Raw genomic sequence first — 461,373 nt, forward strand, 5'->3', positions numbered from 1 at the left:
ATTGAGCTTGGTCAATATCAAACCCTTTAGCTAAAGAGAGCGTTGATTCAAAGTGATGTTTTTTAACTGATTCGTTATAAACGCCAGGATTAAACTCTGGGATTTCTATTGCAATATTAACCGGTGTTGCTGGGTACGCATTTACAATATTAAGCGTGGCATTGGCTAAGTCACAAATGAAGCGGGCATCATTAATAATACGCTTGTTAAGTTCAAGGTGTTGCTCATTTTCACTCACCGCGTTCACAGCCGCTAGAATATTCCCCTGAGCTGGCCATTCTTTTTCTTTAACAAGTAACACTGGAGCAGGGCACTTACGAATAAGGTGCCAGTCGGTAGGTGTGAAAATAACCGATTTTAGTGTGTCGTGTTGATGAGTGCCTTTAACAACAAGATCAAAACCATCGTTGATCACGGTGTTAATAATAGCTTCGTAAGGACGGTTATGCCAAACCACACAACTATCAATAGTGAGTTCTGGATAAAGTGCAATTTGTTCATTTAACCATTCTTGGCGGTCTTTTATCACGGCTTCTCGCATTGCTTCACGCTCATCAGCTGAAAGCATAGTTGTCATTTCATAAGAGAAGTCGTAGATACTGAGGAAAGCGGTGATGGTCGCGCCAGATTTTTTGGCTAGATCGATTGAGCGGCTTAAACTGTGTTGCTGCTCTTTAGTTGGGTCTATAACTGCTAAAATTCGTTTAATTGCGTCCATGTGCTGCTCCTTAACTGTTCCGCAAAAAGTAGTACTTTGAGTGTAACCTAAATTTAGAACAGTTAAAGGGGTAAACAGTATAAAGTTGCGTTAAATCAAACTCTATTTACATTTAATTGCCGCTGTTGTAGCAAGTGCCTGCTGGTCCAAAATGGTGATAAACTTGCCCTCAACCTTAATAAAACCAGCCTTTTGAAAGCGACTTAAAAGGCGGCTAATTGTTTCAACAGTTAGGCCCAAGTAGTTACCGATTTCACCACGCGTCATAGTTAAACGGAATTCTTTACGTGAAAAACCACGCTCACCAAAGCGTTCAGCCAAGTTGTAAATAAAACTTGCAAGGCGCTCTTCAGCTGATTTTTTGTTGAGTAACAACAGCATTTCTTGGTCGTAGTTAATTTCATTACTCATTAAACGCATAATTTGTTGGCGCAATTTTGGTAATTTACCGGCTAATTCATCAAGCGTATCGAATGGAATTTCACACACCATAGATGTTTCAAGGGCTTGAGAAAAACTTTGATGTGCCATTTTGTTGATTGCATCGAAACCGACTAAATCGCCAGCTAAATGGAAACCGGTAATTTGCTCGTCACCTTGTTCAGATAGAGTGTAAGATTTAAACGAACCTGAGCGCACAGCATAAATGGCATTTAAGCTTTCACCAGATTCAAATAAATAATCACCTTTATGCAGTGGTTTTTTACGTTCGATGATTTCATCTAGACGATCCATTTCTTGACCGTTTAATGAAAATGGTAAACATAGCTGGCTGATACTGCAATTATTACAGCTAATTGTGCATAAGCCTTTTGACTTGTTTTGTGAGAAGTCCATACATCAAATCCATTCAAATAAGTTAACAACCGCTAAGATTAATGAATTAGCTTATCGGTTGCTATAATTAATAAGTATATACCGTACCATATTATTACGCTGCCTAGAATAACCCTAATCCAAACATGGTTGAAAATAGTGTTTATTTTTTGACTGACTAGACCAATACTAATCATTGCAGGAAATGTCCCTAAGGCAAAAAATAACATTACCCCAGCACCGTGAAGGGCAGAAGGGCTGGTAAGTGCCCAAGTTAGTGCCGAATAAACTAATCCACACGGCAGCCATCCCCATAAAGCGCCATACAACAGGGCCTTTGGCGTTGTATCGACAGGTAGTAAATAACGATTCAGTTTAGATAAATGCTGCCATACTAGCGTTTTTCCTAATTTTTCTAGCCACTGTAGGGTGGGCGCTAGGCGCATGATATAAATCCCAACAAGTAGCATAAAAATACCACTTAGAAACGATAAACCTACTGAGATTGAGGTATTTTGTGCAGCGAAGCGACTACTAATACCGGCTACTAGAGCACCGGCAAGCATGTAACTGAGCGCTCTGCCAAGGTTATAAGCAACAGAAAAGCGAACTGCACGATTTTTGCTAGCGGCAAGTTGTAAACTACTGGAAATACCACCACACATAGCCAGACAGTGACCACTGCCTAACAAGCCCATTACAAATGCACTAATAAACAGCGGATCAATCATTACTTTTGTTGTGCTGCTCTTTATCGTCTTCAAACAGGATACTGTGGCCCTGTTTGTTTAAATCAGAAAATTGTTCGCTTTTTACAGCCCAAAAGAACACACCAATAGCAATTAGCACAAATAAAATGGCAATTGGGATGAGGATGTAGATGATACTCATAGTTTTAATAACCTTAATGAGTTGGTAATAACCAAAATGGAGCTTGCAGACATACCAATAACGGCCATCCAAGGAGCTACAAGTCCTAGTGCTGCAAGTGGTAAAATCGAACCATTGTAAATAAGTGATAATGCCAAGTTTTGCTTAACAATACGGCGAGTCTTCTTCGAGACAGTAAGCAAATGTTCAATGGCGGTTAGATCACTATTGAGTAATACCACATCGGCACTATTTTTGGAAATATCGGCGCCAGTTTCCATCGCAATAGATAAATGGGCACTTGCAAATACCGGGCTATCATTCACACCATCACCAACCATAGCAACAATGGCACCTTTGCTAGCCAATGCTTCAACATGGGTTTGTTTGTCACGAGGGCTACATGCTGCATGTACAGTATCTAAATTTAACTGCTTAGCAATTTGCTCACCACTGTTTGAAGCATCACCAGTTAACATATGACACTTGAGCTGCTGTGAATGCAGTTTAGTAATCAATTTTTCTGCGTTGTTACGTAAGCTATCGGCTAGGTAAAAGCGCGCAACTACTTGTTTATTGATATACAAGGTTGCTTGAGCATCTGCTTTATCAGTATCGAACCAGCCACTTTTACCTATCGCATAGTGCTGATTATTAAGTTCCGCTGTAATGCCTTTACCCGGTTCGATTGTAACATTCTCAATTGGGTTCACTGTATCGTTGAAACCAGCGAACGCATTAGCAATCGGGTGCTCAGAGAAACTTTCAAGTTGCGCTGCTAGTCGTAATGCGTCAGCTTCACTATACTGGCTGTTTACTAGTTCAACTCGCTCTATAGTGAAACGACCTTGGGTAAGGGTGCCTGTTTTATCAAAGGCAATATCGGTTAGTTGCGGTAGCGTTTCTAATACATGGGCTTGTTTAATTAAAATTCCACGCTTTGTCAGGCTTGCTACTGCACACGTAAGGGCGGTAGGAATCGCTAAGCTCAGTGCGCAAGGGCAGGTTGCAACAAGCACCGAAATAGTAATCCAAAAAGCATGCTCAGGGTCTATTTGATACCAGCCAATCGCTGTAATTGACGCAAACACTAATAAACACGCTACAAACCACTGAGCCACCTTATCAGTTATTTCAACTAATCTTGGGCGTTTAGTTAAAGCTGTGTGTTGTAACTTTATAATTTGATTAAGTAAGGTATTTTGACCGATTTTGTTGATCTCAATACGGATCACACCATCGTGGTTAATAGTCCCTGCGTATACTTGATGGTTAATAAACTTATTAACTGGCTGATGCTCACCTGTCATCATGGCTTCATCAACAGTTGTTTGACCTTGTATAATGATACCGTCAGCAGGAATTGTTTCGCCTGCTTTAATTAATACAACATCACCTAGTCTTAGCTTTTTAGCTGCGATAATTGATTCTTGATTGTTTTCATCGATGATACGGGCTGTAAGGGGCAGTAACTTTTGCAAGTTAGCAGTAAACTCACTGGCTTTTAAGCGAGCTCTAAATTCTAAATATTTACCTAGTAATAATAAAAAGGTAAACATACAGATAGATTCAAAATAAACTTCGCCAACAGACATTAAAGTGGCATAACAACTTGCCCCATAAGCACCAAAAATTGCTAAAGATACGGGTAGGTCCATATTTAGCTGTTTTGCTTTTAAACCATTAATCGCATTAGTTAAGAATGGTAGGGCACTATAGAGAATTACCGGTGAAGCAAGCACAAGGCTTATCCAGCGGAAATACTGTTCGAAGTTTTCTTCCATGCCCGAGAACATGCCAAAATACATGGCAAAAGCGAACATCATTACTTGCATGGTCATTAGACCCGCAACACCTAAACGGCGGATATAGGCTTTAGCAGCTTGCTGTTTTTGACTGGCCTCAAGGTCTGCCTGAAACGGATAAGCTTTATAGCCGATTTCGTGTAATGAGGTAATAATTTGGCTAAGCGGAGTAACCGATTTATCCCATTGGATCATGGCACGGTTGGTCGATGTATTTACATCAACGCGTTTTATCGCTTTTAGATTGAGTAATTGTTTTTCGATTAACCACGCACAAGCAGCACAGGTTATGCCTTCAACCGTTAGTAGCACCTCGGATAAATTATTAGAGGCAGAAATAAACTCGTCTTGAATATCTTCGTTATCGTAACTTTTGATCAACTCGAGTTGCTCTGGAACAAGTTGTTCAACTTTACCAGAGCGTACGGTTCTAAATTTATAGTAATCGGTCATGCCTTGGGCGACGATATTTTCTGCAACCGTTTGGCAACCAATACAACACATAGGTTGTGCCTTACCGTCTATTTCGACAGTCGCATTAAAGCCTTTTGGCACACTTTCAAGACAATGAAAGCAATTATCGGACATTAGAGTTTACTACTTATATTCAGGGCTAATCGAAATTGTTTTATCAGTTGGTAAAATGATGTCTTCTTTGAGTTTCCAACTGTTATCTATTGGTTCAATAAACACTGTATATGCGCCGTCAACATGAGCGTCGAGTAGGGCTGTAAAATCGCCATGGGCGTTTTTCATTAAGCTCACATCAAAGTCATTTGCCTTAATGGTGCGATGATAAAATGACATTTTTAAAGAGTGGACATTGCTTGCATCACCTTTAGTGAAGGTGAATGCAACTTTGTCGTTAGTAACATTTAAATCGCCATGTAAATAAAGCGCTTTTGCTTTATTAAATTTGCTGAGTTCAAGGTTAATTGCTTTACCTTTTTTATAGTAATCATCAACAACCATATCTGGGCCGTTACCAATTGCCATATAAATAAGACCAGCGCAGCCAATGATCGCTGCAAGAGGAAAAGAGATTAAAAACCATGGCCAAAAGTTTTTATACCAAGGAGTGGGTTTCATAGTACTTATACCTTTAAAAACGTTGTAAGCATTTTATCGGATTTAAAAGCAAAAGACTAAAAAAAAGCCTCTAGATAGAGGCTTTTTTGATCTTAATTAATCTATTGAATTAAATGATTAATTGTTTATACATTTTTTTAACCGCGTGGTTATTTATCTTGCGATAAGCTGTAAACGTAAGCAGTTAGTAGGTGTACTTTATCTTCACCTAAAATGTCTTTCCATGCTGGCATTACACCTGCGCGGCCATTGGTTAGTGTTTCTTCAACAGCACGTTTTGAACCACCATATAACCAGATGTTATCTGTTAGATTAGGTGCACCAAATGGTAAGTTGTGTGCAACCGAACCTTTACCGTCAGCACCGTGACACGCAGCACACATTGCAAACTTAGCAGCACCTGCAGCAGCGTCTTTTTGGTTAACTGTACGGCCTGAAAGGCTAAGTACGTGAGCAGTCATTTCTTTAATGCCTTGCTCGCCAAGCGCATCACCCCATGGTGGCATTGCAGCTACACGACCATAAAGAAGTGTTTCTTTGATTTTGTCTGGTGTGCCACCATATAACCAATCGTTATCCGTTAGGTTAGGGAAGCCTTGACCACCACGTGCATCTGAACCATGACATTGTGCACAGTTTTGTGAGAACAAACGTTGACCAATCTCAAGCGCTTTTTCATCTTTAACTAGTGTTTCAATATCTTGTTTTGCAAATGACTCAAAGATTGGGCCAAAACGCTCATCAGCGGCAATAAATTCTTGGTCTAATTGAACGTTCTCACCATTAGCTAATGCTTGTTCAGTCGCTTCTTTAGACTCAGCTAGAGAAGTAATACCTTGGTTAGAACTTGTCCATTTACCTAAACCTTCCCAGTTACCTAAACCAGGGTAGGCTGCAAGATAGTATACAGACCAAATAAATGTTGCGAAGAACATGTAAGTCCACCATTTTGGAAGTGGGTTATTTAGTTCTTCAATGCCGTCAAACTCGTGACCACAGCTTTCGCCTTCTTTAACACCTGTGTAGTTTTTCAAGTTCCACAGAAGTAGGCCGAAGATGATAGCAAGACACGCTAGGGTTAATACAATAACCCATATACTCCAAAAGCTAGTCATTTCTCAGACTCCTTTTCCTCGTTAGAGATTGTGTTGTTGTGTTTTTTTTCATCTTCAAATATGGCATTAGCAGCGTCATCAAATCGGCTTTTGCTACGCTTGCTGTATGCCCATACAACAATCACAATAAACAGTACTAAAATTACCAGAGTCAAAATGCCTCTGTATGTTCCGTAATCCATAATAATTACTTCAAGTGTGTGCCAAGCTGTTGTAAGTAAGCGATTAGAGCTTGCATTTCAGTTGCGCCTTTACCATCGTTCATGGCTTCGATTTTCGCAATGTCAGCTTGTAGCTCTTCGTCACTACCATAACCTTTACCGTCGTAACGGTCGCTAGCTTTGTCAATTCCGAAGCTATCACGGAATATTTGAAGCTTTTTAAGTGTATGGGTCGTATCGACTCTGTTTTCGTCTAACCAAGGAAACGCTGGCATGTTTGACTCAGGAACCACTGCACGTGGATCCATTAAGTGAGCATGGTGCCAATCGTCTGAGTAACGCTCACCAACACGAGCTAGGTCAGGACCAGTACGTTTAGAACCCCATTGGAATGGGTGATCCCATACTGACTCACCAGCTACAGAGTAGTGACCATAACGCTCAACCTCGTCACGGAAAGGGCGAATCATTTGTGAGTGACAGTTGTAACAACCTTCACGCACGTAGATGTCACGGCCTTCCATTTCTAATGCTGTAAGAGGGCGTAGGCCATCAACAGGTTTAGTCGTATCATCTTGGAACATTAGGGGAGTAATCTCAACTAGTGCACCAAAGCTGATTGCAAAGACAGTCAAGATAGCCATAAGGCCAACGTTCTTTTCGACTATTTCGTGTTTGTTTTGTGAATTATTATTGCTCATCGTGCTACTCCATTATGCCAATTGTGCGTCAGCGTCTAGTTGAAGCGAATCTTTCTTCGCAGCAATAGTACGATAAACGTTGTAAGCCATAATTAGCATACCTGTTACGATGAATACACCGCCTAGGAAACGCATTACATAGAACGGATACGAAGCTTCTAATGACTGTACAAAGCTGTACATTAACGTACCGTCTGAGTTTACTGCACGCCACATTAGACCTTGCATAACACCTGAGATCCACATTGCTACGATGTATAAAACAACACCAACAGTGTGTAACCAGAAGTGCGTGTTAACTAGTTTAACACTGTACATACGGCCTTGTGAGAATAGTGCAGGGATTAGGTGATAGATAGCACCGATAGAAATCATTGCAACCCAACCTAGTGCACCTGAGTGTACGTGACCTACAGTCCAGTCAGTGTAGTGAGAAAGCGCGTTTACTGACTTGATAGCCATCATTGGGCCTTCGAACGTAGACATACCGTAGAAAGATAGAGAAACAACTAAGAAACGTAGTACTGGGTCAGTACGTAGTTTATGCCATGCACCTGATAACGTCATGATACCGTTGATCATACCACCCCAAGATGGAACGAATAGGATAACTGACATAACCATACCTAAGCTTTGCGTCCAATCTGGAAGCGCAGTGTAATGTAGGTGGTGAGGACCTGCCCAGATGTACAAAGAAACAAGAGCCCAGAAGTGAACTACCGATAGACGGTATGAATAAACAGGGCGGCCTGCTTGTTTTGGTACGAAGTAGTACATCATACCTAAGAAACCAGCAGTTAATAAGAAACCAACAGCGTTGTGACCGTACCACCACTGAACCATTGCATCTACAGCACCTGCGTAGATAGAGTATGATTTAGTTAGTGAAACTGGAATTGCCATGCTGTTTACAATGTGTAAAACGGCAACAGTAATGATGAAACCAGCGTAGAACCAGTTCGCAACATAGATGTGCGATACTTTACGCTTGATTAACGTACCAAAGAATACAACTGCGTAAGTCACCCAAACAACGGCGATAAGAATATCGATTGGCCATTCAAGTTCTGCGTATTCTTTAGAGCTTGTGATACCTAATGGTAAGGTAATCGCTGCTAGTACGATAACAAGTTGCCAACCCCAGAAGGTGAAGGCTGCTAGTTTATCTGAGAAAAGGCGCGTTTGACATGTACGTTGTACGACGTAATAAGACGTCGCAAAAAGTGCACTTGTACCAAATGCGAAAATTACTGCGTTCGTGTGTAACGGACGTAGTCGAGAGTAAGTTAACCATGGTGTATCAAAGTTAAGTGCTGGCCAAGCTAATTGGGCAGCAATCAGAACCCCAACACTCATGCCAACGATGCCCCAAATCACTGTCATAATAGCGAATTGGCGTACAACTTTATAATTGTACTCAGTTTGTGATGCTACTGTTTGGCTCATTTTCTGGCTTCCGCTGCAATTAATGCGTTTTAGAAATGAATTACCCACTTTATTAAAAGTGGGGCCTACTATTACTTCACAAGCGTGTTACCTAAAGCCAACTTAGAGGTGCTAGCTTCAGAAAACAAACTCGAGAAACCCTTATTTTTGCGATGGAAATGATAAAATTTTTGACCTTAAAAAGATAGGTCAATTGCATAAAATTATGACATCAATCAAATTTTAGCGCTTTGTTGGTTATTTTTTGTCAGAGTTTGTATTTTTATTAGCTTATTCCATCTAGCATGGTTGTCTTTTCGCGGGTAGCTAATTAGTATCCGCTTTTATTTTATACAGGCAAATAGAGTGCGAACTAGTTTATTCACCGTGTTCCTTTTTAGTGTGTTTTTAGCTGCATGTGATAGCCAAAGTATAGAAGAGGACAGCACAAGTACAAGTTGTGAGAACAATCGTCATTGTTATTACCCAAATAATGCAGAAGCTTGGCTGAGTAACCCAGACATCAGCCCGGAAACGCCTTTTGCAATTAACCTAAAGCTGCCAAACGGGGCCAAAAATCTAGCTGCAAAACTTGAAGGTGTCACTATGTATATGGGATTCATCCCACTACAGTTTAAACGCAAAGGGCAGGTTTGGGTTGCTGACACTATGGTCGGAGCGTGTTCTGAACCTGTTATGACTTGGAAAATGACGCTTACTTATAACACTGTTGATAATCAGCCTCGTACTTTGTTTTATTATTTCGATTCAATTCAAACTCGCTAACACCAACCGCTATTTTTATTACTCACAGCTTCGAATTTCGCTGAAGCTGTGAGTAACGTCATTACCTTGTCATTTATTTATACTTTAATGCTCTTCATTAAACGTATTTTTATACGTTAGTTTCAAACTGATGGAACAAAAGTAAAAAATCATCCTCTAATTCACTGTTTAACAGGCTAACTTTGTCTATTTAGTTAATTTTAGTGAATAAGTATGGTTAGCAGTCTTACCAAGCTTTTACGGTTTTTATAACGTGGTGTGATCAACTTGTAAAAATTTCATTTGTAGCACTAATTGGGCTTTAGTTACACTTGATTACAAAGTGCGTGCAATTGATTTCAATCATGTTTTTTTTGCTACTAAAGAATCTTACCTTTCTGATATAGAAGTGTTTTTTTCTGTTAACATTGATACATCATGAAACCTTATTACCTGAAATAGGTCCGTCATTTTTGTGGTGTTTTTTATTTAATCTTCCATTCAGTTTTAGTTCAGTTAACTGAGCCTAAGTTGCCCTCCGCTGACTCGTGATTCTAATAATAACGAGCGCTACCTGATTAAAGGTAAATTTCCAACAAGTAGGGTTTTCACATGAAAAAATCAATTCTTGGTTTAGCTGTTGTTTCAGCAATCCCAATGTTTTCAAGCATGCAAGTTTTAGCTGCTGATGATGCAGCAGAGTCTATTGAAAAAATTCAAGTTACAGGTTCTCGCATTAAGCGTACCGATATGGAGACGTCTAGTCCTGTAACTTTAATCGGCGCAGATGACATCAAAGCAATGGGTGCATCAAGCATCGATGGCGTTCTACAAAAAATGACTGCAGCAAGCGGTGCGATGACTAACCCTGCTGTTAACAACGGTTCAGGCGGTAACGCACGTGTTGACCTACGTGGTTTAGGCGCACAACGTACTCTAGTACTAGTTAATGGTCGTCGTATGATCAACTCTGGTACTGGTGCAGCATCTACTGTTGACTTAAACACAATCCCAGTATCAATGATTAAGCAAGTTGAAGTACTAAAAGACGGCGCATCTGCTGTATACGGTACTGACGCGGTAGCTGGTGTTGTTAACATCATCTTAAAAGACGACTTCGAAGGTCTAGACATGAACCTTAACGGTGCTATCACTGGTGAAGGCGATGCAGACGAAACGTCTTTCGATATCACAATGGGTTCAAGCTTTGACCGTGGTAACGTTGTAATTGGTTTACAATACACTGACCGTGGCGATGCTTCTCAAGCAGACCGTGATTTCTCTGATTGTCCAATCGAAGAAGATTACGATAACGGTAGCTTCTACTGTGGTGGTTCTTCTTACACGCCTTTCGGTCACGTTTGGGCTGAAAATGCAAGCTTACAAGGTCAAGCAGACGGCGAGTGGCACGACTTCACTTCAGCAGGTGATGCTTACAACTACTCAGCAACAAGCTACCTTTACACGCCAATGCGTCGTTTAAACCTAACAGGTATCGGCCACTTTGACGTAACTGATGAAACGCGTTTAGTTTCTGAGTTCACTTACTCTAAGCGTTGGTCAACTCAACAAATGGCTCCACAGCCAGTATGGTTTGACTTCACTTATGATGCAGAAACAATGGGTGATTCACTTCTTTCTCACGGTGTAGCTGACGGTGAAGACATCTCTTACGGTCGTCGTATGACTGATGTTGGTCCTCGTGGTTATGAGCAAGTTGTTGACACAGTTCGCGCAGTAATCGGTCTTGACGGTGCATTCGACAATGGTTGGGGCTGGGATACTTCAGTAGTATTCGGTCGTAACGACTCAGTTGACCGCGCAACTAACCTACTAAACATGGGTTCAATCCAAGACGCAATCGAAGAGGGTGACTTTAACCCACTTGATCAAGCTGATTGGTCAGGTAGCAACCTTGCACAGTACAACTACACTGAAAACAATTCAGGTGGTAGCCAATTATTAGTTCTTTCTGCTGGCCTTAACGGTGAAGTAATGGAACTTCCTGCTGGTTACGTTGGTTTCGCTGCTGGTATCGAGCGTCGTGAAGAAAAAGCATGGTACGTTCCAGATTCACTAACTTCACAAGGTCTTGCAAATGACCCACGTGTTGAGCCAACTGGTGGTCGTTTTGACGTAAACGAAGCTTACGTAGAATTCGCTGTTCCACTTCTAGCTGATGCACCATTTGCACAAATGGTTGACTTAAGCGCTGCTGTTCGTGCATTCGATTACAGCACATTTGGTTCAGATGAGACTTGGAAACTAGGTCTAACTTGGCGTGTGAATGACGAACTAATGCTACGTGCTGTTCGTTCAACTGCATTCCGTGCTCCTACAGTATCTGAGCTTTACCAAGGTAAATCACCTTCATTCGAACAAGTAAACTTCCCTGGTGCACAAGACCAAGCTGAAGTAACTGTTGGTGGTAACGACCAATTAACTCCAGAGCTTGCTGATACAGTAACAGCTGGTTTCGTATACGCTCCAGAGTGGTTAGATGGTTTCTCAATGACTGTTGACTACTACGAAATTGAAATCGAAAACTCAATTTCAAGCGTAAACAACCAATACATCGTTGAAAACTGTCTTGATGCTTCTACGGGCGCATACAAGAACCAAGATACTGCACTATGTCAGTCTTCTGCAATCAACTTCAACCAAAGCACTGGTCGCATTAGCTTCAATAACCAATTACAAAACATTGGTAACGAATCTACTAAAGGTTACGACGTAAACTTCAAGTATGCATTTGAAGCTGCAGGTCTTAACTGGCGCACAGGTCTTGATGTAACTATCCTTGATGAGTACATCGTTGATTCAGGCACAAGCACAATCGATTACACAGGTCTTGTAACTTCAGGTATCGGTAGCTACGCGAAAGTTAAGTCTAACTTCACTCTTAACGCGTCTGGCGACAACTGGGATGCACAATACCAAGCACGTATGATCGACGGCTTAGACAGCTATGCATGTCTTGCTGACGATAGCGAATGTCTAGTACCAAGTGTTGGTACTGTTGTATACCACGACATCAGTGGTTCATACATCCTGAACGACACAGTGTCATTCTCTGCAGGTGTTAACAACTTATTCGATAAGCAAGCACCTTACTACTCAGGTAACAATGACTCAAACACTGACCCGTACACATACGATGTACTAGGTCGTCGTTTCTTCGCTGGTATGAACGTTAAGTTCTAATCTAGTTTGAAATGATTACTAAGGCCCAGTTTTTACTGGGCCTTTTTTATTGTCTGAAAGTATATCAACGCGTAAACTATAAGGGTACTTTTAACAAACGAGGCGATATTGCTTAAACAAGACGAAAACTTATCTTTTATTATCGAGCCTGAGCTTAAACCACGCACAGAGCAACGACTCGACCTATATTTCTCCATTCCGAATGAAATGAGTGTTAATCCACAAACACTTAGTGAAGAATCATTCTTTAATAACAATTTTAAATCGCATCTTGCGTACAACGCTAACAACATTCACTTACCGTTAGTGAGAAGTCGCTTTGTTAGTAAAAATAAAGGTGAACAGCAAGATTATCGGCAAAACTTAAACTTGTATTGTTATCAAGTTCGACTAGCGCTGAATGCCGATATTAAAGACACCCTAAAACACCAAGAAGCCGAAGAGTTTTATCCTGCCGCTATCGAATTGTGCGAGCAAACCAAAGGCTTGTTGAAAAAGCTAAGGCGCTATACCCCAGATGATGAAAAGCTACTGCCGTTTTATAAAAACGCCGATAACTACTTAAGTTGGCATGTAGAGCAGTCATTTTTGAAACTACTAGATGAAGGGCCGCGCAGTAGTGATTTTGCAAAAGAGCGCAGCGAGCTTTTAGAGTTTTGTAAAGCAGAAAACAGTTACCGAGAAGAACAAGAGTATAACTCGCAATCAACACTTGAAGATGCAAATCGTATCACTAATAAAATGCGTTTATTACAACGTTTAATTGAGCATGGGGTAGTGCTTACTCGTAGCACCCGTCATTTAAACAGTTATTTAAAACGTATGGTAAAGGGTACCGTAACTGCTGTGATCATGGCATTTGTGATGTTAGTTGTATTAAATGCGCGTTCAAATTTTACCGAAGTAACAGCGACGTTGATTTTGATCTTAGGTGTGATTTATGGCCTTCGTGAAATATTCAAAGAAGATATTACACGGGTGATCTGGCGAGCGATTGTTAGAGGCCGACCAAAGTGGCGCTTTCAGTTTAAAAACAGTATTACTAAAGAGAAGATCGCAAGCCAATACATTTGGCTTGAATACACAAGCTTTAAACGTATTCCGAAAGCTGTGAGAAAAATCTTTTCTAAGCGCCGGCATCAAAATAAACAGGCTGCACAGTGGCTACATTTTGCAAGTGAAACACATGTCAGTGCCAAGGCGTTTTTACCCGGATATGATACGCTTCAACAAACCATGCAATTTAGCTTGGCACCGTTTGCTCGCTACTTAAAGCGAGGCGAAGGTAAGCTCTATCATCTTGATAGCAATAAAATCTCTAAGAAAGCGGTAGAGAGGCGTTATCAATTAAATGTTGTATTAGTGTTTACCCAGAGCGAAGACGAGACTTTGTATCAGCGTTACAAGATTACGTTAAATCGCAGCAAGATTGTCAATATTGAGCGGATTTACTCGCAAACAGATATTCTGAAAGAAAAGATAAATGATGAATGATGAAAAAGGGTGGCCTTGGCCACCCACTAGGGTTTATTTAGCGTCTAAACCTGTTTTGCTGTAAAGCGATACTTTGTCTGACACTAGGGTAATTTCAATGTTTTTGTCTTTGTTACCCCAAATACAGTTAGTGTGTAGTGTTTTTTCTTCACACTTATCAGCAGAGCCTAAAATAGCTTCAACTTCAGTTTTATCCATGCCAATTTCAATTTTTTCGTAGTTTTCTAGACTTACTTTTGAACAGCCAGCTAAAGTAAGTGCCGCAGCAGCTGCTGCAATTGCCATATATTTTTTCATAATTGTATCCATTAATGGTTGTAGCGTCTTATTTGCAAGATCATACCCATACGAGGGTGATCAAAATAATGTATCTCGTTACTGATCACACGTTTAAATTGTGAAAAACGTGCTTTTTCATAATCACCGTTTTCTAGACGCTGACTAATATCAAAATCTGCATTTATAAATAGGTAGTGACGAACATAAATTTTCATTAAACCGTCTAATTCCCACTCTGGCACGTTTTGTAGCTGGTCGGGAATAAAACGTTCAGTAGGATCGATCAAACTGATAAAATCGTTATTTTCATTTTCAAGTGATCTTGTGTTTTTTGCTAAGTGTTCTCCAGCAAATAAGCGGATGCTTGGTGCACTTCTTTCACTCATTTCAGGAAAACGCCATCCTGTATGCAAAATAGGAGATAAGCCCTTTTTATCAAGCTGGTCTTTTTGATCAACAAACTGTAATTGCTCTGGTGCAATTAGATATATTTCGTCAGTATCTTCACGCGGTTCAACAACGGGTGTAACAGGCAGTTGATTATAACTAGCTAAAAAATCAACACTGTCATCACACACATTAGAATGAGGGTTGGTATTGACTAAAGAGTCGGTAAACGAATCAGAGCGAAAGCGGTTATCACCTTCAATACAAGCCTGTTTCGCTTGTGCTGTGTACGCAGGAGATAATATATCTTTGCTACGCTTAGCCTTGATTTCATCGTGTTTTAGACTGAAATCTTCTTGTAAGTAGGGAGCTAGGCGCTGTTTATAAATAAGAACTTCAATTTCAAACCAACGTGTTGCATATGATGAGCTTGTAAATAAGCAACAAAGCAATATTAAACTATTTCTAAACAACATTAATGGCTAACCTTTTTCTCAAAATCTGCAATCATTGCAGTGACCATTTTTAAGCGTTCACGAGCGTTGGCTTCGCTAATTGCAAAGCGCAGTTTGTTTGCGCCATCCATTTTATACACCTGCGGTGCACTTTGTATCAAACCAATGATGAAGCTAGGGTTAACCTTTGTATGCTGGCTAAACTCAAAATAGCCACCTTTCGGGTTTGCTTCAATCTTCTTAATGCCAAGATTACTTGCTTGTAGTTTTAATTGCTGCAAACTGAATAAGTTTTTCGTAGCATCAGGCAGTAGGCCAAAACGGTCAATCAACTCTACTTGTAATTCGTCCATGTCATTGAGATTAGCACAGCTTGCAATGCGTTTATAGATACCTAATCGCGCATTTACATCATGAATATAATCATCGGGTAATAATGCAGGTAGCTTTAAGTCAACTTCAGTTTGCTGGCCAAGTAAGTTCTCTAGGGTTGGCTCTTTGCCTTCTTTTAGCGAGTTTACAGCTTGCTCAAGCATCTCCATATACAAGCTAAAGCCAATGGTTTGCATTTGACCTGATTGATCGTCACCTAGCAGCTCACCGGCACCCCTAATTTCTAAGTCGTGAGTTGCGAGCGCAAAACCTGCACCCAGGTCTTCCAGAGACTCAATCGCTTCTAATCGTTTAACGGCATCTTTACTCAGTGATTTAGGGTTACCAGTCAGGAGGTATGCATAGGCTTGATGGTGGCTGCGGCCAACACGACCACGTAACTGATGCAGCTGCGCAAGGCCAAGCTTATCTGCTCTATCCATAATAATGGTGTTTGCAGTGGGTACATCGATACCGGTTTCGATAATAGTGGTACACACAATCACGTTATATTTTTGGTGATAAAAATCACTCATAATTTGCTCAAGCTCACGCTCGCGCATTTGGCCATGTGCTGTTGTTACGCTAGCTTCAGGAACCCATTCACTTATTTCTTCAGCAACTCGGTCGATAGTTTCAACATTATTATGTAAGAAATACACCTGACCACCGCGTTTAATTTCACGCAGAATTGCTTCGCGAATAAGTTCTGCATCTCTTTGTCTAACAAAGGTTTTAACCGCTAAACGTTTCGCAGGCGGTGTGGCTATGATTGACAGGTCACGCATACCACTCATTGCCATGTTTAATGTACGTGGAATAGGGGTCGCAGTGAGTGTTAAAATATCGACATCGGCACGTAATGCTTTGATTTTCTCTTTTTGACGCACACCAAAACGGTGCTCTTCATCAACAATCAATAAACCAAGATCTTTAAATTGAATATCTTGTTGGATCAGTTTATGAGTACCAATAACAATATCTAATTTACCCTCAGCCATTTTTTCAAGCGTGTCTTTTTGCTCTTTTGTTGAGTTGAAGCGTGATAAAACGCCAACTTCAATAGGTAAATCGGCAAAACGGTCTTTAAAGTTTTCATAATGTTGCTGAGCAAGCAGTGTCGTTGGCACAAGTACAGCAACTTGCTTGTTATCATTTACGGCAACAAAAGCAGCCCGCATGGCCACTTCTGTTTTACCAAAGCCTACGTCACCACATACTAAACGATCCATTGCCTGTTTACTTTGCATATCTCCAAGCACAGATTCAATGGCATTACGTTGATCATCGGTTTCTTCAAATGGGAAGCTGTCGCTAAACTGACGGTAAGCACTGCCATCAAGCTTAAACTTATTACCTGGTTTAGCTTGGCGTTTAGCGTAAATGTCTAATAATTCTGCGGCGACATCACGAACTTTTTCAGCGGCACGTTTCTTGGCTTTTTCCCATGCATCGGAGCCCAATTTATGGAGCGGGGCAGAGGCCTCTTCGCCACCAGAATAACGGCTAAGCATATGTAACGCAGAAACAGGTACGTATAGTTTTGCCTCGTTGGCGTAGATGATCGTAACAAACTCAGTAATTACACCGGCAGCATCAATTGTTTCAAGCCCTTGGTAGCGGCCTACACCATGATCAAGGTGAACAATTGGCTGGCCTTCACGCAGTTCAGCAAGATTACGAATAAGTGCATCTTGGCTGGCTTCGTATTTATGTTTACGACGTCTACGTTGCGATACTTTAATGCCTAATAATTCTTGTTCAGTGATAATGGTTAAACGCGGTTTACCGTCTAACACCACACTTTGTTCAAGTGGCGATACTATTAAGCCAACATCACTAGCACTATTTGTAAAATCGCTGAAAGACTCGAATTCTTTGAGCTTTAAACCACTTGGTTTTAATAGTGTCAGTAAAGATTCGCGACGTCCGTCAGATTCAACCGACAGCAGTACGCGGCCTTTTTGTTTTTTCTCACTAGCAACATAGTTAATTAAACCTTGGTAAGGCTCATGTAGCTTATGATCTATACGTACGTTTGGTAGCTCTTTACTGGCAAGGTTTGTATGGCCTGCTTTAGTGCCTAGTTTCGCTTGAGATAAACGAATACGTGCGTATTTACCAAACTCACCAAAGAGTTCATTAACGCTTTGATATAGTTTTACAGGTTCAAGTAAAGGCCTAAGTGGATCAACACGGCGGTTTTCATAGCGAACATTTACATCATGCCAAAATTGATCAGCAGCATGTTCAATATCGCCAAAATGCATAAACGTCGTATTGCTAGGTAAGTAATCGAATATAGTTGCCAATTCATCAAAGAACAGAGGCATATAATATTCTATACCGGCAGGCCATGTACCTTTGGTGACCTGCATATAAATTGAGTCTTGCTCAGAGCTTGCGCCAAATTGCTCACGATAATTGATACGAAAACGCTCAATGTCAGAGTCGTTAGTTGGAAACTCATGAGCTGGTAATAGCTCAATTTTGTCTACTTTTTCATCTGAACGCTGGCTTTCAACATCAAATAAACGAATGCTGTCGAGCTCATCATCAAAAAAGTCTAAACGGAATGGGTGAGGGCTACCCATAGGATACAAGTCAACGATAGAGCCACGGATAGCATATTCACCATGCTCCATCACTTGTTGTACATGCAAATAGCCTGCTTGTTCAAGATTTTCACGTAGAGTGTGCGTATCTAAGGTATCACCCACTTTAAAGTTAAGGGTTGACCCATAAATAAATGATGCTGGCGCTGTACGAAGCATCAAAGTTGATACAGGTACGATTAAAACACTTTGTTGTTCTTTTTTTAATGTGTTTAACGTGGCTAAGCGTGCAGAAATAATATCTTGGTGTGGTGAAAAATGATCATAAGGCAGCGTTTCCCAGTCAGGAAAGACCATGACTGGGTTTTCAGGCAATAGAAATTCTAACTCAGTTTCAAGGCGTAGGGCGCTTGGCGTATCTGGGGTGACTATCACAACCAGCTCGTTGTGTTGTTTTACACCTTCTGCGATGGCGATGCTAAGTCCGCTACCAGTAAGTTGTCCCCATTGAATTTTATCTTTCTCAGATTTTACCCAAGGCAATGCTGCCCATTGCGCAAACGCCATTTACTACTCCTTTAAACTGTTTTTACTGCTTAGTCTCGATAAATCTTAGTTAGGTCTTGATAGTGGTCGATACGACGATCACGAAGGTAAGGCCAAATTCGACGTATGTTTTCACTACGTGCTTGGTCTAATTCAACAACTAACAATTGCTCATCGCTGTTGTTAGCCTCGGCTAGAATCTCACCCTGTGGGCCCGCGATAAAAGAGTTACCCCAAAACTGAATACCTTCGCTTTGGCCGCTTGGATCACTTTCGTGGCCAACACGGTTACAGCTGATCACAGGCACGCCATTGGCAACGGCATGAGCGCGTTGTGAAATAACCCACGCGTCTTTTTGACGTGTTTGTTCGTCTTTCTCATCGCGAGGGTCCCAGCCAATCGCAGTTGGGTAAATTAAAATCTCAGCCCCCGACATTGCCATTAATCGTGCGGCTTCAGGAAACCATTGATCCCAGCACACTAATACGCCTAATTTACCAACAGACGTTTGAATAGGCTGAAAACCTAAATCACCGGGTGTGAAGTAAAATTTCTCGTAAAAGCCAGGATCATCAGGAATATGCATTTTGCGGTATTTACCGGCAATGCTGCCGTCAGTTTCAAGCACCACAGCGGTATTGTGGTAAAGACCTGTCGCACGTTTTTCGAATAATGATGACACAATCACCACATTCAACTCTTTGGCAAGTGCGCCTAAGGTATCTGTACTTGGGCCCGGAATTGTTTCTGCTAAATCAAAAACGTCTACATCTTCGGTTTGGCAAAAATATAAACTACGGTGTAGCTCTTGAAGAACAATAAGCTTAGCGCCTTGGCTTGCTGCATCGCGTATACCTGCAATCGATTTTGCCATATTGTTTTGAGCATTATCGGTGTTTGATTGCTGAACAAGAGCAACCTTTAAATGCGTTGGTTTAGTCATTGTTTGTTCCTGCTAAAAAGCCGCGCGGTAATTGCATTGTAATACAGTGTAAGCTGCCAAATTGGTGAATAATTGGCAGGCAATTAATACCAACAACAGTGTGGTCTGGGTATGCTTTGGCAACCTGACCAAGTGCAAGTTGGTCGTTTTCGTCACCATAAATTGGCACTAAAACGGTTTTATTGATGATTAAATAATTAGCGTATGTGGCTGGTAGTCGCTCACCGTCTTCATTGAATACCGCTTTTGGCCAAGGTAAGGCAATAAGCTCATAGCTTTCACCGTTAGCGGTTTTAAATGATTGCAGTTGCTTTTCCATGGCATCAAGGGCAGCAAAATGTTCATCATTTTTATCATCACACTGCACATAAACTAGGGTGTTGTTTGGTGCAAAACGTACCAGCGTATCAATATGGCTATCGGTATCATCACCAGCAAGATAACCGTGATCAACCCAAAGGAAAGAAGTAGCCCCTAGTTGGTCAACAAGCGTTTGTTCTATATCCGCTTTTGTAAGTTCTGGGTTACGATTTGGGTTTAATAAGCATTCGCTGGTTGTGAGTATCACGCCGTGTTCATTAATTTCAACGCCGCCACCTTCAAGAACCAGCTCACTTTGCTGATAAGCATTTTTAGGATTAGCGACTTGCTTTACAAGCACTTGATTAATTTGGTTATCGAGATCACTTGCAAATTTATTGCCCCAGCCATTAAAAATAAAATCCATCACTTTTAATTGGGTTGCGTCATCAATATTCGCGCAGGTCAATGGGCCATGGTCACGTGCCCAGGTATCGTTACACGGTGTCACCACAAAGTGAATGCGACTTGCATCGACATCAGCTTTTGCAAGTAAAGCTGCAATATGTGTTTTTAGGGCATTATCATGGGCCACGATAACAACATCTTGTTGTTGGCTAATTGCTTGGCAAAGCGCTACATACACAGGCTCAACAGCGGTTAAATTTGCTGCCCAATCAGTGTCTAGATGAGGCCAAGTGAGCATAACGGCATCTTGCTCAGCCCATTCAGGTAAAAGTCTAAATTTCATGAAGGTAATAAACAAACTAAGGTGGGGCTAGTTTAGCATTTTAGCCATAGATGTCAGCTTTTTGTGCGCGATAAAGCGCGATTTTTAACTATCTTGCGGATTGTTTTCTTGTTGACGTTTTTTTAGTTGGCGTGTTTGTGCGTGTAAGGCCGCTCGAACGACTAAATCTTGGTCAGCATCACGAATAGCAGTAAACAATAACGTGTATTGATATTTATCATCATCGCATTTTTCAATCGCCACTAATTCGGTGTAGCAATAAATAGCTGACGCCTCATGTTGTAAAAACAACTTAGTGCGAAATGTTTGACCTAATTCATAGACCTCAGATGAGGTAAGCTTTACACCACCACCGCCGTAACTGTCGCAATAGTTTGCGTTATCGTCTGGTTGCTCAGAGGCTAAGATATGACTCATGATTAAATCGATTTTACGAGACTGCGCCTGTAAAAACGCTGCTAATTCTTGTGCAACATCACCTAGATTACGTAGTGGTCGTAAGCTCGTTTGCTCAAGCTCATTTACTTCGTTGGCAAGTTTGAATAAAGCAGGAATATCGGCCTCGAGCTCAGCATTGGTTGTTGGCACAGCACTTGGTTCAACCGGGTACAAATTGACACGGTTGCTCTCGTTAATTTGAAAAAATTGTTCAAATTCGGCTAATTTTTGATTATTCATGCTGCACTCCACACATCTTTCCTTAATACTAGCGTTCGAAGCTGCAAATTGCTAGTAATCAAATAAGCAAAAAAAGGGCAAACTCATTGTTTGCCCTTCATTTTTTACAGATTACCCTCTTGGGTTTTGACATGTTCTTGTTGGTGATGGTGTGCTATTTCATCAGCAAGCTCTTGTCTTGAGCGTTTTTCAGTTAACTTACGTGCCGTTAACCAATAAAAGAACAGAGGTACAAAGAATACAGCTAAGAATGTGGCTGCCATCATACCGCCCATAACACCTGTACCAACACTATGACGGGCACCAGCGCCTGCACCAGAGCTAAGTACTAAAGGTACAACGCCTAAAATGAAAGCAAGTGAAGTCATGATGATTGGTCTAAAACGTAAACGTGCAGCCTCAAGTGCAGCAGTACTAGCGCTCCAGCCTTGTTGATGTTTCATTAAGGCGTATTCAACGATAAGAATCGCGTTTTTACTGGCAAGACCGAGTAGGGTGACAAGGCCAATTTGGAAATACACATCGTTTGTCATGCCAACCACCCAAACGGCTATTAGTGCACCAAAGGTACCAAATGGCAGGGCAAGCATTACAGACAGTGGTAATGACCAACGCTCGTAAAGGGCTGCTAAAATCAAAAACACCATGATCACTGCAAGTCCTAAGGCAATCCCTGTGGTACCCGAACTGCGTTTTTCTTGGAATGCAGAGCCCGTCCATTCGTAGGTCATATTTGGCGGTAAGACAGCTTCTGCAATACGTTCAACTTCAGCGATAGCTTGACCGGAACTGAAACCAGGTGCTGCATTACCCATTAGTTTAACTGCTGGTAAGTTGTTATAACGATTTAAGTTTTCAGGGCCACGGCTATACTCGATAGTGGTAAAGGCTGAAAGCGGCACCATAGTACCTTGGTTGTTTTTAACATAGATACGGCCAATGTCATCAGGTTTCATTCTAAATTCAGCATCTGCAGACATTAGGACTTGCCATGCGCGGCCAAATTTATTGAAGTCGTTGACGTAATAAGTACCTAAGTTACCTGCAAGGGCGGTGAACGCATCATCAATTTCTACACCCATGGCACGCGCTTGTTCTCGGTCAACATCAACACGAAGTTGCGGTGCATCAGGGCGCCAAAGAGTTTGCAGGCCGCTGATGATTGGGCTCTTTTGCGCTTCTGCTGTCATTAACTGCATCGCTTGTTGAAGTTTGTCTGGGTCACTATCACCTTTGTTTTGAATGTAAAATTCAAAACCACCAGTGTTACCTAAACCAAAGATAGCAGGTGGATTAAAGGCAAGTACGAGTGCTTCTTTAATACCCGCCGTTTTCATGAATAGCTCTTGCACAAGTGCTTTGGTATCAACTTCGCGTTCATCCCAATGCTTTTGTGTCACGAATAAAGTCGCAGCACTATTTTTGTAACCACCACCGATAAAATCAAAGCCTGTAAACGCAACGACGTTTTCGTTAGCTGGGTTTGATTGTACTGCTTTTACAACTTGTTGCGTTACTTCCTCGGTACGCTCAAGTGATGAACCGTCAGGTAAAAAGATTGCAGAGATGTAATAACCTTGGTCTTCATCGGGTACAAGCGAGCCTGGGGTGTTTTGCCAAAGGCAAATCGTTGCAGCAATCATACCCGTCATTAAGATTACACCTAAAAGACCGCGGCGCACCATAAAACCAACAGCCCCCACATAACGGCCAGTTATCTTGGTAAACATAGCGTTAAACCATAAGAAGAAGCGGGCTGTTTGCTTGTGTTCTTGTTTTAAAATAAGTACACAAAGAGCAGGCGTCATCGTTAGGGCGACCACGCCCGATAAACTCACAGCAATCGAAATAGTAATAGCGAACTGACGGAATAACTCACCTGTTAAGCCACCTAAAAACGCAATTGGCACAAACACAGAACACAGAACCAGAACGATAGCTACAACAGGGCCACTTACTTCACTCATAGCTTTGACAGCTGCGTCTCTGGCACCGAGTCCTTCTTCATGCATAATACGTTCAACGTTTTCAAGTACCACGATGGCATCATCAACAACAATACCAATCGACAACACCATGCCGAATAAGGTGAGTGAGTTAATTGAATATCCCAGCATATACATGCCGGCAAACGTGCCAAGTAGCGATACTGGCACTGCAAGGGTAGGTATTAGGGTAGCGCGCCAGTTTTGTAAGAATAAATACACCACTAAGAATACCAATACCATGGCTTCAAGTAGTGTTTTTACTACTTCACGAATTGATACTTCAACAAAACGGGTTGTGTCGTACGAAGTTAAATGTGCAAGTCCAGTAGGGAATTGGCTTTTCATTTCTTCGATAACACTATTTACTTCTTCAGCTACATCAAGAGCATTGGCACCCGGTTGCAAGAAGATACCTAATAGTACTGCTTCTTTACCGTTAATTGTCCCTTTGAAGTTATAATCTTTCGAACCTAGCTCAACGCGTGCTACGTCTTTTAAGCGTAAGCTACTGCCATCGGTATTTGAACGAATAATGATATTTTCAAACTGTTCAGGCTCAGACAAACGACCTTGTGCAGTCACACTGTAAACGAGCTCTTGTGGAGATTGAGTAGTTGGTGTCGCACCAATTTTACCTGCAGCATATTGCGAGTTTTGTACTCGGATTGCCCCTGCTATTTCTTCAACAGTAACCCCTAGCTGGCTCATTACATCAGGGCGTAGCCAAATACGCATCGCGTAATCTTTAGCACCAAAAATTTGCACACTGGTGGTGCCCGGAATACGTTTAACACGGTCAAGCACGTTCATGGTGACATAGTTTGAAGTCCATAAACTCGAGCGTGTACCGTCAGGAGAGTAAAAGGCATGCACTTGTAAAAAGCTAGAAGAGCCTTTTTGGACAACCACACCTTGGCGACGAGTTTCTTCAGGTAAACGCGCTTCAACCTGCTTTACACGGTTATTCACGTTTACAGCTGCTTGGTCCACATCAGTACCAATTTCGAAGGTTACTTCGATGGTGGTCGAGCCTGCACTGGTTGAAGTCGATGACATGTACATCATACCTTCAACACCAGTAATGGCATTTTCTATCGGTGTGGCAACCGTTTGCTCAAGTACACTGGCGGATGCACCCGGATAGGCTGCGGTCACTTGTACAACCGGAGGCGCAATTTCAGGATATTGCGCTACAGGTAAACTGCGCATCGCAGCAAGGCCCGCAAGCACAATAACAATAGATATAACAAACGCAAAAATGGGTCTGTCTATAAAGTAACGAGAAAACATAAGACTCCCTGTGCTTATTCTGCGTGGCTTGAGTTAGCGGCTGGCTTGCCAACATTTACTGGCATACCCGGGAAGAAAATACGCGCCATGCCATCAACAATAACTTGGTCGCCTTCTTTTAACCCACTGCGAATTAACCAAAAGTTTTGGTATTGCTCGTTTTCTGGTTTTTTGATCCATTCACCCACAGTGACAGGGGCAGGTAACGCGACATCCATACCTTGCTCGTTTTTACTTACAACATAAACGAACTTACCCGTGCCGTTATCGAGCACTGCACGTTGCGGAACGATGAAAGCGTTTTTACGTACTGCACCACTTAACTCAACGCGAACGAATTGGCCCGGGCGAAGTTGAAAATCAGGGTTAGGAATAATTGCCTGAAACTCACTGGTACCTGTGTTTGGATTAATACGCACATCAGAGAAGTTAACTTCACCGGTTTGTCCGTATAAAGAGCCGTCTTGGAGTTTAATTTGTGTTTTCCAGTGGCCTTGCTCAGGTAACGTCAGTGAGCCATTTTTAACATCTTGACGCATTTGCAGTTGTTCACGCTCAGATAAGCCAAAACGAATACGAATAGGGTCAAATTGAGTCATTTGAGTCAGTAGTAAATCTGGGCCAGAAACATAAGTTCCTTCCGAGACAAACTCACGTCCCATTACACCTGCGACAGGGGCTTTCACTTGCGCATATTCAAGATTAAGTTGGGCTTCTTTTAACGCAACCTTTGCAGCGGCTAAATCAGTTTTTGCAATATCATTAGCTGAACTAGCGTTATCGTAATCGCGTTGTGAAACAGATTTTTCGGCACGTAGTTTAGCTAATCGTTTAACGTCACGATCAGCTTGGACAAGCGCTGCTTTTGCACCATCAAGTGCAGCTTGCGCACGATCAACCGCAAGTTGGTAAGGTTCAAGATCAATAGTAAACAGAGATTGGCCTTGTTCGACACGCTGACCTTCTTCAAAGTTACGTGATTCAAGGATTCCGGTAACACGGGCTCGAACTTCAACTTCTTTTGAACCAGACAGCGTTGCTGGCAGCTCAATAGTAAAAGGTGCATCGTGTGTTTCCATAGTCATAGTAGCGACAGCTGCTGGGTGCATTTGACCCTGTTGCTGCTCTGGCGCTTCAGAACAACCTTGCAGTAGCAAGGGTGCAGACACAAGTAACAACGCAGATAATGATAATTTGGCAGGTGCGAAAGGCAGACGCATGTTTACTCCACAGTCCAATTGTTAAGTAGGTATGCATAGAAATAGTCAAACAAACACGAAAGACGAAATTATGCATATTCATTTGTCGTTTAGTTTATACCCAAAAGAGAAAAAGGTACACCTTGTAGTTTACTTTTTATTTAAAACCAAAAGATGACTTAATTTAGCCCGTCACTAAGTCGCTTAATGTATTCAAACTAAAAACCGATTTAGGAGGTGGAAGTTAATAAAAAATATAGCCAAATAGTGAGTCGAGGTGGATGAAGTAGCATGATTTTTGAAGCAGTAGAGCAAGCTTATGACGCTTAAAACAGAAGATTTTAATGAGTTTATAAAATCTTTGTTTACCAAGGGTACAAAAAATTAACAAATGGCTTGTAATTAAAATGAAATCTCGTACCCTAAAGCAATAAAAATATAATAAAGGTGAGTTAAGGATGACAGATCAAACTGGGGTTATCACCGCTTTTACTGAGATATCGAGCAAACTTAGGCGCTTTGTATCACGTATTGTCAGCCCTGATGATGTAGAAGATATTGTGCAAGAGACGTTTATAAAAAGTTATGAAGCTGATCTTAAACAAAATATCGAATATACTCACAGTTACATGCTGAAAACGGCTAAACATTTGGCACTAAATCACATTGCTAAATGGGACAATAAATACAAAGAATCGTTAGATGAACAACAACAGGTTGAGCATCACATGCGTTCAATGGCACTTGAAGATGAAGTGACCTCAAAAGAACGTTTTTTGTTTTTTTGCCGAGTGACTAACGAATTAAGCCCCCAAATTAAAAAATGTTTTATCTTAAAAAAAGTCTATGGCTTAAGCCAAAAGGAAATTGCAGCTAAAATGGAACTCAGCGAAAGTACTGTTGAAAAACATATAGCCAAAGGCTTATTACATGTTCACCGAGCAATGAAATCACACGACGTACAACCCCAGACATTTAACCCAACCACTGAGTTCACTGCAAAAGAGGTGAACAAATGAGTAATGTCCATCCATTTTCATCAAAAGAAATGATTCAAGAGCAGGCGAGTCAATGGATAAGTGCAATTGATCGCGGTTTATCTAAAGACGAAGTGAGACAATTGCACATGTGGGCTCATCAAAGCACAGCTCATCAAGAAGCATTGTTTGAACTTGCGACTTTATGGGATGAAATGAGCGTGCTCAATGAGTTAAGTAGTATGTTCCCTTATAAAGCACCGCAAAAACAACCTGCAGTGTTTGGTATGGCAACTGCTGCGAGCTTTTTAGTAGTGATGCTGCTTGGTTGTATTATGCTTATATATTCAAGCTACTGGCAAAGTGAAGAAAACGACTATGCTAAATTTACCAAAATTTATCGCACTAAAGTCGGCGAGCAAGCTGAATTTGTTCTGCCAGACAGCACTATTGTGCAGCTCAATACCAATACTAAACTTGAAGTTGCTTACTCAGGCGATCGTCGTCAGTTGATTCTGAGCCGTGGTGAAGGGCGTTTTAATGTTGCTAAAGATCCTAGTCGTCCGTTTACCGTAATTGCTGGTGATAAATCTTTTACTGCACTTGGCACAGTATTTAATGTTCAGCGAAACTCTGCCTCAGACTTAGAGTTAGTTGTGACTGAGGGCAAAGTGATGATTACTGATCCGAGTACTCAGGTTGATGCCAGTGATTTTAATCGTTTAAAAGATGCTTCAGATAACAGCGCAGATATAAAAGCACTTAAAGCGAATGTGGTTGTATCAGGCGAGAAGGCACTAATAAAACAAAGTAAAACAGCGCCAATTAAGCAATTATCTGTTGATGACGTCCAACGCGACTTGGCATGGCAACAAGAAATGTTAATTTTTAATGGTGAGTCTCTAGACGAAGCTCTGCAAGAGGTGAGTCGTTATACAGCCACGCGTTTTGAGCTAAATGACCCAGAACTTGCCTCTTTGAAAGTAGCTGGGGTGTTTAAAACAGGCGACATTAAAGGTTTGCTTGACTCATTACAGGCCAACTTAGGTGTAGAACATCAACGTTTAGGTGAACATCGTGTTAGCTTAACGATCGCTGCAAAAGGTTAGTTCTGCCTATGAGAATACGCAATTATAATGATGTTAATTATGCGCCACCTTCTCGTCACAAAAAATTAATTAAAAAAAAGTTAAATTTACATAGCGGATTTTTCTTCCTCACTTGTTTGTTTAAATTGCGCAGTAAGCAATTGCGGTTGTTACCTGCCTCTTTTGTTATTTATGGCCTCACTACAGGCCAAGTAGCAATAGCGGCTGAAAAACAAATGCTGCAATTTGACATCAAAGCGCAACGAGCTGATTTGGCGTTAATCGAATTTGCAAAGCAAACAGATCAAACAGTCATTTTTTCTTTCGAACTAGCGAAGCAATATCAAGCGCAATCTGTGTTTGGTTTTTACACCAAACTTGATGCACTCAATGCGATGCTCGAAGGCACTGAGCTCGATGCGGTTGTTGATCATCAAGGCTTGCTGAGTATAAAACTCAAACAAGTAGATAGGATAGATAATAACATGATCAAAGTATCAGGGGTCAGCGCTGCAGTCGTGCCATTACTGCTTGCCGCCAATACGCAAGCGTTAGCAGAAGATCAATCAGCAGAAAAAAACATCGAAAAAATTGCCGTTGTCGGTAGCCGTGTAGCAGGACGCTCGGTTGAAGATTTACCGGTTCCGGTTGATATTTTAAGTGCCGAAGCACTAGAGAATACAGGCCAAACAGAAGTAGGCCGTATGCTTCAGGCTATTGCACCGTCTTTTAACTTTTCAAGCTCGTCTATCAGTGATGGTACTGATGCACTTCGCCCTGCAACATTACGCGGTTTAGGGCCCGATCAAACCTTAGTTCTTATCAATGGCAAGCGCCGCCACCAAGCAAGCCTTATTCACATTAATACCTCTGTGGGTCGTGGTACGGCAGGGACTGACATGAATGCTATCCCTGCGGCTTCTATTAAACGCATTGAAGTATTACGTGATGGTGCTGCTGCGCAATATGGTTCAGATGCCATTGCAGGTGTTATTAATATCGTATTAAAAGACGCTGAAGAGGGCGGTAAAGCGGCCATCAACTACGGTGAGTATTCAGAAGGTGATGGTGAAACAGTAAATGTTGATTTCAATAAAGGTTTTGCACTAGGTGATGATGGGTATTTAAATACCACAATTAACTACCGTGATCGTGCGCCAACAAACCGTGCAGGTCTTCATGGCTCATGTCAATTTTACGGCTGTACTGAACTTGATGACGGGACGCTATTAGCAGGCGACCCGCGTGAGTTAACCGCACCTCGTGATACGTTTAGAATTGGTGATGCAGATTCACAGCAATTTGCTTTAACTATCAACACTGGCTATGAACTTGCTGGTGGTGAGTTATATGGTTTTATCACCTATTCAAATCGTGAAAATGAATCAGCTGCGTTTTTCCGTCACAACGCAAATGCCAATGGTAACCCTGTATTACAAGATGGTGATGCAACCATTCCTATGGGATTCTTACCGAAAATTAATACCGTTATTGATGACGTGTCTTACAATGTTGGCTTTAAAAAGTCGTTCGATAATGATTCAAGCATTGATTTATCGTACACCTATGGCGAAAACAGCATTGATTACACAACAAGTGACACTATCAATGGCTCATACGCTAACTACCTTCGTTATAACCAAGGTTTAAGCGCGGCAGAAATTCGTGCCACTATTCCGCGTTCAGCATATGCATATGGCCTTGAATTATCACTTCAAACACTTAACCTTGATTACACCAAAGACTACGATAATTTCTCATTAGCACTGGGTGCAGAGCTTCGTACTGATGAGTTCCGTATTCTTGAAGGTAGCGAATACGCATACCGTGATTACGACACTGTTGATGGTATGAGCATCTACTCAGGTTTAAATGGTGGGGTAGGTAGTGTTGATGCTGCAAGTGGTACGCAAGGTTTTGGTGGTTCAGATCCGGCATCATCTGTTGATGAGTCACGCGATGTGATCTCATTCTATATGGATGCAGAAACCTATGTTATTGATGATGTGATTATCTCAGGTGCGGTACGTTACGATAACTACAAAGGCTTTGGTGATACCGTAAACTTTAAGTTAGCGGGTAACTGGTCTGTGACTGAAGATGTGTCGTTACGTGGTGCACTAAGCACAGGTTTTAGAGCGCCTTCTATGCAACAGCTTTACTTTAATAACGTAAGTACACAGTTTGTTGTAGGTGATGATGGCAGCTTAGTGGCTGAGCAAGTAGGTACATTCAGAAACGATAGTACCTTAGCGCAATCAATTGGTATTCCTAAGCTAAAAGAAGAGAAGTCACAAAACCGTAGTTTAGGTATTGTGTATAACGTAACTGACAATATCAATTTAACCATTGACTACTACTCGATTGATATCGACGACCGTATCGTTATTTCCAACCGTTTAGGTAAAGGCTTATCAGATACGCTTGATGCTGCACTTGTAAGTTCAGGCGCAGGTGCGGGTCAGTTCTTCTTAAATGGTGCAGACACTGAAACCGAAGGTGTTGATTTAGTTGCCACATGGAACACAGAAGGCCTTGGCGGCACGCTAGATTTCACCTTTGCTGCTAACTTCACTAAAACAGATGTGGTTGATTTATTTACGCCATCAGGCAGTGGTCTTGAGACTATTCCGGTAGAAGATGTATTTTCTGCACAAGAAACGTCAATTATCGAAGAATGGCAACCAGAAGACCGCATTAACTTAAGTGCGCTTTACCGTTTAGAAGATTGGACTGTAAACCTATCTCTAAATCGCTATGGCGAATACACAGTTGAAGATGGTGGTCGTCAAACATACGGTGCTGAAATCTTAACTGATGTAAAAGTTAACTACTTCTTTAACGAAAACCTGTCATTTAACATTGGTGCAAATAACTTATTTGATGTTTACCCAGATAAGAACACTATTGGTAATTCACGTTCGGGTACAATTGTTGATGCAAGTGGCAACACCATTGTTTCAAGTCCGGGTGTCTTCACTTATTCACGTCGTTCTGCACCATTTGGTTTTAACGGTGCGTACTACTACGTAGGTGCAGAGTACAAGTTCTAAACTCCCTTTAGATTCCTTTATTATTTAACTTTGCAAAGGGCCGTTAGGCCCTTTTTTAGTTATAAAGATGTGCTTATCGATATAGGAACATCTTGATATTGTTTTATTTTATCAAGCAAAGTAACCAAGGTTTTGTGGCTACTTTGCTCACTTGCTGTTACTTGTACATTCGTCATTTCAAACTGAGCGGCAAATAACGCAAGGTTAGCTATTATTTGCTCTGGTGTTATAAGTCTATTTGCAAAATAAATACTGTCGTTTTCAGTGATAGTAAATTGCGCTTGTTTTTTGGGATTATCAAGACTTGGTTTTGCTAAAGGGCGATTGACTTCGATAGCGCGCTCTTTAACAAACGAGGTTGTTACGATAAAAAATATTAGCAAGATAAACACAATATCAAGCATAGGGGTCATATCTACATCAGAGTTTTCAGTGGTTTTTTTATGTTGTTTCACCATAATTAGGTCCTTGTTGTTTTTGACCAAGCCACAAAATTTACAATTAAGTGGATTAGCCATAGTCGTGCTAAGAACACGGATTATTTTTAAAATGCTGGGCGCCACAGCAGTTTTTAGGATCCTAAATTTAAAGTTAGCAGCTTTTAAAAATACTGTAGTTAAATAAATATTCTAAGTTTATTAAATGTTTGTAACGTTTATGTAGGTAAAAATCTTTATTAACTTTGATGAAATCATTATGAAGTTAGTCAGGTCATCTGTGTTGGAACTAAGTTTAAAGGATGGATAAATGCTAAAAATTAAGTCTTTAGTTTGTGCTATGTGCCTTGTATTACCAACAGCAAGTTTTGCTGAGCAACCCGTAAACGGGCAAGATTTTATTAATTTATTTGAGAAGCTTTCAGGTAAGCAGCCTGGTATTAGGAAAGGTCACGCCAAAGGTGTGTGCGCTGTCGGCACATTTACACCTAATCAAGCAGCAAAACAGTATTCAATCAGCCCTTTATTTAACGCACCGTCAAAAGCGAATATTCGTTTTTCTATGGGCGGTGGTAACCCTCATGCTGATGAAACATCACGCTCGCCGCGAGGAATGGGGGTGCAGTTTGTACTAGAAAATGGTGATGTGCACAATATTGCAGGGCTAACTACGCCTGTATTTGCAGGTAATAGCCCAGAAGCATTTTTTGGTTTGCTAAGTACCTTATTACCTGACGAGAAAACAGGGAAAATCGATTTTGCGAAAGTGAAAGCATACAGAGAGCAAAACCCGAGTACGTTAGGGCAGTTTAATTGGCTACAAAGCCATAACCCGCCAGCGTCGTATGTGTCTTCGCGGTATTTTGGTGTGCATACCTTTTACATGGTTGATGAAAAGGGCGCTAAGCATGCCTTTAGATGGACTATGGTGCCAGAAGAGCCAGAACAGGTGCTAACAGAAGAGCAAATGAAAACCTTACCAAAATCATTTCTGGCTAAGCGACTTGAAGAGGATTTAGCGAAAGGCAAGGTTCATTATCGTTTTCAAGCTGAACTAGCCGAGCCCGGTGATGCGTTAACGGATCCTTCGGTTCGTTGGCCCGCTGATCGCAAAACAATTAATTTAGGAAAGCTCACCATAGAATCCACAGGTGAATCAGGTTGTGACCTCACTAATTATGACCCAAATCTTTTGTCTAAAGGCTTTATGCCAAGTGATGACAAAGTACTTAAATTACGCTCAACAGCTTATGCGATTTCATTTGCAAAGCGTTTGACGGGTCAATAAGTCTTAAGTGTATGTGTCAGGTTTGATTAAAAGGAATTAATAAACCTGACAGGTGTGTATGAGTCAATAGCAGACTGTCGGGTAAACTCGTTTTTGGACAGTTATGAGTTAGAGTCGTGGGCGGTTCTATACCAGCAAGAGTCGTTCGGTTACCTAAGCATCAACAGTTCTTACCTTATAAGAGCTGACGCCCTGTAACGCACACTTAAGCGAAACCTAACCAACTGTTCTTGTTCCGTGATGCCTATAGTTTTTTTATTTTAAAGACAAATAATGAATTACCTTTACCAGTAGCCACCAACAGATGTTGATTATCACTAGTAAGAGTAATCGATGATATTTTCATTAATTCGTTATCATGAACACTTAACAGTTTACTCTTAAAGCTAAGTCGCCCATCAACGCCCGCACTAAACAAATACAAGCCGTGTCCCGCCTCTCCAGCAGCATAAATTTTCGAGCCGTCAGCCAATATTGCTAAACTACTGGCGCCTTCTAGGCCTGAACCACCAACGTCAGAATTATTGACTGCCTGCACAAAAGCATATTGTCCAGTTTCTTTCTTTTGAAAAACAACAATCGCGTTGCTACCTGAACAGGCGACATATAAATACTTCCCTTCAGGTGAAACGACGATCTTTTGAGGATTAACAAATTGTTCCACGCCAGCGACGCCATTTTTTATTACTTGTTTTACCAATAACTCCCCCCGTCTTTTCGATCAAAGATAGTTAATTGATGGTTATCAAAACCCAGCACATATAATTCATCATTCAATGAAGACAAGGCTAAACTAACTGGTTTACCTAAGCTATTTTCAAGTGGTCTCGCGTCTTTTATTGCTCTATTAAAAAGAATCCGACCATCGGATGTAATATCAAAAATCGCTACAGCATTGCTCATATAGCTTGCAACTAAGAGTTGCTTTTCGTTGTGTGTCTTAATTACATCCCAAGCGCCAAGCAGTCCCAGAGTATCTAATTTACCAACGGACACATCACTCTTAAATATTCGCTCATAATGAAGACCGTCACTAATAGTTTTATTAAATCGATAACTGTTTTTATTTTTAGAAAATTGGGTTAAAGCTCCATCATAAAAGCCTGTTACAACTACCTGATCACCTTGCTCCAAATAGGCAACACCTGAAGCCCCCTCTAGTCCATTTATGTTGGTTGAGGAATTTTTAAATATTTGACTTAAAGCTAGGTTAAAATTATTGTCGACATTGAAAATGGCAAAAGCATTATCATCTCCGCTAGACACAAAAACCTTAGAATTATCCATAAGAATTTTTACGCTTCTAGGATTACCTAAGCCATCAACACCGTCATAATCATCCTTTAGTATTTGGGTGAGCTGAAGACTTTCTAACGTGCTATTAGCAGCAACATTGAAGTCAATTAGCAGAATAAATATGAAAAATAAAATCAGCTTTTTATTGTTAAACATTAACTCGACACTCTCATAGAAACATAAGTTAGATTGCATGATGCCTTATAATGTCAGAAAATGCTGCTACCCAAATTACTTCGGATGACTTTTGATTGGGAGAATTAGGAGGATCGAAGTAAACAAGATCTATTGCTCTGAATTATTTTGGGGCATTAACGAGTCAAGCTTGATGGTCAGAAATTGGAACTTAGCGGAACTTAGGAAAAGCTCGCACTTCGGATGGTGAATTAAGCTGTTGCTGTCTCTCAATAGATGTTTAAACCTATCAGCTAAACTCTCAGGTGAGATACACACCGCTTATCTATATCTAAACAGATAAAAGCCCAGCTTAACTGGGCTTTGCACTCTCACAATTTAATGCTTTTTCATTTTACTCATTTCAGCATGACAACTTTGAATTGTCAGCAGGGTTTTTGATAATGCGGCTTCACAGTCATGTGGTTGTGGTTTTTTAAGCGCGTGTTTGATTTCAGCTAGTGTTTTATCTTCAACTTCTTCAAGCTCGCTAACGTACGTGGCGTTTTTGTCTGCACCAAGTTTAGTTATTAAAGATGTATAGGCTTTACGTGCTTCTACAGCAAAGTCAGAGCCATTTTCACGCTCGCCATTTTCGTTAATGGCATAAGGTTGTAAGCGCTCAACACTTACTTTACGCGCATCTATCATGCGTTGAAATAAGGCAATAATGCTTGGGTCGGTTACTTTTTCCTGTGCTTTTTCATAAAAATCGATACCGCTATTCATAACTTGAATGATATCTGCAATATGATGAACGTCTTGTCCTTGATGAGTATTCATAATGACCTCTTTTTGAATATTAAAAACAATGTAATTAGATACTTGCAAAGCATATTCCAGTTCATCACTTAAATATAAAGTTATTGTATTTCAGGTGGTTGTAGGTTTTTTACAGGAGGGGGATTGCTGATAAGTTAAGCTAACACGTTGCTTATCAGCAATAATTACAAATTCAGTGGTAAAATCTTACTTAAGCTCGTCGGCTACTTCTGCAACTTTTTGGCGTAACCAAATATGGCTTGCATCGCGGTGTAGCAGCGGGCTCCAAATCATATCTAGCTCAAATGGTGGAATAGGGAATGGCGGCTCTAGAATTGTAAGGCCCGGATCGTCTAAATAAATATTTGCCGCTTTAGATGGTAAAGTTGCTACTAAGTTTTGTTCTTTCGCTAAGTGAATGGCAACGTGGTAGTTACGAGTAAAGGTGGCAATATTTCGATGCTTACCAAAGTGAGCGAGCGCTTCATCTACCCAACCTAGCTTTTGCACATCTTTAGGGTCCATCCCAACACCTACACCAAAGCCTGTTTTACTTACCCAGATATGACGGGCTTTTAAATAGCTGTCGAGGCTGAAGTCTTTGATAATTGGGTTATCTGCTTTTACTAAGCAACAAAAGCTGTCTTTCCAAATTTGTTTATAGTGAAACGATTGCGGTAAGTTTTCGAAACGGTTGATAGCCATATCTACTTTACCGTTTTCAACATCGTGGAAGGTTACATCACTTGGAGTCAAAATATCGAGTGTGGTATCGGGCGCTTCTTCGTGTAATTTACTCAATAAGCGTGGTGCTAGGGTACTTGCTGCATAGTCACTGGCCATGATACGAAAAACACGCTTACTTTGTGATGCTTCAAATTCGCGGTTTGGTGCAAGTGTTTCTTCAAGAGTCATTAAAATGCCGCGGATCACCGGCTGTAATTCTTTTGCACGCTCAGTTGGTACCATACCTTCACTGGTACGCACTAAAATAGGGTCGTTAAATAAATTACGGAGTCTTTTTAGGCCATTACTCATGGCAGGTTGGGTAATGCTCAGCTGATTAGCAGCTTTAGTTACATTACACTCTCTTAGTAAGGTATCTAGGTAAACAAGTAAGTTTAAATCTATTTTACTTATATTCATTGTGTGTCCTTGGTGTTTACCAATAATGGATAAATCGTTGTGCAGCAGGGTATGGATAAATGTGGCTAACTACACCTTGCTTATAATTGTATTGTGCTTGTCGCCAATAGGCTGGATCTTCAAGCTCAGGGTGTGTACTTAATAAATATTGCTTATACACCGGGTTTGCCGTAACAAAGGTACATAATTGCTCTGGAAACACATCTTGTGGTGCCACAGAGTAGCTTTGCTCATTGGTTAAGTAATCATCGTACGACTTTGCTTTTGGTAAGGCGCGAAAGTTCATGTCTGTTAGGTACTGAACTTCATCATAGTCGTAAAAAATAATGCGATTATGTTTACTCACCCCAAAGTTTTTCAACAGCATGTCGCCTGGGAAAATATTTACGGCGATCATTTCTTTTAAAGCTTGACCATATTCTTCTATTGCTTCAAACGCTTGTTGTTCACTGGCATTTTCAAGATACAGGTTTAACGGTGTCATCCGTCTTTCAATATACAAATGCTTGATGATTAACCATTCGCCTTCAATTATCATCGAAGAACCAATGGTTTTATGTAACTCTTCAAGTAATTTACTATCAAATCGAGCCAGTGGAAATACGACGTTCGAATACTCTATGGTGTCGGCCATGCGGCCAACACGGTCATGGCTTTTTACTAATTGGTAGCGTTTTAGTACGGTATCGCGGCCAAAGGGCTTGCTTTCACCAAAGGTGTCTTTAATGACTTTAAATACATAACCAAACGAAGGCAGGGTAAATACCATCATCACCATTCCGGGTGTACCAGGGGCAATAACGAGCTGATCGTTTGAATGCTCTAAATGACTTAAAAACTCTCGGTAAAACTCAGTCTTACCTTGTTTATGAAAACCTATTGCATTGTAAAGCTCTGCCAGAGTTTTGTTCGGCATAAGCTGATTTAAAAAGCGTACTAACGCAGATGGCGCATGGGTTTCAACCATAAAATAAGCACGCGCAAAACCAAAAATAACCCTCATTTGCGATGATTTGGTAAGTAGGGCATCGAGGTATAGACCTTTGTCTTCATGATGCAACACCGCAATAATAAATGGCTGTACGCCACTTTCTGATACCACACGGCCAACAATATAAGCAGCTTTGTTTCGGTAAAACGGGGCTTGCAGTATATCAAAGCGCATTTGCCATGCTTGGTGATGTGTGTCGGGTGCTTGCTTATAAAAGGCCTTTACCAGCAAGCGGATATCGCGTTCTAAATCGACAAAGGGCGCTTTAAAATCAAACTGATTAATAATTTTGCGTATCGTGGGTCTTAGGCCATCAACAACAGGGTGGTAACTTCGGTACTCTACTTCCATCGGTAATGCTGGAGCATCCGCTAAAGTTGCTTTAACAAAGATAAAGTCATTATTAAAATAACGGCGATGAAATAAGCGGCAAAACACCGAGTTGTAAAAGGTTTCGGCGAGTTCTGCTTGAGGGTGGAAGCGCAAAAATTGTTGATAGAGTTGTTTAGTTTCAAGCCAGCAGGTTTGGTTTAAGGTAATAATTTGCTGTTCATTAAGCGATTTGAGCTTAGCAATGGTTTCGTTAACCCGATCATCGTAATGGCTAATTCTGAGTTTGCTTATCTCATTTATTTTTTGCCAATCGCGGTTTGCAAACGCGAGTGGCGCTTTGGCAGTGATCGCTTGAAAGAGTTTATAGTGATTGCGAAACCCAGATAAAATTAACTCTGCAATGTGTTGTGGCTGCATATAAACTCCTTCTAACAATCATACTAACCCGCAATAATACTTAATCATTTTGAAGGATTAAAGTTGTCGCTAACTGCGTTAAAAATCTCTAATTTAGAACAACTAAATAACGACATTTTTGCCTTGTTATCAACAAGGTTTTATTGCATCAAAATAGTTCACTTAATTAAGCGTGTTGGTCTTATACCAACATAGAGCAATAACTCTATAGGTGTTAAGAATATGTTATTTATTCTTTAAACCCAATAGTAAAGTGTATTTAATTATAGCGAGCTAGTTTTTTCTCAAGTTTTGCGAGTTTTTTATTAACACTTTTCACGTCACGCCCATATTGCTTGTTAATTGCTTTCAGTTGCTTTTTGATGTCTTTACTAATCTGCTTAGCTTCTTTATCAGACAAAATACGATTTAGGCGTTGTTCTTGTTGATACTGAGCTCTATCTCGGTTGCGGCTTAAAATATCTAAACGGTACTTATAACTGCGAATTTCAGCCTCAATATTCCTGATAATTTGCAGGCGTTCGAGCTCATTAAGCTCTTTAACAAAGTTTTTCGGAGCTTGTAAGTCTGGGTCGGTTACTTGGATCTTATGTTTTATTGCGCGGCTACCGCAGGGAAATTCACTAAATATTGTGCCTCTGTCTGTAACACATTTATAGTATTCAGTGGTGGCAGCCATTGAGTTGTATGAAAAACACAGTAGGGCTATTGATATAAGGTAAATGATTATGGCTTTCATGACATCCGTGTCTCCTAATCAAATAAGGTGTCTAATATCTAAAGCTAGTTCATATTATTGATTTATCAATAAGTTCTAAGGCGTATATCGCTTCAGTTTTTTAATACTTTGCACTAAGAATGGAATATCTAATCCTTGTTCAATTGCAAAGCCTTGTGCTGCTGAAATATTTTTAAAATTACCATCAGAATCAATCAGGGTGATTCGGTCTTTTTTAAATGCGATAAATACATTTTGCGAGTAGTTTACGCCAGTGTCATCATGACGTTTATATAGGTTACTACCTAACATGGTTTGTTTAGCTAATGTTTTGCAGCCAAGGTAGTGACCAACGCTGGTGGCGATAATATCGCTTGGTTGAATAAGCCCATCGGTTTGTACAACTTTTTTATCTGAGCTGTATAGACGTGAGGCTGTGACAATGCCATTGCTTTCTTTAGCAAGGCTAAAAGCAAATACGGCATTGGCAGATTCGCGAGTTTGTGTTGCAGCATCTGCACGTACTAAACGTACCGCAGGGTTTTGATCGTCGTTATTAATAAATTCGAATTGTTCAAAACCATTAATTTGAATTGAGCGATTATCAGTAAGCCACACAGGTAGTTGCTGCTTGTCTAGAATAGGTGCTTTGTAAAATGCTGGTAGGCCATACACTAAACTAAATAAAGTATCTTCGGCTTCAACAGGCTGTAAGAACAAATCGGTTTTACGCAGTGCCGGCTCAGTGGCAACATATTTCTCAAGTTCAGTATTGTTTTCAAATACTAAAATATCGATAGTAGCACTCGAATCAGCCTTACACTCGGCAAGTGGGGCCGGTGCTAAGTAATTAATATTATGTGGGTCTAGCCTAACATCGTGAGCTTCTTTATAGCTTTCGATATCAAGTAAATCATTTTTTGCTAATAAGCTTTTTGCTGTTGTTGGGTATGACAATGGCAATACATTATCTTGCTTAGTAATATCAAATTTTAAGTTAGCGTCAGCCCAAATATGAATACTGTGGCTTAATGCAAAGCACACTAAGATAGTGCTGGTTGCATAGCGCGGGAATTTATATTGCTTTAAACGCGCCAAATGGTGCCAAGTATAGTTACTGACTAATAATTGAAACGCTAAAATTAGCAGAACAATACCGCCTGCAAGAATCGTTGTTAATGCGGGTGAGCTTGTTAAACGGTGCCACAATAAAGAAACTATCTCTGGTAGGGCAGAAGTATTGAGGTGATAACCCAAGTTGAAATACACATAGGCATCAAGCGTTAAGAATGATGCCCCAAGTGTTGCGATAATTGCTGCCATCCCTCTAATATGCCGAGGGTATGGAAACACTAAGCTTAATGGAAATATCGTTAAAACAAAGGCAATAAAAGTAATAAAGCTCGTGTGACTTAACCAAGTCACGAGCATGTAAACATAGCCTATAAAAGTGGTTGGTGCACTGTCTGCGACTAAGTAGCTTAAGCTAATAAATAGCACTAAACCTATGTTAGCAAAAGTGAACCAATGGCCCCAACTTAAAAGCTGACTTACTTTTGAAGAAAACTGACTTTGTTGCGATAAATTCATAAATCTTATTTAACCGACTGTGCTAATGCTTTGGCAAAGTTGTCGGCAACAGCTTGTCTTTTCTCTGATGGTACATGCTCTTTTAAAATATGCGTGATAGAATTTCCTAAACACATAAGGCTTAAATCAACAGGCGCTTTGTGCTCTGTTAGTACATCAATCAGCTGATCAACGATTTGTTCTACTTGCTCATTAGAATATTTTGATATGATAGGCATCAGTTGGTTCGATAAAAAGAGTTATATTCCCGTATTTTAACACCAGAGGCGTGAAAAACAAAGATGACAATAGATGTTAAAAAATTAGTCGTTCATTATGTAGACAAAAAAGATGACGATACAGATATTCATTTACGCAATGATGAGATGGTTGTTAACGATAAAGTAGCCGTTTTTATTGAGCAGCTACACCATGCATATAATGGTAAGCCAGGTAAAGGCTACTGTGCATTCAGCGGCGAGAAAAACAGCATTGTTGCTTCAGCAATGCAAAGTTACCGTAACAATGAACTAGGCTTTTGGCACATGACAGAGCAAGCAACGAATGTGCTTAAAGAAGAGTTAAATAAGTATGCTTTTAACGAAACGGGTTATTTAGTTTTTTGCCATTATCAATATGTGGCAAGTGACTTCTTGTTAATTGCGATGATCAATATTAAAGAGCATTATTCAATTACTTCTGAGCTTGATCTAGCATCATCACGCCACTTAGATATTTCGCGTATGCAACTAGCTGCACGTGTAGATTTAACTGCGTGGGATACACAACCAGAGGATAACCGCTATGTGTCGTTTATTAAAGGGCGTGCGGGTCGTAAAGTTGCTGACTTCTTTTTAGACTTTTTAGGCTGCGAAGAAGGCATTGATCCTAAACAGCAAAGCCAAGTCATGTTAAATGCTGTAGAAGATTACTTATCTGAGCAACAATACGAAAAGTCAGAGAAAGACGAGCTACGCAAGCAAGTATTTGATTACTGTAATGATTGCGTGACAACAGGTGAAGATGCCAACGTTAAAGAACTTTCTGCAACCTTATCGAAAAATGAAGACAGTCCATTTGATAGCTTTTGCCAAGAGCAAAGTTACGACTTAGAAGAGTCTTTCCCTGTTGATAAGAAAACAGTCACTAGTATGGTGAAGTTCTCAGGCATGGGCGGTGGTGTCAGCGTGAGCTTTGAACGTAAACACTTAGGTGAGCGTGTAATGTACAACGAGGCTACGGATACACTTGTGATCAAAGGTATTCCACCTAACCTTAAAGACCAGCTACAGCGTTTTATGGAGCAGGAAGAGAGTTAATTTGACTCAACTTTAATATGAAGATAGATAACACTTTTTAGCCCAGCACTAGCTGGGCTTTTTATTTATGAACAAAAACATTAGATAAGTTAGGTTTGATTTTCAATAACTTTGTTATTGATATATAGCTTAATTTTAATACACTAAAGGTACAAACTTCCCTATGGCTATGGAGAGTCATAAGATGAAACTTGCTCAGCTAAATATAGCTCTTGCCAAATACCCATTGGATGCGCCAGAAATAAAAGATTTTGTAGACAATCTCGATTTAATAAATGGCGTTGCTGAAAACAGTGCTGGATTTGTATGGCGATTAAAAGACGAATCAGGTGATGCTACCAATATTAAGTTATTTGATGATCCGAATATGATTATCAATATGTCTGTGTGGGAAAGCGTTGAAGATCTTAAAAATTTTATGTTTCGCACTCATCACAGAGATTTCATGCGTAGAAAAGCTGAATGGTTTCATCGCTTAGCTGAAGATAGTTATGTTTTATGGTGGATTGAAGATAAGCATATTCCAACCCCTCAAGAAGCATTAGAAAAGTTGCAATATCTTCGTACAAACGGTGACACACCTTATGCTTTTACATTTAAAAGTAATTTTACAGCTGAAGATTTAAGAGATTAAATGAATCTTTCATTTAATACACAGAGACTAAACGTTATTGAATTAAACTCGAATGACACTAAGTCAGAGCGAACTACTTTAGTTAACGCTTTACCTGCGATATTAACACCTGCTGTAGTTGCAAACTTACCTAGTTATTTTCAGGGGGTAGATTCTATAGCTGCAGCAGAAAAGTGGCTGGTTAACATGCTTAACGAGTGCTGTCTATTAATGCTGCAATCTCAACATCAAGAAGTTATTGGGCTTTTATTTGTATATACCGAAAAGCATGATGCTCATATCGGTTATTTGTTAGCTGAGCAGTATTGGGGGCAGGGTCTTGCACTTGAGTTATTGCAGGGCTTTATAAACCTCGCTTGTACTCATTCATACTGGCGTAAGCTTATTGCTGGTGTTGATGAGTTAAATACACCATCGATTAAGCTTTTAAAAAAATTGGCTTTTGAAGAACAAGCTTCAAAGGAAAATGGAATGTTATTTTATGAATTTGACTTACACAAAGATCGTTTCGGAGATGAATAAATATGACTTACAAACCAGTTAACTTTAAAGACAAGTTTTCTAAATTCACAGAGCATTGGTCGCCAAGGGTCATTGCTGAAATGAATGACTATCAATTTAAACTCGCTAAAGTTGAAGGTGAATTTGTTTGGCATGATCACCCTGATACTGATGAAGTATTCATTGTTATTGAAGGCATGCTTGAAATTGAGTTTAGGGATGGCGTTGTGACTTTAGAAGCTGGTGAATTATTTGTAATTCCTAAGGGCGTTGAACATAAACCAAAGGCAGACACAGAATGTAAAATAATGCTTGTTGAACCTAAAGGGGTTGTAAATACAGGTAATGCAGGTGGGCAGTTGACCGCGGTTAATGATGTATGGGTGTAACGTCAGCTTAGGTGTTAGATTTAGAATCGTAAGAATTATATTCCTTGTATAAAACAGCCAATTTAGATCTCAACTTTTATAGCACTACAAACATATCGATATATTATGGCGCAAGTGCAATACCTAGTTTTTAACTTAAGTATGGAAAAAATAATGACAATAACTGCATTTTTAGTTAACTCATTTACAGCAGAGGGAGCAGGTGGTAACCCTGCAGGCGTGGTATTAAATGCTGACAATCTTTCAGATACAGAAAAATTGAAGATTGCAAAAGAAGTTGGCTTTTCAGAAACGGCTTTTGTAGAGCAAGATCATGAAGTTGACTTTGCTGTATCATTTTTTACTACAACCGAAGAAGTTGATTTTTGTGGACACGCAACAGTTGCGGTGTTTGCTACCTTATATGACCAAGGTATTTTAAACGCAGGTAATTACACTCAGCGAACAAAAGCGGGTTTGTTAGGTGTAACAATTGCCAAAGACGGGCAAATTACCATGGAGCAAGCCTTGCCAAATTATCTTGGCAACTTAGCTTATGGTGACTTTGTAAACTTACTAGGGCTTTGTGAAACAACATTCGCAGAAACAGGCTTGCCAATAGATGTAATAACTACAGGTTTACCGGATATTATTATCGCTGTGCCCAATGGCTACTTAGATAAAATCAATATCGATGAAGTTGCGCTTAGCGAGTTCTGCCAACAGCATAATGTAATTGGTGTTCATGCCTTTGAATTATGTGAAGAGCAAAGTGAGCTGACCGCAAGTTGCCGTAACTTTGCTCCTTTGGTTGGTATACCCGAAGAGTCAGCAACCGGTAGCGCCAGTGGTGCGCTTGCATGCTACTTATCAAAGCATGTATTTGTACAGCAAGAAAATCATTTTAAGTTTGAACAAGGCCGAGCAATGGGGTGCAGTTCACACATTTCAGCCAGTGTTTATTCGAACGAGCAGGGTGTTTATAAGGTTCTTGTGGGCGGCTATGCAACTCACCTAGGTACACAAGATATTGTTATACCAGTCAGCAATAATACTTAATCATTTTGAGGGATTAAACCTGTCGCTACCTGCGTTAAAAATTTCTGATTTAGAACAACTAAATAACGAAATTTTTGCCTTGCTATCAACGAGGTTTCCTTGCCTCAAAATAGATCACTTAACTAAGCGAATTGGTATTATTTAAAAACATTACACACAAAAAAGCCGCGTTAAAAAACGCGGCTTTTTTAGTTAAGCGACTAAATTAATCAGCCGCTAAGGTTTTTGCCATATCAGCACTGGCTCTGCCAGCAGGTTTAATTGAACCTGCACGAAGGCCGCTATCTGGAATAGCTACACGTTTGTCATGCGCCATAGCCGCTGGCGTTGGCTCTGGCTCACTGTCAGTTACAGGCGCAGGTTTTGCCATTGCAGCGCTTGCTGAACCTTTTACTAAAACTGTTTTCTCATTTTTAGCAGGTGCTTCAGCTTTTACTGGTTCTTCAGCTTGTACTGGCTCTTCAGCTTTTACTGGTTCTTCAGCTTGTACTGGCTCTTCAGCTTGTACTGGCTCTTCAGCTTGTACTGGCTCTTCAGTTTGTACTGGCTCTTCAGCTTGTACTGGCTCTTGAGCTTTTACTGGCTCTTCAGCTTGTACTGGCTCTTCAGCTTGTACTGGCTCTTCAGCTTGTACTGGCTCTTCAGCTTGTACTGGCTCTTCAGCTTGTACTGGCTCTTCAGCTTGTACTGGCTCTTCAGCTTGTACTGGCTCTTCAGCTTGTACTGGCTCTTCAGCTTTTACTGGCTCTTCAGCTTGTATTGGTTCTTCAGCTTGTACTGGTTCTTCAGCTTTTACTGGTTCTTCAGCTTTTACTGGTTCTTCAGCTTTTGCTGGTTCTTCAGCTTTTACTGGTTCTTCAGCTTTTACTGGTTCTTCAGCTTTTACTGGTTCTTCAGCTTTTACTGGCTCTCCAGCTTGAGCTTGTTTAGCTTTTAGCTCAGCTTCATATTCAGCAGCAGCTTGATCAGCAACCGGAATGAATGCAGGAGCATCAGTTTTGTCATCACTCGACTTCTCGTCTTGCTCAGGGCGACGACGACGTTGACCAGCAGCACGTAAGTGACGTGGTGAACGACGAGAACGAGTGCGAGGTTGCGCTTGCTCTTCGTCTGTTGATGCTTCAACAGATTCAATTTGCTCTGTTTGTTTAGGTTCAGCTTCTGTTTTAACTGGTTTAGCTTGAACTTTCTTTTCAGAAACTGATTGTTCTGCTTGTTCAGTCTCAACAGCTACTGTTTCTTTTGCAGGCTTAGCTGGCTTTTCAGCTTTTGCAGTTTGCTCAACTGTTTCAGTTGTTTTTACTGTATTCGCATCATCTGCATTTTCATCTTGTACGCGAACTTTCTTGCGTAAGTTACGACGTTGACGACGAACCTTAGGTTTAGTTTCCTTTGGTTGCTCAGCTTGCGTTTCTTGTGCAGTATCTTTTGTCGTTTGCTCTACATCATCATTACGTTTTTCATTACGTTTTCTGTTGTTAGAATTACGACGACGTTTGTTGCGATTCTCGTTACCTTCTTTTTGCTCAGGCTTATTAGAAGTGTTTGTGTTTTCTTCTTTAGCTTGTGCATCATCAGGACGCTTATTGCGCGAATTACGACGACGTTGATTGTTGCTACGGCGACGGTTGTCGTTGTTGCGACGATTATTGCTACGTCTTTGTGCTGCCTTTTTCTCTTCTTGCTCTTTTTCAGCTTCCTCTTCGGCATTACTGAATAATGATTTGAAGAATTTACCAATTGCAGCAAATAAACCACCTTCAGACTTTTTAGCCGCAGGAGTGGCTTGTTCAACTTTAGGCGCAGCTTGAGGAGCAGGTGTTGTAGGCATTACTACACCTTTTAGAACCGGCTCTTCACGAACTGGTGCTGAAGGCGCTTTAGCCATTTCAAATGCTTCTGGCTCAGGAGCAACAACTTGCTCGTAGCTTACTGTTTCGATTGTTTCGTCTTTACGTAAGCGAACTACTTCGTAATGAGGTGTTTCCATGTGTTGATTAGGAATGATCACAACATCAACGTTATGACGCTTTTCGATGCGCTGAACACTACGACGTTTTTCGTTTAATAGGTAAGCGGCAACAGCAACAGGCACTTGTGCATTTACTTGAGATGTGTTGTCTTTGATTGCTTCTTCTTCGATTAAACGAAGGATAGACAATGCAATTGACTCGTTAGAACGAATCGTACCTTGACCATTACAACGAGGACATGGGCCTTGGCTTGCTTCACCTAATGAAGGGCGCAGACGTTGACGCGACATTTCAAGCAGGCCAAAGCGTGAGATCTTCCCAATCTGTACACGGGCACGGTCAGGGCGAGCAGCGTCTTTTAAACGGTTTTCAACTTCACGTTGATGGCGTGGTGGTGTCATATCGATAAAGTCGATAACAATAAGGCCACCTAAGTCACGTAAACGTAATTGACGGGCAATTTCGTCTGCAGCTTCTAAGTTGGTATTAAGTGCTGTTTCTTCAATATCACCGCCTTTAGTGGCTTTTGATGAGTTGATATCGATAGACGTTAGCGCTTCAGTTGGGTCGATTACAATTGAACCACCTGATGGTAAGCGAACTTCACGTTGGAAAGCAGACTCAATTTGGCTTTCAATTTGGTAGTGAGTGAATAGTGGTACATCGCCCTGATAAAGCTTAACACGGCTCATGAAATCTGGACGGAAACGCTCAATATGCGCTTTCGCTTCTTCAAATACACGTGCTTTATCAATTAAAATTTCACCAATATCACGACGTAAATAGTCACGGATTGCGCGGAAAATTACGTTACTTTCTTGGTGAATTAGGAACGGAGCAGGGCCGCTATCAGCTGCTTGCTGAATTGCTTGCCAATGCACTAATAGTGCTTTTAAGTCGTAATCCAGTTCTTCAAATGATTTACCAACACCTGCAGTACGAACAATTAAGCCCATGCCTTTAGGTAATTCTAAACGGCTTAGTGCTTCTTTAAGTTCAGTACGCTCGTCACCTTCAATACGGCGGGAAATACCACCCGCACGAGGGTTGTTAGGCATAAGTACTAAATAGCTACCTGCAACACTGATAAAAGTAGTTAACGCTGCGCCTTTTTGGCCACGTTCTTCTTTATCAACTTGCACGATTACTTCTTGGCCTTCTTTGATCACGTCACGGATATTTGGACGACCTTGGAATGTATAGCCTTGTGGGAAGTAGGTGCGAGCTATTTCTTTAAGAGGAAGGAAACCGTGTCTTTCAGCACCATAATCAACAAAGGCTGCTTCTAGTGACGGTTCGATACGGGTAATTTTACCCTTGTAAATATTTGCTTTTTTTTGTTCGTGACCTGGGCTCTCTATGTCTAAATCATACAGGCGCTGGCCATCAACCAGTGCAACGCGCATTTCTTCTTGCTGCGTCGCATTGATTAGCATACGTTTCATATTGTTACTCTACTAATTCTGTCGCTGACATGACGATATAAACTCGTCTGTTCAGTGGTTTCTGACGGTTGTTTTTGTGCAGTCTCACGACTGGTTAAAGTCAAAACCTGAGGTTGCTTGCTTACATTGAGCATCACTAAGTGTGGCTGACAATAACATGTTGTCACGTTATTAAATTCTTTTTGGTGTCAAAACTGCCGCCAATTCTGCGGTTTTAATTTACGAGTTCTGTCCCGAAGTCGACCATGTTCAAATTTTTATTCAATGTCTTGCTACAACAGCTGTATCTGAATGACGTTGCTACGTCGTCACTATCAGTCAATTTATCTTGTTCAATTGCTTTTTATGTTCATTAATCAACATTCGTGCTCAAATTATTCAGGCAATATATTACGCGCATCGCCGATAATTGAACGCTCGTGTTGGCTGGGTAATTATAAAAGCTTTGGAAAACTTAGCGCGGATCTGTATGATCGGCAACCCAGAATATGCTTCACGAATGTATTAATGTGATAAAAGCACCGTTGTTACTTGCAAACTTTATGTTCGCGACGGTGATTATCCCACTATTACCGTCGCGTTAGCAACTAAATTATTTACTTAAATCAGTGATTAGGCAATGTCAGAAAAAACCGGCTTACAAGTTTCGTTTGTTACCATAGGTGAAGACCATCTCGGTCAACGTATTGATAACTTTCTTATTACTCACCTAAAAGGTGTGCCTAAAAGTGCAGTTTATAAAATCCTTCGTAAGGGCGAAGTGCGAGTAAATAAAAAACGCATAAAACCTGTCTACAAACTACAACTAAATGATGTAGTTCGTATTCCACCTATTAAAGTGGCTGAAAAAGAAGAGTTTGTGCCAAAGAAACTCGATAAGGTAAAACAGCTTGAAGACGCCATTTTGTTTGAAGACAAGTATTTAATGGTGATCAACAAGCCTTCGGGCATGGCTGTGCATGGCGGCAGTGGCTTAAGTTATGGATTAATTGAAGCACTTCGTGTACTTCGTCCTGAGGAGCGTAGCTTAGAGCTTGTTCACCGTTTAGACCGTGACACATCAGGTTGCTTGCTAATATCAAAGCGTCGTTCTGTGTTGACTGATTTGCATAAGCAGTTACGTGAAAAAACCATGGAAAAGAACTATTGGGCGTTAGTCGATGGCCAATGGGACTCTAAAACAAAAAATGTTACCGAAGGACTTCGTAAAAACACGTTGAAGTCAGGTGAGCGTGTTGTACGCGTTGATAATAATGAAGGTAAACCATCACATACACGTTTTCGTGTGCTTGAGCGATATGCTGAGTGCTCACTAGTGCAAGCGTCGCCGGTAACAGGGCGTACTCACCAAATTCGTGTGCATACACAATGTAAAGGTCACCCGATTGCTTGTGATGATAAATACGGCGTTGCAGAGTTTGATCAATACGTGAACAAGCTAACTGGTTTAAATCGTTTGTTTTTACATGCTCATGATTTACGTTTTATGCATCCTAAAAACGAAACAACCATGCATGTTGAGGCACCACTAGATAATGCACTTAAAAACTGCATTAAAAAGCTACGTGCAGATAATGAACAAGTTTAAGCTGGTTATTTTCGATTGGGACGGCACAGTGATGGACTCTGTGCCAAAAATCGTTACTTGTTTGCAAAATACAGCAAGACAGCTCGGTATTGCTGTACCAACAGTTCAGCAAGCAAAAGATGTGATTGGTTTATCGCTAGCAAAGGCTACTGAGGCGCTTTTTCCTGCCCATTTACATTTAAACGATGAACTGGTTGCAGCCTACAAAGCGCAGTATCGTGAGTTAGATGTCACACCCACGCCTTTATTTGCTGATGTAGAAACTGTACTAAAGCAGCTAAGCGACGCAGGTATGCAATTGGCAGTGGCTACCGGTAAAGGTCGTGAAGGCATCGATAGACTACTTAACGAGTCAGGCCTTGGTAAGTACTTTGCCACTGTAAAATGCTCAGATGATGCTAAGTCTAAGCCATCACCGGATATGCTTGAGCAAATTTTACAAGAGCAGGGCATAGCTAAACGTGATGCTGTGATGGTTGGCGATAGCCAACTCGATATGGCAATGGCTAATGCCGCAGGTATTGCTTGTATTGGTGTGAGTTTTGGTGCTCATAGCCCGGCGCAGTTACTACAACACACGCCGTTATGTGTTGTTGATTCATATCAACAGCTATTGCAAGTTTTAACTACTTCCCTTGAAGCATCAATATATCAACACCAAACTCAGCCAGCACTTTAGTTAATGTGATCAGTGGCAGACCTATCAATGTATTAGGGTCATCGCCACTGAGCTTTTCAAATAAACAGATGCCTAACCCTTCACTTTTAAAGCTGCCTGCGCAGTTGTATGGCTGCTCTGCATCGCAATAAGCATTGATCTGCTCAAGTGTGAGTGTTTTAAATGTCACATCAAATGGCACCACAGTGGTAATTGCTTTATCGCTTTGTATGTCATATACACTTAAACCCGTTAAAAAGGTCACTGTGTGGCCACTGAACGATGATAGCTGCTTAACGGCATTCTCTTTAGTATGAGGTTTACCTAAAATTGTATCGTTGAATACCGCAACTTGATCAGAGCCGATCACCAAACCTTCACTAAAATGTTGTTTGGCAACTCGGGCTTTTTGCTCGCTTAAACGTGCAACTAATTGTTCTGGCGTTTCAGCTGCAATAGGGGATTCATCTATATCTGGTGAAAAACTTTGAAAAGGTAAGTTAAACTTAGTTAATAATTGCTGTCTAAAAGGTGAGCTGGACGCTAATATAAGTGTTGGTTTCATAATAAATTCTGGATAAAAATTGTATTTTGCCAAGGATAAGCCACAATGAATCCGAAAACAAAGCAGAAGATCGTTAAAAACCTATCAAAATTGGTTTTTTACTTTGACTAACTTACTAACTATCTATATGATGCAGCCCCTATGCAAAAGGTGAAAATTCCCATCACTCTTCATCCCAGCAAAGCAGCTCAACATCGTTTAACGTATGACGGTATTGTCCCGCTTGAAAAACTTTCTCGTTTAGAGCAAGTTGTGCAGGAAGAAGTAGGTGAAATAGCGGTAAAGATTCATTGCAAAATTGATGAGCAAGGTTTAGTGGTAATAAGTGGAAACTTATCAACACATGTAACTGTAACTTGTCAACGCTGTAATGGTGAATTAGGGTTGGATTTGGATCAAGACTTTGTGTATTCGCCAGTTGGTTTGGATGCAGAGTCAGATCATCTTCCTGAAGGCTACGATGAAGTAGAACTGGACGAAAACGGTGAAATCAACGTATTTGAGTTAATCGAAGACGAATTGATTTTAGCGATTCCAATAGTGCCTACACACAACGAAGCTTCGTGCAGTTATTCATCAGAGCCTACTAGCTTTGGTAAATTAGCAGCAAAAGATGACAAACCAAATCCATTTGATATTTTGAAACAACTTAAGAAAGATTCTTAGGAGAAGACTAATGGCTGTACAAAAAAGCAAAAAGTCTCGTGCAAGACGCGGCATGCGCCGTTCACACGATGCGATCAGTGGTCCAACTTTAACTGTAGATCAAGTTTCTGGTGAGACTCACCGTCGTCACCACGTAACTGCTGACGGTTACTACAAAGGCGTTAAAGTAATTTCTAACTAAGAGATTGCTATATGCTGACCAATCTAACCATAGCGTTAGATATGATGGGGGGCGATTACGGCCCCCGTTCATCTATCCCCGCTGCCGTGCAAGCGGTAAATGCTAATACCAACTTAAGACTCATCTTATGTGGTAATCAGCAAGTTATTCTAAAAGAACTCGAAGCACTCGATTCTGTTTCGCACCCTCGTTTAATTATTCGTCATTGTAGCGAAGTCGTGACAAATGCGTGTGAACCTGCTTCAGCGGTTCGTTCTAAAAAAGATTCATCAATGCGAGTTGCCCTCGATTTAGTCAAGTCGGGTGAAGCGCAAGCGTGTGTAAGTTCTGGAAATACAGGCGCGTTATTTTTTATGGCGCATTACGTATTAAAGATGCTTCCAGGCGTAAAACGTCCTGCATTAATCTCTGCCGTTCCAACCGAACGTAAAAACCCAGTCTATTTACTTGATTTAGGTGCTAATGTGCATTGTGATGCACAAACTCTTTATCAATTTGGCATTATGGGTTCTGTGGTAGCAGGGCAGGCTCTTGGCTGTGATAACCCAAGAGTTAGTTTATTGAATATTGGCTCTGAAGACATCAAAGGGCATGAAGGAATAAAACAAGCTGCACAGTTAATGCAGCAGTGTGAATATCTCAACTACACTGGTTACAGTGAAGGTAGTGATATTTTCAGCGGAAAAGCCGATGTTATTGTGTGCGAAGGATTTGTAGGTAATGTGGCATTAAAAACCTGTGAAGGTATTGCCAAGCTGATCATGCACAAACTCACCAAAGCCTTACACAAACATTTCTTATACAAAAGTTTAGCGTTTTTATTACGTCCGGTGATAAAAAAACTCTACAAGCGGGTGAACCCCGACCAGTATAACGGCGCAAGTCTGGTAGGATTGCGCGGTATTGTTGTTAAAAGCCATGGCAATGCCTCACCGAAGGCGTTTCATGCAGCTATTGATGAAGCCGCGCGGGAAGTCGAACGCCAACTCCCTGAAAAAATCGCTGCGATTTTTGAGCAAACACATCCAACAACAAAGTAGTGCAGCATATCTAAAACTTGTTATGCTGCCTGCTACAGAATATTTTTTTGTTTAATTATAAGAGCAAAGTATGGCACATAAAATTGCACTCGTATTTCCAGGTCAAGGCTCACAAACTGTGGGCATGTTATCTGAACTATTAGCTGATTCACAGATTGCTAAAGCAACATTCGCTGAAGCATCTGAAGCTCTTGGCTATGATCTAGCTGCACTTGTACTAAATGGTCCAGAAGAAGAATTAAATCAAACCCATCGTACACAACCAGCACTTTTAACTGCTAGTGTAGCTATTTACCGTCAATGGTTAGACGCAAACCCTGAAGCCGATGTTGTGATGGCCGGTCACAGTTTAGGTGAGTATTCAGCATTAGTTTGTGCTGGCGTTGTAAGCTTAAGCGAAGCCGTTAAACTAGTTGAAAATCGTGGTTTATACATGCAAGAAGCAGTACCTGCGGGTGTTGGTTCTATGGCTGCAATCATCGGCTTAGGTGACGACGAAATTAAAGCAGCGTGTGAAGCATCAGCAAATGGCGAAGTTGTTTCACCAGTAAACTACAACTCACCAGGCCAGGTTGTTATTGCCGGCCATAAAGCGGCAGTTGAGCGTGCATCAGAAGCATGTAAAGAAGCAGGTGCTAAACGTGCTTTACCACTTGCAGTAAGCGTACCTTCTCACTGTGAACTAATGAAACCAGCTGCTGAGAAATTAGCTGCTGATTTAGCTGCTTTAACATTTAATACACCTAAGTGTGATGTAATCAACAACGTTGATGTAAAAGCAGAGCAATCAAGTGAAGCAATTAAAGATGCATTAGTACGTCAACTATACAGCCCAGTTCGCTGGACTGAAACAGTACAAGCATTAGTTGCGCAAGGTATCACACAAAGCTATGAGTTTGGCCCTGGTAAAGTACTAACGGGTCTTGCAAAACGAATTGATAAAGCAATGGTATGTGCTGCGGTTAATACGCAAGCTGCTATTGATGAAGCGAAATAAGTAGGAATAGAATGACAAATTTATTTTCTCTTGAGGGCAAGGTTGTCCTAATCACTGGTGCAAGCCGTGGTATTGGTAAAGCGATTGCAAACACGCTAGTTGCACAAGGTGCAAAAGTAGCGGGTACAGCAACAAGTGAATCAGGTGCTGCTAAAATCAGTGAATACCTAGGTGACAACGGTAAAGGTTATGCTCTTAACGTTACAGATCCTGAATCGATTGAGGCGACACTTGCTGCGATCAAGGCTGATTTAGGTGATATCGATGTATTAGTTAACAATGCAGGTATCACTCGCGATAACTTATTAATGCGTATGAAAGACGGTGAGTGGGATGACATCATCGACACTAACCTAAGCTCAATTTTCCGTTTATCTAAGGCTGTTTTACGCCCTATGATGAAAAAGAAAAATGGCCGTATCATTAATATCGGTTCTGTAGTGGGCACTATGGGTAATGCGGGGCAAGCTAACTATGCTGCAGCGAAAGCGGGTGTAATTGGTTTTACTAAGTCATTAGCACGCGAAGTTGCATCACGTGGCATCACTGTAAACGTTGTTGCACCTGGTTTTATCCAAACAGATATGACAGATGAGCTGACTGAAGACCAAAAAGCGGCTACGCTTGCAAATGTACCAGCAGGACGTTTAGGTCAACCTGATGAAATTGCTGCTGCGGTATGTTATTTAGCATCTGACGCTGCTGCGTATGTTTCAGGCGAAACATTGCACGTAAATGGCGCGATGTACATGGTCTAATGAAAGTTGGCAGAAATTTGCTAACGAAAGATTATCGAAAATTGTTGAATTTTTTGTGATCTTGCTTTAAACATACTTGAATTCGCTATGAAAATAAGCGATAAATGAACAAATACTATTCGAGAGGTTTGACCAGATAAGTAATTATCAGCAAATCCTTGAATCACAGAATTATGCGGCGTAAACTACGCCGCAATCTGAAAATAACGCATTGGCGTTTTTAATAAAGGAAAGAAGAATGAGCGACATCCAAGAACGCGTAAAGAAAATTATCATTGAGCAACTAGGTGTTAAAGAAGAAGAAGTAAAACATGAAGCTTCTTTCGTTGATGACCTAGGTGCTGATTCACTTGACACAGTAGAACTAGTAATGGCTCTTGAAGAAGAATTCGACACTGAGATCCCAGACGAAGAAGCTGAAAAGATCACTACAGTTCAAGCTGCAATCGATTACGTTACAGCTCACGCTGAGTAATTTTACGCATTTTGATTTTAAGGGCAGCATTAAGCTGCCCTTAGTCTATCTGAAGAATGATACTAATAAATTTGGTATACACCCCACCTAAAATAATTTCCTTATTGGAGGCAACCCGTGGCTAAACGTCGAGTCGTCGTAACTGGCTTAGGAATGTTGACACCGCTAGGTAATGATGTTGAATCTACTTGGCAAGGTTTGTTAAACGGTAAAAGTGGTATTCAAACTATCACGCATTTCGATACCTCAAGTTTCGGCACCAAATTCGCAGGTTTGCTGAATGACTTTGATGCATCAGCATACATGTCACCGAAAGATGCAAAGAAAATGGATTTGTTTATCCAATATGGCATTGCAGCGGGTGTACAAGCACTACAAGATTCTGGTCTAGAGATCACTGAAGAAAACGCCACCCGTGTTGGTGTAGCAGTGGGTTCTGGCATCGGTGGTTTAACTTTAATTGAAGAAAACCACATTAAACTATTAAATAGCGGTCCGCGTAAGCTTTCTCCGTTCTATGTGCCTTCGACCATTATCAATATGATCTCTGGTCATTTATCGATTATGCACGGCTTACGTGGTCCAAATATTTCAATCGTTACAGCCTGTACTACAGGTCTACATAACATTGGTCATGCTGCGCGTATGATTGCATACGGCGATGCAGATGCAATGGTAGCCGGTGGTGCTGAAAAAGCATCGACACCAATTGGTATGGGTGGCTTTAATGCAGCACGTGCATTATCAACCCGTAACGATGATCCACAAGCAGCATCACGCCCTTGGGATAAAGACCGTGACGGTTTTGTTCTTGCTGATGGTGCAGGTGTTATCGTACTGGAAGAATATGAGCATGCTAAAGCACGTGTCGCGAAAATCTACGCTGAGCTCGTTGGTTTTGGTATGAGTGGTGATGCATATCACATGACATCTCCACCTGAAGACGGTGCAGGCGCAGCACTGGCGATGGAAAATGCCCTAAACGATGCACAAGTTAATGCAGACCAAGTTGGCTACATTAATGCTCACGGAACATCGACTAATGCAGGCGATAAGGCAGAAACATCGGCCGTTAAAACTATTTTTGGTGATGCGGCGAAAGATGTGATGGTAAGTTCATCGAAATCAATGATGGGTCACTTGTTAGGTGCTGCAGGCTCTGTAGAGTCGATCATTACTATCTTGTCACTTGTTGATCAGAAAGTAAGCCCTACAATCAACCTTGATAACCCAGATGAAGGCTGTGATTTAGACTATGTACCGCACACTGCACGTGACGCTAAATTGGATTACGCTCTATGTAATTCATTTGGTTTTGGTGGTACTAATGGCTCGTTGCTGTTTAAAAAGGTATAATTCTTTTTAACAACGGACTAAAAAGAAGAGCCCAGTTGTTTAACTGGGCTTTTTTGTATGAATAAATTAAAACAAACAATAAAAATAACCACACCAGATACCAGTATAAGCACGCAAGATCGTGGCTTAAATTATGGTGACGGCTTTTTTACCACAGCCTCTGTGGTGAATTCTGTCGTTGAGCACTGGGACTTACACAAAGCACGATTAGAAGAATGCGCGCAAAGGCTATTTTTCCCCGAGTTAGATTTACCTGCAATCGAGCGTAGGGTTAACCACGTAATCAGTGAAACGCAAGCGGGTATTTTAAAAGTAGTTATCACCCGAGGTGCAGGTGGGCGTGGTTATGGCTTACCAGATACACCAAGTATCCAAGTGCTGATCAGTGTAATGCCTGCAGTTTCACACTATAAAAGTTGGCAGCAGCAGGGCGTAAGCCTAGCAGTTAGCAACGTTAAACTTGCACATCAACCTTTACTTGCAGGCTTAAAAACATTGAACCGTTTAGAGCAAGTACTTATCAAAAGACAAATGAACCCCCTTGAGTGTGATGACGTTGTTGTACTTGATTATGATAACAATGTGATTGAGTGCTCGGCTGCAAATATTTTTGCCATTAAAGACGGTCAAGTTATGTCACCTAAGTTAAACCGCTGCGGTATCACTGGGGTTTATCTCAGCGCTTTATGTGATAAGTTAGCCATTGAATTTAAAGCAATCCAACTAGATGAGCTTTTAGCTATGGATGCCGTATTTATGTGTAATAGTTTAATGGGCGTGGTTCCCGTTGCACGGATTACTGATACAGAATTTGATATTGAACGCAGTAAAGCGCTATTAACGGCGCAGTTTGCCAAGGAGAATGTGTGATAAAAGTCATTGTTAGCGTGCTGTTATTAGCATTGCTATGCTGTGGTATTGGCTATCAACAGCTTCAATCAGCAATGAAAATGCCGTTAAAGGTTGAAAACAGTACTTTATTTAAAGTAGAACGTGGTACTGGGTTCAATCAACTTTGCCAAGCATGGCAAGCAAAACAGTGGGTTGATAGCTGCTTTAAATTTCAGGTGCTCGCTAAATTAGATCCTACGCTTACTGATCTAAAAGCGGGTCTTTATGAACTTGATACAAGCGCTGTGATTGATAATATCCGCCGCATTAATCAAGGTGCACAAGTAAGCTTTAGCTTCACAATTATTGAAGGACAGCCTCTTCGTGACGTCATTGCCAATATCCAAAAGCAAGTGCATTTAACACATGACTTAGATACAAAAAATTTAGCGACGCAGATAAGTAACACGCAAAAAAATTTAGAAGGCTGGTTGTTCCCTGATACCTATCACTACCACAGTGGAGATAGTGCCAGCGGCTTATTAAAACGTGCTTATAGTAAAATGCAGCAGGAACTAGAATCTGCGTGGCAAAATAGAGCATCAGATTTAGTGTTAAGCTCACCTTATGAAGCTCTAATACTTGCTTCTATAATTGAAAAAGAAACCGGTTTAGCCAGTGAACGGCCATTAATTTCTGCAGTTTTTACCAATCGTTTAAAAACAAATATGCGCTTACAAACAGATCCCACTGTTATCTATGGCATTGGTGCTGATTTTGATGGCGATATCAAACGCAAAGATTTAACGACGTATACACCGTATAACACTTATAAAATAAAAGGCTTGCCGCCAACACCGATTGCTATGCCTTCGAAAGCGGCGTTGCTTGCAGCGGTTAATCCACCACAGTCTGAATTTATATATTTTGTTGCGAAAGGGGATGGCAGCCATCAATTTTCGAAAACATTGCAAGAACATAATCGTGCGGTAAAGCAGTACCAATTAAACTAACAACCAGAATTGAGTCATATGACAGCAAAATTTATTGTGATTGAAGGCCTTGAAGGGGCCGGAAAATCAACGGCCATTGCCGTATGCCAAGCTTATTTAGAAAACAAGCAAGTCGATTTTATTAATGTGCGTGAGCCTGGCGGTACAGCTATGGCTGAAGAGCTGCGTAATATCGTAAAACAGGCTCACCAAGAAACGGTTACAGGCGAAACAGAGCTGTTAATCATGTATGCAGCACGCTCGCAATCAGTTGCTAATGTTATTAATCCGGCACTTGAAAAGGGCACTTGGGTGTTAGGTGATCGCCATGATCTTTCATCACAAGCATATCAAGGGGGTGGTCGTGGTATTGAACAAACTAAACTCTCTTTTTTAGCTGATATGGTGCTAAATGGTTTAAAGCCTGATTTAACCATTTATTTAGACATTGACCCTGCAGTTGGGCTTGCTCGTGCAAAAGGCCGTGGTGAACTTGATCGTATCGAACAAGAAGCATTAGGCTTTTTTGAGCGCACTCGCGCACGCTACCTTGAAATAGCTAAAACTGATAGCAGTATCAAAACAGTGGATGCAAACCAAACAATGCCTGAAGTGCATGCGGCAATTACAAAGGTGCTTGATAACTTTTTTGCAGGTTTAAGCTAATATGCATTTGCCATGGCTTGAAGGCCTTTATAAGCAGCTAGCGCAAAGCTTTGCACAGCAACGCTTTCATCATGCACAATTATTTAATGGTGATAAAGGTGTAGGCAAACAACGTTTAGTCGATTCGCTTGCCGATGGCTTACTATGTGCGTCACCTGTAAACTTAAAAGCCTGTGGTAATTGCAAAAGTTGTCAACTGAATCAAGCGGGTACCCATCCAGATAAACGTGTTGTTAAAGTAGAGGGGCAGACGATAGGGGTTGATGAAATTCGTTTAATAAGTGACTTTATCAATCATTCAGCCGCTCAAAACGGTAATAAAGTTGTGGTACTTGAACAATGTCACAAAATGACCACTGCAGCGGCTAACGCCTTATTAAAAACTCTTGAAGAGCCTAGTCTACGCCGCTATTTATTATTAACGTGTGAGCAAACGGCATTATTACCAGCAACTATTTTAAGTCGCTGTGCAGTTCATGAAATAAAAGTTAACCCAGAATATACAACACAATGGTTAGCTCTTTTAAATATCCCTAATTATTCATGGTTAGAATTATTCGCTAGGCAACCACTGCTTGTTGAGCAGTGGCAAAATGATAATCAACTTGAGGCAATCGATTCACTTTTTAAATTTGCAACTGAGATAAAAGACAGCCATAATTTCAGTGCGTTAGTCGACATCCTTAATAAAGACCATAGCTTGGTTAATGTATTTGCGTTGTTTTTAACAGAGCATCTCAAGACGCAATTGGTGTTAGGAATGGACTTTTTCAATTATCAGAAAGCACAATCTGCAATCTCAGAGTTTCTTTATAATAGCTCACATGTGCTTGGCTTGAATATGGAACTAGCCATTTCGCAACTAGCGTTTACTTTACGGGAAAGCCAAAATTAGGAAGTATCGTGCAAGAATTATTAGTAGATATTGAAGACTTAGAAGAATTATATCGCTGTTACATGCCTTATTTAAAAAATGGTGGTTTATTTGTTCGCACTAATATGCGTTTTGAAATGGGCCATTCATTAGCTCTAAAAGTCACCTTACCAGATGCACTAGAAGATGATGTAGTAACGGGGAAAGTTGCTTGGATAACACCACAAGGTGCACAAAGCTCAAACCCACCAGGTATCGGTGTTAACTTTATCGATGATAAAACCAATTTGAATGCTAAAATCGAAAAACTACTCGGTACTATGTTAAACTCAGGCAATCCGACCTATACCATGTAATAAAAGTAGTACCATGATTGTAGATTCTCATTGCCATTTAGATCGCCTAGATTTCGATAAACTCGACCTAAACTTAGACCAAGTACTTGATAACGCCCGCGCAAAGAAAGTTGAACACTTCTTGTGTGTCAGTGTGACCTTAGATCAATTCCCAAGTATGCTGGATAAAATACAAAACTATCCAGATGTTTCTGCATCATGTGGTGTTCATCCACTTGATCAAAAAGACGCACTGGATAAACAAAAGCTCATCGACCTAGCTAGTCACGACAAAGTAGTAGCAATTGGTGAAACTGGGCTTGATTACTATTACTCAAAAGACACACATATTGTTCAGCAAGAAAGTTTTGTTGGTCATATTGACGTTGCTAATGAGCTTAATAAGCCACTAATTATCCATACTCGTGATGCCAGAGAAGACACCATCAATTTAATGCGCGCTCACAATGCGGAAAACTGTGGTGGTGTATTGCATTGCTTTACAGAAAACTGGGAAATGGCCAAAAAAGCCATTGATATGGGCTTTTATATTTCGATTTCGGGCATTGTTACATTTAAAAATGCCGTAGAGTTAAAAGACGTTGTAAAGCAAATTCCGCTAGATCGCTTACTAATCGAAACAGACTCACCGTATTTAGCACCTGTGCCATATCGTGGTAAAACAAATCAACCAGCCTATGTTGAAGATGTCGCTTACTACATTGCCGAGTTAAAAGGGCTTACTTTTAACGAATTAGCTGAAGCAACAACCAACAACTTTTACTCGTTGTTCAATCAAGCTAAAAGGGCGTAATAGTGTACGGCGTATCGAATTTACCTCAGTTAGTAATGGGGCCAATGGTACGCCGAGCAGATGCAGGGCGAGTGTGCTTTCAATTTGTTACATCTAGGCCTTGCCAATACCGAATAGAGTTTAGCGGTGTTGAGACATTCTCGAATTTAGAGTCAATCCAATTAGGGCTCCATCTTCACTTAAATTTTATCAATGTAATGCCCGCCAGCGGCCAGTTTGCAGTTGATTCACTGATCTACTATTCGTTACATGATGAAGATAAAAGCCTTGATTTGTCGTCTTACTGCTATGAACGAGCAGAGTCTCCTGCATTTGTGATCCCAAATAGACTCGATAGAATTCTGCATGGCTCGTGTCGTAACCCTCATCACCCTGCAAAAGACAGCCTTGTTGCTGCAGATAATTGGCAAAATGATCAGCGCCAGTCACTTAATGCAGGTGCTGACCTATTATTGTTATCTGGCGACCAAATATATGCGGATGATGTAGCCGGGCCAATGCTGCTCGCGATCGAAAAAGTAATTAGCCTATTTGGTGTGTTTCAAGAGCCAGCGCTTGATTTAGATTTACCAGCAGGATTTGAGCAGCAACTTTACCAGCGCTATTTACACTTACCCAAAGTACCTTGGCAGAAACGGAGTAAATTTGGTGTTGGTTATTGGCTTAAAAAAGATGAGCCACACTTCTCAAGCTTAAAAGCTGAAAACCACTTAATTCATTTTCAAGAATTTATAGCGCTTTATTTATTAAACTTCAGCGCTGTTACTTGGCAGCTAATTGATTTTGAATCAATTGAATGCCCAGCATTAGCCCCTAAATACGCAAATCTTTTTAAACTCGAAAAGGACGCACTGGTTGGCTTTGCAAAGGGTCTTCAAAGCGTTGAAAGGTTATTCGCCAATGTGTCGACATTAATGATGTTTGACGATCATGATGTCACCGATGATTGGAACTTAACCGCGGGTTGGGAGCAAGCTATTTATCAGCACCCATCTAGCCGTCGCATTGTAAATAATGGCCTAATTAGTTATTGGTTAATGCAGGGGATTGGTAATGACGCAGGTGATAACTCGCTGTCATTATTACCCAGTTTTAAACAAAGCCTGCAGCAACAGAGCTGGAATTTTAAAGACTTTGATAAGCTAATACTCAATTTTAACCATTGGCATTACGAGCTTAATACCATTCCTAAAGTTGTAGTACTCGATACCCGAACGCACCGATGGCGTAATGAACAAAATTTCAATGAGCCATCAGGTTTACTTGATTGGGAAAGGCTCACTGAATTAGAAGAAAGCTTATTGTCTCACGATAAAGTGATTATCGTATCTCCAGCTCCAGTATTTGGTGTGAAATCAATTGAAGCAATCCAAGCGATTTTTAATTTTTGCGGGCAGCCATTGTTGGTTGATGTTGAAAACTGGATGGCTCACGAAGGATCGGCAAAAAAATTGCTCGATACATTTCGCCGTGAAGACACACCAAAGGAAACCCTGATCCTCTCTGGTGATGTACATTACTCATTTTGCTTTTCAGTGCAAAAGCGCTTTGGTAAACATAAAAACCGTATTTGGCAGTTGACTGCCAGTGGCATTAAAAATGAATTCCCTCGTAAGCTTATTAATATCCTCGATAAGCTAGACTCAATTTTGTATGCCCCGAAAAGCCCACTTAACTTTTTTACTAAACGTTGGCAGATGGAAGTTGATAAACATCAAACCATAGGAGAAGGGCAAAAGTATTTGGTCAGTAATGCGGCTATCAGCTTAATTGAGCTCAACGATGGTTTACTCGCTAAATATGAACTGATCCACGCTGACAACCAAATTACTGAATTCGATTTAAACAATAATTAATCGAATGCTTTGCGGTTCGCCTCAACATAGTCGGCAACATTACTTACCGTATCTAACCAAAAACCATTTTTAGGGTCTTGTAGATAAACAATAAGCTGCTCTAGTACTTTACTGTCGGTGGTGTACTGATCTCGCTTACCTATATTGTGGCCTGCAAGAATGATCCAGCTATTGTTGCTTCGGTGTTGCTCTATGGTTTTTTTGATCTCAGCGAATGTTTGCCCATCAATGGGTAAACTAGTTAACTGCGAAAAGTCAGTAAAGTTTGGATTATTCGCTGTTTCATCAAGCCAAGTTCTACCGGTTTTAAAATGCTTGGCTATTAATGGGACATAGCTTCTTGTATTGGCACCACGCCCAACAAAAGTATTTCCACAAGGGTACGCAAAAGCGGTTGGTGTCACGTTAAGTGTGGCTTTTATGTAATCCTGTCCTTTAAGGATATCTTGCTCCATTTCTTTTAATGTAACTTGTTCAAGTGATACGCCGAGTTCACGAAGCCATTCAAAGTTACCCGTACACAAATGGCTTGCCGTATGATTAGCAATTTCGTGACCTGTTTTAACTGCCATTTGCCACTTTTCAACACGTTCTTTTACGTTAAAAGGAGATACATAAAATGTCGCTTTTACTTGGTACTTGTTTAAAAGCGCTAAACCGGTATCGACTTGGCTATGTCTTGCATCATCAAAAGTGATACTGACGGCATTTTTAGCCTTATTAGGGTAGTCAAAGCCTAGGTAGTCATTGCTTTTTGCCAGAGTTTGGCTGCTTATTAAAAGTGGTAGTACGACGCACAGGGGTTTAAGCATAATCAATCCTTTATCATTGTTTTTACAATGAAATCAAAAAGGGTGATGCTTTACCATGCGACTTTTGAATAAAAAAACGCCCAGAACGAATCCGCATTGTTCTGGGCTTAGGGGGTGGCTCGTGCGAGCCTGCGCTAACTATAAAAAAACACCTTCTAAATTCAGTAGGGAGAAGTAGAAAGTACTTTTAAGTGTAGTTAATCAGCAGGAAATTGCACGGTAAATGTACAAATTTTATACTAGTTTAAAATCAGTCTGTTACGGCTTTTTACCTAAATTAGTACCTTATTTATACAGGCATTATGCGCAACTTATACCCAAGTTATCAACTGAGCATTTTGGACTAAATCACGAGGTAGTGAGTTTTTAATTTTATTCTTTTGCCACTTGCCAAGGCCTACAGGGCATCCACATAACATTAAGATCACTTCACCATTATCTTGGGTTGGTTTTTCGAGTCGAATATCTTTACCGTTAAAGTAATCGTTTGCTTGTGCTTGTGTCATCTCAAAGGTGTTTTTATCGCATTTTTGTCCAAATACAGTGGCAAATTCATGAGCTAAGCGAACTCCGCCTTTGTGAATAACACCAAGCTGGATCCCTAATCGGGAGTATTTAATTTTATCTTGCAGTTCATTAAAGCGATCAGGGAATAACCAAAGCTCTTTATCACGTTGCATTAAATTCCCTGGTAGTGATTTTAGACCGAACTGTTTTTTAATTGTTTGCATAAACGCTTGGCTTTGCTTTTTATCAAACTCAGCAAACGGAAATACGCCTTTTTTAACTTTTTGATTTGGGTTATCGCTTGACGCTATTTTCTTAAATTTAGCGATGAAGAAACCTTCACTGTCGTAAGTTTGCGGCCAAACATGCAAATAACCTTCGCTGGTTGTTGCTTTCTCTGCACCATCAAAAAGGCTATCAAGCGATTGTACTTCGATGCAATCAGGAAATTCTGCTAATAGATACTCGCACACTTGTTGATTTTCAAGCGGTGTTAAAGTGCAGGTCGAATAAACTAATGTGCCGCCAGGTTTTAAGGCATAAAAGGCACTTTTGATAAGGGCTTTTTGTACAGCAGCAATATCAATATTAGACTCGATTGACCAATTCTTTAGGGCGTCTGCATCTTTACGAACCGTGCCTTCACCTGAACACGGGGCGTCTAGCAAAATACTGTCGAAGCACTCATACATGTAATCCCCGAATATGACACCGTCAAAATGTGATAAAGCACAATTACCTACGCCCATACGTTTGAGGGTTGCTGCTAATACTTTTAAGCGTGACGATGACAACTCATTGGCCACTAACACGCCACTATTATCCATCATGGCAGCGATTTGTGATGTTTTCGAGCCTGGAGCTGAAGCCATATCAAGTACAGCATCGCTTTGTTTAACTTCGGCTCTCAGTGTAACCGGCGGCAGCATTGAGCTGGCTTCTTGCACATACATAGCGCCACTTAAGTGTAAATCGGTATTACCGATTGCAAGGGCCGCTTCTTCGTCACTTGGACGTGTTAGCCAGAAGCCTTCTTCGCACCATGGGATCGCTGTTAACTCCCATCCTTTATTGGCACATTGATGCTGAAATTCTGCGACTGACATTTTTAATGTATTTACGCGAACAGATCGTCTAAGTGGGCGTCGACAGGCTGCAATAAAGTCGTCTAATGATAAATGTTCAGGAAGGTAGCTTTTAACATCATCAATAAATGAGTCAGGGATATAAGTATTAGCGTCCACTAAATGGCTCTCACGTCACGTAATAATTGGTAGATCATACCATTTATAGCGCTTTCATGGGATATTTTTAGCTTGTTCAGGTTAATATTGAAGTGTCGACAAATTGGCAATATAAATGTTGTTTATAGCCATTATTTTTGACAAATATCATTTTATGTCGACATTTTGGTGGTTTTTTAGTCTATTTTGCTGATCTCGAGGTTGACACTTTTCATGTTAGAGCGCATAGTGAACTTACAAATTGTCGACAATCCTAATTTAGTACTTTGATAGACTTATTTATGACAGAGCAAAAAGCCAACGATAACTACAACGATATCACGATCACAACTGCATCAGACCAAGTGTTTGTCGACATGCGTCGTGAAATTGTACAAGGCACCATTGAGCAGGGTAGCAAAATTTCTGAGCCAGAATTAGCGAAACGCTATGGTGTAAGTCGTGCCACCTTAAGAGAGGCATTAAATCGTTTAGAAAGCTGTTATTTGGTAGAGCGTAAAGCGAATGTCGGTTGTCGTGTTGTAGCACTGACTGCTGAGCGTTTAATCGAAGTATATCAGGTACGTAGTGCCCTAGAAGGGTTGGCTTGTCGGTTAGCTGCCGACAACATGGAACCTGAAGAAGTGCAGGGTTTAAAGCAGTTATTGAACCAGCATTTACAAACACAGCGTGTAAAAGAAGGTGAATCATACTACCAAGAAGCGGGCGACCTTGATTTTCATTATCGCATTATTAAAGGCTCTAAAAACGCGCACCTAATTCATCTTTTATGTAATGAGTTGTACCAGTTAATTCGTATGTACCGTGTACAAATGGGTATGGTTGGGCCACGTGTATCAAAAGCATTTGATGAACACTTGGCAATTATCAATGCTATTGAAAACCATGACGGGGAATTAGCAGAAATGCTTATGAAGCGCCACATAAGTGCGTCTCAGGCAAATATTCAGACTAAGTTTGACTTACTAGCAGCAAAAAAACAGTAGTGCAGTCGTTAAACAGTCATAATTTAGATTTAAAAATTAGATTCAGCCAAAGAGCTGAAACCGTTCAAAGATAGGAGTTATCCAATGTCAGCAGGATTAAAGTTCAAACAGGCAATCGCAAACAATAAGCCACTACAAGTGGTTGGCACCGTCAATGCGTACTGCGCAATGATGGCAGAAAAAACAGGTCACCAAGCACTTTACCTCTCAGGTGCAGGTGTTGCTAACGCATCATACGGCATGCCAGATTTAGGTATGACAAGCTTAGATAACGTACTTGAAGATATTCGTCGAATTACCAGCGCTACCGACTTACCACTTCTAGTTGATGCTGATACAGGCTGGGGTGGTGCATTTAATATTGCACGCACAGTGAAAGAAATGACTAAGGCAGGTGCTGCAGGTTTCCATATTGAAGACCAAGTTGCACAAAAACGTTGTGGTCATCGCCCTAATAAAGAAATCGTGTCAAAAGATGAAATGGTTGACCGTATTAAAGCTGCGGTAGATGCGAAAACTGATAGCGATTTTTACATCATGGCACGTACTGATGCATTCCAAAAAGAAGGTTTAAATGCGGCCATTGACCGCGCTGCTGCATGTGTTGAAGCAGGTGCCGACGCAATCTTTGCAGAAGCTGTGCATGATTTAGCCGACTACCAAGCATTTGCTAAAGCGTTAAATGTTCCAATTCTTGCGAACATCACTGAGTTTGGCCAGACACCGCTATATACAGCTGAGCAATTAAGCGAAGTGGGTGTTGAAATTGTACTTTATCCACTAAGTGCATTTAGAGCTATGAACAAAGCTGCACTTAATGTGTATTCGTCTATTCTTAGCGAAGGCTCGCAACAAAGCCAAGTAGACAACATGCAAACACGTGCGGAATTATATGAGTTTTTAGATTATCACTCATATGAAAACACACTCGATAACCTTTTCTCAGCTAAAAAATCATAACGACAACATATAAGGAGAACACTCATGGTAGATAAAGCATTAGGCGGCGCAGGTTTACGTGGTCAGGTAGCAGGTGAAACAGCACTGTGTACAGTAGGTAAATCAGGTTCAGGTTTAACATATTGTGGTTATGATATTAGCGAATTAGCAGAGAAAGCACAGTTTGAAGAAGTATCTTTTTTACTGTCGCGTGGTGAATTACCAACAGAGTCTGAGCTTACAGAATATAAAGCAAAGCTAAAATCACTACGTGGTTTACCAGATGCACTAAAAACAGTGCTTGAGAACATTCCTAAAGACGCGCACCCAATGGATGTAATGCGTACTGGTTGTTCAATGCTAGGTAACCTAGAAATGGAGCAAGATTTCTCAGAGGCGAATGATGCGATTGACCGCCTAGTTGCCGTATTCCCAAGTATTATTTGTTATTGGTATCGCTTTAGCCATGACGGCGTTCGGATTGAAACTGAGACTGATGATGATTCGGTAGGCGCACATTTCTTAAATTTATTGCACGATAAAGCGCCATCGGCATTATTTGAGCAAGTAATGAATGTATCTTTAATTCTATACGCAGAGCATGAGTTCAATGCATCGACATTTACTGCGCGTGTATGTGCATCAACATTGTCAGATATTCACTCTTGTGTAACGGGGGCTATTGGTAGCTTACGTGGTCCATTACATGGTGGTGCTAACGAAGCGGCTATGGATATGATTGAAGGCTTTACAAGTGCAGATCAAGCTGAAGAGGCGCTAATGGGTATGCTTGAACGTAAAGACAAGATTATGGGCTTTGGTCACGCTATTTACCGTGAATCAGATCCACGTAATGTGATCATCAAAAAATGGTCTGAAAAACTGGCTGCCGAAGTGGGTGATGATGTTCTCTATCCTGTCTCTGTTCGCTGTGAAGAAGTTATGTGGCGTGAAAAGAAATTATTCTGTAATGCTGATTTCTTCCATGCATCTGCGTATCACTTCATGGGTATTCCAACTAAGTTATTTACGCCAATTTTCGTGATGAGTCGTGTAACTGGTTGGACTGCACACGTGAAAGAGCAACGTGCTAATAACCGTATTATTCGCCCAAGTGCAGATTATACGGGCCCAGAAGCTCGTAGCTATACGCCAATTTCAGAGCGCTAATCGTTAATTAAATCAGTGATAGGGGTAGCTTAGCTGCCCCTTTATGAAGGGGCGTAAGAATAATAAAAATAATCAGCCCACCTTTATTCACCGTCACCAAGTACAAGTAGAATCATCATGAATACAAATTTTAGAAAACCATTAGCAGGCACTGGGGTCGATTATTTTGATACTCGCGCTGCTGTTGATGCAATTAAACCGGGCAGCTATGCCACACTTCCTTATACATCACGTGTCCTTGCCGAAAACTTAGTGCGTCGTTGTGAACCTGAAATGCTTAATGATGCACTTTCGCAATTGATTGAAAGAAAACGTGATTTAGACTTTCCATGGTTTCCTGCACGCGTAGTATGTCACGATATCTTAGGTCAAACAGCGTTAGTTGATTTAGCCGGCCTTCGTGATGCGATTGCTGCAAAAGGGGGAGATCCTGCAAAAGTAAATCCTGTGGTACCAACTCAGTTAATTGTTGATCATTCATTAGCTGTTGAACACGCAGGTTTTGAGCCAGATGCCTTCGAAAAAAACCGTGCTATTGAAGACCGTCGGAACGATGACCGATTCCACTTTATTAATTGGACGAAAACAGCATTTAAAAATATTGATGTGATACCGCCGGGTAACGGCATTATGCATCAAATTAATTTAGAGAAAATGTCGCCTGTGATCCAAAAACGTGACGGTGTGGCTTTCCCAGATACACTGGTTGGTACAGATAGCCATACACCAATGGTGGATGCACTAGGTGTTATTGCAGTCGGTGTAGGTGGTCTTGAAGCTGAAAGCGTGATGCTTGGCCGCGCATCTTACATGCGTTTACCTGATATTGTGGGGGTTGAGCTGACAGGTAAACCACAACCAGGTATTACTGCAACCGATATTGTATTAGCGATCACCGAATTTTTACGCAATGAAAAAGTCGTTTCGACCTATCTTGAATTTTATGGTGAAGGTGCCGAGGCACTGACACTGGGTGATAGAGCAACTATCTCAAATATGACACCAGAGTTTGGTGCAACTGCTGCGATGTTCTACATCGATGATAATACGCTTGATTACTTACGTTTGACTGGCCGTGAAGAAGACCAAGTTAAGCTAGTCGAAATCTATGCAAAAGAAACTGGTCTTTGGAGTGATAGTCTAAAAACGGCAGAATATGAGCGTGTATTAACCTTTGATTTGTCATCTGTAGGTCGAAATATTGCGGGTCCATCTAATCCACATCGCCGTGTTGCAACCAGCGAACTTGATAAAGCGGGTATTACTGGTGTTGTTGAAAATGAAGAAGGCTTAATGCCTGATGGCGCGTGTATTATCGCAGCAATCACAAGTTGTACGAATACAAGTAACCCACGCAACGTTATTGCTGCAGGTTTACTTGCACGTAATGCCAACGCCAAAGGTTTAACCCGTAAGCCATGGGTTAAAACATCACTGGCACCGGGCTCTAAAGCGGTGAAATCTTACCTAGAAGAAGCTAATTTGTTACCTGAGCTTGAGCAACTTGGCTTTGGTATTGTTGCCTTTGCATGTACGACGTGTAACGGCATGAGCGGTGCGCTAGATCCAAAAATTCAGCAAGAAGTAATTGACCGTGACTTATACGCAACAGCTGTACTTTCGGGTAACCGTAATTTTGATGGTCGTATTCATCCATATGCAAAACAAGCATTCTTAGCTTCACCTCCACTGGTTGTTGCTTATGCCATTGCTGGTACTATTCGTTTTGATATCGAAAAAGATGTATTAGGGCATGATCAGGAAGGTAACGAAATTCGCCTAATGGATTTATGGCCAAGCGATGAAGAAATTGATGCAGTGATCAAACAAAGTGTTAAACCTGAACAGTTTAAAAAGGTTTATGAGCCAATGTTCGACTTAAGTGTTGATTATGGCGAAGACAACGATCCGCTTTATCAATGGCGTCCACAAAGTACTTATATTCGTCGACCACCATATTGGGAGGGGGCGTTAGCAGGTGAGCGTTCTCTTACTGATATGCGTGCATTAGCCGTACTAGGCGACAACATCACCACTGACCACTTATCGCCTTCAAATGCGATTTTAGCGTCAAGTGCTGCTGGTGAGTACCTAGCTAAAATGGGCCTTCCTGAAGAAGATTTTAACTCGTATGCTACTCACCGAGGCGATCATTTAACAGCGCAACGCGCTACATTCGCCAACCCTAAGTTACTGAATGAAATGGTTAAAGAAAATGGTGAAGTAAAGCAAGGTTCATACGCTCGCATTGAACCAGAAGGTAAAGTGACTCGTATGTGGGAAGCAATCGAAACCTACATGCAGCGTAAACAACCGCTTATCATTGTGGCAGGTGCCGATTATGGCCAAGGCTCATCACGTGACTGGGCAGCTAAAGGTGTACGCCTTGCAGGTGTTCAAGTTATTGCAGCCGAAGGTTTTGAACGTATTCACCGCACTAACCTGATTGGTATGGGCGTATTACCGCTAGAATTTAAAGCCGGCACGACACGAACTACATTAGGTATTGATGGTAGTGAGACCTTTAGCGTGAAAGGTGAGCCAACACCTGGAGCTACGCTTACACTTGTTATTACTCGTGCTAACGGTGAAACCGTAGAAGTACCTATGACTTGTCGTTTAGATACCGCTGAAGAAGTATCAATCTATTCAGCAGGGGGCGTGCTGCAACGTTTCGCGCAGGATTTCTTAGAATCTGAGGAGCACTAAACTATGACGTTTAAACCACAAATAAAGGTGCCAGCAACCTATATGCGTGGCGGTACCAGTAAAGGGGTGTTCTTTAACTTAACTGATTTACCTGAGCCTGCCCAAGTGGCAGGTGAAGCACGCGACAACTTGTTATTACGTGTGATTGGTAGCCCTGATCCTTACCAAAAACAAACTGACGGTATGGGTGGTGCTACCTCAAGTACGAGCAAAACTGTAATTTTATCGAAAAGTGATAAACCTAACCACGATGTTGATTATTTATTTGGTCAAGTTGCTATCGATAGAGCGTTCGTTGATTGGAGTGGTAACTGCGGTAATTTAACCTCAGCAGTAGGGGCTTTTGCAGTATCTAATGGTCTTGTAGATGCCAGTAAAATTCCTGAAAATGGCATTGTTGAAGTTAAAGTATGGCAAGTCAATATAAGTAAAACCATAATAGTACATGTGCCAATTACCAATGGCGAAGTACAAGAAACCGGTGATTTTGAGCTTGATGGCGTGACATTTCCTGCTGCAGAAGTAAAACTTGAATTTATGGACCCAGCAGACGGTGAAGGCGCATTATTTCCAACAGGTAATTTAGTTGATGAACTTGAAGTTCCGGGTATTGGTATGTTGTCTGCGACGATGATCAATGCGGGTATCCCAACTGTGTTCATCAACGCCAGTGAAGTTGGCTATGATGGTACAGAGCTGCAAGAAGCAATAAACGGTGATGCATCGGCACTTGAAAAGTTAGAAACGATTCGCGCCTACGGGGCGTTGAAAATGGGGCTAATTTCTCATCTTGATGAAGCTAAAGCTCGCCAACATACACCAAAAGTAGCATGGGTTGCACCGGCAAAAACCTATCATGCATCAAGCGGTAAAGTTGTAAGCGATGCAGATATTGATTTAGTGGTACGCGCTATGTCGATGGGTAAATTGCACCATGCCATGATGGGCACGGCTGCTGTTGCTATAGGTACCGCTGCTGCCATTCCTGGTACCTTGGTGAACCTTGCTGCAGGTGGTGGTGAGCGTCAGGAGGTAAACTTTGGTCACCCTTCTGGCACATTAAAAGTGGGTGCTGCTGCAACACTTGTTGATGGTAATTGGCAAGTCACAAAAGCAAGTATGAGTCGAAGTGCTCGAGTGCTTATGGAAGGGTGGGTTAGAGTGCCGCAATAGAGCACAATACTTTCAAAATAAAGCGGCGTTTACGCCGCTTTATCGTTTGCGTAGCATTGTTGTTTCATACCTTGTATAAACTCGTCAAACTTGCCGCTGGCTTGCATCAACTCAATTTCATCATTTAAGTCTTTTAAAACCTTTTGCCAGTGTGGTGTTGATTTACTGACAGAATAATACAGTGGTTTGTATTCAAGTTTAGGTTCTAGCGCTACGAGTGATTCTAGCATTTGCTGTTTACCATTCATTGATAATTCAGACTTATATATGCTTGCTTTTAGTACCTCAAGGTCTGCCACAATCAAGCTGACTCGATTACTTAGTAAGAGGTGGATTAACTGGTATTCATTATTTGCGACGATTGTATCGATCTCTTTATTATCAATCATGGCATCTAATTCTTTGGTGTTTTTATATGAACGGACCACACCAATAGGTAGGTCTTTTACTGAATTTAAATCACCATTAAATGGAATTTGATTTCCTTTTAACGCAACGAATGATAAATCACCTCCAGGAATAGCATGACTCAAAGCGAGTAAATCGTTGCGGGTTTTGTTGAGAAAATTATCAGATACCACATTGTCTTCGATGAAGTATTCCGGAAAGAGAATGTCAGCTCGGCCTAATTCAGCCTCTCTAACAGCACGTGCCCAAGGGTAAAAACTAATATGTACGCCATAGCCTTTCTCTAATAGGGAGCCCACTGTGAATTGGAATAACCACCCTTTGTTACATAGGTTTTCATCAATATAGGGAGGCCAATCTAAGGTTACCAGTTTTAAAACATGATTTGCATCTAGGTTATAACCATAACCACCGTTAAAACGAACAGCTTCTTCAGTCGCTATTTCGCCATTTTTTTGAAAGCTGACAGCCGTTAGGCCTGCAAAGGCTTGAAATGAAGCAAATAATAAAAACACGGTCAGTAGTTTCATAAATTGTCTAAGTTTTTGTTATTTAAATAAAGCTTAGTCTTTTGTAGTAAATATACAACCAATTAACTCTAACATTATTTACTAGGCTAGTGCGTTTTTCGATCACTGCACACATAAATGGGCTAGAATAACAAAACAATCAATTTGTATTATGATATTATTTAGCGGGTTTTTTGCAGCTTAAGGACAACAATAATGATAAAATCAAGTATCTATATTTCACTGCTAGTAAGCTCTTTGCTTGCTCACGCACAACTACCGCTTAGTGTTACAAGTCCTGATGGACAATTAACACTGAAGCTTGAAGAACAGCAAAACCAAATTGTTTATAGTGTAACTTATGGCAAGCAAGTATTTTTGGAACCATCTCAGCTTGGTTTAAATACTAACCTTGGCGACCTTTCACAAAGTTTAAAATATAAGAGCCATACAACGGCTTCTATAAAAGAGAGTTATAAGCTGCATAATGCAAAGGCGAGTGAAATAAACTACACCGCGAACACCTTAAAAGTACAGTTTGAAAACAAAGATGGTAGAGTGCTTGGTGTGCAGTTTAATGTTTCTGATCACGATGTTGCATTTCGTTACCAAGTCACGGGTGTTGAAACAGATACCCGAATCAAGGTGCTATCTGAATATAGTGCTTTTAATTTACCCGACGATGCAACTACATTTATTAGCCCGCAAGCCTTACCTGAAACAGGCTGGATGCAAACAAAACCAAGTTATGAAGTGCCTTACACCTTTAATGAAGCTCTTGGCACACCGTCAGCGAATGGCGTGGGGTATACCTTTCCTGCTTTATTTAAAAATAGCGATAAAGGTTGGCTTTTAATTTCTGAAACTGGTGTAGATAGCCATTATGTAGGCTCAAAATTGAGCGAAGGCACAAAAGACGGTATTTATCGAGTTTCATTTCCTCAAGCCGGTGAGAATAATGGTATTGGAGCAACCTACGCAGCTATGTCTATGCCTGCAATGACTCCTTGGCGTACTATTACTTTAGGGACCAGTTTAAAGCCTATTGTTGAGTCAACAGTGGTTTTTGATTTGGTTAAACCGCTTTATCAAGCAAATCAAGAATATACTATGGGGCGCTCAACATGGAGCTGGATCGTATGGCAAGATCCAAGTATTAACTATGACGACCAAGTAAAATTTATAGATCTCGCTGCATCTCTAAATTTTGAATATGTATTAATCGATAGTGGTTGGGATCAAAACATTGGTCGTGACAGAATGGCTAAATTAGTCGAATACGCCAATAGTAAAGGCGTTGATGTTATATTGTGGTACAACTCAAATGGCTGGTGGAATGATGCACCACAAACACCAAAGAATAGAATGAATACCGCGCCTATAAGAAGAAATGAAATGGCTTGGCTACAAAGCATTGGCGTTAAAGGCCTTAAAGTTGACTTTTTTGGTGGCGACAAACAAGAAACTATCAAACTTTATGAAAATATTTTAACGGATGCTAATCAGTACGGTTTAGTGATCACTTTTCACGGCAGTACCATTCCGCGTGGTTGGGAAAGAATGTATCCTAACTTCGTCACATCTGAAGCGGTTCTAGCATCGGAGAACCTTGTTTTTCATCAAAATTCGTTAGATTTACATGCCTATAACGCGACAATTTTACCGTTCACCCGTAATGCTATTGGCGCTATGGATTTTGCCCCAGTGTTTTTAAACAAACGCTTATCTCAAGATCAAACAGTCGGCACTATTCGTAAAACCACAGATACATTTGAACTGGCAACAGGTGTGCTTTATCAATCACCTGTGCAACATTTTGGCCTGACGCCAAATAACCTTGCAGAACAACCTCAATTTGTTATTGATACTTTAAAGGCGATGCCAACGGTATGGGATGAAACACGTTATATCGCTGGCCAGCCAGGTCAAGATGCAACTATCGCAAGGCGTCATCAGCAAACATGGTGGGTAGCAGCTGTGAATGGTGAAAATAAAGCCAAAACATTAGATATCGATTTGCCTATGTTAGCGGGCAAAAAAATCACCCTGTTGTTTGATAAAAAAGATGGCAGTGCTGGTATCAAGAAAGTAAAAGTGAGTAACAGTGGTAAGTTGAGCTTAAACTTATTAGCCCAAGGTGGGGCAATGATTATTGGTCGCTAAATGTAAGTTTATAGGTGATGAAAAAAGCCAAGTATAGAAAAGCGAGCAGGTTGCTCGCTTTTTTATACCTCTATTTGCCTTGTTAAATTAGACGTGGGTCACAGAGAGCAGGGATGCGCTAATAAACTGAGCTACAGGATATTTTAAATAAGAAAAAATAGAATTGGTACGACCGAGTAGATTTGAACTACTGACCTTTGGACCGGGTCATAGAGAGTGGTAGTGCTCTAATCAACTGAGCTACGGGATATTTTAAATAAGGAAAAATAGAATTGGTACGACCGAGTGGATTCGAACCACCGAATTTGGAGCGGGTCGTAGAGAGCGGTAGTGCGCTAACCAACTGAGCTACAGGATATTTTAAATAAGAAAAAATAGAATTGGTACAACCGAGTAGATTTGAACTATTGACCTTTGGACCGAGCCATAGAGAGCGGTAGTGCGCTAACCAACTGAGTTACGGAATATTTTAAATAAGGAAAAATAGAATTGGTACGACCGAGTGGATTCGAACCACCGACCTCTACCATGTCAAGGTAGCGCTCTAACCAACTGAGCTACGGTCGTACTGAAATAAAAATCAAGATTGGTACAACCGAGTGTATTCGAACTACCGACCTTTGGACAGGGCCATTAAGAGTGGTAGTGCTCTTTCCTTTAGTTATACCTAAATCATGGTACAACCGAGTGGATTCGAACCACCGACCCCTACCATGTCAAGGTAGTGCTCTAACCAACTGAGCTACGGTTGTATTTTGATTTGAATAGTTGTTAGCGTGGCTAAACAACGGAGGCTAATATATAGCGACTAGTTGTGTGAATCAAGCAGCTTTAGCTATTTTTGTGCTAAGTGCTGGTTTTTTATTCATAACGGACTAATTTCGCACGCTCGATAGAAATCTTGCCACCAAGCAACATGGCTTTTAGCAGACTGTTTAAGGCGGTGTAAAATTGCGTCATTACTTTCGCTATCCACAAAGTGGTCCATTTCAGTGTCACGCCATATTTGATGATAAAGCGGTTGTAGGGTTTCTAATCTACCCACCAAGAATGATTGATAAGGTTGTAATTGCTCTAAATAGAACTTTTTAAATACATTACTTAGCGTTTGTGCCTTTTGTTTATTCTTATTGGCAGGGCAGAGATCATCTTTTGAGTACTGCATAAGTTGTTGTGTTAATTGCTGATTGTAATGTGTTTGCGCGCGTGCCGCCGATATTAACAACTTGTTATAATTAAAACGGTTTAACACTTCTAATTGGCTAATGATTTGCTCTGGGTCTATATCGTTTATTCTACCGGTATTAATTTTATTGTTTAATTTAGCAATCTGCTCCATCGCGCTCACGGTTTCACTAAAACCTGCTGAGTTTTCATCGATGTATGTCGAACTTAGCTGCCAGCTTTGTTTAAATTCGCTTTCGTTTAGCAGCATAGCTTTAAAGTAGTTAGGGAGGTTTGCTTGTTTTTGTGCGGCAGTGAGTTTTATTTTTTCAAACAATTCATCTTGTTTTTCAAAGCTTTCTAAACACTCATTTGCGCTTTGTAAAAATTTAATCTGATAACTTAGAATATTAGCGGGTGTTGCCGTTTTACCAAGCTGGTTATTATGCTCAGCGATGAGTGTAGATAGCTTACACTGTCGTAACTGAGCAAGCTCGAGCATGCCAATAGTTGCTTTTTCATCGTTATCATAAGCGAAATGCTTAACGTTCAGTGTACTCGGTTTAGATAGCTTAAAACTATCAGTTTTGAGCACGTTTTCTAATCTTTGTGCGTAGGTGTGATTTACATCGCCCGAAGAGGGCGTGCAGGCAATAAGTGCCGTGCACGCTATTGCGATAATAGAATTTACAAGGCTATTGGTTTTGCAAAAAAGGTGCATGTTTAAATCGCCTATGAACAGTGAACATCAACATAATTGCAGCGGCACTTAAACCCACAATAATACCTATCCAAAAGCCATGAGGGCCCATCGCTGGAACAATTAAATCTGTACGAGCAAGTACGAACCCAAGCGCAAAGCCGATCAACCAATACGATACAAAGGTGATATAACCAATTGGTGCCGTGTATTTTAACCCTCGTAAAATACCATTGGCAGAAACTTGCAATGCATCAGGTAATTGATAGATGCAAGCTAACACCATTATTGAAGAAGCAAGAGCCAATACTTCAGGGTTGTCAGAATACAATTGGCTAATAATATCTCGCGCAAAGAAGGTCACACTTGCCAGCATAAAAGCGATTATCGCCGCTAAAATATAACTGGTATTAACTGCATTTCTTAACTGTTGATAATGTTGTTGGCCAAATAGGTTACCTATTCGTATGCTAATTGCAATTGAGAGGCTCAACGGCATCATAAACAGTAATGTAGTAACACTTGCTGCAATTTGATGACCCGCAACGGCTACTGCTCCCAGATGCGCTATAAACAGCGGAATACAAGCAAATAAGGTTACTTCAAAAAACGTGGCCAAAGAAATTGGGATACCCACTTTGGTGATAGCCCATAAAGTAGCGGGCTTTGGAGATGCGAAATTTGCTAACAATGCTTTGGCATCAACCTTTTTACTAAAGTGACAATAAACAACCTGAGTTAGCGCCATTGCTGTAAATACTAGTGCGGTGGCAATACCACAGCCAGCGCCACCATAGGCTTGAAAACCTAACTTACCATGTATAAACACGTAATTTGCTGGAATATTTACCGCTAAACCAATTAAGCTAATGTAAAAAGCAGGTTTGGTCATACCCATACCTTCAGTAATATTGCGATATACACTGAAAAGTAAAAAACCGAAAATCCCCCATTTAACAAAATGAATATATTGCTCGGCTAAATGGGTAATAGACTGTGAGGTATCAAGTTGAACAAGCACGGTATCAGCAAGGCTTGCTAGCCCTAAACCAATAATAGCGAGTATTAGGGCAAGATATAATCCTTGTTGAAAGTAGTGGCTAATACCTTGTTTATCATTTGAGCCAGCAAACTGCGCAATAATGCCAGTTAAAGCCAATAAAATGCCCTGCAGTGCGAGCATTAACGGATTCCAAATACCCGTTGCAATAGAGAGCGCCGCCAAGTCCGTTGCACTTACTTGGCCAGCCATCACGGTATCAACAACCGTCATTAAAATAAGCGTTACTTGTGCCAAAAATACTGGAATGGCTAACGAAATTAACCTTTTGGCTTCCCAACTACAAAAAGACATAATTTACACGACTAAATAAACAGGCAGCCATTGTAATCTATTCATAGATCAATAAAAATCGCAGTTATCTATTTAATGAAGAAAAGAGAAAGCGATGTTCACTGGAATTGTGCAAACGCAAGCTGTTGTGGTTAAGGCTAATAATCAAGGTGGTGTGCTAAGGCTATCATTAAAAGTAGGGCAGCAATTTGCTGAAAATCTGAATATTGGTGCAAGCATTGCCGTTAATGGCTGCTGTTTAACCGTCGTTAAGTTTGACTCTGACTCCCTTGGTAGCTGTGTTATTGATTTTGATGTGATTGATGAAACATTAAAGTTGACCAACCTAGGTATGTTAACTTTAAATGATACGGTGAATTTTGAGCGCTCAGTGACCTTTGGTACTGAACTGGGAGGCCATATCGTGTCGGGCCACATTCATTGTATGGCCGAAATACTGTCAATTAACCACCTTCAAGATAACTGTAAAATGCAATTATCATTAGCAAAAGAGTGGCAAAAATACGTGTTGTATAAGGGATTTGTGAGTGTTAACGGTGCAAGCCTCACCGTAGGTGAAGTAGATGAGCTGGGCTTTTGGCTGCACTTGATCCCAGAAACACTGGCTATTACCAATCTAGATAACTATCGCGAAGGCGATAAGTTAAATATTGAAGTCGATCAGCAAACTTATACCATTATTAATACGGTCGAAAATTATCTAGAGCAACAAGCAAAATAAGTATAGATATATAAAACGAGCAAATTAAAAAATTTGCTCGTCATCGCTATCGACATGTAACTCAAGTTTATTGTGTGCGTAATCTATATGCATATTCAAATGGATAGGGTTGCAGCATGCACTGCAATCTTCATAATAGTCTTGGTCACCGTCGCTAGCATCAAGTGCCACATGAATGTGGTGACCACAATGAGGGCATGAAATCCGTTGTGTGTAATGGTCTTTCATCAGCTTTTACCTTAATCAGGCATGCCTGAGTTCGTTAAATTGCAATCTGAATTAAACTCTAAAACATAAAAAATGAATGTAGATTTAATCAGATTGGTATAACTCACTAACCGAATTGTTTATAAGCGTAGTGCTACAACAAACGGCTAGCATCTTTGTTTATACGCCTTATAAGATAAATATAGTCACGTTTAGTAGTTTATGACATCCATTTTACAGTGATTTCGCGGTTATTTTAGTAGCTGCTGAATATGTTGTTTTGCTTCAGTAAGATAGTGCCCGGCAAATATGTTGGCATTATTGAGCATTGGGTATAGTTGGTAAATAGCTCTACGATGCTCGTAACCTACCTGCAGTGGGTAGATATCGTTATAGGCATCATAAAAGCTATCGGGGAGTGGGGCATAAAGCTCGCTCGTTGCAATATCGCATTCCCGATCACCATAATAACAAGCAGGGTCAAACACACTAGGTACATTATTATAAAAGCCCATATTCCGGCGCCAAAAATCACCGTGTAATAATGAAGGCTCAACAACATGGCTATGCAGAGCATCTTTAACAAAGGCAATAAAGGTATCTTGATCGACAAGCTCTATGCCTTTTTCTTGTAATAGCTGTAATTGCCAACCTATTCGTTCTTCAGCAAAAAATACATCCCATTTTTTGTGCCAGCGATTAGGTTGTAGAGTTGAGCCAAGAAAGTTGTCGTTATCGAAGCCGAACATGGCTTGAGTATGTTTTTGGTGCAAATTGGCAAGATACTCACCCATTTCATGCCAATTAGTATTATTATGAGGCTGTTTATCAAGCTCTAACCATTCAAGCACCATAAATGAAAACTCTATGTTGCAACCTGTTGTTATGCAATCTGGGATCATAAATAGGCTTTCTTGAGTTAAAAGCTTAAGGTTCAAGGCTTCGCATTCGAAGCGCTCAAGATCACTCAAATGAGCTACTTTCACAAAGAAATGATGTAAATCATCACCAATTTGGAAGTATCTGTCGTTATTTGGCGATTTTAATTGGCGTTTAAAGGTATGCTTAAAATCAAAATGCATCGCTTGGCTAATCTGTTCATTCACTGAATTCCACATAATTTTGTTCGCCTTTTAACCATATAGTTAAACTATGGCAAAAAGACGATGAATTAACAAACCCATAGCGTTAATATTATTAAAGTTTATCGAAGTATTTATGAGGGGTCAGATGAATAAAAGTCTCATTACTAATTTAGTGGCGTTTGCATTAGTATTAGTCGGGTTTTTATTTGAACAAGCAATAGTACTTTCTGTTGGTTTATTTGCGTTATCGGGCGCAGTAACAAACTGGCTTGCTATACACATGCTATTCGAAAAAGTACCATTTTTATATGGCTCAGGGGTCATAACATTAAAGTTTGCCTCTTTTAAAGTCGCTATCCGCAACTTGGTGATGACAGAATTCTTCGCTGAAGAGAAAATCGATCAGGTGATGGCTTTAGCAAAACCAAACATTGATTTAGAGCCTGTGATTAGTGAAGTTAACCTCAGTCCGGCTTATGATTCTTTAATTGAGGTCATCGAAAACTCACAATTTGGCGGTATGCTTTCAATGTTCGGTGGGCGTGATGCGCTAGAGCCAATGCGTGAACCTTTCATTGATAAAATGAAAGCAGCGGTAATTGATATTTCAAAAAGCGACGAATTTAAAATGATTCTTGATGAAAAGCTATTTGCCAACTCTCATCTTGGTGGCTCTTTACATAGTACAGTTGAGCGTTTAGTTGATGAGCGTTTGAATGAGCTTACGCCAACAATGGTAAAAGATATCATTCAAACCATGATCAAAGAACATTTAGGTTGGTTAGTGATTTGGGGTGGGGTGTTTGGTGGCTTATTTGGCCTAATCGCTGCGCTAGTATAATGAAGAAGCTTGTAGCAGGCCTTTAAAGACCTGCTACAGTGAATTAATCATTATTTTGAACCAGCAACAACAATCACTGTGTCATCAGATACTTTAGCGATATCCTGGATAGTTGTTTTTGTAGCTGTTTCAAAATTTAAGTATTTTGCTGAGTTATGAAAACCATAAGTGCTTGCAAACTTATCTGTCGACATATCATTGCAAAGTAGCTTTTCTGTCATTACGCGTTTGCTCAAGCGTAGATCGCGCATTGTGCTTGATACGTTTAATGGTTTGTTAGAGGTAATGGCCATACAGGCTTGCGTGCCAACTGAGTCATCTGCGGCGACAAATTGTGCTGCACTTGCATCAGTTGCTGCTAGTGAAGAACCTAAAATTAATGCTGTACCTAGTGCTGTAGTTAACGTATTCATCTTTCTCTCCAGTTGTTGTCCGTATTACGTTTAGTATGTGCAACCTCGCTTTTATGGATACTTCACACTTCCTGTTTGCTGGGCACGTTTAAAGTATTACGCTAAACAAGAACAATTGCTGTTAATGAAAATCGACAAGATGTAAGTAAGTATGTAGATGTGAACAAGCAAAACTAACCGCTTGATAAGTGCTATTTTAAAGTGTGAATTTTGACACAAATAGGCTGAAATCTTTTTCATTTATTTTATTAAAACGTGTTTTAGCTCGTATTAAAGGCTTAATTTTTACGTGGCTGTTACATTTAAGTATTAACTCTACCTTTTCTTAAAAAGGCAAATCAGAGTATAAGGAGCATGAGTGACCACAAAATTAGCAGGCTATTATCAACAAGCCTATGCATCTGAATCAAAACACTTTAATCAATGTTTTTATTGTGGTTGTGAAGCAACTGAGCGAGATTTTTGTCCGCCACTACATATGCTGCAAAGCATTATAGATTTGGGCGAAGAGGCTGAATTTATATCAATTCCAACTTGTTATGAATGCTTTGCATTACTGCATAACGAGCGGGTATTGACCATTGATGGGCGAGTTACAAAACTAAAAAAGAAACTTTCAGCAAAATACGCTAAAGCATTAAGAATTTATCACATGTGGCATGAAAGCGAACTTCACGATATGAGTGATGAATTTGTGCACAGCATAAAAGCTGGTATGAAGTTAGGCGCTGAGGCTGCAGAGCGAATTGCATTCCAAGGTTATAGTTATGCAACCGAAGATGCCAACGTAACAATTCGCGAAAAGCGTGCTGAATTTGATGTGCAAGGCAAAGTCTTTTATGACTTTAAAGACGCGCTCAATTATTGCATTAATGATTTAAATGTAGATCGTACTGAATTTTATAAGCTAGTGGTTGAGGATTATAATGGTGATTTTAATCGTGCTTTAAGCCAATATCGGCATAGGCACGAAAAGGTTACAGCAGCTAATGACGCTGATTCTCTAATCAAAAGCTTTGCGAAGCAGCATAAACAAAACTCTGACTTCGTAACTCGGACTGTGAAACATTTTATCAACAAAGATCCTAGTTTAACGACTGAAGGTGCGTTAGAGCAGCTATATAACAACTACATAAAGAAATAGTGTCCTGTGAGGCTGGTTATTCGTCTTGAATATTGGTGACTGGCCTCGTTTAGTCGCATTAAAGTTAACAATTAGTTAAAGTAATCTAATAATAAAAAAGAGGAACGTAAGAATGCAAAAATTTGCACCATCCTTGTTGGTTATGGCGCTTGGTGTCGCTTTAGCGGGCTGCCAAGACAATGGCCCACAAGATCCAAAAGTCTCAATTAATAAAAATCCATACCCTAGCACCTATCAGCCACTTGCATCACAAAGTACTTTAATCACTAATGCAACTGTTTTAACAGGCACTGGTGAACGTTTAGATAACGCAGATGTTTTCTTTGTTGATGGCAAAGTACAGCAAGTAGGTAAAGACCTTTCTGTACAAGCTGACAAAACGATTGATGCAGAAGGCAAATGGGTAACACCTGGAATTATTGATGTGCACTCACATTTAGGTGCATACCCAACCCCATCAGTGGCATCTCACCAAGACGGCAACGAAATGACCAGCCCAGTTACTGCAGAAGTATGGGTCGAGCATTCAGTATGGCCACAAGATCCTGGTTTCAACCGTGCTCGTGAAGGTGGTATTACGTCATTACAAATTCTACCTGGCTCAGCTAACCTAATTGGTGGTCGTGGTGTAACACTTAAAAATATTCCTTCGCACACAATGCAAGGTATGAAATTCCCTGATGCACCATATGGTTTAAAAATGGCGTGTGGTGAAAACCCTAAACGTGTTTATGGCCGTAAAGGCGTTTTACCATCAACGCGTATGGGTAACATGGCGGGTTATCGCACAGCGTGGATTGAAGCAACTGAGTACAAACGCGAGTGGGATAAGTACGAAAGTGATTATGCCGCGGGTAAAAACCCTGCTGCACCTCATCGCGACATTAAGCTAGATACTTTAGCTGGTGTGTTAGAAGGTGACATTTTAATTCATAACCACTGTTATAAAGCAGAAGAAATGGCCATGATGATCGACCTTGGTAAAGAGTTCGGTTATCACTCAGGCACTTTCCATCACGGTGTTGAAGCATACAAAATTGCTGATTTACTTGCCGAAAATGGTAACTGTGCGGCACTTTGGCCAGATTGGTGGGGCTTTAAAATGGAAGCCTACGACATGGTTCAAGAGAACGTAGCAATTGTTGATGCAGTTAAAAATTCATGTGCAGTGGTTCACTCAGACTCAGATACAACAATCCAACGTTTAAACCAAGAAGCTGGTAAAGTTATGTACCGTGCGAATGATGTTGGTTATGACATCTCTGAGCAACACGCAATCAAATGGATCACCTCAAACGCGGCTAAATCGCTGGGTATTGATGATAAGACTGGTTCACTTGAGGCAGGTAAGCAAGCTGATGTGGTTATTTGGAACCAAAACCCTTTCAGTGTTTATGCTAAAGCAGAGCAAGTATTTATCGATGGTGCCAAAGTTTATGATCGTAATGATGATAAATACCAAGCACAAAGTGATTTCATGCTAGGTCAAAAATAGGAGTAACATTGATGACAAAATTAACTAAATCATTAAAGCTGTCACTTGTTGCTGCTGGCTTATTTTCTGCGACAGCAAGTGCTGCATCGGTAGCGATTGTAAATGCAACACTACACACTTCAACAGAGCAAGGTGTGTTAGAAGGCGCAAGTGTTGTTATTGAAGATGGCAAAATTGTTGCTATTAACCCGGCATCTATCAACGCTGATACAACCATTGATGCAAAAGGCCAAATCGTGACTGCTGGTTTTATCGGCACTATGAACCAATTAGGTCTAGTAGAAGTGGGGGCTGTTGCAGGTTCACGTGATGGTGGTGACGACAAAGCAGGTATCGATTTTGACCCAAGCCTTGCGTTCAACCCACGCAGTAGCTTGATCCCTTATGCACGCAAAGGCGGTATTACTCAAGATGTAATTGTACCAAACGGTGGTGACAGTATCTTTGCCGGTCTTGCATCTGTTGTTGATCTATCAGGTAGCTTTGAAAGCGTAAATAAAAAGCAAGTTGCGCTTGTTGTTCACTTAGGTGAAAAGAGTAAAGGCTCACGTGCTATGTCGATGAAAACACTTATCGACAAACTTGAAGGCGAAAAGTCAGCTAAAAAAGATGACAAAAAAGAGCCATCAACAGAGCAAAAAGTCCTAGCATCTGTACTTGCTGGTGATATGCCTCTGATTGCGAGTGTTCAGCGTGCATCCGACATTTATGAGCTTGTTAAATTAAAAGAAAACTATGGCATTAACTTAGTGATTCATGGTGGTGACGATGCTGTCGTGGTTGCTGATACGCTAGCAAAAGCTGATGTACCTGTGATTATTAGCTCAATGGCAAACTTACCGGGTAGCTTTGATTCATTACATGCAAACCTTGCTAACGCAGGTAAGCTTGAAAAAGCGGGTGTAAAAGTCATTATTGGTGTTGCCGGTGACTCAAGCCATAATGTTTACCAATTACGTTTTGATGCGGGTAATGCAGTGTCTTATGGTATGAGCCAACAAGGAGCACTTAGTGCAGTAACCAGCAACATTGCTGATGTTTTTGGTTTAAACTCAGGCGCAATTGCTAAAGGTAAACGTGCAAATCTAGTTATGTGGTCGGCAGATCCATTTGAGCTTAACTCACACGTAAGCAAAATGTGGATCAACGGTGAAGAGGTTTCAACAGAAGCGCGTCAAGATAAACTACGCGATCGTTATACAACTGACTCAGCGATGCCACGCGCTTACACAAAATAAGCGCTTTAGATATCAAAAAGGCCGCACATTTGCGGCCTTTTTAATGCATATGTCGTAATAGTAAAATTTAAAAAATTAGATTGCTGAGTTTATAAAGGCTAAGGCCAAATATAAGTAGTAGTACCGGGGCGACTACAAGGTTAACAAGCAAGGAGTTGGTGTGTTCTTTCATGATAGATTTTTGATTAACTAACCAAACAAGGTAACAGGTAACGATTGGGAGTAATAAACCATTAGCCGCTTGCGCAAAGATGATGACCGCAACAGGATCAAGTCCAAGTGATGCGACAAGTGAGCCAAAAACGAGGATAATAATGGCGACAAGTTTAAACCGCATATCACTCATTTGTGTTGACCAGCCAAGCATACCGCAAACAGCATAAGCACCAGCAAGTGGGGCAGTAATTGCGCTAGTTAGGCCAGCTGCACATAAACCGATAGCAAAGAAATAATGTGCCATACCACCTAGGAGAGGCTCTAGTTGCACGGCCATATTAGCCGCTGATATTTTTCCTGCATCGCTACCATAAAACGCCACTGATGCCGTTGATAGAATGGCTAAGGTTATTATACCTCCTAAAGTAATTGAGATACTGGTATCAAGGTTCGTTTCTTTAATTACTTTGTTAATGTTTTTAGAACTATCGTGTTTTTCAGCAAGTACTCCTGAATGTAAAAACAGGTTATAGGGCACAATTGTTGTGCCTATCAAGGCCAGTACCGTGGTAATTGAATCATTTGGTAAGCTCGGTATAAAGCCCTTTAATATCTGATTAAGAGGTGGAGCGGCCATAACGAGCGTTGATATAAACACTAAGCTCATCAACACCACTAAAACAATTAACGCACCTTCAATTACTTTGTGCTTGCCAGTGTACAAAAGCACTGCACTTAATACTGCAATAAGTGGTGTCCATAACATTGGGCTGACAGATGGCATAATTTCTTGCAGCCCTAAACTTGCACCAGTCAGATTGCCCGCTTCATAGGCAGCACTACCAATACCAATGGCACTGATCACTAATATCGCTGCGAGTGCTTTAAAAATAGGTGTTTGAATGGTTGTCCTAAGTGCAGACGCTAAATCTTGCCCAGTAGCTACGCCGAGACGGGCAGCCATTGATTGCAACAAAATAGTTGCTATGACAGAAAACAATAACGTCCAAATAAGAGCAAAGCCAAAATTGGCACCTGCAACACTTGCAGTAGTGATGGTTCCTGGGCCAATAAAAGCGGCGGTGACTAGAAGTCCGGGACCTAAACGCATGATAAAACCTTTTATTATTATTTGTTTAGTGTTTTAACAATAAGATGAAAAACAGCTAACGTTTTAGAAAAAGATCTTAAGGGTATAGAGACTCAAGGTTAGGGTAAAGTAAAAGAGATGATTATCTTTGTAGATATCATCAGAACATAAGAGCACGTTGAAATTGTAAAATTTATACAGTTTACGAAGTAATGGTGTAATACATTTGAAGTTGATAAAAATTGTATCTATAAATCAATAGGTTATTTTGGTCGGGTTTTTGCAAGATATAGGCTTACTTGTTGTTGAATAAAAGGATATAAGAAATGCCTGTACTTACTTTTTCAGCCTATTTTGCTGTGTATGTTTATCTAATTATGCTGACTATTCAGTGGTTAATCGCGGCTGTCAGTAAAGCAAAGCAGCCAAACGCAGTGCCCGGTAAGATAGATAATTCTTTGAGTCATGATAGCTTTGTGTTTCGCTCGCATCGAACATTTATGAATACTTTAGAAAATAGTCCGTTGTTCTTAGCGACAGTATTTCTGGGTTTTTTTCTAAACTTGAATAGTAGTGCATTTGCGCTTTGTATATGGGTGTATGTGATCGCCAGAATTATCCATATGCTTTTGTATTATATGATAGCAACCGAAAAGAACCCGAGCCCACGAAGCTATTTCTTTTTAATTGCTGCAATGGCTAACATGGTGATGTTGGGGTTAATAGGCTTACGTTTACTCTAAAAGGTCGGTGAGGTATTGAGATTAAATGCCTCACCTGATGTTGTTTAAATTGAAAAAGTAACTATTCGATATTCATTAAAACACTGCTAATTTCTGTGTCATATTGAACTGTGATCAATACTGTTCCCAATGTATTTGAGGTACTTGTAACCTTGTAGGCGGCTTGAGCTGTTCCCGCATTTACTATTTTAGTCGTTACTAGGTTACTGTTATTAATACTCCAATTAGCAAACTCAGTTACATTTAAAGATGTTGGATTTGAGCTATAGTTCGCGAACAATTTGAGTTCAATAGTGCCTAAAGGAGATATTGAATACTCGCTAGCGCCATCGTTAATTTCTAAAGAATCAAGTTCAGCGTCACCTTCAATCTGTACTGTTGTAATCTTTTGCTTATTACCACATTCAGCTAATAGTTGTGTGGTCCCGGGCTTAAGGGCAAGAAAACTAGCTGTCGAATCACTATCGTCAATACTTTTTGGTGTTAAACCAATAAAGTTACTGTTGATTGCAGACCACTTGATACTTGAGCTAATGTCTTCTGTTTGCTCTGAATTGCCATTTTGATATACCGCTTTGGCAGCAAGTTGGATTCGATCTCCAACGCTGATGTTTAACTCACTGTCTTGTTCCGAATTAAACGAAACATTAATTTCTTTTAAATTGCTAGGATCTGCAACAACAGATAATTGATCGGTAACATTGCCAATTGCAGCTGTAATTACAGTGCTTTCAACAGCTGCAGCAGATGTATATACAAAGCCTTGCTGATTGATTTTGGCAGTAGTATTTTCATCGACACTTAGGTTTATATCTCTCAAGCTATTTAATGCAGTATATCCATCAACGTAGGTTATATCGGCCGATACTCTCGCAGGCGTGCATGTATTGATAGAGTCTGTTGCAGGAATGACTTGTTTTAATTTAATTGATTCTGCCGCCACATCTGCAATAGATATTTGTTTTTCATCACTAATATCATTTATAGTCGTCGCGGATATAGTAATTAACCCTTGGCTAGATGGCGAATTTTTTAGAGCTGTTAACAAGCCATTACTATTGATTTTAGCAATACTCTCGTCACTTGTTTGCCAGGTTATTTCATTGGTTACGTCTCTAGACTCACCATTTGAATCTATACCCGTTACTTTCAATTGATGGGTGTCACCTTCTTTTAAACGAACTTGGTAGTTTTCAATACTAAGTGACTCAATGATAGTGCCTTCTTGGCGTAACTTTTCAAGTTCAACTTCTTTTGCTAACTGAGTTGAGTCAGTTTCAGATCCGCAACCCAAAATAGCGCTAACAATTAATGAGATACTGAAAAGTTTTGATACGTTCAACTGCGTGTTCATGAAAATCCTTTCGATTAGCTATTTAAAAATGGTAAGTAAGGCCAAGTGTTACACCACTGATTTCTACGTCGTCTCCTTTGAATAAAGATTGGTAGGCTAATCTCACTTGTGTATTTTTGATATAAGGTATCTGCTGGTGAACTGCCACTCCCCATGCAAAGCCATCATAATTATAATTTGTGGGGAGCTTTTCAGATGCTGAATTAACGATCATTTCGTTTTTTGCATAGCCTAATGAAATATCAAGCCCAAAGCCGTTAACCACATCAGATTGCATAACAAAAAAGAGTGCGGCGCTTTTTTCAAGTTCAAACTCTAAATTGTAAATGTTGTCGTCATCACTTGATATTAAGTACTGTGCCTCAAATGCCATATTATTGTTGCTGGCACCTGCTCTTATGAAGGTAGCAGTTGGTTTAGCACTTTCACTACTAATTTCAATATCACTGAGCATATAGTCAGCACCTAGATAGTACGTATCTGCCTTAGTCTGAAAACTAGCTGCAAATAGTAAAAGCAAAATATACTTTTTCATAATTTAATTTCTTGTATTTATATTAGGGTCGATACTAGCGTTTAGTATTAGTGGAATCAAGCAGCGTAATTGTTAATTTACATACAACTGGTTGAATTATATTTGAAACTGTAAATAACTAGCTCGAAGATACATGTACCAATTAGCTAGTTAAATACAACAAAAACTTAATTACTCAACACCAATAAAACCACCGGTTTGATGTGACCACAGGGCAGCGTAGATGCCACCTTGTGAAATTAATTGTTGGTGAGAACCTTGTTCAACCACGCCACCTTCATCAAGCACAATGAGTCTATCCATTTGTGCAATAGTTGATAAGCGATGCGCAATTGCTATAACCGTTTTACCCGTCATTAAATCGTCTAAGCTGGTTTGAATTGCCGCTTCTACCTCTGAATCAAGGGCACTAGTTGCTTCATCTAATATCAAAATTGGAGCATCTTTTAACAGTACACGGGCAATAGCAATACGCTGTCGCTGACCACCTGAAAGCTTCACACCTCGCTCACCGACTTGTGCAGCAAAGCCTTTATTACCTTTGCTATCTTCTAAGTCTTCGATGAACTCGAGTGCCTTAGCTTGCTTTGCAGCAGCGAGCATTTCTTCTTCCGTTGCATCTGGCCTGCCATAAAGAATGTTGTCTTTTACTGAGCGATGTAACAGCGAGGTATCTTGCGTCACCATCGCAATATGTTTACGTAAACTTTCTTGGCTTACATCAGCGATGTTTTGACCATCAATACGGATAGTGCCCGAGTCAACATCATAAAAGCGCAGTAATAAGTTCACTAGGGTCGACTTACCAGCGCCAGAACGACCAACTAAACCAATTTTTTCACCTGGTTTTATATCAAGGTTTAAGCCATTGATAACAGGGCCGCGATGGGTTTCGTTAGCCGCTTTACCATAGTTAAATTGCACATTCTCAAAGCTTATCGACCCTTTATCAACGTTAAGGGTGCTCGCATCTGTTTTATCATCTACTTCAATCGGCGTTGATAGGGTTTTCATACCATCAGCAACAGTACCAATGTTTTCAAACAGGCTACTGATCTCCCACATGATCCATTGTGCCATACCGTTTAATCTAAGAGATAAACTCACTGCAATAGCGATAGCCCCAACACTGATGGCACTAATAGACCACAGATACAATGACAAAGCGGCAATGCTAAATACCAGCAAATAATTAAGAGTATTGATAGAAAAGTTCAAGCTGGTAACTAAACGCATCTGCTTATATACCGGTTGTAAAAACACATCCATGCTGTCTTTTGCGTATTGCTCTTCACGCTGCGTATACGAGAATAATTTGATTGTTGAAATGTTAGTATAACTATCAACCACACGTCCGGTCATTTCCGAACGCGCATCTGCCTGCGAGCTGGCTACTTTTTTGAGTTTGGGCACAAAATACATCTGAATTGCAGCATAAAGGACTAGCCAAACCAATAATGGCAGCATCAAACGCCAGTCAGATTCAGCGACTAAAAATACCATGGCACCAAAGTAGACTACGATATACATTAGTACATCGAGCAGTTTCATCACTGACTCACGAACAGCTAATGAGGTCTGCATGACTTTTGTCGCAATACGACCAGCAAATTCGTTTTGATAAAAGCTAACACTTTGACGAAGCAAATAACGGTGCGCTAGCCAACGGATAGACATAGGGTAGTTACCCAGTAGCGCTTGATGTAACACTGCTGAGTGAAAAAATACAACTATGGGCAATACTACCAGCAGCACAATTGCCATTTTTGTAAGCTCAGCCTGCTGCTCAATAAATAAGGTATCTGGGGTGTATTGACCGAGCCAATCAACTAATTGCCCCATATAGCTAAAAAGCGAGACTTCTAGAATCGCGAGTGCAGCTGCGCTTAAAGACATTAATAGCAATGAGAGTTCCATGCCTCGTGTATAATGACGACAAAAGGCGAATAAGCTATTAGGTGGTTGAGAAGGTTGCTCTTTCGGAAACGGATTGGTCATCCGCTCAAATAAACGATACATAGACGACGCTTTTTAATAATCAAAGTAACCTTACTATACCATTTGAGTGTATTTTTAGCAGTTCATTTAATTTAAAAACTAATATTAAAATCTATCACTATTCAATTATTTACATCTAGTCGTATAAATGAAAATATAATAAGAAAAAGGAATTATGATGAAAAAGTTTCTCTGTACGTTATCGATCATTTTCAGCTTACCGCTTTATGCTTATCAAACCGACACCTATACGTTTAAAGGTAAAAAAACAGCCATAGAAAAACCTGTGACGGTGACGATACCGGATGGCTATCAAGAATCAAAAAAATACAATGTTATATATGTCTTACATGGCTACAGTGGCAATCATAGTGATTGGACAAAGCTTACAGATATAGAAAAACTAGCAGATCAATATGATGTTATCATTGTTAATCCTGATGGTAACTATGGCTCTTGGTATCTAGATTCAGATATCGACAAAAGTTCGCAATACGAGACTTACATCGCTGAAGATTTAGTCAATTATATAGACTCAACCTATTCGACCAATCGGTCTAAAAGTGGGCGTGCAATCACAGGCTTATCGATGGGAGGGTTTGGCGCGTTGCATATTGCTATCAATAACCAAGCACGGTTTGCTGCAGTATCAGGGATTTCAGCGGGAGTCGATGTAAGGCCGTTTAGTGCAGAGTTTGACCTTGCAAAAGTACTCGGCAGTTACGCTGAAAACAAAGAAAAATGGGATAGCATAGCCATTATTAATAACCTTCATAAAATTGCTGCAGGCAATACGGCATGGAAAAAGGGGGCTGATACCTTACCGATTATGCTTGATATTGGTGTAGGTGATTTTTTTATAGAGCAAAACAGAGCACTACATCAAGCTATGTTAGACCTGCGTATTCGCCATGATTATATTGAACGCCCAGGCATTCATGACTGGCACTATTGGAATAAAGTAATTGCCTATCAATTTTTATTTTTAACCTCTCATATGGCACCATAAAGGATGTTTCAACGTATTCTTGTGTTAATTGCCATTGGCTTTTTTGGTTTTATAGGTTGGGTTATTTACCTTGCTAATACCGGACAAAAGTCGGTATTTTTTGATCTCGTTGCAGTCATTCCTTACGGTGATAAGTTGGGGCATTTTTGCTTATTTGGTCTACTCACGTTATTCATCAACCTTGCCTTTAAATTTAAGACAATGGCTGTAGGGGGACGACCTATCTATTTAGCTGTGTTGATTGTTAGTACGTTTGTGATTTTAGAAGAGCTAAGCCAGTATTTTGTCGAATCGAGAACATTAGATTTTATCGATTTAATTGCTGACTTTGCGGGTATCGCAGTATTCAGTGCTATTTCAGCTTGGCTTTGCAAAAAGTTATATCCAACTAAGAGCTAAACTTTCAGTAACTTGCTTGGTTTCGTCTATAATCAGTGTAGACCAAGCCTAAAAGTTGCGTATGAACAGAGATACCTCAGATTATTTGTCAGATATTATTGATCTATTACTCGATGCTGTATGCGTAGTTGATGCCAAAGGTACGTTATTGTTTACTAATCCTGCCTTTGAAACAATCTTCGGATACACACCAGAAGAAGCTATAGATAGGAATATGCTGGACTTTGTTTACCCAGAGGACAGGGCCAAAACTATTAATGCCATAAACCAAATTGTGGTCAATGATCAGCATCCACGATTTGAAAATCGTTGGGTAAGGAAAGATGGCAGAGTGGTTCATGTATTGTGGTCTGTCTATTGGTCAAAAGAAAAACAAGTCAGAGTGGCTATCGCTTATGACATAACAGAGCAAAAAAATCTCGAACAAAAACTGATATATATGGCGGGACACGACCCCCTCACCGATCTTCCTAATCGTAGTTATTTAACTACCCAACTTGAAGAGTCATTATCAATTGCAAATACTATTTCAACAGTGATTGCAGTACTTTTTATCGATATAGATGGTTTTAAGCAAGTTAATGATGTTCATGACCATGGCGCTGGCGACAAACTATTAAAAACGATTGCAATGCGCATTCGTCATGTTTTGAGAAAGGAAGACAGTGTAGGGCGCTTAGGCGGCGATGAGTTTGTGGTTATTCTCAATAGCATTAAACACAAAAGTGATGTTATTAAAATCGTTGATGAGCTAATAGCGGAGATATGTCAGCCTTTAGTTTACAATGATGCGGAGCTTACCTACTCACCCAGTATTGGTGCCGTGCTGTTTCCTGAACATTATGGTGATGCTGAATATTTAATTCAGTGTGCCGATAAAGCCATGTACAAAGCAAAGAATGAAGGGGGGAATCGTATGGTTTTTTATAATGATGGAATAAAGTTACCCGGCGCTAAAAACACAGGTTAGCGTATCATAAACTACAGCAGGTATATGGTTTCAACCTAATAATTTGTTTTCTAACTCATAACTATTGCACGAAATGAAATATTAGTTAGCCTTGAATGATTCATTGAAGGAGTGAAACTATGTTTAAGCGTAAAATAATAACTAATAGTGCTTTTTTTAGCTCATCACTGTTATTGGTAGCGGCGGCTCATGCCACAACACCTCAATATAAAGAACAACAAGCTTTGCATGAAATTGCAAGTGCCGTTTCTAAAACACGTATAGAGCAAGATATTCAAACGCTGGTTGACTTTGGCACTCGCCATACTCTCTCTGAGACGAAATCAGATACGCGTGGTATTGGTGCTGCAAGACGTTGGATCAAGTCTGAGTTTGAGGCGATTTCTAAAGCTTGTGGTAACTGCCTAGAAATCATTGAAGTAAAAGACACTATTTCCGGTGAAAAGCGTATTCCAAACCCGGTTGAAGTTGTTAATATTGTGGCTATTCAGCGCGGTCAAGTTGATGCTAATCGCATGGTTATGATGTCGGGTGATATTGATTCGAGAGCCTCTGATGTAATGGACTATACCTCAGATGCGCCAGGGGCTAACGATAATGCATCTGGTGTGGCTGGCGTGCTGGAATCGGCGCGAGTTTTATCAAAGTATAAATTTAATGGCTCAATTGTTTATGCAGCTTTATCTGGTGAAGAGCAAGGCTTGTTTGGCGGCAAAATTTTAGCTAAATACGCTCAAGATCATAATTGGCGTGTTCATGGTGTTTTAAACAACGACATGATTGGTAACTCAACGGGCATTAATGGGGTAACAGATAACACAACTGCACGTATCTTCTCTGAAGGTACTCGCGTTATAGAAACAAAAGAGCAAGCCCATAAACGCCGTTTTACGGGGGGTGAAGTTGACTCTGCAAGTCGTAACCTTGCGCGTTACATAGATACAATCGCAGACCGCTACATTGAGAACTTGGATACCATGTTGATATATCGACTCGATCGTTTTGGTCGAGGAGGGCATCATCGTCCATTTAACGATGTTGGCTTTGCGGCTGTGCGTATTATGGAAACCAACGAAAACTACAACCAACAGCATCAAGACTTACGTACTGAAAATGGTATTACCTATGGTGACACCATTGACCATGTTGATTTTGCTTATGCAGCGAAATTAACTTCACTAAATGCGGTGACTATGGCTTCAATAGCGTGGGCTCCAGCACCGCCAACGGGCGTTAGTATTTCAGGTGCTGTAAAGCCAAGTACAACCTTAGCGTGGGATGAAAGTGATGATCCAACGGTGGTTAGTTATAAAATCTATTGGCGTTATACCAGCGAACCACAATGGCAATTTAGCCGTGATGTTGGCAAAGTAACAGAAGCAACACTGAAAAATGTCGTGATAGATAACTACTATTTTGGTGTTGCTGCTGTGAACAAAGATGGTATTGAATCACCGGTTGTATTTCCTGGTGATGTTGGCGCATTCGAATGGCCAAACAAATAACTAAATAGGAATAGTTAAGTCATAGCGAACACCACCCAGTTCGCTATGAGCTGCCATAATACGCCAGTTATGGGCTTCGACAATTTGTTTTACAATCGCAAGCCCAATTCCTGAACCTGATTGTTTCACTGTTTTTAAGTCTGGCACTCTATAAAGATGGTCAAAAATCTTTGCTAAACTCTCGTCGCTGACGCCAGGGGCTGAATCTTCATAGCAGATTAATAACCGTGTTTGGTTTTGGCTAATCGTAAAATTAATTTTCCCAGGCTGCTGCGTGTACTTAATCGAATTACTGATTAAGTTTGCAAATAATTGTGAAAGCCTTGTTGCATCACATTCTAGTGTTAATTCATCCGTTATATTTTGTGTGAACCCAACTTCAAACTTATCAAGTTGAATAATCATATCTGCGTGTAAGCTTTGGAAATACTCTGCAGCATTAATTTTTGTTAGGTTGAGCTGAAAACTATTTTGTTCAAGTAGTGATATTTTATTTAAATCACTGACTAAAGTAGCCATGTCGGTGATTTTTTGGTTGAGCTTTTCGTAAGTGAGCTCATTAAATTGAGTTAGGCCTGCTTGAAGGGTTTCAAGGTGTAAGCGTAAACCCGTTAGTGGACCACTTAGCTCGTGAGCAACTTGTGATAATAACTTACTACGTTGACTAATTTGTTTATCTAGATAATTTCGACGCTGTTCAATGAGTTGTTTTCTCTGTCTCACTCTTAATAATGCGATGCCCATTACAGCTAAAAGCAAACTAAATATTAAAATACTATATAGGATAGTTTGGCGCTGAGAGGCAATAGCTTGGCTTTTTTCATTATCTTGGAGCTTTAAATCTTGAATAGCCAAGTCGCGGTCGCGCATAGCAATGGAGTTTTGCAGCTCAGCTAAACGTTGATTGTAGTTGTTACGGGCAAAACCTTTTTCAAGCTCAGTAATCGTTTTTTGATATAAAAATGCCTGTTGATAATCTGTTTGTTTTTCTGCCACTGTTGTCAGATGCTCAAGGGCAATGATTTGTTTTTGTTGTTTATTCTTGGTTTTACTTAATTGGTAGGCTTGCTCTGCATAATGTTTAGCTTGTTTAAGTTCAGAAGAGCCAATATATAGTTTTGCTAATGTTAGTAACACATCTATATATAAGTGATCGTCATGTTTTAGCTCAGTGATCACTTGTTCTTCAATTGCTAATGCTTGTTCTAGGTTATCCATTTTTAGCAAATTTATAGCAATATTATGGTTTGCCCAGGCAGTATTTCGAGTGCTGTCATAACTCGCAAACACTTGTTGTGCTTGTTTAGCGTAATCCAGTGCTGAAGTGTAGTTTTTTAGCCCATATTCACATTGTGATAGCTTAACAAGACTATGTCCGATATCAGAAAGAGCTCCAGTTTGCTTATCAAAATATAAGGCTGTGTTAAATTCGCCTTTTGCTTTTTCGAATTGTTCTAAATCTAAATAACTTTGCGCAATTGAATAACTTATACCAGCTTGCAGTGAAATAGACGGCGACATTTTCTGAATTACTTCTCGACGTTTTAATTTATATTCGAGAGCAAGGGTCAAACGATCTAACTGTTCAAGGTTACGAGAGTAACCTTGGTATAGTATCTCTTTTTGTTTTAATGTTAATTCGCGTTTATCGTTGTGAATGTACGTCTCTAAAAGGGTCAAGGCTGCTTGGTACTTTCCAGAATTATGATAAGCACTAACAAGGCTCGCCACGGCATCAATCTCATAATCAGTAAATTGCAAACGCTGAAAAAGGGCAACATTTTGTTGAGACAGTTGAATAGCGGTCTCTAAGTCATTTTGTCTGTATGCCAATCGCGCTTTAGCTAGATACAACTCGCTATAAATAGGGGAGTCGTTTTTGTATTGGGGCATGGATTCAAGTTCATCAAAAATAGTTTGCGCTTGTTGAAACTTTCCTAAGTGTATATAAACGTGTATCAATCTAACATTAAAGCTTATTTGCTCTGCAAGGCTGGCAGTTTCGATAAGGTGCTTATCAATATTTATTAAATACTCGTAACGTTTTTGATAGTCGCTGATTGTAATGGCTTCATCAATGTTGCTTTGCAGCGTTGATGCAAAAGCACTGCTGAGGTATAAGATACAAAACAGAAGGTAAGAGGTTTTAAGTTTCATAGTGCGGTTTATTATAAATTTATTCCGCATTAGTTTAGCATGCCATTCTTTTAAGTGGGGATGATTCGCTTATGTGACCAAAAAGAGTTGCATTTTGCAATTATCCTTCTCGCATCTTGCAAGTAATTTGGATTGCTCGTTCATAAGATATTGTTATAAAAGTATTTATTTTTTGGAATAGTTGCTGCTTTAAATAATTACACATCCACAGGAGAGTGTCATTATGAAAAGTAACATAACCGTTTATCTACTATTCGCACTTGCAACGGGCTTCGTAAGTGCAGCACCATTTCAGCAGTGCCCAAGTAAAGCATTTTTGATTCAGGGAAAACCCGCGCAAATGTTTGGCGTTGACCTAGTATCTGCTAAATCTACAGTGCTAGCTGCAACACTCAATTTTACTTCAGAAGCTAACAACGAAAGTGTCAATGCGGTTGGCTTTAATTATAAAGACCAATATATGTATGGCTTTAGTAAACAATCCCCGAAAAGTGTTGTGCGAATTGGTGACGAATACATATTAGAGCGGTTAAATGTAAATGGACTACCAGACACCAACTTTTATGTTGGTGATATTCAGGTAAATAGTGAAACTAATCAGGCTATGTATTATCTATATCACCCAAAATTTGGCTTGTTTGGTATAGATTTAACAGAACCATCTGATGCGTATCAAGCAGAATTAGTAGCGGACTCAGCTAATTGGGGTTTAGCTATTTATGATTTTGCGTTTCATCCTCATAGCAATCTTTTATATGCGGTTGAGTCAAATGGCGACTTATATGAGATAGATTTAGATAATAAGACACCCACTTTTGTCGCAAACCTCGACATAGCCGGCGATACCGGTGCAAATGGTGCCAGTTATTTTGATGTACAAGGTCAGTTTTATTTTAGTAATAACCGCAGTGGTAAAATCCATAAAGTAGATTTAGGTAAAAGCCCTGTAGATGGTTATACACCGACCGCTTCAGTATTTACTTTGGGGCCTACTTCAAACCAAAATGATGGTGCACGCTGCGCTATCGCAGAAGTAAAAGTAACTGATAATTCAATAGACTTTGGCGATGCACCCATGCCATATAAAACAGTACTTGCTGATAGTGGTGCCCGTCATTTGTTTGACCCTAATGAAGACCAATCAAATTTAGTTTATCTAGGCGCATATGTTGATGGTGAAAATATCAACATAGAAGCAGATTTACAGGCATCTCCGGTCGATAGCTCTGATGATGGCGTTAAGTTTGTAACTGATTTCGTGGCTGGCTCTACTAGTCAGGTATTAGTAACAGCCCCTAATGATAATGGTTATTTATATGCTTGGTTTGATTGGGATCAAAACTTCCAGTTTGACTCTGATGAAATTACAGTGAGTAAATATCGCTTAAATAAAGGTGATAACAGTGTACTAGTCGATGTACCTAGTGATGCTGCAATGGGGGCTACATGGGCTCGTTTTCGTGTGACCGATGGCAGTGAGTTAAGCCCAATTACAGCCAGTGGTGGGGTAACAGGTGGCGAGGTAGAAGATTATCCAGTAACAACATATGGTAGCTTGGTATACCCAAGTGAAAATGGCTGGGTAACCCTTGCTTATGAAGATCAATGGCCATTTGCCGGTGATTATGATTTTAATGATTTAGTTGTTAATTATCGTACAAAGTTAATAGAGAAAGATGGCCAAGCGCTTGGTTATAAGATTGAAGGAGAATTAGTAGGAATAGGCGCAAGTTACCATAACGGTTTTGCTGTTAGATTAGCTCAGTCCTCAGGTGGAAGTTTAAAGCGAATATTACGAAACCAAGTAAATGAGAGCGAGATTAGTTTAATTATTAATAATGAAGTGCAGACACACACCGTGTTAGAAGAAGGTGTTGATGATGCCATTCTCATTATAATGCCAGATACTTGGTCGTATGTAAGCAGTCAAAGCGGGTGCAGTTTCTTTCGTACTGAGAATGGTTGCTATACCAGTAGTAAAGTTGGTTTTACTTTGAGCGTTTCTTTAAATACCGGTGTTTCTTCAGTAAATGCACCGAAATACACTTTAGATCCTTTTATATTTGGAGCAGCTGGTTTCAGCCATGGGCAATTTTTAAGTGGAAAAGACCCAAGAAGTTGGGAAGTTCATTTAAAAAATCAAGCACCGACAGAAAAGTTTGACCAAAGCTTTTTTAATTACCCTGAAAGTGATGATGCATCAAATAACCTATTTGGATATTACTTTCAATCACCTACCGGTTTACCTTGGGCTATTGAGGTTGGAGCTGAGTGGGCACATCCAAAAGAGAAAGTTGATATAACATTAGCTTACAGCGAATTCAAAATATTTGCAGAGTCATCTGGGCGTGAAAGCACACTTTGGTTTAATAGTGCAAAGCTGGCAAATGTTATTTTACGAGGAGAATAATCATGAAATATTATACTTTAATAACTTTTAGCCTAATGTTGTCAGCATGTGGTGGTGGCGAAAGCAACTCATCAATTAAGACTGAAAGTGCTATACAGACACCCACCACAAGTACAGCTACTGAAACAACTGGAACAGATATAAGTGCAGAAACAGAGACAATGGCGGACTTAATGATTGAACCGGAATTTGATTTAAGTAGCAAAATGGAACTAAGCGTAGATGTTGATTTAAACATGGGTGATAGCAGAGCGTATGTAAATATTTGTCTAAAAGGTGATGATAACAGAGCAGATTACAGCCAGTGCTTACTGCGTGCTCCATTAAAACAAAGCAAATTGTTATCTAGTGTGATGCTTGCAAACAATGCGATACAGCTGGTGGCTGAAGTGTGGTTTTATGACTCTCAAAATGAGCCTCTACGTTTTTATTGGCAGTATTATGATAGGCAACCATCCGTGTTTAGTATTCGCTAAAATAAGTGATCGATATTATGTTTTTTTAAGTTTAATTTTAAGAGACCGATTATTTTCAACAGCTTAAAATAGGATTTTGATATGCAATATATAGAAGAGGTACTGCAAACTGTAAAAGAGTCTAACCCAAACGAACAAGAGTTTTATCAAGCTGTTGAAGAAGTGTTGACATCAATTAGTCAGGTAGTTGAAGCTAATAGTGAATATCGAGAACATGCTATATTAGAGCGATTAGTTGAGCCTGAAAGACAGGTAGTTTTTAGGGTACCTTGGCTTGATGACAATGGCAAAGTCCACGTTAACCGTGGTTTTAGAATTGAATTTAGCTCGACCCTAGGTCCATATAAAGGTGGCTTGCGTTTCCATCCGAGTGTTAATCAAAGTGTGGTTAAATTTTTAGGCTTTGAGCAAGTTTTAAAGAATTCACTGACAGATTTACCTTTAGGAGGAGCCAAAGGTGGTGCTGACTTTGATCCAAAAGGTAAAAGTGATAATGAAATTATGCGTTTTTGCCAGTCATACATGACAGAGCTTTATCGTCACATTGGTGCAAATACAGATGTTCCTGCTGGCGATATTGGTGTTGGCACTAAAGAAATAGGTTACTTATTTGGTCAATACAAACGCATCACTAATCAATTTCAAGGTGTACTTACCGGAAAATCAGAAATTATGGGTGGTTCAGCTTTAAGAACAGAAGCAACTGGCTATGGTATCGTTTATTTCTTGAGTGCAATGCTAGATGCTAAAGGTGAGTCCTTAAGGGGTAAGAGGTGTTTAGTGTCTGGAGCTGGTAATGTTGCGCTATATCTGATGGAAAAACTCGATGAATATGATGCAATAATACTAAGTTGTAGCGATTCAAAAGGTACACTGTATTGCAAGGATGGGCTTGACGTGAAATTAGTTAAGCATTTAAAGAAAGAAAAAGGAGCTGAGCTTAGGGATTATTTGAACAAGCATAAAGATGCTGAATTTACGCCTGTTAATCAATACCCTAGTGAAGGTCATCAAGTATGGCAATATGAAGCCGACATTGCACTTCCGTGTGCAACACAAAATGAAATTACCGAAAAAGATGCTTTAACACTTGTAGAAAATAACTGTTTGATCGTGTGTGAGGGCGCAAACATGCCAACCACAGTCGATGCGCTTAAAGTATTTAAAAAGCACAATGTCTTTTTAGGACCAAGCAAAGCAGCAAATGCGGGCGGTGTTGCCACGAGCCAATTTGAGATGGCTCAAAATGCAAGTATGCAAAAATGGCGGCCGAAACAAGTTGATGAAAAGCTTCAGCAAGTTATGAAGTCAATTTTTGATACTATTTCATCGACAGCTAAACAGTATTCTAATGAATACGACCTTGTACTTGGTGCGAATATAGCGGGGTTTGAAAGAGTTGCAGATGCAATGGGCCTTGTTGATCAAATACAGCTCTCTAACAAACTCACTTAACTTACTGATATTTAGGCAGACCAAGGGTGTTGATCTTATTTAGCGCCTTCACTTTGATCATCGCTTCAACCAGCTGGCGATTGTAATCACGCGCATTTAGCTTAGCCCCCATCAACTGTTTAAAACGGTACATCGCTGTTTCTGCTAATGAGCGCACATGATATCCACTGAGCTTTTTCCATTGTGCGATTCCTAACTTATTGCACAACATGACAGCCTCATTGCGTGGATGCTTATCAGTCCACAGCCGTGCATTCTCTCTCGGCGGGATAGCAGGTATCGCGCCTTTTTCAGTAATTTCTGCATAGCAGCGGCGGCTATCATAAGCACCATCAGCGCTCACTCTATCTATACGCCGGCGTAATGGTCTTATCAAATCTTGGAGGGTCTCGCCGTCGGTGACGTTACTGAGCGTCATTTGCGCCCCCACAATATCATGCGTGTTGGCATCCACCGCAAGGTGCAGTTTTCGCCACTTTTTTCTTGCCTTTACGTGGTGCTTCTGTGCATGCCATTCACCTTCGCCAAACACCTTAAGTCCTGTGCTATCAACTACAATATCTACAAATCCAGTGGTGCGGACTTTACTGCGAAATTTAATATTCAACTCAGCACTGCGCTTACACAGACAACTGTAGGTTGGGGCTTCAAGCGGAAGCTTCATCAAAGATAATACCGATTGTGTGAACCCTTGTAGTGCCCTGAACGACAAGCCAAAGACAGCTTTGAGTGTTAAGCAAGTTTCAATAGCAAGATCAGAGAAATGATTAGAGCGGCCACGCCCACCGTGAGTACATTCGTTATACCAATGACGCGTTGCTTTTTCGTCAAACCAGAAGCGAATATTACCGCGGTTAACGAGGGCTTGATTATAGTGAGACCAGTTTGTGATTTTGCTCATTGTTGTTGCACGGGCTAGTAGGATATAGATGATCTGATCACAGGCTGGCAAGATAGTTCAAACTTTTAGGAAACAACGCCGATGCAATGTTAAAACAAGGTGTTGTGTAATGCTTCATAATTAAAAAATATTCTTTTTAGTAATATAAAATGAAATATAAAAAGACACCCACTTTTACTTATGTAAAAAGTAGGTTGTCACAGCCTTTGGTTGAGCACATTATATATACAAATGGTATTTAGTTCTTTTTCACTATTTGAATTTAAGTTTTAGTTATTAATTCTAGCTAAAATAAAATTCAAAACGTAGACATTTACGATTTATAAAAATAGAGAAATAAAAGTAGTGATTGTATAGTTTTAGAATTTAGCAAAACAAAGCTTGGCTATTAGCTATTGAGCTTCTTCGTTTTCTTTTCATGAGTATTGCATGAGCTGTAATTGCTTGCTCTTTACCAGCTACATTTTTAAATGAACGTGTAAATGAGGTCGTGAGTGAAAGCCAGTTGCTAGCACTTATATTTAACCTTTCTATAATTGGGGCCGCTTCATCAGGTATTTTACCTGGTTTATTATTTCGTATAGAGCGGCCAGTCCAATCAACGAGTTGCAGGTATGTTTTTAGGTCAAATGGCAGACCTTTAGGTGTACGTTTATGTTGCTCACCAGCAAAGCGCATGAGTGCTTTCGGTTGCTTACCTGTTTCAGATGATTGAATTCGCATTTTAATACTTGTGTAGTCGGACTTTTCTGGTAAATCAGCTGCTTTGGCTCTAATCGGGTTTAAGTCAACATAAGCAAGACAAGCAGCAAGCGCAGCTTCATCTAGCAAAGCTTGTGATTTGAAACGGCCTTCCCAAAATCGCCCTTTGCAGCCATCTTCTTTGTTGGCCTTTCGAGCAATACCTTCATTAAGAACTCGCATAAACCAACTAATACTACTTAGCCTTTCTCGATAAATATTAATTCGAGCATTTAAAGCTGCGAGCTCCGCCTGTGTAAGTAATTCACCACTTAAATACCGTTGACATAAAAAAGAGCTTTTAAACAACTTGTGCCATCTTATAAGAATAGCTTTATTATTTAATCGCTTAGATTTTTTTAAATTAACATGGAGTACCAAATGAGTATGATTGCTCATAACAGCATAAGCACAAATATCAATACAAAATATATTGCCAAGCTGAAGTAATTTCGTTTCAACCCAATCGCGCCGGTGCTCATAAGAGCGACCAGTAAGTGGGTCTTTTCCACATAAATAAGCGCGGCGAACGCAACGTGAAATACAGTGGTAATAAGGTGTGTTTGAAAGGCTAATTAAGTTCTTCCGTGGTGTTGCCATGCTCTTCTCCTCCATGAGTTGAACATTTTAAGTTTAGTCATAATTTTGAGAAGTGAGAAATATTAAGTTGGGTGTCTTTTTTTAATTTATTCTTTAGAAATAGAGTTGAGTTTCCTCTTTAGAATTAAAATGGGTGTCTAAATATCTTTTCATAACATGGGAGTCCTAATAAATAGGAGTCCTAATAAATAGGAGTCCTAATAAATAGGAGTCATAATAAATAGGAGTCATAATAAATAGGAGTCATAATAAATAGGAGTCATAATAAATAGGGGTCATAATAAATAGGAGTCATAATAAGTAGGAGTCATAATAAATAGGAGTCATAATAAATTGGAGTCATAATAAATAGGAGTCATAATAAATAGGAGTCATAATAAATAGGAGTCATAATAAATAGGAGTCATAATAAATAGGAGTCATAATAAATAGGAGTCATAATAAATTTAAAAAGCTCAGGCGTTGCTGAGCTTGGCTGAAATTAGGTTGTATTTTGCAAGCAAATGATTACGAAAAAGCTTTTTCGCTGAGGAGTTCTTGCATTTGTTCGCGCATTTTGAATTTTTGTAGTTTACCAGTCACTGTCATTGGGTATTCTTCAACAAAGCGAATGTATTTTGGTACTTTGAAATAGGCAAGTTTGTCTTTTAAAAATTCGCGAATGGCATTTTCATCAAGCACTGCATCATCTTTGGGTTGTATCCAAGCGCAGACTTCTTCACCATATTTTTCATCGCTAATACCAAAAATTGCTGCATCTTGAATGCCGGGGTAGGTATACAGAACCTCTTCAATTTCTCTTGGGTATATGTTTTCGCCACCGCGGATAATCATGTCTTTGATACGACCAACTATTGCAACAAATCCATCTTTATCCATTACACCTAGATCACCAGAATGTAACCAGCCTTCTTTATCGATAGTTGCGTTAGTTTTTTCTTCGTCGTTCCAATAACAACGCATAATGCCTGCGCCACGGCTACATACTTCACCGGGTATACCTACTTTTTGTACGTCGCCTAATTCGTCGATGATTTTAACTTCAGTATGTGCTAATGCACGGCCTACCGTGGTCACTTGTTTTTCTAGCGGTGAATCGGTTTCTGTAACATTATTGATAGGGCTACATTCAGTTTGACCATAGCCAATTACCACTTCTGTCATATGCATCAAAGTATGAACTTTACGCATTACTTGTTCAGGACACGTAGAACCGGCCATAACACCTGTGCGTAGGCTAGATAAATCGTAGTTTGCGAATTCTTTGAGTTCTAACTCGGCAATAAACATGGTCGGTACACCATGTAAACCAGTGCAACGTTCTTTTTCAACCACTTCAAGGGTTGTTTTAGGATCAAATGAATCACCAGGGAAAACCGCGGTGGCACCTTTACTTATACATACTAAATTACCAAGCACCATACCAAAGCAATGATAAAGGGGCACAGGTATACAAAGTTTATCCATATGAGTAAGTTTCATCGCTTGTGCCATTAAAAAACCATTATTCAAGATGTTTTTATGCGATAAAGTAGCTCCTTTTGGATTACCTGTGGTACCAGAAGTAAATTGAATATTGATATCTTGGTCACAATGCAAAGTGGCAGCAATTGCATCAAGCTCTAGCTTATGGGCATCTGTAGCGCGTTGCATAATATCGTTAAAACTAAACATCCCAGGTGCTGGCTCGTTACCAATTCGAATTATGTTTTTTAAATGTGGTAGAGCGCTTAAATTTAATTCACCAGGTTCTGAATTACTAAGCTCAGGCGCTAGTTCATTGAGCATGCTAATATAATTACTCGCTTTAAACTCACTTGCTGTGATAAGTGTTGAACATTCAACACTGTTCAGAGCGTATTTTAACTCGTTTGGTCGGTACGCAGGGTTAATACATACCATTATTGCCCCAATCTTGGCTGTGGCAAATTGGGTTAAGCACCATTCAATATTATTAGGTGACCAAATGCCTACACGGTCACCAGGTTTAACACCGATAGCTAACAACCCCATGGCAAGCTGATTAATCTGATGTTGATATTGTTTATAAGTTAAACGGATCTGTTGATGATGAACCACTATAGCGGGGTGTTCTGGGTAATTGTCGACAATATCATCAAGATACTGCCCGATTGTTTTATCTATCAAAGGACTGTCTGTGCAACCTTTATAATAACTATGAGAAAGTGGAAGCGCATTACTTTGTGTGTTCTTTGTCTGCATTGTTATCTCCGTGTCCGGTTAATTTGTTGTCGTGGACTTGATGCAAAAAAATTGAAAAACATTGTGGGTGATTTTCAAAACATGCGTACCTAATTAACTAAACATAGGTTGTCGACAAATAAAAGCTATATAAGACTAATGTACAGAGGGATTTTGAGATTACAGAAAAGTAAATGGAATCGTGGGTATAAAAAACGTGCCGAAGCACGTTTTATTGTTAGGTTATTGTTCGTCTTGCTTATATGTCTTACGCATTAGGTATACATAGGCACTGATAAAGGCATTTTCCTGGAACTTCTTAAGGCCTGTATCTTCGAAATCGATAGGTAAGGGGTTACGTTTTAGTTGCTCTTTAATTGTCGTTGCAGAAAAAATCTGTACATCCAATTCGTCAATCAGCTGAATAGCTGTTTCCATTTTAAAGCCTTTCGCGCTTCCGGCGAACTTACCTTTTGGCTGACGCTCTTTAATCGCAACAGAGTCAATTTGATAATCTTGCATTAGCTTTCTAAAATCAAACTGAAACTTACGCATAACCTCAGTGTCATTACCGTTTGCTAAAGTAAAGCGTGTTTGTCTGATGTCACGGATATCAAATACATCATTGTCTTTGGTTAAAATACAAAGTAGTACGTCACTACCTGTGATTTCTACACCGCATGTTCTCATGGTCATTCTCTAAATAACTTAATTTGCGCAATTATAGCAAGTAACGTTATGAAAAACAGTTGCTTTAAAAATGAATTTTTATAGCAATAATACTGTGGTCACTGACACTGATATCTTCGATTAATTGTGTCGGTGAAATATGTTTGTCATAACTTTCATAGTCGAGCGTTTTAACCTTAGAAACTTGGCACTCAGGGTTAAAATGCGCTGAGGCGAGAATGTAATCAAGCACATTACCTTTCCCTTGGTAATAATGGCTGAAGGGTTTTGATTTATTCTCATTAAAACAGCGGCTAAACTCAAAGCTGTCTGTTAAACCAACAACGGGTTCGTTATGTTCTATGCAGGGTTCACAACGAGTTGGGTGAAAACCTTGAGTCATAAATGACAATGTCGGACTGGTAAGTACATCATTAAAATCACCCATAACTAATGTTGCACACTGTTTTTCTCGCTGGGTTTTAAGGGCGTCATAATAAACAATCGATGCTTCTAGTGATCGTGAAATTTGTGATTGCATGGTGCCAACTGTCTGGTGTAGCAACTGCAAAAGTGGATCTTCAAGGTTATGTATATTAAGTATGTGCGCCATTGACTGCACTCGTTGTGATTTAAAATGAACCACATAAAAGCAAACTTCACCAAATTCAGGAAGGTCAATTAAACACTTAATAGGTGTGCGATTAAATTTGAACTCGTTTTGATTATTTAAATACTCAAGTAATTCGGGGCAAGGTGCTAGTGCCTCAACTGATTTAAATGGGTATTTACTTGCAATTGCAACCACAGGGTTGAACAATACTTGCGGGTACAACGCATCATGAGATGGGTTATCGACTGTTTTAAAGTAGTCATAGCCAGCTTCTTTACATTGAACTTCTAAGGCATGTTGACTAAACACTTCTTGAAATGCCACCACATCCGGGCTTGATTCACTCAAAAAATTAGCAACAAACAATTGTTTTTGTTGCCACTGAGTTTTGTTATACCGCTCATGCAATTGATAAAACGAGTAGGGGGGCGCGGTATAATTTAATAAGTTAAACGTTGCAAACTTGAAAGAACGCGAGTTTGACATCTTGATTACCTTAAAAGTATTAACTCATTAAGTATGAAATGAGTTAACTAATTGTCAATTTAGTCTTCTAATTACTTGTATTTGAGTACGTGAGCGGCGACAATGGTCGCTTGTATTTGCGAAGACTCAGTAAATACGAGCTTAATTAGCAATGCTTATTCGTAAAAGCGTTGCAGAGTTACTTAAAATTAATTTTAAAATATTACATGTGATGCATTGTAGGCATCACCACTGTATTAAGGATGTATAATGCCAGTTATTACCCTCCCTGACGGCAGTCAGCGTAGTTTTGAAAACCCAGTAAGCACATATGACGTAGCAAGCGATATCGGTCCCGGACTTGCCAAAGCAACCATTGCCGGTCGAGTTAATGGTAGCCGTGTTGATGCATGTGACTTAATCACCGACGATGCGCGATTAGAAATTATCACAGCAAAAGATGATGATGGTTTAGAGATCATCCGTCACTCGTGTGCGCACCTTATTGGTCATGCGGTTAAGCAGCTTTTCCCTGAAGCAAAAATGGCAATCGGTCCGACCATCGATAATGGTTTTTATTACGATATCGATATGGAACATTCTTTAAGCCAAGATGATTTAGATGCTATCGAAAAGCGTATGCTTGAGCTTGCAAAAACAAACTACGACGTTGTTAAAAAGACCGTAAGCTGGCAAGAAGCACGCGATACTTTTGAAGCGCGTGGTGAAACATATAAGATGGAAATCTTAGACGAGAACATTGCAAAAGATGACCGTCCGGGTTTATACCATCACGAAGAATACATCGACATGTGTCGTGGTCCACACGTACCAAATATGAAATTCTGCCAACACTTTAAAATTATGAAAGTGGCAGGTGCTTATTGGCGTGGTGACTCAGAAAACAAAATGCTGCAACGTATCTACGGCACAGCATGGGCAGATAAAAAGCAACTTAAAGCATATTTAAAACGCTTAGAAGAAGCTGAAAAGCGTGACCACCGTCGTATTGGTAAAGCACTTGATTTATGGCACTGGCAAGAAGAAGCTCCAGGTATGGTGTTTTGGCACAATGATGGCTGGAGTATTTACCGTGAACTAGAAGACTTCGTTCGTGAAAAGCTACGTGAGTACGATTACGAAGAAGTAAAAGGCCCGTTAATGATGGACCGTGGTTTATGGGAAAAATCAGGTCATTGGGACAAATACGCAGATGCGATGTTCACAACTGAATCTGAAAAGCGTGAGTATGCAATCAAACCTATGAACTGCCCAGGTCACGTACAAATCTTTAATCAAGGTTTAAAATCATACCGTGATTTACCATTACGTATGGCTGAGTTTGGTTGTTGTCATCGTAACGAACCATCAGGAGCACTTCACGGCTTAATGCGTGTGCGAGGATTTACACAAGATGATGCGCATATCTTCTGTACAGAAGAGCAAATCATGGATGAAGTTTCTGCATGTATTAAAATGGTTTATGACACATACGAAACGTTTGGCTTTGAGAAGATTGTTGTAAAACTTTCTACTCGTCCAGAAAAGCGTATCGGTGAAGACGAAATGTGGGATAAAGCAGAGCTTGCGCTTGCTGAAGCACTTAAAGCAAACGACATTGAGTTTGATTACCTACCAGGTGAAGGTGCATTCTACGGTCCTAAGATTGAATTTACACTTTATGACTGTTTAGATCGTGCTTGGCAATGTGGTACAGTGCAGCTAGACTTTGCATTACCGGGTCGTTTAGGTGCAACTTATGTTGCAGAAAACAATGAACGTCGTACACCTGTAATGATCCACCGTGCTATTTTAGGTTCAATTGAGCGTTTCATCGGTATTTTAACTGAAGAATATGCTGGATTGTTCCCAACATGGCTTGCTCCTAAGCAAGTAGTGATCATGAATATCACGGATAAACAAGCTGATTATGTGCAAGAAATTGTACAAAAATTAAATAAACTTGGAATTAGAGCCGCTGCTGACTTGAGAAATGAGAAGATTGGCTTTAAAATCCGTGAACATACGTTAAAGCGTATTCCTTACTTACTTGTTGTTGGCGATAAAGAAGTTGAACAGCAAGAGGTGGCAGTACGTACTCGCACAGGTGAAGACCTAGGCAAATTTAGTGTTGATGATTTTATCGCTAAAGTAAGCGAAGAAATTAAAAATCGACAATAAATCATGAGCGTGTAGGGCATAACAAACAGCCAACTACACGCTTTTTATTTTATATTCTTGGAGGATCGTACCATTAGAGGCGGCAAGAAAGGGCAACAAACAGCTCAAAAAAATCGTATCAACGAAGATATTACAGCTAAAGAAGTTCGTTTAATTGGCATTGACGGTGAACAAGCTGGCATCGTGTCATTAAAAGAAGCACAAGCTATGGCTGATGATGCGGGTGTAGATCTTGTAGAAATCAGTCCTAATGCTGAGCCACCTGTTTGTAAGGTTATGGACTACGGTAAGTTCATCTTTGAAAAAAGCAAAGAACTAAAAGAACAAAAGAAAAAGCAAAAGCAGATCCAGGTTAAAGAAATCAAATTCCGTCCGGGTACGGATGAAGGTGATTACCAGGTTAAGCTTCGCAACTTACGCAAGTTCTTAGAAGCGGGTGACAAAGCTAAAATTACTATCCGTTTCCGTGGTCGTGAAATGGCTCACCAAGAAATTGGTATTGAATTATTAAACCGTGTTAAAGCTGATTTGGAAGATGTTGCACAAGTAGAGTCTTTCCCAAATCGTGTTGAAGGTCGCCAGATGGTTATGATGATGGCGCCTGTTGCTAAAAAGCAATAAACGCGGTATATTACGCACCGATTTTATTTCAGGTCTGCAAGTAACAGTTTTCTGTTCACCTGAAATAACCGGTTTAAGTAAGGTTGCACTGCTTTTGTAGTGAACCTTCACCGGACTATGGCAGTAAGTTAGGCCTTTAAAGAAGAGCTATTTTATATCTCTCGCCTGCTTGCTAATGTTTAAGCAATACATTTGGAGTTATTGCAATGGCTTATAAGCTAAAAACTCACAGAGGCGCTGCTAAGCGTTTCAAGAAAACTGCTTCTGGCGGTTTCAAGCGTAAACAAGCGCATCTTCGTCACATTCTGACTAAGAAAACTTCTAAGCGTAAATTACACTTACGTCCTAAGATGATGGTTCATAAGAATGACCATGGTCTAGTTTCACGTATGTTACCATTCGCTTAATAGGAGTCTTCAGAAATGGCAAGAGTTAAACGCGGTGTTATCGCACGTGCACGTCACAAAAAAGTTTTAAAGCAAGCTAAAGGTTACTACGGAGCACGTTCACGTGTTTACCGCGTAGCTTTCCAGGCAGTTACTAAAGCGGGTCAATACGCTTACCGTGACCGTCGTGCTAAGAAACGTACTTTCCGTCAACTTTGGATTGCACGTATCAATGCAGCTGCTCGTCAAAACGGTCTTTCATACAGCCGTTTTATCAATGGTCTTAAAAAGACTTCTGTAGAAATCGATCGTAAGATTCTTGCAGATATCGCTGTTTATGACCAAGTTGCATTCGCAGCGCTTGTTGCAAAAGCAAAAGAAGGCCTAGCGGCTTAATTTCGCTTTTCATAAAGTTTAAAAAGGAGCCTAGTGCTCCTTTTTTTGATCTTATACCAATCCGCTTAATTAAGTAGTCTATTTTGAGACAATAAAACCTCGTTGATAACAAGGCGAAAATTTCGTTATTTAGTTGTTCTAAATGAGAAATTTTTAATGCAGTTAGCGACAGGTTTAATCCCTCAAAATGATTAAGTATTATTGCGGGTTGGTATTAAATAATATTCATAAGTAACATCGATTCTGCATAGCGTATGTCGTTTGCTCCATTTTTTTGTTGAATCACCGCAGTTTACGCAATCCCTTCAGATTAGTTGTTATAATTTCCACAAAGAATAAGTACCGCACTTGAGAGTGATATGTTTGCGAGTTTAGTGTTTTTATCTGCTGCAGTAACTTTAGACAGCCACTTACCCCCATTGTTACCATGGCAAGGTGACAGTGTGTCTTTGATGCAAGAAAAAGGGCCATTGACCACAGATTTTGAATTAAGTGAAGGCACTTTATCACCAAATTATGCTGACACTATGGCATTTGTTGATCGCCTTGTTGCGGCAAATCCAACACAGTTCAAAGTCACGACTATTGCAAAGAGTAGCTCTGACCGTGCGGTCAAGATGTTAGTGGCGAATGAGCAAGGCTTATTTGATGCGAAACAACTCGTAGCAGATACAAAACCAACCATTTTGATTCAAGCAGGTATTCACAGCGGTGAAATTGATGGCAAAGATGCCATGTTTATGCTTTTACGCGATATTGCGACAGGTAAACGCCGCGATATTTTGAGCAAAGTAAATATTCTGTTTATCCCTATTTTAAACGTTGACGGTCATGAACGTAGAAGCAAATATAACCGTATAAATCAGCGTGGTCCTATAGAAATGGGTTTTCGGACAAATGCACTAAATTTAAACTTAAATCGAGATTACACAAAGCTTGATACGCCAGAAGTACGTGGCGTGATGAAAGCTATTAATCAATTTAAACCCGATTTATATGTGGATATCCATGTAACCGACGGCGCTGATTATCAATATGATGTGACCTACGGTTACAACCCCGTTTTTTCCAGTGAGTCACCAAGCGTTTCTGAAGCGTTAGATAACCTTTTTAAACCAGTAATAGACGCAAAGCTTGAAAAAGCAGGCCATATTCCAGGTCCGCTAGTTTTCGTTATGGATAAGCGTGAGTTTAAAAAAGGCTTAGCTGGTTGGGTCGCTACTCCGCGTTTTTCAAATGGCTGGGGGGATTTACGTTCACTGCCAACCATCTTAGTTGAAAATCATTCATTAAAACCCTACAAGCAACGTGTTTTAGGTACCTATGTTTTTATTGACGGTACGATTGATGCTTTAGCAGCAAACGATAAAGCGCTTAATGAAGCTGTTAAAAAAGAGCTTGATTTTAAGCCAACGCAATTAGTCGTTGAGCGTGGTTATGCGAAAGAGCCAGATACTATCGAATTTAAAGGTATCGCTTATTCAAGAACAGAAAGTGCATTGTCAGGGCAGCCTGAAGTTAAATATTTAGGTGAAGCTAAAAACTATGACGCATTACCAATTTTTTGGCAAAAAGACGTTAAAAAGACCGTTAATGTTCCTACAGCGTTTTATATTCCGCCTGCATACAGTCAATTGGTTGCAAAGCTTAAACTTCATGGTATCGACGTAACGACACTGAATGAAGCTATTTCTGAACCATTAACGCAAGCAAGCGTTGCTGATTATTCATTTGCAAAAACGCCTTTTGAAGGACGTTTTCGCGTAGAGGCAACATTTGATTACAATACAGTTGAAAATATCGATATAACAGGCTGGTATAAAGTCTCAACGGATCAGTCCTATTCTGAACTGGCAACGCACTTGTTACATCCTGAAGCGCCTGATTCATTTTTTGCGTGGGGTGAGTTCAATACTATTTTTCAGCGTACCGAGTATGTGGAAAATTACGCTTTAATGCCGTATGCACGACAAATGTTAAAAGATAAGCCAGCACTAGCTTTAGAGTTTGACAAAAAAATTCGTGAAGATAAAAACTTTGCAAAAGATGCAGATGCTCGTTTGCATTGGCTTTATGAGCGTACACCATTTTATGATCAAGGCTATTTAAAATATCCAATTTTAATGACGTTTGAGCAGTTACAAAAAGGACAATAACATGAAAGTCATAACTGTTCCTGTCACTGGTTTTGCCCAAAACTGTCGAATTATTATTTGTAAGCAGACAAATAAAGCAGCTTTAGTTGACCCAGGTGGTGATGCAGAAAAGCTACAAGCTGAACTTGCAGCTTTAAATTGTCAATTAGAGGCAATTTATTTAACACATGGTCACTTAGACCATGTGGGTGCTGCAAAGCAACTCGCAGAGCACTTCAGTGTTGATATCATTGGCCCACATTTAGATGATAAATTTTGGTTTGATGCCTTACCCATGCAAGCACAAATGTTTGGTTTTACGGCGATTTCGCCATTTTATCCAACGAAGTGGCTAAATAATGGTGATACAATCACAGTGGGTGAACTTGAATTATCAGTACGCCATTGCCCAGGGCATACGCCTGGTCATGTTGTTTTTTATCACCAAGGTTCAGAACAAGTGATAGTGGGTGATGTGATTTTCCAAGGCTCTGTTGGTCGTACTGATTTTCCGAAAGGGGATAGTGCGCAATTAATCGAATCAATTAATTCTGAGATCTTATCATTCTCAGATGAGGTTGCTATTTTGCCAGGCCACGGTCCGAATACCACCGTAGGGCATGAGCGAAAAACAAATCCATTTATTAGTGGACGTTTTGGTTAATGCCAACTCGTAATATTTGCTAAGTACTTTATTAAATGGGTTGGTATAAAATTGCAATTTTTTTGCATAAATAGTAGAAAATAGGCAGACTGATTTTTAAATCAGTTATATAATTTAACCAGTATTTTTACAGAAAAAGAAATAAAATGTCTCTGAACCAAGTAGATCGCCAAATTTTGGCATTATTACAGCAGGATGCTAGCTTATCTACGGCAGAAATTGCCGATAAAGTTGGTTTATCTCAATCTCCATGTTGGCGTCGTATTGCTAAGCTTGAGCAAGATGGCTATATCAAAGGTAAAGTTGCTTTGCTTGACGAGAAAAAGCTTGGCTTTGATATGTTGGTTTACGCCCATGTTCGTTTATCTAACCACGGTAGAACAAATCTAGCTGAATTTGAGCGTTTAATTATGAGCTATGATGAAGTAACTGAGTGCTACAGCATGGCAGGTACTATGGACTTTATGCTTCGAATTATTTCTAAAGGCATAGAGGGTTACGAGCAGTTCGTACGTGATAACTTATTAAACCTTGAATTTGTACAAGAGGTTCACTCGAACGTAACAATGACTTGTGTTAAGCGTAGTACGTCTCTACCTCTTTAGTCTTTTTCTACTACGTTTTATTTTTTCGAAAACGGTTAGTGCTTTTAGGCACTAGCCGTTTTGTTGTTAATAATTGTTAACTTTTGCAGATTTTGCTAGAATTCTGCGCCTTGCCGAAATGCATTCACTATAAAGAGGATCTTAATGTTTAACTTACTCAGCAAAGCGCCAAGCTCTGCTAAAAACGATATTCTATCAGGCCTGACAGTTGCGTTGGCGTTAGTACCAGAAGCGGTTGCGTTTGCTTTTGTTGCTAATGTAGAACCATTAGTTGGTTTATATGCCGCATTTATTGTTGGCTTAATTACGGCTATTTTTGGTGGTCGTCCAGGTATGATTTCTGGTGCTACCGGTGCACTAGCCGTTGTAATGGTAAGTTTAGTATTAGATCATGGCGTAGAGTATTTATTTGCAACCGTCTTATTGATGGGAATACTGCAAGTGCTCGCGGGTATTTTTAAGCTTGGAAAGTTTATTCGAATGGTCCCGCATCCAGTAATGCTGGGCTTTGTAAACGGTCTTGCTATTGTGATTTTCTTAGCCCAACTAGGTCAATTTAAAGTACCCGATGGTATGGGTGGTCAACAGTGGATGGAAGGGCAAGCACTATATATTATGCTTGGTTTAGTAGCGTTAACTATGGCTATCATTCACTTCTTGCCTAAGTTAACCACTGCAGTTCCTTCATCGTTAGCTGCGATTGTAACCGTGACCGCGATTGTGATTGGCTTTGATTTAGAAGCACGTACAGTTCTTGATTTCTTAAAAGGGATGACTGGCAACGAGCAAGCTACTATTGCCGGAGGTTTACCTGAGTTCCATATTCCTATGGTGCCATTTAACCTTGAAACATTAAAAATTATCTTCCCTTATGCGTTAGTTTTAGCGGCAATTGGTTTAATTGAGTCATTATTAACATTAACTTTGATTGATGAAATTACTGAAACTCGTGGCCACAGTAATAAAGAGTGTATTGGTCAAGGTGCAGCAAATATTACCTGTGGTTTCTTCGGAGCGATGGGTGGCTGTGCGATGATTGGTCAATCTATGATCAATATTAATTCGGGTGGTCGCTCACGTTTATCTGGCATTAGTGCAGCATTAATACTGCTAGCATTCATCATTTTTGCAGCCAGTTTAATTGAAATGATCCCACTTGCTGCGCTTGTTGGTGTTATGTTTATGGTTGTTTTAGGTACTTTCGAGTGGGCAAGCTTCAAAATGATGAAGCGTGTTCCTAAGTCTGATGCCTTTGTGATTGTACTTGTATCAGGTGTAACCGTAGTAACAGACCTTGCAATTGCAGTATGTGTGGGTGTCATTGTATCGGCTTTAGTATTTGCCTGGCAGCATGCGAAACACATTTACACGAGTAACTACATCGATGAACAAGGCTCTAAAGTGTATGAGCTTCATGGTCCATTATTCTTTGGCTCGGTTAAGAACTTTGCTGAGTTATTTGATGTTAAAAATGACCCTGATGATGTGATCATTGAATTCAAACACAGCCGTGTAGCTGATCACAGTGCAATTGAAGCAATTGATAGTCTTGCTGATAAATACGCTAAAGCAGGCAAACAATTACACTTGCGTCACTTAAGCCCAGACTGTATTCAGTTATTACATAAAGCACGTGACTTAGTTGAAGTTAATGTAATTGAAGATCCAAACTATAAAGTTGCTTCAGATAAATTAGCTTAAAAATAAAGCGTTTAAAAAGCGAAGGCTCACAAGGTCTTCGCTTTTTTAATGTCTGAATAATGCGGTAAGGCTATAAAAAATTAAGATAGGCGGCAGTGCTTTGTTCTCGTGACTATCGGTATAATAAAAATAATTATGAAAGGTAATCTTATATTTTGAATTGGCAATCATTAGTTGATAATCGACAACGCTTTTTCTGGGTTTTGCAAATTGCAGGCTGGATAGGGTATGCGTTAGTTAATTATATCGGCTCAAAAGTCTTTGAAATGCGTGATATTTACGTATTTGTTATTGTGTTAAACGCCTATGCAGGCTGTTTAATGACAGTACCTTTGCGTTATATGTACCGTAAAGTGTGGAATGCTTCACCTTGGGTATTGATGCTCGTGGTTTTTGGTGCTTCATATGTTACTGGGACACTTTGGGCTGTAGTACAAAAATTCAATTTATGGGAAATCTACCGTCACGGTTACCGCCCAAATGAGTGGTTTTATTACTTTCAGCAAGGTTTAGATTCGGTTTATATCATTCTTTGTTGGAGTGGTTTGTATTTTGGGATTAAGTATTATCAGCTATTGCAAAGTGAGCGTCAAAAAGCTTTAAAAGCAACCACTATGGCTCATGAAGCACAGCTTAAAATGCTGCGTTATCAACTTAACCCACATTTTTTATTTAATACCTTAAATGCAATCTCCACGTTGATTTTGGTAAAAGAGAATAAAGATGCGAATTTAATGGTGTCTAAATTGAGTGATTTCTTGCGTTATACACTTAATACCGACCCCATTAAAAAGGTGCCGTTAGAACAAGAAATTCATGCATTGATGCTGTACCTTGAAATCGAAAAAGTTCGCTTCGATGAGCGCTTGCAAGTAAATGTTGATGTAAGCGAGCAAGCAAAAGAAGCCTTGGTACCAAGCTTAATCCTTCAGCCTATAATCGAAAACTCGATTAAGTATGCGATAGCGCAATTAAATGAAGGCGGTGTGATTGATATTAAAGCACAAGTTTTTGCAAATGAACTATTATTGGAAGTAGGCGATAATGGTCCTGGCACTGAGCTAAAAAATGGTCAACTAGTTAATTCACATGGCGTTGGCATAGCAAATACACAGGACCGCTTAAAAACACTTTATGAGAACAACTACTCGTTTGTTCTCTCTGACAATACGCCAAGTGGGTTAAAAGTTAATCTGCGCGTTCCGTTTGAAAAGGCTGTTAAGAAATGAGCAAAATTAGAACTTTGATCGTTGATGATGAACCGTTAGCAAGAAAAGGCCTAGCTGTTCGACTTTCTGAGTTTGACGATTTAGAAGTCATTCGTTTATGTAGCAATGGTCAGGAAGCAATTGAAGAATGCTTATCAGGCAACATTCAATTGGTTTTCTTAGATATTCAAATGCCAAATATGAACGGTTTTGAAGTTGCAAGAGCACTTAGCGAGAGCGTAAATCCATTACCAGCTATTGTGTTTGTAACAGCTTTTGACCAGTTTGCAGTAAAAGCATTCGAGATTCATGCGTTGGATTATATTCTTAAACCAGTCGATGACAACAGACTAAAACAGGCGGTAGAAAAAGTGCATACCTATTTAAAAACGCAACAAGATAACGCCCATAAGAAAAAACTAGCGAGCTTTGTTGCAGGTATTACAGGCAATAATTGCGAAGAAATTCTAAAGAAGTTAGCAACGGGCGATAGCCTTGCTGATCGTCGTTATCCAGAATCATTAGCTGTAAAAGAGCAGGGCGAAATTGTCCGTGTGCCAGTAATTACAATTCAATGGGTTGATGCAGCAGGCGATTATATGTGCTTACATTGCCAAGATGGACAAACTCACATACTGCGCAAAACAATGAAAGAGCTTGAACAAGAGCTTGATCCGCAATTATTTGTCCGTGTTCATCGCAGTGCAATAGTGAATACAAAGCAAATTAGCAAGCTTGTTACTCAAGTAAGTGGAGAATACCTTTTAGTGTTAGATAACGGTCAAGAATTAAAAGTAAGCCGCAGCTACCGCGACAAAGTTAAAGCAGCACTTGCTAGTTAACTAATTAAATACAAACAAAAAAGGCGCAATCTATTGCGCCTTTTTTAATGAACATTAAAAAGTTTAAACTGTTACAATCTTCATTGTGTTGGTAGCACCAATTGTTTCCATCGCATCACCGTGAGTTAAAATCACAGTATCACCTGCTACAAGAGCACCTTGCTCAACAAGCGTATTTAGTGCGTCACGAACCATACTGTCATCTTCACATTTTGTTGAATCGAAGAATACGGGGTAAACACCACGGTAAAGCGCTGTCTGACCAAGTGTGTTAGCATGACGTGATAGTGAATAAATTGGTAAACCAGAACTAATACGCGACATTAGTTTAGCTGTGCTACCTGATTCAGTTAGTGTCACAATCGCTTTTACAGAATCTAGGTGGTTAGCTGCATACATAGCAGATAGCGCAATTGATTCAGCATTTGATGAAAAACGGCTGTCTAAACGGTGCTTAGAAACGTGAGTTTCTTTTTGTGATTCTGCGCCTAAACAAACACGAGCCATTGTAGCTACTGTTTCTTCAGGGTAGTCACCAGCTGCTGTTTCTGCAGATAACATAACTGCATCAGTGCCATCTAAAACTGCGTTTGCAACATCCATAACCTCAGCACGTGTTGGCATTGGGTTATCGATCATTGATTCCATCATTTGAGTTGCAGTAACCACAGTACGGTTTAGTGAACGCGCACGGCTAATAATTAGCTTTTGTTTACCAACAAGGGCTGCATCACCAATTTCTACACCTAAATCACCACGAGCAACCATAACTGCGTCTGAAGCAAGTACGATATCGTCGATTGCTTCAACGGTTTCAACCGCTTCTGCACGCTCGATTTTTGCAAGTAGTTGTGCGTTTGAGCCTGCAGCTTCTGCCAAAGAGCGAACATAACGCATATCATCGCCACTACGCGGAAATGAAACAGCAATATAATCAACACCAATTTCAGTCGCTGTGATTAAATCTTCTTTGTCTTTCTCGGTAAAAGCTGGGGCTGTTAAACCACCACCTAGACGGTTGATACCTTTATTGTTTGAAAGTACGCCACCTACAGTAACAGTCGTGTGAACTAGGTCACCATCAACGCTATCAACAGTTAATTGAATTAAACCGTCGTTTAATAACAATAAATCGCCTGTTTTAACATCGTTAGGTAACTCTTTATAGTCGATACCTACTGCATTAACGTCGCCTTGGCCCTTTTCCATTTTTGCATCAAGGGTAAACTTTGCGCCAACTTCTAGGTTTACTTTGCCGTCTTTAAACGTAGATACACGAATCTTAGGGCCTTGTAAGTCAGCAAGGATAGCAACGTGTTTGCCTAAACGCTTAGCAATGCTGCGTACCGCTTCTGCGCGGTCTTTATGATCTTGTGCAACGCCATGTGAGAAGTTCAAACGAACCACATTTGCACCTGCACGAATAATTTTTTCTAGGTTGTTATCGCGATCAGTTGCCGGTCCAAGGGTCGCAACAATTTTTGTGCGTCTTAGCATCAAATTCTCCTGTGCGCTCAAATATATTAAGCGAATTGATGGTTATCTATTAAAATGTCGTGCTATAAACCTTAATTATAGGCTTATACATAAGCACAATGTAGAACTCATAAGTAAAAAATGATTGTTTTTACTTATGAGAATCTGGCTCTTTGTATGAATTTTAAAGTTTACAAAGTATGAATGACGTTATTATGACACCGGTGTCAGGTAGCGTCAATACACATACCTTTTTAAAGGGTATTATAAAAATCTGGTCCGATGCCTTAGTAATTTTGATATACTGAGCGAAACGTCGCTTCATGATTTCTTAGATTTCTCTCAAGTTGGCTCTCAAGCTCGCATTTTTGGGCTGCTTGGGTATAATGCGCGCGTAATTATTTTGATTAACTAACCAATAGTTGTTACCGAGGAGGACACTAAATGCAAGTTGCATTAGTAGGGTTAGGCGTTATGGGTAAAAATCTTGCCCTCAACCTGATTGAAAAAGGGCTGACTTTAGTAGCTTATGATAAAAACCCAGATGCGGGTGCCGAGTTACTAAGCTGTGCAAAAACACTCGGTTTAGCAGACCGTTTACACATTGTGTCAGATTTAAATGATATGGTAAGACGCTTAGAGCCACCTCGTTCAATTCTACTTTTAGTTCCTGCTGGTGAATTGGTTGATAAAGTATGTACAGAGCTTGCAGAGGCAGGCGTTGACTGTGATGACATTATCGTAGATTGCGGCAACAGTAACTATAAAGATGGTATTAGCCGGAAGCTTAAATATCAAAACAAATTTGAATTTGCCACTATGGGGATTTCTGGTGGTGCTGAGGGCGCACGTCATGGTCCAGCTATGATGGCAAGTGGTTCAGAAGGCGGCTGGGAGCGTGTTGAGCCGTGGTTTGAAAAAGTAGCTGCAAGCTACAAAGGTGAGTCATGCTTTGCGCGAGTAGGCCAATCTGCAAGTGGCCACTTTGTGAAAATGGTACATAACGGTATCGAATATGCGTTAATGCAATTAATCGCTGAAATGTATCAACTACTTCGCTTAGGTACTAATCGTTCACCAAAAGAAGTTTCTGATATTTTCAATGAATGGTCAGAGGGAACTTTAAATAGCTACTTGCTGTCAATCTCTAGCCATATCTTAAGCCTTGAAACAACTGAAGGTGAACCTCTAGTTGATTTAATCGACAATAAGGTTGGCGCTAAAGGCACAGGCCTATGGACTGCACAAAATGCTTTAGAACTGGGTATTGCAGTACCATCATTAGTCGCAGCTGTGCAAGCTCGTCACTTAACAAATACTTGTGATACACATGCAGCTAAAGAAATGACTTACGCTGCTAAATCAACTGACTCAGTTGACTTAGATTTGGATGAGTTAAAAGATGCATTCACACTGGCAAGTTTACTTGCTTATCGTCAAGGCTTGGCACTTATCAAAGGTGCATCACGTGCTCATCAATGGAAAGTTGACCTTTCGAAAACGCTACAAACATGGCGTGCAGGTTGTATCATCCGTGCTGATTACTTAGATAATGTAGCTGATGGTGTAGAGTTTATTGATTCTATGCAGCGTGAATCAGCAGCATTACGAAAAGTAACAGGTGCTGCAGTTGCTTCGGGTCTTGCTTTCCCTGTGTTAACAGCAACGCAAACTTACATCGCGACGTTAACTACACCAAGTAATGGTCACCTTGTACAAGCACAACGTGACTATTTTGGCGAACATGGTATTAAAACGCATAGTGGCGAGATATGCCATTTAACAGACTTAGTTGAGATTGACGAAAAAGTTCGTTAATTATCAAAAAGCGTAAAAAAGGCACCAATTGGTGCCTTTTTTGTATTTGATGATTTTATTTTAACGGCTTAACTCACCACGTAAATTGTCTTGCATCAAGTGACGAATAGTTTCAACCTCAAGCTTTTGGCTGAATAAGTAATGTAATTTAGTCAAACAGGCTTCTAATGTCATATCGTAGCCACTGATGACACCACAATTTAATAATGCATTACCTGTTGCATAACCGCCCATATTTACTTGGCCTTTTAAACACTGTGTTAAATTAACTATTACCATACCGCGTTTACTTGCGTCATTAAGTATATCTAAAAACGCTGGATCTTGTGGGGCATTGCCCACACCAAAACTTAATAAAACAAGTGCTTTAATGTCGTCATTAACTAAACTTTTCACGACTTTTGGACTGATCCCGGGATATAGATAAAGCACACCAATTGGCTGAGGTGTGATATTTGATACCTGTAGTTCATTATCTACGTATGGGCTAAGTTGACCTTTGATCAGTTGAATATTGATTCCTGAAAGTGCTAGTGGTTCAAGATTAGGTGAAGCAAATGCATCAAAGCCATCGGCATGCGCTTTTGTAGCACGGTTACCACGAAACAATTGGTTATTGAAAAATAGGCTTACTTCTGCAATAGGATAATTAGCTGCTAAGTACATCGCATTTAGTAAGTTCACTTGGCCATCAGAACGCAGTTGAGAGAGCGGTATTTGCGAGCCAGTCACAATTACAGGTTTCGTTAAGTTTTCGAACATAAAAGACAGGGCCGAAGCAGTATATGCCATGGTATCGGTACCATGTAGCACTACAAAACCATCATAGTCTTGGTATTTACTTTTGATATCGTCAGCGATTAATTGCCAGTGGGCAGGGGACATATCAGAAGAATCAATAAGCGGGCAATATTCGTGAATATCAAACAAAGGCATTTCATCACGATTAAACTCTGCATTATTGACCACTGTTTCTGTTAAAAAACCTTCTGCCGGAACATAGCCTCGACTCGATTTTTTCATACCAATAGTACCACCTGTATAGGCGATATATATACGTTTACGTTTCATAAAAAAAGCCCAGTTAAACAACTGGGCTTAGTATACCTAAAATTGCTTTGCTAAGTAACTTATTGAATTACGTTACATACTAAACAACGAGCGTAAACGCCTTGAGGATCGTTATAATCTTTTAGGTTATCAATTTCACTACTTAACTGATTTATTAGGCTTTGTAAGTTAGCTTGCGTAGCCAATACTGATGTAGATGAATCAGATTTAGCAAAGAAACTCTGAATAGCCGCTGTGCCTAAGATATCTTGTAGCATCTGCTCTTGTGGTGTTAATGACTGTTTGATGGTTTTAACATCATAATGCTTAAGCTTAGCAAGCTCGGCTGCTGCTTTAATTGCATCTTGTTTATCACCTAACTTATCAACTAAACCAAGGTCTTTTGCTTGAGTTGCAATCCATACACGGCCTTGGGCAATTTTATCAACTTGTTCAGGGGTCATGTTACGTGCTTCAGCCACCACATTTAAAAAGCGTTTGTATGCATTTTCAACGCTCATTTGAATGATATCTGACATTTTCTCATCAAGAGGGCGAGCTATAGAAAAACCAGCAAGGTCCGTTGTTGCAACGCCGTCTGAATAAATACCCAATTCAGCCATGGTGTTTTCAAAAGTCATGAAAGTACCGAATACACCGATTGAACCTGTGATTGTGCTAGGAGCAGCCCAAATTTCATTGGCTGCTGATGCAATCCAGTACCCACCTGATGCTGCCACTGAGCTCATTGATGCAATTACTGGTTTACCTGCTGCTTTTAGAGCTAATACTTCAGCGCGGATCACTTCAGAGGCGAACATGCTACCACCACCTGAGTCAATACGAAGTACAACAGCTTTTACTTTGTCATCTAGGCGTGCTTTACGAAGTAGGGCAGCTGTCGAATCACCGCCAATTTCACCGGCTTTGCGCTCGCCATCTACAATCGTTCCTTTAGCAACAACAACGGCAACTTTTTCAGTGATTGGGTTATCGAACTCAACGGGTGGTTTTACAAGTGATAAATACTCACGAAAGCTAACCTGTTTAAAAGTTTTACCCGTTTCTTCTGCACCCACTAACTCAATAAGTTGCTGGCGAATTTGTTGTGATGTTTTTAAAGAATCAACCCATTGATTATTTAACGCATACTGACCTGAGTTACCGTCAACTGCTTGCATTTTTGTTAGATATACTTCCATATCCTCATCAAAATTGCTTTCATCGAATGGACGACTCGCTGCAACATCAGTTTTATACTCGTTCCAAAGAGCTGTTAACCAGACACGGTTAGCTTCTTTTGCTGCATCTGACATGTCATTACGAATAAACGGTTCTACAGCTGATTTATAAGTACCAACACGGAAAATATGTTGAGTTACTTTTAATTTCTCAAGGGCATCTTTGAAGTAAAGCGGGAACATGCCGTAACCTTCAATGCTAACACCGCCATATGGGTGCATTGATACTTCATTAGCATGGGCAGCAATATAATATTGTGCTTGTGTGTAGTAGTAACCTGTAGCAATAACTTGTTTTCCAGCAGCTTTAAATGCATCAATTGCTTTGGTTATCTGTTTTAGCTTATTGATGTGCGCGCTAGGCATTTTTTGCAGGTCAAGTAGCATTACAGTGATGCGATCATCTTTGGTCGCTTCGTTGATCACTTCAACAACATCATCAAGAAGGATCTCTGATGGTGCTTCTTTGCCCATTGTTGCATCGTTGATAGCTGCTTCTACAGGATCAACATAGGTTTTTTCTTCAACAATTGGGCCGTTTAAGTTTAGGCGTAGCACGGTTCCATCTGCTACCTTTACTTGGTCTTCTTCACCAGTGATGGCAACAAAGAAGAGAATTACTAGTAATAAAAATAATATGTTTAGGACCAAACGGCGGGAAAAATTAATCCCGGTCCAAATGCCTTTAAATATCTTTGCTAGCAAAATAAATCCTTAATTCAGTACAGCTTAGTAGTGAACTTATCTTAGCTTAGAATAACTTTAAAATTAACTGTTAAATAGTAACAGAGTGTTTAAAACCACAATTTGCTACAGATTAATTAATAGCGAAAAGTTGATTATTCTAAGTTATTGCCGCAGAATCTATTTCTAATAGAGGTTCGACCAGTTAACGGGGCACACAATGTTAGAACAAAAATTACAATTACCGCATACCGAACTTCGTAATCGTTTGGTTATGGGCTCAATGCACACTGGCTTAGAAGAAGGCTGGCATAACCGTAAACGCTTACGTGCATTTTACGAAGCACGTGCCAAAGGTGGCACGGGTTTGATAATTACAGGGGGCTATAGCCCTAATTTACGCGGTAAGCTCTCACCATTCGCATCAACATTTAATTCATTTTATGATGTGATTAAACACAAAGCTTATACAGAAGCCGTACATCAACATGGCGGTAAAATTTGCTTACAATTATTGCATGCAGGTCGCTACGCATATCATCCATTTAATCAAGCGCCAAGTGCAATTCAAGCTCCTATTAATCCTTATAAACCTAAAGAGATGTCGTTAGGGTCAATTAAAAAGACCATAAAAGACTTTGCACACTCAGCAAAACTAGCTGAAAAAGCAGGCTATGATGGTGTTGAAATCATGGGTTCTGAAGGTTATTTAATTAATGAGTTTATGGCTAACCACACCAATAAAAGAACAGACAAGTATGGTGGTAGTTTAGAAAATCGAATGCGCTTAGCTTTGGATATAGTTAAAGCGGTGCGCGCTAAAGTGAGTCAAAAATTCATTATAGTATTTCGCTTGTCAGTGATGGATTTAATTCCTAATGGATCAACGCCCGATGAAGTAAAACAACAGGCTTTAGCTCTTGAACAAGCAGGTGTCGATATTTTTAATACCGGTATAGGTTGGCATGAAGCCCGTGTACCAACCATCGCAAGTATGGTACCACCGGGGGCATTTAAAGAAGCATCAAAACGCTTAAAAGATACGGTATCAGTGCCTGTTATCGCGGTTAACCGCATTAATACACCAGAAATTGCTAATGGTATTTTAGCGGCGGGTGAGTCAGATTTAATTTCGATGGCACGTCCTTTATTAGCGGACCCTGATTTTTTCAATAAGTACGTTAATAATAAAGCTGAGCAAATCAATATTTGTATCGGTTGTAATCAGGGCTGTTTAGACCATGTGTTTAAAAACAAACGTGCAACTTGTTTGGTTAATCCACAAGCGGCTTTTGAATTAGATTACAGTTTAGAAAAAGCAAAATTTTCACGATTAGTCCTGGTTGTTGGTGCAGGCCCCGCTGGCCTTGCTGCAAGTTGTTACCTAGCAGAGAAAGGTCACAAGGTGACCTTAATTGAACGTAAAGAGCAAATGGGTGGTCAGTTTAACTTAGCAATGCAAGTGCCAGGTAAAGAAGACTTTAACCATACACTCAATTATTTCACTAATGAACTAAAGCGGTTGAATGTAGATTTGCAGCTTGGTACTGACTTTACTGATGATATGCTTAATCAATACGATGATGTGGTGTTTGCAACGGGCGTACGTCCGCGTGAAGCCAAAATCGAATGTGGAGATGGGAAACGCGTATTTGCTTATGATGAAGTTATTCGTGGTGAAGTCGAACTTGGTGAGAAAATTGCTATTCTTGGTGCCGGAGGTATAGGCTTTGATATGGTTGCCTTTTTAAGTGAGCATAAAGGGCAAACCATAGAGCAGTTCAAAACTCAATGGGGCATTGAATGTGAAGCTGCACCTGATAAAGACAACCGCCAAATATACATGCTTAAGCGCAGTGCAGGGCGTTTTGGTAGTGAGCTTGGTAAAACGACAGGTTGGATCCATCGTCAAGTTGCTAAACAGCACGATGTAAAACAAATTGCTGAGTGTCAGTACATAAGCTTTGATGAAAAAGGTTTAAAAATTACTGTTAAAGGTGAAGAACAAATCTTAGATGTAGATACCGTGATTGCTTGTATTGGTCAGGTTTCAAATACTGAAACTTTTGAAAAAGAAACTGAAAACGCCAAAGTACACGTAATTGGAGGAGCCAAGCTTGCTGCAGCCATTGACGCAAAACGTGCAATTTTTGAAGCATTACAAGTTGCTCGTAAAATATAATTGAAAGTAAACTAGAAAACTCGCGGTCTGTGTGATTAATAAAATTAGTCACGAGACCGCTATGTTGAACACACACCTTCGACCTTTATACAACCGCATCTTAAACAACTTTCAGTTTTTAGATGGACTACCCAGCCTTTTAATTCGCTTAATTTTAGCTCCAGTGATGATAATTGCAGGTTTTAATAAACTTGCCTTAAGTGGTGATGTCACTCACTTCCACCAATACTTTTTAGCATCCAATGATATTGTTGCATGGTTTGGCAATAACGAATGGGGCTTAGGCCTGCCAATGCCCTCCGTACTAGCATTTTTAGCGGCATGGACAGAATTTTTAGGGGGGATATTTCTTTTATTAGGTTTATTTACCCGCTTAACCGCAATTCCTTTGATGATCACTATGGTTGTTGCAGCGACTACAGTACACGCTAGTAATGGCTGGTTTGCTGTAACCCCCACAGATGCAAGCACTAGCCCAGCAAGAGTTCTCAATTGGCTTTCAATACCAGGTAGTGAAGCCAGTTTGGTTAATTCAGATGAAGCAAGTGAGAGATTGACTAAAATGCGCGAGTTGCTAGAGACTCATGGTTATACAGAATACCTTTATGAAAAAGGGAAACCTGTGATCTTAAATAATGGGATTGAATTTTCCGCAATTTACTTTGTTATGCTGTTAAGTTTATTTTTTGTAGGTGGCGGTCGTTACGTTAGTTTAGATTATTGGTTAACTAGAAAAGTACCGAATAGCTTTATTGCTAATAAAGATAAATGATAAGCTAGAGTTATATTGCCTCTACTTGATAGGGGCCTTGTCTTAAGCTTTTACGGAACATTCATGGACGCTTTAACGCTATTACAAACTCGACAATCAGACCCTCGCCTTGTAGCACCAGGGCCTACGGCAGAACAACTTGAAATTATTAAGCGCGCAGCTATCAAAGTCCCAGATCATGGCTGTATTGCTCCTTGGCGGTTTATTGTTGTAGAGGGGGATGCTCGGAATAAATTGGGTGAAATCTATCACCAAGCTGCTGTTGCTGAAAAACAGGATCAAAGAACGATTGATCGAGCAAAAGAATTACCGCTGCGTTCACCTATGATGATAATTGCTATTGCAGATGTAGCAGAAAACCCAAAAGTGCCTCGGATTGAGCAAGTGCAAAGTGCAGGATGTAGTGTTCTTGCAATGCAACAAGCTGCGTTTGCACAAGGTTTAGGAGGTATTTGGCGCACAGGCTATTTTGCACAGAGTCCAGCAGTGAAAGCAGCACTTGGCTGTAAAGAAGAAGATGAAATTGTTGGTTACCTATATTTGGGCACGCCAGAAGTAGATATCAAAAAGCCAATTAGACACAAGCCAGAGACGTTTTTTGAGAATTTATAAATAGTAGGAACTTTTATACAGTTAAGCAGTCAGACACTATTAAGCTTACTTATGTTAGTTTTTTCAGATTTAGCTTAGCTGTAAGAAGCGCACGGATGCAAAAAACGAAATAATTCTTCTTCAGTGTGTTTTTTAATCGGTTATTTTTTGTTAACGTATGGATGGTCTTAAAAAAATAACGATAAAGAAGACGAGAACAATGGGAAACTTATTTTTACGTGAAAAAGAAAATTGGTTCGCTTGGTCAATTTGGGGCATAATTGGTGCTGTAGTCACTTTCTTTGTTGCTATGGCGACTAATCAACCTCATTATCTAGGCTTGTCTGCAGTAGTTATATTACTCTTCCTTACATGGTGGATGCAAAGCACTAAACGTTTCGATTTTGGTCGCGCCTTTAAAATATGTTGTTATGTTTTAACGCTCACTTGTTTACCGGCATTCGTGTTAGTCATCATACCTAGTTATAACCTAAATAAAATTGATGTGATTGTCCAAGGCTCTGGATTTGCACTTGTCAGCCTAATTGTTTGCCTGGTGTGCTCTTTAATTGCAAAACGCCCGAAGCAGTATTATTGATAGTTATAGATTTTAGTTTTTTAAAGTTTTTTACAATTAAGGCTTTACAACGTATGCAGTAAACACTATTATGCGCGCCGTACGGAGAGATGGCAGAGTGGTCGAATGCACCGGTCTTGAAAACCGGCAGGGGTTTGTAGCCCCTCTAGGGTTCAAATCCCTATCTCTCCACCATTATTTAGAAAAACCGCCTACAGGGCGGTTTTTTGCTATCTGGAGATAAGTAATGTCAACAAGCGAGTCTTCTTTTACACCAATACGTTTTGTAAAACATGTTTTACTTTGGTGTATCTTTTCTTATTTTTATCACAGCGGAATCAACGTACTCGTTGCCATGGCCCATGATGCACAACCTGATTACGGATTATTATCTTCAATAGCTTATGGAATAGGCTTTAATGTATTAGTTGGTCATCTCATTGGTAAATACGACAAACACTGGCCTACTATCGCAGCCTTTGTAATTTCTTCGATAGGGCTTATTGTTGTGCCTTTAATCATGTTAGGCAAAGAGGGCTTAATGAGTGGCTTTTTTATTGCATCGATGATCGCCACTTTACCAGTTGCGACTTTCGTTATTGATAAAATAAAGCTGCGAATTAGTGCAAACACTGAGCAAACGCAGTAAAACTAGGCGATATTCGTTGTTTTTTTATGTTAGTATGACCACGTCTTTTAACTAAATAAACGTGAATTAAAACATGTCAGATAATTTTACAACAGACGCTGAAAAAGCAAGTTACGGTATTGGTTTACAAATGGGTGAGCAATTAAAGGCGAATCCATTTGAAGGTTTAAACTTAAACTCTGTATTTGAAGGTATGAAAGACGCATACACTGGTAACGATTTCCAAGTTGAAATCCCAGCAATTCAAGCAGCATTTGAGAAAATCAACGCTGAGATCCAAGCTCGTCGTGAAGAAGAAGCTAAAGTTCTTGCAGCTGAAGGTATTGCATTCTTAGAAGAAAATGCAAAACGTCCTGAAGTAACAGTAACTGAGTCAGGTCTTCAATATGAAGTACTTACTGCAGGCGACGGTGAAAAGCCAACTGCAGATTCAACTATCCGTGCACATTACCACGGTACACTAATCAATGGTACAGTATTTGATAGCTCATATGAGCGTGGTCAACCAGCTGAGTTCCCTGTGGGCGGTGTAATCAAAGGTTGGACTGAAGCGGTACAAATGATGGGTACTGGTTCTAAGTGGCGTTTATACGTACCACACGAACTTGCTTACGGTGAGCGCGGCGCTGGTGCAGCAATCGCTCCTTTCTCAACGCTAATCTTTGACGTTGAGCTATTAGATATCATCTAATTGATTTCTAATACTACTCGTAATAATACTTGGTCATTTTAAGGGTTAAATCTATCGCTAACTGCGTTAAAATTTCTCATTTAGAACAACTAAATAATGATTTTTTGCCTTTTATCAACGATGTTTTTATTGCCTCAAAATAGATTACTTAATTAAACGAGTTGCTATTCAGACATAAAAAAACCTGCTTTTAAGCAGGTTTTTTTATGTCTGAATTTAATACTCAATTAGCTATTTGATTCAGCGAATTCTTTACACGCAGCAGTGTCTTCACATTCACCGTATAGGTAAAGAGAGTGGTTTGTTAGTTTGATGCCATTCTCTTTGGCGATCTCTTCTTGACGACGTTCGATAGTGTCGTCTTCAAACTCAACAACCTTACCACATTTAAGGCAAACTAAATGATCATGGTGAGTGCTACCCGATAATTCAAATACTGATTTTCCGCCTTCGAAGTGGTGGCGAGATACAATACCTGCATCATCAAATTGATTTAGAACACGGTAGACAGTTGCAAGACCAATCTCTTCGCCTTTGTCTAAAAGAATTTTATAGACATCTTCAGCGCTGATGTGTTGGTTGTCTGGAGATTGTAAAATCTCTAAAATTTTAATACGAGGCAGTGTTACTTTTAACCCTGCTTTTTTTAATTCCAAGTTGTGATCAGTCATTCAATCTGTCTCAATTTTATTTAGTTATACTAGGCATCATTAAGATGCACACGACACATTAGCAACTGTTAGAATAACGTGCCTAGTTACTAAGTGCAAAGAACAATTCGTCTTGTTGCTGTTTTTTTGAACAAAAATGAACTGGTTGTGCATCTTTACATCAGCTAGTAAATGCGAGTAGTACTTGTTATTAATCAGCAAGTTCTGCTAAACACATTTCTTCATAAACCTGAGCACACCAGTCTTTAACACGCTTTTCTGTAAGTTCTGGTTGACGGTCTTCATCAATACCTAAGCCAACAAAATTGCTGTCATCTATAAGAGCTTTTGATGCTTCAAAGTCATAACCTTCTGTAGACCAATGACCAACAACGATTGCACCACGCTCAGTTACGATATCGTTGATCATACCCATTGCATCTAAGAAGTATTCAGCATAGTCTTCTTGGTCACCGCAGCCGAAGATAGCCACTAGTTTACCTTCAAAGTCAACTTCTTCTAATTCAGGGAAGAAGTCATCCCAGTCACATTGAGCTTCACCGTAGTACCAAGTTGGAATACCGAATAACAATAAATCGAATTCAGCAATCTCTTCTTTTGAACTTTTTGCAATGTCATGAACTGCAACTAGCTTTTTACCTAATTCCTTTTGAATCATTTTAGCTACATGTTCAGTATTGCCTGTGTCACTTCCGAAAAAAATACCTACGCTTGACATGGATTTAAAACCTTCTATCTATCAATAGCCAATCTTTCTTGTAAAATTGTTTCAATCAACGCGCTACGGCTAATATTCTGCGCATCTGCCATATCGCTTAATGCTTGATATAACTGTGATGAAACCTTAAATTCTACACGCTTTAAACCACGTGCTTTATCTCGCTTTATTTGATTACGTTTATTTACTTTTAATTGCATGTCACGAGGTAGGGGATTCGTTTTAGGTCTACCTGGACGTTTTTCGTATTCAAATAAATCGGGTGTTGTTCTATCTGTTTCTGACTTTGCCATGTCTAGCCCACACCTGCGCCTTGCCAGAAGACTTGAATAAGCCCTTTCGCTATAAACCCAGAACAGCCTAAAAATAGCACTAACCAAACGATGTATCGGCCAAATCGTGGTACATCACCTTTTTTAAGGACATCTTGAATTGCCATTCCAATAAAAAAGAAAATACCAGCTAAGCCAAAATACAACCCTAAGGTATCAAATTCGTTAATTAACTGACTGACCATCAACGTATAAACCTTTAAATTAAACGGCGCGTACTATAGCACAAAAATTTGTAATAATTTAGTGCGCACGATCAAAAACAGCGAATTTTATCAGCGCAATTATTGTGCTAAAAAATCGCTGATTGCTTTATTAACGGCAAGTGGTTTTTGCGCATGTAGCCAATGACCTGCACCATGAATAATTTTTGCTTTAGCATTAGGAAATAAAGCCATAATTGCGGGTCGATGCTCAGCTAAAATGTAATCTGAATCATTACCTTTGATGAACAAAGTATCACATAAACAAGAATCATTTTCACCAACTCGCGCTAAAATATTTTCATACTGCTGATATAAAACCGCTAAATTAAAGCGCCATTGGTATTTGCCTTCGTCATTCTTAGCAAAACTTTTCAATAAAAACTGACGGACACCCATCTCATCAATGTGTTTTGCAAGAATCTCATCAGCGGCTTTTCTATCAGCTACATTTGACTCTGCCACCTCATTGAGGCCTGAAAAAATAGCGCTATGACGGGGGGCATTGGCAACAGGAGAAATGTCTAACACCACAAGTTTATCGATGAGCGACGGATGATTAAGTGCTAATTGCATGGCAACTTTACCACCCATTGAATGCCCAATGATGTGAGCCTTACTTATATTTAAATGTTTTAGTAATTCACTAACATCATTAGCCATTGCGTGATAATTCATTGTATCACTGTGAAAAGATCTACCGTGGTTACGTAAATCAATATTGGTAACCCGGTAATTTTCAGCTAAGGCTTTTGCAATTACATTGAGGTTTTCAAGCGAGCCAAACAAACCATGGATCAATACAACGTCTGAACCTTGACCCAATTGTTGGTAGTTTAATAGCATTTTCAACTCCTAATTTTAATGGCAGTATTTTGCCTAGTGAAATTACAAAATGCAAAACATAGAGAATTGCTGCTAGCTTAGGTATAATCATTGAGAACTTTTAAAATGTGACCCGTAAAGACAGGAATAACATGAAAAAAATCGACATAGACGACGAGTTATATCAATACATTGCAAGCAACACGCAAAGTATTGGTGAAAGTGCATCAACCATTTTACGTCGTTTATTAAACCTCTCTGATGGCGCCAATGCCCCAGTTGAAACAACTACTAAAACTGAACAAGAACACCCAGTTGTTGAAGTAAAAGAAGAAGCAAAACAAGAATCAAGTCTCGAACCAAGCGACGAAAATGTTGACGAGGCTGCTGAAACTGTCACAGCATCGACACAAGTGAAAGGTAATGTGTTTAATGTATTAAACAAAGAAGAGCTAGCAATGCAAAAAGGTGTTGTTGGTCGATTCTTATTTATACTTGCTGCTTTATACAGAACGCATAAGAAAGATTTTGCTAACGTACTTGAAATTAAAGGCCGTGACCGTGTTTATTTTGCTACAAGCAAAGAAGCACTTCTTGAAAGCGGTAGCAGCATGAATCCAAAAAATATCACTGATACTGAGTATTGGGTGATGACAAATTCAAATACAACCAGAAAAAAAATGATGCTTCACGAAGTGGCACTGTGCTTAGGCTATAGCGCGGATGAAGCAGAAAAAATTCGTGATTACTTATAATCCATAAGGAAATAATATGGCGATTCATCCTGATGCAGGTAAACCTGCAACGCAATCAAGCTTAGTGAATGTACCAAAACTGATCTCGGCTTATTACTTAAATGAACCTGATCTGGAACAAAACCCAGAGCACTGTGTTGCTTTTGGTACTTCTGGCCATCGTGGTTGTTCGTTCGATGTAAAATTTAATGAATCGCATATTTTAGCGATCACACAAGCAATTTGTGATTACCGTAAAGAAAATAACATTTTTGGCCCACTATTCCTTGGTAAAGATACCCATGCATTGAGTGAAGCCGCTTTTAACTCTGCAATTGAAGTACTTGTTGCAAACGAAGTACAAGTCATCGCACAAGAAAATGATGATTACACACCAACTCCTGTAATCAGTCATGCTGTTGTTTGTCATAATAAAGAAAACCCAAATGAATTAGCAGATGGGATTGTTGTAACACCTTCACATAACCCGCCAGAAGACGGTGGCTTTAAATACAACCCACCAAACGGTGGCCCTGCTGACACTGATGTGACTAAATGGATTGAAGACAGAGCGAATCAATTACTTTTAGAAGATTTAGTTGAAGTAGAGTTATTCCCTTATGCTAAAGCATCACGCTCGGGCTTTATTAAGTACCAAGATTTAATTACACCATACGTAGATGATTTAGTTAACATCGTTAATTTAAAAGCAATCAGCGATGCAAAAATCAAAATAGGTGTGGATCCTTTAGGTGGTTCAGGTATCAATTTTTGGCCTGTAATTGCAGAAAAATATAATTTAGACATAACGGTCGTAAATAAGTCTGTTGATCCAACGTTCTCGTTCATGCCTTTAGATAAAGATGGCAAAATTCGTATGGATTGTTCATCTCCTTATGCAATGACTAACCTTATTGCGCTAAAAGATGACTATGATATCGGTATTGGAAATGACCCAGATTACGACCGTCACGGTATAGTGACACCTGATGGTTTAATGAACCCAAATCACTTTTTAGCAGTTGCAATTGACTATTTATTAAATAACCGTAACTGGTCAAAAGATGTTGCTATTGGCAAAACCCTAGTATCTAGCGGCATGATTGATAAAGTGGTTACTCGAAATAACCGTGAAGTAAAAGAAGTACCTGTAGGCTTTAAATGGTTTGTTGAAGGTCTAAGCAAAGGTACTCTCGCTTTTGGGGGTGAAGAAAGTGCAGGGGCGTCTTTTTTACGCTTCGATGGTACCGTGTGGAACACTGATAAAGATGGCTTTATTTTAGGCTTACTAGCTGCTGAGATTTTAGCGGTAACGGGTAAAACACCGTCACAGCTTTATAAAGAGCTTGAACAAGAGTTCGGTGCACCTATTTACAAGCGTATTGATGCCCCTGCTGATGCGCAGCAAAAATCACGTTTAAAAGCGTTATCAGCAGACGATGTAAAAGCAAACACGTTAGCAGGCGATGCAATTACACAGAAGCTAACCCATGCACCGGGTAATAATGCGGCTATTGGTGGTTTGAAGGTTGTTACCGAAAACGGTTGGTTCGCTGCTCGTCCATCGGGCACTGAAGACATTTATAAAATTTACCTTGAATCATTCAAAGGTGAAGAGCATCTAGCATTATTAGAAAAAGAAGCGAAAAAGCTGGTTGATTCAGTAATTAGCTAAATTCTTTTTTACCCTTTAAAACGGCTGAGATTCTCAGCCGTTTTTGTATTCTACTCTCACGTATTTTTAGGATAGAACTATGAGCTATTCAACTCCTTCATATCTCCAAAAATTAAAAAGTACTGGCGACTTTTTAACACTAACCCGAAACAATGAATTTTCACTAGATTCTTGTGTTTTTAACCTTGAAAACGGCACTGATGTTACAGTTCACGATACTGGCATCATAGAGTTTCAACCAAAAGAGCAAACAAACAAAGATATTGTACTTTCGAGTGCGGTGCACGGTAACGAAACAGCACCAATTGAAATCTGTGACCAATTAATCAAGGCAATCATTACACAAGAACTTGTACTTAAACAGCGTGTATTGTTTATTTTTGGTAATCCAAAATCGATAAATATCGGTAAACGCTTTGTTGATGAAAACTTAAATCGTTTATTTAATGGTCATCACACTGTTGAGGGGGTTGATTCAAATCCTGAGCGAGTTCGTGCAAAGCTACTTGAAGATGTAGTTTCTGATTTCTTTGCAAGAGGCAACCAAGGTAGTGAACGTTTTCATTATGACCTACATACTGCAATTCGAGGCTCTAAAAATGAAAAGTTCGCTGTGTATCCATTCTTACATGGTAAACCGTGGAAAAAATCACAGCTGCAATTCTTACTTAGCTGTGGTGTAAACACTGTATTAATGATGAAATCAGCGGCAACAACTTTTAGCTACTACTCATCGTTTGTACATGGTGCTGATTCATTTACCGTAGAGCTTGGTCAAGTAAAGCCATTTGGCGAAAATGATATGTCACGATTTGAGAAAACCAAACAAACATTAATTGCATTAATTAGTCAGGAAACTGTTAATTACAAAGAATTTAATGCAGGGGATTTTGAGTTGTTTTCAGTTTATAGAACAATAAACCGTACTTGCGAAGATTTTAGTTTCCCATTTGCTGATGATGTCGAAAATTTCACCGGTTTTGCAAAGGGGGATTTATTAGCAACTGATGGTCAGACCAGATATGAAGCGGAAGTGGACGGCGAAGCTATTATCTTCCCAAATGCTGATGTAGCCTTAGGTCAACGTGCTTTACTTACAGTTGTACCAATGCAAGTTGATAGCAACTTTATTTAAAATCTCTGCATTATCACCCACCGATTTTTAGTTAACTATATGACAATAAAGGATTTAATTCGTTGTATAGTTAACTTTCCATGCGTTTTTAGCCATTTATCACCTATTCGTCTATGATTAGTTGAATAACAACTTACGTTAACGTAAAGTGACGGCAGTTTAATTTAATTAGATTGAATATTACGCAAACTTTATCCTTACAGCTCATGCTGATAAAAATAGAAATAAGGGCAGTGGCGTAGGTTTCTGACAACGAAAGAAGGTAGGTTATGAGTAATCCAAATAACGTATCGCTAAACATTAATCATGAACTGTCATTTATTGATGGTCACGCATTAACGATCCCTACATTAAGCATTCTTAATGAGGAAGGCGACATCCACGAAGGTGCAACCGCACCCGATATCGACAAAGCAACAGCAATCCGTTTATACGAGACAATGCGTTTTATTAGAGCGCTTGATGAGCGTATGCAAGCAGCACAGCGTCAAGGTCGAGTTAGCTTTTACATGCAATGCTTAGGTGAAGAAGCTGCTGTAACGGCATCGGCTGCAGCGCTTGACCAAAATGACATGATCATGGCACAGTACCGTGAACAAGCCGCTTTACGCTATCGTGGTTTTAGCCTAGACCAATTCATGAACCAAATGTTTTCAAACGAAAAAGATTTGGGTAAAGGTCGCCAAATGCCAATTCACTACGGCTCACGCGAACTCAACTATATGACCATTTCATCTCCGCTTGGTACGCAAATTCCGCAAGCAACAGGTTATGCGTATGGTCAAAAAGTTCGTCACATTGATGCCCAAACAGGTGAGTTGAACAGTACGATTGATAACATCACCATTTGTTATTTTGGCGAAGGTGCGGCATCTGAAGGTGATTTTCATGCTGGTTTAAATATGGCTGCAGTTCATGAAGCACCGGTTATCTTCTTTGCACGTAATAATGGCTATGCGATATCAACACCTGCAGATGAACAATTTAAAGGTGATGGTATTGCATCACGCGGTGTTGGCTATGGCATTAAAACAATTCGTGTTGACGGTGCTGATGCGCTTGCAGTTTATGCTGCAACGAAAAAAGCCCGTGAAATTGCTACTACCAAAGGTGAACCAGTTTTAATTGAATCGATTGCCTATCGTTTAGGTGCTCACTCAACCAGTGACGATCCTAGCGGCTACCGTACAAAAGACGAAGAAGCAAAACATAAAGGCTGTCCAATTGAGCGTTTCCGTAAGTGGTTATTAAAACAAGGTTGGTTAGACGAAGCGCAAGACGCAAAAGATAAAGAAACAATCCGTGAAGAAATCTTAGCGGCTCTTAAACGCGCTGAAAAAGTTGCAAAACCAGCATTAGAAGATCTTATTTCTGATGTTTATGATAAGCCAATTCCATCACTGCAAAAACAATACGAAGAATTAAAAGAGCACATTTTGCAGCATCCTGATGCTTATCCAACAACTGCAGGGAGATTAAAGTAATGGCTAAAATGAACATGCTTCATGCAATTAACTCTGCCCTTGATATCACCATGGCAGAGCATCCAAATGCATGTATTTTTGGTGAAGACGTTGGCTATTTTGGTGGTGTATTCCGTGCAACATCTGGCTTACAAGAAAAATATGGTAAGCACCGTGTGTTTAATACACCATTAACTGAGCAAGGTATTTTAGGATTTGCTAATGGTCTAGCTGCTTTTGGTGCGCCTGCTTTAGCTGAAATTCAATTTGCAGATTATATTTTTCCTGCATTTGACCAAATCGTAAATGAATCTGCTAAATTCCGTTACCGTAGTGGTAATGAATTTAATGTAGGCAACCTAACAATTCGTACTCCTTATGGCGGTGGTATTGCGGGTGGTTTATATCATTCACAATCACCGGAAGCTTATTTTGCTCATACACCGGGTTTGAAACTTGTAGTGCCACGTAACCCTTATCAAGCAAAAGGTTTGCTTCGTGCATCAATTAAAGATGATAACCCAGTTATTTTCTTTGAGCCAAAACGCTTATACCGTGCATCAACAGGTGAGGTACCAGAAGAGGATTACAGCATCGAGCTTGGTAAAGCAGAAGTCATTCAAGAGGGTACTGATGTTACTTTGCTTGCTTGGGGTGCACAAATGGAAATCGTTGAAGATGCCGCTAAAAAAGCAGCAGAGCAAGGAATTAGTTGTGAAGTCATCGACTTACGAACTATTTTACCGTGGGATGTTGAGACAATCGCTAAATCAGTAACCAAAACCGGTCGTTTAGTGGTTAGCCACGAAGCGCCAATCACAAATGGTTTTGGTGCAGAAATCGTTGCAACAATTCAACAAGAGTGTTTCTTACACCTTGAATCGCCAATTGCTCGAGTGTGTGGTTTAGATACGCCATACCCATTAGCACTTGAAAAAGAATATGTGCCAGATGCACTTAAAGTGCTTGCTGCGATTAAGCAATCTGTAGAGTTTTAGGAGTCAGTATGTCTAAAGATTTTATCTTGCCAGATATCGGCGAAGGCATCGTAGAATGTGAAATTGTTGAATGGTTAGTTGCAGAGGGCGATTCTGTAAAAGAAGATCAGCCAATTTGTGACGTCATGACCGACAAAGCGCTTGTGCAAATTCCAGCTGTCCATGATGGTGTGATCAGTAAGCTTTATTATGCAAAAGGTGATATTGCTAAAGTACATGCACCATTATTTGCGATGGATGTTGATGGTGAAGCACCTACGCAAAACGAAGAAGCTCAAGCTCCAGTTGAAGCAGCCGCAATACCTGAATCTGGTGAACATTTAGAAGATTTCATTTTACCTGACATCGGTGAAGGTATTGTTGAGTGTGAAATCGTTGAGTGGTTAGTCAGCGAAGGTGATGAAATCGTTGAAGACCAAGCTGTGTGTGATGTAATGACAGACAAAGCATTGGTTCAAATTCCGGCTAAATATACAGGTAAAGTTGAAAAGCTTTATTATAAGAAAGGCGATATTGCCGCTGTTCACAGTCCATTATTCCAAATGAGCATTGTAGGCCAAAACTCAGAGCCTGATGTAAGCTCTGCGGTAGTTAAAGCGCAAACAAATGCAGCGACTAAGCAAGCACAAAAGCATGTGTCTGCATCAAATGAGACTAAACAACTTAATAAGAAAGCAGTTGCTTCACCAGCTGTTCGTCGTAAAGCACGTGAACTTGATGTAGATTTAACGCAAGTACCAGGCTCTGGTAAAAATGGCCGAATTTACAAGCAAGACATCGAAGATTTCTTGAACGAATCACCAAGCCAAGCAGTAACACAACAAGCTGTTCCTAAAGCGGCAGAGCCTGTAAAAACTGCAGCATCCACAGCTGGTGGTAGTCATGTTGAGCCTATTAAAGGCATTAAAGCGGCAATGGCTAAGCAAATGGTTGCGTCAGTATCGACAATTCCGCATTTTACTTTTTGTGACGAAATTGACCTGACAAAATTGATTGCTATGCGAAGCGAACTTAAAGAGCAGTATAAGCAACAGGGCGTTAAGTTAACTATGATGCCATTCTTTATCAAAGCTCTATCGCTTGCAATGAAGCAGTTCCCAGTACTTAACTCACAAGTGAATGATGATTGTAGTGAGCTGACTTATTTTGACGACCATAACATTGGTATGGCGGTTGATTCTAAGATTGGCTTATTAGTACCAAATGTTAAAGCATGTCAGTCAAAGAGTATTGTTGATGTTGCAAATGAAGTTACGCGCTTAACTGAAGCTGCACGGGATGGACGTGTATCACCAGATGATTTAAAAGGCGGTACAATTAGTATCTCTAACATTGGTGCTATTGGCGGCACAATTGCAACCCCGATCATCAATAAACCAGAAGTGGCCATTGTTGCATTAGGTAAGTTACAACATTTACCTCGTTTTGACGAACAGGGTAATGTGGTTTCAGCAGCCATTATGCAAGTAAGCTGGTCTGGCGACCATCGAGTGATTGATGGCGGAACAATTGCCCGCTTCAATAACTTGTGGAAGTCTTATTTAGAAGATCCTGCAAAAATGATGATGGCTATGAGCTAACATTATTAATAAATAAAAAACCAGCCTCGGCTGGTTTTTTTTATAGTATTTAATTTATATTTTAAAGACCGTAATAGTACAATCCATAACCGAGTAACAGCGCAGGTATTGTTGAATAGACTGTCGCCATTAAAGCTGCTTTTGGTGCTAATGCGATGGCTGGGAAGAGAGCATCGCCATCATTTGATATTGCATTTGCTGCCATCGCACTAAATGGGATAATGCCTTGAATATAAAGTGTCATTACGACAATTTGCGGCCCACAGCCTGGTAACAAACCTATTGCTACAGCTACCAAGGGAGCAAGATAAGCATATTCAGAAAACCATGCTTTTAAATCAACACCTAGCAAATTAACTAAAACTTCAAATAGCATGAAACTGGCGACAACCCATGCTGTAACAAAGTGCGTGTCCATTAACACTTTCGTGAGCTTTGAAGGTGGATTGCATGGAGCTTCTTCGCTGGTCACTTGTTTATAACTGCTGCCTTTAGATGAAAGAGCCCATACAACTACAGTAAATAGCGCCATGATTGAACCAAATAGGGTAATGCCATGATTAATACCATTACCAAATACGCTAAGGTCGGTATTGGTGGCAATAACAATAGCAACAATCAAGCTTGGCATTAAGGCAAATTTCCAAACCGGGCGGCTAAATATTAAAGCTTTTGGTTGGCATTGAGGTTGTTCGCTGAAGTCACTGGCCTGCGTAGGTTGAAACTTATCTGATTTATGAAATGTATTAACCACCTGTCCGCTAATTACGCCTACACTAACACCGATTACCATCATTAATAACCCATCAAGAGGGCGGGTTGCTAATAACAAAAATGCAGCATCACCCATGGTTGCTGTTAATACTGCGACCACAGAGCCAAAGCTAGCTTGTTTTTTGGTAAATTGGGTAACTACAATAATGGCACCTCCACAGCCAGGTAAAGCACCTAAGATTGACGCAAAACCGATTTCTAGGATGCCTGATTTAGCTCGTAAATAGCTGAGCTGTAATTGAGGTAGCCGATCAATCAAGTAGTAATAGATTAATAAAGTGGCTGCAACAAACACAGATACTTGAAAAAAAGCATCACTTAACGCTTGGAGGGTAAACTCACGGCTTGCTGGTATTGCCAAAGAAATTAGCAATAATAGGGGTAAAAATAAGCGTTTATTGTCCGTAATATAACACCTCGCTTTATGGGTGGAATACCTCGTTTGTGTTAATGAGAGCATACAGTGCAACCTAAAAATTAATCAGGTTACACTGTATTACCGATTTAAATGAAAATCAATCTCATTTGCATCTATTTGCGTTGAAACTCAGAGCTCGCATTCCAGGTCGGCCATTCTTTACGCTCTGAAATATCAAAACCTACTTGATAGAATAACTGAAGATCCTGAACGGCACCTGATAAATCCCATTCATCACGGTAACGATCGCAAGGCTGATGGTAACAACCGCGAAGAACTAAGCTCATACGCTTACGGTAATTTGCAGTTTCTTCATCAAGGGCTTCACTGCCGCCGCCAGCATACATTGCTGGTACACCCATGTTTGCAAATGCAAAGTGATCAGAACGATAGTAACCACCCGAAGACGGTTTAGGATCGCCAGATACAGTTCGGCCTTGTGCTTTAGCAGCTGTTTCTAACAAGCTATCCATTTCTGATTTGCCGATACCAACAACACTGATATCTTTCACTTTACCTAATAGATTTAAGCTATCCATGTTGATGTTTGCAACAGTTTGAGAAGCTGGGATCACTGGGTTTGCAGCGTAATATTTTGATCCAAGTAGACCTTGTTCTTCAGCGGTTACTGCTAAGAAAGTCATTGAGCGGCTAGGGTGCTCAGGAAGGCTAGCAAATGCTTCTGCAACTTCAATTAAGCCTGCAGTACCTGTCGCGTTATCGTGGGCACCATTATAAATTTGGTCACCTTTACGTGTTTTATCTGTACCAAGGTGATCCCAATGAGCTGAGTAAATGATGTGCTCGTCTGGCTTTTCGCTGCCAGGTAACGTTGCAATGAAGTTATATGAAATTGACTTTTTAATCGTGTTATTTACTTCAACGCTAGCTGTTAGGTCGCCCATATCAATATGGTAAGCACCTTTTGCAGCATTTGCTTTCATAGTATCGAAATCTAAACCTGCTTTTGTGAATAGCTCTTTGGCAACATCAGTTGTTACCCAGCCTTCAACAGCAACACGATCCATGTTGTTATTTTCTTTTTGGAAACCAAATTGCTCACCGCTCCAAGAGTTTTCAACAACTGACCATGGGTAAGAAGCTGGTGCTGTTTCGTGGATAATAATTGCACCAGCTGCACCTTGACGACTTGCTTCTTCATATTTGTATGTCCAGCGACCATAATAAGTCATGGCGTCGCCAGTAAATAAATCTGGGTTTTTAGTTGCATAACCTGGATCATTAACTAGCATTACAACTGTTTTGCCTTTTACGTCTAAGCCTTCGTAGTCGTTCCAGTTGTACTCTGGCGCATTTACACCATAACCAACAAATACTAATTCAGAATCTTTAATGCTTTGTTTAGCACTAATACGGCTACTACCCATTACCATATCTTTTTTATACTGATAATCTTTGCCGCCAATGGTAAGTACCATGTTTGAGTCTGCTTCAAGTGAAACAAGCGGTACTTCTTGCAAGAAGCTATCACCGTTACCAGGCTCAAAACCCAATGCTTTAAATTGGTCAGTTAAATAGGCAAGCGTTAGCTCTTCACCTTTCGATGATGGTGCACGGCCGCCGAATTCATCAGAAGCTAACACTTTAATGTGCTCTGCTAGTTGCTCTGAGTTGATGCTTTGATAGGCTTTTTCTACATCACCTGATGTGATACTTGTTGAAGCACAGCCTGCAAGAATGGTACTTGCAAGTACTGTCATTGGAAAATAGCGTTTCATAATAGCTCTTTTTTTGTTTTATGGTGGCATTAGTATATGAGGTTCTATTAATGAGAACCAGTTTTTACGGTAAACTACCCACAATACATCAAGAAGTTAAAAAATAAGCAATGAAACGATTTAGCGCACCAGAGCAATGGTCAACACAATACCTTACAACCGGTGCATTTAGTGACCTAGCAACGCTGTTTAATATTGACAAATTATCGAATTGGCCGTCTTGTGACTGGTTTAATCAATATTTAAATGCCAAAACAACACAAGGCACAGTAATAAGCTTTGTAGAGGATGAAAAATTTGCCGACGAAACTCGTTATTATGAGCAAATTATTTATGAAACAGGGCAAGTACCAACAAGACAACAAAATTGGCACGACCTTTTTGGTGGATTTATTTGGTGTTTATTTCCAAAAACAAAAGCACTGATAAATCATCAACATATCGAAGAAATTAAACTGCATGGTCTAAAAGAGCGCAGTAAACACCGTAATGCTCTCACCTTATTCGACGAATGTGGTGTAGTACTGGCAATTACCGAACAAAGTTGGCAACAACAATTACGCGATCATCAATGGCATCAAGCATTTGTTACACAACGTGAGCAGTGGGGTAAAAATATTCGCCCGTTCATGTTCGGCCATGCTAACTACGAGATGCTCACTCAGCCTTATATAGGTTTAACAGGGAAAGCATTATTTGTAATTGTACCCAATGACATATTTTGTAAAGATTTAAGCGAGCAATATGCGTATCTAGATCAACGTCTTTATGAGATGATTAAAGTAGATGATTGTTTACGTGATAATAAGAATTTATCTCCATTACCCTTGTTAGGTGTACCAGGGTGGTGGACTGAAAATGAAAATCCAGAATTTTACAGTAACACTGATTACTTTAGACCTAAACGAAGGAAACGCACATGATTGAAGTTGCAGGGCTTAAAAAGAAATTTAAGCTAACAAAAGATCATAAAAAAAATAAAACGGACAATGTAGACCCCCGCGAAGATAAAGAGTTTTTCCATTCTGTAAGAGACGTCAGCTTTAAATGTAATAAAGGTGAAGTGCTCGGCTTACTCGGCCCAAATGGTGCAGGTAAAACAACGACCCTTAGAATGATTTCAACAGCATTAAAACCAGATGAAGGCAGTATCACCATCTCTGGTCACGATATTGTTAAAAAGCCATTAGTTGGCCGCAAATCAATTGGTTTTCTATCTGGTAGCACTGGCTTATATGGGCGTTTAACGGTTAAAGAAAACGTAGAATATTTTGCCCGTTTACATGGCATGAGTAAAAAGGCGGTAGCGGCACGTTGTGATGAACTATTCAGCTTACTTGATATGCACAACTTCATTGATAAGCGTGCCGAAAACCTTTCCACAGGTATGAAGCAAAAAGCCAATATTGCTCGCGCTGTTGTTCATCATCCTGACGTGGTAATTCTCGATGAACCAACGACAGGTTTAGACATTATGACCACGCAAACTGTAATTAGCTTTATTCGTGGCCTTAAAGAGCAAGGTACTCCAGTCATTTTTTCAACTCACCATCTAGATGAAGTTGCCTTACTTTGTGACCGCGTTGCAGTTATAAATCAAGGTATTAGTTGCTTTGATGGCACATTAGAACAGTTTAAACAAACTGGTCAAAGTGAGGAATTAAATCAAGCGTTTATGAATATTTTAACGGAGAGTCGTGATGTTTGAAGTATTTAAAAAGGAATTAAAAGAGCTGTTACGTGACCGTAAAACATTGATATTCGTTGTCGCACTGCCAGTTGCTATTTTCCCTCTTTTATTTGCTGTGATGGCATTTATTAGTTCACAAGCAGCACTCGAAGCTGAGCAAGAAGTGCATACTTACGCCATTATTAATGGTAATTACGCGCAAGAATTTACAGATAAGGTGTTTTATCATAAGAGCTTTGCATTATATAAAGGCGACGAAACCTTTAATACGGTAGAAGATCTCACTAAAGCGGTTAAAGCGGGTACCATCGATATGGGTATCTATTTACCTTCAGACGCTGAGCAAACACTCGATAACGCTAAACAAAGTGAGTGGCAAGTTGTGTATAACGACGCTAAGGCGATTAACTTCTTATTTGACCGCGTTAAAGAACTTGCAAAAGAGTATGGTGATAAACTGCGTACTACTAAACTATTAAGCTTTGGCGTATCAGAGCAGCAACAAGCCGCGATTATCGAGCCAATTAAAGTTGTTAAGGTCGATACTGCAGATAAACGTGAAAATCTGGGTGAAAAAATTGGCGGGTTTATTCCTTATCTACTTATTCCTCTCGTATTGATGGGCGCAACGTACCCTGCTATTGATTTAGGGGCTGGTGAAAAAGAGCGCGGTACACTCGAAACCCTTCTACTTACACCAATCACGCGCACACAGCTAGTGTTAGGTAAGTTTGTAACCTTGCTGGCTTCTTCAATTGCGACAACCACTATTACAGTTCTTAGTATGGGTGTGTGGATATCGGTGGCCATTGCTTTTGTAGATTTAGCGGTTGTTAAAAACGCATTTAGCTCTTTAACTGTATTAGATTTAGGGCTGATTTTTGTGTTGTTATTGCCTATTGCTGCAATCTTCTCATCATTAGCATTGGCTATTTCAATTTATGCGCGAACTTTTAAAGAAGCACAAAACTATATGGCTCCGCTAAGCATAGGTGTAATTTTTCCAATTATGATTGCGTTGATGCCGAATGTTGAGCTTACGAGCAAAACAGCCTTTATTCCTGTAACAAATGTAGCTTTGGCAATCAAAGAAATCATTAAAGGCACAGTCGATTACACACTAGTGGGTTTAATTTTCCTAGCAACAGTAATTGTGGCAGGGGCACTATTAGCATTTTGTGTTAAATGGTTTAATAAAGAAGATGTCTTATTTAGATAAGAATTTATTGATTTTACCTAATAATAAAGCACCAATTTGGTGCTTTATTTGTATATAGAACAGGCTAACTCCTTACTAATCCTTATTAACTAAAATTTTTTCTGTATACTCCCCTTTAGTTATCATTCTCTCCTATACTCTAAAGCAGAGTAGCAATGAAGGCTTTCGATTCAATGGATTCTGGACATTCAGCGCATTTCTTCCAACGTAACAAACTACCAATACTAGCAATTTGTATACTCTTGATATTGGGCAGTATTGTTACAGTAAAATATGAATATGATCTTCGAGAAGAGGTATTTAGCCGCGCACTTGAACAGATGCAGCGAGAACTAGATAGAAAACAAAGTGTGTTTAAAACAAGTCTAAGAGAGAATGTTTCAGCCCTTAATTTCTTAGATTCCACCCCACCAGTACTCGCTATAATGCGTTCCACTAATGATAAACAGGTAGATCCGGTTTTAGGCACGCCTATTTCTGCTTGGAAATACCGCCTCGCAAAAATCTTTAGTGGTTTTATGACTACAGATAAAGAATTAGCGCAGGCGCGATATATTTATATTGCAGACAATGGCAAAGAAGTTGTTCGTGTTGATAATGTCAACGATCAGGTTATTAGAATTAGTGAAGAGAACTTACAGCATAAAGGCCATCGTGATTATATGCGAGTTGCTGCAGAGCTAAAAGATGGTCAAGTTTATATATCACCAATTAACTACAACCGTGAAAATGGACGATTACAACAGCCTTACGTTAGCACATATAGGATTGCTAAACTTGTAAAAGACACTGAAGGTAAGCCGTTTGCTGTTTTGATCCTAAACTATAATGCCGAAGACCTTATCAATAAGTTAACAAGTAATACTGCTAAAAAGCTATCTGTGTATCTTTTAAATGCTCAGCAGCAATTTATTTATCACCCAAAGGAGTCGTATCGCTTTAGTTTTGAGTTGGACGACCCTCATTATTGGTCTGAAGAATTTAGTATCGATCAACAAATGAATGCCAATGATTTTTTTGATGTAATGAATCTTCCTGAAAAATTATATGCTCAGAAAACTATTGAGTTTGAAAATGACATTCACATGCAGCCATTGACTCTGGCTGTTTCTATAAAAACCGAGATACTCCTGCAAGAAATCAATCAAAAACGTATGAGGTTTATAAGCACTTTATGTTTAATGATTATTTCTGTATTAATACTATTTACTATCTATCAACGCGATATTAATAGAAAAATTGAGCTGAGTTTTCTAAAAGAAAAGAATAGTAAAATCATAGAAAACTCGACAGATGCTATCATTATGGTTCAGCCAAATGGAGTTATTTGCAATGCCAATGAAACAGCAAAAACGTATTTTGGTATCACCGAGCATTCAACCCACTTTGATACATTGTTTGATTATAATGAAGAAGATTTTCAAGGGGTTGGCGAAGCCATAAAAAAAGGGCAACGATCTACGTTTGAAGCTGTGCACATTAATGAACAAAACACGCATTATTTTTCGATCACAATGACACCTGTCTATGATGCAGCAAAACAACAATATCAAATAGCGGCCATACTTCGTAATATTGGTTCACTTAAGTGTGCTCAACATCAACTTGAAAAGCTTAATACTACATTAGAAGAAAAAGTGAAAAGTCGCACAGCAGAGCTTGAAAAAGCCACCGAAGAAGCTCTTGCAGCAAGTAAAGCTAAAAGTGAATTTGTAGCTAATATCTCACATGAAATCCGCACCCCGATGAATGGGGTACTTGGTATGCTGGAAATGCTCGAAGAAGAGCCTTTATCTACTCAGCAAATGCAATACTTACATTATGCAAATACCAGTGCCATTTCATTGATGACACTGATCAATGACATTCTCGATTTTTCTAAAATTGAAGCTGGTAAACTTGATTTAGATAGTCATGAGTTTGATGTTGTTTCAGTGTGCAGTGATTTAATAACATCGATGGCCGTTCAAGGTCAGAAAAAAGGCATTGAAATACTGTTCGATGCTCATGCTATTACTAAGCGTACTGTAATGGGTGATAGCCACCGCTTAAAACAAATTCTCAATAATTTACTCAGTAACGCATTTAAGTTTACACATAAAGGTCATGTAAGCTTAACGGTTAAGGAACAGCTGCATTCAGACAATACGCTTTGCCTAAGCTTCGTTGTTGAAGATACAGGTATTGGTATTTCGAAAGCAAACCAAAGTAAATTGTTTGAAGTGTTTACCCAAGAGGACTCAAGTACAACACGGCATTATGGTGGCAGTGGTTTAGGGCTTTCAATAAGCCGAAAACTCGCTCAGTTGATGGGTGGTGATATTATCGTTGAAAGTGAAAAAGGAAAGGGCAGCCGCTTTTGGGCAAGTATTTGTGTATCGATAAGTGAGTCGTCAAAAGTGCCGCATCAAAGCAATGTACTGAATGATAAACAAGTAGGCTGTGCAATTCATTATGAATTACTGGCTAACAATGTTGAGCTGCAACTAGCGACACTAGGCCAGAGTCATAAAATAACGCATTTAACTGATGTTTCTGAAACTGATTTTAATGAGTTAGATTTACTTATCATTGATCATAAACATCCAGAACTAAACAATGTGTTGAGTTTTGCAAATCGCTATCCCGACACCTGTGTATTAATTTTAGGTGTTATGACATCACTTAAACAAAAAGAAACATTACCGAGCAATTGTACTGTTATTGCAAAACCTGTCACTCCTGATGAATTAGCCTATAAACTCGCGGTTTTATTTAATGACAATGATTCTGTTATTGAGCGTAAAAATACAGATACTAAAGAAATTATTGAGCTTGATTTAACATCTCGTTCAGTGCTTATCGTCGACGATAACATGATTAATATAGAAGTGAGCAAAGCCATTTTAAGAGATAGCCATGTTCATATTGAATCAGCCAGCGATGGTCTTGAAGCAATTGAGGTATTGAATAACAGCGAAACTCAATTTGATCTGATCTTAATGGATTGCCAAATGCCAAACTTAAATGGTTATGACTGTACTAAAGCTATCAGACAGGGCAAAACAGGTGATAAATACCAAGATGTCGTGATCATTGCTATGACAGCAAGTGCAATGGCGGGTGATAGAGAAAAATGCCTGAGTGTTGGCATGAACGACTATATCACCAAGCCAATTAAACAAGCCACATTGCGCAAAAAGCTATCAATGTGGCTGAAGTCTTAAGCTGCATCTTGGTTTTTATTAAACGCAGCTTTTGGTGTTAGTTTATTAATATCAGCAGAGTGAATCACTTTTTGTGTTTCACTCCAGTGCAGTAATTCAATACGCCCAGAGCTGTTTTCTACTAATGCAGTGCAGTTTTCAATCCAGTCGCCATCATTGCAATACAAAATCCCATCAACCACTTTAACGGCTGGGTGATGAATGTGCCCGCAAATGATGCCATCGACGACTTGTTTTTTTGCTTCGTGGATGGCCGCTTTTTCAAATGCATCAATTGCTTCACGTGCTTTATGCACTCGTGCTTTGATCCAAGAGGCTAATGACCAATAATTACCGCCAAATAAACGGCGAATGCGATTAGTCCAGCGATTTAAAAATAGTAAAAAGTCGTATCCTGCATCGCCTGCAATGCTGATTAATTTGTTGTAGCGAGTTGCTGAGTCAAAATCGTCGCCATGTAAAAGTAAAAACCGTTTGTTGGCTTTAGTTGTATGAATATATTGTTTATGTACTTCTATACCGAATAATGAATCATTAGCATAATGGCGAAAGGTTTCGTCGTGGTTACCCGGTATGTAGATCACTCGTGTGCCATCTTTCGCTTTTTGTTGAATAAGCGCTAACACATCATAATGACTAGGATGCCAAAAAAACTGTCGTTTCATTGACCATAAATCGACAATATCACCGACCAAATACAACACATCACATTCAATCGCATTTAAAAAGTCTAGTAAATACTGCGCTTGGCAGTCTTTATAACCTAAGTGAACGTCGGAAATCCAAACGGCAGGATAGTGGGTTTTACTACTACAAGTGGTGTTATTCATGGCATTTACTCATGGTGTAATAAAGTAAATGCTAGGTAGAATCAATGACAGATAAAAGACGCTTTAGCGAAACATCTATGACAATTAATCCCAATCCACAATAACATTTAATTAAGCGAATTGGTAAAATAAAACAAAAAAACCGCCGAAGCGGTTTTTTATATTTTGTATAGCTGACTTAATTAGCCTTTAACAAGTGCTGCAATTTCGGAAGCGGCACTATCTAAATCAAGCATTAGCTTTTCACCAGTATGGCGATTTTTAAGCTCAACCTTGTTTTCATCAAGGTTACGCTCACCAATAACTAATGTGAAAGGCACACCTAGTAACTCCATGTCGTTGAACATTACACCAGGGCGCTCTTTACGGTCATCAAATAACACATCTAAACCGGCATCTTTCAAACCTTTGTAAAGGTTATCTGCAATATCAGGAATACGATGAGACTTATGCATATTCATAGGTACGATAGCTAAATCAAATGGCGCGATAGGTTGCGGCCATTTAATACCGTATTGGTCGTTGTTTTGCTCAATAGCGGCAGCCACGATACGTGATACACCAATACCGTAACAACCCATTGTCATTACTTGGTTTTTACCTGTTTCACTCAAAACGCCTGCTTTCATTGCTTCTGAGTACTTAGTACCAAGTTGGAAAATATGACCTACTTCAATACCTCGTTTGATTTGCAGTGAACCTTGACCACATGGGCTTGGGTCGCCTTCAACGATATTACGGATATCAGCCACTTCGTAGTTTTCTACATCGCGATCCCAATTGATACCACTGAAATGTTCACCATCTTTATTAGCACCTGCTACAAAGTCAGCCATTACGTTAGCTGTGCGATCAACAATAATTGGCATTGATAGACCGACAGGGCCTAAAGAGCCAGGTTTTGCACCAATCGCTGCAACGATGTCTTCTTCTTTTGCCATTTCAAGCGGTGAGTCTACAAGCGGATGTTTCTCAGCTTTTAACTCGTTTAATTCATGGTCGCCACGTAATACAAGGGCAACTAAACCACGTTGTTCGTTTTCATCTGGTGCGCCATACACGATTAATGTTTTAACGCCTCGATGAGGTTTAACACCATAGTGCTCTTTAAGCTCAGCAATTGATTTTGCATCAGGCGTTGGGAACGCTTTTAACTCTTTACTTGCAGCTGGGCGCTCTTCAGTCGGTGCTAATGCTTCTGCTTTTTCGATATTTGCAGCGTAATCACTTGCATCACTAAATGCGATTGCATCTTCGCCTGACTCTGCAAGGACATGGAACTCGTGTGATACGCTACCACCAATAGAACCTGTATCTGCAATAACAGGGCGATAATCAAGACCAAGACGCTCAAAAATGTTACAGTATGCTTTGTGCATTACTTGGTAGGTTTTCTCTAAACACTCATCACTTAAGTGGAAAGAGTAAGCATCTTTCATTGTAAATTCACGAGCACGCATTACACCAAAACGAGGGCGAACTTCGTCACGTACTTTTGTTTGTACTTGGTAAAGAGTAAGCGGTAATTGCTTATAAGAGCTGACTTCTTTACGAACAAAATCCGTGATCACTTCTTCATGAGTTGGACCTAGCGCAAATGGACGATTGTGGCGATCAGTAATGCGTAGCAATTCAGGTCCAAACTGTTCCCAACGGCCAGACTCTTCCCAAAGATCAGCAGGTTGGATAATAGGCATTAACATTTCGATAGCGCCGGCTTTATCCATTTCTTCACGTACAATGTTTTCTACTTTTTTAAGTACGCGTAGTCCAGAGGGCAACCATGTATACAAACCCGACGCAACGCGGCGGATCATGCCTGCTCGTAGCATTAATTGATGAGAAACAATTTCTGCATCAGACGGAGTTTCTTTAAGTGTTGCGAGTATATATTGACTGGTACGCATCTCTATTCCAAGTAGTGTTAAAATTATTATCGTTTACTCAAGACGTTTGAGTAATAACAAGCTGCTAAGTTTACCAGTGGAAGCACTGACACTAAAGCGCTATGTGTTAAAAAAAGTGTTAAAAAACTAGCATTTTTCAATGCTGGTCACTGTATTATGATTATCCTGAACATGCCACCTAATATTAAAATCATATAAGGTCATACCGTAGCTTTGCTCTGAGTCACGTTGCTTTTTGTATGCAGGGCGAGGATCTTGCTTTAATACATTGCTTATAAAGGCTTTTAATTCAGGTTGTTCGGTTTGTTTGTCAATAAACGCAAGAGCTTCATCACTAAACTCGACACTCATATCTGTTTCTGGTCGGGTATCGGCAAAACCAGCGGTGGCGTCGGTCATTGCATCTGAATACGGCAGGTAAGGCTTAATGTCCAAAATTGGTGTGCCATCGAGTAAATCAATACCTGATAGTAATAAGCTTAACTGACCATTTTTATACTCGATACCTTCAAGTTTTACAGCACTCATACCAATTGCATTTGGGCGGAAGGTGGCACGTGTTGCAAATACGCCTTTTCGTTCGTTACCGCCAAGGCGAGGGGGTCTAACCATTGCTGAGTAGCCTTTATCAGCGGTTTCATGAAATCTGAATAATAACCAAATATGGCTGAATTCATCGAGACCACGTACAAACTCTTCGCGATTAAAATCACTACTAAATACTAGCTTTGCTTTAGCTTCAGGAACCAAGCGAGGTTGGCGAGGTATAGCAAACTTTTGTTTGTATGGAGATTGAATGTGGCCGACGGCGGTTAATTGGTATTCGCTCATTGTGCAATGTCGTTAAGAAAATCTAACGACATTTTACATGCAAACACAAAAAAAGGCAGTCGAGACTGCCTTTTAAATATTTAGACTGTATAGTCTAAATTAAAACATGTATTGGAATGATACAGACGCTACATCCATATCTGGGTCAATGTCATCTTCTAACTTATAGCGCTCATATTCTAAACGTACTTGCACGTTTGTTGTAAAAGCATACTCAATACCTGCACCATAAAATACATCGCCGCCATCTGTGTCAGCACTAATGCTGCCAAGCTCGCCTAGATCTTGCTCAATTTCAGCGTCCCACTCTAGCCAACCACCTTTAGCATAAACAGAAAAGTTATCAGTAATTGGTGCTGCTAAGCGTGCCGCAAGAGAAACACCGTCAATTTCAGCTTTAGAATCGATATCACTTACTTCATCAAAATTTTGGTATGCAAGTTCAAGGCTAAGATACTTATTAAACTGAGTACCAATATAACCTTTTAGCATTTGCGAGTCGTCATCGAAGTCAGTGTCATTTTCGCTATCTTCAAACTCGAAAGAATATTGGCCATAGCCGATACCGGTATAAATACGCGGAGAATCCATTTCGGTAATATCTGCATGTGCTGCATTGTTAAAACCCAGTAGTGCTAAAGAAAGTGCAGAAATTGAAATTGCTTTAATCATTTAATAGCTCCTTTATAAAATAAATAAACGAATGTTTCGCGTCATTCACAAGGAGTGTTGCAATGACAATGCCAACGCAAAAATAAAGCCTAAAGTATTGTTTTTAGGCTTTATTAAGCGTTTTTTTGAACAGGTTGTTGAAACTGTAATCAGGCATTCAGTTTGGCAGTCGTAACAATTTCAGGGTGCTCTGTAGAAGTTACTAAGTGCAGATTTTAAATTCGCGTTGTTTTGTATTTTTACGCTTTTTGCAAAAGGGTTTCTGTTTCAATCGCGATCTCTTTCATTTTAATCGCATAGTTTTCGATTTTCTTCTCTTCATCTGTTACTGCTGTATATGAAGGCACTTCAATTGGGTAACCCGCTTCATCCATGGCAATAAAACTAATAACGCAATGATTGGTTTCAACCAGGTTTTGTGTTTTTGGATCGCCACAGCGTACTTGAATAAAGATTTGCATGCTGGTTTTACCAGTGTGGGCGATACTTGCTTTCACTTCGACTATTTGGCCAACCAAAATAGGGCGCTGAAACTTCACGCCTGCGACAGAGACTGTAACGCAGTAATGTCCACTCCAACCAGCAGCACAGGCGTAACCAGCTTGGTCAATCCACTTCATTACCACACCACCATGAACCTTACCGCCAAAATTTACATCGGTAGGTTCAGCTAAAAAACGAAAGGTTACACTTGAAGACGGCATACTTTACTCACTTTTATAATAAATCACGACATTTTCAGCATAGCCTAAAAAAGGGGCCGAAGCCCCTGCAATTTAGGATAAATTTTAATTAAATGAGTAACGTGCGTTACTACATGTTAGGGTAGTTTGGTCCACCAGCTCCCTCAGGGGTTACCCAAGTAATGTTTTGACTAGGGTCTTTTATGTCACAGGTTTTACAGTGAACACAGTTTTGCGAATTGATAACAAACTCTTTCTCACCTTCGACTTCCTGAACTTCGTAAACACCAGCAGGGCAGTAGCGTTGTGCAGGCTCATCAAATTGTACCAAATTCACTTTGATGGGAATCGAGTTATCTTTTAGCTTTAAATGACATGGCTGCGATTCTTCATGATTGGTATTTGATAAAAACACAGATGAAAGTTTATCGAAGCTAAGTTTGCCATCTGCTTTCGGGTAGTCGATTTTTTCAGCCTGATCAGCAGTGACTAAGGTGGCATGGTCTGGCATGTTATCTTCAAAATTAAACGGTAAGCTGCCACCGAATAGGTTTTGATCAAGCGTATTGTAAGCACCGCCTAAGAACTTACCTAGTTTATGCATAACAGGGCCAAAGTTCCGCGATTGATATAGCTCTTTATAAGCCCAGCTTTGTTCAAAGGCTGTTTTATATTCAGCTAAATCAGCATTTTCTTTACCATCACCTAGGGCTTCTAAAATGACATCAGCTGCGACCATGCCAGACTTCATTGCCGTATGATTACCTTTAATTTTGGCAAAATTTAATGTGCCAGCATCACAGCCCACGAGTAAACCACCCGGAAAGTGCATTTTTGGTAATGAGCGCAGCCCACCTTTTGCAATAGCCCTAGCACCATAAGCTATACGTTCGCCCCCTTCTAAAACATCTTTAAAAATAGGGTGATGTTTCATACGTTGGAATTCATCAAACGGACTCAAATGCGGGTTCGAATAGTTCAGATCAACAATTAAACCAACAACAACTTGGTTGTTGTCGCTGTGGTACATAAACGCACCACCGCTGGTATCACCTGTTAACGGCCAACCTGTACCATGTACTACGGTGCCTTCTTTGTGTTTACTTGGATCGATTTGCCAAATTTCTTTGAAGCCTAAACCGTAATGCTGTGGTGACGCATCTTTATCAAGGGCAAAGTGTTTGATTAGCTCTTTACCTAAATGACCGCGGCAGCCTTCAGCAAATACGGTGTATTTAGCTCTAAGCTCCATACCTGGCATATAACCATCTTTTTCGTTGCCGTCTTTATCAAGACCCATATCGCCGGTAATAATGCCTTTAACTGTATCTTCTTCAATGATTAGAGAGTGCGCGCTAAACCCTGGGAAAATTTCTACACCTAAATTTTCAGCTTGCTCGGCTAAAAAGCGACACACATTACCCATAGAAACTATGTAATTACCGTCGTTATGAAAAGTTTTAGGACTAGCAAAGTGGGGGATGCTAGTGGCTTTCTCACTGTTATTGAACCAGTAAATGTCATCTTGAGTTACTTTAGTAGTAACGGGAGCGCCTAATGACTGCCAATCAGGTAGTAATTCATCGAGTGCTTTAGTCTCAAAAACGGCACCCGATAAAATGTGTGCGCCCACCTCAGAGCCTTTTTCTACCACACAGATCATTAATTCTTGTTGTTTTTCTTGTGCTTGTTTAGCCAATCTAATTGCAGTTGATAAACCTGCTGGGCCTGCGCCTACGATGACTACATCAAATTCCATGGTTTCGCGTTCGACCATATTAACCTCTTCTCGGTGACGGACCTGCTGTAAAGAACCTTATTTCATACTTGCAAATGAAACGTTACAGGCTGTGAATACTTTAAGGTTATTTTAGGTTGACGTTTACGTCAACAGGAAGTAGTCTGAATTCATAAAATAAATAAGTTGACGCGAAGGTTAACTTTGAGAACACACAATTGATGGAGTCACGATGAAAGTCCTCGTTCCAATTAAAAGAGTAATTGACTACAACGTCAAAGCACGCGTTAAAGCCGATAAAACGGATGTTGATTTAGCTAATGTGAAAATGGCGATGAACCCGTTTTGTGAAATTGCAATTGAAGAAGCTATTCGTTTAAAAGAAGCAGGAACTGCCACTGAGGTTGTTGCTGTGACTATTGGTAATAAATCATCTCAAGAGCAATTACGTACAGCGTTAGCACTTGGTGCTGATAAAGCCATTCATATTGAAACAGAAGAAAAGCTTGAGTCTTTGCATGTTGCTAAATTACTTAGCAAGATTGTAGAGCAAGAATCACCTGAGCTAGTTATTTTAGGTAAGCAATCGATTGACTCTGACAACAATCAAACTGGGCAAATGCTTGCTGCATTAACTGGTCGTGGCCAAGGTACCTTTGCGTCTAAAGTGGACGTACAAGCAGGTACGGTTAATGTAACACGTGAAGTAGACGGCGGTTTACAAACTGTTGCGCTGAAACTCCCAGCTATCGTTACCACAGACTTACGTTTAAATGAGCCACGCTATGCTTCATTACCAAACATTATGAAGGCTAAGCGTAAACCGCTTGATGTTATTGCCGCTGATAGTCTCGGTGTAGACCTTACTCCTCGCGTGCAATTGGTTGAAGTTAACGAGCCAGAAAAGCGCAGCGGCGGTATTGTTGTAGAAGATGTAGCGACATTAGTAGAAAAGTTAAAAACAGAAGCGAAGGTGATCTAAATGAAAACATTAGTGATAGCCGAACACGACAAAGGTGTTCTAAAGCCTGAAACCAATAAAACGGTTACAGCTGCTGTTAAACTAGGCTTCGATGTAGATTTATTACTTGCAGGTGAAAACTTATCTGCAATGAGTGAGCAAGCAGCGTCAATTGCAGGTGTAAGCAACGTTTTAATTGCAGATGATGCAGCTTATGCACACCAACTAGCTGAAAACGTCGCGGATCTGGTTTTATCTTTAGCAGATAACTATTCACACATTGTCGCGAGCGCAACAACAACGGGTAAAAACTTTATGCCGCGTGTTGCAGCACTTCTTTATGTCGCTCAAATCTCAGAAATCATTGATGTGATTGATGCTGATACCTTCAAGCGTCCTATCTATGCTGGTAATGCAATTGCGACAGTAAAATCACTTGATAGCAAAAAGGTTATTACCGTTCGTGCAAGTAGCTTTGATGTTGCACCAGAGCAAGCACCTGTAGCTGCAACTAGTGTTACAGGTAAAGGTTCAGTTGGTCTGAGCGAGTTTGTATCAGAAGAACAAACTGAATCAGAACGTCCAGAGCTGACTGCTGCACCTGTGGTTATTTCAGGTGGTCGCGGTATGCAAAATGGTGAAAACTTTGCGTTGTTAAATGGTATTGCCGATAAATTAGGCGCAGCCATTGGTGCTTCACGTGCCGCTGTAGATGCGGGCTTTGTACCAAATGATATGCAAGTGGGTCAAACAGGTAAAATTGTTGCCCCAGATCTATATATTGCTGTGGGTATCAGTGGTGCAATTCAACACCTAGCGGGTATGAAAGACTCTAAAGTGATTGTTGCCATCAATAAAGACCCTGACGCACCAATATTCCAAGTCGCTGACTACGGTTTAGTTGCGGATTTATTTGATGTGTTACCAGAGCTAGAAAGCGCTCTGTAACCCATAACGATTCTGGTTGTTAAAAGCTGTTCACCTTTTCGGTGCGCAGCTTTTTTTCGTTTCAATTTTCAGGTTACTGTTTTACCGGAAGGTAACCAAACTCAAGCAGCCTCTGTTGTATCTTGTGTGATTTAACAATTACATCGAGCCTATTACCAATCTTTTTTGAGCGTGGTGATTGTGTATTAACAATAAGCACAAGAGGCCTAACAAAGGCATAATCGCCATTTTGAATTGATTCGACTGAAGGACTAACACCATCAATCTGGAGTAAAGCAACCTTATTAATGCGTCTGTCATTTTCTAATTTACTGATAGCACCATATGAATCATAGGCAATGGCATTTGGTATACGTTGCACTATCCCCAGTGCTTGATTGAACTGATCGTAAAGCTCAACTTTCTTATCTGAAAATAAACCTCTGTTACCCGCTATTTTTAGGCGTATAAAGTTACTGCCAGGTTCTTGGATATAATCTAAATTTAGATATTCTAAAAATACATCAAAGCTGCCATGGTTAGTGCCTTTACTAAAAAGCAGGATCTCATCATTTTTTGCACTAAGCTCAGGTGTATAAGGTGAAACCTCAGACCACGCCTTTAGTTTACCTTGGTAGATATCGCTTAGCTTTTTAGTGGTAAGTTCAGTGATGTTTAAGTTTTTATTTACAAAAAATGCGATTGCATCTTGGGCTATGATTATTTGCCGCAAAAAAGGCCAGCGTTGTTGCTCTTCTTTTGATAAATAACGGGAGCTGGTGCCGATATCGATAACATTTTCGGCAATGGCTTTAATGCCTTTATCACTGCCCATCGGTCTAATTTGTATGCTATTGCCAAACTCTTGGCTTAAGTCATCTTTTATATCGACTAATAATTCTGCCACTGTGGTTGAGCCTGCAATAAAAATTGGTTTCGAATTAATATTTTCTTCAATTGCATACGCACTATGTGCAGAGATAAGGGTTGTAGATAGCAAAAGGGCTTTCATAGAGCGAAATAGCATAGTAGACACAAACTCCTTAATAGTTAGCTTCTTATCAATATAGGCAATATGTCTGGCTTTGCTAATTCTTTAGACTGTAATTTTTTAAAATATTTAATGATTTACACACAAAAAAGCCGCTCGAAAGCGGCTTTTAAATAATCTAGCGTTACTTATTAGTAAGTCGCGCTGCCTTTTGTACGAGGGAAGGCGATAACGTCACGAACGTTGCCCATACCTGTTACATAAGCAACTAAGCGCTCAAAACCTAAACCAAAACCAGAGTGTGGAACAGTACCGTATTTACGCAGATCACGGTACCAGCTGTAGTCTTCTTTATCTAAGCCCATTTCTTCTAAACGTTTGTCTAGTACATCTAGGCGCTCCTCGCGTTGAGAGCCGCCGATGATTTCACCGATACCCGGCGCAACGACATCCATCGCTGCCACTGTTTTGCCGTCTTCGTTTTGACGCATGTAGAACGCTTTTATATCACGCGGGTAATTTTTGATAACTACTGGTGCGTTAAAGTGTTCTTCAGCAAGGTAACGCTCGTGCTCAGATTGTAAATCTACACCCCATTCAACAGCGAACTCGAACTTCTTGCCGCATGCTTTTAAGATTTCGATAGCATCAGTGTAATCGACTTGAGCGAAATCTTTTGTAACGAACTCTTCTAAACGAGAGATAGCTGTTTTCTCTACACGTTGTGCAAAGAATTCCATGTCATCACGACGTTCAGTTAATACTGCATTGAAAACATATTTCAGCATGTCTTCAGCAAGTTTTGCGATATCTTCTAAATCTGCGAACGCAACTTCAGGTTCAACCATCCAAAACTCTGCTAAGTGACGCGATGTGTTTGAGTTCTCAGCACGGAAAGTAGGACCAAAGGTATAGATTTTTGACATTGCAGATGCGTATGTCTCACCATTTAACTGACCAGATACAGTTAAGAACGCTTCTTTACCGAAGAAATCTTCGCTGTAATCGATGTCACCTTTATCTGTACGTGGCAAGTTTTGCATATCTAAAGTAGATACACGGAACATTTCACCTGCACCTTCACAGTCACTTGCAGTGATAATAGGCGTGCTGATCCAGTAGAAACCTTGTTCGTGATAAAAACGGTGAATCGCTTGTGCTAAACAGTTACGTACACGAGTTACTGCGCCCATAATGTTAGTACGAGGGCGAAGGTGCGCATGTTCACGTAAATACTCAATGCTGTGACGTTTAGCTGACATAGGGTAAGTATCTGGGTTCTCAACCCAACCTAATACTTCAACAGAGTTAGCCTGAATCTCGAAAGACTGACCTTGGCCTGCTGAAGGAACAAGGATACCGGTTACAGAGACTGAACAACCAGCAGTTAAACGTGTGACTTCATCATAATTATTGAGTGAATTAGGTACTACCGCTTGAATAGGATCAAAACACGAACCGTCATGAACGGCTAAAAATGAAATTCCTGCTTTTGAATCGCGGCGTGTACGGATCCAGCCTTTTACTGTTACTTGGCTGTCTACCGCAACCTTGCCTTTTAATAGCTCTGAAATCGCTAAATGGCTCATCTTCACTCCAATGATATAAGTTGCCTAATATTATAATGCTGTGCATTGCACTTGAATCGACTATCTTACCTTCGTAAATCAAATAAAAAAACTATTCAGGCGTACTCTTTAGTAGTTTTTCTTCAATTGGATAAAATAGCAGCAATATTTTGCGTAAAATTTGCGTTTATTTAAATTCTCGCTGCGCTAATTGGTTATTTTGTGGCATTATTAACAATTCTCAACAGGATAACTGTCCTTTAGTCTTTAATTAATTTGTATAACAGGTGCTATGAAACAAGTTTTTATTCTTCGCGGCTTACCAGGTTCAGGTAAATCATATTATGCACAAAGCCTTGCTGATGAGTTGGTAGCAGGTAATGAAAGTGACTATGTAGTGTGCGCAACAGATGATTATTTTTACAATAGCGAAGGTGTATATCAATTTGATAAGTACAAGCTACCTGAATATCATAATCTAAACCTTGCGCGCTTTATTAATGCTTTAGCAGAAGAAATTCCGCTAGTGATTGTTGATAACACCAATATCAAAAAGTGGGAATTTATCGCTTACGCACAAGCTGCCACTGCATTGGGTTATCAAGTAAAAGAAGTCATCGTTGGTGAAATTAAAGATAAATCATTGCAGCACCTATACGCTAAGCGCTGTGAACATAAAGTACCGCTTCGAATGATCAGTAAAATGGCTTATATGTTTGAATGGTAAAGTTTAAAGGAAAAGGAAGCAGCAGCTTCCTTTTTTAATGTCTTCAATACGCTTGTTGTTCAATGGCTGCAAAAATAGCATCACATAATTTCGTTAGGCTTTGTTCATTGCTTATATATGGCGGCATTAAATAAATTAACTTGCCAAATGGGCGGATCCAAACACCTTGCTCTATAAAAAAGCGTTGAATTTTAGCTACATCAACATTTTGATTAAGCTCTACAACACCAATAGCGCCTAATGTGCGCACATCAACGACTGCCTCGAGTTGCTTACATTTAGTAAGTTGGGATGTTAGCACGTCATTTATGTGTTCAATTTGTTCTTGCCAAGGTTGCTCTAGTAGTAAATCAATACTCGCGCAGGCTGTGGCACAGGCAAGCGGGTTACCCATAAACGTTGGGCCATGCATTAATACGCCGGCTTCACCTTCACTGATCCCAACAGCGACTTTGCTGGTGGTTAATGTTGCTGATAGCGTCATCATGCCACCTGTTAATGCTTTGCCAATACATAAAATATCTGGCTCGATATTGGCATGTTCAACAGCAAACAAGGTACCGGTGCGGCCAAACCCTGTGGCGATTTCATCACAAATAAGTAAAACATCATACTTATCGCAAAGAATGCGCAGGTGTTTTAAGTAATCAGGATGGTAAAAATTCATGCCTCCGGCATTTTGAACAATGGGTTCAATGATAAAAGCAGCCACATCTTGATGATGAGCTGCAAAATAGCTTTCAAGCGTATCCGCTTCAGCAGGGCTAAACTCTTCATTAAATTTAGAAATAGGAGCCGGCACAAAAACATGTTCAGGTAAAAACCCTGAATACATGCTGTGCATTGAATTTATTGGATCGCAAACGCTCATGGCTGCGAAGGTGTCGCCATGATAACCCTTTAGCGGCGTCATTAACTTTTGCTTGCTGGTGTATCCTTGGCTTAACCAGTATTGCAAAGCCATTTTGATTGCGACTTCAACACTCACAGAGCCACTATCGGCTAAGAACACTTTATCAAGTGAAGCAGGTGTCATACTTACCAACTTTTTACACAGCTCAACAGCGGGCTCATGAGTTAAGCCACCAAACATGACATGGCTCATTTTGCTAACTTGCTTGGTGATTGCCTCATTTAAAACAGGGTGGCAGTAACCATGAATTGCACTCCACCAAGAGGCCATACCATCTATTAGGCTTTCACCTGTTTCTAAGAAAATACGATTTGCATTTGCATGACTTACTGGATACACGGGAAGGGGTTGAGTCATAGAAGTATAAGGGTGCCAAATATGGTCACGATCAAAATCTAAATCTACTGGTTGTTTATTAATCATATGTAAACTTTATATCACTTCAATTCATTGACAATGTTACGTCAAGTCGTAGACTAAGCCAAACAAACCGTCCTAATAATTTAAAAAAGAGACTATTATGGAGCACGCAGTTGTCCGTCACGATTGGACTCACCAAGAAGTAAAAGCATTATTCGAAATGCCATTCAATGATTTGTTATTTAAAGCGGCCAGTGTTCACCGTGAAAACTTCAACCCAAATGAAGTACAAATTTCTACTTTGTTATCTATTAAAACCGGTGCTTGCCCAGAAGATTGCAAATATTGTCCTCAGTCAGGTCATTATAAAACAGACCTAGACCGTGAGCGCCTTATGGAAGTAGAAAAAGTGGTTGAGCAAGCGCGTGTTGCTAAAGAAAAAGGGGCAACACGTTTTTGTATGGGGGCTGCTTGGTCTGACCCTAAAGAGCGAGATATGCCATATATTTCAAAAATGGTAAAAGAAGTTAAAGAACTTGGGCTTGAGACTTGTATGACACTTGGCATGCTAGATAACGAAAAAGCTCATGCATTAAAAGACGCCGGTCTTGATTACTACAACCATAACCTTGATACATCGCCAGAGTATTATCAACAGATCATTACAACACGTACTTATCAAGACCGTTTAAATACCATTGATAATGTACGTGATGCCGGAATGAAAGTGTGTTCAGGTGGTATAGTCGGTATGGGAGAGCAGGCTGCTGATCGTTTTGGTTTATTAATGCAATTAGCAAACTTGCCGCAACAGCCAGAGAGTGTGCCAATTAACATGTTAGTTAAGGTGAAAGGTACACCTCTTGAAGATGTAGAAGACTTAGATCATTTTGAGTTCATTCGTACTATCGCAGTTGCACGTATTATGATGCCTAAAAGTTATGTTCGTTTATCAGCTGGCCGTACTGCGATGAATGAACAAATGCAATCTATGTGTTTCTTTGCTGGTGCTAATTCAATTTTCTACGGTGATAAGTTACTGACTACAGAAAACCCTGAAGCAGACGCTGATATGATGCTGATTAAAAAATTAGGTATGAACCCAGAAACCCGTGAAGATTATTCTGATGAAGCGGTTGCAGCATCGCTTTCTTCAAAAGTTGCCGATAAAGCAACATCAGAACTATTTTACGAAGCGTAACATTTTAATGGCTTTCGATTTTATTGCCGAGCATCTTGAAGAGCGTCAAGCAGATGCATTACTGAGACAGCGTCAACTTGTTGAGCAATCAAGCGGGCGTTTTATAAAAGTTGCTGGTAAACAATATTTAAATTTTGCCAGTAATGACTACCTTGGCTTTGCTGATGATTTTATCGAAATACAAGCGCAGCAACTAGGTAGCCACAGTTCTGCTCTAGTGAATGGCTATAATAAAGCGCAGCAACAGCTTGAACAGCGTTTATGCAAGCTATTAGGCTTTGAAAGCGCGATGTTATTTAATAGCGGATTTAGTGCAAATAGCAGCGTATTAAAAGCATTGTTTCAAGATAAAAGCGTGGCGCAATCATCGGCAATTTTTCAAGATAAGCTCAATCATGCCAGCTTAATTGATGGCGGCCTTCATTCTGCCGCTGCTATGGTGCGTTTTAATCATAACGACCTAAAGCATTTAGAATCTCGGCTACAAAAGTCAAAAGCAAAGCATAGACTCATTGTGAGTGAAGGGGTGTTTTCAATGGATGGTGATAAAGCCCCCATTGAAGAACTGTTTAAACTTGCTAAACAATACGGTGCGTGGCTCATGATTGACGACGCCCATGGCTTTGGCGTATTGGGTGAGCAAGGCTTAGGAAGTTGTGAGGTAATCAAGCCAGATTTATTAATTATCACCTTTGGAAAGGCACTTGCAAGTAGTGGTGCTTGCCTGCTTGCGTCAAAACAAATGGTTGATTACATGCTGCAGTATAATCGTGAATACATCTATTCAACAGCGATGTCACCATTGATGGCAAGTTGTACCCTTGAGCGACTTGAAAAGTTAATTAAGGCTGATGAGAAACGCTCTCAGCTTATAGAGAATATTGCCTACTTTAGAGTGCTTGCTAAAGAGCATAACTTAGCATTAATGGAATCAACAACGGCTATACAACCTTTGGTTCTAGGTGATGCAGAACATACACTTGCCGTTGCGAATAAGCTCAAAGAAAAAGGTGTATGGTTAACTGCTATTCGACCACCCACGGTACCTTATAATACGGCACGACTTAGGATCACCTTAAGTAGCGCGCATCAACCTGAGGATATAAAACAGCTGGTTGATTCGCTAGTGGAGTGTTTATGATTGTTCAACTGCAAGCCGCTACAAATTGTCAAAGTAATAAGCTAACAACACAAACTAAGTTTTCTAGAGCCGCTGCAAATTATGCAAGTCATGCCAATGTTCAAAAACAAGCTGCTACACACTTATTTAAAATGATGGCAAATAAGCATCAGCAGGGTACTTGCCTTGACTTAGGGGCAGGGCCTTTAGTTAACACGGCAATGCTTAAAACACATTTTGATACTGTACTGGCAATGGACTTAAGTCATTCCATGCTAAGCACAGAGCAAAGCCCGCGTTGTTTAAAAGTGTGTGCTGATATGGATAACTTACCTTTACAACAAAATACACTTGATTGTGTATTTAGTAATTTTGCAATGCAATGGTCTGCTGATTTTAAAGAACTGCTTAAAAACCTTTTTTGTTCTTTAAAAATAGGCGGAAAAGTCTATTTAAGTTGCGTTGTAGATGGATCGCTTAAAGAGATTAAACAAGCATTTAGTTGCATAGATCAGCAAAGTCATATTAATCAATTCCATTGTGCTAATAAGGTTATTGAGTATGCAAAATCTGCGGGGTTTAAACTGAATTTTGCTGCCGATAGATGTTACATAGATACCTATAATTCACCCTTAGAAGCCCTGCGTTCGATTAAAGCTATTGGCGCTACATCACTACAAACTAAGCAAAAACGCCAAGGGTTATTAACGAGGCATGCCCTCAATAGTGTTTGTAAGGCATACCCTCTGGTTGATGGGCATGCTAGAGTGAGCTATCAAGTTGTCCTTTTAGAACTAGAAAAATAGAATTAATTAAATAATGAAAGAATTTTTTATCACTGGTACAGACACCGATGCTGGAAAAACCCATGTAACCAGTTTGTTGTTAAACTTGCTGGCGCAACATAAACAGCGTGCCGTTGGTTTTAAACCTATTGCTGCAGGTGCAGAAGAAGCATTTGGTCAGCTAGTTAACGATGATGCTTTAACTTTAATGGAAAGCTCATCGATTGGGGTTAAATATAACATTGTTAACCCCTTTACTTATGAGCCACCCATTGCACCGCATATTGCCGCTGCTCAAGTAGGCGATAGACTCACATTTGACAAGCTCGATGCTGCTTATGCGAATGTAAAAGCACTCAATACTGATTATATTCTTACAGAAGGTGCTGGTGGCTGGTGTTTGCCTATCAACGAAACTGATTTGCTCTGTGATTGGGTTAAATCACAAGACCTTCATGTTATTTTAGTGGTTGGCTTGAAGCTAGGCTGCCTTAATCATGCTTTATTAACTGCTAGTCACTTTAAAGCACTTGGTGTCAATTGTGTGGGTTGGATTGCAAATCATGTAGATCCTAATATGCGTGAGCAAGACGCAAATTTAGAAACCTTAAAATCAACATTACCTTTCCCGCTTTTAGCGATTAGTCCTTATACAGAAGGCACTCCTAAGTTAAAAATTTACAAAACCTTACTTGAAATTTTATCTATCAACCCATAATAATTGAGTTGTTACTTTTGACATACTCTGTCACAATTGGTTGCAATTAGTTCCTTGCGACCAATTGCATATGTCTTAAACTAAGTTGGAAGTAAGCCCAGATAATTTTATTAACTAACGATTTTTAACCATGTCGTTAGTTAATACAATTGGTATGTTTATTCTGAGGTTTTTATGAAGCGTGTATTTTTGTTTCTACTGACTAACTTAGCGGTAATGCTAGTGTTAGGTATTGTGTTGTCTATTGTGATGAGCGTACTGGGTATTAGCCATCGCAGTCTAGGCGGCATTTTAGTTATTTCAACCGTATTTGGTTTTGGTGGCTCGTTTATTTCGTTATTTATGTCGAAATGGATGGCAAAAAAATCAACCGGTGCACATGTTATTGAACAGCCACGTTCTGAAACAGAACAATGGTTAGTTTCGACGGTAGCGGCGCAAGCAAAAAAAGCAGGGATCGCGATGCCAGAAGTGGCTATTTACGATAGCCCTGAAATGAACGCATTTGCGACTGGCCCAAGCAAGAACAACTCACTGGTGGCTGTGAGCACCGGTTTATTACACAACATGAACCAAGATCAAGCTGAGGCTGTATTGGCTCATGAGGTATCACACATTGCAAATGGCGACATGGTAACGCTTACTCTTATTCAAGGTGTAGTGAATACCTTTGTTATCTTTATGGCGAAAGTATTAGCTGGTATTGTTGATAACTTCTTAAATAGTGATGAAGAAGAGGGCGGTAGTAGCTGGACTTACTTCTTGTTCGATATGATTTTCCAAATGCTATTTGGTGTTCTAGCAAGTGTGATTGTTGCTTACTATAGCCGTAAACGCGAGTTCTCTGCGGATGCCGGTGCAGCAAGACTTGTAGGTGCAGACAAAATGCGTAGTGCTCTTGAGCGCTTAAAACAAAACCACCCATCACAACTAGAAGGTTCAATGATGGCGTTTGGTATTGCAAGCGGTAAAGGTGTTGCCGAGTTATTCTCATCGCACCCACCACTTGATGAGCGTATTAACGCATTACGTTAATTGTAAAGACGAAAAAGCCAGCTTGATGCTGGCTTTTTTTATTGTTGGTTTTTCTCGCGCTCGAGTTGTTGTGGTAATAAAACCTCAACAATTTCACGGGCCGGTAAGGTATATCTTACACCATCGAACATCACTGAAGTGTGTTCATCAATACTAGTGATCCCTGTTAAAGTCCAGCCTTCGCCGCGTTCTTTACAGTAGACTGTGGTGGTAGGTTGAATTACTTTAAATTCTTCACTCATCGAACTTAATCTAATTGCTTGAAATTGCATTTATAGTAAGACAATAATGCCAGCTCATAAAGTAAAAAGAAGAAATTAACGTGTCAAACCACGATGACTTAGCCTTTGACTTACGCCCCATTCGTCATAAAGATTGTCAAGCGATTTGGGGTATTTTAAAAGATCCCCATGTTCAATCGTTTAATGATTATAGTAGTGACATAACGAAAGGTGACGTATATGACTTTATTCAAGGCGACATAGAACGTTTTTATAATCAACAAGGCATTCGTTTAGTTATTGTTTTAAGAAGTAGTGGGCAAGTTATTGGCAGTGTTGGCCTATTTAACATAATTAACGGGCAAGGTATGTTGGGATTTGAATTGTCATCGCAATTCTTTGGCAAGGGGATAATGCAAAAGGTATTAGAAATGCTATTTGACAAACTGACTACCTTTGTAGCGACTCCGCTTAACAGTGTGGTGGCTTTAGTTAATCCAAATAATAGTGCAAGTATTAAGCTGTTAAAAAAATGCGGCTTTCAAAATCATGAAGCTCACTGGATAAAGTATATTAAATAATTACTATAATAATACAATCTTATTCTGCTAGTGTTGCTACTATAAAATGGCGTCTCATTTTAAAAAGGAGCGCTTGCAACGATGGCAAAAGCCAAACCAATTATCAGTATTGAAAGTTACGGCATTTACAGCCATTGGGATGCAAAAGAGAAAGACCTGCCTCAAATCACCGAGTTTACAACAGACGTTCCGGCACAGTTAGATATTGAATTTGGTTTTATTGTTAACATTAAAAAGGCTAAAGGACAAAAAATAAAGTTTTGCGTTTACCATCCAGATATCCCAGATGAAGATGGCGAGATCATGCCACCATTTGAGGGCGAACAGTACGTTAAAACAAACGATTGGCAGTTTTACTTAGGTGATACTATATGGGCACCTGTTGATAATAAAGTTGGCATTTGGCGCATGACTATTGAATTAAATGGTCATATAATTGCCGATAAATCCTTTAACTTATTAAAGGAAGCCGAAGGTACAGCCACTGATTTTTGGAAGCATCGCGGCTATTAATCTTTAATCTGAGAGGTACTATGTATCAAGGAAGTTGTTTGTGCAGCAAAGTAAAAGTAACAATTGCTGGTGGTATAGACTCAATTATTCATTGTCATTGCTCTTTATGTCGTAAAAATTCAGGCACAGCCTACGCAACCAATGGCTTTATTCAACGAGATGGTTTTAACCTCACAGAGGGGAAGCAGCATCTGAGTGCCTTTGAATTTAAACCCGGTAGAATTCGTTATTTTTGTAGCTGCTGTGGATCACCAGTTTATAGTGAGAACAAAGATGACCCAAGCCGTTTACGTATTCGCTTAGGTTTGTTAGATAGCGATATAAACGAGCGTCCGATCAGCCATAACTTTGTAAGTTCTAAAGCAAACTGGGATACGTTTGACGCAGAAATACCATGCTATGATGGTTTTGAACCAAGTAGAGCGAAGTAATAGCCATGATAGCGAATACACCTAAACCGCCTTATTACGCCGTAATTTTTACGAATATCTTATCTGAGGATACCGCTGGGTATGAAGAAGTGGCCAATAGAATGGTTGAGCTTGCAGAGCAACAACCAGGGTATTTAGGCATGGAGTCTGTTCGTGATGGTTTGGGTATTACGGTATCGTATTGGCAAAGCTTAGATGCGATAAAAGCCTGGAAACAAAACCTGGAGCACTTAAATGCGCAGCAGCTTGGTAAAGATAAATGGTACAGTGCGTTTACAACGCGTATTGCTAAAGTAGAACGTGATTATTCATTGTGATACATAGTAGTCTTATTAAGAACACATCATACTCTATTTAGTTTAACTTCAACCTCAGCATAACCTAAAATTTAAGCTTTTTAATATACAGGGTGAGGGCGTGATAGGGTACGAATAATATACTCGTGAAATGATTTGGAATAATCACAAGTATTCCTTATGCATAAATGAAAAATCTTTTTCCTTTCTATATTTGCAATATCAATGGCTTGCAAACTTTAAGGTCATCTTTTTTGTCTTGATGAATGACAGATAGGCAAAGGTTTAAACCTTTGTTTTTAAATACACTTAATGCTTTTTTAACTTAAATGTACTTAATGTAACTAGCATCACACCAATAGCAAAGCCCATAACTAAACCACCAGATAAATCGGAGCTAACACCTAAAACAGTATCCGATTCTCTGACATGTGTTAGCCAGTAAAAGAGCAGAAATGAAACGCTAGAGATTGCACAGAGAAGAATAAGTTTGGTCCTGTTAGACATATTAACCTCAATTATTTTCATTTTTTTAGTTTTATGACTGTTAAGTAATAGCATTTGTTGGTTGATATTGCGACAAAAAAGAAAATGTATTGCAGTATTTTTATCGTGAGTTAAAGCCCACAAAAGTGGGCTTTAGTGTTAATCGTGATTACAAAGTGTAATTAAAACCAATGGCAATACCGTCATCTTCGGTTTGTGACATCTGTGCTTCTTGCTCAGCGTCATTACTCGAAAAGTCGCTAAAGTCTTTACGGGCTTCAATATATAAAATGGTATCTTCTGCCATGAAGTAGTGCGCACCAATTACTGCAAATTGACGCTTAAATACATCTTCAGGATCGGCATTAAAGTTTGGCTGAATAACATAGTCATCGCCGGCATCAAATACGTTATAAGCTACAAAGGTACGAATGTCATTATCAAAGCGATAGCTGAAGATAGACTCCAAACCAACGGCATCTTTAATTAAGCGACCTAAGTTGTCAGTATCGTGGTTTTCGTTTTTATTTATATTCGCTGATGCATACCAACCAGGCTTATAAAAATCACCATAGGTAATGCCCATACCATAAATTAAATCATTTACAGATTGGTTTCTCCCACCTGCATACACGATATCAAACTGACCGCGGTTAACACCCGCAGTTACTTTTAAATTAGGGCTAACCGAGTAGGTGAGTGCGGCGCCATAAGTAGAATTAAATTCTACTTTTTGTGCGGCGTTATTTCCTTGGTTCCAAAGGACCTCACATGATCTCATTGATATATCAACGATATCACAGGTATAAAAGTCATCAGATTTCAGTTGTGCTTGAAGCGCTAAATGAAAATTACCCCAGGTATTGCGATACTGCAGTACTTTATCGCCGCGACCTGTGCCATTTACAGCACCGTCATCTTTATTGTAGGTATAAACACCTGCAGCATTACCATCCCATACTAAGCTGTAGTTGGTGTTGTAAACTACGTCGTACCATACACCCCATTGTTTACCTAAAGTGACTTGGCCGTAATCGTCATGTTTAAGACCAACATAGCCTAAACGGTTATATAAAAACTCATCTTGAATTGATTCAAAGCGATTGCTGTATACGATATCGCTGCTACCAACAGGGTTAACACCCCATTCAAGTAAAGCAAAAGCTTGCCAGCCGTTTTTTAATTGGCGCTTAAAATCAAAATTAATGCGTGATGCACCGTTTACTACCTCAGTTTCGCCTTGCGTATTAATAATTCTTGCATCGATAAAGCCACCAACAGTAACGCTATTGGTTTGGTCGTTATAGATTTCGATGGCATTGGCTGTCGGTATGGCAATCATGCCTGCAACAAATAAGGCAGTGTGTGTTCTTTTCATAAAGTACCTTGATTAATTATTGTCCCTAATAGGTATAATTTAGTTAAAGGTAGGAGATTATCAAAGCTAAAATAGGGTAAAAAGTGAAAAATTATCATGCAACAAAGCGTCTTTGAGGAAAAATTATTCATTTTAGGTTCACTATATTGAATTATCAATGAGTTACCAAGGCTAAAAAATAGACACTTTCTGGCTTAGCGTTCTAAGCATTAATTTAGTATTTGGTGTTTCGGCACCTAGACCATATAACAAGGTCATAAAATAGCAGTCGAGTAATATAGCTGCTTTTACTTTATTAAATTGCGGCTGGTCGGCAAAAACTAATGATTGTATTAGCTCCATGTGCTGTTGCTGGAATGGCTGTGAAAACAATCGCTGGCTAAAAAGCACTTTATAAAAGCGATGATGTAAACAATAAAACTGATAAAAATATTGCGCGTAATGATTAATCTTTAAGCGAGCAGGGCGGTGTATATCCGTTTCTTTGGCGCGTTCCAGCACATCATTAAATTTATCATCAAGGCATGCTTCTAAAATAGCCACTTTATCAGAGAAATGATTAAACAAGGTGCCCACTGCTATGTTGCTTGCTGCAGAAATTTGCCTCGTTGAAGTATCATTAAACCCTTGCTCAGTAAAAAGATTCCAAGCCGCCTCTAAAATACGTTGGTGAGTATCTGCATGTTTACTCATTCTTAACCTACTGTTTATAAATGGTTATTTTAAAAGTGAGCGTGCTCATATGGTTAAGTGAGCGCGCTCATTAAAGGTAGTCGCTAGGTGTGAGCTTGTAAAATTAGCGGGAGTATTTAATTAAACTTTCATGGCGTGCTAAGCGGCTTTAGTTTAAAATTGCCCGCAGTTTCGTTTTTACTTTTTTACCCGCTGGAGGGTACCGCTATCATTAGTACAGCTAATATCACCATGCAATTTGGTGCTAAACCTTTATTCGAAAATATTTCAGCAAAATTTGGCGATGGTAACCGTTACGGTTTAATCGGTGCGAATGGCTGTGGTAAATCAACCTTCATGAAAATCCTAAGTGGTGAACTTGAGCCATCTTCAGGTAATGTCAGCACAGATCCAAACGAACGTATTGCAAAACTAAATCAAGACCAGTTTGCTTACGAAGAGTTTTCTGTAATCGACACAGTAATCATGGGTCATAAAGAGCTGTGGGAAGTAAAAAAAGAGCGTGACCGTATTTACAGCCTACCTGAGATGAGCGAAGAAGACGGCATGAAAGTGGCTGATCTTGAAACTGAGTTTGCCGAAATGGATGGTTACTCAGCAGAAGCTAAAGCAGGTGAGTTACTAATTGGTGTAGGTATTGGTACAGAGCAACATTACGGCCCTATGTCTGAAATCGCACCGGGTTTTAAACTGCGTGTGTTACTTGCACAAGTGCTGTTTTCTGATCCAGATATCATGCTACTCGATGAGCCTACCAATAACTTGGACATATACACCATCAAGTGGTTAGAAGACGTGTTAAACCAGCGTGACTGTACCATGATCATCATTTCGCACGACCGTCACTTCTTAAACTCTGTATGTACACACATGGCTGACATCGATTATGGCGAGCTTCGTATTTACCCTGGTAACTACGATGAGTACATGTTCGCTGCAACGCAAGCTCGTGAGCGTCTACTTAGCGAAAACGCGAAGAAGAAAAGCCAAATTGCCGAACTTCAACAGTTCGTATCGCGCTTCTCTGCGAACGCTTCAAAAGCAAAGCAAGCAACATCACGTGCGAAACAAATCGATAAAATTCAGCTTGAAGAAGTTAAAGCATCTTCTCGTCAAAGTCCGTTTATTCGCTTTGAGCAAGAGAAGCAGTTATTCCGTAATGCGTTAGAGCTAACAAACTTAGCGCAAGGTTTCGAAGAGACCTTATTCAGTGGTCTTGAAGGCTTAGTTGAAGTAGGCGAGCGTATTGCGATTATCGGTGAGAACGGTGTTGGTAAAACAACACTGTTAAATACTCTTGCTGGTCGTTTAGCACCAAAACAAGGTGAATTTAAATGGTCAGATAACGCTAATATTGGGTATTACGCACAAGACCATGCTGACGAGTTCGAACAAGACATGAACTTATTTGAGTGGATGGAACAATGGCAACAAGAAGGTGACGACGAGCAAGTTGTTCGTAGTTTCTTAGGTCGTATGCTGTTTTCACAAAACGACATCAAAAAGTCAGTAAAAGTGATTTCAGGTGGTGAGCAAGGCCGTATGCTGTTTGGCAAAATTATGATGCATAAACCAAACATCTTATTAATGGATGAGCCAACCAACCACATGGACATGGAATCTATCGAAGCGCTTAACTTAGCACTTGAAGCATACGAAGGGACATTATTGTTCGTATCACACGATAGACAATTTGTATCATCGCTTGCTAACCGTATTTGGGAAATCAAAGACGGCAAAGTTATCGACTTTAAAGGTACATACACTGAGTACCTAGCAAGCAAAGAAGCTTAATTAGCTGATGAGTGATTAAAAGCCATGCATGTCATGGCTTTTTTGTGCTTCTAGAGTCGCATCTTGATGTGAGTTAGGTATATAATACCCGCCACAAAATAAGGACAAAAGTCCGCTTTTTAGAAAACAATTTAACTGAGGTGTATTTATGACTGTTGGCATTATTATGGGTTCCAAATCAGACTGGCCAACGATGGAACATGCGGCGTTAATGCTAGAAAAATTCGGCATTGAATACGAAACTAAAGTTGTTTCTGCTCACCGTACCCCTCAATTACTTGCTGACTATGCAAGCTCAGCTGCAGATCGCGGTATTAAAATTATTATTGCTGGTGCAGGTGGTGCAGCGCACTTACCTGGTATGGCTGCGGCGTTTACATCACTGCCAGTTTTAGGTGTACCAGTTAAATCTAAAACACTAAATGGTGTAGATTCTTTATTATCTATTTGCCAAATGCCTAAAGGTGTTGCGGTAGGCACTCTTGCAATTGGTGAAGCTGGCGCTGCTAATGCTGGCCTTTTAGCGGCACAAATTTTAGGTTGCCAACAGCCTGAAATCTTCGCAAAAGTTGAAGCATTCCGTAAAGAACAAACAGACACAATCTTAGCTAACCCTAATCCTGCAGAGTAATATGAATATTCTAATTTTAGGTGCAGGCCAGTTAGCTCGTATGATGAGCTTAGCGGGTGCACCGCTTGATTTAAATGTTGTTGCCTACGATGTGGGTAGTAAAAAAATCATTCACCCATTAACTGGTGAAGTTCGTAACAGCACATTACAACAAGCTATTGATAACGCAGACGCTATCACCGCAGAGTTTGAACACATTCCTGATGATGTACTAACACTGTGCTGTCAAAGCAATAAGTTTTATCCGGGTAAAGCGGCAATTAAAACAGGTGGCGACCGCGCACTTGAAAAAGCATTACTTGATAAAACAAATGTTGAGTGTGCGCCTTACCAATTAATTACAGAAAAAGCGCACCTTATCGCTGCTGTAGAGCGCTTAGGCAAGCCGCTTGTGATCAAAACCTGCCAAGCGGGTTACGATGGTAAAGGCCAATGGCGCTTAAAGTCAGATGACCAAATTGACCAAATCTGGTCAGAAATGGCAGATTTCATTGCATCTGGCACCGAGAGTGCTCCGCACTCTATTATCGCAGAGAAGATGATCCCATTTGACCGTGAAGTATCTATCATTGGTGCACGCGACAAAGCGGGTAACACAGTTATTTACCCATTAACTGAAAATCAACACACCAATGGTGTGCTTACGCTTTCAGTTGCGGGTAAAGAAAAAGCAGCGATTCAAGAACAAGCCGAGCTTGCATTTAACAAGTTAGCGCAAGAGCTTGACTATGTAGGTGTATTAGCAATCGAGTTTTTTGATGTACAAGGTACGTTATTAGTTAACGAAATTGCGCCACGCGTTCATAACTCTGGTCACTGGACACAGCAGGGCACACATTGCTCACAGTTCGAAAACCACATGCGCGCTGTTGCAGGTTTACCACTAGGTAGTACAGAGTGTCTTCGTCCTACTGCTATGATCAACGTATTAGGTCAGCCTTCAATCCCACACTCAGTACTAGCAACGCAAGACGTTACTAGTCACTGGTATGGTAAAACGGCTAAACCGGGTCGTAAGATGGGTCATATCAATGTATCTGCTGATAATCTTCACCAATTAGGTGAGCGTTTAGCAGCACTTGCCGAAATCTTGCCTGAGCAAGACTACCCAGGTGTTGCTGATACCAGCACCCAACTTATTTTAAACTAATCAGTTTAAATTCTTAAAAGCCGAGTTTATCTCGGCTTTTTAATCGCTATAACTTATACCAATCCGCAATAATACTTAATCATTTTGAGGGATTAAACCTGTCGCTACCTGCGTTAAAAATTTCTCATTTAGAACAACTAAATAACGAAATTTTTGCCTTGGTATCAACAAGGTTTTCTTGCCTCAAAATAGACTACTTAATTAAGCGAATTGGTATTACCCGCAAACTTCGCTAATTTTGTACCTCTTGTCTCAAAGCACTTGCGTCAGGGGTATCTTGCTATAGACTAATATTTTTATATTAATATTAGTTCGTTATGTTACATCCTCGATTAAGAACAGTCGTATTTGCGTTTTTTATGGCGCTGTTTATGTCTGGATTTATGTCTTTAGTGATCAGTATTTTTAACCTTGGTTTAATCGATAACATTGCAGCCATTTGGCTTAAAGCATGGGCTTTTGCTTTTTGTGTCGCATTTCCTACCGTTATTTTAGTCGCACCTGTGGTTCATAAGTTAACCAATAAATTTATCAGAGCACCGTTGTGATAGCCGAACGCCCAAAACAATTTCTTTTTATTGCACTATTTTTAGCATCGGCCTTACCTTTTGTTGGCTCTGCTACGGCACTAGTTGTTGGCGCTTTGTTTGCTATGGTTTTAGGTAATCCATTTGCAGTTCAGTCACAAGAAATTAGTAAATGGATGCTAAAGTTAGCGGTTATTGGCTTAGGCTTTGCTGTTGATTTTAGTCAAGTAATAGAAGTAGGGCGCAGCTCAATTGTACTTACTATTGTCAGTATTACCGCGATTATTGGCCTTGGCGAAATTTTATCTCAGTTGTTTAAGTTAAATAAAAATACCGGTGTACTCATATCATTTGGTACTGCAATTTGTGGTGGTAGCGCAATTGCAGCAATGGCGCCAGTTATTAAGGCAAAAGATCACGAAGTCGCGATATCTTTAGCTGTAGTTTTTTTACTTAACGCACTTGGCTTGGTGTTATTTCCAATGATTGGTCATTATTTGGGCCTGACTGAGCAGCAATTTGGGGTATGGGCGGCACTGGCTATTCACGATACTAGTAGTGTAGTTGGGGCCTCAGCTGCTTATGGCGCATCAGCTCTTGCAATTGCCACCACTATCAAGCTCACTAGAGCGATGTGGATCATACCGTATACTAGTATCGCAGGTGTTTTTTGGAAATCAGATAAAAAAGCCAGTATCCCATTGTTTATATTTGGGTTTTTAGCAGCTGCATTGATCAACTCAAGCTTCCCTGAGTACCAAACACTCTGGCATGCACTTAATGTTGGCGCTAAACAAGTTTTGGTAATGACCTTATTTTTGATTGGGAGTGGTTTATCAATTTCGGTCTTAAAACAAGCGGGCATTAAACCTTTTATCATGGCGATGATCTTATGGATCATTGTCAGCAGTATTATTTTACTACTTATTGTAGACGGATTTATTTCATGAAAAACGCTTTATTAACTTCTTCAATAGCACTGACTGTAGGCTTATTTGCTAACAATGTATCGGCTGCTGATTTACGAGTTGCCACCTTTAACGTAAGTATGGACGCAACCAACTATGCAAAAAAAGGTGAAGCGATTGATAAAGATGCTTTAAGCAAAGCTTTAGCGAGCAACCACCAGCAAATACGCAACATTGCCGAAATAATTCAGCGTGTAAGACCGGATGTTATTTTACTTAATGAGTTTGATTATATTGATGCAGACAAAGGCATCAACGTATTTCGTAAAAACTACCTGCAAGTATCACAAAATAAGCAGGTTGCTATCGATTACCCGTATTACTTTATTGCCCCCGTTAACACCGGTTTAGCTACCGAGTTTGACCTAGATAACGATGGTGTAAAGGGGCATTACAAAGGTGATGCTCAAGGTTTTGGCTTCTTTGAAGGGCATTATGCAATGGCTGTATTGTCGCGCTATCCAATCGATTTAGATAAAGCGCGCACACTACAAACATTCAAATACAAAGACATGCCAAATGCACAAATGCCTATAGACCCTAAAACAGGTAAAGACTGGTACTCTACGGAGGAATGGCAAGCAATTCACCTAAGCTCTAAATCATTTTGGGATTTACCAATTGATGTAAAAGGAAAAACGCTTCATTTGCTTGCTTCGCATCCAACCCCACCGGTTTTTGATGGTGATGAGGACCGTAACGGTAAGCGTAATCATGATGAAGTACGCCTGATTGCAGACTACATCAATAATGCTAACTATATTTATGATGATAAAGGCCAAAAAGGGGGCTTAAAAGCGAAAAGCCGCTTTGTGATTGTGGGTGATTTAAATGCTGCGCCAGAAGGGGGTAAGGCACGCCCGAATACCACAGACCAAATTTTAAAAAATCCATTAGTGAATACCTCTTTTACGCCAACAAGCAAAGGCGCTAAAGAATCGTATAAAGAAGATTACGCTAAAAACTATACCGCTTATTGGCAGGCTCGTGCTGATTACGTTTTACCATCAAATTATGGTATTGAGATAAACGATGGTGGAGTTTTTTGGCCACAGAAAAACTCTGAACTGTTCCGTTTAATTAAAGATCGTAACGCATCGTCTGATCACCGTATGGTATGGCTTGATATCAGTTTAAAATAAGCTGTTATTAAACGGAAAAGTTTGGCTGTTTATCCTATAAAAATTGCTATTTCATCAGTGCTTCTGCTTAAATAGGGCGAATTATAATAACCCGTAAGAAGCACTATGAAATTCAAAACCACTGCTAATAAAACGTTAGTGGCTCTCGCAGTCGCATCTAGCTTCATGCTAGCAGGTTGTCAATCAACCGCCTCAACGCCTTCTGAAGAACAAGTTACCAATGTAGCCCCAGTTGTTGCTACTCCTGCTGATACAGGTTCAGCTGAAATCACGTTAGAGCAAGCAATGGCTCATCCTGATTGGTTAGGTCGTCAGCCTGAGCGTGCTTTCTGGAACGGTGATTCTAACAGTATCGTTTATGCACAAAAGCAACAAGGCAATGAGTTACGCGATTTATACGTTCAAGCGGTAAATAGCCAATCTGCATCACAATTAGCGTTAAATAAACTACACACTGTAGGCGCTAAAAACGCAGTTTACTCAGCGGATAAAAAGCAACAGGCTTATGCATTTGAAGGTAATATCTTCATTAAAAACTTAAGCACTGGACAAATTACGCAAATTACACACGACAGCGCAAAGCAATCAAAACCACAGTTTTTAACTGATGGTAGCCTTGCATATCGCCAAGGTAATGCATTTTATAAAGTTGATTTAGCAACCGGTCGTCAAGTTGAATTAGTTAACTTACACCTAGACGATGCACCTAAAGGTGTACAAGAGCCAGACACTTACATTGCAAAAGAGCAACACAAACTAATTGATTACATTGCGCTGACGCACAAAAACAAAAAAGATCGTGAAGAGCGTAAAGCACAAATCAACGAGCAAAACGACAGCATTGCTAATGCACAGTTTTATTTAGGTAAAGGTAAGCGTTTAGCAGATGTACAGCTTTCACCAAATGGCCAAGCACTTGTTGCAGTAACCACAGAAAGCCGTTCATGGCGCGATGAAGGCGATATCATGCCTAATTACATTGCCGATGATGCGCGCGTAAAAGCAGAAAAAGTACGCCGTCGTGTTGCTGATGAAAAACCAATCAGCTCAGACGTTGTTTACATCGACCTTAAATCAGGCGAGCAAACAACTCTTGCATTCGATACTTTACCTGGTTTTGATGAAGACGTACTTGCAGCTGTTAAGAAAGAAAATTACGCCCGTGATGGCAAAACTTATAAGTCTGAAAAAGCACCACGTGCCATCAACCTAATGATGGATTGGGGTTGGGACCAGAGTGCTATCCAATGGAACACAGACGGTTCACAAGTGGCTCTTATGCTTGAAGCATGGGACAACAAAGACCGTTGGTTAGCCACTGTTGATACACAAAACAACAAGCTTGTTTCACAACACCGTCTACATGACGATGCGTGGGTAAACTATGCATACAATGATTTTGGTTGGTTGAACAACTCAGATACCCTTTACTATTTATCTGAAGAGTCTGGTTACAGCCACATTTACAAAAAGCCACTAAACGGTAAAGCAACGCAACTAACTAAAGGCCAATTTGTTGTTTCTAACTTAACGTTAACGGATGATAACTCAGCGATTTACTACAAAGCTAACGTTGAGCACCCAGGTCTTTACGAAATCTATCGTGTAAACCCTGCAAACGGTGAATCTGAGCAAGTAACCAACCTCGATGGTATGACTGACTACCAGTTAAGCCCAGATGAAAGCAAACTATTGCTAACTCACTCAAAAATTATGTCGCCACCTGAGCTTTATGTTGCTGCTGCAAAAGCAAATACCCAAGCAACTCAGTTAACGCACACGGTCTCTGATGAGTTCTTAGCGAAAAAACTAATTGCACCTAAGATTGTTGCTGTGCCTTCAAGCCACACTGATCAGCCAATTTACGCAAAAGTATATTACCCAGCTGATTATAAAGAAGGCGAAACGGGTAAAAACCGTAAAGCGGTTATCTTTAACCACGGTGCTGGTTACCTACAAAACTCACACATGGGTTGGTCTGGTTACTTCCGTGAGTTTATGTTCCACTCACTATTGGCTTCAGAAGGCTACGTAGTAATGGACATGGACTATCGTGCATCGAAAGGTTACGGCCGTGATTGGCGTACAGCTATTTACCGTCAAATGGGTACGCCTGAGATCCAAGATTTAGCAGATGGCGTAAGCTGGATGGCAGACAATGCAAACGTAGATACACAAGCTGTAGGCACTTATGGTGGTTCTTACGGTGGTTTCATGACGTTTATGGCGCTATTCACACAGCCTGATTTATTCAAAGCAGGTGCTGCACTTCGTCCGGTAACTGATTGGGCTCACTACAATGGTCCTTATACGTCTAACATCTTAAACCACCCAGATATTGATCCAATTGCCTATGAAAAGAGCTCACCAATTTATTTTGCTGAAGGTCTTAAGAGCCATTTATTGATTAATGCGCCTATGGTTGATGACAATGTATTCTTTCAAGACTCAGTACGTTTAGTACAGCGCTTAATTGAGCTTGAAAAAGAAAACTTTGAAACAGCTATCTTCCCAGTTGAACCACATGGTTTTGTTCAACCATCAAGCTGGTTAGATGAATACCGCCGTATTCATAAGCTATTTAAAGAAACCCTGTAATCCAATAGCGTAAATGAAAAACAGCCACTTTAAGTGGCTGTTTTTGTTTGTAATAGAATTTATCTAAAAGGGGTTATTTGCAGTAAAATTCACTCACATCGAGCACAGTTTTACCTTCCTCTGAGTCGTTTTGAAAAATTAGATCATCCCCCTCTAGGCTCATTTCATAGTCTCTCATCCATGATAGATTGGCTATTAACTCCAATTCATAGCGATTAAAGGAAGCTGGGCACTTTAAATACACATAATGGTGCGCTTTTCCAAAAGCACCTGGGTCTGCTGTATAAACATAAAAAGTACGGTTATTAAAAGTTTGCTCTTGATAAATGTAATCTTTATTTGAGCTGAAAGTTGCATCCAAAAATACAACTAAGGACACTGCCATGAACATCTAACAAGCATACAAAAAGCTTATTATAATTAAGGTGTTGGCGAATATTCTATTGTTAAAAAGCGTTCTAACTTCTTGGTATTTCATGAGCAATAAAGTAAAGCCTAAAATAGATGAGCTAAGTATTATTACATTGGTTACCTGAGAAACATCACTCATATACCTAGGTGATACAAAATTTAAATTAATATATGAGCTTAAAAAGCCAAGCAGCAATGGGCCATAAAGACAAAGCAAGATGAGGCTTAGATAAAAGCGGCCTTTATTTTCTTTCATTTAAAGTTCCTTTTTCTAGCTAATAAAGAGCTGTAATAAGAAAGCGAGTAAGGTTACTCGCGATTTCTTATTATTTTTATAAAGACAGGCAAAGCGAGTAGAGTGCCGCCAATTGCGCCGATAAAGTGGGCATCAATGGCAACATTAGAGGCGATTAACTGACTCACCGAATCACTCGGGCCTGCTATTTGCTCCCAAATCACTTTAGCCCAAGTGCCAGCAAACAATAACCAGCCGGAAATCACCCCTGCTTGAACGTCTTTAACGGCGCCCCAAATAATAACTCCGTGAAGCAATGCGCTTAATCCGGTGTAAATATAGATATCTGGACAAAATAGCCAAACACCTAAACCACACCACAATGCAAGAATAGCAATATTAAATGCATAACGAGCAGGGCTTGTATGCTCAGCATGCAAGGCCCAAATTAATAAAATCCCGGCACAATTCAGGCCTAAATGGGGCCAATTTGCGTGTACAAATTGGCTGGTTAAAATACGCCAAAATTCACCATTTGCAACTAAATCACGGTTAAATTCAAGATATTCATTTAAGTTGAAAGTTGCAAACAACGAACTAAGTAGTACTAAACACAAAGGAGGCAGAATATATTCTAGTTTCAGGGGCAGGTTTATCATGTTATTTTTATTGTATCTGAGATTGTCGCCTATTGTGCACGTTTAATTTTAAGATGCCAAATACACTACGGGATTAAGTTTATTTATGTTATTCAAAACCAAAGCGCTGTTAGCTCTGTCCACTTCATTAATTTATTCAACTGCTATTTTTGCTACCCCTGCAAAAGTTGAGACTCGCGAACCTGAAGCCGCAACAGGCTTTGCTCATAAACAGGTTGTTGAAGGCGATAAGTACATGGTCGCTGCCGCAAACCCTTATGCAGTTAAAGCTGGCCAAAAAATGCTTGAACTAGGTGGCTCTGCAGTTGATGCTGCAATTGCAACTCAACTTGTTTTAACACTGGTAGAACCGCAATCGTCGGGGATCGGTGGTGGTACATTTATGATGTACTTTGATAATAAAACAAAAAGCCTTACTAGTTTTGACGGTCGAGAAACTGCACCAAGTAACGCTGACGAAACACTCTTTTTAGATAAACACGGTAAAGCTGTGAAATGGATTGAAGCGGTGGTAGGCGGTCGCTCTGTAGGTGTACCTGGTATTTTAGATGCCTTTGCCACTGCTCATAAGCGTTACGGAAAGTTAGACTGGCAAACCTTGTTTGGCCCTGCTATTGAATTGGCTGATAAAGGCTTTGTTGTGTCGCCGCGTTTACATCAGTTACTCGCTAAAGAGTTAAACCCAGGGGTTACAAAGCTACCTGTTATTCGTGATTATTTCTTCCCAGATGGTAAACCGCTTGCTGTTGGCACTGTTAAGAAGAACCCAGAACTTGCCGCACTTTATAAAGATATTGCTAAACAAGGTATTGATGCTTTTTATAAAGGTGAAAACGCAAAAGAACTTGTCAATGCAGTGCAAAACTCAGTGGTAGCACCGGGTACTTTGAGTGTTGAAGACTTAGCTAATTACAAAAGCAAAGAACGAGCACCTGTATGTGTTGATTATCGCCAGTATGAGGTTTGTTCAATGGCTCCACCAAGTAGTGGTGGTGTAGCTGTATTACAGATTCTGGCCTTACTTGAACATAAAGATATGGCTAAGCTTAAACCAAATTCAGTTCAAGCTCTGCATTACTTTACACAAGCATCGCGTTTAGCGTTTGCAGATCGTAACGTGTATATGGGCGACCCTGATTTTATGCCAATCCCTACACAAGGTTTACTTGATAAAGGTTACCTTGCAGGTCGAGCAAAGCTTATCTCTGAAAAAGATGCCCACGCTGAAGCAGGCACACCACCAAACTCACTTGCTTATGCACAGGATGATGCTTACGAATTACCATCAACCACCCATGTATCGATTGTGGATAGCCAAGGTAATGCAGTGTCAATGACAAGTTCTATCGAAATGGCATTTGGTTCAACAGTAATGGTGAACGGGTATATTTTGAACAATCAGCTAACTGACTTTGCTTTATCACCAACAAAAAATGGTAAGCCGTTAGCCAATCGTGTTGAAGCAGGTAAACGTCCGCGTAGTTCAATGTCGCCAGTAATGGTGTTTAACAAAGATGGCAGCTTACGCTTGGTAGTCGGTTCACCGGGTGGTAGCCGCATTATTGATTACGTTGCTCAAGTGGTTGTGGGTGTGCTTGATTGGAACTTAGATGCGCAAACTGCAATTAACTTACCGCGCATTACTAATCGTAATAATTACACAAGCCTAGAAAAGGGCACTGAACTTGCCAACGCTGAAGCCGAATTTGTTAATCGTGGACATACAGTTCGTATCTTAGATTTAAACTCTGGTTTACATGCTGTTGAAGTAAAAGACGGTAAGCTTTATGGCGCAGCCGATCCTCGCCGTGAAGGCATCGCTTTAAGTGATAAAAGCCACTAAAAACAAGCTCAGCAGCCTTAAAGCTGCTGAGTTTTCATGTATACTATCTAGTAAGCTCTTTAGAGCATAAAATTCATTTTCTTCAATGGTCTGACAAGGTGAATTGTCATTGCAATTTCGCCTTCAAGAGTAATAATGTCAGATCATAATTATGACGCATCAAAGCTTGGAAATATGACTACAAATACCGATCCAAATTATCTTTATATTCCTTATTCAGGCCCAGGTCTGATCGAAACGCCACTATTAAATAAAGGCAGTGCTTTTTCACAAAAAGAAAGGGAAAATTTCAACTTAGCCGGTTTACTGCCACCGCGTTATGAAACGATCGAAGAACAAGTTGAGCGTTGTTACCAGCAGTATTCAAGCTTTAGCGATAATTTAAACAAGCACATTTACCTACGTGCTATTCAAGATAACAACGAAACACTTTACTACCGTTTAGTGCGTGATCATCTTGAAGAAATGATGCCAATTATCTATACCCCAACAGTAGGTGATGCCTGTGAAAAGTTCTCAGACATTTACCGCAGTGCCCGTGGTCTATTTATCTCTTACGAAGATCGTTTCCAAATTGATGATATTTTACGTAACGCCACTAAAGGCAAAGTAAAAGTTATCGTTGTAACTGACGGTGAGCGTATTCTTGGTCTAGGTGACCAAGGTATTGGTGGTATGGGTATTCCAATTGGTAAATTATCACTATACACAGCGTGTGGTGGTATTAGCCCAGCTTACACGTTACCAGTAATGATTGATGTTGGTACGAATAACGAAAAACTGCTAAACGACCCTATGTACATGGGTGCTCGTCATAAACGTATTTCGCAAGAAGAGTATGACGAATTCTTAGATCTATTCATCAAAGCTGTTAAACGTCGTTGGCCAAGTGTGTTACTTCAGTTCGAAGACTTTGCACAACCAAATGCAATGCCATTATTAAAACGCTACCGTGATGAAATCTGTAGCTTTAACGATGACATTCAAGGTACTGCTGCAGTAACAGTAGGTTCTTTATTAGCTGCATGTCGTGTTAAAGGCTCAAAACTTTCAGAGCAAAAAGTCGTGTTTGTCGGAGCAGGTTCTGCTGGCTGTGGTATTGCTGAGCAAATTATCAGTACTATGGTTGCTGAAGGTATCAGTGATGAGCAAGCTCGTTCTCAAATCTTCATGGTTGACCGTTTTGGTTTACTTACTGAAGGCATGGAAGGCTTACGTGACTTCCAACAAGCCCTTTGCCAATCTAAAGACGGTTTGAGCGAGTGGACATACAGCGGTGAGTACGCATCTTTATTAGATGTAATGCACTGTGCGCAACCAGACATCCTAATTGGTGTATCTGGCCAACCTGGTTTATTCACAGAACAAGTTATTCGTGCAATGCACGCATCTTGCCCACAACCGATTATTTTCCCGTTAAGTAATCCGTCTAAGCAAGTTGAAGCACTTCCTTCAGACGTAATTGAGTGGACAGACGGTCAAGCGATTGTTGCCTCTGGTAGCCCATTTGATCCGGTTGAGTATAACGGCCAAATTTTCCCAATCCCGCAATGTAACAACAGCTACATTTTCCCGGGTATTGGTTTAGGTGTTATTGCTGCTAAAGCAACACGAATTACAGATGCGATGCTGATTGTATCAAGTGAAACTCTGGCAGAGTCTTCGCCACGTGCTAACACAGGTAAAGGTAGCTTATTACCAGCACTTACTGAAATCCAATCATTAAGTAAACGTATTGCGTTTGCGGTAGCGAAAAAAGCGATGGAAGAAGGTGTGGCACTTGAGCTGAGCGATGAAGCGCTATGGGCTGCTATTGAGAAAAACTATTGGCTTCCAGAGTACCGTAACTATAAGCGTCGTAGTATCTAAGCTATAACACGTTGAGTTATTGAAAAAACAGGCTTTAATGCCTGTTTTTTTATATTGTTTTAAAGGCCTTGTTCATATTCAATTAACTCTTTAAGGTGATAATGAACGGAGTTAATAATTAAGGAACAGTATTATGCGTAAATTAATTTTCACCGCGATGGCCACCGCGCTAAGCTTTAATGCGTTAGCACAAGCTACACCTGATGCACCGCATATTTACATTCAAGGCAACGCAACTATCAAAGCTATCCCTGATAACGTTAAACTAACAGTGGGTATTGTTGAAGTAGATAAAGATTTAATTGCCGCTAAAAACAAAGCCGATGCTACCATGGCAAAAGCTATTAAGCTTGCTAAAAGCCAAGGTGTGAATGAAAAGGGCATTTATGCGTCTAATATCTCTATACACCGCCAAACAGAATACAACCGTGAAACAGGCAAGCAAAACTTTGTCGGCTATAGAGTAACTCGCAGTCTATCTGTGACTTTAACTGATATTAAAAAGTACCCAATTATGCTTCAGCAATTGGTGAACGCGGGCATAAATGAAATTAATCAAACGCAGTTTATATCTAGCCGTTATGAAGAGTTACAAAAGCAAGCTCAAAAACTGGCAATTAAAGATGCGCTTGATGCCGCAAAAGAGTTTGCCAGTGATTACGGGGTAGAGCTTAAAGGTCTTTATACCGCTTCTAATAGCCCACTAGAAACAGGAAACCAGCCTTATATGCGTGCAAGTAAAATGGTTATGGCTGAAGCTGCACCAGATAACTATGTACCTGATGCATACAACGGTGGCGAGCTTACGATCACAGCTAGTAGCTATGCCGTTTACTTAATAGAAAATTAGTCTATTGATTGCTGGTGAAGCTTGCCAGCAATTTTTCACCTTGTTGCTCTGAAATACGGGCTATGGCTTTAAGCATATTAGTAATTTGTTCTCGGTCATACTCATTACTAATATGCGTATCGATATCTTCAATAATCGCCCCTAAATAAACAAACAAACTATCTGTTGCTTTTTCGTTATCAGATGCTCTAAACAATATATTTTTAAAAGCTTCAAGTACGTTAACCATGACATAGGCGTCATTTTTTGCATAGTTACGAATAGGCGTAAAGTTATCGTGCAGTAGCTCATCGAATGATGTTTCGTGTATATAAAGGTGTGGTTGATTGTTCTCGCATCGTTTAAGCGAGTAATTAACATCATAAATATCTAAACGTAAAATCAATAAGATACTCAGCATATCAATGGCTTTTACCGCAGTGCCAGGATCATTAATCCCCGGACTCATGGCTTTTACTGCAATTTCTGAAATTTGTGTCATACCGTAGCGGTAATGGTCGCTGATATACTCTTCGATATAAAAGATAAAACAGTTTAGTAGTTGCTCTACAAGCTCTGGGTTGTCAGATAAGTCAGTATCACATTTTAAAAACGGATAACCTTTAACCGTAAAGAAGCCTTGCTTAACCGAGATATAAATTTTTATACCGTGCTGTTGGCACAATGCGCACAATTTATCGCTATGTGCGCCTTTAAAGTAGCCTTCTGTTTTACTTTTTATGCTATGCCAGTCATCAAAGTCAGGAAAATGCTCAACTGGGTTTTCTTGTTGCATATTAATAATGCATTTAAGCTCGCCTTTGGTATTTTTAAATAGATCGTTTAACACATTATCGACCTGAATCGCTTTAGAAATTGAGTGAATAAAAAACACAAAAAATCCCAGCGAAATCAAACCAAAAACCAAAGAAAAGAAGATACCCAAAGATGGAATTCCCATATCTCCATCGCCAATGGTACGTATGTTTATCAACATTAATATAGTGTAGATAATACTACCAAGATAAAAGCCAAGCACTAATTGGTGCGATTTACGGGTAATTAGTCCAGGTAATACTCGAGGAGAAAGGCTAGCACTGGCGCTGTTTAGCACTACCATAACCATAGAAAAGCTAAAAACCGTTAACGAGATAATGCTTCCTGCAAGCGTACTGAGGATAGTTCGGGCGTTTTCTTCGCTGTCGACCAACAACACGCCAATCAGCTTTTTAAACTCCATTGATAGAGAAGAGTACTCTACTGCAATGCTAATTAATCCGAAAATCAAAAACATGACAGAGAGCATTGAAGGGTAAAAACCGATACTACTTACCATTTCACGGTAATTATCGGCAATTTTTCTTGGCGTAAACATGCACTTCCTTAAGAACTGTTAGACATTAAATATCATACTGAGCTAACCTAACTACTTACTTAACAGCCTAGCAATAAACAGTGCTAAGCGTCTAACTTTAAATAAAAATTGGAAAAACTGTGATTGTTTCAACTTTTGCTGCCATTTTGGCCATTTTATACATCCAACTTAGCTTTCGTGTAATTAAACTTCGTAAAGCAAAACGTATTTCACTAGGCGATGGTGGTGATGCAAGCCTACAAGCAGCTATACGTACCCATGCTAATTTTATTGAATATGTGCCATTTTCATTGATTCTGCTATTTTTATTAGAGTATCAGGGTCTTCCTAGCCATTTCTGCTATATTTTAGGTTCAATGCTTGTTGCTGGCCGTTTTTGTCATAGTTATGCACTCGTTGATAATATAATGAAATTACGAGCGTTAGGAATGATACTCACCTTCTTAACTATTTTGATCAGTGCAGTGATGTTATTAGTTACACAGGTATTCTAATATGCAGAAAGTTGTTTTTACTCTTACCTTACTGTTTTTAACAAATATTTGTTCGGCAAATGTAAAAACAATCAATGCAAAAAAAGCGGTTGCTATTCCACCTGAAACTCTTAGGGTAATTTACCCTAAGACTTTGCCAAACCTTGATGAAAAATTACTTTATCCTCTTATATTGCTTCGTACCGCGCTTGAGAGAAGTGGTTATAATTTTACTTTAACACCGTCACCAAGACTATTAGGACAAAACAGAGTTCTTAGAGAAATAGCGACTGGAACAGGTATTAATGTGTATTGGAGTATGACCAATACTGAACGTGAAAAAATGTTATTGCCATTGAGAATTCCTATTTTTAAAGGACTGTTCGGGTGGCGTTTAATGTTTACAACTAAAAGGCAATTACCTTATCTAAGCCAAATCAAGACATACGACGATCTCAAAAATATTATATTTATACAAGGCCAGCACTGGCCTGACACAGATATTTTAAAAGGCAACAATTTAACTGTGGCTACTTCTCAAGATTTTGAGTCATTGTTCGTTATGCTTGATAAAGGAAGAGGGCAGTTATTTCCTCGCTCTATACTCGAAATAGAGGAGGAAAAGGCTAATTTCGAGAAAAAAATCGACTTGGTTGTTCTTCCGCAACTAATGCTTAAATATAAAAGCCCTATTTATTTCTTTTTTAACAAAGATAAGCCTGAAATTGCAAAAGCGGTGAATGAGGGTTTAAAAGTTATGCGTAAAAACGGTGAATTTGACGAGCTATTCTTTAAATATAATCGTGATTTCATTAAAAATGCCCACGTTCATGACAAGATTATTATAGAATTGAACAATAACGAATTACCAAGGTTAACCCCAGTAGAAGATAAGTCGCTGTGGTTATCTATTGATAAGGTGCCATGAGCTCAAAAATTTTTATAATCGGTTTACCACGAACCGGCACAACCAGTATATGTAACAGCTTTTTAGAACTCGGCTATAAAACCTCGCACACAGCCTATACCCAACAAGCAATTACCAACGCAGACGTTATTGCCGACACCCCTGTATTTAGTGAATATGTTTTACTCGATAAACACTTTGCAAACAGCCGCTTTATAAATCTTGAGCGCGACTTAGCTAAATGGCTACCATCAATCAGGCAGCTATTAACACGTATGCACACTAATTTAATGCGCCCAGACGGTGGCTTTAATATTCACTTAAAACGCTGTTATCTTGATGTGTTTGGCCACTATAGTTTGGCAGATTTAGAATCTGATGAGTATTTAACAGCCTGTTATCAGCGCCATCAACAGCAAATAGCAGATTACTTTAAAGGCTGTGAACATCAATTACTAACACTTAATGTTGCTGACCCTAATAGCCCGCAACTATTGCAGCAGTTTTTAAGCACGGAACAACCAATCAGCTTTAAACAGCTTAATATTGGGGGCAAGGTCACAGCTTGGAATGACATAAAACACCCAGATAAAGTGTCATCAACCCGAAGTGGTAAAATTGATAAATCTCTTGGTTATAATCATAAGTAAAATACGCTAAAATCGCCGCCATTATAAGTTAAGTTGTTCCTTATTATGTTTGAATTAAAATACCACACGCCATTTGAATGGACAGAAGGAGTCTTGGCTGACTTCAATACCTTTTTACAAGATCATGCTGCAGCAGAAAAAAAAGCCTCTGGTATGGCTATGTCTATGCTTTCACACTACCCAGATCGTCGTAAGCTCGTTAAAGCTATGACTGATTTAGCGTTAGAAGAAATGATTCATTTTAAGCAAGTTTTAAAATTACTAATGGAACGTGATGTTTCACTTGGTAATGATCAAAAAGATCCTTACATCAAACAAATTCGCGCGGTTTTCAGAAATGGTCGTGATGAATTTTTAATGGACCGCTTATTAGTGGCAGGTGTAATAGAAGCTCGCGGACATGAGCGTTTTTCGCTTGTCGCTGAAGCCTTACCAGCAGGTAAAGAAAAAGAGTTTTATGTCGCGATTGCTAAATCAGAAGAAAAACATAAAAACTTATTCGTTGAACTTGCCTACGAGTATTTCGATAAGCAAGAAGTTGATGCTCGCCTAGAAGAAATTTTGATAGCAGAAGCTGAAATCTGTAAAAATATACCGTTTACAGCGGCACTTCACTAGTAGTGATGTTAATGTATTAGGCTAGTTTGCCTAATACATTAAACAACATTTAAAACAAGAATTAAGTATCTTGAAAATAGTTTTACCAATCCTAATTAATTAAATAAACAGCATACATTCATCTTCATCACCTATAGTTAGGTTAGTACCTAATTTTGAGGAATAGAGCATGAAATGGATGATGACTCTTACGACGTTGTCGTTAATAGGGATTGTAATCACCGGTAATTCAATTTATACAGAAGTGAAACTCTTTCGTTCGAATGACAAGCCATCCGAAATAACAGCAAGTATGTATCGTTCGTTAATTTGGCATAGCGATATCTATAAAGAAGAGCAATTTTTAAATACGGCACGAAGCTACTTCAGCGATGGCATAATTGATACCCGTGAATACAGTAAATTAACTAGCTTAGCGAATAAAGTTGCTGGCCCAATTATTTACATTCAAGAAAACGATGAGCAGCTGTGGCATGCACGGCTCACCTATAAAAAATACCTTGATGATCAAACTGTCGAACGACTGGCCAGCTTACATTGATGAAAACTGGTTTATCAGTGTTTTAAGCTCAACTATAGTAGGCTCACCACTGAGGTAATTAGTGTCAAGATGATAGCTATTACCTAGCCAATAAGGCTCTTTAGTGGTGTTATGACCGTGCACTGAAAAATCGATACTTGGGTTTATTACTGGCTTCTTTGCTTTGGTTAAAGCTCTATCCCAAAGTAGTAAACTAATAGCCTTTTCTTTATCTTTTGTTGGATTATTCCAATCCCAATCAGCGCACGTGGTATGCGAGAGGCCGATTTTTATACCCGCGTATTCAACAAAATAAGAAAGAGGGCATTTTAGAAGTTGCTGAAAGACAAATTTAAGCTCTTCATCGGTTGCTTGGGTGTGCCAATGGCCGCCATTTTCAACCCATAAGCGATAATAATCTTCATTATTTGCTAATAATGATTCAAGTAGCATGTGCTCGTGGTTACCTAAACACATGTTTACACCCAACTCTTTAAAACGTCTTAATAAAGCAATGCTGTTATCACCCCGGTCTATTACATCGCCGAGTGAAAAAAGAATATCCGTGCTTGGATTAAAATTGACAGAGCAGAGCGCCTGTTCAAATTTAGCTAAATCTGCATCTAAATCGCCAATGACAAAAACACGCTTATGTTCAGCAATTTGCAGCTTAACTTGAATAGGGTTTTGTGAGGCATGCTGGCTTTCAACTAAATTCAAAATAGATTCCTTTAAATGTTCAGTGGCTTAAGAGTAACATAACTCGTTGCCATTTAGGCAGTGGATGGTTATTATAAGAGCTCATTTTTAGGAGTAGCCGCCAACATGAACATCTAAACCTGTTATCCAATTTCAATTTATCTTTTTGGACCAACAGGGTTAGTAGGCGTTGCTCACTATCACTTACATTATATTCCTTCTCGTGTGATCAAACGCCTAATACCAATTCTCTTAATTAAGTGGTCTATTTTGAGGCAATAAAACATCGTCGATAACAAGGCAAAAATTTCGTTATTAAGTTGTTCTTAATGAGATATTTTTAACGAAGGTAGCGGCAGGTTTTATCCCTCAAAATGATTAAGTATTATTGTGGATTGGTATCACTGCCCCTGTACTACAGGAGGCACTATGCCACAACTTCAAGCTTTCAATTTATGTTATCAACATGGCAATGGCGATGTTGTATTTAACGACCTTTCATTTTCTCTCACTGCAAAAGTTACTGCGTTAGTTGGCAGGAACGGCTGCGGTAAATCTATATTAGCGTCAATACTTGCTAAGCAAAAAAAGCCAAGCTCTGGCACGGTTGTTTGTAATTCAACCCTTGGCTTTTATGAGCAAATGGACGATGTAAATCAGGCTGATAATCTAACAATTGCAGAGGCTATTGGCTTAGAGTCTATGTTTAATGCCCTTGAAGCGATAAACCAAGGGCAAGTTACAGAGCAAAATTTAACTTTACTAGAAGACAATTGGGACTTACCAGAGCGCTATAAGGCAGAGCTTTTGAGGTTAGGTATAAAAAGCAAAATCCCTAACTCATTAAGCAAATATTTAAGCGGCGGCCAGTTTAGTCAATTAAAGCTCTGGGCACTATTTAACTTCTTTAATCACGATATTTTAATACTCGATGAACCTTCAAACCACCTAGATGCACACGGTAAGCGCTGGCTTATAGAGCAAATTAACAAATTCAAAGGACAAATATTACTGATTAGTCACGACCAAGAATTATTAGAACAAGCACATGAAATATGGGAACTAACAACCCTTGGTTTAACACAATATGGTACGTGTTTTTCACAATACCAAAGTCAAAAGCACAAGCAAGTTGCTGCGCTTGCAAACAAACTAAACCACGTAGTTAAACAGCAAACTATACTCAAAGCAGCAGAGCAATTAAAACAGCAAAAAACACTTAAGCGAGCAGCTCAGGGCGCAGCACTTAGAAAGTCTGGTAGCCAACCTAAAGTGTTAATGGATGCGAAAAAAGATAAAGCCAGTGCAAATTTATCTTCGCAAAGTAAAAATACCGCTAAGCGAGAAGGTAAGCTAAATAGCAATAAACAACAATTTTTAAGTCAGCTTGAACAAGTGAAAGCCCAACAATTTTATTTATCGCAAACAGATGAGGCTAAGCATCACAAAGTACTCAGCCTGGATAATGTAGTATTAGCATATGGTGCCCAAAAGTCGCTAACTTTTCAGGTGTACAGTGATGATAAAGTTCATTTAGCTGGCGCTAATGGCGCCGGAAAATCAACCTTACTTAAAACTCTTATAGGAGAGATACCAGCTAAAGTAGGGGAGTTATATTGCAACCAAGCTCTTTATTATTTAGACCAACATTTTACACTCATAAACAACGAGCTAACCATGCTTGAAAATCTCATGACTTACTGTAAAGATTTAAGCCAGAGCACCGCGCGAACTTTACTTGCAAGTATTGGCTTTAGAAAGGATGCTGTATTTAAACACGCCGCATTTTTGAGTGGTGGCGAGAAAATGAAGCTCGCCATGTGTATTGTTAGTAATATTGAAAGCACTGCATTCTTGTTATTAGACGAGCCTGATAATCACCTAGACTTTGAATCAAAACAGTTATTAGCAAAATCATTACAAGACTTTAAAGGTGGGTTTATAGTAGTAAGCCATGATAAGTATTTCGTAGAAAGTATCGAGTGCAATAAGATAATTGTCATATAAAATATACATTTAAAAATTACCATGCTAGGGTGGTTGTAGGTTTATTACAAGGAATGACAATGAATTTTACAGCCGCTTACCGCATTTTTATTGCTTTATTCATGCTTATTGTAACCGTTGGTTTAGGCATGAAGCTCAATGATTTTACCTCTGTAGTCTACGTGTTTGTGCCGTTATTATTGATGCTAGGAGCTTCATTTATACCGTTTTTTAAAGCACGAAAACTACGTTTAGTACTCTTTGCCGCACCTATTGTTATTCTCTACAGCGTAGGTTTTTATCCATGGCTTACTAATTACCAAGAAGTCTCAGTTTCATCATCAACCTCAACACTCGACTTTATCATTATCCCAGCTTGGGCCACTCTCTACGGCGCGGGGTTTGTAGTGCTGCATGAAATTGGGCTAGGTGTTGCTAGGGCGTTTAATTGGGGGGAATGAAATAGTTTTTAGCCCTCTTAGAGCAAATATTATTTATTTTCAAAATAATCTCAGATGAAATTGCAGATGTTACCTGAGTAAGTTAGGCGCCGCCTTTTTGGAGCGAGTTGTGCAGAAAAGTCCGCAAGTATGGCGGTAGGTAATAAGCTATAACTTAACGACCAAAGGGGGTAGATAAAGTCCTTCTTAACTAAGTTGAATTTATGTAGTGTGCAGCGCTTAAGTCAGTAGCAAGTTATAAGTATATAATCGCTGAAATGGGTTTAACAGTTCAAGAACTGCAATCAATAGAGAACATTGATCGCAAACAAATTCAGTATTGGTTGCGTAAAGGTACTGAACAAGCCAAACTAGAAACAATTAAATTTTAATGGGTTTACATTTTGGATTTAAAAAAAATTGAGTCTGTAATAAATTTCTTATTAATTATACAACCACTTCTTATAGCTATAGTTACCATATTTACTTTTATTGTTGCATATAACTCTTTTCAATTTAACCGAAGAACAAAGAAATCAAATGATGAAGTTGAGTTGTTAAACATAAAGAAAGAAACGCTAATTTTATTGCATAAACATATTGCCATGCAGAAAGATGTTCTAAGTAATCTAAATAAAATTTATTTTGATAATAGGCATAAGAACAATTCAATATTTATTAGAGAGCACCTAAAGATAGTTGAAAGAAAAATTGAGTCTGTAAAGGGCACTATCTCAGAGCTTGAAAAGTTAGATTTACTTCAAGAGAATAGACTTGATAGATATACAACTATTAGTTAAGTCAAGCAACTCTACAACGATATGGACACGGAGGTTTTTCAAAAATCATTATTAATAAACAGGATTCTTGATAGTGATAATGATGTTTTTGAGTCTGCTAAAAAATTTGCAGATCTTAAATTTACAACTTTGAAAAGGTATGAAGATGCAGTAAATCGGTTCAAAAAAGCTAATGAGAATTTTGATATATAGTGAAAATATTTGCTTTTTTGAACTAGGCCGTATTCGCTATAAGTAAAGCTAATACGGCCTTTTTTATATCCCTTTACTCTCCAGGCTCCAATCCCGTGCAACTACATTTGGAGCCGCACATGTTTACTAAAAATCGTTTGATCACTGTTGCTATGGCATTAGTTTTTTTGCTGCTATCAACAAAGTTCGCGCATTGCTTACAGTTTAAAACTTAATTAACTAGGAGCTGTCAATACGCAATATTTCAAAACTTCCAAGTATTACAGCCGTTGAACCTGGTAACACAGTTTCTTTAGACGTTCCCGTTGGTCTGACATACGACAAAATCCACTTCAAATATTCAGACACCACAGAAGTCAAATTCTGTGTGTTAAACAGATTGGTAACTACTTAAAACCCAATCAAAGACTCTAGGCTTGAGCATTATTAAAGGTGTCTTCATTAAACACGAATCGAAAAGGATTTGAATGGTGGAGTTACTTGAGATTTATGGCTAATTTCCTTAGACCTTAATTAGTTTGACGCTAATTTCCTATTAAAACCGCAATACCGAGTTTTAATTGATGGTTTAGTTGATGCTGAGAATAACTCTAGCAGCGAAGGGGCAGGGTATGACCGCCGATGCAAACTCAATAAACCTACTTTTAATTGTTATTGTTCAAATTGGTGGCGCGTACGCCACCGTTGCCAAAGTGAAAACAGATATTACTTAGATAAAGCGCGTAATTGAAAACATGGTGAAGATATAACGAAACTACAGGATAAATATTGCTATCTAAGACACATTTAAAGTTCGTAAGACTGAGTAACGCTTATGAAGCTAAACCCAATTTCTAGCTTAAATTAAGTGCACAAACAGATACTTTGAGTAGACTTTGATTTGGAAATAACATTAAGTTAAATTGACAGTTAAGTATAAGGAAGAACAGAACACTAAGGATAGTTTTGAATAAATTCATAATTTTTCTTTTTTTATTACCCCTCGTTATTATCTCTTTTGGTGCTTCAGCAAACGCAGGACTCCCTATGATTATGCTGGCAGTGCCTGTGTATTCGATTTCTTTGTTACCAATAATTGCTATTGAAGCAATATACCTTCGAAATAGCTTAAGTTTAACTAAAGCACTATCGGTAAAAACGGCATTTGTTTCAAACTTAGTATCTACAATTGTTGGGGTTCCTCTAACTTGGGTAATTCTTGTTTTAATACAAATGCTGACAGGTGGTGGCGGAGCGTATGGCGTGGATACATTTGTCGGCAAAATGTTAGCAGTAACGTGGCAAGCACCTTGGTTAATCCCTTATGAATCTGACTTACATTGGATGATTTTATTTGCAGGGTTATTCCTACTTATTCCATTTTATTTTGTATCATGGTGGTCTGAATTTTTAGTTTCAAAGAAAATGCTTGCAGATACCGGACTCAATAAAAATGACATTAAGACTAAAGTTAGGAATGCAAACCTAATCACATATAGTTTGTTAGCGTTTTGGCCAATTGGCTGGTACGTAGTTGGCTACGTATTAATGTAACTGGGAGTTTTTGAAAGTCTAAAATTAATAAATCATTTTTATATTCAGAAATTGTAAATTCTTACAAAGCAGTTGATCACTCATTTTGATTAATTCATTACCAATGATATTCAGCGTCTAACTTACTTAAATCAAATCGTACAGCTGCCCAATTTGAATTTGTAGGGCATCTAAGTGGCTTTGGTTATAACGAACAGTAAATCATAGTCAATGAACTTAAAGCCATTACGGTTACAGGCAGTGAAAAAATTGCTTTTATATTTTTGGGAAGCCGTACAAGAAAGGCATTTCAAATCTAGGTTTGTAAAAAGTCATCGTTGTAGTCTTATTGGAATGAAGTAAGTTTGGTTGAAAATTTACAAAGTAAAAATGAGCAGTTTATAAAAAACTATAAAACCGTGAAAACCCAAATTAAGCAAAAAAGGGGCTAAAAAACCTTAAAATCTAACGACTAGTGAGGCTGGTTATAAAGACAAATATCTTATTTAACATAATATAAATTATAGGAAGTAACGCAATGGTATATCGTGGTACCTATTCTTTATATACGCTAAGTCCAATACTAGACGGTATCGGACATAGTGATGGTGTTTTGTCATATTATCTATTTTATTAGTCTGAGTTTCTTGAGCTTACTTATCGCATGACATATATTAAAACTATCAACTTAAGATGTAACGATAAGATGTAAACGATATGGAATTTGTGAAACCGTTAGAACCTATTCTGATAATCGACGATATGCAAGATATTCGCGACTATCTAAATCAAATTTTAACTGGTCTTGGTTTTGACGATATTTTAGAAAGTCGAGATTTTGAATCAGCCAAAACTCTAATTGAAGAAAAGTCACCAAACGTTATCTTTCTTGATATTGAGCTACCTAACACTGACGGTGAGGAAATTCTTGAATATTTGAATGACCGACATCCCCATACTCACGTTGTTATGTGTTCAGGTCATAACAGTCTTGAGAATGTTCAAAACACTTGGGAATTAGGCGCCCGAGGTTTTATTGCTAAACCTTTTAACTCAAAAAAAGTCGACTCTGTTATGAAACGTCTAGAATTGATGGAAACCATAACAAATTAAGTAGTTTATGAATTCGACAATCCAACTCATAATTGATGATCTGTCTACGGTCATTTTTGGCAAACAACAACAAATTAAACTTGCTTTAGCATGCTTATTCAGTAAAGGTCATTTGCTCATTGAGGATTTGCCTGGTATGGGAAAAACCACTTTATCTCATGCACTTGCAGCAGTTCTTGGATTGTCGTATCAACGTATTCAATTCACAAGTGATTTATTACCTTCTGATATTCTTGGTACAAACATTTTTGATGCTAAAGAACATAGTTTTTCTTTTCATCAAGGCCCTGTATTTAGCCAAGTTGTTTTAGGTGATGAAATTAATCGTGCTGGTCCTAAAACACAAAGTGCGCTTTTAGAGGCAATGGAAGAAAAACAAGTGACGGTGGATTCGGTTAAACACGCCCTACCATCACCATTTTTTGTTATTGCAACTCAAAACCCAGTGCACCAATCTGGAACTTATCCGTTACCAGAGTCACAATTAGACCGATTTTTCATGCGTATCAGTTTAGGTTTTCCTGATAAACAAGCCGAGAAAAACCTTATTTTAGGTCTAAACAACCGTAACTATGATGATTTACCTGTTCGCATTAACTCAGAACAACTCGCTGTTATTCAAAAAGAAATTAATACTGTAACAATAAGTCATACGGTTGTTGACTACATACTCGAACTAGTCGCTTTTACTCGCCAAGATAGTCATTTTGTAAACCCATTATCACCAAGAGCAAGTATTGCACTTGCTCGTGCTGCAAAGTCATGGGCGTATATCGAAGGTCGTGATTTTGTTTTGCCTGAAGATGTACAAGCGGTTTTTCCTAGCGTGACTGATCACCGATTGGGGTTAAATTCTGGCGACAGTGGTTATGCACTTAAACATGTGCCTGTAAGCTTGTAAACATGTTAAAGCGCCCTGCTTTTGTTAAACAATTTCGTCAATTAGTTTTTAATAAGTTATTAAAAAACAAACATAAAAAAAACGAAATTGAACTCCAACATAAAACTATTTATGTGCTTCCTTCTAAACTTGGTGGGCAGTTTCTAATAATTGCCCTACTTAACTTTGTGATGGGTATTAACTATCAAAATAACCTTATATTAGCGATGGCTTATTTAATGGTTGTTGTTATGGTATTTGCGATACTAACTGGCTATAAAAATGTCAGAGGTTTATTGGTTAAATATCTTTCAGTGAAGGAAGATTATGCACCCAAAGCGCCCGTAGCACGCTTTGAACTACAAGCAAAATCACGCTGCGAATTAGTAAAACTAATCAATAATAACATCGAATCTGAAGCTGTTTCACTACAAAGCAACGAGAAAAACTTAGTTGAAATAGCACTTAAATGTAGCGAACGTGGTGCTTATTGCTTTGATAGAATAAAAATCATTAGTCATTTCCCTTTTGGCTTAGTGTCGGTTTGGAGCTACATAGAGCCCATAGATACAGTTTATGTTTATCCAAAGCCAATACCCACAGAAAAGCTTGATACACAACTTCAAGACAATGACGAACATGATGGCGATAATGCACAAATCAAAGCCGGTAATGATGACTTTTATCAACTCACTTCTTTTGTGCAAGGCACTGCACTTAATAAGGTGTCGTGGAAACACTACGCTAAAACTCAGCAGCTATTAACGAAAGAGTTTACCAGTGATGCATCACAGGAATTAGCTCTTAATTACAATACGTTAACAGGAAATAACGAGCATCGATTAAGCCAATTATGTTTTTTAGTAAACCAGTTAACCGATCAACAAATCGCTTTTTCGTTAACTTTACCCAATAAACATATCACAAAAGGTTTAGGGCGAAGTCATCAAGAAACTTGCCTGAAAGCTTTAGCGGAGTTTTAGCATGAATACCCCGCTTATTAATACCGTTTTATCACTTCTGTTTATTGTTATTAGTGGTTTTTTGTTTACTGAAGTAACTACTCCATTTCTAGCCATATTGGCTGGCCTCAGTTTTTTAAACCTGTTTTTAGGTAAATTTTATAAAAAACTAAATGGATTGGTCGCGAATATGTTGGCAGCAATTTGCTTAGTTGCCTTATTTGTTCTGGTTGGCGTGGGCGATACAGTAAAGCTATTTGTATCGATGATGCTACTTGCTAGTAGCTTTAAATTATTACAAGCCAAAACCGTTAAACAGTATCAAACCGTTTGTTTACTTGTGTTTTTTAACCTTTCAACGGTGTATTTATTCCATCAAGGATTGTTTGAAACCTTGATTGTGAGTGCACTTTATATTGTTAACTTTGCGGTGCTTGGCTATTTAACTAGCCCACAAAGCTTTAAGGCCGCTAATAAACAAAGTTTTAAAACCATACTACTAGCTTTACCCATAGCGGCATTTTTGATTTTGTTTTTACCGAAAATACCGGCGTTTTGGCAATTACCGGGGCCAAAACTTGCTAAAACAGGCTTATCAGAACAGGTTAACCCATTCTCGATTGCGAAATTAGCTGAGTCAGATGATTTGGTTTTTCGGGTAGAACAACAGCCTGGGCAAGCCTTACAGGCCCCCTATTACTGGCGCAGCCTTATTCATGATGAGTTTAATGGCAGTGAATGGTTAATATCGGACATTTTGAAATCTCAACAATTTAACCAAATTCGCCGTACAGTTACTCAAAGTAATAGCGTAAATTATCAGATTATTGCAGAGCCATCATCTTCAAATTGGTTGTTTGCCCTTGGGTTTGCACAAAGTGCTAATTCAGATGTGTTCTCTACTTACAATGGTTTGTTAAAGCGAAAAGGTAACTTAAACAAAAATATTAAATACGTGGTAACCAGTAGTGAGGCTATGCTGAGCCTAAATAACTTTGAAAAACGCTTATACACTCGCTTACCTAAAACAACCAATCCACAAACAACGGCACTAGCAAAACAGTTGTCTGCTGAGCATGAAAATGCTCAAAGTTACTTTAATGCACTACTTAATTACTTTAATCAGCAGCAGTTTGCTTACACATTAACACCTACGCCTATGTATGGTGATAATACACTAGACCAGTTTGTATTTGATACCAAACGGGGCTTTTGTGGGCACTATGCGAGCACCGCTGCATTTATGTTTCGTGTTGCCGGTTACCCTGCCCGTGTTGTGTCAGGTTATTTAGGTGGTGAGCAAACTAAAGCATCTACTTTAAACATATATCAATACGATGCTCATGCGTGGGTTGAAGTGTTCTTTGATGAAAAATGGCATATATTCGATGCAACCGCTGTTGTTGCCCCTGAGCGTTTAAACGGCTCGTTATCTCAGCTAGGTGATTTAAATGAAAGCTTTAACGACAATCTTAACTTTGGTTTAAAACGTTGGAGCCATTTTAAAGCAATTAACTGGTTGCGAATTCACCTTGAAGAGCTCGATTATAAATGGACTAACTGGGTGCTTACGTTTGACCAAGAATCACAGCAAAGTTTGTTTGATTCACTGTTTGGTAATAAGTCTGCATGGCTAACACCATTAATTGTATTAGGTACGTTATTACTGAGCTTTACTGGTTATTTCTTATATAACAAACGCCCTATTCGAAGTAGTGAACCGTTGGTTGATGACATCACTAAGCTTTATCAGTGGGCAAAAAAGCAAGGTATAGAGCCTCTAGACACTAACACGCCACTACAAAATATTGCTTTAATTAAACAGCAAAAGCCTAGATCAGAGGCATACCTAAGCGAGTTTGAGCAAATAATCATCGAAGTACGTTATCAACAGCATTCATATAACCAAAACCGCAAAAACCGCGTGCGAGTTCTGTTAAACTCTCTCAAAACAGCCAAATAGAGAACAATATGAATGCAGTAATTGTCGGCGTTATGTTGATGCTGATCCTGACACTTTGTCGAATTAATGTCATTGTGGCGATGACGCTAAGCGCAATTGTTGCGGGTTTGACCGCAGGCCTGGGTTTATCTCAAACCGTTAATGCATTTAATGATGGTTTATCGGGTGGCGCTGAAATAGCGCTTAGCTATGCGATGTTAGGTGCATTTGCGGTGGCTATATCTAAGTCGGGTTTAACACGCATTTTAGCGTCTAAGTTACTAAAGCAAGTAAACGAAAACAGCCATAAAGGCGAAACTACACTTAGTTATCTTATATTAAGTATTATTTTGCTGTGTGCGATTTCGTCGCAAAATTTGATACCCGTACATATTGCTTTTATACCCATTCTAATTCCGCCATTACTTGTGGTGTTTAACAAGTTACGCCTTGATAGACGTGCCATTGCGTGTATTTTAACCTTCGGCTTAGCTACCTCTTATATGGTGCTACCTTATGGTTTTGGTGGCATTTACTTATACTCGATACTACACAAAAACCTCACTGAAAATGGCTTAGAAATTGTGAATACACAAGTACCGATGGCAATGATCATTCCAGCTATTGGAATGTTGTTTGGTTTATTCGTTGCGGTGTTTATTAGCTATCGAAAACGCCGTAGTTACGACTCGCATATTTTAACAGAACAACAAAATGAAGTTGTGATAGAACAACCTAAAAAGGTATTAGTTGTGGGCATAACAGCCGTACTTTGCTCTTTAGTCGCACAAAATATCAGTGATTCAATGATCCTTGGTGGTCTTGTTGGTGTGGCCATATTTACCTTGTTTGGTGTTGTAAAACTTGAACAAAACGGTGATGTTTTTAGTAAAGGCATTGCTATGATGGCGATGATTGGCTTTATTATGATTTCTGCACAGGGCTTTGCTTCAGTTATGCAAGCAACGGGTGATGTAGCCTCATTAGTTAGCTCTGCAGCAGGTATCATTGAAGGTAATAAACCTCTTGCGGCTGCATTGATTTTACTCGTTGGATTACTAATAACCATGGGCATAGGTAGCTCGTTTTCGACGGTGCCAATTATCGCGACTCTATTTGTACCATTATGCTTGGAACTAAATTTTTCGGTAATGGCTACAGCTGCACTGGTTGGTACTGCTGGAGCACTAGGTGATGCAGGCTCCCCTGCTTCTGACTCAACACTTGGCCCAACATCCGGTCTAAATGCAGATGGTCAACACGACCATATTTGGGATTCAGTGGTGCCCACTTTCATCCATTTTAATATTCCGCTACTTGTTGCTGGCTGGGTTGCGGCAATGGTGTTGTAAAATAAAGAAGCCCCATTATTTTGGGGCTTCTTTATTGGCTAAACAAAATGCGTAGTGCGCGGTTTAGATCATGAAATCGAATTGGTTTGGTCAGCACTTTGTTCATACCAGCCTCAAGGCAAGTGGCTTTATCTTGATGTGATGCATTAGCTGTTAAGGCAACAATGGGTAAAGTCATTTTTAATTCTTCACGCATGTATTTAGTTGCGGTAATACCATCCATCACTGGCATCATCATATCCATAAGAACTAAATCAAAGTGTTGCTGTTGTACCTTATCGATCGCTTGTTGGCCATTATCTGCAAGGGTAACGTGGTGATTGAGCTTTTCTAAAAAGGTTTTGATTAGCACTTGGTTGGTTTTGTTATCTTCTGTAACAAGAATAGCCATTGGTTCAAGAGTTTGCTCATGCTCTATTGATTGCTGATCATCGGCAACAACAGAATATGGAATATAAATAGTAAACTTAGTGCCTATATTGATTGCACTAGCTACTCTAATCTCGCCTTTCATTAAATCAACAAGGCTTTTGGTAATGCTAAGCCCAAGGCCAATCCCTTCTACTTGTCGATTAACACCATAGTCATGCTGTTTAAAGGCATCGTAAATGGTGGCTATTTGAGATTGAGAGATCCCCTGCCCAGTATCTGCTATCTCAAATAACAAATGGGTATCATTGAAGTCAGCGTTAAAATTCACTGTGCCTACTTTGGTAAACTTGAAGGCATTATCTAAAATATTAAACAGAATTTGCCCGACCCGGACCCCATCAATATTAATTTTGTTGGGTAAGCCATCGCTTATCTCTGTGGTAAACAAGACATTAGAGCCTTGAGTGGTTTCTTGAAACTGTGCAGTAATATTTTTAACTAACGCATTTATATCTGTTGCTTTAACATCAAGCTCCATTGAGCCACTTTCAATTTTTGAAAAATCCAGTACATCACTGATCAAATCAAGCAATAAGTCAGCGCTTGAGTTTGCGTAATCAAGCCAACGAGTTTGTTTGTCATTAAGTTCTGAATCGGCTAACAACTCCAACATGCCGACAATGGCGTTCATAGGAGTTCTGATCTCATGGGACATCACAGTTAAAAACTGTGACTTTGCTTGGTTTGCTTCTTCTGCTTTTTCTTTTGCTAATTGTAGTGCTTGCTCACGCTCTTTGTTAACCGTGATATCTTTTGCGATGCCTAAATAGCCGCGAAATTTCCCGCTTGAATCAAATTGTGGCTTACCACTCAAAGAGACCCAGGCCGGAGGCGACGAATTAACTTCAAATTCAAAATCTAAAAACTCAGCATGATCTGCCAGCAAGTGTTTAAAGTGTGACCATTTTTTTAAATGATTTTGTTCCTGCTCAGTGATAATGGCATCAAAATTTTTATGTAAAAAATGGCGTTTGTATAAGTTACTATGGCTGGCGGTAGTTAAAACATTAATAAAGTGCTCATCTTTATTAGTACGCCAAAACCATTCGCTGGCGAAGTCTCTGAATAGTTCTGATAACTCTCCAAGTCTTGTTAGTAAAGAGGTTGAGTGAAACTTTTGCCGGTTAAGCCTTGTTTGCGCAGCTAATTGAACCGCTACTTGCTGTAATAAGATTTTGATTGCGGTTTGTGATTTATCATTAAAACTAGCCTGCTCTTTTATATCGAAAAAGACCAAGCACTGCGTTGTGTGTTCAGAGATATCAACATGAAAAATTAGGTTATTTACGAACTCATTACTATAAAACAGTGAGTTATCTTCATTAAATAACCACTGTGACTGCGCTTGTTGTAACTTTGACTTTAATATTGTTTCGTCAAATTCAATGTACTTAATAGTACGCATTTCGAGGGATGCTTTTGAATCTTCGAAGTTTATTAAGCAAAACTCTTTAAACGAAAAATATGGCAGAAGCACTTTTTCAAGTTGAGCTTTTAATGCACGGCTATCATTTATGCCATGAAATGCCGTTAGCTCAAGTTGTAATTGCTCTAAGTTTAACTCTGCCATTGCCATTCCTAGTTAATATTGCATCGCATATTGCAAATATAGAAAACAGTTCTCAGTTTAGCCATAAAAATATCAAAATAAATTATTTAAATTTCATTGTGTTATATAAATCCGAACACTTGGTACGGGCCATGCTTCCTAAATATTAAATAAGCTTAATTAAGGCGAGTGTTATGAAAATAGTATGTATAGGCGGCGGACACGGTTTATCCCATATGTTAAGCGCTATTAGACCTCACTGCGCTGAACTGACAGCTATTGTTGCAACCACAGACAACGGCGGCAGCACAGGTAAATTACGTCAAAGCCAAGATGTAGTTGCCCTTGGTGATATTAGACGCTGTTGTTTGCAATTAGCTGATAGTGACTCATTAATCCATCAAGTTTTTCACCATCGTTTTGATGGTGGTGAACTCAATGGCCACAGCCTAGGTAATTTAGCCTTATTAAGCTTAACCCAACAAACTAATTCAGCAACTCAAGCTGTAGCTTGGTTCAATGCTATGCTGGGCAATTCAGAAACGATTCTACCTATGTCAGACGAGCCGACCGATTTACTAGCGGTTATGTCATCAGGCATCAAAGTATTTGGTGAATGCGATATTGATTCACAAGAAGAGCTCCCAGACTATTTAACGCTCTCACAAGATGTGAATGCTGCTCCTGGTGTGGTTAAAGCTATTGAAAACGCCGATATGCTAATAATTGGCCCTGGAAGTTTAATTACCAGTGTAATGCCTGCCATGTTAGTTGAAGACATAGCTAAAGCGGTGCAACAAACATCAGCATGCCGATTGTTTATCGAAAATATTGCCAAAGAAGCCAGCGTAATTAAATCGCTCGATATGCAACCGGTTGATTGGCTCGAAGGCATGCTTGGTTACCGGTTTTGTGACATGAGTATCTCTTTAGATGCGCTTAGTGAAATTGTGTCTCACTTTGACGATGTTGTTAAATCGCCAAACCAGCAGCACGACATTGAGCAGCTAAGTAATGTATTTGGCGAAATATTAAAAATGCCGTTAAGCCTAGAAGCTGAGGAACTAGTCAGTAGCAATCAAACTTTGCGCGTGAGTTAGCGTTTGTGCAAATTGGTCTTGCAGTAAGGCTATTAAGCTTTGTAGTTCATCGTCAAATTGTGATGCCTTCGCTTTTTGCTCAATTTGTTCTGCAAGGCCGCCTACGGCTAATGCCCCGTAACTACGGCTACTGCTTTTTAAACTGTGGGCATTTATTTCGATTTCAGACTGTTTCGTTGCGTCAGCAAGATCAGCAAGATCAGCAACGATTTGGCGGGACTCAGTGATATATACCTGCAAAAGTTGTTTTGCTAGGTCGTCACCAACATCTTGTTGTAATTGCGTATAGGTCGCAGTATCTATCATGGTCTCACCTTGGAGTGAATATGAAATACAGTGTTATTTTATTCGTAGATTCAAGCTTAATTGGTGGCATCGAAAGCCATTTGATTGCCATGAGTAAGCTGTTAGAACGATATAATATTATGAGCTCGGTACTATTTTATCAAGATCATAATAACCGTGAATTATATAAGCGCTTAGAAAATGCAAATATCACTTTCGGTTTTGCTGGCGGAAATTTAAAAAGCTTGAACGAAATACTAAAAATGTTTCCTCGCTCAGCGTTAATCCACACCCATGGGTACAAGGCAAGTATCATGGGCAAGTTAGTGTGTCGCTGGCAAAACCGCCCTTGTATTTCAACCTATCATGCCGGTGAAGCAGGCACGGGGAAGGTTTATTTTTACAATAAGCTCGACAAACTGCTAAGTTACTTTTCACTTAACTTTGCTGTTTCTAGCAAACTCACCGAAGAGCTTTACAATGCTGAATTACTTGAAAATTTTATTCCAGTAAATGAGCATACTAAAGTTTTAGGTATAAAAAATAATGATCAATTAAACGTTGGATTTGTTGGTCGTTTATCCCATGAAAAAGGCCCTGACATTTTTATTGAAACAGCCAAACGATTCAACACACCTAACTTAAAATTTCATATGTTTGGTGATGGCCCTATGGTCAATGAGCTTGATATGTCAGCGGTGAGTTATCATGGCCAGTGTGACCAACGAAAAATATGGCAACAACTTGATGTATTGGTGATCTGCTCTCGGGCTGAAGGTCTACCTATGGTGGCATTAGAAGCTATGGCACACGGGGTACTCGTTATTGCATCGCCTGTTGGTCAGTTACCACAGATAATAAAGCACCTATCAAATGGGTTAATGATGACTGAAAGTACAAGCGACGCTTTGCATAAACAGCTGAACAACGTACTTATGTTGAGCGTTGATCAAAGAAGTTACATGCAAGGCAATGCACAAAAACTTGTTCAACAACGTTTTTCTGGAGAGCAGCAATTTAAGCAGCTAGATAGAGTCTATAGCTCTAGCTTACTTGCATCTCTTCCCAGCTTTTAATTTTACGATAAATCGTAGATGGACTCACATCCAAAAGAGCTGCAGCTTTAGGAATATTGTTATCACAAGCATCAATGGCTTGCTCAATATAACGTTTTTCTACTAACCAAAGCGGTTCAATATCAGCTTGAGAAAATGCTGTTACTACTTCGCTCATTACAGGAGCAGATTCTGTTGTCGGTGTTACAAGGCTCTTTGTTGCCATGCTTTCTGAATTAACAGTGGAAATAGCAGCTGTGGCTGTATGTGTTTGGCCTTGTGCATTTGGTAAGGCTGGGATCATACTCGCTTCTATATAGTCTTCATCATGCAAAACGAGAATGTTACGAATAGTATTTTCTAATTGGCGAACATTACCAGGCCAGGCATAGCTTAAAAACAAGTTTTTAACCCCTTCTGACATGCCTTTGTATGCTCGTCCTTCTTCTTTACTGATCTTTTTAAATAACGCATCAGCAATTTCTATTACATCTTTACCACGCTGATTTAATGGGGGTAATGCAATAGGGATAACATGTAAGCGGTAATATAGGTCTTCACGAAAACGGCCTTCTTGCACTTCTAATAATGGGTCTCGATTGGTGGCACAAACAAAGCGGACATCAACTTTAACTTCTTTTTCGCTACCTACTTGCTGATAACAACCGGTTTGAATAAAGCGCAGTAGCTTACTTTGTAAATTTATGTCCATTTCACATAGTTCATCTAAAAACAAAGTACCGCCATCGGCTTGTCCTGCGGCCCCTTCCCGGTTGGCTATCGCACCGGTAAATGCTCCCTTTAAGTGACCGAATATTTCACTCTCAATTAAATCCTTAGGGATAGCTGCACAGTTAAGCGCTACAAAAGGTTTATTAGCACGAGGTGAGGCTAAATGCACCGCACGGGCACATAGTTCTTTACCGGTTCCGCTTTCACCTGTGATAAAAACAGTAGCTTTACTCGCTGAAGCAGATTTTATGATTTGATAAACAGATTGCATCTCTGATGAGCTACCAATCAAATCATAATATTTACCATTCTCGTAGGTCGTCTGATAACTTTTGACTGTTTGTTTTAAATCTTTAAGTTTTAATGCGTTGTTTACTGTAATGCGAAAACGATCGGCTTCGATTGGTTTTTCTAGAAAGTCACTGGCACCGAGTTTAATGGCTTTGATTGCCATTTCTTTAGTGGCATGCCCTGTTAAAACAATCACTTGTGGAGCTGAGTCTGGGTCTAAAGAGGATAAAATATCTAGCCCGTTCATATCTGGCAGCATAACATCTAAAATCACTAAATCAGGCTCAAACTCCTGCAGAGCAACTACGGCTTGTTCACCATTGTAGGCAATGCGTGTTTCGACCCCGGTTGGAATCAAATATGATTGGTACATCAGCGCTAGCGATTCTGTATCTTCAACAATGAGTATTTTAGGTGGCATTACAGACTTCCTTTATTATCGTTTTATGCTGAGATAAAGTGATTATTTAACAGTTCCTTATTAGTAGCTTAGTGCGTATTTGACCGGTTTGTAAACTCAAACTTTAGTGTTTATTGATCACAATTAACGAGGCATCGTCTATTTCAGCAGTTAACTCAACCTGGCTTGCCTGCCAAAGTGCATAAGCAAACTCTTCACTTTGCACATTTTCGTCAGTTAATTTAGTAATAATTTGGTCTACATCGCTTAATTGCTGATTATCAAGCCAACCATCGGTGAATAATAAAATGTGTTCAACGTCATTTAAGTCATAACTATAATGTTGATAAACATGATCATCACTAAGGCCTAGTAAGGGATCAGTGCCGCTTAGCTGTATCAATTTGCCATTTTTGGTTATCACACAGGGGGCTGGGTGGCCTGCGTTAAACCAGTGAAGTGTGTTATTTTCAATAAAACTTATTAGTAAAGTGACTAGACTATTTTTACATAACCGCTGTTCATACAGGGCTTGGTTTAAGGTTGTTAAAACGTTTTGTATTGGGATTTCTGTCGCTAAACAGCCACTTAAAAAGCCCTTTATGGCAAAACTTTCTTTTAGTGCTGTTATACCGTGCCCCATCATATCGCCAATGATCACGGGCGCTTGCTGCTGGTGGGGGTACATACAAAAATCTCCTCCATTTTGGCTGATAATTGAGCCAAAATTATAGGCATTAAACTCCCCTATTTTTTGCCTTGTTTGCATACGCTCTTCGTTAATTAAATACTTTAATGCAGAAAAACGATGCACAATGCGCTCGATACTTTGTAATAACCGAGTTTTGCTAACGGGTTTTACTAAATAATCATCAACACCTAACAGGTTTATACGTTTTATAAGTTCTTCACTGTCATCACCTGTCAGCATAACCACAGATAAATTAGTTTTTAGGTTAGATTGATTAAGCTTTTTAAGTAAAGGCTCACTTGTGCCATTTTTAAGTTTATGATCAAGCAATAAAATTGTTGCCCCAGAGGTGAGAATTTCTTGCCAACCCGATTCACTGTCTTCACAGCAAATAACCTGAAAATGCTCAGATAAATAAGCATTCAGTAAAGCAAGTTGTGCTTTATCATCGTCTATGTATATAAGCGTGGGTCGTTTATCGATATTGGTTAAACAAAAAGAGAATGTATTCTGTTGGCCAACAGTTTTATAACAAGCGTTTGGAAAGTAATGCTTGATGAGCGCAACCCCCATACCCCCTTCAACTAATTCACCACTGTCTAATTGCCACCCTGATGCTTGTTGATTAAATAAATCATAGCTTGGCATGCTGTCTTTAAATTCTATTAGCAGCTGTTTATCGGGCAGTTTATGCATAGCAAACTGCACATGCATTGACGTTTCTTGGCTATGGCGTAACAGATTAGTTAGGTATTCGGTTGCTACTAACCCTGCTGCATCTATATCTTGATTTTTAACACTGATCGCCGTCAAAACATGTTTTAAAATATGGCGAATCTCACTGACTGTAGGCCAGTCTAAACTAAATGATCTTTGATATAAGCAGTCCATACAGGTTCTCAATAAGGTAAAAACAACCAGCGCTGTTTAATAACTTTGTTTAGTAAGTACTCTGTCAGTTTAGGCCATCTAGGTTCTAATGTTTTAAGCGTTTTAACGATACGGCTACCCAATGGAGCAAACTGATGCTGAGCAACAACAATTTTTACATTATTAACGCCTGCGTGTTCTAGATTAGCCACACCGTGACATAAAGCTTCTTCGTCGTTATAACCAAGAGATACCGTTAAAAATGTCAGTTCGGTACATAAACTCAGAGCATGCAGTGGTACATTGCCACGATTGCATTTAAGAGCAGGGCTCATATCTAAAAAAATATAGTCGTACTCTTGCTTTATGCGCTCAATAGCATCATTTAGTACACTTTTATTTTTGACCGATTCGAGCTCTTTAAGGTGCTGCATGGTGAGCAAATCTACTTGCTCAGTATTGATAATATTCAACTGACATGAAATATCACTGAAGCACCAAGACTCCGGTGTTTCTGGCTTTTCGAATTTAAATGGATTTAACGGATTTAAGTCGATAATCAGCACTTTGGCGGCTTGCAAACTTAAGCGTTTTGCGATACTGGCACAAAGTGATGTAGAGCCCTCGTTGCCGGTTAAAGATATAAAGCAAATACAACGCGCTTTGCTGTTATCTATTTCATTACACACGGCTTCAAGTTCTTGATATTGTGCTGGTATTAGTTTCATAAGCCCACCACTAAAGCAACAACAGTAATAAAGTCTAAGAAGTTTGATTTAAACTGGCTCATTAAATCCTGACCTTTGTCTGGCACATATAAGGTATCGCCAGCGCGTAACACAGGGATATACGCTGAGTTAGGGTTTTTAACAAACTCTTCTAAATCAAATACACGAGACTGTTCTTTACAGCATGAATGATTTACCACCACGATTTTGTCGATAAGCGCTGAGCTTGATGGGCCGCCCGCTTCTGCTAGTACGTCAAGTACCGTCATGGTGTCATCAAAGCTATAACGACCAGGCTTTTCAACTGCGCCCATGATGCGAACTACTTGCTCTTTTGGCGTACGTAACCAGTCTTTATCTTTTTCTGGGATATAGATGGTATCGCCCGGTAAAACGTGTGGAAATAAGGTTTCATCACCGGTTTCAAAATACAATGCAAGGTTTAATTTACTGACTCTTGCTGAATTGCCGTTACGATGAGTAATACGAATATTGCGTAAGTCAGCGTTATCTGTAGGGCCATCAGCAGCGGCCAAAATGTCGATAAAGTGCATATTGGTATTAAATGCATAGCGACCTGGTGAGCCCACCTGCCCCATAATGTAAATAGACTTGCTTGATTCTTGACGGATCCATTGAGATTTATTGTCTGCAGGGTCAACTGGTAACTCTTCAACAATAATGGTGTCGCCGGCAATTAAACTTGGTAGTGCATACTTACCCGAATCATTTATGGTGTATTGCTCTAAATCGAAACGTTTAGTCACCTCACCGTTTCTAACAATTTTAATATCATTAATATTGGCACCTTTAGTTGGACCGCCAGCATGGGCAAGTAAATCAGTAAAATCCATTTCAGGGCTCCACTCATAACGACCGGGAGATAAAATGGCACCAATAATTTTGATTGCACGTTTTGGTGGTACTTTTAACCAGCTTTTTTCGTTTTGATCTGTTTTCTCTGGGACAAAAATGACATCTCCTGGGTTTAGGCTTGGCACTTTTACTGTTACTAAACCTTCGCTGTAACCTTGTAGGTCAAATAAGATGCTTTCGCCTGCTGGAGTTAAGATTTTAATCTGGCGAGTTTCTGCAAAACGGGTTGGGCCACCTGCATTAGCCAGAATATCCAAAAAGCTGGTGCTTTCGCCTGCCTCATAAGCGCCCGGCTTTTGTACTTCGCCCATGATATAAACTGTTCTTGAAGTGGTATTTACATCATCAACCATGATTGGCACATAAATAGTAGAACCCGCTTTTAGCTCTGGCATAGTGTCGTTATTAGGTTTATCTAAATACGCTTTTAAATCGAACACGACTGGGGTTTTATCTACGATAACGCGAATTTTGGTTACATCTGCATAGCGGGTTACACCCTCAGCACGCATTAGCGCATCGAGTACACTCATGTTTTCTTTAAATGAAAAGCTACCAGGATTGTGCACCTCGCCAAGTAAAGTAATGGCACTGTTATCACTTGCATCACCTGACGCACTTAAGGTTTGTGCATCAAAGTCAATTTGTACGTTACCTAACAACGGAGACACTGGAACAAAGACTGTGTCAGCACTTTGTAATGCAGGTAATAAGTCAATGTTGCCTGAATCTAAGTAGGCTTTATAGTTAAACTCAATCACATCGGTGCCACGGCGGATTTGTAAACGGTCTAACTGAGCGCCAGGTTTTAAGCCACCTGCACGGGCTATTACCATTTGAATATTGCCATCTTTAGGGATACTCACTTGTGATGGGTCGTTCACATAGCCCATTACATTGATGAAAATATCTCGAGAATGAATTTCGACATAAAAGTCATCCATCGCCACATACATTTCACTTAATGCAGTTCGTAATTGGCTTTGTACATCGTCTAACTGTAAGCCTGCTACTTTAAAACGACCTAGTTCAGGTAAGGTAATAGCCCCTTCTTTATCAACTTCAAACGGTTCACTAAATTCAGCTTCACCAGGTAAATACAAGTAAAGTTTATTACCCACTTCAATTTCTTCTGCAGATGAGGGTAACGTGAATATGAGTAAGCAAAGTAAGATTAACTGTTTCATGTTATTGCTCCTTAGGACCATTTAAGATTTTGGTCCAGCTGGATAATGCATGTTTTTGTGTAGTGGCTTTATCGTCACTCATGTCGATAATAATTGCCTCTACTCGTCTATCTGAATGACGTTTAGGTTTTGAGTCAGGTTCGTCGCTGTACGGTGTTAAACTACCTTGCGTTAAGGTTGTTATTGTCGCTGGGTTTACACCATAAATACCTAGCCAGTGTTTTACTGTTTCTGCACGCTTAAGTGCTAACTCATAGTTGTTTTGTTGCTGACCACTAATGTCAGCATGACCAACAAGCAGTAAGTTAACTTCATCAACTTGTTTAATTAAGTCAGCCGCTTGTGCTAAACGTGTGATGTATTTAGGAGTAACCTGAAAATCATTAAGCGAGAACTGGTTATCACTATTTAAAAGCTCAGTGATCTGGTCTTTAAGTGATGCTGTCATGTTTTTTTCAGTATCAGTAACGCCTGCACATTGGCTCATCGAATTAACAGTTTCAAAGTGCTTCGCAAGCTGATTTAAACCGTGATAGTGAATAAGTAAATCATGCTCAGCATCAGACCACATTTGCGCTGCTATTAGGCGTCTTATACGGTTTTCGTATATTTGTGCTTTTAGCAGTTGTGCTGGCATACATTGCTGTATCCCTTGTGCTTTTAATAAATCTAACTTTAAAACATGATGCTCAAATTCACTTAGCACCACGGTTTCTTGTGTGTCATAGATCATCTCGTGTTGTTCATCAGTAAGCGGATAATTTTGATATTTTTCTGCCCAGCCTCCTTGCCCCTCATCAGGCCAAGAAGCACATCCACCAAGCGTTAGCAAAATGATTGTAAATAGTATGTGCTTCATAAATCACCTCACGCGATATCAGCTTGTTCGATAAATGGAATCGTCTTATCAACTCTTAATAGACTCATTAGTTTGTGTGGTTGCCCAGACACATTAAGCAGTGATAATTTTTGCCCTTTTTTCTCAATACGTTTATATAAGAACACCATGGCACCAATGCCAGATGAATCAATAAATGTAGTAGAGCTAAAATCGAGTACCACACTTTGCTGTTTGCCATGTGCAACCTCTTCAAACTGATCTTTAAAGCCATCGACGGCTAGACCAGAAAAGTCACTAGGTAGTGAAATTAGTTTGGTATCGTTAGAAAATGATGTGTTGTTAGCCATGATCTTCACCTTAGTTAAATTGGTTAGTCATAGTAACTAGTACAACTAAAATGCCAGTTTATAAGGTGTTGAAATTTAAAGGTTAAATGATGGGGTGATGCATAATGCAATTAACTTTTTAGTGTTAATTTGCATTATGCAACGTGATTTGCTTAATTTATTTGATAAAAAAGACGTGGATTGGTATCACTGCCCTTTGCCTGTAAAGACAACTTGTAATGTTTTAACCACAATTGAAAACTCAAGCTTCGCCCAAGCACGCGGTGATGACATACTCAGTGAATAGGCGTAATCCCAGCCAATTTTACTGCGTGCATCGTCTATGGTTTCGTCATAACCGTTCATCACTTGAGCAAGACCAGAAATACCTGGTTTAACCCCGTAAGTACGCTGGCAAAAATAAGGGATGTCTTTTTCTAATTTACCATAAAAAACAGGACGCTCTGGTCTTGGGCCAATTAATGACATCTCGCCTTTGAGCACATTAATTAATTGCGGAAGTTCGTCAATTCGTGTTTTACGCATAAAGCGCCCTACTGCCGTTATTCTTGGATCATCTTTACTGGCCCACACAGCACCAGAACGCGACTCAGCATCAACAACCATAGAGCGAAACTTATAAACATAAAATAACTCAACGAAGTCATCTGAGCTTTCACCCACTCTAAGTTGCTTAAAGATGATAGGACCTTTAGATGTAAGCTTTATAGCCAGCGCTGCAATTAAACAAATAGGCCAAACTAGACTTAACGCAAATAAGGCACCTGCAATATCTAGGCTTCGTTTGATGACTCTAATAACAGACTTGGTTTGTGCTTTACTCGCAGATTTTACACGTTGCCAAGGGGTGTCGAAGTAACCTTGTTCATAACGAATGATCCCCCAAAGTGCTAAAAAGTAGCTATTTAAGATGTAATTAACTTTATCGACGATAGGAATGCGTTTTTTAAAGGCGAATATAGTTTTAACAGCTTGTACTGCGTGAAGTGACAAAATGCCTGTAGCAATCAATTGTGACCACATAGACTGCGTGACGATAGCCTCTATAAATACACAAGCATAAATACAGGCTAAAATAATTGGCATAACCCCACGCAATACTTTGTGCGAGAAAAAGTTCATACAAGTCCACCCTAAACGCGGGTTAAGTAATAAAAGAAGCGCTTTTATTTGTTGCCAATTACCGGCACCTAATCTTACTCGGCGTTTATAATCCTCACTTTGCTCATCGCATTCTCGCTCGTAAATGATTACGTCTTCATCAACAACGGCTTTACCACCTTTGCTTAAAGCTTTCATTGATAGCACGAAGTCGTCGTTTATGGTGTTTTTCTCTAATTCATTTGCATACTCAGCGCGCATTGCAAACATTGCCCCTGGTACGCCAATCACTGCGCCAAGGTTTGACTCTGATTTTTTCACTTGGTTTTGGTAGTGCCAGTAGGCTTTTTGTGCATCAGGGGCATTTTCATCTAAGGTGTAAACACCTGTCGAAATTGCCACTTGCGGATCACTAAATTGCTTAGCTACTTTGTTTAATGCATCAATGCTCAATAAAGCACTAACATCAGTGAACATTAAAATATCATTGTAATATTTCGCCATCCCCATCAAGGTATTTAACCCTTGTACTTTACCTTGGTTTTCATCACGATGGTGAAAATAACACTGCACGCCTTGCTTATGTAATACCTGCTGTGCTTGAAGAGCTTGTTGATAGCTTTTATCGGTGCAACCATCAAAATAAACATGAATAGAATAATGATGAGTGTCATATACTAGTGATGCTAGGTTATAAAGCTTTTCTGCAATATGCTGTTGTTCATTGTAAGCACACATCAAAACAGCAATATTCGGTGTGTAGTTGTCATCAAAAACGGTTTGCTTGCTTGTTTTTTGCTTTTTGCCTGCAACACACTTTAGTAATAATGGGTAGCCAATATGATGATATGCAGCAATACACATCAAAATGATAAATAATGTAGTAAAAAAAGTCATGGTTGGCTCCTACACTGCTAATGCAGAATATAAATTGTCGTATTTACTACTCATGGTTCTGGCATCCGCAATAGCAATAGCGTGATGACGAATACATAAACCATGCGGAAGTCTACTTGCTCTTAAAATAGCCGGTGCAAGTTTGTTAAATTCGTGAGGAGACACAAGTTCACCTTCATTCTTAGTAAGAACTTCATGAATGCCTCCAACATCGGAAGCTACAACCGGAATACCACACGCCATAGCTTCAATAATTGATAATGGCAAACCCTCTCGTTGTGAATACAAACACATAACGTCGATACTCGAATAAAAGGCCCGCATGTCCTGTACATTACCTAAAAAGTGCACGCGTTCGTTAAGGCCTAAATTACGTACCAAATTCATTAAAGTGACTTTCTGTTCGCCGTCACCTGCAAACACAATATGGTAATCCTGAGGTAAATAATGCAAAGCATGAATAAGATCTTTGTGACCTTTTCCTTCAATTAACCTGGCCGCACAGCCAACCAACTTAGCTGTGTAGGGTAAGTTAAGCTGACTTCTAGCCGTTGTTTTATTTATAGCCACAAAGGTATCGAAATCAATGCCATTTAAAATTGTGCGCTCAGGAATGATTGACGTTTTAGCTCTAAATTCGTCAGCAACAATACGTGCATCAGCAACCCAATAAATATTTGTCAATAAATCCAGCAACTTAGTGAAAGTACATTGTTTAACGTTATTTAAATACCAGGCATCATGAATTGTTGATATATGACGAACCGAATCACCGGTCAACGCACAAGCAAGGCCAGCATAAATAACAGGGCCAACATGATGACTGTGAATAATATCGATATCATGCTCTTTTATTAATGCCTTTATCTTTGCGATAACAGAAATACTCACGCCTGATTTTTTGTTTAAACAAATCACGCGATAGCTAAATTGTTCAAGCTCTGGCCATTGCTGAAACGCAGATTGTCTGTCTCCCTCAAGAGAAACAATAATACTTGAGCTACTAAATTGGCTGTTTTTGAGTAAAGTAATTGCCATTTTTTCTAGGCCACCTACTTGCAGGTGTTGAACTAAGTGCATGACATTCATAATTTATCTCCTTCAATATTACCGAAGTTAGATTCGGCATTGACGATAGGAAGTACTGTTACCACCTCTGCGCTGGTAAGTTTTTCGATGGTTTTAATATCTTTTAAGTGACTGTCACAAAGTGCAGCAACAAATACGCTTGCACTACCTGTGAAAATCCCAAGTACAATGCCAACGATAACGGTCATTAGCATTGAGGTATTGATAGGTTGTGTTGGGCTATAAGCTCGCTCAATTGTTTTAACTTTGTCAGGTCCTTCGTATTTAACTAATTTGCCTGTGACTTTGGCCATTTCGTAACGGCTAAGCATGTCTTTATAGAGTGACTGTTTAACATCATAATCACGCTCTAGTTTACGTAATTGTTTTTCTACATCACTGGTTACTAACAGACGTTCACTGACAAGCTGCACTTGCTCTTCGAGCATTGCAAATTCTTGCTCTTGCTGAAGTAAATTATTACGGGCCTCTTCAAGCGCAAGAAGTTGTGATACTAAAACACTGCTCTCTTTACCATCACCAGACGGAAGCGTATTAACCATTTGCCATAACTGATCAAGATTCGTTGTATCTAGCTCTTCACTAGATGCTAACAGCGCCTGTTGGCGACTTTTTAAGTTTGCCAGTGTGCGTTTTTTCTCGATAATCTTGCTATGTTTATCGGTATAGCGTGTTCTCAAAAGACTTAATTCAGATTCAGTACGAATTATCTTTTCTTCTAAATTGCCTAAAATTGGATTGGCCTGCCCTACTTTACTCACTAAGGCATTCAGTTTTGCTTTAGCGCCTGAAAGAGCAATCAGCTTTTGTTGTTTTTCGCTTAGTAAGCTGTCGAAGGTTTGGCGATTGCTATGTAATACATCGGGTAAGGTATTACTGTTTTTGGTTTTAAAATCAGCCAGGGCTTCTTCAGATAACTCAAGTTCTTCGCGTAAACTATCGAGCTGTTTAAAGAAAAACTGCTCAGAAGTATCAAGTGACGCCTTTGTTGGAGCTAATAAACGTTCAATAAATTTTTCTACCACCTTTTCAAGCACTGGCTTCATTTGAGATTGGTCATGCCAAATAAAGTTAATGCGTACCAGCTCATCACCAATTAACGAAAGAGATAATGCTTTAGATAGTTTTTGATGGATTTCTTCAACTTGTTTGGGTGTTGCATCTTCAGCTATTAATTGGGTTTCTTTTGCTACTGCAATAAGTACCTTACGGCTGATAACTAAGGTACGCAGCGCTGCCATACGATCAGAAAGCTGAAACGAAAAAGACAGATCATCTAAGTAAGGGTTAAGTAGTGCAGACTCTTCAATTAAGATTGTTGCGTGATTGGTATATTGTTTTTGCGCAGATAAGCCAAGCGCAATGACGACGATTGGCACAATGCAAAACGGAATAATAAAGAGCTTAATACGCGTGTAAAGCGCATAAAGCCCTAAATAAATTAACCGTTTGATCTGCTCTTTAACTAACATACTTTACCTTTTGCTTTGCATTTTGCGAAATTGCTCGGTTTTAATTTGCAAATTGATAAAAACAACCGAGATTTCTATAGATAGTTATTTAATTGCAGTTAGTGAGCCAAAATGTAAAAAGCCGCATCTTGTATCGATACAAGATGCGGCTTTGGATTGAAAGGTTTGTTTAGCAAAACCTAAGTTGTTTACAGACTAGCTTGGCTTTTGCTTGCCAGCTATGATCACTTGCCTGCCGGGATTGGTTTGCTCGCCAATTCAAGTTGTTTGATTTACTTAGGCTTACAGCATAGTCGACACGCTCAATAAAGCCCTGGTGGTTGTCTGCTATTAATATGGTCTCTTGGTACGGATTAACCGCAGCAAAGCGTGTCGTGACAATCGGTGTGCCTGTGGCTATGTATTCTTTTAATTTAAGTGGATCACAGGCCCTGATCTGTTCATTATCAACAAATGGCAAGATAGATACCTGCCAATGCTGAGAAAATGAAGCTAAACGATCATGCTCTACAGCCGGTATATGGGTTACATTGTCTAACTTGATTAGATCAGAGAAGTCTTCGACAAGGTGGCCTATCAATACTAATTGATACTCAGGCCTATCTTTAGCTAGCCTTAACAATAAGGCTTTATCAAGCCAAGCATTTAAGGAGCCATAAAAGCCAATAATGGGTCTGCTTATTTGTTCAAGTTCAAAGGCTTTCGGTGTTTGCGTGGTGAATAGTTCTAAATCGACCCCATGAGAAAGCATTTTTACTTTAGATTTTGGCATTTTGTTGGCTAGAGGCTCACTCACAACATAAATAGTGTCAGCTTTTTCGATAAGTGCGCATTCAAATGGCGCGACCATTTTATGATCAACCCCAGCAAGTGCCGAGAAATCATCTCCACAATAATAAATGACTTTATCCTGCTCTCGCGGTGAAATTAGACTAATTGCAGTAGGCACACTAAGCCAATAAACAATTGGCTCATCATCTATGAAACCTTTTCGATTAAAAATCCATTTATTAAATAGCCTTACTATAACGCTATCGTGCCAAGGTAAAACCGCTAATGTGTGTGCTGTTAAATTAATATTCTGGCTAGTATTCGTTGTTTTAGCATTTGACCCTGTGCGCTTTGATAAAAAAAGGCTTTTTAATTTATTAAAAACTCGTTTCACATCAATCAAGCGAAATGTTGGTTTTCGCATACCAATCGAGTTAATCCAAATAACCTGATGTTGTTTTGCTAGTTGTTTAAATAGGTGCTGTGTACTACTTGGGTGACTTTGCCAGTCTTCGCCGAATACAATAAATTTCATAGCGTCCCCTCCAGCTGTTTAACAATTTTAGCTGGATTGCCAGCAACAATAGTATTTGCTGGGACATCTTTAGTAACTACCGCGCTTGCAGCAACTATAGCACCCTCGCCTATTGTTACACCTGCAAGCACAGTTGCGCCGGTGCCTATCCAAGCGCCTTGTTTGATAATGATATCGCCAACTTGGCATTCATCATCAGGGTCACCTAGAGCACGTCTTTCAGAGTTTAGAGGGTGACCAGGAAAACCAGCTAAAAATACCCGACCTGCAAGGCGAACATCATCTTCTAAAACAATTTTTCGACCAACAGAAAACGCATTCTGCCAACCAATATCTACATTACTGCCAATTATAAGTTTAGGTGTGTTATTACCATGACTACGCCCACAAAAAGTACTGATGCCACTAATTCGTGTGTTGTCATTACAGCTAATTTCAAGTTTTCCTAAAATTTGCGGCATACCAGAATATAGGTATAAATTTGCTTTTGAGCCCTTGATTTGGCTTTTAAATAGTGGTGTGTAATAAAAAATGCGCCCTAGCTCACTCACTACTGTTTTAACCAATAAATGCAATTTATATATAAATGAATGAATACCTGGGATAACCCACATTTGCGGATTGCGAATCGATTTCGCAAATTGAAAAAGTGATTTTGCAAATGGGCTGTCACTTGATTTAAGCCATTGTTTAATATTTTCACTCATGTGAGCTCTCCCTTTGTCTATCAATTACAAGCTTTTCTAACGCAATGGTTAAAGCAAGAATGATATATATAGGCCATGTAAATGCCTGAGTTAAAAAGGTGCCTGACACCATAAAGCCAATTAGGCCGCCCTTTAGCGCTTTCGCATTTACATCAATTTGTTTGTCATTAATCTGTTTATTCATTAAGAACACACGGTTCAAGGTGCGATAAATACAGGCAATCACTAATACAAAAATGCATATTCCGACGATACCTGTTTCACCTAATACCTGAAACCATGTACTGTGTACTGCATGATTCTTGCCATCCCAATGTGGGCTATAAAAATAGTAATTAACGACAAAGTTATTAACCCCAACCCCAGTTAATGGATTATGTATCGCCATATTGATTGCAGCTTGCCATGCGTAAATACGGCCCATAGCTGATTCATCAACACCACCTTCATGGGAGCCGCCACTTTGTCTATCTGCAATACCTGCAAAAGCAACCATGGCTAACATGCCCACGGCACCAATGCAGCCGACCACTACAGGATTTTTAACTTTCTGGTAAATAAAGAAACTAAGTACAGCAGCAATGCCAAGTAAGCCTCCTCGGCTTTGTGTTGCAATAACACCGCTGATTGCGATAACTAAGCAAATAAATGCAATGATGCGTCTAAATTTATGGGCACTTGAATCAAATACTTCAGCAGCTAAAAAAGACACGGGAAACATCATTACAAGTGATAAATCGTTAGGATCACCAAGCTGCGAGCGAAGTTCTCGCGAAATAGTGACGCGGGTACCTTCTACTAGGCCAATGCCATTCATTTTGTTATTCAGGGCAACTAAAGCAATGGCGGCACCTGAGATCATGATGCCAATTCTAACCACATTAAAATGCTTTAATGTGCTCATCCACCACGAGATTGCAAATACCATAATGAGTACTTTTGTCAGTACACCTGACCAGTACTCCATCGCTAAACCGCGATTTGAGGCACTAAAAACGCAAACAGTAAGCCAAATAAACCAAACAAAAAATATCAGATGATTGGTATGCCAATGTGGCTTTAATTTTTGTGAGATAAACAGGTGCCAAGCTATTCCCAATAGTGACGCAAGCGCGAGTAACTTAGGAATTTTAAAAGGCATTAAAAAAGGAAAAGCTTCGTGTAATCTAAAGTAGCTAAATAAAATAAACAAAATTATAAAAGCCACACTTACCTTTACTGCAGTGAAAGCGGCAAAAGGTAATAGCAGCAATGCAAAAACTGCTATCGGGCCCAAAATGGCATAGGTAACAACCACAAGTAAGGTTACTAAAATGCCATTAATGAATAACTGATTTTGTTTATAGTAATTGAGCATATTGATGCTCCTTCATTAAGCTTGTAATTACATGCTTAATCAAAGATTTATATTGGAATGCTAGGCCAACTAAATAAATTAAACACACCACCCATTTAGCATAACTAAGCTCGTTAAACTGTAATGTGATAAACGTTATAGAGGCCAATGCTAACCAGCTTGGAATTAATGCAGCAAAATTTAGATTTAGAGGTTCGAAATATTGACTAACTGAGTAAAGGCAAACTAATTTAAAGCTTTGCATAATAATTAACGACAAAATTGCGCCTTCAACTCCAAAGTTGGGCACTAAAAAATACAGTAGACTTAGGCCTAAAAGCGCTGTGATAAAGTTAATTAAGGATACAAACACACCATTCTTGTGCATGTAGCAACCTATATTAAAAATATCGCTGTGATGACGAATAGCTACAACAATAATTAATAAAATCAGCCAACTATCTTTGCCATGGTATTCAGCAGGAAGTACTGAGTTTAATGCGATTGGTGCCAGTAAACTCATCAAAACACACATAGCTAAGCCTGCATTTAATGAGGTTATTGCATAATTTTGATATTGCGTTTTATCTTGCTTAATTAAGCTGAAGCGCTTAGCAAACCACCAAAGTCGGATTGGCTCAAATGTAAATGAAGTTATAATGGCGAATTGTGCTGCGACGTAATAACTTGCTAAAACACTCTCGTTGAACTGTGCAACAATGAACCAGTTCTCGGCACCATTCCCTACATAAACAAACAATCCTGACGCGATAATTGAGGTTAAAAATAACGTCTGTGATTTTTCTATTCTCCAGCTAAAACGTGAATAGCTCACTTTAAGTACGTGTCGCATATCACTCAAAGTGACTAACATAATCATAAAGGTACACACCACACCAGAAATCATTACACCAGTTACACTAAGGCCAAGTACTAACAAAGTGACCGTTAAGCAAGTTTGCATGACCGTATGCGCAATACTAAAAAAGCAATATTTTTGCGCGTAGCCAAATAAACGGTAGTAGGTGTACGGGATAGCAAGTACCGAGGCAAAAGTTAAATTTAAAATAAGTAACCTAAAATCAATCACCTTTATTTGCGCAGGTAAGGTTGCAATAATTTGCTCGCTAAATATAAAGCTACAGCCTAAAAAAAGCGCACTAAAACAGATTGTTAATACCAGAGAGTCTCTAAATAACGCCATTTTTTCACGAAAAGATGGATACTGTTGTTTTAGCAGTAGCTCAGGTAAACCAAGCGAAACCACTAAAGAGCATAGCGCCGACATGGTCACTAAAAAGTTCAGTTCACCAAACTCGCTCTTTTCTAAAAAGCGAGTTGTAATTGGTAAAAGCAAAAAGCCAAACCCTTTTACTGCAAAAATAGCTAAAGCAAAGTAACCGATTTGTTTTAAGTTACTCATAAAACCTCCCTATAAAGATTCAACCCATTTGGAAAGCTGCTGCGCTTGCTTAACTGCGTTGTAATGCTCGTTAACATGTTGCTTAGCATTTTGACCAAGTAGATAACGCTTATGTGGAGATAATTGGTGAAATTTATAAAGCATTTTGCTAAGCCCGGAGATACTGCCTGGCATACACTTCATACCAACGCTTGAGGTAACAATTTCGTTTGCTCCCATTAACGTGGTAGTCAGTACAGGAAGACCACACGCCATAGCTTCTTTTAAAACTAACGGCCCTGTATCACGATCGCCATTCTCTGCGACACAAAAAGGGGCAATAAGGGCCGAGTAGAAAATCAGGTTTGAACTAACCCAGTCATGAGGTTTTTCACCTAGAAAACGTATATATTTACGAATACCTAACTCTTCAGCCATGTACATTAAATCGTTCAGCATTGGCCCGTCCCCTACTATATCGAGGGTAATACCAAACTCTTTTGGAATATGCTTAAGTGCAGGTAGTAGAAATTGCAGACCTTTCTTTTCGACAAGGCGGCCAATGAAAATCAACCGAACAGATTCATTTAGTGAAGATGGTTCAAATTTAAATTGGCTGGTATCGATACCGCAATGCAGCAATTTAACATTGCTCTTTGAAAAGCGCTTAAATTGCATAGCCATTTCTTCACAAACAGCAATCGAAAAATCACAAAGTGCTAGTTTTGGTTTTAAATCTGCGTTGTTAACGTAAACATCATGACCGTGGCCAATAGAAGACACGGTAATGCCTGATAGTTTTGCAGCAACTATGCCGTATGCAAGTGGGCCATGCATAAAATGACAATGTAAATGGTCTATCTTTGCAGCTTTTATATAGCGTGCAATTTGATAACCATACGCAAGTAATGATTGTGTTGAAATTGATTTAAATTGAGCTGCAGTATGCGTTGCCCTTGCTAACTTATAAATGTTAAACATAGAAGGTAAGATCAATTTAAACGCAGGTTTAGTGATTTTTTTAACTTCAATGGCACTGGTTAAATTAATCATCACAGAGGTTTTCTCAAATGTAAGAACTGTCACCTTATGCCCTGCGTTTAGAAGAGCTTTAATTTCCGTTACAACAAATGTTTCTGATGCAATTGGAAAGCTTGGGACCAAAATAGCAATATGCTTCATAAAAACGCTCCTATAAAAACTGTTATAAGAGCTATGGCAAGTTCCATACCCAGCAAAAAAACCGAAATATTCCCGAATTGAGATAAAAAATTACCGAAGATTTGCAAAATGCAACGCACAAAGAGAAAAGGCTGAGTAATTTAACAGAAAATACAGATTTAAAGCTGGCTTTTAAATTGCGTATCCTTCAATACGTAAATTAATGCTTTTGGAGCATATTATGAACAGCCAAGTCAGTATTATCATTCCTAACTACAACTGTTTGCAGTATCTAGATACGTGTATTAACAGCATTTACCAGCAAAAAAATGTAAATTTTGAAATCATTATTGTTGATGATGGCTCTACAGATGGCAGCAAAGAATACCTTGAGCAACTAGCTGCTGACAAAAGTGAAGTACGCATCTTTAGCCAACAAAGAAAAGGGGTTGTCGCTGCTCGTAACCTGGCAATTACGCAAGCAAAGTCAGAGTACTTAGCTTTTTTAGATGCCGATGATTATTGGTCAGCAGATAAACTTGCAGCTCAGTTATCATTTCATAAAAAACACCCAGATTGCGTGTTAAGTTTTACTGACTACATGCATTTTAATGAAAAGAACGAAGATATAATTGGCTGTTTTGATTACTGGCCTGAGTTTAAATGCAATGAAGAAAACACAGACTTCCAATTTCTTGATAATCCAATAAGCCAAATGATCACCACCAACATTGTTGGCACTTCGTCGGTCATGGTTAAGCGCTCTGCCATTGTTGAGGTGGGCGGTTTTGATAATAAGTTAAGTAGCGCTACCGATTTAGATTGCTGGTTAAAAATAGCTAAAAAAGGTTATGTAGGTTATTCAACCCTGTGTGCAATGCACTATCTAATGCGTGCTAACTCTATAACATCAAATAGAGAAAATAGATTAGCAGCGATGGTCGAAATTATTAATCGTAACCAATCTGTTGTATCAAACAATGAACGAAAAAAAATTAAAGCACGATTAAGTGAATGCTATGGCGAGTTCTACCGTGAACTTGGTCAGTATTCAAAAGCACTTATGTATTCAAACAGAGCCTTTTGGCTATTCCCTCATAAACGAAACTTTAAACATATGCTGTATGACTTGAAGCACTTATTTGGAGCGCATTCATGAAAAAAAACATTGTAATCATCGATGATGATGAAGCAATTTTACGTTCGCTAAAACGGTTATTAGGTACTAACAACCATGTAATTTGTTTCAGCGACCCTCTATCGGCAATTGAGTATGCGAAAAAGAACCCAATTAGTTTAGTCATTTGTGATTTGCTTATGCCTGCAATCAGTGGTTTTGCTGTTTTAGAGGATATTAAATTGCTACAGCCGAACTGCTCTCGCCTTTTGATTACTGGCTATGCAGAGCTAGAAGCTTCTAAAAGTGCACTTAACAATAATATAGCTAATATGATTACCGCAAAACCTTGGGATAACTTTGAGCTAACTATGCTGGTTGATATATTAATTGAAAATAGTCACCTTAAATTTAATCAATGCGTAGAAAATGTGAGTTCATAGTGCAGCAGTTTGTGGTCGCTGCCGTTTACTGAGTTAACACCAACATTAGATAAAGAAATATCTTCACTCACTAAACAATGATCTATTGGTAAACCCAAAACTTTTAAATCACTTAGCTGATTATTGAAAGACCAACTTGTATAAAAACCTGCGCGATTAAAGCAACTGCTTTTAGTCTTTATAAAGTACCGTGACCAAGGTACTGTATTAAAATCACCGGCAACTAACCAACTCCCTTTCAAGTTTTGAATTTCATTACTAACTTCACTTAATACCCTATTTCTCTGACTCCATAAAGTATGAGTTCTAGGTGATGGAGGATGAAAAAAAACACTATTTAACATAATGTTATTGTACAAGAAACTAAGTTTTACATAGCCAAGTTTAGGATTATCAAAGCGTTTAATTTGCCTTTGCACAATAGGTAGCTTGGAAATAACAAGAATGCCAAATGGTGCCCCTTCAACTTCAGCATAACCAAACAAATGATATTGCGTGTTGAGTTCATCAAGCACATGTCGCTGCGTATCATTAAACTCAAACAGTACCAAGATATCATTTTGCGTACCTAAAAATTGACTGTCGATGATCTGTGCTAAGTTAGGATTGCTATATTGCAAATTTACTTGTGCGATTTTGATATCGGAATTTTTAACAGCTTCAGATGATGAGTAAGGTTTAAAGTGAAATAGAACTAATCCAATACTTAAAAAAACTAAACAAAAAGAAAGCTTTTTACTCCATAACAATAAAAGTATTGCAGGTAATAAGCTACATATAATCAGCACGCCCCGCAAAGCGCCTGCTAAATCAAACAGGTAACCTTCGAGTTGATTAAAAGCCAACAATATAATTAATATATAAATAACCAGTAATATTAAACGCATCGCACTCCCCCCTTTGATTACTTATAGCTGCATATTTTGTTCCTTGCTGATAGATTCATATAACATACTTAGTATGATGTGTTCTTTTGCGGTAGAAAATTAAGCACCCGAAGGTACTTAATTTACTTTAAACTTGCAGTAAGTCTTATTCGAAACCGTTAATCATTTTATCGCAAACTACTGGAGTTGGTCTGTGGTTATCATCAACAGCAACAAACGTAAAGCTACCTGAAATAGCTAAGTGCTTGTCATCTTTGTGCATTCTTTCTAAAAAGATTTCAACGTCTACTTTAAGGCTGGTATTACCAACATGTACAACTTTAGAGATAAGCTCTGCGAATGTACCAGCCGGAATGGCTTCTTTAAAATCTACACGGTCAGACGAAATCGTTACAAGTGGCTTACGACAAAAACGTGTAGCAGCAATAAACGCTACTTCATCCATCCACGCCAACGCGTCACCACCAAATAAAGTATTGTGGTGGTTGGTACGGCCAGGAAAAACAGTTTTTGTTACTGATGTTGTTGAGTCAGCAATACGCTTTGCAATAATAGCGTCACGATCGATTTGTTGTGTCATAGTCTCTACTTTTTATTAGCTAATGTATCTTGCATCATTAGCGCAGGATCAAGGCGTTCATTCTTCCAATTAAAACGCCAGTCTAAATGAGGGCCGGTTACTCGACCAGTCGCGCCGATCTCAGCAATTTTATCGCCACGCTTAATTTCATCCCCTACTTTTACATCTAATTTGCTTAAATGGATGTAAGTAGAGGTAACGCCATGGCCATGGTCAAGAATTAAAGTACCACCAGAGTAATATAAGTCAGCATCAGCAAAAACCACTGTGCCGCTGACTGGGGCATACACTGGACTACCCGTTTTATTGGCAATGTCTAATCCAAAGTGTGGTCGACGTGGTTCACCATTAAAGTAACGCTGGCTACCATAAACACCAGAAATTCGCCCAACTGCAGGCTTATAAACGGGATCTAAAAAATAACGTAAATCAGAATTAACTTGTCTAGCTTTACGAACAGCAACAGCTTCACGGCTAATACGTTCAGACACTTCTTTAGGGGGCGAGACATATTTTTTTGCAACACCGGTGATTTTATCAATTTTGTAATCACGTTTTGTGATCACAATTTCTTGTTCGTGACTTACACCTGCCCTATCAACCCAAGAAAGGGTATGATTTGCCTTAGCATCACGACCAAAACCGAACACAAACTCACCATTTGTTGAAAGCTTAAGATGCTCACCATTTAAGCTAACACTTTTAGCACCTTCAATCTGGCCAGTCACTAAACCGCCTTGAGTTAAATGTCCTTTTAATTCAACAGCACTTGCAGTTAAAGAAAACAATCCTGCAAATGCTGCTATTAGTAATCCTTTACGCATAACTTATAGACCCCTTGCCAACCCCTTCATAAGCTGTAATTTTTACTTCTGATTCAGGGTATTGGTTTTTAACTTGTGAACTTAAGTAGTCTGCAATGCACTCAACCGTAGTATCGCAAGGTAAAATGTCGCAGCGTGACTTATCAATCGCCATTTCAAAATAGCCTTGCTGTGATGTATAAGCAAAACATACATCGTTATCTTGTGCTGTTACATGCTTAAGGTCTGATTTATTAATTTCATCTTCAGCTGTTGCTAAATAAATGTCTTCCCATTTATCTGCCCACTCTTTTTGTAAGCGAGGCATAGCCATACCATCAAGGCTAATACCAATTTGTGAGCGATGACCATGAATAATACGCTGACAATTACCATCGTGCTTCTTAAGACCGTGACTATAGTGATAGTAAAAGCTTTGGCTGTGCTCTGGGTATAAATTAATTTCAATCTTTTCAATGTTACTAGGTAACTCAGGCATAATAGTTTTAATTAAAAACTCAGTTACCGATTTTTCATCTACAATATCAGCATCAATTAAACAAAATGCTTGATTTGGAGCACTCATAGCTAAGTGGTAATTATCACCAAAGTGACAATCTAACACGCTGTGATCAGCATGCTTTATAATTGAACCGTTTAGACTGTTAGGCACAGCAAGTTTATGGTCGATACAGTTATCAATAATGCCCTTAATCTGTTTTTTGACTAAACCAAAATCAAGGACCATCGACTCATCATTTAATTGACCGTGCAGAGTTAAATCCACAATCCAGCTCTCGCCAACTGCGCCGCGTTTATTACACAAGTAAGAAAAATCAATCACTGTTAGTGAGTTTACAAAAAGGATCATAAATTTCCTTTAGACTGGTTAAAGAATCACAGCAATTATAATGATTTTTACTTCACAATGCGCGGTTTTATCTACCTTTATCAGCGACACTTTAATTAAATGGTCATAAAACAAGCGAAAAATAGCAAAAAATTAACTGCTCCGAGTTGTTTAGCGTACAAGTGTACGCTAAAGTACGGGGCAATTTCTAAGCGATGAATAAGAGTTATGGAACCTAAAAACAGCTATACAAAAGAAGAATTGGTCCTTTGTGGTCAAGGTGAAATGTTCGGTGAAGGCAACTGTCGTTTACCAAGTGACAACATGCTAATGATGGACCGCATTATCTCTATCACTGCTGACGGTGGTGAGCACGGTAAAGGTCAGATCGTTGCAGAACTAGATATCAACCCTGATCTTTGGTTCTTCGACTGTCACTTTAAAGGTGACCCGGTAATGCCAGGTTGTCTAGGCCTAGATGCAATGTGGCAATTAGTTGGTTTCTTCCTTGGTTGGTCAGGTGGTCCGGGTCTTGGTCGTGCACTTGGTGTAGGTGAAGTTAAGTTCACAGGTCAAATCTTACCAACTGCTACAAAAGTAACCTATCGATTAGACATGAAACGTGTAATTAAACGTAAATTATTCATGGGTATGGCTGATGGTACTGTTGAAGTCGATGGCCGCGTTATTTATGAAGCAAAAGATCTAAAAGTAGGTCTTTTCCAAGATACATCTGCGTTTTAATCTTTAATTTAAGATACAAAATAGCAGATACAAAAAAGCCCCTTGATGGGGCTTTTTTGCGTGAATAAGGTGCCTATATTAAGTTTTGAACATATTACGGTTTTCAATGGCCTCTCGCCAGCCACCCAACCATTCAGATTTAGGGTCGATTTGTTGATAAGGGCATTGTTCTTTTGAACGGCCTGCCAAGCCTGCTTTATAACCTTGAGAATGAGCTCTTTCTAAACGATCTCTTTTCTGTCTCTTCATAGGTAATATCCTCACCTTTTATATTTATAGATATGTAGCGAAATTGACATCTACATTTAATGAATAGTTAATAAAACTGTTAAATTCAAATGGCAAAAAACAATTAAATAGTTTGACAATAACTAACATGCTGATGCTCAAATGAATTAACATTTAAAATGACTAAGTGGTCGTACCTCTTCATCTAAAACGACCTATAAATACACTTAAATTCAGCTAAACACGATACAGCTCTTTTTAGCCTCCTAAATTATGACCAACACTTTTTTAGCAAAGTTCCCATTTAAATTGTAATCATGACAAATTTATGATGATTACAATTTAGTCAAATTAATTCTTGCATATTAAAAACCGATCGGTCTAATATAGTCGTCATGGAAAAACATAGCACAGTGCCAAGCCGTCGCGGCAGGCCACCCAAAATAGCGCGTTCAAATGCAGATACTCGTGCCCTATTAATTAATACGGGCTTAGCTGTATTGACCGAAAAAGGCTTTAGCGCAACAGGCATTGATTTAATTTTAAAATCGGCTCAAGTGCCAAAAGGGTCTTTTTATCATTATTTCAAAAGTAAAAATGATTTTGGCTTAGCACTCATCGATGCTTATGACAATTATTTTCAAGCAAAGTTAAAACGCCATTTAACAAACGAAGCTACAACACCTCTTGAGAGAATTGTGCTGTTTGCAAATGATGCTAAACAAGGGATGGCAAAATTTGAATTTACACGTGGGTGCTTAATTGGCAATTTAAACCAAGAACTCAGTTACCTTGATGATTTCATGATTGAACGCATCAAAAAGGCTTACAATAGCTGGCAAGCATTAATTGAACAGTGCTTACTTGACGCAAAAAAGCTAAAACAAATACCCCAAGCATCAGATTGTAAGATGCTTGCTGAATTTTTTTGGATTGGCTGGGAGGGTGCAGTAATGCGCTCTAAACTTGATAAATCAAGTGAACCGCTTACCCTTTATACAGCACAATTTTTACGCTTAATTTTATAAAGCCGTTTTAAACGGTTTTATTTTAACCATTAAAAGACGATCGGTCTAAAAGGAGTCAACATGACAACATCAGTAAAGTCGGTAGTTATAAACAAAGATGATCAAGGCTATCATGCCGAGTACACAGACTTTCCCGTAGAAAATATCCACCAGCACGATGTAAATATTGATGTTGACTACAGTACCTTAAATTACAAAGACGCTTTAGCTATCACTGGTAAAGGCCCAGTAGTAAGAACATTTCCAATGATCCCAGGCATCGACCTTGCTGGCACTGTTAGCGAATCTAACAGTGATGAATTTAAAGTAGGTGATAAAGTATTATTAAATGGCTTTGGGGTTGGTGAAAAATACCTAGGCGGTCTTAGCGAAAAAGCATCAATGAGTAGTGATTGGCTGATCCCCCTACCCGCTAACTTAACACCAAAGCAAGCAATGCAAATAGGAACGGCTGGTTATACAGCTATGCTAAGTATTATTGCTTTAGAAAAACAAGGTATCACGCCGCAAAGTGGCGAAGTCCTTGTAACTGGTGGTAATGGTGGCGTGGGTAGTTTTGCTATCTATTTATTAAACAAGCTTGGCTTTGATGTTGTTGCTACAACAGGCCGCATGAATGAAGCACAGCACCTTGAAAAATTAGGTGCAAAACGTGTTTTATCGCGTGATGAATTTTCGTCACCGGGCAAACCACTAGCTAAAGAACAATTCGCCGGTGCAATTGATTCAGTAGGTAGCCACACACTTGCAAATGTTTGTGCATCAATAAAATATGGTGGTGTTGTAACAGCTTGTGGTTTAGCACAAGGCATGGACTTCCCAGCAACAGTCGCGCCGTTTATCCTTCGTGGTATAAGCCTTATGGGTATAGATAGTGTAATGCGTCCTAAAGAAGACCGCATTGAAGCATGGCAGCGTTTAAGCGAGCTTGTTGAAACACAATACCTAGATACCATATCGCAAGAAATTCCTCTTTCACAAGCGATAGCAAATGCAGAAGCGTTACTAAAAGGTGAAATTCGCGGCCGCGTTGTGGTTAATTGCAAAGAATAAGCTCGAAAACAAACATTCTTAGCAAGATAGCTATAAAACTAGGGTAAAGGCAATTATACTTACCCTAGTTTTGTAATACCGGACAGTCTAATGAGTAATAAAGAAATTTTCAGCAATAACCCACTGCAAGGTGTTGGTATCGAGCAAGTCGTCACAGAGCTTGTCGAACAATATGGCTGGGAATTACTCCACGCCTATATGCGTTTAAACTGCTTTAAAAATAATCCTGATGTTAAATCTGCGGTTAAGTTTTTACGTAAAACCCAATGGGCACAAGAAAAAGTAGAAAACTTTTATTTGTATCGTCTTAAAAACTTACCACGCCCTGATGATGTAAACTATGAATTGCCACCTCGCGATCGTGTGATCCCTGCTGATCAAAAACCAGGTGATCCTTGTGAGTTAAGTTTTACCGACGCCAAACGCATTCATGCTAAAAAAGAAGCCAAGCAGCAAGCACGAGCACGTAAGCAGCGTTCAAATGCGAGTAACCCTTGGGGTAATTGATCGACAAAAGCTGTAAGTTTTATGCTATAAGTTGAAATGAGCCGCCTGTTGGGCGGTTTTTTATTTGAGTTAGCAAGTTAGCAAGTAAGCAAGTTAGCAAGTTAGCAAGTTAGCAAGTTAGCAAGTTAGCAAGTTAGCAAGTTAGCAAGTTAGCAAGTTAGCAAGTTAGCAAGTTAGCAAGTTAGCAAGTTAGCAAGTTAGCAGTTGAGAATTGAAGTGCTACCTAAACACGTCAATAATATTTGTTATTAATTTAAGGGTAACCTGATTATGTTAGACTGATTGCATCATCAGTAATTTGAGTTAAAAAGGATGTGTATGTCTAACTACAACGAGTCACCTGAACAAATCGCAAACGCAACGCAAGATTACGTAATGCAACAAACAATGTTGCGAATTAAAGATCCAAAGCCATCTTTAGATTTCTACCAAAACGTTTTAGGTATGAAGTTACTGGGTAAATATGACTTCCCTAAAATGGAGTTTACGCTGTACTTTTTAGGTTATGAGCAAGACATGCCAACAGGCAGCGATAAAGAAAAAGCACAGTGGGTATTTCGCCGCCCTGCTCTTATCGAGCTTACACATAATTGGGGCACAGAAAACGACGACAGCTTTGCTGGTTACCATAGTGGCAATGAGGAGCCTAAAGGCTTTGGTCATATCGGTATTAGCGTGCCAGACGTGTACGCAGCATGCGAGCGCTTTGCAAAATACGATGTTGAGTTTGTTAAAAAACCTGACGATGGCTCAATGAAAGGCTTAGCCTTTATTAAAGACCCTGATGGTTATTGGATAGAAATACTCTCTGCAGAGGGAATCACGGAGATCATTGAAGAGCATAAGTAAGATTGCACCGTAGATAACCTGCTTTAGCAGGTTATTTTATTCTTCATTCTAAGGTTTCATTTCTAAATATGAGCTTGCTTTAGGGTAAAGTGTTCTACGAAGTGAAAAATTAGTTTGCATAAAAATAGACTGCAAAAAGCAAAGGGAGGTACAAAATAGAACTTACGGCTGCCAGCAACCGCATATTAATACGGCCGAGCATTTCACTAGCATAATCAAGCTTAGGTGACCAAAATAAAGGTAGCAAAGACCATACGATGGCGACGCATAACCACCCATTCCAAAATTCAGGTGTTAGATAAACTTTATCTGTGATGAAACCATAAAATGCGAACAATCCCAATGACATAAAGAGCGCATTCGTTATTTCTTCAAATTTAACAATCTTAGGACTGTCATCTTTACCTGATAGATATCCATATATCTTAAAAGGAAATGGCACGACAGTAATGGCGAGCAAAATAATAAAGGATATTAGCCAGAACATATATTAATTCCATTTAAAAGCATATTCGACTTTTACAATTAGGCTTATCCCTACATTTTTCAATGATTCAATTAAAACTTTTGGATAATATCAAGACTAAAGGATGTAGCTAAAATTAATTTTCTAGAAAAAGCTACGAACAAAAACAGCGTAAAAAATACATATCCAATGTGATTCACATAATGAAGGTCATTTAGCAACTTTAAATAATCTACTCAATTGTTTCTCTTTTCGGATCTCGCGGATAAAACTCATCAGGCTGTTTAGTGCACAAATCAAATTCACGGGTATTTTTGTAAGGTAGCTTCATAAAGCCTGCCACACCGACATCAGTGATATTGACAGCATATTGCATAAGCTTGCTTAATAAGCGTTTAAATTCAGGCTCTTTACTGGCATCAAGCAAACGATAGTAATGATGTATTTTCATCCTATCAGGTAAGGCTTCAAAAATGATACAGCCAGTATGGTGTATTTGGTTTAGCTCAAATACGCACTTAATGACCTTTTTCGGGAGCTGTAACTGCTCATCAGGGTCTTTACCATCTTCAAAGTAAGAATGCGGTCTGGTTACGTCTGAGGCTTGTAAATCCATTACTTCATAATCAAGCTCAGGTAAATGCTCAAACTTAAATGCACCGGTGCCATCCCGTTCCAGCTGAATGGTTTTACGTGCATCAAACAGGCAACATTTAAAGAGACCTTTTTGTTCAATTCCCTGCGCCAACATCACAGTGTTGTTTATGGCATCGGTAAACGCAGTGCCAAGTGTTTCATCATGCAGAATAAGTGAAGACTCAACAAACAGGGAGTTTTCTTTCCAATGAAAGCTCAAGCCCCCTACTACCGGGTATTTAGCTAAACGGCTTATTGATGCCAGAAAAGCTTTTTCGGTGTCGCCGGTATCAAATAAAAACTCTTTGTAGTATCTATCGAGCTGAGCGTCATTTACATCAAGTAATTGTTGATTATGGTCGGCTTGCCTTAAAAATTGCTTACGTGAGCTGTAAACCACCGTATCTGGGTGCTCATCAAACTCACTAAACCAATAAGGAATATAAGGGCGAATGACTTTACGAGGTAGCTCAGGTAGGTAAGCTTTAGCCATTGTAGGCATATTACGCATAAAATAATCACCCGCCCCATCGCGAGTGGCCTTATTTTTTGAAAGCATACCATCAATGACTCGGGCAAGCTCCATAGGTAAATTTAAACTTGTAGCCGGAATAACCGCTGCACCAAATCGGCAAGATTGAGCTGAGGCTAATGCATAAAGGGTTGAGGCAACACCTTGTTCATCAAATCGTGGCGATGATTGTCCACCTGACATTTGCTCGTCACCAATAAAATACACATCACCCATACGTGCATTCGTGGTGCTTATATCAGCAGACATAAGATCCATAAAATTGCTGGCAACCGGATTCCCTTCAGCGTCTATTTGTGCATAAACAGAGCTGCCCCAGTCTACCAACGACAATTTATTGGTTTGTTCATCATAAACAATATTAGAGGGTTTAATATCGCCATGCACAATTGGCTGTGGACTTAGACCATTTTTGTGTTCACGCAAATCTACAAGCACATTGCGTAGCCTAAGAGCCAGCGCCATGACTTTTGCTGCACTAAAACGCCCCTGTTTGATGGATATTTTTTCTAAGTCTTCACCTAGAGCGCGCTCCATCATTAAAATACCTTGCTTTTTAATGCGCTCAAAAGCATAAAATTTTGGCACGAGCGGGTTATTAACTTGCGAAAGCATATACGCTTCGTCTTCTAGGCGATCACGTACACTTTGTGCAAGGGTTATACGTGAAAACTTAAATACCCATGGTAAGCCTTCATCATCAACACCCGCAAAAACAAATCCAAACGCTCCAGAACCAATCAATTCAACGTCACTGTAACCAAGCAAGGTCAGTTGTTTAATACAAATGTTAAGCCATTGGCGGTGCTTTTTAGCATCATGGTGAGACAGCAAGTAAACAGACTGTTCTTCATTGATATAAAAATTGCGGATTTGTTTGGGATTCACTGCATCTCTCAAAGTTAAGCGGCATTTAACCGCTTAATTATTGATTGCTAGACAGTTAATTACAAGGCTTTTGCTCTTCGATGATCCAGCCATGATTTTTAAAGACTAATTCTGAAAAAATTAAGATGGCGCCAGCAAGTAAAATAAGCTCGTTGAGTGATATGACTTCTGCCATGAATATCCATCCCAAAACAAAAAATGCTAAGGGATCGAGATACCTGAAATACCAAGCGACTTTTCGTGTTTTACCGTATGTGATTCTGTAGCGTTGTACTAATTCACCTTCACACTCTAATGATATAACAGCTGAGAACTTGAAGAAGGGTTTAACGCTTATACACAACTGACAGGATTTACCATCAATATTAAACTCATGAACAGATTTTGTTTTAAAGTTACGTGATTCTGCTATTAATTCACCGTCTACTTTCAGAACTTCTTTACCTGAGTAAGCAGAACCCCAGTATTCAATTAAATGTTCACCCAGTTTGAAGTTAGCTTTAATTCCCTTGCTCATTGATACTGTAATGCCATGAGTGTTCATAAAAAATCTCCTTATAATTATGAAGTTAAGATACTTTAAAAATAAAAAAACGGCAAGCTAGGCTTACCGTTTTGGTACTTTCAATGGGTAAAGGGTTACCATTTAAAATTAAAGGCGAATACCGCCATCAATTTCAACAACACGACCCGTAAAGAAATCATTCTCTACAATGTATTGTGCTGTTTGGGCTATTTCTTCAGCTTCACCAAAACGACCGACAGGCGTTACCGCCATCATGCGTTGTTTTGCTTCTGGTTTCATCGCATCTGTCATCGCAGTGCGGATAACACCCGGTGCGATTGCACCAACACGAATATTAAAGCGACCTAACTCTTTCGCCCAACCTGTTGTCATCGCAACAACACCGGCTTTAGATGCAGCATAGTTTGTTTGGCCAATGTTACCAGCGCGTGCAACACTCGACATATTAACGATAACGCCACCTTTGCCTGACTCAATCATGTGGCTCGCGGCTTCACGGCCTGCTAAAAATACACCGGTAAGATTCACATCAATCACTGATTGAAACTGAGCCAACGACATTTTATCAACCACTTTGCCTTCTTTCGCTTTAATAAACATACCATCGCGTAAGATACCTGCATTGTTAATTAACACACCGATATGGCCAAAGTCTTTGTTAATAGTATTAAACGTTGCTACAACAGCGTCTTCATCGGTCACATTGGCAGCATAAGCCATCACTTTTGTGCCATGTTTAGAAAGTGCAGATACTGCAGTATCAAGTACGTCTTGTTGCATATCGATAAGTGCAATGTTAGCACCAAGTGATGCAAATTTTTCGGCCATCGCAAAGCCTAAACCTTGCGCACCACCTGTAATTACGATGTTGTTGTTTTTAATTTCCACAACAAACTCCTACTTCGAGAATAATTTAAAAATAGCGCTAAAATCATCACTACCTGCACCTTGATGCTGAAGCATAGTGTATAAATTCTTCGCCATTGACCCCATTGGGGTAGATGAATTACTTTGTTGAGCCGCTTCCATAGCAAGGCCTAAATCTTTCGCCATTAAATCAACCATAAAGCCCGGTTTGTAATCATTACTTGCTGGTGCCGTTTCCATGACACCTGGGCATGGGTTGTAAAGTTCAAGTGTCCAGTTACGGCCAGAGCTTGCGGTCATGATGTCACTTAACACTTTTGGGTCGAGCCCATTGTTAATACCCATTTGCAGGGCTTCACTGGTACCTGCCATTAAAATGCTCAGTAGCATGTTGTTACAGATTTTTGCCACTTGGCCAGCGCCAATATCACCAGCATGGAAGATGTTTTTACCCATATCAACTAAAGCAAGCTTAGCTTTTTCAAAGTGGCTTTGCTCACCACCAACGATAAAGGTTAAAGTGCCTGCTGTTGCACCAGCAACACCACCTGATACCGGCGCATCAACAAAATCAATGCCTTTTTGAGCAAGTTCGCTGCCCACCTGACGCGCTGACTCTGCGTCAATGGTTGAGCAGTCAATGACTAAGGTTTTGCTATCAAGTAAGTTGATAAGACCCGTTTCACCTAAGTAAAGCGACTTAACATGCTTGCTTGCCGGAAGCATACTGATAAATATATCTGCACCAATGGCACACTCAGCCGCATCATTTGCAGCAACTGCACCTTTATCGGCAAGTTCACTTACTGCTGTTTTATTTAAGTCAAACACACGAACTGTGTGACCCGCATTAACAAGGTTTGCCGCCATCGGGCCACCCATGTTGCCTAAACCAATAAATCCTATTGTTAATTTAGCCATTTGTTTACCCCTTGGACTTAAGATGAAGTTAACGAATTGAGTGGATGAGTTTGCTCATCCCAGCGTGGTGTAAAGAAGCTATCTACAACTGCTTCGTCGATATCGCTAAGCGATTTAAACTGCCAGTTAGGTGCACCGTCTTTGTCGATTAATAGCGCACGGACCCCTTCTTGGAACTCGCCTACTTCGCCACAGCGTACCGACATGCCTAGTTCCATTTTGAAGCACTGTGCTAATGTCATCTCTTTTGAGTTTGCTAATTGACGTTCAACCAGCGCACAACTAAGCGGACAACCATGCGCTAATGACTTTTGCGCACGTGTGAGCCATTTGTCTTCGGTATCTAAACCTTGGATGTAGTCGATTTTGCCCTGCAATGAATCAAATTCAGCCAACTTTTGAATAACCTCAAGATTATCCTTTACGTTTCCTTTAGGTACACGGCCTGAAATATTATCGATTGAGATTAAAATTTTAGTCAGCTTTTCGTGGTTTAATGAAGCCGTTTTGCCCCACTTTTCATCAGTGATGGCCGTTAACATAGCATCATATTTATCGGCAGTTGCATAGTGATCAGCAAGATTAACAAACAATGCATCTTCAGCATTGATAGACGCTGCAGTTAATCCTAAAAATAGACCAACTTGCTCAGGCATTTTATGTAAGAAATAACTGCCACCAACATCAGGGTATAAACCAATGGTAAGCTCAGGCATTGCAATACGAGAGGTTTCTGTTACCACGCGGTGACTTGCCCCTGCCATTAAACCTAAGCCGCCACCCATAACAATGCCATTACCCCAAAGTAAAATTGGTTTTTCATAGCAATGAATCAGATAGTCTAATTTATACTCAAGTGAGAAAAAATCTTCGATGTAATTAGCTGGCTCACCCGTGCTCATTGCTTTATGCAGGCTTACTACATCGCCACCGGCACAAAATGCTTTTTCGCCAGCACCTTTTAAAATAACCATGGCAACAGTGTCATCTTCAGCCCATTTTCTAAGCTGAGGCTCAAGCAGTTGGATCATGTCGTAATTTAAGGCGTTTAACGATTTTGGCGCATTGAGTGTCGCAATTGCAATGAGGCCACTTGCGGCCTCAGCAGTTTCAAACACCACAGGCGCATCTTGATGATTTAGTAGTGTTACATTAGTCATTAGCCATTTACCCAATTAGCTTTACGCTTTTCTAAGAACGCATTCACACCTTCTTTTTGGTCTTGCGTATCAAATAATTGTACAAATAACTCACGCTCTAGTGGCAATGCATGAGCCATCGGTTGTGTCCGACCTTTTTGAATAAGCTCTTTACATGCAGAAACAGCAACCGGGCTTTGCTCGCCAACTTGGTTAGCAAGTTTCATTGCCGCTGCTAAACTTTCACCAGCGCCAACCACTTCTTCAACAAGGCCTATCTCGCGTGCTTTGTCTGCTTTTAGGCGCTCGCCACATAAGATCATGCGTTTTGCCCAGCCTTCACCTACAAGCCATGCAAGATTTTGCGTACCACCAGCACATGGCAGTAAGCCAACTTTTGCTTCTGGTAATGCCATTTGTGCTTGCTCTTCGGCAATACGAATATCACAAGCAAGTGCAACTTCAAGGCCGCCGCCCATGGCATAGCCATTAATTGCCGCGATTGATACGCCACGGAAATTGGTTAGTGCTTCAAATGCATCACCAAACACTTTTGACATAGTTGCAGCTACACCTTTATCACCACTGGCAAACACGTTTAAATCGGCACCAGCGCTAAAGAACTTTTCACCTTGACCTGTGATCACTAATGCATACACATTTTTGTTGGCATTTAGCTCAGTCACAGTCTCTTTAAGTGCTGTTAATGTATCTTGTGTCCAGGTATTCGCTGGCGGGTTGTTCATGGTTAAAACCGCTACGTTACCTTCAATATTTAAATCAATCGATGGATTAGACATAGTATGCTCCTTATAGAATGTCGCCAGCTGACTCGGCTAAGATACGACGTGCGATAATCACACGCATGATTTCGTTTGTGCCTTCAAGTATTTGATGCACACGTACGTCTCTAAAATGACGCTCTAATGGGTATTCTTTGATGTAACCGTAACCACCGTGAATTTGCAGTGCATCATCACAGACTTTAAAACCAACATCTGTTGCAAAACGTTTTGCCATTGCACAATAAGTGGTTTTTTCGCTATCACCGGTATCTAATTTAAATGCGGCTAAGCGCACCATTTGACGAGCAGCAACAAGTTCTGTGTTCATATCGGCAATTTTGAACTGTAGTGCTTGGAAAGCTGCTAATGGCTTACCAAATTGCTCACGTTCTTTTAGGTATTCGCGAGCAGTATTAAGAGCTGCTTGTGCTGTACCTAATGAACAGGTAGCAATATTAATACGCCCCCCGTCTAAGCCTTGCATTGCAAACTTAAAGCCTTCGCCTTCTTGGCCTAATAAGTTAGCCGCAGGAACTCTTACACCTTCAAAACTAATTAAGCGTGTTGGCTGGGCATTCCAGCCCATTTTTTCTTCAGCTTTACCGTATTCAATACCCGCTGCGTCAGCAGGAACAACAAATGCCGAAATACCTGCTGCGCCTTCGCCACCAGTGCGAGCCATAACAACGAGTAAGTCAGTTTCACCAGCACCCGAGATAAACATCTTAGAGCCTGAGATCACATACTCATCGCCCTCTTTTACTGCTTTGGTTTTTAGCGATGCCGCATCAGAGCCAGAGCCAGGCTCTGTTAAACAATAAGAAGCAAGTAACTCCCCCATCACTAATTGCTCACAGTACTGAGCTTTAACTTCATCAGTACCAAAGCTTGCAATCATCCACGTTGCCATATTATGAATGGTCAACATAGCGGTCGTTGCTGTACAACCCATGGCAAGCTGTTCAAAAATAATGCTTGAATCTAGGCGAGATAAACCTAAGCCACCCGCTTCTTCTGGGGTATATAAACCACAAAAGCCAAGCTCACCGGCTGCTTTTATCGTGTCTTTAGGGAAAATGTGTTCTTGGTCCCACTTAGCTGCGTATGGAGCAAGTTCTGACTCTGCAAACTGACGAGCTGTTTCAGCAAACGCTTGCTGATCTTCGGTTAAATTAAAGTCCATAGTAGACCTCTATTTTGTTGTCTTATTCTTGTGTGAATAACGATTGTTGTCGTTTAAATGTGTGTTCTTTGAGCGAGCGTGTGCTCGCTCAGCAGTAAATTAATTACGGCTTATTTAAGGTTGATACTCATGTTAGGACCTGAGGCGATATCATCCTCGAACCAACGTGAAGTAATTGTTTTCGTTTCTGTGTAAAAACGAATACCTTGCTTACCATAGGTGTGTTGATCACCGTAGAATGAGCCTTTCCAACCTGTGAAAGAGAAAAACGGTAGTGGCACAGGAATTGGCACATTGATACCAACTTGACCTACTTCGATTTCATGTTGGAATTTACGTGCAGCAGCGCCGCTTGATGTGAATAACGAAGTACCGTTACCGTAAGGCGAGTTATTGATAAGCTCAATCGCCTCCTCAAGAGTATCTACAAACATACAAGCCAATACAGGACCAAAGATCTCTTCTTTGTATAAATCCATCTCGGTTGTTACATCAGTAAATAGCGTTGGACCAACCCAGTTACCTTGCTCGTAACCTTCAACTGTGAAGTCAGAGCCATCAATTAAGCACGTTGCACCTTGTGCTTTACCACTTGCGATAAGTGATAAAATACGATCTTTAGCTGCTTTTGATGTTTGTGGACCGTAAGCCGCGTTAGCATCATCCCATACACCAGGGCGTACGTTTTCAAAGCCTGCTTTAATTTCATCAACCCAGTCTTTTGCTTGACCAACAAATACAGCAACCGAAATACCCATACAACGCTGACCTGCAGCACCTACTGACGCGCCAACTAAGTTATTAACAACATGCGATTTACTCGCATCAGGCATAATAACCATATGATTTTTTGCACCTACGCAGGCTTGTACACGCTTAAGATTTGCAGTGCCTTTTGAATAGATATATTCACCAACACCACACGAACCAACAAATGAAATAGCGCGCACTGCTGGGTCTTCTAATAAACGGTCAACTTGTGGTTTTGTACCATGAACAACTTGTAACACCCCTTTTGGTGCACCCGCTTCAACAAATAGTTCAGCTAAACGCATTGGTGTTAATGGATCTTGCTCTGATGGTTTCAGAATAAAGGTGTTACCACACACAATAGCCAGTGGGAACATCCATAATGGGATCATCGCAGGGAAGTTAAATGGCGTAATACCCGCACATACACCTAGTGGCTGCATGTAAGAGTAAGTATCGATTTTACGGGCTACGTTTTCCATTGTTTCGCCCATCATTAATGATGGTGCATTGGCTGCTTGCTCAACAACTTCAATACCACGCCAAACATCGCCTTTGGCGTCTTCAAATGTTTTACCTAACTCATGACAAATAATCGTCGCAAGCTCGTCATGGTTTTCTTTTAACAGTGCAGCGTATTTCATCATAATGCGCGCACGTTCAGATATAGGTACTTCTTTCCAAGTTTTAAAAGTTTCTTTTGCAGATTCAATGGCTGCATCCATTTCTGCATCCGTTGCACACGGAACTTGAGCTAACACTTCTTGATTTGCAGGATTGATAACATCAATCAGCTGCGTTGAACTTGATTGGGTAAATTCGCCGTTGATAAATAAAGGTACTTGGTGCATGAGGCACTCCTCCCCAGTGGGTATAAAGAGGCCGCAACATGATAGTTTTTAAAATACGTTGCGGCTGTGAGAGATTAAGTTCGAAAACGTAATTAAATTGCTTCGACTGCCATAGCAACAGCTTCACCACCACCGATGCACAGTGAGGCAACACCTTTGCTAAGACCACGATTCTTTAATGCATGAATTAACGTTACTAAGATACGCGCGCCACTGGCACCAATTGGGTGGCCGAGTGCACAGGCACCGCCATTGACATTTACTTTGCTTTCATCAAGCTTTAACTCGTTAATTGCAAGCATAGTCACCATCGCAAAGGCTTCATTGATTTCCCATAAATCAACATCATTAACAGACCAACCTGCTTTTTCTAAAAGCGATTGCATAGCGCCAACCGGTGCTAACGTAAATTCGCTAGGTGCTTGTGAATGTGTGCTATGAGCAACGATACGACAAAGTGGTGTTAAACCTTGTGCTTTAGCATCTGATTCACGCATTAACACAAGCGCTGCTGCACCATCAGAAATTGATGAAGAGTTTGCAGCTGTAATAGTGCCGTCTTTTTTGAATGCAGGACGTAAACCAGGGATTTTATCAGGACGTGCATTACCTGGTTGTTCATCAATCGCAACAGTCACATCACCTTTACGCGTAGAAATAGTATGCGCTGCAATCTCGTTCACAAATGCGCCGGTTTCAATCGCGTTGTTTGCTTTAGTCAGTGAGCTAAGTGCAAAATTATCCATTTGTTCACGACCAATTGAATACTGATCGGCAGTGTCTTGAGCAAAACAACCCATTGCTTTGTTGTCGTAAGCATCTTCAAGGCCATCACACATCATGTGATCTTTTACTTCTCCATGACCCATACGCATACCTGAACGTGCATTCGGTAACATATAAGGCGCGTTACTCATGCTCTCCATGCCACCAGCAACCGCTGAGTTGATAGAGCCTGATTTAATTAAGTCATGGGCAAACATCGCAGCCTTTAAGCCAGAGCCACACACTTTATTAATTGTTGTTGCACCAGTACCTTGATTAAGGCCCGCTTTTAACATCGCTTGGCGCGCAGGTGCTTGACCAAGACCAGCTGGTAATACACAACCCATAATTACTTCATCAATCTTATCGGCTGATAAACCGGCTTGCTCTAAGCTACTTTTAATAGCTGTAGCACCTAAATCAGTTGCGTGTGCACCACTTAGTGCGCCCATAAAACCACCCATTGGGGTACGTTTTGCGGCAACAATAACAACGGCTTCAGTAGTCATAATTGGCTCCATGTAAGTGGTTATCATCATGTGTTCAAATCATGTGTAACCAAACAGTTAATTTGTTATAGTTTAAATTCGATTTAATTCAGCATACATAATATTTACGTTTACGCCAACGTAAATCTAAAATCAACTTTTTTGCGGCCGCTAAAACTGTAAACTTATCTGTATTTTGTTGTATTAAAAATCGAACATCTGCTTACAAGGCTAGATAAATTAGGCTTTTCAACAAATCCAACCAGTTATCTTTATAAGTCTAAAGTATAACTCCCAAATCACCCTTTACCTTTACGTAAACTTCACTTATATTGGTGTTATTCGAATGAGGTAAATAAATCATGAAACAAGACAATCAAACAAACTTCGAAAGCGCAGCAGTTGAACCTGCTAGCAATGAGCAAACGTTTAGTATCAGCGAACTAGCAAAAGAATTTGATATTACAACCCGCTCTATCCGCTTTTATGAAGACCAAGGGCTGATCTCACCTGATCGCAATGGTCAAACCCGTATTTATTCAAAACGCGACAAAGTAAGGCTAAAACTTATTCTACGCGGTAAACGCTTAGGTTTTACCTTGGCTGAAACGGGCCGTTTGTTTGAACTTTACGATGCAGATAAATCAAGTGCAAAACAGCTTGTGACTATGCTTGACCTTATCGCAGAGAAAAAAGCGGACCTAAGCCAACAAATGGACGACATTAAAGTCGTACTGATGGAATTGGTTACAGCAGAACGTCGCTGTCGTGAAACCCTTAATAATTTAGACGAATAACCTGACAACAATCTCGTCAACAGACTCTCACAGGAACACACATTATGAGCACTATTTCACTATACAAAGAAATGAACTTCGGACTTGGCGAAACAGCAGACATGATCCGCGATCACGTTAATAGCTTTGCTAGCCAAGAAATTGCCCCACTTGCGGAACAAACAGATTTAGACAATGCCTTCCCTAATCAACTTTGGCCACAGCTTGGTGAAATGGGTTTATTGGGTATGACAGTGCCGGAAGAGTTTGGCGGTGCAGGCCTTGGTTACCTTGAACATGTCATTGCAATGGAAGAAATTAGCCGTGCAAGTGCATCGATTGGTTTAAGTTATGGTGCTCATTCAAACTTATGTGTTAACCAAATTAACCGTAATGGTACTCAAGCACAAAAAGAAAAATACCTGCCTAAGCTAATCAGTGGTGAGCACATTGGTGCCCTTGCGATGAGTGAGCCAAATGCTGGTTCTGACGTAGTTTCAATGAAATTAAAAGCTGAGAAAAAAGGCGATGTATTTGTGCTTAACGGTAACAAGATGTGGATCACAAATGGTCCAGATGCCGATACCTTTGTTATCTATGCAAAAACAGACTTAAATGCCGGCCCTAAAGGGATTACAGCTTTCATCGTAGAGCGTAACACGCCTGGATTCTCAACAGCGCAAAAGCTAGACAAGCTTGGTATGCGCGGCTCTAACACCTGTGAATTAGTGTTCGAAAACTGTGAAGTACCAGCAGAAAACATTCTAGGTAACTTAAACGAAGGCGTAAAAGTACTTATGAGTGGTCTTGATTATGAGCGTGTTGTACTAGCAGCTGGCCCGCTTGGCATTATGCAAGCATGTATGGACATTGTTGTTCCTTATATTCATGAGCGTAAGCAATTTGATAGCCCAATTGGTCAATTCCAGCTTATTCAAGGCAAAATCGCTGACATGTACACGCAAATGAATGCAGCTCGTTCATACGTTTACACGGTAGCGCGTGCCTGTGACCGCGGTGAAACAACTCGTAAAGATGCTGCTGGTGCGATTTTATATGCGGCAGAGCTTGCGACTAAAATGGCGCTTGATGCTATCCAAATCTTAGGTGGTAATGGTTATATCAACGAATATGCGACAGGTCGTTTATTACGTGATGCAAAACTATATGAAATTGGCGCAGGTACATCTGAAATCCGCCGCATGCTAATTGGCCGCGAATTATTCACTGAAAGCCGATAGGACCTTGTTATGACGATTTTAAAATCGAGTGTAAATCCACACGATCCGCAATTTTTGCAAAATCACGACAACATGGCAGCACTCGTAAGTGACTTGCGTGAAAAGGTAGCTGATATCCGTTTAGGTGGTGGTCCAGCCCTGATTGAGCGTCATCAAGGCCGTGGTAAATTATTTGTTCGAGACCGTATTGAAACGCTACTTGATGAAGGCTCGCCATTTTTAGAGATTTCTCAATTTGCTGCCTTTGGTGTGTACGAACAAGCTATTCCATGTGCGGGTGTTGTTGCCGGTATTGGTCGTGTGAAAGGCGTTGAATGTATGATCATCGCCAATGATGCAACTGTAAAAGGCGGTACATACTTTCCACTAACGGTGAAAAAACATCTACGTGCACAAGATATCGCAGAACGTTGTCATTTACCGTGTATTTATTTAGTTGATTCAGGCGGTGCAAACCTGCCTGAACAAGATGATGTATTTCCAGATAAATTACACTTTGGCCGTATTTTCTACAATCAGGCACGTATGTCTGGTAAAGGCATTCCACAAATAGCGGTCGTAATGGGTTTATGTACCGCAGGTGGAGCATATGTACCGGCTATGGCTGATGAAAGTATTATCGTAAAAGAACAAGGTACAATTTTCTTAGCAGGTCCGCCACTGGTTAAAGCGGCTACAGGTGAAGAAGTGAGTGCTGAAGAGCTGGGTGGTGCTGATGTTCACTGTAAAACATCAGGTGTTGCCGACCACTATGCTGAAAACGATACTCATGCACTTTCTATCGCGCGCCAATGTATCGAACGAATTAACTATCAGCGCCCTACTGCACCCTTACTTGATGATGTTAAACCGCCGCGTTACGACATTAACGAAATATACGGCATTGTTGGTACTGACCTTAAAAAGCCATTTGATGTCCGCGAAGTGATTGCCCGTGTTGTTGATGATTCATCATTTGATGAATTTAAACGCTATTTTGGCGAAACCTTAGTAACCGGCTTTGCAAAAATATTTGGTCACCCTGTCGGTATTGTTGCCAACAACGGCATTTTATTCAGTGAATCAGCGCAAAAAGGCGCGCACTTTATACAACTATGTGCACAACGCAAAATCCCTTTGGTGTTTTTACAAAACATTACTGGCTTTATGGTTGGTAAAAAATACGAAGCCGAAGGCATCGCCAAACATGGTGCAAAAATGGTAACCGCTGTTTCATGTGCTGATGTGCCAAAATTCACCGTGTTAATTGGTGGCTCGTATGGTGCAGGTAACTACGGTATGTGTGGCCGCGCGTTTGAACCAACCATGATGTGGATGTGGCCAAATGCCCGTATCTCTGTGATGGGTGGTGAACAAGCTGCTGGCGTTCTTGCACAAGTTAAACAAGACGGTTTAGCCCGTAAAGGCGAAAGCATGACTGATGAGCAAGTCAGCGAGTTTAAAAAGCCAATTATCGAGCAATACGAAAAACAAGGTCATCCATATTACGCCAGTGCCCGCCTTTGGGATGATGGCATTATCGATCCTGCTGATACTCGCAATGTATTAGGGCTTGCCTTAAGCGCAGCTAAAAATGCACCAGAGCGCGATTCACAGTTCGGCGTATTTAGAATGTAATGGAGGCCTTATGTCAGTAACACTCGAAATAACAAAATCAAATGTGGCTGTGCTGGTACTAAGTCGCCCTGAAAAACACAATGCATTTAACGAAGAAGTCATCAGTGAGCTGATCCGTTTAATTGAACATGCAAATAGCTGTGATGTGCGCGCACTGGTTCTTAAAACCGAAGGTAAGCATTTCTCTGCTGGCGCTGATTTAAACTGGATGAAATCTATGGCTGGCAATGACTTTGCTGAAAACTTAGCGGATTCAATGCAGCTCGCTAAGCTTATGAAAGTACTTGCTACAAGCCCTCACCCAACGGTTTGTGCAGTGCAAGGTGCAGCCTTTGGCGGTGCATTAGGCTTAATTGCCTGTTGTGATATAGCTATATGTCAAGACGATGCACAATTTTGCCTAAGTGAAGTAAAGCTAGGTCTCGTTCCTGCAGTTATCAGCCCTTATGTTATTAAAGCCATTGGTGAGCGCGCTGCACGTCGTTATTTTTTAACGGCAGAGATATTTGACGCTCACACGGCTAAGCAACTTGGTTTAATTCACCAGGTCACTGGCGATTTACAAACAGCCCTCGACAAACACTTACAAAGTCTGGTTAACAATGGTCCTGTCGCTGTCAAAGCAGCGAAGCAGCTTATTAATGATGTCGCAGGTAAAGAAATTGAGGATGCACTTATTGAATTAACCGCTGAGCGCATTGCACGCATTCGTGTATCTGAAGAAGGCCAAGAAGGTCTCACTGCTTTTTTTGAAAAACGTGTCCCTAACTGGCAGAAATAGGAACCATTATGACAACAAAATCATTGAAAAAAATTCTCGTTGCCAACCGTGGTGAAATTGCCTGCCGTGTTATGCGTACAGCTAAACAAATGGGCTTAACGACGGTCGCTGTGTACTCAGATGCGGATAAACATGCTCAACATGTAAAGCTAGCTGATGAGGCGTATCACATTGGCCCTGCACCAAGTAAAGATTCATACCTAGTAGCAGACAAAATCATCGACGTTGCTAAACATGCAGATGTTGATTGTATTCACCCTGGTTATGGTTTTTTATCTGAGAACTGTGACTTTGCACTAGCATGCGAAAAAAATGATATCGCTTTTATTGGCCCGCCAGCATCAAGCATTGAAGCCATGGGCTCAAAAACCCGTGCTAAAGAAATTATGCACCAAGCAAATGTGCCTTTAGTGCCTGGTTATTATGGTGACAATCAAGATACTGATTTCTTACAAGCAGAAGCTGAAAAAATTGGTTATCCAGTACTAATCAAAGCAGCCTTTGGTGGCGGTGGTAAAGGCATGCGAGTTGTTGAACACGCAAAAAACTTTATCAGTGCACTTGAAGGCGCAAAACGTGAAGCTAAAGCCGGGTTTGGTAACGACTTAGTACTTCTAGAGCGCTATGTCACTAAACCTCGCCATGTTGAAGTACAAGTTTTTGCCGATAGTCATGGTAACTGTGTGTACTTAGGCGATCGTGACTGTTCTTTACAACGACGTCACCAAAAAGTAATTGAAGAGGCCCCAGCACCTGGTTTATCTGATGCACTTCGCAAAGAAATGGGTGAAGCAGCGGTACGTTGTGCCCAAGCGATTAACTATCGCGGTGCAGGTACGGTTGAGTTTTTATTATGCGGTGATGAATTCTTCTTCATGGAAATGAACACCCGTTTACAGGTAGAGCACCCAGTAACAGAAATGGTAACTGGTGTTGATTTGGTGAATTGGCAAATCAACATTGCGGCAGGTCAAGCATTACCTCTTAACCAAGCTGATATTCAGCTACAAGGCCACAGTTTTGAAGCGCGTATTTATGCGGAAGATCCTAGCAATGACTTTATTCCGTGTTCTGGTCACATTGACGCCCTATTTACACCGAACGAATCTGAATTTGTACGAATAGATACAGGCATTGCAGCAGGTGATGAAATTAGCCCGTTCTACGACCCTATGATCGCTAAATTAATTGTTCATGACGATAACCGCGAGGCAGCACTGGGGCGTTTATCGAAAGCACTTGAGCAATTTCACCTAGCAGGTTTTAGTTGTAACGTTAATTTCTTACATAACCTTACTAACCACCCTACTTTTAAAGCAGGTGCACCCGATACGCACTTTATTGAAGACCAAGGTGAGCGCCTTGTTGCTAAAAACGAGCAACAGTCAGTTATTGCAACCGTGGTGGCAGCCTATGCGTATGCACATCAACTAAAAGGTGAAAGCAGCAGCCCATGGCAACAATTAACAGGCTTTATGCTAAACAGTGACGCTAAAACCACGATTCCGTTTGTTGATCTAGACGTTCATGCGGTTAAAACCTCAGATGGTTTTAGAATAAGCCTTGACGGGGTTGACTATACAACTTCGGGCAACGTTGAAAATGGCCTTGCAAACCTAGTCGTTAATGGCGAAAAAGTTGTTGCTCATATTAATCAAACAGACTCTCACATCACAGTGATGTACAAAGCACAACAAAAGGTGCTTGAGCTGATTGATAAACACTATATTAGTGAGCACGAAAGTGATGCACTACCACTTGCCGCGCCACTCAACGGTACTGTTGTTAAGCATTTAGTTGAGGTAGGTAGTACTGTTTCTAAAGGTGATGCGGTCGTCATTATTGAAGCTATGAAAATGGAATACACCCTTAATGCCCCGCATGATGGCGTATTAACGAGCTATTGCTTTGCTGAAGGTGAACTGGTGAGTCACGGTGATATGCTAGCGATTGTTGAAGAGCCGGAGGCGTAATGGCACAGTTTCCTGATTTTGTTCGCATTGTAGAAGTTGGCGCCAGAGACGGTTTACAAAATGAAGCAGCCGTTAGTACTCAAGATAAAGTAGCACTGATCAACGCCCTAGCTGAAGCTGGTCTTAAAGATATTGAAGCAGGCGCATTTGTGTCACCTAAATGGGTGCCACAAATGGCTGATTCTAGCGATGTAATAAGCGCTTTAAATTTACCAGACGTTAATTTAAGTGCCCTCACCCCGAATTTACGTGGTGCAGAAGCAGCTAAACAAGTAGACATACAAGAATTTGCTATCTTTACAGCTGCAAGCGAAGCGTTTTGTCAAAAGAACATCAACTGCTCTATTGATGAAAGTATTGATCGCTTTAAAGATGTCATGGATTTTGCCAAAGCGAATAACATTCGTGTTAGAGGCTACGTTAGCTGCGTTATGGGTTGCCCATATCAAGGTGATGTCGACTACAATGATGTATTAAAAGTATCAGAGCGATTACTCGAGCTTGGTTGTTACGAAATTAGCCTAGGTGACACCATTGGTGTGGGTACGGCGAAAAAAGTTGATGAGTTATTAGATTTACTCTTGCAACATATTGATAAGTCGAAACTCGCTGTACATTTTCATGACACCTATGGACAAGCGCTCACAAATATTTACACCGCGCTAAACCGCGGTATAGCAACGGTTGACAGTGCTGTTGCAGGCCTAGGTGGTTGCCCTTATGCCAAAGGCGCGTCAGGAAATGTTGCCACTGAAGATGTAGTTTACTTACTACAAGGGCTTGGCATAGAGCATGGAATTGATTTAGAAAGACTGGCGAAAGCTGGTTGGGCTATTTGTAGTGCATTAAATAAACAACCTGTCAGCAAGGTATCACTTGCTCTAAAGAACACTCAGAATAATTAAGGAGTAGGCTCATGGCCGGTTTCGATAAGGTGGTTTCAAGTTATGAAGCTGCAATGGAAGGTTTAAAAGATGGCGATACCATTATCGCTGGTGGCTTTGGCTTATGTGGTATTCCTGAAGGACTTATCAGTGAAATTAAGCGTAAACAAACTAAAAACCTAACAGTTGTTTCGAACAACTGTGGTGTAGATGATTTTGGTTTAGGCATTTTACTTCACGATAAACAAATTAAAAAAATCATCGCTTCTTATGTTGGCGAGAATGCGCTTTTTGAACAACAACTTTTAAATGGCGAAATTGATGTAGTTTTGACACCGCAAGGGACGCTCGCTGAAAAAATGCGTGCTGGTGGTGCTGGTATTCCAGCATTTTATACTGCAACGGGTTACGGTACCCCTGTTGCCGAAGGTAAAGAAGTCAAAGAGTTTGATGGCCGCCCGTATATCTTAGAAGAATCAATTACTGGTGAGTTTGCCATTGTTAAAGCTTGGAAAGCAGACCGCTACGGTAATCTTGTATTTCGCCATACAGCAATGAACTTCAACCCGATGGCTGCGACAGCAGGTAAAATTACTGTTGCTGAAGTAGAAGAGATTGTAGAACCAGGTGAACTTGAGCCAAGCCAAATTCATACCCCAGGTATTTATGTTAATCGCGTGATCAAAGGCGACTTTGAAAAACGCATCGAACGTGTAACAACTCGCGATTAAGGAGCAATAAAATGGCATTATCACGTGAACAAGTTGCAATGCGTGTTGCACAAGAGCTACAAGATGGTTACTACGTAAACCTAGGTATTGGTATCCCTACTCTAGTTGCTAACTATGTCCCAGATGGCATCGAAGTCATGCTACAGTCTGAAAATGGCTTACTAGGCATGGGTGCGTACCCAACTAAAGACCAAGTTGATGCAGATATGATCAATGCGGGTAAAGAAACCGTGACAGCAGCCACAGGTGCAGCAATATTTAATAGTGCAGATAGTTTTGCCATGATACGGGGTGGTCATGTAGACTTAACAGTATTAGGTGCATTTGAAGTTGACCAGAACGGTAACATCGCATCGTGGATGATCCCAAAGAAGCTAATTAAAGGCATGGGTGGCGCGATGGACCTCGTTGCTGGCGCGAAGAATATTATTGTTACGATGACTCATGCAAGCAAGCATGGCGACTCTAAGTTATTAGAAAGTTGCACTTTACCGTTAACTGGGGTTAACTGTGTAAAGAAAATCGTAACTGATTTAGCCGTACTAGAAGTTAAAGACGGCGCATTTCATCTAATCGAACGCGCTCCAGGCGTGTCGGTAGACGAAATCATTAGCAAAACGGCAGGCAAATTGCTTGTTGAAGGTGATGTTCCAGAGATGGCTTTTTAAGCTACTCACATCCCATGTACCGACCTCATTCCCAGTGCCAATGGCGCTGAGTTACCCAAAATCCCTCGCAAGAGGGATTTTTTTTATCTAAAGTTAGCCTTTCGCCGCACCATTTTGTCACATAAATAGTATAAAATGCCCTACCTTAGTGAATCGCTAGTATCTATTACTTAGACTATTACCAAAAAGGTAAAACTGCTAAGATCACTTTTTTGCTAAACATTAGCCTAAACATAGATTAAACGAGCGATTCACGGCTGTTTTTTATACAATATAGCAAGAGTTAGCTATATTCATTCTTTAATCTCTATTTTTTAAATTTTGGGATAATAATTGCTTAGCAGTTAATTAACTAACAAGCGCTATTGAGACTTACTGAAATTAACTATGCAAACACCTATACGTGGCTTACGCTCATTTTGTTTTGCTGCTCGCACTCTTAGCTTTAAAGATGCAGCAAACCAGCTTTACCTTACGCCTTCTGCCGTAAGCCATCAGATCAAACAATTAGAAGAACAATTGGGTATTGAACTGTTCGAACGTCAAACCCGCTCTATCCGCTTAACTGCCGCTGGTAAGAATTTTTATGACTCTGTATCGCCGCTTATTAAAGCGCTAGAAAAAACCATCAATGAGTTTAGTCAGTTACAAGAAAATGTGACTATTAGTATTACGCTACCTGAGTTTTTCGCCAGTGAGCTTTTAATGCCAAAACTAAGCGAATGGACTAGCGAACATCCAAATACAAACTTACAGCTTAATACCTTAAAAACGCGTAAAGAACTGACTAAGCAAAGCGACTTGTCGATTGTATTGTCTTCGTCTAAACCGCATGAAGGCGTTGTACATGAGCTATTTTCGCTATCGTACACACCAGCTTGCAATAAAGAAAACTGGCAAGCATGGCAAGAAAACCCGTTTCAGGCCTTAAACGAAGTACCTCTTATTCTTCATAAAGCACGGCCGTGGGCTTGGCACCAATGGGCAGAGCATGCTGGTATTGATGACTTTGCACCAAAACAAATTATTCAGGTTGATAGTATGTTTGGTGTGGCACGTGCGGCTCAACAGGGCATGGGTATTGCTCTTATCCCCTTGCCAATTAGTCAAACTTGGTTTGATGAGCAGTGGTTATTTAATTTCACCGATATGCCACTAAAAACCAAAGATAAGTACTACTTAGTACAACACGAGCCGGCAGAAACCAATGCACAACTAGAGCTATTTATTAAATGGATGATAGATACTTTTAAACACCTTAAGTGAGTGATAGAGCGTAATGACCCTCAAGTTAATTGAGGGTCAATTTTTAAAATTTAGCTTTTAGACTTTGTCACCAAAATATTCACTTTGTTTTCACCAATTTCAAATGACGCTTTTTTACCATATTCCACAATAAAAGAAGGTGTAAAATAGCTGCCAGCGAGCGTGATTGATGTTTCTACAGCTGCTGTATTATTATGTTGTGGTATCACAGTAACTTCATAGCTAAACCCCTCACCTATAGAGATGGTCGCAGGTTGCTTTTCTTCCACCAGCATTACTGGCGATGCTAGTAAATCATTCGCTTTATAAACAACTGTTTCTACTTGAAAACTATCAGCTGCGAAACAACTTGTTGATACTAGTAATGCCCCTGCTATTAAACCTAACTGTTTTTTCATATATATTTCCTTATCTCATTTATAGGGTTTATCCGTAATTTATATCAGTTAGTACGTGTATTAGATACACAGAAATTTCTGAATCTCAAACTATCTCTGTTAAAGCTTTCGGTAATAAACATCAATGGTATGTGTTATGGCTTCATAGCGGTTATTTTCATGTTTAAAACACGCTTTGCGCTGCTCTTTCTCTTCGTAGTTTTTACCTGCAACAACGACTTGATCTAAAGTTTGTGAACGTGCACAAAATTGTCTTTTTGAAATTGTTTCTATTTTGACTGATTCAGCTTTTGAGCGCGGCAATGAACTAGGCTTTGGGTTTTGCTTCATGCCTTCAAGTAACTCAGCTTTAGTAACAGGCACAGTATCTGACCCTATCCCTGGAATATGTAATGTTTGTTTAATCGTATAGTTTTTACTTAATAATGGGGCAAACAAAGATACATCGTTGCTCAAATAAGCCTGCTCAAAATTAAGATAAACAGCGACTTTATCTTCAGCTGCATTGGCAATAACAGGCCCTATAAGTAACAACGCGAATATCAGTTTCATGGTTATACGCTTATTTTTATGAATAAACTCAATGACTATACATACCACCATAAAGTACCGATTTTATTTTTAATTAACAACAATTTGTTTGTTTTCCGTACTCTTTAGGTATTAAAACCCCGTGTCTACTTTATCGGGGTCAGATTCAGAAGGCTGACGGCTCAAAGATTAATTCACTGCATTAGACTAAAGTCTATAGGTTAAATTTCTTCATCTATTAGGTCATTTTTTATCGTTTGTTGAATTAGCGCTGTTCAATTAAAGTTCATTTGTCGGCGATTGATACCGATTTAAATAGAGGAAAAGATTATGTTTAGTACACTTATGAAACGCGTTGCACTTAGCTCTTTATTAACTTGTTCAGCTATGGCAGTGGCTGATCAAAGTGACTACAAATTGATGGTAATTGACCAGTCTATTACTGCTAATGTTGCAGAAAACCGTCAATACGAACAAGCATTTAATGACTGTGCTTTGAGTGTGAAAGATAAAAAGTTCTCTGAAGCTGAAACACTATGCTCAAAAGCAATCAGCTTACTAAGTTCTAGTAAAGTACCTAGTCATAAACGTCGCGAATTAACGTCGTTTACGTTAAGCAATCGTGGTGTTGCCCGCATCATGTCTGAAAACGACACTGCAGCACTGTCTGACTTTTACGAAGCAGTACAAATTTCAGGTAACGAGTTAGTTGAACACAACTTAACTCGTGCTAAAAAGAACTTAGCTTTATAAGTTCTCACAGAATTGTGTTGTCTCAAAACCCAGCTTCGGCTGGGTTTTGTCGTTTATGTGTTATTAGTTTTTTGTTTTGCGATTCTATTAATGAATCAAGCTCTTTAAGTAATAGGCTCTCTACGGTCTTTTTATCCAATTTTGCCAATTGTTCTAAGCTGTAATTTTTGCCAATTTCTTTAGCTAAAATATAACCTAGATAGTAACCTCTCCTGTATGGTAGGTTTGTCTCGTCCTGTGTGAAATTGAAAAATGAAGAATATGTTTCAGGCTTTATTGAATAAAACTTTTTCTTAAGGTCAACGAGAGAATACAGCTCTCTTGATTGAATCTTTTCAATCAGATTGTCAGGTATGTTTAGCATCAATTCATCATCACTCGCTGACGGGCTCAATTGATGTGAAACGTAAGTTGCTAAACCCTCAGTCCAAATCGAACACCATAGCTCAACATGACATTGAAATAAATTTTCATGATAAACATGAAATAGTTCGTGATGAAAAAATGGCGTATCATTTTTCCAATTATGATATTTGGCCATAAGATCGACACCAAACATTAAGTAAGACTTACCATTTAAATCACGAGTTGCACCATTGAACCTTCCAAGCGAGTGAAGTATGTAAATGGGTGTTTCAGATTTGAAATTGGGGAAAGTAGCAATGAATGATTCCATACTGCTATTTAAATCTTTAGATAAACGCTTATTTTTTGAGTGATACACCTCTTCTATTGCACTAAAACCCGCAATAGCTTTTAAAAAGCTTTTATCACTATAAAAAGGTGCAAATTGAGAAGCGAAATGTTGAGAGAACTGCTCTGCTCTCTTTTCTTGTGTCAAAGTCTGGGTTGACTGATATAAAGTATAAAAATCATCTGCGAGATTAATTACTTCGACGTCAGCTGACTGGACGTTAGCAAACGCCTTAAATGAAAGCACTCCAGATATGAATGTTGGCAGTAAAAGAGCTTTAGATAGATTTAGCATAATTATAATTAGTAATATTTGTCATGTTAAAGCCAGATACGTTGAGGCTTTGGTATTCCGTACGCCCAGTAGCTTTTTGAAATAAACCTGTAAATTACATCTATATCGAGGTCAGTTTTATCCGTGCTGATTTTATATGCTTGTACCAGTATCCCTTTATGATGTTAACACCTGTTATTTAAGAAGTTTAGTTTTAACAAAGTTACTAACCGATTGCTACATATAAAATTAGAGCGCATTTTAAACAAGGAATAGCCTACTGACACAAACACTGCCACAACGTAAAACCATTACATTGTTATTAAATTTAACAATAATAGATTTGCATGTTGTTTATTAGGGGCTTTAATACGCCCCTAATTTTAATTAATTTTTACAAACGCTTTATTAGTTGATCTACTTTTGCCACAACAGGCCATGCAGAAGATTGATAATTGCCTAACACAACTAAAATATACCCCTTGTCCATATACATATTTAGCCTGGCAGTCATACCTAAATGCGAACCATTATGCCCAACAATCGTATTTCCTTCTGAATTTCGGACTGAAAACCCATAGCCCCAGTTTGGCGCATTAAGTTCAGGCTTTGCTGTAAGGGCAACTTTAGAAAGCTCACGACTGAGTAACCCTCCATTTTGCATAGCCAAGGCGAACTTATGTAAATCGCCTACCGTTGAGTATCCACCACCTGCTGGCCCCCCTTTCACTGATTGAAACATTAAGTTTTCAGTTACTTGACCCGTTTCTACTGAGAACCAATAATTCCGAGCAGTGTTCTTGACCGGTACGTCTAGATCAAAACTTCCGCTTTGTTGCATGTTGGCTTTTTGATAAATATTTTTGTTAATGAAATCAAAATAACTTTCGCCAGTAACATTCTCAATAATCTGACCAAGTAATGTCACACCTGTATTGCTATATCGCCATTGTGTTCCAGGTTCAAATGTTGTGTTAATAGACGTGTATAAATGTTGAATATCTTTGAGTGAACGCACTTTATTTTCTATTTCGCCATACCCAGACATATTGCCAATACCCGATGTATGACTTAATAAATGTCGGATCTTAATTTTTTCAAAGTCGCCATTGCCTAAAAGGCTTTTATCAATAAATTTAGTTAACGAATCATCAAGAGATAGTTTGCCAGCTTCAACCAATTGCAATATAGCAACACTCGTAAACATCTTATTCATTGAGCCAATCTGAAACTTAGTATCTAAGTTATTTTTTACATCATAGCGATGTGAAGCGAGGCCATATGCAGCTTTAAATAAAACATTATTATGTTTGGCAAGTAGTATTGTGCCAGAGAAAGCGCCATTCTTAGCAAGCCTCTCAGTATATACTTTAACCTCGTTAACTAATTGAGACTCAGTAAATGAACCTTTAGAGTCTGGGTTTTGAGGGTCAGCCTCGATATACCAACCCGTAATTGCTTGTAATGGCTCATTATTAAAAAGAATAACCACCTCGTGCTGCATTTCGGTATTTTTTGAATACACTTTACTGATATGTCGTATACGATTATTTGAGGTTTCAAGCTCTGTTGAAATAACATTCAACTCGCCATGGAAAAGTGCGGTGTTGATAGAATAACCAACATATCGATCTTTGCCTGTACCATCCCAACGCGCAAGAGAGTCTGGCGAAAAGTTCTTTACTACAAATCCTTCAACCTTATTTAAATCTTTGCTGTTCAAAACAGTGATGAATTGATTAGCCAAATTGTTATAGTCTAGTTCTTTTGTTGCCTGTGCTTGTTGACTTATGCAAGAGATAAAAATTATAAGCGTAATTAAATATTGCTTCACTTTATATTCCTTTTACTATTTATTGATTAAGATGGCACTGGGCCTTTTGATAATTTTTTACTGTTATGAATCGTAAAAAGCGATGAAGCACCAATTAAGAAAACATTAAGAAAGCATTAAGCTTAAAATAACCAATAATAACAACAGGATAAGATTAGCTTTGAGTGTAAGTGAATTGCCAAATCAATTTTGTATTAATGACTTTCTGATTGATGTTGAAACTGGCGAGGTAGTAAGTGAAGGTAAAGTCCAAGTTATAGAACCTAAAGTGATGGCTCTTCTGCTGGTTTTTGCTCAAAGACCGCGACAAGTTCTATCGGCCGAAATGCTTTTTGAAATTGTCTGGCCACAGGCAATTTACAGTCCAAACTCAGTTCGAAGAAATATCGCACTTTTAAGGCAAGCATTGTCTGATGACAACAAAAGCATTATCAAAACACACCCAAAACGAGGCTACAGCCTTGACGCTCAAATACATTTTCCTGATAAGAAAGCAATCACCTCATCTAAAGAACTACTACACAAAAAATATTTAAAACAAACACTGTTACTTGTCCCTGTTCTATTTGTCTTTATATTGTTTTTTAGTTTCTTTAGCTCAAGTAATGACATTTCTCTAGAGAACCTTGAGCCAGTTACGGCAAGTAATGAGAAAGAACGCTTCATGCAAGTAAGCCCTGATGGACGGTTTGTCGCTTATATTCAAGCTACCAATAAACCAAACAAGCGAAAGCTTTTAATCAAAGACCTAAAATTAAATGCACATTGGCAACTAAATACAACCTTAAAAGCGTTTACCTATCTTGCATGGGATAAAAACACAAATGCACTGGTTTATTCATTTAAAGGAGAAGAAGGTATCTCATTTAACCGCTTACTACTGAATGAACAGGCTAAAGTAGTAAATGAAGAAAAGCTTTTCTCGCGTAGTGATATTACTTGGAACAGTTTATTTTTTATAGATGACCAGCAAAACCTTTATTATTTGGCTAATCGAAATAGCTCCGAGCACAGCCGAAATGTAAGCTTATATCGCCATAACTTGATAACTGGCAATTATGAAAAATTACTCCAGCCAAGTGATGACTTTAAACCTTATAAACTCGCTTTATCACCAGATCAAAAACAATTAGCATTAGTTGGGTTTAATGAAAATGCAATATCTGAAGTAAAGCTTTTAAACTTAGCGAGTAGCGAACTTACATCAGTCGGTAAAATCGATCATAACTGGCATTTTATGGATTGGTTTGAAGATGGTGATTCTTTGCTGCTAAGCAATGGCAGTGAGTTAAAGCAACTTAAATTAAGCGGAGAACTAACTACTCTGAATTTTAAAAGCTATAACTTTTTGGTTTATCCCCAAATAGTTAAAGACAAGCTTTATTTTATTGAAGCTAAGTCTGATCAAGATACCTTAATTAGTAGTTTAGATTTACTGCCTACTCCTACCAAAATTATAAACTCTAACACTATTGATAAAGGAGCTGCACTTTCACCGGATGAAAAACACATTGCCTACATGTCAATGAAACATGGACTACCTCAACTTTTTTTAAAAAATATAGAGAATGAAAAAGAAACATTATTGTTTGAGAACACTAAGCAAGAATTTGCTTTATCAAAGCCTATCTGGGACATCTCGGGAACCCGCATAGCAAGCAGTATAAATAACAAACCGTTTATTATTGAGTTTGAACAGAACCAATTCTCAGTCAGATGGTTAAATGAAATCATTGGTGAACCAATAGCGTGGTATAAAAAGTCAGATGCCATTTTGTTTGTTGATAAGAAAACTCACAATGACGAGATAGTTAGGTTTAATTTAACTACTAATCAGATAGTGTCATTGAACACACAATTGACCTATAAAGAAGTCTTTTTAAATGACAAAGACGAATTACTGAGCTTTCACAATGGCCGAGTTATCAGCAATGGAGACACTAACCTTTTAAATAATAAGCATTTTATTTTAAGTGTCTATCCACAGGAAAATGGTTTTTTCTATCAATACACACAAAATCAGACACCTACTATGAATTTTTATGATTATAAACAAGGTGTTCAAAATCTAAGTAAAGATTTTCAACAGTTTTGCGTAGTGTTTTGTAGCCAAATAACAGCACTAAACGGGAATACCATTTTATTAAAAGAACAACATGATACGGCAGATATTTTAGTTTTGAAAATAGCTCTAAAGTAATAGCCATTCTTCTAGATATCTGCCGTATACCTACAAATCTACTTGCTAGGGGCACTCTCTGAAATAAAGCAATGACATTAGTGTGTAAGTTTAATAGCTTAATTGGTTTTTTAATATTCAAATTCCCCCCCTCTACTACCCCGCCACACCTCAAATACTGAGTAATTACTCTATAGATTAAATTTCTTCATCTATCAGTTTTAATTTAATCGTTTGTTTAGCTTATAGGAATATTTTAAAGTTCACTCGTTGGCAAGAAACACCAACTTATTCAGAGGAAAACTATCATGTTAAAAACACTTGTAACCACTATTGCACTTAGCTCTTTATTAACTTGCTCAGCGATGGCAGTAGCCGATCAAGCTGATTATAAACTGATGGTTATTGAGCAAGCTCAAACTAATGACAATGCAACTAGCCAATACGAAACTGCCTTCAACCGCTGTGCATTAAGCGTTAAAGAAAAGAATTTTTCAGAAGCGGAAAGTCTGTGTACTCAAGCAATTTCTCTTCTAAGCACAAGTAAGGTACCAGGTTACAAACGCCGCGAATTAACATCGTTTGCACTTAGTAACCGTGGTGTTGCACGCATCATGTCTGAAAACGATACTGCTGCACTTTCTGACTTTTATGAAGCAGTGCAAATTTCTAAAAACGAACTTGTTAACCATAACTTAAGCCGCGCAAAACAAAACCTAGCGCTGTAAAAGTTACCCCAACCAAATTGTTGTCGAAAGCCCGGTTCTTGTGTGTTCTGACCGGGCTTTTTTTCGTCTTAAATATCTGCTTTATAGAATACTTTTCTTCACCTAACGGGTGCGATTATCTCGTTTGTCAGTTTTATACAGTGTTTCTAACTTTATAGAGTAAGCATATTGCTTACACTAACAAGGAGAAAACAATGTTTAAATTAAATCTTAAACCCTGCCTGTGGTTAATATTATTTGTTTGTTCAAATTTTGTATTTGCCAACAACAACGACTTTAAACTCATGGTTGTTGACGATAACGCAAGCTCAAAAGCAATTATGCAAGGTAACTTTGCTATTAATTCTTTAGAGACAATGAACGAAGCTAACAACTATATCGTGCCATTTAATCGTTGCGTTGCGAGTGTGAAACTGAAGCAGTTTGATAAAGCTGATCAAGATTGCTCTCAAGCAATCGCGATGCTTAAAAAGGTCAATGCTCCACACTATAAGCGTAATGAACTGACGTCTTATGCATTGAGTAATAGAGGTATTGCCAGACTAATGGCGAAAAATGATACGGCAGCCATTGCCGATTTCTATGAGGCTGTGCAGCTAAATAATAACGAGCTGGTGTCGTTTAACTTAAATCTCGCTAAACAGGAATTAAAATTGTGGTAAAAAGTCATCAGGCTAAAAGAAAACCAGCCATGTCGGCTGGTTTTCTTATATCAATTACCTTTTAAGATTTATCTCTTGGCACAAAATCAAGCACTGTAGCATTTATGCAGTATCTATCTTTACCTCTTGGCCCTTCACCAGGGAACAAATGACCTAAGTGAATGCCGGAGCTTTTTGACTTAAGCTCAATTCGCTGCATGCCGTAACTGTTATCTTCATGCATTGTCACACTATCTTTTACAGGATGAGTAAATGAAAGCCAACCGGTGCCAGAATTGAATCTGTCTCGGGTGTCAAAAAGCGGCGCACCACTTAACTTATCAATGAAAATTCCATCAGGTGTATTTTTAAAGATATCGTATTGTTTACAAAAAGGGCTGTCTGTAGTCGCATGAAAAGCCACTCTAAAAGCTTCACTGTCACCCAGCTTAAATGCGCCTAACGCTTTGTAAAACTCACCTTTACTAACATACCCTTGGCGACCATAAACCTCTTCACCATTTTCTATAAATAATAACGTGGGTGTTGCCCATGTTGGCGTTTTAATCGATAAGCCATCAAGTTCATCAGCATGGCGAAAGGTCATAGGGATCGAGCCCATGTATTCATTGGCGACCTCTTTTTTGAATTTTTCACAGTATGGGCAATAACCTTTAGCATCTATCACTACAATTTGCTTACCTGCCAATAAGGCTGTGTTATCAACCTGCTGTTTTTCTACTGGTGTAAAAACAACGCCTGTTGAGTGATCTGGGCAATAACCATTAGGATTTTTCTTTAAATAATCTTGGTGATAATCCTCAGCAGCATAAAACGCATCAAGCGGTTTTATCACAGTTACAATCTTGCCAAACCCTGCTGCTGTTAGTTTCTCTTGATATTCATCTTTAAGTTTATTGGCAATCTCGAGTTGCTCATTATTACTAGTCAAAATTGTTGAGCGATATTGAGTACCAATATCATTACCTTGGCGATTTAGCTGAGTAGGATCATGGTTTTCAAAATAGTGTTTTAAAAGTGATTGTGTTGTTAACTCGTTACTGTTGTATGTCACTTTAACTACTTCTGCGTAATTGTTTTCATCAAAACGACGAGAACTACGAGTAATATTTTTGTAGGTTGCTTTAAATCCATGCCCATCAGCATAACCAGATACCGCATCTAACACGCCATCCAGTGCTTCATAACGTTTTTCTGCTCCCCAAAAGCAACCCGAGCCAAGCACTATAGTTTCGATATGCCCTGTTGCATTATCTGGCATTGTTTCAGCTTTAATTGGGCTGATGGTAAAAATGGCACTGCAAGTGAATAGTGTCAGTAACATCGACTTAATTGTCATACTAATTTCCTCGTAAAAGCCTGTATTTAATAGAGACCGAGCATAGGTATTAATAATTTCAACTTAAACGCATGCAAACAGCGATTCACCGCTAACAATTTAACTCTTAACCTTATTTACGGTAAAACACAGCTTTTTAACATTGGGATATTAAAAAATGAAAATTGCACACAGCTTATCTGCTATTGCATTAGGATTAACACTTGCTACGCAAGTGAATGCCGCAGAGTTCACTTTTGCAAAATCAATTAAACCGAACGACAACACCTTAGTTTTATTTTTAGATACAGATAGCCAAGTTGCTAACTTTAATTATTTAAAACCAGAAACCCAAACTCACTTAAACAAAGTTATTGAGTTTAGTGACTTTAAAGCTGGCTATGGCAAAACATTAGAAGTAATCGCGCCAAATGGTAGCGAACACCAACGAATCTTACTTGTTGGCTTAGGAGAGCAGCCGAAGCTGGATGCAGCAAAAATGGCAAAACTGGGTGGTAATGTTCACGCTAAATTACAGTCTGCTAAACAAGCAACTGTAAGCCTAGATTTTTCTGAGTTAAAAGACAGCGCAATCAATGCTAAATACGCTGCTGAATTTGCTCATGGTGCTAATTTACGTGATCATCGTTTTGAGCAATATAAAAAAGAACAAGACAGCCATGTTGTTAACTACACGGTTGATGTTGAAAATTTAGACCAAGCAGTCAAAACTCACAAATTACTGCAAAGTATTGAGCAAGGTGTTTTTTTAGCGCGCGACTTAACGTCTGAAGTTGCAACAGAAATGACTCCTGCTGATTTTGCAAAAGCTGCAAAAGAGCTTAAAAAGTTAGGTGTTAAAATCACTGTTTTAGAACCTAAGCAAATCAAAAAGCTTGGCATGGGCGCACTTGAAGCGGTTGGTCGTGGTAGTGAAGAAGGTTCACGTTTAGTTGTTGCTCATTATCAAGGTAATAAAAACACGCCTATCGCATTAATAGGTAAAGGTATTACCTTTGATTCGGGTGGTTATAGTATTAAAACAGGTGCATCAATTGCCCGCATGAAGTCAGACATGGCAGGCGCAGCAGCAGTACTAGGTACTGTAAAAGCAATGGCACTTGCTAAAGCCGACACTAACGTAGTTGCTGTGATGGGCATGGCTGCAAATATGGTGTCACAGTTTTCTGTAGCGCCGGGTGATGTAGTTAGAACTGCTGAAGGTTTAAGCGTTGAGATTGTCAATACGGATGCTGAAGGCCGCTTAGTTCTAAGTGACGCAATGTGGTATGCCCGCGACAAGTTTAAGCCTAGCATTATGATAGATGTTGCAACCCTAACAGGCTCTAAAATTCGTGCTGTTGGTAATGAATATGCTGCAGTATTCTCTGATGACGATACACTTGTTGAGCAGTTAACAGTGGCTGGTAAACAAGTAAACGAAAACCTATGGCGTTTACCACTAGGTTACAAAGATGCCTTAAAATCAGACATTGCTGACCTAAAAAATATCGGCTCACATGGCCCTGGGGCGACTACAGCTGCAAGTTTCTTACAGCACTTTGCTGGTGAAACTCGCTGGGTTCATATTGATATTGCTGGCAACGCGCTAAACTCTAAAGCTAAAGATGAACTAGCTGAAGGCGGAACTGGTTACGGTGTACGTTTATTATCTAATTGGTTATTAAATAACGCACAGTAATTGCTATTGCACTTTTCAAGTGGCTATAAGTAATTATAGCCACTTGATTGTCATGAGTTTTTCTAATTAACACCAAAGACACATTTACATCATCAACATCCAGCCTATATGCTAAGAAGCATTAAGGGATAATAATAAGATTAATGAGTAATGACGACGACCAATAGCACACCTAAGATTATGGCGCTCACTACACACAGCATTTTTTTTGATGCCTACGTGACAGGAAGCGACACACTTAATACACAAAAGAAAATATGGGCATTAGCTCAGTACTGTAAAAATAGTGATGATTTTGTTGATGTAGTTCCTGCCAATAATAATTTAACCCTATATTTAAAAGAACCAACTCAACTTGCAGGCTGGCTACCAAGATTACTTGAGCAATGGCACGAACTTAAATCCAGTGACTTTAATTCGCGTCATCATAAGTTAGCTACGCGCTACGGCGGTGAATATGGGCCTGATATCGCGCATGTTGCTAAGCATCATAACCTCTCTGTCGACGATGTTGCTCAAATGCACAGCAATGCCAAATACCATGTTCTGTTTTTAGGCTTTAAACCCGGCTTTGCTTATTTAGATGGTTTAAATCCAAAGCTTTTTACACCTCGTCATGCTGAACCACGGCTTTCTGTACCAAAAGGTTCTGTTGCTATCGGCGGTGAGCAAACGGGTATTTACCCTGAAACTTCCCCCGGTGGCTGGCAGATTATCGGCCATACAGATTTTAAATTATTTGATATTAATGCTGCTTCACCATGCGCTATTGAGCCCGGCGATACTTTAGAATTTGTTATTCAGGAGGTGTTAAAATGATCACTATCATCAAACCTGGCATGCAAATGTCTATACAAGATCAAGGTCGCACTGGATCTCGTCACTTAGGAATTGGTCAATCTGGTTGTATCGACCCTTATGCGCAAATAATAACGAACCGTTTAGTCGGCAATGATGATAATAATCCAGTAATCGAAATCACCTTAGGCCTTGCTGAAATACAATTTGATAATGATTATTACATTGCACTGCATGGCACTGATATGAAAGCCACAGTTAACGGCAATGCCGTGGAACCAGGATGGAGTTTTTATATCAAAAAAGGTGATGTATTAAAGCTCAATGCAGCACGCCATGGTTTTAGAAGTTACCTTGCTATTGGCGGCGAGTGGCATTTACCAGAGCCTATTTTAGATTCTTACTCAACTGATATTTTAGCTGGTTTTGGTGGTTTAACCGGTCACGCACTGCAAACTGGTGATACCTTTCAAATTACGCCTAAGTACAAGACCAAAATTGGTTTAGGCGCCATGCTACCACCTAAAAGTACGCAGATACGAATTCATGCTGCACCACACGCCGCTTTGCTACCTAAAAACACCATAGTAAACTTTATTAATCATTCATGGCATGTGTCTCCTAACAGCAACCGCATGGGCACAAGACTATTAAGTGATGAGTGTGATATCAGCCATGATATTTCACTACCATCTATGGCTGTTGCTCCTGGGTGTATCCAGTTACCGCCAAACGGTGAACCCATAGTGCTTTTAAATGATGCGCAAACAACGGGGGGTTACCCATTACTTGGTACAGTGATCGAAGCAGATCTTCGTCACTTTGCACAATTAAAACCAGGCGATTTCTTACACTTTAAGTTTGTGACACTCAAGGAAGCGCATGAAGCACAAGAAAAGCTAACTGCACACTTAAATCAACTTGCGATAGCCCTTAACTATATTAATAAATAACTCATAATTTATTTAAGTTAAAATTAGCGAGCAAAGCTAACCTTTGCTCGCGCTATCTTTACGACTTGTCTATACATTTAAAAAGGTAAAAAACCACACATTTTTTTGCACCAAAGCTGTGCAGGTCATTTAGTAATAAGAGCCTTTATATTAGGCCCTATATCACCCAATTTGTGCAAATCAAGCATTTAAACTGCTCAGCCTTTAACCACTTACCCCATACTGGTGCAAAGACATATTCCTAGGTGCATATTTTATTCTCAATTAATTAAAAAACCTGTGTGACTTAGGTAATTATTTCTGTTAAAACAAACATTCGCAGTTATATAAATTCTGTTAACTGCGCACATAATTGGAATGAGGAGTCACTATGTGTTCAATATTTGGGGTATTAGATATTAAATCTGATCCCACTCAATTGCGAAGCCAAGCAATTGAGATGTCAAAACTATTAAGGCACCGCGGACCAGATTGGTCTGGCGTATATTCATCTGATAAAGCTATTTTAGTGCATGAACGTCTTGCTATTGTTGGCGTTTCGAGTGGTGCACAACCATTGTACAACCCAGAGCGTACAAATATTCTTGCTGTTAATGGTGAAATTTATAACCACAAAGAATTAGCCGCAAGCTTAGAAACTGATTTTACTTTTCAAACTCAGTCAGACTGTGAAGTTATTTTGGCTTTATATAAGCAAAAAGGCCCTGAGTTTTTAGACGATTTAAATGGTATTTTTGCCTTTTGCTTATACGATGAAGAGCAAGATGCCTACTTAATTGGTCGTGACCATATCGGTATTATTCCACTTTATACAGGTCATGATGAACATGGTAACTTTTATGTTGCTTCAGAACTGAAAGCACTTTCGCCAATTTGTAAACATATTGAAGAATTCCCTCCGGGTCATTTCTTATGGAGCAAGGATGGGCAACTTCGTAAATACTACAGTCGTGATTGGCAAAGCTATGATGCTGTAAAAGACAACGAAGCAAAAACAAGCGATGTAAAAGAAGGTTTAGAGGCTGCTGTTAAACGTCAATTAATGTGTGACGTTCCATATGGCGTTCTATTATCAGGTGGTTTAGATTCATCTGTTATCTCGGCTATTACGCAACGTTTTGCTGCAAAACGTATAGAAGACAATGACGAGTCTGATGCTTGGTGGCCAAAACTACATTCATTCTCTGTCGGTCTTGAAGGTTCGCCTGATTTAGCAGCTGCACAAAAAGTAGCTGATATGATTGGTACGATTCACCACCCTATTCACTTTACAATTCAAGAAGGTATTGATGCACTACGTGAAGTGATTTATCACATCGAAACGTATGATGTGACAACCATTCGTGCCTCAACACCAATGTATTTAATGGCGCGCCAAATTAAAGCTATGGGTATTAAAATGGTGTTGTCTGGTGAAGGTGCCGATGAGCTTTTTGGGGGTTACCTTTACTTCCACAAAGCGCCAAACGCGCAAGAGTTCCATGAAGAGCTTAATCGTAAGGTATCAAAACTAAACATGTTTGATTGCTTACGTGCTAATAAATCGATGGCAGCATGGGGCGTTGAAGCGCGTGTTCCATTCTTAGATAAAGAGTTTGTTGATGTAGCAATGCGCATCAACCCAGAAGCGAAAATGTGTAAAGACGGTAAAATTGAAAAACACATCATTCGTGAAGCGTTTGACGGCTATTTACCAGACGAAGTGCTTTGGCGCCAAAAAGAACAATTCTCTGATGGTGTTGGTTATAACTGGATTGATACTTTAAAAGAGTATGTAAACGATCAAGTTAGTGATCAAGACCTAGCTAATGCAAAATACAAATACCCGATTAATACCCCAGATTCTAAAGAGGCGTATTTCTATCGTAGTATTTTTGAAGAGCACTTCCCAGGTGATGCAGCTGCGAAATGTGTTCCGCATGGCAAATCAGTTGCTTGTTCAACTCCTGAAGCGCTTGCATGGGATGCATCATTCCAAAATAATGCTGATCCTTCGGGTCGTGCTGCGGGCGTTCATAACGACGCGTACAAGAAGTAGTAAATTTGTGCTGCAAACACTATGTTTGCAGCACTTTCATCTCAACTAAAATAATTTGCTTTGAAATAATACTGTCATCAAATTATTCCTCACCCGCAGCAATTTGTTCACAATTCCAACAAAAAAAGAAAAAAACTGCATTTATTCGGCTGTTTAGGGACAAAACCATTTACATTTTTTTTCGAGCTCCTACACTAAAGATTAGACTTTGGTACAAATTTAGTTCGTCTACAAACTATTTTTTAATTTCCTACGTAAAAACAGGATTAGTTGAACTTGTGCCATCCGGCCGTTTAGCTTTCTGCTAGATATAACTACAACAAGAGGTATTCATGAGCGAACATCATGATAAGTACAGTATCGACAATACCGACTATACCGTCGGTCAGGACAATGTACAAAAATGGGGTTTTGATGTGCATAACCCTGTATTTGGCATCAGCGCTGGTTTAATTGCCCTATTCTTAGTGGCAACATTAGTTTCAGATGCTGAAACAGCAAAAACTACCCTCAATGGTATTAAAAACGACATTATTAATAATTTTGATGGCTTTTTTATGTGGTCAGCAAACTTATTCGTATTGTTTTGCTTAGCATTAATTGTTTCACCATACGGTAATATCCGCCTTGGTGGTAAAGAAGCACGCCCAACTCACTCTCGTATTTCTTGGTTAGCAATGCTATTTGCTGCAGGTATGGGTATTGGGTTAATGTTTTGGGGCGTAGCAGAGCCAGTCGCGTACTTTACAGGCTGGTATGAAACACCACTAGGCGTTGAAGCAAACACACCAGAAGCCGCTAAATTGGCAATGGGCGCAACTATGTTCCATTGGGGTCTGCATCCTTGGGCAATTTACGCTGTTGTTTCTCTTTCGTTGGCATTCTTTTGCTACAACAAAGGGCTACCTTTATCTATTCGCTCTATTTTTTACCCTATTTTAGGCGACAAAGCATGGGGCTGGCCTGGGCATTTAATCGATATTCTAGCAGTGCTTGCTACCCTGTTTGGCCTTGCTACCTCACTTGGATTAGGCGCACAACAAGCGGCCGCAGGTATTAACCATGTATTTGGCACTGATAGCGGAATTGGTTTACAAATTGGCGTTATTGTTGGTGTAACTCTACTGGCGGTGATCTCTGTTGTTCGTGGTATTGATGGTGGTGTAAAACTGCTTAGCAACGTAAACATGCTTATCGCTCTAGTTTTACTAGTATTTGTTGCAATCGTTGGCTTTGCCGCAGCTTTTGGCAACCTTCCTAACACAGTAATGGGTTATGTTGAAAATATCATTCCACTTAGTAATCCACATGGTCGTGAAGATGAGACATGGATGCACGGCTGGACAGTATTCTATTGGGCTTGGTGGATTTCATGGTCACCGTTTGTAGGTATGTTCATTGCGCGCGTATCTGAAGGCCGTACAATTCGTGAGTTCTTAATTGCTGTACTACTAGTCCCAACTATTGTCACCATCTTCTGGATGTCAATTTATGGTGGTATTGCTATTGAACAAGTGGTTGATAAAGTAGGTGTGCTAGGTGAAAAAGGTTTAACCGATGTACCACTGGCTATGTTCCAAATGTTTGAAGCTCTGCCAATGTCGCAAGTGCTTTCGTTCATTGCTATTGTGCTGGTACTTGTGTTCTTTATCACTTCATCAGACTCAGGTTCATTAGTAATCGACTCAATCACTGCAGGTGGTAAAGTTGATGCCCCTGTACCACAGCGTATTTTCTGGGCATCAATTGAGGGGGCTATTGCAGCGGCACTTGTTTGGATTGGTGGTACACAAGCTATCGAAGCATTACAAGCTGGAGCCGTATCAACTGGCTTACCTTTCACATTTGTATTGCTACTTATGTGTGTGAGTTTAATCCTTGGTTTAAGAACAGAACCGAGAAACTAACCACTCAGCTCTAAATAATAAAAACGCCGCATTTGCGGCGTTTTTTATTTATAAGCTTTGGTCAATTAATTTAAATTACCCGATATATAGTCGGTGCTACGGTTGTTATATAAGAAATTCGCTTAGCGGCGTATCTTGGCGGTAATGATATGCGATTTGCGCTTGTAATAGCTCTGCGGTAGCAGTGGCATCATTCAGCGCATTGTGGTTTTGATACGCTGGCAGCGAATAACGAATACGAGAATCAGCTAATCGCACAGAATCAAGCTTAGAGTTGAATAATCGACCTAGTAACCCCTGCTTTGCTCGCAGAGCACGAGTTTCCAGTTCTAGCGTGTCTATAACGGCAAACTCAAGGCCTTCACCTAATCGAGCTTGCAACGCTTGATATAAAAAATGCCTTTCAATGGGTGCAAAATGCACCACAATCACTTTGCCCTTCAATGCTGTTATTAATGGTTCCATAATTGTTGAGAAATCTGGCGCATCGCTTACTTCTGAATGGGTTATGCCATGAATAACAATCGACTCTTCAGCAAGCTTACGCCTTGGCTGAACAATCCAATGCTGGCTATCTTTACAAAAGATACGCTTAGTATTAAATGGGATTAAGCCGACACTGACTATATCGTCATTTTGAAAATTTAGACCTGTTGTCTCAAAATCAAGCGCCACTAAGGGAACGTCACTGATTGGCATCTTTAGGTCACAAATGGCAGATTCATAAAACTCTTGAATTAACGGCTGTTTACTCGCAGCTAATAACTGCTGATACCGAGTCGGCCAATCAAGTTTTGCCCCTTGTTTTGCCATTACTTAATCCCTGAGTTAGCAGAGTATCTGAATTTAAGGAAACTCTGCGCTTTATCTAGAATCGCAAATGCCTCTTTTAGATTTCGTTGCTCAAAAGGAGAAAGCAAATGAGGCTCAAGATCGTTATCAGGTTCTTCATCAAGCTTTTCAATTTGCCATGCTTGGTGCCTAATTCTGATCATGGCAATATATTCAAGGGCATCACGTAGATCCTGTGCCTTGCCCTCGGGCAGTAATTTAGCTTCGATAATATCTTCCAAACGCTCGAATGAATTTTGTTTGCGGCTACCTACTGCCAGAGCATGTACACGAATAACATCTGATAAAGGCGCAGTTCCGCGGCGTTTTAAATTCATTGACCGCTTATGCTGACCATTGTGCTCTAACACAAAGTCTTTAAAGAAACCTAAAGGCGGTGTTCTGTTACGTGCATTGGCAGCAAGATTAGCCAAGAAACGTTTATTCTTGCGCCCTTCTGTTGCAATGAATCGCTTAAGCTCATCAGCCCACTTGTTTTTACCGTAAACGCCATCTAAATCAAAAAAGATGGAACTATGTAATAATGCCTGTGGTTTTGGTTCTGCCATCCAACCGGCAAATTGTTCTTTCCACTGCTCCCGCGTTAAACGCCACTTTTTAAAAGACGCCATAATTTCACCTTCACAGTATTTATAACCACACTCGGCTAAACCATCACAGACAAAATCAGCTAACTTTTGAAAATAATCGTCGTGTAATTCTTCATTAAAACTATTATCAAGGATAATGGCATTATCTTGGTCGGTGACAATTAATTGTTCATCACGAGCCATTGAACCTAAAGCGATAAAACAATAAGGAACTGGTGGCGGGCCAAATTTTTCTTCGGCTAAATCAAGCAAACGCTGTTTAAATGTGCGTCCTATCACAGCCATAGCTGTGCCTATCATATGTGAGTTAGCATCTTCATTTACCATGCGCACAAACACATTAGGTAGTTGTCTTGCATAGTAAGCTAAATCTTCAATCGATTGCTGAGCTAATATACCTCGCACCAACAATAAGCTACTTTGCGATTCGTAACGTAAAATATCCGATAACGAAATAACACCAATGGGTTTTTTCTTCACAACGACTGGCAGGTGGTGAATGTTATCTCTGAGCATAGCAAGCACGGCTTCAAACACGTACGCATTACTATCAAGCAGAACTAAGTCTGTCTGCATAATTTGCTCTGCTGGCGCCTCGTAACTCAAACCTTCAGCAATCACACTGGTACGTAAGTCTCGGTCAGTAATGATTCCTACCACCTGACCGTCATCATCATCGGGATCATCACTAATTGGTTTATCCGCATCAGTCACTAATACTGAAGATACCGACTCTTGTGTCATCAATTGTGCAACCATTTGCACAGAGGCACTTTTTGCAACAGTCACTGCATCACGGTGCAGTAGTGACTTCACTTTTGCTGTAGTTAAGTCGTTGCTATCCGCTTGTTCAACAATTGCCTGATGAAGGCGCACATTACCATCGGCTTCAAAAAAGTCGGCAAATACTTCGTATTCATCACAGTATTGGTTAAACAACTTCACATTGATGCAATAAACTAAGGTATCTTCAAGTGCCTTTGCCGGAAAACGCACTTTACGGTTCATAAGAAGACCCATTGAACCAAAAATTCCACCGATAGTTAAACGGTTATATAAATCACCATCACGCCGATACATTTCAACGGCACCAGTGCGTATAACAAATAAGTCTGCAATATCATCACCATAATTTAATATTTCTGTGCCGGCCCGAAAATAGGCTATTTCGACTTGTGATGCGAGTTTATTTACAGCCTCATCAGGTAGATCATCAAAAGGAGCATGATCGGAGAGAAATTGGGCAATATCAACGTGTTCGGCTTGCATACGCGTACCTAGTTTTAAACATTTGATTTAATTGTGAGGGTAATTGGCTATTTTTTCAAAGAAAAATAGCCAATTTGTTAGGATTAAGCCTTTTCTAACTCTTCAGCAAGAAGTTTCGACTCATCACCTCTTGGTTTTGTGAAGCGCGCTAGACCAAGATAAATAACCGGTGTTAAATAAAGGGTAAATAACACCGCAAGTGCTAAACCGCCAAACACCACCCATCCAATCGCGTTACGAGCCTCTGCTCCAGCGCCAGTAGATAGAATCAGTGGTAATGCACCCAGTAAGGTTGAAACTAGTGTCATTGCAATTGGGCGAAGGCGAACTAATGCGGCCTCTTCAACAGCGACTCTTACCGTTCGGCCTTGGTCACGTAACTGATCAGCAAACTCCACCAGCAATATTGCATTTTTGGCAATCAAGCCAATCAACATCACTAATCCTATTTGCGAGTAAATATTTAATGAGGTACCTGTTAGATACAAGGCTAAAATGGCTGACGTAATACCAAATGGCACTGTAATCATCACCACTATTGCACTATTAATACTTTCAAACTGCGCCGCAAGTACCAACAGTACAATTAAAAACGCCAATACATAGGTCATCAATACTTCATTGGCAGTTTCTTCGAAGGTTAATGCTTCACCTTTAAACGCCAAACTAATACCAGCAGGTAGAGATTGCTCTGAAATATCACGGATTTTTGTTACCAGCTCAGCAATAGTAACACCCTCTGGCATTTCCATACTTAGCTCAATAGCACGACGCTGTGCATGACGCTCTAGCTCTGCAGCCACACCTTCTTCTGTGATAGTCGCAACGCTACTAAGTGGCACTAACTGACCATTACGGCCGCCAACATACAAATTAGCTAAATCGCTTGGATTAGTGATAGTTTGGTTTTGAGCTTGCAACATGATTGGGATTGATTGATCACCAATGTTTAAATCAGCAATATCATCACCATTAATTGCAGCTCGTAGCGTTACTGATATATCACTAAGCGATACGCCAAGCTCTTCGGCACGACGTCTATCAATATTGACCCGTAATTGTGGTTGTGACGGCTGATATGAAATACGCACAGGGGCCACTTCTGGCACTGCCTTTTCAATCTCAGCTGAAAAGTCTTGTGCTGCTTTAAATATCTCAAGATAGTCTTGCCCTAATAACGCAAGCTCAATACCACCACCTTGACCGCGTAAATTCAAACTATTTGAACCACCTGGGTAACCAGCCGCACCTGGAATATTTCCTAAAGGACCACGAATCTTATTGATGATTTCTTGCTGGCTAAAGTGACGTTCGTCCCAATGTTTTAATGGCACGGTGATAAATACAATATTTGGATCCCATTGCCCAACCACAGTATAAATAGACTCAATATCACCACTTTCTACATACGGCAGTAAGATATCTTCCATTTGCACGGCTTGCCTGTCCATAAAGTTCAAGCCAACACCATCAGGACCTCGTGCAAAAATACGAATTTTTCCGCGGTCTTCTGTTGGCAATAGTTCGTTATCTAAATTGAAATACAGTGCCCCAGAGCCAGCAGCAACCAACACACAAGCAAAAAAGGTTAGCCATGCATGTTGAAGAACTCCGTGTATTGTGCGCTTATATACGGCGGCTAAAACATGGCCAACTTTAGCAAAAGGATGAAAACCGCCCTGCTTTAATTTCAGTTTTGAAGTTAGTGCAGGTACCAAGGATAAAGCAACAAAACTTGAGATGATCACCGCGCCAGCTAGCACACCACCAAACTCTCTAAATAATCGCCCTGCTGTTGAAGGTAAAAAGGCAATAGGCACAAACACCGCAGCTAATACTGCGGTTGTCGCCACAACAGCAAAGAACACCTCGCGAGTACCAACCACGGCAGCAGCACGTCGACCTAGACCTAAACCACGTTGACGCTGTATGTTTTCACTGACCACAATTGCATCATCAACAATTAGGCCTGTTGCTAATACTAATGCAAGTAAGGTAAGTATATTAATTGAGAAACCAAGAGCCCAAATCAGTGCTAAAGAGCCAATTAACGCAACAGGTATCGCAAATGCAGGAACAAGTGTTGCCCGCCAAGAGCCAATAAACACCCAAAGTGTTATCACTACTAATAATACTGTCAGTAATAGTGAGTTAATTACCTCATCAACTGAGCTTCTAATAAACTGCGCATCGTCAGAGGTTAAAGTAAACTCCATTTCAGGAAAACGTTCACGCATACGCTCAATTAAAGTGAGCACTTCATCAGAAATTTCAATGGTATTAGATTGGGCCTGACGAATAATTTCCATGCCAATGACAGGTGTGCCATTGAGCCTGACAAATGAGCGCGGATCTGCAGGACCAAAGTAAACAGCAGCGACATCACCAATACGAGTATCATCACGGACAATGATGTCCGCCACTTGCTCTGCAGACACTGACGTTGCATCAGCACGAACAATGACTTGTTGATCGCTTGATTTTAAACTACCCGCAGGCACATCAAAGGGAGCTTGACGAAGTACATTAGCAATATCTGGCACCGTAAGGTTAAAGCTGCTGAGCTTAAGCGGGTCTATGCGCACTCGAAGTACCCGTTCACGGTCACCATTTAAGCGAACATCGGCAACCCCAGGAATGGTTAAAAACTGCGGAGCTAAATCAACATCAACGCGCTCAGTCAACGCCTCAAGGGACAAACTATCGCTTGATACTGTTAAAGAGACAACCGCTTCTGCATCATTATCGGCTTTAATAATTGATACCCGTTCAACTTCTTCGGGTAACTCTCGCTGCACACGGGCTACCGATTCGCGTGTTTCGTTTGCAGCATCATCTAGATTAACACCGGGGCGAAACTCAACCACAATACGGGCATTGTTTTCTTCACTTTGCGCACGAATTGACTTAACACCACTGACCCTAGCAACCGCTCCTTCGAGCTTACTGGTTACTTCGGTATCTACAGTTTCTGGTGAGCCACCAGGAAAAGAAGCTGATACAGTAATACGAGGTCTATCAACATCAGGAAGCTCTCGTACTTCAACTCCCGCTATTGCAGCAATACCAGCGATAATAATGAGTAAGTTAAGTACCACAATTAAAACAGGGCGACGTATCGCCATTGATGGCAGATCTTCCATCATAGGTTGCTGTTTCATCATTACTCCTTGGCTAGCTGCACTTCATTAATGAAATTAAGCTCTTGATTAGGTCTAAGGCGTTGAACCCCTTCAGTTACCAGTAAGTCGCCTTCTTTTAAGCCTCCGGAGACTAATAAACGCCCAGCTAAACGCTGCTCAATTTTTACATCAACGCGGGTTGCTTTATTATCAACACTCTTCCAAACATAAGGGCCTGCAGCTCCCCACATCATCGCTGCTTCTGGTACTACGGCAAGCTCTTCACCTAGAATATTTATATGTACACGGAAGCTCATACCCGGCATAAACTGTTGATCATTATTATCAAGCTTAGCTTTTGTTCTGAGTGTGCGGGTTTGTGCATTGATACGTGAATCAAGCTCTGCCACTTTAGCCGTGTAAGTTTCATCGCCTAACCAAGGTACCACTTCGACTGCTGATTTTTGTTTAAGCACAGACACAGCTGCCTCTGGGGCATTAAAATTAATATAAAGCGCTGAAATATCATCGATGGTAGCGATGGCTGTTTGGGTTGTGATCCTGTCGCCCACTTCGACGTCAGTTAAGCCCATAACACCGCTAAATGGAGCGCGAACTTCACGGTCTTCACGCTCTGTTTTTGCTTGCATTAACTTCACTTTAGCTAGTTCGTAAAGTGTTTTGGCATCGTCTAAATCACTTTGCGGTACCGCACCACGAGAATGGCTTTCCTCAAGCCTTTTCATAGTGCGCTCAGCATCTTTTAAAGTAATTTCAGCTTCCATCAGCGCAGCTTTTTGTCTGCGCGAATCAAGCTCTAATAGTAAGTCACCTTTGGCAACCTTATCACCGGGTTTGAAGTAAACAGCAGTCACTCTATCCCCAACAGCTGGATAAAGTGTTACAGAATGAATAGCTTCAGCATTACCCACGGCTTTTATCTGTTGTTTAGACTTTTCAACAGACACTGATTCTACAACTACATTAGCCGCCTCAGCGACAGAAACACAACTAATACAGGCAATTAAAGTCCATGTATGTAATTTGCCAATTGTCAAAATTTCACCTAAATAAGAATCGTTTTAATTGTTACGAAGTGTAACAGCTTTGTGATCAATAAAAAGCTGACTTCGTTTAATAAACAATTAGCCAAGGTGAAATAGACGACGCTCTCTCGCGTGTTTATTAATTAGAAACGGCAATGTAATGAATCTGTTTCTTTTACATGTGCTTCACTGGCAATGGTTACCTCAACACATCCAGATGCACTATTTACTTGTTCCTTTTGAATAAGCGTAAAATTCCCTTCTTGCTCTGATCTTAAAGAATATTCAAAGGCATCATTACTACCTTCTGATATCGCAGTCACTATGCCACCAACAAGCGCCCCAGCAATAGCGCCTGCAATCATATCTTCGTGGTTACCATCTAACTGATCAACAATGCCTATAGTAGAACCTGCGGCAATCCCTGTTTTAACGTTGGATGACAATTTAACAGGTTGCACTGACATCACTTTTGCGTAAAAGCGTTTGATCATTACATTTTGGTCTGCTCTATCAACACCTTGCGAGGCACAACCGCCTAAAAATAGTAAACCTAGTAGTAATTTTTTCATTGTTTTTCATCCCATCAGTTTAAAGCTTAAGTAAGATACTATTCCTGATATAAGTTAGAGACTGTTTAAGATGTGTAAGAAACTGTATGTGGCTAATAGACGGGCATAAAAAAACCCCAGACAGTGCTGAGGTTTTTATCAATTCAAAAAGCTAAGAGTTACTGTTGGCGCTGTGCTTCTTTTTGCGCTTTTTTAGCTTCTTTACGCTTACGCAGAACTTCTTGCGCTTCGTTACCAATATGGCCTTCACCGCGAGCTTGTGCTAATTCGATTTGCTTTTGACGCTCAGCAAAACGTGCACGTTGCTCTTCTGTAAGGCTGTCGTGACAGTGATGACACGAAACACCTTCCATGTATTCAGGCTTTTGCTTTTCTTCTTCAGTGATAGGCATACGACACGCATGACATTGGTCGTAAGAACCTTTTTGTAAATCGTGATTTACCGCAACGCGGTTATCAAATACAAAACACTCACCTTCCCACATAGTTTCTTCCTTTGGTACTTCTTCTAAGTACTTAAGAATACCGCCTTCAAGGTGGAATACTTCGTCAAAACCTTGCTCTTTCATGTACGCAGTTGATTTTTCGCAGCGAATACCACCGGTACAGAACATCGCCACTTTCTTGTGCTTTTCTGGGTCTAGGTTTTCTTTCGCCCATGCTGGGAATTCACGGAATGTTTTAGTGTTTGGATCAACCGCATTTTGGAAAGTACCGATCTCGATTTCGTAATCGTTACGCGTATCGATAAGAATCACTTCAGGGTCTGAAATTAATGCATTCCAGTCAGCTGGTTTTACGTATGTACCCACTACTTCACGTGGGTCGATACCTTCAACACCCATAGTTACGATTTCTTTTTTCAGTTTTACCTTAGTACGGTAGAACGGGCATTCGTCATCGTATGACTCTTTTGTCACGATGTTATCTAGGTTTGGTTGTGAATCTAACCATGCAAGTAGGTTATCGATACCTTCACGCTTAGCAGAAACAGTACCGTTGATACCTTCAGCCGCAAGTAACAAAGTACCGCGTACTTCATTGTCTTCCATCACTTTAAGTAATGGTTGGCGAATCGCTTCAAAATCAGGAAGGGCTACAAATTTGTATAGTGCGCAAACAACAAAGTGCTCGCTAGTTACATTGTCTTTATGAACAGCAGTCATGGTTTTACCTTTTGCTTTAAATGCCCATGTGGGGCGTTAACCGAATCGCAAATCCGGCGCATTGAGGGCGCGTATTTTACGCGAATTAGCGATAATTGCAAAAACTGATGCGAAATAGCTGTGTTTTTACTGTCTCCTAGTAAGGCAAGTGCGTTATAATGAACAGGATTTACAAATTTTGCTCATCGGAGATTACGCATTGCACTTTACTGAACTTGGGATTGATACACGCCTCGAAAAACAACTTGCGCATCAAGGCATCACCCAGCCCACCGACATTCAAGCTCACGCGGTACCTACAGCTATCGCAGGCCATGATATTTTTGCACAGTCAAAAACAGGATCGGGCAAAACGCTGGCGTTTTTATTACCTGCTGTACAGCGCGTAATGAAGCAAAAAGCTCTCAGTAAACGCGACCCTCGCGTTTTAATCGTTGCGCCTACCCGCGAATTAGCAACCCAAGTATACAGCCAATTAAGATTATTAATTGCTGGCACAAATATTAGTGCTGTAAAAGTACTCGGTGGTGAAAACTTTAATGACCAAATTAAAGCACTTCGTAAAGACCCTCATTTTGTAGTGGCAACTCCGGGGCGTTTAGCTGACCATTTAAGTCAACGCTCATTACAGCTTTCAGGCTTAGAACTGTTAATTTTTGATGAAGCCGACCGTATTTTAGATTTAGGCTTTACCGAGCAAGTTAAAATGATCAACGACCTTGCTGATCACCGCTTGCGCCAAACGTTATTGTTCTCAGCAACCCTTGACCATGCACAAGTTGATGCCCTGTCACGTAACTTATTACGTTCACCAAAACAAATATTGTTAAGTGCCTCAAATGAGCAACATAGTGATATTACTCAGCAGCTTTATTTAGCTGATCACTTAGATCACAAAGAAGCCCTACTTGAGCACTTTGTAAAACAAGACAATGTTGGTCAGTGTATTATTTTCACCGCAACACGAGCTGACACCCAACGCTTAAGTCAGTTGTTGAACGATAAAGGCTTTAAAGCACAAGCACTCGCAGGTGACTTAACTCAGGCTAAGCGCCTTGAAATCATGGATGCCTTTAGCCGTGAAAACTTCAAAATTTTGATCACTACCGATGTTGCATCACGTGGTCTTGATTTATTAAGCGTGACCCACGTTATTAATTTTGACCTACCAAAACATGCCGAAGAATATGTGCATCGTATTGGTCGTACAGGTCGCGCAGGCTTTAAGGGTACTGCCATTTCATTAGTTGGCCCGAAAGATTGGCCAAGCTACAAAGCAATTAAAGCATTTTTAAATGATGAATTAAGCTTTTTCACCGTTGACGGCCTTGTTGGTAAATTTAAAGGTCTGCGTGAGAAAAAACCAAACACAGTTTGGAAAAAAGCAGAGAAAAAAGTGGCTGCTAAACCTGCTAAACCAAAACGCAAAGCAGCCCCTAAAAAGCCAAAAGCCCCTATTCAAGCACCAATTGATGTAGATGGTTTTGCTCCAATGCGCCGTAAGAAAAAGCCAGAACAGGAATAACAATGAGTATTTTAGGAACCACACAAACCCTTTTCGTTAACGAAATATCTAACGAAGGTGCTTATTTAGATGGCCGTGATTTAGGCGAAGTATTCTTACCAAGCAAAGAAATTGACTACGAACTAGAAGCTGGCGACAGCGTGCAAGTATTCATTTACTTAGATCACGCAGGTCACCCAACAGGCACCACAAAAAAACCATTGGCTGAGGTAGGCGAATTTGCCCTACTACGTGTTAAAGCGATTAATAGCACCGGTGCGTTTATGGATTGGGGCCTCGAAAAAGACGTACTAGCGCCATACAACGAACAAAAGCCAAAAATGAAAGACGGCTTTTCGTATCTTGTACGTTTGTACCTAGATAACGCCAGCCAACGTATTTGTGCATCAAGCAACTTTAATAAGTTTTTATCAAAAGATGAACCAACTTACTCTGTAATGGAAGAAGTTGACTTAATCGTTGCGGGTAAAACAGACCTAGGCTACAAAGTACTCGTAAACGAAGCCCACATTGGTGTGGTTTACTACAACACCGTATTTAAAAAGCTGTTTGTTGGCCAGCGCTTAAAAGGCTTTATTCAAAAAGTACGCGAAGACGGCAAAATCGACGTACTACTTGAAAAACCAGGTATGGGTAAAGTAAACGACTTAGGCGAAAAAATCTTAGATAAATTAAAAGCCGAAGGCGGCGTACTTCACCTAGGTGATAAGTCAGACCCTGAAGCAATTAAAAAGACTTTCTCAACCAGTAAAGCAAACTACAAAAAAGCCATAGGCGGTTTGTTTAAGCAAGGTTTAATCGATATTGAAGCAACGTCGATTAGGTTGAAGTAAGTTGCGAGCTACGAGCTACGAGCTACGAGCTACGAGCTACGAGCTACGAGCTACGAGCTAACAAGATTATTGATATATATGAAAAAGAGTAAAGTGAAAGCTTTACTCTTTTTTATTGGTTTTGTTAGCTGTAACAAATAGGCGCGGTAAATTTTCTAACACTATTTTGAGTATTTTTCATTTAAAAGTAAAAGTCGGCATTACGACAGAAGCTACCTTTCTGGTTCAACTCATTTCTGCCCCATTTCGTGCTGGAGAAAGTAAATGCGCCCCGTTTAACTTCAAGAGTTTTTCATAGATTTTTTAATACCAAACAACTTTTCGGATACAATCAGTTAAGAGTGCAACTCAGACTAACTTAGCGCGTTGATTTTGCCTTGTAACATTTCGATGGCAAGCTGTAAGTTTTCTTGTCTCTGGTCATCAGCAGCTAAACGCAATACAGCTTGGATGATTGGGTCAACCTGTGTTCGGCCTCCCTCTTCGTGGTAGCGTAACAACCCACACACTTCGATGGTTTTCCATCCTTTACCATGCTTGTCCCCCTTATACCTATAGGTTATTCCAGGCACCAGTGCGGTGATGTGGTCTTCGTACCTATCGTAGTGTGCATGGACGATAGTGTAATTCGATGACCGAGTGGGGAATTTGTTGTAAGTAGGGGATTTGGTAATTAACGATGTACCTTTGTATCCATTACATTCTTTACAGGAGACACAGAGGTTCTCTGGGTGAAACATCCACTTATCAAAATTGTTTTTGTGCATGATATGTTCTAAATCCCAATCCCCACCATGCAAGGAAGGTTTGTGAACCTTACAATAAGCACAGCAATATTCTTGCTGTTCGATGTAATGTCGTTTCATTCTAGTTTTGAGTTCTGTCACCGCAGGATCCGCCCATTTTTCATTAGGGGATACGTTTTTTTCCAACACGCTTGTGATGATCGCTTCGTCATCTTCGTTCAGAACAAAAGGGGTCATAGATACCCTCCTGCCAACAAAGTTGAGCGCATAATTCCCAGTAAGACTCTGACTTTATCGTGTTCTTCCAATTGAGATTCAAAGCTCAATAGCCAATTCGCAGTTATTAACGCTTCTTCGGAAGGGTTTTCTGTCTTACAGACAGAATCCAAGACCTCAATAATTTGAGTAATCAAATATTCATTGTTATTGCCTGGATTATGGAACAACGTCGCCAACTGATAATCTGCAGAGCGCTCTTTATGAGGGCGAGCATCAATTAACTTGCGATTAACCATATCGTACACGCAACTATTTGAAGCGGAGATGTCTGATACAATTAAGGGAGAGTGAGTTGCGATAAGGAAATGGCACCCTTGATAGCCTGAAAATGAGTCCCTAAGAATTTCTACAAACTTCTCTTGCCATTGCGGATGAAGGCTGATTTCAGGTTCATCGATGCAGATCAGTGCATCATCTTCTATAGAAGAAATAATACCCAAAAAGAGCAGGAACAAGCATTGCTCGCCAGAACTACGCTTAGCTAAGCCCGTCAGAGGTACATCTGAAATATCAAGATCGTCTACATAATTTGAGGGACTTTTTGTGTGACGAACTGTCTCAAGATTTTCTAGCTCAATAAGTCCAGCCCTAAGCAGCGTGGAAACGACGTGACGATCTATGTCAACGTCAGAAAAGGTCTCTTCGTGTTTTCTTAAGTGTTTTAATGTAAAAGTATTGCGATCTAAAGAAAGAAGGAATTCTGGTTCTTTGTAGATTTCTTCACAATATTGGATTAGCCCAAGGATTTCTTCTTGTTCATATTCTTCTAGGGCTTCCTTCAGTATCAGAGCTGTTTTTGGCTGTAATTGTTGGCCATTTTGCAAATTTGTAAAGTCATCGCTAGAAATAGCCACATTAAAACGCAAACGCAATAAACCACCAAAATCGAACTTATGCAGGAAATTTGTTAACGCAACAAGTTTTCTCGTTTCAAATCTTTCATTGCCCAATAATTGTTGAATTGCTTTCGACGCGATACGTGTTGAAGGTGCTTGAAATGGTGAATAAGGTTTAGAACCTACGTAGGCATAAAACCCGTTTTGTTGAATGTCCTTTTTGTTCTTCCATCTTTGTTGGAACTTTTCAAATTGACTCGTTGACGCTGCAATCAACTTTTTTGGTAAAGAAAGGCCGAACCTTTCTCCTAATAGACTCCACTGAGCAGAATATTCCTTTACATCACGGACTGCTGTAGCTAGGTTAGGTCTGTCGCTATTGAGCAACTGAGAGTACATTTCTTGATAATAAGCACAAGTATCAACTAACAGCTGCGTTTTTCCACACCCGTTATTTCCTATTATTACAGTAAAAGCGTTCTCTTCAGTTGACCCCAAATGCCAAAGCTCATGATTTGCGATGGTATTAACTCTGAATCCCATGTGATTATCCACACTATCCGATTGTATTAATATGGAATTTCTCACATATAAGTTAGTAAGTATAGTTGTTGAGGCCTGTTGGCAGTCAATTTTACGTTAGCCATACTTCTAGTTATTCGTCATGAACTAAACTAGAAAAGTCGCTAACACGCTTTTGTCCAAAAATGAGTTTGCTCGAGTTCCTGATTCTCAGATGTAGATAACCTAGCGTAATTGCCATAAACAAAAAGAGCATTGTATATAGCGCGATATAAATTGCGCTTACAATGCTCTTTAGAGACTATTTTAAATAACGAGGTTATTTTAGTGAGTCGTTAATTTCTTTTAGTGTTGCAACTGGGTCTGCCGATTGGGTGATTGGGCGGCCTACAACTAAATAGTCGCTGCCATCTTCAACGGCTTGTTTAGGTGTCATGATGCGTTTTTGGTCACCTGCATCGCTGCCAGCTGGGCGAATACCAGGGGTAACCAGTTTAAAGTCTGCGCCGAGTTCTGCTTTTAGCTTTTTCGCTTCTTGTGCTGAGCACACTACCCCATCAAGGCCTGATTCTTTAGCAAGGTTTGCTAGGTAAATTACTTGCTCTTCAGGTGTTTTATCTACACCTAAACGAGTAAGCTCTGCGGCATCCATACTGGTTAGTACAGTTACTGCAATCAGTAATGGTGCATCATCGCCAAACTGTTCTAAAGCTTGTTTTGCTTTAGTCATCATTTCAACGCCACCAGAGGCATGCACGTTAACCATCCATACACCCATTTTTGCAGCTGCTGTTACAGCTTTAGCCACTGTGTTTGGAATATCGTGAAATTTTAGGTCTAAGAATACATCAAACCCTAAGTCGATTAGTTCCTTAACAAAGCTAGGACCAAAATACGTGAACATTTCTTTGCCTACTTTAAGACGACACGTATCAGGCGATAATTGCTTTACAAACGCAAGAGCTGTTTGTTGATCATCGTAATCAAGGGCAATTAATACTTTTTTTGAATCTTCGACAGACATAACTTTCCTAAAAACTAATGGACTAATATGAATTAAAAACCGTCTATGCCACGGCTTGGAACAATTGTTTCCCAGTGCTTACAAGATGGACATACCCAATAAATGGTATGACTGGTAAAGCCACAGTGTTGGCACTGAAAATCAGGTTTGGTTGCGATATAAGACGTTACTAGCTTATCAATTTGATCGAGTACATCTTTAATATCGTTGTTTTGTTTGGCAAGTAGCTGTAATAAAAAGCTAAAGCCACGAATAGTTGGATGACGCTTTAAACTATCCGTTAAAAATTTTATCGCTTGCTCTATGTGACCTTGCTCAAGTAAGGCTTGGCAGTGTTTTATTTTTATTAATACGCCACCTTTATCGAGCAGTTCATTAAGTAATTCGTAAAACTGATGCGTTAAATTTAGCTTTTGATAGCTCAGCGCAAGCTCTTCAATAAATACCGGCGCAAAAAACGTGAACTGACTGATTAGCTCGCGCCAATAGTAAATTGCTTTTACATAATCTTCATTGGTAAAGGCACTGTGACCAAGCTCATATAATGGACGAATGGCTTTATGGTTTAAGCTAATGGCTTTACGCATAATTTGCGTATCATTATCTTGTAAAGCCGCTTCACAGTAAAAATTGGCAATGGCTTTTACATGCTGAGGTTTAGTGAACAACTCACTGTGGGCCTCGTACATGTTAATGCCCTTTTCCCATTCACGAGTTTGTGAATAAAGATTGATAATTGGTTCGAGCGCTTCTTTATATCCTGCTTTTACGAGCCAAACTAAATGCTCTTCTGCGCTATCTAATAAGCCTGCCATGATGTAATCTTCAGCCAGCTCTAAACGACTGGTTGCAGCTTGTTGTTCATCAAGGCTTGGGTGTTTTAATAACAACTCATGAATTTTAATTGCGCGGTCAAGCTCGCCACGGCGGCGAAACATAGTTGCCAGTGTTGAATAGTGTTCAACTGAGTCGGCAGCAACTTCAAGTAGATTTATAAGGTGCTCTAAGCCTTGGTCTTCTTCTCTGTCTAAGAGAAATTTAAGGCCTTTAGAATATTCAGAGGTGATTTGGCGATTAAGCTGATGAGCTTGGTTTTTAGCGCTGTTTTTACCCATTATCCAACCGTAACCGGCTGCAACGGGTAAAAGTAAAAACAGAAGCTCAATCATGATTAGGTGTCTTTATTAGCAACAAGCTTTTTATTGTTTTTTTCAGGCGCTAATTTTTTCTTTAAACGATAATTTTGCCACTTTAACTGAGAAAATAGTGTAAAGCTTATAAAACAACCAATTGCGACACCTAAAATAAAGCAGATACTTATTACAACAGCTAGGGGTAAAGTATTACTAGCGATTAAATAATTGATTTGCACCAATTGTGGATTCTGTGAACCAAGTACAAACGCAATAAATAAACACAGCGCAATTAATACAATTTTTAATACCCTAAACAAGTAACTACTCCTGTATAAAACTAGGCAATACTCGCATTTACGCGGTCACGTAACTCTTTACCTGGTTTGAAATGTGGTACGTGCTTACCGTCTAACTCAACTGTTTCGCCAGTCTTTGGATTACGACCTGTGCGAGGAGAACGATAATGCAATGAGAAACTTCCAAAGCCACGGATCTCGATGCGATCTGAGCTAGATAATGAACCGGCCATTTGTTCAAGAATTTCTTTAACGGCATTTTCAACATCTTTCACAGGGATGTGTGCATGTTGCTCGGCAAGTTGTTCTATCAATTCTGACTTAGTCATAGCGTTTCCTTAAAGAGTGGTAAAGGAAGGGCAAAACTGCCCTTCCAATTTTAAAAGACTAGATATTAGTCTTTTTGAGCATTTTTGAATGCTGCAGCCATAGCGTTTTCGAACGCTGGCTCTTCTTTCTTAAGCTTCTCTAGTACTTCTTTCTCTTCTGCTTCGAAAAGAGCTTTAACAGATAAGCTTAAAGTGCGGTTCTTACGATCAACACCAACGTATTTCGCTTCGATTTCGTCGCCTGCAGAAACTACAGTAGTAGCATCTTCAACACGCTCTTGAGCGATATCAGCTACACGGATGTAACCTTCAACGCCTTCGATAAGCTCAACAGTTGCGCCTTTCGCATCAACTTCAGTCACTTTACCTTTAACAATAGCACCTTTTTTGTTTGCGTCCAGGTAGTTATTGAATGGGTCAGCTTCGATTTGTTTAACGCCTAGAGAGATACGCTCACGCTCTGGGTCAACTTGTAATACGATAGCAGTGATTTCGTCGCCTTTCTTGAATTCACGTACAGCTTCTTCGCCAGGCGTGTTCCAAGAAATGTCTGAAAGGTGAACAAGACCGTCAATACCGCCTTCAAGACCGATGAAGATACCGAAGTCAGTGATTGATTTGATCTTACCAGTAACTTGGTCGCCTTTGTTTTGTAGACGAGCAAATTCTTGCCATGGGTTAGCAATACATTGCTTAAGACCAAGAGAAATACGACGACGCTCTTCGTCGATTTCAAGAACCATAACTTCAACAGTGTCACCTAGTGAAACAACTTTTGAAGGGTGGATGTTCTTGTTAGTCCAATCCATTTCAGAAACGTGTACTAGACCTTCTACGCCTTCTTCGATTTCAACGAAACAACCGTAGTCAGTAAGGTTAGTTACACGACCAGAAAGCTTAGAACCTTCTGGGTAACGACCAGCGATAGCTGCCCATGGATCTTCGCCAAGCTGTTTAAGGCCTAGAGATACACGAGTCTTTTCTTTGTCGAATTTAAGAACTTTAACTGCGATTTCGTCGCCAACATTAACGATTTCTGAAGGGTGCTTAACACGCTTCCACGCCATGTCTGTGATGTGTAGTAGACCGTCAACACCACCAAGGTCAACGAACGCACCGTAGTCAGTAAGGTTCTTAACGATACCTTTAACTTCTTGACCTTCAACAAGGTTAGCAAGAAGCTCTTCACGCTCTTGTGAGTTTTCTGATTCGATAACTGCACGGCGAGAAACAACAACGTTGTTACGTTTTTGGTCAAGCTTGATTACTTTGAACTCAAGCTCTTTACCTTCAAGGTGAGTTGTGTCACGTACTGGACGAACATCAACAAGTGAACCAGGTAGGAAGGCACGGATTGAATCAACTTCAACAGTGAAACCGCCTTTAACTTTACCGTTGATAACACCAGTAACAGTCTCTTGCTCTTCACATGCTTTTTCTAAGCGGATCCACGCTTCGTGACGCTTCGCTTTCTCACGAGAAAGGATAGTTTCACCGAAACCGTCTTCGATTGCGTCTAAAGCAACATCTACTTCGTCGCCAACAGCAACTTCTAGTTCACCAGCAGCATTTTTGAATTGCTCAGCAGGGATTGCACTTTCAGATTTAAGACCAGCATCAACAAGTACGATGTTGTTCTCGATTGAGATAACAGTACCTTTAACGATAGAGCCTTGCTCTGCTTCAAAACCCTTAAGGCTTTCTTCAAATAACTGCGCAAAATTTTCTGACATTATACGTCTCTAAATAATTAAATAACCAATTAGCAACCATGCTGCATGGGGTTGTTAAAATAGCGCTGGCTTCCTGCCGGCACCTTAATAAATTACTTTTTAGCTTTTGGAAGCTTTCCTGCAAGTACTGCTTCGTCGAGTAAAGTTACAACTTTATCAAACACTTGCATTGCATTGAGCTCACTAGTATCAAGCTCAATAGCGTCTTCTGCAGGAACAAGCGGCGCAACTTCACGCGTCATATCGCGGTGATCACGAGCTTTTATGTCCTCAAGTAGACCACTTAGTGTAACATCAAGACCGCGTTCATTCAACTCAGCAAAGCGACGACGAGCGCGCTCTTCAGCTGATGCGGTTAAATAAATTTTCAATGGTGCATCTGGAAACACAACTGTGCCCATATCACGACCATCGGCAATTAGGCCGCTCTCAGTACGAAACGCACGTTGACGACGTAATAATGCTTCTCTCACCCGTGGTAATGCAGCAATTTTTGATGCCGCAGCACCCACTTCTTCGTTGCGGATTGTGGTTGTGACGTCTTCGCCTTCCAAGACAATTTTAGAAGTATGTGTTTGGCTGTCGACCAAAAACTGTACATCTAAGTTTGCAGCTAATGGCACTAGCGCATCTTCATTATCTAGTTCAATTTGATGATGAAGCGCTGCAAGTGACAGCACACGATAAATCGCTCCACTGTCTAATACATCCCAACCTAATTTCTCGGCTAACAAGCGACAAACAGTTCCTTTACCTGAACCACTTGGGCCATCGATGGTGATTACGGGCATTGATAACGCCTGCATTTATAACCTCCTGCAATGCACACCAAAATAAATCCGCGATATTATACGTCAGTTCTTAAAATAGATCCGCATCTAGAGTGTAACTTTTTATATTTTCTTCTGTTTTATTGACTTGAGACAGACTCTAGTACTTTGAAAAACGTTGGAAAAGTTTTGTATGTACATTTAGGATCGTTAATGGTTATCGGCTTCCCGCCAACAGCAACCATCGCAAAACACATGGCAATACGGTGATCGTTGTACGTATCAATCGCTACATCATTGAATGTTTTTGGTGGTGTTATTTCGATGAAATCTTCACCCTCAACAACTTCTGCACCAACTTTTCGAAGCTCAGTAGCCATTGCATATAAACGGTCTGTTTCTTTTACACGCCAGTTATAGATATTACGAATCGCCGTTGTACCTTTTGCGAAAAGCGCAACGGTTGCGAGAGTCATCGCTGCATCAGGGATTGCATTAGCATCAATATCAACCGCGTTCAGCTCGCCTTTACGAACCACCAGCTTTTCATCGTACCAATCGATTTTAGCGCCGACTTGTTCCATAACTTTGGCAAAACCAATATCACCCTGAACAGATGCAGCACCTACCCCATTAATTTCAATTTCGCCGCCTGCTATTGCAGCCGCCGCAACAAAATAAGAGGCGCTTGAAGCATCACCTTCGACCATAATACGCTCAAGTGCTTGATACTGCTGACAGCCTTTAACGTAAAACGTTTCATAGTTGTCATGACTCACAATAACACCAAAACGCTTCATCACATCTAGGGTAATATCAATGTAAGGCTTTGATACCAGTGTGCCTTTAATGGTGATTTCTGTGTCGCCATTAAATAATGGCGCCGCCATTAGTAACGCAGTTAAGAACTGGCTCGAAATACTGCCATCAATTTCAACTTTACCGCCGCTGATTTTGCCGCCTTTAATGGCCAGTGGTGGATAGTCTTTATGCTTAAGATATTCAACATCACCACCCAGAGCTTGCAGTGCATCAACCAAATGGCCGATTGGGCGCTCTTCCATACGTGGCTCACCCACCAGCTGATATTCGCCTTCTACAGCAGCTAATACAGCTGTCAGTGGACGATAAGCAGTACCAGCATTGCCTAAAAATAATGGCTCACTTGGGGTTTTAAATTTACCTGCAACCCCCTCTACGGTAGCCACTGTTTTATCTTCATTAAGCGATACATTTACGCCCAAAAGATTTAACGCACCTAGCATATGACGAATATCATCACTGTCGAGAAGGTTTTCAACAACCGTTGTGCCCTCTGCTAGTGCTGCTAACAGTAAGATGCGGTTTGATAAACTTTTTGAGCCTGGCAGTGTCACACTACCATTTACTTTTGAGATTGGTTCAAGACGAAGCTGTTCCATAATTAGCTGTGCTCCTTGGCGAATTTTTCCATAAAATTAACCAAAGCTTGAACACCTTCAAGTGGCATCGCGTTATAAATGCTTGCGCGCATACCACCAACAATACGGTGGCCTTCAAGGGCTAATAAGCCTGCTTCTTTTGACTCATTAATGAATTTTTCATTCAATGATTCATCGTTTAACCAAAACGGTACGTTCATGCGTGAACGGCAATGCTTGGCAACTTTATTACTATAAAAATCTGAGCTATTAATAAAGTTGTAAAGTAATTCTGCTTTTGCGATGTTTTGCTCTTCCATCGCTTTAACGCCACCGTTTGCTTCAAGCCATTCAAATACTTCAGCAGCTAAGTACCACGCAAATGTAGGTGGTGTGTTATACATGCTGCCTTGTTTAGCTTCTAATGCGTAATCAAGAATTCCTGGCTTTGCAAGGCCTTCACGTTCAAGTAGCGTTTTACGAATAATAACAATCGATAAACCAGACGGGCCGATATTTTTTTGTGCGCCAGCGTAAATAAGATCAAACTGATTTACATCAAATTCGCGCGATAAAATAGTCGATGACATATCAGCAACAATCGGTGCAGATGGATGTGATGGTACTTCGAAAATCTCAATGCCATCTACGGTTTCATTCGGGCAATAGTGAATGTACGACGCATCAGCAGGTAATTCCCAACTGCTTGCTGGTTTGATAGAGAACTGACCATTTTGCTGTTCATCATCACGTACATTAATACTTTCAACAGCAGTGAATTTAGCAGCTTCTGAAGTAGCACCTTTAGACCATACACCGTTTTCACAGTACACAGCTGGTTTATCATCAAGGTGAAGATTCAATGGCACAGCACTGAATTGACCACGGCCACCGCCGTGCATAAATAACACTTCAAACTCATCACTAATATTCATTAAGCGACGCAGGCTTGCTTCACATTTAGCAGTAAGTGCTAAAAAGTCGCTGCTGCGATGGCTAATTTCCATCACAGAGACACCTAAACCTTGCCAATCTATAAATTCTTTTTGTGCTTTTTGCATAACTGCCGGCGGTAGCATTGCCGGTCCTGCACAAAAATTATATTTAGTCATTACTTTGCCTCATTCCAGTAATTATAGTGCGGATAAAAAAAGCGGCCGAAGCCGCTTTTTAAATCAATGTTATTCTGAAGGTGGGTTATCACCCGTTTCTTCAGTATTGGTATCGACTACTTCAACGGCCTCGCCTTCGATGGCTTCAAGCTCATCAACTTCGATTTCTTCGATACGTTGTAAACCAACTACTTGCTCTTCGTCAATAGTTCGTATCAAAATAACGCCTTGAGTATTACGACCAACCGTAGAAACCTCATTAACACGGGTACGTACTAATGTACCGCGATTAGAGATGATCATGATTTCGTCGTTTTCGTCAACTTGTACTGCACCAACCACAGCGCCATTACGCTCGCTTACTTTGATTGATACAACACCTTGTGTTGCACGGCTCTTCGATGGGTAATCTTCAAGTGCTGTACGCTTACCGTAACCGTTTTCTGTCACCGTTAGGATCGCACCATCTGACTTAGGTACGATTAACGACACAACGCGTTGGTCGTCAGCCATCTTAATACCACGAACACCCGTTGCTGTACGGCCCATCGGACGAACACCTTTGAAGCGGATTTCCGGGTTACCGTTTTCGTCTAGTACAGGGTTGCCGTTTTCATCAACAACTTCTGACTCTTCTGCTTCTTTAAAGCGGACAACTTTACCGGCATCAGTGAATAGCATGATTTCATTCGTGCCATCAGTGATATCAACACCAATTAGACTATCACCTTCATTCAGGTTAACTGCGATAATACCGCTCGCACGTTGACGGCTGTATGCTGTAAGTGGTGTTTTCTTAACTGTACCAAACGCAGTGGCCATGAAGATGTATTTATCTTCTTCGTACTCACGTACTGGTAAGATAGCGGTAATACGCTCATCAGCTTCAAGTGGTAATAAGTTAACAATTGGCTTACCACGCGCTGCACGGCTTGCTAATGGTAACTGATAAACTTTCAACCAATATAAGCGACCTGCCGTTGAGAAACACAGAATTGTATCGTGTGTGTTAGCAACCAATAGACGCTCGATGAAGTCTTCATCTTTCATCTTAGTTGCTGACTTACCTTTACCACCACGGCGCTGTGCTTCGTAATCAGAGAGTGGTTGATATTTAACGTAACCTTCGTGAGAAAGCGTTACGACAACGTCTTCTTCATTAATTAGGTCTTCAAGGCTAATATCGTGAGCAGCTGCACTGATTTCAGTACGACGTTCGTCACCATATTGCTCTTTAATTTCTACTAGCTCGTCGCGGATAACTTCCATTAAACGATCTGGGCTTGAAAGAATGTGTAAAAGCTCAGCAATTAGATCAAGTAAGTTTTGGTACTCGTCTAAGATTTTCTCATGTTCAAGACCTGTTAGTTTGTGTAAACGAAGGTCTAAAATTGCTTGTGCTTGTTGCTCAGATAAGTAGTACTGACCGTCACGGATACCTAAATCAGCCGCTAACCAATCAGGACGTGCTACGTTATCTTCACCTGCTTTTTCAAGCATAGCTTTAACTGTACCAAGTTCCCAAGGACGAGCTGTTAATGCTGCTTTTGCTTCTGCTGGGGTTGGTGACTTACGAATAAGTTCGATAATCGGGTCGATATTCGCAAGAGCAATCGCTAAGCCTTCAAGCGTGTGAGCACGGTCACGGGCTTTACGTAAATCGAATACAGTACGACGTGTAACAACTTCACGGCGGTGAACGATAAACGCTTCAAGCATTTCTTTTAAGTTGAAACACTTAGGTTGGTTGTTATCAAGTGCAACCATGTTCATACCAAACACAGTTTGTAACTGAGTTTGTGCGTATAGGTTGTTTAAGATTACTTCACCAACATCACCACGTTTGATTTCGATAACGATACGCATACCGTCTTTATCTGATTCGTCACGTAGTGCGCTAATACCTTCAATCTTCTTATCTTTAACTAGCTCAGCAATTTTTTCGATTAGGCGCGCTTTGTTAACTTGATAAGGAATTTCGTGAACAATAATGGTTTCACGACCAGTTTTTTCGTCAACTTCGATTTCAGCGCGAGCACGGATGTATACTTTACCACGACCCGTTAAATACGCCTGCTCAATGCCTTTTTTACCATTGATAATCGCCGCAGTCGGGAAATCCGGACCCGGGATATATTCAATAAGGTCAGCAATTGACATGTCTGGGTTTTGGATCAGCGCTAAACAACCATTGATAACTTCTGTTAAGTTATGAGGTGGGATGTTTGTCGCCATACCAACAGCGATACCCGAAGAACCGTTTACTAATAAGTTAGGTACTTTAGTAGGTAATACGTCAGGAATTTGCTCAGTACCGTCGTAGTTCGGTACGTAATCAACCGTTTCTTTTTCTAAATCAGCTAATAATTCATGTGACATTTTCGCCATACGGACTTCCGTATAACGCATTGCTGCCGCAGAGTCACCGTCAACAGAACCAAAGTTACCTTGGCCGTCAACAAGCATGTAGCGTAATGAGAAAGGCTGCGCCATACGAACGATGGTGTCATATACCGCGCTGTCGCCATGTGGGTGGTACTTACCGATTACATCACCAACAACACGTGCTGATTTCTTGTAAGGTTTATTCCAATCATTATTGAGTTCGTTCATTGCGAACAAAACGCGGCGGTGAACAGGCTTTAAGCCGTCACGTACGTCTGGCAATGCACGACCTACGATTACACTCATGGCATAATCAAGGTAAGAATTTTTTAATTCATCTTCAATATTGACTGGCAGAATTTCATTGGCGAGATCAGTCATTTGATTTCACATTCCTTCAGTATTGACTCATTAAGAGGCAAATCGCCGTCTTAAGAGCTTTAGTTATTATTTCCTGACCATGCTATCACAATTTATTTAGATTTACAGGCGCTAAATCTTTGCGATTTATTAATTTACCCCTATATAATGGCCTCAGATTAACGAGGAAGTTTTTTATGACCGAGCATCAGAATGTAGATAATGCAGAAATTGCAAAGTTTGAAGCCATCGCAGAACGTTGGTGGGACCGCGACGGAGAGTTCAAACCCCTTCATGAAATAAATCCTCTTCGCTTGGATTTTGTCGCAGATAAAGTGGGCGGCTTATTTGATAAGGAAACCTTAGATGTTGGCTGTGGTGGCGGCATCTTAAGTGAAAGCATGGCCCGTATGGGCGCTAAAGTAACTGGCATTGATATGGGCCAAGAGCCATTAACCGTTGCTAAGTTACATAGTTTAGAAACAGGCGTGCCTGTTGATTATATAAAAGTACCTGCAGAGCAATTTGCTGCTGAGCACCCTGCTCGCTTTGATGTTGTGACGTGTATGGAAATGCTTGAGCATGTTCCAGATCCTGCTTCTATTATTCGCGCTGTAGCAGAACTTGCTAAACCTGGTGCCGATGTATTCTTTTCAACATTAAATAAAACACCAAAAGCTTATTTGTTTGCCATTGTTGGTGCTGAAAAGCTATTGAAAATGGTACCTGAAGGTACCCATGACCATAAAAAATTCATAAAACCTGCACAGCTTATTGCATGGGCTGAAGAAGCGGGATTAAAAGTACGCGCCAGTACAGGTCTTAACTATAATCCGTTTTCTAAGCAGTACAGCTTAAACGATGATGTAAGTGTTAATTACATCCTGCACTTTGAGAAACTAGCGTGATGAGTGGTGTGCAAACACCCTCTATCGATTTTGATGCCTTTATCTTTGATTTAGATGGCACTCTACTCGATACTGCGGATGACTTAGGTGGTGCATTAAACCGCGTTTTAGCAGATGCCAATGTGGCCCCTGTTGCTGAACATGTATATCGCCCTGCTGCTTCTAATGGTGCAAATGCATTATTAGAAGTAGGCTTTGGTGATAAATGGCCAGAACTTGAACAACTCGCTTTGCGCCAACAGCTTCTTGATTACTACGCCGAAGATATCGCTGTACACAGTAAATGCTTTAATGGCATCGAGCAGCTTTTAATTGCACTTGAGCAAAACAATATTAAGTGGGGCATTATGACTAATAAGCCCGGCTTTTTAACTGAGCCCTTAGTACAAGCTATACCCTCTTTGAGTAAAGCGATGGCGGTAGTAAGTGGCGATACATTAGCTGTTTCAAAACCATCTCCCGATCCACTTTTACACACAGCTGAGATCTTAGACGTTGATCCGTGTCGCTGTTTATATATCGGTGATGCTGAACGTGATATTCAAGCTGCAAAAGCTGCCAATATGTATAGTGCAACGGCGTTATGGGGTTACATACCCAGTGTTGATGCTGCTCTTGACTGGCAAGCGGATTTCAATTGGCAAACACCCATTGATGGATTTAACCATATATAGTGTTATTTGATAGATGAAACACCATATATTGTGATTTGATTCACTTTTGAGCATTCTTTGATGATAAAAAAATCAGTCAAAATTTATTTTTAAAAACGATAAATTTTCTGGATCTTTTGTTGATTTCTACAAATTTCGTCTTCTATGAATGTTCAAAGGTTAATGGTTACTAACACAATACGTTTATCCAATAGTTATCCACAAAATGGGGCAATTCTATCCCTTGCAAAACAACGCAGACCACACTATCTTGTGATCTGCAATTTAAACAACACCAGATATTGTGGCTAAATGTTATTCAATTAGTTCACCCTGGTATTGAATAATAATAATTACATAAAGAATACCTTTGTCTTTACAACGATAATTTCCCAAGGAATACAGGCAAAACTATGAACCAACAGCTATCTGTAAGCAAACGTGACGGCCGTAAAGAGTCACTTGATCTAGATAAGATCCATCGCGTGATCGCTTGGGCCGCAGAAGGTCTAGAGAATGTGTCTGTCTCACAAGTTGAATTAAAATCTCATATTCAATTTTATGACGGCATTCGTACCGATGACATTCATGAAACAATCATCAAAGCTGCAGCTGATCAGATCTCTAAAGATACGCCTGATTACCAATACCTAGCTGCTCGCTTAGCTGTATTCCATTTACGTAAAAAAGCGTACGGTCAATTTGAGCCACCACGCTTATATGATCACATCACGAAATTAGTTGAAGACAAACGTTATGATCAACACCTTTTGGTTGATTATACCGAGCAAGAAATTGACGAGTTAGATGCTTACATCGATCACAACCGTGACTTAAACTTCAGCTACGCTGCTGTAAAGCAACTTGAAGGTAAGTATTTAGTTCAAAACCGTGTTACTGGTAAAATTTACGAAAGTGCACAGTTTTTATATATCTTAGTTGCTGCAAGCTTATTCTCTGATTATCCAAAAGAGACGCGTATTGATTACATCAAGCGTTTTTATGATGCAGTGTCTACCTTCAAAATTTCGTTACCTACGCCAATTATGGCAGGTGTTCGTACGCCTACACGTCAGTTCAGCTCATGTGTACTAATTGAATGTGGTGATAGCCTAGACTCTATTAATGCGACATCATCTGCGATCGTTAAATATGTTTCGCAACGTGCTGGTATTGGTATTAATGCGGGTCGCATTCGTGCGCTTGGTAGCCCTATTCGTAATGGCGAAGCGTACCACACAGGTTGTATTCCATTTTATAAGCACTTCCAAACTGCTGTTAAGAGCTGTTCACAAGGTGGTGTTCGTGGCGGCGCAGCTACGCTGTTCTATCCACTTTGGCATTTAGAAGTTGAAAATTTATTAGTTCTAAAGAACAACCGTGGTGTTGATGATAACCGTGTGCGTCACCTTGACTACGGTGTGCAGTTCAACAAATTAATGTATAGCCGTTTAATCAAAGATGATTACATCACATTATTTAGCCCATCAGATGTTCCGGGTCTATACGATGCATTCTTTGAAGATCAAGCGAAGTTTGATGAGCTATACATCAAGTACGAGCAAGACGAGTCAATTCGTAAAAAACGTATTAAAGCGATTGAGTTATTCTCAATGTTTGCACAAGAGCGTGCGAGCACAGGTCGAATTTACTTACAAAACGTTGACCACTGTAATACGCACAGCCCGTTTATCTCGACTGTTGCGCCAATTCGTCAATCTAACCTATGTTTAGAAATTGCATTACCAACTAAGCCTCTTAGCAATGTAATGGACGAAGAAGGTGAAATTGCCCTTTGTACGCTTTCAGCGTTTAACTTAGGTGCAATTGAGTCACTTGATGAATTAGAAGAGCTTGCAGAGCTTGCTGTACGTGCTCTTGATAACTTACTTGATTTCCAAGACTACCCTGTTCCTGCGGCTAAAAACGCAACTATGGGTCGTCGTACGCTAGGTATTGGTGTTATTAACTACGCATACTACTTAGCGAAGAACGGTAAGCGTTACTCAGATGGCAGCGCAAATGCCCTAACTCACAAAACATTTGAAGCTATTCAATATTATCTAATGAAAGCATCAAATGAGTTAGCGAAAGAACGTGGTGCGTGTCCTAAATTTAACGAGACAACGTATTCTCAAGGCATTATGCCAACAGATACTTATAAGCGTGACCTAGATCAGTTCTGTGATGAGCCTCTTCACTTAGATTGGGATTCATTACGCGAAAGCATTAAAGAGCATGGTATGCGTAACTCTACGTTATCTGCACTTATGCCTTCAGAGACATCATCGCAAATCTCTAACGCAACAAATGGTATTGAGCCACCACGAGGTCATATCAGCGTTAAAGCAAGTAAAGATGGTATCTTAAAGCAAGTAGTTCCAGATTATGAAAATCTGAAAGATAACTACGAGCTACTGTGGGATATTCCTTCAAACGATGGTTACCTACAGCTTGTTGGTATTATGCAAAAATTCGTTGACCAAACGATCTCTGCAAACACCAACTATGATCCATCTAAGTATGAAGGCGGTAAAGTACCTATGAAGGTGCTATTAAAAGACCTACTGACTGCGTACAAACTCGGTGTTAAAACTCTGTATTATCACAATACACGTGATGGTGCATCAGACTCTCAAGATGAGTTAACACCAGAGGTAGAAGATGACGGTTGTGCAGGCGGCGCTTGTAAAATCTAATTAAATTAATAACATAACAAAAGCGGGCTCATTAGCCCGCTTTGTCCTGACTGTTTTTTGAGAAATCACTATGTCTTATACAACTTTTAGCCGAAATCATAATAACCAATTACAAGAACCGATGTTTTTCGGCCAAACGGTAAACGTGTCACGTTACGACCAACAAAAGTACCCTATCTTCGAAAAGCTAATCGAAAAGCAACTTTCGTTCTTTTGGCGTCCTGAAGAGGTTGATGTAAGTAAAGACCGTCTTGACTTCCAAGCGTTACCAGATCACGAAAAGCACATCTTTTTAAGTAACTTAAAATATCAAACTTTACTTGATAGTGTGCAAGGTCGTTCACCTAACGTTGCGTTACTACCAATTGTGTCTATTCCTGAGTTAGAAACGTGGATTGAAACATGGGCGTTTAGTGAAACGATTCACAGCCGTTCATATACACACATTATTCGTAACGTGACGCAATCTCCTGAGCTTATCTTTGATGATATCGTAAGCAACGAGAAAATCAGCGAGCGTGCTGATGCCGTAACTAAATATTACGACGATTTAATCAACATGATTTCTGTTTACAACCTTTACGGTGAAGGAAAACATGTGATCAACGGTGAAGAGGTTAAAGTCAGTTTATTTGACCTTAAAAAGCAACTTTACCTTGCTATGATGTCGGTGAATATTCTAGAAGCTATCCGTTTCTATGTTAGCTTTGCCTGTTCATTTGCATTCGCAGAGCGTGAATTAATGGAAGGTAATGCGAAAATTATCAAGCTAATTGCACGTGATGAAGCTCTACACCTTTCTGGTACACAACACATCTTAAACATTATGCAAGAAGGTAAAGACGATCCAGAAATGGCCATCGTTGCCGCACAATGTCGCGAAGAAGCGATTCAGATGTTTGTTGAAGCAGCTGAGCAAGAAAAAGATTGGGCAGAGTATCTTTTCAAAGATGGTTCAATGATTGGTCTTAACAAAGATATCTTATGTCAATACGTTGAATACATCACTAATGCCCGTATGACTGCAGTAGGCCTACCAGCTCAGTTCGAAAGTAAGAGTAACCCTATTCCGTGGATCAACTCTTGGTTAGTATCTGACAATGTTCAAGTTGCCCCACAAGAAGCTGAAATTAGCTCTTACCTTGTAGGTCAAATTGACTCTCAAGTTGATGCATCTGACTTTGGTGACTTCGACCTGTAATGAGCTCAAACACAACTGCAGAGGTTATCCTTGCAGGAACAGACAGCCAGAATCTTGAATTTGATTCTGGCTGTTCATCTCTCCTTGAATGCCTAGAACAACACAAAATAGATGTCCCCTACCAATGCCGTGAAGGCTATTGTGGCGCATGCCGTGCTAAATTAGTCGAAGGTGATGTGAGTTATAATCAAGAGCCACTCGCGTTTGTGCGGGCAGGTGAAGTATTACTATGTTGTAGTAAACCCAATGGAAAAGTAAAACTTGAGCTTTAATGCCATACAAGCTCGCTAGTTTGGTAGAAATTTTCTTTATCAGAGACACTCACCATTTGCTGATCAATTGTAACATCCCACTGTAGATTTTTAGTTAAATGACTCGCCAACTGCTCAATGAAGTTATCATCAAACGCAATTAAATGACCATTACTGATCAGCTCCAACTGATGTTCATTTTCTTGTAACCAATTGTTGTTTAATGTTGTTACAACCCAAAGCTCGTCAACTCTTTTAGCTATTTTATTGAGTTGTAAAATATCCGGTTGGTCAACAGCAAGCCATGTTTGATAATGCTCATCTAATGCTTTTATTGACACATCCGGTTCGCCATGACTGAACTTTGCATTCAGCATCGCTGTTTCGTTGTGTGAAAATAAGCAATAACTTAAAAGCTTAAGAACAAAGTGTTGATAGCTTTCACGACGGTCACAAGCAGTAGTAAACACCTCTTTGTGATTGCGGTGCTCTCTTAAATCAGCAATGGTGAAATTTGCTTTAAAGACTCTATTTTTATCAGACATAAGATTTAGCCATCCAAAAGTAACAGCCTAAGTATAGTGTATGGTGTTAAAATCGCGACTTAATGGAAAGTTATAGTATAACGTTATTGCGATTGAAAAATTGCAGTGTTATATTATAACGCAACACTTAACAACAAACTTAGAAGTAGTAATGATGAAACAAGTTTCAATTCTTTCTAGTGCTGTTGCCGCTGCGCTGTTTTCTCAATCCACAATGGCTGCTGTGATCACAGGTCAAGTATTAGATAAAAACCAACAACCTATCAGCAATGCTGAAATACACGTACACGGTAAATCTCAAAGCGTTGTTACTGACAAACAAGGTCAGTTTAAAATTGATGTAGACAACCAAGGTCAACTACACATCAGTAAAAATAATTTCATCGATAAACGCATTGCTATTAATGGTGACGATCAAAACCTAGTCGTTACACTTACACCTACTTCCGTTGAAACGGTTGTTGTTTATGCATCAGCACTTCATAAGAATAGTCTTGAGATGATTTCGCCAGTTAATGTATTAGCGGGCGATGAACTAAAAGACAAGGCTAAACCTACACTAGGCGAAACACTAAAAGGTTTACCCGGTGTTAATGCAAGCTATTTTGGCCCTGTATCTTCTAGCCCAATTATTCGTGGTTTAGATGGTCCGCGTGTAAAAATCACCCAAAATGGTCTTGATAGCAGCGATGCATCACGAATTGGTCCAGATCACGCAACATCGAACGACAGCTTAGCAGCTGAGCAAATCGAAGTACTTCGTGGCCCTGCTACCCTACTTTATGGCTCTGGCGCAATTGGTGGTGTGGTCAACGTAGTTGATAACCGTATTCCAACGGATAACATTGATACTTTAACAGGTGCTGCACAATACACTCACGATACGGTATCAAATACCAACACTTATGCTGCAAAACTTGAAACCGGTAACGATGGTTTTAACTTCCATTTTGATGGTACTAAGCGTAAAGGTCATGACTACAAAACACCAACGTTCGAGCTTCCTGAAGAGCATGACGAACATGAAGGTGAAGATCATGAAGAACACGAAACAGCTAACAGTGTTGAAAACACCTTTATCGATAGCCAAACTGTTAACTTTGGTACAAGTTATGTTGGCGACCACCTAACACTGGGTGTTTCTTATGGTCGTATCGAAACTGATTATGGTATTCCTGCTCATTCACACCATCATCATGCGCATGACGAGCAAGATGAACATGAAGACGAGCATGATCAACATGAAGAACCTGTTTTCGCTCAGCTAGAGCAAGATCGCTGGCAAGGTTACATGAGCTATGCACTTCATGATAACTGGATTGAAAATATCTCACTACGCGTTGGCTACACCGACTATAAACATGCAGAAATTGAAGATGGTGCAGTGGGAACGGTGTTTACAAACAAAACAACTGAAGCACGTGCAACCGTTGAGCACAAGTTAGGCCTTTGGCACGGTATGGCAGGTTATCACTACACTGAGTCTGACTACGATGCAGATGGTGAAGAAGCTTTTACACCTGCAAGTGTGACTAAAACAAACGCAATTTTTATGCTTGAAGAGCGCCAGTTTGGTGATGTGACCGTTGAGCTAGGTGCACGCCTTGAAGATTACCAAATCGACTCTGCTGTAAGCATGGCTGAGCATCATCATGATCACGATCATGAAGAGGAAGAAGAGCACCATGACGAAGAAGCTGAAATCATCAACTACAGTGAAGATTTCACAAACCTGAGCTTATCTGCAGGTGCAATTTGGCAATATCAAGAAGGCCAAAGTGTAGCTTTAAGTGTGTCTCGTTCTGAACGTGCGCCACTAAGTGCTGAATTACTGTCAAACGGTGTTCATATCGCAACAGGTACCTACGAGCTTGGCTTAGGTTATCATATTGAAGACAGCGAAATTCATTTTGAGCCAGAGGATATCGAGCAAGAAACTGCAACCAACTTTGATTTAAGTTTCCGCCGTTTTATTGGTGATTTTGGTTATACAGTTAACTTCTTCTATAACGACATTGAAAACTACTACTACCAGCAAAATACAGGTTTGGTATTTGATGAAGAGCATGGCTTAGAATCTGCAGCTGAAGCAGACGAAGATGCAATGGCGGTTTATCAGTTCAGTAGTAAAGATGCAAAATTATACGGCATTGAATTTGACGTACACTATCAAGTAACGCCAAGTGCCTTGGTTAAAGTGTTTGGTGATTCAACAACCGCTAAACTAAAAGATGATGAAGGTTATTTACCTCGTATCCCAGCTAATAAACTAGGCTCTGAATTACAGTACACAATTGCTGATTGGAAATTTAGCCTAACAGGGACTCATTATTTTGAACAATCAGACATTACTGCTTACGAGACAAAAACTGACGGTTATACCCTGTTTGATGCATCAGCTAACTACCAACTTGACCTAGGTCCTGTGGATACACAACTTTATATCAATGTTGACAACTTAACCGATGAATTAGGCTTCGTACACAGTTCATTTATTAAAGAAAAGGCTCCACTACCAGGTCGTAACTTCAGCCTAGGTATTCGTGGCTATTTTTAATCTGATTTAACTTTTAATAGTTATAAAAAAACCCTTTCACTTTAAAAGTGAAAGGGTTTTTTATTAAGTTTAGAAACTTAAACAATTAGTAAAAGGGTTTAGCCTTTCTGTTCAATCTTCGCCCATGAATCTCGAAGACCCACAGTTTGATTGAATACTAATGAATCTGCTTTGCTATCACGACAGAAATAGCCTGTACGCTCAAACTGGAAGCCCTGCTCCGCTTGTGCATTAGCAAGTGAAGGCTCTACTTTAGCATTTGCAAGAACCACTAGAGATTCAGGGTTAAGTGTTGCGTTAAAGTCTTCGGCAGCCGCTGGGTTTGGTACGTTAAATAAACGGTCGTATAAACGAACTTCAGCTGTGATAGATTCACTTGCTGATACCCAGTGAATTACACCTTTAACCTTACGGCCATCACTTGGGTTTTTACCCAGAGTTTCAGGATCGTAAGAACAGAAGATAGACGTGATTTCGCCATTTTCGTCTTTTTCAACGCGCTCAGCTTTAATTACATATGCACCACGTAAACGTACTTCTTTATCAAGCACTAAACGCTTGAACTTGTTGTTTGCTTCTTCACGGAAGTCTTCACGCTCGATATAAAGCTCACGAGTGAAAGGCACATCACGGCGACCCATCTCTTCTTTATTCGGGTGATTTGCAACAGACAAGGTTTCTACTTTATCTGCGTCATAGTTCTCGATAACAACCTTGACCGGATCAAGAACAGCCATTGCACGTGGTGCATGCTCATTTAGGTCTTCACGGATACATGCTTCTAACATGCCCATTTCAACCATGTTTTCTTGTTTAGTGACACCGATGCGTGAACAAAATTCACGTACTGAGGCAGGTGTATAACCACGACGACGTAGACCAGCAATCGTTGGCATACGTGGGTCGTCCCATCCTTCAACATGGCCATTAACTACTAAGTCGTTTAATTTACGCTTAGACATAATGGTGTATTCAAGATTTAATCGTGAAAACTCGATTTGTTGCGGATGACACTCAAGGCTGATGTTATCTAATACCCAATCGTATAAACGACGGTTATCTTGGAATTCAAGCGTACATAATGAATGTGTGATGCCTTCTAGCGCGTCGGAAATACAATGCGTGAAGTCGTACATTGGATAAATGCACCATTTGTCGCCCGTTTGGTGGTGATGAGCAAAACGTACACGGTATAAAATCGGATCACGCAATACCATAAATGAGCTTGCCATGTCGATTTTTGCACGCAGTACACACTCGCCTTCTTTGAATTCGCCATTTCGCATTTTTTCAAAAAGCGCTAGGTTTTCTTCAACTGGCGTGTCGCGGTAAGGACTGTTTTTACCTGGTTCTTTCAAAGTACCACGGTATTCTCTTGCTTGATCAGGAGATAAGAAACATACATATGCAAGGCCTTTTTCGATAAGCTCAACAGCATAACCATATAAAGCATCGAAATAGTTAGATGAATACTTAATTTCACCATCCCATTTAAAACCTAACCACTGCACATCTTCTTTAATTGAGTTTACGTAGTTGATGTCTTCTTTTTCTGGATTCGTATCATCAAAACGTAAATTACAAAGACCTTGATAATCTTGGGCGATACCAAAATTCAAACAAATAGACTTCGCGTGACCAATGTGTAAAAAACCATTTGGTTCTGGTGGAAAACGCGTGTGTGTAGTCGCATGCTTACCGCTTGCGAGATCTTCATCGATACGCGTTCTAATAAAGTTACTTGGGCGATTCTCAATTTCCGCCATAGGAGCATAATCCTCTGAATATTGCATGGTGACAAAACTAATGCATTATTACAAAAACAAACCCTAACATACAGTAGTAGAATCATGTTTATTGAAGATATTAAGTCGATTGTTGAATACATAGTTCACAGACTCAACAAAAACGGTAAAAAAATTGTTCTAACGCAATAAAATGATCATTGACTAACGATATAGTGCCACTAGTTTCACTACCAATAAGGAAAAAAGATGGCTTCGCTCAATCAACACCGAGTCTATATTCCAAGCTCAGCACGTGCAAATCAGTATGTGTTAGTTGAATTTAAACCTACTGATGAGTTTTTTGCCCAGTTCACAAATGTTAGCTGTGCTTATAAGCGTCTTGCAAGGGAGTTATTTGCACTCTGTGATGAGTATGAATTACACAACGTTCACTTAATCGCTAACGATAAACTGCCGGTGGTTCGTTACCATGATGAGGCGTATAGTTTAGAAACCGCGAAACAAATTTTATTTTTCTATAACCCTCAATACCATGAAGCACACAATGTGTTTGCTGATGGTGAACAAAAATGCAAAAAAATTCGTTTATTGTTCTTGGCGACTGGTGAAGATATTCGCGCTAATGCGGCAAGTTTTCATCATAATGTGCAGCGAGTAATAAACTCTTTACAAGAAAAGATATTAAGCAATCAGCCAGCTTTAAAAGTTCGTGATCACCAACACCTTACTTATGATTTATTTGCCAAAGCAAAAGGTCACAAAGAAAGCTATGGTTATAAATTACGAAGCTTGTATCCTCGCTTTCAATCTCGTCAATGTCATTTACCAACTGAACACAGTGAAATAGCTTATGCAGGTTTTTCGATTCCTGTGACTCGTGCTATCAAAACTCAATTTCAACATATGTTGAATGAAGAGAATTACACCGAGTTTTATCAATACATTTTTGATGCGTTTAAACGTGCTTGTGATAAACGCGGATTAACACTGGGTGCATTTATCGCTAATGGAACACGACCTATTGTCCGAAATAGTAATATTGATAACGCACAAAGTAACAGTGAACTACAAAAGTTAACCTTTGATTGCAGCTCTGAGCAAGTACAATTACAACAATATTGGAATGCAAATCAACTTGTTGATTCACTGCATTTCATAATAGCAGCAGCAGACAAAGACAAACATGACATTGGTTATGGCAAGTTTATGAATCATGTACAGAGTGCGATTAATGAAGTGACAGATGAACTGGCATTTAATCCAACTCGTCAAGATTTACGTGTTCGTTTTTATCAGCACATAAACTATCAATACTAACTAAGTTTAGTTTAATTAATCGAGGTGACGTATTCACGTCACCTTTTAATTATCGATTATTGCTTAGCTTAGTTAAGTCTAGTCGTAGCACCTTAGAACGACGCTCGTAGTTATAAAGTGCTTTTTTCTTTTCAGGTAATTCATCAACCGTGACCAGTTCAAAGCTTTGCTCTAAAAACCAATGAATACTACGGGTGGTCAACGCAAATAAATGCGAATAACCTGCACGTTTGGCTTTATTAATAATAAACCGCAGCAGAAAACTGCCACGGTCTGCATCTCGGTACTGAGGATGAACAGCAAGACTTGCAAACTCCCCCACTTGTTCATCTGCAAACGGATACAAAGCCGCACAGGCAATGATAAGCCCATCACGTTCTATCACAGTAAATTGTTCAATTTCAATTTCAAGCTGCTCACGAGAACGGCGTACTAAATACCCCTGCTGTTCAAGTGGCCTGATAAGATTAATAATACCGGTAATATCAGAGATGCTAGCACTTCGTAATTGTTCAGAGCTTTGCGGCGCGATTTGTGTACCAATACCATCTAATGAGAACAACTCTTGTAGTAACGCGCCGTCTTCTTTATAACTAACTAAGTGACAACGATGCACGCCACCACGACAGGCATCAATCGCCGCTTGTAAGAAAACCGTTGCACTTAAACATGCATCTGGTTGATTACGATAACTTGCTAATAGTTGCTCAGCTTCATTTGGCATTAACTCAGCAATCGCTTCACCATTTTCATCTAAAATACCAGCTTCTTGGCAAAACCCGAGCATTTTATCTGCACGAAGCTTTAGCGCTACTTGTGTTGCAATTTCTTCTGCAGTTAAGTTAAAGCTTTCACCGGTAACCGATGCCGCGATTGGTCCAAGTAATACAATACCGTTGTTATCTAATTGATGGCGAATCCCCGCGACATCAACACGTCTTACTCTACCTGAATGATGATAGTCTACACCTTCATCAACCCCTAAAGGTTGAGCAATAACAAAATTACCACTCACTACATTTAGAAATGAACCTGACATAGGAGTACTACTTAAAGACGTTGATAAGCGCGCAGTAATATCGAATTGCATAGCACCCGCGACTTTTTTAATGACTTCAAAAGTTGCATTATCAGTCACTCGTATCTCATTATGAAACTGACTAGTTATGCCAACTTGTTCAAGTGCCGCATTAAACTGTGGACGAGCCCCAAATACTAATACAATCTTAATACCAAGACTGGTTAGAAGCGCAACATCATTAATGATGCTACGACAACCAGACTGGTCAATCGCCTCTCCGCCAAGCATAACAACGAAAGTTTTACCGCGGTGAGCATTAACGTATGGGGTTGACTGGCGAAATCCATCTACCAATTCTGTGGTACGCACGTAATATTTACCTTATTAAAGTCGAGTGTTTTAATAAAAACAGATATACAAGCCACAAGTGTAGAGAATTTATATTCACAAATAAAGCATTATTATTCTTAATTTGCTATAGAATTTTTCATACCATAAATTAAAAAGAAGCAAATACAAAAAAGGCCCGCATAAGCGAGCCTTTCTTGAGAGATTATAAACTGATTACCAGCCTGTTTTCTCTTTAAGTGCAGCACCGATATCAGCTAGTGAACGTACAGTTTTTACGCCAGCAGCTTCTAATGCAGCAAATTTTTCATCAGCAGTACCTTTACCGCCTGCGATGATTGCACCAGCGTGACCCATACGCTTACCTGCAGGTGCAGTAACACCAGCAATGTAAGAAACAACAGGTTTAGTCACGTTGTGCTTGATGTATTCTGCAGCTTCTTCTTCTGCAGTACCACCGATTTCACCGATCATAACGATAGCTTCAGTTTGCTCGTCTTTTTCGAACATTTCTAAAACGTCGATGAAGTTAGTGCCAGGGATAGGGTCACCACCGATACCAACACATGTTGATTGGCCGAAACCAGCATCAGTAGTTTGTTTAACCGCTTCGTAAGTAAGCGTACCAGAACGTGATACGATACCTACTTTACCAGGCTTGTGGATGTGACCAGGCATGATACCAATCTTAGTTTCACCAGGAGTGATAACACCTGGGCAGTTAGGACCGATCATACGAACACCAGTTTCATCAAGCTTAACTTTAACGTCAACCATGTCTAGTGTAGGGATACCTTCAGTGATACAAACGATAAGCTCGATGCCAGCATCGATTGCTTCTAAGATTGCATCTTTACAGAAAGGTGCTGGTACGTAGATAACTGATGCAGTTGCGCCAGTTGCTTCAACAGCGTCACGTACTGTGTTGAATACTGGAAGACCAAGATGCGTTTGACCGCCTTTACCTGGGCTTACACCACCAACCATTTGTGTACCGTACTCAAGCGCTTGCTCTGAGTGGAAAGTACCTTGACCACCAGTGAAACCTTGACAGATAACTTTTGTATCTTTATTGATTAATACAGACATTATTTGCCCTCCGCAGCAGCAACAACTTTTTCAGCTGCGTCTGTTAGTGATTCAGCAGCGATGATGTTAAGGTCAGAACTAGCTAGTACTTCACGACCTAGTTCAGCGTTAGTACCTTCTAAACGAACTACTACAGGAACGTTTACACCCACTTCTTTAACTGCGCCGATGATACCTTCTGCGATCATGTCACAACGTACGATACCACCAAAGATGTTAACTAAAACAGCTTTAACGTTGTCGTCAGATAAGATGATCTTGAATGCTTCAGAAACACGCTCTTTAGTTGCACCGCCACCAACATCTAGGAAGTTAGCTGGCTTGCCACCGTGTAGGTTTACGATATCCATAGTACCCATCGCTAGGCCTGCACCGTTAACCATACAGCCTACGTTACCGTCTAGTGCAACGTAGTTAAGCTCGAAGCTTGCAGCGTGAGCTTCACGCGCGTCTTCTTGTGAAGGATCGTGCATTTCACGGATTTTAGGTTGACGGTAAAGCGCGTTACCATCTACACCGATTTTACCGTCTAGACAGTGAAGGTTACCTTCGTCTGTGATTACTAGCGGGTTGATTTCTAATAGTGCGAAATCGAAATCGTTGAACATGTTAGCAAGACCCATAAAGATCTTAACGAACTGTTTCATTTGAGTAGGGTTTAAACCTAGTTTGAAGCCTAACTCACGAGCTTGGTAAGCTTGAGGACCAACTAGTGGATCGATCTCAGCTTTGTGAATTAGTTCTGGAGTTTCTTCTGCAACTTGCTCGATTTCAACACCACCTTCAGTAGATGCCATGAAAACAACTTTACGAGAAGCACGATCTACTACAGCGCCAAGGTATAATTCGTTAGCGATGTCAGTGCAGCTTTCTACAAGGATTTTAGCTACTGGCTGACCATTTTCGTCTGTTTGGTAAGTAACTAAGTTTTTACCTAACCAGTTCGCAGCGAACTCTTTAACTTCGTCGATTGTTTTAACTAGCTTAACACCGCCAGCTTTACCACGGCCACCTGCGTGAACCTGTGTTTTAACAACCCACATATCACCGCCGATTTTCTCAGCAGCTGCTGCAGCTTCTTCAGGTGTATCGCAAGCGAAACCTTGAGAAACTGGTAAACCATATTCGGCAAAAAGTTGTTTTGCCTGATACTCATGCAAATTCATGATGCTTTATCCAATTTTTTATACTAAAAGAGCTGAATATTTATGCAAAATAAACAGCTATCCCAAATTGCGCACTTAGTATAAATCCCAAGGCTCCACATGAAAACCCCAGTTAGACCAAAGGCGCAAAAAAAAAGCTGTGAACAAGGTTCACAGCTTAGTTTTCATACAACCAGATTAAACATCTAGTAGTAAACGAGTCGGATCTTCAAGTAACTCTTTAATTGTTACTAAGAAACCTACAGATTCTTTACCATCGATTTGGCGGTGATCATAAGATAACGCTAAGTACATCATTGGTAAGATTTCAACTTTACCATTTACAGCCATAGGACGCTCTTGGATTTTGTGCATACCTAAGATTGAAGACTGTGGTAAGTTGATGATTGGTGTAGATAGTAATGAACCGAATACACCACCGTTAGTGATGGTGAAGTTACCACCAGTCATGTCATCAATTGATAATTTACCGTCACGACCTTTAAGCGCTAGCTCACGGATACCTTTTTCGATTTCAGCAACAGAAAGCTTGTCACAGTCTTTAAGTACTGGTGTAACAAGACCACGTGGTGTAGAAACCGCGATGCTGATGTCGAAGTAGTTGTGATAAACAATATCATCACCATCAATAGACGCATTTACTTCAGGGAAACGCTTAAGTGCTTCAGTTACGGCTTTCACATAGAAAGACATGAAACCTAAACGGATACCGTGACGCTTTTCGAATACTTCTTGGTACTGCTTACGAAGATCCATGATTGGCTTCATGTTAACTTCGTTGAAAGTCGTTAACATTGCAGTTGAGTTTTTCGCTTCAAGAAGACGATTAGCGATTGTTTTACGTAAACGAGTCATAGGAACACGTTTTTGTGTACGATCACCCATAGGTGCTGCTGGTGCTGCTGCTTCAGCTTTAGGTGCTGCTGCAGGTGCTTTTAAGAACTTATCAACATCTTCTTTTGTTACACGACCATTTTTACCAGAACCTTTGATTTTTGATGCATCAAGGCCTTTCTCAGCAATTAAACGACGTACTGACGGCGTTAATACGTCAGAGCTATCATTTGATTCGCTTGCTGGCGCTTCTTCAGCTTTAGCTGCTGGCGCTGCTGGTGCTGCACCCGCTTTAACTTTACCAATTACTTGCTCACCAAGTACTGTTTCGCCTTCAGCGTGAATGTGCTCACCCATGATACCGTCTTCTTGAGCAACAACTTCAAGAACAACTTTATCAGTTTCGATGTCAACAAGGTTTTGATCGCGAGTTACCGCTTCACCTGGTTGAACGTGCCAAGTAGCAATTGTCGCGTCTGCGACTGATTCTGGAAGTATAGGTACTTTAATGTCCACTTCTTTACCTTCTGATGCTGGTGCTGATTGCGCCGCTGGCGCGTCTTCTGATTTAGCTGGTGCAGATTCGTCACTTGCTGGTGCAGCATCTGCATCACCAAGTAATGCAATTACTTGTTCGCCAAGTACTGTTGCACCTTCTTCTTGTGAAATTTCAGTGATTACACCGTCATTTGGTGCAACAACTTCTAAAACAACTTTATCTGTTTCGATATCTACTAAGTTTTGGTCGCGGCTTACTTTGTCGCCAACACTTACGTGCCATGTTGCAACAGTAGCATCAGCAACCGACTCAGGAAGTACAGGAACTTTAATTTCTGTGCTCATTGCTTATCCTTTCTTTTCAATAGTAAGCGCATCTGCAACGAGCGCTTGTTGTTCTTTATTATGCACTGACATGTAACCACACGCTGGTGATGCTGATGCTTTACGACCTGCGTAAGTTAATTTAGCACCGGCTGGAATTGCATCAACGAAGTGGTGTTGAGAACAATACCATGCACCTTGGTTTTGCGGTTCTTCTTGACACCAAACAAAATCTTTAACGTGTTGGTAACGCTGCATGATTGTATCCATCTCAGCATGTGGGAATGGATATAGTTGTTCTACACGAACAATAGCAATGTTATTTAATTCTTGCTTACGACGCTCTTGTAGTAGCTCGTAGTAAACTTTACCACTACAAAATACAACGCGTTCTACTTTATCTGCTGCAATATCATCGATTTCGTCAATCATATTGTGGAACACACCTTCTGATAACTCTTCAAGTGAAGACGTTGCCAGCGGGTGACGAAGTAGCGACTTAGGCGTCATAACAATCAATGGACGGCGTAAAGGACGAACAGATTGACGACGAAGCATTGCATAGACTTGTGCAGGTGTTGAAGGAACACATACTTGCATATTGTGATCAGCACACAACTGTAAGAAACGTTCTAGACGTGCCGAGCTATGCTCTGGACCTTGACCTTCATAACCATGTGGAAGTAAACATGTAAGACCACATAAACGACCCCACTTCTGCTCACCTGAACTTAAGAATTGGTCAAATACAACTTGTGCGCCATTCGCGAAATCACCAAATTGTGCTTCCCACATTACAAGTGAAGTAGGTTCAGCTGTAGCATAACCATATTCAAACGCAAGAACAGCTTCTTCAGAAAGAACTGAATCGTAAACTTCAAATGCACCTTGATTTTCACTGATATTTTGCAGCGGTAAGTATGTTGATGCATCTTTTTGATTATGGATAACCGCATGACGGTGGAAGAATGTACCACGGCCAGAGTCTTGACCAGTTAAACGGATATCTGTACCCGCATCAACAAGCGTTGCATAAGCAAGTGTTTCAGCCATACCCCAATCAAGTGGTTTTTCACCTGTAGCCATCAACTTACGGTCATCGTAGATTTTATTAACACGCGACTGAGCTTTATGGCTTTCTGGGAAGCTTGCTACTTTTTTACCAAGTTCTTTTAATTTTTCAACAGATACTGTTGCATCGTACTCAACATCCCAATCGTGACCAACAAACTTAGCCCAATCAGAAGAGTGCGATGTTTCTAGTTGAATTTCTTCAACAACACAGTTGCCTTTATCTAGACCGTTACGGTAATCATCAGCAAGTGCTTTTACTTCATTTTCTGAGAATGAACCTTCAGCAACTAATTGATCTGCGTAAATTAGACGAGGTACTGGATGCTTTTTGATTTTTTGGTACATAAGTGGTTGAGTCGCATTCGGCTCATCCGCTTCGTTATGACCATGACGGCGATAACATACTAAATCAATCACTACATCACGTTTAAACTGGTTTCTGAAATCTAGCGCGATTTGAGTGACAAATGCTACCGCTTCAGGATCGTCAGAGTTAACGTGGAAAATTGGTGCCTGAACCATTTTCGCAATATCAGTACAGTAAGGTGTAGAACGTACATCAGACTGTTTAGACGTTGTGAAACCTACTTGGTTATTTACAACGATGCGAATACTACCACCACAACTAAATGCATTAGTTTGCGATAAGTTAAATGTTTCTTGAACAACACCCTGACCTGCGATTGCAGAGTCACCGTGAATAGTAATCGGTAATGCTTTAATACCTGACTTATCACCTAGACGGTCTAAACGAGCACGTACCGAACCCATAACCACTGGATTAACGATTTCTAAGTGAGACGGGTTAAATGCAAGTGCCATGTGCACGTTGCCACCCTTAGTTGCAAAGTCAGATGAATAACCCATGTGATATTTAACATCACCTGAGCTTAATGTGTCTTTGTGTTTACCAGCGAACTCATCGAATAATTCTGATGGGTTTTTACCTAATACGTTCACTAGTACGTTCAAGCGACCGCGGTGAGCCATACCAATAACAGCTTCTTTTTGTCCGCTTTCACCTGCACGATGAATTAGTTCTTTAAGCATTGGTACTAATGCGTCACCACCTTCAAGTGAGAAACGTTTTGCACCAGGGAACTTAGCCCCTAAATATTTTTCAAGGCCATCTGCAGCTGTTAATCCTTTAAGGATACGTAGCTTTTCTTCTTTAGAGAACTTTGGACGTGATTGCACTGATTCTAAACGTTGTTGTAACCAACGCTTTTCTTCAGTTGAAGTGATGTGCATATACTCAGCACCAACCGACCCACAATAAGTCGTTTTGAGTGCTTGATATAGCTCACCTAATGGCATGGTTTCGCGACCGACAGCAAACGAACCCACATTGAATTCACGGTCAAAATCAGCTTCAGATAAATCGTGGTATTCAAGTTCAAGATCTCGAACTCGCTCGCGTTCCCAGATACCTAACGGATCTAGGTTGGCATTTTGGTGACCACGGAAACGGAAAGCATTAATAAGTTGTAGCACTTTGACCTGTTTAGGATCGCCAGAGCCACCCTCTGCTACCACTACTTCTCTATGCTTGTTTTTAGCAAGCTGTGCAAATTGTGCACGAACATCTGAATGTTTTACGTCAACATCCACACCATCAACTTTTGGTAATTGTTCGAACACTTCTCGCCATTCTTCTGGCACAGAAGTCGCATCATCTAAGTACGCTTCATAAAGCTCTTCTACGTAAGCAACGTTACCGCCGTTTAAGTGAGAAGATTCTAGCCATGCCTTCATCACACCTTCGTGCATTTATAAGCCCTTTTCTTTAGCGCAGAAATTAATTGTTGTAAAAACAAGGTGGTTAATCACTTAACCACCTTACATATTCAAGCTTTAAACAGCGCGGTTCAATAGCATTGATTTGATTTGTCCAATTGCTTTGGTCGGGTTAAGACCTTTTGGACACACGCTAACACAGTTCATGATACTGTGACAACGGAACACGCTGAACGCATCGTCTAGGTCTGCAAGACGCTCTTCAGTTGCTGTATCGCGGCTATCAGCCAAGAAACGATAAGCATGAAGAAGACCCGCAGGACCGATGAACTTGTCTGGATTCCACCAGAACGAAGGACACGATGTTGAACAACATGCACATAAGATACACTCATATAAGCCATCTAACTTATCACGTTCTTCGATTGACTGAAGACGCTCACCCGCCGCAGGCGTGTCGTTGATTAGATAAGGCTTAACTTTTTCGTATTGAGTGTAGAACTGACTCATGTCAATAACAAGGTCACGTACCACTGGTAAACCTGGTAAAGGACGAATTACGATTTTACCTTTGCCACCTTTTAGTAGCGTTGATAAAGGTGTAATACACGCTAAACCGTTTTTACCATTCATGTTGATACCGTCAGAACCACACACACCTTCACGGCATGAACGACGGAATGATAATGTTGGATCTTGCTCTTTTAATTGCATAAGAGCATCCAATACCATCATATCTTGGCCTTCTTGCGTTTCTAGCGAGAAGTCTTGCATACGTGGTGCATTATCAACATCTGGATTGTAACGATAAACCGAAAATTGTACTTGTGCCATCGTCTCGCTCCTAGTATGTACGTGCTTTAGGTGGGAAAGCTTCACGCAGTTTCGGCGCGTAGTTTACTTCACGTTTTGTCATTTCATCTGTAACTGGGTTATAGATAGAGTGACATAACCAGTTGTCGTCATCGCGATCTGGGAAGTCAAAACGAGAGTGTGCACCACGGCTTTCTGTGCGGAAGTTCGCAGCTACTGCTGTTGAGTAAGCTGTTTCCATCAAGTTATCTAGCTCTAGACATTCGATACGTGCTGTGTTGAATTCAGTTGACTTGTCGTCAAGACGAGCGTACTGAAGACGTTCACGAATTTCTTTAAGCTCTTTAAGACCTGTTGCCATTGCATCACCTTCACGGAATACCGAGAAGTTAAGTTGCATACACATTTGTAGATCTTTCTTGATTTGAACTGGGTCTTCACCTTGGCCAACTTTAGAGTTTTCCCAACGATTAAAGCGTGCAAGAGATGCTTCAAGGTCAGACTCAGACGCATCTTTACCAGCTTCAACACCGTTAAGGTACTTACCTAAGAAGTTACCGGCTGCACGGCCGAATACAACTAAGTCAAGTAGTGAGTTACCACCTAGACGGTTAGCACCGTGTACAGATACACAAGCAATTTCACCAACAGCGAATAAACCTTCAACTACTTTTTCTTGGCCATTTGCATCGATTTGTAATGCTTGACCATTAACGTTAGTTGGAACACCACCCATCATGTAGTGACATGTTGGGATAACTGGGATTGGCTCTTTAGCTGGATCAACGTGTGCGAATGTTTTCGCAAGGTCACATACGCCAGGAAGACGTAGGTTAAGTGTCTCTTCACCTAAGTGGTCAAGCTTAAGCTTGATATGTGGACCGTAAGGACCATCGCAACCACGACCTTCACGGATCTCAGTCATCATTGAACGAGCAACAACGTCACGAGACGCTAAGTCTTTAGCATTTGGAGCGTAACGTTCCATGAAGCGTTCGCCGTCTTTGTTTAGAAGGTAACCACCTTCACCACGACAACCTTCAGTTACAAGTACACCAGCGCCAGCAATACCTGTTGGGTGGAACTGCCACATTTCCATATCTTGCATTGCAACACCAGCACGTGTAGCCATACCAACACCGTCACCAGTATTGATGTGTGCATTCGTTGTAGATGCGTAGATACGGCCTGCACCGCCTGTTGCTAAAACAACAGCTTTCGATTTGAAGTAAACAACTTCGCCAGATTCGATGTCGATTGCTGTACAACCAACAACGTGACCGTCGCTGTTTTTAACTAAATCAAGTGCGTACCACTCAGAGAATACGTTTGTTTTGTTTTTAACGTTCTGTTGGTATAAACAGTGTAATAGCGCGTGACCAGTACGGTCAGCTGCTGCTGCAGTACGTGCAGCCTGTTCACCACCAAAGTTTTTCGACTGACCGCCGAAAGGACGTTGATAAACACGGCCATTTTCAAAACGAGAAAATGGTAAACCCATGTTTTCTAATTCAGTAATAGCTTCAGGACCTGTTTTACACATATATTCGATAGCGTCTTGGTCACCGATAAAATCGGAACCTTTAACAGTATCGTACATGTGCCATTCCCAGTTATCTTCATGTGAGTTACCCAGAGCAACCGTAATACCACCCTGTGCAGACACAGTGTGAGAACGTGTAGGGAAAACTTTTGAGATAAGTGCACAGGTTTTGCCTGATTCAGTGATAGCTAGTGCTGCGCGCATACCCGCACCACCGGCACCAATCACTACAGCGTCAAATTCACGAACAGAATAATTCACTTAAACACCCCATAAAACGATTAGACCAATTGCTACGTAAGCAACAGCCATAAGGTTTAATACAAAGCCTAAAACAGCACGTAATTTAGCGTTTTTGACATAGTCCGTAAGAACTTGCCAAAGGCCGATACGGGTGTGAACCATGATGCAAACTAGGGTAATTAAGGTAAACCCTTTCATTGCTAGGTTAGAGAATAGGCCCTGCCAGGCTTCGAAAGTGACTTCTGGCGTACATAAAAAATAACCGATAATAAAAATCGCGTAAGCGCTGATTATTAATGCAGTTGCACGTAGTGATACGAAATCTTGTACACCATCACGTTTAAGAGTTGCTTGATTTAAAACCATATCCACACTCCTGCTAGAATTGCAGCTACAACACCTAAAGCTAATGCAACTTTAGCGCTGAAGTTACCTGATTCAAGTTCTTCCCAGTGACCCATGTCCATAATGATATGGCGGATACCACCGATTAAGTGATACGCCAATACAGAAATGGTGCCCCATGCTATGAATTTGGCAATGAATCCGCTGAACAGACCCTTGACGAATTCAAAACCTTCTGCAGAAGAAAGAGACTCAGACCAAGCCCAAATGACAAACGTTAAAGCAAAAAATAATGCAACACCGGTGACGCGGTGAAAAATTGATGCTTTAGCCGTTGCCGGCATAGATATAGTTGTTAGATCTAGATTTACAGGTCTTTGCTTTTTCACAGTTACTTGCCCATCTTGCCCACTTAGGAGCTCATCTACTTGTTTTTCTAAAACCCATCAAAATGAATTTCGATGGAACTATCTAAGTAAACCGTGTTGATACACAAAAAGTTCACACTGATGCAAAACTCAAATGTAAAAATAAAGTTTACCTACAGACAATACGGTATAAAACCTTGGATAGTATATATAGCCAATGGTCTTTTTACAATTCTTGTTTAGTAAGAGACGTTTGCGAATTAGCCAATAGTATAATATTTAATCCTGGTAGAATATTTATTATCCATTTGTGCATAATGTTTATAAAAATTGACTTTACACCCCTCTTTCACGTTAAAATGAAAAGAATGTGCTTAAACAGATTCAGAACATAACAATCAGAGTTGTTATCTTAATAGGAGATAAATAGATGGCGGATAAGAAAGCCACGGTCCATATTGATGGTCTTGATCCAATCGAACTTCCAATTTACCAAGGCACTGCTGGCCAAGACGTAATCGACGTACGTACGTTAGGTTCTCACGGCCACTTCACTTACGACCCAGGTTTCATGTCGACCGGTTCTTGTGAATCTTCAATCACTTACATCGATGGCGGCAAAGGTGTTTTATTACACCGTGGTTACCCAATCGAGCAATTAGCTGATGAATCAAACTACATCGAGCTTTGCTACTTACTATTAAACGGCGAGTTACCTACTAAAGAACAATACGAAGCGTTTGCTCAAGAAATCACGCACAACACAATGCTTGATACTAAAATTGCAAACTTCTTCCAAGGTTTCCGCTTTGACGCTCACCCAATGGCAATGCTTTGTGGTGTTGTAGGTGCTCTTTCTTCTTTCTACCACGAAGATTTAGACATCACAGATGCAACACAACGTAAAACAAGCGCAATCAAGCTAGTTGCTAAATTACCAACTATCGCTGCGATGGCTTACAAATACAACGTAGGCCAACCGTTTGTTTACCCACGTAACGACTTAAGCTTCGCTGAAAACTTCTTACACATGATGTTCTCAGTACCAGCTGAAGAATACAAAGTAAGCCCTGTTCTTGCTAAAGCAATGGACAAAATCTTCATGCTTCACGCTGACCATGAGCAAAACGCGTCTACGTCAACTGTTCGTTTGGCAGGTTCTTCAGGTGCTAACCCTTACGCGTGTATCGCTGCTGGTATCGCATCTTTATGGGGTCCTGCGCACGGTGGTGCTAACGAAGCATGTCTTAACATGTTAGAAGAAATCGGTTCTGTTGACCGTATCGACGAGTACGTTGCTAAAGCGAAAGACAAATCTGATCCTTTCCGTCTTATGGGCTTTGGTCACCGTGTATACAAAAACTTCGACCCACGTGCGACTGTAATGCGTCAAACGTGTCACGAAGTACTTGCTGAGCTAAACATTCAAGATCCACTTCTTGATATCGCTATGAAGCTTGAGCAAATCGCACTTGAAGACCCATACTTCGTTGAGAAGAAATTATACCCTAACGTAGATTTCTACTCAGGTATCATCTTAAAAGCAATCGGTATTCCAACAAGCATGTTCACTGTAATCTTTGCAATGTCACGTACTGTTGGTTGGATCTCTCACTGGGATGAGATGCTTTCTCAACCTGGTCACAAGATCAGCCGTCCTCGTCAGTTATATACTGGTGAAACTTCACGCGATTACGTACCAACAGACAAGCGTTAATACGAATTTGCGTTTAAAAAAGGCCGCTTTGCGGCCTTTTTTGTTGCCCTGCACTTGTCTATTTGTACAAAGTAATTAAAATCGTCGCATTCTTGTAGCTTAAGGCCTTTCATGTTCGATATCACAAAAATACGTGCTGACTTTCCAATACTGAATGAAACAGTCAATGAGCAGCCTTTGGTGTATTTAGACTCAGCGGCTACCTCACAAAAGCCACAGGCAGTTATTAATGCACTTAGCCGTTTTTATAGCCACGAGAACGCCAATGTGCACCGCGGCCGCCATACACTCAGTGAAAACGCGACACGCCAATATGAGCATACAAGAACGCTACTTGCAGATTATTTTTCAGTAAAAAATAATGAGATAGTGTGGACCAAAGGGGCAACCGAATCGATTAATTTAATCGCAAATGGTCTGGCTTCGAGGCTTAATCCTGGCGATAAAATTGCCCTATCTGCTATTGAACACCACGCCAATATAGTCCCTTGGCAACAACTAGCACAGCGTACCGGCGCAGAGCTTATTATTATGCCTATTGAAGATGATTTGGTCATTGATAGTGCTCATTGCAGTGACTTTATAAAACTGCATCAGCCAAAAATTGTCGCTGTTACCCATGCATCAAATACATTAGGAAATATTACTGATTTAGGGCCTATCCTTGCAGCATGTAAAGCCTCAAATGCGATTTCTGTAGTTGATGGTGCACAGGCTGCTATGCATTTACGTCCTAACTTACAAGAAATTTCCTGTGATTTTTATGTATTTTCTGCCCATAAAATGCTCGGACCAACAGGATTAGGTGGTCTATATGGACGTTTTGAGCTGCTAAATTCGCTTGACGTTTACCAGACCGGTGGTGAAATGATTGAAGCAGTAAGCCTTACTCATAGCACTTTTCGAGAGGCGCCAGGTAAATTTGAAGCCGGCACTCCAAATATTGCTGGTGTAATCGCCTTTGCTGAAGCCATTAATTATTTAACATCTTTAGATTTTCAGCAGATGCGTCAACATGAGCATACAGTTTTCGATTATGCAATAAATAAATTGGCTGCTATTGATGGTATTAAAATCTATTCAAACCAAAGAGATAACATTGGTAACATCAGCTTTAATTATCGCGATGAACATCCTTTTGATTTAGCCACCCTACTTGATGGGTTTGCCGTTGCAGTTCGCAGTGGTCACCATTGTACACAACCTATAATGAGCCATTTAGGTATTCCTGGTACAGTACGAGCCAGTTTTGCGTTATATAACAATAAAGATGACGTAGATGCATTTATCAGTGCCGTTAAAAGTAGTATCGAAATATTAGATTAATTGTGGATAAAATATGAATTCAACGTTTGAAGCCATTAGTAAAGATATTGAAACGGCTGCAGGCTGGCAGCAAAAATATCGCCAAATAATGCTGTTAGGTAAGCAATTACCTATTATGCCTGAGGTACTAAAAGTTGATGACGCGCTCGTTAAGGGGTGTGAAAGTAAAGTTTGGCTATATATTGACTTTGATCACTCAGAAAACAGCCTCGTTTTAGCTGGTGACTCTGATACTCGTATCGTAAAGGGGTTATTGGCTTTGATTTTAGCCTTATACAATGGTCTAACACCGGAGCAAGCAGCACAAATTAATGCATATGATGAGTTTGAACGACTCGGTCTAATTAGCCATTTAAGCCCTTCTCGAGGTAATGGCATCAAAGCCATGGTTGATAGAATTCAAACCATGGCCGACCAAAAACGATAAGTCTTATACATTACGCTGTTTTTTATCAAGGTACTTTCTAATTGCTTTGGCTGCAACAAAAAAGCCAAAGCTTCCAGTTACCATCGTGGCTGAGCCAAAACCATTGTTACAATCCATATTCATTGAGCCATCTGCACCTTGTTTTGCTTGGCATACCTCACCTTCAGAGGTTGGATATACAAGCTGCTCTGTTGAATAAACACAATCAACGTTGAATTTACGCTTTGGATTGCTACTAAAGTTGTACTGTTTTCGAAGAATATAACGTACTTTTGCTAGCAAAGGGTCATGAGTAGTTTTAGCTACATCACCAAAGCTGATTTGACTTGGATCAGTTTGCCCACCTGCACCACCGGTAGTAATAACGGGTAACTTTATACGTTTACAATGAGCAATTAGCGCCGCTTTTTCTTTAACAGCATCAATACAGTCAATTACATAATCAAAACCTTGAATATGTTCACGAATGTTATCTAGCGTAATGAAGTCATCAATAACGTTAATTTTGATATCAGGGTTTATCAGCTCACAACGTGTTTTCATGGCTTCAACTTTTGCCTCACCTACCGTACCAGTTAAAGCATGAATTTGACGATTCACATTCGTAGCACATATATCATCAAGGTCAATGAGAGTTAGTTGCCCTACACCCGTTCGAGCCAACGCTTCAGCGGCCCAACTACCTACGCCCCCAATACCTATGACACAAAAATGTGCTTGTTGTAACCAATCAAATTGCTGATGACCATATAAACGTTTAATGCCACCAAAACGGATGTCTTGTGTTGTTTCTTTCATTTACCAATCCAACGTCCAAGGAGCTGTCCACTCTTTGAATTCGTCTGAGTTAAAAACTTCATTGAGATGAGCGCCTAAAGTGTAATCGCAGCGATATTCTTTAAGTTGCTCTTTATAACTAAACTGTAGTGCATAGGCATGCAAATTTGTTCGTTCATCCTTGCTTCCTGCGTAGAGTGTATCGCCGAGTATAGGTGCACCTAAACTTTTCATCGCCACCCTTAGTTGATGAGTCTTGCCAGAAAATGGTTTTAACAAATAAGCACGTAATCCTGCTCGAATACTTTTTGAGTAAAATCTTGTTATAGCAGGGTTAGTTTGACTCTTTAATAACTTAAATGCACCTCGACGACTTTTCTGCATGTCACCTTTTATCCAGCCTTGTTTTTTCTTTGGTTTAGCATCACTGAGTGCTAGATAAAACTTGTTAACTTTATGAGCACTAAACAGCGCGGTGAATTCAGCTGCTGCCTCTTTGCTACGGGCTAAAATAATCAAACCTGAAGTAACTTTATCGAGTCTATGAACTGGATATAGCTTTTCATTTACCAGTTGCTCAGCAAGTACAACAAAACCAGCATATTCTTCACTGTGAAAGCTAACACCTGCAGGTTTATAAAAAACATGGAAATCATCTTCACTTGCATGAAGATGAACGCTGTTTACATCATGCATTATTTAATTGCCAAGCACAGCTATGACGCGAGCCAAATCTTCAGGGGTATCAACGCCTGCTTGTGGAGCGCATTTTGCCTTAGCGATTTTAATCTTGTGACCATGGTAAAGTACACGTAACTGTTCTAAAGACTCTAGAAGCTCTAAACGCGTTTGCGGTAACTCAATATAATCTTTGATGAAGCCTGCGCGATAGGCATAAAGACCAATGTGACGAGCAAAATCAGCTAAATTTAATTGAGAGTGATCATTTTTCATCATCGCATCACGGTGATAGGGAATTGGCGATCGAGAAAAATACAGGGCGTTGTTATCCACATCGCTAATGACTTTTACACAATTAGGATTAAAAATATCTTCAATCTCATCGATACTTGTGCTTAATGTAGCCATAGGTGCATCCGAATCAGCAAGAAGCTTAGCAACTTGAGATACGTTTTCACTTGCTAATAAAGGCTCATCACCTTGTACGTTCACTACAATGGTGTCACTCTCTAGCTCTAATTGCTCAACGACCTCAGCTAAACGCTCAGTACCCGATTGGTGATCTTCACGTGTCATCAGTACATTACTGGTAAACTCTTTAACTGCATCAAACACTATTTGATGGTCAGTCGCGATATAGACTTTTGATGCACCGGAAGCAACCGCTTTTTCATAAACGTGTTGGATCATAGGCTTGCCACATATATCAGCAAGTGGTTTACCAGGTAAACGCGTCGATGCGTAGCGTGCTGGAATGACGACTACGAATTCCACTTATCAACCTCTTCTTGGCTTAATTCACGAGCTTCATTTTCTAGTAGCACCGGAATATCATCTTTGATTGGATACGCAAGTTTCGCAGCAGTGCTAATAAGCTCTTGATTCTCTTTATCAAGACGTAATTTACCTTTGCACACTGGGCAAGCGATAATTTCAAGTAATTTTGTATCAAAGGCCATTGAGGATCCCTTTTTGTTTTAATAATAAATTAAGTTTTTCGATAACTGCAGGTGTCGGTTTTGCATCAACAGGTAAATAATACCAATTAGGCTTTGCAAAACTAAAGCATTTAACTGCATCTTTTTCTGTCATAAACACGGCGTCATCTGCAAAATCGCTAAAGTCACTTGCTTGATAAGCATAATGATCACGAAAATGATGGGTAGATAACAAGCTAATACCCTGCTGCTTTAAACTCATTTCAAAGCGTTTTGGGTTACCAATAGCACTTACGGCATGGCCTTTATCTTGTACTGAACCGATCGGTTCTGCATTGCTAACGGCTCTAAACGGACTACACGTTAAATCATAACGACTCTGTGCGTCGCCACCATTTTCAATTACTATATCAACCGATTTTAAACGCGCTTTTGTTTCGCGAAGCGGACCTGCTGGCATGAGCAGTCCGTTACCAAATTGACGTTCACTATCAACAATACAACACTCAATATCACGCGCCATTTTATAATGCTGCATTCCGTCATCAGAAATGATGACATCGATATCATGTTGTTCTAATTTTTTAATGCTAGCTTGTCGATCCGGTCCTACCATAACAACACAGCCTAAGCGTCGTTTAATAAGCACAGGTTCGTCACCTGCTTGTCTTGTAGTTGTTTCATCAGTCACTAACAACGGATACGAATCAGACTGACCACCATAGCCACGGCTGATTACTGCCACTTTTAAACCTTGCTGTTGTAAGTATTCAGCAAGCCAAATTACAAATGGCGTTTTGCCATTGCCACCGACACTAATGTTGCCGACGACTATTATAGGAACACGCGCTTTAAAAGCCTTAAGTATATTAAGCTTATAAAGCAAGGCACGAAGTGTAGAGATAAGCCAAAAAAGCGCACTCAAAGGAAACAACAAAACACTGAGTAAACCTGGCTTTTTATACCAGCTTTTTTCAATAACACTCACTACTGCTCACCAAACTGCATTTTACATAAAGCGGAATAGGTGCCATCTTTTTCAAGCAGCTCGCTATGCGTGCCCTTTTCGATAACCTGACCATGGTCGATTACATAAATACAATCACTGTTTTCTATTGTTGATAAACGGTGTGCTATCACAATCGATGTTTTTTCTTTCATTAAGCTATCTAGTGCTTGCTGGATCAGTTTTTCAGACTCAGTATCGAGAGCAGATGTCGCCTCATCAAGAATTAAAATAGGAGCATCTTTTAAAATTGCACGCGCGATTGCAATTCGCTGACGTTGACCGCCTGATAACATTACGCCGTTTTCACCTACCATGGTATTTAAACCATCAGGTAAATCTTTAACGAACTCCCAGACATGGGCTTGCTTAGCAACTGCCATTAACTCATCGTTTGTTAATTCGCGCTCGAGTCCATAACAAATATTATTCGTAATAGTGTCGTTAAATAAAACCACTTGCTGTGAAACCAGTGCAAATTGCTTACGTAGGTCTGTCAGTTTGTAATCAGCGATGTTGACACCATCAAGCAAAATTTCACTGTCACCTTCAAGCTCATAATAACGTGGTAATAAATTCGAAATGGTCGATTTACCTGAGCCTGAACGACCCACTAAAGCAATACTTTCGCCAGCATTAATCGAAAGTGATAAATTCTTTAATACAGGCTCATCTTTAGTTGGGTATTTAAAGGTCACATTGTTTACTTCAATTTTACCAGTTACTTTATCAACGCTGTAACTGCCAGTGTCTTTTTCTACTTCTTCATCAAGTACTAAAAAGATACTTTGCGCTGCTGAAATACCACGTTGTAAGTCACTATTTACGTTTGATAGTTGCTTAAGTGGACGTAACAACATCATCATTGATGAAATAAGTAATACGAAGTCGCCAGAACTGATGGTATCAATCATTGACGGCATAGACACGACCCATAGAATAACCGCCATCGCGCTTGCAGCTAATATTTGGATTACGGAGACACTTAATGCTTTGGTCGCGTCCATTTTAATGCGCTGCTGACGGTTATGATTGTTGATTGCAGAAAACTGTGAGATTTCTTGCTGCTGACCACCAAAACCATGAATAACTTTATGACCAGATAGCATTTGTTCTGAGCTGCGAGTGACTTGACCCATTGCAGACTGGATTTTTTTCGAAATCATACGAAATCGTTTTGATACAAATGCGACAATAACAGCCACCAGCGGAATAATGACTAAAAATATCAGTGAAAGCTTCCAACTGGTATAAAACATATTGAAAAGTAAAAAGACAACAAACGCCCCTTCTCTAACAACAATTAATAAGGCTTTAGTAATGGCTTGTTGAACTTGCTCGGTATCAAAGGTGATTTTAGATATTAAATCACCGTTCGAATTTTTATCATGAAAAGAAACTGGCAGATGTAAAATATGTTCAAATAATTGCTGGCGCAGGGTTCTCACAACTTGAGAGCCCACATAGCTTAAACAGTAAGACGACATGTAGTTAAACATGCCTCGACCTAATACCAATGCAATTACAACAAAGGGAGCGTAAGTTAAAACATCCGTGTTACGGTCATTTAAACCATCATCAATGAACGGTTTCATTAAATTGATAAACAATGCATCCATGGCAGAATAACCAATCATGCCCACAATGGCGAAAAACGCGATTAACTTATAATCACCCACATAACTGATTAATCGCTTGTAGATTTGGGATGTAGTTTGATCCATAACACTCTCTTATTCATAGACTTTGACTATTGTAGCCTTAAGGGGGTAAAAACAAAACGTCAATCTTGTTCGAACCAATAACTTTCCTGCTCGCGCGCAAACTCTATACGATAATTATCTTCATAGAATTTTATACGAATATGGCCAAGTTCTGCAGTTGAGAACTGTCGTATATGGTGCTCATTGTATCGTTTTACAACATCTGGGTGAGGAAATAACCATTGTCCTTGGTAAGCAGATGAATGGATAACCACTTCAGGTTCTACAGCATTTATAAATCTATTACTTGAAGAGGTATTACTACCATGGTGTGGGCTCAATAAAACAGTCGATTGCAGGTCGACACCATTTTCAATAAGCTTGGTTTCCGCAGCTGTCGAAATATCGCCCGTAAGTAACACTGAATAGTTTAAACGCGTTATTTTTAATAAACATGACAGATCGTTTCGATTATCTCTACTGTCGTCGGCATGAAAACTATTAATTTTGACCGCTTCAAGTGTGAGACTGTTTGTTTTACACGACTCTTCAAGCCCTTTAGGATGGAAGATGCTTAAAGTCTCTGCATAGCCTGCTAATTGCCAACTAGCTAAGCCGCCAGAATGGTCGTTATCTAAATGACTGATCACGGTTGCAACAACAGAGAGTTGTTGTTTACGAATGCTTTGAAGTAATACTCGGCGAATATAATCGTAACGGCCAAAATACTGAGGCCCTAAATCATAGATAATGGCTTTGTTATTGGCACTCACCATCACCATTAAACCATGCCCCACATCAAACACGTCTAACTGAAATTGAGCTTTGGGCTGTAACTTGAAATCAACGGCATAAATACAAATGGGTATTAAACAAACGTACTTGTTTGGACAAAATAACAAAATAAGCAATGTGCTGTAACTAATGACTAATAATGAAAAATCAAACTTATTGAAAGGAAACCAGCGCCAATCATGGGGAATAGAGAGCAACAATTGATAACTAAAATACAATACACTGTCTACTAAAGACAATAAACTTGTAATATCGAATAGAATCGAAAGCAAGCTATAAAAAATCAGCAGTGGTAATATCAGTAAACCTACTAAAGGTACGGCAATAAGATTTATCAATAAGCCGATAATGCTCGTGCCATTGAAATAATAAAGAGATAAGGGAAGTAACCCGATAAACAAAGCACACTGAATCTGGAAGAGTTGAACAAACCTGTTTAAGAATCCAAGTCTTACATCTAGTGTATTTCTAGTTAATAAAAATATTATTGTTACCGCTATAAAACTAAAATAGAGTCCAGGGTTCAACATTGCAAATGGATCTATCAACAATACGATACATAAAGCATAAAGAATTGATCGCCAACGCAGCGGATTTTTACCCAAATTATAAATAACCAAATAACACCCAAGCATTACAAGTGCACGACTGGCAGAGACAATGAAACCGCTGAGGTAGACATAAATAAATGAACAACTAAATCCAAATAAAGCAAAAATATTATTCAGTTGGAATGATTGCCGAATAGGCAAATGACTGACTCTTAGCAACCACTTCGAGCTAAAAAACCCTACTGCATATATAAGTCCGATATGAAGTCCTGAAATAGCAAGCAAATGACTTAAACCTAATTCACGCAATTGATTATTATTTTCGTAGCTTATTTTGCTTTTATCGCCAGTTAAAAGCGCATAATAGAGCCACTGTAATCGGCTATTTGCTGTAATTTTATTTATGTATTTTAGGTATCTATCACGTAAACTCGTATTGGTATGATGATCTAGATAAGTTATTTCTCCTACGCTTCGACCTTTATAAAATATTCGCTCGAGTAGCGCTTGCCTTTCTCTATCAAAACTATAGAAATTCTTAACAGAACGATAACGCTTAAGTTTTAGGGATGCACTTATTTCATCACCTGAAACAACGGGTTTATCTGATGAAATACTTAGCATCGCAAAAGGAGTTGGTCGAATCGTAGCAGGACAAGATTCAATACTTTTTAAATTGGCTTTTAGATAGTAAGGGCTTTTATCACTGTATGTTTCAACCACCTCAAATCGAACTAATCGCCTTTGTTGATAATCGATTTGACAGTCAGAGGTTGAGTAAAAAATGAAGTAATGAAAAATCACTACTAAAATAGCGCAAATAAACCCTGACAATAGAGTTAAAAAAGGCTTAAAATAGGCACCTGCTAGCAATACAGCAAAACTCATTATATAAAACGCCGCAGTGCTAAATGTATATAGGGTGAAAAAACAGCCTATGACAAAGCCGCTGCATAACCAAATAGATGTAAATGGTTGCTTTAAATGGCTAAAAAAACGATCCAACGCTTTTTACCTGATCATAACAAGGTAAGAGAACACAAGTATTTAAGAATTTTTGGTCGTTTATTGCATGATGCCAATTTATGGCACTTAAATAGACGTTCAGCACGCGGTGCATTTGCGGTTGGTTTATTTTTTGCGTTCATCCCTGTTCCTTTTCAAATGGTTCTTGCAGCCGCCCTGGCTATTCCATTTCGAGTGAATTTACCGATTTCTGTTGCAACAGTGTGGATCACTAACCCACTGACCATGCCTCCTATTTTCTATTGTTCATATATTGTTGGCACTATTGCACTTGCTCAACCACAGCAGCACTTCCAATTTGAACCAAGCTGGCAATGGTTTATAGATAGTCTAACAACAATTGGCCCAGCCTTTTTAGTCGGTTCACTCATTTGTGCAACAGCTGCTGCAATCATAGGCTATTTTGCTACCGACATGCTTTGGAAACGCTCTGTTCGTAAAGCGTGGATACATCGCCATAAAAAATAACTGATTTCAGTATAGACAAAAAACCCAGCTTTAAGCTGGGTTTTTTATTTAGGTTTTAAAGTAATTTTCTTTATACCAAGTTTTTATTTTCTAAATATACGACGTGCTGCTGCAAATGGTAATAGCAGTAATGCATACCAAGGGAAGCTTGCTGATTGACGCTCGTATTGCTCAACCTCTTCAGCTTGACACTCTTCAACATTGCCATCAATTGGTGTTAACTTAACAGCAACTGCAACACTTTCGTATTCGGTATTGCCGTTAATATCTACAACAACATTGCCAAATGAATCTGTCTTTTCAACTGTTTTAGTCGCAACACCGAAGATTTCGTTATTGTTGTTAATTGCCTTTGCTTCAGCAACCGTATATTTAAAACGAGTCTCACCATCTTCTTCGAAACACGGTAATAAATCGTTTAAGTTAACAATTTTATCTTCACCAATGGTATACATGAAACCTTCACGACGACGAGTTGACGTATTGTAGATATCTGTCTCGCCTTCACCAACTACAATACCATTATCATTGATATCGTTTGCTAATGAGCTAGAGCTCGAGAAGTAATCCGTTGGGAAAACAACACTGTCGCTTTTCTTGTCATAGTAAAAGAATTTTGTTCTGTTTGTGCCGTCAATACGTTTACTTGCATAACCAACTACAACGTCATCGTTGTTAACAGCTAAAGGCTGACCTGAGATCCAATCATCTTCTTGATCAATAAACTCTTTTACTTCACCATTTTCGAAGATAACAGGCATTGTAATTCGCGTATCTCTGCCTTTGTATCGAACATCAGAAGTACCGACGATTAAGCCACTTTCATTGATCGCAATTGCGTTGCTACGAAAAGCGAAATCTTCGTCATCTTTCGGTGTTAAGCCTAAACCAAGCATCTCAGTGTTAGTAATGTTTAAATTGCTATCTAACGTCCACTTCACAGCCTGTTTATTATAGATACCTGTTTTATATTGACGATTATATGATTCCACACAATCAGAAACAGGTTCATCTTCGTTATCGCATTTATCTTCAATATCTTTTAAAGGGTCAGCAGCAATGTTCGTTGATACTGTACCTACAACTTCGTAACCATTGGCAGTCTTGACAATATCATTCGCCGAACTAACACCACCAAAATCATCAAATTCAGGGGCAAGTTCAACTTTTACACCATCGGCTGAGATTACGATGGCACGACTGATAAAATCTCTTAAGAAATGCGTTTCTTCTTCGTCTTCATCTGTTTGAGTAAACGATGTTTTCTCATAGGGTGCACTACCCCAACCTACCATCACACCATCATCTGTTACAGCATTAAGTAAGTTAGAAGTCGAGCGCGTTAAACCATCAAAATCAACTGACTGTTCATCAAATAAAACTTGCTCTGTCGAACCTTCTGCGGTGTAACGTGTTGCGATTGCACTTGATAGCTTTTGGTATTCTGAGTCAGTTGCACGTCCAGTTAAAAAACTAACCATGAATGCATGAGCATCAGCGTTAGTATTCACTGCATCGTTGTTCTCAATGTCATCTAACGTAAATGTGATTTCTTTATCAATTAATTCAAACTGTTTTTTAGCGGTATCATAGGCGTCTTTGATCAACGAATCCGTAAAATCGATATAAGAGATATCTACTGGTAACTTGTAAAGACCATTTGCTAAACCAATAATGTGTCCATTTTCACTAACATCTGTAATGTAGTTAAACTTCGCGCCCTCGATTCCACCTAATTCTTCTAATTTATAGGTTGCGCTCATCGCTGAGGTACTTAGGGTGGCTAAAATACTGGCAGCGAGTAATTTGTATTTCATTTTAATCCTTACTACTGATTCTTTAAATCTTCGAGTTCTTCCCAGCGCTCAAAAGCGGCTTCAAGCTCAGACTCTAACTCGGCTAAATGGTTCAATGCTTCTGTTGTAATTGCAGCATCTTGCTTAAAAAAGTCAGGGTCATTAACCACAACTTGCTGAGCGTCTAACGCTTTTTCAAGTTGTTCCACTTTACTGGGTAATTCTTCTAATTCAAGTTTTAATTTGTAAGAGAGTTTATTACTTTTCTTTGGTGTATTATCTTGGCTAACAACGGCTGGCTTTTCTTGCTTAATTTGTTGCTGTTGTTGTTTTTCTTGCTCAGCTAAATGAGCGGCGAATGCTTCATAGTCGCTGTAACCGCCAACAATGTCTGTGATCTTGCCGTTCCCCTCAAAGGCCCATACAGAGTTACAGGTATTATCAATAAATTCACGGTCATGGCTAACTATCAATACGGTGCCTTGGTATTGGTTAATAATCTCCTCAAGGAGCTCTAACGTTTCGATATCAAGGTCATTGGTTGGCTCATCGAGTACAATAATGTTAGATGGCTTTAAAAATAGCTTTGCTAACAATAAGCGATTCTTTTCACCACCAGAAAGTGCTTTTACAGGCGTACGAGCACGTGCCGGAGGAAATAGGAAGTCTTGTAAGTAACCTAACACATGACGAGAACGACCGCCCATCATCACTTCTTGCTTGCCTTCAGCAACGTTGTCTTGCACTGTAGCTTCTTCATCGAGCTTTTGGCGGTATTGGTCAAAATAGGCAAATTCTAAATTAACACCTTGTTTAACACTGCCGCTATCTGGAACTAAGTCACCAAATAAAATTTTCAGCAGCGTTGTTTTACCTATACCGTTTGGTCCCACAAGACCAACTCGGTCGCCCCGCATAACAAGCGTCGAGAAATCTTTCGCAATCACTTTGTCTTTAAATGCATGACAAATGTTTTTAGCTTCAAACACCAACTTACCAGAACGATCAGCAGTTTCAATGTTGAAATCAGTTTTACCAACTTGATCTACACGTTGCTTACGCTCTTTACGTAATTCTTTTAGTGCGCGTACTCGCCCTTCATTACGTGTTCTACGTGCTTTAATGCCTTGACGGATCCACGTTTCTTCTTCAGCTAAACGTTTATCAAACAGTGCATTCTGTGTTTCTTCTACTTTTAAATCATGCGCTTTTTGCTCAAGATAAGTTGCGTAATCACCTGGATATGAAACAAGCTTACCACGGTCTAAATCGAGAATACGAGTAGCAACTGCACGTATAAACGCACGATCGTGAGATATAAAAACGATACCGCCTTTAAACTCTTTTAAAAACTGCTCAAGCCAAATAACACTACTCATATCTAAGTGGTTAGTTGGCTCATCAAGTAACAGTAAGTCGGGTTCACTAACCAAAGCTCTTGCTAGAGCAACTTTACGTAGCCAACCACCCGATAATGATTCAAGTTTGGCCTCTGGCTCCAGCTCTAAGCGAGATAAAACTAATTGAATACGGGTATCAAAACGCCAGCCATCAACTGTTTCCAATTCATTAGATAAACGCTCTAATTTGTTGAGCAATTTATCGTTATACTCTGTTTGCATTTGATTACTAACGTGGTGATATTCTATCAGTAAGTTAGCAATATCTGGCATGCCTTGAGCAACATAATCAAATACTGAACCTGCTGCCCCTTTGGGGGGATCTTGCTCTAGACGAGAAATACGAATACCGCCTAATTGGTTGATTTCGCCATCATCCAATGTCACTTGGCCATCAAGTACTTTTAGTAGTGTTGATTTTCCTGCACCGTTACGGCCAACGATACATACACGCTCACCTGACTCAATAACGGCATCGGCATCATCTAGTAGCGGATGTGTACCATAAGCGAGTTGCGCTTTGGCTATTCTGATTAAATCCATCGTGATTACTACTCTTATTCTTTATTATCAGCAATAAATTGCGCTAACTGCTCAGCATCAAAAGGCCAGAATAATTTCTCACCTTGATGAGCTTCAACAACCGGAATACTGGTTTGGTATAGAGCAATCAGCTGTTCACTGTCCATAATGTCTTTTGCTACAAACGAAGCGTTTGCAGCAATTAATAATTCATCGGCCATTTCACACAGATGACAGCCATCAGTGTGGTACAGGGTAAAATTAGCCATGGGTAATAAGCCAACTATTATGGATTTGCTTATTACGCTTAAAGTCTGGTGATAGAGTCTTATCAGAAATGTTTTCTGCTTTTAAACCCAGACCCATTAGCCCTACTTCATCCATGCTAAAGCCACGCTTATTATTTGAGAAAATAAGCGTACCGTTCGGGCTTAAGATTTTCTTAACCCACGTAAGTAATTTAATGTGATCGCGTTGTACATCAAATGCATCTTTCATACGTTTTGAATTTGAGAAAGTCGGTGGGTCTAAGAAGATTAAATCATATTGACCTTGAGCATATTCAAGCCATTTCAAGCAGTCAGCTTGTTCAAAACGATAGCGAGTATTACTTAAGTCATTCAACACAAAGTTCTCTTGCGCCCACTTTATGTAAGTTTTTGACATATCAACGGTGGTGATAGCTTTAGCACCACCTACTGCCGCATGCACAGATGCACTGCCAGTATAAGCAAACAAGTTTAAGAAACGTTTGCCTTGCGAATTTTGTTGAATATATCGGCGTGCCAAACGATGATCTAAAAATAAACCAGTATCTAAATAATCAAAAAGGTTAACTTTAAATTTAGCACCAAACTCTTCGACGACTTGAGTGCGATTTTGTTTTGATACTTTAGTGTATTGCTCTTCACCTTTTTGTTTTTTACGCACTTTAACTGCGATATTTTCAGGTGCAATAGCTAACTGTTCAGCAGTCAGGCTTATGACATCCTGTAGGCGTTTTTGTGCCGTATTATCATCAATTTCTTTCGGTGCAGCATATTCAAAAATAACAGCTGAGTCATCATAAACATCAACAGCTACGTTATATTCTGGAATATCAGCATCATAAACGCGATAACAGCTCACTTCATTTTGTTTTAACCAGTTCTTTAAGTTTTGCTTGTTTTTCTTTAAGCGGTTTGCAAATGCCGTTGAGCCTTCAAAATTAAGTGCAGGTTTGTCTTCTTTGCTTAGCTCTACTTGTTTATCGTCTAGTTGGTATAGATTTAAAACAACATCTAACGGGCCATTTTTGAACTTATAGCGTTTTAATTTAACAAGTTTTAATAATTTAAATAGGCTTTCGTCTGTGCCTAATAAAGCAAGCTTCCAATGGTTAAAATGCTTTTTAAAGCCCACACCTAAACTACGGTGTAAGTTAACCAGTTCAGCCATTGAACCTAAGCGCTCACCATAAGGTAAATTTGAAATCACCACTCCTGGTAATTTCGCTACAGAGGTTAACTTATTCGCATCGCTTTGTTTAAATTTAATCACATTACCAAGGTCTGCTCGCTCGGCGTTTTCCTGAGCTTTTGCAATCACACCGCCATCAATATCATGGCCAATAAGCCATAACTTTGGATCTGTAATTTGAGCAGTTAATTCAGCTTTTAACTCTTTATATTTTTGAATACGAAAACTTGGCAAGCGCTCGAACGCGAAACCTTCACGGAATAACCCCGGTGCTTCATTGCGTGCCATGCTGGCTGCTTCAATTAAAATGGTACCAGAACCACAACATGGGTCGAACAAAGGTTGCTGTACGTTTTCAAGCCAGCCACTACGTTTTACAAGAGCTGCAGCTAAATGCTCTTTAATTGGAGCCTTGCCTTGATCTTGACGATAACCACGTTCAGATAAACGAGGGCCAGAATAATCGATATAAAGCGCGACCCCTTGGCGGTTCAATCTAGCTACAACACGAACATTGGCGTTGTATTTATCAACATCTGGGCGCTGCTCGAATAAATCCGCAAAATAATCGACAATCGCATCTTTAACAACGAGACCTGAAAATTGCGTATTTTTTAAGTCGTTATTTGTACCGCTAAAATCAACAGCAAAGGTTTGTTTAGGACCAAACCATTCTTGCCAAGGCTGCAAACGTGCAAATTGATAAAGGCTGTCTTTGTCTTTCACGCCTTCTTTTTCTTCTATCAGCATCATGATACGAGTGGCAAAGCGACTCGATAAACAAATCTTTTGTGCTAATAAGCTATCAGCTTCAAAACGTACAGAGCCCACGGTTTGTTTTGAGACTTCTGCACCGAGTGCTGTAAGCTCATCAACAAGTAAATTTTCTATTCCGATAGAAGTAAGTGCGATAAATTGCAAAGTAAAAACCCTTAAATGCTAATTGCGCAGGATTATAGCATAGCTTGGCGAACAAAAACGCCAACATTTGCAGGGATATTAGGCAGATTTAAACTGTTTTTGTTGAATATAAACAGGATGGATACGGTTATTTAAAACCTTAATGGCTTCAAACTGCTCAAGTGATAGATTTTCGTCTAATTGAAAATGTTGACTTAAGTTAATACACACTGAGGCTTCACTTGAATGGTCGACAATTAAAAACTCACCCTCTTGTGCTTGTGAGCACAACTTCACTACAGCTTCAACACTTGGTTGGCTGCCGTGATACTCATGAAAAAACCAACTTTTTGCAAGTACTGGCTTTAAATGAAATTTTACCGCTGTGGCATTAAGAGCAATTTGGCAAAGCTCTGCAGGATTCCATAATGAGAAAGTTTCGAGGTATTGATAAACTTGCTGATAAAAAGCAGCATCTTCAAGGCTAAAATTTGGTTCTTTTAGCACAGCATCGGTAAGTTGGCGAAGTTTATAAGGCGTGCACAGTTGCATATCTTGGTCAAGATCAACCAAAAGACGATTATTTTTCGCACAAGCAAGCCATTTCCATTGCTTAGATGCTTGTAACATGTCTCCTCCCTAAAGAATAAATACTGTGCGCTTAATCATAAATTATAACTAAAGCAGACCATTAATAAAATGATTTTTTAGAACATTTTATTAATGATCAATTGCTTAGATAACTGATCCTTATAAGCCATTTAGGATCGTTTTTACCAATTCCGGACCTTTATAAATAAAACCAGTGTAAACTTGAACTAGGTCTGCACCTGCTGCAAATTTTTCTTTTGCCGACTCGGCATCGTCGATACCACCCACACCGATAATCGGTAGTTTACCTTCGGTTAAGCGCTTAAGCTCGCTAACCACGTGGGTTGAGCGCTGACGAACTGGTTGCCCAGATAAACCACCCGCTTCATTTGCGTATTGTTGGCCTTGCACCAAAGCGCGCTCAAGAGTGGTGTTCGTGGCAATAACGCCATCGATCTTATTGTTGATCAATGATTCACTTACTTGAGCAATTTGTACTTCATCAAGATCTGGGGCGATCTTAACCAGCATAGGTACTTGTTTGTTATGCTTTGCAACTAAATCAAGTTGTTCGTTCTTTAAGCTTTGTAGTAAATCATCCAGCGCTTCACCGTATTGCAAGTCGCGTAGACCAGGTGTATTCGGTGAAGAGATATTTACCGTAATGTATGATGCATGTTCGAACACTTTACGCATACAGTGGATGTAATCATCTTTACCCTGCTCGTTTGGTGTATCTTTATTTTTACCAATATTGATACCTAAAATTCCGTCATATTTCGCCGCTTTAACATTGTTAACTAGGTTATCAACACCCTTGTTGTTAAAACCCATGCGATTAATAATCGCATTTGATTCAGGTAGGCGAAAAATACGTGGTTTATCGTTACCAGCTTGAGGACGTGGGGTAACAGTACCTACTTCAACAAAACCAAAGCCCATTTGCGAAAATGCATCAATACACTCTGCATTTTTATCTAAGCCTGCTGCTAAACCTACCGGATTTTTAAATTCTAACCCCAAAAAATTTACAGGTTTATTAGGGACAGATTGAGACCACGCAGCACTCAATGGCGTATGAGCAAATCGTCGTAAATTATTAAGTGCAAATTCATGAGCCCACTCCGCATCACGGGTAAACATAAAACGGCGAGCTAGATCATAAAACATGGTTTGTTCCTCAGGTAAAATAAACAAGGTAGCCGTTTAAAACGGACCATTGCAAATTAAGGGCAAAAAAATACCCCAGCGAGCTGGGGTATGTATTTTAACGACTTTTCACTTATTTGGAAGTGTCACAGTTGTGGCTTAGCAACATTAGTTCACGAAGTGCCACTGAGAACTTCGCAAAATCGTGGCTTTGCGATGTTTTGAACTCAGATAACATCTGCTTCCAACGTTGTAATAGTAGATCTTGATTATCCATCCACTCATCAATTTGTGCATCAATGTCTTTGCTATCTGCTGCAAAGCTATTAAGTACCACAGCTGATAATGTACGTTGTTGCCAATCCAGCTCTTCACGGTATGACGCACGAGCAAGTGCTTGCCAGTGGTTCGCAACCGGTTGGTTAGTGATTTGGTCAAGGAACCAATGAAGGCCCATACGTGCACCCAACTTGAAGTACGTATTAGAAACCATATCAATACTACGCTCTGAATTATTTGCAATTTCAGCTAAGTCCATTACAGAGAATAAGCTTGATAGTGAAACTATGCGTGTCGCTAGTGCTTTTGGTACATTGCTGTCAATTAACTTGTCAGCTGCTTTAACTAGACGCTCGCTCTCTTTTTCAACCATATAGCTGTTTAGGTTTTCACTTAAATCAGCAAATGTTGGTGCGAAGAATTCAATTGCTTGCTCAATCGTTTGTGCTTTATTGCGATGACGTAAGAACCAACGTGTTGCACGACGAACCGTACGACGTAACTGATATAGCATTTCTGTTTGCACAGCTGCTGGGATCTTATTATCAAGCGCAACAATTGATGACCACGTTTCTGGCATCTGGAACACTTCTTTTGCAATTGAGTAGCAAAGTGCGATTTCAGCTTCATTCGCACCTGTTTCTTCTTGCATACGAACCATAAAGTTAAGGCCCATATCGTTAACGATATTATTCGCAAGTTTAGTTGCGATAATTTCTTTACGAAGTGGGTGGTTATCCATTGCATCGTTGAACTTCTCACGAAGTGGCACTGGGAACGACTTAACTAATAATTGACGGTAGTATGGGTTTTCAGTGATTTCATCAACCACTAGAGACTCTTTAAGTACCATCTTCGCATAAGAAACTAATACAGATAGCTCTGGACGAGTTAAATCTTTACCCGCTGCTGCGCGCTCTGCAAGTTCTTCATCAGTTGGAATAAACTCGATTGCACGGTTTAACTTGCCATCTTTTTCAAGTGCGTGGATGAAACGTACTTTTTCTTTTAGCGTCGACGTACCTTTTGATTGAGTAATCGATAAGGTATGCGTTTGACGATAACAATCTTTTAATACTAACTCAGATACTTCATCAGTCATTGAATAAAGTAGCTCATCACGTTGTTTACGCGTTAAGTCACCTTCTGCAACTAGACCATTAAGTAAAATCTTAATATTAACTTCGTTATCTGAACATGCTACACCACCCACGTTATCAATGAAGTCAGTGTTAACACGACCGCCTTTAGCAGCAAATTCGATTCGACCTAATTGTGTTGCACCTAAGTTACCGCCCTCGCCTAAGATCTTCGCACCAAGCTCAGAACCATTAATACGAAGTGCATCATTCGCGCGGTCACCAACATCAGCATCAGTCTCTTTAGAGTGCTTGATGTAAGTACCGATACCACCATTCCAAAGTAAATCAAACTCCATCATTAGTGCTGCTTTGATTAACTCATTAGGTGTCATGCTCGCTTTCTTAGTGCCAAGCATTTTCTTCATTTCTGGGCTTAAGCTAATTGATTTAGCCGCACGAGAGAATACACCACCACCTTGTGAAATAAGGTCTTTGTTGTAATCTTCCCAAGAAGAACGCGGTAGATTAAATAAACGTTCACGCTCTGGGTAAGATGTCGCTGCATCTGGGTTTGGATCAACAAAGATGTGCATGTGGTTAAACGCTACTTGTAAGCGAATGTGCTTAGAAAGCAACATACCATTACCAAATACGTCACCCGCCATGTCGCCGATTGCCACAACAGTGAAATCAGTTGTTTGACAGTCAATATCCATTTCACGGAAATGACGTTTAACAGATTCCCACGCACCTTTTGCCGTGATACCCATTTTCTTGTGGTCGTAACCTACTGAGCCACCTGATGCAAATGCATCACCTAGCCAGAAGTTATATTCATTTGCGATGCCGTTAGCGATATCAGAGAAAGTCGCAGTACCCTTATCGGCAGCAACAACTAAATACGGGTCATCTTCATCATGACGAACTACATCAACTGGTGGCACAATTTCACCACGTTCAATGTTATCTGTGATATCTAATAAACCACGGATGAAAATCTTGTAACACTCTTGGCCTTCTTTGAAGAATGCTTCACGCTCTGTTGGTAGCTGTTTACATACGAAACCGCCTTTAGAACCAACTGGTACGATAACCGTGTTTTTAACTTGTTGCGCTTTAACAAGACCCAGTACTTCAGTACGGAAATCTTCACGACGGTCTGACCAACGTAAACCACCACGAGCAACTTTACCACCACGTAAATGCACACCTTCAACGCGCGGCGAGTATACGAAGATCTCGAACGCAGGAAGTGGTAATGGCATTTCTGGGATCATAGAAGGTTGCACCTTGAATGATACGTAAGACTTAAATTGGCCATCCGCTTCTTTTTGGAAGAAGTTCGTTCTTAGGGTTGCATTGATCATATCAACGTATAAACGGATGATACGGTCATCATCCAGGTTTGCTACGTTTTCTAGTTCAAGATTTACTTGTGCAACTAGCTTCTCAAGAGCCTTCTCACTACCTGGGTTCTTAACAGAGAACTTTTTAGTGAATAAGTTAACGATTTGCGAAGCAATATGTGGGTAATTGGCAAACGTGCTTTCGATGTATGTTTGCGAGAAAGTTACACCAATCTGACGCATGTATTTAGCGTATGCACGAAGAATAGACGCTTCACGACCTGTTAAGCCACCCATTAATACTAAACGGTTGAAACCATCGTTTTCTAATCGGTTATTCCAAACATTAGTCAGTGCGGCACGGAAACGTGCTGATACTTTATCAAAATCAGCGATGCCCTTATTGTCAATTAGCATGGTGAAATCCATGATCCAATTAACTTTACCGTCAGTCGTTTTAACTGAGTAAGGTGTTTCACCCACTACGCGTAAACCAAAATTTTCTAACATTGGCATTACGTCAGATAAGTGGATTGGCTCATCTTTATGGAATAAGCTTAAACGAACAACGTTGGTATTTGCTTCTTCTTGTGGACGGTAAAACAACATTTCTAGTTTGTTTTCGTCAGTAAGAAGTTCAAGTTTTTCAATATCAACAACCGCAGCACTTGGTAAAACCTGATCTTTATACGCACTTGCAAACGCTTGTGCATATTTACGGTTTAGTTCTTTGCCGCGTGCTTCACCTGCACTTTCAAGTAGTGCAGATTGGAGTCTATCTTCCCAAGTACGGGCAGCTTCAATTAGGTTGTTTTCGATGTCTTTCACGTTATATTCAATATTATTGTCAGTCACACGCACCGTGTAATGTGTACGGGCTAATGTTGACTCAGAGAAGAAAGTAGTAAATTCGACTTTTTCGTCAGAATTAAATGCATTGGCTAAGATACGTTGCGTTTCACGACGAAGAGCCGTGTTATAGCGCTCACGCGGTACATATACCATGCAAGAGAAGAAACGGCCATATGCGTCTTTACGCACAAAAATACGGCACATATCACGCTCTTGTACTTGTAATACGCCCATGGCAACTTCAAGTAGATCAGCTTCACGTGCTTGAACAAGTTCATCACGTGGATACGTTTCTAAAATATTTAATACCGCTTTGTATGCATGAGTGCCTTTTGCAAAGTCACACATTTCCATAATGCGGTTAATCTTACTTTTCAGTACAGGTACATCAGCGGCGCTGTTGTTATAAAAGCTTGATGAGAATAAACCAAGGAAACGGTCTTCACCAATTACATTGCCCGCATCATCAAAACGCTTAATACCCACATAGTCGATATACGCAGGGCGATGCACACGAGATACTGAATTTGTTTTCGTTAAAATTAATAAATTGCTGCTACGTGCTTCTTGGCGAGCTACTTCAGGTAATTCTGAAAGTAAACGGCTATGCTCTTCGTCTGTGTTTTTCATTAGACCAAGGCTAGTGCCCTTTTTACCTTTTAACTGGTAATCACCTTGCACTGGCGAAAGTTCATACTCACGGTAACCCATTAGCGTAAAGTTATCCTTTGCTAACCAGTCTAAAAATTCTACCGTTTCTGCAACTTCGCTTTCGTTATTATTATGATGGCGTTTTGGTAAGTCTTTCGTTACCGCAATAAGTTTTTCACGAATTGGCTGCCAATCTTCTACAGCAATAGATACGTCAACTAACACACTCTCAAGTTCTTTTTTGAAAGACTCAATGACTTTTGCATCTGTTTGACGATCAATCTCAATAAAGAACACAGTTTTTGTCGACGTTGATTCTTGCTCAGCTTTTAAGCTTGAAATACCGGTGATTTTAGCGTTTTTATCACGTTGGATTTTCAGCGGAGAGTGAAGTAATAAGTGAGAAGCGATGTTTGCGCGGGTCATGGCCATGCGCACAGAATCAACAAGGAAAGGCATGTCTTTCGCGATGATTTCAACAATAGTGTGCGATGACTGCCAGCCATCTTTTGCTACTTCAGGATTGAAAACACGGACAACCGCGTCATCAGAATTATTTTTTTCTAGCGAGTTCCATAGGCTTAGTGCAGCGCCATATAAGTCACTATCGTTGCGATGAGCCAAATCCTCTTTAGACATATTGCTGTACAAGGCTTTGGCGAATTTCTCAACGAGTAACACATTATCAGCGTGAACTTTTTTCTGGATCAGCTTACAGACATTATCTAAGATAACCGAGGCTTGCCCTTCATTTCGTGTCATTGTATGTTCCTTAATCTATACTACTTATCGATTAGTAGAATATTTGTACAGCCATTTATTAGCGTGGAGTCAGGTAAATTCTAACTCTTTTACAGCTAATAAACAGCCTTTTCGATGAAATCATTTTAAGCTTTTCAGCTATTTGGTCATCTATTCACAAAATATAGATATAAATGGCCATTACTGGCCATATTGGAGCACAATTATTCACATTATTTTTTCTGGTCAGTCCAGAGGAAGCTACCAATTGCAGGTAAAAGTAGTACTGCACCCAACATGTTAACCAAAAACATGAAGGTCAGAAGAATACCCATATCCACTTGGAACTTCAGATCAGAGAAAATCCATGTGCTAACACCAATGGCTAAGGTAATACCTGTGAACAGCACTGCACTACCACGCTCTACTAATGCATTACGATAAGCTACTTCCAGTGCCACACCTTGTTTTAGCTGCTCCATCATTGATGAAAGTATGTAAATCCCGTAATCGACACCAATACCAACACCTAAAGCGATAACTGGTAATGTCGACACTGTTAAACCTATTTCAAGTTGTACCATCAACGCTTGCGCTAAGGTTGATACGATGTACAGAGGTAATACAACCGCGACCGTTGCCTTAACACTTCTAAAGCTAATTAAGCATAGCAGGATTACGGCGCCGTAAACGTAAAGCATCATAGGTAGCTGTGCAGCCGATACCGATTCGTTCGTTGCAGCCATTACACCTACTGGCCCTGACGCGAGCTTAAACTTCAATTTATCCGTACCTTCAGCGGCAGCAAACTCTTTAACCTTTGCCACTACATGGTCAATAGTTTCTGCTTTGTGGTCATTTAAGAAAATAATCACTGGCATTACAGAGCAGTTACCATCGAGTAAACCTGAGCTTGTTTCGACGCGCGATGTTGCTTGCACTAAACTGGCGGTATTGCGCGGCAGGCTTTGCCATTTTAAGTTACCTTCGTTGAAACCGGCATTCACAGATTGCGCAACAGAACTTAAACTCACTGCTGATTGCACCCCTGAAACGTTCTCCATTTGCCATTGGAAGCGGCTAATACGTTCCATAACATCATGCTCAGTACACGCAGCAGGATACGCTTCTACAATCACTTTTAGGATATCTGATGAAATGGTGTATTTATCAGAAATCAAAAAGGTGTCTTGGTTATAGCGGGCATCTTGGTGCAAAGATGGCGCACCAGCATGTAAGTCACCAATACGCATTTTGTCAGCTTGCCAGTAACCCACTGCAAATAACACAGCCGTAAAGACGATAATAAAACCAGCTGTTTTACGATCAGTAGCTTTTACTAATAGCTCGCGTAACTTATCTAAGAAATTTGGTTTATCTGTGTGAGTACCAGCTTGAATATGCACAGTGCCTTCAAAGCGCATATAAGATGCCCATACAGGTAATAGAATCAGGTTAGTGAAAATAATTACCGCCACACCTAAACTCGCTGTGATGGCAAGTTCGCGAATAATACCAATATCAATGGTTAGTAAAGTTAAGAAACCAATTGTGTCAGATAACAGTGCGATACCACCTGGGATCAGAAGTGCCCTGAAGCTTGCCTGACAGCAAACCCGAGTTGAACTACCTGTTGACACTTTTTTACCGATGTCATTAATCATTTGCACACCATGGCTTACGCCAATCGCAAACACTAAAAACGGCACTAGAATTGACATAGGATCTAAACCAAAGCCTAAGGTCGATAACAAACCTAACTGCCAGACAACCGCAATGATTGAACACGCAATCGGTAAAATCGTCAGCTTTAAGCTTTGACAAAATAACCAAACCATCACGAATGTGAAAGCAATCGCAATAGCAAAAAATAACAGTACGCCTTTAGCCCCCTCAGCTACATCACCTGCCATTTTTGCAAAACCAATGATATGGATACTGACTTTATCAGTACTGAGCGGATCACGGACTTGCGTTTCTAACTTTTCAGCAAACGCTAAAGTGTCTAGTTTTTCTTGTGTTTGCGGGTCAGTTTCGAGTAATTGGGCTGTCACCATCGCGCAAGAGTAGTCACTGGCAATCATGCGGCCAACCACTTTTGCTTTTTCGATATTTTCTTTTACAACCGCAAGACCACGTTTGTCAGCGGTAAAGTTTGCCGGAATAATTGGACCGCCAGCAAACCCATCTTCAACCACTTCAACAAAACGCGCACTCGGTGCAAAGATTGAATTTACTAATGGACGATTCACACCGGGAATAAAATAAAGCTGGTCATGAACTGCTTTAAGTTGGGTAAAAAATTCTTCATTAAAAATATCACCGTCTGCATCACAGACTGAAATCAAAATACTGTTTGCACCACCAAATTGTTTTTCGTGTTTGGTGTAAACCTTCATATAGTCATGATTGAGCGGTATATTTTTATTAAACGATGCGTCTAATTGAATTTGTGTTGCCTTGAATAATAAAAAACAGGTGATCAAAGCAAAGGAAATAATTGCGAATAAGCGATGACGAAACACCGCTCTTTCTAAAATATCTAAAAAACCACGCATTACGGATTCAACTCCTTCACTTTAATGCCATTTTCTGAAGCCATAATTAGTTTGTCTTGAAACACAACACCATCAAGTAACGATTTACCATCGGCCATTTGTTCTTCTGTAAGTTGGTCATTCTTAATATGGAAAATCACCCCACTGTTAGCAAATAATAGCCATTGGTTGTTGTAGTTAATCGCGCTATTAACGGTTGCATAATTGTCGTGTGGTATTTGCTGCCACTGTTCACTGCCAGCTTGGCGAGTAAAAATGTTGCCTCTAAGGCCTGCAACTAGGTCTTCTCCACCTTGATCTGCAGTTGACGCAAACGTAAAGAAAGAGCCCATATAGATCTCTTCAAGACGCTGCCATGTTTGTCCATTGTCGAAACTTTGTGCCATTAACCCCATTTCACCAGCTAGGAATAAGCTATTATCGGTTTTAACAATACGATTAAAATGTGGGAGTATTGAAGCGGTTTCAATTTCATACCCTTCTGGATCACTGTCTTTTAGATCATTGAGGTATTCACGGTCTTCCTCAAATAATAGACTATCTAAAAAACGTTTCTGCCAAGTTTGGCCACCATCATTAGTTTCAAAAAACATGCCGTAAGCACCTACTGCATAACCATGCTCAGCAGTAGTAAATAAAATATCTAAACATGGCTTATCCATGTTTGGTAGAGACTGCTGTAATTGCCAGGTTTTTCCTGCATCCTGTGTATTAATGATGGTTGCATCATGACCACAGGCCCAGCCTAAATCGCTATTATAAAAATCAACTGCAGTGAGTAGTACTTGGGTCGGTACACTCGCTTGTTGCCAAGTTTTAGCATCTGTACTTGTAATAACCACACCATGTTTGCCAACAGCAACAAGATTTGAGCCAGCTAGTTCAATGTCGGTGAGTAGAGTTTTGTTTGCGTTAACAGCGCTAATAGCTTGTTGCGGCATAGGCATGTCTTGAGCAAAACATGAAGCACTATAAGCAAGACAGGCATAAAGCAAATACTTCATAAAGATAAATCGCCTTCGAAAAGATAAAAAAGAGAAGTCAAAAAAGTCACTGGGAAACCTATTGCGTGTACTGATGACTTACGCGAATTGCAAAAGGCACCTGGAGTCAGGTGCCTTAATTTTATTAACGACCTTCGCGGCGTAATGCGCTTGAAGTAAACTCGTTATCGTTGAATGATTGTGAGAAATCATACATTTTTTCTTGATTATCTAAACCAATTGCTAAATAACGACGAGAGTTAAGGTCATGATAAACTTCTAACGTACTCCAATGAGTCGGTACTTCATAGTAGTTAAGGCCATGAGCCATCGCTACACGATACATTTGATCGCGGTTATCATAGATATCCGTTACATGTACTTGCCAGCTATCTTCATCAATATAGAAAACACGTTTCTTATAAATATGACGAGTACCCTCTTTCAGGTTCGCTTCAACAACCCAAACACGGTGTTTTTCATAACGAACATGCTCAGGATTGATATGACCTGCTTGTAAAATATCATCGTAGCTTAGCTTGTCGCTGTGAAGCTTGTAGCTGTTATAAGGAATATAAAGCTCTTGCTTACCTTTTAATGTCCAGTTGTAACGATTCGGAGAACCGTTGAACATATCAAAATCATCAGTCGTACGTAAGCTGTCAGCTGCTGTTCCAGGTGCATCATAGGCAACATTAGGTGCACGACGAACACGACGCTGACCTGAATTGTATGTCCATGCTTGGCGTGGCGTTAATATTTGGTCCATGGTTTCATGAACTAGTAACGCAGTACCTGCAAGACGAGCAGGCTCAGTTACTTTTTGCTTAAACTTAAACAAGATATTAGATTCTTGTAGTTTCTCTGGCGTTGCTTCAGGTGATGAGTATTCAACTAATAGTTGCTCATCAAAACCTACATAGTTGTATGAACCTGACGCTGTCGGTGCTGCTTGACCACCAGAGCGCGCAATTGATAAACCACGGAAACGTAGTAAGTGGTTCCAAATAGCTTCTAAACCATCTTTAGGAATTGGGAACGGAACACCTACAGCGGTATTTTTAATACCGTTACCACCTTCTACTAACTCAGCTGTCGTTGCATATTTTTTAGTTGCATCGTATACAAACTGAGGATAAGACGCACTTCGACGAGTTGGGTAAATATTCATCTTGAACGTATCAGGATACGTGTTGAATAATTCAACTTGACCTGGGCTCAAGTAATCTTTGTACTGGTCAACGTTCGATTTATCAATCGTAAATAAGATTTTATCATCAGCAAACGGGTCAGGATGATGCATACCAGGCTTATAACTAGCAGGTGGTTTTGTTATACCACCAGTCCAAGCCGGAATAGAGCCATCTTTGTTTGCTGCTTTTTCTGCGCCAATAGGCGTTAAATCATTACCTAAACGAGCCGCTTCATCAGCGGTAATTTTTGCAAGTACACTTGAGCTTGCGAAAACGCCACAAAATGCTGCTGCGATGAGGGTAGGTTTTCTAATAATCATAATTTACCCTTAGATTGAATATTTAATATTGAAAGAAACATAATCGCGGTCAGAGAAAGTATTCGTTGCGCCACCACCCCAGAACGAGTTGTAGCTAAAGTCGAATGACCACGCATTTTGATAGTTGAAGTTCATGGTAACACCGAGCGATTTACGGTCTTCAACAAATAAGAACATTGGATCAGGTGTAATACCATTTACATCGTGCGAGAACACAAAACGTGGCGAGAAGTTAACACCGCTAAAGAAGTTATAATAATCACCTTTGGCAATTAGGCGATAACCCCATGCAGAAGCCGTTGGGAATGGATTCGTTTCAGGACCGTTTGAAAGACCTAAGTGTAGCGTTGAATAATCATCGCTTAATGGGCCTTGCATGATACCGCTTCGACCAGTACCGGCAACGTTTAAACGAAGCTCATCGTAATCTGGCATATCATTAATACGTACACCACCAATTTCACCAACTACCGCCCAGCTATCAGCACCTAGCGAAGGACCAAATAAATGCGTTGCAGTAAATTGTAATTGTGCCGTGTTACGAAGAATAAAGCCTTGTGCAACTTCACCTGGACCTACAACACTCGTAGCATCGCCTAAACTCATTTGTGAAATACCAGCAAAGTCAGGACGAATACCTGCAACCGCTAATTGCTCAGGCATACCCGCGTAAAGTAACTCTACGTCATCAATTTGTAGTGGTTCGTCTTGACGGAATGCAAATTCACCAGCAAGCGCTGTTTCACCGACTGATGTATTAAAGCTTAGACCATAAAGCTTAATATCTTCAGGGTATTCTAGCTGTCCTTTAGTAAATGCTTGTAAGCCTGTTACATTATCTTCTGTGATTTCTGTCGTTAGTAACATACCGATATCGGCAGCTATTGCCGCATCAGTGAAGTTAGATACCTGACCAGAAATTACCGGGCGACGACTATGATAGTTAATGTGGTATAGCGCTACTTCGGTGTCGTTTAATTCAGGTAAGTACATACCTAGGCGTAAGCCATATTGACCACCGTCATCAGGTTCGTTTTTACCTGCAGAACCTTTGCCTTTTAATGCCACTTTGGTCGGGTAAGCTAGGTACATTTGTGCCATCATTGCTTGACCTTGTGCTGATGTAGGATCAACACCTTGCGAGCGAACAATGTCATCTAAATTATTTAAGCTTTCTGTTAAGAATGCTAAATCAATATCTGGGTTAGAGGTGAAGCCCAGTTGTATATTTTGCTGATAACCATTTTCAGACGCGAAATCGTTAGTCGAGAAATATGTACCTGCCGCAGGAAGACGTGTTTCATGCCATTCATACTGGTAGAAACCTTCTAGCGTTAAATTATCTGTAATACCGAGAGATGCCCAAAGCATACCTACAGGTATGAACGCTTCTTTTAATTCTGCACCAGGGGCTTTTAATCGATCGATATCAACTGGGTTTACGTTGATACCATGCGAAATCAAAGTACTCTCACCCCAGTTAACAACTTGTTGGCCTAAACGAATAGACAGTGGGTTACGACCTTCATTTAAATCAAAGTTTGCCCATACATAGGCATCGAGTAAACGTAAATCAGCACACACTTGTTCTTTTGTGTCGTCATCATCACATGGATCAACTTTATTGCCTGAAGTTGGATTACTATATGCGTAATCACCATCCATCAACGCAAAGTCGTAGAAGTACATAAAGCGAGTGAAGAAACCAAAGTTATCTTTGCTGATTGATAGCTCGTGGTTACCTTTTAATAATTTTGAAAATGAATCACCACTATCAAAATTAAGATTACCTGCATCACCATTATTTGAATATGCACCTGGTTGGTTCCATACATCAGCAGAAGAATAGATTGGATTTAAAGCAGAATGATAACCCGTCCAATCGAATGAAGGGTTATTACTTTTACCTATATGTTTGAAATCTCGGTCTTCAACACGAATACTTTGGCCATAAGAGAAATTAGAGTCAAAACGTATGTCAAAGTCACCTAATTCAAAGTTTGCCGCGTGCAAAGATGTGCTTGAGAGTCCGAGTGTAGCCGCCGCGAGTCCCAAAGCTATTTTGTTTTTAACAAAAAGCGATCGTTTTATCATTGTGTTCATCCCCCTGTAACGGGTTGTTTTGTGATCAAATTGTTGTTTTTAGTATCTTTCTAACGATAGAAGCGAAACAGTAAAATTACAATATAGAACGCGTTCAATCGGTTAATATTTATTTAAAAATGTGACGTTTACGCATTGGTAAGACGTCATACCAGATATTTTATACACGTAAATTAACAATAGAACAAATCGAATTAACAAAAATATAATAAATTTAGAAAATAGTAGACAGTGAAAATTAACTTTTTAGTGATTAAAAAGTACAAAATAAAAGCAGCCAAAGCTGCTTTTTAACTAATTTTCTCTAGTTTTAAAAACTGATTTTCAGCGGTTAATGTCAACCTAAAGCGCCCTCTTATACCTAAGGATGAAATAAAAGGGCGTAAATGGTTTGCATCAAAGCGAACAGTCTTGCCACCATCCTCTGTGACTTGCACAGATTTATATTTACCATGATAGTAATCAAGACATTCTGAATAACTCAGATACAAGGCAAAGTAATACTCATTCATTAACTTTCGAGAGCTTTCTCAACTTTTTCAAACAAATCATCACTGAGACCATCTAAATCAGCTAAGCGTTGCAATTGTGCTTTCATTGCCGCTGAACGATTTTCATCATAGCGTTTCCATGACATAAACGGTGTCAGCATGCGCGATGCATTTTGCGGGTTAATATCATTAAGCTTAACCAGTAAATCACCTAGTAATTGATACCCTTTTCCATCTGCACGATGGAACTGAGTGATATTAAAGTGACTAAAGCTACCAACCAAAGCACGCACTCGGTTAGGGTTACCCAAGTCAAAACTAGGATGATCATAGAGTGCTTTAATATCGTTGATACTCGTTGCTGAATCTTTCATTGCTTGTAAGGCAAACCATTTATCCATAACAAGCACATCATGACGCCATTTAGCATCAAACTCATTTAGCAGTGTGTCACACAGTGGATGGTTTGCTTTAACCACAGCACTTAATGCAGCAAGGGCGTTGGTCATATTGCTACTGTTTGCAGATTCTCTAATTAAGCTGCTAACTTCGCTATGATTTGTTTTCGCTAAATAGTATAAACAAAGTTGCTTAAGAGCACGTACGGCAACGGCTGTAGCGGATGTTGAACCATCGTCATCAAGGGCGTTATAACAATTAACCAATGACTCTGTTAGGAAGTTGGCAATTTGCGATTCAAATGCATTTTGCACAGCAATAATGTCATCAACAGGGATGACGGCATATTCTGCAGCAAGAGTATCGTAGCTAGGCAGTTTTAACAGCTCCGCAATTAGTGCGAGGTCACCTTCACGATTATCAACTAGTAGCTTTAATGCCGACAAGATATCATCAGATAAACAAGCTTCACCACTGGCAATCGCCGCTTTCATTTCATTCGTAAATAAACGCTGCTGAGCATCCCAACGTGAAAAGTCACTGCGAGCAAAACGCATAATATGTAACAGATCAGCTGCAGACGTATTTTGATTAACAATGCATGGCGCTGAGAAATCTTCAAGTAGCACTGCTACTGGGCGCTGTGTAATATCTTCAAAAACAAATTTCTGCATTTTTTCAGTAACATTTAATACCGAATCTTGTGGCTGATTATCAATCACAAGAGGTAGCGACTGCCCTTCACTATCTAAAAGCTCAATAGCAAACGGTATGTGTAATAAGGCATTATTAGGCTGATTATCAGGTGCGAATTGTTCAATACTCAATGTAAAAGTCTGATTTTGTTCATTATACACTTGTTCTACATTGAGCTTTGGTGTACCCGCTTGGCTGTACCATCGCTTAAATTGCGTTAAATCAATACCGGATGCATCACTCATTGCAGCCACAAAATCATCACAGGTAACAGCTTGCCCGTCATGGCGCTCGAAATACAATGCCATACCTAGCTGGAACTTCTCTTCTCCCAGTAAGGTGTGCATCATACGGATAACTTCAGCTCCTTTGTCATACACAGTCACAGTATAAAAATTATTCATTTCAATGACTTTCTCAGGTCGAATTGGGTGCGCCATAGGCCCTGCATCTTCACTGAATTGGTGAGTTCGCATAACTTTAACTGCATCAATACGATTAAGTGCACGGGAGCCTAAGTCACTACTAAACTCTTGATCACGGAAAACCGTTAACCCTTCTTTCAACGACAATTGGAACCAGTCTCGGCAAGTGACTCGATTACCTGTCCAGTTATGGAAGTACTCGTGGCCAACTATAGACTCAATCGTATGATAATCTTTGTCGGTGGCCGTTTCTTGATTTGCTAAAACACATTTTGAATTAAAGATATTGAGACCTTTATTTTCCATTGCACCCATGTTGAAGAAATCAACGGCAACAATCATGTAAATGTCTAAATCATATTCAAGGTTAAAGCGCTCTTCGTCCCATTGCATTGACTTCTTTAAAGACGTCATCGCGTGGGGCGTTTTCGATAAGTTGCCTTTATCCACAAACAAGGCTAATTCAACTTTTCTACCAGACTGGGTTGTATAATGGTCACGTAGCACATCAAAATCACCAGCAACAAGTGCAAATAAATAACTTGGCTTTTTAAATGGGTCTTGCCATTTTACAAAGTGACGTCCGTCATCTAAGTTACCTGATTCAATTTGGTTACCATTAGACAGTAAATGAGTGTACTTTTTGTCGGCAATAATTGTCACATCAAAGCTGGCAAGTACATCTGGTCGGTCGAGGTAATAGGTAATCTTTCTAAAACCTTCAGCTTCACATTGCGTACAGTAAGCACCGCCTGACAGGTACAATCCTTCTAATGAGGTGTTTGTTTGCGGGTCAATTTGGTTCTCAATTTTAAGTATAAAATTTTTAGGCAAATTATGAATGATCAGCTTTTCATCTTCGAGCGTGTAATCATTATAAGCTTTGTCATCAACCATCACAGAAATTAGTGTTAAATCAACACCATCTAGAGAAAGATCAGCATTACTTTCGTCAGTACGATTGATTGTCATTGTTGACTGTACTGAGGTTTTTAACGGCGCTAGTTCAAAATGTAAATCGATGTGTTGAATTGAGAATTGTGGGGCTTGGTAATCTTTTAAATATTGAGCTTGAGGTTTACTCGTAGCAGACATAACTGACTCCAAATGGCCCTGCTTAGCAGGGCCTAAATAGTTTATTCAGCGTTAGCTTGTTGTTTAAGGTGTTTTGGGGTAATACGTAAAATTTTAATACCCAAATAGGCATAAACAATCGCTAATAGTGGATTAATTAAATTAAAGAATGCGTACATGGCATAATCAAATGGATTGATTAGTAAAACACTTTGCATATAGGCACCACAGGTGTTCCAAGGAATAAGAGGGCTAGTAATTGTGCCACCATCTTCTAACGTACGAGAGAGATTCACCGGCTTTAAGCCTCGCTTTTCATATTCGTCTTTAAACATACGACCAGGAACAACAATTGCGATGTATTGGTCAGCTGCAACTGCATTAGTACCAATACAAGTTGCAATAGTTGCAGTAATAAGAGAGCCAGTGCTTTTAGCAATTTTTAAGATGCTCTTAACGAACATATCAAGTAATCCGGTTTTTTCCATGATTGCGCCAAACATTAAGGCCGTCATAATTAGCCAAGTGGTTGTCAGCATGCCAGCCATACCTCCACCGCTTAATAATGAGTCCATTTTTTCGTCGCCAGTGTCAATACTGAAACCATCAAAGAAAGTTGTCCAAACTAACTTAAAATAGCCAATCAGATGGCCTTGTGATGCATCAATTTGGCTGTTAATTAAATCTGACTGAAATAACATAGCCCAAATCGCACCTAACACCGCACCAATCGATATTGCAGGGAACGCCGGCATTTTACGAATTGCTAAAAGCAATAAAACAACCAGTGGTACTAGCATTTCAAAACCGATATTAAAGTTTTGCTCTAATAAATTAACGATTTCATCAATACGCCCTGCTTCTGTTGAGCCTCCAGCATTAAAGCCCATAAAGATAAAAATGATTAAGGCAATGATGAAGCTTGGCACTGTTGTCCAAAGCATATGATGGATATGCTCAAATAAATCAGCACCAGCTACAGCAGGTGCTAAGTTAGTTGTTTCAGAAAGTGGGCTTAATTTATCACCAAAGTAGGCACCAGAAATAACCGCACCCGCCGTTACAACTTGTTCAAGGCCTAGGCCTGTTGCAACACCTAATAACGCCACACCAATGGTCGCCGCTGTGGTCCAAGAACTGCCTATACTCATAGCTACAATGCCACAAATTAAGCAGCTAGCCGCATAAAACCAGCTAGGATTGATTATTTGTAGCCCATAGTAAATTAGAGTTGGTACAGTACCCGATAACAACCAAGTACCAATTAAGGCACCCACCATTAGCAGAATGATGATTGCACCGAGTGATAAGGTGATCCCTTCAATCATGGCTTGTTCTAGTTTTTTCCAGGTATAACCATTTTTTAAACCAATTAATGCTGCAGTAAAAGTAGCGAATAATAAAGCGATTTGGTTAGGACCTGATGATGAATTATCACCGAATAAATAAACAGCGGCGCCTAGCAGGCACACGAGCACAGTAATTGGGATCAAGGCATCTAAAAAACTGGCCTGTTTAATTGGCTTCTCTTCAATTGAATTCAAAAGATAGTCTCCTACACGTCTTATGTGGCGTGTTTAATTATTATTGTAAGCTTGACGCAAAACTTCAGTGGCTTTTGGGCAGCCATATCCTGCAATTATAACAACCTGACCTGTTTTAGGTAGCAAAAAAGGCGCCTAAGCGCCTTTTTATTAATCAATATTGCTATTTAATTGCCAATTATTTCTTAGCAATACGACCATATTTAATAAAATCCTGCGTGATTAATGCAGCCTCTTCTAAGAAAGGGTCTAGTTCATCAAGGCTATCAGGTAAATCATCAAGCTTTTCTACTGGCTTTTCACCAAGGCGAACTAATCGTTCATTTGCACGCTCTAAAGCACGCTCTTCACTTTCATCTTTCTCTTTTAAACGCGTCGCTTCAACCAGTGAGATAGTTTTACGGTCTTTCTCTTCTTGGTAGCGCTTAATGTCATCAAACACATAACCAAACTCCGGCTCATCTGCAATTCGCGAATCATGAAGCTTATTAACGTAAGCAATAGCTGGTTTCAAGTTATCGACTGAATTATATTTAGCACGAATGATACTATCCCAAGGTAAGGCATTATCTTGTTGGCTCTCGCCCCACTCCGATGGTTCAATTGCTGATGGGAATGACACATCTGGGATCACACCTTTGTGCTGCGTGCTTCCGCCATTGATACGGTAGAACTTAGCGATTGTATATTGCACGCTACCTAATGGGTGATCGTATAAGTCATAGGCGCGGCCAAGGGGTTTATGCTGCTGTACTGTACCCTTACCAAATGTTTGTTCACCAATCACAATTGCACGCCCATAATCTTGCATTGCTGCTGCAAAAATCTCTGAGGCTGATGCACTGTAACGATCAACTAAAACAGTGAGTGGGCCATCATAAAAAGTAACGCCGTCACGGTCTTTTTGCTCTTCAATACGATTATTTAACGTATGAATTTGCACTACTGGACCTTGATCGATGAATAAGCCAGATAGCTGAGTCGCTTCGTAGAGTGAGCCCCCACCATTTTGACGTAAATCAATGATAATACCGTCTACTTTGGCTTCTTTTAATTTCGCAATTTCAATTTTAACGTCTTGCGATAAATTGTTGTAGAAACCTGGGATTTCAATCACACCAATTTTGCTGGTTAAGTCAGAGTATTTTGCTTCAAATACTTCAGATTTTGCAGCGCGGTCTTCTAAGCGGATCTTATCACGAGTGATTTCAACTACTTTAGGTGTACCGTGAGCATCTGCACCTTTTAGGTATTGCAGGCGAACTTTTGTCCCTTTTGGGCCTTTGATCAGATCAACTACGTCATCTAAACGCCAGCCAATCACATCAACAAACTCTTCACCTTCTTGGGCAACACCAATAATACGGTCATCTGCTTTAATTTGTTCTGACTTATCAGCCGGGCCACCAGGTACTAAGCTACGAATTACTGTATAGTCTTCATCATAGCTAAGCACAGCACCAATGCCTTCTAATTCAAGATCCATGTCCATCTTAAATTGCTCAGCACGGCGAGGTGATAAATAAGAGGTATGCGCTTCAATGCTTCGTGCGAATGAATTCATCACGATTTGAAAAGCATCTTCACTATTAGTTTGCACTAAGCGTTTTTGCGCATTGTGGTAACGTTTGGTCAAGACTTCTTTAATGCCTTGCCAGTCTTTACCCGTCATTTTTAATCGTAAAGCATCGTACTTGACTCGTTGACGCCAAAGTTCATCAAGCTCAGCTTGGCTTGTTGCCCAATTGGCGTCTTCACGGTCGAACAGATACTCATCTTCTTTATCGAACTTCATTTCGTTTTCAAGCAGCGATAAAGAATAATCATAACGTTCAAAACGACGTTTTAAGCTTAAGTTAAAAATATCAAAGGCAAATCCCAATTTACCTGTCGACAATGCATTATCAAACTGATCTTTATACTGCTCAAAAGAAGCAATATCAGACGCTAAAAATACATTTTTGTTGTAGTCGAGAGATTCAATGTATCGATCAAAAACCTTTTCAGATAATTGATCGTTAAATTTAATTGGTTTGTAATGTGCACGAGTAAATAAGTTTGTCACCCGTTTGCTTGCCGTACTATGTTGGCTTTCTTGCTTGAGTACTGGCAGATCTTTTTCAGTCAAATTGTCTGAAGATGCCAATAATGAACCTGAAAACAGGGCAGCGACTAACGGAATGAGCGTAAACTTTTTACTCATACACAACTCCTTTATTTTTTACAGCTATTAAATGATATACAGGCTGTCTGCTTTGGTCTTAACTTGCATCCCTGTTACTAACTCAACGTGAACTTCATCTTTATTCACTTCAGTAATAACTGCGTTTACAAGTGCTTGGCCAAGTTTAACTTTAACTTTGCTATTAACCTTGACCTCAGAGGCAGGTAAAGGTTCAACTTTTCCTGAACGTTTTGCAGGAGCAGCTTTAGCTGGCTTATTACTTACTTTAGCGCCTTTTTCGCCTGATTTAGCGTGGTGGCCAGTATTCTTTTTGTAAGATTTTGTGTCACCGTCTTTACGTGGACGTTGCGGCTTCTTACGCTTCGCCATTTTAGCGCGGCTTTCTTCTAACGCTTTTTGTGCGTGCTCAATGTGCTCTTGTTCAACTTTTTCGTCTTGATTACCATCAAGATCGATACGGAACTCAGACTTTGTCACAGCTTCTAAATAGCGCCAGTTTGAGGTGTACTTTCTTAATGCTTGACGTACCTGAGTTTTACTTACCTTCTCAGAACCTTCAATGCGCTCAGCAATATCTTTAAAGATACCGACTTTAAGCGGCTGAATACCGTCTTTTTGTTTAAAACATTGTGGAAATTCTTGATATAAGAAATCCAGTACTTCATTAATATCTTTTAGCTTGTTTGTGGTTTCCATCTTAGAACCTTTTATTACATCTTTTCATCAAGTGATGAATCGACATAGTGTGTTACCCAGTCGGTCAACTCTTCGAAGTCCGCTTCAATAAGCGCTAAATCACCACGAAGGTGTTCCCAAATACCATTTATAATTTCATCAATTGATTCACAGTCAAGGTCGTCCGGTAGACGATCCCAAGCCATGTGAATCAGGTCGTTGAGCCTTTCAGCAACAACTTCTTCTTCCCCTTCCCAATCACCAACATCAGCAATTGCAAAGAGGTAATCTTGCACATTTAGCAGATCTTTCATTTTAGATTTGCCTCAAAGCACTTTACCAATGCTTCTAAACCAGCTTGATCATCAGAATCGAATCGCGCAATGCTTGGGCTATCGATATCAAGTACAGCAAATACTTTACCGTCTTTGAAAATCGGCACAACTACTTCTGAGTTAGATGCAGCGTCACAGGCAATATGGCCAGCAAATGCATGCACGTCTTCAATGAGTTGTGTTTGTTGTGTTTGCGCGGCAGTTCCACATACCCCTTTACCTACTGGAATACGGATACATGCAGGATTACCTTGAAACGGCCCTAGCACTAATTCTTCAGGTGAATCCATCAAATAAAAGCCCGCCCAATTTACGTCCTCTAGTGAGGTAAATAACAGCGCACTAATATTTGCCATGTTGGCAATGATATTTGATTCACCAGTGATTAGCGATTCAGTTTGTTTAACTAATGACTGGTAAAAATCTTGCTTTTGCATACCAAACTACTTCTTATTAAACATACAGTAGCTAAAGGTACTCTTTGTAGACGACAAATGAAACCTTTTGAGGGCAAAAAAAAACATTTTGCCCTCAATTTCATTCAGCTTGATTAATTATTCTGCTATTGATGAGAAGATTGTGCTGTAAGGCCCTGTCTTAAACCAAATAAAAACAGCCCTGCTGCAAGGGCAGACATGACAGCATTGACTACAAATGCCATACCTGTTGTAGCACTCAATAAGTAACTAAAGATAGCTCCACCTAGTAAACCCAGTGTCAGCACACCTGAATAATTTACTTTCGCATACTTATACATAAGCAGGTAGCCAGGTACCACAAATGCAGCCATAGTTAAGCCTACAATGTGTGCATTGGCTATTGCACTGACAAGTAAGTTAAAGAAAATACTAAAGCCATTTCCTTCAAGTGAAAACGCATAATAAAGGCCTAAGATACAACCAACGATCACAGGCGATAATAAAGAAAGTCCTACACTCTTTGCTAAACGATGTTTCATAAATTCCCTAATGCCACAAAGATAATACGAGAAGTATTAAGCATGGACTAACTAGGGAAAATGCGAAATATCGACAATAGTCGTAATTTGCTTGGCAAAGAAATAAAGCGGCAGAAACAAAAAAGCCGCTGAATAAATTCAGCGGCTTCAATGATGGTGGAGAGATAGGGATTTGAACCCTAGAGGGGCTACAAACCCCTGCCGGTTTTCAAGACCGGTGCATTCGACCACTCTGCCATCTCTCCGAATGCGAAAACCTACCCGCTTACGCAAGTAGTAAAAATAATGGTGGAGAGATAGGGATTTGAACCCTAGAGGGGCTACAAACCCCTGCCGGTTTTCAAGACCGGTGCATTCGACCACTCTGCCATCTCTCCGACGGCGTGCATAATAGATAAGGAAGCCGGGTTTGTGAAGCTTTTTTTTCAAAAAACTGTTTAAGTGATTAAAAAAAAACTAAATCGTTCAGCATTAACACAATCAAACTCAAAATATAATCGATTTGAACTTTTCTATTATTTATCTTGTCTATTGATCCACAATAGTTTGCCCAAATATATAACTCTTGATAGGCTTAGTTCAGTTTAATAATTGGAACTAACGAACGTATAAGTTCATTTAAAGGAGCTCTAACAATGGCGTTTAATCAATCGTACAATACTGCTAGACCAGTAATGTCGACTATTGAAACCAATAAAGTTTTGAAGAATACCTATTTCTTACTAGCTATGACACTGGCATTTAGCGCAGTAACAGCGGGTATTTCAATGGCAATGAATCTACCTTATTTTATGGGGTTAGTATTTAGCTTGATTGCATTTGGTGTACTTTTTGTTGTCAACAAAAAGGCAGACAGTGCATCAGGTGTTGCCTGGGTATTCGTTTTCACAGGTTTGATGGGCGCAGGACTTGGTCCAATGCTTAACTACTACGCTGCAATGCCAAATGGCCCTATGCTTATTATGCAAGCCCTAGGTTCGACAGCCTTAATCTTCTTCGGCTTATCAGCTTACGCTCTAACCACTAAAAAAGATTTCTCATTTATGGGTGGTTTTTTAACAGTGGGCTTAATTGTGGTAATTATCGCAAGCTTAGTAAATTTATTTATTGGTAGCTCTATTACCTTTATGGTAATTAACGCTGCAGTTGTATTGATTATGTCTGGTTTAATATTATTTGACACTAGCCGCATTATCAATGGCGGTGAGACAAATTACATCCGCGCAACAGTTGCTTTATATCTGAACGTGTATAATTTATTTACGTCACTTCTACACCTACTTGGTGCAAGTGATGACTAATTAAATAGTTCTGCTAAAATAGCCCCTTTCTAGGGGCTTTTTTATTGGATGCGTTTTGGCACAATTTGTACTTTCTCTTCATACCGCGCCGACCGATCATGACACGACACAACGGCTAATTAAATTTGCGCAAGCTTGTCTTGATTCTGGTCACTCAATTACAGCTATCTTTCTTTATCAAGCAGGTGTTTTCCACGCCAGTAATCATTTAGAACTTGCCAGTGATGAGTTACCAATTAATCGTTTATGGCAAGAATTAAACTCGCAAGATGTTCCTCTGCTTCTTTGTGTTACTGCTGCAGAAAAACGAGGGTTAGATATTGATAACACAGGCGTGTTTACAGTTGCAGGCTTAGCTGAGTTTGCAATGTTAGTAAGTGAAGCTGATAAATGGGTGCAGTTTAAATGAAAAACATTCTTGTGATCAGTCAACACAGTCCATTTGATGATCAACATATTCGTGAATCACTCGACACTACACTGATTTTTGCTGCTATCGAACAAAACATTAGTTGGCTTCTTAGTGGTGAGGCAGTATTAGCTCTGAAAAAAAATCAACAGCCAGAGCAACTTGGCATTAAAAACTATTTTAAAACCATTAAAACCCTTGAGTTATACGATGTTGAAAACATTTATGTCTGTGAAAAGTCGTTAATGGACTTTAACCTTTCAGAAGATAGTCTGATTATCGATGTTAAAGTAGCTAACTTTGAGCAACAGCGAGACTTAATTACAGAGCAGCATCAGGTGGTGACGTTATGAGTACATTGCATATTTTTTCGAAACCCTTATCCCACTATTGCAATAATATGTTGGCTAATCTAATTACTGCACAGGATAAGGTACTACTAGTCAGTGATGCTTGTTATAACAATATGCAATTTAAGCAGTTCTCATCCTGTCTATATTTACTTGAAGAAGATACTACAGCTCGCGATATTTCACTCAATAAAGAGGATATCGTAATAGACTACACACAGTTTGTAGAAATGACTTTAAATGCACAGAACACAATTACTTGGTAAACCATGCTTGAATTTAATAACAAACAAATAGAAACAGACAAACAAGGTTATTTACTTGATTCAAATGATTGGTGTGAAGATCTAGCGCCTATCATTGCTGAACAAGAGAACATTACTTTAAGTGAACAGCACTGGGAAGTTGTGCACTTTGTGCGTGATTTTTATCTTGAATACAACACCAGCCCAGCTATTCGTATGTTGGTCAAAGCTATGGCTCAAAAGCTTGGTGAAGAAAAAGGTAATAGCATGTACTTGTACAAACTTTTCCCTAAAGGTCCTGCTAAGCAAGCAACTAAAATTGCAGGTTTACCTAAACCAGCTAGGTGCATTTAATGGTAAACAAACCTAAAAGTAAACCACGTCGCAGTAGTGGCCGAACATACTCAAGGCCGATACAAAAACGTGAAGTAAAAAAAGCAATTAGCCCAGAGAAACGTAAAGTCGTACTGTTTAACAAACCATTTGATGTGCTTTGCCAGTTTACTGATGATCAAAACCGCAAAACGCTTGCCGACTTTATTACTATTAAAGACGTTTATGCAGCAGGACGCCTAGACAGAGATAGTGAAGGGCTGTTGCTACTTACAAACTGCGGTAAATTACAACACACTCTCACTGAACCCAATAAAAAAACAGCAAAAACGTATTGGGTGCAAGTAGAAGGTGATGTTACTGATGAGGCTATCTTTGCGCTTAACAAAGGCGTAGAGCTTAAAGATGGCATGACCAAGCCTGCCAAGGTTAGGCGAATTAATGAACCCGCAATTTGGCCACGTACCCCGCCCGTTCGCGAACGAAAGAATATTCCAACTAGCTGGTTAGAAATATCCATCACTGAAGGAAGAAACCGCCAAGTTCGCCGTATGACAGCCCATGTTGGTTTCCCTACTTTGCGATTAATTAGATATAGCATTGGTAACTATACTCTTGATGGTTTGGACAGTGGCCAGTTTAAAGTCGTGAACAATCCCGATGCATAAACCTAATGTCACAGTTGCTGCAATCGTCAGGTGTCAAGACAAGTATTTACTTGTTAAAGAGCGCGATAAGCACACAGGTGAAATTTGTTATAACCAACCAGCAGGTCATTTAGAAGCCAATGAAACCTTAGCAGAAGCAGCTCATCGCGAACTTATTGAAGAAACTGGCATTAGCCTTAATGCCAATCACCTTGTTGGCATTTATAATTTGCATGCCGCGAATGGCGTTCACTATATGCGTTTTAGTTTTGCTTTTAATTGCCCTACACTAATAGCACCCTCCCCCCAGGATGATGATATTCTCAGCGCAGATTGGTTTAGTTTTGAACAAATTAAAAGCCTACCACTGAGAAGCCCCCTCGTTTTAAAATGCATTGAAGATCATTTAGCTGGTAAAGCCTATCCACTTAGTTTGATTTACCAATAACGGCTGTGATTTTGGCTGGTTTGGGTATATAATATCGGCCTTTCCATAGCAGTTAAAAAATGACAGCGAATATTATGAGCGAAAATAGTCACATTAAAGTCATCGTGGGTATGTCCGGCGGTGTGGATTCTTCTGTATCAGCGTATTTATTAAAGCAACAAGGCTATCAAGTTGAAGGCCTGTTCATGAAAAACTGGGAAGAAGATGATAATGATGAATATTGCGCTGCAGCTGAAGACCTTAAAGACGCACAAGCAGTCTGTGATAAATTAGGTATTGAGCTTCATACTGTAAATTTTGCAGCAGAATACTGGGATAATGTTTTTGAGTACTTCTTAGCAGAGTACAAAGCAGGCCGTACGCCTAACCCAGACATCATGTGTAATAAAGAAATTAAATTCAAAGCATTCTTAGAATTTGCAGCTCAAGCACTCGGCGCTGATTACATCGCTACTGGTCACTATGTGCGCCGTGAAAAACGGGGTGATAAATTTGTTATGTGTCGTGGCCTTGATGACAATAAAGATCAAAGTTATTTCTTATACACTTTAAGCCATGAACATATTGCACAAACGCTTTTCCCTGTAGGTGATATTGCTAAACCTGAAGTTCGCCGTATTGCCGAAGAGCAAGATTTAATAACTCACGATAAAAAGGACAGTACAGGTATTTGTTTTATCGGTGAGCGTAAATTCAAAGATTTCTTACAAAAATTCTTACCGGCACAGCCAGGTAAAATCGAAGATACCGATGGCAATGAAGTTGGTGAGCACGAAGGCTTGATGTATCACACTTTAGGTCAACGTAAAGGCCTCTTAATTGGTGGTATGAAAGAAGGTTCGGGTGAACCTTGGTATGTTGTAGACAAAGACATTGAACGCAATGTACTAGTTGTTGGCCAAGGTAAAGACCACCCTCGCCTATACAGCAATGGCTTAAATGCAAATCAACTACACTGGGTTGACCGTGTTGGCCCTAAAGGTACAACGCGCTGTACTGTTAAAACTCGTTATCGCCAAGAAGACATCAGCTGTACATTACTCGTTGGTGAAGATGGCATGGCTCGCGTATTATTTGATGAGCCACAAAAAGCGGTTACACCTGGTCAATCAGCCGTATTCTACGCTGATGAAGTCTGCTTAGGTGGTGGTATTATTGATTCGGTGATTAAGTAATGACAGAGCACCAAGTCATGGCTTTAGCTGCCATGTGCCAAGTTGCCAAACAAGTACAAAAAGTTGCGCAATATGGCCAAGGCAGTGATCACGAATTAGAAAAGTTATTAAGCTGTATTGTCGAAACATCACCTGATACACCTGAAGATGTATATCAGGGTAAACATAATTTACGTGAAGGCTATCGTATTTTGATTGCCCAGCTTTCTGCCGGCGCAGATAAAGACGTCGAAATCGTAAAATATGTAGGTGGCTTAATGCAATTAGAACGTGCCTTGAGCGCAAAACAAAGCAGCTTAAATGAATTAGGTCGTCGCATTGATGACGTTAAACGTCGCCTCGACCATTTTGCTATCACAGATGATACTGTAGTAGCAGCGCTTGCTGATATTTACTCGTCGGTGCTAAGCCCCCTTGGGCATCGTATTCAAGTTTACGGCAAGCCAGAGTTATTAAAACAGCAGCTCACGCAAAACAAAATTCGCGCCTTATTATTGGCCGGAATTCGTAGTGCCGTGTTATGGCGACAAATGGGCGGTAAACGCCGTCACTTTTTCTTTGCAAAAAGAAAAATCCTCGCTATTGCTAAACAATCAATTTAATTATCGTTCAAACTAGACAATTTAGGAGTCATTATGGAGCTTTCAGCGTTAACCGCTATCTCTCCGGTAGATGGTCGCTATGGCAGCAAGACCACGGAACTACGCAGTATTTTCAGCGAATTTGGTTTAATCAAATACCGTGTAACTGTTGAAGTTCGTTGGTTACAAGCTTTGTCTGCAGCTAGCGCAATCACAGAAGTACCGGCATTTAGCGACGAGGCTAATGCTTTACTTAATGCCATTGTTGATAACTTTAGCGAAGCTGACGCAGCACGCGTTAAAGAGATCGAGCGCACAACCAACCATGACGTTAAAGCAGTTGAATACCTACTTAAAGAAAAAGTGGCTGACAACGCGGAGCTTAACGCAGTTAACGAATTCATTCACTTTGCATGTACTTCAGAAGACATCAATAACTTGTCTCATGGTTTAATGCTAACTGAAGCGCGTGACAAAGTATTACTTCCATACTGTGACCAACTTCTAAATGCATTAAAAGAAAAAGCAGTTGAGTACAAGTCAGTTGCGATGATGACACGTACCCACGGTCAACCAGCTACCCCTTCTACAATGGGTAAAGAGTTTGCAAACGTCTACATGCGCTTAAAGCGTCAACGTGACCAAATTGCTAACGTAGAAATGTTAGGTAAAATCAACGGTGCTGTAGGTAACTACAACGCTCACCTAAGTGCATACCCAGATTACGATTGGCACAGCCACGCTGAGCAGTTCGTAACGAGCCTAGGTTTAACATTCAACCCGTTCACAACACAAATCGAGCCACACGATTACATTGCCGAGTTATTCGATGCAGTTGCACGTTTCAACACTGTATTACTTGATTTTGACCGTGACGTTTGGGGCTACATTGCACTTAACCACTTCAAACAAAAAACAATCGCAGGTGAAATTGGTTCTTCAACAATGCCTCACAAAGTAAACCCGATTGATTTTGAAAACTCTGAAGGTAACTTAGGTATTGCTAACGCTATCTTTACTCACCTTGCACAAAAACTACCGGTATCTCGCTGGCAACGTGACTTAACTGACTCAACAGTGTTACGTAACCTAGGTGTTGGTATGGGCTACACTCTTATCGCTTACCAAGCGACATTAAAAGGTGTAAGCAAGCTTGAAGTAAATGAAGAACGTTTATTACAAGAGCTAGATCAAAACTGGGAATTACTCGCAGAGCCAATCCAAACTGTTATGCGTAAATATGGTATCGAAAAGCCATATGAAAAACTTAAAGACCTTACTCGTGGTAAGCGCGTAAACCAAGAAATCATGGCTGATTTCATCGACGGTCTTGAGTTACCTGAAGAAGCAAAAGTAGAAATGAAAAAATTAACTCCGGCTAATTACATTGGTCGTGCGGTTGAGTTCATCGATAACTTAGCTTAAATTCAAATTAAGACTTAAAAAAGCGAAAGGCCTTCCTTTCGCTTTTTTTATATCAATTCGCTTAGGTCATGTTATGTATCAATTAACCATCAATTCATTAACCCAAGAGCAATTTTTAGCTGAGTATTGGCAGAAAAAACCATTACTTATAAAGCAAGGCTTCAAGGATTTTTCAGATCCGATTGAGCCCGAAGAATTGGCTGGTCTTGCCATGGAAGAAAGCATTGAATCACGTATTGTGACCAATCACTCAGATGATTGGCAAGCACACCATGGTCCGTTTGAAGACTTTAGCTTGCTAACTGAAAAGCACGCTACATTACTGGTGCAAGCAGTTGACCATTGGCATAGCGATGCTGCTCAATTACTAGAGCCATTTCGCTTTATTCCTAACTGGCGCATCGATGATTTAATGATTAGCTACTCAACACCAGGTGGTGGTGTTGGCCCGCATTTAGACCAATACGATGTGTTTATTATTCAAGGCCAAGGCAAACGCCATTGGCGGGTTGGTATGCCTGATGCTAACCTAAGACAGTTTGCGCAAAATAAAAGCCTGCTGCAAGTCGAGCAGTTTCCTGCTGTTATCGACTGTGTTTTAGAGCCTGGTGATATTCTTTATATTCCACCGGGTTGTCCACATGAGGGTTACGCAGTTGAAAACGCATTAAATTACTCTGTTGGCTTTCGAGCACCAAACCAGCGCGATTTATTATCACAGTTTGCAGACCATTTGATAGATACTGAACTTGGCAATCAACGATACAGTGATGCTGAGCTTAAATTACGTGACTCAAAAGGCGAACTTAAGGAATTTGAAGCTGAAAATGTTAAACAGCTGATGATTGCTGCAATAAATGATGATGCAGTATTTAAGACTTGGCTTGGTAACAATATGAGTCAGCCAAAACATGAAATGGATTTAGCGCCTTTAGAAGAACCTTATACATTAGATAATTTACTTGAGTTACTACGTGATGACGAGGTTGTTTTTGAGCGCTTAGGTGGCACCCGAGCAATCTATCAAGTGATTGGAGATAAAATACTTTTAAGTGTTAATGGCATTAATTACATGCATGATTTACATGAGCTTGAATTAATTAAAAAGCTCACAGATCAAACCTGGCTGACAGCTGCTGATATAAATAGTTCAAAAAATAATCACATTTTCTTGAAAACTTTTACTACACTTTTAAATGAGGGTATTTGGTTTTGTTAGGAGCGTGTGTTTATGGGCTATCAAATAGATGAAGTTGAATGGAGTATCGACAAGGAACTTTTACAACAGATCCGAGAGCGGGTATTTGTTTGCGAATTGCATATTCCAAAACACATTGAGTTTGACCATTTAGATAAAACAGCACATCACGTCCTTGTAACAGACGAATGTAAATGCCCAGTTGCTACTGGGCGTTTATGCAATGATGGCCTAATTGGTCGTATAGCTGTTTTGCCTGAACACCGTAACCGTTCAGTTTACAAATCATTATTGAATTACTTAGTAAGTATGGCTGAAAAGCAAGGCTGTGACTGTGTCAGTATTAATTGCATTTTGAATGAGGTAGACAGGTTTAAACAAAATGGCTTTTCAGCAGATGGTTTAGTGTTTATGGAAGCTGGTATTCCAAGGCAGCGAATGCTCTGCCCTATCAAGCAGTTTGATACGCGGCCATTCACTTTAGTACATTAAGGTTTAGGTAAAATAAAAAAGCTGAATAAAATTATTCAGCTTTTTTATTAGTAAGTTTGTAAAGTCAGTTATGCTGGCTCGTTTTGCCACATTTCTTCTTTTTCAAACAACTCATATAAGCCATGAGCACGATTGATTAGCAAATTCGCAAAATCAACTTTGGTTTTGTCTACGGCCCCTGATTGCATTAGCTGATCAGCCTTCAATTGCCACTGCATTGAAAAATAACGTAATACTTCACGTGCATTAGTTGCTGCGCTTGCTTCAGCGTGATCAGTCGGTAAGCGACCCGTGATCACCCAATAGCTTTTACCGTTTTGTGCTTTAAATTTCCAAATTGCCACTAAAGGCGCAATGAAACGACTTTCTTTCTCAACAACAGTTTGCGGGATAACCCCTTTTTCTGCTAAATGCTTTTGTGCATTTTGGAAACATTCTCTTTGCCAAATAACACTTTGTTTTTGCGCTTCGGCTTGTTCTTCTGGTGTTAATGGTCTTGCTTGTTTTTGTTCCATGGTGGTTACTCTTTTACAACATTTCTGACACTTTAAGGTTTAAAATGGCGCTGTGCAAGTGTTTACGGGCAATCAAAAGGCATTTTAATTTACTTGAGTATTATTCAGCCAACTCAGAATGAAGAGTAAGGCACAGTTTAAAATTGCAGCTCTTCAATTGTTGATTCTCGACCTAAAATTGTGTTGCGGTGTGGGTAACGACCAAACCTATCAATAATAACTTTGTGTTTTAGTTCAAATTCATAATTACTCATGCCTTTAAACAATTGCTCAGCCTGCTGATGAATGACTTTCGATTCACTGTGCATAAAAAGCATATAAATAAACGCTACTTGTGAGCTTTCAAGTTATATATCAAAACCTAGTTCGATAGCTCTTTGCGCTAAGCTTAGTGCTTACGGATCTTGGCTAAACGCTTTCGCTGTTTCACGGTCAATACCGCGTGAAAACTGAGCTAACACGATGATTTCAGCTAATAGCCTAGTGCATATATTCACTAATCAGCATGCTCGCCAGCTAACCTGCAAAAGACATTATGAAAACTAACGCTTAATTAATGCATCAACTTCATCAGATTGTTAATACCAACCTTCAGGGCCAAATTCATGAAACCAAAAATCAATAATCTAATGCTTGTCCAAGCTTGAATTTCTTTAGTTACCAAGTACTTTTGCAGGGTCTACCCGGGTTGCTTGCCACGCTGGGTAAAGTGTTGCCAAAATTGCGAGGACAAAGGTGACAATCACGGTGATAACGATATCTTGCCATACTAATTTGCTTGGTAAAAACTCGATAAAATACACACCTTGTAACGGGTTATCACCAAATAAGTTACTTACCCAAGTGAACAGTTCACTAATATTTAATGCTAGCATCACACCGATAATCGTGCCCAAAATCACACCTATTAAGGCTTGTGTAAAACCTTGCATAACAAAGGTCGCTAAAATGGTACTATCTTGTGCGCCCATGGTTTTTAAAATCGCAATATTTGCCTGTTTCTCACGTACTTCCATCACTAGAGACGAAACAATATTGAAACTCGCTACCGCAATTATTAAAAACACCACGATATACACAATGGTACGAACCATTTGAATATCTTGATATAAGCTCCCCTGCGTTCGAAACCAACTAGAGACATAAACATAATCTGGAATAACTTGCCCAACACGCATCGCTGTTTGATGGGCGGCGAACACATCGGCCACTTGTAATCGTAAGCCGGTTACTTGGTTTTCATTAAAGCTCAGCACATTTTGCGCTTTGTCTAGACGAATAAAAGCCGCGGTTTCATCTATTGGACCGCCCATTTTAATAATACCTGCCAGATTCAAGCTCACGCGTTTTGGAGCCAGTAAAGTGTTACTTTGCTGGTTTATCTGTGGGATTAATAAGGTAACTGGATCGCCAATTTTAAGACCTAATCGGTTTACTATTTGTTGTCCTAAAAGCACATCTTCTTGTTGTAACTGGCTAACTAAGCGCCCTTCTGTAAATTGGTTTAATGCCGACACCTGATTTTCAAATTCAGGGCTAACACCGCGCACTTCAACCGCTTTTAACTCACTTTTATATTGCGCCATACCATTAACACTAATAAAGGGTGCAGCACCTGTTACACCGGTTTGAGAGCGAAGTAGCGCAATTTTTGATTGCCAGTTATTGATTGGTTTATTTGGCGCGACATATTCAACCTGTGGTACAACCGATAAAAGCCGATGCACTAATTGCTGCTCAAAGCCATTAATAACTGAAAGAGCAACAATTAAGACGGCTACTCCTAAAAGTATGCCAATCGTAGAAGCTTTAGCTATAAAGCTAACAAAGCCATTTTGTCCGTCTTTTTGTCCGCTATGAGCGCGGAATCGTTTTGAAATAAAGGCACTAAGCAACATGCTGAGACTCTTTAATTGCAAGCTTACCATCATCTAAATAAGCAATTTTGCCGAGTTTATCTGCAAGCTCTAAATCATGAGTTACCACTACAAAACTGGTTTTTAAGCTGGTATTTAACTCTTTAATTAAGTCGTAAATCTTAATAGCGTTTTGTTTATCTAGGTTACCCGTTGGTTCATCGGCAAGCACCAAAGCAGGCTCTGTTACTAATGCACGTGCGATTGCAACCCGCTGCCTCTCACCACCTGATAAAGCCGATGGTTTATGTTCGCTGCGATGAGACAAGCCTACTTTATCTAGCATGTTATGCGCTTTTTCCGTTGCATCGACTGCACTTAAACCTTTAATTAAGAGTGGCATAGCAACATTTTCAATCGCAGTAAATTCCATTAATAGATGATGGAATTGATAAATAAAGCCTAAATTTTCATTCCGGAAACTAGCTTGTTGTTTTCGATTTAATTTAGAAACCTGCTGACCTTTAATTTCAACCTTGCCTGAACTTTCGTTATCCAAGGTGCCTAATATATGCAATAAAGTACTTTTGCCTGAGCCAGAGCTACCTACAACAGCTAACATTTCGCCTTGTTTAAGTGTTAAATCAACCCCTTTTAATACCGCAACCTCGTTATCGCCATCTTGATAAACTTTGTTCAGCTGCTGACAATTGATAACTAAATCACTCATAACGTAATACCTCTGCTGGATTCACTTTTGCAGCTTTTCTGGCAGGATACAAAGTAGCTAAAAAGCTCATCGCAATACTCCCTGCAGCAATTAGACTCAAACTCATAACATCAAATTTAACTGGTAAACTCACACCCGCTAATAAATTGATGCCTAACATATTTAATAATTCATTAATGTTGCTACTTAATAGCACACCAAGTAACGCACCAATGCTGGTACCGATCAGACCGTTATATAAGCCTTGGATCATAAAAACATGCTGCACTTGTAACGGGGTTAAACCCAGTGTTTGTAAAATAGCTACTTCACTTTGCTTCTCACTGACCATCATGGTTAATGCTGAAACTATATTAAACACCGCAACGAGCACGATTAAGCCAAGTAACATCGACATAATACGCTTTTCCATCGCCACAGCAGCAAATAGTGTCCCTTGGCTAGCTCGCCAATCAGCCACTGTGTAATCATTTAAAATAGCTGACTGAGATTGCAAAACTTGCTCAACAGCAAATGGTTCATAAAGCGAAACACTTAAGTTTGGTGCCGCTGATTTTGCCAGCTTTAAAACCCGGCCTAACGAATAACCACTAGTAAATGCCAATGACATATCGATTTCTGATTGCGTTTCATAAAGAGCGCCAACGGTAAACAAGCGCTGGCTAGGTACTCGACCTAGGGGGGTATATGAACTCGCATTAGGCATAATCACCCGTACTTTATCCCCGAGCGAAATGCCTAATTTTCGGCTCAAATAGCGGCTAATAGCAATATGGTAGTTGCTATCCATTACTTGTGACCAATTACCGGCAACAATTTTATCCTTTACGTTATAGAGGGAGCTTCCTTCATCATAGAGCCCTTGTAACAATACGCCGTGCAAATCTTGGTTAGTTTGTAAAATAGCTTCACCATGACGATAAAGGTTAACTTGTTTAATATCTTGAGAGTTTTCTAGTTGCTGCTTTAACTGCAGCATGGTTTCTTTCGAGTTATCATCAGCAGATACTTCGATATGGGGAATTAATCCAAGCATGTTGGTTTTCAGGTTATTTTCAAAGCCATTCATTACTGAACTGACTGTAAACAAGGCCATTAAGCCAATAGCAATGCCCGCAATAGAGAAAAATGAAATAAATGAGATAAAGGCATTACCCTTTGAGGAGCGACTATATCTCAGCCCTATAAAAAGGCTAACAGGTTGAAACATAATAAGTTATGGATATTCCAAGGGCTAAATATGCGCTCATGTTAGCACAGATTTAGCTAGCATGGGATGCGTGAAATTGTAAAAAATAATTATAAATCTGATACTTGAACAGTAGCAACCAAATGGTCTAGTAATGCTTTTACATTGGTTGCTATAAACTGCCTAGGTGGATAAACACCCCATACACCTTCAGGTGCGGGTGCAACATTTGAAAGTACAGCGGTCAACTTGCCACTGGCTAGGTGTTCATTAACATAATAATCCGGTAGTTGCACGATACCCAACCCTTTCATAGCAGCGTCAACCAATGCCCAACCGCTGTTACATGCTAACCGCCCAGCCACTTTTATATGCTTATCTTGGCCTTGCTCTTTTACCCGCCAGTAACTGTTATTTCCAATCAGGCAATTATGCTGATGTAATTCACTAACACTATGTGGTTGGCCAAATTTATTTATATATTCAGGGCTACAGCAAATAACAAGCCTGCGCTGACTAATACGCCGTGCTTTCAAGGATGAATCCTTTAAATGACCGAGCCGAATTGCTAGGTCATACCCATCTTCTAATAGATTGACTTGTTCATTACTTAAATGGCTGATCACTTCAATATCTGGGTGTTTTTGCATAAACGAATGTACTGCAGGCATGATAAAACTTTCACCGTACATCACTGGTGCTGTTAGCTTTATACTGCCTTTTGGTGTCAGTTGCTGCTCTGCAAGCAGTGCCGTGGCATCATCCATGGCATGCTGTAATTGCTTTGTTTGATGCGCAAACACCTGCCCCTCTTGCGTTAGCACCACTTTACGGGTCGTACGGGTTAGCAATTGTGTGTTTAATCGCTCTTCTAATTGACTCACATAACGGCTTACATGGGCCACCGACATACCCAGAAGTTTACTTGCTTTGGTAAAACTGCCCGTTTCTGCTACCGCTAAAAATTCATCAATTCCGTGCCAACGATTCATTATTACCATACTGTAAAAGTGTTTTAATAAAACGAAGATTATCATTCATTGAGAAATAAATAAAATAGACTAGGTTTAATACTTACTTCCAACAACTATAAGGGAACGTTATGACTGATTTTATTAAATCAAAAGCGGCTATCGCTTGGGGTCCAAATCAACCACTATCAATTGAAGAAGTGGATGTAATGATGCCTAAAAAAGGCGAAGTGCTTGTAAAGATTGTTGCTACAGGTGTTTGTCACACAGATGCATTTACTTTATCTGGTGAAGATCCTGAAGGTATTTTCCCAGCAATCCTTGGCCATGAAGGCGGCGGTATTGTTGAAGCTGTAGGCGAAGGCGTCACACATGTTGAAGTAGGCGATCATGTTATTCCTCTTTATACTGCTGAATGTGGCGAGTGTAAGATGTGTAAATCTGGTAAAACAAATTTATGCTCTGCGGTACGTGAAACGCAAGGCAAAGGTTTAATGCCAGATGGCACGACGCGTTTCTATAAAGACGGTCAACCAATTTATCACTACATGGGTTGCTCTACTTTCTCTGAGTACACTGTATTACCTGAGATTTCACTAGCTAAAGTAAGCAAAGAAGCCCCACTTGAAGAAATTTGTTTACTTGGTTGTGGTGTAACAACTGGTATGGGCGCTGTAACTAAAACTGCAAAAGTTCAAAAAGGCGATACTGTTGCTATTTTTGGTCTAGGCGGTATTGGTTTATCGGCGATTATCGGTGCGAAAATGGCTGGCGCAGGCCGTATTATTGGTGTTGATATCAACACAAGTAAGTTTGATCTTGCTACTAAATTAGGCGCAACTGATTTAATCAATCCAAATGACTACGACAAACCAATTCAAGAAGTCATCGTTGAAATGACTGACGGTGGTGTTGATTTCTCATTTGAATGTATCGGTAACGTTAATGTAATGCGCTCTGCCCTTGAGTGTTGCCACAAAGGTTGGGGTGAATCAGTGATTATTGGTGTTGCAGGTGCAGGCCAAGAGATCTCGACACGCCCATTCCAACTGGTAACAGGTCGAGTATGGCGCGGTAGTGCGTTTGGTGGTGTTAAAGGTCGCTCTGAACTACCAGAGATTGTTGAGCGCTATATGAATGGTGAGTTTGCGTTAAATGATTTCATCACACACACCATGAAACTTGAAGATATCAATGAAGCTTTCGACTTAATGCACGAAGGTAAGAGCATCCGCTCAGTTATTCATTATTAATCTTTTAATTTGGCGTTAGGTTAATGCCTAGCGCCTTTGTTTCAAGGATTTGGTTATGCTAGAAAACATAAGCTCAACAAAAGTCAGCGGTGGCTGGCACAAACAATATACCCACCAAGCTACCAGTACACATTGTGCTATGCGCTTTGCGATATTTTTACCACCCGGTGCCAGCGAAACGAATAAAGTGCCAGTGATGTACTGGTTGTCAGGTTTAACCTGTACCGATGAAAACTTTATGCAAAAAGCCGGGGCATTTAAAAAAGCGGCTGAACTGGGTATTGCGATTGTCGCTCCAGATACTAGCCCGCGTGGTGATAATGTTCCTGACGATGAAAACTACGATTTTGGTCAAGGTGCAGGCTTTTATGTAAATGCTACTCAAGCACCTTACAATGTCCATTACAACATGTACGACTATGTTGTGTCTGAATTACCGGCACTTATTGAAGCACACTTCCCTGTGACGACTAAAAAAGCCATTGCCGGTCATTCTATGGGTGGTCACGGCGCATTGATGATTGCACTCAAAAACCCGAAACAATACGTCAGCGCCAGTGCTTTTAGCCCGATTGTTAACCCGATTAATTGCCCTTGGGGTGAAAAAGCGTTTAGCAATTACCTAGGTAATGATAAAGCAAGTTGGCTTGAATACGACAGTTGTGAGTTAATGAAAAAAGCCGTCGCTGATGATTATTTACCGATTCGCATTGATCAAGGTGAGGCCGATAACTTCTTAACTGAGCAACTCAAAACAGAGAACATATTTGCTGTCGTGAATGAGAAAGATTATCCAGCCGAAATTAACATGCACGCAGGTTATGATCATAGTTACTTCTTTATCAGTAGCTTTATTGACGAACACCTTATGTTTCATCAAAAGTATCTGTGATTAATATCTAATTTTTAGTGTGAGGGCTTAGCTTCCTCACACTCTTTAATACTTCGTGTGATTTGCCTGCAAACTAACTTTGGTTGTTCCTCTTTTGGTTCGAGTAAACCTATTACAGCGCTATCAATTTCAAAGCCTAACTTTGCAAATGAAAAGCCCTCAGAGTCCGTTACTGTGCTGTTAGTTTGATTTGCATTTGTGGTTGCAAGGTTTGTTGGTTGTGAGTTTTTTGCATAGCCATCTACTATTGACCCCGCCACTGTACACCCCACTAATTGGTAGCTAACAAAGCAAATAACAAGTTTTGAGAAGTTAATCTTCATTATTAAAACTATCCATTAATGTAGGTCTTTTTTTCGGCTCAGCTTGAACCTCAACACATTCATTTACTGCGCGACTTATTTGACGACATTTAAGCTCAACATCTTTACCTTTGCTACCATTCTCTAGACCTTCAATAATCGCCTTGTCGATTTCGTAACCTAGCATTGTCATGGTCATGCCATAGTTAACTCGGTCATTATCTTTTTTATCTGCATAGGCGCTTGCAGGCTGTGCTTGGCTAGAGGCCCCGCCAATACCATCTGCAACTAGACCAACTGCTGTACAGCCACTAAGTAAACTAAAAGGTAGCATCACATACAAAAATTTAAGCATCGGTCCTCCAATACACTTAAGCTTATTTTATAAGCATAATGAAAAATACATAATTTAACTGTAAAAAACTGTAAATTAATCACAAATATCGCGAATAAACTCTTTTAGAAACCCAACTAACTGCAATAGGAATATTAATAAGAAAGGTAAAGCGCCTAAAATTGCAACGCTTCGATTTAATGGCTCATCTTGTAAAAGTAAAAGAGCCAAGCTGCATAAGAATAATGCCAAACACCAAGTGTAAAGGGTCACTCGATTGCTAGGATCAGCTCCTACAAGTTCCCTTATGACTAAAATTGCAGAGTCAGCTGATGTTGCAACAAATATCAATAGTAATAACAAACTAGCCCAAATAAACACGGTTCCTTGCCAACCTAATTGATTAAAAAATACAAATAATCCTTGGCTGTAATCTTGTTTTATCGCTACTAAAATACCCGCTTGATTGAGTCTATCCCATTCAATTGCTGCCCCAGAAAAGGTCGCAAACCAAATAATAGTCACTAAAGTAGGAATACACACAACCGCAAAAATAAATTGCCAAACCTTACGCCCCTGACTTATTTTGGCTAAAAAAACACCAACAAATGGACCCCAGGCTAACCACCAAAAGTAATAGTTATATGTCCAATGAGTGGCCCAATCCGGCGCTTTTAATTGGCTATCAAATTGCCAAGTTCCAGTTACTAGCAGCTGTAAATAATAGCCAGTTCCATCTAGAGCAATTTTTATAATTGGCTCAATCGGCACCACTGTTAATAACCAGACCAACAAACTGAATGCCAAAATCACATTGAAAATGCTTAGTGATTGTACGCCGCGACGTAAACCAAACTTTACTGATAGCGAATATATAACTGTTAATAAACAAACGATTAATGAGCCAACTAATAAAGTAGAAGTAACTCCCAACTCTATCTCAACCCCTTTACTTATCAACAGAGTTGAATTTGCTATAGTGCCAACTACACCAAAAAATATCGCGAGAACAGCAATTAATTTTACAATAAAAGAGACTGTAAATTTTGTTGATTTATCAAACCTGTTACCTACTGCAGTAAGAACAGGCGAACAAATATCACCAGACTTACCACTGTATTGAGTTAACCCACCAAGCACTAAAGCAAATACCGCATAAAGTGCCCAAGCATGAGCCCCCCAATTAACTAATGTTAGCGCCAAGCTACTGGCTAACCTATCTGGATATAAGCTTTGTTTAAGGGGCGGGTCAAGCGAATGTAAAGCAGGCTCCGCAACTCCCCAAAAAACTAGGCCAGAGCCCATTCCCGCAGCAAATAACATAGCAAACCAGCCAAAGTTAGAATACTCAACAACAGCATCTTGCCCACCTACTTTACGGCTGCCTAATGGACTAATAGCTAAAATTATGATGGCGAACAATAAAAAATTCACCATTAAGAAAAAACTACTCCCAATCCAATCTAAAACCGTTTGTACAAAAGGCTGTACTTGTTCAGTGATAAAACTAGGCAAAATTACAGCAATGAGCGCACCTAACATACACAATGCGAGAGCCGTTTTTTCAAGAGATGAGGTTGTATGTTTCAAACTGAAGCCTATTTATTTAGCGTGTTTAGCATACTGTCTGTATGCTGAAATTTCAAACAGCCAAAAGACTGAAAAAATGACACAGTAGTGCGTAAAAATCGCAAATTATATCAAGCTCTACTTTTAAAAACCCGGCTACATGTCCCTAGTTTCCTCATTTTAATTAATTTGCTGATCGGGTATTGAAATTGCAACACTCGGCTATTAACAAAAAGGAATTGATTATGGACTTTAATCTTGATTGGCACGAGATCCTCGATAACCTAATGCACCTGGGGATTGCATACTTACTTGCCCTACCCATGGCATTTGATCGAGAAAAAACAAGTAATGGCGCAGGTCTTCGAACTTTTCCATTAGTTGCTGTTGCATCTTGTGGCTATGCATTAGTTGGAATGTCTGTTTTAACTAGCTCAGAGGCTGAGTCAAAAGTACTCGAAGGGATTATCACGGGTATTGGTTTTATTGGCGGTGGCGCCATTTTGAAGAACAAAAACTCTACTTATGGAACAGCCACAGCAGCCAGTATTTGGAACATGGGACTTATTGGCATTGCTGTGGCATTTAGTCGTTACGAAATCGCCTTTCTAATGGCATTAATTAACTTCGTAACGCTAAGATATGTTAAGCGTTTAAAGTAAACAATTAACTGGCGTCATATTTTGAATTAACAATAGCATAACCAGTTTGTTTTACTTTAATCTCAGCAGAATTTGTAGATTTAACTAATAAACCGCAGCGTCGGCTTTGTTCATCAAGCACATAACTCACTGAATCATTTGCTTCAAGGTCTATTACTTGATCAGCACAACGGATCTGTAATTTAGATACATCACGTGCGCCCTCTATCTTGATAGAACCACGAGATAACGACAAATATGAAAGCTTATCCTTTGAGACATTAATTTGTGAATTGATCTGCGGAGTACGAGCTAATAAGTCATCAATTTGCTTAATTGTGGCAAGTTTGTTTTCTTCTGAAAACTCTTTTCCTTCAATATTATCTAACGCATCAATGGCGTTGTAAGCAAGATTGAAGTCACCCTTAAAGCTGTACCATTGTAAAGCGCTTTTAGCGACTAAATACTGTATATCTGTTGGCAACTTATTTCGTAGTAAATAGGCAATAGACAGCTGCTCATCAAAGCCAAACCATTGTTGTTGATGGTAAAAAAATTGGCTTTTTAGCCATGCAAATAACGCCTGTTCAGAGGTGTTTTTAGTGTGATCTTTATATAGCTTGGCTAGTGCTTGCTCAGCTTTTTTAAATTCCTTTGCTTGCAGCATTTTATTGATTTCATCGTACTCATTGATAAAACCACGGCTAGCCTTATCATTTGAGTAGCCATTAAAATACTTACCTACTTCAAAAGAAAACAGATAACCACCTTCAACTGTTTCACCTTTTTTAGTCGCGGGTGCAAATTCTAAGTTCGTTAAATATTTCTCTGCGTTTTCTTCACTACCACGAGTATCAGATGCCATAATCACTTCGATATCTTTAGCTTTACCTTGTTTGTCCACTACATAAGACATTAAAGCCCAGCCCTCTAAACGAGAGCCATTATAACTACCTGGATAACGCGGATTTGTATTTTTTACGATATAGGCGGAAGTTGCTGCTTGAACATCAACACCTAAATCATTGACGTCTCTTGCTAAAGCCTGTGTTGGTAATGCGATAAGTGAACAAAGTACAGCGAGTTTAGTAAATTTAATCATGAGTAATTGCTCCAATTCCCTTTGATAGGAACATTTATAGCACTAAAAAAGGCGCTTTAAAAGCGCCTTGCTGTCAAGAATGTGCTTAAACAAGTCTTGATCTTAAAACATGTCCGCATAAGGGTTTGATTTTGATAATAAAACCTTTTTATCAAAACCTGGGATTGTCATTGAGTCTTGGCAAATTTTGATGTCATTTTCATCAATTAAGCCGTCACCAAAGCGATAAATAAGCTCATAATGACCTAAATCAGCCTGTTGTTGGTAATCAGCTTGAGCTTGAGCTACTTGAGTATGACGATCCTGATATTCCGCCATAACCACATCACCATGACGCTTTGCTAGCATTTGCAATGTAATTGCTGGAGATAAAACAGTCGCCGTTGCGTTGTTACCACCAAACCCTTTTGAATTTATAAATGCAATGTCCATTGCATCACATTGATAATGTTCTGTGCGAATATCTAAATGCTCGCTATAAACGTCATCAGCCACTTTATCGATTGTAGTAATCCCTGGCATAATGTTATGACTAAACACGCCTAATGCCATGGCTAATTGATCACCACTGGCTGGAGCAATAGTATGCCCAACATACGCTTTAGGAGCTGCAATCTTCCAATTATCAATAGCAAATGTCTGTGCTACCTTATGGTAAATTAATGATTCTGTTACGCGGTTTTGAGGCGTGCTTGAGCCGTGAGCCAATATAAAGCTACGTTTTTGTACCGCTTCTTGACCAACAATACCACTAGCTAGTGCAACAGATTTTGCCATTGTAATATAGTTACCAGGGCCCGGTGCTGTGATTGATTTTTTAATTCCATCAGCATTTACGAACACATCCGCAACGCTACCTAACACATCAGCACCTAACTCTAATGCCAATGCATCATCCATTAAGATAGCAACCTGTGCACCTTCACCAATTGTAAAGCCACAGTTTTCACCAAATGGACGGCTTGTACGGCGATGATCAACGACTTCTGAATTATCAAGGCGCTTTAGGCCCTCTTCATTTGCAAGTGCGCTCATATTACCAAAGCCTTCAACAATTTCTGGCGTAATAGCACACTCTACTGATGCCACAATCGCTACTCGCGTGCGACCTGCTTGAATATCGTTTACAGCAGCACGTAGGTTATATAAAAACGTGGCACACGCGCCTGATGTGGTAAAGGTCGTACCCACGTTACCTGTTACATAAGCATTGATAAAGTCGGTCGACATGGTGTTTAAGCCAAGTGCAAGCTGTTTTGTACTAACGCGATCACCTTGTTGACGCGCACGAATCAAACCACCAAAACCTTCACCATCAACTTGGCCAGCAACAGAGGCTGAGTAAGTACCAATTTGATCAGGCTCAACACTGTTCATTACCTGCTGCCACGGCAGACCAGTCGAACGAATTGCATCAGTTGCAGCAAAGATAGTTGCTTGCAGACCTCTAGGCTGGTAGCGGCTGTTATACATAGCTGAAGGTTCGAAACCTGTCGGTAGTTGACCCGCCGCTTTAATTGGATTATCGCGGGTACTGTCATGTTTAATAGCAAGATCAGCACTAATAGTTACTTTTACTTTTTTATCGCTCAACTCCTCAATGTGCCAGCTACTAGGTACAGGGGTTGGTAAATCACGGCGACGCGTTTCAAAAACTATTTGTTGTTCATCTGACGCTGTTAACGTCATTTTTTGCTGCCACGGAGTCGCATCAACATCGAAGTGATTTTTTTCAATTTTACGAATAAGTGTGCCAGCTAAAATTTGTTCACCGAACTTAGCTTCGATATCTTTTTCAGCAACTGTATTGCCTTGAGCATCTTTAAGTACACCTTCAGTAAGGGTGACTAAGTTCATTAAAGTCGCTAAGCCTAAAAATGTCTCCTGACGGGCTTTAGCGTCCAAGCTGTCTAACACGATACGACGATAACCTTGATGAAAAGAAGTGCGGCCAGCGGCATTAATACCACCCATACCAACAATAACGGGTAATGCTGTCATAAAAAACCTTGAGAAAACGTGTTATGAGAATTAAACCAAGTTTAAATGGATTAACTAATACACTTTATGCTTAAATAGCCAAATAACCTGCATAAAAGGCCAAAAACAACTGGTCGGAGCAATTTCAGTGACGAAACTTCAACATCAAAAAGCCATAGAAATTAGTATTTTGGTTTATCCACACTTACTAATAACTAGTTTAACCTTACCTATAGAAATGCTTAGAGCCGGCGAGGCCTTTGCCAAAAGCCATCATCAGCATAACGAATTTAAACCTCTCAACATCAACTTAGTAGCAACTAGCATAAAAGCGATCCCCAACCGCACGGGGCTAGCAATAATGCCCGATTGCGAAACTGCTTCAGCGCCAGCTAGTGAGTTAATTATTGTCCCTGGTATTTGGCGCAACCCGCGACCTGTAGTAAGCAAACAGCAAAGCTTGGTTGACTGGCTTGGCGATTCTTGGCGGCAAGGCAGTCATATCATTGGTGTAGGTACTGGCAACTGTTTAGTTGCTGAGGCTGGATTACTTGATGGTCACCCTGCTACCACCCACTGGCATTACGCAGAGCAATTTAAACGTGACTACCCTAAAGTGCAGCTTAAACCTGACTTTTTTATTACTCAATCTGAGCGTATGTATACAGTTGCCAGTTTAAATGCCCTTGCAGACGTTATAGTCCATATTATTAGCCAATATTATGGTCGAGCAGCAGCGCAACATGTTGAACGTAATTTCTCTCATGAGATTCGTAAGCCCTATGAAGATCAACGTTATCTAGAAGGTGCGGTTGATAAGCACCCTGATGAACTTATTGCACAAATTCAATTTTGGCTGAAAAACAATTTAACCTCCGAACTGACCCTGCAAGAAATTGCGGCGCAATTTAGTTTAAGCTACCGCACCTTTACACGCCGCTTTCGTCAAGCCACCAGCCAAACACCCGTTGAATATTGGCAACAGCTGCGTGTTCAAACGGCAAAAGAGTTATTAGCCTCATCAAATTTATCTATTCAAGAGGTAGCACTAGAAGTCGGATATAACGACCAAGGTCATTTAACAAGGGTATTTAAGAAAGTGCTTTCACAAACACCAAGTGAATATCGCACAGTAGTTAGGCGTAAACTGTTTGGTTAATTAATAAGAAATTACTGATTGAAGAACAATAAAATCTGATATGGAGCATTTATGTTGCTCAATTAGAATTTGTTACTAAGCTATCACTTAGTAGTATTTGTATTTAATTGAGTTCAAATAATGTATCAGCCTGATTATGATGAATTAGTTGAGAGTTGGAATAAAACTCTTGAAGTATTAGCACTGTTTGCCGATGTGCCTGTCGCTTTAGTAATGAAGGTCGAAAATAATATTATTAGTGTATTTTCTAAAAATGCAAACCAATTAAACCCATACGAAATAGGCGACAGTGAAAAGTTTAAAAATTCAGGCCTTTATTGCGAGCATGTTGTAAAAAACCAGAAACTGCTGAATATACCTAATGCACTTATTGATGATGATTGGAAAGAAAACCCTGATATCAAGCTCAATATGGTTTCCTACTTAGGTTTGCCCATTTCTGCTGGCGATACAACGCCATTTGGTACAATATGTATCCTTGATAGTAAGCCCCATGAATACAACGAGCCAGTGATAAAACTACTTGAAACAATAAAACAAAGCTTTGAGACCCAACTAAAATTACTTTACCAACAGAAACAATCGCTTGAACAAAACCAATTTACTGAACTTGCCACTTTAATTCGTGGCATTGCCCATGAGGTCAATACTCCTTTAGGTAACTGCATAACAGCCGTTGATTTCACTCAACAAACAGTGACAGAAACTCAAAATAGGCTTACACAGAAATGCTTGAGTCAGCAAACACTGCAAAATACACTAAACACTTTGTTCGACACTCATGAACTAGTAAGTCGCAATTTAACTACTTGCGCCTATAAGATAAGAATTTTACAGGATTTGCTCTATACAAAATCACAATCAAGTAAAACAATCATGACGTTAACTCAGCTTTCGGAGTCATTGTATAAGCATTTAGAAGAGCAAATAAAACATCGTGGTATCAAATTAGATATTAATTATCAAAACCCTCATAGCCAATTCGAAGTTGAAATAGACTTGCTAAAACAAGTACTTTTTATTTTGCAGCAAAACTCAATTGAGCATGCGTTCAACAACATCGAAAACCCAGCTATAGAAATTGATATTTATGATTTTGATGAGGTATTAAAAATTCACTACTCCGATAATGGCACCGGTATCAGCATAAGTGAACAAAACTCCATTTTCACCCCATTTTATAAAGGGAAAAACAACCAATCAGGTATTGGGCTTGGCCTCAGCATTGCGAAGAAAATAGTTACTCAACAACTACAAGGTGAAATCTGTGTTCAAGAAAGTAACAACGGCGCTCACTTTTTAATTAGTTTGCCGAAGTAAGTTTTAATGAAGAAATCATACTTTTTTACATTGATGTTATTTACTCTAATTTCTTCTTTTGTTAAAGCAGAGCCAAATTATGATGAAGTAAAGCAATTAATTAACAAGCACTTTATCCGTAAAAATGATTATTCAGACAAATCAGCCTATCTTGGCTATAAAACTCCAAACGTTGCAACACTTCTTAAATCACTCAATGAACCTCATACTTATCTCAAGGATAAAGATTCAAATATAATTTTTTTCAGCGCCAAAAAACGCTGTGTTAATAACAGTAAAATTAAGCTGAGTTTTCAAAAAGGTAAACTTGCTTATCTAAAAGTTTCCAGTATTGGTGCGACACAACGGAAGAAAAATCTCAATATGTTCGTAATTCAATCAATAATATAAGATCTCAAGACAACGAAAATTCTCGATACTGGATTATTGATTTAAGAAAAAATAGCGGCGGCAATATGTGGCCGATGTTGCAAGCACTTTCCCCTTTTTTCGACGCTACACAAACATTAGGTGAATTCCATTTGTCATCTGGAAGCATTACTAGATTTGGATTTAAAGATGGAATAGCCCATGAAAGCACGCTACAAAAAATCAATTTTCAACCAGATACTTATGATTTAAAACATCAGCCTATTGGGATTTATGTTTTGATTGATTCTAGCGTCGCTAGTTCAGCTGAAGCATTGGCAATTGGGCTATCTTCTCTTAATAATGTAACACTTGTTGGCGAGAAAACGTGTGGCTTAGCTACTGTCAATACTCCGTTTGAGCTCAGTGACGGAAGTATTCTTGTTTTAACAACAGGCGAGATGGCCAATATTCATGGTCAAACGTTTAAAAATGGAATCAAACCTAGCATGAGTAGTCTAGAATTTAGTACGCTAATCAAAGACTTTGGAGAATAAAATCTTGCTAGTCTGTGGGCTACCTCTGTCCTCATAACCCACTATTGCATAACCATTTTTGATAAGCATATTCAGCATTGCAGGAAAACGGTTCATAGACTTAACCATTATAACTCGGTAATTATTGGTCTTAACCCAAGCTTCTTGCGCGTTTAATAATGATTGAGCTATGCCCTGCCCTCTACATTTTGGCGCAACTGCACCAAGCCAGCTATAAAAGGTGTTTGAATCTAGCTCATAACCCAGTTTGTAGGCCACAGGCTCATTTTCGATATAAGCAACTAAAGCTAGATGCTCAACATCTGCACACCGTGCTTGTAATTTACTGAGGCTATTTCGGCCATCAAACTCAGGAATTTGACTATCAACAAGTAACAAATCTTCTAAACAGGACGGCTTTATTGTGTAACAAGGCTCCATGAATCACTCTAATCTAACTTCTATTATCTAACTTCACTTTTCTTTTCGATAATACAACTTTGAATAGCGTTTTACACGAACATGCACACCGCGACCTAAGCTCTTAAATTTAGCTTCAAGTACATCTACGCCATATAAAATAACGACCACTAATACTGAAAGTTTAATTGCAGCTAACAAGTTATCAGTGGCAATCACAACACCTATAGAGGCTAATACCCAGATAGTTGCTGCGGAAGTTACTCCAACAACCGCACCATCTTTTGCAAGCATCACACCCGCACCTAAAAAGCCGATACCGGTAATAATTTGGCCTACAACACGTGAATGGTCTATCACATCGCCATGTAACATAAATGCTGTAGCAAGAAATAAATAAGTACCTAACACAATCAATGCGGAGGTACGAATACCAACAGGCTTACCTCGTAATTGACGCTCCATACCAATAATTGCGCCGCAAAATGCGGCGCTACCAATTGCTGACCAAGAATAAGGGGCAATATCAAATAAACTACTCAGAGTCACTGTACTTCCAAATCAAACTAACAATTAAAATTATAAATAAAAGGCCATCGCAGTGCTGAGTCTTGATGAACCAAAACTAGCCATTTTGTTAAAATCGGCTTTGGCTATTGGGACATGCTGACAATCAATCGCCAATTGTTTTTCGTTTTCACAAAACGGGTCATGCACGTACAAGCAATGCTCATCAATATGCGTTACACACACCCAATGCGGTGACTTTTTACCATCAAATCGATAGGTACTGATCAATAACACCACCGCTTTACCCTCCGCAAGCCAATCCTCAATAGCAACCAAGGTTAACTCTTGATAGCGTACTGGCAGCTTTGCAGCTATCGCTTCTGCCACAAATTGATTATGAACCGTATGCAAGATGGCTTTTTTCTTTTCGCTTCTTACCCCGTCAATAAACAAAGTTTCACGAGTATTTAAAACTACATCAGCTTTAAAACCTCGTTTCATTGCCGCAAGTGCTAACCCTAGAGGGTGACAACCGCCATGCCCTGATGTCATAAAAATAGTGGTAGCTTCACGCCATATATCCAGCTCTTTCAGTTGGCTCATTGCGGTATCATTCAATGATGACATTGCCATTAATAACGCCGCAGGACCACAGGTAAACTCGGTTGTTTGCTGGTACCAAGGCGTGTGTTTATCGGCATTAAACTCGATATTACGTCGAATGTTTTTTTGCATTCGATGGGCATCACTATGGTCATCATAATAATCACTGTAATGACCAAACACCTGGTAACCCAGTTTTTCATATAAGCAAATTGCCGATAGGTTGTTTACCGCAACTTCTAGACGCATATATAAACGGCCGCGTTTAGCTGTTTCGTTTTCAAGTGCAAGCAGTAACTTTGAAGCAATGCCTTTGCCTTGCTGAGATTGCAAAACCGCCAGTGAATATAGCCGAGCAAGACGCGTCCCCTTGTGACACCAAACCAAACCATAACCAACTAGTTGGTTCTCGATCTCGGCCACCATCAGTAAGCCATGCGTTGCGCTGATCCAACGTTTTAAACTACGACTACTTAATCTATCTTGACTAAAGCTTTGTTCTTCAATGGCAACAAGGGCCGCCAAATCCGTTGCCTGAGCAAAACGGATTTGACAAACAGAGGCGTTCATTAACCACGGCCTCGTGCTTCTAAGCGTTGTTTAAACTCATCCATAATGATCATATAAAGCTCGTCACCTAAATAGGCATCTTCGACTTTATGGTCGATACTAGGGTTGTCATTCACTTCTAACACGTATGCTTTACCTTGATGTTCTTTAACGTCAACACCATACAAACCTTTACCTACCGTTTTGCAGGCTTTTAACGCCGCATCGAGTACAACTTTAGGTAATTCAAATGTTGGCAAGGTTTCAAAGCCACCAGAAAAGAAACGTTTTGCATCATGGTTATAAATTTGCCAGTGATTACGCGCCATTAAATAACGACACGCATAAATTGCACGGCCATTTAACACCCCAACACGCCAGTCGTATTCGGTGTACATGTACTCTTGTGCAAGCACAAGTGCACTGAACTCAAACAGCTCTGTTAATTTAGCAACTAATTCATCACGATTAGCAACTTTAAAAACGCCTTTTGAGAAAGAGCCTTCTGGCATTTTTAATACCAGTGGGTAGCTGAAGTTTGCTTCTAAACTTTCAATTGTCTCTTCACTTGTATCAGCCACAACGTGAGTTTTTAAACTCGGCACTTTTTGATAATTAAAAGCATCGTGCAAATACACTTTATTACAGCAGCGCAGTATCGACTCTGCATCATCAATCACCACTAACCCTAAGCTTTGTGCTTTACTCGCTAAACGATAGGTTGGATGGTCGATGGCCGTTGTTTGACGAATAAACAACGCATCAAATTGTGCAATATTGGTAATTTCATCAAATGTAAGTGCTTGAGCATAAATACCATGTTTAGCGGCTGCTTTAATAAATTTAGCAATGGCATCTTTATCACTTGGCGGCACTTTTTCTTGGTGATCAACCAATATGGCCATATCCCAACGGTAACGACGTTTTTTATCGTGAATGCGCCATACTGACATCGTAAAGCTACTGAGTTGCTTTACAAACTCTGTAAAGCCCGTGTCATCTAATGATGCAATCGCACCTTGCTTCACAACACCTTGTTCATCACACACCAAAATAGGCGCAGGATATTGCGAGAATAATGCTTTAGTTGCTTTGCTTTGCTGCTCTTGATCTGTGTGACCAAAAAATACAGTACAACCAGCAAGCTCTTTATGACGCGTGCTATGCTCATCGCTACGTAGTGCATTAATTGTTTTTACACTCGGTAATACCTGATGCTTTCTTGCTTCAGCAAGCAAAGAGCAATAATAGCCTTTACTTAAATACTGCCCTGTATCACACAAGTTTAAAATACGCGTTTTTGGCTCATTATGTTTTGGGTAATCACGTAAGTAGGTGTCAAAGGTAATGACATTTTCGAAATTTTGAGCAATACGTTGCTCATTGTTATCAACCACAATCAAGGTTTTAAACACGACTTTTCCTAAATTAAGTCTTATGAAAAAAATGAAAACACCCAGCCGATTAAGTGAACGCATGAGGCTAAACTTCACTTAACTAGATGGGTGCTTATAAGCATTAAGCTTGATGTGATTTATAGAGGTTTTTTTACTTTGTGACCAACGAGTTATTTTTTACTTGAAGATGAAATTTACTGATTAATAAATTTTCTTGATCAGACTATTTCTGTAATGCTATAAAACTGTGCGTTACCTGCAATTGTCAGTGTTACTTCGTCATCAATTTGCTTGCCAATCAGCTGTTTACCTAACGGCGCTTCACGGGTTACAACATATATAGGCTGTTCTTTTACGGTGACTACTAAGCCACCTGCACTTGGGCCCATAAAAAACCACTTTGAGTTATCTTGTTCATCGACAAGACACACTAATGCACCTTCACGAACCTTATTAAATTCGCTTTCTTTAAACACTGTATTGAATGCTTGTATGTCACGGTAGCACTCATTAACTCGTTCAGCTTGCCCTTGCGCTAAATAAGCGGCTTCTAAACCCAAGGTATCGTATTGAGTTTCAGCAACACTTTCTTCGTGGGTTGCTGCATCATGAGCCGCTTTAGCCGCTGCTTTGGCGTTTTGCAGTTGTGCCTCTAGCGCAAAGCGTAAATGTTCAATTACGTGTGTTTTATTCATATCAAAGCAGTTAAAACAGAAAAGCCGCTATTCTATGGAAAAATAGCGGCTGATGAAAGTAAGTTATAAAACTGACTTATGGCATATCCATATAGGCTTTGGTTTTATCATCCAGTGTTTGGGTGTAATTTTCTGAACTTAACCCTAATAATTGCGGTAAGGTGGCGGCGATACAAATCGATGAGAAGGTGCCCACCACAATGCCTGCAAATAACGCGATAGCAAAACCCGTTAATGCAGCGCCAGCAAGCAGCCAAATACAAGCAATGGTCGCAAGTGTTGTGCCTGAGGTGATCAATGTACGCGTTAACGTAGAGCCAATTGCATCATTAATCACAACATGGGTATTAATGCGTTGATTGTCTGGCTGAATACGTAAAAGCTCTCTAACTCTGTCGCCAACAATAATTGAGTCATTTAATGAATAGCCAATAATAGCCAGTAAACTCGCCAGCACGGTTAAATTAAACTCAAGCCCTAACAAGGAAAACAAGCCAAGCACTAAGATTAAATCATGTAACAGTGCAACCACTGAGCCTACCGCGAGTCGCCATTCAAAACGTACAGCTAAATAAACCATAATGGCAATCAGTGCTGCAAATAATGCTAAACAGCCTTGCTCAAAAAGCTCATCACCGACTTGTGAACCTAAAAAAGAACTTGAAAGCACGGTAAATTCTACACCTTGCTCATTCAGCTCTGATTGCCAATTGCTGGCTTCACTAAGCTCTGGCGCTTCTCTTAAAACAAAGTGGTATTCACCCGCTTTAGTTATGGTTAATTTGTTTGCAATTTCAGGACTTAACTTTGCCTTTAAATCAGCAATAGTTGTTACTGACGTTGTGTTTATCTCAGTGATGTAGCCACCTGTAAAATCAAGGCCAAAGTTTAGCCCTTTGACAGATAAAACACCTAAGCTCGCGATGACTAAAACACAGCTTAGCAATAACCCTAAAACGCGCGATTTACTCGCTGCAGTTAATGTTGACCAACTCATGCTTTAGCCCCCGATAAATTTGTCAGTTTAATGTAGAGTGTTTGGCTAAGCGCTTTTGAAATGTAAACACCGGTGAATACGCTGGTTAATAGTCCGAGCGCTAATGTAATTGCAAAACCTTTCACAGGCCCATAACCAATGGCGTATAGAATGATAGCTGTGATCATGGTGGTCACATTGGCATCAAAAATGGTCGTAAATGCTTGGTTATAGCCTTGCTCTATTGCTTGATAGGTAGGTCGACCTTTACGTTTTTCCTCTTTTATTCGCTCAAAGATAATTACATTAGTATCAACTGCCATGCCTATTGTTAATACAAGCCCTGCGATGCCCGGTAATGTCAACACCACGCCAGGTAATAACGACATTAAGCCGACTAAAGCGGTTAAATTAAGTAACAACGCAATGTTGGCAATCAGGCCTAAACGACGATACCAAAGCGCCATAAATGCAAGGGTAATACCGATACCAAGCATTAAAGCAGCTAATCCGTGTTCAATGTTTTCACTACCTAAGCTTGGACCTATGGTTTGTTCTTGAACTATTGTCACTGGCGCTGTGAGCGACCCTGCACGAAGTAAAAGCGCTAAATCGTAAGCTGCTTGTGGGCTTTTCATATTCGTAATACTAAAACGAGAACTTAAATGCTGTGCAATGTTTGCCACATTGATCACTTCGCTTTTTTTCACAACTTCGCCATTTGCATTCCGGGAGTATTCAGAATACACCGTGGCCATTGGCTTACCTATATTGTGCTTTGAAAAAGCAGACATTGCATCGCCACCTTGCGAATCTAAGCTAAGCTGGACTAAAGGCTTGCCCCATTCATCTTTACCAACACTGGCATTATTGATGTGATCACCTGAAAAAATCGCCACAGGATTTAAATTAACAACACCACCACCTTGCACATTAAACGCTTTACCACCCACTTCGACGACCTGATAAAAATCTAGGGTCGCTGTTGCACCAATAATGCGTTTAGCTTCTGATGGATCTTGTACCCCTGGTAACTCAATTCGAATTCGTTGTTTACCTTGCCTTTGCGTCACCGCTTCTGTGATGCCAAGCTCTTCAATACGTCCACGCAGGGTTGTTAAGCTTTGTGCCATGACTTGTTTATTGAATTCGCTTTGGCTTTGCTCATTAAAATGCAGTAATACTGTGGTTAGGTTATTACTCGTTGATTTAGTTTGCATCAGGCCTTTGAATTGACCTTGTAAGGTTGAGATGAGTCCTGGGAGTTGCCCTTCACCGCTTGGTAAAATTTGCAGCTCAACCCCTTCTTTTACTTCACTGGCTCTAATACCACGAATTTTGTCTTTTCGAAGCGTCAATTTAGTTTGTTGATACACACTGTTTAAGTGCTCTTGCATTGCTTTATCTAGGTCAACATCAAGCACAAATAGCACCCCACCATTTAAGTCAAGTCCTAACTTAATCGGTGAAAGACCAAGCTGCTGAAGCCATTGTGGGCTTGTCGCATGCTCAACAATTTTAGCTTCCAGCTGTGGGTATTGAGTTTTTATAAAACTCAGTGCATTGGCACTTTGAGTAGGCTCAGCTAATAAAATAGCCAGTTGTGCTTGGCTATCATTAGCTTCAGACACTTCAAAACCATGTTGATTTAGTGAAGTTGTCACACTTTGCAGCGTCACAGTTTGATCTGGCAAGCTAATGTGCAACCAAGATTTGTTAGGGTAAAGATTAGGTAGTGCGCTAACCGCTAATAAAATACACGCCGCTATCATAGCGACATAACTCATTTTTAGACGACGCCATAGCGCCGGCTTTGATTTATGTGACATACATGACTTCCTTCCAGCATTTTCAGCCGGTAAAAAATTAATTCCAAAAATAAAAAAGTAACGAAGGAAGTCGTTTAGCTATGGTAGGTCGTATTCGCTTTGTACAAGAGATTAGCGTCTTTCCAGCCACTAATGCGGGATTTACGTTGCGTGGCTAACGCAAACCATGGGATCATGCGCACAGCACTTGGTGGCGCTAAAAAGTGCTCTTTTCCCAAATCTTCAGCAAAGAATTCAATTAATAGCTCGTAATCAGGGTCAACCTGACTATGGTAAAGAAACAATGATGAATTACTGGCAGTTAAACGCGGCACAAGGGTATCAAACCCCGATGGTTCTACCGGTTTAGGATGCTTAGCTGTATGAGTTAGAGAAATAACTGGGGTTTTAGTCAGCTCGACTTGGAACAATTTAGTGGCAGCATAGTGTGAGTGAGTGTCAGGCATAGCCATGCTCTGTGCACTAAAGAACACAGTAAATAGCAAGATAATGACTGAGAAAAACCGTAACAAGAACTGACCAATAAATTAAGTGGATAACACAGCTATAATGAGGGTAAAAAAATAAAACACAAGTTATTACTTAAATAAAAGTAACTAAAATAAAGCGAGCCTAACTCGACCCGCTTATTAATTTAACTTTGTTAAACAAGTTAAACTTCTAATGATGACATGTCGATAACAAAGCGTGAGGCCATATCACCTTGCTTTAATTTATCGAAAGCGTCATTAATTTGTTCCATTTTGATCATTTCAACTTCTGGCAGAATATTATGTAACGCACAGAAATCGAGGATCTCTTGGGTTTGTGCTATACCACCTATCAATGAGCCAGCAACACGGCGACGTCCAAGCAGAAGTGGAACAGAGTTTGATTCTGCAAGTTCACCAACTTGGCCAACTAGCACTTGGGTACCATCTATATCAAGCAGTGGCATATAAGGTGTAAAGTCATGTTTAACGGGTATGGTATTAATAATTAGATCGAATTGATTAGCATGTGCTTGCATCACTTGTTCATCACTTGAGACTAATAAGTCTTTCGCACCATAATCTAAAACCTGTTGTTTTTTCTTATCACTGCGGCTAATTGCCGTAACATGTGCACCCATTGCAGCTGCGATTTTAATTGCCATGTGACCCAAACCACCTAGACCAATTACCGCAACACGGCTGCCTGGGCCAACATTCCACGTGCGTAGTGGTGAATAAGTTGTGATACCTGCACATAGAATTGGCGCACATTTCGCTAGGTCTAAACCTTTAGGTACATTGAGTACGAACTCTTCACGAACCACAATGTGTTTTGAATACCCACCTTGAGTAAGTTCGCCACTGATACGATCTTGCCCTGAGTATGTACCCACCATTCCTTCGCGACAAAACTGCTCTTCACCATGATGACACTGGTCACAGCTCAAACAGCTATCTACCATACAACCAACAGCGACATTATCGCCCACTTTGTATTTAGTAACGCCGCTACCCACTTCAAGAACGCGGCCAACAATTTCATGACCCGGTACTACTGGGTACTGAGTCCAGCCCCAATCGTTTTTTGCTGTGTGTAAGTCTGAATGACACACGCCACAATAAAGAATTTCAATTGATACATCTTCTTCACGAAGTGCACGGCGTTCAAAATGATACGGCTCTAATGGTTTTTCTGAATCATGTGCTGCATAACCGACGGTTTTCATGCTTACTCCTTAATTTTCTTCGTGTTTAACTCATGCAATTAACAAATTTGCTAATGCGCTGGTGTATACTGCACTCAGTATAGAGGTAAATTTGCAAATTACACTTGCCTAAAACACGAAAGCTTTTGCCTATTTTTATCAAATTGATTTAAGAGACCCCCATGCGTGGAATGAGCCGCAAAGAACAGGTGACGAGATCGCCTGATACAATGAACCTATCACAAAGCATCAAAACACTCTGGCCCTATTTAATGACCTTTAAAGGCCGAGTTATTTTGGCTGTACTAGCTCTTATTGCAGCCAAGGGGGCCACATTGCTGATGCCTTGGGCACTAAAAGAAATAATCGACGCAGTAGATTCTAGTATCAACCCGATATTAAGCGTTCCTATTGCCCTGCTCATCGGCTATGGTTTGCTGCGCTTTGCCAGTGTGTTTTTTGGTGAAGTTCGCGATGCATTGTTTGGCCGTGTTACTGAGCACGCTATGCGCCATATTGGTTTAAAAGTATTTAAACACTTACATAGTTTAGAATTAGCCTTTCACCTTGATAGGCAAACAGGCGGTATTAGTCGCGATATAGAGCGTGGTACAAATGGCCTCAGCTTTTTAATGCGCTTTTTGATGTTTAACATCGTGCCAACCCTATTTGAAATAATCACAGTCGCCATTATTTTTGCGACCTTGTTTTCACCTTGGTTTGCATTAGTCACTGTTATCGCTGTCGCTATTTACATTGCTTTTACTGTAATAGTAACTCAGTGGCGTAACAGATTTATACGTGAAGCAAATACTGCCGATAACAACTCAAATACTCGTGCTATCGACAGCTTACTAAATTACGAAACCGTTAAGTACTTCAACAATGAACATTATGAAGCAAACACCTACGACAGCTTTTTAGCTAAGTGGGAACAAGCGAGGCTAAAAAATCGTTTATCGTTACTGGCGCTAAATTCAGGGCAAGCACTTATTATCGCCGCAGCTATTACAGCACTAATGTGGCTAGGTGCCAGTTCAGTGGTCAATAAAGAGCTGACCATAGGTGAGCTTGTAATGATCAATGCTTACATGATCCAGCTATTTCTACCTCTTAATTTTTTAGGCTTTGTGTATCGTGAAATACGCCGTGCACTAACTGATCTTGAAAACATGCTCGGCTTATTAAATCGAAAAGCCGCTATTAGCGATGACAAAGATGCAAAACCATTAACTACAACAAAAGCAGCTATTCGATTTGAGAATGTCTCTTTTAGTTACGACAAACAACGGCCTATTTTAAATAATTTAAGTTTTGAGGTTACTTCAGGCAGTAAAGTAGCGATTGTCGGTGCCAGTGGCGCAGGTAAAAGTACCTTAAGCCGCCTGCTTTACCGCTTTTATGATGTGGATGCGGGCAAAATTTATATTGATGAGCAAGCAATCAACACAGTTACACTTGAAAGTTTGCGCCAAGCTATTGCCATAGTACCGCAAGATACCGTGCTATTTAACACCAGCATTCGCGAAAACATCGCCTACGGAAATCCAACGGCAAGCGAAGATGATATTGATAAAGCTATAAGCCTTGCCCACTTAGATGGGTTTATTGCAAGCCTAGATAAAGGCGATTAAACCCTTGTTGGTGAGCGCGGTTTAAAAGTGTCGGGCGGCGAAAAGCAACGTATAGCAATTGCCAGAGCCATTTTAAAGGGTTCACCTATTTTATTATTTGATGAGGCAACATCAGCGCTTGATTCGCATTCAGAGCAAGCTATTTTAAGTGCTATGCGTGAAGTCGCGCAAAAGCACACCAGCATAGTCATTGCTCATCGTTTATCAACAATCACCGACGCAGACAAAATTATTGTTATGAAACAAGGACAAGTTGTTGAACAAGGTCAGCACCAACAGCTACTTGCGGCGAATGGCGAATATGCTCGAATGTGGCAGTTACAGCAAAGCGACGAATAAACACTGTTAACTACTAGGTTAAATGATTAGAATAACGGCTTTATTTTTATCTATAACAAAAAGGCAACACGCAGATGGGCAGAGCTTATCAAAACAAAAAAGACTCAATGGCAAAAACTGCGGGTGCAAAAACCAAAGTTTATTCAAAGTACGGAAAAGAAATTTATATCTGCGCTAAGAATGGTGGTGTTGATCCCGATGGCAACTTAGCACTTCGTCGCTTAATTGAGCGTGCTAAGAAAGACCAAGTACCTACGCATGTAATCGAGCGTGCAATCGATAAAGCCAAAGGTGGTGGCGGCGAAGATTACGTAGCAACTCGCTATGAAGGTTACGGCCCGGGCAACTGTATGATCATTGTTGACTGCTTAACCGACAACAACAAACGTACCTTCGCTGACGTACGTGTTTGTTTTACTAAAGCAAATGCAAAAATTGGTGCGCAAAATTCAGTATCACACTTATTTGATCACCTCGCTATTTTTGTTTTTGACGGTGATGATGACGAAGCTGTATTAGAAGCATTGATGATGGCAGATGTCGATGTAACAGATGTAGAAGTTGAAGACGGTAAAATCACCGTATTTGCTCCACACACAGAATACAACAACACCCGTACAGCACTTGAAGAAATGGGAATTACTGATTTCCACGAAGATCTAATTGCCTTTGTGCCGCAAGTAGAAGCACCAATTGAAGGTGAAGACGTTGAAGTCATGGAACGCTTTTTAGCCATGCTAGAAGACTGTGATGACGTACAAAACGTTTACCATAACGCACAGTTTTAATTAAAAAGGCCAACCAAGTTGGCCTTTTACCTTTTAGCACAAAGGAATCAACATTGAATACCCTCGAAGAGTTAAAAGCCGGTTCTCTACAAGGTAGTACACGGCTTCAGCTTGTTGCAGAACTAACTGAATTCCCAAAAGAAATTTATACCCTAGCCGATACGTTAGAAACCCTTGATTTATCTAATAACCAGCTAAGTGATTTACCTGACGATTTTTACAAATTAAAAAATCTAAAACGACTGTTTTTATCATTTAATCAGTTTAAACACATACCTGACGTGCTAAGACAATGCCCAAACTTAATCATGGTGGCATTTAAAAGTAATCAAATTACTGAATTTAAAGCACACTGTTTGCCAACGAAAATTGAATGGCTGATCTTAACTGATAATCAAATCCCCGCTTTGCCGGATACATTTGGTGAGTACAGTCAGCTTAAAAAGCTGGCACTGGCCGGCAATCAGTTAACACATTTGCCAGCCTCAATGGCTAATTGTAAAGAGCTTGAGCTAATACGTTTAAGCGCCAATAAGCTTACAAAAGTTGCAGATTGGCTTTTAGCCTTACCGAAACTTGCTTGGCTTGCCTTCTCTGGTAACGATTTAAATCGTTCAACCAGCTTACATTGTGAGCTGTTTAGCCAAATAGCACTGGATGAAATCGATGTTAAAAAGCAGATTGGCCAAGGCGCATCTGGGGTTATTCACTTCGCAAACTGGCATCAACGACCTGTTGCCCTTAAGTTATTTAAAGGCGAGATCACCAGTGATGGCTACCCACTCGATGAGCTTAATTGCTGTTTACAAGCAAGTGAGCACCCAAACCTAATTAGAGCGTTGGGCTATGTTGATGAAGAGTCACAACTGGGTTTAGTAATGGAGCTGATCAATAAAAAGTTTACGAACCTTGGTTTACCACCATCACTTGCAAGTTGTACCCGTGACACATTCGAAGACAACTGCCAGTACACGCCAGAAATGGTGCTAAAAATCATTCAACAAATGACAAGTACCCTCGCCCATTTGCATAAAAAGCAAGTTAGCCATGGTGACATTTATGCCCATAACAGCATGATCAATTCACAAGGCGATTTATTGTTTGGTGACTTTGGTGCCGCAACCGATTTATCGATGCTAATGCCAACTCAACAACAGCTATTAGAAGGCATTGAAGTACGTGCCCTCGGTTATTTTATCGATGATTTACTGACTGTTGTGACTGAACAAAATGACATTACAAAGATGCTTGCCGACATAGCCCAAGAGTGCTTGGTACTCAACTCAGAAAAACGACCTCGCTTTTCTGAGCTGCTTGCGCGATTATGATTTAATACTAATTTGCCTATAAACAAAGCCTCACTGAGGCTTTATTTTTGCCTGTTAAACGGAAACAGCTGCTGCTTTAACATTCCTTCGGGCATGTAATCGCCAACCACACCATATTTATCGGGCCACTCTGCTTGACCTTTTACAGCGGTGCCAAATAGATAATCTAAAAAAGAAAAATGCGCTGCATAGTTACGGTCAATGGCCGCTTTATCAGATGAATGGTGCCAATGATGAAACTGAGGAGTAACCAGAAAATACTTTAACCAACCAAAATTTACGCGAACATTGGCATGGTTAAACACAGCCTGAAAGCCAACAATAATCACATAAAGGCTAATGACTTCAGATGGAAAGCCCAGTACAAAAATAGGCGTAAGTACTAAGCTACGCGTCACTAATATTTCTAAAATATGCTGACGTGAGCCTGCGAGCCAATCCATTTCTTTTGCACTATGATGCACGGCATGAAAACGCCAAAGCAGAGGTACTTCGTGATAAGCCCTGTGCACAAAGTATTGCATTAAATCGGCCACTAAAATAATTAAAAAGAGCTGGAGTAAAAATGGTATTTGTATAATAAAGCCTTGCACAGTATCAGATACAGCCCAGCCAAATGCGTGATGCACAAACTGATTGGTTGCAAGAAGCACAAAACCGATAATTAAATGATTTACAAAGAAATGATTTAAATCACCTTGCCACTCAGAGCGGAGAATTTTTTGCTCTTTGCGGTGCGGTAGCAGCTTCTCAATTAAAATAAAAATCAGTGTGGAGCCAAGTAAATCAAGAATGAACCAATCAAGCCCTAGGTATGGCGTATTATCTCTAAAATCGCCCACTTGAACATTCGGGCCACCAAATGCAATAGCAAGAAGTATCAGCACCCAAGCTGTTGCACCGAGTCGTTTGTTAGTGTTACGAACAAAGTTCAACAAGCCTAAACTGCCTGAAATAATTAGTGCCACGAACATTAGCTGACGCAAAAACTCAACGCTGTAGTTTTGTCGAAGCTCTGGCGTCGTTAAGTACTCAGGAAAGTGAAAAGCTAATACTCCTAAACAGGATAAAATCGCTAAGAAGCAGGCAATATAGCCACTGATATTGCCTTCACCCACTTGAAACTGCTCAGCCCGAAATAACCGATGATAAAGACGAGTCATGATATAAAAATCCATTTATCAATTTTTTGCAGCATAACACAGAAGAATTTAGGAACAAATATACGCTAAGCCATCACTATCATGTGTACACAACAAATTGATACTAAGCTAATAAAACCTAAAACTAGGCTGCGTTCAGGTAGGAAATGAATAATCAACGCAGGCATTTCAATAATGTGTGAAGTCATTGGCCTATAGCATAAACTATGTTTTTCAAAGTTCATGAAAGCGTTTTTTAGCCTTTCAAGGTAGAGCATTAATCCAGCTAAATGAATGAGCACAAATGTCGATGGACCTAAAAACTCAAGTAGTGCCATAAGCTCATACCCCATCATTAACTCAGGTCCTGCAATGAGAATTACTAAAACCAGCGCGATTGTTTTATACAGCTTATTAGCGAATAACTGTCTAATTTTATTAAACATCCATATCCTTATGAAACGATTTAGGCTTATAAAAGAATAAGCCTTTTAAATATTATTGGAATGCTTTATCAAACTTATCTTGATCAAGGTATTTATCAAATGCACCTAAAGCATTACCAACACTTGGCTCAGCCATTAACTCTTGCATTGCAACTTCACCCACAATACCGAATGCGTTTTCCATTGCTCCCTGACCGCCGACTTCAATCGCCGCCCTTGCTTGCTTTGGACAGTCTTCGGTTAATAAACGCGTAACTAACGCACCAACATAGCGATTAGTTTCATCCATATCTTGTTCTGTCACGTTCGAGAAAGGCTTAATTATACTGTGCGTCGACATACCTAGATAAATCCACTTAGCGAGGTTCTTTCGTTCTTTGCCATTTAGTGAATCAGTTAAACACACTGCAAGTTGCTGTGCTTCTTGCGATGCGGATACATAACAAGGCAGTATCGACGATAAAAAGAGTGACGTAGTTAATAAGATTTTTTTCATTATCTTTCCTTGAAAACAATTACGCACAATAAAGTAATGTGAATCCAAATTAATTTCCAGTAAAAACCAAAAAAGCCACGATAAACGTGGCTTTGTTGGATAAAGCTTAAACTTTTACTGTTCTATTATAAGAACTGACCTAGCGCTTTAACTTGGTCTAACATGCGGTTTGAGAAACCCCACTCGTTATCGTACCAAGCCATCACTTTAACAAGCTTACCATCTACTTTAGTTTGGGTAGAATCGAAGATTGAAGACGCTGGGTTATGGTTAAAGTCGATAGAAACAAGCGGTAGTTCGTTGTATTCAAGAATACCTTGCATTGCACCTTCTGATGCTGCTTTAACTACTTCGTTGATTTCTGCTGCAGTTGTTTCACGCTTAGCAACGAACGTTAAGTCTACTAAAGAAACGTTGATTGTTGGTACACGTACTGCCATGCCGTCTAGTTTACCCGCAAGTTCAGGAAGTACTAAGCCAACTGCTTTAGCAGCACCTGTTTTAGTTGGGATCATTGACTGAGTTGCGCTACGTGCACGATATAAATCTGGGTGATAAACGTCAGATAAGTTTTGATCGTTTGTGTAAGCATGAATTGTCGTCATGCTACCTTGCTCGATACCTACTGTGTCGTTGATTGCTTTTGCAATCGGCGCTAAACAGTTTGTTGTACACGATGCATTTGAGATAATGTTGCTGTCAGCGTTTAATACTTCACTATTAACACCATGAACAACAGTTGCATCCATATCAGTACCAGGAGCAGAAACGATTACTTTTTTAGCACCTGCTTCAATGTGTTTAGCCGCTGCCTCACGTGAAGTGAATAAACCAGTACATTCTAGAACGATATCTACGTTTAGAGCTTTCCAAGGAAGGTTTGCAGGATCACGCTCTTGCGTAAGGGTAATTTCGTCATTACCAATTAGCATGGTGTTTTCAGCAAGTGTTACTTTTTGAGAAAATTGACCGTGAACTGAGTCAAATTGAGTTAAATGCGCGTTAACATTTGCTGGTGCTAAATCGTTAATTGCAACGATTTTGATTTCGTTGTTTTGAGCTGACTCATAAAGGGCACGTAATACGTTACGACCGATACGTCCATAGCCATTAATTGCAACATTAATCATTCTAATATCTCCCGTTAATTATTTTACTTCACTTGCTTGGCGAGCAAGCGCTTCAATGGCTTGCCAGTCTTTGTTTTCAATAAGTTGTTTGTCTAACATCCACGTACCACCCACACAGATTACGTTTTTAAGTGCGAGGTAGTTAGGTGCTGTTTCAAGGCTAATGCCGCCTGTTGGACAAAATGTTACTTGTGGTAAAGGGCCACCAATTGATTTCAGCATTGCAGTGCCACCCGCTGCTTCTGCAGGGAAGAACTTTAGAAACTTAAAGCCTTGGCTTGCTAATTTCATTACTTCACTTGGTGTCGCAGCACCTGGTAAAAATGGAATATCAGACTCTTTAGCCAGTGCTAATAATTCGTCGTTTACGCCAGGGCTAACCATAAAGTCAGCACCGGCTTCAACTGATGCATTAAATGTCGCTTTATCAACCACAGTACCTGTGCCAACGTATGCTTCTGGTACGGCTTCTTTCATTAGCTTCACTGCTTCTGCCGCAATTGGCGTACGCAAAGTAATTTCTAATGCTTTTAAGCCACCGTTATAAAGCGCACGTGCAAGGGGTGCTGCATCTTCAAGTTTTTCGATAACAACAACCGGTACCACAGGTGCCGATGATAAAATTTTCTCAATGCTCATTGTTTGTTCCTCATAGCCCAGTAACGGCGTATTATTATTCTAAACCAAAGGCGCTAGCGCCTAGGTCTGCACTACTTACTATATTTCTGAAACCTGCAAATAACTCTCGACCTGTGCCGTATGTTTGGCTTGGTTGGCTAAGTTGTAATTCACGTTTTGCTAATTCTTCATCGCTTACATGTACTTTCAATACACCTGCTGGTGCGTCAAGCGTCACTAAATCACCTTCGTGAATTTTAGCGATTACACCACCTTCAACAGCTTCTGGTGCTAAGTGGATTGCAGCAGGAACTTTACCAGATGCACCCGACATACGACCGTCTGTGACAATCGCCACTTTGTAGCCTTGGTCTTGCAGTGTTGCCATTACTGGCGTCAACTTATGAAGTTCAGGCATGCCTTTCGCTTTCGGACCTTGCTCTTTAATTACAGCAATAAAGTCTGTGTTTAATTCACCGCGGCTATACGCTTCTTGTAATTCACCTTGTGAGCTAAATACTTTAGCTGGTGCAGAAACAACTTGGTGTGACTCTGCCACTGCTGATACTTTAATAACTGCTTTACCAAGGTTACCAGTAAGAAGCTGTAAACCACCCTGCTTACTAAACGGGTTATCAATTGGGCGCAATACTTCTTCGTCGTGTGACTTTTCAGGACACGACACCCATTTAACTTTGCTTGGGCCTGTGCTGTTAGTCATAATCACTGATGAATCTTTATCTAACATTGGCTCCGTGGTGTAAGCTTCTAGGCCATCACCGACAATCGTTTTCACATCGTTATGTAAGTAACCTTTGCTAAGTAGTTGCTTCATTAAGAAGCCCATACCGCCAGCTGCTTGGAAGTGGTTCACATCAGCTGAGCCGTTCGGGTAGATACGCGTAAGAAGTGGCACAACTTCAGATAAGTCAGCCATGTCTTTCCACGTTAGGATCACACCTGCAGCTTTCGCAATAGCCACTAAGTGGATTGCGTGGTTTGTTGAGCCGCCTGTTGATAACAAGCCAACTAAACCATTAATAATTGTTTTTTCACTTACTACATCTGCAAGGCAGTTAGCATCTTTTGTTTCGATTAACTGCTTTAACATAGTTTCTACAGCATGACCTGTTAAACCATCACGTAGTTCTGTGTAAGGGTTAATGAAAGAGCTACCTGGTAAATGTAGACCCATGATTTCCATTAACATTTGATTCGAGTTTGCCGTACCGTAGAAAGTACATGTACCGGCACTGTGATAAGATGCGCTTTCAGCTTCAAGAAGCTCTTCACGACTTACTAAGCCTTGTGCAAATTTTTGACGAACACGAGCTTTTTCTTTATTCGGGATACCCGATTGCATTGGACCTGCTGGTAAAAAATACGTTGGTAAATGACCAAATGATAAAGCACCAATTAAAAGTCCTGGGACGATTTTGTCACAAACACCTAAACAGAAAACACCGTCGAATACATCATGCGATAAAGAAACCGCAGTAGACATTGCAATCACGTCACGTGAGAACAATGATAACTCCATACCGTCACGGCCTTGTGTTACGCCATCACACATTGCTGGTACGCCGCCAGCAACTTGTGCTGTTGCATCGTACTTAGTCGCAAGGTTTTTGATGATTTCTGGGTAATCTTTGTAAGGGACATGCGCAGAAAGCATGTCGTTATAAGCGTTGATGATAGCTAGATTTGGTTGCTCGTCTGCTTTTAAACGATCTTTGTCATCGCTGCTACAAGCAGCCATAACATGTGCAATATTACCACAGCCTAAACCTGCACGAACTCTTGTTTGTTTTTTTGCGTGCGAGATTCGCTCTAAATAAGCTTGGCGGGTCTCTTTACTGCGTTCGATAACGCGTTCGGTGACTTCTTGAATACGAGGATGCAACATATAAATTCGACTCATCTCTATAGTTAGAGGATAAAGGCTCAGTAACAATTACAGACTCCACGAAAATAATTGTACTGAGCATCTTTGATTTACCCGTTCAAAGGTACGCTGACAGGCTGTCTCTCACAACCAACCTGACACCGGTGTCACTGTATTAACTCATGACTGTGACACCGGTGTCAACCTTATCTGTTAAATTTAGTTTAATTTTTTTAAATGACCAAATAATGAACAACTTTATTTTAGTAGAATATGAGCAGAATTCATATGAAGCACTACTATCAAAGGCGTACCCACTAGCCTAAGTTTGTAGTTAGTTCTATTTTAAAACAATGAGTTAAAGTGTTGTTATCCATTTTACCCATCTGAAATAAAAAAGCCCGAGAACGCGTCACTCATTCTCGGGCTACTGTGAAAAAACAAGATGAAATTTATTTAATTGCAGCTGTCGACTCACGAGTAATGAGTTTTGCTTCAAGGGTTACTTGATAAGGCGACTCTTGTGGGTCACTAATATGAGTAATCAATTGCTTGACTGCTTGCTGAGTCATTTCTTCAACTGGTTGAGCAATGGTAGTTAACCCTGGCCAGATATGACGAGCAATTGGAGCGTTATCAAATCCAGCGATAGAAATATCATCTGGCACTCTTAACTGCATTTGCGTAGCAAGTTTTAACACCGCTGCTGCCATGTAATCATTTGAAGCAAATACCGCCGTTGGCCGAGGATTTAAATCTAGAATAGTACGGGCACTGTCAACACCTGAGTGATAACTGAAGTTACCTTCTTCAACTAAGCGCTCATCAAACTCAATGCCGTTTGAAGCAAGTGCTCTTCGGTAACCTTTAAAACGTTGCTCTGTAGCACTGTGATCAGGGTGACCTTTAATGAAAGCGATTTCTTTATGACCAAGCTTAATAAGATGCTCAGTTATTTCAAAAGCTCCCTGCTCATCATTACTTCTTACAGAAATAGAGTCGTCTTCAAGTACCGCTGATGCGACGCGAGCATACGGGATCTTTTTCGATTTTAAAAAGCTTACAAGTTCAGGAAAATCTGAAAATGGAGGGGTCAGTACAATACCGTCTAAACGCGAGGTTTGAATCAACTGCTCAATATTACTAATTAATTCGTCGCCACGTAACTCACAAGGATGGATCAATAAGTTGTAATTAAGCTCATGACAGGCAGCTAAGGCACCAGTTTGGACACGGGTAATATAGCTTTTACTAGGATTATCGTATAAGCAACCAATAATAAAACTACGGTTTTGTGCCAAACCTCGTGCAATTGGGTTTGGCGTGTAATCAAGCTCTTTAAATACTTTAAGTACTTTTTCGCGCGTTGCATCACTCACGTTTGGCTCGTTGTTGAGAACGCGAGATACTGTTTTTTTCGATACACCGGCATAGCTGGCGACACTGTTGATGGTTACTTTCTTCATCCGCTCTACATCCAACTGCTAATTACGCGTTACTTTTAACATGTATACACGCAGCAGCACCAATGAATGGAATGTTGTCTTGTGTTACAAGCGTAACAGGGATCTGTGAAGTATATTGCGACATTATGCCTTTGTCTGCAAAACGTTCAACAAATCGACTAGATAATAGACGTTGTTGCATGCGAGGTAAAATACCACCACCAATAAATACGCCACCTAATGCGCCAAATGTCAGGGCTAAATCCCCTGCTACGCTACCAATCCAATCACAAAATTGATTTAGCGTTGCATCACACACTTCACATTGACCTGTAGTTGCCAACTCACTGATTTGTGCTGCATCTAAATTCTTAGCTTCAACGCCTTTTACTGCAGCCATAGCACGATATAAATGCGCTATACCAGGGCCTGAGAACACAGTCTCTACAGACACATGATTTAATTGCTTTTTAAGTTCAGTAATTAGCAACCGGTCTAATTCAGTTACTGCTGCAAGAGTAATATGGCCTGCCTCGCAGCTAAGAACAGCGCTGCCTTGAGATGTTCGAACTAAACACGCAGCACCAAAACCTGTACCAGGTCCCATTACGGCAATATTAGCATTTTCATCAGCTTGGCCTGCTTTAACGGCCATATTTTGTGAATCATCTAAATAAGGAGCCGCATAAGCAAATGCAGCAAAATCGTTGATTACTTCAAGTTGCTCAAATGCGAATTCAGCTTTTAAGTCCGCAACATTAAAGTGCCAGCCAAGGTTTGTTAAATGTACTTGACCTGCTTTAATCGGGCCCGCTACCGCTAAACATGCACGATTTGGCTTTGGAAATGAAATTTGGCTGAAATACTGAGTAATTGCACTTTCTAAAGAGCCAAAGTCAGCACTTGGGAATGTTAAATTATGCTCGATAACAAACTGGTTAGTTTGTGCATTAAAGTCAGTGATTAAAGCGAAACGAGCGTTAGTGCCGCCAATATCGGCAACAAGAATAGGAGCGAATTCTGTCGTTGTCTGTGTGTTCATGTTGTTTTCTCTATTTGTCTAAGCTAGTTGCCGCTTATTTTTCTAGTTTTCAATGGCAAAGCCATTGTGTCTGCTAAACTTTGGGTCATTGCCTCAAGGAAGCTATCTTTTGTATTAAAAAAATGCTGCCCAATTGAATGGGCAGCCAAATACGTTTTGACAACAAAATGATAAAACAGTGACATTATGACACCGGTGTCAGATTGGGATCAATAAAAATTTTCATTATTTGTGCATGCATACGTATTTATTAAGAAAACCTGCGTATTAAGTATCGAAAAAGCATATATATACGCATAAAAAATGCCTAGCTGTGTACAGAACAGTCACACACACGCCGCTTGTCACAAATAGCTTGAAAAAAATATTAAATAGCCGAAAATGGAAATACTTCTTCTGTTATTTGGTAACCATATGAAAGGTAAGGCGACATCATTTGACATTGCACATTATGCGGGTGTGTCACAGTCAACCGTGTCTCGCGCGCTGCGAAATAGCCCTTTGGTCAACGAAGAAACGCGTCGACGTGTTCACGAGGTAGCAAAGCAGCTCAACTATAAAGTTGATAAAAATGCCAGTAACTTAAGAACACAACAAAGTAGCACCCTGGCACTTTTATTATTTGAAGATCCAACCTCGGATGAATCACAAATAAATCCTTTCTTCTTAGCAATGCTAGGCAGTATTACAAGAGCCTGTGCAAAAGAAGGCTACGATTTACTCGTATCGTTTCAGTCTAGCAGCTCTGATTGGCAAGCTGATTACGAAGACAGCCACCGTGCAGATGGCCTAATTTTGCTTGGTTATGGTGATTACCTCGATTATCAGCCTAAGTTTAAAACCTTAATTGACCAAAACACTAAATTTGTATGTTGGGGGGCAAGCGTAGATAACCGCCCAGATTTAACCGTCAGCTGTGATAACTACGGCGGTGGTAAATTAGCTGCTGAGCATTTACTCGCAACCGGAAGAACTGATTGTGCATTTATTGGTGATGCCTCTGATCATAGCCCTGAGTTTTTTGCTCGCTACCAAGGTTTTAAAGATGCATTCTTAGCCAAAGGCGTGGCTTTAAACGAGCGTAAGATGGCTAATGCTATTTCAACAGAAGAATCTGGCTATCACGCGACTCGTTCCCTCATAGCAAATAACATTCGTTTTAACTCATTATTTGCGGCCAGCGACTTGATTGCTATTGGTGCTATTCGCGCGTTAAAAGAAGCAAAAATCAAGGTCCCTGATGATGTACATGTTGTTGGTTTTGATAACATTGCGGTTGCCAGCTTTGTAAACCCACCACTTACCACTGTTCAACAAGACACTACCCTCGCCGGACAAATGTTGGTAGATAACCTGCTCAAACTCATTCGGGGTGAAGATGTAGAGAATACCCTTTTACCACCACGGTTAATTATTCGTGGTTCGAGTGTTTAATTTTTAGCGATAACAGCTTTGTTATCGCCTACTCCCTTCCCAACCAGAAACTTATTGCATTAAAATTAGTTTTTTTTCGATTTACCCAAGACTATTACTTCGAAAAAGCAGATAATTACACCTATTATGATGAAAACGCTTATCTGGCACACAAAGCTTAGATAGCAACGCGCACAAAGGTGGAATTTTTTAATGGAAATTAAAGTTAATTTTCTCGACAACCTCAGGCTTGAAGCTAAGTTTGATGATTTCTCTGTCATTGCAGACCAACCTATACGCTATAAGGGTGATGGCACTGCACCAAGTCCATTCGATTACTTCTTAGCTTCATCTGCATTGTGTGCGGCTTACTTTATTAAAGTGTATTGTAATTCACGCGATATCCCGACAGATGGTATTCGTGTTGCACAAAACAATATCGTTGACCCAGAAGACCGCTATAACCAAATTTTCCAAATTCAGGTTGAATTACCAGAAAGCCTTTCTGAGAAAGACCGCACGGGTATTTTACGCTCTGTTGAACGCTGTACAGTAAAACGTGTTATTCAAACCGGCCCTGAATTTAAAATCGATACTGTTGAAAGCATTGAAGCTGATGCGCAAGCAATGCTGATGGCAAAACCAGGTGATGACAGCAACACATTTATTTTAGGTAAAGATTTACCGCTTGAAGAAACCATCGCAAATATGACGTCCATCCTTGAAGAGTTAGGGATGAAAATCGAAATCTCTTCTTGGCGTAATATTGTGCCAAATGTGTGGTCTTTACATATCCGTGACGCTGCTTCGCCAATGTGTTTTACCAATGGTAAAGGTGCGACCAAAGAAAGCGCGTTATGCTCAGCTTTAGGTGAATTTATTGAGCGCTTAAACTGTAACTTCTTCTATAACGATCAGTTTTTAGGCGAAGACATTGCCAATAGCGAGTTCGTACATTACCCAAATGAAAAGTGGTTTGCACTAACTGACGGTGACTCGCTACCAGAGGGTATTTTAGATAATTACACCCGTGAAATTTATAATCCAGATGGTGAACTTTGTGGCTCACACCTAATCGATACCAACTCTGGTAATAAAGATCGTGGTATTTGCTCTATTCCTTATGTTCGCCATTCAGACGGTGAAACTGTTTACTTTCCTTCAAACCTGATCGAAAACTTATTCTTAAGTAATGGTATGAGCGCAGGTAACAATTTTGCCGAGGCAAAAGTACAATGTTTATCTGAAATTTTCGAGCGTGCCGTTAAGCGTCAAATCATTGAACAAGAAATTGTTTTACCAGACGTACCACAGGAAGTATTAAATAAATATCCAGGTATTGTTGCGGGTATTAATGGTCTTGAAGAACAAGGTTTCCCTGTTGTAGTAAAAGATGCCTCGCTAGGTGGTCAGTTCCCAGTGATGTGCGTAACACTCATGAACCCTAAAACAGGAGGGGTATTTGCCTCTTTTGGTGCGCACCCAAGCTTTGAAGTTGCGTTAGAGCGCAGTTTAACTGAGTTATTACAAGGCAGAAGCTTTGAAGGCTTAAACGATGTACCTAAGCCAACGTTCAATAGCATGGCGGTTTCTGAGCCTGAAAACTTTGTAGAGCACTTTATTGACTCAACGGGCGTGATCTCATGGCGTTTCTTCAGCGCTAAACACGATTATGATTTTGTTGAATGGGATTTCTCTGGCAGCAATGAAGAAGAAACAGCGAGCTTATTCGGAATTTTAGAAAGCTTAGGTAAAGAAGCTTACATTGCTGAGTTCTCAGACCTTGGTACTGCTTGCCGCATTTTGGTGCCCGATTACTCAGAAGTTTATCCTGTAGAAGACTTAATCTGGGACAATACCAATAAAGCACTGAACTTCCGCGAAGATATCTTAAACCTACACCGTTTATCAGAAGATCAACTTGCCGATTTAGTTGAACGCCTAGAACAAAGTGAACTAGATAACTACATTGATATCATCACCTTAATCGGCATTGAGTTTGATGAAAACACAGTGTGGGGTCAGTTAACGATTCTTGAGCTAAAACTGCTTATTTATTTAGCACTCGGTGATTTAGAAGCGGCAATGGAGCTGGTTGAAGCTTTCTTACAATATAATGACAATACCATTGTTGAACGTGGCCTATTCTACCAGGCAATGCACGCAACGTTAGAAGTAGCACTAAGCGATGACCTTGAGATTGAAGATTACATTCACAGCTTCACTCGTATGTTTGGTCAAGAAACCATGGATGCTGTAGTTGGCTCAATTAATGGCGATGTGATGTTTTATGGCTTAACAGAAACCAGCATGAAGCTTGAAGGTTTAGATAGGCACCTTCGTTTAATCGAAAGTTACAAAAAGCTACACGCTGCTCGCGCGAAAAAAGCGGGGCTGTAACGAAGGAATATCCGAGCCGCACGTTTTCACAACGTGCGGCTTTACTTTTTCGCGACACTTAAATGTTAACTTAGCGAAAATGCACGCCTGTAATATCATACTCAGCAATAAAGCGGCCACCATAAGTGTCTACAAACATAAACTCCATCTCTACTTTTTCTCGTTGGCCTTTATGTTCAAGCAATTCAATAATAAAGTATTTATTCGAATTAAGGTCAAAAGAACGGCCTTGCGTTTCTCGTATAATATTAAACTTTGTAGGGTTACCGATTCTGTCAAAGTACTCAAAAAGTACGTTTAAACCGCGCGCATAAATCCCTGAGGCTCTTTGTGAGGAATTAGGTTGTTGTTGGGCCAACAACCACGTTTTGTCTTTTTGATTTACAGCTTTAATAAACTCAGTAATTAATTGTTGGTGTTCAACCAAAGGCGGCATATTTACTTTTTTAAGTGCTTGTATGAGTTTATCACCCGCTATACCTGTTCTCGCTATGTAATTATCAAAACCGGCCTCTATCGACATATAACTTAGATAGTCAGCAAGACCATCTCTGTACACCTGTTCAAATGTGCCATATTCTTCCGAGAGAATACGTTCAAGGCGATTATAGAAAGAAAAAGCATGCGCAGAGTCTAATTTTTTCAATTCCGAAGTATCTATCAATTGACCAAAAAGTAGTGCATTTAAGTCAATTACATTCGTTTTGTCGTCAAACGTAACTATTTCTTTAGCCCACTCTTTATTGGCTTTGACAAGTTGCAAATAGTAACGTTGAAAAGGTGCACCATGCTCATCAGCGATGGTTATTTTCTTTGTCGAAAAGTCATAAATTTTAGCGTTTTTTGTAGGGCCAGTTCTAACACTTACCTTAAAGCCTTTTGACAGTGCAGTAAATTTATCAGACTTCTCAATCACAACTTCCTTTGAAGCAAAAACAGTCGTCGTAAAGAGCAGTAAAAAGCTGGCAACGAACCATCTAGCAGTTTTCATATTAATTCCTTTTTATGCTAAATTCAGGTTTACCTAGTACAGGTTCAAAGATAACTTAAATGTATATTAAAATGGTAAGTAATTGAAGCCCAATGCAAATGCTAGGGTTTTAGGTTTATAACGTTAATGTCCTGTCATTTTGTAATTAAGTAACATATCTAAGTGATTAGGCCATATCGTTACTATGAGTGGCCTTGTTGTAACTCCTTATAGTTCAGCTGTCACTATTCCAACATGGGGTAAGTTGCCAGATAGTATCCAAGTTACAATATCTCTCCTTTTATAATTACTAACGTCTTCACTTAAAGTCAGGCTCTGCACATGTCGTTGAAAGAAATGCTGTAAGTAAGGGACACGAAGGTGATCAATATTTGAATCCGACTTTGTTAGACCTCATATTCTTCTTGATGGATATAAAGTAAAGTTATCACGCATACCTTCATTAACGCGTACTTGTAAATCGATTCCAAGTGTCCTATAACTGCGAATTATGACATCAGGACACATGCCAATAGTAACAGGTACATCATCATTTGGATAAGCAATTCTTTTATAGCTTCCATCATTAACAACGCAGTGATTTGTTCGCTACTTAGAGGCAGGCAACTTTAAAAACAAAAGCCACAGCAAGTGCTGTGGCTTTTGTGTCAATGCGTTAGTAAAACTTACTTCAATGCATCTTCAACAACTGGGTAATGATCCCATACTTGTTTATCGCTCACTGAACGAAGTAACTTGATGTATTCAGCGTGAGTCCAAGCAAGCGGTGTTGCCGAGTTTGTGCCCTCACCTAGCTGATAACCAGCTTTATTGTTACCTACGCCATCCCAAACTTGTTCAGGTAACATCATGCCTTCATTGGCAAAAGCTTCCATTCCTTTTACGTAGGTGTCTTTAATCGCTTGTTGCTTCATCGCATCTAGGCTATTGGTTGCGTTTGCCGCAGCGATTTCATAGTGACCACGCTCACCTGTGAAAAACGGCCATACACGACCACGTTGACCAGGGGTGTTGTTACCACCTTCAGCGTAGTTGTTACCTGTCATTTGGTCTTCACCGTAACCATCGTTACCATAGCGGCGGTAGCCTGGGAATGAGCCCGAACCATCAGCAAAGTTAAAGGTATAGCGTACTTGAAGGTTATCAACTAAAGTTTCGTCATCATACTCTGGTAATGTTTTTACAATGCTCGGAGCAAGTGCATCACGTACACCATAGCGTACAAGCTCTAAGAAACCACCATCAAGGATTTGCTTTTTGTCAAAGCCTTCACGACCGTTATTGGCGTTAAGTGTAGTTGATGAGTTTGGATCTTTGTCTTGACCGATACGAATGAAATATTCACCATCGCTGTTTTCAGACTTAAGGTTACCTTGAGTCGTAAACATCGTGCTTTCAATTTCACTGTTGTAGGTTTTAGCCGTTGCTAGGTAACGCTCTGCATTTTTAGTGTCACCTGCTTTTTTAGCAATATCAGCAGCTGTCACTAGACCTGCAACAACCGCAGCTGTTGTTGATGGGGAAAAACCATTTTGTTCTTCCCAGCGCTCTTGTTGCGTTGCTGGAGGTGTAATTTGCGTGTCGTTCCAAAGAATTTTGGCAAGGCCACCATCAACCAAGAAATCAGCAGCTGGTTTTAACATTTTGCCATACCAATCTGTCAGCTCTTGATCGCTAAGTACGCCTGCTTGATGAAGTTTCCAAGCTAACATAATTGGCATTGCTGTTTGGTCAAGCTGTACACCTACCCACTCAAGTTCACCATCAACATGTGTCTTTTGTAAGAACCAGCCAGTGTCACCACCATTGCCTGGTGTGTTATCTGTTACTTGTACTTTTTCTAGATACTCAAACGCCGTTTTAGCAGTACGTGCATCACCCATGGCCATAAATGCCATTGCAACTTGATAGAAATCACGAACCCAAACCGCTTTATAACCGGTAGAACCTGTTTTAGCCGAAACCGTTTCACCCCAAGGGTTAGAAAGTGACGCAATTAAAGCACCTGCATGAGTTTTATCTTCTTGCGCTTTTAACACCATAGCACTGGTATAGAGCAGCTTACCATTATCAGCAGTGCTGTTAGTTAATGTGCTCAAAGGTTCAAGGCTTGTTAAGTAGTCTTGCCAACCAATGGCAGCACCTTCACCGTTATATGCAGCAAGCACTTTTTGATAGCCTTGGTTTAAACTTGCTTGACCTTCTTTGAGGCTTGCAGCTTCAGATTTACCAAAGCTTAAAGCTAAATCAAAGGTGGTGTTTTTTGATACTTCGCCCAGCTCTGCAAGTAAGCTTACATTACCCGACTTATCACCGGTATTTTGGTAAGTAGTTGGTAATGATTGCGATGCTCTCAACTCTTTTAAGCCATCACTTACACCCGTAAAGCCAACGCTTGCTTGTTTGAATGGTTGAGCGGCTTGTAAAGATAAAAAGTTATCATCTTGCCAAGCAACTAGCCCCTTGTCAGTCACTTTTGCAAAATCATCTAAGCCATTGTTATCGATATAAGGATTCACATTAACGTAGGCTTTCACATCTTCAAGGTCTGTATTAAATACACTACGAACAAACAGTGTTTGCCCGTTAGGATCTGTAAAGATATGTTTTTCTAAGGTGAAACGACCTTGCTTGTCTTTACTTACTACTTTGTACGCAAGCGATAATGGGCGACCTGCGTCATCTTTATATAAATAATCAATGCTTACATCCAGATCATCGTTCTCTGTTACGGTAAAATCTTTACCAACGACAACAAATTGCATATCTTTGATTTGTGCTTGGTGAATTAAACCAAACATGGTTTCTGTGATCATGCCTTTAGCAATTGAAAACCAAACTTTTGATACTTTGCCGGTAGCAGCTGCGTCGCTATAGTGATCGTCTTGGTATTGCTCATAAGAGGTACCAATACCTGTTTTACCAGAATATGCCCAAAAAGGCTCAACACCCGGTGCACCCGGTGCAGAAACTTGGTCTACCGCTATATTTGCTGATTGTTCTGAACTACAAGCTGTTAAACCTAATGCTAAAAAGCTTGCTGTAATTAGATTAAATTTTTTCATTGTGTGTCCTTATTATTGTTGCTTAACGCGCAGTACGGCGACCGCTGCTAGTACGAATGACACTGCACCTAGCACTAACGCATAAATCGGTTGATTATCAAAAAGGTGGCGTAAAATTAGGCCCAATACGCTTGCCGCTAAAAGCTGCGGGATAACAATAAAGAAGTTAAAGATACCCATGTACACACCCATTTTCTTACTTGGTACTGAGGTACTTAACATTGCGTATGGTAAAGAGAGAATTGACGCCCAAGCAAAACCGACCCCAATCATTGGCCAGATCAGTAAACTTGGATCTTTAATAACAATAAAGCTGACCAGCCCTAATGCACCTAACACTAGGTTGATAGCATGGGCCATTTTTAGTCCCACTTTTTTAACGACAATCGGAATACACAGTGCTGCAATGGCAGCAAAGCCATTGTAAGCGGCAAATAACACACCAACCCAATCCGCACCATTGTTGTATGCAAGTGAGCTTGTATCACTGCTGCCATAGTGGAAACTTGTTACCGCCGAGGTGGTATAAATCCACATTGCAAACAATGAGAACCAGCTAAAAAATTGTACCCAAGCCAATTGTTTCATTGTTTCTGGCATAGTGAATACATCATTCACAACTTGATAAAAGCCACCACTGGTTGCATTTTTAGCTTTTAGAGCACCGGCTATAAATTGAATAACACCAAAACTAATCAAACCACCAGCAAGCAAATAAAGCTCTTTTTCAAGAGATAGACCTGTAACAATTCCAAGAACGACAAGGCCAAGAACCGTAAAAATTGCAGCCCCTTTGTTAAAATTCACATCGCTTTGAACATCGCTCGAGTCATTGCTTTGCTCTTGCTCATGAAAACTTTCTAGCTCTTCTGGGGAATATTCTTTAGTGGTAAACACAGTCCAAAACACTGCAATAATTAAAACTACTGCACCAAAGTAAAACGAAAATTTTACAGAATCTGGGATTTGTCCAGCTGGTGCTGTATTGGCAATATCGAACCAGTTAGTCATCATCCAAGGTAATGCCGACGCGACAACCGCACCGATACCAATGAAGAAGCTTTGCATTGCATAACCAGTTGCACGTTGCTTTTTAGGCAGGTTATCACTAACAAGTGCACGGAATGGCTCCATGGTCACGTTAATTGACGCATCCATGATCCATAGCATACCCGCTGCAATCCAAAGGCTTGGTGAGTTAGGCATAATGAATAACGATAACGTTGTTAGAATAGCCCCATAAAAAAAGAACGGACGACGGCGACCTAACTTATTCCAAGTTTTATCGCTCCAATAACCGATGATCGGTTGTACAATAAGACCTGTAAGCGGCGCTGCAACCCAAAGGATTGGAATGTCATCAACATTGGCACCTAAGGTTTGAAATATACGGCTCACATTACCGTTTTGTAATGCAAAGCCAAATTGGATCCCTAAGAATCCAAAACACATATTCCATATTTGCCAAAAGCTTAGCGTTGGTTTGTTATTAGTCATAATCAGCCTTTAGAGTAAATACTGCACTGCTTAAACCATTCATTTGTAATTGAATTGGCCCATTCGTTGTTGCCTCAGAAATCACAATGTCGGCATGATTTTCTAGGTTATCAGTTAACGTTAAATCACTGTGGTTAAGCTTAGGTAACAACGCTTGGTTAAGGTTAAGCTCAACATTTTGTGGGTTCTCTGAAAAATTACTTACTACAAGCACCAGTTGTTGGCCAAGCTTACGCGTAAAGGCAATGACTTGCTCTGAACCCGTCAATTCAACCGCTTGCATGTCACCACCAACAATGGCAGGAAGCGTGTTTAACGACATTAACTTAGTGTAGTAAGCGCGTAGATCAGCTTGCTGCTTTGAAAGCGCACCACCATCGAATTTACCATTATTCATCCACGCTTGATGCGCAGGTACACCCATGTAATCGAAGATACTTGTGCGGGTTGGGTCGCCAAAGCCACCATCTTCAGAGCCATCTTCACCGACAGCTTGACCAAAATAAAGTAATGTTGGCGAACGCGACATTAATGTAGAAACCACCATAGCCGGCTTACCTTTTTCACTGCTGCCCGCGAAATCTGGGCTAGCAATACGTTGCTCATCATGGTTTTCTAAAAAGTGCAGCATGTGCTCTTCAATATCAGCCACTTGGCTTTGGATATCGAAAATAGTATCCGCTGATTGCTTGCCTTGCATCACAGCTTTAACTGTGTCGTAAAAACCGACTTTGTCGTAAAGGTAATCCATCTTACCTTGCTGGATATATGGGCGGTAAAGCGTTGGGTTATAAACCTCAGCCAAAATAAAAGCATCGCTTTTTTGCATCTTGATTGATGAATTTAAAAAGCTCCAGAACTCAACAGGCACCATCTCTGCCATATCATAACGAAAACCATCGACACCTTTATCTAACCAATAAAGCGCGATATCGCGGAATTTATACCAGCTATTTGGTAGCTCTTTATCTTGCCAAAATGCGTAGTGCGCACGGTAATCTTTATCAGCGTAATCAGCAGGTAGCGTCGGGAAATCGTAGCTGCCATCTGGTTTCACGCCGTAATTAATTTTAACTGTTTCGTACCAATCATTGATGTCAGGTTTAGCTGCACGTGCCCCATTACCCGTCCATTTTGCTGGTGTTTCAGCAAACTGATTATCTGCTAGAGGATGCGGGTTACCACCTAACACTTGGTAGCTATCGCTGGTAGGAACTTGAAATGACTGCCCTGTTACATAGTAAAAGTTATTATCGCGAGCATAAGTTTTCGTCGTGTCATCTTCAGCACCAAAATCTTTAACACCTTCAGGCTTTGCGACCGACTCATAGTTACGCGCTACATGGTTTGGCACAATATCAATAACAACTTTCATACCGTGCTCATGAGTACGATTGATTAGCTCTTCGAACTCTTCTAAGCGGCGCTCAGGGTTAATTGCTAAATCAGGATTAACATCGTAATAGTCTTTCACTGCATAAGGTGAGCCTGCACGGCCTTTTACAACATCAGGGTCATCTTGTGACAAACCGTATTCGGTATAGTCAGTTACTAAAGCATGACGCGGTACACCTGTGTACCAAACATGTGTTGTACCTAGCTCTTTAATGCCTTGTAATGCAGCATCATTAAAATCAGCGAATTTACCTACTCCATTTTCTTCTAATGTACCCCACGGTTTATTGGTGGTATTTGTATTACCAAATAATCGAGTGAATACTTGATAAACCACAGGCTTAGAGATAGCTGCTTGGCTCGATTCTGATTGCTGCTTTTGCGTGTTCTGCTGTACTGGCGCATCGTTACCACAGGCAGTTAAACCTAAAACCGAAGCCACTACTAACGCAGTTAGTTTGTATGTTGTCATCATTACTTCATTTTTCTGTAAATATCAGTTAATACTAATGTTAAGGGCTGCATACGGACAGTAAATGCATACGTATTCAGCCTATTAGTTGCAATTATTCAAGCTCGATTAAGCGTGCTTGCATAGCTTTTAAGCGGATTGGCGCTGCAAGTTCAACGCGTTTTTTGCTGATTAAATCTCGTCCTTTAATATTGCCTTTCAGCACTTCTTGCATGTAGCTTAAATCCCAATCAATAGCTTGTTGGTTTTTGTTAAGAACGACCAATACAGTTTGGCCATTATGCTCTCTCACATAGCTGTAAACGCCTTGCTTTGGTGAAAAATGCATTAAACGACCTTCACTTAGCGCTGGTTTTTCTTGGCGCAGCTTAAGCAGTTTTTTAATGGTACTTAACATCTCTTGCTGATCAGTTGAAAGACCTTTGCCTGTGAATGCATTTGTTTTTTGACCCGTAAACCCACCAGGGAAGTCAATGCGAATATCACCGTGGTCATTACTTGGCGTGTTATCAAGCAAAAGCTCTGTACCGTAATAGATTTGTGGAATACCGCGAGTTGTTAACAGCAGCGTCATGGCTAATTTAGTTTTTGCGAGGTCTTGACCAAGCTCAGTGTAAACACGGCTCATGTCATGGTTATCAGCAAACACTAAAATGTTATCTGTATCAGCATATAAAAAGTCATTCGCCAGCGATTGATATACTTTTATCCAACCTGTATTCCAGCTTTCTTCTTCGTTAAGTGCTTGGATTAATGCTTCTTGTAATGAAAAGTCCATCACACTTGGTAAATCAGAGGTATATCCATCTTGATTGACTTTGCCGCGCTGCCAATAAGATGCAATTGCCGGGTTGGTTGTCCACTCTTCGCCAACAATATTAAAGTTTGGATACTCGGTCATAATCGCTTTAGTCCAATCGGCTAAAAACGCTTTATCTGAGTATGAATAGGTATCAACACGAATGCCGCTTAAGTTGGCGTATTCAATCCACCAAATGGCATTTTGAATCAAATAAGTTGAGAGTAACGGCTGGCGCTGATTTAAATCAGGCATCGACTCAACAAACCACCCATCATTAAATTGACGTTTATCGTATTGGCTGGCATGAGGGTCTTGAATTGTTTGTCTGGCGTGGCTTGTGGCATTTTTACCGTTTTCAAACTTGCCATCAAAGTTAACCCAATCTACTGTTGGCATGTCAGTCATCCACTGATGCGATGAACCAAAGTGGTTAAGTACCATGTCCATCACTAAGCCGATACCATGCTCTTTCGCTTCTGCTGATAAGGTTTTATAAAGCGCATTACTGCCCATACGCGGATCAACCTTGTAGAAGTCAGTAATAGCATAACCATGATAAGAATAACTTGGCATGTCATTTTCAAGCACAGGTGTTAACCAAAGTTGCGTTACACCTAAGTCCTCAAGATAATCTAAGCTATTAATAACACCTTGAATATCACCGCCATGACGACCTCCTTTGAAGCTCGGATTTGCAGCCTCCTGCATACCTGCAACGCTGTCGTTACTTGGGTCACCATTTACAAAGCGATCAGGATTGATTAAATACAGCGTATCTTTGTTTGTAAAGCCATCGCGGTTGGCACTTTGCTTATCTCGAGCATTTAATGGGTAAGTAAACGTTGTGCCATCTTCAGCTTTAAAAGTCAGTTTTCCCGGCTTTGTATTATCGCTGATGTTTAAATCTAAAAAAGCGTAGTTAGGGTTATTTGTTGTTGTCACCCCTTTAAACTCAACGCCCTTGTAAGGCATCATTTGCCACGCTTTGTTAGCAATATTGTTATCGTAAAGCATTACTTGCAAAGAATCGTTTTGCATTCCAACCCACCAATTTTCTGGTGAAGCGGTAAGTGCAAAACTCGCTGTCGAGTTAAAAATAGTAAATGCGGTCGTTAACGCTATAAATGTCTGTGTTTTTTTCATAATTAATTTTGTACTTTTTCTAAAAATTGACTGTGACTCGGTAGCTGCTCTACGGTGTTATTAATCAACGTTTTTAAATTACTAAATAACTCATTTAACTGCTCATCAGATAAGGCATCAGTTAATGGATGATGATCGTCTGCAATAAGACCTTGCCCTATCATGACTTGCTGCCAAGCAACTTCAGCAAATAGCTCTTCGTCTTCTCTTACGAGCTTGCCGCTGGATTTAAATAGCTCAATTTTATTTTTGAGGCTGCTTGGAATATCCATGCCTTTACAAAAACGCCAAAATGCAGTGTCATCACGTTCAGTTAGCTTGTAATGAAGGATAATAAAGTCACGAATTCGCTCAAATTCTGTTTTACTTTGTTTATTAAATTCATCAACTAAGCTTTGCTTAATACCTTGATGAGGAAAAAACTTAATTAAACGAATGGCTGCACTTTGAATTAAATGAATACTGGTCGATTCTAAAGGCTCTAAAAAACCACTCGATAAGCCAACCGATACCACATTTTTATGCCACTGCTTTAAACGACGCCCTGTTTTAAATTTAATAATACGTGGCTCTGTCAATGGCTTAGCTGGTAAGTTGTCCAGAAGCTGTTGTTTAGCTGATTCATCAGATAAGAAACGAGACGAATATACAAGGCCGTTTCCTACACGATGCTGTAATGGAATTTGCCATTGCCAACCAGAGTCTTTTGCAATTGACCGTGTATAAGGAATTGCATCCGTAGCGGATTCACTTTGCACTGCAACAGCACTATCACAAGGTAGCCAGTGTGACCAATCTTCAAAACCTGTATTGAGTGTTTCTTCTATCAATAAGGCACGCAGGCCTGTGCAATCAATAAATAAGTCGCCATCTATTTGCTTGCCATTTTGCATCAGCAAAGAAGAAATATATCCGCTTTGATGGCATTGATTAATCGATTCAATTTTGCCTTCGATACGTTTTACGCCCCGTGATTGCGCTAATTCTTTTAAGAATTCGCCATATCGTGTGGCATCAAAGTGATAAGCATAATGTAAGCCTGCTAATTGGGTATTAGGAATATGACTAAGGTGGGAAAATTTATGTGCTTTTGCAGCTTGGTAATTAAGTGAGAAATCCCAAAAATCAGGCGCGTTTTGTGTTTGATTTGCTTTTAGCCAAAAATGATAAAACTCACAAAACGGAAAGTCTTTACCTATCTCACCAAAGGCATGCATATAGCTATGGCCTTGGCTGCGCCAATTTTCAAACTCGATACCTAGTTTAATCGTTGCGCCAGTGGCCTTTATAAATTCTTTTTCAGAAATGCCAAGCGCACCATTTAGATGCAAGATAGGTGGAATGCTCGCTTCGCCTACACCAACAGTGCCAATTTCTGCTGATTCAATAAGCGTGATATCAAGCACTTTCCCAAGCACTTTATTAAGTAACGCAGCGGTTATCCAACCAGCGGTACCACCACCGGCAATCACTACCTTTGTAATTTTTTTTGATTCCATAGTACACCTAACGCCAAATTCAATTCATTGAGTGTAGCTCACTGATATAAAAAAGCCCTTGTAAAACAAATCACAAGGGCAATTTTCTATCGCTGTTTTAGCTAATTACAGCTTATAGCTGAAGCCTAACAGGAATGTACGACCGTAGTCTTGGTAATCACGTACTTGAAGTGAGTTATCACCTTGTAGTGATGTAAACGGCTCTTCAGTGATGTTCTGTACTTGGAAAGTGACAGATAAACCGTCAAGGCTCTCTACACCACCTTCGCTGAAGTCATAACCAATTTGAGCATCCCAAATTGTTTCGCCTTTAATATCAACTTGTGTAGTAGCAAAACCTAAACCGTATACGTCACCTTTAAAGTCGCTACGCTTACGCATGCTGGTACGCGCTTGGAAACCATTACGCTCAAAGTAAACTGTTAAGCTATCGATTTGATCAGATAGGCCAGGTAGCTCATAGTCGTTACCATTTTGGTCAGTTAAGTCTTGCTCAACACCTGTATGGCTTGCGATTAGGCCAAAACCGTCTAAAGATTCGCTGAACATTGTGAACGGTAGTGTTAATGAAAGCTCATAACCCCAAAGGTCACCAGAACCACCATTTACTTTACCAGAACCAGTACCAGTTGAAGTCGCAGGGATTTCACCAGTAGACGGGTCAGCTACACCACTCATATCAATTTCATAAGTACCATCGAAAATCCACTGAGTGATATCTTTGTAGAATACAGCTGCAGCGAAATAACCTTCTTCATGGAAGTAATTTTCGTAGCTTAAATCAAAACCAGTTGCTTCTTTAGGCTCAAGCTCTGGGTTACCACCAGATACACTCCAGTAGTTACCGTTTTCATCTGGTTGTTGGTTATAAGATGCATTAACTGATGAGTTCATTTCGTCTAAGCGAGCACGAGAAATCGTTTTCGCTGCGCCGAAGCGTACAGTTTGCTCTTCATCAATTGCAAACGATAAATTGATGCTTGGTAAGAAGTGGCTGTAGTCATGGCTTACATCGGTCTCTGATACAACAACTAAACCATCAACAGTGTTTGCAGCAAAACCCTGTGAAGACTGTTCAGTTTTCACATAACGAACACCAATATTACCTGTTACAGGGATTGAACCCAGCTCAGCATTGATATCAGCTTGAGCAAAGAATGCTGTTACTTCTTCTTGTACAGTCCAAGATTGTGTTTTGTGCTTTGAATCAGTAAGGCTTTCTTGAAGAAGGTTATAATAACCATCATTTACTAAACCATTGGTATCATAAGCAACCATGTTACCCATGCCGATGAAATCAAGACTCGCTGTACCTAAGCGGTATTGCTCCGGGATTGATACCATGCCAGGGTTCGATAAAGAGAAGTCTTTTAATGTCATGAAGTAACCTTCCGACAACTTACTCTTTTCACGGTCACGGTATGACATACCAAATGACACTCGGCTGATGTAAGCATTATCAAGTACTTTGCTTGCAGCAAGTTTTAATGTGCTTAGTTCATCATTAATTTCTGGCGCATTAATAAAGCCATCTTGCGCTGTATTTTGATACTCAGTACCTGTTAAACCATACTTGTCATTAAGTGCAGCACTTGCACCCCAAGATAATGGGCCACCAAGTTGAATTAAGTCATAATCACTGTAATCAAGGTTATGACTAAATTGCGCGCCAGTGTTACCACCGTCAAACTCATAGCCGATTGTATCAGCAACACCATTCGCGTCACCACGACCTGTACCTGAGTAGCTTTCGATACTCCAAATTTGACGTTCAACTTCAGAACGGCTTACGTCAAATTCTACTGACCAATCATCGCTAATGTCATATTTTGCATTAAAACCAAACTGAGTGAGCTCAGCATTACGCTCTTCGTAGTCATTACGAACAACAACACGTTGGCCTTCTGTTACTGCACTAGTAATGAAACCAGTGTCAGCGTCAACAACTGCTGAACTTGGGTCGATTGAACCTTGGCCCCATGCGAATGGAACTTCTATACCACGTAGGATTTTTTCATCTGAGAAATCTACATATAAGGCATCAAATGTCATGTTTAAGCGATCAGTCGGCGCAGCTTCAATTACAAGCATTGCTGTATCACGCTCAAGAGTCGATGAACGTACAAATGGCTTAGCACCACCTAAAATTGAGTATGTATTGCCATCTTCACCCGTAAACTCAGGATAACCCCACGAGTTCCAACGTTTTTCTTGGTTTGGTGAGCTCATCGTGTTGTATGCAAATGCAACACCGATTGTGTCATCAGCAAATTGGTCAATGTATGAGAACGTACCGCGGAAACCTTGGTCGTCACCGTCTGGATTTAATTTATCAAAACCTGTTTGCTCATATTGACCGTTGAACATGATAACTTGTTCACCTTTACTTAAAGGTTTCACAGTTTGCATGTCGATTACACCAGCAATACCTTCAGCTTCAATACCTGCACTTGGTGTTTTGTATACCGTTACGCCACTCATAATTTCTGATGGATAAAGGTCAAATTCTACACCACGGTTGTCACCGATTGATACTTGCTCACGACCGTTGAATGTCGTTGCACTTTCGTTTTCACTGAAACCACGAACACTTACACGGCTAGCTCGACCGTCTAGGCGTTGTGCTGTTAAACCAGGAAGGCGTGCGATTGATTCTGCAATTGATGAATCAGGTAATTTACCGATATCTTCTGCAGAGATTGACTCAACAACTTCAGGAGTGAAGCGTTTAGTATTAATAGATTCTACAACACTGCCACGAAAACCTTTAACTTCGATAACTTCAACGTTATCGTTTTTCGCTTTTTGGTCTTCTTCTGCAGCATACGCTACAAAGCTATTTAAACCTGCGGCTGTTAAAGCCAGAGTTAATATACTTGGTTTGAACATAGACATGATGTTTTCCCATTACCCAAATTGTAATGCCAACGTGTTGCAGTTATTCATTAACATAATAGCTGAAATTCGCTGACTGATTTTGTTGTCGAATTGAATATTAACGCTCTGATTATTTTCTTAACAAATTTATGCATACGTATTCAGCGTAGCTCACCCTCACAAAAATTAACAACATTTTTACAAAACCAACCTTCAAGCCACTGAATTTAAAGTATTTAATGATTTTTACGTCTTAGTTAATAGTAATGAAACATTTTTGCTATATTTAAGAACCTAATTTGGTTACAGAAATGGATACTAAGCCATTTATCTCGCTTAAATAGCGACATGACGCAATTATATTAGGAACAGACCTGCACCAATGATAATTGGTCTTACCAATTGTGATGGTGCACCATTCTGGTGTAATCCAGCTATTTTATGCACCAAGCTGGAGTTTTCATTTGTTGATAAGAGAAGGAATATCTAATTGGTAAGTTTTATTAATTGATATTCGAGTTGTTTACTTTTAAATCAAGTTAATGAATTTTACTGAGCACATAGATGAATTTGGCGTGCATACGTATGCAGAGTTTTTACAGTATCTCACCCTTCACGTATGCTTTTGACATTCCGGCAACATATTGCATTAACGGTTGCCTAACAGTTTACATACACTGAGTGTCACGATGGAGAAAAACATGGCTCAAAAGCAGTGGTATAAAGGTGCGGTTATTTATCAAGTTTACCCGCGCAGTTTCCAAGACACCAATGGCGATGGCATTGGTGATATCAAAGGTATCATTGATCGCATTGATTACATTAAAAGCCTAGGTGTTGATGCTATTTGGGTTTCACCTTTCTTTAAATCGCCAATGAAAGACTTTGGTTATGACATCAGTGACTACCGTGATATCGACCCATTGTTTGGTAACCTTGATGATTTTGATGAACTCATTGCACAAGCGCACCAACGTGATATTAAAATCATTATAGATCAGGTATTGAGCCATACCTCAGATCAACATCAATGGTTCCTTGATAGCCGTGAAGATAAAACTAACGACAAAGCAGATTGGTATGTATGGGCTGATGCAAAGCCGGACGGTACACAACCAAATAACTGGTTATCTATTTTTGGTGGCCCTGCATGGCAGTGGGAACCGCGTCGTGGTCAATATTACTTACATAACTTCTTTGCTGAGCAGCCAGATTTAAACTTCCATAACCCTGAAGTACGTAAAGCGGTGTTAGACAATGTTGAGTTTTGGCTTAAGAAAGGTGTTGATGGTTTCCGCTTAGATGCCATTAACTTTTGCTATCACGATGCTCAATTACGGGATAACCCTGCTAAGCCACCAGAGAAGCGTCAAGGCCGTGGCTTTAGCGAAGACAACCCATATGCGTTCCAGTATCACTACTACAATAATACGCAACCTGAGAATCTGAGTTTTATGCAAGACATTCGTGCCCTATTAAACAAATACCCTGGCACAGTTGCATTAGGCGAAATCTCATCTGAAGATTCACTTGCAACCATGGCTGAGTACACATCAGGTGGTGACAAACTCCATATGGGTTATAGCTTTGAGCTGCTTACCAATGACTATAGCGCTGAGTATATTCGTACAACTGTAAGCACCCTAGAGCAGCGCATGACTGAAGGCTGGCCATGCTGGGCTTTTAGCAACCACGACGTAGAACGCGTTGCTAGTCGCTGGAGTAAAGGCGATACGATTGAGCCACAACAATGTAAGATGCTAACAGCCCTACTAGCCTCTTTACGTGGCAGCGTATGTATGTACCAAGGTGAAGAGCTTGGCCTAGGTGAAGCTGAAGTCGCTTTTGAAGACCTACAAGACCCATATGGCATCACATTCTGGCCAAACTTTAAAGGCCGTGACGGTTGTCGTACACCGATGCCTTGGGATGCAACGGATGCAGAGCAAGCTGGCTTCTCATCAGTAAAACCTTGGTTACCTGTGGGCGATGCGCACAAAACAGTTGCGGTAAATACGCAAGATCAAGATAAAGATTCGATTTTGAATGCCTACCGTGAATTTATGGCATGGCGTAAAGACAAAAACGTTCTCTTAGAAGGCGATATTGAATTTATAGATACGCAAGAGCCTGTGCTTGCTTTTTATCGAACGCTTAACGACACTAAAATGCTTTGTGCATTTAACTTGGCTGCGCAAAGTAGTGAACTGACAATCTCTGACTCTGTGTCTTCACAGCATACTGAGATCTCTCATCACACAGCTGAATTAAACAATAATACAGTCACTCTGCCCGGGTTCGGTTGCTTTTACGCAACCCTGAATTAAGAATCAGTTGTTAAAAACCAAGCCCTGCTATTGCAGGGCTTTTTTATGGAAGATTGCTATTAATGGTTCATGGTTTTACTATTTATGTAATCCGTTAGCGCAAATAACACCCCCGACACCACAAAAGTAACATGAATTAACACCTTCCAGAGTAACTCATCTGTGGAATGATTGTTTGAGCTGATAAACACTTTTAAAAGCTCGACAGCCGATATAGCAACAATTGCACTGATCAATTTCATCTTAAGACCCGAGAAACCAACCTTACCCATCCAAACAGGTCGATCTTCGTGATTTTCTATATTTAACTTTGAAACAAAGTTTTCGTAACCACTGAAAATGATAATAAGCAAAAGCCCTGCTAGTAGCGCAGTGTCAACTAAAGTCAAAATGCCCACCAAAAGCTCTTGGTTTGACGCAGTGAACGTATTTAAGGCCATACTGTATAAGTATTTAAAGAACTTTAGCAGCAGTAATACCACAGCGACTAATAAGCCAATAAAGAATGGCGCTAATAACCAACGCGAGCGAAAAATAAAACTCTCAACAACGTGTTCTAGCTTGCTTGGTACTTTCTTTATTTTTGAATGAGTCACTTGTTCAGACATAACTTAATTCACTTTTCTTTTTAAAATTAGCGCGATAATACGTGTATTAGCCTCACCATTGCTAGCCTTAGAGGTAAAAATAGTGGTTATTTTTTGCTTATCTTTACGATAAAAAAATTTCGTTATCTTTTTTTGAAATTTAGTTTATAAATTCACTCAAGCAAAGTGAGATACACATTGCGCACCATTACTGTGCAATTGAGCCGGTAATAATTACTTTTGTTGATTAGGAATAATTAAATGAAAAAAGCATTGCTAGCACTAATTTTGGCACCTGTTTTAAGCGTGTCAGCAACGAATGCAATCGCTAATGAAGCACCAGAAGCATCAGCTGAAATGATCAAAGAATACACCGAAATGTGTTTAAACTGGGCAAAAGATGATGACATCAGCAACGAAGAATTAAAGCCATACGTATTAAAGTGTGTGAACGATGAGCTTGAAGCTGAAGGCTATAAAAAAGTAAAAGACGTACAAATCTAATTTTACGCCAGCTTAGAATATGGAAAACCGGAATGACACAAAGATGTGCGCTCCGGTTTTTTGTTATTAATGGCTGTAATAATCAGCGAATGCACTTAATAAAAATAATAACGAACCTATCATGAATAACACCACCCCCAATGTGGCATATTCTATAAATGCAGGTAAAAATAAGATACTACCAAAGAAAAAGGCGCATGCTGATAATATATTTACCAACGCATTAACCCTAGGTGCGAGTGTAAACTTCATAATTATTCTCTACTCCGTTAACTCAGGGATAAAGTGAAACGCTTTAACGACACGGTTCCAACTATTAATCTCTAACACAATTGCCGTCAGTGCCACGACATCTTTTTCAGTAAATATTAAAGACACTTGGTTGTACACATTGTCTTCAACATGCTTATCAATGATATTTGTTAATGCTTCTGCCCAGGCTAATGCTGAAACTTCTTCCTCTGAGAACACTGGAACTTCTCGCCAAGCAGCCAATACATCTAATCGTTGCTGATGCTCTCCATGGCGTCTTAACTCTGCTGAGTGCATATGCTGACAAAATCCACAGCCATTTATTTGCGACACTCTGAGTCTTACTAGATCTACAATCCTACTAGTTATTTTTGAATCTTCTGGTAGTGTGCTCAGTCCAGTTAAATGTTCAACAAGTCCTGGGTTAAGTGAATATACCTGCTGTTGGGATAAACGAGTTTGCATTATAAATCTCCTATCTTAATAATGGAGACAGAATAGCAACTGATTAAAAGCAAAGATTGGTAAAAAACGACATTAGCAAATGTCATAAAAGCACAAAAAAAAGGATTGCAACTGCAATCCCTTTTTATGATCTAAATAGATGTAAACTTACTTTTTAGTCGCCGCTTTTTTCTTAGGCGCTTTCTTTTTACTCTCTTCTACCCATTTTCCATTTTGGTAGTGAGCAGTCCAGCCTGTGGCTTTGCCATCTACTTCACTCATTACATACTGCTCTTTATTTTTACGGCTGTAACGTACAATTGAAGGATTGCCATCAGGGTCTTGTGCCGGCGCATCGGCAAGATAGTAAAACTTTTCAGAAATTCGGTCTCTGAAGCGTTTTAACTCTTCAACTTTAGGCGCACGCGTTTCACGTGATTTAGGGAAAGTATTTGCAGCTAAGAAAATACCCGATGCACCATCACGCAGTACAAAATAAGCTTCTGATTTTTCACACTCTAGCTCAGGTAAATGAACTGGATCTTCCTTCGGCGGTGCAGCTTCACCATTTTTAAGTAACTTACGAGTATTTTTACACTCTTCATTACTACAGCCAAAGTACTTACCAAAACGACCTGATTTTAACTGCATATCTGAACCACATTTATCACATTCAATAATGGGGCCGTCGTAACCTTTAATTTTAAAGGTACCTTGTTCAACGATATATCCTTTACACGCAGGGTTGTTACCACATACATGTAATTTGCGTGTTTCATCGATTAAGTATGAATCCATTGCCGTTTCACAGATTGGACAACGCTTCATTTGCATCAGTGATTCTGTTTCGACGTCTTCAACATCTGCAGCAATTGCTTCATCGCCTGGCACCAAGTTCATAGTTGTTGTGCAACGCTCTTTTGGTGGCAGGTTGTAACCCGTACAGCCTAAGAACACACCGGTTGATGCAGTTCGGATACCCATCTTGCGACCACAGGTTGGACAATCGATGTCGGTTTCAACCATTTGATTTTGGCGCATACCGCCGTGCTCTTCATCACCTGAGGCAACTTCAAGCTGGGTTGAAAAATCCGCATAAAACTTATCTAGTACTTGTGTCCAGACACGTTCACCTTCTGCGATATCATCCAGACGACCTTCCATCTTAGCGGTAAAATCAAAGTTCATTAGGTCTTCGAAGTTTTCAACTAACCTGTCCGTAACAATCTCACCCATTTTTTCAGCGAAGAAACGACGGTTCTCAACACGCACATAACCACGGTCTTGAATTGTTGAGATGATAGATGCATACGTAGAAGGACGACCGATACCACGCTTTTCTAATTCTTTAACTAAGCTTGCTTCACTAAAGCGTGCTGGTGGCTTTGTAAAATGTTGTTTAGGGTCTAACTCTACAAGCGTGAGTACATCACCTTCTTTAACTGCAGGCAGTGACTGATCTTCTTCGTTTTTCTTACGAACAGCTGGCTGAACTTTTGTCCAACCGTCAAAGCGAAGCACACGGCCTTTTGCTTTTAATTGATAATCACCCGCGCCAACCGTTAAAGTTGTTAAATCGTATTCTGCAGGGACCATTTGGCAAGCAACAAACTGACGCCAAATTAGTTCATATAACTTTTTAGCATCGGCCTCAACACCATCTAAATGACCAGATAACACAGTGACACTCGAAGGACGAATCGCTTCGTGCGCCTCTTGTGCATTGCCTTTAGAACTATAGCTGATAGGTGCTTTAGGTAAATACTTTTCACCAAATTGCTCAGTCACGTAATCACGACACATTTCAACGGCATCTTTCGATAAGTTAGTTGAGTCGGTACGCATGTAAGTAATATGGCCAGCTTCATACAAGCGTTGAGCCAACATCATCGTCTTCTTAACACCATAACCTAGGCGCGTACTTGCTGCCTGTTGCATGGTTGAAGTAATAAATGGTGCACTCGGTTTACTCTTGCTTGGCTTTTCTTCAACACTAATGACCTTGTAGTCAGCTTTTTCAAGTTGACTAACGGCAGACATCGCCTGCTCTTCATTAACTGGCTTAAAAGGCTTGTCTGCGTGTTTGGTAACTTCTAACCTTAAAGCTGCTTCAGTATTTTTTACATCAGCGTGGACATCCCAAAACTCTTCAGGAATGAATGCTTTAATCTCACGTTCGCGTTCAACGAGTAGACGCACCGCGACAGATTGAACACGACCAGCTGATAAGCCACGAGCAACTTTTGCCCATAATAGCGGCGACACCATAAAACCTACAACACGGTCAAGGAAACGACGTGCTTGCTGCGCATACACCATATCAGTGTTTAGTTCGCCCGGTGTTTCGAATGCCTGTTGAATAGCATTTTTCGTAATTTCGTTAAAAACAACTCGCTTATATTTTTCAGGCTCGCCACCAATAATCTGTTCGAGGTGCCATGCAATGGCTTCCCCTTCTCTATCCAAATCGGTTGCGAGATAGATTTTATCTGCATTTTCAGCAAGTTTTTTTAATTCTTGAACAACTTTCTCTTTGCCGGGTAAGACTTCGTAATGTGGCTCCCAGCCTTTTTCAGGATCAATACCCATGCGGGCAACAAGATTTTTATAATCGCGTTGCTTTTTGTAGGCAGCTTTTTCTTCTGGTGACATTTTTCGAACTTCAGCAGGCGTTTTCGTCGCTGCAGTTTTCGTTTTGCCTGAACCTGAAGTTGGTAGATCACGCACATGCCCAACACTGGACTTTACGATGAAATCGTTACCTAAGTATTTATTAATTGTTTTTGCCTTTGCTGGAGACTCTACAATTACAAGTGATTTGCCCATAGCTGCCTATTTCTGACCGAATATTTTAAAAGTTTTTTGCCCTTATAAATGTATATCCATCACATTAAACAAATAAGTATGATTTTTTAACATTGGAGCACGAATATTTATAGGTATATCTACAAACACCAATTGTTACAAGCTTTTAATCGAAACTTTTCTTCATTGACTGAATAATTAAACAATTTTTGTTGCTAATTTAGTCAATGTGGCGTTTTGCGGTAATTTCAAGGGGAATATATAGAACAGCAACAAAAATGCCAACCTTCTGGTTGGCATTTTTTTAAATTTAAACAAATAACTACTTATTAGCCATCATCAGTAATTGCAATTCGAGCAGTTGAAATGTTGCCTTTTCCAGTTGTAAATTCAACAGTTAAAAAGCCTTCAGTTTTACCATTTCTTTCTGACTCTCGACTTATTGATAAAACTTCTCCAAACGCTGCTGTCGCAGCTGAATTTCGAAGCTCAAAGCCATCAGTGCCGCTGTATTCTCCATTATCTGCAGTTACTGAAACACTGGTCCCTGCAGGCATTGGATTATTAAAAATATCAGAGTAATAAACTGCAAAAGTTAATGCGGCTAATTCAGTACCAGAATCAGCAGTTGTAATGTTTATATTTCTCACATCACAATAATTAGTATCAGCTGTTTCCTCTAAATCGAGAACAAACGCACCTTTTACATCAGCTGCAGGAAAACGTCGGATTGGATTACATTCCTCAATATCCCTAGCAAGTTGCATTGCATTATCTGTGAAAACTGTAGGATCATCTTCAGTTGTTTCAGCAAGAGCATCAGCAAATCGGCTACGCAGCTCATTTTTTGTAACTACAAATCGACTGTACGCAGTACTACCAGACATAATAATTTCAAAAGAATCTCGAATATCAACTAATTCTTTAGTACATAGGCTTTCAAAAGTATCACCATCTGTTGGCGTTGTTGCCTCTGACTTACATACTAAACCATTATATTTTCCATCCGCTAGTGTATGCATGCCATTAAGGTCAATATCCCAGCTTTCTTCGAAGTGTCCGGCATTCGTATTTTCTGGACTACACGGATCATCAGTAGCACCTTCTTGACAATTTTCAGCAGCCTTTGTCACTGATGCAGTAACTGGGTCGTAAATTGCTGCTAAACCATCATAAAAACCATTTTCATTATGATCGATAAATGCTTCTGTCAGGTCATAGCCACTGTAATATTCGTTGGTGTCAAAACGGCCGTTACCATTAATGTCGATGAATGACTCTTGACCTTTTGCTGTGACAAGTACTGTGGCACGGCCTCCTAGCGGTACGCCATTTTCATTGAATGCAGCGTTTAAAATACCTGCCATACAAGGCGCTGCGGCTCCAAAGTAAAGGTCACAGTTAATTGCATCAGTTTTTGGATTAATGCTGTTGATTCTGTTACCCCACTTAGCTTCTGTAAATGGTTTTGGATTTTGTGAACGCCACTGGGCAACACATTGTCCATCAACTGTATTACACTCAAGCTGAGGGTTAAACTCTGTGCCATCAATTGTTCCTATAGCACCGCCTTCTGTTGTTAAATATACAGATGTGCCATCAGGTACAGGATTATTAAAATGATCTGCAAGATAAACGTTAATTTCCTCAAGAACACCGTTATAATTTAATGCTTCGACATTAAAGTTTGTTGGGGCAGCCGTAAAACTATTACCATCAGGTAAACCTGAACTAATTGAAACAAGATCAGATACGGTTGTTATTTGCTCATCTAATGAAACTAAAGAAAGCTGACCTGTTGGACATGAAACATTGTTATCTCGCTCAGATTCATCAAGAAGGCATTCATCATAAAGCTCTTTCCAACAAGTTACATTATCGTTTTGGTTTTCAGGAATCAGTTCATCTGGTATGTAGCACGCTTGTACGCGAACAGCTTGAGGTACAAAGCCTGAATTAACTTGAATTCTTGCTAAGCCCTCTGAATCTGTAGAAACACTTGCATGCGAATAACCTGTCGCATCTGTTACTTCAGAAAGTGAAATGCCACCATTAGTCGAGCTCAAACGAAAATCTAATCGCTTTTGTTTTGCCGTATTACCAATTTCGTCAGTTAACTTAAATGTAAGTTGACTAATTTCTTTGCGAGATACACCACCAGTCCCTTTTAGTGCAATTACATGCTCGGTAGCTTCAACAAACTCAATCGAACTTACAGCTGCGGCCGATACTGGCACATTCACTGAAACAACTTTTGGTGTTCCCCCGGTAAGGACTGTTGCTGTGACCGTATCACCTTGTGTTGTGTTACAGCCGTTACTTCTATATGTTGCAGTTGCAATACCGCTAATACTCGTTGCGGTGTCATCCATAACAGCGAGGTCAGATTCAACGCAACCAGATGTAAACTCAACATCTAATGGCGTTACAAACAGCTCACCGTCAGCATCATAAATACTAACTGTAATAACCGTTGTTGCACCCGCTGCAAGTGGCACAAATTCGTCATCAATTACATTACCGGCGTCATCTACCTTGTTATATAAGCCATTTGAAATTTCTACACTTAACTCAGCAGTTGCAATTTCGAATGCTTTCGATGCAGTCACCGATTTAGCAGATACAGATACTTCACCTGCACCACTATTTGCGCCAGGTTGTAGTTTTAAAATTGCAAAACCAAAGTTGTCAGTAAGCGCTTTTCCTGATTCTGGTAATAAAGCGCCAAGATCAGTCGAAAGCTCAGCGATAATACCGTCGATACCATCACCCGAACTTGTATCAGTCACTTTTACCATAACGTCGATGAGTTCGTCAGATGAAAACTGATTTACGACGCTACACCCTGAAGCTAGGTAAGTTGTTTCAAGTGATGTTGTATTACGATTAGCCTCCCAGTTAGTTGCGCACCCTTGTAACAGCTTGATATCAAGTTCCGCTTCGGCACTTTCAACAGGGGCATCATCACCATTTGAAATAAAGCCTGCAATTTTAGTGATTGTGTTACCGCTTTCATCCGTGTATGTAGCAACTACTTGACCAGCCCCTTTAGAATCACCACTACTTAACGTTACTGAAGCTTCACCATTTGCATCAGTTAATGCAGTGCCTAATACAGGAGTGATTTTGCCTGTATAATTTGTTGTAAAAGAAATTAGCTGCCCCTGTAAAGGCTGTTCTTCTTCTAATAAGGTTGCAGTAACTGTCCCTTTATTATCTTTGCTAACAGGGTTTTCTACTGTAAATGGCGAGCCTGTGCTGTCTAAAATTGACACATCAAGAGTAATACTGCCACTAACACTTGAGTCATCTGTTTCAGAGCCATCTGATGTAAAGCCAAAGGTATCACTGAATGTTTCATCACCAACAACATAAGTAGCAGTAATAATCCCTGCACCCGCAGTATCACCCGCAGTTAGTGTAATTGACGCGACACCACCAGCATTAGTCAGAGCAGTTCCAGAAACAGGATCAAGCAAGCCAATGTCACCATCTAAACTAAAGCTTATAACTTCACTTGAAACCGCATCACCATTACTGGTCAGAGAAGCTAATATAGTTAATGGTGTATCAGATGTTACTGAGCTCGATTCTTGATCTGTGTCCTTTACGAAACCTTGAACAGCAACGACAAAACTTGGGTTATCGGTTGTACCATCATCCCCACCACCAAGTGAACCACTATCATTCTCTAATGACCCACCGCCGCCACAGGCAACTAACAATGAGCTGAAAACTATAATACTTAGCCATCGCAATAAAGGCATTGACCTCTCCCTAGTTAGCTATTTTAAAATTATTTATATATTTACCTAATATTAACCTAAAAATTAAACGAAGATCATAATTTTTTTCCTTTAAAGGCAACGAAATTCTTTAACTATTTATCGAATTTTTCTGTATAAAAATCTTCATGCTGGTAGTCTATGGCAAAATTTATAAAAAAATAGACTGGGTGTATGTCAAAAGTACGATCTTTAAGCCTTACATCTCGTATCATGGTAGGTATGGTACTGGGTGTAATCGTTGGTTTTATCTTTCAAGCCATTTTAGCGGGTGAAGACGATTTCCTTATTCCACTAGGGTTATTCTCTTTACCAATTAAAGCATTTTTCGTTGATGGAATTTTCCATGTTGGTGGTCAAATATTTATCGCAAGCTTGAAAATGCTTGTGGTACCACTGGTTTTTGTATCATTAGTCTGTGGTACTTGCAGCTTAAGCGACCCCAAGAAATTAGGACGTTTAGGTGGTAAATCAATTTTGCTTTATTTAGCGACTACTGCAATCGCTATTACCGTTGCTATTACCTTAGCGTTATTTGTAAATCCAGGAGAAGGTATCAATCTACCTTCAGATGCTAATTACAGTGCAAAAGAAGCGCCAACTCTCGCACAAGTTATCATTAGTATGTTCCCGACAAACCCTATTGATGCAATGGCAAGCGGTAATATGCTACAGGTTATTGTTTTTGCATTATTATTTGGCGTAGCGATGGCGCTTAGTGGTAAAGCGGGTCAACGAGTAGCAAATGTATTTGAAGACTTAAATACCGTTATTCTAAAGCTAGTTACTTTGCTTATGAATATTGCACCCTATGGTGTTTTCTTTTTAATGGCAAAACTATTTACTACTATAGATTTAAAACTAATAAAGAGCCTTGCATTGTACTTTGGTGTAGTTGTTTTTGCCCTACTCTTCCACGGTATTGTTAACTACAGTGTGTTGTTAAAAATGTTTACAGGTCTTAACCCTATTACGTTTTTAAAGAAAATGAAAAATGCCTGCCTATTTGCATTTAGCACATCAAGCTCAAGTGCAACCATGCCTATTACCCTAGAAACTGCTAGCAAAAAATTAGGCGCACATAATTCAGTTGCCTCATTTACCGTGCCTTTAGGTGCAACCATTAACATGGACGGCACAGCAATTATGCAAGGTGTTGCTACCGTATTCATTGCACAAGTATTTTCTGTTGATTTAACAATTTCAGATTACTTAATGGTTATTTTAACCGCAACACTTGCATCTGTAGGTACTGCTGGTGTGCCTGGTGTTGGTCTTATTATGTTAGCGATGGTGTTAAACCAAGTAGGCTTGCCTGTAGAAGGTATTGCTATCATTATTGGTGTAGACCGTTTACTTGATATGACGCGTACTGCTGTCAACGTTACTGGTGACTGTATGGTGACTTGTGTAGTTGCGAAATCTGAAGGGGAATTTGATGAAGACGTATTTAACGACCCAAATGCCGCTAAAGATTTAGAAGACTATCATAAATCGATTAAGTAATTATTTACTGGCTATTTATAAGTAAAAAACCCGCTTGAACAGCTAACACCATTCAGTTAAGCATGTTTTGATTGAATGGTGTATCTGGTTTTAGAAATGCGAACGGTCCTACTTTTGGGCCGTTTTCTTTTTTCAGGAAGAATATAGCGTTTCACTTTCTCTCTCATCGCCTTCAACTTTTTGGGGATTGACCCGGGTGAAGCGATTGCACACCAAAGTATTTCATCTTGTATATCGCGTAGTGCCATAACGAAGCTGATCCTAAGCGGCGACACATTGGCTTCTTTTGCTATGCGACTTATCTCCACCCTGACTAGGTTATATGCTAATAATATGCCCCATAGTTCCTGCTTGATACCCTCAACTGTCTGACTTCGCAGGAGAATACTATCTTCCAGCATCTGGTGTTTTATCTCGCCATAACTATTCTCTATTTCCCAGCGCTCGAAGTAAACATCAAGAATGTCACGGGTATTAAAAGCCTTTGTGTCTTCTAGGGAGCATAATAGTCCTCTTATTTTTCCTGGCCCCATAGGCTCAGGGTACAACACCAACCTTGCTTGCCAATGCTCTGGCAATGATGGGTCCAGCTTTCTAGCGTGGGCAGATACCTTCATTTCAACTTTAAAATCATAGTCCGAATAGGTTTCGATGATGGTGTACTGCGTGTTGCCTTTAATTGGTACCATCCAGTGAGATGCCGGATGCCGAAGACGCCAGTTAATCAGTAACTCAGCGCTCAGATAGCATCGGTCAAAAATGGTTAAACTGTTGTCGCTGACATATTCTGATAACCCTTTAGCGTAGCTCACCTCTCCTTGATAGCTGGGGCCAAACGCTACGTGATGTATCAACCTGCTCCTCAATGAGCTCAACGCACACATGCGTACGATGGGATACTCGGTATGGCGTGTTTTACTATGTTTAATATAGTGAAAGTGCTCACTCAGAGCGGGTGTGTCCGCGGTACGAAACTGTGTCCCGTCGACAGAAAATAAACGTAAGCCGTTCCAAGTGTCTGAACTATCTTCTTGCTGCGTCCAGTGTGTCGCACACAGGTTGAACAGTGCTTCAAGCGGTTCACTACTCAATCGCTGCCTCGCTTGTGGAATGGCACTTGGCACAACCGTATCGCCAAGCGTCTCAGTCAGCGTTAAGTCTAGTTTCTCTACAACATCGCTAATAGGACGGTCGCGAAAGAGCCCCATCGCAACAACAAGCCAGACAACTAGCTCAGCAGGTAACTTGCGTTTGCGAATACTGGCTTTATCAGTCTGTTTAAGTACTTGGGAAATCCAATCAAGTGGAATGTGCTGTTGAAATGTAGAAAGGGAGTCAGGAGCGACAAATGTCTCCGTATCTAACAACCAATGACTAAGCAAGAAAATACCCTCATTCCAAAATAGTAATGAGGGTATTCTGAAGCCACTAAAAGATCGGTCAACTGATCTGAAAAATATAATTCCTTAACTGATCGGTGTTAGCTCGAACAGCGGGTTTTTTATTTTAATTTTATATTTAGCACAACCTAAGGGTTTAAGCCTTTTAAGCGAGACATTAAACTCACACCCGCTTTACTTACACCCGAACTTAAACCTATAGCTAATTTGTCACTTAAATTTTTCTTAATACGGTATTTCACTTTAAAGATTTGGCGCTCTTTAGCTTGGCTCAATAAAATGTCATCACTGGTATCAATCTTGTCAACTAAGCCTTTATCAAACGCTTGAGTTGCAAACCAGTGCTCACCTGTAGCAACAGTATCAATATCAAGAGATGGACGCTGCTTACTAACAAAGGTTTTAAATAAACCGTGAGTTTGTTCAATTTCTTCTTTGAATTTTTCACGACCTTTATCGGTATTTTCACCAAAGATAGTTAAAGTACGTTTGTACTCACCCGCTGTGATTTGCTCAAAATCCACATCATTCTTTTTCAAGATTTTATTAAAGTTAGGAATTTGCGCAATAACACCGATTGAGCCTACGATTGCAAATGGTGCTGCGACAATCTCATTGGCAACACACGCCATCATATACCCTCCACTGGCTGCCACTTTATCTATGGCAACAGTTAAATGAATTTCGGCATTACGTAAGCGCTGTAACTGTGATGCTGCTAGACCATAACCGTGAACCACACCACCACCACTTTCTAGACGAATAAGCACGCGATCTTTTTCTTTATCAGCAATAGTTAAAATAGCCGTAATTTCTTCTCTTAGGCTTTCTACTTCATGAGCATCAACACTGCCGTTAAAATCTATGACATATAAGCGCGCTTTTGGCTCGTCGCCTTGCTGTTTTTTTGCCTCGAGTTTTTGCTGCTTGTGGTGTGCTTTAAGCTCTTTCTTTGAAAGGGTGTTTTCAATAAAACTTTGCTTTAAATCGTCAAGTTGTTCACTTAAGTCATCAATTGTTATCTCACCTTTTTTAGCTTTGGGTTTCACTGCAGCGCCCATAATAATGGCAACAATCACTGCAATTGCGATGACAAATGTGAGGGTCTTGGCAAAAAATAACCCATATTCGTATAAAAATTCCAATCAAACTCTCCATTTATTAATGATTCGCCACAATTTACCACGCTTTAAAGCAAAAAAAAGCCACATGAAGTGGCTTTTTACTTAATTGGTTATTACTTAATTAACAAGGTTTCGTTTATTCAGTGACAACATCTGAGTTTGTAACCTGAAGATACTGACCACGGCTTGCTAAGAAAGTCGCGATTTGCAATTGCATTTCAGCCGTTGCTGCAGCACTTTCTTCGGCCGTTGCGCCTGAGTCAGGTGTAGCAACAGGTGTTAAGACTGAGCTGTGGTGACCTTTGGTAAATTTAACAACATAGCTCATTGCGTCCGCTGTTGGGCCTTGTGTTTGTGCAACTGTTGTTAAACCCATTAGATTAGCAAGAGGTAAACTACCTGCAATTGGATTACTCGCTACCATTGGTGGAATAACCATATCAGCATTATTGTTCGCACCATCACCGACAACTACACTCATGTAAACTGGTGTGCCAAGAGCTGCAACTGATGCTGCATAGTTAGAAGGGTCGCCACTATCAAGCGCTGTTTGAGCTGCAAATGCAAACTGAGTTACCACACTTTGAATGTTAGCTAATTTTTCGGTTTCACCAGCTACTGTTAACGAACCTATGTACTCTTTATAAGCACATGTAACATAAGCTGTTTGATTTGAAGCAAGTGAACCACAGTTAGATAATGCTTCATTTTGAGTATAAGCGCCAAACTCTGCTGACTCTGCAGTACCAGCCGCAAGTAATACAGAACCTTGTACAAAAGGACCAAATGTATTTGATTCAATCAAGAAGTTTGCAATACCACCGCCACCACTGGCAAGAGCTACACTTTTAACGTTGAACATTGGGTCAACTTGAGCTGCTAAAGGTGCATTAGTCACAGCAACAAAAGCTGGTGCAACAACAGAGCCTAATGAATGTCCTAAGAATGATACATCTTGCGCATTTAAATCAGCAGCACCAGTAAAGTTCAAGCCTAAACGCAAACCAAGCAAATCAGCTACAGACTGACGTAAACTATCACGAGCTACCAATAAAGACTGTAAATTCATGTAACTTAGTACAGAACCTGTAGAGGCATTAAAGTCGTCAGTACCGTCACCGTCTACATCTACGCCACGCTCACCATGCATTGGGTGATCGATTGCAGCCGTTGCAAAACCTTGCATTGTTAATTGCGCTGTAATTGCTAGCATATCTTCTTTTTTAGAAGTAATGCCGTGCTGAAGAATAACAACAGGCCAGCCTGTCTCAGGCATGCTCAATGCGTCTAAGCCAAGCTGAGCTCGCACTGCATTAATAACAGGTAAAATTGGTTTAGTAATTTGTACTGGCACATTAGCAATGCTTTGTGTTTTTGGAATTGTGTTGTACTTAGTTAAGTGTTTTGTTTGATCTAAGCCTAAATCACGTAACTTGCCTCCACTTAACGCCATACAAAGGCCATCAGTTTCGCTAATAGGATCGGTTGGGAATGAATCACCCGCTGCAGCTGCATAGCCTAAAACAGCAACACCACTGTCACAAAGCCCTTGCCAATAAGTCGCAGATAAATCATCAACCGTTTTACCTGTAGGAGTTGCTAAATACATAGGTAACATCACGCTACCTTTTTGATATTGCACCCCACCAAAAACGGGTGAAACACCTGTAATACCTTGCGATGCAAATACTTGCTCGACTGTAATAACCGGTTGCTCAGGAATTTGAACCATAGGTGTCGGCAAGGCTGGTTGCGAAAGACTCGCTGCGAGGAGTTGCTTAACTGTACCAAGCACTTGACCTGCTGACTGCATTGTCATCGCTGCTGAATAGATAATTTCATCTTTTGTGATTGCACCACCTGATGTCACTGCATCTTCATAGCTATTGATAACAGCTTGAAGTGACTTCTGTGAATCAGTGATAAGTGCTGTCTCTTCGCTCACTAACGCGTAAGTTGAAGAAGGCTCAATTGAACGTCCTTCAGAGTCCATTAATGACGTTGTTAAAACGTTAATATAGGTACTACCAGCTTTGAACGGTTTAAGTGGGATCACAGCCACAGCATCGCCAGAACCTTGAGTAATAAAGTCAACACCAAAGGTTAATTCAGACACCAATTTACAGGCAATACCCGCAGGCACTTGCGAACAAGTTTCATCTGTTTGGCTTGCGCCCATGATTACTTCAAATATACGTACTGCACCAGGAGAAGCAGCAGATGCCGTATCAAGAGAGATACCCGCAGGAAAAGTTAAATCGATTTTAAACGGAGTTTGTGTTGACCAACCATCAAGTGCGCCAAGTGCAAGTTGTGGATCAGCATACGCTGCACGTTCAACACTAACATTGTTGTCATCTAATTCACCTGGCATGTTTAAAGTGCCATCAAGAGTACCACTCATTAATAAATCATTTGGTACTGAGATCACACTATTTGCTGGGTCAAATTTTACTGTCGCGGTTGGGAGAACAGGTGGATTATCATTTTTTACATCTTCTAATGTTTCCCCTCCACCACAGCCAGTAATGGCTGACGCAATGGCTAGTGAAAGTAGCAGTTTTTTCATAATTTCGCTCCGCGCAAATCTTATTGTTATTGTGTGTTCAAGGTAAAAAGTAGTTATTCTACTACCATTATTCTAAGTTAATTTAATGTAATTGGAATATTAATAAGACATTAGACCAGTTAAAGTTAACGTAAAGTTTCGATTTTCGCCACCTTAATTTGCAATAAATTCGATAACTTGGCTTTTTGCTATGGTAAAATGGCGAAAAATCTAATCAATGGTACGTTTATGCATACTTACAAAGCCGCAGAGAATGCGCTAAAAGACAAAGTAATTTTAATAACAGGTGCCGGTGATGGCATTGGCCGTGTTGCCGCACTAACTTATGCTAAGCATGGTGCCACTGTTATTTTACTCGGGAAAACAACAAATAAACTAGAATGTGTATATGATGAGATCGTAAATGCAGGATATCCACAACCTGCTATCGTACCGATGGATTTAAAAGGTGCGACTAAACAAAACTACCGAGACTTAGCAGCAACCATTGAAATGCAGTTCGGTAAGTTAGATGGCTTATTAAATAACGCAGGTATTTTAGGATCATTAGGTCCGCTTGAGCACTTCTGCGTTTCAACCTTCGAAAATATTATGAAGGTTAACGTAACTGCGCAAGCTATGATCACTAAATTTATGTTCCCACTGCTTCGCAAATCACCAAGTGCATCTGTTATTTTTACTTCGTCAGGTGTAGGCCGCCAAGGCCGTGAACATTGGGGTGCTTATGCTATATCAAAATTTGCTGTTGAAGGTATGATGCAAACTTGGGCTTGTGAAGTAGGTAAAACCAATATTCGTGTTAACTGTATTAATCCAGGTGCTACCCGTACATCAATGCGTGCTTCTGCTTACCCTGGTGAAGATAGAGATAAATTAGCAACACCTGAAGATTTAATGCCAACTTACCTATACTTGATGAGCGATGACTCAAAAGAGGTTAACGGTAAATCTTTAGATGCCCAACAAAAGTAAGCTAATAACTAAATATAAAAAAAGCAGCATTTCGCTGCTTTTTTTATATTTAGGCAAGACAGAACCCATATAGTGTGATCGTTCCACAAAAATAGGCGATAACGCAGTATCAATGTCAAACGCGCTCTGCCGTCCGGGGTCTTCCTAAAGGCGATTAAATCGCCCCTAGAGAGAACAAATTTTAATCTACAAAGGTCAACGATGAAATGGTCTCCTCCCTTTCGGCATCGCAATGTGCCAAACTTGGAATTGAACGATTCAAGTAATAAAGCGAGGAGACCGAGATGAATATTACAACAGTTGGATTAGATTTAGCAAAGAATGTGAGTCATGTGGTTTGCTGTAATCAAGTAGGTAAAATTGTTAAGAAAAAAATCCTGAGAAGAAAAGAAATACTGAATTATTTTGCTCAACTAGATGATTGCCTAGTTGGAGTCGAGTCATGTGCCAGTGCACATTACTGGGCAAGAGAACTCGAAAAACTGGGGCATCGGGTAAAACAAATAGCGCCTCAACACGTAAAGGCTTATGTCAGAGGTAACAAAACAGATTTTAATGATGCATTAGCCATAGCCGAAGCTGTTGTGCGACCAGAAATGCGTTTTGTTAGAACAAAAACCCAAACCCAACAAGATATTCAATCGCTGCATGTACTACGCAAGAAATGTGAGCGAGACAGAACAGCGAATAGTAATGAAATACGAGGCTTATTGTATGAGTATGGGATTGTCATTCCATTGGGAGTACATAATGTTTATAAGGCCTTGCCTGAGTTATACGATAGAGAAGCAAATAATGGGTTGAGTGAGTTGTTCAAGGAATTATTGGAACAACACTATAAAAAGTTGTCAGAGCTTAAAGCGCACCTGGATGTTTATACTCAAAAAATCCATGACTTAAGTAAAGATGATGCCTGTGTTCGATTACAGAGTATTCCGGGTATTGGCCCATTGATTGCCAGTGCGTTTTATCAACATGTGGGCAATGGCAGTGAATTTAACAATGGACGAGCGGTATCAGCTTCCATAGGTTTAGTTCCGAGGCAACATAGTTCCGGCGGTAAACAAAATTTACTGGGTATCAGTAAACGGGGCGATGGGTATTTAAGAACCTTATTGATACACGGTGCCAGAGCCGTTATGCGAGTCAGTGCGAACAAAGATACGCCACTGGCAAAATGGATAAAGCGAATAGAGCAAACGCGAGGCAGGAACAAAGCTGCGGTTGCGCTTGCCAATAAGTTAGCTCGCGTTGGTTGGGCGATATTAAAACACGGCGGTCGTTACAACGATGATTTGGTAACGGCTTAACAATGAATAACGAGTTCACTTCAGAGGATTGCTGAATAAACATCAAGTGATGACAAACAGGTAAAACCGACATATCGAAAACCTGATAGGGCGTGTGAGTTTGATAAACTCGTGTCAACGATAAGGACGATATGTGCGAAGTTCATCGAGGCTCGAAACCAAAGTGTTTCAATTAAGAAGCCGGATATACGAACGCAAACCTATCCCTGTCAAAACTCATTGTTTATTCTTGCAATGTTGGAGGAGACCATATACACGCCCTAAATAAAACGCTTGATAATAAAATCAACTTTTACACGTTTAGCCTGCCCCAATAGCTTTTTAACCGGTGCAGGATAGTCATCCATCGTCTCTAAATCCTGTGGACCTGTTAAACGACGACAATGCTGCAAAATAGCTTGTTTTTCATTTTCTATTTGCTCAAGAATATGCTGCTTAGGGTCGTCAATTAAAATACCGTTTTCGATATCTAAGCCCCATGCGCGCGGATTTAAATTATGCCCACTTAATAAATGTAAGCGCTTATCTGAGCAAATCCCTTTTAAGTGAAAAGAATTACTTTCATGCTTCCAAAGGTAAACATTCAAATTACCATTACTGATGTGGCGTTTTTGTGACTTTAAAAACTTATACAAAATGGTTTCATATAAATAAGGTAATGCACCAATTTTACTAAACGGCTCACTTGGCGGCAGATAAAAATCATTCGCGGTTTTATCACCTACGACAATAGTCACTTGCTTGCCTTGTTTTAATAAACGTCGTAATGACCGCATTAAAGGTGCAGGAAAGTTAAAGTAAGGGGTATAGAGAACAAGCTCTTGTTCTGTGGTATCAAATAACGATTTGATTAAACGATTCAGCTTATTGCTACGGCGCCCTAAACCTAAGAACAATCGGACACCAAGCTCACCAGCACTTGCTTCTGCGGCGCTTGCGTAACTTGCCGATTTAAGGTCACGCATCAATTGCTTCTGCGCGACTTTAATATCGTTAAATTTTACGAGTGGGCGCATATCGATGCGTGGTACCGCAACAGAACTTAAAAGATGAGTTTCAATAAATTCGATGACCGAATTGCATAATCCAGCTTGATGAACTAAAAAATAGCGATCTAAACGATAACGCTCATCTTGCTGAAGGTACACATTATTTAAGCTTGCACCGCTGTATAATAATGTATCGTCAATTACAAAGCCTTTTAAATGCAGAACCCCGAAAAGCTCTTTTGCCTTTACAGGTACACCATATACTTCCACATTTGACTGATACTGCTCTTGAAAATCACAATACATGCTGGCATTGCCATCAGATTTAGCTGCTCCAATCAAACCACGTTGGGCACGATGGAAATCAACCAACACTTTTACTTCTAAATCAGGATTAGTAAGTGATGCCTGATGTAACGCAGTTAATATTTCGCGCCCCGCTTCATCGTCTTGAAGATACAATGCGGTAATATAAATCCTGTTTTTTGCTGAACCAATTAAACGCAATAGTTCAGTGCGATACTCTTTTGCATTGGTTAAGACTTGTACGTCTTGTGTAGTCAGCCCAAAAGCGGGCTTTTCCTGCCAAAATACCATAATTGCCTGTTCGTTTAGTTAGCTCATAGCACGAGCTAATATCAAAATTAGCTAAAACATATCAAAAAATTATTGCTTGGTCATGAATTACCGTACTTTGAAGGCATAACAATTGGCAATTAGACCATTTTGTGAGCAAAAAGAGCTATTTAAATTATAATAAGTAAGGATTATTTGACAGCTTAGCGATTTGACTAAAAAAATAATCAGGGCTTTTGTTTACATCCGCCTTGTTTTTCTTAGAATCGGGCGCATAGACATCGTATTGAAACGTTTTTAGGAAAAAACATGAGTGACGCAAAACACTGTAAACTATTAATCTTAGGTTCTGGCCCTGCGGGCTACACAGCAGCGGTATACGCAGCACGAGCTAACCTAAACCCTGTCCTTATCACTGGTATTCAACAAGGTGGTCAGTTGACTACGACGACTGAAGTTGAAAACTGGCCAGGCGATGCACACGGCTTAACGGGTCCTGCATTAATGGATCGTATGAAAGAGCATGCTGAACGTTTCGAAACTGAGATTGTCTTTGATCATATCAACAAAGTTGATGTATCAAAACGCCCTTTCACTTTAACTGGTGACTCTGGCACATATACTTGTGATGCATTAATTATCGCGACAGGCGCATCTGCTAAATACTTAGGTTTAGAATCAGAAACTAACTTCCAAGGTCGTGGTGTTTCTGCTTGTGCAACCTGTGATGGTTTCTTCTACCGCGGTCAAAAAGTAGCGGTTGTAGGTGGTGGTAACACAGCTGTTGAAGAAGCGCTTTATTTATCAAACATTGCTGATGAGGTTCACGTTATTCACCGTCGTGATAGCTTCCGCAGTGAAAAGATCTTAGCTGATCGTTTAAAAGAAAAAGCAGAAAACGGTAACGTTGTTTTACATTACAACCGCACTTTAGATGAAGTGCTTGGTGATGAAATGGGCGTAACTGGCATTCGTATTAAAGCAACTGATTCTGAAGAAACAGAAAATCTAGATCTTGCGGGTGTATTCATTGCAATTGGCCATAAGCCAAATACTGACATGTTTGAAGGTCAGCTAGAAATGAAAGACGGCTATTTAGTAGTTCAGTCAGGCTTAAACGGCAACGCAACGCAAACAAGCGTACCAGGTGTATTTGCTGCAGGTGACGTGTCAGATCACATTTACCGTCAAGCAATCACATCAGCAGGTACTGGCTGTATGGCTGCGCTTGATGCTGAACGTTTCTTAGATAACCTATAAATTAGTTGATCTAAAACACTAATTACTGGGGCTGTTGCAAAAACAGCCCCTTTTTTATAACTAAAATTTTGTTAAAATTAGAACAAATAACAACGATAACGCTGATATGATCAAGCAACTTTACCAACTCTCGCCCGAGACAGTTGATTTTCCAGATCCAGAATTAGCCCTTGATGAGCCTGATGGCCTGTTGGCGATTGGGGGTGACCTATCAGTTGAGCGTATCCAAAGAGCCTACAATACAGGTGTTTTCCCTTGGTTTAGTGATTATGAACCCATTATGTGGTGGTCGCCTAGTATGCGCGGTATTCTTGAGCTCGATGAATTTCATGTTAGCCGCAGTTTAAAAAAGTATTTAAAGCGTTTTCCTGTGCGTGTCACTGTTAATCACGCATTTGCGCACGTTATCAATGCTTGTCGTGAACAGCGTATCGATGCAGAAGGAACTTGGATCACTGAGCAAATGATGCATGCCTATATCGAAGCACACCATCAAGGTATCGCTCATAGCCTTGAAATTTGGCATGAAGATAAATTAGTTGCTGGCCTGTATGGCATCATGCAAAACGGTATATTTTGTGGTGAATCAATGTTTCATGAAGTCAGTAATGGTTCGAAACTGGCAATGTGGGCATTAGTTAATTGGCTTAAGAAACACCAAGCTCATTTTATTGATTGCCAATTAGAAAACCCTTATTTAATCACTTTAGGTGCAAAAGTTATCCCACGCAGGGAATTTTTAACTAGACTTAAATTAGCGCACAGTTTTGTGCCTAAAAAACATATGTGGCAACCACAAGAGTTGATTAATATTTATGACTGAGCACTTACCCGCTAGGCTTGGTTTAAGCCAGCAATTTGATTGCAGCTATTTACCAGACCGTCAGGAGCAACTACTTGTTATTCTTGACCCAAGTTGTTATTGCCCTGATAAATTTGAGCAATTATTAGCATTGGGATTTAGGCGCAGTGGTGACCAAATATACCGTCCTCATTGCCCTGTTTGTAAGGCTTGCAACTCAGTACGCGTATTAGCCCAGCAATTTACTCCATCTAAATCACAAAAACGTAAACTAAACAAAGCAAAAAAAATATTTACTGTAAGCTACAGTGATTATGAACGGGCTGAGTACTACCCGTTATATTGCAAGTATATCACGCAAAGACACCAAGATGGTTCTATGTTTCCACCTGATCAAAATCAGTACGAAAGCTTTTTGTTTTGCCAATGGCTACCTGTAATTTTTATAGAGTTACGGGATGATGATAAGTTAGTTGCCGTTGCTGTGACCGACTGTATGAGCAACTCAGTCTCTGCGATTTATACATTTTTTGATCCTGATTATGAGCAGTACAGTATTGGTAGCATCATGATCATGGAGCAAATTAAATTTGCAAAACAACAAGCAAAACAATTCGTCTATTTGGGTTACCAAATCGACGAATGCAATAAAATGAAATATAAAACCCAATTTTTGCCTGCACAAAAGCACATTGGCGATCAGTGGTTGGCGATTTAATTTACAAAAATGAGCCCTGTAGCTTTACTTATTGCAGTATTTTCGGCAAAATCTGCAGCGTTTAACTATTAAAGAGGTGTTACGCTAAACATGGCGAAAGAAGACGTAATCGAAATGCAAGGTACGGTCCTTGATACTTTACCAAATACAATGTTCCGAGTTGAGCTAGAAAATGGTCACGTTGTTGTGGCTCATATCTCTGGTAAAATGCGAAAAAACTACATCCGCATCTTAACTGGCGACAAAGTAACCGTAGAAATGACTCCTTACGATTTATCGAAAGGTCGCATCGTATTCCGTGCTCGCTAAGTTAGTGCGTTAACGAGAGATTTAGCTTTTTGCTGCTTTGAATGAGCAGGTGTGTTTATTACAAAGAGCTAAAAGCGTTTGTTAAATGGTGTTAAAACTAACTTAGTTTTAATTCCATTTAATAAACAAAAAGCCCAGCATTAGCTGGGCTTTTTGTTTGTACTTAACTTATTAGGCTAAGCAGTTTCTAGGTTGGTCTCAAAATCAAAATGAATTTTTTTATCTTTGACCGATACCTTAACCGAACCACCATCAGCTAGCTCACCAAACAAAATTGCATTTGCTAGAGGCTTTTTAAGCTCATCTTGAATAACACGGGCCATTGGACGCGCGCCCATAGCTTTATCATAGCCTTTGTCAGCCAACCACTCTCTTGCTTTTGAAGTTAGCTCAAGATTAACTGATTTCTTATCAAGTTGTGCTTGCAATTCGACAATAAACTTATCAACCACTTGCAAAATAACTTCTTTTTCAAGGTGATTAAACCAAATAATGTTATCTAAACGGTTTCTAAATTCAGGTGAAAACACTTTATTGATTTCAGTCATTGCATCGTGAGAGTGATCTTGCTCAGTGAAACCAATCGACTTACGGACTGTTTCCTGAACACCTGCATTGGTTGTCATCACTACAACCACATTTCTGAAATCGGCTTTACGGCCATTATTGTCTGTCAGTGTTCCATGATCCATTACTTGCAACAGAATATTATAAATATCTGAGTGCGCTTTTTCTATCTCATCCAATAGTACAACTGCATGTGGGTTTTTGATCACAGCTTCAGTAAGTAAACCACCTTGTTCAAAACCAACATAACCTGGAGGTGCGCCGATTAGTCGACTTACCGCATGCCTTTCAACATATTCAGACATATCAAAGCGAATAAACTCAACACCCATACACTTAGCAAGCTGTTTAGTAACTTCTGTTTTACCAACCCCTGTTGGGCCAGCGAACAAGAATGAACCAACCGGTTTATCTTCGTTTGCAAGACCAGAACGCGATAAACGTATTGCCGAAGTGAGCGCATCGATTGACTGATCTTGACCAAACACCAGCATCTTCAGGTTGCGGTCAAGGTTTTTCAGTGTTTCTTTATCACTTGAAGAAACGCTTTGTTGTGGAATACGAGCCATTTTTGACACAATTAGTTCAATATCAGCCACACCAATGGTTTTCTTACGCTTCGATACAGGCTGTAGACGCTGATTAGCTCCTGCTTCATCGATGACATCAATTGCCTTATCAGGTAGGTGACGTTCATTAATGTATTTAGCACTCAGTTCTGCTGCGGCTTTTAAAGCTTTTTGTGTATAACGAATACCGTGATGTTCTTCATAACGCTCTTTTAAGCCGTTAAGAATTTTAGTGGTATCAGCAACACTTGGTTCAAGCACATCAATTTTTTGGAATCGACGAACTAAAGCACGGTCTTTTTCAAAGATGTTCTTAAACTCGTTGTAAGTTGTCGAACCCATGCAGCGTAGCTTACCACTTGAAAGTAGTGGCTTGATTAAGTTTGATGCATCCATTACGCCACCCGATGCCGCACCGGCACCAATAATGGTATGAATTTCATCAATGAATAAAATTGAACCTGGTTTAGCTTGTAACTCTTTTAATAGTGATTTAAAGCGTTTTTCAAAATCACCACGATATTTGGTCCCCGCTAATAATGCACCCATGTCCAGTGAGTAAACTACTGCATCAGCAATCACTTCAGGTACTTCCTTGTTCACAATACGATAAGCAAGGCCTTCAGCAATCGCTGTTTTACCCACCCCAGCTTCACCAACCAATAGTGGATTATTTTTCTTACGGCGACATAAAACTTGCACCGTACGTTCAACTTCGTTGTCACGACCCACTAAAGGATCAATATTGCCATCAATAGCTTGCTGATTCAGGTTAGTGGTAAAGTTTTCAAGCTTAGTCGGTTCTTCACCTTGTACTTCTTGTACTTCATCATGAATATCATCATGGTCTTCACCACCGATATCATCATCTGCTTTAGAAATACCATGTGAAATAAAGTTAACAATATCTAAACGATTAATGTCTGATTTTTTGAGTAAATAAACTGCTTGGCTTTCCTGCTCGGAAAAAATTGCAACCAGCACGTTAACACCAGTTACTTCGTTTTTCCCTGATGATTGCACGTGAAATACAGCGCGTTGTAATACACGCTGAAAACCTAACGTCGGTTGTGTTTCTCTGTCTTCTTCAAGATCAGGAATCACCGGTGTTGTTTCATCAATAAAATCTGATAACTCAACTTTTAATGCGCTCATATCAACGCCACAGGCGTTTAACGCTTCTCCAGCAGAAGGGTTATCGAGCAGTGCAAGTAAAAGATGCTCGACGGTCATAAATTCATGACGACGTGTTCTCGCTTCGCGAAACGCCGCATTCAAGGTTAGTTCTAAGTCTTTGTTTAGCATTGGCAACCCCTTACTGAGATAATATTTATATACCGTTGTGACGGGCTAATTGATCACCCACCTTGGTATTTATTCCTGCTCACAACTACAAAGCAGTGGATGCTCGTTGTCTCGTGCGTAACGATTGACTTGTTCAACTTTGGTATGAGCTACATCAGCGCTGTACACACCGCATATCGCTTTACCATTATGATGAACTTGAAGCATCACATCTGTTGCTCTATCGCTATCCATATTAAAAAACGTCATTAGTACTTCTATCACAAAGTCCATAGGCGTGTAATCGTCATTATTTAAAATGACTTTATATTTTCGCGGTGGTTGCAATTTTTGCTTTTCACTATCGCGAACTGTTTCAATAACACCAGAATCTTTCATGCCACTCATAATTAAATATAGTCTTGTCTTTAGAACTCAAGCAAACTTGAATAAAAAAATAAATAAATTGTTAAAAAATAGTCTAAAACACTTGACTGACTGGCTAAATAAACTACAGTCAAATATAGATTGATTAATCATTAGTCAGTCTAGCAAATTACACGGTTTAGAATAACTAAATTAGTCAACTTATAGAAGGATGTAGAAGTATGGCTTGTGGAAAAGTCAAATGGTTCAATAATGCCAAAGGTTTTGGCTTCATCGTAGAAGACGGCAGCGAGACTGATATATTCGCTCATTACTCAACGATTGTAATGGACGGTTATAAAACACTTAAAGCTGGTCAAGATGTAACATTCGAATTGCAACAAGGTCCAAAAGGGTTACACGCAACGAATATTGCGCCTAACGATGAAATCTCCTAGGTAAAATCTATTCGAGTATCAAGCGAGAGACCTTGTTAAGTTCCTCGCTTACTCTTCTGCTCTAAATATATCCTTACACTTCTCTTGAAATTACATTTCTTAACCCCAATTCTTTAATTGTTATTAGCCCTTTAGAGCCAAGCTTGTTACACTCTTGTTGCTTAAATTTAGCTTTTTCGTCATTTTGACGTAAGGCTTTTGGCTAATTTCATAATTTGCTTATTTAAGCTATAAGAATTTTACAGTCTGTCAGCTGTGGTTATTTTAATACTTTGTATTGAGTTGCAACAGCTAACAGACTGCTTGCTGTTGTTTTATCAAGGCACTTAATTTTAAGCTTGGTATTTCAAAGCTATCTATTGCATTGTTGAATATGGCTAATTAAGGGTTACTGTTAGCAGTCATTACCAAACATTACGCCAACTATCTAGGAATGATGATGACATCAAAAATTATCTATACTAAAACAGATGAAGCGCCAGCTCTTGCGACGTATTCATTGTTACCAATCATCCAAGCGTACACTAACGCTGCTGGTGTTGAAGTTGAAACTCGCGATATTTCATTAGCGGGTCGTGTAATTGCAAACTTCCCTGAGTACTTAACTGAAGATCAACGTATTGATGATGCACTTGCTGAATTAGGTGAAATGGCAAAAACACCTGAAGCTAACATTATCAAACTACCTAATATCAGTGCTTCTATCCCTCAGCTACGTGCAGTAATCAAAGAGTTACAAGAAAAAGGTTACGCGTTACCAGACTACCCTTCTGAGCCAAAAACTGATGAAGAAAAGAAAGTTAAAGCAACTTACGACAAAATCAAAGGCTCTGCTGTAAACCCTGTACTTCGTGAAGGTAACTCTGACCGTCGTGCACCTAGTTCAGTTAAAGAGTATGCTCGTAACAACCCACATTCAATGGGTGTATGGAGCAAAGATTCTCAATCTTACGTTGCAAGCATGGAAGAAGGTGACTTCTTCGGTTCTGAGAAATCAATCACTGTTGCAGAAGCTACTGACGTACGTATCGAGCATGTTGCACAAAATGGTGACATCACAGTGCTTAAAGCAAGCACACCATTACTGGCTGGTGAAGTAATTGATGCTTCATGCATGAGCGCAGCTAAGCTTCAAGCTTTCCTTGCTAAAGAAATTCAAACAGCAAAAGACAAAGGCGTGTTGTTCTCATTACACATGAAAGCAACTATGATGAAAGTGTCTGACCCAATCATCTTCGGTCACGCTGTAAAAGTTTTCTTCAAAGACGTATTCACAAAACACGCTGATCTTTTCAAAGAGCTAGATGTTGACGTAAACAACGGCTTCGGCGATGTATTCTCAAAAATCGAAAGCCTAGATGCAGCTAAAAAAGCTGAAATTGAAGCAGATATCCAAGCGGTTTATGAAAACAACCCAGCTATCGCTATGGTTGATTCTGATCGTGGTATTACTAACCTTCACGTGCCAAGTGATGTGATCATCGATGCATCAATGCCTGCTGCAATTCGTTCTAGCGGTCAAATGTGGAATAGCGAAGGTAAATTACAAGACACAAGCTTTGTAATTCCAGATCGTTGTTACGCTGGTGTTTACCAAGCAACTATCGATTTCTGTAAGGAAAACGGTGCATTCGATCCAACAACAATGGGTAGCGTACCTAACGTTGGTCTTATGGCACAAAAAGCTGAAGAATACGGTTCACATGACAAAACGTTTGAAGTAGCTGCTGCAGGTACTATCCGTGTTGTTGATACTGCTGGTACAACTTTACTAGAGCATGCTGTTGAGCAAGGCGATATCTGGCGTATGTGTCAGGTAAAAGACGCGCCAATCCAAGATTGGGTTAAGCTTGCTGTTAACCGCGCTCGCGCAACTAACACACCGGCAGTTTTCTGGTTAGACGAAAATCGTGCACACGATGCTGAGTTAATCAAAAAAGTAAACACGTATCTACCTCAACATGATACTGATGGTCTTGAGATCCATATCTTAGCGCCGGTTGAAGCGACTAAATTCTCTTTAGATCGTATCAAAGAAGGTAAAGATACTATTTCAGTAACTGGTAACGTTTTACGAGACTACCTAACTGACTTATTCCCAATTCTTGAACTTGGTACAAGTGCTAAAATGCTTTCAATCGTTCCACTTATGAATGGTGGCGGTTTATTCGAAACTGGTGCAGGTGGTTCAGCGCCTAAGCACGTTCAACAATTCGAAAAAGAAAATCACTTACGTTGGGATTCTTTAGGTGAGTTCTTAGCGCTTGCTGCTTCTTTAGAGCATTTAGCGGTTAATACAGATAACAAGAAAGCACAAGTGCTTGCTGACACACTTGATAAAGCAACAGGCACATTCTTAGCTGAAAACAAATCACCTTCACGTAAAGTGAAAGAGATTGATAACCGTGGTTCGCACTTCTTCCTTTCGTTATTCTGGGCACAAGAACTTGCTGCACAAAATGATGATGCGGAATTAAAAGCACAGTTCACACAAATTGCTGCTGATCTTGAGTCTCAAAAAGACCAAATCGTTAATGAATTAAACGATGCACAAGGTCCAGCTATGAGTGTAGGTGGTTATTACCAACCTAATGATGAGCTAGCATTTAAAGCAATGCGTCCAAGTTCAACATTCAATGACATTCTAGCTAAGCTTGTTTAATTATTTAAATCTTATTTATCTAGTTAACTAGCTATAAGAGAGTTATCTCAAAGCGCTTATTCGCGAAAGAGATAACTCTTTTTTTTGCTCTCGTGACTAACGAACCTGTTAGGTTTTCACTAATTTGATTGCTTTTCAGAGCGGTCATTCTCATTAAAACACCACTTGAATAAAACTGTTTTCACACATTGGTAGTCTATTGGTTTAGCAATAAAATCACTCATTCCCGCTGCAAAACATCGCTGCTTATCCGCCTCAAGCACATTGGCTGTTAATGCAATAATGGGCGTATCTTCATAAGCGGGGATTTTTCTAATCAATACGGTAGCTTGAGGGCCATCAAGTACAGGCATCTGCATATCCATAAAAATAATATCAAAGTTGTTTTGCTGACTATTTTCCTTACATAGCGCTACGGCCTGCTCACCATCCCCTGCTATTTTTATAGTTCTTATCCCGAACTCATTCAACATGGCTTCGATAACGACCTGGTTAATATCATTGTCTTCGACTACAAGTACATTAAGTGATGAAAAGTCTGCCTGTTCCTCTTCGGCTTCTTGTATATTTGCGGCTTCAAACTCAGACTGCTCAAAAACCTGTGTTGTTTTTAACTCAAAATAAAAGTGAGAGCCCTGCCCTAAATCACTTTCTACATGCAAAGGAGCATCCATCAAATTTAGTAATTTACTTGATATAGCCAATCCAAGCCCTGTGCCACCGAAGCGCCGTGTAATTGACGTATCAGCTTGCGAAAACGCTTCAAAAAGCTTGCTGAGATTTTCTTTCGCGATGCCAATTCCCGTATCAACCACAGAGAATTTGATCTTTAGATTGTCGCTCTGACCTCGATTAATTCTTATATCAAGCGAAACACTTCCTTTTTCGGTAAATTTAATCGCATTCCCTAATAGATTTATTAGCACTTGTTTTAAACGGGTTTCATCGGCAAAGAAAATACAATCTTGCTGTGCTTCGGCAATAGAGATATTGAAGTTGATATGTTTATTTTGAGCTTGCTCTTTAAATAAATGTTGTAGCTCATCTAGTAGCGAATTTAAATGTATAGGCACAGACTCTAGCTCAATTTTAGACGCCTCAATCTTACTTATGTCTAAAATGTCGTTGATGATTACCAATAAACCTGCCCCTGAAGATTGTATTATATTAAGCATCTTCATTTGTTCATGAGACAAACTGGTACGGCTTAACTGCCGCGCCATTCCTAAAATGCCATTCATAGGGGTTCTAATTTCATGGCTCATATTTGCCAAAAATTCTGATTTCACTTTGGTGGTGTGTTCTGCCGTTTTCTTGGCTTGGGTAAGGTCTTGGCTTAACACCCGAAATCTATCTGCCGCAGTTGCAAGCACACCAATTTCGTCTTTACGATTTAAATCATAAATAGGAGCAGATAAGTCACCTCCTAAAAAGTGTTGAAAGCTAATCGTTAAACGCTTTATTGAGTGAGTTATTTGTAGGTGGAAAAATGCAGCAAGCCCGATGATATAAATCAGTATACCTATAGAAAGAAAACGAAGTGTTTGATCTGCCTTTATTACTATATCTTGCGCTTCTCTTTTTATTTTTTGTAATCGAGTCAAGGATTGCTCGCGCAGCTTATCTGCGAGTGTACTGAATTCAATTGCATCTCCAGCCATAACAACATTTACTAAACTCAAGTAATTTCTATTAGCTTGCACTCCCTTGGAAAATACTTCTTGATACGCTGTAGCCAGTTCACTACTTTTAATATATTTAGTGTTTGATAGTCTGTTATTTGATAAGACAGTAAGCGCTTTATTAACCGCTGCTCTTTTAGAGTAATCTTTTTTCGCTAGAAACAATGAGGCATCTCGATGTAACTCATGCCAAACGTTCAGCTGCTCTGAGATAGCTAACTTTTCTTCGCTTGAAGCAGTGTTTAATTTAAGGGTGTTTAGATAATTAATGGCTTGGAAATAAATATTAGGAAGTTTGTCGTCGGTAAGCTCTTTTTTTATCTCATAACGTTTAGCAAGCACACTCAAATTATCGCCATACCTGGTTATAAGCTGTGTCATCGAGTCTAGGTAAACTTGGTTTTCAAGTTCGTCACTTTTTAAATCGACACTCTCTAAGCGTACTTTTATACTTTTAAAGTTTTCTATTATTTTACTGAATACTGTTTTGCTTCCTGAAACCCCATAAACCGAGATATCTCGCTGCATTTCAACAATATCCTTGTTGATGCGCAAAATCCCAACTGCATAGTTACTAATACGGCTTATATCGTTAATAGAAGCTTCAATGCTTTGTAGCCGTTTACTCAGAACAATGTAACTCGCTCCCATTGCAAGTAAAACTAGCGTCAACGCTAATAACACCTTGGCCGCTAATGACCGAGAAATAAATGTCAGCAAAGTACTTCCTTATGAATTTAGTAATTCATACCATTTATCTAAACTGTAATCATAATTAGGCATAACCGTATTCCATACTGCTATGTTCGAAAAGCGCTTAATGTAGCTACCTCCATCACGTACCTGACCAGCTTGAACCGAAATTTTTCCGTCTGTTCCTCGTAAATCAATGGATGCTTCTTGCCCTTCGTACCAATATTGCCATTCAGGCTTTGACATCAGTGGCTTGCTGCGCTCTGGGTTAGAAATGTAATACCCTTGCCTTGCGATAAACGCTCCCGGATAGCCCGACAGCCACCAATTCATGTACTCATAGGCAGCATCTTTAACATACCCTTGGGTATTTGCAGATAAACACATTACCCCATGCCATGCACGATAGCCTTCTTTGGGGGAAGCATAAACAACTGGAATACCTTGGCCTTTACATGCACTAACACCTGGCGAAAACATGCTTTGAATAGTGACTCGTTTCATTTTCATGAAGTCTACAGATTGCGGCACCGAAGTCCAAAATCCAGCAAAGTGACCTTCTCGTTTCTTATGTTGCAAGATTGCGAACAACTGATCAATCTCACTAATGCTCATATTTCCCATATCTTTAAACGTCATCAGGCCTTGCGCTTGGGCAGCCAATGCCGCATCAAAAATACCGATAGTTGGTGCATTTACTAGCGCTACTTTGCCTTTATTCTTTTCGTCGAGTAACCAAGACCATGACTCTGTTTCGTATGGGGTACCCTTTTCTATGAACTGTGTGTTGTAACCAAAGGAATCAACGTTATGCACATAAGGCATGAAACTAATTGCATTAGTTGGTGTAGTTGAAAGCGTGCCATCTGCTTGTACATAAAGCAGTTTATTAGGTGAATCACCAGCACCTAATTTAGCGTCAGGAGCAATTTTTCCTGTTTTAGAAAGAGGGTTAATTTCATGCCAATACCTTAACCGCTCAGTTTCTATAGGTTGAATAGCGCCAGCTTGCCATAAAATGTTAATTGAATCTGACCATTGCTCGTATAAATCAAAGCTACTTGGATCTGCAGCCGCTTTTTGCAACACAGCTGCACTGCCCATTGGCGTAAACTCAATATTAATACCCAACTCAAGCATGGCTTTTTGCCTAAGTTCTTCTTGTAACGTAACATGGGTGCCCATCACTCTAATAGTAGGAGTGCTTTTAGCGAATACATAGGGGACTTTGAAAGCAAGTGTTGATGCAACAGCACCAGCCCCTAACGTTTTAAGAAAATCTCGGCGGTTATCAGAGTGGTCCATTTAGCATTCCCAATATGTTAAGCCCGTTAAAAGTATAGGTTAAATTTGGAAATTACCTAAAGTAAGTATAAATTTACAATATAGAAAATACCCAATGCAGTTGAATCATAAGCCAACCACAGTTAGCTAGATTAAAAAATGTTCTTTTGCACTCGCAATTGCTTGTTCAATGGCCGTATTTTTAACTGGCTTAGAAACAAATAAATCCATTCCTGCTTCTTTACAGGCAGCTTTATCATCCGCAGAGGTATTTGCAGTCAAAGCAATGATAAAAGATTTATCTGTCGGGCATATTTTTTCATTTCTCAAAACCCGTGTTGCTTCAATACCGTCCATTTCAGGCATAACACAATCCATAAAAATCAAGTTGTAGTTATTTTGTTTGCACTTATTTACCGCATCAATTCCATCGCAAGCATAATCAGCAGTCAAGCCCAACTTCTCTAAATGAGCTTTCAACACGAAGCGATTAATTTGGTTGTCATCAACAACTAATATCGATAAAGGCAAGGTTGAAAAGTCGATATCACTGGCATGTAGCGTATCATGTGATTGTGGCTGCCCAAGCTTTAGAGGTAATTGAATATCAAAGCAACTGCCTTTTTGGTATTCACTACTGACCTTTATCGTGCCACCCATGTAGTCAATGAGCTCTTTTACAATAGCAAGACCTAGGCCTGTTCCGCCTTTATTACGATCTTTATCTTGCTCTTGGGTAAAAGGCGAAAACAGTGATTTCATAAAGGTTTCAGTCATACCAATGCCTGTATCGCTGACTCGCATATTTAAGATCACATCGCCATTTTGCGGTTTAGCCGATACGTTTAGTTTAATAGTACCTTGCTCAGTAAACTTTAATGCATTGCTAAGTAAGTTAGACAAAATTTGAGTGATACGAGTATTATCGCAATAAGTCCAACATTCATCACTAATATCAATATCGACCTCAAAATTAAGATTCTTTTCTTGATATAAAGGTAAATATAACGACGCTAAATCAACAAAAATTGTTTTTAATAAAAAGTGGCTAGGCTCTAATTTGAGTTCACCATGATTTATCTTAGAAAAGTCGAGTACTTCGTTAATGATGTTTAACAAAATATCAGCACTTCGCAGTGCAACTTTGAGTTTTTCTTCACGTTTTTGCTCTGACTTTTCATATAGAAGTGTCGTAAGCATGCCTACAATACCATTGAGCGGCGTGCGCAATTCATGACTAATTTTGGCCAGCAAGATGCTGCGCTCTTCAAGTGTTCGCAGTGCATCAGCTTTTTGCTTTTTGAGCTCTTCGCGCAGCAATACTTCTTTAGTAATATCCTGAAATGTCCCGATTAATCGAACGCACTGGTTGTTCTCAAATTCTGCTTCACCATAGGTTGACACCCAAACAATATTACCTTTAGCCGTAACCAATTCAATTTCAAGATTCCAATCCTTTCCTAGCTCAACCGCTTCTTTAACAACTTGTTGTATTGCATTACGACTTTCGCCTTCTTTATAAAACTTAATAGCAGTTTCGAGGTTAGGTGCATAATCAGCAGGAACCTCATGGATGGCTTTAGTTTGTTTACTCCAGTACAGCTTATTTTCTAGCAGGTCGAACTCCCAAGAACCAATACGAGCAACTTCTTCAACTTGCGCTAACATATAGTTCTTTTTTAATAACCGTTCAGACGATGCATTACGTGCCAGTTCATTGCCTAGCCACTGAGCAAATAGCTCAACATAATCATGTGATTCTTCATTGAACGGTTTTGATACATTAGGTGCTGAGAAATTAACGGTACCAAATACTTTTTTGCCAACAAAAATAGGGGCGCCAATGTATGATTCGAGTTGAAAATTGACATAACAAGGGTGCTCTGCAATAGGGCTTTTTGAAGCGTGATGAAATGAGAGCGCCTTATTGGCTTCAAGGGTATGAGCACAATAAGTTCCCGAGACATCAAATTGCGTACCAACAGCAATCGCATTATCAGGAGTAAGAGCATGAATGACCGTATAAACCTGACCATCTACCCGACTCACAATAGCAAACTCAAGATTAAAAACGTCTAAACCAAACTTTAACAGCTTGGTTACTTTGTTTGAAAAATCAATTTCTTGGTTGGATACTATATCGTGAAATTGGCGCAGAAAGTTCACAGTCACTCCTTGTTACTTAAAACTACATATTGTCAAAACAGCATATCAATAATTTATTGAGTATTCACTTAAAAAGAGGTAAACAGCCTAAACTTGCCAAATACGTTATAAAATATCATTAAAATGACTATTTTTATTGATAAACTGGCAAAACTCTATGCTTAGTCAATACTTTATTATTAAAGTTAGTAATTGTAGGCACTTACCATTTCAATGTCACTTAGAGCCAAATTCACCCTTTTACTGTCAACTGTTTTATTAGTGATAGTAGCTAATACCTTTATCATCTATTTATTAGATAAAGAGGGTCAGGCTAAGCTTGAAACAGTGATCCGCACTCATGATGTACTTGATGAGTCAGAAAAGCTTTACAAGCAACTCATAAACGCTGAAACAGGTCAACGAGGCTATTTATTAACACAAGACATCAGTTATTTAACGCCCTATTACTCTGCTCTTGATCAAGTAAAAGAACATTTTCTAAACATCAATAAGCTAACCATAAACAACCCAGAGCAAAAGAATACACTTGCATTAATTGATGAACTAATAAGTAAAAAGCTAGCTGAGTTGGCATTAACTGTTGAACTTGTTTTGCAGGGCACACCCTCTGCGCTTGAGAGAGCAAAAGTCGTTGTGTTAACTAATAAAGGTAAGCAGTTTATGGATCAAATCCGCACGCAGATTGAACTATTTCAAGATACGGCACGAGCAAAACTAGAACAACAAGATGCTGAATACCAAGAATCCAAAATTTTTATTACGCGTTTCGTCACTATGCAAATTCCACTAGCCATTATCTTATTATTGTTTTGCGCCTTTTATATAAATTCTAAGCTTTTAAAACCCCTCAAACTATTAATACACATTACCAAACAGGTTGAAAAAGGCGAAAAGCCGAAAGCTTTAACAATTGATATCCACGATGAAATAGGCTACTTGATAAAACGCTTTGTACGCATGAGTGACATTGTTTATGAACGAACGAGAAAATTAAACTTTCAGGCAAGTCACGATCACCTAACAGGAGTTTTAAACCGTACAGAATTAAAACCAGCATTAAAGCATGCTATCAACCTTTGCTCCGAAAAAAATAAGCTTGCGGTTATATTCATTGATATAAATAAGTTTAAACAACTTAATGATGAATATGGTCATCTAATCGGTGATCAAATACTAATAGAAACCGCAAAACGCATTACTTCATCTGTTAGAGCCGATGATGATGTATATCGCTATGGAGGAGATGAATTTGTTATTGTTACGCATAATATAGCCAAAAGCAGATTTATTGATGCAATGATTGATCATCTATTGGAGTGCTTCAATCATCCTTTTATGCTGGAACAACACACAATAAATATTTCAATTAGTATTGGAGTAGCCTTAGCCCCAGATCACAGTACAGAGTATAAGCAACTACTCGAACTCGCTGACCTGGCGATGTACAAATCTAAAAGACACCCTAAAAAGAGTTATCACATTTATCAAGAAGGTGAAAAAAAAGAGTAATCTAAATTACTGCTTTATCCGTATAAATTTGCAAAAACACTCATCAGAATGTATAAAAAATACACAGCACTTTCATTAAGGTAGCACTATGCATATTTTTTTAACCGGTGGAACAGGCCTTATTGGTAGACATTTGTGCCCTTTCTTATTAAACCATCATAAAGTCACTGTACTTACTCGCAACCCAATTCAAGCAGCCGTAATCCTGACTCATCAAGTGCATACTGTGAAGTCACTAGATGAAGTTAATTTTGAAGAAATTGATGCCATCATCAACTTAGCTGGTGAACCTATCGTTAATAAACGTTGGAGCGAGTCTCAAAAGCAAACTTTACTTAATAGTCGAATTAATCTTACTTTACAGATCTCTAAAGCAATTAGCCGATGTGAATCTCCACCCCATACATTTATCTCAGGCAGTGCTATTGGTTTTTATGGACGACAAGATAATCAGCCGATTGATGAGAGCTTCAATGATATTTACCCTGAATTTAGTCACGTTCTTTGTCGAGACTGGGAGCATGCAGCTACGAAAGCACATTCTGATAAAACCCGGGTGTGCTTACTTCGTACTGGTATCGTGTTAGCTAAGCAAGGTGGTGCACTTGGTAAAATGCTTCCTGCTTTTAAGTTTGGCTTAGGTGGGCCATTAGGCCATGGAAAGCAAGGAATGTCATGGATTCATATTGATGACATGATCCAACTAATCCTTTTTGTTCTCTCACATCAAAATATCCATGGGCCAATAAACGCGACTGCACCTAACCCTGTTGATAATAATGAATTTAGCCAGACATTAGCTAATGTCATTTCGCGTCCGGCTATGTTGCGTATGCCTAGTTGGGTGTTAAAAATGATGATGGGTGAAATGTCTGATCTACTGCTTTACGGTCAATTTGTGCTCCCTAATAAGCTACTAAGCCATAATTATCGATTCCACTACCCGACATTAAAACCAGCATTAGAAAGTCTAAAAATATAATTACTATGTCTAGGTTGATTAGAGGTAACTAATACATAATAATTAACCTGATATTAGTCGAGTGATTATTCAGGGAAAATCATGATGCAATTACCCACCATAATCAGCATTTCAATTTTATTGAATGTGATTATTGGGGCTTTCTTACTGTCTTTATACTTTCTAAGGCAACAATCAAGCTATTTATACTGGGGAAGCTCGTGTCTAATTTTTGTATGCGCACAAATTACAGCCTCTCTACGAGCTATTATTAACTTTCCTTTAATTACGCACTATCTGGCCGATTTACTAATTATTGCAGCACCATTATCAGCAATATTAG

The 461,373-nt window shown here is 39.9% G+C and carries 401 protein-coding genes, 5 tRNA genes and 3 pseudogenes (2 of these 409 cut by a window edge); 191 read left to right on the plus strand and 218 right to left on the minus strand.

The features are described from left to right. The 10 genes from uspE to ccoN form a co-directional block, all read right to left on the minus strand. Positions 1-718, minus strand: the 5' portion of a protein-coding gene (uspE, locus tag J8Z25_RS07700; protein ID WP_130051652.1) for a universal stress protein UspE. It extends 206 nt beyond the left edge of the window; 718 of the gene's 924 nt are visible here — the first part of the coding sequence; the start codon lies at positions 716-718; its stop codon lies off the left edge, out of view. A 102-nt stretch (positions 719-820) separates the two neighbouring features. After that, entirely contained in the window at positions 821-1,555 is a 735-nt protein-coding gene (locus J8Z25_RS07705) for an FNR family transcription factor (protein ID WP_130051651.1), read from the minus strand. Between the two features lie 38 nt (positions 1,556-1,593). Then, complete coding sequence (locus tag J8Z25_RS07710; RefSeq protein WP_250661937.1) at positions 1,594-2,265, minus strand: sulfite exporter TauE/SafE family protein; 672 nt, start codon at positions 2,263-2,265, stop codon at positions 1,594-1,596. Then, positions 2,258-2,425: a cbb3-type cytochrome oxidase assembly protein CcoS gene (ccoS, locus tag J8Z25_RS07715; protein ID WP_058551123.1), complete on the minus strand. Its 168-nt coding sequence runs from the start codon at positions 2,423-2,425 to the stop codon at positions 2,258-2,260. Before ccoS ends, J8Z25_RS07710 begins: the two co-directional genes overlap by 8 nt. Further along, the gene (locus J8Z25_RS07720) at positions 2,422-4,797 is read right to left on the minus strand and encodes a heavy metal translocating P-type ATPase (RefSeq protein ID WP_250661938.1); all 2,376 of its coding nucleotides are present in this window, start codon (positions 4,795-4,797) and stop codon (positions 2,422-2,424) included. The genes ccoS and J8Z25_RS07720 overlap by 4 nt, the downstream gene beginning before the upstream one ends. Before the next feature lie 9 nt (positions 4,798-4,806). Next, on the minus strand, positions 4,807-5,298 hold the full coding sequence (locus J8Z25_RS07725) for a FixH family protein (protein ID WP_130051648.1): 492 nt from the start codon (positions 5,296-5,298) through the stop codon (positions 4,807-4,809). 149 nt (positions 5,299-5,447) lie between these two features. Then, entirely contained in the window at positions 5,448-6,413 is a 966-nt protein-coding gene (gene ccoP, locus J8Z25_RS07730; protein WP_130051647.1) for a cytochrome-c oxidase, cbb3-type subunit III, read from the minus strand. After that, positions 6,410-6,595 (minus strand): cbb3-type cytochrome oxidase subunit 3, encoded by a 186-nt coding sequence (locus tag J8Z25_RS07735; RefSeq protein WP_062569269.1) that lies wholly within the window; start codon positions 6,593-6,595, stop codon positions 6,410-6,412. The genes ccoP and J8Z25_RS07735 overlap by 4 nt, the downstream gene beginning before the upstream one ends. 5 nt (positions 6,596-6,600) lie before the next feature. Further along, a complete protein-coding gene (gene ccoO / locus J8Z25_RS07740) occupies positions 6,601-7,275 on the minus strand; it encodes a cytochrome-c oxidase, cbb3-type subunit II (protein ID WP_130051646.1) in 675 nt (224 codons plus the stop codon). Positions 7,276-7,287: 12 nt separating this feature from the next. Then, on the minus strand, positions 7,288-8,721 hold the full coding sequence (gene ccoN, locus J8Z25_RS07745; RefSeq protein ID WP_130051645.1) for a cytochrome-c oxidase, cbb3-type subunit I: 1,434 nt from the start codon (positions 8,719-8,721) through the stop codon (positions 7,288-7,290). A 345-nt stretch (positions 8,722-9,066) separates the two neighbouring features. On the opposite strand from ccoN, the gene J8Z25_RS07750 reads away from it, so the two are divergent. The 3 genes from J8Z25_RS07750 (at position 9,067) to J8Z25_RS07760 (ending at position 14,163) form a co-directional block, all read left to right on the plus strand. Continuing rightward, a complete protein-coding gene (locus J8Z25_RS07750) occupies positions 9,067-9,486 on the plus strand; it encodes a hypothetical protein (protein WP_178926884.1) in 420 nt (139 codons plus the stop codon). A 591-nt stretch (positions 9,487-10,077) separates the two neighbouring features. Then, positions 10,078-12,669, plus strand: a complete 2,592-nt coding sequence (locus J8Z25_RS07755) for a TonB-dependent receptor plug domain-containing protein (protein WP_130051643.1) — start codon at positions 10,078-10,080, stop codon at positions 12,667-12,669. Between the two features lie 108 nt (positions 12,670-12,777). Continuing rightward, on the plus strand, positions 12,778-14,163 hold the full coding sequence (locus tag J8Z25_RS07760; RefSeq protein WP_130051642.1) for a hypothetical protein: 1,386 nt from the start codon (positions 12,778-12,780) through the stop codon (positions 14,161-14,163). A 33-nt stretch (positions 14,164-14,196) separates the two neighbouring features. Here J8Z25_RS07760 and J8Z25_RS07765 read toward each other — a convergent pair whose 3' ends face one another. The 8 genes from J8Z25_RS07765 to J8Z25_RS07800 all read right to left on the minus strand — a co-directional run bounded on the left by J8Z25_RS07765 (position 14,197) and on the right by J8Z25_RS07800 (position 25,928). Beyond that, positions 14,197-14,460 (minus strand): DUF3862 domain-containing protein, encoded by a 264-nt coding sequence (locus tag J8Z25_RS07765; protein ID WP_130051641.1) that lies wholly within the window; start codon positions 14,458-14,460, stop codon positions 14,197-14,199. Positions 14,461-14,471: 11 nt separating this feature from the next. Beyond that, a complete protein-coding gene (locus J8Z25_RS07770) occupies positions 14,472-15,305 on the minus strand; it encodes a CsiV family protein (RefSeq protein ID WP_250661939.1) in 834 nt (277 codons plus the stop codon). Beyond that, positions 15,305-18,778, minus strand: coding sequence for a transcription-repair coupling factor (mfd, locus tag J8Z25_RS07775; RefSeq protein WP_167658828.1), 3,474 nt, complete (start codon positions 18,776-18,778; stop codon positions 15,305-15,307). The genes J8Z25_RS07770 and mfd overlap by 1 nt, the downstream gene beginning before the upstream one ends. A gap of 29 nt (positions 18,779-18,807) precedes the next feature. Next, positions 18,808-19,701 carry a carbon-nitrogen hydrolase gene (locus tag J8Z25_RS07780; protein WP_250661940.1) on the minus strand — a complete coding sequence of 298 codons (894 nt, stop codon included), beginning with the start codon at positions 19,699-19,701 and terminating at the stop codon, positions 18,808-18,810. Beyond that, positions 19,694-20,752: an agmatine deiminase family protein gene (locus J8Z25_RS07785; protein WP_178926886.1), complete on the minus strand. Its 1,059-nt coding sequence runs from the start codon at positions 20,750-20,752 to the stop codon at positions 19,694-19,696. Before J8Z25_RS07785 ends, J8Z25_RS07780 begins: the two co-directional genes overlap by 8 nt. A gap of 84 nt (positions 20,753-20,836) precedes the next feature. Next, the gene (locus J8Z25_RS07790; RefSeq protein WP_167658826.1) at positions 20,837-21,430 is read right to left on the minus strand and encodes a PilZ domain-containing protein; all 594 of its coding nucleotides are present in this window, start codon (positions 21,428-21,430) and stop codon (positions 20,837-20,839) included. Between the two features lie 104 nt (positions 21,431-21,534). Next, on the minus strand, positions 21,535-24,708 hold the full coding sequence (locus J8Z25_RS07795) for an efflux RND transporter permease subunit (RefSeq protein ID WP_250661941.1): 3,174 nt from the start codon (positions 24,706-24,708) through the stop codon (positions 21,535-21,537). A gap of 14 nt (positions 24,709-24,722) precedes the next feature. Beyond that, positions 24,723-25,928, minus strand: a complete 1,206-nt coding sequence (locus J8Z25_RS07800; protein WP_130051634.1) for an efflux RND transporter periplasmic adaptor subunit — start codon at positions 25,926-25,928, stop codon at positions 24,723-24,725. A 437-nt stretch (positions 25,929-26,365) separates the two neighbouring features. On the opposite strand from J8Z25_RS07800, the gene J8Z25_RS07805 reads away from it, so the two are divergent. From J8Z25_RS07805 to J8Z25_RS07815, 3 genes are all read left to right on the plus strand, one after another. Then, the gene (locus J8Z25_RS07805) at positions 26,366-26,926 is read left to right on the plus strand and encodes an RNA polymerase sigma factor (RefSeq protein ID WP_130051633.1); all 561 of its coding nucleotides are present in this window, start codon (positions 26,366-26,368) and stop codon (positions 26,924-26,926) included. Next, positions 26,923-27,993 carry a FecR family protein gene (locus tag J8Z25_RS07810; protein WP_130051632.1) on the plus strand — a complete coding sequence of 357 codons (1,071 nt, stop codon included), beginning with the start codon at positions 26,923-26,925 and terminating at the stop codon, positions 27,991-27,993. Before J8Z25_RS07805 ends, J8Z25_RS07810 begins: the two co-directional genes overlap by 4 nt. Positions 27,994-28,118: 125 nt before the next feature. Further along, the gene (locus tag J8Z25_RS07815) at positions 28,119-31,025 is read left to right on the plus strand and encodes a TonB-dependent receptor plug domain-containing protein (RefSeq protein WP_434784481.1); all 2,907 of its coding nucleotides are present in this window, start codon (positions 28,119-28,121) and stop codon (positions 31,023-31,025) included. A gap of 59 nt (positions 31,026-31,084) precedes the next feature. Here the strand turns inward: J8Z25_RS07815 and J8Z25_RS07820 are convergent, their stop codons facing one another. Next, the gene (locus J8Z25_RS07820; protein ID WP_178926888.1) at positions 31,085-31,483 is read right to left on the minus strand and encodes an ExbD/TolR family protein; all 399 of its coding nucleotides are present in this window, start codon (positions 31,481-31,483) and stop codon (positions 31,085-31,087) included. A 289-nt stretch (positions 31,484-31,772) separates the two neighbouring features. On the opposite strand from J8Z25_RS07820, the gene J8Z25_RS07825 reads away from it, so the two are divergent. Beyond that, entirely contained in the window at positions 31,773-32,750 is a 978-nt protein-coding gene (locus tag J8Z25_RS07825) for a catalase family peroxidase (protein ID WP_178926889.1), read from the plus strand. A 244-nt stretch (positions 32,751-32,994) separates the two neighbouring features. On the opposite strand, the gene J8Z25_RS07830 is transcribed toward J8Z25_RS07825, so the two are convergent. The 8 genes from J8Z25_RS07830 to J8Z25_RS07865 all read right to left on the minus strand — a co-directional run bounded on the left by J8Z25_RS07830 (position 32,995) and on the right by J8Z25_RS07865 (position 40,395). Further along, positions 32,995-33,450 carry a beta-propeller fold lactonase family protein gene (locus J8Z25_RS07830; RefSeq protein WP_250661942.1) on the minus strand — a complete coding sequence of 152 codons (456 nt, stop codon included), beginning with the start codon at positions 33,448-33,450 and terminating at the stop codon, positions 32,995-32,997. Further along, positions 33,444-34,202, minus strand: a complete 759-nt coding sequence (locus J8Z25_RS07835) for a YncE family protein (protein WP_250661943.1) — start codon at positions 34,200-34,202, stop codon at positions 33,444-33,446. Before J8Z25_RS07835 ends, J8Z25_RS07830 begins: the two co-directional genes overlap by 7 nt. A 357-nt stretch (positions 34,203-34,559) precedes the next feature. Then, the gene (locus J8Z25_RS07840) at positions 34,560-35,003 is read right to left on the minus strand and encodes a ferritin-like domain-containing protein (protein WP_054554697.1); all 444 of its coding nucleotides are present in this window, start codon (positions 35,001-35,003) and stop codon (positions 34,560-34,562) included. 186 nt (positions 35,004-35,189) lie between these two features. Then, on the minus strand, positions 35,190-36,128 hold the full coding sequence (locus J8Z25_RS07845; protein ID WP_130051627.1) for a LysR family transcriptional regulator: 939 nt from the start codon (positions 36,126-36,128) through the stop codon (positions 35,190-35,192). A gap of 16 nt (positions 36,129-36,144) precedes the next feature. Next, positions 36,145-37,869 (minus strand): bifunctional isocitrate dehydrogenase kinase/phosphatase, encoded by a 1,725-nt coding sequence (aceK, locus tag J8Z25_RS07850; RefSeq protein ID WP_130051626.1) that lies wholly within the window; start codon positions 37,867-37,869, stop codon positions 36,145-36,147. A 259-nt stretch (positions 37,870-38,128) separates the two neighbouring features. Further along, on the minus strand, positions 38,129-38,608 hold the full coding sequence (locus J8Z25_RS07855; protein WP_178926895.1) for a DUF4124 domain-containing protein: 480 nt from the start codon (positions 38,606-38,608) through the stop codon (positions 38,129-38,131). A 75-nt stretch (positions 38,609-38,683) separates the two neighbouring features. Then, the gene (locus tag J8Z25_RS07860; protein WP_178926896.1) at positions 38,684-40,177 is read right to left on the minus strand and encodes a DUF3413 domain-containing protein; all 1,494 of its coding nucleotides are present in this window, start codon (positions 40,175-40,177) and stop codon (positions 38,684-38,686) included. A gap of 5 nt (positions 40,178-40,182) precedes the next feature. After that, positions 40,183-40,395 carry a YejL family protein gene (locus J8Z25_RS07865; RefSeq protein WP_036967930.1) on the minus strand — a complete coding sequence of 71 codons (213 nt, stop codon included), beginning with the start codon at positions 40,393-40,395 and terminating at the stop codon, positions 40,183-40,185. 63 nt (positions 40,396-40,458) lie between these two features. Here J8Z25_RS07865 and yejK point away from each other — a divergent pair, with 63 nt between their 5' ends. The 5 genes from yejK (at position 40,459) to J8Z25_RS07890 (ending at position 44,037) form a co-directional block, all read left to right on the plus strand. After that, positions 40,459-41,475 carry a nucleoid-associated protein YejK gene (yejK, locus tag J8Z25_RS07870; protein ID WP_178926897.1) on the plus strand — a complete coding sequence of 339 codons (1,017 nt, stop codon included), beginning with the start codon at positions 40,459-40,461 and terminating at the stop codon, positions 41,473-41,475. Between the two features lie 184 nt (positions 41,476-41,659). Further along, positions 41,660-42,109, plus strand: a complete 450-nt coding sequence (locus J8Z25_RS07875) for a DUF3291 domain-containing protein (protein ID WP_130051622.1) — start codon at positions 41,660-41,662, stop codon at positions 42,107-42,109. Then, positions 42,110-42,631: a GNAT family N-acetyltransferase gene (locus tag J8Z25_RS07880; RefSeq protein ID WP_178926899.1), complete on the plus strand. Its 522-nt coding sequence runs from the start codon at positions 42,110-42,112 to the stop codon at positions 42,629-42,631. It begins immediately after the preceding gene. A gap of 2 nt (positions 42,632-42,633) precedes the next feature. Continuing rightward, positions 42,634-42,999, plus strand: a complete 366-nt coding sequence (locus tag J8Z25_RS07885) for a cupin domain-containing protein (protein ID WP_130051620.1) — start codon at positions 42,634-42,636, stop codon at positions 42,997-42,999. Between the two features lie 153 nt (positions 43,000-43,152). After that, entirely contained in the window at positions 43,153-44,037 is an 885-nt protein-coding gene (locus J8Z25_RS07890; protein WP_250661944.1) for a PhzF family phenazine biosynthesis protein, read from the plus strand. Between the two features lie 205 nt (positions 44,038-44,242). On the opposite strand, the gene rne is transcribed toward J8Z25_RS07890, so the two are convergent. Then, positions 44,243-47,455 carry a ribonuclease E gene (gene rne / locus J8Z25_RS07895; RefSeq protein WP_250661945.1) on the minus strand — a complete coding sequence of 1,071 codons (3,213 nt, stop codon included), beginning with the start codon at positions 47,453-47,455 and terminating at the stop codon, positions 44,243-44,245. A gap of 619 nt (positions 47,456-48,074) precedes the next feature. Between rne and rluC the strand changes: the two genes are divergently transcribed. Then, positions 48,075-49,043, plus strand: coding sequence for a 23S rRNA pseudouridine(955/2504/2580) synthase RluC (gene rluC / locus J8Z25_RS07900; RefSeq protein WP_178926902.1), 969 nt, complete (start codon positions 48,075-48,077; stop codon positions 49,041-49,043). Continuing rightward, a complete protein-coding gene (locus tag J8Z25_RS07905; RefSeq protein ID WP_130051616.1) occupies positions 49,030-49,722 on the plus strand; it encodes an HAD family hydrolase in 693 nt (230 codons plus the stop codon). Before rluC ends, J8Z25_RS07905 begins: the two co-directional genes overlap by 14 nt. On the opposite strand, the gene J8Z25_RS07910 is transcribed toward J8Z25_RS07905, so the two are convergent. Next, on the minus strand, positions 49,670-50,266 hold the full coding sequence (locus J8Z25_RS07910) for a Maf family protein (protein ID WP_130051615.1): 597 nt from the start codon (positions 50,264-50,266) through the stop codon (positions 49,670-49,672). The genes J8Z25_RS07905 and J8Z25_RS07910 overlap by 53 nt on opposite strands. 141 nt (positions 50,267-50,407) lie before the next feature. Here J8Z25_RS07910 and yceD point away from each other — a divergent pair, with 141 nt between their 5' ends. From yceD to J8Z25_RS07980, 14 genes are all read left to right on the plus strand, one after another. After that, complete coding sequence (gene yceD, locus J8Z25_RS07915) at positions 50,408-50,932, plus strand: 23S rRNA accumulation protein YceD (RefSeq protein ID WP_130051614.1); 525 nt, start codon at positions 50,408-50,410, stop codon at positions 50,930-50,932. 10 nt (positions 50,933-50,942) lie between these two features. Continuing rightward, the gene (gene rpmF / locus J8Z25_RS07920; protein WP_036967969.1) at positions 50,943-51,113 is read left to right on the plus strand and encodes a 50S ribosomal protein L32; all 171 of its coding nucleotides are present in this window, start codon (positions 50,943-50,945) and stop codon (positions 51,111-51,113) included. 11 nt (positions 51,114-51,124) lie between these two features. After that, entirely contained in the window at positions 51,125-52,153 is a 1,029-nt protein-coding gene (gene plsX / locus J8Z25_RS07925) for a phosphate acyltransferase PlsX (RefSeq protein ID WP_054554712.1), read from the plus strand. A gap of 70 nt (positions 52,154-52,223) precedes the next feature. Then, positions 52,224-53,150, plus strand: a complete 927-nt coding sequence (gene fabD, locus J8Z25_RS07930; RefSeq protein WP_178926903.1) for an ACP S-malonyltransferase — start codon at positions 52,224-52,226, stop codon at positions 53,148-53,150. An 11-nt stretch (positions 53,151-53,161) separates the two neighbouring features. Next, positions 53,162-53,908, plus strand: coding sequence for a 3-oxoacyl-ACP reductase FabG (fabG, locus tag J8Z25_RS07935; protein WP_130051612.1), 747 nt, complete (start codon positions 53,162-53,164; stop codon positions 53,906-53,908). A gap of 238 nt (positions 53,909-54,146) precedes the next feature. Continuing rightward, entirely contained in the window at positions 54,147-54,383 is a 237-nt protein-coding gene (gene acpP, locus J8Z25_RS07940) for an acyl carrier protein (protein WP_016707440.1), read from the plus strand. Positions 54,384-54,500: 117 nt separating this feature from the next. Then, positions 54,501-55,739, plus strand: coding sequence for a beta-ketoacyl-ACP synthase II (gene fabF / locus J8Z25_RS07945; protein WP_250661946.1), 1,239 nt, complete (start codon positions 54,501-54,503; stop codon positions 55,737-55,739). Positions 55,740-55,796: 57 nt separating this feature from the next. Then, complete coding sequence (gene pabC, locus J8Z25_RS07950; protein ID WP_178926904.1) at positions 55,797-56,609, plus strand: aminodeoxychorismate lyase; 813 nt, start codon at positions 55,797-55,799, stop codon at positions 56,607-56,609. Further along, on the plus strand, positions 56,606-57,583 hold the full coding sequence (gene mltG / locus J8Z25_RS07955; RefSeq protein ID WP_178926905.1) for an endolytic transglycosylase MltG: 978 nt from the start codon (positions 56,606-56,608) through the stop codon (positions 57,581-57,583). Before pabC ends, mltG begins: the two co-directional genes overlap by 4 nt. Positions 57,584-57,601: 18 nt before the next feature. Beyond that, on the plus strand, positions 57,602-58,228 hold the full coding sequence (gene tmk, locus J8Z25_RS07960) for a dTMP kinase (protein ID WP_250661947.1): 627 nt from the start codon (positions 57,602-57,604) through the stop codon (positions 58,226-58,228). 1 nt (position 58,229) lies between these two features. Beyond that, complete coding sequence (locus J8Z25_RS07965; RefSeq protein ID WP_167657739.1) at positions 58,230-59,123, plus strand: DNA polymerase III subunit; 894 nt, start codon at positions 58,230-58,232, stop codon at positions 59,121-59,123. 8 nt (positions 59,124-59,131) lie between these two features. Next, positions 59,132-59,458 carry a PilZ domain-containing protein gene (locus J8Z25_RS07970; protein WP_054554720.1) on the plus strand — a complete coding sequence of 109 codons (327 nt, stop codon included), beginning with the start codon at positions 59,132-59,134 and terminating at the stop codon, positions 59,456-59,458. A gap of 13 nt (positions 59,459-59,471) precedes the next feature. Continuing rightward, the gene (locus J8Z25_RS07975; RefSeq protein ID WP_130051607.1) at positions 59,472-60,251 is read left to right on the plus strand and encodes a TatD family hydrolase; all 780 of its coding nucleotides are present in this window, start codon (positions 59,472-59,474) and stop codon (positions 60,249-60,251) included. Next, complete coding sequence (locus J8Z25_RS07980) at positions 60,251-62,107, plus strand: alkaline phosphatase D family protein (RefSeq protein WP_502934601.1); 1,857 nt, start codon at positions 60,251-60,253, stop codon at positions 62,105-62,107. The genes J8Z25_RS07975 and J8Z25_RS07980 overlap by 1 nt, the downstream gene beginning before the upstream one ends. Here J8Z25_RS07980 and J8Z25_RS07985 read toward each other — a convergent pair. Both J8Z25_RS07985 and rsmF read right to left on the minus strand, forming a co-directional pair. Further along, a complete protein-coding gene (locus J8Z25_RS07985) occupies positions 62,104-62,919 on the minus strand; it encodes a polysaccharide deacetylase family protein (protein WP_167657737.1) in 816 nt (271 codons plus the stop codon). The two genes, J8Z25_RS07980 and J8Z25_RS07985, sit on opposite strands and share 4 nt — an antisense overlap. Positions 62,920-63,230: 311 nt before the next feature. After that, positions 63,231-64,670 (minus strand): 16S rRNA (cytosine(1407)-C(5))-methyltransferase RsmF, encoded by a 1,440-nt coding sequence (rsmF, locus tag J8Z25_RS07990; RefSeq protein WP_250661948.1) that lies wholly within the window; start codon positions 64,668-64,670, stop codon positions 63,231-63,233. A gap of 281 nt (positions 64,671-64,951) precedes the next feature. On the opposite strand from rsmF, the gene J8Z25_RS07995 reads away from it, so the two are divergent. The 5 genes from J8Z25_RS07995 to prpF all read left to right on the plus strand — a co-directional run bounded on the left by J8Z25_RS07995 (position 64,952) and on the right by prpF (position 71,647). After that, entirely contained in the window at positions 64,952-65,656 is a 705-nt protein-coding gene (locus tag J8Z25_RS07995) for a GntR family transcriptional regulator (protein WP_130051604.1), read from the plus strand. 84 nt (positions 65,657-65,740) lie between these two features. Further along, positions 65,741-66,616: a methylisocitrate lyase gene (gene prpB, locus J8Z25_RS08000; RefSeq protein WP_130051603.1), complete on the plus strand. Its 876-nt coding sequence runs from the start codon at positions 65,741-65,743 to the stop codon at positions 66,614-66,616. A gap of 24 nt (positions 66,617-66,640) precedes the next feature. Continuing rightward, positions 66,641-67,765, plus strand: coding sequence for a bifunctional 2-methylcitrate synthase/citrate synthase (prpC, locus tag J8Z25_RS08005; RefSeq protein ID WP_250661949.1), 1,125 nt, complete (start codon positions 66,641-66,643; stop codon positions 67,763-67,765). Positions 67,766-67,882: 117 nt separating this feature from the next. Further along, the gene (gene acnD / locus J8Z25_RS08010) at positions 67,883-70,474 is read left to right on the plus strand and encodes a Fe/S-dependent 2-methylisocitrate dehydratase AcnD (protein WP_250661950.1); all 2,592 of its coding nucleotides are present in this window, start codon (positions 67,883-67,885) and stop codon (positions 70,472-70,474) included. A 3-nt stretch (positions 70,475-70,477) separates the two neighbouring features. Further along, positions 70,478-71,647, plus strand: coding sequence for a 2-methylaconitate cis-trans isomerase PrpF (prpF, locus tag J8Z25_RS08015; RefSeq protein WP_250661951.1), 1,170 nt, complete (start codon positions 70,478-70,480; stop codon positions 71,645-71,647). A gap of 29 nt (positions 71,648-71,676) precedes the next feature. Here the strand turns inward: prpF and J8Z25_RS08020 are convergent, their stop codons facing one another. After that, the gene (locus tag J8Z25_RS08020; protein WP_130051599.1) at positions 71,677-72,585 is read right to left on the minus strand and encodes a substrate-binding periplasmic protein; all 909 of its coding nucleotides are present in this window, start codon (positions 72,583-72,585) and stop codon (positions 71,677-71,679) included. A 195-nt stretch (positions 72,586-72,780) separates the two neighbouring features. Here J8Z25_RS08020 and J8Z25_RS08025 point away from each other — a divergent pair, with 195 nt between their 5' ends. Then, a complete protein-coding gene (locus tag J8Z25_RS08025) occupies positions 72,781-74,727 on the plus strand; it encodes a glycoside hydrolase family 97 protein (RefSeq protein ID WP_250661952.1) in 1,947 nt (648 codons plus the stop codon). Between the two features lie 490 nt (positions 74,728-75,217). On the opposite strand, the gene J8Z25_RS08030 is transcribed toward J8Z25_RS08025, so the two are convergent. The 4 genes from J8Z25_RS08030 to J8Z25_RS08045 form a co-directional block, all read right to left on the minus strand. Further along, positions 75,218-75,294, minus strand: a tRNA-Val gene (locus tag J8Z25_RS08030). Between the two features lie 108 nt (positions 75,295-75,402). Beyond that, a tRNA-Val gene (locus J8Z25_RS08035) sits at positions 75,403-75,479 on the minus strand. 113 nt (positions 75,480-75,592) lie between these two features. Continuing rightward, complete coding sequence (locus J8Z25_RS08040) at positions 75,593-76,612, minus strand: DUF3080 family protein (RefSeq protein WP_130051597.1); 1,020 nt, start codon at positions 76,610-76,612, stop codon at positions 75,593-75,595. Beyond that, positions 76,587-77,945, minus strand: a complete 1,359-nt coding sequence (locus J8Z25_RS08045; RefSeq protein WP_250661954.1) for an MATE family efflux transporter — start codon at positions 77,943-77,945, stop codon at positions 76,587-76,589. Before J8Z25_RS08045 ends, J8Z25_RS08040 begins: the two co-directional genes overlap by 26 nt. Positions 77,946-78,039: 94 nt before the next feature. Between J8Z25_RS08045 and J8Z25_RS08050 the strand changes: the two genes are divergently transcribed. After that, positions 78,040-78,666, plus strand: coding sequence for a riboflavin synthase subunit alpha (locus J8Z25_RS08050; protein ID WP_130051595.1), 627 nt, complete (start codon positions 78,040-78,042; stop codon positions 78,664-78,666). A 24-nt stretch (positions 78,667-78,690) separates the two neighbouring features. On the opposite strand, the gene J8Z25_RS08055 is transcribed toward J8Z25_RS08050, so the two are convergent. After that, positions 78,691-78,894, minus strand: a complete 204-nt coding sequence (locus tag J8Z25_RS08055; RefSeq protein WP_130051594.1) for a CPXCG motif-containing cysteine-rich protein — start codon at positions 78,892-78,894, stop codon at positions 78,691-78,693. A gap of 230 nt (positions 78,895-79,124) precedes the next feature. Beyond that, a complete protein-coding gene (locus J8Z25_RS08060; RefSeq protein ID WP_239977260.1) occupies positions 79,125-79,991 on the minus strand; it encodes a fructosamine kinase family protein in 867 nt (288 codons plus the stop codon). Positions 79,992-80,103: 112 nt separating this feature from the next. Between J8Z25_RS08060 and J8Z25_RS08065 the strand changes: the two genes are divergently transcribed. Beyond that, positions 80,104-80,799 carry a DUF445 domain-containing protein gene (locus J8Z25_RS08065; RefSeq protein ID WP_167657729.1) on the plus strand — a complete coding sequence of 232 codons (696 nt, stop codon included), beginning with the start codon at positions 80,104-80,106 and terminating at the stop codon, positions 80,797-80,799. A 50-nt stretch (positions 80,800-80,849) separates the two neighbouring features. On the opposite strand, the gene J8Z25_RS08070 is transcribed toward J8Z25_RS08065, so the two are convergent. Beyond that, entirely contained in the window at positions 80,850-81,212 is a 363-nt protein-coding gene (locus J8Z25_RS08070) for a DUF3718 domain-containing protein (protein ID WP_130051591.1), read from the minus strand. Between the two features lie 358 nt (positions 81,213-81,570). On the opposite strand from J8Z25_RS08070, the gene J8Z25_RS08075 reads away from it, so the two are divergent. The 3 genes from J8Z25_RS08075 (at position 81,571) to J8Z25_RS08085 (ending at position 85,089) form a co-directional block, all read left to right on the plus strand. Next, positions 81,571-82,356, plus strand: a complete 786-nt coding sequence (locus J8Z25_RS08075; RefSeq protein WP_167657727.1) for a hypothetical protein — start codon at positions 81,571-81,573, stop codon at positions 82,354-82,356. Positions 82,357-82,468: 112 nt separating this feature from the next. After that, positions 82,469-83,851: an amidohydrolase gene (locus J8Z25_RS08080; RefSeq protein WP_130051589.1), complete on the plus strand. Its 1,383-nt coding sequence runs from the start codon at positions 82,469-82,471 to the stop codon at positions 83,849-83,851. A gap of 11 nt (positions 83,852-83,862) precedes the next feature. After that, positions 83,863-85,089, plus strand: coding sequence for an amidohydrolase family protein (locus tag J8Z25_RS08085; RefSeq protein WP_239977258.1), 1,227 nt, complete (start codon positions 83,863-83,865; stop codon positions 85,087-85,089). A 67-nt stretch (positions 85,090-85,156) separates the two neighbouring features. On the opposite strand, the gene J8Z25_RS08090 is transcribed toward J8Z25_RS08085, so the two are convergent. Continuing rightward, positions 85,157-86,356, minus strand: a complete 1,200-nt coding sequence (locus J8Z25_RS08090) for an Nramp family divalent metal transporter (RefSeq protein WP_130051587.1) — start codon at positions 86,354-86,356, stop codon at positions 85,157-85,159. A gap of 305 nt (positions 86,357-86,661) precedes the next feature. Here J8Z25_RS08090 and J8Z25_RS08095 point away from each other — a divergent pair, with 305 nt between their 5' ends. Then, the gene (locus J8Z25_RS08095; protein ID WP_130051586.1) at positions 86,662-87,078 is read left to right on the plus strand and encodes an MAPEG family protein; all 417 of its coding nucleotides are present in this window, start codon (positions 86,662-86,664) and stop codon (positions 87,076-87,078) included. Between the two features lie 61 nt (positions 87,079-87,139). On the opposite strand, the gene J8Z25_RS08100 is transcribed toward J8Z25_RS08095, so the two are convergent. The 3 genes from J8Z25_RS08100 to J8Z25_RS08110 form a co-directional block, all read right to left on the minus strand. Then, entirely contained in the window at positions 87,140-88,432 is a 1,293-nt protein-coding gene (locus J8Z25_RS08100; protein ID WP_130051585.1) for an Ig-like domain-containing protein, read from the minus strand. A 22-nt stretch (positions 88,433-88,454) separates the two neighbouring features. Continuing rightward, positions 88,455-88,967: a putative outer membrane beta-barrel protein gene (locus J8Z25_RS08105; protein WP_130051584.1), complete on the minus strand. Its 513-nt coding sequence runs from the start codon at positions 88,965-88,967 to the stop codon at positions 88,455-88,457. Between the two features lie 171 nt (positions 88,968-89,138). Next, positions 89,139-90,986 (minus strand): ABC transporter ATP-binding protein, encoded by a 1,848-nt coding sequence (locus J8Z25_RS08110; RefSeq protein WP_250661955.1) that lies wholly within the window; start codon positions 90,984-90,986, stop codon positions 89,139-89,141. A 157-nt stretch (positions 90,987-91,143) separates the two neighbouring features. Between J8Z25_RS08110 and J8Z25_RS08115 the strand changes: the two genes are divergently transcribed. From J8Z25_RS08115 to J8Z25_RS08130, 4 genes are all read left to right on the plus strand, one after another. After that, positions 91,144-91,974, plus strand: coding sequence for an alpha/beta hydrolase (locus J8Z25_RS08115; protein ID WP_250661956.1), 831 nt, complete (start codon positions 91,144-91,146; stop codon positions 91,972-91,974). 3 nt (positions 91,975-91,977) lie between these two features. Continuing rightward, on the plus strand, positions 91,978-92,373 hold the full coding sequence (locus J8Z25_RS08120) for a VanZ family protein (RefSeq protein WP_130051581.1): 396 nt from the start codon (positions 91,978-91,980) through the stop codon (positions 92,371-92,373). 61 nt (positions 92,374-92,434) lie between these two features. Next, entirely contained in the window at positions 92,435-93,343 is a 909-nt protein-coding gene (locus J8Z25_RS08125) for a sensor domain-containing diguanylate cyclase (protein WP_250661957.1), read from the plus strand. A gap of 119 nt (positions 93,344-93,462) precedes the next feature. Continuing rightward, the gene (locus tag J8Z25_RS08130; RefSeq protein WP_130051579.1) at positions 93,463-94,848 is read left to right on the plus strand and encodes a M28 family peptidase; all 1,386 of its coding nucleotides are present in this window, start codon (positions 93,463-93,465) and stop codon (positions 94,846-94,848) included. Here J8Z25_RS08130 and J8Z25_RS08135 read toward each other — a convergent pair whose 3' ends face one another. Continuing rightward, positions 94,849-97,005, minus strand: a complete 2,157-nt coding sequence (locus J8Z25_RS08135) for an ATP-binding protein (RefSeq protein ID WP_250661958.1) — start codon at positions 97,003-97,005, stop codon at positions 94,849-94,851. Positions 97,006-97,228: 223 nt separating this feature from the next. On the opposite strand from J8Z25_RS08135, the gene J8Z25_RS08140 reads away from it, so the two are divergent. The 3 genes from J8Z25_RS08140 to gdhA all read left to right on the plus strand — a co-directional run bounded on the left by J8Z25_RS08140 (position 97,229) and on the right by gdhA (position 101,346). Next, the gene (locus tag J8Z25_RS08140) at positions 97,229-99,415 is read left to right on the plus strand and encodes an LruC domain-containing protein (protein ID WP_250661959.1); all 2,187 of its coding nucleotides are present in this window, start codon (positions 97,229-97,231) and stop codon (positions 99,413-99,415) included. A gap of 2 nt (positions 99,416-99,417) precedes the next feature. Next, positions 99,418-99,891: a hypothetical protein gene (locus tag J8Z25_RS08145; protein WP_250661960.1), complete on the plus strand. Its 474-nt coding sequence runs from the start codon at positions 99,418-99,420 to the stop codon at positions 99,889-99,891. A gap of 81 nt (positions 99,892-99,972) precedes the next feature. Next, positions 99,973-101,346 carry an NADP-specific glutamate dehydrogenase gene (gene gdhA / locus J8Z25_RS08150; protein WP_250661961.1) on the plus strand — a complete coding sequence of 458 codons (1,374 nt, stop codon included), beginning with the start codon at positions 99,973-99,975 and terminating at the stop codon, positions 101,344-101,346. A 1-nt stretch (position 101,347) separates the two neighbouring features. Here the strand turns inward: gdhA and J8Z25_RS08155 are convergent, their stop codons facing one another. From J8Z25_RS08155 to J8Z25_RS08175, 5 genes are all read right to left on the minus strand, one after another. After that, on the minus strand, positions 101,348-102,247 hold the full coding sequence (locus J8Z25_RS08155) for an IS5 family transposase (RefSeq protein ID WP_250661049.1): 900 nt from the start codon (positions 102,245-102,247) through the stop codon (positions 101,348-101,350). Between the two features lie 366 nt (positions 102,248-102,613). Further along, on the minus strand, positions 102,614-103,588 hold the full coding sequence (locus J8Z25_RS08160) for a transposase (RefSeq protein WP_250661962.1): 975 nt from the start codon (positions 103,586-103,588) through the stop codon (positions 102,614-102,616). Positions 103,589-104,095: 507 nt separating this feature from the next. After that, on the minus strand, positions 104,096-105,811 hold the full coding sequence (locus tag J8Z25_RS08165) for an AMP-binding protein (RefSeq protein WP_250661963.1): 1,716 nt from the start codon (positions 105,809-105,811) through the stop codon (positions 104,096-104,098). Between the two features lie 222 nt (positions 105,812-106,033). Further along, positions 106,034-106,480 (minus strand): DUF3010 family protein, encoded by a 447-nt coding sequence (locus J8Z25_RS08170; protein WP_130052294.1) that lies wholly within the window; start codon positions 106,478-106,480, stop codon positions 106,034-106,036. Between the two features lie 64 nt (positions 106,481-106,544). Then, positions 106,545-107,558, minus strand: coding sequence for an endonuclease/exonuclease/phosphatase family protein (locus J8Z25_RS08175; RefSeq protein WP_178926928.1), 1,014 nt, complete (start codon positions 107,556-107,558; stop codon positions 106,545-106,547). 249 nt (positions 107,559-107,807) lie between these two features. Here J8Z25_RS08175 and thrS point away from each other — a divergent pair, with 249 nt between their 5' ends. The 10 genes from thrS (at position 107,808) to J8Z25_RS08225 (ending at position 118,276) form a co-directional block, all read left to right on the plus strand. Next, on the plus strand, positions 107,808-109,718 hold the full coding sequence (gene thrS, locus J8Z25_RS08180) for a threonine--tRNA ligase (RefSeq protein ID WP_130051571.1): 1,911 nt from the start codon (positions 107,808-107,810) through the stop codon (positions 109,716-109,718). A gap of 57 nt (positions 109,719-109,775) precedes the next feature. Beyond that, positions 109,776-110,339 carry a translation initiation factor IF-3 gene (gene infC, locus J8Z25_RS08185; protein ID WP_130051570.1) on the plus strand — a complete coding sequence of 188 codons (564 nt, stop codon included), beginning with the start codon at positions 109,776-109,778 and terminating at the stop codon, positions 110,337-110,339. A gap of 206 nt (positions 110,340-110,545) precedes the next feature. Further along, positions 110,546-110,746, plus strand: coding sequence for a 50S ribosomal protein L35 (gene rpmI / locus J8Z25_RS08190; protein ID WP_054554888.1), 201 nt, complete (start codon positions 110,546-110,548; stop codon positions 110,744-110,746). A gap of 15 nt (positions 110,747-110,761) precedes the next feature. Next, positions 110,762-111,121, plus strand: a complete 360-nt coding sequence (rplT, locus tag J8Z25_RS08195) for a 50S ribosomal protein L20 (protein ID WP_036968189.1) — start codon at positions 110,762-110,764, stop codon at positions 111,119-111,121. 359 nt (positions 111,122-111,480) lie between these two features. Beyond that, a complete protein-coding gene (locus J8Z25_RS08200; RefSeq protein ID WP_130051569.1) occupies positions 111,481-113,277 on the plus strand; it encodes a M14 family metallopeptidase in 1,797 nt (598 codons plus the stop codon). Between the two features lies 1 nt (position 113,278). After that, positions 113,279-113,920: an MBL fold metallo-hydrolase gene (locus J8Z25_RS08205; protein WP_250661964.1), complete on the plus strand. Its 642-nt coding sequence runs from the start codon at positions 113,279-113,281 to the stop codon at positions 113,918-113,920. 146 nt (positions 113,921-114,066) lie between these two features. Then, entirely contained in the window at positions 114,067-114,525 is a 459-nt protein-coding gene (locus tag J8Z25_RS08210) for an Lrp/AsnC family transcriptional regulator (protein WP_036968198.1), read from the plus strand. 144 nt (positions 114,526-114,669) lie between these two features. Beyond that, positions 114,670-116,226 (plus strand): SulP family inorganic anion transporter, encoded by a 1,557-nt coding sequence (locus J8Z25_RS08215; protein ID WP_167657712.1) that lies wholly within the window; start codon positions 114,670-114,672, stop codon positions 116,224-116,226. Positions 116,227-116,381: 155 nt separating this feature from the next. Next, positions 116,382-117,455 carry a sensor histidine kinase gene (locus J8Z25_RS08220; RefSeq protein WP_130051566.1) on the plus strand — a complete coding sequence of 358 codons (1,074 nt, stop codon included), beginning with the start codon at positions 116,382-116,384 and terminating at the stop codon, positions 117,453-117,455. Beyond that, positions 117,452-118,276, plus strand: a complete 825-nt coding sequence (locus J8Z25_RS08225; RefSeq protein WP_130051565.1) for a LytR/AlgR family response regulator transcription factor — start codon at positions 117,452-117,454, stop codon at positions 118,274-118,276. Before J8Z25_RS08220 ends, J8Z25_RS08225 begins: the two co-directional genes overlap by 4 nt. A gap of 63 nt (positions 118,277-118,339) precedes the next feature. Here the strand turns inward: J8Z25_RS08225 and pyk are convergent, their stop codons facing one another. Further along, positions 118,340-119,773 (minus strand): pyruvate kinase, encoded by a 1,434-nt coding sequence (pyk, locus tag J8Z25_RS08230; RefSeq protein ID WP_130051564.1) that lies wholly within the window; start codon positions 119,771-119,773, stop codon positions 118,340-118,342. Positions 119,774-120,196: 423 nt separating this feature from the next. Here pyk and gnd point away from each other — a divergent pair, with 423 nt between their 5' ends. After that, on the plus strand, positions 120,197-121,570 hold the full coding sequence (gnd, locus tag J8Z25_RS08235) for an NADP-dependent phosphogluconate dehydrogenase (protein ID WP_250661965.1): 1,374 nt from the start codon (positions 120,197-120,199) through the stop codon (positions 121,568-121,570). A gap of 60 nt (positions 121,571-121,630) precedes the next feature. Here gnd and ansA read toward each other — a convergent pair whose 3' ends face one another. Next, entirely contained in the window at positions 121,631-122,641 is a 1,011-nt protein-coding gene (gene ansA / locus J8Z25_RS08240; RefSeq protein ID WP_054561413.1) for an asparaginase, read from the minus strand. A 59-nt stretch (positions 122,642-122,700) separates the two neighbouring features. Next, on the minus strand, positions 122,701-124,566 hold the full coding sequence (sppA, locus tag J8Z25_RS08245; protein WP_250661966.1) for a signal peptide peptidase SppA: 1,866 nt from the start codon (positions 124,564-124,566) through the stop codon (positions 122,701-122,703). 199 nt (positions 124,567-124,765) lie between these two features. Between sppA and J8Z25_RS08250 the strand changes: the two genes are divergently transcribed. The 7 genes from J8Z25_RS08250 to bamJ all read left to right on the plus strand — a co-directional run bounded on the left by J8Z25_RS08250 (position 124,766) and on the right by bamJ (position 130,007). After that, positions 124,766-126,727, plus strand: coding sequence for an oxidoreductase (locus J8Z25_RS08250; RefSeq protein WP_167657710.1), 1,962 nt, complete (start codon positions 124,766-124,768; stop codon positions 126,725-126,727). Positions 126,728-126,791: 64 nt separating this feature from the next. Further along, a complete protein-coding gene (locus tag J8Z25_RS08255; protein ID WP_372799654.1) occupies positions 126,792-127,499 on the plus strand; it encodes an HvfX family Cu-binding RiPP maturation protein in 708 nt (235 codons plus the stop codon). A 63-nt stretch (positions 127,500-127,562) separates the two neighbouring features. Next, positions 127,563-128,111: an NAD(P)H nitroreductase gene (locus J8Z25_RS08260; RefSeq protein ID WP_130051559.1), complete on the plus strand. Its 549-nt coding sequence runs from the start codon at positions 127,563-127,565 to the stop codon at positions 128,109-128,111. Positions 128,112-128,310: 199 nt separating this feature from the next. Further along, entirely contained in the window at positions 128,311-128,688 is a 378-nt protein-coding gene (locus J8Z25_RS08265; protein ID WP_250661967.1) for a hypothetical protein, read from the plus strand. An 83-nt stretch (positions 128,689-128,771) separates the two neighbouring features. Beyond that, positions 128,772-128,862 (plus strand) — tRNA-Ser (locus J8Z25_RS08270). 52 nt (positions 128,863-128,914) lie between these two features. Beyond that, positions 128,915-129,316, plus strand: coding sequence for a hypothetical protein (locus tag J8Z25_RS08275; protein ID WP_130051557.1), 402 nt, complete (start codon positions 128,915-128,917; stop codon positions 129,314-129,316). Between the two features lie 73 nt (positions 129,317-129,389). Further along, positions 129,390-130,007, plus strand: coding sequence for a BamJ family beta-barrel-assembly machinery protein (gene bamJ, locus J8Z25_RS08280; RefSeq protein WP_130051556.1), 618 nt, complete (start codon positions 129,390-129,392; stop codon positions 130,005-130,007). A gap of 227 nt (positions 130,008-130,234) precedes the next feature. On the opposite strand, the gene fur is transcribed toward bamJ, so the two are convergent. From fur to J8Z25_RS08305, 5 genes are all read right to left on the minus strand, one after another. After that, entirely contained in the window at positions 130,235-130,678 is a 444-nt protein-coding gene (gene fur / locus J8Z25_RS08285; RefSeq protein ID WP_130051555.1) for a ferric iron uptake transcriptional regulator, read from the minus strand. Positions 130,679-130,868: 190 nt separating this feature from the next. Then, positions 130,869-131,396 carry a flavodoxin FldA gene (gene fldA / locus J8Z25_RS08290; RefSeq protein ID WP_130051554.1) on the minus strand — a complete coding sequence of 176 codons (528 nt, stop codon included), beginning with the start codon at positions 131,394-131,396 and terminating at the stop codon, positions 130,869-130,871. A gap of 14 nt (positions 131,397-131,410) precedes the next feature. After that, positions 131,411-131,689, minus strand: a complete 279-nt coding sequence (ybfE, locus tag J8Z25_RS08295; protein WP_004586673.1) for a LexA regulated protein — start codon at positions 131,687-131,689, stop codon at positions 131,411-131,413. A gap of 2 nt (positions 131,690-131,691) precedes the next feature. Further along, positions 131,692-131,913, minus strand: coding sequence for a DUF2788 domain-containing protein (locus tag J8Z25_RS08300; protein WP_036968243.1), 222 nt, complete (start codon positions 131,911-131,913; stop codon positions 131,692-131,694). 99 nt (positions 131,914-132,012) lie between these two features. Beyond that, positions 132,013-132,777 (minus strand): alpha/beta fold hydrolase, encoded by a 765-nt coding sequence (locus tag J8Z25_RS08305; RefSeq protein ID WP_130051553.1) that lies wholly within the window; start codon positions 132,775-132,777, stop codon positions 132,013-132,015. A 131-nt stretch (positions 132,778-132,908) separates the two neighbouring features. Between J8Z25_RS08305 and seqA the strand changes: the two genes are divergently transcribed. From seqA to J8Z25_RS08335, 6 genes are all read left to right on the plus strand, one after another. Further along, complete coding sequence (gene seqA, locus J8Z25_RS08310) at positions 132,909-133,511, plus strand: replication initiation negative regulator SeqA (protein ID WP_167657707.1); 603 nt, start codon at positions 132,909-132,911, stop codon at positions 133,509-133,511. A 16-nt stretch (positions 133,512-133,527) separates the two neighbouring features. Then, positions 133,528-135,165, plus strand: a complete 1,638-nt coding sequence (pgm, locus tag J8Z25_RS08315; protein WP_250661968.1) for a phosphoglucomutase (alpha-D-glucose-1,6-bisphosphate-dependent) — start codon at positions 133,528-133,530, stop codon at positions 135,163-135,165. A gap of 79 nt (positions 135,166-135,244) precedes the next feature. After that, positions 135,245-136,300, plus strand: a complete 1,056-nt coding sequence (astE, locus tag J8Z25_RS08320) for a succinylglutamate desuccinylase (RefSeq protein WP_239978063.1) — start codon at positions 135,245-135,247, stop codon at positions 136,298-136,300. Positions 136,301-136,569: 269 nt separating this feature from the next. Continuing rightward, positions 136,570-137,784 (plus strand): thiamine pyrophosphate-dependent dehydrogenase E1 component subunit alpha, encoded by a 1,215-nt coding sequence (locus tag J8Z25_RS08325; RefSeq protein ID WP_239978104.1) that lies wholly within the window; start codon positions 136,570-136,572, stop codon positions 137,782-137,784. After that, the gene (locus J8Z25_RS08330) at positions 137,784-138,761 is read left to right on the plus strand and encodes an alpha-ketoacid dehydrogenase subunit beta (protein WP_130051548.1); all 978 of its coding nucleotides are present in this window, start codon (positions 137,784-137,786) and stop codon (positions 138,759-138,761) included. Before J8Z25_RS08325 ends, J8Z25_RS08330 begins: the two co-directional genes overlap by 1 nt. A gap of 8 nt (positions 138,762-138,769) precedes the next feature. Next, complete coding sequence (locus tag J8Z25_RS08335; RefSeq protein WP_167657703.1) at positions 138,770-140,341, plus strand: dihydrolipoyllysine-residue acetyltransferase; 1,572 nt, start codon at positions 138,770-138,772, stop codon at positions 140,339-140,341. A gap of 61 nt (positions 140,342-140,402) precedes the next feature. On the opposite strand, the gene J8Z25_RS08340 is transcribed toward J8Z25_RS08335, so the two are convergent. Further along, positions 140,403-141,575, minus strand: coding sequence for a putative manganese transporter (locus J8Z25_RS08340; RefSeq protein WP_250661969.1), 1,173 nt, complete (start codon positions 141,573-141,575; stop codon positions 140,403-140,405). A 71-nt stretch (positions 141,576-141,646) separates the two neighbouring features. Then, entirely contained in the window at positions 141,647-143,272 is a 1,626-nt protein-coding gene (locus tag J8Z25_RS08345) for a M28 family metallopeptidase (protein WP_239978073.1), read from the minus strand. Positions 143,273-143,382: 110 nt separating this feature from the next. On the opposite strand from J8Z25_RS08345, the gene J8Z25_RS08350 reads away from it, so the two are divergent. The 4 genes from J8Z25_RS08350 (at position 143,383) to J8Z25_RS08365 (ending at position 149,387) form a co-directional block, all read left to right on the plus strand. Next, positions 143,383-144,195 carry a DUF3025 domain-containing protein gene (locus J8Z25_RS08350; RefSeq protein ID WP_130051544.1) on the plus strand — a complete coding sequence of 271 codons (813 nt, stop codon included), beginning with the start codon at positions 143,383-143,385 and terminating at the stop codon, positions 144,193-144,195. Further along, positions 144,192-144,980, plus strand: coding sequence for an ABC transporter ATP-binding protein (locus tag J8Z25_RS08355; protein WP_130051543.1), 789 nt, complete (start codon positions 144,192-144,194; stop codon positions 144,978-144,980). Before J8Z25_RS08350 ends, J8Z25_RS08355 begins: the two co-directional genes overlap by 4 nt. Then, positions 144,973-146,181, plus strand: coding sequence for an ABC transporter permease subunit (locus J8Z25_RS08360; RefSeq protein WP_130051542.1), 1,209 nt, complete (start codon positions 144,973-144,975; stop codon positions 146,179-146,181). The genes J8Z25_RS08355 and J8Z25_RS08360 overlap by 8 nt, the downstream gene beginning before the upstream one ends. Before the next feature lie 155 nt (positions 146,182-146,336). Then, entirely contained in the window at positions 146,337-149,387 is a 3,051-nt protein-coding gene (locus J8Z25_RS08365) for an ATP-binding protein (RefSeq protein ID WP_250661970.1), read from the plus strand. Here J8Z25_RS08365 and J8Z25_RS08370 read toward each other — a convergent pair. The 6 genes from J8Z25_RS08370 to J8Z25_RS08395 form a co-directional block, all read right to left on the minus strand. After that, the gene (locus J8Z25_RS08370; RefSeq protein WP_178926939.1) at positions 149,384-150,217 is read right to left on the minus strand and encodes a UDP-2,3-diacylglucosamine diphosphatase; all 834 of its coding nucleotides are present in this window, start codon (positions 150,215-150,217) and stop codon (positions 149,384-149,386) included. The two genes, J8Z25_RS08365 and J8Z25_RS08370, sit on opposite strands and share 4 nt — an antisense overlap. 182 nt (positions 150,218-150,399) lie before the next feature. Beyond that, positions 150,400-152,124, minus strand: a complete 1,725-nt coding sequence (locus J8Z25_RS08375; protein WP_130051540.1) for a proline--tRNA ligase — start codon at positions 152,122-152,124, stop codon at positions 150,400-150,402. Positions 152,125-152,250: 126 nt separating this feature from the next. Next, positions 152,251-152,955 (minus strand): tRNA (N6-threonylcarbamoyladenosine(37)-N6)-methyltransferase TrmO, encoded by a 705-nt coding sequence (tsaA, locus tag J8Z25_RS08380; RefSeq protein WP_178926940.1) that lies wholly within the window; start codon positions 152,953-152,955, stop codon positions 152,251-152,253. Positions 152,956-153,054: 99 nt separating this feature from the next. Next, on the minus strand, positions 153,055-153,627 hold the full coding sequence (locus J8Z25_RS08385; RefSeq protein ID WP_130051538.1) for an outer membrane beta-barrel protein: 573 nt from the start codon (positions 153,625-153,627) through the stop codon (positions 153,055-153,057). Positions 153,628-153,866: 239 nt separating this feature from the next. Next, complete coding sequence (locus J8Z25_RS08390; RefSeq protein ID WP_054561436.1) at positions 153,867-154,331, minus strand: acyl-CoA thioesterase; 465 nt, start codon at positions 154,329-154,331, stop codon at positions 153,867-153,869. A 109-nt stretch (positions 154,332-154,440) separates the two neighbouring features. Further along, positions 154,441-156,087, minus strand: a complete 1,647-nt coding sequence (locus J8Z25_RS08395; RefSeq protein ID WP_250661971.1) for an electron transfer flavoprotein-ubiquinone oxidoreductase — start codon at positions 156,085-156,087, stop codon at positions 154,441-154,443. A 193-nt stretch (positions 156,088-156,280) separates the two neighbouring features. Between J8Z25_RS08395 and J8Z25_RS08400 the strand changes: the two genes are divergently transcribed. After that, a complete protein-coding gene (locus J8Z25_RS08400) occupies positions 156,281-157,030 on the plus strand; it encodes an electron transfer flavoprotein subunit beta/FixA family protein (protein WP_130051536.1) in 750 nt (249 codons plus the stop codon). Beyond that, the gene (locus tag J8Z25_RS08405; protein ID WP_250661972.1) at positions 157,031-157,957 is read left to right on the plus strand and encodes an FAD-binding protein; all 927 of its coding nucleotides are present in this window, start codon (positions 157,031-157,033) and stop codon (positions 157,955-157,957) included. Positions 157,958-158,030: 73 nt separating this feature from the next. On the opposite strand, the gene J8Z25_RS08410 is transcribed toward J8Z25_RS08405, so the two are convergent. Beyond that, positions 158,031-158,963, minus strand: a complete 933-nt coding sequence (locus tag J8Z25_RS08410; protein WP_239977799.1) for a substrate-binding domain-containing protein — start codon at positions 158,961-158,963, stop codon at positions 158,031-158,033. 155 nt (positions 158,964-159,118) lie between these two features. Further along, positions 159,119-160,516: an asparagine--tRNA ligase gene (gene asnS, locus J8Z25_RS08415; protein ID WP_130051533.1), complete on the minus strand. Its 1,398-nt coding sequence runs from the start codon at positions 160,514-160,516 to the stop codon at positions 159,119-159,121. Positions 160,517-160,787: 271 nt separating this feature from the next. Here asnS and J8Z25_RS08420 point away from each other — a divergent pair, with 271 nt between their 5' ends. Further along, positions 160,788-161,222, plus strand: coding sequence for an AAA family ATPase (locus J8Z25_RS08420; protein ID WP_130051532.1), 435 nt, complete (start codon positions 160,788-160,790; stop codon positions 161,220-161,222). A 43-nt stretch (positions 161,223-161,265) separates the two neighbouring features. Here J8Z25_RS08420 and bioA read toward each other — a convergent pair whose 3' ends face one another. Beyond that, positions 161,266-162,558, minus strand: a complete 1,293-nt coding sequence (gene bioA, locus J8Z25_RS08425; protein WP_250661973.1) for an adenosylmethionine--8-amino-7-oxononanoate transaminase — start codon at positions 162,556-162,558, stop codon at positions 161,266-161,268. A gap of 97 nt (positions 162,559-162,655) precedes the next feature. Here bioA and bioB point away from each other — a divergent pair, with 97 nt between their 5' ends. The 5 genes from bioB (at position 162,656) to htpX (ending at position 167,354) form a co-directional block, all read left to right on the plus strand. After that, positions 162,656-163,696 carry a biotin synthase BioB gene (bioB, locus tag J8Z25_RS08430; protein ID WP_054553903.1) on the plus strand — a complete coding sequence of 347 codons (1,041 nt, stop codon included), beginning with the start codon at positions 162,656-162,658 and terminating at the stop codon, positions 163,694-163,696. A 7-nt stretch (positions 163,697-163,703) separates the two neighbouring features. Then, positions 163,704-164,837: an aminotransferase class I/II-fold pyridoxal phosphate-dependent enzyme gene (locus tag J8Z25_RS08435; protein ID WP_250661974.1), complete on the plus strand. Its 1,134-nt coding sequence runs from the start codon at positions 163,704-163,706 to the stop codon at positions 164,835-164,837. Continuing rightward, positions 164,834-165,622, plus strand: coding sequence for a methyltransferase domain-containing protein (locus tag J8Z25_RS08440; RefSeq protein ID WP_130051529.1), 789 nt, complete (start codon positions 164,834-164,836; stop codon positions 165,620-165,622). The genes J8Z25_RS08435 and J8Z25_RS08440 overlap by 4 nt, the downstream gene beginning before the upstream one ends. A 13-nt stretch (positions 165,623-165,635) precedes the next feature. Beyond that, a complete protein-coding gene (gene bioD, locus J8Z25_RS08445; RefSeq protein ID WP_250661975.1) occupies positions 165,636-166,319 on the plus strand; it encodes a dethiobiotin synthase in 684 nt (227 codons plus the stop codon). A gap of 174 nt (positions 166,320-166,493) precedes the next feature. Continuing rightward, positions 166,494-167,354, plus strand: a complete 861-nt coding sequence (gene htpX, locus J8Z25_RS08450; protein ID WP_167657693.1) for a protease HtpX — start codon at positions 166,494-166,496, stop codon at positions 167,352-167,354. Between the two features lie 38 nt (positions 167,355-167,392). On the opposite strand, the gene J8Z25_RS08455 is transcribed toward htpX, so the two are convergent. After that, positions 167,393-167,596, minus strand: coding sequence for a hypothetical protein (locus tag J8Z25_RS08455; RefSeq protein ID WP_054561447.1), 204 nt, complete (start codon positions 167,594-167,596; stop codon positions 167,393-167,395). An 80-nt stretch (positions 167,597-167,676) separates the two neighbouring features. On the opposite strand from J8Z25_RS08455, the gene J8Z25_RS08460 reads away from it, so the two are divergent. The 4 genes from J8Z25_RS08460 to J8Z25_RS08475 all read left to right on the plus strand — a co-directional run bounded on the left by J8Z25_RS08460 (position 167,677) and on the right by J8Z25_RS08475 (position 169,417). Next, a complete protein-coding gene (locus J8Z25_RS08460; protein ID WP_250661976.1) occupies positions 167,677-168,156 on the plus strand; it encodes a GNAT family N-acetyltransferase in 480 nt (159 codons plus the stop codon). An 81-nt stretch (positions 168,157-168,237) separates the two neighbouring features. Then, complete coding sequence (locus J8Z25_RS08465; protein ID WP_130051526.1) at positions 168,238-168,669, plus strand: DUF3859 domain-containing protein; 432 nt, start codon at positions 168,238-168,240, stop codon at positions 168,667-168,669. A 20-nt stretch (positions 168,670-168,689) separates the two neighbouring features. Further along, positions 168,690-169,100: a GFA family protein gene (locus J8Z25_RS08470; RefSeq protein ID WP_167657690.1), complete on the plus strand. Its 411-nt coding sequence runs from the start codon at positions 168,690-168,692 to the stop codon at positions 169,098-169,100. Positions 169,101-169,105: 5 nt separating this feature from the next. Further along, positions 169,106-169,417 carry an antibiotic biosynthesis monooxygenase family protein gene (locus J8Z25_RS08475; RefSeq protein WP_250661977.1) on the plus strand — a complete coding sequence of 104 codons (312 nt, stop codon included), beginning with the start codon at positions 169,106-169,108 and terminating at the stop codon, positions 169,415-169,417. A gap of 634 nt (positions 169,418-170,051) precedes the next feature. Here J8Z25_RS08475 and J8Z25_RS08480 read toward each other — a convergent pair. Both J8Z25_RS08480 and J8Z25_RS08485 read right to left on the minus strand, forming a co-directional pair. After that, the gene (locus J8Z25_RS08480) at positions 170,052-171,260 is read right to left on the minus strand and encodes a porin (RefSeq protein WP_130051523.1); all 1,209 of its coding nucleotides are present in this window, start codon (positions 171,258-171,260) and stop codon (positions 170,052-170,054) included. A gap of 171 nt (positions 171,261-171,431) precedes the next feature. After that, positions 171,432-171,953, minus strand: a complete 522-nt coding sequence (locus J8Z25_RS08485; RefSeq protein ID WP_167657685.1) for a TetR/AcrR family transcriptional regulator — start codon at positions 171,951-171,953, stop codon at positions 171,432-171,434. Between the two features lie 207 nt (positions 171,954-172,160). On the opposite strand from J8Z25_RS08485, the gene J8Z25_RS08490 reads away from it, so the two are divergent. From J8Z25_RS08490 to J8Z25_RS08520, 7 genes are all read left to right on the plus strand, one after another. Then, complete coding sequence (locus tag J8Z25_RS08490) at positions 172,161-173,747, plus strand: ABC-F family ATPase (RefSeq protein WP_130052292.1); 1,587 nt, start codon at positions 172,161-172,163, stop codon at positions 173,745-173,747. A gap of 148 nt (positions 173,748-173,895) precedes the next feature. Further along, entirely contained in the window at positions 173,896-174,378 is a 483-nt protein-coding gene (gene purE, locus J8Z25_RS08495) for a 5-(carboxyamino)imidazole ribonucleotide mutase (RefSeq protein WP_054553887.1), read from the plus strand. Position 174,379: 1 nt separating this feature from the next. Beyond that, entirely contained in the window at positions 174,380-175,528 is a 1,149-nt protein-coding gene (locus tag J8Z25_RS08500) for a 5-(carboxyamino)imidazole ribonucleotide synthase (protein ID WP_250661978.1), read from the plus strand. A 317-nt stretch (positions 175,529-175,845) separates the two neighbouring features. Continuing rightward, on the plus strand, positions 175,846-176,076 hold the full coding sequence (locus J8Z25_RS08505; RefSeq protein WP_178926949.1) for a DUF2798 domain-containing protein: 231 nt from the start codon (positions 175,846-175,848) through the stop codon (positions 176,074-176,076). After that, positions 176,073-177,005, plus strand: a complete 933-nt coding sequence (locus J8Z25_RS08510; RefSeq protein ID WP_250661979.1) for a YeiH family protein — start codon at positions 176,073-176,075, stop codon at positions 177,003-177,005. The genes J8Z25_RS08505 and J8Z25_RS08510 overlap by 4 nt, the downstream gene beginning before the upstream one ends. Next, positions 177,002-178,165, plus strand: coding sequence for an endonuclease/exonuclease/phosphatase family protein (locus J8Z25_RS08515; protein WP_250661980.1), 1,164 nt, complete (start codon positions 177,002-177,004; stop codon positions 178,163-178,165). The genes J8Z25_RS08510 and J8Z25_RS08515 overlap by 4 nt, the downstream gene beginning before the upstream one ends. 105 nt (positions 178,166-178,270) lie before the next feature. Further along, a complete protein-coding gene (locus J8Z25_RS08520; protein ID WP_250661981.1) occupies positions 178,271-180,763 on the plus strand; it encodes a prolyl oligopeptidase family serine peptidase in 2,493 nt (830 codons plus the stop codon). A 73-nt stretch (positions 180,764-180,836) separates the two neighbouring features. Here J8Z25_RS08520 and J8Z25_RS08525 read toward each other — a convergent pair whose 3' ends face one another. The 3 genes from J8Z25_RS08525 to rrtA are packed head-to-tail and all read right to left on the minus strand — an operon-like array spanning position 180,837 to position 182,068. Further along, the gene (locus tag J8Z25_RS08525) at positions 180,837-181,148 is read right to left on the minus strand and encodes a hypothetical protein (RefSeq protein WP_250661982.1); all 312 of its coding nucleotides are present in this window, start codon (positions 181,146-181,148) and stop codon (positions 180,837-180,839) included. 6 nt (positions 181,149-181,154) lie between these two features. After that, positions 181,155-181,430, minus strand: coding sequence for a hypothetical protein (locus tag J8Z25_RS08530; RefSeq protein ID WP_250661983.1), 276 nt, complete (start codon positions 181,428-181,430; stop codon positions 181,155-181,157). A 53-nt stretch (positions 181,431-181,483) separates the two neighbouring features. Beyond that, entirely contained in the window at positions 181,484-182,068 is a 585-nt protein-coding gene (gene rrtA, locus J8Z25_RS08535; protein ID WP_250661984.1) for a rhombosortase, read from the minus strand. Between the two features lie 85 nt (positions 182,069-182,153). On the opposite strand from rrtA, the gene ggt reads away from it, so the two are divergent. The 3 genes from ggt (at position 182,154) to J8Z25_RS08550 (ending at position 186,630) form a co-directional block, all read left to right on the plus strand. Continuing rightward, complete coding sequence (gene ggt / locus J8Z25_RS08540; RefSeq protein ID WP_250661985.1) at positions 182,154-183,911, plus strand: gamma-glutamyltransferase; 1,758 nt, start codon at positions 182,154-182,156, stop codon at positions 183,909-183,911. Positions 183,912-184,085: 174 nt separating this feature from the next. Beyond that, positions 184,086-185,780 (plus strand): NAD-dependent malic enzyme, encoded by a 1,695-nt coding sequence (locus J8Z25_RS08545; RefSeq protein ID WP_250662025.1) that lies wholly within the window; start codon positions 184,086-184,088, stop codon positions 185,778-185,780. A 133-nt stretch (positions 185,781-185,913) separates the two neighbouring features. Further along, positions 185,914-186,630, plus strand: coding sequence for an SIMPL domain-containing protein (locus J8Z25_RS08550; protein WP_250661986.1), 717 nt, complete (start codon positions 185,914-185,916; stop codon positions 186,628-186,630). Between the two features lies 1 nt (position 186,631). Here the strand turns inward: J8Z25_RS08550 and J8Z25_RS08555 are convergent, their stop codons facing one another. Continuing rightward, positions 186,632-187,984, minus strand: a complete 1,353-nt coding sequence (locus J8Z25_RS08555; protein WP_130051511.1) for a DUF2254 domain-containing protein — start codon at positions 187,982-187,984, stop codon at positions 186,632-186,634. A 119-nt stretch (positions 187,985-188,103) separates the two neighbouring features. Between J8Z25_RS08555 and J8Z25_RS08560 the strand changes: the two genes are divergently transcribed. The 5 genes from J8Z25_RS08560 (at position 188,104) to J8Z25_RS08580 (ending at position 191,173) form a co-directional block, all read left to right on the plus strand. Then, a complete protein-coding gene (locus tag J8Z25_RS08560; protein ID WP_130051510.1) occupies positions 188,104-188,478 on the plus strand; it encodes an MAPEG family protein in 375 nt (124 codons plus the stop codon). Between the two features lies 1 nt (position 188,479). Next, positions 188,480-189,385: a substrate-binding periplasmic protein gene (locus J8Z25_RS08565; RefSeq protein ID WP_178926957.1), complete on the plus strand. Its 906-nt coding sequence runs from the start codon at positions 188,480-188,482 to the stop codon at positions 189,383-189,385. Further along, positions 189,382-190,014, plus strand: coding sequence for a sulfotransferase (locus J8Z25_RS08570; protein WP_130051508.1), 633 nt, complete (start codon positions 189,382-189,384; stop codon positions 190,012-190,014). Before J8Z25_RS08565 ends, J8Z25_RS08570 begins: the two co-directional genes overlap by 4 nt. A 45-nt stretch (positions 190,015-190,059) precedes the next feature. Then, the gene (locus tag J8Z25_RS08575) at positions 190,060-190,632 is read left to right on the plus strand and encodes a MiaE family protein (RefSeq protein WP_130051507.1); all 573 of its coding nucleotides are present in this window, start codon (positions 190,060-190,062) and stop codon (positions 190,630-190,632) included. 169 nt (positions 190,633-190,801) lie between these two features. Then, on the plus strand, positions 190,802-191,173 hold the full coding sequence (locus tag J8Z25_RS08580) for a hypothetical protein (RefSeq protein ID WP_130051506.1): 372 nt from the start codon (positions 190,802-190,804) through the stop codon (positions 191,171-191,173). On the opposite strand, the gene J8Z25_RS08585 is transcribed toward J8Z25_RS08580, so the two are convergent. After that, the gene (locus J8Z25_RS08585; RefSeq protein ID WP_250661987.1) at positions 191,165-191,872 is read right to left on the minus strand and encodes a metallophosphoesterase; all 708 of its coding nucleotides are present in this window, start codon (positions 191,870-191,872) and stop codon (positions 191,165-191,167) included. The two genes, J8Z25_RS08580 and J8Z25_RS08585, sit on opposite strands and share 9 nt — an antisense overlap. Before the next feature lie 408 nt (positions 191,873-192,280). Between J8Z25_RS08585 and J8Z25_RS08590 the strand changes: the two genes are divergently transcribed. From J8Z25_RS08590 to J8Z25_RS08635, 11 genes are all read left to right on the plus strand, one after another. Further along, complete coding sequence (locus J8Z25_RS08590) at positions 192,281-193,858, plus strand: ATP-binding cassette domain-containing protein (RefSeq protein ID WP_250661988.1); 1,578 nt, start codon at positions 192,281-192,283, stop codon at positions 193,856-193,858. Between the two features lie 59 nt (positions 193,859-193,917). Then, positions 193,918-194,298, plus strand: coding sequence for a hypothetical protein (locus J8Z25_RS08595; protein WP_250661989.1), 381 nt, complete (start codon positions 193,918-193,920; stop codon positions 194,296-194,298). 383 nt (positions 194,299-194,681) lie between these two features. Next, positions 194,682-195,077, plus strand: a complete 396-nt coding sequence (locus J8Z25_RS08600; protein ID WP_250661990.1) for a hypothetical protein — start codon at positions 194,682-194,684, stop codon at positions 195,075-195,077. 433 nt (positions 195,078-195,510) lie between these two features. Continuing rightward, complete coding sequence (locus J8Z25_RS20850) at positions 195,511-195,663, plus strand: major capsid protein P2 (RefSeq protein WP_502934602.1); 153 nt, start codon at positions 195,511-195,513, stop codon at positions 195,661-195,663. 181 nt (positions 195,664-195,844) lie between these two features. After that, positions 195,845-195,982 (plus strand): hypothetical protein, encoded by a 138-nt coding sequence (locus J8Z25_RS08605; RefSeq protein ID WP_250661991.1) that lies wholly within the window; start codon positions 195,845-195,847, stop codon positions 195,980-195,982. Between the two features lie 313 nt (positions 195,983-196,295). Next, positions 196,296-196,802: a hypothetical protein gene (locus J8Z25_RS08610; protein WP_250661992.1), complete on the plus strand. Its 507-nt coding sequence runs from the start codon at positions 196,296-196,298 to the stop codon at positions 196,800-196,802. A gap of 696 nt (positions 196,803-197,498) precedes the next feature. Beyond that, positions 197,499-197,894 (plus strand): response regulator, encoded by a 396-nt coding sequence (locus J8Z25_RS08615; protein WP_130051501.1) that lies wholly within the window; start codon positions 197,499-197,501, stop codon positions 197,892-197,894. A gap of 7 nt (positions 197,895-197,901) precedes the next feature. After that, a complete protein-coding gene (locus J8Z25_RS08620; RefSeq protein WP_130051500.1) occupies positions 197,902-198,795 on the plus strand; it encodes an AAA family ATPase in 894 nt (297 codons plus the stop codon). Positions 198,796-198,797: 2 nt separating this feature from the next. Beyond that, complete coding sequence (locus tag J8Z25_RS08625) at positions 198,798-199,757, plus strand: DUF58 domain-containing protein (protein ID WP_250661993.1); 960 nt, start codon at positions 198,798-198,800, stop codon at positions 199,755-199,757. A gap of 1 nt (position 199,758) precedes the next feature. Continuing rightward, positions 199,759-201,699, plus strand: coding sequence for a transglutaminase TgpA family protein (locus tag J8Z25_RS08630; protein WP_250661994.1), 1,941 nt, complete (start codon positions 199,759-199,761; stop codon positions 201,697-201,699). A gap of 8 nt (positions 201,700-201,707) precedes the next feature. Beyond that, on the plus strand, positions 201,708-203,030 hold the full coding sequence (locus tag J8Z25_RS08635; RefSeq protein WP_250661995.1) for a Na+/H+ antiporter family protein: 1,323 nt from the start codon (positions 201,708-201,710) through the stop codon (positions 203,028-203,030). A gap of 31 nt (positions 203,031-203,061) precedes the next feature. Here J8Z25_RS08635 and J8Z25_RS08640 read toward each other — a convergent pair whose 3' ends face one another. Further along, positions 203,062-205,032 carry a response regulator gene (locus tag J8Z25_RS08640; protein ID WP_250661996.1) on the minus strand — a complete coding sequence of 657 codons (1,971 nt, stop codon included), beginning with the start codon at positions 205,030-205,032 and terminating at the stop codon, positions 203,062-203,064. A 173-nt stretch (positions 205,033-205,205) separates the two neighbouring features. On the opposite strand from J8Z25_RS08640, the gene J8Z25_RS08645 reads away from it, so the two are divergent. Continuing rightward, the gene (locus J8Z25_RS08645; RefSeq protein WP_178926969.1) at positions 205,206-206,111 is read left to right on the plus strand and encodes a gluconeogenesis factor YvcK family protein; all 906 of its coding nucleotides are present in this window, start codon (positions 205,206-205,208) and stop codon (positions 206,109-206,111) included. Here the strand turns inward: J8Z25_RS08645 and J8Z25_RS08650 are convergent. Next, positions 206,076-206,417 carry an Hpt domain-containing protein gene (locus tag J8Z25_RS08650; RefSeq protein ID WP_250661997.1) on the minus strand — a complete coding sequence of 114 codons (342 nt, stop codon included), beginning with the start codon at positions 206,415-206,417 and terminating at the stop codon, positions 206,076-206,078. The genes J8Z25_RS08645 and J8Z25_RS08650 overlap by 36 nt on opposite strands. 20 nt (positions 206,418-206,437) lie before the next feature. On the opposite strand from J8Z25_RS08650, the gene J8Z25_RS08655 reads away from it, so the two are divergent. Beyond that, a complete protein-coding gene (locus tag J8Z25_RS08655; RefSeq protein WP_239977078.1) occupies positions 206,438-207,472 on the plus strand; it encodes a glycosyltransferase family 4 protein in 1,035 nt (344 codons plus the stop codon). Here the strand turns inward: J8Z25_RS08655 and J8Z25_RS08660 are convergent. The 14 genes from J8Z25_RS08660 to J8Z25_RS08725 form a co-directional block, all read right to left on the minus strand. Beyond that, entirely contained in the window at positions 207,441-208,895 is a 1,455-nt protein-coding gene (locus tag J8Z25_RS08660) for a sigma-54-dependent transcriptional regulator (protein WP_178926971.1), read from the minus strand. The genes J8Z25_RS08655 and J8Z25_RS08660 overlap by 32 nt on opposite strands. Positions 208,896-208,998: 103 nt before the next feature. Continuing rightward, a complete protein-coding gene (locus tag J8Z25_RS08665; protein ID WP_250661998.1) occupies positions 208,999-210,456 on the minus strand; it encodes a SpoIIE family protein phosphatase in 1,458 nt (485 codons plus the stop codon). 8 nt (positions 210,457-210,464) lie between these two features. After that, the gene (locus tag J8Z25_RS08670; RefSeq protein ID WP_250661999.1) at positions 210,465-211,163 is read right to left on the minus strand and encodes a cellulose synthase operon protein YhjQ/BcsQ; all 699 of its coding nucleotides are present in this window, start codon (positions 211,161-211,163) and stop codon (positions 210,465-210,467) included. Next, positions 211,160-213,226: an SLBB domain-containing protein gene (locus J8Z25_RS08675; RefSeq protein ID WP_250662000.1), complete on the minus strand. Its 2,067-nt coding sequence runs from the start codon at positions 213,224-213,226 to the stop codon at positions 211,160-211,162. The genes J8Z25_RS08670 and J8Z25_RS08675 overlap by 4 nt, the downstream gene beginning before the upstream one ends. 1 nt (position 213,227) lies before the next feature. Next, the gene (locus J8Z25_RS08680) at positions 213,228-214,085 is read right to left on the minus strand and encodes an OmpA family protein (protein WP_250662001.1); all 858 of its coding nucleotides are present in this window, start codon (positions 214,083-214,085) and stop codon (positions 213,228-213,230) included. Positions 214,086-214,093: 8 nt separating this feature from the next. Then, on the minus strand, positions 214,094-214,414 hold the full coding sequence (locus tag J8Z25_RS08685; RefSeq protein ID WP_054561490.1) for an STAS domain-containing protein: 321 nt from the start codon (positions 214,412-214,414) through the stop codon (positions 214,094-214,096). A gap of 186 nt (positions 214,415-214,600) precedes the next feature. Further along, entirely contained in the window at positions 214,601-216,412 is a 1,812-nt protein-coding gene (locus J8Z25_RS08690; protein WP_250662002.1) for a sugar transferase, read from the minus strand. A 9-nt stretch (positions 216,413-216,421) separates the two neighbouring features. Continuing rightward, the gene (locus tag J8Z25_RS08695; protein WP_250662003.1) at positions 216,422-217,501 is read right to left on the minus strand and encodes a glycosyltransferase; all 1,080 of its coding nucleotides are present in this window, start codon (positions 217,499-217,501) and stop codon (positions 216,422-216,424) included. Further along, on the minus strand, positions 217,498-218,973 hold the full coding sequence (locus J8Z25_RS08700; protein ID WP_130051487.1) for a GumC family protein: 1,476 nt from the start codon (positions 218,971-218,973) through the stop codon (positions 217,498-217,500). The genes J8Z25_RS08695 and J8Z25_RS08700 overlap by 4 nt, the downstream gene beginning before the upstream one ends. 169 nt (positions 218,974-219,142) lie before the next feature. After that, positions 219,143-220,279, minus strand: coding sequence for a glycosyltransferase (locus J8Z25_RS08705; protein ID WP_250662004.1), 1,137 nt, complete (start codon positions 220,277-220,279; stop codon positions 219,143-219,145). Next, entirely contained in the window at positions 220,276-220,986 is a 711-nt protein-coding gene (locus J8Z25_RS08710; RefSeq protein WP_250660906.1) for an acyltransferase, read from the minus strand. The genes J8Z25_RS08705 and J8Z25_RS08710 overlap by 4 nt, the downstream gene beginning before the upstream one ends. Continuing rightward, complete coding sequence (locus tag J8Z25_RS08715; RefSeq protein ID WP_250660907.1) at positions 220,979-222,343, minus strand: O-antigen ligase family protein; 1,365 nt, start codon at positions 222,341-222,343, stop codon at positions 220,979-220,981. The genes J8Z25_RS08710 and J8Z25_RS08715 overlap by 8 nt, the downstream gene beginning before the upstream one ends. Further along, positions 222,327-223,745, minus strand: a complete 1,419-nt coding sequence (locus J8Z25_RS08720; protein WP_250660908.1) for a lipopolysaccharide biosynthesis protein — start codon at positions 223,743-223,745, stop codon at positions 222,327-222,329. Before J8Z25_RS08720 ends, J8Z25_RS08715 begins: the two co-directional genes overlap by 17 nt. 9 nt (positions 223,746-223,754) lie before the next feature. Continuing rightward, on the minus strand, positions 223,755-224,906 hold the full coding sequence (locus tag J8Z25_RS08725; RefSeq protein ID WP_250660909.1) for a glycosyltransferase: 1,152 nt from the start codon (positions 224,904-224,906) through the stop codon (positions 223,755-223,757). 220 nt (positions 224,907-225,126) lie between these two features. On the opposite strand from J8Z25_RS08725, the gene J8Z25_RS08730 reads away from it, so the two are divergent. Then, the gene (locus tag J8Z25_RS08730; RefSeq protein ID WP_167657646.1) at positions 225,127-226,044 is read left to right on the plus strand and encodes a glycosyltransferase family 2 protein; all 918 of its coding nucleotides are present in this window, start codon (positions 225,127-225,129) and stop codon (positions 226,042-226,044) included. After that, complete coding sequence (locus J8Z25_RS08735; protein WP_250660910.1) at positions 226,041-226,445, plus strand: response regulator; 405 nt, start codon at positions 226,041-226,043, stop codon at positions 226,443-226,445. The genes J8Z25_RS08730 and J8Z25_RS08735 overlap by 4 nt, the downstream gene beginning before the upstream one ends. Here J8Z25_RS08735 and J8Z25_RS08740 read toward each other — a convergent pair. The 4 genes from J8Z25_RS08740 to J8Z25_RS08755 form a co-directional block, all read right to left on the minus strand. Further along, positions 226,418-227,332 carry an endonuclease/exonuclease/phosphatase family protein gene (locus J8Z25_RS08740; RefSeq protein WP_250660911.1) on the minus strand — a complete coding sequence of 305 codons (915 nt, stop codon included), beginning with the start codon at positions 227,330-227,332 and terminating at the stop codon, positions 226,418-226,420. The two genes, J8Z25_RS08735 and J8Z25_RS08740, sit on opposite strands and share 28 nt — an antisense overlap. Before the next feature lie 145 nt (positions 227,333-227,477). Further along, the gene (locus J8Z25_RS08745) at positions 227,478-227,912 is read right to left on the minus strand and encodes an acyl-CoA thioesterase (RefSeq protein WP_063705312.1); all 435 of its coding nucleotides are present in this window, start codon (positions 227,910-227,912) and stop codon (positions 227,478-227,480) included. Positions 227,913-227,917: 5 nt separating this feature from the next. Next, a complete protein-coding gene (locus J8Z25_RS08750) occupies positions 227,918-228,736 on the minus strand; it encodes a M23 family metallopeptidase (protein WP_250660912.1) in 819 nt (272 codons plus the stop codon). After that, positions 228,729-229,586, minus strand: coding sequence for a 6-carboxytetrahydropterin synthase (locus J8Z25_RS08755; RefSeq protein ID WP_130051477.1), 858 nt, complete (start codon positions 229,584-229,586; stop codon positions 228,729-228,731). The genes J8Z25_RS08750 and J8Z25_RS08755 overlap by 8 nt, the downstream gene beginning before the upstream one ends. 207 nt (positions 229,587-229,793) lie before the next feature. Here J8Z25_RS08755 and fabA point away from each other — a divergent pair, with 207 nt between their 5' ends. Further along, positions 229,794-230,309, plus strand: coding sequence for a bifunctional 3-hydroxydecanoyl-ACP dehydratase/trans-2-decenoyl-ACP isomerase (gene fabA / locus J8Z25_RS08760; protein ID WP_130051476.1), 516 nt, complete (start codon positions 229,794-229,796; stop codon positions 230,307-230,309). 78 nt (positions 230,310-230,387) lie between these two features. On the opposite strand, the gene rmf is transcribed toward fabA, so the two are convergent. Continuing rightward, on the minus strand, positions 230,388-230,558 hold the full coding sequence (rmf, locus tag J8Z25_RS08765) for a ribosome modulation factor (protein WP_036968408.1): 171 nt from the start codon (positions 230,556-230,558) through the stop codon (positions 230,388-230,390). A 374-nt stretch (positions 230,559-230,932) separates the two neighbouring features. Here rmf and acuR point away from each other — a divergent pair, with 374 nt between their 5' ends. From acuR to gloA, 4 genes are all read left to right on the plus strand, one after another. Continuing rightward, entirely contained in the window at positions 230,933-231,565 is a 633-nt protein-coding gene (gene acuR / locus J8Z25_RS08770; protein ID WP_250660913.1) for an acrylate utilization transcriptional regulator AcuR, read from the plus strand. A 60-nt stretch (positions 231,566-231,625) separates the two neighbouring features. Continuing rightward, positions 231,626-232,618, plus strand: coding sequence for an acrylyl-CoA reductase (NADPH) (acuI, locus tag J8Z25_RS08775; protein ID WP_130051474.1), 993 nt, complete (start codon positions 231,626-231,628; stop codon positions 232,616-232,618). Between the two features lie 90 nt (positions 232,619-232,708). Beyond that, a complete protein-coding gene (locus J8Z25_RS08780) occupies positions 232,709-233,125 on the plus strand; it encodes a VF530 family protein (RefSeq protein ID WP_130051473.1) in 417 nt (138 codons plus the stop codon). Between the two features lie 318 nt (positions 233,126-233,443). After that, on the plus strand, positions 233,444-233,974 hold the full coding sequence (gloA, locus tag J8Z25_RS08785) for a lactoylglutathione lyase (RefSeq protein ID WP_250660914.1): 531 nt from the start codon (positions 233,444-233,446) through the stop codon (positions 233,972-233,974). A 109-nt stretch (positions 233,975-234,083) separates the two neighbouring features. Here the strand turns inward: gloA and J8Z25_RS08790 are convergent, their stop codons facing one another. The 10 genes from J8Z25_RS08790 to J8Z25_RS08835 form a co-directional block, all read right to left on the minus strand. Beyond that, complete coding sequence (locus J8Z25_RS08790) at positions 234,084-234,461, minus strand: hypothetical protein (RefSeq protein ID WP_250660915.1); 378 nt, start codon at positions 234,459-234,461, stop codon at positions 234,084-234,086. A 211-nt stretch (positions 234,462-234,672) separates the two neighbouring features. Then, entirely contained in the window at positions 234,673-236,496 is a 1,824-nt protein-coding gene (locus tag J8Z25_RS08795) for a protein kinase domain-containing protein (protein ID WP_250660916.1), read from the minus strand. Between the two features lie 55 nt (positions 236,497-236,551). Beyond that, a complete protein-coding gene (locus J8Z25_RS08800; RefSeq protein ID WP_167657639.1) occupies positions 236,552-237,040 on the minus strand; it encodes a hypothetical protein in 489 nt (162 codons plus the stop codon). Between the two features lie 108 nt (positions 237,041-237,148). Then, positions 237,149-237,910, minus strand: coding sequence for an SDR family oxidoreductase (locus J8Z25_RS08805; protein WP_130051468.1), 762 nt, complete (start codon positions 237,908-237,910; stop codon positions 237,149-237,151). 9 nt (positions 237,911-237,919) lie between these two features. Continuing rightward, positions 237,920-238,810: a 3-hydroxyisobutyrate dehydrogenase gene (gene mmsB / locus J8Z25_RS08810; RefSeq protein WP_062569062.1), complete on the minus strand. Its 891-nt coding sequence runs from the start codon at positions 238,808-238,810 to the stop codon at positions 237,920-237,922. 17 nt (positions 238,811-238,827) lie between these two features. Beyond that, the gene (locus J8Z25_RS08815) at positions 238,828-239,970 is read right to left on the minus strand and encodes an enoyl-CoA hydratase/isomerase family protein (protein WP_250660917.1); all 1,143 of its coding nucleotides are present in this window, start codon (positions 239,968-239,970) and stop codon (positions 238,828-238,830) included. Next, entirely contained in the window at positions 239,970-240,749 is a 780-nt protein-coding gene (locus tag J8Z25_RS08820) for an enoyl-CoA hydratase (protein WP_250660918.1), read from the minus strand. Before J8Z25_RS08820 ends, J8Z25_RS08815 begins: the two co-directional genes overlap by 1 nt. A 10-nt stretch (positions 240,750-240,759) precedes the next feature. Then, positions 240,760-241,917: an acyl-CoA dehydrogenase family protein gene (locus J8Z25_RS08825; protein WP_178926991.1), complete on the minus strand. Its 1,158-nt coding sequence runs from the start codon at positions 241,915-241,917 to the stop codon at positions 240,760-240,762. 110 nt (positions 241,918-242,027) lie between these two features. Next, the gene (locus J8Z25_RS08830; RefSeq protein ID WP_250660919.1) at positions 242,028-243,518 is read right to left on the minus strand and encodes a CoA-acylating methylmalonate-semialdehyde dehydrogenase; all 1,491 of its coding nucleotides are present in this window, start codon (positions 243,516-243,518) and stop codon (positions 242,028-242,030) included. Between the two features lie 92 nt (positions 243,519-243,610). After that, the gene (locus tag J8Z25_RS08835; protein ID WP_250660920.1) at positions 243,611-244,792 is read right to left on the minus strand and encodes a thiolase family protein; all 1,182 of its coding nucleotides are present in this window, start codon (positions 244,790-244,792) and stop codon (positions 243,611-243,613) included. A 341-nt stretch (positions 244,793-245,133) separates the two neighbouring features. Here J8Z25_RS08835 and J8Z25_RS08840 point away from each other — a divergent pair, with 341 nt between their 5' ends. From J8Z25_RS08840 to J8Z25_RS08880, 9 genes are all read left to right on the plus strand, one after another. Next, positions 245,134-245,568, plus strand: a complete 435-nt coding sequence (locus J8Z25_RS08840) for a MerR family transcriptional regulator (RefSeq protein WP_054553803.1) — start codon at positions 245,134-245,136, stop codon at positions 245,566-245,568. A 44-nt stretch (positions 245,569-245,612) separates the two neighbouring features. After that, entirely contained in the window at positions 245,613-246,788 is a 1,176-nt protein-coding gene (locus tag J8Z25_RS08845) for an isovaleryl-CoA dehydrogenase (protein WP_130051462.1), read from the plus strand. Between the two features lie 9 nt (positions 246,789-246,797). Then, positions 246,798-248,405 carry a carboxyl transferase domain-containing protein gene (locus J8Z25_RS08850; protein ID WP_130051461.1) on the plus strand — a complete coding sequence of 536 codons (1,608 nt, stop codon included), beginning with the start codon at positions 246,798-246,800 and terminating at the stop codon, positions 248,403-248,405. Between the two features lie 10 nt (positions 248,406-248,415). Then, positions 248,416-249,186, plus strand: a complete 771-nt coding sequence (locus J8Z25_RS08855; RefSeq protein WP_250660921.1) for an enoyl-CoA hydratase/isomerase family protein — start codon at positions 248,416-248,418, stop codon at positions 249,184-249,186. 8 nt (positions 249,187-249,194) lie between these two features. Next, entirely contained in the window at positions 249,195-251,159 is a 1,965-nt protein-coding gene (locus J8Z25_RS08860) for an acetyl/propionyl/methylcrotonyl-CoA carboxylase subunit alpha (RefSeq protein ID WP_250660922.1), read from the plus strand. Further along, entirely contained in the window at positions 251,159-252,064 is a 906-nt protein-coding gene (locus J8Z25_RS08865) for a hydroxymethylglutaryl-CoA lyase (protein WP_178926994.1), read from the plus strand. Before J8Z25_RS08860 ends, J8Z25_RS08865 begins: the two co-directional genes overlap by 1 nt. A gap of 11 nt (positions 252,065-252,075) precedes the next feature. After that, positions 252,076-252,774 (plus strand): CoA transferase subunit A, encoded by a 699-nt coding sequence (locus tag J8Z25_RS08870; protein ID WP_130051457.1) that lies wholly within the window; start codon positions 252,076-252,078, stop codon positions 252,772-252,774. An 11-nt stretch (positions 252,775-252,785) separates the two neighbouring features. Further along, positions 252,786-253,442: a 3-oxoacid CoA-transferase subunit B gene (locus tag J8Z25_RS08875; protein WP_054561524.1), complete on the plus strand. Its 657-nt coding sequence runs from the start codon at positions 252,786-252,788 to the stop codon at positions 253,440-253,442. A gap of 387 nt (positions 253,443-253,829) precedes the next feature. Further along, entirely contained in the window at positions 253,830-254,708 is an 879-nt protein-coding gene (locus J8Z25_RS08880; RefSeq protein ID WP_130051456.1) for a LysR family transcriptional regulator, read from the plus strand. Between the two features lie 50 nt (positions 254,709-254,758). Here J8Z25_RS08880 and J8Z25_RS08885 read toward each other — a convergent pair whose 3' ends face one another. After that, complete coding sequence (locus J8Z25_RS08885; RefSeq protein WP_250660923.1) at positions 254,759-255,106, minus strand: hypothetical protein; 348 nt, start codon at positions 255,104-255,106, stop codon at positions 254,759-254,761. A 99-nt stretch (positions 255,107-255,205) separates the two neighbouring features. After that, complete coding sequence (locus tag J8Z25_RS08890) at positions 255,206-255,658, minus strand: hypothetical protein (RefSeq protein ID WP_167657628.1); 453 nt, start codon at positions 255,656-255,658, stop codon at positions 255,206-255,208. Positions 255,659-255,967: 309 nt separating this feature from the next. Here J8Z25_RS08890 and J8Z25_RS08895 point away from each other — a divergent pair, with 309 nt between their 5' ends. After that, positions 255,968-256,390 carry a hypothetical protein gene (locus J8Z25_RS08895; protein WP_167657627.1) on the plus strand — a complete coding sequence of 141 codons (423 nt, stop codon included), beginning with the start codon at positions 255,968-255,970 and terminating at the stop codon, positions 256,388-256,390. 22 nt (positions 256,391-256,412) lie between these two features. On the opposite strand, the gene J8Z25_RS08900 is transcribed toward J8Z25_RS08895, so the two are convergent. After that, positions 256,413-257,378, minus strand: a complete 966-nt coding sequence (locus J8Z25_RS08900; RefSeq protein ID WP_250660924.1) for a DUF5700 domain-containing putative Zn-dependent protease — start codon at positions 257,376-257,378, stop codon at positions 256,413-256,415. A gap of 373 nt (positions 257,379-257,751) precedes the next feature. After that, positions 257,752-259,191: a serine hydrolase domain-containing protein gene (locus tag J8Z25_RS08910; protein WP_250660925.1), complete on the minus strand. Its 1,440-nt coding sequence runs from the start codon at positions 259,189-259,191 to the stop codon at positions 257,752-257,754. A 160-nt stretch (positions 259,192-259,351) separates the two neighbouring features. Here J8Z25_RS08910 and J8Z25_RS08915 point away from each other — a divergent pair, with 160 nt between their 5' ends. From J8Z25_RS08915 to J8Z25_RS08925, 3 genes are all read left to right on the plus strand, one after another. Continuing rightward, on the plus strand, positions 259,352-261,391 hold the full coding sequence (locus tag J8Z25_RS08915) for a winged helix-turn-helix domain-containing protein (RefSeq protein WP_250660926.1): 2,040 nt from the start codon (positions 259,352-259,354) through the stop codon (positions 261,389-261,391). Positions 261,392-261,678: 287 nt separating this feature from the next. Further along, complete coding sequence (locus J8Z25_RS08920) at positions 261,679-262,098, plus strand: tetratricopeptide repeat protein (protein WP_063705413.1); 420 nt, start codon at positions 261,679-261,681, stop codon at positions 262,096-262,098. A 194-nt stretch (positions 262,099-262,292) separates the two neighbouring features. Next, positions 262,293-262,760 (plus strand): tetratricopeptide repeat protein, encoded by a 468-nt coding sequence (locus J8Z25_RS08925; protein ID WP_250660927.1) that lies wholly within the window; start codon positions 262,293-262,295, stop codon positions 262,758-262,760. 61 nt (positions 262,761-262,821) lie between these two features. On the opposite strand, the gene msrA is transcribed toward J8Z25_RS08925, so the two are convergent. Further along, entirely contained in the window at positions 262,822-264,099 is a 1,278-nt protein-coding gene (gene msrA, locus J8Z25_RS08930; RefSeq protein WP_250660928.1) for a peptide-methionine (S)-S-oxide reductase MsrA, read from the minus strand. A 157-nt stretch (positions 264,100-264,256) separates the two neighbouring features. Here msrA and J8Z25_RS08935 point away from each other — a divergent pair, with 157 nt between their 5' ends. The 5 genes from J8Z25_RS08935 to J8Z25_RS08955 all read left to right on the plus strand — a co-directional run bounded on the left by J8Z25_RS08935 (position 264,257) and on the right by J8Z25_RS08955 (position 271,476). After that, the gene (locus J8Z25_RS08935) at positions 264,257-265,780 is read left to right on the plus strand and encodes a leucyl aminopeptidase (protein ID WP_250660929.1); all 1,524 of its coding nucleotides are present in this window, start codon (positions 264,257-264,259) and stop codon (positions 265,778-265,780) included. A gap of 150 nt (positions 265,781-265,930) precedes the next feature. Next, a complete protein-coding gene (gene pxpB, locus J8Z25_RS08940; RefSeq protein WP_178927004.1) occupies positions 265,931-266,599 on the plus strand; it encodes a 5-oxoprolinase subunit PxpB in 669 nt (222 codons plus the stop codon). Further along, a complete protein-coding gene (locus tag J8Z25_RS08945; RefSeq protein WP_250660930.1) occupies positions 266,596-267,531 on the plus strand; it encodes a 5-oxoprolinase subunit C family protein in 936 nt (311 codons plus the stop codon). The genes pxpB and J8Z25_RS08945 overlap by 4 nt, the downstream gene beginning before the upstream one ends. A 370-nt stretch (positions 267,532-267,901) precedes the next feature. Further along, complete coding sequence (asnB, locus tag J8Z25_RS08950) at positions 267,902-269,569, plus strand: asparagine synthase B (protein ID WP_167657617.1); 1,668 nt, start codon at positions 267,902-267,904, stop codon at positions 269,567-269,569. 332 nt (positions 269,570-269,901) lie between these two features. Beyond that, the gene (locus J8Z25_RS08955; protein WP_167657616.1) at positions 269,902-271,476 is read left to right on the plus strand and encodes a BCCT family transporter; all 1,575 of its coding nucleotides are present in this window, start codon (positions 269,902-269,904) and stop codon (positions 271,474-271,476) included. A gap of 105 nt (positions 271,477-271,581) precedes the next feature. Here J8Z25_RS08955 and J8Z25_RS08960 read toward each other — a convergent pair whose 3' ends face one another. The 6 genes from J8Z25_RS08960 to trhO form a co-directional block, all read right to left on the minus strand. Further along, the gene (locus J8Z25_RS08960) at positions 271,582-272,289 is read right to left on the minus strand and encodes a 3'-5' exonuclease (protein WP_250660931.1); all 708 of its coding nucleotides are present in this window, start codon (positions 272,287-272,289) and stop codon (positions 271,582-271,584) included. Further along, positions 272,289-274,187 (minus strand): DUF294 nucleotidyltransferase-like domain-containing protein, encoded by a 1,899-nt coding sequence (locus J8Z25_RS08965; RefSeq protein WP_130051439.1) that lies wholly within the window; start codon positions 274,185-274,187, stop codon positions 272,289-272,291. Before J8Z25_RS08965 ends, J8Z25_RS08960 begins: the two co-directional genes overlap by 1 nt. Positions 274,188-274,270: 83 nt before the next feature. Continuing rightward, positions 274,271-277,348, minus strand: coding sequence for an efflux RND transporter permease subunit (locus J8Z25_RS08970; RefSeq protein ID WP_175580366.1), 3,078 nt, complete (start codon positions 277,346-277,348; stop codon positions 274,271-274,273). A gap of 2 nt (positions 277,349-277,350) precedes the next feature. Next, positions 277,351-278,367 (minus strand): efflux RND transporter periplasmic adaptor subunit, encoded by a 1,017-nt coding sequence (locus J8Z25_RS08975; protein ID WP_167657613.1) that lies wholly within the window; start codon positions 278,365-278,367, stop codon positions 277,351-277,353. 131 nt (positions 278,368-278,498) lie between these two features. Continuing rightward, entirely contained in the window at positions 278,499-278,927 is a 429-nt protein-coding gene (locus J8Z25_RS08980) for a hypothetical protein (RefSeq protein WP_250660932.1), read from the minus strand. Between the two features lie 158 nt (positions 278,928-279,085). Beyond that, a complete protein-coding gene (gene trhO, locus J8Z25_RS08985; RefSeq protein ID WP_055197229.1) occupies positions 279,086-280,093 on the minus strand; it encodes an oxygen-dependent tRNA uridine(34) hydroxylase TrhO in 1,008 nt (335 codons plus the stop codon). Between the two features lie 199 nt (positions 280,094-280,292). Here trhO and J8Z25_RS08990 point away from each other — a divergent pair, with 199 nt between their 5' ends. Further along, entirely contained in the window at positions 280,293-281,618 is a 1,326-nt protein-coding gene (locus tag J8Z25_RS08990; protein WP_130052288.1) for a DEAD/DEAH box helicase, read from the plus strand. Positions 281,619-281,620: 2 nt separating this feature from the next. Further along, positions 281,621-282,451, plus strand: coding sequence for a CvfB family protein (locus J8Z25_RS08995; RefSeq protein WP_130051436.1), 831 nt, complete (start codon positions 281,621-281,623; stop codon positions 282,449-282,451). A 353-nt stretch (positions 282,452-282,804) separates the two neighbouring features. Here the strand turns inward: J8Z25_RS08995 and J8Z25_RS09000 are convergent, their stop codons facing one another. From J8Z25_RS09000 to gyrA, 11 genes are all read right to left on the minus strand, one after another. Next, positions 282,805-283,434 (minus strand): HNH endonuclease, encoded by a 630-nt coding sequence (locus J8Z25_RS09000; RefSeq protein WP_239977596.1) that lies wholly within the window; start codon positions 283,432-283,434, stop codon positions 282,805-282,807. Beyond that, positions 283,431-284,855, minus strand: a complete 1,425-nt coding sequence (locus J8Z25_RS09005; RefSeq protein WP_250660933.1) for an AAA family ATPase — start codon at positions 284,853-284,855, stop codon at positions 283,431-283,433. The genes J8Z25_RS09000 and J8Z25_RS09005 overlap by 4 nt, the downstream gene beginning before the upstream one ends. A 298-nt stretch (positions 284,856-285,153) precedes the next feature. After that, on the minus strand, positions 285,154-285,858 hold the full coding sequence (gene pyrF / locus J8Z25_RS09010; protein WP_063705476.1) for an orotidine-5'-phosphate decarboxylase: 705 nt from the start codon (positions 285,856-285,858) through the stop codon (positions 285,154-285,156). A gap of 32 nt (positions 285,859-285,890) precedes the next feature. Continuing rightward, on the minus strand, positions 285,891-287,027 hold the full coding sequence (lapB, locus tag J8Z25_RS09015; protein ID WP_130051432.1) for a lipopolysaccharide assembly protein LapB: 1,137 nt from the start codon (positions 287,025-287,027) through the stop codon (positions 285,891-285,893). Positions 287,028-287,029: 2 nt separating this feature from the next. Further along, positions 287,030-287,311, minus strand: a complete 282-nt coding sequence (locus J8Z25_RS09020) for a lipopolysaccharide assembly protein LapA domain-containing protein (protein ID WP_054551349.1) — start codon at positions 287,309-287,311, stop codon at positions 287,030-287,032. A 20-nt stretch (positions 287,312-287,331) separates the two neighbouring features. Beyond that, positions 287,332-287,619, minus strand: a complete 288-nt coding sequence (gene ihfB / locus J8Z25_RS09025) for an integration host factor subunit beta (protein ID WP_036968575.1) — start codon at positions 287,617-287,619, stop codon at positions 287,332-287,334. Between the two features lie 65 nt (positions 287,620-287,684). Beyond that, on the minus strand, positions 287,685-289,352 hold the full coding sequence (gene rpsA / locus J8Z25_RS09030) for a 30S ribosomal protein S1 (protein ID WP_054551350.1): 1,668 nt from the start codon (positions 289,350-289,352) through the stop codon (positions 287,685-287,687). 92 nt (positions 289,353-289,444) lie between these two features. Beyond that, a complete protein-coding gene (gene cmk, locus J8Z25_RS09035; protein WP_130051431.1) occupies positions 289,445-290,158 on the minus strand; it encodes a (d)CMP kinase in 714 nt (237 codons plus the stop codon). A gap of 104 nt (positions 290,159-290,262) precedes the next feature. After that, positions 290,263-291,543, minus strand: a complete 1,281-nt coding sequence (aroA, locus tag J8Z25_RS09040; RefSeq protein WP_250660934.1) for a 3-phosphoshikimate 1-carboxyvinyltransferase — start codon at positions 291,541-291,543, stop codon at positions 290,263-290,265. Positions 291,544-291,545: 2 nt separating this feature from the next. Then, positions 291,546-292,634 carry a 3-phosphoserine/phosphohydroxythreonine transaminase gene (gene serC / locus J8Z25_RS09045; RefSeq protein WP_250660935.1) on the minus strand — a complete coding sequence of 363 codons (1,089 nt, stop codon included), beginning with the start codon at positions 292,632-292,634 and terminating at the stop codon, positions 291,546-291,548. Between the two features lie 69 nt (positions 292,635-292,703). Next, a complete protein-coding gene (gene gyrA, locus J8Z25_RS09050; RefSeq protein WP_130051428.1) occupies positions 292,704-295,400 on the minus strand; it encodes a DNA topoisomerase (ATP-hydrolyzing) subunit A in 2,697 nt (898 codons plus the stop codon). Between the two features lie 176 nt (positions 295,401-295,576). Here gyrA and ubiG point away from each other — a divergent pair, with 176 nt between their 5' ends. From ubiG to yfaE, 5 genes are all read left to right on the plus strand, one after another. Continuing rightward, on the plus strand, positions 295,577-296,287 hold the full coding sequence (ubiG, locus tag J8Z25_RS09055) for a bifunctional 2-polyprenyl-6-hydroxyphenol methylase/3-demethylubiquinol 3-O-methyltransferase UbiG (RefSeq protein WP_105174078.1): 711 nt from the start codon (positions 295,577-295,579) through the stop codon (positions 296,285-296,287). Further along, positions 296,287-296,961 carry an HAD family hydrolase gene (locus J8Z25_RS09060; RefSeq protein WP_130052287.1) on the plus strand — a complete coding sequence of 225 codons (675 nt, stop codon included), beginning with the start codon at positions 296,287-296,289 and terminating at the stop codon, positions 296,959-296,961. The genes ubiG and J8Z25_RS09060 overlap by 1 nt, the downstream gene beginning before the upstream one ends. 392 nt (positions 296,962-297,353) lie before the next feature. Further along, on the plus strand, positions 297,354-299,639 hold the full coding sequence (gene nrdA / locus J8Z25_RS09065; RefSeq protein WP_250660936.1) for a class 1a ribonucleoside-diphosphate reductase subunit alpha: 2,286 nt from the start codon (positions 297,354-297,356) through the stop codon (positions 299,637-299,639). 70 nt (positions 299,640-299,709) lie between these two features. Next, positions 299,710-300,840, plus strand: coding sequence for a class Ia ribonucleoside-diphosphate reductase subunit beta (nrdB, locus tag J8Z25_RS09070; RefSeq protein ID WP_130051426.1), 1,131 nt, complete (start codon positions 299,710-299,712; stop codon positions 300,838-300,840). After that, positions 300,840-301,112: a class I ribonucleotide reductase maintenance protein YfaE gene (gene yfaE / locus J8Z25_RS09075; protein ID WP_130051425.1), complete on the plus strand. Its 273-nt coding sequence runs from the start codon at positions 300,840-300,842 to the stop codon at positions 301,110-301,112. Before nrdB ends, yfaE begins: the two co-directional genes overlap by 1 nt. Here yfaE and J8Z25_RS09080 read toward each other — a convergent pair. Beyond that, positions 301,109-301,636: a YaeQ family protein gene (locus J8Z25_RS09080; protein WP_130051424.1), complete on the minus strand. Its 528-nt coding sequence runs from the start codon at positions 301,634-301,636 to the stop codon at positions 301,109-301,111. The genes yfaE and J8Z25_RS09080 overlap by 4 nt on opposite strands. A gap of 154 nt (positions 301,637-301,790) precedes the next feature. On the opposite strand from J8Z25_RS09080, the gene J8Z25_RS09085 reads away from it, so the two are divergent. Next, positions 301,791-304,193, plus strand: coding sequence for a TonB-dependent receptor (locus tag J8Z25_RS09085; protein ID WP_130052286.1), 2,403 nt, complete (start codon positions 301,791-301,793; stop codon positions 304,191-304,193). Positions 304,194-304,291: 98 nt separating this feature from the next. On the opposite strand, the gene glnS is transcribed toward J8Z25_RS09085, so the two are convergent. Then, complete coding sequence (glnS, locus tag J8Z25_RS09090) at positions 304,292-305,959, minus strand: glutamine--tRNA ligase (protein ID WP_250660937.1); 1,668 nt, start codon at positions 305,957-305,959, stop codon at positions 304,292-304,294. 228 nt (positions 305,960-306,187) lie between these two features. Between glnS and J8Z25_RS09095 the strand changes: the two genes are divergently transcribed. Then, a complete protein-coding gene (locus tag J8Z25_RS09095) occupies positions 306,188-307,258 on the plus strand; it encodes a DUF3083 family protein (RefSeq protein WP_239978011.1) in 1,071 nt (356 codons plus the stop codon). A 49-nt stretch (positions 307,259-307,307) separates the two neighbouring features. On the opposite strand, the gene argA is transcribed toward J8Z25_RS09095, so the two are convergent. The 9 genes from argA to sdhC form a co-directional block, all read right to left on the minus strand. After that, entirely contained in the window at positions 307,308-308,648 is a 1,341-nt protein-coding gene (gene argA / locus J8Z25_RS09100) for an amino-acid N-acetyltransferase (RefSeq protein ID WP_167657603.1), read from the minus strand. Positions 308,649-308,843: 195 nt separating this feature from the next. Next, complete coding sequence (sucD, locus tag J8Z25_RS09105) at positions 308,844-309,716, minus strand: succinate--CoA ligase subunit alpha (RefSeq protein ID WP_130051420.1); 873 nt, start codon at positions 309,714-309,716, stop codon at positions 308,844-308,846. After that, positions 309,716-310,882 carry an ADP-forming succinate--CoA ligase subunit beta gene (sucC, locus tag J8Z25_RS09110; RefSeq protein ID WP_054551366.1) on the minus strand — a complete coding sequence of 389 codons (1,167 nt, stop codon included), beginning with the start codon at positions 310,880-310,882 and terminating at the stop codon, positions 309,716-309,718. The genes sucD and sucC overlap by 1 nt, the downstream gene beginning before the upstream one ends. A 177-nt stretch (positions 310,883-311,059) precedes the next feature. Continuing rightward, positions 311,060-312,559, minus strand: a complete 1,500-nt coding sequence (gene odhB / locus J8Z25_RS09115) for a 2-oxoglutarate dehydrogenase complex dihydrolipoyllysine-residue succinyltransferase (protein ID WP_250660938.1) — start codon at positions 312,557-312,559, stop codon at positions 311,060-311,062. Positions 312,560-312,562: 3 nt separating this feature from the next. After that, positions 312,563-315,382, minus strand: coding sequence for a 2-oxoglutarate dehydrogenase E1 component (locus J8Z25_RS09120; RefSeq protein ID WP_130051418.1), 2,820 nt, complete (start codon positions 315,380-315,382; stop codon positions 312,563-312,565). A gap of 84 nt (positions 315,383-315,466) precedes the next feature. Continuing rightward, a complete protein-coding gene (locus J8Z25_RS09125; RefSeq protein WP_054551369.1) occupies positions 315,467-316,183 on the minus strand; it encodes a succinate dehydrogenase iron-sulfur subunit in 717 nt (238 codons plus the stop codon). A 10-nt stretch (positions 316,184-316,193) separates the two neighbouring features. Beyond that, complete coding sequence (gene sdhA / locus J8Z25_RS09130) at positions 316,194-317,966, minus strand: succinate dehydrogenase flavoprotein subunit (protein ID WP_130051417.1); 1,773 nt, start codon at positions 317,964-317,966, stop codon at positions 316,194-316,196. Then, positions 317,967-318,314, minus strand: a complete 348-nt coding sequence (gene sdhD, locus J8Z25_RS09135; RefSeq protein ID WP_130051416.1) for a succinate dehydrogenase, hydrophobic membrane anchor protein — start codon at positions 318,312-318,314, stop codon at positions 317,967-317,969. After that, entirely contained in the window at positions 318,305-318,682 is a 378-nt protein-coding gene (gene sdhC, locus J8Z25_RS09140) for a succinate dehydrogenase, cytochrome b556 subunit (protein ID WP_082401567.1), read from the minus strand. Before sdhC ends, sdhD begins: the two co-directional genes overlap by 10 nt. A gap of 409 nt (positions 318,683-319,091) precedes the next feature. On the opposite strand from sdhC, the gene J8Z25_RS09145 reads away from it, so the two are divergent. The 3 genes from J8Z25_RS09145 (at position 319,092) to J8Z25_RS09155 (ending at position 322,131) form a co-directional block, all read left to right on the plus strand. After that, positions 319,092-320,378, plus strand: a complete 1,287-nt coding sequence (locus tag J8Z25_RS09145) for a citrate synthase (RefSeq protein ID WP_054551373.1) — start codon at positions 319,092-319,094, stop codon at positions 320,376-320,378. Positions 320,379-320,489: 111 nt separating this feature from the next. Then, the gene (locus J8Z25_RS09150) at positions 320,490-321,704 is read left to right on the plus strand and encodes an aminotransferase class V-fold PLP-dependent enzyme (RefSeq protein ID WP_250660939.1); all 1,215 of its coding nucleotides are present in this window, start codon (positions 320,490-320,492) and stop codon (positions 321,702-321,704) included. Between the two features lie 13 nt (positions 321,705-321,717). Beyond that, positions 321,718-322,131 carry a SufE family protein gene (locus J8Z25_RS09155; protein WP_130051414.1) on the plus strand — a complete coding sequence of 138 codons (414 nt, stop codon included), beginning with the start codon at positions 321,718-321,720 and terminating at the stop codon, positions 322,129-322,131. A gap of 3 nt (positions 322,132-322,134) precedes the next feature. Here the strand turns inward: J8Z25_RS09155 and tcdA are convergent, their stop codons facing one another. Genes tcdA through J8Z25_RS09190 form a run of 7 tightly spaced genes read right to left on the minus strand, consistent with a single transcriptional unit; the run spans position 322,135 to position 329,470 of the window. Next, positions 322,135-322,929: a tRNA cyclic N6-threonylcarbamoyladenosine(37) synthase TcdA gene (gene tcdA / locus J8Z25_RS09160; RefSeq protein WP_130051413.1), complete on the minus strand. Its 795-nt coding sequence runs from the start codon at positions 322,927-322,929 to the stop codon at positions 322,135-322,137. Continuing rightward, positions 322,930-323,604, minus strand: a complete 675-nt coding sequence (locus tag J8Z25_RS09165; RefSeq protein ID WP_250660940.1) for a TIGR01621 family pseudouridine synthase — start codon at positions 323,602-323,604, stop codon at positions 322,930-322,932. 3 nt (positions 323,605-323,607) lie between these two features. Next, complete coding sequence (gene kdsB, locus J8Z25_RS09170; RefSeq protein WP_130051411.1) at positions 323,608-324,363, minus strand: 3-deoxy-manno-octulosonate cytidylyltransferase; 756 nt, start codon at positions 324,361-324,363, stop codon at positions 323,608-323,610. Then, positions 324,351-324,548: a Trm112 family protein gene (locus tag J8Z25_RS09175; RefSeq protein ID WP_036968654.1), complete on the minus strand. Its 198-nt coding sequence runs from the start codon at positions 324,546-324,548 to the stop codon at positions 324,351-324,353. The genes kdsB and J8Z25_RS09175 overlap by 13 nt, the downstream gene beginning before the upstream one ends. Beyond that, a complete protein-coding gene (gene lpxK / locus J8Z25_RS09180; RefSeq protein WP_250660941.1) occupies positions 324,538-325,515 on the minus strand; it encodes a tetraacyldisaccharide 4'-kinase in 978 nt (325 codons plus the stop codon). Before lpxK ends, J8Z25_RS09175 begins: the two co-directional genes overlap by 11 nt. Beyond that, entirely contained in the window at positions 325,515-327,257 is a 1,743-nt protein-coding gene (msbA, locus tag J8Z25_RS09185) for a lipid A export permease/ATP-binding protein MsbA (RefSeq protein ID WP_130051409.1), read from the minus strand. Before msbA ends, lpxK begins: the two co-directional genes overlap by 1 nt. Positions 327,258-327,316: 59 nt before the next feature. Further along, the gene (locus tag J8Z25_RS09190; protein WP_250660942.1) at positions 327,317-329,470 is read right to left on the minus strand and encodes a DNA internalization-related competence protein ComEC/Rec2; all 2,154 of its coding nucleotides are present in this window, start codon (positions 329,468-329,470) and stop codon (positions 327,317-327,319) included. A 96-nt stretch (positions 329,471-329,566) separates the two neighbouring features. Between J8Z25_RS09190 and J8Z25_RS09195 the strand changes: the two genes are divergently transcribed. Continuing rightward, positions 329,567-330,076: a DUF2062 domain-containing protein gene (locus J8Z25_RS09195; RefSeq protein ID WP_130051407.1), complete on the plus strand. Its 510-nt coding sequence runs from the start codon at positions 329,567-329,569 to the stop codon at positions 330,074-330,076. A gap of 83 nt (positions 330,077-330,159) precedes the next feature. Here J8Z25_RS09195 and J8Z25_RS09200 read toward each other — a convergent pair whose 3' ends face one another. From J8Z25_RS09200 to J8Z25_RS09300, 21 genes are all read right to left on the minus strand, one after another. After that, on the minus strand, positions 330,160-331,893 hold the full coding sequence (locus J8Z25_RS09200; RefSeq protein ID WP_130051406.1) for a DUF3466 family protein: 1,734 nt from the start codon (positions 331,891-331,893) through the stop codon (positions 330,160-330,162). An 11-nt stretch (positions 331,894-331,904) separates the two neighbouring features. Beyond that, on the minus strand, positions 331,905-333,815 hold the full coding sequence (gene uup / locus J8Z25_RS09205; protein ID WP_250660943.1) for an ATP-binding cassette ATPase Uup: 1,911 nt from the start codon (positions 333,813-333,815) through the stop codon (positions 331,905-331,907). A 14-nt stretch (positions 333,816-333,829) separates the two neighbouring features. Next, a complete protein-coding gene (locus J8Z25_RS09210) occupies positions 333,830-334,063 on the minus strand; it encodes a glutaredoxin family protein (RefSeq protein ID WP_130051404.1) in 234 nt (77 codons plus the stop codon). Further along, on the minus strand, positions 334,056-336,173 hold the full coding sequence (rlmKL, locus tag J8Z25_RS09215) for a bifunctional 23S rRNA (guanine(2069)-N(7))-methyltransferase RlmK/23S rRNA (guanine(2445)-N(2))-methyltransferase RlmL (protein ID WP_250660944.1): 2,118 nt from the start codon (positions 336,171-336,173) through the stop codon (positions 334,056-334,058). Before rlmKL ends, J8Z25_RS09210 begins: the two co-directional genes overlap by 8 nt. Positions 336,174-336,251: 78 nt before the next feature. Then, positions 336,252-336,782 (minus strand): cell division protein ZapC domain-containing protein, encoded by a 531-nt coding sequence (locus J8Z25_RS09220; protein WP_130051402.1) that lies wholly within the window; start codon positions 336,780-336,782, stop codon positions 336,252-336,254. Positions 336,783-336,902: 120 nt separating this feature from the next. After that, positions 336,903-337,913, minus strand: a complete 1,011-nt coding sequence (pyrD, locus tag J8Z25_RS09225; RefSeq protein ID WP_167657595.1) for a quinone-dependent dihydroorotate dehydrogenase — start codon at positions 337,911-337,913, stop codon at positions 336,903-336,905. A 112-nt stretch (positions 337,914-338,025) separates the two neighbouring features. Beyond that, entirely contained in the window at positions 338,026-342,864 is a 4,839-nt protein-coding gene (locus J8Z25_RS09230) for an NAD-glutamate dehydrogenase (RefSeq protein ID WP_130051400.1), read from the minus strand. Between the two features lie 212 nt (positions 342,865-343,076). Further along, positions 343,077-345,401: an efflux RND transporter permease subunit gene (locus J8Z25_RS09235; protein ID WP_250660945.1), complete on the minus strand. Its 2,325-nt coding sequence runs from the start codon at positions 345,399-345,401 to the stop codon at positions 343,077-343,079. Further along, complete coding sequence (locus tag J8Z25_RS09240) at positions 345,401-346,405, minus strand: WD40/YVTN/BNR-like repeat-containing protein (protein WP_130051398.1); 1,005 nt, start codon at positions 346,403-346,405, stop codon at positions 345,401-345,403. The genes J8Z25_RS09235 and J8Z25_RS09240 overlap by 1 nt, the downstream gene beginning before the upstream one ends. Positions 346,406-346,529: 124 nt before the next feature. Continuing rightward, a complete protein-coding gene (locus tag J8Z25_RS09245; RefSeq protein WP_130052285.1) occupies positions 346,530-347,894 on the minus strand; it encodes a DUF1329 domain-containing protein in 1,365 nt (454 codons plus the stop codon). 12 nt (positions 347,895-347,906) lie between these two features. Beyond that, positions 347,907-349,991 carry a DUF1302 domain-containing protein gene (locus tag J8Z25_RS09250; RefSeq protein WP_130051397.1) on the minus strand — a complete coding sequence of 695 codons (2,085 nt, stop codon included), beginning with the start codon at positions 349,989-349,991 and terminating at the stop codon, positions 347,907-347,909. Between the two features lie 299 nt (positions 349,992-350,290). After that, positions 350,291-350,512: a DUF2835 domain-containing protein gene (locus J8Z25_RS09255; protein ID WP_167657594.1), complete on the minus strand. Its 222-nt coding sequence runs from the start codon at positions 350,510-350,512 to the stop codon at positions 350,291-350,293. After that, positions 350,512-353,106, minus strand: a complete 2,595-nt coding sequence (gene pepN / locus J8Z25_RS09260; RefSeq protein ID WP_250660946.1) for an aminopeptidase N — start codon at positions 353,104-353,106, stop codon at positions 350,512-350,514. The genes J8Z25_RS09255 and pepN overlap by 1 nt, the downstream gene beginning before the upstream one ends. Before the next feature lie 41 nt (positions 353,107-353,147). Next, the gene (nhaC, locus tag J8Z25_RS09265; RefSeq protein WP_130051394.1) at positions 353,148-354,629 is read right to left on the minus strand and encodes a Na+/H+ antiporter NhaC; all 1,482 of its coding nucleotides are present in this window, start codon (positions 354,627-354,629) and stop codon (positions 353,148-353,150) included. Positions 354,630-354,807: 178 nt separating this feature from the next. Beyond that, positions 354,808-356,832: a carboxy terminal-processing peptidase gene (gene prc, locus J8Z25_RS09270; protein ID WP_130051393.1), complete on the minus strand. Its 2,025-nt coding sequence runs from the start codon at positions 356,830-356,832 to the stop codon at positions 354,808-354,810. A 27-nt stretch (positions 356,833-356,859) separates the two neighbouring features. Then, the gene (proQ, locus tag J8Z25_RS09275; protein ID WP_130051392.1) at positions 356,860-357,510 is read right to left on the minus strand and encodes an RNA chaperone ProQ; all 651 of its coding nucleotides are present in this window, start codon (positions 357,508-357,510) and stop codon (positions 356,860-356,862) included. Positions 357,511-357,524: 14 nt separating this feature from the next. Continuing rightward, positions 357,525-357,803 (minus strand): hypothetical protein, encoded by a 279-nt coding sequence (locus J8Z25_RS09280; protein ID WP_063705577.1) that lies wholly within the window; start codon positions 357,801-357,803, stop codon positions 357,525-357,527. Beyond that, positions 357,800-358,261: a free L-methionine (R)-S-oxide reductase MsrC gene (gene msrC, locus J8Z25_RS09285; RefSeq protein ID WP_250660947.1), complete on the minus strand. Its 462-nt coding sequence runs from the start codon at positions 358,259-358,261 to the stop codon at positions 357,800-357,802. Before msrC ends, J8Z25_RS09280 begins: the two co-directional genes overlap by 4 nt. 125 nt (positions 358,262-358,386) lie before the next feature. Next, entirely contained in the window at positions 358,387-358,782 is a 396-nt protein-coding gene (locus J8Z25_RS09290) for a hypothetical protein (RefSeq protein WP_130051390.1), read from the minus strand. A 154-nt stretch (positions 358,783-358,936) separates the two neighbouring features. Beyond that, a tRNA-Ser gene (locus tag J8Z25_RS09295) sits at positions 358,937-359,027 on the minus strand. Between the two features lie 41 nt (positions 359,028-359,068). Continuing rightward, positions 359,069-359,159: transfer RNA gene (locus tag J8Z25_RS09300), tRNA-Ser, on the minus strand. Positions 359,160-359,417: 258 nt separating this feature from the next. On the opposite strand from J8Z25_RS09300, the gene J8Z25_RS09305 reads away from it, so the two are divergent. From J8Z25_RS09305 to J8Z25_RS09360, 12 genes are all read left to right on the plus strand, one after another. Next, positions 359,418-360,083: a Bax inhibitor-1/YccA family protein gene (locus J8Z25_RS09305; protein ID WP_062564480.1), complete on the plus strand. Its 666-nt coding sequence runs from the start codon at positions 359,418-359,420 to the stop codon at positions 360,081-360,083. A 55-nt stretch (positions 360,084-360,138) separates the two neighbouring features. Then, a complete protein-coding gene (gene tusD, locus J8Z25_RS09310; RefSeq protein WP_167657866.1) occupies positions 360,139-360,492 on the plus strand; it encodes a sulfurtransferase complex subunit TusD in 354 nt (117 codons plus the stop codon). Beyond that, positions 360,489-360,845 (plus strand): sulfurtransferase complex subunit TusC, encoded by a 357-nt coding sequence (tusC, locus tag J8Z25_RS09315; protein WP_167657865.1) that lies wholly within the window; start codon positions 360,489-360,491, stop codon positions 360,843-360,845. Before tusD ends, tusC begins: the two co-directional genes overlap by 4 nt. Then, positions 360,842-361,108, plus strand: a complete 267-nt coding sequence (gene tusB / locus J8Z25_RS09320) for a sulfurtransferase complex subunit TusB (protein ID WP_130051387.1) — start codon at positions 360,842-360,844, stop codon at positions 361,106-361,108. The genes tusC and tusB overlap by 4 nt, the downstream gene beginning before the upstream one ends. A 3-nt stretch (positions 361,109-361,111) precedes the next feature. Continuing rightward, positions 361,112-361,441: a TusE/DsrC/DsvC family sulfur relay protein gene (locus J8Z25_RS09325; protein ID WP_130051386.1), complete on the plus strand. Its 330-nt coding sequence runs from the start codon at positions 361,112-361,114 to the stop codon at positions 361,439-361,441. Continuing rightward, positions 361,441-362,088 (plus strand): rRNA large subunit pseudouridine synthase E, encoded by a 648-nt coding sequence (locus J8Z25_RS09330; protein ID WP_130051385.1) that lies wholly within the window; start codon positions 361,441-361,443, stop codon positions 362,086-362,088. The genes J8Z25_RS09325 and J8Z25_RS09330 overlap by 1 nt, the downstream gene beginning before the upstream one ends. Further along, positions 362,081-362,515, plus strand: coding sequence for an NUDIX hydrolase (locus tag J8Z25_RS09335; protein WP_130051384.1), 435 nt, complete (start codon positions 362,081-362,083; stop codon positions 362,513-362,515). Before J8Z25_RS09330 ends, J8Z25_RS09335 begins: the two co-directional genes overlap by 8 nt. Before the next feature lie 74 nt (positions 362,516-362,589). Beyond that, complete coding sequence (mnmA, locus tag J8Z25_RS09340) at positions 362,590-363,690, plus strand: tRNA 2-thiouridine(34) synthase MnmA (protein WP_130052284.1); 1,101 nt, start codon at positions 362,590-362,592, stop codon at positions 363,688-363,690. After that, positions 363,690-364,292 carry a high frequency lysogenization protein HflD gene (gene hflD / locus J8Z25_RS09345; RefSeq protein WP_130051383.1) on the plus strand — a complete coding sequence of 201 codons (603 nt, stop codon included), beginning with the start codon at positions 363,690-363,692 and terminating at the stop codon, positions 364,290-364,292. The genes mnmA and hflD overlap by 1 nt, the downstream gene beginning before the upstream one ends. A 33-nt stretch (positions 364,293-364,325) precedes the next feature. Further along, complete coding sequence (gene purB / locus J8Z25_RS09350) at positions 364,326-365,696, plus strand: adenylosuccinate lyase (protein WP_130051382.1); 1,371 nt, start codon at positions 364,326-364,328, stop codon at positions 365,694-365,696. Between the two features lie 73 nt (positions 365,697-365,769). Next, the gene (locus tag J8Z25_RS09355) at positions 365,770-366,915 is read left to right on the plus strand and encodes a cupin domain-containing protein (protein WP_250660948.1); all 1,146 of its coding nucleotides are present in this window, start codon (positions 365,770-365,772) and stop codon (positions 366,913-366,915) included. A gap of 12 nt (positions 366,916-366,927) precedes the next feature. After that, entirely contained in the window at positions 366,928-367,386 is a 459-nt protein-coding gene (locus J8Z25_RS09360; protein ID WP_178927024.1) for a GNAT family N-acetyltransferase, read from the plus strand. A 68-nt stretch (positions 367,387-367,454) separates the two neighbouring features. Here the strand turns inward: J8Z25_RS09360 and J8Z25_RS09365 are convergent, their stop codons facing one another. The 6 genes and pseudogenes from J8Z25_RS09365 to J8Z25_RS09390 all read right to left on the minus strand — a co-directional run bounded on the left by J8Z25_RS09365 (position 367,455) and on the right by J8Z25_RS09390 (position 372,668). Continuing rightward, positions 367,455-367,901: a DUF4826 family protein gene (locus J8Z25_RS09365; protein WP_130051379.1), complete on the minus strand. Its 447-nt coding sequence runs from the start codon at positions 367,899-367,901 to the stop codon at positions 367,455-367,457. Positions 367,902-368,038: 137 nt separating this feature from the next. After that, positions 368,039-368,377: pseudogene (locus J8Z25_RS20885) on the minus strand (DUF924 family protein); the annotation flags it as partial. 177 nt (positions 368,378-368,554) lie between these two features. Further along, the gene (locus J8Z25_RS09375; protein WP_130051378.1) at positions 368,555-369,799 is read right to left on the minus strand and encodes a lipoprotein-releasing ABC transporter permease subunit; all 1,245 of its coding nucleotides are present in this window, start codon (positions 369,797-369,799) and stop codon (positions 368,555-368,557) included. Further along, the gene (lolD, locus tag J8Z25_RS09380) at positions 369,789-370,487 is read right to left on the minus strand and encodes a lipoprotein-releasing ABC transporter ATP-binding protein LolD (protein ID WP_130051377.1); all 699 of its coding nucleotides are present in this window, start codon (positions 370,485-370,487) and stop codon (positions 369,789-369,791) included. The genes J8Z25_RS09375 and lolD overlap by 11 nt, the downstream gene beginning before the upstream one ends. Further along, positions 370,480-371,697: a lipoprotein-releasing ABC transporter permease subunit gene (locus J8Z25_RS09385; RefSeq protein ID WP_130051376.1), complete on the minus strand. Its 1,218-nt coding sequence runs from the start codon at positions 371,695-371,697 to the stop codon at positions 370,480-370,482. Before J8Z25_RS09385 ends, lolD begins: the two co-directional genes overlap by 8 nt. Before the next feature lie 89 nt (positions 371,698-371,786). Next, positions 371,787-372,668: a LysR family transcriptional regulator gene (locus tag J8Z25_RS09390; RefSeq protein WP_130051375.1), complete on the minus strand. Its 882-nt coding sequence runs from the start codon at positions 372,666-372,668 to the stop codon at positions 371,787-371,789. A 110-nt stretch (positions 372,669-372,778) separates the two neighbouring features. Between J8Z25_RS09390 and J8Z25_RS09395 the strand changes: the two genes are divergently transcribed. Together J8Z25_RS09395 and fghA are read left to right on the plus strand one after the other, a co-directional pair. After that, positions 372,779-373,900: an S-(hydroxymethyl)glutathione dehydrogenase/class III alcohol dehydrogenase gene (locus J8Z25_RS09395; protein ID WP_130051374.1), complete on the plus strand. Its 1,122-nt coding sequence runs from the start codon at positions 372,779-372,781 to the stop codon at positions 373,898-373,900. Between the two features lie 55 nt (positions 373,901-373,955). Then, positions 373,956-374,792, plus strand: coding sequence for an S-formylglutathione hydrolase (fghA, locus tag J8Z25_RS09400; RefSeq protein ID WP_130051373.1), 837 nt, complete (start codon positions 373,956-373,958; stop codon positions 374,790-374,792). A gap of 14 nt (positions 374,793-374,806) precedes the next feature. On the opposite strand, the gene J8Z25_RS09405 is transcribed toward fghA, so the two are convergent. The 3 genes from J8Z25_RS09405 to J8Z25_RS09415 all read right to left on the minus strand — a co-directional run bounded on the left by J8Z25_RS09405 (position 374,807) and on the right by J8Z25_RS09415 (position 377,018). Then, entirely contained in the window at positions 374,807-375,052 is a 246-nt protein-coding gene (locus J8Z25_RS09405) for a hypothetical protein (protein WP_130051372.1), read from the minus strand. A gap of 52 nt (positions 375,053-375,104) precedes the next feature. After that, positions 375,105-375,449, minus strand: a complete 345-nt coding sequence (locus tag J8Z25_RS09410; protein WP_130051371.1) for a hypothetical protein — start codon at positions 375,447-375,449, stop codon at positions 375,105-375,107. Positions 375,450-375,524: 75 nt separating this feature from the next. Beyond that, positions 375,525-377,018 carry a BCCT family transporter gene (locus J8Z25_RS09415; protein WP_239977421.1) on the minus strand — a complete coding sequence of 498 codons (1,494 nt, stop codon included), beginning with the start codon at positions 377,016-377,018 and terminating at the stop codon, positions 375,525-375,527. A 224-nt stretch (positions 377,019-377,242) separates the two neighbouring features. Between J8Z25_RS09415 and J8Z25_RS09420 the strand changes: the two genes are divergently transcribed. Beyond that, the gene (locus tag J8Z25_RS09420) at positions 377,243-377,659 is read left to right on the plus strand and encodes an MgtC/SapB family protein (protein ID WP_130051369.1); all 417 of its coding nucleotides are present in this window, start codon (positions 377,243-377,245) and stop codon (positions 377,657-377,659) included. A 4-nt stretch (positions 377,660-377,663) separates the two neighbouring features. On the opposite strand, the gene J8Z25_RS09425 is transcribed toward J8Z25_RS09420, so the two are convergent. Both J8Z25_RS09425 and J8Z25_RS09430 read right to left on the minus strand, forming a co-directional pair. Continuing rightward, complete coding sequence (locus tag J8Z25_RS09425) at positions 377,664-378,740, minus strand: energy transducer TonB (RefSeq protein ID WP_130051368.1); 1,077 nt, start codon at positions 378,738-378,740, stop codon at positions 377,664-377,666. A 102-nt stretch (positions 378,741-378,842) separates the two neighbouring features. Then, positions 378,843-380,741 (minus strand): beta-ketoacyl synthase, encoded by a 1,899-nt coding sequence (locus J8Z25_RS09430; protein ID WP_250660949.1) that lies wholly within the window; start codon positions 380,739-380,741, stop codon positions 378,843-378,845. Positions 380,742-380,868: 127 nt separating this feature from the next. On the opposite strand from J8Z25_RS09430, the gene J8Z25_RS09435 reads away from it, so the two are divergent. The 4 genes from J8Z25_RS09435 to J8Z25_RS09450 all read left to right on the plus strand — a co-directional run bounded on the left by J8Z25_RS09435 (position 380,869) and on the right by J8Z25_RS09450 (position 384,104). Continuing rightward, the gene (locus J8Z25_RS09435; RefSeq protein WP_130051366.1) at positions 380,869-381,879 is read left to right on the plus strand and encodes a GlxA family transcriptional regulator; all 1,011 of its coding nucleotides are present in this window, start codon (positions 380,869-380,871) and stop codon (positions 381,877-381,879) included. A gap of 120 nt (positions 381,880-381,999) precedes the next feature. Continuing rightward, the gene (locus J8Z25_RS09440) at positions 382,000-383,199 is read left to right on the plus strand and encodes a GAF domain-containing sensor histidine kinase (RefSeq protein WP_250660950.1); all 1,200 of its coding nucleotides are present in this window, start codon (positions 382,000-382,002) and stop codon (positions 383,197-383,199) included. A gap of 6 nt (positions 383,200-383,205) precedes the next feature. Beyond that, positions 383,206-383,589, plus strand: coding sequence for a hypothetical protein (locus tag J8Z25_RS09445; protein ID WP_250660951.1), 384 nt, complete (start codon positions 383,206-383,208; stop codon positions 383,587-383,589). Beyond that, the gene (locus J8Z25_RS09450; protein ID WP_250662026.1) at positions 383,586-384,104 is read left to right on the plus strand and encodes a S41 family peptidase; all 519 of its coding nucleotides are present in this window, start codon (positions 383,586-383,588) and stop codon (positions 384,102-384,104) included. Before J8Z25_RS09445 ends, J8Z25_RS09450 begins: the two co-directional genes overlap by 4 nt. On the opposite strand, the gene J8Z25_RS09455 is transcribed toward J8Z25_RS09450, so the two are convergent. The 9 genes from J8Z25_RS09455 to J8Z25_RS09495 all read right to left on the minus strand — a co-directional run bounded on the left by J8Z25_RS09455 (position 384,081) and on the right by J8Z25_RS09495 (position 392,761). Then, positions 384,081-384,524 carry a GNAT family N-acetyltransferase gene (locus J8Z25_RS09455; RefSeq protein ID WP_250660952.1) on the minus strand — a complete coding sequence of 148 codons (444 nt, stop codon included), beginning with the start codon at positions 384,522-384,524 and terminating at the stop codon, positions 384,081-384,083. The two genes, J8Z25_RS09450 and J8Z25_RS09455, sit on opposite strands and share 24 nt — an antisense overlap. A 33-nt stretch (positions 384,525-384,557) precedes the next feature. Continuing rightward, entirely contained in the window at positions 384,558-385,052 is a 495-nt protein-coding gene (locus J8Z25_RS09460) for an MgtC/SapB family protein (protein ID WP_130051362.1), read from the minus strand. 30 nt (positions 385,053-385,082) lie between these two features. Then, the gene (locus tag J8Z25_RS09465) at positions 385,083-386,186 is read right to left on the minus strand and encodes a GNAT family N-acetyltransferase/peptidase C39 family protein (protein ID WP_250660953.1); all 1,104 of its coding nucleotides are present in this window, start codon (positions 386,184-386,186) and stop codon (positions 385,083-385,085) included. Next, on the minus strand, positions 386,186-387,580 hold the full coding sequence (locus tag J8Z25_RS09470) for a RimK family ATP-grasp domain-containing protein (protein ID WP_250660954.1): 1,395 nt from the start codon (positions 387,578-387,580) through the stop codon (positions 386,186-386,188). Before J8Z25_RS09470 ends, J8Z25_RS09465 begins: the two co-directional genes overlap by 1 nt. A gap of 200 nt (positions 387,581-387,780) precedes the next feature. Further along, complete coding sequence (locus tag J8Z25_RS09475) at positions 387,781-388,257, minus strand: GreA/GreB family elongation factor (protein ID WP_130051359.1); 477 nt, start codon at positions 388,255-388,257, stop codon at positions 387,781-387,783. A 76-nt stretch (positions 388,258-388,333) separates the two neighbouring features. Beyond that, on the minus strand, positions 388,334-389,254 hold the full coding sequence (secF, locus tag J8Z25_RS09480; RefSeq protein ID WP_130051358.1) for a protein translocase subunit SecF: 921 nt from the start codon (positions 389,252-389,254) through the stop codon (positions 388,334-388,336). Beyond that, complete coding sequence (secD, locus tag J8Z25_RS09485; RefSeq protein WP_130051357.1) at positions 389,251-391,062, minus strand: protein translocase subunit SecD; 1,812 nt, start codon at positions 391,060-391,062, stop codon at positions 389,251-389,253. The genes secF and secD overlap by 4 nt, the downstream gene beginning before the upstream one ends. Positions 391,063-391,136: 74 nt before the next feature. Continuing rightward, complete coding sequence (locus J8Z25_RS09490) at positions 391,137-391,508, minus strand: hypothetical protein (RefSeq protein ID WP_250660955.1); 372 nt, start codon at positions 391,506-391,508, stop codon at positions 391,137-391,139. A 206-nt stretch (positions 391,509-391,714) separates the two neighbouring features. Next, entirely contained in the window at positions 391,715-392,761 is a 1,047-nt protein-coding gene (locus J8Z25_RS09495; RefSeq protein ID WP_250660956.1) for an NAD(P)-dependent alcohol dehydrogenase, read from the minus strand. Between the two features lie 209 nt (positions 392,762-392,970). Between J8Z25_RS09495 and J8Z25_RS09500 the strand changes: the two are divergent. The 3 genes and pseudogenes from J8Z25_RS09500 to J8Z25_RS09510 all read left to right on the plus strand — a co-directional run bounded on the left by J8Z25_RS09500 (position 392,971) and on the right by J8Z25_RS09510 (position 396,829). Then, positions 392,971-394,713: pseudogene (locus J8Z25_RS09500) on the plus strand (ABCB family ABC transporter ATP-binding protein/permease). Positions 394,714-394,787: 74 nt separating this feature from the next. Next, the gene (locus J8Z25_RS09505) at positions 394,788-395,501 is read left to right on the plus strand and encodes a YebC/PmpR family DNA-binding transcriptional regulator (RefSeq protein WP_105180428.1); all 714 of its coding nucleotides are present in this window, start codon (positions 394,788-394,790) and stop codon (positions 395,499-395,501) included. Between the two features lie 53 nt (positions 395,502-395,554). Beyond that, the gene (locus tag J8Z25_RS09510; RefSeq protein WP_250660957.1) at positions 395,555-396,829 is read left to right on the plus strand and encodes a protein kinase; all 1,275 of its coding nucleotides are present in this window, start codon (positions 395,555-395,557) and stop codon (positions 396,827-396,829) included. A gap of 41 nt (positions 396,830-396,870) precedes the next feature. On the opposite strand, the gene J8Z25_RS09515 is transcribed toward J8Z25_RS09510, so the two are convergent. The 8 genes from J8Z25_RS09515 to glk all read right to left on the minus strand — a co-directional run bounded on the left by J8Z25_RS09515 (position 396,871) and on the right by glk (position 405,033). Beyond that, positions 396,871-397,992 carry a sterol desaturase family protein gene (locus J8Z25_RS09515; RefSeq protein WP_250660958.1) on the minus strand — a complete coding sequence of 374 codons (1,122 nt, stop codon included), beginning with the start codon at positions 397,990-397,992 and terminating at the stop codon, positions 396,871-396,873. Between the two features lie 65 nt (positions 397,993-398,057). Continuing rightward, the gene (locus J8Z25_RS09520; protein WP_239977820.1) at positions 398,058-398,417 is read right to left on the minus strand and encodes a hypothetical protein; all 360 of its coding nucleotides are present in this window, start codon (positions 398,415-398,417) and stop codon (positions 398,058-398,060) included. 52 nt (positions 398,418-398,469) lie between these two features. Further along, complete coding sequence (locus tag J8Z25_RS09525) at positions 398,470-398,913, minus strand: hypothetical protein (protein ID WP_250660959.1); 444 nt, start codon at positions 398,911-398,913, stop codon at positions 398,470-398,472. Positions 398,914-399,038: 125 nt separating this feature from the next. Beyond that, positions 399,039-400,043: a type I glyceraldehyde-3-phosphate dehydrogenase gene (gene gap / locus J8Z25_RS09530; RefSeq protein ID WP_063705673.1), complete on the minus strand. Its 1,005-nt coding sequence runs from the start codon at positions 400,041-400,043 to the stop codon at positions 399,039-399,041. Positions 400,044-400,061: 18 nt separating this feature from the next. Next, the gene (gene eda, locus J8Z25_RS09535; protein ID WP_130051350.1) at positions 400,062-400,682 is read right to left on the minus strand and encodes a bifunctional 4-hydroxy-2-oxoglutarate aldolase/2-dehydro-3-deoxy-phosphogluconate aldolase; all 621 of its coding nucleotides are present in this window, start codon (positions 400,680-400,682) and stop codon (positions 400,062-400,064) included. Between the two features lie 34 nt (positions 400,683-400,716). Continuing rightward, positions 400,717-402,567 carry a phosphogluconate dehydratase gene (edd, locus tag J8Z25_RS09540; protein ID WP_130052282.1) on the minus strand — a complete coding sequence of 617 codons (1,851 nt, stop codon included), beginning with the start codon at positions 402,565-402,567 and terminating at the stop codon, positions 400,717-400,719. A gap of 431 nt (positions 402,568-402,998) precedes the next feature. Continuing rightward, complete coding sequence (locus J8Z25_RS09545) at positions 402,999-404,012, minus strand: LacI family DNA-binding transcriptional regulator (protein ID WP_130051349.1); 1,014 nt, start codon at positions 404,010-404,012, stop codon at positions 402,999-403,001. A gap of 22 nt (positions 404,013-404,034) precedes the next feature. Continuing rightward, a complete protein-coding gene (glk, locus tag J8Z25_RS09550; protein ID WP_130051348.1) occupies positions 404,035-405,033 on the minus strand; it encodes a glucokinase in 999 nt (332 codons plus the stop codon). Between the two features lie 414 nt (positions 405,034-405,447). On the opposite strand from glk, the gene J8Z25_RS09555 reads away from it, so the two are divergent. Beyond that, a complete protein-coding gene (locus tag J8Z25_RS09555) occupies positions 405,448-406,467 on the plus strand; it encodes a LacI family DNA-binding transcriptional regulator (protein ID WP_130052281.1) in 1,020 nt (339 codons plus the stop codon). 192 nt (positions 406,468-406,659) lie between these two features. Further along, positions 406,660-408,846, plus strand: a complete 2,187-nt coding sequence (locus J8Z25_RS09560) for an OsmC domain/YcaO domain-containing protein (protein ID WP_239977891.1) — start codon at positions 406,660-406,662, stop codon at positions 408,844-408,846. Positions 408,847-408,916: 70 nt separating this feature from the next. Here J8Z25_RS09560 and J8Z25_RS09565 read toward each other — a convergent pair whose 3' ends face one another. From J8Z25_RS09565 to J8Z25_RS09600, 8 genes and pseudogenes are all read right to left on the minus strand, one after another. Then, positions 408,917-409,837 carry a hypothetical protein gene (locus J8Z25_RS09565; protein WP_239977890.1) on the minus strand — a complete coding sequence of 307 codons (921 nt, stop codon included), beginning with the start codon at positions 409,835-409,837 and terminating at the stop codon, positions 408,917-408,919. 207 nt (positions 409,838-410,044) lie between these two features. Next, positions 410,045-410,383, minus strand: a pseudogene (locus tag J8Z25_RS09570) (DUF1287 domain-containing protein). A gap of 119 nt (positions 410,384-410,502) precedes the next feature. Continuing rightward, on the minus strand, positions 410,503-412,902 hold the full coding sequence (locus J8Z25_RS09575) for a glucan 1,4-alpha-glucosidase (RefSeq protein ID WP_250660960.1): 2,400 nt from the start codon (positions 412,900-412,902) through the stop codon (positions 410,503-410,505). Positions 412,903-412,914: 12 nt separating this feature from the next. Next, a complete protein-coding gene (locus J8Z25_RS09580) occupies positions 412,915-414,399 on the minus strand; it encodes an MFS transporter (protein ID WP_167657846.1) in 1,485 nt (494 codons plus the stop codon). Further along, positions 414,392-416,266: an alpha-amylase family glycosyl hydrolase gene (locus J8Z25_RS09585; protein WP_484581178.1), complete on the minus strand. Its 1,875-nt coding sequence runs from the start codon at positions 416,264-416,266 to the stop codon at positions 414,392-414,394. The genes J8Z25_RS09580 and J8Z25_RS09585 overlap by 8 nt, the downstream gene beginning before the upstream one ends. Positions 416,267-416,360: 94 nt before the next feature. Continuing rightward, a complete protein-coding gene (locus tag J8Z25_RS09590; RefSeq protein ID WP_250660962.1) occupies positions 416,361-418,211 on the minus strand; it encodes a glycoside hydrolase family 13 protein in 1,851 nt (616 codons plus the stop codon). 2 nt (positions 418,212-418,213) lie between these two features. Continuing rightward, positions 418,214-419,710, minus strand: a complete 1,497-nt coding sequence (locus tag J8Z25_RS09595) for a tryptophan halogenase family protein (RefSeq protein ID WP_250660963.1) — start codon at positions 419,708-419,710, stop codon at positions 418,214-418,216. A gap of 105 nt (positions 419,711-419,815) precedes the next feature. Then, on the minus strand, positions 419,816-422,605 hold the full coding sequence (locus J8Z25_RS09600) for a TonB-dependent receptor (RefSeq protein ID WP_130051338.1): 2,790 nt from the start codon (positions 422,603-422,605) through the stop codon (positions 419,816-419,818). A gap of 683 nt (positions 422,606-423,288) precedes the next feature. Between J8Z25_RS09600 and J8Z25_RS09605 the strand changes: the two genes are divergently transcribed. Continuing rightward, positions 423,289-424,914, plus strand: a complete 1,626-nt coding sequence (locus J8Z25_RS09605) for an alpha-glucosidase family protein (protein ID WP_250660964.1) — start codon at positions 423,289-423,291, stop codon at positions 424,912-424,914. A 59-nt stretch (positions 424,915-424,973) separates the two neighbouring features. Here J8Z25_RS09605 and J8Z25_RS09610 read toward each other — a convergent pair whose 3' ends face one another. Beyond that, entirely contained in the window at positions 424,974-425,522 is a 549-nt protein-coding gene (locus tag J8Z25_RS09610) for a TIGR00645 family protein (protein WP_130051336.1), read from the minus strand. A gap of 240 nt (positions 425,523-425,762) precedes the next feature. Here J8Z25_RS09610 and J8Z25_RS09615 point away from each other — a divergent pair, with 240 nt between their 5' ends. Next, complete coding sequence (locus tag J8Z25_RS09615) at positions 425,763-426,005, plus strand: hypothetical protein (protein ID WP_054551458.1); 243 nt, start codon at positions 425,763-425,765, stop codon at positions 426,003-426,005. Between the two features lie 66 nt (positions 426,006-426,071). Here J8Z25_RS09615 and J8Z25_RS09620 read toward each other — a convergent pair whose 3' ends face one another. The 4 genes from J8Z25_RS09620 to J8Z25_RS09635 all read right to left on the minus strand — a co-directional run bounded on the left by J8Z25_RS09620 (position 426,072) and on the right by J8Z25_RS09635 (position 433,273). Continuing rightward, complete coding sequence (locus J8Z25_RS09620; RefSeq protein WP_250660965.1) at positions 426,072-426,257, minus strand: YrhK family protein; 186 nt, start codon at positions 426,255-426,257, stop codon at positions 426,072-426,074. A gap of 9 nt (positions 426,258-426,266) precedes the next feature. Continuing rightward, a complete protein-coding gene (locus tag J8Z25_RS09625) occupies positions 426,267-426,722 on the minus strand; it encodes a carboxymuconolactone decarboxylase family protein (protein ID WP_250660966.1) in 456 nt (151 codons plus the stop codon). A gap of 147 nt (positions 426,723-426,869) precedes the next feature. Further along, on the minus strand, positions 426,870-429,527 hold the full coding sequence (gene topA / locus J8Z25_RS09630; protein WP_130051333.1) for a type I DNA topoisomerase: 2,658 nt from the start codon (positions 429,525-429,527) through the stop codon (positions 426,870-426,872). 308 nt (positions 429,528-429,835) lie between these two features. Continuing rightward, a complete protein-coding gene (locus J8Z25_RS09635) occupies positions 429,836-433,273 on the minus strand; it encodes an Ig-like domain-containing protein (RefSeq protein WP_130051332.1) in 3,438 nt (1,145 codons plus the stop codon). Positions 433,274-433,465: 192 nt separating this feature from the next. Here J8Z25_RS09635 and J8Z25_RS09640 point away from each other — a divergent pair, with 192 nt between their 5' ends. After that, positions 433,466-434,797: a dicarboxylate/amino acid:cation symporter gene (locus J8Z25_RS09640; RefSeq protein WP_130051331.1), complete on the plus strand. Its 1,332-nt coding sequence runs from the start codon at positions 433,466-433,468 to the stop codon at positions 434,795-434,797. A 56-nt stretch (positions 434,798-434,853) separates the two neighbouring features. Here the strand turns inward: J8Z25_RS09640 and J8Z25_RS09645 are convergent, their stop codons facing one another. From J8Z25_RS09645 to J8Z25_RS09655, 3 genes are all read right to left on the minus strand, one after another. Beyond that, positions 434,854-436,179, minus strand: coding sequence for an IS4 family transposase (locus J8Z25_RS09645; RefSeq protein WP_250660967.1), 1,326 nt, complete (start codon positions 436,177-436,179; stop codon positions 434,854-434,856). 146 nt (positions 436,180-436,325) lie between these two features. Then, positions 436,326-437,342, minus strand: coding sequence for a protease SohB (gene sohB, locus J8Z25_RS09650; protein WP_130051330.1), 1,017 nt, complete (start codon positions 437,340-437,342; stop codon positions 436,326-436,328). A gap of 115 nt (positions 437,343-437,457) precedes the next feature. Further along, positions 437,458-439,890, minus strand: coding sequence for a VolA/Pla-1 family phospholipase (locus tag J8Z25_RS09655; protein WP_178927049.1), 2,433 nt, complete (start codon positions 439,888-439,890; stop codon positions 437,458-437,460). Between the two features lie 228 nt (positions 439,891-440,118). Here J8Z25_RS09655 and J8Z25_RS09660 point away from each other — a divergent pair, with 228 nt between their 5' ends. Together J8Z25_RS09660 and J8Z25_RS09665 are read left to right on the plus strand one after the other, a co-directional pair. Continuing rightward, complete coding sequence (locus tag J8Z25_RS09660) at positions 440,119-440,862, plus strand: YciK family oxidoreductase (RefSeq protein ID WP_167657869.1); 744 nt, start codon at positions 440,119-440,121, stop codon at positions 440,860-440,862. Positions 440,863-441,146: 284 nt separating this feature from the next. Beyond that, on the plus strand, positions 441,147-442,172 hold the full coding sequence (locus J8Z25_RS09665) for an IS110 family RNA-guided transposase (protein ID WP_250659740.1): 1,026 nt from the start codon (positions 441,147-441,149) through the stop codon (positions 442,170-442,172). A gap of 260 nt (positions 442,173-442,432) precedes the next feature. Here J8Z25_RS09665 and pssA read toward each other — a convergent pair whose 3' ends face one another. After that, a complete protein-coding gene (pssA, locus tag J8Z25_RS09670; RefSeq protein WP_130051328.1) occupies positions 442,433-443,758 on the minus strand; it encodes a CDP-diacylglycerol--serine O-phosphatidyltransferase in 1,326 nt (441 codons plus the stop codon). 288 nt (positions 443,759-444,046) lie between these two features. On the opposite strand from pssA, the gene trxB reads away from it, so the two are divergent. From trxB to infA, 4 genes are all read left to right on the plus strand, one after another. Beyond that, entirely contained in the window at positions 444,047-444,997 is a 951-nt protein-coding gene (gene trxB, locus J8Z25_RS09675; RefSeq protein WP_054551466.1) for a thioredoxin-disulfide reductase, read from the plus strand. Positions 444,998-445,103: 106 nt separating this feature from the next. Continuing rightward, positions 445,104-445,820 (plus strand): leucyl/phenylalanyl-tRNA--protein transferase, encoded by a 717-nt coding sequence (aat, locus tag J8Z25_RS09680; protein ID WP_130051327.1) that lies wholly within the window; start codon positions 445,104-445,106, stop codon positions 445,818-445,820. After that, positions 445,813-446,517, plus strand: a complete 705-nt coding sequence (locus tag J8Z25_RS09685) for an arginyltransferase (protein ID WP_250660968.1) — start codon at positions 445,813-445,815, stop codon at positions 446,515-446,517. The genes aat and J8Z25_RS09685 overlap by 8 nt, the downstream gene beginning before the upstream one ends. A 90-nt stretch (positions 446,518-446,607) precedes the next feature. Then, positions 446,608-446,826, plus strand: a complete 219-nt coding sequence (gene infA / locus J8Z25_RS09690; RefSeq protein ID WP_002962494.1) for a translation initiation factor IF-1 — start codon at positions 446,608-446,610, stop codon at positions 446,824-446,826. Positions 446,827-447,002: 176 nt separating this feature from the next. On the opposite strand, the gene clpA is transcribed toward infA, so the two are convergent. Then, complete coding sequence (gene clpA, locus J8Z25_RS09695) at positions 447,003-449,267, minus strand: ATP-dependent Clp protease ATP-binding subunit ClpA (RefSeq protein ID WP_130051325.1); 2,265 nt, start codon at positions 449,265-449,267, stop codon at positions 447,003-447,005. A 69-nt stretch (positions 449,268-449,336) separates the two neighbouring features. Further along, complete coding sequence (gene clpS, locus J8Z25_RS09700; RefSeq protein WP_175580379.1) at positions 449,337-449,645, minus strand: ATP-dependent Clp protease adapter ClpS; 309 nt, start codon at positions 449,643-449,645, stop codon at positions 449,337-449,339. A gap of 209 nt (positions 449,646-449,854) precedes the next feature. Here clpS and cspD point away from each other — a divergent pair, with 209 nt between their 5' ends. Together cspD and J8Z25_RS09710 are read left to right on the plus strand one after the other, a co-directional pair. Further along, positions 449,855-450,070, plus strand: a complete 216-nt coding sequence (cspD, locus tag J8Z25_RS09705) for a cold shock domain-containing protein CspD (RefSeq protein ID WP_036968098.1) — start codon at positions 449,855-449,857, stop codon at positions 450,068-450,070. Positions 450,071-450,509: 439 nt separating this feature from the next. Then, positions 450,510-452,732 (plus strand): NADP-dependent isocitrate dehydrogenase, encoded by a 2,223-nt coding sequence (locus J8Z25_RS09710; protein WP_250660969.1) that lies wholly within the window; start codon positions 450,510-450,512, stop codon positions 452,730-452,732. A 119-nt stretch (positions 452,733-452,851) separates the two neighbouring features. On the opposite strand, the gene J8Z25_RS09715 is transcribed toward J8Z25_RS09710, so the two are convergent. From J8Z25_RS09715 to J8Z25_RS09725, 3 genes are all read right to left on the minus strand, one after another. Then, the gene (locus J8Z25_RS09715; RefSeq protein ID WP_250660970.1) at positions 452,852-455,134 is read right to left on the minus strand and encodes an ATP-binding protein; all 2,283 of its coding nucleotides are present in this window, start codon (positions 455,132-455,134) and stop codon (positions 452,852-452,854) included. A gap of 9 nt (positions 455,135-455,143) precedes the next feature. Next, entirely contained in the window at positions 455,144-456,412 is a 1,269-nt protein-coding gene (locus J8Z25_RS09720) for an ABC transporter substrate-binding protein (protein ID WP_250660971.1), read from the minus strand. Between the two features lie 126 nt (positions 456,413-456,538). After that, entirely contained in the window at positions 456,539-458,557 is a 2,019-nt protein-coding gene (locus J8Z25_RS09725) for a hybrid sensor histidine kinase/response regulator (protein WP_250660972.1), read from the minus strand. A gap of 213 nt (positions 458,558-458,770) precedes the next feature. Here J8Z25_RS09725 and J8Z25_RS09730 point away from each other — a divergent pair, with 213 nt between their 5' ends. The 3 genes from J8Z25_RS09730 to J8Z25_RS09740 all read left to right on the plus strand — a co-directional run. Further along, positions 458,771-460,069 (plus strand): diguanylate cyclase domain-containing protein, encoded by a 1,299-nt coding sequence (locus J8Z25_RS09730; protein WP_250660973.1) that lies wholly within the window; start codon positions 458,771-458,773, stop codon positions 460,067-460,069. 88 nt (positions 460,070-460,157) lie between these two features. Further along, a complete protein-coding gene (locus tag J8Z25_RS09735; RefSeq protein ID WP_130051318.1) occupies positions 460,158-461,051 on the plus strand; it encodes a TIGR01777 family oxidoreductase in 894 nt (297 codons plus the stop codon). 81 nt (positions 461,052-461,132) lie between these two features. Continuing rightward, on the plus strand, positions 461,133-461,373 hold the 5' portion of the coding sequence (locus J8Z25_RS09740) for a GGDEF domain-containing protein (RefSeq protein ID WP_250660974.1). It continues 902 nt past the right edge of the window; 241 of the gene's 1,143 nt are visible here — the first part of the coding sequence; its start codon is at positions 461,133-461,135; its stop codon lies off the right edge, out of view.

The organism is Pseudoalteromonas sp. SCSIO 43101, from assembly GCF_023650775.1.
Classification (GTDB): Bacteria; Pseudomonadota; Gammaproteobacteria; order Enterobacterales; family Alteromonadaceae; genus Pseudoalteromonas; species Pseudoalteromonas apostichopi.

Bases quoted from the DNA above. Each gene is read 5' to 3' on its own strand.
- J8Z25_RS07735 (WP_062569269.1), bottom strand. From the start codon at position 6,595: ATGGATTACGGAACATACAGAGGCATTTTGACTCTGGTAATTTTAGTA.
- J8Z25_RS09150 (WP_250660939.1), top strand. From the start codon at position 320,490: ATGTTCGATATCACAAAAATACGTGCTGACTTTCCAATACTGAATGAA.
- J8Z25_RS09165 (WP_250660940.1), bottom strand. From the start codon at position 323,604: ATGCATGATGTAAACAGCGTTCATCTTCATGCAAGTGAAGATGATTTC.
- uup (WP_250660943.1), bottom strand. From the start codon at position 333,815: ATGGATTTAATCAGAATAGCCAAAGCGCAACTCGCTTATGGTACACAT.
- clpS (WP_175580379.1), bottom strand. From the start codon at position 449,645: ATGAAAGATTCTGGTGTTATTGAAACAGTTCGCGATAGTGAAAAGCAA.
- J8Z25_RS09575 (WP_250660960.1), bottom strand. From the start codon at position 412,902: ATGAAAAAATTTAATCTAATTACAGCAAGCTTTTTAGCATTAGGTTTA.
- J8Z25_RS08675 (WP_250662000.1), bottom strand. From the start codon at position 213,226: ATGAAACAGTTAATCTTACTTTGCTTACTCATATTCACGTTACCCTCA.
- J8Z25_RS08735 (WP_250660910.1), top strand. From the start codon at position 226,041: ATGAAAAAAAACATTGTAATCATCGATGATGATGAAGCAATTTTACGT.
- J8Z25_RS08955 (WP_167657616.1), top strand. From the start codon at position 269,902: ATGAGCGAACATCATGATAAGTACAGTATCGACAATACCGACTATACC.
- rrtA (WP_250661984.1), bottom strand. From the start codon at position 182,068: ATGATAAACCTGCCCCTGAAACTAGAATATATTCTGCCTCCTTTGTGT.
- J8Z25_RS08885 (WP_250660923.1), bottom strand. From the start codon at position 255,106: ATGAAAAAACAGTTAGGTTTAATAGCAGGGGCATTACTAGTATCAACA.
- J8Z25_RS08040 (WP_130051597.1), bottom strand. From the start codon at position 76,612: ATGCACCTTTTTTGCAAAACCAATAGCCTTGTAAATTCTATTATCGCA.
- J8Z25_RS09600 (WP_130051338.1), bottom strand. From the start codon at position 422,605: ATGTCTATGTTCAAACCAAGTATATTAACTCTGGCTTTAACAGCCGCA.
- J8Z25_RS08645 (WP_178926969.1), top strand. From the start codon at position 205,206: ATGAAAATAGTATGTATAGGCGGCGGACACGGTTTATCCCATATGTTA.
- mnmA (WP_130052284.1), top strand. From the start codon at position 362,590: ATGAGCGAAAATAGTCACATTAAAGTCATCGTGGGTATGTCCGGCGGT.
- J8Z25_RS08680 (WP_250662001.1), bottom strand. From the start codon at position 214,085: ATGAAGCACATACTATTTACAATCATTTTGCTAACGCTTGGTGGATGT.
- J8Z25_RS08370 (WP_178926939.1), bottom strand. From the start codon at position 150,217: ATGAATAACACCACTTGTAGTAGTAAAACCCACTATCCTGCCGTTTGG.
- J8Z25_RS08265 (WP_250661967.1), top strand. From the start codon at position 128,311: ATGGGAAACTTATTTTTACGTGAAAAAGAAAATTGGTTCGCTTGGTCA.
- serC (WP_250660935.1), bottom strand. From the start codon at position 292,634: ATGACTAAATATAATTTTTGTGCAGGACCGGCAATGCTACCGCCGGCA.
- J8Z25_RS08065 (WP_167657729.1), top strand. From the start codon at position 80,104: ATGAATAAAAGTCTCATTACTAATTTAGTGGCGTTTGCATTAGTATTA.
- J8Z25_RS08200 (WP_130051569.1), top strand. From the start codon at position 111,481: ATGTTTGCGAGTTTAGTGTTTTTATCTGCTGCAGTAACTTTAGACAGC.
- ggt (WP_250661985.1), top strand. From the start codon at position 182,154: ATGTTATTCAAAACCAAAGCGCTGTTAGCTCTGTCCACTTCATTAATT.
- J8Z25_RS07855 (WP_178926895.1), bottom strand. From the start codon at position 38,608: ATGAAAGCCATAATCATTTACCTTATATCAATAGCCCTACTGTGTTTT.
- lolD (WP_130051377.1), bottom strand. From the start codon at position 370,487: ATGAGTGATTTAGTTATCAATTGTCAGCAGCTGAACAAAGTTTATCAA.
- J8Z25_RS08145 (WP_250661960.1), top strand. From the start codon at position 99,418: ATGAAATATTATACTTTAATAACTTTTAGCCTAATGTTGTCAGCATGT.
- J8Z25_RS08115 (WP_250661956.1), top strand. From the start codon at position 91,144: ATGAAAAAGTTTCTCTGTACGTTATCGATCATTTTCAGCTTACCGCTT.
- J8Z25_RS09655 (WP_178927049.1), bottom strand. From the start codon at position 439,890: ATGAAAAAACTGCTACTTTCACTAGCCATTGCGTCAGCCATTACTGGC.
- J8Z25_RS08790 (WP_250660915.1), bottom strand. From the start codon at position 234,461: ATGTTCTGGCTAATATCCTTTATTATTTTGCTCGCCATTACTGTCGTG.
- J8Z25_RS09595 (WP_250660963.1), bottom strand. From the start codon at position 419,710: ATGGAATCAAAAAAAATTACAAAGGTAGTGATTGCCGGTGGTGGTACC.
- J8Z25_RS09425 (WP_130051368.1), bottom strand. From the start codon at position 378,740: ATGATTAAATTTACTAAACTCGCTGTACTTTGTTCACTTATCGCATTA.
- ansA (WP_054561413.1), bottom strand. From the start codon at position 122,641: ATGAAACGTAAACGTATATATATCGCCTATACAGGTGGTACTATTGGT.
- J8Z25_RS09465 (WP_250660953.1), bottom strand. From the start codon at position 386,186: ATGAACGCCTCTGTTTGTCAAATCCGTTTTGCTCAGGCAACGGATTTG.
- J8Z25_RS07845 (WP_130051627.1), bottom strand. From the start codon at position 36,128: ATGAATATAAGTAAAATAGATTTAAACTTACTTGTTTACCTAGATACC.
- J8Z25_RS07880 (WP_178926899.1), top strand. From the start codon at position 42,110: ATGAATCTTTCATTTAATACACAGAGACTAAACGTTATTGAATTAAAC.
- J8Z25_RS09080 (WP_130051424.1), bottom strand. From the start codon at position 301,636: ATGTCTGATAAAAATAGAGTCTTTAAAGCAAATTTCACCATTGCTGAT.
- J8Z25_RS08840 (WP_054553803.1), top strand. From the start codon at position 245,134: ATGAAACAAGACAATCAAACAAACTTCGAAAGCGCAGCAGTTGAACCT.
- tusC (WP_167657865.1), top strand. From the start codon at position 360,489: ATGAAAAACATTCTTGTGATCAGTCAACACAGTCCATTTGATGATCAA.
- acpP (WP_016707440.1), top strand. From the start codon at position 54,147: ATGAGCGACATCCAAGAACGCGTAAAGAAAATTATCATTGAGCAACTA.
- bioA (WP_250661973.1), bottom strand. From the start codon at position 162,558: ATGATTAATAAACAACCAGTAGATTTAGATTTTGATCGTGACCATATT.
- J8Z25_RS08720 (WP_250660908.1), bottom strand. From the start codon at position 223,745: ATGAGTAACTTAAAACAAATCGGTTACTTTGCTTTAGCTATTTTTGCA.
- J8Z25_RS08890 (WP_167657628.1), bottom strand. From the start codon at position 255,658: ATGAAACTGATATTCGCGTTGTTACTTATAGGGCCTGTTATTGCCAAT.
- tsaA (WP_178926940.1), bottom strand. From the start codon at position 152,955: ATGAGCGAATACCAATTAACCGCCGTCGGCCACATTCAATCTCCATAC.
- J8Z25_RS07780 (WP_250661940.1), bottom strand. From the start codon at position 19,701: ATGACTAAACCAACGCATTTAAAGGTTGCTCTTGTTCAGCAATCAAAC.
- asnS (WP_130051533.1), bottom strand. From the start codon at position 160,516: ATGAGCCATTTAGCGATTTCAGAGCTATTAAAAGGCAAGGTTGCGGTA.
- J8Z25_RS08750 (WP_250660912.1), bottom strand. From the start codon at position 228,736: ATGCGTAAAGGATTACTAATAGCAGCATTTGCAGGATTGTTTTCTTTA.
- J8Z25_RS09505 (WP_105180428.1), top strand. From the start codon at position 394,788: ATGGGCAGAGCTTATCAAAACAAAAAAGACTCAATGGCAAAAACTGCG.
- J8Z25_RS08730 (WP_167657646.1), top strand. From the start codon at position 225,127: ATGAACAGCCAAGTCAGTATTATCATTCCTAACTACAACTGTTTGCAG.
- J8Z25_RS09395 (WP_130051374.1), top strand. From the start codon at position 372,779: ATGACTGATTTTATTAAATCAAAAGCGGCTATCGCTTGGGGTCCAAAT.
- J8Z25_RS08400 (WP_130051536.1), top strand. From the start codon at position 156,281: ATGAAAGTCCTCGTTCCAATTAAAAGAGTAATTGACTACAACGTCAAA.
- gnd (WP_250661965.1), top strand. From the start codon at position 120,197: ATGCAAGTTGCATTAGTAGGGTTAGGCGTTATGGGTAAAAATCTTGCC.
- pyk (WP_130051564.1), bottom strand. From the start codon at position 119,773: ATGCTAAGACGCACAAAAATTGTTGCGACCCTTGGACCGGCAACTGAT.
- J8Z25_RS08520 (WP_250661981.1), top strand. From the start codon at position 178,271: ATGAAATTCAAAACCACTGCTAATAAAACGTTAGTGGCTCTCGCAGTC.
- J8Z25_RS08670 (WP_250661999.1), bottom strand. From the start codon at position 211,163: ATGAAACTAATACCAGCACAATATCAAGAACTTGAAGCCGTGTGTAAT.
- J8Z25_RS08205 (WP_250661964.1), top strand. From the start codon at position 113,279: ATGAAAGTCATAACTGTTCCTGTCACTGGTTTTGCCCAAAACTGTCGA.
- acnD (WP_250661950.1), top strand. From the start codon at position 67,883: ATGAATACAAATTTTAGAAAACCATTAGCAGGCACTGGGGTCGATTAT.
- J8Z25_RS09710 (WP_250660969.1), top strand. From the start codon at position 450,510: ATGACATCAAAAATTATCTATACTAAAACAGATGAAGCGCCAGCTCTT.
- J8Z25_RS08330 (WP_130051548.1), top strand. From the start codon at position 137,784: ATGGCTAAAATGAACATGCTTCATGCAATTAACTCTGCCCTTGATATC.
- J8Z25_RS09095 (WP_239978011.1), top strand. From the start codon at position 306,188: ATGGCTTCGCTCAATCAACACCGAGTCTATATTCCAAGCTCAGCACGT.
- secF (WP_130051358.1), bottom strand. From the start codon at position 389,254: ATGAGTTGGTCAACATTAACTGCAGCGAGTAAATCGCGCGTTTTAGGG.
- J8Z25_RS08695 (WP_250662003.1), bottom strand. From the start codon at position 217,501: ATGAATGTCATGCACTTAGTTCAACACCTGCAAGTAGGTGGCCTAGAA.
- aat (WP_130051327.1), top strand. From the start codon at position 445,104: ATGATCAAGCAACTTTACCAACTCTCGCCCGAGACAGTTGATTTTCCA.
- proQ (WP_130051392.1), bottom strand. From the start codon at position 357,510: ATGGAAACCACAAACAAGCTAAAAGATATTAATGAAGTACTGGATTTC.
- J8Z25_RS08580 (WP_130051506.1), top strand. From the start codon at position 190,802: ATGAAATGGATGATGACTCTTACGACGTTGTCGTTAATAGGGATTGTA.
- J8Z25_RS09230 (WP_130051400.1), bottom strand. From the start codon at position 342,864: ATGACACGAAATGAAGGGCAAGCCTCGGTTATCTTAGATAATGTCTGT.
- J8Z25_RS08080 (WP_130051589.1), top strand. From the start codon at position 82,469: ATGCAAAAATTTGCACCATCCTTGTTGGTTATGGCGCTTGGTGTCGCT.
- J8Z25_RS08960 (WP_250660931.1), bottom strand. From the start codon at position 272,289: ATGGCAAAACAAGGGGCAAAACTTGATTGGCCGACTCGGTATCAGCAG.
- eda (WP_130051350.1), bottom strand. From the start codon at position 400,682: ATGAGCATTGAGAAAATTTTATCATCGGCACCTGTGGTACCGGTTGTT.
- J8Z25_RS08155 (WP_250661049.1), bottom strand. From the start codon at position 102,247: ATGAGCAAAATCACAAACTGGTCTCACTATAATCAAGCCCTCGTTAAC.
- J8Z25_RS09615 (WP_054551458.1), top strand. From the start codon at position 425,763: ATGAAAAAAGCATTGCTAGCACTAATTTTGGCACCTGTTTTAAGCGTG.
- J8Z25_RS08455 (WP_054561447.1), bottom strand. From the start codon at position 167,596: ATGAGTGAAGAATTTAAAGTAATTCAACCTACCACCACAGTCTACTGT.
- J8Z25_RS09620 (WP_250660965.1), bottom strand. From the start codon at position 426,257: ATGAAGTTTACACTCGCACCTAGGGTTAATGCGTTGGTAAATATATTA.
- J8Z25_RS08165 (WP_250661963.1), bottom strand. From the start codon at position 105,811: ATGCAGACAAAGAACACACAAAGTAATGCGCTTCCACTTTCTCATAGT.
- J8Z25_RS08800 (WP_167657639.1), bottom strand. From the start codon at position 237,040: ATGAACACTCATGGCATTACAGTATCAATGAGCAAGGGAATTAAAGCT.
- purB (WP_130051382.1), top strand. From the start codon at position 364,326: ATGGAGCTTTCAGCGTTAACCGCTATCTCTCCGGTAGATGGTCGCTAT.
- astE (WP_239978063.1), top strand. From the start codon at position 135,245: ATGAGCTATTCAACTCCTTCATATCTCCAAAAATTAAAAAGTACTGGC.
- J8Z25_RS08640 (WP_250661996.1), bottom strand. From the start codon at position 205,032: ATGGCAGAGTTAAACTTAGAGCAATTACAACTTGAGCTAACGGCATTT.
- ihfB (WP_036968575.1), bottom strand. From the start codon at position 287,619: ATGACTAAGTCAGAATTGATAGAACAACTTGCCGAGCAACATGCACAC.
- J8Z25_RS08225 (WP_130051565.1), top strand. From the start codon at position 117,452: ATGAGCAAAATTAGAACTTTGATCGTTGATGATGAACCGTTAGCAAGA.
- J8Z25_RS08340 (WP_250661969.1), bottom strand. From the start codon at position 141,575: ATGCTCTCATTAACACAAACGAGGTATTCCACCCATAAAGCGAGGTGT.
- J8Z25_RS08405 (WP_250661972.1), top strand. From the start codon at position 157,031: ATGAAAACATTAGTGATAGCCGAACACGACAAAGGTGTTCTAAAGCCT.
- ccoN (WP_130051645.1), bottom strand. From the start codon at position 8,721: ATGAGCCAAACAGTAGCATCACAAACTGAGTACAATTATAAAGTTGTA.
- J8Z25_RS08880 (WP_130051456.1), top strand. From the start codon at position 253,830: ATGCAAACACCTATACGTGGCTTACGCTCATTTTGTTTTGCTGCTCGC.
- J8Z25_RS08210 (WP_036968198.1), top strand. From the start codon at position 114,067: ATGTCTCTGAACCAAGTAGATCGCCAAATTTTGGCATTATTACAGCAG.
- J8Z25_RS09305 (WP_062564480.1), top strand. From the start codon at position 359,418: ATGGCGTTTAATCAATCGTACAATACTGCTAGACCAGTAATGTCGACT.
- glk (WP_130051348.1), bottom strand. From the start codon at position 405,033: ATGAACACACAGACAACGACAGAATTCGCTCCTATTCTTGTTGCCGAT.
- J8Z25_RS08820 (WP_250660918.1), bottom strand. From the start codon at position 240,749: ATGTCTAATCCATCGATTGATTTAAATATTGAAGGTAACGTAGCGGTT.
- J8Z25_RS08350 (WP_130051544.1), top strand. From the start codon at position 143,383: ATGAAACGATTTAGCGCACCAGAGCAATGGTCAACACAATACCTTACA.
- J8Z25_RS08365 (WP_250661970.1), top strand. From the start codon at position 146,337: ATGAAGGCTTTCGATTCAATGGATTCTGGACATTCAGCGCATTTCTTC.
- J8Z25_RS09125 (WP_054551369.1), bottom strand. From the start codon at position 316,183: ATGGCACAAGTACAATTTTCGGTTTATCGTTACAATCCAGATGTTGAT.
- J8Z25_RS08895 (WP_167657627.1), top strand. From the start codon at position 255,968: ATGTTTAGTACACTTATGAAACGCGTTGCACTTAGCTCTTTATTAACT.
- J8Z25_RS08385 (WP_130051538.1), bottom strand. From the start codon at position 153,627: ATGATTAAAGCAATTTCAATTTCTGCACTTTCTTTAGCACTACTGGGT.
- J8Z25_RS08725 (WP_250660909.1), bottom strand. From the start codon at position 224,906: ATGAAGCATATTGCTATTTTGGTCCCAAGCTTTCCAATTGCATCAGAA.
- J8Z25_RS08170 (WP_130052294.1), bottom strand. From the start codon at position 106,480: ATGAGAACATGCGGTGTAGAAATCACAGGTAGTGACGTACTACTTTGT.
- J8Z25_RS08085 (WP_239977258.1), top strand. From the start codon at position 83,863: ATGACAAAATTAACTAAATCATTAAAGCTGTCACTTGTTGCTGCTGGC.
- mmsB (WP_062569062.1), bottom strand. From the start codon at position 238,810: ATGGCTAAATTAACAATAGGATTTATTGGTTTAGGCAACATGGGTGGC.
- J8Z25_RS08865 (WP_178926994.1), top strand. From the start codon at position 251,159: ATGGCACAGTTTCCTGATTTTGTTCGCATTGTAGAAGTTGGCGCCAGA.
- J8Z25_RS07805 (WP_130051633.1), top strand. From the start codon at position 26,366: ATGACAGATCAAACTGGGGTTATCACCGCTTTTACTGAGATATCGAGC.
- J8Z25_RS08485 (WP_167657685.1), bottom strand. From the start codon at position 171,953: ATGAGTAAACATGCAGATACTCACCAACGTATTTTAGAGGCGGCTTGG.
- J8Z25_RS08410 (WP_239977799.1), bottom strand. From the start codon at position 158,963: ATGCTATTTCGCTCTATGAAAGCCCTTTTGCTATCTACAACCCTTATC.
- J8Z25_RS09730 (WP_250660973.1), top strand. From the start codon at position 458,771: ATGTCACTTAGAGCCAAATTCACCCTTTTACTGTCAACTGTTTTATTA.
- J8Z25_RS08555 (WP_130051511.1), bottom strand. From the start codon at position 187,984: ATGTTTACGCCAAGAAAAATTGCCGATAATTACCGTGAAATGGTAAGT.
- J8Z25_RS08665 (WP_250661998.1), bottom strand. From the start codon at position 210,456: ATGGACTGCTTATATCAAAGATCATTTAGTTTAGACTGGCCTACAGTC.
- prpB (WP_130051603.1), top strand. From the start codon at position 65,741: ATGTCAGCAGGATTAAAGTTCAAACAGGCAATCGCAAACAATAAGCCA.
- J8Z25_RS09235 (WP_250660945.1), bottom strand. From the start codon at position 345,401: ATGCGTGGTTTTTTAGATATTTTAGAAAGAGCGGTGTTTCGTCATCGC.
- rpmF (WP_036967969.1), top strand. From the start codon at position 50,943: ATGGCTGTACAAAAAAGCAAAAAGTCTCGTGCAAGACGCGGCATGCGC.
- hflD (WP_130051383.1), top strand. From the start codon at position 363,690: ATGACAGAGCACCAAGTCATGGCTTTAGCTGCCATGTGCCAAGTTGCC.
- J8Z25_RS07905 (WP_130051616.1), top strand. From the start codon at position 49,030: ATGAACAAGTTTAAGCTGGTTATTTTCGATTGGGACGGCACAGTGATG.
- tcdA (WP_130051413.1), bottom strand. From the start codon at position 322,929: ATGAAAGAAACAACACAAGACATCCGTTTTGGTGGCATTAAACGTTTA.
- J8Z25_RS09420 (WP_130051369.1), top strand. From the start codon at position 377,243: ATGGACTTTAATCTTGATTGGCACGAGATCCTCGATAACCTAATGCAC.
- J8Z25_RS09330 (WP_130051385.1), top strand. From the start codon at position 361,441: ATGGTAAACAAACCTAAAAGTAAACCACGTCGCAGTAGTGGCCGAACA.
- J8Z25_RS07790 (WP_167658826.1), bottom strand. From the start codon at position 21,430: ATGAATAATCAAAAATTAGCCGAATTTGAACAATTTTTTCAAATTAAC.
- ccoP (WP_130051647.1), bottom strand. From the start codon at position 6,413: ATGACTAGCTTTTGGAGTATATGGGTTATTGTATTAACCCTAGCGTGT.
- J8Z25_RS08530 (WP_250661983.1), bottom strand. From the start codon at position 181,430: ATGAAAGAAAATAAAGGCCGCTTTTATCTAAGCCTCATCTTGCTTTGT.
- J8Z25_RS08045 (WP_250661954.1), bottom strand. From the start codon at position 77,945: ATGTCTTTTTGTAGTTGGGAAGCCAAAAGGTTAATTTCGTTAGCCATT.
- J8Z25_RS09445 (WP_250660951.1), top strand. From the start codon at position 383,206: ATGAAGAAATCATACTTTTTTACATTGATGTTATTTACTCTAATTTCT.
- J8Z25_RS08610 (WP_250661992.1), top strand. From the start codon at position 196,296: ATGATTATGCTGGCAGTGCCTGTGTATTCGATTTCTTTGTTACCAATA.
- edd (WP_130052282.1), bottom strand. From the start codon at position 402,567: ATGTTGCATCCTCGTATTCAAGAAGTCACCGAACGCGTTATCGAACGC.
- trxB (WP_054551466.1), top strand. From the start codon at position 444,047: ATGAGTGACGCAAAACACTGTAAACTATTAATCTTAGGTTCTGGCCCT.
- J8Z25_RS08745 (WP_063705312.1), bottom strand. From the start codon at position 227,912: ATGACACAACAAATCGATCGTGACGCTATTATTGCAAAGCGTATTGCT.
- J8Z25_RS09385 (WP_130051376.1), bottom strand. From the start codon at position 371,697: ATGTTTCAACCTGTTAGCCTTTTTATAGGGCTGAGATATAGTCGCTCC.
- J8Z25_RS08830 (WP_250660919.1), bottom strand. From the start codon at position 243,518: ATGCACCAAGTACCTTTATTTATCAACGGCGAATTTACCCAATCAAGT.
- J8Z25_RS08135 (WP_250661958.1), bottom strand. From the start codon at position 97,005: ATGAAACTTAAAACCTCTTACCTTCTGTTTTGTATCTTATACCTCAGC.
- rpmI (WP_054554888.1), top strand. From the start codon at position 110,546: ATGGCTTATAAGCTAAAAACTCACAGAGGCGCTGCTAAGCGTTTCAAG.
- J8Z25_RS08845 (WP_130051462.1), top strand. From the start codon at position 245,613: ATGAGCACTATTTCACTATACAAAGAAATGAACTTCGGACTTGGCGAA.
- J8Z25_RS08215 (WP_167657712.1), top strand. From the start codon at position 114,670: ATGTTTAACTTACTCAGCAAAGCGCCAAGCTCTGCTAAAAACGATATT.
- pyrD (WP_167657595.1), bottom strand. From the start codon at position 337,913: ATGTTTTATGATCTAGCTCGCCGTTTTATGTTTACCCGTGATGCGGAG.
- yejK (WP_178926897.1), top strand. From the start codon at position 40,459: ATGACAATAGATGTTAAAAAATTAGTCGTTCATTATGTAGACAAAAAA.
- J8Z25_RS07910 (WP_130051615.1), bottom strand. From the start codon at position 50,266: ATGAAACCAACACTTATATTAGCGTCCAGCTCACCTTTTAGACAGCAA.
- yceD (WP_130051614.1), top strand. From the start codon at position 50,408: ATGCAAAAGGTGAAAATTCCCATCACTCTTCATCCCAGCAAAGCAGCT.
- J8Z25_RS09520 (WP_239977820.1), bottom strand. From the start codon at position 398,417: ATGTTTAATAAAATTAGACAGTTATTCGCTAATAAGCTGTATAAAACA.
- J8Z25_RS07875 (WP_130051622.1), top strand. From the start codon at position 41,660: ATGAAACTTGCTCAGCTAAATATAGCTCTTGCCAAATACCCATTGGAT.
- J8Z25_RS09060 (WP_130052287.1), top strand. From the start codon at position 296,287: ATGAGTGGTGTGCAAACACCCTCTATCGATTTTGATGCCTTTATCTTT.
- J8Z25_RS08700 (WP_130051487.1), bottom strand. From the start codon at position 218,973: ATGTTAGTTAAAGAGCAGATCAAACGGTTAATTTATTTAGGGCTTTAT.
- J8Z25_RS08595 (WP_250661989.1), top strand. From the start codon at position 193,918: ATGAATTTTACAGCCGCTTACCGCATTTTTATTGCTTTATTCATGCTT.
- J8Z25_RS09490 (WP_250660955.1), bottom strand. From the start codon at position 391,508: ATGCCTGACACTCACTCACACTATGCTGCCACTAAATTGTTCCAAGTC.
- J8Z25_RS07865 (WP_036967930.1), bottom strand. From the start codon at position 40,395: ATGCCTATCATATCAAAATATTCTAATGAGCAAGTAGAACAAATCGTT.
- J8Z25_RS09665 (WP_250659740.1), top strand. From the start codon at position 441,147: ATGAATATTACAACAGTTGGATTAGATTTAGCAAAGAATGTGAGTCAT.
- J8Z25_RS09325 (WP_130051386.1), top strand. From the start codon at position 361,112: ATGCTTGAATTTAATAACAAACAAATAGAAACAGACAAACAAGGTTAT.
- rluC (WP_178926902.1), top strand. From the start codon at position 48,075: ATGTCAGAAAAAACCGGCTTACAAGTTTCGTTTGTTACCATAGGTGAA.
- J8Z25_RS07860 (WP_178926896.1), bottom strand. From the start codon at position 40,177: ATGAATTTATCGCAACAAAGTCAGTTTTCTTCAAAAGTAAGTCAGCTT.
- ccoS (WP_058551123.1), bottom strand. From the start codon at position 2,425: ATGAGTATCATCTACATCCTCATCCCAATTGCCATTTTATTTGTGCTA.
- J8Z25_RS08855 (WP_250660921.1), top strand. From the start codon at position 248,416: ATGTCAGTAACACTCGAAATAACAAAATCAAATGTGGCTGTGCTGGTA.
- J8Z25_RS09190 (WP_250660942.1), bottom strand. From the start codon at position 329,470: ATGAGTTTTGCTGTATTGCTAGCAGGTGCCTATTTTAAGCCTTTTTTA.
- bioD (WP_250661975.1), top strand. From the start codon at position 165,636: ATGAAAGAATTTTTTATCACTGGTACAGACACCGATGCTGGAAAAACC.
- cmk (WP_130051431.1), bottom strand. From the start codon at position 290,158: ATGCAGGCGTTATCAATGCCCGTAATCACCATCGATGGCCCAAGTGGT.
- J8Z25_RS09390 (WP_130051375.1), bottom strand. From the start codon at position 372,668: ATGAATCGTTGGCACGGAATTGATGAATTTTTAGCGGTAGCAGAAACG.
- J8Z25_RS08825 (WP_178926991.1), bottom strand. From the start codon at position 241,917: ATGGACTTTAATTTAACCGAAGATCAGCAAGCGTTTGCTGAAACAGCT.
- gloA (WP_250660914.1), top strand. From the start codon at position 233,444: ATGTCTAACTACAACGAGTCACCTGAACAAATCGCAAACGCAACGCAA.
- J8Z25_RS08420 (WP_130051532.1), top strand. From the start codon at position 160,788: ATGAAACAAGTTTTTATTCTTCGCGGCTTACCAGGTTCAGGTAAATCA.
- J8Z25_RS08125 (WP_250661957.1), top strand. From the start codon at position 92,435: ATGAACAGAGATACCTCAGATTATTTGTCAGATATTATTGATCTATTA.
- J8Z25_RS07965 (WP_167657739.1), top strand. From the start codon at position 58,230: ATGCATTTGCCATGGCTTGAAGGCCTTTATAAGCAGCTAGCGCAAAGC.
- J8Z25_RS08935 (WP_250660929.1), top strand. From the start codon at position 264,257: ATGAAAATTGCACACAGCTTATCTGCTATTGCATTAGGATTAACACTT.
- J8Z25_RS08250 (WP_167657710.1), top strand. From the start codon at position 124,766: ATGTTAGAACAAAAATTACAATTACCGCATACCGAACTTCGTAATCGT.
- J8Z25_RS09735 (WP_130051318.1), top strand. From the start codon at position 460,158: ATGCATATTTTTTTAACCGGTGGAACAGGCCTTATTGGTAGACATTTG.
- J8Z25_RS08615 (WP_130051501.1), top strand. From the start codon at position 197,499: ATGGAATTTGTGAAACCGTTAGAACCTATTCTGATAATCGACGATATG.
- purE (WP_054553887.1), top strand. From the start codon at position 173,896: ATGACTGTTGGCATTATTATGGGTTCCAAATCAGACTGGCCAACGATG.
- J8Z25_RS08055 (WP_130051594.1), bottom strand. From the start codon at position 78,894: ATGAAAGACCATTACACACAACGGATTTCATGCCCTCATTGTGGTCAC.
- J8Z25_RS08500 (WP_250661978.1), top strand. From the start codon at position 174,380: ATGAATATTCTAATTTTAGGTGCAGGCCAGTTAGCTCGTATGATGAGC.
- J8Z25_RS07890 (WP_250661944.1), top strand. From the start codon at position 43,153: ATGACAATAACTGCATTTTTAGTTAACTCATTTACAGCAGAGGGAGCA.
- clpA (WP_130051325.1), bottom strand. From the start codon at position 449,267: ATGCTAAACAAAGACTTAGAACTAACCTTGAATGCGGCGTTTCGCGAA.
- J8Z25_RS08175 (WP_178926928.1), bottom strand. From the start codon at position 107,558: ATGTCAAACTCGCGTTCTTTCAAGTTTGCAACGTTTAACTTATTAAAT.
- fghA (WP_130051373.1), top strand. From the start codon at position 373,956: ATGCTAGAAAACATAAGCTCAACAAAAGTCAGCGGTGGCTGGCACAAA.
- msbA (WP_130051409.1), bottom strand. From the start codon at position 327,257: ATGGATCAAACTACATCCCAAATCTACAAGCGATTAATCAGTTATGTG.
- J8Z25_RS08090 (WP_130051587.1), bottom strand. From the start codon at position 86,356: ATGCGTTTAGGTCCCGGACTTCTAGTCACCGCCGCTTTTATTGGCCCA.
- pepN (WP_250660946.1), bottom strand. From the start codon at position 353,106: ATGTCTGCTACGAGTAAACCTCAAGCTCAATATTTAAAAGATTACCAA.
- J8Z25_RS07995 (WP_130051604.1), top strand. From the start codon at position 64,952: ATGACAGAGCAAAAAGCCAACGATAACTACAACGATATCACGATCACA.
- rpsA (WP_054551350.1), bottom strand. From the start codon at position 289,352: ATGTCAGAAAATTTTGCGCAGTTATTTGAAGAAAGCCTTAAGGGTTTT.
- J8Z25_RS08435 (WP_250661974.1), top strand. From the start codon at position 163,704: ATGGCTTTCGATTTTATTGCCGAGCATCTTGAAGAGCGTCAAGCAGAT.
- J8Z25_RS07810 (WP_130051632.1), top strand. From the start codon at position 26,923: ATGAGTAATGTCCATCCATTTTCATCAAAAGAAATGATTCAAGAGCAG.
- J8Z25_RS09210 (WP_130051404.1), bottom strand. From the start codon at position 334,063: ATGGCTAATTTTACCCTGTACCACACTGATGGCTGTCATCTGTGTGAA.
- gdhA (WP_250661961.1), top strand. From the start codon at position 99,973: ATGCAATATATAGAAGAGGTACTGCAAACTGTAAAAGAGTCTAACCCA.
- J8Z25_RS08965 (WP_130051439.1), bottom strand. From the start codon at position 274,187: ATGCAAGCCGAACACGTTGATATTGCCCAATTTCTCTCCGATCATGCT.
- J8Z25_RS08160 (WP_250661962.1), bottom strand. From the start codon at position 103,588: ATGGCAACACCACGGAAGAACTTAATTAGCCTTTCAAACACACCTTAT.
- J8Z25_RS08655 (WP_239977078.1), top strand. From the start codon at position 206,438: ATGAAATACAGTGTTATTTTATTCGTAGATTCAAGCTTAATTGGTGGC.
- J8Z25_RS08465 (WP_130051526.1), top strand. From the start codon at position 168,238: ATGGCAAAAGCCAAACCAATTATCAGTATTGAAAGTTACGGCATTTAC.
- prpF (WP_250661951.1), top strand. From the start codon at position 70,478: ATGACGTTTAAACCACAAATAAAGGTGCCAGCAACCTATATGCGTGGC.
- J8Z25_RS08360 (WP_130051542.1), top strand. From the start codon at position 144,973: ATGTTTGAAGTATTTAAAAAGGAATTAAAAGAGCTGTTACGTGACCGT.
- J8Z25_RS08970 (WP_175580366.1), bottom strand. From the start codon at position 277,348: ATGAAACAGCAACCTATGATGGAAGATCTGCCATCAATGGCGATACGT.
- acuR (WP_250660913.1), top strand. From the start codon at position 230,933: ATGGAAAAACATAGCACAGTGCCAAGCCGTCGCGGCAGGCCACCCAAA.
- J8Z25_RS08505 (WP_178926949.1), top strand. From the start codon at position 175,846: ATGTTACATCCTCGATTAAGAACAGTCGTATTTGCGTTTTTTATGGCG.
- J8Z25_RS09360 (WP_178927024.1), top strand. From the start codon at position 366,928: ATGGGCTATCAAATAGATGAAGTTGAATGGAGTATCGACAAGGAACTT.
- ybfE (WP_004586673.1), bottom strand. From the start codon at position 131,689: ATGGCAAAGTCAGAAACAGATAGAACAACACCCGATTTATTTGAATAC.
- J8Z25_RS08875 (WP_054561524.1), top strand. From the start codon at position 252,786: ATGGCATTATCACGTGAACAAGTTGCAATGCGTGTTGCACAAGAGCTA.
- bioB (WP_054553903.1), top strand. From the start codon at position 162,656: ATGGAGCACGCAGTTGTCCGTCACGATTGGACTCACCAAGAAGTAAAA.
- J8Z25_RS09250 (WP_130051397.1), bottom strand. From the start codon at position 349,991: ATGATAAAACGATCGCTTTTTGTTAAAAACAAAATAGCTTTGGGACTC.
- J8Z25_RS09455 (WP_250660952.1), bottom strand. From the start codon at position 384,524: ATGGAGCCTTGTTACACAATAAAGCCGTCCTGTTTAGAAGATTTGTTA.
- J8Z25_RS08900 (WP_250660924.1), bottom strand. From the start codon at position 257,378: ATGCTAAATCTATCTAAAGCTCTTTTACTGCCAACATTCATATCTGGA.
- plsX (WP_054554712.1), top strand. From the start codon at position 51,125: ATGCTGACCAATCTAACCATAGCGTTAGATATGATGGGGGGCGATTAC.
- J8Z25_RS09555 (WP_130052281.1), top strand. From the start codon at position 405,448: ATGAAAGGTAAGGCGACATCATTTGACATTGCACATTATGCGGGTGTG.
- J8Z25_RS08110 (WP_250661955.1), bottom strand. From the start codon at position 90,986: ATGTATCGTTTATTTGAGCGGATGACCAATCCGTTTCCGAAAGAGCAA.
- J8Z25_RS07800 (WP_130051634.1), bottom strand. From the start codon at position 25,928: ATGCGTCTGCCTTTCGCACCTGCCAAATTATCATTATCTGCGTTGTTA.
- J8Z25_RS08685 (WP_054561490.1), bottom strand. From the start codon at position 214,414: ATGGCTAACAACACATCATTTTCTAACGATACCAAACTAATTTCACTA.
- odhB (WP_250660938.1), bottom strand. From the start codon at position 312,559: ATGAGCACAGAAATTAAAGTTCCTGTACTTCCTGAGTCGGTTGCTGAT.
- J8Z25_RS08980 (WP_250660932.1), bottom strand. From the start codon at position 278,927: ATGAAAAAATTACTACTAGGTTTACTATTTTTAGGCGGTTGTGCCTCG.
- J8Z25_RS09580 (WP_167657846.1), bottom strand. From the start codon at position 414,399: ATGACTAATAACAAACCAACGCTAAGCTTTTGGCAAATATGGAATATG.
- msrC (WP_250660947.1), bottom strand. From the start codon at position 358,261: ATGCAAAAGCAAGATTTTTACCAGTCATTAGTTAAACAAACTGAATCG.
- J8Z25_RS08570 (WP_130051508.1), top strand. From the start codon at position 189,382: ATGAGCTCAAAAATTTTTATAATCGGTTTACCACGAACCGGCACAACC.
- rplT (WP_036968189.1), top strand. From the start codon at position 110,762: ATGGCAAGAGTTAAACGCGGTGTTATCGCACGTGCACGTCACAAAAAA.
- J8Z25_RS07975 (WP_130051607.1), top strand. From the start codon at position 59,472: ATGATTGTAGATTCTCATTGCCATTTAGATCGCCTAGATTTCGATAAA.
- J8Z25_RS08660 (WP_178926971.1), bottom strand. From the start codon at position 208,895: ATGCCACCTAAAATACTCATTGTTGAAGATACAGAATCGCTAGCGCTG.
- nrdB (WP_130051426.1), top strand. From the start codon at position 299,710: ATGTCTTATACAACTTTTAGCCGAAATCATAATAACCAATTACAAGAA.
- J8Z25_RS09440 (WP_250660950.1), top strand. From the start codon at position 382,000: ATGTATCAGCCTGATTATGATGAATTAGTTGAGAGTTGGAATAAAACT.
- J8Z25_RS08345 (WP_239978073.1), bottom strand. From the start codon at position 143,272: ATGAAACGCTATTTTCCAATGACAGTACTTGCAAGTACCATTCTTGCA.
- J8Z25_RS09590 (WP_250660962.1), bottom strand. From the start codon at position 418,211: ATGAAAAAAACACAGACATTTATAGCGTTAACGACCGCATTTACTATT.
- thrS (WP_130051571.1), top strand. From the start codon at position 107,808: ATGCCAGTTATTACCCTCCCTGACGGCAGTCAGCGTAGTTTTGAAAAC.
- J8Z25_RS08070 (WP_130051591.1), bottom strand. From the start codon at position 81,212: ATGAATACGTTAACTACAGCACTAGGTACAGCATTAATTTTAGGTTCT.
- asnB (WP_167657617.1), top strand. From the start codon at position 267,902: ATGTGTTCAATATTTGGGGTATTAGATATTAAATCTGATCCCACTCAA.
- fabD (WP_178926903.1), top strand. From the start codon at position 52,224: ATGGCACATAAAATTGCACTCGTATTTCCAGGTCAAGGCTCACAAACT.
- J8Z25_RS09375 (WP_130051378.1), bottom strand. From the start codon at position 369,799: ATGTTGCTTAGTGCCTTTATTTCAAAACGATTCCGCGCTCATAGCGGA.
- J8Z25_RS08060 (WP_239977260.1), bottom strand. From the start codon at position 79,991: ATGTGGAATTCAGTGAATGAACAGATTAGCCAAGCGATGCATTTTGAT.
- J8Z25_RS08605 (WP_250661991.1), top strand. From the start codon at position 195,845: ATGCTGAGAATAACTCTAGCAGCGAAGGGGCAGGGTATGACCGCCGAT.
- J8Z25_RS09635 (WP_130051332.1), bottom strand. From the start codon at position 433,273: ATGCCTTTATTGCGATGGCTAAGTATTATAGTTTTCAGCTCATTGTTA.
- J8Z25_RS08925 (WP_250660927.1), top strand. From the start codon at position 262,293: ATGTTTAAATTAAATCTTAAACCCTGCCTGTGGTTAATATTATTTGTT.
- J8Z25_RS07720 (WP_250661938.1), bottom strand. From the start codon at position 4,797: ATGTCCGATAATTGCTTTCATTGTCTTGAAAGTGTGCCAAAAGGCTTT.
- J8Z25_RS09000 (WP_239977596.1), bottom strand. From the start codon at position 283,434: ATGACCCCTTTTGTTCTGAACGAAGATGACGAAGCGATCATCACAAGC.
- J8Z25_RS09365 (WP_130051379.1), bottom strand. From the start codon at position 367,901: ATGGAACAAAAACAAGCAAGACCATTAACACCAGAAGAACAAGCCGAA.
- J8Z25_RS09610 (WP_130051336.1), bottom strand. From the start codon at position 425,522: ATGTCTGAACAAGTGACTCATTCAAAAATAAAGAAAGTACCAAGCAAG.
- J8Z25_RS09545 (WP_130051349.1), bottom strand. From the start codon at position 404,012: ATGAAGAAAGTAACCATCAACAGTGTCGCCAGCTATGCCGGTGTATCG.
- aroA (WP_250660934.1), bottom strand. From the start codon at position 291,543: ATGGAACAGCTTCGTCTTGAACCAATCTCAAAAGTAAATGGTAGTGTG.
- J8Z25_RS08140 (WP_250661959.1), top strand. From the start codon at position 97,229: ATGAAAAGTAACATAACCGTTTATCTACTATTCGCACTTGCAACGGGC.
- fabA (WP_130051476.1), top strand. From the start codon at position 229,794: ATGGAACCTAAAAACAGCTATACAAAAGAAGAATTGGTCCTTTGTGGT.
- J8Z25_RS07725 (WP_130051648.1), bottom strand. From the start codon at position 5,298: ATGAAACCCACTCCTTGGTATAAAAACTTTTGGCCATGGTTTTTAATC.
- J8Z25_RS08575 (WP_130051507.1), top strand. From the start codon at position 190,060: ATGTTTGAATTAAAATACCACACGCCATTTGAATGGACAGAAGGAGTC.
- J8Z25_RS09565 (WP_239977890.1), bottom strand. From the start codon at position 409,837: ATGAAAACTGCTAGATGGTTCGTTGCCAGCTTTTTACTGCTCTTTACG.
- J8Z25_RS09220 (WP_130051402.1), bottom strand. From the start codon at position 336,782: ATGTTACAAGCATCTAAGCAATGGAAATGGCTTGCTTGTGCGAAAAAT.
- J8Z25_RS09430 (WP_250660949.1), bottom strand. From the start codon at position 380,741: ATGACAGCATTACCCGTTATTGTTGGTATGGGTGGTATTAATGCCGCT.
- acuI (WP_130051474.1), top strand. From the start codon at position 231,626: ATGACAACATCAGTAAAGTCGGTAGTTATAAACAAAGATGATCAAGGC.
- J8Z25_RS08945 (WP_250660930.1), top strand. From the start codon at position 266,596: ATGATCACTATCATCAAACCTGGCATGCAAATGTCTATACAAGATCAA.
- J8Z25_RS09585 (WP_484581178.1), bottom strand. From the start codon at position 416,266: ATGACAACATACAAACTAACTGCGTTAGTAGTGGCTTCGGTTTTAGGT.
- J8Z25_RS08050 (WP_130051595.1), top strand. From the start codon at position 78,040: ATGTTCACTGGAATTGTGCAAACGCAAGCTGTTGTGGTTAAGGCTAAT.
- J8Z25_RS07705 (WP_130051651.1), bottom strand. From the start codon at position 1,555: ATGGACTTCTCACAAAACAAGTCAAAAGGCTTATGCACAATTAGCTGT.
- J8Z25_RS09195 (WP_130051407.1), top strand. From the start codon at position 329,567: ATGGCTAAAAAAACGATCCAACGCTTTTTACCTGATCATAACAAGGTA.
- J8Z25_RS07885 (WP_130051620.1), top strand. From the start codon at position 42,634: ATGACTTACAAACCAGTTAACTTTAAAGACAAGTTTTCTAAATTCACA.
- J8Z25_RS07710 (WP_250661937.1), bottom strand. From the start codon at position 2,265: ATGATTGATCCGCTGTTTATTAGTGCATTTGTAATGGGCTTGTTAGGC.
- J8Z25_RS09290 (WP_130051390.1), bottom strand. From the start codon at position 358,782: ATGAAACATCGTTTAGCAAAGAGTGTAGGACTTTCTTTATTATCGCCT.
- J8Z25_RS08300 (WP_036968243.1), bottom strand. From the start codon at position 131,913: ATGGTCAGTCAGTTAATTAACGAATTTGATACCTTAGGGTTGTATTTT.
- J8Z25_RS09355 (WP_250660948.1), top strand. From the start codon at position 365,770: ATGTATCAATTAACCATCAATTCATTAACCCAAGAGCAATTTTTAGCT.
- sucD (WP_130051420.1), bottom strand. From the start codon at position 309,716: ATGTCTGTATTAATCAATAAAGATACAAAAGTTATCTGTCAAGGTTTC.
- cspD (WP_036968098.1), top strand. From the start codon at position 449,855: ATGGCTTGTGGAAAAGTCAAATGGTTCAATAATGCCAAAGGTTTTGGC.
- J8Z25_RS08515 (WP_250661980.1), top strand. From the start codon at position 177,002: ATGAAAAACGCTTTATTAACTTCTTCAATAGCACTGACTGTAGGCTTA.
- J8Z25_RS08475 (WP_250661977.1), top strand. From the start codon at position 169,106: ATGATAGCGAATACACCTAAACCGCCTTATTACGCCGTAATTTTTACG.
- htpX (WP_167657693.1), top strand. From the start codon at position 166,494: ATGAAGCGTGTATTTTTGTTTCTACTGACTAACTTAGCGGTAATGCTA.
- gap (WP_063705673.1), bottom strand. From the start codon at position 400,043: ATGATTAATGTTGCAATTAATGGCTATGGACGTATCGGTCGTAACGTA.
- J8Z25_RS09525 (WP_250660959.1), bottom strand. From the start codon at position 398,913: ATGAAAAAAATCTTATTAACTACGTCACTCTTTTTATCGTCGATACTG.
- J8Z25_RS07795 (WP_250661941.1), bottom strand. From the start codon at position 24,708: ATGTTTTCTCGTTACTTTATAGACAGACCCATTTTTGCGTTTGTTATA.
- J8Z25_RS08480 (WP_130051523.1), bottom strand. From the start codon at position 171,260: ATGAAAAGAACACACACTGCCTTATTTGTTGCAGGCATGATTGCCATA.
- J8Z25_RS08590 (WP_250661988.1), top strand. From the start codon at position 192,281: ATGCCACAACTTCAAGCTTTCAATTTATGTTATCAACATGGCAATGGC.
- J8Z25_RS09280 (WP_063705577.1), bottom strand. From the start codon at position 357,803: ATGAAAGATCTGCTAAATGTGCAAGATTACCTCTTTGCAATTGCTGAT.
- J8Z25_RS09495 (WP_250660956.1), bottom strand. From the start codon at position 392,761: ATGAAAACCGTCGGTTATGCAGCACATGATTCAGAAAAACCATTAGAG.
- J8Z25_RS09625 (WP_250660966.1), bottom strand. From the start codon at position 426,722: ATGCAAACTCGTTTATCCCAACAGCAGGTATATTCACTTAACCCAGGA.
- J8Z25_RS09605 (WP_250660964.1), top strand. From the start codon at position 423,289: ATGGCTCAAAAGCAGTGGTATAAAGGTGCGGTTATTTATCAAGTTTAC.
- J8Z25_RS08525 (WP_250661982.1), bottom strand. From the start codon at position 181,148: ATGGCAGTGTCCTTAGTTGTATTTTTGGATGCAACTTTCAGCTCAAAT.
- pgm (WP_250661968.1), top strand. From the start codon at position 133,528: ATGGCGATTCATCCTGATGCAGGTAAACCTGCAACGCAATCAAGCTTA.
- J8Z25_RS07785 (WP_178926886.1), bottom strand. From the start codon at position 20,752: ATGAAATTTAGACTTTTACCTGAATGGGCTGAGCAAGATGCCGTTATG.
- J8Z25_RS07765 (WP_130051641.1), bottom strand. From the start codon at position 14,460: ATGAAAAAATATATGGCAATTGCAGCAGCTGCTGCGGCACTTACTTTA.
- infA (WP_002962494.1), top strand. From the start codon at position 446,608: ATGGCGAAAGAAGACGTAATCGAAATGCAAGGTACGGTCCTTGATACT.
- J8Z25_RS08275 (WP_130051557.1), top strand. From the start codon at position 128,915: ATGTCAACAAGCGAGTCTTCTTTTACACCAATACGTTTTGTAAAACAT.
- J8Z25_RS08920 (WP_063705413.1), top strand. From the start codon at position 261,679: ATGTTAAAAACACTTGTAACCACTATTGCACTTAGCTCTTTATTAACT.
- J8Z25_RS08440 (WP_130051529.1), top strand. From the start codon at position 164,834: ATGATTGTTCAACTGCAAGCCGCTACAAATTGTCAAAGTAATAAGCTA.
- J8Z25_RS08995 (WP_130051436.1), top strand. From the start codon at position 281,621: ATGAGTATTTTAGGAACCACACAAACCCTTTTCGTTAACGAAATATCT.
- secD (WP_130051357.1), bottom strand. From the start codon at position 391,062: ATGTCACATAAATCAAAGCCGGCGCTATGGCGTCGTCTAAAAATGAGT.
- rmf (WP_036968408.1), bottom strand. From the start codon at position 230,558: ATGAAGAGACAGAAAAGAGATCGTTTAGAAAGAGCTCATTCTCAAGGT.
- J8Z25_RS08740 (WP_250660911.1), bottom strand. From the start codon at position 227,332: ATGCGTTTAATATTACTGGTTATTTATATATTAATTATATTGTTGGCT.
- J8Z25_RS08815 (WP_250660917.1), bottom strand. From the start codon at position 239,970: ATGACTAATGTAACACTACTAAATCATCAAGATGCGCCTGTGGTGTTT.
- J8Z25_RS08105 (WP_130051584.1), bottom strand. From the start codon at position 88,967: ATGAAAAAGTATATTTTGCTTTTACTATTTGCAGCTAGTTTTCAGACT.
- msrA (WP_250660928.1), bottom strand. From the start codon at position 264,099: ATGACAATTAAGTCGATGTTACTGACACTATTCACTTGCAGTGCCATT.
- J8Z25_RS08095 (WP_130051586.1), top strand. From the start codon at position 86,662: ATGCCTGTACTTACTTTTTCAGCCTATTTTGCTGTGTATGTTTATCTA.
- J8Z25_RS09660 (WP_167657869.1), top strand. From the start codon at position 440,119: ATGCATACTTACAAAGCCGCAGAGAATGCGCTAAAAGACAAAGTAATT.
- gyrA (WP_130051428.1), bottom strand. From the start codon at position 295,400: ATGACTGATCTCGCCAATGAAATTCTGCCAGTCAATATTGAAGATGAA.
- sdhD (WP_130051416.1), bottom strand. From the start codon at position 318,314: ATGGTTTTAAATCAAGCAACTCTTAAACGTGATGGTGTACAAGATTTC.
- J8Z25_RS08650 (WP_250661997.1), bottom strand. From the start codon at position 206,417: ATGATAGATACTGCGACCTATACGCAATTACAACAAGATGTTGGTGAC.
- J8Z25_RS08335 (WP_167657703.1), top strand. From the start codon at position 138,770: ATGTCTAAAGATTTTATCTTGCCAGATATCGGCGAAGGCATCGTAGAA.
- J8Z25_RS09640 (WP_130051331.1), top strand. From the start codon at position 433,466: ATGTCAAAAGTACGATCTTTAAGCCTTACATCTCGTATCATGGTAGGT.
- J8Z25_RS09255 (WP_167657594.1), bottom strand. From the start codon at position 350,512: ATGAATGAGTATTACTTTGCCTTGTATCTGAGTTATTCAGAATGTCTT.
- J8Z25_RS08705 (WP_250662004.1), bottom strand. From the start codon at position 220,279: ATGAAATTTATTGTATTCGGCGAAGACTGGCAAAGTCACCCAAGTAGT.
- tusB (WP_130051387.1), top strand. From the start codon at position 360,842: ATGAGTACATTGCATATTTTTTCGAAACCCTTATCCCACTATTGCAAT.
- aceK (WP_130051626.1), bottom strand. From the start codon at position 37,869: ATGCAGCCACAACACATTGCAGAGTTAATTTTATCTGGGTTTCGCAAT.
- J8Z25_RS08545 (WP_250662025.1), top strand. From the start codon at position 184,086: ATGACTACAAATACCGATCCAAATTATCTTTATATTCCTTATTCAGGC.
- J8Z25_RS09175 (WP_036968654.1), bottom strand. From the start codon at position 324,548: ATGGCCTTTGATACAAAATTACTTGAAATTATCGCTTGCCCAGTGTGC.
- J8Z25_RS09085 (WP_130052286.1), top strand. From the start codon at position 301,791: ATGAAACAAGTTTCAATTCTTTCTAGTGCTGTTGCCGCTGCGCTGTTT.
- fabG (WP_130051612.1), top strand. From the start codon at position 53,162: ATGACAAATTTATTTTCTCTTGAGGGCAAGGTTGTCCTAATCACTGGT.
- J8Z25_RS08835 (WP_250660920.1), bottom strand. From the start codon at position 244,792: ATGACTACTGAAGCCGTTGTTATTGTTGCCGCAAAACGTACCCCAATG.
- seqA (WP_167657707.1), top strand. From the start codon at position 132,909: ATGAAAAAAATCGACATAGACGACGAGTTATATCAATACATTGCAAGC.
- J8Z25_RS08260 (WP_130051559.1), top strand. From the start codon at position 127,563: ATGGACGCTTTAACGCTATTACAAACTCGACAATCAGACCCTCGCCTT.
- J8Z25_RS08355 (WP_130051543.1), top strand. From the start codon at position 144,192: ATGATTGAAGTTGCAGGGCTTAAAAAGAAATTTAAGCTAACAAAAGAT.
- glnS (WP_250660937.1), bottom strand. From the start codon at position 305,959: ATGGCGGAAATTGAGAATCGCCCAAGTAACTTTATTAGAACGCGTATC.
- lapB (WP_130051432.1), bottom strand. From the start codon at position 287,027: ATGATTGAGCTTCTGTTTTTACTTTTACCCGTTGCAGCCGGTTACGGT.
- J8Z25_RS08120 (WP_130051581.1), top strand. From the start codon at position 91,978: ATGTTTCAACGTATTCTTGTGTTAATTGCCATTGGCTTTTTTGGTTTT.
- prc (WP_130051393.1), bottom strand. From the start codon at position 356,832: ATGAGTAAAAAGTTTACGCTCATTCCGTTAGTCGCTGCCCTGTTTTCA.
- sucC (WP_054551366.1), bottom strand. From the start codon at position 310,882: ATGAATTTGCATGAGTATCAGGCAAAACAACTTTTTGCCGAATATGGT.
- J8Z25_RS09120 (WP_130051418.1), bottom strand. From the start codon at position 315,382: ATGCACGAAGGTGTGATGAAGGCATGGCTAGAATCTTCTCACTTAAAC.
- pabC (WP_178926904.1), top strand. From the start codon at position 55,797: ATGAATAAATTAAAACAAACAATAAAAATAACCACACCAGATACCAGT.
- rne (WP_250661945.1), bottom strand. From the start codon at position 47,455: ATGAAACGTATGCTAATCAATGCGACGCAGCAAGAAGAAATGCGCGTT.
- J8Z25_RS09145 (WP_054551373.1), top strand. From the start codon at position 319,092: ATGGCGGATAAGAAAGCCACGGTCCATATTGATGGTCTTGATCCAATC.
- J8Z25_RS08130 (WP_130051579.1), top strand. From the start codon at position 93,463: ATGTTTAAGCGTAAAATAATAACTAATAGTGCTTTTTTTAGCTCATCA.
- J8Z25_RS09410 (WP_130051371.1), bottom strand. From the start codon at position 375,449: ATGCTTAAATTTTTGTATGTGATGCTACCTTTTAGTTTACTTAGTGGC.
- J8Z25_RS07825 (WP_178926889.1), top strand. From the start codon at position 31,773: ATGCTAAAAATTAAGTCTTTAGTTTGTGCTATGTGCCTTGTATTACCA.
- topA (WP_130051333.1), bottom strand. From the start codon at position 429,527: ATGGGCAAATCACTTGTAATTGTAGAGTCTCCAGCAAAGGCAAAAACA.
- J8Z25_RS08850 (WP_130051461.1), top strand. From the start codon at position 246,798: ATGACGATTTTAAAATCGAGTGTAAATCCACACGATCCGCAATTTTTG.
- pyrF (WP_063705476.1), bottom strand. From the start codon at position 285,858: ATGTCTGTCGAAGATTCAAAAAAAGTATTAATTGCCCTTGATTACGAT.
- tmk (WP_250661947.1), top strand. From the start codon at position 57,602: ATGACAGCAAAATTTATTGTGATTGAAGGCCTTGAAGGGGCCGGAAAA.
- J8Z25_RS08710 (WP_250660906.1), bottom strand. From the start codon at position 220,986: ATGAGTGAAAATATTAAACAATGGCTTAAATCAAGTGACAGCCCATTT.
- J8Z25_RS08470 (WP_167657690.1), top strand. From the start codon at position 168,690: ATGTATCAAGGAAGTTGTTTGTGCAGCAAAGTAAAAGTAACAATTGCT.
- J8Z25_RS08550 (WP_250661986.1), top strand. From the start codon at position 185,914: ATGCGTAAATTAATTTTCACCGCGATGGCCACCGCGCTAAGCTTTAAT.
- J8Z25_RS08690 (WP_250662002.1), bottom strand. From the start codon at position 216,412: ATGACTTTTTTTACTACATTATTTATCATTTTGATGTGTATTGCTGCA.
- nrdA (WP_250660936.1), top strand. From the start codon at position 297,354: ATGAACCAACAGCTATCTGTAAGCAAACGTGACGGCCGTAAAGAGTCA.
- J8Z25_RS08395 (WP_250661971.1), bottom strand. From the start codon at position 156,087: ATGGTCGAACGCGAAACCATGGAATTTGATGTAGTCATCGTAGGCGCA.
- J8Z25_RS08620 (WP_130051500.1), top strand. From the start codon at position 197,902: ATGAATTCGACAATCCAACTCATAATTGATGATCTGTCTACGGTCATT.
- J8Z25_RS08635 (WP_250661995.1), top strand. From the start codon at position 201,708: ATGAATGCAGTAATTGTCGGCGTTATGTTGATGCTGATCCTGACACTT.
- J8Z25_RS08305 (WP_130051553.1), bottom strand. From the start codon at position 132,777: ATGCTATTAAACTACCAACAATTGGGTCAAGGTTCAGACGTTGTATTG.
- J8Z25_RS08025 (WP_250661952.1), top strand. From the start codon at position 72,781: ATGATAAAATCAAGTATCTATATTTCACTGCTAGTAAGCTCTTTGCTT.
- J8Z25_RS09335 (WP_130051384.1), top strand. From the start codon at position 362,081: ATGCATAAACCTAATGTCACAGTTGCTGCAATCGTCAGGTGTCAAGAC.
- pssA (WP_130051328.1), bottom strand. From the start codon at position 443,758: ATGGTATTTTGGCAGGAAAAGCCCGCTTTTGGGCTGACTACACAAGAC.
- yfaE (WP_130051425.1), top strand. From the start codon at position 300,840: ATGAGCTCAAACACAACTGCAGAGGTTATCCTTGCAGGAACAGACAGC.
- J8Z25_RS07820 (WP_178926888.1), bottom strand. From the start codon at position 31,483: ATGGTGAAACAACATAAAAAAACCACTGAAAACTCTGATGTAGATATG.
- J8Z25_RS09005 (WP_250660933.1), bottom strand. From the start codon at position 284,855: ATGGGATTCAGAGTTAATACCATCGCAAATCATGAGCTTTGGCATTTG.
- pxpB (WP_178927004.1), top strand. From the start codon at position 265,931: ATGACGACGACCAATAGCACACCTAAGATTATGGCGCTCACTACACAC.
- J8Z25_RS08870 (WP_130051457.1), top strand. From the start codon at position 252,076: ATGGCCGGTTTCGATAAGGTGGTTTCAAGTTATGAAGCTGCAATGGAA.
- J8Z25_RS07835 (WP_250661943.1), bottom strand. From the start codon at position 34,202: ATGTTTAACAATAAAAAGCTGATTTTATTTTTCATATTTATTCTGCTA.
- J8Z25_RS09155 (WP_130051414.1), top strand. From the start codon at position 321,718: ATGAATTCAACGTTTGAAGCCATTAGTAAAGATATTGAAACGGCTGCA.
- J8Z25_RS09475 (WP_130051359.1), bottom strand. From the start codon at position 388,257: ATGAATAAAACACACGTAATTGAACATTTACGCTTTGCGCTAGAGGCA.
- J8Z25_RS08630 (WP_250661994.1), top strand. From the start codon at position 199,759: ATGAATACCCCGCTTATTAATACCGTTTTATCACTTCTGTTTATTGTT.
- J8Z25_RS08715 (WP_250660907.1), bottom strand. From the start codon at position 222,343: ATGCTCAATTACTATAAACAAAATCAGTTATTCATTAATGGCATTTTA.
- J8Z25_RS07770 (WP_250661939.1), bottom strand. From the start codon at position 15,305: ATGTTGTTTAGAAATAGTTTAATATTGCTTTGTTGCTTATTTACAAGC.
- J8Z25_RS08020 (WP_130051599.1), bottom strand. From the start codon at position 72,585: ATGAAACTACTGACCGTGTTTTTATTATTTGCTTCATTTCAAGCCTTT.
- fur (WP_130051555.1), bottom strand. From the start codon at position 130,678: ATGACTGATCACAACTTGGAATTAAAAAAAGCAGGGTTAAAAGTAACA.
- bamJ (WP_130051556.1), top strand. From the start codon at position 129,390: ATGTCAGATAATTTTACAACAGACGCTGAAAAAGCAAGTTACGGTATT.
- J8Z25_RS08625 (WP_250661993.1), top strand. From the start codon at position 198,798: ATGTTAAAGCGCCCTGCTTTTGTTAAACAATTTCGTCAATTAGTTTTT.
- ccoO (WP_130051646.1), bottom strand. From the start codon at position 7,275: ATGAGCAATAATAATTCACAAAACAAACACGAAATAGTCGAAAAGAAC.
- J8Z25_RS08390 (WP_054561436.1), bottom strand. From the start codon at position 154,331: ATGCCGTCTTCAAGTGTAACCTTTCGTTTTTTAGCTGAACCTACCGAT.
- J8Z25_RS09560 (WP_239977891.1), top strand. From the start codon at position 406,660: ATGGAAATTAAAGTTAATTTTCTCGACAACCTCAGGCTTGAAGCTAAG.
- mfd (WP_167658828.1), bottom strand. From the start codon at position 18,778: ATGGCGTTTGCGCAATGGGCAGCATTGCCTTGGGTAAAATCTGAGAAA.
- prpC (WP_250661949.1), top strand. From the start codon at position 66,641: ATGGTAGATAAAGCATTAGGCGGCGCAGGTTTACGTGGTCAGGTAGCA.
- ubiG (WP_105174078.1), top strand. From the start codon at position 295,577: ATGACCGAGCATCAGAATGTAGATAATGCAGAAATTGCAAAGTTTGAA.
- J8Z25_RS08565 (WP_178926957.1), top strand. From the start codon at position 188,480: ATGCAGAAAGTTGTTTTTACTCTTACCTTACTGTTTTTAACAAATATT.
- J8Z25_RS09720 (WP_250660971.1), bottom strand. From the start codon at position 456,412: ATGGACCACTCTGATAACCGCCGAGATTTTCTTAAAACGTTAGGGGCT.
- J8Z25_RS08100 (WP_130051585.1), bottom strand. From the start codon at position 88,432: ATGAACACGCAGTTGAACGTATCAAAACTTTTCAGTATCTCATTAATT.
- J8Z25_RS08780 (WP_130051473.1), top strand. From the start codon at position 232,709: ATGAGTAATAAAGAAATTTTCAGCAATAACCCACTGCAAGGTGTTGGT.
- J8Z25_RS09200 (WP_130051406.1), bottom strand. From the start codon at position 331,893: ATGAAATACAAATTACTCGCTGCCAGTATTTTAGCCACCCTAAGTACC.
- J8Z25_RS09685 (WP_250660968.1), top strand. From the start codon at position 445,813: ATGACTGAGCACTTACCCGCTAGGCTTGGTTTAAGCCAGCAATTTGAT.
- trhO (WP_055197229.1), bottom strand. From the start codon at position 280,093: ATGACTGCTGTTCATAAAGACAATGTAACTAGCGAGCACTTTGTTGTT.
- fldA (WP_130051554.1), bottom strand. From the start codon at position 131,396: ATGTCAAGCGTAGGTATTTTTTTCGGAAGTGACACAGGCAATACTGAA.
- J8Z25_RS08755 (WP_130051477.1), bottom strand. From the start codon at position 229,586: ATGATCCTTTTTGTAAACTCACTAACAGTGATTGATTTTTCTTACTTG.
- J8Z25_RS08375 (WP_130051540.1), bottom strand. From the start codon at position 152,124: ATGCGTACCAGTCAATATATACTCGCAACACTTAAAGAAACTCCGTCT.
- J8Z25_RS07985 (WP_167657737.1), bottom strand. From the start codon at position 62,919: ATGCTTAAACCCCTGTGCGTCGTACTACCACTTTTAATAAGCAGCCAA.
- J8Z25_RS09515 (WP_250660958.1), bottom strand. From the start codon at position 397,992: ATGACTCGTCTTTATCATCGGTTATTTCGGGCTGAGCAGTTTCAAGTG.
- J8Z25_RS07840 (WP_054554697.1), bottom strand. From the start codon at position 35,003: ATGAATACTCATCAAGGACAAGACGTTCATCATATTGCAGATATCATT.
- J8Z25_RS09240 (WP_130051398.1), bottom strand. From the start codon at position 346,405: ATGAAGTATTTGCTTTATGCCTGTCTTGCTTATAGTGCTTCATGTTTT.
- J8Z25_RS08860 (WP_250660922.1), top strand. From the start codon at position 249,195: ATGACAACAAAATCATTGAAAAAAATTCTCGTTGCCAACCGTGGTGAA.
- J8Z25_RS08325 (WP_239978104.1), top strand. From the start codon at position 136,570: ATGAGTAATCCAAATAACGTATCGCTAAACATTAATCATGAACTGTCA.
- J8Z25_RS07755 (WP_130051643.1), top strand. From the start codon at position 10,078: ATGAAAAAATCAATTCTTGGTTTAGCTGTTGTTTCAGCAATCCCAATG.